382 protein-coding genes, 22 pseudogenes and 1 riboswitch (2 of these 405 running past the window's edge) are annotated in these 461,373 nt (G+C 69.6%); of the genes and pseudogenes, 197 read left to right on the top strand and 207 right to left on the bottom strand.

Features of this window, described 5'->3' with window-relative positions:
• The 6 genes from ACQP0P_RS27140 to ACQP0P_RS27115 all read right to left on the bottom strand — a co-directional run.
• A protein-coding gene (locus ACQP0P_RS27140; protein WP_433359297.1) for an AMP-binding protein crosses the window boundary here: on the bottom strand, positions 1–105 show its 5' portion. Its footprint begins 1,458 nt before the window's first position; only the first 105 of its 1,563 coding nucleotides appear in the window; its start codon is at positions 103–105; its stop codon lies beyond the left edge, outside the window.
• Complete coding sequence (locus ACQP0P_RS27135) at positions 102–980, bottom strand: amidohydrolase family protein (RefSeq protein ID WP_433359296.1); 879 nt, start codon at positions 978–980, stop codon at positions 102–104. The genes ACQP0P_RS27140 and ACQP0P_RS27135 overlap by 4 nt, the downstream gene beginning before the upstream one ends.
• A 234-nt stretch (positions 981–1,214) precedes the next feature.
• Positions 1,215–3,110 (bottom strand): ABC transporter ATP-binding protein, encoded by a 1,896-nt coding sequence (locus ACQP0P_RS27130; RefSeq protein ID WP_433359295.1) that lies wholly within the window; start codon positions 3,108–3,110, stop codon positions 1,215–1,217.
• Positions 3,107–4,819: an ABC transporter ATP-binding protein gene (locus tag ACQP0P_RS27125; protein ID WP_433359294.1), complete on the bottom strand. Its 1,713-nt coding sequence runs from the start codon at positions 4,817–4,819 to the stop codon at positions 3,107–3,109. The genes ACQP0P_RS27130 and ACQP0P_RS27125 overlap by 4 nt, the downstream gene beginning before the upstream one ends.
• 527 nt (positions 4,820–5,346) lie before the next feature.
• Positions 5,347–6,309, bottom strand: a complete 963-nt coding sequence (locus ACQP0P_RS27120; RefSeq protein WP_433359293.1) for an endonuclease/exonuclease/phosphatase family protein — start codon at positions 6,307–6,309, stop codon at positions 5,347–5,349.
• 248 nt (positions 6,310–6,557) lie between these two features.
• Positions 6,558–7,208 (bottom strand): class I SAM-dependent methyltransferase, encoded by a 651-nt coding sequence (locus tag ACQP0P_RS27115; protein WP_433359292.1) that lies wholly within the window; start codon positions 7,206–7,208, stop codon positions 6,558–6,560.
• A gap of 194 nt (positions 7,209–7,402) precedes the next feature.
• On the opposite strand from ACQP0P_RS27115, the gene ACQP0P_RS27110 reads away from it, so the two are divergent.
• From ACQP0P_RS27110 to ACQP0P_RS27095, 4 genes are all read left to right on the top strand, one after another.
• Complete coding sequence (locus ACQP0P_RS27110) at positions 7,403–7,795, top strand: hypothetical protein (RefSeq protein WP_364216038.1); 393 nt, start codon at positions 7,403–7,405, stop codon at positions 7,793–7,795.
• A 257-nt stretch (positions 7,796–8,052) separates the two neighbouring features.
• A complete protein-coding gene (locus ACQP0P_RS27105; protein ID WP_433359291.1) occupies positions 8,053–10,605 on the top strand; it encodes a glutamate--cysteine ligase in 2,553 nt (850 codons plus the stop codon).
• Positions 10,602–12,077, top strand: a complete 1,476-nt coding sequence (locus tag ACQP0P_RS27100; protein ID WP_433359290.1) for an N-acetylglutaminylglutamine amidotransferase — start codon at positions 10,602–10,604, stop codon at positions 12,075–12,077. Before ACQP0P_RS27105 ends, ACQP0P_RS27100 begins: the two co-directional genes overlap by 4 nt.
• Complete coding sequence (locus tag ACQP0P_RS27095) at positions 12,077–14,251, top strand: S9 family peptidase (RefSeq protein ID WP_433359289.1); 2,175 nt, start codon at positions 12,077–12,079, stop codon at positions 14,249–14,251. The genes ACQP0P_RS27100 and ACQP0P_RS27095 overlap by 1 nt, the downstream gene beginning before the upstream one ends.
• A 52-nt stretch (positions 14,252–14,303) precedes the next feature.
• Here ACQP0P_RS27095 and ACQP0P_RS27090 read toward each other — a convergent pair whose 3' ends face one another.
• Both ACQP0P_RS27090 and ACQP0P_RS27085 read right to left on the bottom strand, forming a co-directional pair.
• On the bottom strand, positions 14,304–14,531 hold the full coding sequence (locus ACQP0P_RS27090) for a hypothetical protein (protein ID WP_433359288.1): 228 nt from the start codon (positions 14,529–14,531) through the stop codon (positions 14,304–14,306).
• A gap of 174 nt (positions 14,532–14,705) precedes the next feature.
• On the bottom strand, positions 14,706–17,627 hold the full coding sequence (locus ACQP0P_RS27085) for a S8 family serine peptidase (RefSeq protein ID WP_433359287.1): 2,922 nt from the start codon (positions 17,625–17,627) through the stop codon (positions 14,706–14,708).
• Between the two features lie 155 nt (positions 17,628–17,782).
• Between ACQP0P_RS27085 and ACQP0P_RS27080 the strand changes: the two genes are divergently transcribed.
• From ACQP0P_RS27080 to ACQP0P_RS27050, 7 genes are all read left to right on the top strand, one after another.
• The gene (locus tag ACQP0P_RS27080) at positions 17,783–18,781 is read left to right on the top strand and encodes a hypothetical protein (RefSeq protein WP_433359286.1); all 999 of its coding nucleotides are present in this window, start codon (positions 17,783–17,785) and stop codon (positions 18,779–18,781) included.
• Positions 18,782–19,264: 483 nt separating this feature from the next.
• The gene (locus tag ACQP0P_RS27075; RefSeq protein ID WP_433359285.1) at positions 19,265–20,266 is read left to right on the top strand and encodes a hypothetical protein; all 1,002 of its coding nucleotides are present in this window, start codon (positions 19,265–19,267) and stop codon (positions 20,264–20,266) included.
• Between the two features lie 91 nt (positions 20,267–20,357).
• Complete coding sequence (locus ACQP0P_RS27070) at positions 20,358–20,936, top strand: TetR/AcrR family transcriptional regulator (RefSeq protein ID WP_433359284.1); 579 nt, start codon at positions 20,358–20,360, stop codon at positions 20,934–20,936.
• A gap of 76 nt (positions 20,937–21,012) precedes the next feature.
• Entirely contained in the window at positions 21,013–22,338 is a 1,326-nt protein-coding gene (locus ACQP0P_RS27065; RefSeq protein ID WP_433359283.1) for an MFS transporter, read from the top strand.
• Between the two features lie 48 nt (positions 22,339–22,386).
• Positions 22,387–23,151, top strand: coding sequence for an SDR family NAD(P)-dependent oxidoreductase (locus ACQP0P_RS27060; protein ID WP_433359282.1), 765 nt, complete (start codon positions 22,387–22,389; stop codon positions 23,149–23,151).
• Between the two features lie 256 nt (positions 23,152–23,407).
• Complete coding sequence (locus tag ACQP0P_RS27055) at positions 23,408–23,836, top strand: hypothetical protein (RefSeq protein WP_433359281.1); 429 nt, start codon at positions 23,408–23,410, stop codon at positions 23,834–23,836.
• 477 nt (positions 23,837–24,313) lie between these two features.
• Positions 24,314–27,487 carry an AfsR/SARP family transcriptional regulator gene (locus ACQP0P_RS27050; RefSeq protein WP_433359280.1) on the top strand — a complete coding sequence of 1,058 codons (3,174 nt, stop codon included), beginning with the start codon at positions 24,314–24,316 and terminating at the stop codon, positions 27,485–27,487.
• Between the two features lie 190 nt (positions 27,488–27,677).
• Here the strand turns inward: ACQP0P_RS27050 and ACQP0P_RS27045 are convergent, their stop codons facing one another.
• From ACQP0P_RS27045 to ACQP0P_RS27020, 6 genes are all read right to left on the bottom strand, one after another.
• Positions 27,678–28,949, bottom strand: coding sequence for a Zn-dependent hydrolase (locus ACQP0P_RS27045; RefSeq protein WP_433359279.1), 1,272 nt, complete (start codon positions 28,947–28,949; stop codon positions 27,678–27,680).
• Positions 28,946–29,122, bottom strand: a complete 177-nt coding sequence (locus ACQP0P_RS27040) for an MbtH family protein (protein WP_355557032.1) — start codon at positions 29,120–29,122, stop codon at positions 28,946–28,948. The genes ACQP0P_RS27045 and ACQP0P_RS27040 overlap by 4 nt, the downstream gene beginning before the upstream one ends.
• Before the next feature lie 87 nt (positions 29,123–29,209).
• Positions 29,210–32,269 (bottom strand): condensation domain-containing protein, encoded by a 3,060-nt coding sequence (locus tag ACQP0P_RS27035; RefSeq protein ID WP_433359278.1) that lies wholly within the window; start codon positions 32,267–32,269, stop codon positions 29,210–29,212.
• 19 nt (positions 32,270–32,288) lie between these two features.
• On the bottom strand, positions 32,289–32,897 hold the full coding sequence (locus tag ACQP0P_RS27030) for a TIGR00730 family Rossman fold protein (RefSeq protein WP_433359277.1): 609 nt from the start codon (positions 32,895–32,897) through the stop codon (positions 32,289–32,291).
• A 10-nt stretch (positions 32,898–32,907) separates the two neighbouring features.
• On the bottom strand, positions 32,908–34,248 hold the full coding sequence (gene ccrA / locus ACQP0P_RS27025) for a crotonyl-CoA carboxylase/reductase (protein WP_433359276.1): 1,341 nt from the start codon (positions 34,246–34,248) through the stop codon (positions 32,908–32,910).
• Entirely contained in the window at positions 34,245–35,741 is a 1,497-nt protein-coding gene (locus ACQP0P_RS27020) for an amino acid adenylation domain-containing protein (protein ID WP_433359275.1), read from the bottom strand. Before ACQP0P_RS27020 ends, ccrA begins: the two co-directional genes overlap by 4 nt.
• Positions 35,742–35,884: 143 nt before the next feature.
• Between ACQP0P_RS27020 and ACQP0P_RS27015 the strand changes: the two genes are divergently transcribed.
• From ACQP0P_RS27015 to metH, 9 genes are all read left to right on the top strand, one after another.
• Entirely contained in the window at positions 35,885–40,333 is a 4,449-nt protein-coding gene (locus ACQP0P_RS27015) for an SDR family NAD(P)-dependent oxidoreductase (RefSeq protein ID WP_433359274.1), read from the top strand.
• A complete protein-coding gene (locus ACQP0P_RS27010) occupies positions 40,330–42,027 on the top strand; it encodes a fatty acyl-AMP ligase (protein WP_433359273.1) in 1,698 nt (565 codons plus the stop codon). The genes ACQP0P_RS27015 and ACQP0P_RS27010 overlap by 4 nt, the downstream gene beginning before the upstream one ends.
• On the top strand, positions 42,024–44,855 hold the full coding sequence (locus ACQP0P_RS27005; RefSeq protein ID WP_433359272.1) for a type I polyketide synthase: 2,832 nt from the start codon (positions 42,024–42,026) through the stop codon (positions 44,853–44,855). The genes ACQP0P_RS27010 and ACQP0P_RS27005 overlap by 4 nt, the downstream gene beginning before the upstream one ends.
• The gene (locus ACQP0P_RS27000) at positions 44,852–46,264 is read left to right on the top strand and encodes an amino acid adenylation domain-containing protein (protein ID WP_433359271.1); all 1,413 of its coding nucleotides are present in this window, start codon (positions 44,852–44,854) and stop codon (positions 46,262–46,264) included. The genes ACQP0P_RS27005 and ACQP0P_RS27000 overlap by 4 nt, the downstream gene beginning before the upstream one ends.
• Positions 46,265–46,272: 8 nt before the next feature.
• Positions 46,273–49,398: an amino acid adenylation domain-containing protein gene (locus tag ACQP0P_RS26995; RefSeq protein ID WP_433359270.1), complete on the top strand. Its 3,126-nt coding sequence runs from the start codon at positions 46,273–46,275 to the stop codon at positions 49,396–49,398.
• A gap of 13 nt (positions 49,399–49,411) precedes the next feature.
• On the top strand, positions 49,412–49,840 hold the full coding sequence (gene panD / locus ACQP0P_RS26990; protein ID WP_433382126.1) for an aspartate 1-decarboxylase: 429 nt from the start codon (positions 49,412–49,414) through the stop codon (positions 49,838–49,840).
• On the top strand, positions 49,837–50,142 hold the full coding sequence (locus tag ACQP0P_RS26985) for a phosphopantetheine-binding protein (protein ID WP_350925224.1): 306 nt from the start codon (positions 49,837–49,839) through the stop codon (positions 50,140–50,142). The genes panD and ACQP0P_RS26985 overlap by 4 nt, the downstream gene beginning before the upstream one ends.
• Before the next feature lie 43 nt (positions 50,143–50,185).
• Positions 50,186–54,346 carry a non-ribosomal peptide synthetase gene (locus ACQP0P_RS26980; protein WP_433359269.1) on the top strand — a complete coding sequence of 1,387 codons (4,161 nt, stop codon included), beginning with the start codon at positions 50,186–50,188 and terminating at the stop codon, positions 54,344–54,346.
• Positions 54,347–54,405: 59 nt separating this feature from the next.
• A riboswitch (S-adenosyl-L-homocysteine riboswitch) is annotated at positions 54,406–54,481 on the top strand.
• A gap of 14 nt (positions 54,482–54,495) precedes the next feature.
• Positions 54,496–58,155 carry a methionine synthase gene (metH, locus tag ACQP0P_RS26975; protein ID WP_433359268.1) on the top strand — a complete coding sequence of 1,220 codons (3,660 nt, stop codon included), beginning with the start codon at positions 54,496–54,498 and terminating at the stop codon, positions 58,153–58,155.
• 477 nt (positions 58,156–58,632) lie between these two features.
• Here the strand turns inward: metH and ACQP0P_RS26970 are convergent, their stop codons facing one another.
• The 4 genes from ACQP0P_RS26970 to ACQP0P_RS26955 form a co-directional block, all read right to left on the bottom strand.
• The gene (locus ACQP0P_RS26970; protein ID WP_433359267.1) at positions 58,633–59,007 is read right to left on the bottom strand and encodes a VOC family protein; all 375 of its coding nucleotides are present in this window, start codon (positions 59,005–59,007) and stop codon (positions 58,633–58,635) included.
• Complete coding sequence (locus tag ACQP0P_RS26965; protein ID WP_433359266.1) at positions 58,970–59,389, bottom strand: sensor histidine kinase; 420 nt, start codon at positions 59,387–59,389, stop codon at positions 58,970–58,972. Before ACQP0P_RS26965 ends, ACQP0P_RS26970 begins: the two co-directional genes overlap by 38 nt.
• 230 nt (positions 59,390–59,619) lie before the next feature.
• Positions 59,620–60,027 (bottom strand): ATP-binding protein, encoded by a 408-nt coding sequence (locus tag ACQP0P_RS26960; protein ID WP_433359265.1) that lies wholly within the window; start codon positions 60,025–60,027, stop codon positions 59,620–59,622.
• On the bottom strand, positions 60,024–60,317 hold the full coding sequence (locus ACQP0P_RS26955) for a hypothetical protein (RefSeq protein ID WP_433359264.1): 294 nt from the start codon (positions 60,315–60,317) through the stop codon (positions 60,024–60,026). The genes ACQP0P_RS26960 and ACQP0P_RS26955 overlap by 4 nt, the downstream gene beginning before the upstream one ends.
• Before the next feature lie 229 nt (positions 60,318–60,546).
• On the opposite strand from ACQP0P_RS26955, the gene ACQP0P_RS26950 reads away from it, so the two are divergent.
• From ACQP0P_RS26950 to ACQP0P_RS26930, 5 genes are all read left to right on the top strand, one after another.
• Positions 60,547–61,404 carry a helix-turn-helix domain-containing protein gene (locus tag ACQP0P_RS26950; RefSeq protein WP_433359263.1) on the top strand — a complete coding sequence of 286 codons (858 nt, stop codon included), beginning with the start codon at positions 60,547–60,549 and terminating at the stop codon, positions 61,402–61,404.
• Between the two features lie 19 nt (positions 61,405–61,423).
• Positions 61,424–61,642, top strand: a complete 219-nt coding sequence (locus ACQP0P_RS26945) for a DUF397 domain-containing protein (protein WP_433359262.1) — start codon at positions 61,424–61,426, stop codon at positions 61,640–61,642.
• A 50-nt stretch (positions 61,643–61,692) separates the two neighbouring features.
• Positions 61,693–61,992, top strand: coding sequence for a DUF397 domain-containing protein (locus ACQP0P_RS26940; protein WP_433359261.1), 300 nt, complete (start codon positions 61,693–61,695; stop codon positions 61,990–61,992).
• A gap of 578 nt (positions 61,993–62,570) precedes the next feature.
• A complete protein-coding gene (locus ACQP0P_RS26935; RefSeq protein WP_350925258.1) occupies positions 62,571–62,795 on the top strand; it encodes a FitA-like ribbon-helix-helix domain-containing protein in 225 nt (74 codons plus the stop codon).
• Positions 62,792–63,205: a type II toxin-antitoxin system VapC family toxin gene (locus tag ACQP0P_RS26930; RefSeq protein ID WP_433359260.1), complete on the top strand. Its 414-nt coding sequence runs from the start codon at positions 62,792–62,794 to the stop codon at positions 63,203–63,205. Before ACQP0P_RS26935 ends, ACQP0P_RS26930 begins: the two co-directional genes overlap by 4 nt.
• A gap of 181 nt (positions 63,206–63,386) precedes the next feature.
• Here ACQP0P_RS26930 and ACQP0P_RS26925 read toward each other — a convergent pair whose 3' ends face one another.
• Together ACQP0P_RS26925 and ACQP0P_RS26920 are read right to left on the bottom strand one after the other, a co-directional pair.
• Positions 63,387–64,103: a DUF3387 domain-containing protein gene (locus ACQP0P_RS26925; RefSeq protein ID WP_433359259.1), complete on the bottom strand. Its 717-nt coding sequence runs from the start codon at positions 64,101–64,103 to the stop codon at positions 63,387–63,389.
• Between the two features lie 100 nt (positions 64,104–64,203).
• Positions 64,204–64,776 (bottom strand): annotated as a pseudogene (locus ACQP0P_RS26920) (type I restriction enzyme subunit R domain-containing protein); the annotation flags it as partial.
• Here ACQP0P_RS26920 and ACQP0P_RS26915 point away from each other — a divergent pair.
• Positions 64,723–65,046, top strand: a complete 324-nt coding sequence (locus ACQP0P_RS26915) for a hypothetical protein (protein ID WP_433382485.1) — start codon at positions 64,723–64,725, stop codon at positions 65,044–65,046. The pseudogene ACQP0P_RS26920 and the gene ACQP0P_RS26915 sit on opposite strands and share 54 nt — an antisense overlap.
• A gap of 41 nt (positions 65,047–65,087) precedes the next feature.
• Positions 65,088–65,261: a vitamin B12 dependent-methionine synthase activation domain-containing protein gene (locus tag ACQP0P_RS26910; RefSeq protein ID WP_433382123.1), complete on the top strand. Its 174-nt coding sequence runs from the start codon at positions 65,088–65,090 to the stop codon at positions 65,259–65,261.
• Between the two features lie 245 nt (positions 65,262–65,506).
• Here ACQP0P_RS26910 and ACQP0P_RS26905 read toward each other — a convergent pair whose 3' ends face one another.
• The 4 genes and pseudogenes from ACQP0P_RS26905 to ACQP0P_RS26890 form a co-directional block, all read right to left on the bottom strand.
• Entirely contained in the window at positions 65,507–66,019 is a 513-nt protein-coding gene (locus tag ACQP0P_RS26905) for a GNAT family N-acetyltransferase (RefSeq protein ID WP_240779918.1), read from the bottom strand.
• A gap of 234 nt (positions 66,020–66,253) precedes the next feature.
• Positions 66,254–66,796 (bottom strand): annotated as a pseudogene (locus ACQP0P_RS26900) (class I SAM-dependent methyltransferase); the annotation flags it as partial.
• 59 nt (positions 66,797–66,855) lie between these two features.
• On the bottom strand, positions 66,856–67,932 hold the full coding sequence (gene rsgA, locus ACQP0P_RS26895; RefSeq protein ID WP_433359258.1) for a ribosome small subunit-dependent GTPase A: 1,077 nt from the start codon (positions 67,930–67,932) through the stop codon (positions 66,856–66,858).
• Positions 67,933–68,188: 256 nt separating this feature from the next.
• Positions 68,189–68,278, bottom strand: coding sequence for a hypothetical protein (locus ACQP0P_RS26890; protein ID WP_433359257.1), 90 nt, complete (start codon positions 68,276–68,278; stop codon positions 68,189–68,191).
• 125 nt (positions 68,279–68,403) lie between these two features.
• Between ACQP0P_RS26890 and ACQP0P_RS26885 the strand changes: the two genes are divergently transcribed.
• A complete protein-coding gene (locus ACQP0P_RS26885; protein ID WP_433359256.1) occupies positions 68,404–69,165 on the top strand; it encodes an alpha/beta fold hydrolase in 762 nt (253 codons plus the stop codon).
• A gap of 256 nt (positions 69,166–69,421) precedes the next feature.
• On the opposite strand, the gene ACQP0P_RS26880 is transcribed toward ACQP0P_RS26885, so the two are convergent.
• Positions 69,422–69,973, bottom strand: a complete 552-nt coding sequence (locus tag ACQP0P_RS26880; RefSeq protein WP_433359255.1) for an ATP-binding protein — start codon at positions 69,971–69,973, stop codon at positions 69,422–69,424.
• A gap of 517 nt (positions 69,974–70,490) precedes the next feature.
• On the opposite strand from ACQP0P_RS26880, the gene ACQP0P_RS26875 reads away from it, so the two are divergent.
• A complete protein-coding gene (locus ACQP0P_RS26875; RefSeq protein WP_433359254.1) occupies positions 70,491–71,867 on the top strand; it encodes a helix-turn-helix transcriptional regulator in 1,377 nt (458 codons plus the stop codon).
• A 142-nt stretch (positions 71,868–72,009) separates the two neighbouring features.
• Here the strand turns inward: ACQP0P_RS26875 and ACQP0P_RS26870 are convergent, their stop codons facing one another.
• On the bottom strand, positions 72,010–72,219 hold the full coding sequence (locus tag ACQP0P_RS26870) for a hypothetical protein (protein WP_433359253.1): 210 nt from the start codon (positions 72,217–72,219) through the stop codon (positions 72,010–72,012).
• A gap of 259 nt (positions 72,220–72,478) precedes the next feature.
• Between ACQP0P_RS26870 and ACQP0P_RS26865 the strand changes: the two genes are divergently transcribed.
• Complete coding sequence (locus ACQP0P_RS26865; protein ID WP_433359252.1) at positions 72,479–72,880, top strand: hypothetical protein; 402 nt, start codon at positions 72,479–72,481, stop codon at positions 72,878–72,880.
• 56 nt (positions 72,881–72,936) lie between these two features.
• Here ACQP0P_RS26865 and ACQP0P_RS26860 read toward each other — a convergent pair whose 3' ends face one another.
• The 4 genes from ACQP0P_RS26860 to ACQP0P_RS26845 form a co-directional block, all read right to left on the bottom strand.
• A complete protein-coding gene (locus ACQP0P_RS26860; RefSeq protein WP_433382119.1) occupies positions 72,937–75,663 on the bottom strand; it encodes a KGGVGR-motif variant AAA ATPase in 2,727 nt (908 codons plus the stop codon).
• Positions 75,664–75,665: 2 nt separating this feature from the next.
• On the bottom strand, positions 75,666–76,079 hold the full coding sequence (locus ACQP0P_RS26855; RefSeq protein WP_433359251.1) for a hypothetical protein: 414 nt from the start codon (positions 76,077–76,079) through the stop codon (positions 75,666–75,668).
• Positions 76,080–76,303: 224 nt separating this feature from the next.
• A complete protein-coding gene (locus tag ACQP0P_RS26850; protein WP_433359250.1) occupies positions 76,304–76,711 on the bottom strand; it encodes an ATP-binding protein in 408 nt (135 codons plus the stop codon).
• Entirely contained in the window at positions 76,708–77,001 is a 294-nt protein-coding gene (locus ACQP0P_RS26845; RefSeq protein ID WP_433359249.1) for a hypothetical protein, read from the bottom strand. Before ACQP0P_RS26845 ends, ACQP0P_RS26850 begins: the two co-directional genes overlap by 4 nt.
• A 205-nt stretch (positions 77,002–77,206) precedes the next feature.
• Here ACQP0P_RS26845 and ACQP0P_RS26840 point away from each other — a divergent pair, with 205 nt between their 5' ends.
• Positions 77,207–78,061, top strand: a complete 855-nt coding sequence (locus ACQP0P_RS26840; protein ID WP_433359248.1) for a helix-turn-helix domain-containing protein — start codon at positions 77,207–77,209, stop codon at positions 78,059–78,061.
• 24 nt (positions 78,062–78,085) lie between these two features.
• Positions 78,086–78,388 carry a DUF397 domain-containing protein gene (locus ACQP0P_RS26835; RefSeq protein ID WP_433359247.1) on the top strand — a complete coding sequence of 101 codons (303 nt, stop codon included), beginning with the start codon at positions 78,086–78,088 and terminating at the stop codon, positions 78,386–78,388.
• A gap of 632 nt (positions 78,389–79,020) precedes the next feature.
• Here the strand turns inward: ACQP0P_RS26835 and ACQP0P_RS26830 are convergent.
• Positions 79,021–80,421 (bottom strand): PLP-dependent aminotransferase family protein, encoded by a 1,401-nt coding sequence (locus tag ACQP0P_RS26830; RefSeq protein ID WP_433359246.1) that lies wholly within the window; start codon positions 80,419–80,421, stop codon positions 79,021–79,023.
• Positions 80,422–80,527: 106 nt separating this feature from the next.
• On the opposite strand from ACQP0P_RS26830, the gene ACQP0P_RS26825 reads away from it, so the two are divergent.
• Complete coding sequence (locus ACQP0P_RS26825; protein ID WP_433359245.1) at positions 80,528–80,980, top strand: carboxymuconolactone decarboxylase family protein; 453 nt, start codon at positions 80,528–80,530, stop codon at positions 80,978–80,980.
• A 95-nt stretch (positions 80,981–81,075) separates the two neighbouring features.
• Positions 81,076–82,296, top strand: coding sequence for an MFS transporter (locus ACQP0P_RS26820; RefSeq protein WP_433359244.1), 1,221 nt, complete (start codon positions 81,076–81,078; stop codon positions 82,294–82,296).
• Positions 82,297–82,408: 112 nt separating this feature from the next.
• On the opposite strand, the gene ACQP0P_RS26815 is transcribed toward ACQP0P_RS26820, so the two are convergent.
• Together ACQP0P_RS26815 and ACQP0P_RS26810 are read right to left on the bottom strand one after the other, a co-directional pair.
• Entirely contained in the window at positions 82,409–82,993 is a 585-nt protein-coding gene (locus ACQP0P_RS26815) for an ATP-binding protein (RefSeq protein ID WP_433359243.1), read from the bottom strand.
• A gap of 208 nt (positions 82,994–83,201) precedes the next feature.
• Positions 83,202–83,837, bottom strand: a pseudogene (locus tag ACQP0P_RS26810) (IS1634 family transposase); the annotation flags it as partial.
• A 221-nt stretch (positions 83,838–84,058) separates the two neighbouring features.
• Here ACQP0P_RS26810 and ACQP0P_RS26805 point away from each other — a divergent pair.
• Both ACQP0P_RS26805 and ACQP0P_RS26800 read left to right on the top strand, forming a co-directional pair.
• Positions 84,059–84,391 carry a hypothetical protein gene (locus tag ACQP0P_RS26805; RefSeq protein WP_433359242.1) on the top strand — a complete coding sequence of 111 codons (333 nt, stop codon included), beginning with the start codon at positions 84,059–84,061 and terminating at the stop codon, positions 84,389–84,391.
• Positions 84,392–84,611: 220 nt separating this feature from the next.
• Positions 84,612–85,358 (top strand): hypothetical protein, encoded by a 747-nt coding sequence (locus ACQP0P_RS26800; protein ID WP_433359241.1) that lies wholly within the window; start codon positions 84,612–84,614, stop codon positions 85,356–85,358.
• A 537-nt stretch (positions 85,359–85,895) separates the two neighbouring features.
• Here the strand turns inward: ACQP0P_RS26800 and ACQP0P_RS26795 are convergent.
• The 3 genes from ACQP0P_RS26795 to ACQP0P_RS26785 form a co-directional block, all read right to left on the bottom strand.
• The gene (locus ACQP0P_RS26795) at positions 85,896–86,018 is read right to left on the bottom strand and encodes an ALQxL family class IV lanthipeptide (protein ID WP_433359240.1); all 123 of its coding nucleotides are present in this window, start codon (positions 86,016–86,018) and stop codon (positions 85,896–85,898) included.
• Positions 86,019–86,504: 486 nt separating this feature from the next.
• Positions 86,505–86,642 carry a hypothetical protein gene (locus ACQP0P_RS26790; RefSeq protein ID WP_433359239.1) on the bottom strand — a complete coding sequence of 46 codons (138 nt, stop codon included), beginning with the start codon at positions 86,640–86,642 and terminating at the stop codon, positions 86,505–86,507.
• Positions 86,643–86,755: 113 nt separating this feature from the next.
• Positions 86,756–87,655 carry a LysR family transcriptional regulator gene (locus tag ACQP0P_RS26785; RefSeq protein ID WP_433359238.1) on the bottom strand — a complete coding sequence of 300 codons (900 nt, stop codon included), beginning with the start codon at positions 87,653–87,655 and terminating at the stop codon, positions 86,756–86,758.
• Positions 87,656–87,734: 79 nt separating this feature from the next.
• Between ACQP0P_RS26785 and ACQP0P_RS26780 the strand changes: the two genes are divergently transcribed.
• The 3 genes from ACQP0P_RS26780 (at position 87,735) to ACQP0P_RS26770 (ending at position 90,308) form a co-directional block, all read left to right on the top strand.
• Complete coding sequence (locus tag ACQP0P_RS26780) at positions 87,735–88,988, top strand: MFS transporter (protein WP_433359237.1); 1,254 nt, start codon at positions 87,735–87,737, stop codon at positions 88,986–88,988.
• A 151-nt stretch (positions 88,989–89,139) separates the two neighbouring features.
• The gene (locus tag ACQP0P_RS26775) at positions 89,140–90,024 is read left to right on the top strand and encodes an SDR family oxidoreductase (protein WP_433359236.1); all 885 of its coding nucleotides are present in this window, start codon (positions 89,140–89,142) and stop codon (positions 90,022–90,024) included.
• 140 nt (positions 90,025–90,164) lie between these two features.
• The gene (locus ACQP0P_RS26770; protein ID WP_433359235.1) at positions 90,165–90,308 is read left to right on the top strand and encodes a hypothetical protein; all 144 of its coding nucleotides are present in this window, start codon (positions 90,165–90,167) and stop codon (positions 90,306–90,308) included.
• A 455-nt stretch (positions 90,309–90,763) separates the two neighbouring features.
• Here ACQP0P_RS26770 and ACQP0P_RS26765 read toward each other — a convergent pair whose 3' ends face one another.
• From ACQP0P_RS26765 to ACQP0P_RS26755, 3 genes are all read right to left on the bottom strand, one after another.
• A complete protein-coding gene (locus ACQP0P_RS26765) occupies positions 90,764–91,642 on the bottom strand; it encodes an ABC transporter substrate-binding protein (protein WP_433359234.1) in 879 nt (292 codons plus the stop codon).
• A 142-nt stretch (positions 91,643–91,784) separates the two neighbouring features.
• Positions 91,785–92,540 (bottom strand): SDR family NAD(P)-dependent oxidoreductase, encoded by a 756-nt coding sequence (locus tag ACQP0P_RS26760; protein ID WP_433359233.1) that lies wholly within the window; start codon positions 92,538–92,540, stop codon positions 91,785–91,787.
• Positions 92,537–92,734, bottom strand: a complete 198-nt coding sequence (locus tag ACQP0P_RS26755) for a hypothetical protein (protein WP_433359232.1) — start codon at positions 92,732–92,734, stop codon at positions 92,537–92,539. Before ACQP0P_RS26755 ends, ACQP0P_RS26760 begins: the two co-directional genes overlap by 4 nt.
• Before the next feature lie 286 nt (positions 92,735–93,020).
• Between ACQP0P_RS26755 and ACQP0P_RS26750 the strand changes: the two genes are divergently transcribed.
• The gene (locus ACQP0P_RS26750; protein WP_433359231.1) at positions 93,021–93,395 is read left to right on the top strand and encodes a hypothetical protein; all 375 of its coding nucleotides are present in this window, start codon (positions 93,021–93,023) and stop codon (positions 93,393–93,395) included.
• A 247-nt stretch (positions 93,396–93,642) separates the two neighbouring features.
• Entirely contained in the window at positions 93,643–94,281 is a 639-nt protein-coding gene (locus ACQP0P_RS26745; protein ID WP_433359230.1) for a hypothetical protein, read from the top strand.
• 297 nt (positions 94,282–94,578) lie between these two features.
• Here ACQP0P_RS26745 and rox read toward each other — a convergent pair whose 3' ends face one another.
• The 4 genes from rox to ACQP0P_RS26725 form a co-directional block, all read right to left on the bottom strand.
• Entirely contained in the window at positions 94,579–96,003 is a 1,425-nt protein-coding gene (rox, locus tag ACQP0P_RS26740; protein WP_433382116.1) for a rifampin monooxygenase, read from the bottom strand.
• Between the two features lie 706 nt (positions 96,004–96,709).
• Positions 96,710–97,429, bottom strand: a complete 720-nt coding sequence (locus ACQP0P_RS26735; RefSeq protein ID WP_433359229.1) for a cation transporter — start codon at positions 97,427–97,429, stop codon at positions 96,710–96,712.
• The gene (locus ACQP0P_RS26730) at positions 97,426–97,833 is read right to left on the bottom strand and encodes an ArsR/SmtB family transcription factor (protein WP_433359228.1); all 408 of its coding nucleotides are present in this window, start codon (positions 97,831–97,833) and stop codon (positions 97,426–97,428) included. The genes ACQP0P_RS26735 and ACQP0P_RS26730 overlap by 4 nt, the downstream gene beginning before the upstream one ends.
• Positions 97,834–98,129: 296 nt before the next feature.
• A complete protein-coding gene (locus ACQP0P_RS26725; RefSeq protein WP_433359227.1) occupies positions 98,130–98,852 on the bottom strand; it encodes a VOC family protein in 723 nt (240 codons plus the stop codon).
• Positions 98,853–99,272: 420 nt separating this feature from the next.
• On the opposite strand from ACQP0P_RS26725, the pseudogene ACQP0P_RS26720 reads away from it, so the two are divergent.
• Positions 99,273–99,368 (top strand): annotated as a pseudogene (locus ACQP0P_RS26720) (IS5/IS1182 family transposase); the annotation flags it as partial.
• A gap of 56 nt (positions 99,369–99,424) precedes the next feature.
• On the opposite strand, the gene ACQP0P_RS26715 reads toward ACQP0P_RS26720, so the two are convergent.
• Complete coding sequence (locus tag ACQP0P_RS26715) at positions 99,425–99,907, bottom strand: hypothetical protein (protein ID WP_433359226.1); 483 nt, start codon at positions 99,905–99,907, stop codon at positions 99,425–99,427.
• A gap of 168 nt (positions 99,908–100,075) precedes the next feature.
• On the opposite strand from ACQP0P_RS26715, the gene ACQP0P_RS26710 reads away from it, so the two are divergent.
• Entirely contained in the window at positions 100,076–103,378 is a 3,303-nt protein-coding gene (locus ACQP0P_RS26710) for an ATP-binding protein (protein ID WP_433359225.1), read from the top strand.
• A gap of 173 nt (positions 103,379–103,551) precedes the next feature.
• Here the strand turns inward: ACQP0P_RS26710 and ACQP0P_RS26705 are convergent, their stop codons facing one another.
• Entirely contained in the window at positions 103,552–103,701 is a 150-nt protein-coding gene (locus tag ACQP0P_RS26705; protein ID WP_433359224.1) for a hypothetical protein, read from the bottom strand.
• A gap of 145 nt (positions 103,702–103,846) precedes the next feature.
• Here ACQP0P_RS26705 and ACQP0P_RS26700 point away from each other — a divergent pair, with 145 nt between their 5' ends.
• On the top strand, positions 103,847–104,515 hold the full coding sequence (locus ACQP0P_RS26700; RefSeq protein WP_433359223.1) for a methyltransferase domain-containing protein: 669 nt from the start codon (positions 103,847–103,849) through the stop codon (positions 104,513–104,515).
• Positions 104,516–105,250: 735 nt separating this feature from the next.
• Here the strand turns inward: ACQP0P_RS26700 and ACQP0P_RS26695 are convergent.
• From ACQP0P_RS26695 to ACQP0P_RS26670, 6 genes are all read right to left on the bottom strand, one after another.
• Positions 105,251–106,510 carry an MFS transporter gene (locus ACQP0P_RS26695; protein ID WP_433359222.1) on the bottom strand — a complete coding sequence of 420 codons (1,260 nt, stop codon included), beginning with the start codon at positions 106,508–106,510 and terminating at the stop codon, positions 105,251–105,253.
• A complete protein-coding gene (locus ACQP0P_RS26690) occupies positions 106,507–107,610 on the bottom strand; it encodes a GntG family PLP-dependent aldolase (protein WP_433359221.1) in 1,104 nt (367 codons plus the stop codon). Before ACQP0P_RS26690 ends, ACQP0P_RS26695 begins: the two co-directional genes overlap by 4 nt.
• Before the next feature lie 106 nt (positions 107,611–107,716).
• On the bottom strand, positions 107,717–109,024 hold the full coding sequence (locus tag ACQP0P_RS26685; protein ID WP_433359220.1) for an ATP-grasp domain-containing protein: 1,308 nt from the start codon (positions 109,022–109,024) through the stop codon (positions 107,717–107,719).
• Positions 109,021–110,052, bottom strand: coding sequence for a PLP-dependent cysteine synthase family protein (locus tag ACQP0P_RS26680; protein ID WP_350953257.1), 1,032 nt, complete (start codon positions 110,050–110,052; stop codon positions 109,021–109,023). The genes ACQP0P_RS26685 and ACQP0P_RS26680 overlap by 4 nt, the downstream gene beginning before the upstream one ends.
• Positions 110,049–110,954: a hypothetical protein gene (locus tag ACQP0P_RS26675; RefSeq protein ID WP_433359219.1), complete on the bottom strand. Its 906-nt coding sequence runs from the start codon at positions 110,952–110,954 to the stop codon at positions 110,049–110,051. The genes ACQP0P_RS26680 and ACQP0P_RS26675 overlap by 4 nt, the downstream gene beginning before the upstream one ends.
• Positions 110,951–112,450 (bottom strand): argininosuccinate lyase, encoded by a 1,500-nt coding sequence (locus tag ACQP0P_RS26670; RefSeq protein WP_433359218.1) that lies wholly within the window; start codon positions 112,448–112,450, stop codon positions 110,951–110,953. The genes ACQP0P_RS26675 and ACQP0P_RS26670 overlap by 4 nt, the downstream gene beginning before the upstream one ends.
• Before the next feature lie 126 nt (positions 112,451–112,576).
• Here ACQP0P_RS26670 and ACQP0P_RS26665 point away from each other — a divergent pair, with 126 nt between their 5' ends.
• Both ACQP0P_RS26665 and ACQP0P_RS26660 read left to right on the top strand, forming a co-directional pair.
• Positions 112,577–113,311, top strand: a complete 735-nt coding sequence (locus ACQP0P_RS26665; protein ID WP_433359217.1) for a helix-turn-helix domain-containing protein — start codon at positions 112,577–112,579, stop codon at positions 113,309–113,311.
• 7 nt (positions 113,312–113,318) lie between these two features.
• The gene (locus tag ACQP0P_RS26660) at positions 113,319–113,975 is read left to right on the top strand and encodes a LuxR C-terminal-related transcriptional regulator (RefSeq protein ID WP_433359216.1); all 657 of its coding nucleotides are present in this window, start codon (positions 113,319–113,321) and stop codon (positions 113,973–113,975) included.
• 351 nt (positions 113,976–114,326) lie between these two features.
• Here ACQP0P_RS26660 and ACQP0P_RS26655 read toward each other — a convergent pair whose 3' ends face one another.
• Positions 114,327–116,468, bottom strand: coding sequence for a DEAD/DEAH box helicase (locus tag ACQP0P_RS26655; protein WP_433359215.1), 2,142 nt, complete (start codon positions 116,466–116,468; stop codon positions 114,327–114,329).
• Between the two features lie 523 nt (positions 116,469–116,991).
• On the opposite strand from ACQP0P_RS26655, the gene ACQP0P_RS26650 reads away from it, so the two are divergent.
• Positions 116,992–118,182 carry an RNA-guided endonuclease InsQ/TnpB family protein gene (locus tag ACQP0P_RS26650; protein ID WP_433359214.1) on the top strand — a complete coding sequence of 397 codons (1,191 nt, stop codon included), beginning with the start codon at positions 116,992–116,994 and terminating at the stop codon, positions 118,180–118,182.
• Between the two features lie 41 nt (positions 118,183–118,223).
• On the opposite strand, the gene ACQP0P_RS26645 is transcribed toward ACQP0P_RS26650, so the two are convergent.
• Complete coding sequence (locus tag ACQP0P_RS26645) at positions 118,224–121,121, bottom strand: M20/M25/M40 family metallo-hydrolase (protein ID WP_433359213.1); 2,898 nt, start codon at positions 121,119–121,121, stop codon at positions 118,224–118,226.
• A 422-nt stretch (positions 121,122–121,543) separates the two neighbouring features.
• Here ACQP0P_RS26645 and ACQP0P_RS26640 point away from each other — a divergent pair, with 422 nt between their 5' ends.
• On the top strand, positions 121,544–121,699 hold the full coding sequence (locus tag ACQP0P_RS26640) for a hypothetical protein (protein ID WP_433359212.1): 156 nt from the start codon (positions 121,544–121,546) through the stop codon (positions 121,697–121,699).
• Positions 121,700–121,756: 57 nt separating this feature from the next.
• Here ACQP0P_RS26640 and ACQP0P_RS26635 read toward each other — a convergent pair whose 3' ends face one another.
• Positions 121,757–122,611 carry an SDR family oxidoreductase gene (locus ACQP0P_RS26635; protein ID WP_433359211.1) on the bottom strand — a complete coding sequence of 285 codons (855 nt, stop codon included), beginning with the start codon at positions 122,609–122,611 and terminating at the stop codon, positions 121,757–121,759.
• 75 nt (positions 122,612–122,686) lie between these two features.
• On the opposite strand from ACQP0P_RS26635, the gene ACQP0P_RS26630 reads away from it, so the two are divergent.
• From ACQP0P_RS26630 to ACQP0P_RS26610, 5 genes and pseudogenes are all read left to right on the top strand, one after another.
• Complete coding sequence (locus tag ACQP0P_RS26630) at positions 122,687–123,283, top strand: TetR family transcriptional regulator (RefSeq protein WP_433359210.1); 597 nt, start codon at positions 122,687–122,689, stop codon at positions 123,281–123,283.
• A 249-nt stretch (positions 123,284–123,532) separates the two neighbouring features.
• On the top strand, positions 123,533–124,852 hold the full coding sequence (locus ACQP0P_RS26625; protein ID WP_433359209.1) for a sensor histidine kinase: 1,320 nt from the start codon (positions 123,533–123,535) through the stop codon (positions 124,850–124,852).
• Positions 124,840–125,079: pseudogene (locus ACQP0P_RS26620) on the top strand (response regulator); the annotation flags it as partial. The gene ACQP0P_RS26625 and the pseudogene ACQP0P_RS26620, both read left to right, overlap by 13 nt.
• A gap of 247 nt (positions 125,080–125,326) precedes the next feature.
• Positions 125,327–126,531: pseudogene (locus ACQP0P_RS26615) on the top strand (RNA-guided endonuclease InsQ/TnpB family protein); the annotation flags it as partial.
• Positions 126,532–126,570: 39 nt separating this feature from the next.
• A pseudogene (locus ACQP0P_RS26610) lies at positions 126,571–126,876 on the top strand (response regulator transcription factor); the annotation flags it as partial.
• 162 nt (positions 126,877–127,038) lie between these two features.
• Here ACQP0P_RS26610 and ACQP0P_RS26605 read toward each other — a convergent pair.
• Entirely contained in the window at positions 127,039–127,743 is a 705-nt protein-coding gene (locus ACQP0P_RS26605) for a DUF2306 domain-containing protein (protein WP_433359208.1), read from the bottom strand.
• Positions 127,744–127,820: 77 nt separating this feature from the next.
• Here ACQP0P_RS26605 and ACQP0P_RS26600 point away from each other — a divergent pair, with 77 nt between their 5' ends.
• Positions 127,821–128,012 (top strand): hypothetical protein, encoded by a 192-nt coding sequence (locus ACQP0P_RS26600; protein WP_433359207.1) that lies wholly within the window; start codon positions 127,821–127,823, stop codon positions 128,010–128,012.
• Between the two features lie 84 nt (positions 128,013–128,096).
• Here the strand turns inward: ACQP0P_RS26600 and ACQP0P_RS26595 are convergent, their stop codons facing one another.
• On the bottom strand, positions 128,097–129,242 hold the full coding sequence (locus ACQP0P_RS26595; RefSeq protein ID WP_433359206.1) for a serine hydrolase domain-containing protein: 1,146 nt from the start codon (positions 129,240–129,242) through the stop codon (positions 128,097–128,099).
• Positions 129,243–129,636: 394 nt separating this feature from the next.
• Here ACQP0P_RS26595 and ACQP0P_RS26590 point away from each other — a divergent pair, with 394 nt between their 5' ends.
• Both ACQP0P_RS26590 and ACQP0P_RS26585 read left to right on the top strand, forming a co-directional pair.
• The gene (locus ACQP0P_RS26590) at positions 129,637–131,289 is read left to right on the top strand and encodes an ABC-F family ATP-binding cassette domain-containing protein (protein ID WP_433359205.1); all 1,653 of its coding nucleotides are present in this window, start codon (positions 129,637–129,639) and stop codon (positions 131,287–131,289) included.
• Positions 131,286–132,551: an MFS transporter gene (locus ACQP0P_RS26585; protein WP_433359204.1), complete on the top strand. Its 1,266-nt coding sequence runs from the start codon at positions 131,286–131,288 to the stop codon at positions 132,549–132,551. The genes ACQP0P_RS26590 and ACQP0P_RS26585 overlap by 4 nt, the downstream gene beginning before the upstream one ends.
• Before the next feature lie 93 nt (positions 132,552–132,644).
• Here the strand turns inward: ACQP0P_RS26585 and ACQP0P_RS26580 are convergent, their stop codons facing one another.
• Both ACQP0P_RS26580 and ACQP0P_RS26575 read right to left on the bottom strand, forming a co-directional pair.
• A complete protein-coding gene (locus ACQP0P_RS26580; protein ID WP_433359203.1) occupies positions 132,645–133,295 on the bottom strand; it encodes a 4'-phosphopantetheinyl transferase family protein in 651 nt (216 codons plus the stop codon).
• Positions 133,292–134,131 carry a metallophosphoesterase family protein gene (locus ACQP0P_RS26575; protein WP_433359202.1) on the bottom strand — a complete coding sequence of 280 codons (840 nt, stop codon included), beginning with the start codon at positions 134,129–134,131 and terminating at the stop codon, positions 133,292–133,294. The genes ACQP0P_RS26580 and ACQP0P_RS26575 overlap by 4 nt, the downstream gene beginning before the upstream one ends.
• Positions 134,132–134,411: 280 nt before the next feature.
• Here ACQP0P_RS26575 and ACQP0P_RS26570 point away from each other — a divergent pair, with 280 nt between their 5' ends.
• Both ACQP0P_RS26570 and ACQP0P_RS26565 read left to right on the top strand, forming a co-directional pair.
• Positions 134,412–135,518 carry a M4 family metallopeptidase gene (locus ACQP0P_RS26570; RefSeq protein WP_433359201.1) on the top strand — a complete coding sequence of 369 codons (1,107 nt, stop codon included), beginning with the start codon at positions 134,412–134,414 and terminating at the stop codon, positions 135,516–135,518.
• Positions 135,519–135,528: 10 nt separating this feature from the next.
• Positions 135,529–135,849, top strand: a complete 321-nt coding sequence (locus ACQP0P_RS26565; RefSeq protein WP_433359200.1) for a protealysin inhibitor emfourin — start codon at positions 135,529–135,531, stop codon at positions 135,847–135,849.
• 64 nt (positions 135,850–135,913) lie between these two features.
• Here the strand turns inward: ACQP0P_RS26565 and aspS are convergent, their stop codons facing one another.
• The gene (gene aspS / locus ACQP0P_RS26560) at positions 135,914–137,167 is read right to left on the bottom strand and encodes an aspartate--tRNA(Asn) ligase (RefSeq protein ID WP_433382113.1); all 1,254 of its coding nucleotides are present in this window, start codon (positions 137,165–137,167) and stop codon (positions 135,914–135,916) included.
• 773 nt (positions 137,168–137,940) lie between these two features.
• Here aspS and ACQP0P_RS26555 point away from each other — a divergent pair.
• A complete protein-coding gene (locus ACQP0P_RS26555) occupies positions 137,941–139,665 on the top strand; it encodes a S8 family serine peptidase (protein WP_433359199.1) in 1,725 nt (574 codons plus the stop codon).
• A gap of 70 nt (positions 139,666–139,735) precedes the next feature.
• Here the strand turns inward: ACQP0P_RS26555 and ACQP0P_RS26550 are convergent, their stop codons facing one another.
• From ACQP0P_RS26550 to ACQP0P_RS26530, 5 genes are read right to left on the bottom strand one after another with little or no spacing between them, the layout of a single operon-like run.
• The gene (locus ACQP0P_RS26550; protein ID WP_433359198.1) at positions 139,736–142,450 is read right to left on the bottom strand and encodes a family 78 glycoside hydrolase catalytic domain; all 2,715 of its coding nucleotides are present in this window, start codon (positions 142,448–142,450) and stop codon (positions 139,736–139,738) included.
• On the bottom strand, positions 142,447–143,445 hold the full coding sequence (locus ACQP0P_RS26545; RefSeq protein ID WP_433359197.1) for a serine hydrolase domain-containing protein: 999 nt from the start codon (positions 143,443–143,445) through the stop codon (positions 142,447–142,449). The genes ACQP0P_RS26550 and ACQP0P_RS26545 overlap by 4 nt, the downstream gene beginning before the upstream one ends.
• Positions 143,442–144,257, bottom strand: a complete 816-nt coding sequence (locus ACQP0P_RS26540) for a carbohydrate ABC transporter permease (protein ID WP_433359196.1) — start codon at positions 144,255–144,257, stop codon at positions 143,442–143,444. Before ACQP0P_RS26540 ends, ACQP0P_RS26545 begins: the two co-directional genes overlap by 4 nt.
• Positions 144,254–145,198, bottom strand: coding sequence for a carbohydrate ABC transporter permease (locus ACQP0P_RS26535; protein WP_433359195.1), 945 nt, complete (start codon positions 145,196–145,198; stop codon positions 144,254–144,256). The genes ACQP0P_RS26540 and ACQP0P_RS26535 overlap by 4 nt, the downstream gene beginning before the upstream one ends.
• On the bottom strand, positions 145,192–146,490 hold the full coding sequence (locus ACQP0P_RS26530) for an ABC transporter substrate-binding protein (protein WP_433359194.1): 1,299 nt from the start codon (positions 146,488–146,490) through the stop codon (positions 145,192–145,194). The genes ACQP0P_RS26535 and ACQP0P_RS26530 overlap by 7 nt, the downstream gene beginning before the upstream one ends.
• 352 nt (positions 146,491–146,842) lie before the next feature.
• Here ACQP0P_RS26530 and ACQP0P_RS26525 point away from each other — a divergent pair, with 352 nt between their 5' ends.
• From ACQP0P_RS26525 to ACQP0P_RS26515, 3 genes are all read left to right on the top strand, one after another.
• The gene (locus ACQP0P_RS26525) at positions 146,843–147,883 is read left to right on the top strand and encodes a LacI family DNA-binding transcriptional regulator (RefSeq protein ID WP_433359193.1); all 1,041 of its coding nucleotides are present in this window, start codon (positions 146,843–146,845) and stop codon (positions 147,881–147,883) included.
• Between the two features lie 125 nt (positions 147,884–148,008).
• The gene (locus tag ACQP0P_RS26520; RefSeq protein ID WP_433359192.1) at positions 148,009–149,598 is read left to right on the top strand and encodes a hypothetical protein; all 1,590 of its coding nucleotides are present in this window, start codon (positions 148,009–148,011) and stop codon (positions 149,596–149,598) included.
• Positions 149,595–151,598, top strand: coding sequence for a hypothetical protein (locus tag ACQP0P_RS26515; RefSeq protein WP_433359191.1), 2,004 nt, complete (start codon positions 149,595–149,597; stop codon positions 151,596–151,598). Before ACQP0P_RS26520 ends, ACQP0P_RS26515 begins: the two co-directional genes overlap by 4 nt.
• A gap of 35 nt (positions 151,599–151,633) precedes the next feature.
• Here ACQP0P_RS26515 and ACQP0P_RS26510 read toward each other — a convergent pair whose 3' ends face one another.
• Positions 151,634–152,314: a TetR/AcrR family transcriptional regulator gene (locus ACQP0P_RS26510; protein WP_433359190.1), complete on the bottom strand. Its 681-nt coding sequence runs from the start codon at positions 152,312–152,314 to the stop codon at positions 151,634–151,636.
• A 66-nt stretch (positions 152,315–152,380) separates the two neighbouring features.
• Between ACQP0P_RS26510 and ACQP0P_RS26505 the strand changes: the two genes are divergently transcribed.
• The 10 genes from ACQP0P_RS26505 to plsX all read left to right on the top strand — a co-directional run bounded on the left by ACQP0P_RS26505 (position 152,381) and on the right by plsX (position 162,925).
• On the top strand, positions 152,381–153,256 hold the full coding sequence (locus tag ACQP0P_RS26505) for an alpha/beta hydrolase family protein (RefSeq protein WP_433382110.1): 876 nt from the start codon (positions 152,381–152,383) through the stop codon (positions 153,254–153,256).
• Between the two features lie 135 nt (positions 153,257–153,391).
• On the top strand, positions 153,392–154,690 hold the full coding sequence (locus ACQP0P_RS26500) for an extracellular solute-binding protein (protein ID WP_433359189.1): 1,299 nt from the start codon (positions 153,392–153,394) through the stop codon (positions 154,688–154,690).
• Positions 154,691–155,152: 462 nt separating this feature from the next.
• A complete protein-coding gene (locus ACQP0P_RS26495) occupies positions 155,153–156,088 on the top strand; it encodes a carbohydrate ABC transporter permease (protein ID WP_433359188.1) in 936 nt (311 codons plus the stop codon).
• Positions 156,085–156,882, top strand: a complete 798-nt coding sequence (locus tag ACQP0P_RS26490) for a carbohydrate ABC transporter permease (RefSeq protein WP_350925400.1) — start codon at positions 156,085–156,087, stop codon at positions 156,880–156,882. The genes ACQP0P_RS26495 and ACQP0P_RS26490 overlap by 4 nt, the downstream gene beginning before the upstream one ends.
• Positions 156,879–158,189 (top strand): M28 family metallopeptidase, encoded by a 1,311-nt coding sequence (locus ACQP0P_RS26485; RefSeq protein WP_433359187.1) that lies wholly within the window; start codon positions 156,879–156,881, stop codon positions 158,187–158,189. The genes ACQP0P_RS26490 and ACQP0P_RS26485 overlap by 4 nt, the downstream gene beginning before the upstream one ends.
• Positions 158,186–159,631, top strand: coding sequence for a carboxylesterase/lipase family protein (locus tag ACQP0P_RS26480; RefSeq protein ID WP_433359186.1), 1,446 nt, complete (start codon positions 158,186–158,188; stop codon positions 159,629–159,631). The genes ACQP0P_RS26485 and ACQP0P_RS26480 overlap by 4 nt, the downstream gene beginning before the upstream one ends.
• Positions 159,632–159,672: 41 nt before the next feature.
• Positions 159,673–159,948, top strand: a complete 276-nt coding sequence (locus ACQP0P_RS26475) for a hypothetical protein (RefSeq protein ID WP_433359185.1) — start codon at positions 159,673–159,675, stop codon at positions 159,946–159,948.
• Between the two features lie 33 nt (positions 159,949–159,981).
• On the top strand, positions 159,982–160,113 hold the full coding sequence (locus tag ACQP0P_RS26470) for a hypothetical protein (RefSeq protein WP_433359184.1): 132 nt from the start codon (positions 159,982–159,984) through the stop codon (positions 160,111–160,113).
• Between the two features lie 10 nt (positions 160,114–160,123).
• Positions 160,124–161,548, top strand: coding sequence for a recombinase family protein (locus tag ACQP0P_RS26465; protein WP_433359183.1), 1,425 nt, complete (start codon positions 160,124–160,126; stop codon positions 161,546–161,548).
• Positions 161,549–161,953: 405 nt separating this feature from the next.
• Positions 161,954–162,925 carry a phosphate acyltransferase PlsX gene (gene plsX, locus ACQP0P_RS26460; RefSeq protein WP_433359182.1) on the top strand — a complete coding sequence of 324 codons (972 nt, stop codon included), beginning with the start codon at positions 161,954–161,956 and terminating at the stop codon, positions 162,923–162,925.
• 25 nt (positions 162,926–162,950) lie between these two features.
• On the opposite strand, the gene ACQP0P_RS26455 is transcribed toward plsX, so the two are convergent.
• Positions 162,951–163,706 (bottom strand): carotenoid biosynthesis protein, encoded by a 756-nt coding sequence (locus ACQP0P_RS26455; protein ID WP_433359181.1) that lies wholly within the window; start codon positions 163,704–163,706, stop codon positions 162,951–162,953.
• Positions 163,707–163,872: 166 nt separating this feature from the next.
• Here ACQP0P_RS26455 and ACQP0P_RS26450 point away from each other — a divergent pair, with 166 nt between their 5' ends.
• Positions 163,873–164,103: a hypothetical protein gene (locus ACQP0P_RS26450; protein ID WP_433359180.1), complete on the top strand. Its 231-nt coding sequence runs from the start codon at positions 163,873–163,875 to the stop codon at positions 164,101–164,103.
• Positions 164,104–164,143: 40 nt separating this feature from the next.
• On the opposite strand, the gene ACQP0P_RS26445 is transcribed toward ACQP0P_RS26450, so the two are convergent.
• On the bottom strand, positions 164,144–164,488 hold the full coding sequence (locus ACQP0P_RS26445; protein ID WP_433359179.1) for a toxin-antitoxin system YwqK family antitoxin: 345 nt from the start codon (positions 164,486–164,488) through the stop codon (positions 164,144–164,146).
• A gap of 153 nt (positions 164,489–164,641) precedes the next feature.
• Here ACQP0P_RS26445 and ACQP0P_RS26440 point away from each other — a divergent pair, with 153 nt between their 5' ends.
• The gene (locus ACQP0P_RS26440; protein WP_433359178.1) at positions 164,642–165,385 is read left to right on the top strand and encodes a sulfite exporter TauE/SafE family protein; all 744 of its coding nucleotides are present in this window, start codon (positions 164,642–164,644) and stop codon (positions 165,383–165,385) included.
• Positions 165,386–165,712: 327 nt separating this feature from the next.
• On the opposite strand, the gene ACQP0P_RS26435 is transcribed toward ACQP0P_RS26440, so the two are convergent.
• A complete protein-coding gene (locus tag ACQP0P_RS26435) occupies positions 165,713–167,164 on the bottom strand; it encodes an IS1182 family transposase (protein WP_433359177.1) in 1,452 nt (483 codons plus the stop codon).
• A 225-nt stretch (positions 167,165–167,389) separates the two neighbouring features.
• Positions 167,390–168,292 carry a hypothetical protein gene (locus tag ACQP0P_RS26430; protein WP_433359176.1) on the bottom strand — a complete coding sequence of 301 codons (903 nt, stop codon included), beginning with the start codon at positions 168,290–168,292 and terminating at the stop codon, positions 167,390–167,392.
• Positions 168,293–168,633: 341 nt separating this feature from the next.
• Between ACQP0P_RS26430 and ACQP0P_RS26425 the strand changes: the two genes are divergently transcribed.
• Positions 168,634–169,065, top strand: a complete 432-nt coding sequence (locus tag ACQP0P_RS26425; RefSeq protein ID WP_433359175.1) for a hypothetical protein — start codon at positions 168,634–168,636, stop codon at positions 169,063–169,065.
• A 161-nt stretch (positions 169,066–169,226) separates the two neighbouring features.
• Here the strand turns inward: ACQP0P_RS26425 and ACQP0P_RS26420 are convergent, their stop codons facing one another.
• Positions 169,227–169,499: a hypothetical protein gene (locus ACQP0P_RS26420; RefSeq protein WP_433359174.1), complete on the bottom strand. Its 273-nt coding sequence runs from the start codon at positions 169,497–169,499 to the stop codon at positions 169,227–169,229.
• Positions 169,500–169,543: 44 nt separating this feature from the next.
• Positions 169,544–169,771, bottom strand: a complete 228-nt coding sequence (locus ACQP0P_RS26415) for a hypothetical protein (protein ID WP_433359173.1) — start codon at positions 169,769–169,771, stop codon at positions 169,544–169,546.
• Between the two features lie 459 nt (positions 169,772–170,230).
• On the opposite strand from ACQP0P_RS26415, the gene ACQP0P_RS26410 reads away from it, so the two are divergent.
• The 5 genes from ACQP0P_RS26410 (at position 170,231) to ACQP0P_RS26390 (ending at position 176,177) form a co-directional block, all read left to right on the top strand.
• Complete coding sequence (locus ACQP0P_RS26410; RefSeq protein ID WP_433359172.1) at positions 170,231–171,577, top strand: transcriptional regulator; 1,347 nt, start codon at positions 170,231–170,233, stop codon at positions 171,575–171,577.
• Positions 171,578–171,618: 41 nt separating this feature from the next.
• The gene (locus tag ACQP0P_RS26405; RefSeq protein WP_433359171.1) at positions 171,619–172,143 is read left to right on the top strand and encodes an NUDIX hydrolase; all 525 of its coding nucleotides are present in this window, start codon (positions 171,619–171,621) and stop codon (positions 172,141–172,143) included.
• A 126-nt stretch (positions 172,144–172,269) separates the two neighbouring features.
• Positions 172,270–172,617 (top strand): bifunctional 3-phenylpropionate/cinnamic acid dioxygenase ferredoxin subunit, encoded by a 348-nt coding sequence (locus ACQP0P_RS26400; protein ID WP_433359170.1) that lies wholly within the window; start codon positions 172,270–172,272, stop codon positions 172,615–172,617.
• 46 nt (positions 172,618–172,663) lie between these two features.
• Entirely contained in the window at positions 172,664–173,815 is a 1,152-nt protein-coding gene (locus ACQP0P_RS26395; RefSeq protein ID WP_433359169.1) for an aromatic ring-hydroxylating oxygenase subunit alpha, read from the top strand.
• Positions 173,816–173,888: 73 nt separating this feature from the next.
• Positions 173,889–176,177 carry an FdhF/YdeP family oxidoreductase gene (locus tag ACQP0P_RS26390; protein ID WP_433359168.1) on the top strand — a complete coding sequence of 763 codons (2,289 nt, stop codon included), beginning with the start codon at positions 173,889–173,891 and terminating at the stop codon, positions 176,175–176,177.
• Between the two features lie 89 nt (positions 176,178–176,266).
• Here ACQP0P_RS26390 and ACQP0P_RS26385 read toward each other — a convergent pair whose 3' ends face one another.
• The 3 genes from ACQP0P_RS26385 to ACQP0P_RS26375 form a co-directional block, all read right to left on the bottom strand.
• On the bottom strand, positions 176,267–177,553 hold the full coding sequence (locus ACQP0P_RS26385) for a glycosyltransferase family 4 protein (RefSeq protein WP_433359167.1): 1,287 nt from the start codon (positions 177,551–177,553) through the stop codon (positions 176,267–176,269).
• 106 nt (positions 177,554–177,659) lie between these two features.
• Positions 177,660–177,806, bottom strand: a complete 147-nt coding sequence (locus ACQP0P_RS26380; protein WP_433359166.1) for a hypothetical protein — start codon at positions 177,804–177,806, stop codon at positions 177,660–177,662.
• Positions 177,807–178,235: 429 nt separating this feature from the next.
• Entirely contained in the window at positions 178,236–179,021 is a 786-nt protein-coding gene (locus ACQP0P_RS26375) for an IclR family transcriptional regulator (protein ID WP_433359165.1), read from the bottom strand.
• A 132-nt stretch (positions 179,022–179,153) separates the two neighbouring features.
• Between ACQP0P_RS26375 and betA the strand changes: the two genes are divergently transcribed.
• Positions 179,154–180,782 carry a choline dehydrogenase gene (gene betA / locus ACQP0P_RS26370; protein ID WP_433359164.1) on the top strand — a complete coding sequence of 543 codons (1,629 nt, stop codon included), beginning with the start codon at positions 179,154–179,156 and terminating at the stop codon, positions 180,780–180,782.
• 100 nt (positions 180,783–180,882) lie between these two features.
• On the opposite strand, the gene ACQP0P_RS26365 is transcribed toward betA, so the two are convergent.
• The gene (locus tag ACQP0P_RS26365) at positions 180,883–186,597 is read right to left on the bottom strand and encodes a LamG-like jellyroll fold domain-containing protein (RefSeq protein ID WP_433359163.1); all 5,715 of its coding nucleotides are present in this window, start codon (positions 186,595–186,597) and stop codon (positions 180,883–180,885) included.
• A 268-nt stretch (positions 186,598–186,865) separates the two neighbouring features.
• Here ACQP0P_RS26365 and ACQP0P_RS26360 point away from each other — a divergent pair, with 268 nt between their 5' ends.
• The 5 genes from ACQP0P_RS26360 to ACQP0P_RS26340 all read left to right on the top strand — a co-directional run bounded on the left by ACQP0P_RS26360 (position 186,866) and on the right by ACQP0P_RS26340 (position 196,988).
• Positions 186,866–189,796, top strand: a complete 2,931-nt coding sequence (locus ACQP0P_RS26360) for an AfsR/SARP family transcriptional regulator (RefSeq protein ID WP_433359162.1) — start codon at positions 186,866–186,868, stop codon at positions 189,794–189,796.
• Between the two features lie 275 nt (positions 189,797–190,071).
• Positions 190,072–191,238 carry a quaternary amine ABC transporter ATP-binding protein gene (locus tag ACQP0P_RS26355; RefSeq protein ID WP_433359161.1) on the top strand — a complete coding sequence of 389 codons (1,167 nt, stop codon included), beginning with the start codon at positions 190,072–190,074 and terminating at the stop codon, positions 191,236–191,238.
• Positions 191,235–193,232 carry an ABC transporter permease gene (locus tag ACQP0P_RS26350; RefSeq protein WP_433359160.1) on the top strand — a complete coding sequence of 666 codons (1,998 nt, stop codon included), beginning with the start codon at positions 191,235–191,237 and terminating at the stop codon, positions 193,230–193,232. The genes ACQP0P_RS26355 and ACQP0P_RS26350 overlap by 4 nt, the downstream gene beginning before the upstream one ends.
• A 67-nt stretch (positions 193,233–193,299) precedes the next feature.
• Positions 193,300–194,298: an ABC transporter substrate-binding protein gene (locus tag ACQP0P_RS26345; RefSeq protein WP_433359159.1), complete on the top strand. Its 999-nt coding sequence runs from the start codon at positions 193,300–193,302 to the stop codon at positions 194,296–194,298.
• 263 nt (positions 194,299–194,561) lie between these two features.
• Positions 194,562–196,988: a GcvT family protein gene (locus ACQP0P_RS26340; protein ID WP_433359158.1), complete on the top strand. Its 2,427-nt coding sequence runs from the start codon at positions 194,562–194,564 to the stop codon at positions 196,986–196,988.
• 47 nt (positions 196,989–197,035) lie between these two features.
• On the opposite strand, the gene ACQP0P_RS26335 is transcribed toward ACQP0P_RS26340, so the two are convergent.
• A complete protein-coding gene (locus ACQP0P_RS26335; RefSeq protein WP_433359157.1) occupies positions 197,036–197,557 on the bottom strand; it encodes a GNAT family N-acetyltransferase in 522 nt (173 codons plus the stop codon).
• A gap of 65 nt (positions 197,558–197,622) precedes the next feature.
• Here ACQP0P_RS26335 and ACQP0P_RS26330 point away from each other — a divergent pair, with 65 nt between their 5' ends.
• A complete protein-coding gene (locus ACQP0P_RS26330) occupies positions 197,623–198,024 on the top strand; it encodes a hypothetical protein (RefSeq protein ID WP_433359156.1) in 402 nt (133 codons plus the stop codon).
• On the opposite strand, the gene ACQP0P_RS26325 is transcribed toward ACQP0P_RS26330, so the two are convergent.
• A complete protein-coding gene (locus tag ACQP0P_RS26325; protein WP_433359155.1) occupies positions 197,999–198,742 on the bottom strand; it encodes a TetR/AcrR family transcriptional regulator in 744 nt (247 codons plus the stop codon). The genes ACQP0P_RS26330 and ACQP0P_RS26325 overlap by 26 nt on opposite strands.
• 84 nt (positions 198,743–198,826) lie before the next feature.
• Between ACQP0P_RS26325 and ACQP0P_RS26320 the strand changes: the two genes are divergently transcribed.
• Genes ACQP0P_RS26320 through ACQP0P_RS26305 form a run of 4 tightly spaced genes read left to right on the top strand, consistent with a single transcriptional unit; the run spans position 198,827 to position 202,305 of the window.
• Positions 198,827–200,332: an MDR family MFS transporter gene (locus ACQP0P_RS26320; protein WP_433359154.1), complete on the top strand. Its 1,506-nt coding sequence runs from the start codon at positions 198,827–198,829 to the stop codon at positions 200,330–200,332.
• Between the two features lie 23 nt (positions 200,333–200,355).
• Positions 200,356–200,961 (top strand): DsbA family protein, encoded by a 606-nt coding sequence (locus ACQP0P_RS26315; protein WP_433359153.1) that lies wholly within the window; start codon positions 200,356–200,358, stop codon positions 200,959–200,961.
• Positions 200,951–201,538 carry an NADPH-dependent FMN reductase gene (locus tag ACQP0P_RS26310; protein ID WP_433359152.1) on the top strand — a complete coding sequence of 196 codons (588 nt, stop codon included), beginning with the start codon at positions 200,951–200,953 and terminating at the stop codon, positions 201,536–201,538. The genes ACQP0P_RS26315 and ACQP0P_RS26310 overlap by 11 nt, the downstream gene beginning before the upstream one ends.
• A gap of 47 nt (positions 201,539–201,585) precedes the next feature.
• Positions 201,586–202,305, top strand: coding sequence for an SDR family oxidoreductase (locus tag ACQP0P_RS26305; RefSeq protein ID WP_433359151.1), 720 nt, complete (start codon positions 201,586–201,588; stop codon positions 202,303–202,305).
• A gap of 269 nt (positions 202,306–202,574) precedes the next feature.
• Here the strand turns inward: ACQP0P_RS26305 and ACQP0P_RS26300 are convergent, their stop codons facing one another.
• Positions 202,575–202,745: a hypothetical protein gene (locus ACQP0P_RS26300; protein ID WP_433359150.1), complete on the bottom strand. Its 171-nt coding sequence runs from the start codon at positions 202,743–202,745 to the stop codon at positions 202,575–202,577.
• A gap of 11 nt (positions 202,746–202,756) precedes the next feature.
• Between ACQP0P_RS26300 and ACQP0P_RS26295 the strand changes: the two genes are divergently transcribed.
• Positions 202,757–202,897 carry a hypothetical protein gene (locus tag ACQP0P_RS26295; protein WP_433359149.1) on the top strand — a complete coding sequence of 47 codons (141 nt, stop codon included), beginning with the start codon at positions 202,757–202,759 and terminating at the stop codon, positions 202,895–202,897.
• 21 nt (positions 202,898–202,918) lie between these two features.
• The gene (locus ACQP0P_RS26290) at positions 202,919–203,158 is read left to right on the top strand and encodes a hypothetical protein (protein WP_433359148.1); all 240 of its coding nucleotides are present in this window, start codon (positions 202,919–202,921) and stop codon (positions 203,156–203,158) included.
• Positions 203,159–203,418: 260 nt separating this feature from the next.
• Here the strand turns inward: ACQP0P_RS26290 and ACQP0P_RS26285 are convergent, their stop codons facing one another.
• The 11 genes from ACQP0P_RS26285 to ACQP0P_RS26235 form a co-directional block, all read right to left on the bottom strand.
• Complete coding sequence (locus ACQP0P_RS26285; RefSeq protein ID WP_433359147.1) at positions 203,419–204,222, bottom strand: SDR family NAD(P)-dependent oxidoreductase; 804 nt, start codon at positions 204,220–204,222, stop codon at positions 203,419–203,421.
• 24 nt (positions 204,223–204,246) lie between these two features.
• Positions 204,247–205,191 (bottom strand): carbohydrate ABC transporter permease, encoded by a 945-nt coding sequence (locus ACQP0P_RS26280; protein ID WP_433359146.1) that lies wholly within the window; start codon positions 205,189–205,191, stop codon positions 204,247–204,249.
• On the bottom strand, positions 205,175–206,053 hold the full coding sequence (locus ACQP0P_RS26275) for a carbohydrate ABC transporter permease (protein WP_433359145.1): 879 nt from the start codon (positions 206,051–206,053) through the stop codon (positions 205,175–205,177). The genes ACQP0P_RS26280 and ACQP0P_RS26275 overlap by 17 nt, the downstream gene beginning before the upstream one ends.
• An 85-nt stretch (positions 206,054–206,138) precedes the next feature.
• On the bottom strand, positions 206,139–207,497 hold the full coding sequence (locus ACQP0P_RS26270; protein ID WP_433359144.1) for an ABC transporter substrate-binding protein: 1,359 nt from the start codon (positions 207,495–207,497) through the stop codon (positions 206,139–206,141).
• Between the two features lie 67 nt (positions 207,498–207,564).
• Positions 207,565–208,554: a dihydrodipicolinate synthase family protein gene (locus ACQP0P_RS26265; protein ID WP_433359143.1), complete on the bottom strand. Its 990-nt coding sequence runs from the start codon at positions 208,552–208,554 to the stop codon at positions 207,565–207,567.
• 115 nt (positions 208,555–208,669) lie between these two features.
• Positions 208,670–209,413 (bottom strand): amidohydrolase family protein, encoded by a 744-nt coding sequence (locus ACQP0P_RS26260; protein ID WP_433359142.1) that lies wholly within the window; start codon positions 209,411–209,413, stop codon positions 208,670–208,672.
• On the bottom strand, positions 209,403–210,290 hold the full coding sequence (locus ACQP0P_RS26255) for an amidohydrolase family protein (RefSeq protein ID WP_433359141.1): 888 nt from the start codon (positions 210,288–210,290) through the stop codon (positions 209,403–209,405). Before ACQP0P_RS26255 ends, ACQP0P_RS26260 begins: the two co-directional genes overlap by 11 nt.
• The gene (locus ACQP0P_RS26250) at positions 210,287–211,393 is read right to left on the bottom strand and encodes a mandelate racemase/muconate lactonizing enzyme family protein (RefSeq protein ID WP_433359140.1); all 1,107 of its coding nucleotides are present in this window, start codon (positions 211,391–211,393) and stop codon (positions 210,287–210,289) included. Before ACQP0P_RS26250 ends, ACQP0P_RS26255 begins: the two co-directional genes overlap by 4 nt.
• Positions 211,390–212,151 (bottom strand): amidohydrolase family protein, encoded by a 762-nt coding sequence (locus ACQP0P_RS26245; RefSeq protein WP_433359139.1) that lies wholly within the window; start codon positions 212,149–212,151, stop codon positions 211,390–211,392. Before ACQP0P_RS26245 ends, ACQP0P_RS26250 begins: the two co-directional genes overlap by 4 nt.
• Positions 212,148–212,882, bottom strand: a complete 735-nt coding sequence (locus ACQP0P_RS26240) for a creatininase family protein (protein ID WP_433359138.1) — start codon at positions 212,880–212,882, stop codon at positions 212,148–212,150. Before ACQP0P_RS26240 ends, ACQP0P_RS26245 begins: the two co-directional genes overlap by 4 nt.
• Positions 212,883–212,929: 47 nt before the next feature.
• The gene (locus tag ACQP0P_RS26235; protein ID WP_433359137.1) at positions 212,930–213,751 is read right to left on the bottom strand and encodes an IclR family transcriptional regulator; all 822 of its coding nucleotides are present in this window, start codon (positions 213,749–213,751) and stop codon (positions 212,930–212,932) included.
• A 124-nt stretch (positions 213,752–213,875) separates the two neighbouring features.
• Here ACQP0P_RS26235 and ACQP0P_RS26230 point away from each other — a divergent pair, with 124 nt between their 5' ends.
• From ACQP0P_RS26230 to ACQP0P_RS26205, 6 genes are all read left to right on the top strand, one after another.
• Positions 213,876–214,529 carry a bifunctional 4-hydroxy-2-oxoglutarate aldolase/2-dehydro-3-deoxy-phosphogluconate aldolase gene (locus ACQP0P_RS26230; RefSeq protein ID WP_433359136.1) on the top strand — a complete coding sequence of 218 codons (654 nt, stop codon included), beginning with the start codon at positions 213,876–213,878 and terminating at the stop codon, positions 214,527–214,529.
• Positions 214,522–215,469 carry a sugar kinase gene (locus ACQP0P_RS26225; protein WP_433359135.1) on the top strand — a complete coding sequence of 316 codons (948 nt, stop codon included), beginning with the start codon at positions 214,522–214,524 and terminating at the stop codon, positions 215,467–215,469. The genes ACQP0P_RS26230 and ACQP0P_RS26225 overlap by 8 nt, the downstream gene beginning before the upstream one ends.
• A gap of 413 nt (positions 215,470–215,882) precedes the next feature.
• Positions 215,883–218,318, top strand: coding sequence for a hypothetical protein (locus ACQP0P_RS26220; protein ID WP_433359134.1), 2,436 nt, complete (start codon positions 215,883–215,885; stop codon positions 218,316–218,318).
• A complete protein-coding gene (locus tag ACQP0P_RS26215; protein WP_433359133.1) occupies positions 218,318–220,210 on the top strand; it encodes an FG-GAP repeat domain-containing protein in 1,893 nt (630 codons plus the stop codon). The genes ACQP0P_RS26220 and ACQP0P_RS26215 overlap by 1 nt, the downstream gene beginning before the upstream one ends.
• A gap of 99 nt (positions 220,211–220,309) precedes the next feature.
• On the top strand, positions 220,310–220,714 hold the full coding sequence (locus ACQP0P_RS26210) for a RidA family protein (protein WP_433359132.1): 405 nt from the start codon (positions 220,310–220,312) through the stop codon (positions 220,712–220,714).
• Between the two features lie 817 nt (positions 220,715–221,531).
• The gene (locus ACQP0P_RS26205) at positions 221,532–222,608 is read left to right on the top strand and encodes an RNA polymerase subunit sigma-70 (RefSeq protein ID WP_433359131.1); all 1,077 of its coding nucleotides are present in this window, start codon (positions 221,532–221,534) and stop codon (positions 222,606–222,608) included.
• 257 nt (positions 222,609–222,865) lie between these two features.
• Here the strand turns inward: ACQP0P_RS26205 and ACQP0P_RS26200 are convergent, their stop codons facing one another.
• The 3 genes from ACQP0P_RS26200 to ACQP0P_RS26190 all read right to left on the bottom strand — a co-directional run bounded on the left by ACQP0P_RS26200 (position 222,866) and on the right by ACQP0P_RS26190 (position 224,838).
• Positions 222,866–223,429, bottom strand: a complete 564-nt coding sequence (locus ACQP0P_RS26200; RefSeq protein WP_433359130.1) for a dihydrofolate reductase family protein — start codon at positions 223,427–223,429, stop codon at positions 222,866–222,868.
• A gap of 414 nt (positions 223,430–223,843) precedes the next feature.
• Positions 223,844–224,197, bottom strand: a complete 354-nt coding sequence (locus ACQP0P_RS26195) for a VOC family protein (protein ID WP_358861623.1) — start codon at positions 224,195–224,197, stop codon at positions 223,844–223,846.
• Between the two features lie 155 nt (positions 224,198–224,352).
• Positions 224,353–224,838, bottom strand: a complete 486-nt coding sequence (locus ACQP0P_RS26190; RefSeq protein ID WP_433359129.1) for a recombinase family protein — start codon at positions 224,836–224,838, stop codon at positions 224,353–224,355.
• A gap of 99 nt (positions 224,839–224,937) precedes the next feature.
• Between ACQP0P_RS26190 and ACQP0P_RS26185 the strand changes: the two are divergent.
• Positions 224,938–226,060 (top strand): annotated as a pseudogene (locus ACQP0P_RS26185) (IS630 family transposase).
• A gap of 156 nt (positions 226,061–226,216) precedes the next feature.
• On the top strand, positions 226,217–227,473 hold the full coding sequence (locus tag ACQP0P_RS26180; RefSeq protein WP_433359128.1) for an IS1634 family transposase: 1,257 nt from the start codon (positions 226,217–226,219) through the stop codon (positions 227,471–227,473).
• Here ACQP0P_RS26180 and ACQP0P_RS26175 read toward each other — a convergent pair.
• Positions 227,441–228,229, bottom strand: a complete 789-nt coding sequence (locus ACQP0P_RS26175) for a Tn3 family transposase (protein ID WP_433359127.1) — start codon at positions 228,227–228,229, stop codon at positions 227,441–227,443. The two genes, ACQP0P_RS26180 and ACQP0P_RS26175, sit on opposite strands and share 33 nt — an antisense overlap.
• On the opposite strand from ACQP0P_RS26175, the gene ACQP0P_RS26170 reads away from it, so the two are divergent.
• On the top strand, positions 228,204–229,592 hold the full coding sequence (locus tag ACQP0P_RS26170; RefSeq protein ID WP_433359126.1) for a hypothetical protein: 1,389 nt from the start codon (positions 228,204–228,206) through the stop codon (positions 229,590–229,592). The genes ACQP0P_RS26175 and ACQP0P_RS26170 overlap by 26 nt on opposite strands.
• A 32-nt stretch (positions 229,593–229,624) precedes the next feature.
• On the opposite strand, the gene ACQP0P_RS26165 is transcribed toward ACQP0P_RS26170, so the two are convergent.
• Positions 229,625–230,290, bottom strand: a complete 666-nt coding sequence (locus tag ACQP0P_RS26165) for a nitroreductase (protein WP_433359125.1) — start codon at positions 230,288–230,290, stop codon at positions 229,625–229,627.
• Positions 230,291–230,353: 63 nt separating this feature from the next.
• Complete coding sequence (locus ACQP0P_RS26160) at positions 230,354–231,244, bottom strand: IS5 family transposase (RefSeq protein WP_433382108.1); 891 nt, start codon at positions 231,242–231,244, stop codon at positions 230,354–230,356.
• A gap of 302 nt (positions 231,245–231,546) precedes the next feature.
• On the opposite strand from ACQP0P_RS26160, the gene ligA reads away from it, so the two are divergent.
• Entirely contained in the window at positions 231,547–233,625 is a 2,079-nt protein-coding gene (gene ligA / locus ACQP0P_RS26155) for an NAD-dependent DNA ligase LigA (RefSeq protein ID WP_433359124.1), read from the top strand.
• A gap of 113 nt (positions 233,626–233,738) precedes the next feature.
• On the opposite strand, the gene ACQP0P_RS26150 is transcribed toward ligA, so the two are convergent.
• Together ACQP0P_RS26150 and ACQP0P_RS26145 are read right to left on the bottom strand one after the other, a co-directional pair.
• Positions 233,739–237,374: a hypothetical protein gene (locus ACQP0P_RS26150; RefSeq protein ID WP_433359123.1), complete on the bottom strand. Its 3,636-nt coding sequence runs from the start codon at positions 237,372–237,374 to the stop codon at positions 233,739–233,741.
• A gap of 10 nt (positions 237,375–237,384) precedes the next feature.
• On the bottom strand, positions 237,385–242,085 hold the full coding sequence (locus ACQP0P_RS26145) for a hypothetical protein (RefSeq protein ID WP_433359122.1): 4,701 nt from the start codon (positions 242,083–242,085) through the stop codon (positions 237,385–237,387).
• A gap of 370 nt (positions 242,086–242,455) precedes the next feature.
• On the opposite strand from ACQP0P_RS26145, the gene ACQP0P_RS26140 reads away from it, so the two are divergent.
• Positions 242,456–242,899, top strand: a complete 444-nt coding sequence (locus tag ACQP0P_RS26140) for a BRCT domain-containing protein (RefSeq protein WP_433359121.1) — start codon at positions 242,456–242,458, stop codon at positions 242,897–242,899.
• A gap of 204 nt (positions 242,900–243,103) precedes the next feature.
• On the opposite strand, the gene ACQP0P_RS26135 is transcribed toward ACQP0P_RS26140, so the two are convergent.
• From ACQP0P_RS26135 to ACQP0P_RS26115, 5 genes are all read right to left on the bottom strand, one after another.
• Positions 243,104–243,586: an NUDIX domain-containing protein gene (locus ACQP0P_RS26135; protein ID WP_433359120.1), complete on the bottom strand. Its 483-nt coding sequence runs from the start codon at positions 243,584–243,586 to the stop codon at positions 243,104–243,106.
• A 186-nt stretch (positions 243,587–243,772) separates the two neighbouring features.
• Positions 243,773–245,212, bottom strand: a complete 1,440-nt coding sequence (locus tag ACQP0P_RS26130) for an amidohydrolase family protein (RefSeq protein WP_433359119.1) — start codon at positions 245,210–245,212, stop codon at positions 243,773–243,775.
• Positions 245,209–246,447, bottom strand: a complete 1,239-nt coding sequence (locus tag ACQP0P_RS26125; RefSeq protein WP_433359118.1) for a CoA transferase — start codon at positions 246,445–246,447, stop codon at positions 245,209–245,211. The genes ACQP0P_RS26130 and ACQP0P_RS26125 overlap by 4 nt, the downstream gene beginning before the upstream one ends.
• 182 nt (positions 246,448–246,629) lie before the next feature.
• Entirely contained in the window at positions 246,630–247,643 is a 1,014-nt protein-coding gene (locus ACQP0P_RS26120; protein WP_433359117.1) for a zinc-dependent alcohol dehydrogenase, read from the bottom strand.
• Between the two features lie 32 nt (positions 247,644–247,675).
• Complete coding sequence (locus ACQP0P_RS26115) at positions 247,676–248,527, bottom strand: oxidoreductase (protein WP_433359116.1); 852 nt, start codon at positions 248,525–248,527, stop codon at positions 247,676–247,678.
• Between the two features lie 82 nt (positions 248,528–248,609).
• Between ACQP0P_RS26115 and ACQP0P_RS26110 the strand changes: the two genes are divergently transcribed.
• Positions 248,610–249,251, top strand: a complete 642-nt coding sequence (locus tag ACQP0P_RS26110; RefSeq protein WP_433359115.1) for a DNA-binding response regulator — start codon at positions 248,610–248,612, stop codon at positions 249,249–249,251.
• Positions 249,252–249,434: 183 nt separating this feature from the next.
• Here ACQP0P_RS26110 and ACQP0P_RS26105 read toward each other — a convergent pair whose 3' ends face one another.
• Positions 249,435–250,925, bottom strand: a complete 1,491-nt coding sequence (locus ACQP0P_RS26105) for a rhamnulokinase (RefSeq protein ID WP_433359114.1) — start codon at positions 250,923–250,925, stop codon at positions 249,435–249,437.
• 220 nt (positions 250,926–251,145) lie between these two features.
• On the opposite strand from ACQP0P_RS26105, the gene ACQP0P_RS26100 reads away from it, so the two are divergent.
• The 3 genes from ACQP0P_RS26100 (at position 251,146) to ACQP0P_RS26090 (ending at position 255,501) form a co-directional block, all read left to right on the top strand.
• Complete coding sequence (locus ACQP0P_RS26100; protein WP_433359113.1) at positions 251,146–252,027, top strand: L-rhamnose mutarotase; 882 nt, start codon at positions 251,146–251,148, stop codon at positions 252,025–252,027.
• A gap of 115 nt (positions 252,028–252,142) precedes the next feature.
• Entirely contained in the window at positions 252,143–254,101 is a 1,959-nt protein-coding gene (locus tag ACQP0P_RS26095; RefSeq protein WP_433359112.1) for an AAA family ATPase, read from the top strand.
• On the top strand, positions 254,098–255,501 hold the full coding sequence (locus ACQP0P_RS26090; protein WP_433359111.1) for a hypothetical protein: 1,404 nt from the start codon (positions 254,098–254,100) through the stop codon (positions 255,499–255,501). Before ACQP0P_RS26095 ends, ACQP0P_RS26090 begins: the two co-directional genes overlap by 4 nt.
• Before the next feature lie 174 nt (positions 255,502–255,675).
• On the opposite strand, the gene ACQP0P_RS26085 is transcribed toward ACQP0P_RS26090, so the two are convergent.
• The 3 genes from ACQP0P_RS26085 to ACQP0P_RS26075 form a co-directional block, all read right to left on the bottom strand.
• Positions 255,676–256,374: a neutral zinc metallopeptidase gene (locus tag ACQP0P_RS26085; protein WP_433359110.1), complete on the bottom strand. Its 699-nt coding sequence runs from the start codon at positions 256,372–256,374 to the stop codon at positions 255,676–255,678.
• Between the two features lie 274 nt (positions 256,375–256,648).
• Positions 256,649–257,662, bottom strand: coding sequence for a LacI family DNA-binding transcriptional regulator (locus ACQP0P_RS26080; RefSeq protein WP_433359109.1), 1,014 nt, complete (start codon positions 257,660–257,662; stop codon positions 256,649–256,651).
• 751 nt (positions 257,663–258,413) lie between these two features.
• The gene (locus ACQP0P_RS26075; RefSeq protein WP_433359108.1) at positions 258,414–259,496 is read right to left on the bottom strand and encodes a cellulose binding domain-containing protein; all 1,083 of its coding nucleotides are present in this window, start codon (positions 259,494–259,496) and stop codon (positions 258,414–258,416) included.
• A gap of 418 nt (positions 259,497–259,914) precedes the next feature.
• Here ACQP0P_RS26075 and ACQP0P_RS26070 point away from each other — a divergent pair, with 418 nt between their 5' ends.
• From ACQP0P_RS26070 to ACQP0P_RS26035, 8 genes are all read left to right on the top strand, one after another.
• Positions 259,915–261,723: an ABC transporter substrate-binding protein gene (locus ACQP0P_RS26070; protein WP_433359107.1), complete on the top strand. Its 1,809-nt coding sequence runs from the start codon at positions 259,915–259,917 to the stop codon at positions 261,721–261,723.
• A gap of 6 nt (positions 261,724–261,729) precedes the next feature.
• Positions 261,730–262,737: an ABC transporter permease gene (locus ACQP0P_RS26065; protein ID WP_433359106.1), complete on the top strand. Its 1,008-nt coding sequence runs from the start codon at positions 261,730–261,732 to the stop codon at positions 262,735–262,737.
• A gap of 64 nt (positions 262,738–262,801) precedes the next feature.
• Complete coding sequence (locus ACQP0P_RS26060) at positions 262,802–263,704, top strand: ABC transporter permease (protein ID WP_433359105.1); 903 nt, start codon at positions 262,802–262,804, stop codon at positions 263,702–263,704.
• Positions 263,705–263,707: 3 nt separating this feature from the next.
• Positions 263,708–264,832 carry an ABC transporter ATP-binding protein gene (locus tag ACQP0P_RS26055; RefSeq protein WP_433359104.1) on the top strand — a complete coding sequence of 375 codons (1,125 nt, stop codon included), beginning with the start codon at positions 263,708–263,710 and terminating at the stop codon, positions 264,830–264,832.
• A complete protein-coding gene (locus ACQP0P_RS26050) occupies positions 264,829–265,839 on the top strand; it encodes an ABC transporter ATP-binding protein (protein ID WP_433359103.1) in 1,011 nt (336 codons plus the stop codon). Before ACQP0P_RS26055 ends, ACQP0P_RS26050 begins: the two co-directional genes overlap by 4 nt.
• 32 nt (positions 265,840–265,871) lie before the next feature.
• Positions 265,872–266,741, top strand: a complete 870-nt coding sequence (locus ACQP0P_RS26045; RefSeq protein ID WP_433359102.1) for a GNAT family N-acetyltransferase — start codon at positions 265,872–265,874, stop codon at positions 266,739–266,741.
• Positions 266,742–266,869: 128 nt separating this feature from the next.
• Positions 266,870–267,790, top strand: coding sequence for an N-acetylmuramic acid 6-phosphate etherase (gene murQ, locus ACQP0P_RS26040; protein ID WP_433359101.1), 921 nt, complete (start codon positions 266,870–266,872; stop codon positions 267,788–267,790).
• 162 nt (positions 267,791–267,952) lie between these two features.
• Complete coding sequence (locus ACQP0P_RS26035) at positions 267,953–269,062, top strand: serine hydrolase domain-containing protein (protein WP_433359100.1); 1,110 nt, start codon at positions 267,953–267,955, stop codon at positions 269,060–269,062.
• A gap of 163 nt (positions 269,063–269,225) precedes the next feature.
• On the opposite strand, the gene ACQP0P_RS26030 is transcribed toward ACQP0P_RS26035, so the two are convergent.
• Positions 269,226–270,119, bottom strand: coding sequence for a MurR/RpiR family transcriptional regulator (locus ACQP0P_RS26030; protein ID WP_433359099.1), 894 nt, complete (start codon positions 270,117–270,119; stop codon positions 269,226–269,228).
• 253 nt (positions 270,120–270,372) lie between these two features.
• Entirely contained in the window at positions 270,373–271,911 is a 1,539-nt protein-coding gene (locus tag ACQP0P_RS26025) for a glycoside hydrolase family 3 protein (protein ID WP_433359098.1), read from the bottom strand.
• Positions 271,912–272,310: 399 nt separating this feature from the next.
• Between ACQP0P_RS26025 and ACQP0P_RS26020 the strand changes: the two genes are divergently transcribed.
• Together ACQP0P_RS26020 and ACQP0P_RS26015 are read left to right on the top strand one after the other, a co-directional pair.
• Positions 272,311–273,000 (top strand): mycothiol-dependent nitroreductase Rv2466c family protein, encoded by a 690-nt coding sequence (locus tag ACQP0P_RS26020; protein WP_433359097.1) that lies wholly within the window; start codon positions 272,311–272,313, stop codon positions 272,998–273,000.
• Between the two features lie 328 nt (positions 273,001–273,328).
• Positions 273,329–273,874: a hypothetical protein gene (locus tag ACQP0P_RS26015; protein ID WP_433359096.1), complete on the top strand. Its 546-nt coding sequence runs from the start codon at positions 273,329–273,331 to the stop codon at positions 273,872–273,874.
• Between the two features lie 116 nt (positions 273,875–273,990).
• Here ACQP0P_RS26015 and pgm read toward each other — a convergent pair whose 3' ends face one another.
• Entirely contained in the window at positions 273,991–275,631 is a 1,641-nt protein-coding gene (gene pgm / locus ACQP0P_RS26010; protein WP_433359095.1) for a phosphoglucomutase (alpha-D-glucose-1,6-bisphosphate-dependent), read from the bottom strand.
• Positions 275,632–275,912: 281 nt separating this feature from the next.
• Here pgm and ACQP0P_RS26005 point away from each other — a divergent pair, with 281 nt between their 5' ends.
• From ACQP0P_RS26005 to ACQP0P_RS25995, 3 genes are read left to right on the top strand one after another with little or no spacing between them, the layout of a single operon-like run.
• Entirely contained in the window at positions 275,913–276,833 is a 921-nt protein-coding gene (locus ACQP0P_RS26005) for an ROK family protein (RefSeq protein ID WP_433359094.1), read from the top strand.
• Positions 276,830–277,579: a sugar phosphate isomerase/epimerase family protein gene (locus ACQP0P_RS26000; protein ID WP_433359093.1), complete on the top strand. Its 750-nt coding sequence runs from the start codon at positions 276,830–276,832 to the stop codon at positions 277,577–277,579. Before ACQP0P_RS26005 ends, ACQP0P_RS26000 begins: the two co-directional genes overlap by 4 nt.
• On the top strand, positions 277,576–278,679 hold the full coding sequence (locus tag ACQP0P_RS25995) for a Gfo/Idh/MocA family protein (protein WP_433359092.1): 1,104 nt from the start codon (positions 277,576–277,578) through the stop codon (positions 278,677–278,679). Before ACQP0P_RS26000 ends, ACQP0P_RS25995 begins: the two co-directional genes overlap by 4 nt.
• A gap of 25 nt (positions 278,680–278,704) precedes the next feature.
• Here ACQP0P_RS25995 and ACQP0P_RS25990 read toward each other — a convergent pair whose 3' ends face one another.
• Positions 278,705–278,896 (bottom strand): hypothetical protein, encoded by a 192-nt coding sequence (locus ACQP0P_RS25990; protein WP_433359091.1) that lies wholly within the window; start codon positions 278,894–278,896, stop codon positions 278,705–278,707.
• Between the two features lie 17 nt (positions 278,897–278,913).
• Here ACQP0P_RS25990 and ACQP0P_RS25985 point away from each other — a divergent pair, with 17 nt between their 5' ends.
• Positions 278,914–279,558, top strand: coding sequence for a hypothetical protein (locus ACQP0P_RS25985; protein ID WP_433359090.1), 645 nt, complete (start codon positions 278,914–278,916; stop codon positions 279,556–279,558).
• A 233-nt stretch (positions 279,559–279,791) separates the two neighbouring features.
• On the opposite strand, the gene ACQP0P_RS25980 is transcribed toward ACQP0P_RS25985, so the two are convergent.
• Complete coding sequence (locus ACQP0P_RS25980) at positions 279,792–280,253, bottom strand: PPOX class F420-dependent oxidoreductase (protein ID WP_433359089.1); 462 nt, start codon at positions 280,251–280,253, stop codon at positions 279,792–279,794.
• Positions 280,254–280,463: 210 nt separating this feature from the next.
• Between ACQP0P_RS25980 and ACQP0P_RS25975 the strand changes: the two genes are divergently transcribed.
• The gene (locus ACQP0P_RS25975) at positions 280,464–281,144 is read left to right on the top strand and encodes a fasciclin domain-containing protein (RefSeq protein WP_433359088.1); all 681 of its coding nucleotides are present in this window, start codon (positions 280,464–280,466) and stop codon (positions 281,142–281,144) included.
• Positions 281,145–281,501: 357 nt separating this feature from the next.
• Positions 281,502–282,245 (top strand): HAD family hydrolase, encoded by a 744-nt coding sequence (locus ACQP0P_RS25970; RefSeq protein ID WP_433359087.1) that lies wholly within the window; start codon positions 281,502–281,504, stop codon positions 282,243–282,245.
• A gap of 416 nt (positions 282,246–282,661) precedes the next feature.
• Here the strand turns inward: ACQP0P_RS25970 and ACQP0P_RS25965 are convergent, their stop codons facing one another.
• From ACQP0P_RS25965 to ACQP0P_RS25955, 3 genes are all read right to left on the bottom strand, one after another.
• Complete coding sequence (locus tag ACQP0P_RS25965) at positions 282,662–283,480, bottom strand: SAM-dependent methyltransferase (RefSeq protein WP_433359086.1); 819 nt, start codon at positions 283,478–283,480, stop codon at positions 282,662–282,664.
• Between the two features lie 136 nt (positions 283,481–283,616).
• Positions 283,617–284,432 carry an SAM-dependent methyltransferase gene (locus ACQP0P_RS25960; protein ID WP_433359085.1) on the bottom strand — a complete coding sequence of 272 codons (816 nt, stop codon included), beginning with the start codon at positions 284,430–284,432 and terminating at the stop codon, positions 283,617–283,619.
• 161 nt (positions 284,433–284,593) lie between these two features.
• Positions 284,594–285,097: an ATP-binding protein gene (locus ACQP0P_RS25955; protein ID WP_433359084.1), complete on the bottom strand. Its 504-nt coding sequence runs from the start codon at positions 285,095–285,097 to the stop codon at positions 284,594–284,596.
• A 229-nt stretch (positions 285,098–285,326) separates the two neighbouring features.
• On the opposite strand from ACQP0P_RS25955, the gene ACQP0P_RS25950 reads away from it, so the two are divergent.
• The gene (locus ACQP0P_RS25950) at positions 285,327–285,563 is read left to right on the top strand and encodes a DUF397 domain-containing protein (protein WP_433359083.1); all 237 of its coding nucleotides are present in this window, start codon (positions 285,327–285,329) and stop codon (positions 285,561–285,563) included.
• Positions 285,564–285,693: 130 nt separating this feature from the next.
• A complete protein-coding gene (locus tag ACQP0P_RS25945; protein WP_433359082.1) occupies positions 285,694–286,611 on the top strand; it encodes a helix-turn-helix domain-containing protein in 918 nt (305 codons plus the stop codon).
• Positions 286,612–286,802: 191 nt separating this feature from the next.
• Here the strand turns inward: ACQP0P_RS25945 and ACQP0P_RS25940 are convergent, their stop codons facing one another.
• Positions 286,803–287,345 (bottom strand): TetR/AcrR family transcriptional regulator, encoded by a 543-nt coding sequence (locus ACQP0P_RS25940; protein ID WP_433359081.1) that lies wholly within the window; start codon positions 287,343–287,345, stop codon positions 286,803–286,805.
• A 93-nt stretch (positions 287,346–287,438) separates the two neighbouring features.
• On the opposite strand from ACQP0P_RS25940, the gene ACQP0P_RS25935 reads away from it, so the two are divergent.
• A complete protein-coding gene (locus ACQP0P_RS25935; protein ID WP_433359080.1) occupies positions 287,439–289,952 on the top strand; it encodes a molybdopterin-dependent oxidoreductase in 2,514 nt (837 codons plus the stop codon).
• A 193-nt stretch (positions 289,953–290,145) separates the two neighbouring features.
• Positions 290,146–291,126 (top strand): FAD binding domain-containing protein, encoded by a 981-nt coding sequence (locus ACQP0P_RS25930; protein WP_433359079.1) that lies wholly within the window; start codon positions 290,146–290,148, stop codon positions 291,124–291,126.
• Between the two features lie 61 nt (positions 291,127–291,187).
• Here the strand turns inward: ACQP0P_RS25930 and ACQP0P_RS25925 are convergent, their stop codons facing one another.
• Both ACQP0P_RS25925 and ACQP0P_RS25920 read right to left on the bottom strand, forming a co-directional pair.
• Complete coding sequence (locus ACQP0P_RS25925; protein WP_433359078.1) at positions 291,188–291,628, bottom strand: LuxR C-terminal-related transcriptional regulator; 441 nt, start codon at positions 291,626–291,628, stop codon at positions 291,188–291,190.
• 216 nt (positions 291,629–291,844) lie between these two features.
• On the bottom strand, positions 291,845–292,318 hold the full coding sequence (locus tag ACQP0P_RS25920) for a low molecular weight protein-tyrosine-phosphatase (RefSeq protein WP_433359077.1): 474 nt from the start codon (positions 292,316–292,318) through the stop codon (positions 291,845–291,847).
• A gap of 255 nt (positions 292,319–292,573) precedes the next feature.
• Between ACQP0P_RS25920 and ACQP0P_RS25915 the strand changes: the two genes are divergently transcribed.
• On the top strand, positions 292,574–292,972 hold the full coding sequence (locus tag ACQP0P_RS25915) for a TIGR03618 family F420-dependent PPOX class oxidoreductase (protein WP_433359076.1): 399 nt from the start codon (positions 292,574–292,576) through the stop codon (positions 292,970–292,972).
• Positions 292,973–293,127: 155 nt separating this feature from the next.
• On the top strand, positions 293,128–294,357 hold the full coding sequence (gene cbiE / locus ACQP0P_RS25910; RefSeq protein WP_433359075.1) for a precorrin-6y C5,15-methyltransferase (decarboxylating) subunit CbiE: 1,230 nt from the start codon (positions 293,128–293,130) through the stop codon (positions 294,355–294,357).
• Between the two features lie 80 nt (positions 294,358–294,437).
• On the opposite strand, the gene ACQP0P_RS25905 is transcribed toward cbiE, so the two are convergent.
• Together ACQP0P_RS25905 and ACQP0P_RS25900 are read right to left on the bottom strand one after the other, a co-directional pair.
• Positions 294,438–296,276 (bottom strand): glycoside hydrolase family 15 protein, encoded by a 1,839-nt coding sequence (locus ACQP0P_RS25905; protein WP_433359074.1) that lies wholly within the window; start codon positions 296,274–296,276, stop codon positions 294,438–294,440.
• Between the two features lie 146 nt (positions 296,277–296,422).
• Complete coding sequence (locus ACQP0P_RS25900; protein ID WP_433359073.1) at positions 296,423–297,361, bottom strand: siderophore-interacting protein; 939 nt, start codon at positions 297,359–297,361, stop codon at positions 296,423–296,425.
• Positions 297,362–297,780: 419 nt separating this feature from the next.
• Here ACQP0P_RS25900 and ACQP0P_RS25895 point away from each other — a divergent pair, with 419 nt between their 5' ends.
• Together ACQP0P_RS25895 and ACQP0P_RS25890 are read left to right on the top strand one after the other, a co-directional pair.
• The gene (locus tag ACQP0P_RS25895) at positions 297,781–298,008 is read left to right on the top strand and encodes a hypothetical protein (RefSeq protein ID WP_433359072.1); all 228 of its coding nucleotides are present in this window, start codon (positions 297,781–297,783) and stop codon (positions 298,006–298,008) included.
• Between the two features lie 100 nt (positions 298,009–298,108).
• Entirely contained in the window at positions 298,109–298,993 is an 885-nt protein-coding gene (locus ACQP0P_RS25890) for an FG-GAP repeat domain-containing protein (protein WP_433359071.1), read from the top strand.
• Between the two features lie 255 nt (positions 298,994–299,248).
• Here the strand turns inward: ACQP0P_RS25890 and ACQP0P_RS25885 are convergent, their stop codons facing one another.
• Positions 299,249–300,202 carry a CHAP domain-containing protein gene (locus tag ACQP0P_RS25885; protein ID WP_433359070.1) on the bottom strand — a complete coding sequence of 318 codons (954 nt, stop codon included), beginning with the start codon at positions 300,200–300,202 and terminating at the stop codon, positions 299,249–299,251.
• A gap of 372 nt (positions 300,203–300,574) precedes the next feature.
• Here ACQP0P_RS25885 and ACQP0P_RS25880 point away from each other — a divergent pair, with 372 nt between their 5' ends.
• Positions 300,575–301,024 carry a hypothetical protein gene (locus ACQP0P_RS25880; RefSeq protein WP_433359069.1) on the top strand — a complete coding sequence of 150 codons (450 nt, stop codon included), beginning with the start codon at positions 300,575–300,577 and terminating at the stop codon, positions 301,022–301,024.
• 5 nt (positions 301,025–301,029) lie between these two features.
• Here ACQP0P_RS25880 and speB read toward each other — a convergent pair whose 3' ends face one another.
• The gene (speB, locus tag ACQP0P_RS25875; protein ID WP_433359068.1) at positions 301,030–302,055 is read right to left on the bottom strand and encodes an agmatinase; all 1,026 of its coding nucleotides are present in this window, start codon (positions 302,053–302,055) and stop codon (positions 301,030–301,032) included.
• 363 nt (positions 302,056–302,418) lie between these two features.
• On the bottom strand, positions 302,419–302,586 hold the full coding sequence (locus ACQP0P_RS25870; protein WP_084195352.1) for a DUF3073 domain-containing protein: 168 nt from the start codon (positions 302,584–302,586) through the stop codon (positions 302,419–302,421).
• Between the two features lie 291 nt (positions 302,587–302,877).
• Here ACQP0P_RS25870 and ACQP0P_RS25865 point away from each other — a divergent pair, with 291 nt between their 5' ends.
• Together ACQP0P_RS25865 and ACQP0P_RS25860 are read left to right on the top strand one after the other, a co-directional pair.
• Positions 302,878–303,078: a hypothetical protein gene (locus tag ACQP0P_RS25865; RefSeq protein WP_433359067.1), complete on the top strand. Its 201-nt coding sequence runs from the start codon at positions 302,878–302,880 to the stop codon at positions 303,076–303,078.
• Positions 303,079–303,080: 2 nt separating this feature from the next.
• Entirely contained in the window at positions 303,081–303,416 is a 336-nt protein-coding gene (locus ACQP0P_RS25860; protein WP_355621942.1) for an ArsR/SmtB family transcription factor, read from the top strand.
• 65 nt (positions 303,417–303,481) lie between these two features.
• Here ACQP0P_RS25860 and ACQP0P_RS25855 read toward each other — a convergent pair whose 3' ends face one another.
• Together ACQP0P_RS25855 and ACQP0P_RS25850 are read right to left on the bottom strand one after the other, a co-directional pair.
• A complete protein-coding gene (locus ACQP0P_RS25855) occupies positions 303,482–304,669 on the bottom strand; it encodes an FAD-dependent monooxygenase (protein ID WP_433359066.1) in 1,188 nt (395 codons plus the stop codon).
• 85 nt (positions 304,670–304,754) lie between these two features.
• The gene (locus ACQP0P_RS25850; protein WP_433359065.1) at positions 304,755–305,600 is read right to left on the bottom strand and encodes a fumarylacetoacetate hydrolase family protein; all 846 of its coding nucleotides are present in this window, start codon (positions 305,598–305,600) and stop codon (positions 304,755–304,757) included.
• A 293-nt stretch (positions 305,601–305,893) separates the two neighbouring features.
• On the opposite strand from ACQP0P_RS25850, the gene ACQP0P_RS25845 reads away from it, so the two are divergent.
• On the top strand, positions 305,894–308,209 hold the full coding sequence (locus tag ACQP0P_RS25845; RefSeq protein ID WP_433359064.1) for a phosphoketolase family protein: 2,316 nt from the start codon (positions 305,894–305,896) through the stop codon (positions 308,207–308,209).
• Positions 308,210–308,337: 128 nt separating this feature from the next.
• On the opposite strand, the gene ACQP0P_RS25840 is transcribed toward ACQP0P_RS25845, so the two are convergent.
• Positions 308,338–308,625, bottom strand: a complete 288-nt coding sequence (locus tag ACQP0P_RS25840; protein ID WP_350926173.1) for a Fe-S cluster assembly protein HesB — start codon at positions 308,623–308,625, stop codon at positions 308,338–308,340.
• 635 nt (positions 308,626–309,260) lie between these two features.
• On the opposite strand from ACQP0P_RS25840, the gene ACQP0P_RS25835 reads away from it, so the two are divergent.
• From ACQP0P_RS25835 to ACQP0P_RS25820, 4 genes are all read left to right on the top strand, one after another.
• On the top strand, positions 309,261–310,634 hold the full coding sequence (locus tag ACQP0P_RS25835; protein WP_433359063.1) for an ABC transporter substrate-binding protein: 1,374 nt from the start codon (positions 309,261–309,263) through the stop codon (positions 310,632–310,634).
• 71 nt (positions 310,635–310,705) lie between these two features.
• Positions 310,706–311,623 (top strand): carbohydrate ABC transporter permease, encoded by a 918-nt coding sequence (locus ACQP0P_RS25830; RefSeq protein ID WP_350929900.1) that lies wholly within the window; start codon positions 310,706–310,708, stop codon positions 311,621–311,623.
• 15 nt (positions 311,624–311,638) lie between these two features.
• Positions 311,639–312,619 carry a carbohydrate ABC transporter permease gene (locus tag ACQP0P_RS25825; RefSeq protein ID WP_433359062.1) on the top strand — a complete coding sequence of 327 codons (981 nt, stop codon included), beginning with the start codon at positions 311,639–311,641 and terminating at the stop codon, positions 312,617–312,619.
• 39 nt (positions 312,620–312,658) lie between these two features.
• A complete protein-coding gene (locus tag ACQP0P_RS25820) occupies positions 312,659–314,257 on the top strand; it encodes a glycoside hydrolase family 13 protein (RefSeq protein WP_433359061.1) in 1,599 nt (532 codons plus the stop codon).
• A 114-nt stretch (positions 314,258–314,371) separates the two neighbouring features.
• On the opposite strand, the gene ACQP0P_RS25815 is transcribed toward ACQP0P_RS25820, so the two are convergent.
• Both ACQP0P_RS25815 and ACQP0P_RS25810 read right to left on the bottom strand, forming a co-directional pair.
• A complete protein-coding gene (locus ACQP0P_RS25815) occupies positions 314,372–315,541 on the bottom strand; it encodes an MFS transporter (protein WP_433359060.1) in 1,170 nt (389 codons plus the stop codon).
• 96 nt (positions 315,542–315,637) lie between these two features.
• On the bottom strand, positions 315,638–316,396 hold the full coding sequence (locus tag ACQP0P_RS25810; protein ID WP_433359059.1) for a DeoR/GlpR family DNA-binding transcription regulator: 759 nt from the start codon (positions 316,394–316,396) through the stop codon (positions 315,638–315,640).
• 57 nt (positions 316,397–316,453) lie between these two features.
• Between ACQP0P_RS25810 and ACQP0P_RS25805 the strand changes: the two genes are divergently transcribed.
• On the top strand, positions 316,454–317,437 hold the full coding sequence (locus ACQP0P_RS25805) for a helix-turn-helix transcriptional regulator (RefSeq protein ID WP_433359058.1): 984 nt from the start codon (positions 316,454–316,456) through the stop codon (positions 317,435–317,437).
• A gap of 104 nt (positions 317,438–317,541) precedes the next feature.
• Here the strand turns inward: ACQP0P_RS25805 and ACQP0P_RS25800 are convergent, their stop codons facing one another.
• On the bottom strand, positions 317,542–318,264 hold the full coding sequence (locus tag ACQP0P_RS25800) for a hypothetical protein (protein WP_433359057.1): 723 nt from the start codon (positions 318,262–318,264) through the stop codon (positions 317,542–317,544).
• Between the two features lie 663 nt (positions 318,265–318,927).
• On the opposite strand from ACQP0P_RS25800, the gene ACQP0P_RS25795 reads away from it, so the two are divergent.
• From ACQP0P_RS25795 to ACQP0P_RS25765, 7 genes are read left to right on the top strand one after another with little or no spacing between them, the layout of a single operon-like run.
• The gene (locus ACQP0P_RS25795; protein ID WP_433359056.1) at positions 318,928–320,436 is read left to right on the top strand and encodes a hypothetical protein; all 1,509 of its coding nucleotides are present in this window, start codon (positions 318,928–318,930) and stop codon (positions 320,434–320,436) included.
• Positions 320,429–320,623 carry a hypothetical protein gene (locus ACQP0P_RS25790; RefSeq protein ID WP_433359055.1) on the top strand — a complete coding sequence of 65 codons (195 nt, stop codon included), beginning with the start codon at positions 320,429–320,431 and terminating at the stop codon, positions 320,621–320,623. Before ACQP0P_RS25795 ends, ACQP0P_RS25790 begins: the two co-directional genes overlap by 8 nt.
• Positions 320,624–320,627: 4 nt before the next feature.
• Positions 320,628–320,897: a hypothetical protein gene (locus ACQP0P_RS25785; protein WP_433359054.1), complete on the top strand. Its 270-nt coding sequence runs from the start codon at positions 320,628–320,630 to the stop codon at positions 320,895–320,897.
• A gap of 12 nt (positions 320,898–320,909) precedes the next feature.
• A complete protein-coding gene (locus ACQP0P_RS25780; RefSeq protein WP_433359053.1) occupies positions 320,910–321,899 on the top strand; it encodes a polyprenyl synthetase family protein in 990 nt (329 codons plus the stop codon).
• 13 nt (positions 321,900–321,912) lie between these two features.
• Positions 321,913–322,512 (top strand): hypothetical protein, encoded by a 600-nt coding sequence (locus tag ACQP0P_RS25775; RefSeq protein WP_433359052.1) that lies wholly within the window; start codon positions 321,913–321,915, stop codon positions 322,510–322,512.
• Between the two features lie 3 nt (positions 322,513–322,515).
• The gene (locus tag ACQP0P_RS25770; protein WP_433359051.1) at positions 322,516–324,735 is read left to right on the top strand and encodes a geranylgeranyl reductase family protein; all 2,220 of its coding nucleotides are present in this window, start codon (positions 322,516–322,518) and stop codon (positions 324,733–324,735) included.
• A 33-nt stretch (positions 324,736–324,768) separates the two neighbouring features.
• A complete protein-coding gene (locus ACQP0P_RS25765) occupies positions 324,769–329,079 on the top strand; it encodes a fibronectin type III domain-containing protein (protein WP_433359050.1) in 4,311 nt (1,436 codons plus the stop codon).
• Positions 329,080–329,099: 20 nt separating this feature from the next.
• Here ACQP0P_RS25765 and ACQP0P_RS25760 read toward each other — a convergent pair whose 3' ends face one another.
• Positions 329,100–329,252: a hypothetical protein gene (locus tag ACQP0P_RS25760; protein WP_433359049.1), complete on the bottom strand. Its 153-nt coding sequence runs from the start codon at positions 329,250–329,252 to the stop codon at positions 329,100–329,102.
• Positions 329,249–329,635, bottom strand: coding sequence for a hypothetical protein (locus ACQP0P_RS25755; RefSeq protein ID WP_433359048.1), 387 nt, complete (start codon positions 329,633–329,635; stop codon positions 329,249–329,251). Before ACQP0P_RS25755 ends, ACQP0P_RS25760 begins: the two co-directional genes overlap by 4 nt.
• Before the next feature lie 62 nt (positions 329,636–329,697).
• Here ACQP0P_RS25755 and ACQP0P_RS25750 point away from each other — a divergent pair, with 62 nt between their 5' ends.
• Entirely contained in the window at positions 329,698–330,084 is a 387-nt protein-coding gene (locus tag ACQP0P_RS25750) for an alpha/beta fold hydrolase (protein WP_433359047.1), read from the top strand.
• An 83-nt stretch (positions 330,085–330,167) separates the two neighbouring features.
• Positions 330,168–330,608: a class I SAM-dependent methyltransferase gene (locus tag ACQP0P_RS25745; protein WP_433359046.1), complete on the top strand. Its 441-nt coding sequence runs from the start codon at positions 330,168–330,170 to the stop codon at positions 330,606–330,608.
• Between the two features lie 144 nt (positions 330,609–330,752).
• Here the strand turns inward: ACQP0P_RS25745 and ACQP0P_RS25740 are convergent, their stop codons facing one another.
• Positions 330,753–331,649 carry an NAD(P)H-binding protein gene (locus ACQP0P_RS25740; protein WP_433359045.1) on the bottom strand — a complete coding sequence of 299 codons (897 nt, stop codon included), beginning with the start codon at positions 331,647–331,649 and terminating at the stop codon, positions 330,753–330,755.
• Between the two features lie 62 nt (positions 331,650–331,711).
• On the opposite strand from ACQP0P_RS25740, the gene ACQP0P_RS25735 reads away from it, so the two are divergent.
• Complete coding sequence (locus ACQP0P_RS25735; protein WP_433359044.1) at positions 331,712–332,446, top strand: helix-turn-helix transcriptional regulator; 735 nt, start codon at positions 331,712–331,714, stop codon at positions 332,444–332,446.
• Positions 332,447–332,710: 264 nt separating this feature from the next.
• Positions 332,711–332,929 carry a hypothetical protein gene (locus ACQP0P_RS25730; protein WP_433359043.1) on the top strand — a complete coding sequence of 73 codons (219 nt, stop codon included), beginning with the start codon at positions 332,711–332,713 and terminating at the stop codon, positions 332,927–332,929.
• Between the two features lie 569 nt (positions 332,930–333,498).
• Here ACQP0P_RS25730 and ACQP0P_RS25725 read toward each other — a convergent pair.
• From ACQP0P_RS25725 to ACQP0P_RS25655, 15 genes and pseudogenes are all read right to left on the bottom strand, one after another.
• Positions 333,499–334,482 (bottom strand): CU044_5270 family protein, encoded by a 984-nt coding sequence (locus ACQP0P_RS25725; RefSeq protein ID WP_433359042.1) that lies wholly within the window; start codon positions 334,480–334,482, stop codon positions 333,499–333,501.
• Entirely contained in the window at positions 334,482–335,045 is a 564-nt protein-coding gene (locus ACQP0P_RS25720; RefSeq protein WP_433359041.1) for an RNA polymerase sigma factor, read from the bottom strand. Before ACQP0P_RS25720 ends, ACQP0P_RS25725 begins: the two co-directional genes overlap by 1 nt.
• Positions 335,046–335,608: 563 nt before the next feature.
• Positions 335,609–338,068, bottom strand: a complete 2,460-nt coding sequence (locus ACQP0P_RS25715; RefSeq protein ID WP_326639949.1) for a hypothetical protein — start codon at positions 338,066–338,068, stop codon at positions 335,609–335,611.
• Entirely contained in the window at positions 338,065–338,304 is a 240-nt protein-coding gene (locus tag ACQP0P_RS25710) for a hypothetical protein (RefSeq protein ID WP_433359040.1), read from the bottom strand. The genes ACQP0P_RS25715 and ACQP0P_RS25710 overlap by 4 nt, the downstream gene beginning before the upstream one ends.
• 416 nt (positions 338,305–338,720) lie before the next feature.
• Positions 338,721–351,659, bottom strand: coding sequence for a hemopexin repeat-containing protein (locus tag ACQP0P_RS25705; protein WP_433359039.1), 12,939 nt, complete (start codon positions 351,657–351,659; stop codon positions 338,721–338,723).
• Between the two features lie 423 nt (positions 351,660–352,082).
• A pseudogene (locus tag ACQP0P_RS25700) lies at positions 352,083–353,362 on the bottom strand (recombinase family protein).
• A gap of 206 nt (positions 353,363–353,568) precedes the next feature.
• Positions 353,569–354,243, bottom strand: coding sequence for a Tn3 family transposase (locus tag ACQP0P_RS25695; RefSeq protein WP_433359038.1), 675 nt, complete (start codon positions 354,241–354,243; stop codon positions 353,569–353,571).
• A 137-nt stretch (positions 354,244–354,380) separates the two neighbouring features.
• Positions 354,381–355,004 carry a group II intron maturase-specific domain-containing protein gene (locus ACQP0P_RS25690; RefSeq protein WP_433359037.1) on the bottom strand — a complete coding sequence of 208 codons (624 nt, stop codon included), beginning with the start codon at positions 355,002–355,004 and terminating at the stop codon, positions 354,381–354,383.
• A gap of 38 nt (positions 355,005–355,042) precedes the next feature.
• Positions 355,043–356,254 (bottom strand): group II intron reverse transcriptase/maturase, encoded by a 1,212-nt coding sequence (gene ltrA, locus ACQP0P_RS25685; RefSeq protein WP_433359036.1) that lies wholly within the window; start codon positions 356,252–356,254, stop codon positions 355,043–355,045.
• 624 nt (positions 356,255–356,878) lie between these two features.
• A complete protein-coding gene (locus ACQP0P_RS25680) occupies positions 356,879–357,628 on the bottom strand; it encodes a reverse transcriptase domain-containing protein (protein WP_433359035.1) in 750 nt (249 codons plus the stop codon).
• 439 nt (positions 357,629–358,067) lie between these two features.
• A complete protein-coding gene (locus tag ACQP0P_RS25675; protein ID WP_433359034.1) occupies positions 358,068–358,817 on the bottom strand; it encodes a Tn3 family transposase in 750 nt (249 codons plus the stop codon).
• A gap of 22 nt (positions 358,818–358,839) precedes the next feature.
• A pseudogene (locus ACQP0P_RS25670) lies at positions 358,840–359,651 on the bottom strand (IS5 family transposase); the annotation flags it as partial.
• 19 nt (positions 359,652–359,670) lie between these two features.
• A pseudogene (locus tag ACQP0P_RS25665) lies at positions 359,671–360,009 on the bottom strand (DUF4158 domain-containing protein); the annotation flags it as partial.
• A gap of 197 nt (positions 360,010–360,206) precedes the next feature.
• Positions 360,207–360,389, bottom strand: a pseudogene (locus ACQP0P_RS25660) (DUF4158 domain-containing protein); the annotation flags it as partial.
• 326 nt (positions 360,390–360,715) lie between these two features.
• Positions 360,716–361,908, bottom strand: a pseudogene (locus ACQP0P_RS25655) (RNA-guided endonuclease InsQ/TnpB family protein); the annotation flags it as partial.
• Between the two features lie 329 nt (positions 361,909–362,237).
• Between ACQP0P_RS25655 and ACQP0P_RS25650 the strand changes: the two are divergent.
• Positions 362,238–362,876 (top strand): annotated as a pseudogene (locus tag ACQP0P_RS25650) (ISAzo13 family transposase); the annotation flags it as partial.
• On the opposite strand, the gene ACQP0P_RS25645 reads toward ACQP0P_RS25650, so the two are convergent.
• The 7 genes from ACQP0P_RS25645 to ACQP0P_RS25615 all read right to left on the bottom strand — a co-directional run bounded on the left by ACQP0P_RS25645 (position 362,791) and on the right by ACQP0P_RS25615 (position 370,776).
• Positions 362,791–363,252: an RNA polymerase sigma factor gene (locus ACQP0P_RS25645; RefSeq protein WP_433359033.1), complete on the bottom strand. Its 462-nt coding sequence runs from the start codon at positions 363,250–363,252 to the stop codon at positions 362,791–362,793. The pseudogene ACQP0P_RS25650 and the gene ACQP0P_RS25645 overlap by 86 nt on opposite strands.
• A 62-nt stretch (positions 363,253–363,314) precedes the next feature.
• Positions 363,315–364,847 carry a sodium:solute symporter family protein gene (locus ACQP0P_RS25640; RefSeq protein ID WP_433359032.1) on the bottom strand — a complete coding sequence of 511 codons (1,533 nt, stop codon included), beginning with the start codon at positions 364,845–364,847 and terminating at the stop codon, positions 363,315–363,317.
• Between the two features lie 185 nt (positions 364,848–365,032).
• The gene (locus ACQP0P_RS25635) at positions 365,033–366,553 is read right to left on the bottom strand and encodes an NAD-dependent succinate-semialdehyde dehydrogenase (protein WP_433359031.1); all 1,521 of its coding nucleotides are present in this window, start codon (positions 366,551–366,553) and stop codon (positions 365,033–365,035) included.
• A gap of 3 nt (positions 366,554–366,556) precedes the next feature.
• On the bottom strand, positions 366,557–367,576 hold the full coding sequence (locus ACQP0P_RS25630) for an NAD(P)H-dependent flavin oxidoreductase (protein ID WP_433359030.1): 1,020 nt from the start codon (positions 367,574–367,576) through the stop codon (positions 366,557–366,559).
• A 1-nt stretch (position 367,577) separates the two neighbouring features.
• Positions 367,578–367,799, bottom strand: a complete 222-nt coding sequence (locus ACQP0P_RS25625) for a hypothetical protein (protein WP_433359029.1) — start codon at positions 367,797–367,799, stop codon at positions 367,578–367,580.
• Between the two features lie 593 nt (positions 367,800–368,392).
• On the bottom strand, positions 368,393–369,775 hold the full coding sequence (locus ACQP0P_RS25620; RefSeq protein ID WP_433359028.1) for an amino acid permease: 1,383 nt from the start codon (positions 369,773–369,775) through the stop codon (positions 368,393–368,395).
• A 251-nt stretch (positions 369,776–370,026) separates the two neighbouring features.
• Complete coding sequence (locus tag ACQP0P_RS25615) at positions 370,027–370,776, bottom strand: aspartate/glutamate racemase family protein (protein ID WP_433359027.1); 750 nt, start codon at positions 370,774–370,776, stop codon at positions 370,027–370,029.
• 129 nt (positions 370,777–370,905) lie between these two features.
• Here ACQP0P_RS25615 and ACQP0P_RS25610 point away from each other — a divergent pair, with 129 nt between their 5' ends.
• A complete protein-coding gene (locus ACQP0P_RS25610; protein ID WP_433359026.1) occupies positions 370,906–372,423 on the top strand; it encodes an aspartate ammonia-lyase in 1,518 nt (505 codons plus the stop codon).
• Positions 372,424–372,624: 201 nt separating this feature from the next.
• Here ACQP0P_RS25610 and ACQP0P_RS25605 read toward each other — a convergent pair whose 3' ends face one another.
• Complete coding sequence (locus tag ACQP0P_RS25605) at positions 372,625–373,317, bottom strand: GntR family transcriptional regulator (protein WP_433359025.1); 693 nt, start codon at positions 373,315–373,317, stop codon at positions 372,625–372,627.
• A 110-nt stretch (positions 373,318–373,427) separates the two neighbouring features.
• On the opposite strand from ACQP0P_RS25605, the gene ACQP0P_RS25600 reads away from it, so the two are divergent.
• The gene (locus ACQP0P_RS25600) at positions 373,428–373,811 is read left to right on the top strand and encodes a transposase (RefSeq protein WP_433382105.1); all 384 of its coding nucleotides are present in this window, start codon (positions 373,428–373,430) and stop codon (positions 373,809–373,811) included.
• On the opposite strand, the pseudogene ACQP0P_RS25595 reads toward ACQP0P_RS25600, so the two are convergent.
• Positions 373,768–374,448: pseudogene (locus ACQP0P_RS25595) on the bottom strand (transposase); the annotation flags it as partial. The gene ACQP0P_RS25600 and the pseudogene ACQP0P_RS25595 sit on opposite strands and share 44 nt — an antisense overlap.
• 166 nt (positions 374,449–374,614) lie before the next feature.
• Here ACQP0P_RS25595 and ACQP0P_RS25590 point away from each other — a divergent pair.
• Positions 374,615–376,009: pseudogene (locus ACQP0P_RS25590) on the top strand (ISL3 family transposase); the annotation flags it as partial.
• An 80-nt stretch (positions 376,010–376,089) separates the two neighbouring features.
• On the opposite strand, the gene ACQP0P_RS25585 reads toward ACQP0P_RS25590, so the two are convergent.
• From ACQP0P_RS25585 to ACQP0P_RS25575, 3 genes are all read right to left on the bottom strand, one after another.
• A complete protein-coding gene (locus ACQP0P_RS25585; protein WP_433382102.1) occupies positions 376,090–376,491 on the bottom strand; it encodes a protein-tyrosine phosphatase family protein in 402 nt (133 codons plus the stop codon).
• 94 nt (positions 376,492–376,585) lie between these two features.
• Positions 376,586–378,856, bottom strand: a complete 2,271-nt coding sequence (locus ACQP0P_RS25580) for a tyrosine-type recombinase/integrase (protein ID WP_433359024.1) — start codon at positions 378,854–378,856, stop codon at positions 376,586–376,588.
• Between the two features lie 68 nt (positions 378,857–378,924).
• Positions 378,925–379,974, bottom strand: coding sequence for a tyrosine-type recombinase/integrase (locus ACQP0P_RS25575; protein WP_433382100.1), 1,050 nt, complete (start codon positions 379,972–379,974; stop codon positions 378,925–378,927).
• Between the two features lie 360 nt (positions 379,975–380,334).
• Here ACQP0P_RS25575 and istA point away from each other — a divergent pair, with 360 nt between their 5' ends.
• The 3 genes from istA (at position 380,335) to ACQP0P_RS25560 (ending at position 384,025) form a co-directional block, all read left to right on the top strand.
• Positions 380,335–382,011 carry an IS21 family transposase gene (istA, locus tag ACQP0P_RS25570; RefSeq protein ID WP_433359023.1) on the top strand — a complete coding sequence of 559 codons (1,677 nt, stop codon included), beginning with the start codon at positions 380,335–380,337 and terminating at the stop codon, positions 382,009–382,011.
• Positions 382,008–382,790 carry an IS21-like element helper ATPase IstB gene (gene istB, locus ACQP0P_RS25565; protein ID WP_433359022.1) on the top strand — a complete coding sequence of 261 codons (783 nt, stop codon included), beginning with the start codon at positions 382,008–382,010 and terminating at the stop codon, positions 382,788–382,790. The genes istA and istB overlap by 4 nt, the downstream gene beginning before the upstream one ends.
• Positions 382,791–383,101: 311 nt before the next feature.
• Positions 383,102–384,025, top strand: a complete 924-nt coding sequence (locus ACQP0P_RS25560) for a GNAT family N-acetyltransferase (RefSeq protein WP_433359021.1) — start codon at positions 383,102–383,104, stop codon at positions 384,023–384,025.
• Between the two features lie 81 nt (positions 384,026–384,106).
• On the opposite strand, the gene ACQP0P_RS25555 is transcribed toward ACQP0P_RS25560, so the two are convergent.
• Together ACQP0P_RS25555 and ACQP0P_RS25550 are read right to left on the bottom strand one after the other, a co-directional pair.
• Positions 384,107–384,484 carry a hypothetical protein gene (locus ACQP0P_RS25555; protein WP_433359020.1) on the bottom strand — a complete coding sequence of 126 codons (378 nt, stop codon included), beginning with the start codon at positions 384,482–384,484 and terminating at the stop codon, positions 384,107–384,109.
• Positions 384,481–384,894, bottom strand: coding sequence for a transposase (locus ACQP0P_RS25550; RefSeq protein WP_433359019.1), 414 nt, complete (start codon positions 384,892–384,894; stop codon positions 384,481–384,483). Before ACQP0P_RS25550 ends, ACQP0P_RS25555 begins: the two co-directional genes overlap by 4 nt.
• A 108-nt stretch (positions 384,895–385,002) precedes the next feature.
• On the opposite strand from ACQP0P_RS25550, the gene ACQP0P_RS25545 reads away from it, so the two are divergent.
• Positions 385,003–386,550, top strand: a complete 1,548-nt coding sequence (locus tag ACQP0P_RS25545) for a hypothetical protein (RefSeq protein WP_433359018.1) — start codon at positions 385,003–385,005, stop codon at positions 386,548–386,550.
• A 166-nt stretch (positions 386,551–386,716) separates the two neighbouring features.
• Here the strand turns inward: ACQP0P_RS25545 and ACQP0P_RS25540 are convergent, their stop codons facing one another.
• From ACQP0P_RS25540 to ACQP0P_RS25520, 5 genes and pseudogenes are all read right to left on the bottom strand, one after another.
• The gene (locus ACQP0P_RS25540; RefSeq protein ID WP_433359017.1) at positions 386,717–386,890 is read right to left on the bottom strand and encodes a hypothetical protein; all 174 of its coding nucleotides are present in this window, start codon (positions 386,888–386,890) and stop codon (positions 386,717–386,719) included.
• 175 nt (positions 386,891–387,065) lie between these two features.
• Positions 387,066–388,277, bottom strand: coding sequence for a tyrosine-type recombinase/integrase (locus tag ACQP0P_RS25535; protein WP_433359016.1), 1,212 nt, complete (start codon positions 388,275–388,277; stop codon positions 387,066–387,068).
• A gap of 108 nt (positions 388,278–388,385) precedes the next feature.
• Positions 388,386–388,514: a helix-turn-helix domain-containing protein gene (locus tag ACQP0P_RS25530; RefSeq protein ID WP_433359015.1), complete on the bottom strand. Its 129-nt coding sequence runs from the start codon at positions 388,512–388,514 to the stop codon at positions 388,386–388,388.
• Between the two features lie 114 nt (positions 388,515–388,628).
• A pseudogene (locus tag ACQP0P_RS25525) lies at positions 388,629–388,829 on the bottom strand (recombinase family protein); the annotation flags it as partial.
• A 352-nt stretch (positions 388,830–389,181) separates the two neighbouring features.
• Entirely contained in the window at positions 389,182–389,871 is a 690-nt protein-coding gene (locus tag ACQP0P_RS25520; RefSeq protein WP_433359014.1) for a FadR/GntR family transcriptional regulator, read from the bottom strand.
• A 272-nt stretch (positions 389,872–390,143) separates the two neighbouring features.
• Here ACQP0P_RS25520 and leuA point away from each other — a divergent pair, with 272 nt between their 5' ends.
• The 4 genes from leuA to ACQP0P_RS25500 all read left to right on the top strand — a co-directional run bounded on the left by leuA (position 390,144) and on the right by ACQP0P_RS25500 (position 396,416).
• Positions 390,144–391,853: a 2-isopropylmalate synthase gene (gene leuA, locus ACQP0P_RS25515; protein ID WP_433382097.1), complete on the top strand. Its 1,710-nt coding sequence runs from the start codon at positions 390,144–390,146 to the stop codon at positions 391,851–391,853.
• A gap of 235 nt (positions 391,854–392,088) precedes the next feature.
• Positions 392,089–393,417 (top strand): hypothetical protein, encoded by a 1,329-nt coding sequence (locus tag ACQP0P_RS25510; RefSeq protein ID WP_433359013.1) that lies wholly within the window; start codon positions 392,089–392,091, stop codon positions 393,415–393,417.
• 185 nt (positions 393,418–393,602) lie between these two features.
• The gene (locus ACQP0P_RS25505) at positions 393,603–395,447 is read left to right on the top strand and encodes a hypothetical protein (RefSeq protein ID WP_433359012.1); all 1,845 of its coding nucleotides are present in this window, start codon (positions 393,603–393,605) and stop codon (positions 395,445–395,447) included.
• A gap of 318 nt (positions 395,448–395,765) precedes the next feature.
• Positions 395,766–396,416 carry a DCL family protein gene (locus tag ACQP0P_RS25500; protein WP_433359011.1) on the top strand — a complete coding sequence of 217 codons (651 nt, stop codon included), beginning with the start codon at positions 395,766–395,768 and terminating at the stop codon, positions 396,414–396,416.
• 170 nt (positions 396,417–396,586) lie between these two features.
• Here the strand turns inward: ACQP0P_RS25500 and ACQP0P_RS25495 are convergent, their stop codons facing one another.
• Positions 396,587–396,895 (bottom strand): hypothetical protein, encoded by a 309-nt coding sequence (locus ACQP0P_RS25495; protein WP_433359010.1) that lies wholly within the window; start codon positions 396,893–396,895, stop codon positions 396,587–396,589.
• Positions 396,896–397,049: 154 nt separating this feature from the next.
• Complete coding sequence (locus ACQP0P_RS25490; RefSeq protein WP_433359009.1) at positions 397,050–397,262, bottom strand: hypothetical protein; 213 nt, start codon at positions 397,260–397,262, stop codon at positions 397,050–397,052.
• Between the two features lie 217 nt (positions 397,263–397,479).
• On the opposite strand from ACQP0P_RS25490, the gene ACQP0P_RS25485 reads away from it, so the two are divergent.
• Entirely contained in the window at positions 397,480–399,945 is a 2,466-nt protein-coding gene (locus ACQP0P_RS25485; RefSeq protein ID WP_433359008.1) for a hypothetical protein, read from the top strand.
• A 255-nt stretch (positions 399,946–400,200) separates the two neighbouring features.
• On the opposite strand, the gene ACQP0P_RS25480 is transcribed toward ACQP0P_RS25485, so the two are convergent.
• Positions 400,201–400,407 carry a recombinase family protein gene (locus ACQP0P_RS25480; protein ID WP_433359007.1) on the bottom strand — a complete coding sequence of 69 codons (207 nt, stop codon included), beginning with the start codon at positions 400,405–400,407 and terminating at the stop codon, positions 400,201–400,203.
• A gap of 327 nt (positions 400,408–400,734) precedes the next feature.
• On the opposite strand from ACQP0P_RS25480, the gene ACQP0P_RS25475 reads away from it, so the two are divergent.
• Together ACQP0P_RS25475 and ACQP0P_RS25470 are read left to right on the top strand one after the other, a co-directional pair.
• Positions 400,735–401,436: a DUF2975 domain-containing protein gene (locus ACQP0P_RS25475; RefSeq protein ID WP_433359006.1), complete on the top strand. Its 702-nt coding sequence runs from the start codon at positions 400,735–400,737 to the stop codon at positions 401,434–401,436.
• Complete coding sequence (locus ACQP0P_RS25470) at positions 401,436–401,675, top strand: helix-turn-helix domain-containing protein (protein ID WP_433359005.1); 240 nt, start codon at positions 401,436–401,438, stop codon at positions 401,673–401,675. The genes ACQP0P_RS25475 and ACQP0P_RS25470 overlap by 1 nt, the downstream gene beginning before the upstream one ends.
• Before the next feature lie 224 nt (positions 401,676–401,899).
• Here ACQP0P_RS25470 and ACQP0P_RS25465 read toward each other — a convergent pair whose 3' ends face one another.
• On the bottom strand, positions 401,900–402,625 hold the full coding sequence (locus ACQP0P_RS25465) for a Tn3 family transposase (protein ID WP_433359004.1): 726 nt from the start codon (positions 402,623–402,625) through the stop codon (positions 401,900–401,902).
• Positions 402,626–402,718: 93 nt separating this feature from the next.
• Between ACQP0P_RS25465 and ACQP0P_RS25460 the strand changes: the two genes are divergently transcribed.
• Positions 402,719–403,902 (top strand): IS3 family transposase gene (locus ACQP0P_RS25460; protein ID WP_433359003.1). Its coding sequence is split into 2 segments (ribosomal slippage): positions 402,719–402,929 and positions 402,929–403,902, totalling 1,185 coding nucleotides; the frame shifts between segments, so codons are not numbered across the junction.
• On the opposite strand, the gene ACQP0P_RS25455 is transcribed toward ACQP0P_RS25460, so the two are convergent.
• Together ACQP0P_RS25455 and ACQP0P_RS25450 are read right to left on the bottom strand one after the other, a co-directional pair.
• A complete protein-coding gene (locus ACQP0P_RS25455) occupies positions 403,860–404,588 on the bottom strand; it encodes a Tn3 family transposase (protein WP_433382094.1) in 729 nt (242 codons plus the stop codon). The two genes, ACQP0P_RS25460 and ACQP0P_RS25455, sit on opposite strands and share 43 nt — an antisense overlap.
• A 1,194-nt stretch (positions 404,589–405,782) precedes the next feature.
• Positions 405,783–406,164 (bottom strand): annotated as a pseudogene (locus tag ACQP0P_RS25450) (DUF4158 domain-containing protein); the annotation flags it as partial.
• Between the two features lie 293 nt (positions 406,165–406,457).
• Here ACQP0P_RS25450 and ACQP0P_RS25445 point away from each other — a divergent pair.
• Both ACQP0P_RS25445 and ACQP0P_RS25440 read left to right on the top strand, forming a co-directional pair.
• Positions 406,458–407,711: a hypothetical protein gene (locus ACQP0P_RS25445; protein ID WP_433359002.1), complete on the top strand. Its 1,254-nt coding sequence runs from the start codon at positions 406,458–406,460 to the stop codon at positions 407,709–407,711.
• A gap of 722 nt (positions 407,712–408,433) precedes the next feature.
• Positions 408,434–409,624, top strand: coding sequence for a hypothetical protein (locus tag ACQP0P_RS25440; RefSeq protein ID WP_433359001.1), 1,191 nt, complete (start codon positions 408,434–408,436; stop codon positions 409,622–409,624).
• A 190-nt stretch (positions 409,625–409,814) separates the two neighbouring features.
• Here ACQP0P_RS25440 and ACQP0P_RS25435 read toward each other — a convergent pair.
• Positions 409,815–411,334 (bottom strand): annotated as a pseudogene (locus tag ACQP0P_RS25435) (ISL3 family transposase).
• Between the two features lie 461 nt (positions 411,335–411,795).
• On the opposite strand from ACQP0P_RS25435, the gene ACQP0P_RS25430 reads away from it, so the two are divergent.
• Complete coding sequence (locus ACQP0P_RS25430; RefSeq protein ID WP_433381647.1) at positions 411,796–413,115, top strand: IS256 family transposase; 1,320 nt, start codon at positions 411,796–411,798, stop codon at positions 413,113–413,115.
• 48 nt (positions 413,116–413,163) lie between these two features.
• On the opposite strand, the gene ACQP0P_RS25425 is transcribed toward ACQP0P_RS25430, so the two are convergent.
• Positions 413,164–414,051, bottom strand: coding sequence for a LysR family transcriptional regulator (locus ACQP0P_RS25425; RefSeq protein WP_433359000.1), 888 nt, complete (start codon positions 414,049–414,051; stop codon positions 413,164–413,166).
• 71 nt (positions 414,052–414,122) lie between these two features.
• On the opposite strand from ACQP0P_RS25425, the gene ACQP0P_RS25420 reads away from it, so the two are divergent.
• Entirely contained in the window at positions 414,123–415,013 is an 891-nt protein-coding gene (locus ACQP0P_RS25420; RefSeq protein ID WP_433358999.1) for a dihydrodipicolinate synthase family protein, read from the top strand.
• Positions 415,014–415,219: 206 nt separating this feature from the next.
• On the opposite strand, the gene ACQP0P_RS25415 is transcribed toward ACQP0P_RS25420, so the two are convergent.
• Entirely contained in the window at positions 415,220–415,717 is a 498-nt protein-coding gene (locus ACQP0P_RS25415; RefSeq protein WP_433358998.1) for a GNAT family N-acetyltransferase, read from the bottom strand.
• A gap of 111 nt (positions 415,718–415,828) precedes the next feature.
• Positions 415,829–416,095 carry a hypothetical protein gene (locus ACQP0P_RS25410; RefSeq protein WP_433358997.1) on the bottom strand — a complete coding sequence of 89 codons (267 nt, stop codon included), beginning with the start codon at positions 416,093–416,095 and terminating at the stop codon, positions 415,829–415,831.
• Between the two features lie 286 nt (positions 416,096–416,381).
• On the opposite strand from ACQP0P_RS25410, the gene ACQP0P_RS25405 reads away from it, so the two are divergent.
• Entirely contained in the window at positions 416,382–417,119 is a 738-nt protein-coding gene (locus ACQP0P_RS25405) for a VOC family protein (protein WP_433358996.1), read from the top strand.
• Positions 417,120–417,314: 195 nt separating this feature from the next.
• Here the strand turns inward: ACQP0P_RS25405 and ACQP0P_RS25400 are convergent.
• A pseudogene (locus ACQP0P_RS25400) lies at positions 417,315–417,874 on the bottom strand (DUF1062 domain-containing protein).
• A 249-nt stretch (positions 417,875–418,123) separates the two neighbouring features.
• Positions 418,124–418,402, bottom strand: a complete 279-nt coding sequence (locus tag ACQP0P_RS25395) for a hypothetical protein (RefSeq protein WP_433358995.1) — start codon at positions 418,400–418,402, stop codon at positions 418,124–418,126.
• A 73-nt stretch (positions 418,403–418,475) separates the two neighbouring features.
• Here ACQP0P_RS25395 and ACQP0P_RS25390 point away from each other — a divergent pair, with 73 nt between their 5' ends.
• Genes ACQP0P_RS25390 through ACQP0P_RS25375 form a run of 4 tightly spaced genes read left to right on the top strand, consistent with a single transcriptional unit; the run spans position 418,476 to position 420,736 of the window.
• Positions 418,476–418,802, top strand: a complete 327-nt coding sequence (locus ACQP0P_RS25390; protein WP_155350237.1) for a PadR family transcriptional regulator — start codon at positions 418,476–418,478, stop codon at positions 418,800–418,802.
• Entirely contained in the window at positions 418,799–419,155 is a 357-nt protein-coding gene (locus ACQP0P_RS25385) for a DUF1048 domain-containing protein (RefSeq protein ID WP_433358994.1), read from the top strand. The genes ACQP0P_RS25390 and ACQP0P_RS25385 overlap by 4 nt, the downstream gene beginning before the upstream one ends.
• 1 nt (position 419,156) lies before the next feature.
• Positions 419,157–419,483 (top strand): DUF1048 domain-containing protein, encoded by a 327-nt coding sequence (locus ACQP0P_RS25380; RefSeq protein ID WP_433358993.1) that lies wholly within the window; start codon positions 419,157–419,159, stop codon positions 419,481–419,483.
• Positions 419,484–419,515: 32 nt separating this feature from the next.
• On the top strand, positions 419,516–420,736 hold the full coding sequence (locus ACQP0P_RS25375) for a serine hydrolase domain-containing protein (protein ID WP_433358992.1): 1,221 nt from the start codon (positions 419,516–419,518) through the stop codon (positions 420,734–420,736).
• Positions 420,737–420,792: 56 nt separating this feature from the next.
• On the opposite strand, the gene ACQP0P_RS25370 is transcribed toward ACQP0P_RS25375, so the two are convergent.
• Complete coding sequence (locus ACQP0P_RS25370; protein ID WP_433382091.1) at positions 420,793–420,963, bottom strand: hypothetical protein; 171 nt, start codon at positions 420,961–420,963, stop codon at positions 420,793–420,795.
• Positions 420,964–421,081: 118 nt separating this feature from the next.
• Complete coding sequence (locus ACQP0P_RS25365) at positions 421,082–422,107, bottom strand: hypothetical protein (protein ID WP_433358991.1); 1,026 nt, start codon at positions 422,105–422,107, stop codon at positions 421,082–421,084.
• Positions 422,108–422,206: 99 nt separating this feature from the next.
• On the opposite strand from ACQP0P_RS25365, the gene ACQP0P_RS25360 reads away from it, so the two are divergent.
• Positions 422,207–422,860: a TetR/AcrR family transcriptional regulator gene (locus ACQP0P_RS25360; protein WP_433358990.1), complete on the top strand. Its 654-nt coding sequence runs from the start codon at positions 422,207–422,209 to the stop codon at positions 422,858–422,860.
• A 298-nt stretch (positions 422,861–423,158) separates the two neighbouring features.
• On the opposite strand, the gene ACQP0P_RS25355 is transcribed toward ACQP0P_RS25360, so the two are convergent.
• Positions 423,159–424,336 (bottom strand): IS3 family transposase gene (locus tag ACQP0P_RS25355; RefSeq protein ID WP_433358989.1). Its coding sequence is split into 2 segments (ribosomal slippage): positions 423,159–424,078 and positions 424,078–424,336, totalling 1,179 coding nucleotides; the frame shifts between segments, so codons are not numbered across the junction.
• A gap of 64 nt (positions 424,337–424,400) precedes the next feature.
• Positions 424,401–424,712, bottom strand: a complete 312-nt coding sequence (locus ACQP0P_RS25350) for a hypothetical protein (RefSeq protein WP_433358988.1) — start codon at positions 424,710–424,712, stop codon at positions 424,401–424,403.
• Between the two features lie 154 nt (positions 424,713–424,866).
• Here ACQP0P_RS25350 and ACQP0P_RS25345 point away from each other — a divergent pair, with 154 nt between their 5' ends.
• Entirely contained in the window at positions 424,867–425,097 is a 231-nt protein-coding gene (locus ACQP0P_RS25345) for a hypothetical protein (RefSeq protein WP_433358987.1), read from the top strand.
• Positions 425,098–425,182: 85 nt separating this feature from the next.
• Here the strand turns inward: ACQP0P_RS25345 and ACQP0P_RS25340 are convergent, their stop codons facing one another.
• Complete coding sequence (locus ACQP0P_RS25340) at positions 425,183–426,004, bottom strand: isocitrate lyase/PEP mutase family protein (RefSeq protein WP_433358986.1); 822 nt, start codon at positions 426,002–426,004, stop codon at positions 425,183–425,185.
• Complete coding sequence (locus ACQP0P_RS25335; RefSeq protein WP_433358985.1) at positions 426,001–426,792, bottom strand: cytochrome P450; 792 nt, start codon at positions 426,790–426,792, stop codon at positions 426,001–426,003. Before ACQP0P_RS25335 ends, ACQP0P_RS25340 begins: the two co-directional genes overlap by 4 nt.
• Before the next feature lie 150 nt (positions 426,793–426,942).
• Between ACQP0P_RS25335 and ACQP0P_RS25330 the strand changes: the two genes are divergently transcribed.
• The gene (locus ACQP0P_RS25330) at positions 426,943–427,830 is read left to right on the top strand and encodes a LysR family transcriptional regulator (RefSeq protein WP_433358984.1); all 888 of its coding nucleotides are present in this window, start codon (positions 426,943–426,945) and stop codon (positions 427,828–427,830) included.
• Between the two features lie 108 nt (positions 427,831–427,938).
• On the opposite strand, the gene ACQP0P_RS25325 is transcribed toward ACQP0P_RS25330, so the two are convergent.
• Positions 427,939–428,673: a CTP synthase C-terminal region-related (seleno)protein gene (locus tag ACQP0P_RS25325; RefSeq protein ID WP_433358983.1), complete on the bottom strand. Its 735-nt coding sequence runs from the start codon at positions 428,671–428,673 to the stop codon at positions 427,939–427,941.
• Between the two features lie 77 nt (positions 428,674–428,750).
• On the opposite strand from ACQP0P_RS25325, the gene ACQP0P_RS25320 reads away from it, so the two are divergent.
• The gene (locus ACQP0P_RS25320; protein ID WP_433358982.1) at positions 428,751–429,656 is read left to right on the top strand and encodes a LysR family transcriptional regulator; all 906 of its coding nucleotides are present in this window, start codon (positions 428,751–428,753) and stop codon (positions 429,654–429,656) included.
• Here ACQP0P_RS25320 and ACQP0P_RS25315 read toward each other — a convergent pair.
• The 3 genes from ACQP0P_RS25315 to ACQP0P_RS25305 form a co-directional block, all read right to left on the bottom strand.
• On the bottom strand, positions 429,599–430,960 hold the full coding sequence (locus ACQP0P_RS25315) for a serine hydrolase domain-containing protein (RefSeq protein ID WP_433358981.1): 1,362 nt from the start codon (positions 430,958–430,960) through the stop codon (positions 429,599–429,601). The genes ACQP0P_RS25320 and ACQP0P_RS25315 overlap by 58 nt on opposite strands.
• Before the next feature lie 149 nt (positions 430,961–431,109).
• Entirely contained in the window at positions 431,110–431,325 is a 216-nt protein-coding gene (locus ACQP0P_RS25310; protein ID WP_433358980.1) for a hypothetical protein, read from the bottom strand.
• Positions 431,326–431,863: 538 nt separating this feature from the next.
• Complete coding sequence (locus ACQP0P_RS25305; RefSeq protein ID WP_433382088.1) at positions 431,864–432,814, bottom strand: helix-turn-helix domain-containing protein; 951 nt, start codon at positions 432,812–432,814, stop codon at positions 431,864–431,866.
• A gap of 221 nt (positions 432,815–433,035) precedes the next feature.
• Between ACQP0P_RS25305 and ACQP0P_RS25300 the strand changes: the two genes are divergently transcribed.
• From ACQP0P_RS25300 to ACQP0P_RS25290, 3 genes are all read left to right on the top strand, one after another.
• The gene (locus tag ACQP0P_RS25300) at positions 433,036–434,691 is read left to right on the top strand and encodes a serine hydrolase (RefSeq protein ID WP_433358979.1); all 1,656 of its coding nucleotides are present in this window, start codon (positions 433,036–433,038) and stop codon (positions 434,689–434,691) included.
• Between the two features lie 233 nt (positions 434,692–434,924).
• A complete protein-coding gene (locus ACQP0P_RS25295) occupies positions 434,925–435,107 on the top strand; it encodes a hypothetical protein (protein WP_433358978.1) in 183 nt (60 codons plus the stop codon).
• Positions 435,108–435,239: 132 nt separating this feature from the next.
• On the top strand, positions 435,240–435,827 hold the full coding sequence (locus ACQP0P_RS25290; protein ID WP_433358977.1) for an Rv1733c family protein: 588 nt from the start codon (positions 435,240–435,242) through the stop codon (positions 435,825–435,827).
• Positions 435,828–436,076: 249 nt separating this feature from the next.
• Here ACQP0P_RS25290 and ACQP0P_RS25285 read toward each other — a convergent pair whose 3' ends face one another.
• The 4 genes and pseudogenes from ACQP0P_RS25285 to ACQP0P_RS25270 all read right to left on the bottom strand — a co-directional run bounded on the left by ACQP0P_RS25285 (position 436,077) and on the right by ACQP0P_RS25270 (position 439,763).
• Positions 436,077–438,467 (bottom strand): ATP-binding cassette domain-containing protein, encoded by a 2,391-nt coding sequence (locus ACQP0P_RS25285; protein ID WP_433358976.1) that lies wholly within the window; start codon positions 438,465–438,467, stop codon positions 436,077–436,079.
• Between the two features lie 14 nt (positions 438,468–438,481).
• Entirely contained in the window at positions 438,482–438,679 is a 198-nt protein-coding gene (locus ACQP0P_RS25280) for a hypothetical protein (protein WP_433358975.1), read from the bottom strand.
• 90 nt (positions 438,680–438,769) lie between these two features.
• A pseudogene (locus ACQP0P_RS25275) lies at positions 438,770–438,862 on the bottom strand (AraC family transcriptional regulator); the annotation flags it as partial.
• Between the two features lie 151 nt (positions 438,863–439,013).
• Positions 439,014–439,763, bottom strand: coding sequence for a TetR/AcrR family transcriptional regulator (locus tag ACQP0P_RS25270; RefSeq protein WP_433358974.1), 750 nt, complete (start codon positions 439,761–439,763; stop codon positions 439,014–439,016).
• Positions 439,764–439,925: 162 nt separating this feature from the next.
• Between ACQP0P_RS25270 and ACQP0P_RS25265 the strand changes: the two genes are divergently transcribed.
• The 3 genes from ACQP0P_RS25265 to ACQP0P_RS25255 all read left to right on the top strand — a co-directional run bounded on the left by ACQP0P_RS25265 (position 439,926) and on the right by ACQP0P_RS25255 (position 441,311).
• Complete coding sequence (locus ACQP0P_RS25265; protein WP_433358973.1) at positions 439,926–440,429, top strand: nitroreductase/quinone reductase family protein; 504 nt, start codon at positions 439,926–439,928, stop codon at positions 440,427–440,429.
• Positions 440,430–440,809: 380 nt separating this feature from the next.
• Complete coding sequence (mihF, locus tag ACQP0P_RS25260) at positions 440,810–441,091, top strand: integration host factor, actinobacterial type (RefSeq protein ID WP_433358972.1); 282 nt, start codon at positions 440,810–440,812, stop codon at positions 441,089–441,091.
• Positions 441,030–441,311 (top strand): DUF4158 domain-containing protein, encoded by a 282-nt coding sequence (locus tag ACQP0P_RS25255; protein ID WP_433358971.1) that lies wholly within the window; start codon positions 441,030–441,032, stop codon positions 441,309–441,311. The genes mihF and ACQP0P_RS25255 overlap by 62 nt, the downstream gene beginning before the upstream one ends.
• A gap of 46 nt (positions 441,312–441,357) precedes the next feature.
• On the opposite strand, the gene ACQP0P_RS25250 is transcribed toward ACQP0P_RS25255, so the two are convergent.
• The 5 genes from ACQP0P_RS25250 to ACQP0P_RS25230 form a co-directional block, all read right to left on the bottom strand.
• Positions 441,358–441,522: a YkvA family protein gene (locus tag ACQP0P_RS25250; RefSeq protein ID WP_433382085.1), complete on the bottom strand. Its 165-nt coding sequence runs from the start codon at positions 441,520–441,522 to the stop codon at positions 441,358–441,360.
• A 187-nt stretch (positions 441,523–441,709) separates the two neighbouring features.
• Positions 441,710–442,228, bottom strand: coding sequence for a pyridoxamine 5'-phosphate oxidase family protein (locus ACQP0P_RS25245; protein ID WP_433358970.1), 519 nt, complete (start codon positions 442,226–442,228; stop codon positions 441,710–441,712).
• A gap of 17 nt (positions 442,229–442,245) precedes the next feature.
• Positions 442,246–443,703 carry an MFS transporter gene (locus ACQP0P_RS25240; RefSeq protein WP_433358969.1) on the bottom strand — a complete coding sequence of 486 codons (1,458 nt, stop codon included), beginning with the start codon at positions 443,701–443,703 and terminating at the stop codon, positions 442,246–442,248.
• Entirely contained in the window at positions 443,700–444,158 is a 459-nt protein-coding gene (locus ACQP0P_RS25235; protein ID WP_355560472.1) for an SRPBCC family protein, read from the bottom strand. Before ACQP0P_RS25235 ends, ACQP0P_RS25240 begins: the two co-directional genes overlap by 4 nt.
• Entirely contained in the window at positions 444,158–444,508 is a 351-nt protein-coding gene (locus ACQP0P_RS25230) for an ArsR/SmtB family transcription factor (RefSeq protein ID WP_433358968.1), read from the bottom strand. The genes ACQP0P_RS25235 and ACQP0P_RS25230 overlap by 1 nt, the downstream gene beginning before the upstream one ends.
• A gap of 144 nt (positions 444,509–444,652) precedes the next feature.
• Between ACQP0P_RS25230 and ACQP0P_RS25225 the strand changes: the two genes are divergently transcribed.
• Positions 444,653–445,267: a tyrosine-type recombinase/integrase gene (locus ACQP0P_RS25225; RefSeq protein ID WP_433382082.1), complete on the top strand. Its 615-nt coding sequence runs from the start codon at positions 444,653–444,655 to the stop codon at positions 445,265–445,267.
• Positions 445,268–445,281: 14 nt separating this feature from the next.
• Positions 445,282–445,557, top strand: a complete 276-nt coding sequence (locus ACQP0P_RS25220; protein ID WP_433358967.1) for a hypothetical protein — start codon at positions 445,282–445,284, stop codon at positions 445,555–445,557.
• Here ACQP0P_RS25220 and ACQP0P_RS25215 read toward each other — a convergent pair.
• From ACQP0P_RS25215 to ACQP0P_RS25195, 5 genes and pseudogenes are all read right to left on the bottom strand, one after another.
• Positions 445,517–446,521 (bottom strand): HEAT repeat domain-containing protein, encoded by a 1,005-nt coding sequence (locus ACQP0P_RS25215; RefSeq protein ID WP_433358966.1) that lies wholly within the window; start codon positions 446,519–446,521, stop codon positions 445,517–445,519. The two genes, ACQP0P_RS25220 and ACQP0P_RS25215, sit on opposite strands and share 41 nt — an antisense overlap.
• A 3-nt stretch (positions 446,522–446,524) precedes the next feature.
• Positions 446,525–447,196 (bottom strand): HEAT repeat domain-containing protein, encoded by a 672-nt coding sequence (locus tag ACQP0P_RS25210; protein WP_433358965.1) that lies wholly within the window; start codon positions 447,194–447,196, stop codon positions 446,525–446,527.
• Positions 447,197–447,243: 47 nt separating this feature from the next.
• A complete protein-coding gene (locus ACQP0P_RS25205; RefSeq protein ID WP_433358964.1) occupies positions 447,244–447,603 on the bottom strand; it encodes a recombinase family protein in 360 nt (119 codons plus the stop codon).
• Positions 447,604–447,719: 116 nt separating this feature from the next.
• On the bottom strand, positions 447,720–448,925 hold the full coding sequence (locus tag ACQP0P_RS25200; protein WP_433358963.1) for an erythromycin esterase family protein: 1,206 nt from the start codon (positions 448,923–448,925) through the stop codon (positions 447,720–447,722).
• Between the two features lie 559 nt (positions 448,926–449,484).
• A pseudogene (locus ACQP0P_RS25195) lies at positions 449,485–449,667 on the bottom strand (Tn3 family transposase); the annotation flags it as partial.
• A 261-nt stretch (positions 449,668–449,928) separates the two neighbouring features.
• On the opposite strand from ACQP0P_RS25195, the gene ACQP0P_RS25190 reads away from it, so the two are divergent.
• Both ACQP0P_RS25190 and ACQP0P_RS25185 read left to right on the top strand, forming a co-directional pair.
• Entirely contained in the window at positions 449,929–450,411 is a 483-nt protein-coding gene (locus ACQP0P_RS25190; RefSeq protein WP_433358962.1) for a SigE family RNA polymerase sigma factor, read from the top strand.
• Positions 450,408–451,415 carry a hypothetical protein gene (locus tag ACQP0P_RS25185; protein ID WP_433358961.1) on the top strand — a complete coding sequence of 336 codons (1,008 nt, stop codon included), beginning with the start codon at positions 450,408–450,410 and terminating at the stop codon, positions 451,413–451,415. The genes ACQP0P_RS25190 and ACQP0P_RS25185 overlap by 4 nt, the downstream gene beginning before the upstream one ends.
• A gap of 71 nt (positions 451,416–451,486) precedes the next feature.
• Here the strand turns inward: ACQP0P_RS25185 and ACQP0P_RS25180 are convergent, their stop codons facing one another.
• Together ACQP0P_RS25180 and ACQP0P_RS25175 are read right to left on the bottom strand one after the other, a co-directional pair.
• Entirely contained in the window at positions 451,487–452,296 is an 810-nt protein-coding gene (locus ACQP0P_RS25180; protein WP_433358960.1) for an MBL fold metallo-hydrolase, read from the bottom strand.
• Entirely contained in the window at positions 452,290–452,886 is a 597-nt protein-coding gene (locus ACQP0P_RS25175) for a dihydrofolate reductase family protein (protein ID WP_433358959.1), read from the bottom strand. The genes ACQP0P_RS25180 and ACQP0P_RS25175 overlap by 7 nt, the downstream gene beginning before the upstream one ends.
• A 74-nt stretch (positions 452,887–452,960) precedes the next feature.
• Between ACQP0P_RS25175 and ACQP0P_RS25170 the strand changes: the two genes are divergently transcribed.
• Entirely contained in the window at positions 452,961–453,458 is a 498-nt protein-coding gene (locus ACQP0P_RS25170; protein WP_433358958.1) for a winged helix-turn-helix transcriptional regulator, read from the top strand.
• A gap of 696 nt (positions 453,459–454,154) precedes the next feature.
• Complete coding sequence (locus ACQP0P_RS25165) at positions 454,155–454,439, top strand: cellulose binding domain-containing protein (RefSeq protein ID WP_433358957.1); 285 nt, start codon at positions 454,155–454,157, stop codon at positions 454,437–454,439.
• Between the two features lie 20 nt (positions 454,440–454,459).
• On the opposite strand, the gene ACQP0P_RS25160 is transcribed toward ACQP0P_RS25165, so the two are convergent.
• Positions 454,460–455,197, bottom strand: coding sequence for a hypothetical protein (locus ACQP0P_RS25160; RefSeq protein WP_433358956.1), 738 nt, complete (start codon positions 455,195–455,197; stop codon positions 454,460–454,462).
• Between the two features lie 374 nt (positions 455,198–455,571).
• Here ACQP0P_RS25160 and ACQP0P_RS25155 point away from each other — a divergent pair, with 374 nt between their 5' ends.
• On the top strand, positions 455,572–456,174 hold the full coding sequence (locus ACQP0P_RS25155; protein WP_433358955.1) for a TrmH family RNA methyltransferase: 603 nt from the start codon (positions 455,572–455,574) through the stop codon (positions 456,172–456,174).
• Positions 456,171–456,929 carry an rRNA methyltransferase gene (locus tag ACQP0P_RS25150; RefSeq protein ID WP_433358954.1) on the top strand — a complete coding sequence of 253 codons (759 nt, stop codon included), beginning with the start codon at positions 456,171–456,173 and terminating at the stop codon, positions 456,927–456,929. The genes ACQP0P_RS25155 and ACQP0P_RS25150 overlap by 4 nt, the downstream gene beginning before the upstream one ends.
• A gap of 48 nt (positions 456,930–456,977) precedes the next feature.
• On the opposite strand, the gene ACQP0P_RS25145 is transcribed toward ACQP0P_RS25150, so the two are convergent.
• Complete coding sequence (locus ACQP0P_RS25145; protein WP_433382079.1) at positions 456,978–457,508, bottom strand: recombinase family protein; 531 nt, start codon at positions 457,506–457,508, stop codon at positions 456,978–456,980.
• A 45-nt stretch (positions 457,509–457,553) separates the two neighbouring features.
• On the opposite strand from ACQP0P_RS25145, the gene ACQP0P_RS25140 reads away from it, so the two are divergent.
• Positions 457,554–458,057, top strand: coding sequence for a hypothetical protein (locus tag ACQP0P_RS25140; protein ID WP_433358953.1), 504 nt, complete (start codon positions 457,554–457,556; stop codon positions 458,055–458,057).
• Positions 458,058–458,066: 9 nt separating this feature from the next.
• Here the strand turns inward: ACQP0P_RS25140 and ACQP0P_RS25135 are convergent, their stop codons facing one another.
• Together ACQP0P_RS25135 and ACQP0P_RS25130 are read right to left on the bottom strand one after the other, a co-directional pair.
• Positions 458,067–459,617, bottom strand: a complete 1,551-nt coding sequence (locus tag ACQP0P_RS25135; protein ID WP_433358952.1) for a hypothetical protein — start codon at positions 459,615–459,617, stop codon at positions 458,067–458,069.
• Between the two features lie 467 nt (positions 459,618–460,084).
• Positions 460,085–460,954: a DUF4394 domain-containing protein gene (locus tag ACQP0P_RS25130; protein WP_433358951.1), complete on the bottom strand. Its 870-nt coding sequence runs from the start codon at positions 460,952–460,954 to the stop codon at positions 460,085–460,087.
• A gap of 311 nt (positions 460,955–461,265) precedes the next feature.
• On the opposite strand from ACQP0P_RS25130, the gene recD2 reads away from it, so the two are divergent.
• A protein-coding gene (recD2, locus tag ACQP0P_RS25125; protein ID WP_433358950.1) for an SF1B family DNA helicase RecD2 crosses the window boundary here: on the top strand, positions 461,266–461,373 show its 5' end (the start). It continues 2,109 nt past the right edge of the window; 108 of the gene's 2,217 nt are visible here — the first part of the coding sequence; the start codon lies at positions 461,266–461,268; its stop codon lies off the right edge, out of view.

Genomic DNA, 461,373 nt, shown 5'->3' with positions numbered 1-461,373 from the left:
CCGCTCGTGGAACTCGGCGTAGCTGAGGTCGCCCTCACGGGTGCGCAGGAACACCTTGGCCGGGTGCCGCCGGGCACGCTCGTCAAGCAGCCGGGTGAGGGTCATGACCGCTCGCAGAGCGACCGTTCCAGACCGAACAGCCGGGCCGCGTTGTCCGCGAACAGCGCCTCCAGCGCGGGCTCGGGCAGGCCGGACTCACGCCATTCGGCGAGCGCGCGGGAGGGCTCCATCACCGGCCAGTCGCTGCCGTAGAGAACCTGACCGCGCAGCACCGTGGACATCATGCCGAACACGGTGTCCCATCCGGTGCCCGGGCGGGACACGTACTTCGGGGCCAGCCCGCCGAACTCCAGGTAGACCGTGGGGTGCCGGCGCGCCACGGCGCAGAACTCGGTGGCCCACGGCCATCCCGCGTGGCAGGCGATGAGCCGCAGATCGGGGAAGTCGCACGCCACCTGGTCCAGCAACTCGGGACGCTCGTGCCTGATGGGATGCATCCGCGAGTAGGTGATGCCGGTGTGCACCGCGACGACCAGGCCGAGCTCCTCGGCGCGCGAGTACATCGGGTAGAGGGCGCGGTCGTCGATGTCCAGGCCGAAGAAGGCGGGCTGCACGGCCACGCCGAGCAGCCCCTGGGCGGCCGCGGCGGCGACCTGCCTGGCCGCCCGCGTCGGCCGGGGCGGGTACAGGTCCACGGTGCCGATGCCCGAGAAGCGGCCGGGATGTTCGGCGACCACCTTGACCAGCGCCTCGTTCAGCGCCTCCGCGGACTCGCCGCCCTCGGACTCGGCGTGCATGACCGCCCGGTCGATACCCTCCGCGTCCATGGCGGCCAGCAGGCCGGGCAGTGTGCCTTCGTTCATCTTGCCGGTCAGTCCCAGCACGCGGTCGTACTGCTCGGTCTGCCGAAAGGGGGCGTTGTAGGTCGCGGTCTCACGCAGGTGCTGGGGGAGCCGGACCCGCGCGTCGATGATTCTCATACGTAGGCCTTTGCGGATCGGCATGGCAGGGAGCCCAATCGATCGATTGGCGATGAGGGTGATCTCTCACCGTCGCATCTTTATGAGCTCTGCTTTCATGCCTTGATTTTATGGCCGGGGCGGCACGGAGGAAGAGTATCAATCAATCGATCGATTGGCCATCATGGAGCCGGTGGTGCGATGGCCCGATATCGGGCCATCGCACCACCGGTCTCCCGGCACGGGCGGGACGGGTCAGCCGGGAAGGTCCCGGTGGTCGGAGATGCTGTCGAGCCAGGCGCGGTGCAGGTCGGCGTAGCGGCCCGCCCGCACGGCGAGCTCGCCCGGAGAGCCGTCCTCGACGATCCTGCCGCCGTCCATCACCAGCACCCGGTCGGCGATCTCGACGGTCGACAGGCGGTGCGCGATGATCAGGGCGGTCCGGTCCGCCAGGATCGTCTGCATCGCCCGCTGCACCAGCCGCTCACTGGAGACGTCCAGGCTGGACGTCGCCTCGTCGAGGATCAGTACCGCGGGGTCGGCCAGGAACGCCCTGGCGAACGCCACCAGCTGCCGCTGCCCGGCCGACAACCTGCCACCGTGCTTGCCGACCTGGGTGTCGTAGCCCTCGGGAAGCGCCGAGACGAAAGCGTCGGCGCCGATCGAGCGGGCCGCGGCCACGATGTCGGTCATGCTCGCGCCAGGCCGGCCGAATCCGATGTTGTCCGCCACCGAGCCACTGAACAGGAAGTTCTCCTGTGTCACCAGGACGATCGCGGCGTGCCGCGACTCCTCGCCGAGGTCGCGCAGGTCGATCCCGTCCAGCAGCACCCGCCCAGCCACCGGGTCGTAGAACCTGGCGACCAGCTTCGCCAGCGTGGTCTTGCCCGCCCCGGTGGTGCCGACCAGCGCCACGGTCTGCCCGGCGGGGACCACCAGGTCCAGCCGGGGCAGTACCGGGGTGCCGTCCAGATAGGAGAACTCCACATGCTGGAACTCGACCCTGCCGCGCGGGCGCTCCAGGATCACCGGGTCGCCGGGCTCGGCCACCGAGGGGCGCTCCTGCAGCACGCCGGAGAGCTTCTCCAGCGCCGCCCCCGCCGACTGGAACGTGTTATAGAACTGGCTGATCTCCTGCATGGGCTCGTAGAACTGGCGCAGGTAGAGCAGGAACGCGGCCAGCACGCCAACCGTGACCCCGCCCTGGATCGCCAGCACGCCGCCGTAGAACAGGACCGCCGCGACCGTCACGTTCCCGATCAGCTTGACCCCCGGAGAGAAGATCGCGGACAGCTGCGCGCCCCGCAGGTTGGCAGCCCGGTAGTCGGCGTTCAGCTGGGCGAAGATCGTCTGGTTGCGCGGCTCCCTGCGGAAGGCCTGGACCGCGCGCATGCCGGCCATCGACTCCACGAAATGGACGATCACCAGGGCCACGGCCTCCCGGGTCCGGCGGTAGACGATGCTCGACTGCCGCCGGAACCAGCCGGTGAACAGCGCCAGGACCGGCAGCGGCAGCAGCGCGACCACGCCGAGATGGACGTCCAGGACGAGCAGCAGGACCGCCGTGCCGACCAGCGTCAGCACGGCGGTGACGAGATCGTCGAAGCCCGACTGGAGCATCTCGGAGATGGCGTCGATGTCGGAGGTGAGGCGGGAGACGACCCGGCCCGAGGTGTAGTCGTCGTGAAACGACAGCGACAGCCTCTGGAAGTGGCGGAAGACCCGTCGCCGCAGCTCCAGCAGGATGCTCTGGCCGATGCGCCCGGCCATCCTGAGGAACACCTGCCGGGTCACCAGTTGGATGACCGCCGCGGCCAGGATCGCCGAGACGACGGTCACCAGCGTCCCCGATCCTGCGCCCGCGACCATCGGCGGGATGCCCGCGTCGATGCCCACCTTGACCAGGTAGGGGATGGCGAGCGAGGCGACGTTGCAGGTCACGATGATCGCGACAAGCACGACGATCTTCCTGCGGTACGGGCGCAGCAGCTCACCCAGCAGCCGCCTGGACCTGCTGCGCAACAGGAACGACACCTGCTCCGACAACTCGTCCTGGTTCTCGGCGGCGACCCCGCGCCACTCCTGGGAGTCGTTCCCGCTCTCCGCCGGGCTCTTCGCGGAGAGCTCCGTAGAGGGGTTCGCCCCGCTCACAGCCGCACCTCCTCCGCGTCGGGGTCGGCGGACAGCAGCGCGCGGTATTCGGGCACGCTCGCCATGAGCTCGTGGTGCCGGCCGACGTGCGCGATCGTGCCGTCCAGCAGCAGGGCCACCCGGTCGGCGAGCAGCACCGTGGAGGCCCGGTGGGCGACGACGATGCCGGTCGCCTCGCGCAGCACGTGCCGCAGCGCCCGCTCGACCAGGGCCTCGGTCTCGACGTCCAGGGCCGACAGGGTGTCGTCCAGCACGAGGATCCTGGGACGGCTGAGGACCGCCCTGGCCAGTGCGAGCCGCTGGCGCTGGCCGCCGGACAGGGACATGCCCTGCTCGCCGATCCTGGTCTCCAGGCCCCACGGCAGCCGGTACGCGAATCCGGCCTGGGCGATCCGCAGCGCGGTCGCGATCTCCTCCTCGGTCGCGTCGTGCCGCCCCAGCGTGAGGTTCTCCCTGACGCTCATCGAGAACAGCGTCGGCTCCTCGAAGGCGGTGGCGACCAGCGAGCGCAGCTCGGGCAGCGGCAGGTCGCGGACGTCGACGCCGTCGATCGTGACCCGGCCCGTGCTCACGTCGTACAGTCGCGGCACCAGGGAGGTCAGGGTGGTCTTGCCCGACCCCGTCGCACCCACGACCGCCATCGTCTCCCCCGGTCGCACCTCCAGCCAGACATCGTGAAGCACCGGCTCGGCGTCGCCGGGGAAGCGGAACCCCGCGCCCTCGAAACGCAGGTGTCCGCGGGGCCGTTCGATCACGCGGGTGCCCCCGACGATCTCCGGTTCGGTGTCGAGCACCTCCATCACCCGGTCCGCCGCGGTCATCGCCTCCTGGCCCATCGTCAGAATGAAGCCGAGTGCCGCGATGGGCCAGACCAGCTGCAGCATCAGGGTGGCGAAGGCCACCAGCGTGCCCAGCGTCAGGGTGCCGGAGCCGACCGCCAGGGCGCCGAGCAGCAGCACGAGCGCGAGGGTGATGTTCGGGATCACCTCAAGGAAGGTGAAGAACCTCGCCGACAGGCGGACCTTCTCCATCGAGATCCCGTAGATCTTCACGGCCCCCTCCTCGAAGATCCCCGAGACGTGCCGGCCGCGGCCGAACGCCTTGATCGTCCGGATGCCGGCCGCCGACTCCTCGACGACGGTGGCGAGGTCGCCCTGCTCGTCCTGGACCCGGCGGGAGATGAGGATGTACCTGCGCTCGAAGTGCAGCGAGGTGAGCACGATCGGCACCGCCGAGGCGACGACCAGCAGCCCGAGCGGCCAGTACATACGGAGCAGCAATCCGGTCACCGTCACGATCTGGACGGTGACCAGGACGAGGAAGAGCAGGCCGAAGCCGAGAAAGCGCCGGATGGCCGACAGGTCGGTTGTCGCCCGGGAGAGCAGCTGGCCCGACTGCCAGGAGGCGTGAAAGCCCATCGGCAGCCGCTGCAGGTGGCTGTAGAGGTCGTCGCGGATGCTGGTCTCCAGGCCCAGGACCGCGTCGGCCAGCAGCCAGCGCCGCAGGAAGACGAGGAACGCCTCGGTCACGCCCAGCCCCATGGCGAGCAGGGCGAGGGGGAACAGTGCCTCGCTGTCCCCCTGGGCGACGGGGCCGTCGATGATCTCCCTGCCGATCAGCGGGATGGCGATGCCGATCCCGACCGCGGCGAAGGCCGGCACCCAGATGACGACCAGGCGGGTGGCGTAGGGGCGCAGGTAGGACTTCAACCGCCACAGGGAGCGGACTTCGTCGCGGCGGCGAGGGAGAGGTGGGGATTGTCGGGTTCGGGACTCTGTTTCGGTGGCCTCGGTATCAGGGGGCATCAACAGGCGGCACACTCCTCACGGTGCTCACACCAGGTGATCGCCGTTCGAGGGCATGGCGAACCGGAGGCCCATCCCCGCTCAACCGTTCTCCCGCACCACCGTCCCAGGTGGACGCCCCGTCGGATCACCCTCACCCGCACGGCGCGGGCGACCATTCAGTTTCCGTGCCCGAGTACGGGGTCGGCAATTGATGCGACGGCTGCCATCCTGTAACCGCCAGGTCAGTGAGGCCGATGACCTCGTGCCTTTCCCCGGAGCGCGGCCCGGATCCTGCGGGAGGGCACGAACCTGCCCCCGGCGCGAACCTCGGCGGGTCCCGCTCGCGGAGAGCCGCGACCGTCCGAGCTCCGCTCGGCGGTCCGGGAACCCGGATGATCCGAGCCGGGCCCATCGCGGTCCGCCCCGGATCGTGATGGGCCCGGCCTGGCTCAGCGACCCGTGAACCGGGGCAGGCCGAGCTCGGCGAAGACCGGGCGGTGGTCGGTGTCCGGCAGAGGGTGGACGCTGAAGCTGTTGACCGCCATGCGCGAGTCGGCGAGCACGTGGTCGATCGTCACACCGGGCAGGGGCTCCCAGCCCTGCTGCGGCCAGGTGGGGATCAGGCCGTTCCCGGTGACGTCGGCCGCGTCGCGGTAGCCGCTGCCGAGCAGGTCGCGTACCAGCCCGTGGTCGAGGGTGGCGTTGAAGTCGCCGGCCAGTACCCGCAGCTGCCCGCCCGCCCTGGGCAGTGCCCGCAGCCCCTCGTCCCAGCACCGGACCTTGTAGTCGTACCTGGGGGCGCAGGGGTGGACCGAGACGACCTCGACCTCGTGGCCGCTCGGATGCCTGATCACCCCCCGTGCCTGCCGGAACCTGCCCAGCGCGATCAGGGGTTGCTCGGTGATGGGATGCCTGGAGTAGATGCCGGAGCCGTGTACCCCGTTGACCGCGCGATCCACCAGATGGGGCATGCGCCTGCGCAGGCCGGCCGCCTCCAGGCGCTCGCGCGCGGCGGGGGTGAGTTCCTGGAGGGCCAGCACGTCCGGATCGAGGGAGCGCACGAGATCCATCAGGGCGTCGGTGTCTCCCGCGCCGACGGCCAGGTTCGCGGCGAGCACCCGGAGCCGCTCGTCCGAGGCGGGCTGGTCGCCGTCGCCGAAGTAGCGGGGGAGCACGGCCGTCGTCAGCACCACGCTGGTGACCAGGGCGAGGGCCGCGGCAGCCCAGCGGCGCAGCCCCAGGGCCAGGAGCAGCGGGATCACCGAGGCCACCGCCGCGTACGGGGTGAAGGCCACCAGGGGGACCCACTGCCACACCGGGGTCCACCCGCCGGTCCTGAGCACCGCCCACACCGCGAACGGCAGCACCATCGGCCAGACCAGCAGCAGGCCCACCCATCTCGATCTGATCATGAACCGGGAGCGTAACGGTCCTCTGTGCAGATTCAGTGGAGATTGATGGCTTTATCCGCGCAGCCGGGGAGGCCGGATTGGGTGAGGACGGAGTGCCGAGGCCCTCCGGCCGCCATGGTCTCGGCGTCAGGCCGGTGACATGAAGGCCTTCCGCTCCTTCCCGCTCTCCGCGCGGCTCCTCTGGCGCGGCGCCCCGCGGACCCCGGCAGGATCCGCGGGGCGCTCCCACCCGGCCGTCGTGCGGGCGGTCAAACCCCGCCCAGCTCGCCGGAGACGTCTTCCGCCGGCCGCTCACCCGCCCGGACCCCGGTGTACACCAGGGCGGGCGGCACGTTGCGCCAGATCGGGCCCAGGCTTTCGACAGTGGTGAACGTGTCCTCCATGAGGCCGCGGAAGTGCCGGAAGCGTTGTAGCGGCAGCACGGTCAGCGTCGTGATGGTGCTGAAGGTGCCGCCGGGGATGAGCGAGGCCGAGATCTCCTCCAGGATGCGCCGCTGCCGCGCCTCCTCGAACAGCGTCCAGGGAAGGGAGGAGACGATCGCGTCGGCGTGGGACAGACCGGCCTGCCTCAGCAGCTTGCCCAGGTCCCCCGCATCAGCGGCGATCACCTCAAGCCAGGGCCTGCTGCGTCGCAGATGGCTCACCATGCCCTCGTTGACCTCCACGGCGAGCTGTCGCCCTCCGGGCGGCAGGCGGTCGCGGATCGCGTCGCTGATCACCCCACCGCCGGCGCCGAGTTCGACGACCACGGCTCCGGGAGTGGCCGGGACCACCGACGCGGCCAGGCGGGCGACGGCCTTCGAGCTGGGTGCGATCGCGCCCAGCTGCTGGGGGTTACGCATGATCGCGCCGAGGAAGGTGAGCGTGTCCCCGCCGGCGGGACGAGTTTGAGAGAGCACCGACAGCTCATTCCCCCAGCTGAGGGGGTTATGCCAGTTTAGCGGGCTTTGATGATCGAGCTTCCGCCGCCGTACCGGGGACGGGATGGCCCGGAAGCCGTCCGCGAGGCTTCCGCGGCCGACCCGCCTCTGCCCGGTGGCGGCGGAGCGAGGTACCGTCGTCTTATCGGATCCTGGTCAGGAGGGGAGCCGCCATGCCAGACGATTCCGATCACGTGCTCGATTCCATCGACGGGGCCGTCGACGAATGGCTCGCCATGAGTGACGACTCGATGCGCTGGACGCCGCCGGAGAAGGCTCACTCCAAGTCCCAGCTGGGCCTGCCGGTGCCGCCGTTGCCGCAGGTGCTGGAAGATCTTCTCCAGGAGGTCGGCAGCCGCCTTGGCCCGCCCGCCCAGGCGGTGGTCGACGCGTTCCGCCCGCTGGGGGAGGGGGTGGTCGAGGCCGTCTCCACCTTCCTCGACAGGCCGCCGGTGAGGCACCTCCTCGATCCGTCCGGCACACCGGACGATCCGGAGACGCTCGGAGACCGAGCCTTTCCCGACACCTTCGGCCCGTCGCCCGAGGACCCACCCGAGATTCGGTGAGGTTTTCCGGCCGTTCCCCCGGCCTTCGTCGAGGGAACCTCGCCGGATGTCCCCGCGCTCCCCGCCGATGACCGATGGCACCGGCCCCCGCGGGACGGGATGGGATCTCCTGGTCGCCGGAGAGAGGGCCTCGTCCGGTCACAGGGAGTGAGTTCACGGTTCCGCTTCCCTCTGGAGCGGCACATAAAGTGCGGAACTGCTTTTTTCGGGCAAAGGACAAAAATCCCGGTGAGTCGGCGTACTTCAGGAGTGATGAAATGGCGGGTCTGGCGGGGCCGATCGCGGTCGGTGTCGAAGAGGAGTTCCACGTCGTCGACGTCGACACCCGACACCTCGTCCCACGGGCCGGTGTTCTGCTGGAGCAGTTACCGGCGGAGCGGTTCACCCACGAGCTGCAGCGTTCGGTGGTGGAGGCCAACAGCAGGCCCTTCATGCATCTGGAGGACCTCGGGCACGACCTGACCGCGCTGCGCCGCACGGTGATCCAGGCGGCGGACGGTCTCGGTCTCGGGATCGTGGCGGCGGGGAGTGTGCCGCTGGTGGACCTGGCGGCGCTGAAGATCTCCCCGGACCCCCGCTACGAGCAGATGCTCGCCGACTATCAGCTGCTCACCCGTGAGCAGCTGATCTGCGGCACGCAGTTCCACGCCGACGTCGAGGATCGCGACCTGGCGGTGGCCGTCGCCCACCGCCTGGCCCCCTGGCTGCCCCCGCTGCTCGCCCTGAGCTCCAGCTCGCCGTACTGGCTGGGAGCCGACACCGGATACGCCAGTTACCGCCCGCTGCTCTGGCAGCGCTGGCCCACCGCGGGGCCCGTGGCCAGGTTCGAGTCGGCCGCCGAGTACGACCAGGTGGTGCGGGAGCTCGTGAGCTCCGGTGTGATCACCGACCCCGGCATGATCTATTTCGACATCCGGCCCTCGGCCCACCTGCCCACCATCGAGCTGAGGGTGTGCGACGCCTGCCCCAGGGTGGGCGACATCGTGCTGATCGCCGGCCTGTTCCGGGCGCTGGTGGCCAGGGAGCTGGACGCGGTGCAACACGGCCCCGAGCGCTCGGTCCGGCTGGAGATGGTCCGCGCCGCGACGTGGCGGGCGGCGCGCTCAGGGCTGGAGGGCGAGCTCGTCGACCCGGTCGAGGGCACCCCGGGTCCGGCCGCCGAGGTGATCTGGAGGATGGTGGACGGCCTGCGGCCGCAGCTGGAGGAGTCCGGCGACATCGAGCTCGTCACGTCCCTGGTCCGGGAGTCGCTGGCGCGGGGAAGCTCCTCGGCCCGCCAGCGCGAGGCGTTCGCCCGCGACGGCCGGCTGGCCGACGTGGTCGACCTCGTCGTCGCCGAGACGCGGTCCGAGGAGTGGGAGACCGCGTTCGGCGGGCTGGCGCCGAGGATGCACACCAGCCTCCTCGACGGCTACGACGCCCCCGGCGACGAGGCGATCATCGAGGGCACGGTACGCGAGTCCTACCAGCCGGTGCTGCGGGTCCTGGACCGTCTGGGCGCCCGCGGCCTGCGTGGCAGGGCGAGGCTCCTCGACGGCTACCAGCGTCGCAACGGCATGACCTTCCACGTGGGGGGCGGGAGCGAGAGCCGGGTCTTCCCGTTCGACCTGGTCCCGAGGCTGGTCCCGCCCGGTGAGTGGGCCGAGATCCAGCGGGCACTGCCGCAGCGGGTGCGGGCGCTGGAGGCGTTCCTGCGCGACGTGTACGGCGAGCGCGAGATCATCGGGGACGGCGTGCTCCCCGCCTGGGTGGTCGACGAGTCCCCCGGCTACCGCGAGCACGGGCGAAGGGTACCGCCGGGCACCGTGCGCTGCGTCGTGGCCGGGCTGGACCTGGTCCGCGACCACGTCGGCCGCTGGGCGGTGCTCGAGGACAACCTGCGGGTGCCCTCCGGTCTCGGATACGCGGTGACCGACAGGCACCTGATGGCCGAGCTGCTGCCGGAACTCGTCCCCGGCGAGGGGATCGCCGATCCACGGCAGAGCCTGCGGACGCTGCGGGAGGCACTGCTCGCGGCGGGCACGGCCGACTCGCCGGCCGTCGCCGTGGTCTCGGCGGGACCGGACGACTCCGCCTACTACGAGCACCAGATGCTCACCGAGGAGATGGGGGCGATTCTGGTGGTCCCGGCCGACCTGGAGATCAGGAACGGTCATCTGGAGGCCGCGGGGCGCAGGATCGACGTGCTCTACCGCCGGATCGACGAGAACGAGCTGCTCGAAGGCCCCCTGGGGCCGGAGATCATGGACGCCGTCGAACGCTCCGCGCTCGTCCTGGCCAACGCGCCGGGCAACGGCGTCGCCGACGACAAGTGCCTGTACCGGTACGTGCCCCGCCTCATCGCGTACTACCTGGGCGAGGAGCCGCTCATCGACAACATCACCACCTACCTGTGCCGCGACGCCGTGGACCGCGAGCAGGTGCTCGACCGGCTGGCCGAGCTGGTCGTCAAGCCGGTGGACGGATTCGGCGGCCAGGGCGTGGTCGTCGGTCCCGAGGCGTCCGCCGAGGAGCTCGGCAGGATCAGGGAGAAGATCCTCGCCGCGCCCCAGGGATGGGTCGCCCAGGAGACGGTCCGGCTGTCGACGCACCCGACCTTCGACGGGGAGCGGCTGAGCCCGCGCGTGGTCGACCTGCGGACCTTTGTCTGCTTCGGGGAGACGGCGACGGTGCCGCCGGCGGCGCTGACCCGCGTCGCACCGGCCGGCAGCCTGATCGTCAACTCCTCCCAGGGCGGCGGTTCCAAGGACACCTGGTTGCCGAAAGGGGCCGCCGTTTCTTCTCCACCTCCGACACCGAGGTGCTGGTGAAGGCCTTCCACCGCTGGGGGATCGACTGCGTCGACCGCTTCAAGGGCATGTTCGCCTTCGCGGTCGCCGAGCGGGACACCGGCCGGCTGACCCTCGGCCGTGACCGCCTCGGTATAAAACCCCTGTACCTCTCCCAGGACGCCGACCGTCTCCGGTTCGCCTCCACGCTGCCCGCGCTGCTCGCCGGAACAGGAGTGGACACCGGCATCGACCGGGTGGCACTGCACCATTACATGACCTTCCACTCGGTGGTGCCGGTCGAGCGCACCATCCTGACCGGTGTGCGGAAACTCCCCCCGGCCACCGTGCGCACCGTCGAGCCCGACGGCACCGTCACCGACCGCCGCTACTGGCGGCCGCCCTACACCCGCTCGGCCCTGCCCGACCGCGTGGGGCTGTCCTCCTCCGAGTGGCGCGAGGCGGTGCTCGACCGGCTGCGCGTGGCCGTGCACAGGCGCATGGTCGCGGACGTGCCGGTGGGCGTGCTGCTCTCCGGCGGCCTGGACTCCAGCCTGATCGTCGCACTGCTGGCCGGGGAGGGGCAGGCGGGCCTGTCGACCTTCAGCATCGGGTTCTCCGCGGCGGGCGGGGAGCGGGGCGACGAGTTCGCCTACTCCGACCTGGTCGCCGATGAGTTCGGCACCGACCACCACCGCATCCCCGTCGGCGACGCCCGCCTGCTGCCCGCCCTGGAGCACGCGGTGCGGGCGATGAGCGAGCCGATGGTCAGCCACGACTGCGTCGCCTTCCACCTGCTGTCGCAGGAGGTCTCCAGGCACGTCAAGGTGGTCCAGTCCGGCCAGGGCGCCGACGAGGTGTTCGCCGGCTACAGCTGGTACCCGCCGCTGGCCGGCGTGTCGCGCGAGGACGCGGCCGTCACGTACGCCGGGGAGTTCTTCGACCGCTCGCACGGGACGCTGGCCGGGATCCTGTCGCCCGAGTACATGCTGGAGCGGGACGTCAGCGGCGAGTTCGTCCGGCGCCACCTCGCGGCGCCCGGCGCCGACACCGCGCTCGACGCGGTGCTGCGCCTGGACACGGAGGTCATGCTCGTCGACGACCCGGTCAAGCGGGTGGACAACATGACGATGGCCTTCGGGCTGGAGGCCAGGACTCCGTTCCTCGACCACGAGCTGGTCGAACTGGCGGCGGCCTGCCCTCCCGAGCTCAAGGTGGCCTCCGGCGGCAAGGGCGTCCTGAAGGACGCCGCGCGCGAGCTGCTGCCCGCCGAGATCATCGACCGGCCCAAGGGCTACTTCCCGGTCCCCGCCATCAGGCACATCCACGGCCCGTTCCTGGAACTCGTCAGGGACGCGCTGACCGGCCAGGCCGCGCGGTCACGCGGCCTGTTCGAGCAGCCGTACGTCGACAAGCTGCTCGCGGCACCGGACGAGCACCGCACCACCCTGGGAGCGAACGCACTGTGGCAGCTCGGACTCCTGGAGCTGTGGTTGCAGGCACAGGGAGTCTGATGGCCGACATGCCCGGAGCCGGTGCCCGCCCCTCGGCGGGCACCGGCCTGACCGCCTGGAGCTGCCGGGCACCCGCGCTGGCGCCCGACCTGAGCGCCGTCGCGTTCATCGCCGACAGGGACGGCTCTCCGCGCGTCTGGGTCCAGCTTCTCGGCGGCGATCTGGAGGCGTTGCTCCCGGGAGGAGACGCCGAGACGTCGCCGGCCGGGGGAGAGACGGAGGCGTGGTCTCTCGACACCGGTCCCGAGCCCGCCGCCGACGTGAGCTGGTCTCCCGACGCCCGGCGACTGGCCGTCCTCGTCGTGCCGGGCGGCGGGGAGCACACCCAGGTCTGGACGGTCAGGCCAGACGGGAGCGATCTGCGCCCGCTGGCCGTGCCGGAGGGGGGATCGGCGTCGTTCGTGCGCTGGACCGGGCAGGGGGAGATCCTTCTCGTCGCCGAGGTCTCCGCGTCCGGCCGTACGGACGCGGTGCTCATCGACGCGGGCTCCGGCAGCCGGGAGGTCATCGCGGGCGGCGCGCTGATGCACCCGGCGGCGATCAGCCGTGACCACCGGCGGATGCTGCTGCGGCGCGGCCCGCGCGGCGTGCGACGGATGTACGCGGCCGACCTTCCCGCCTTCCCCGGTGATCCCACCGGCCTTCCCGCCGCCCATCCCGGCGACCTCACCTCGGGCATGTCCGGTCCCGACGGCTCCGCGGGTCCCGGGGCCCTCGCGTCCGGCCTCTCCGCTCCGGGGGATCTCGAACCCGGTCTTCTCGAAACCGGCGGCCCTCATCCCGGCCTTCCCGAGGACCTCACCCCCGGCCTCTGCTCCTGCCTCTCCGCTGATCCTCCGGCCGGGCTCCGCTCCGACCTTCCCGAGGGCCATCTCGAGGACTTCCCGCCCGGCCTGCCCTCGGGCCTGCCCGACGAGGCCGCGGGCGACCTTCCAGGGCCCGGGGAACAGCCGCTGCTGGCGGGGCTGAACGGCTCCACCGACTACGGCATCCTCTCTCCGGACGGGACGGTCGCCTACCTGCTGTCCGACGTCGGCCGCGACCGGGCCGCGCTGCTCGCGGTGGGTGAGGACGGCACGGGGGTCGTACTGGCCGAGCGGGTGGACGCCGAACTCGACCAGTTCGCGCTGAGTGCCAACGGCCACCGCGCCGTCCTGGTGTGGAACGACAGCGGCCGGTCGGAACTGGAGGTGATCGAGCCGGCCACCGGTGCGGTGCGCCCGCTCCCGCCGCTGCCCGCCGAGGTGGTCTCCTCGATCAGGGTCTCGCTGGACGGCAGCCTGGCCGTCCTGGCGGTCGAGGGGCCCGGCGCCCCCTCCCACGTGCTGCTCTGCGATCTGGAGAACGGCGGCTACCGGCGGATCGCGGGGGACTCCCCGATCGCCGAGGCGGCCGAGGCGGAGTTGACGCGCTTCCAGGCGCGCGACGGCATGGAGCTGACCGGCTGGCTCTACCGGGTCCCCGGGGCCCGGGGACCGATGCCCTTCGTCGTCTACCTGCACGGCGGTCCGGAGAGCCAGGAACGGCCCACCTTCAACCCGCTGTTCCAGAACCTGCTGGCCGCCGGGATCGGGGTGCTCGCGGCGAACGTCCGCGGTTCGTCCGGGTTCGGCAGGGCCTTCCGCAACGCCGACAACCACGCGCTCCGCCTCGACGCGATCGACGACGTCGCCGACTGCGCCGTCGAACTGGCGAGGTCGGGTGTCGCCGAGGAGGCCAGGATCGCCTGCATGGGGCGCTCCTACGGCGGTTACCTGACGCTGGCCGCCCTCGTCACCCACCCCCACCTCTTCCGCGCCGGGGTCGACGTCTGCGGCATGGCCGACTTCGAGACCTTCTACGACCGGACCGAGCCGTGGATCGCCGCGGCGGCCGTCAGCGAGTACGGCCACCCGGTCGCCGACCGTGACCTGCTGCGGGTGCTGTCGCCCCTGCACTCCTTCGACCGGCTGGCCGCCCCGTTGCTGGTCGTGCACGGCGCCCGCGACACCAACGTCCCGGTGTACGAGGCCGAGCAGGTGCTGCGGGAGGCGCGGGCCCGTGGCATTCCCTGCGAGTTGCTGTTGTTCGAGGACGAGGGGCACGAGATCCGGCAACTCGCCAACCGGGTGACCTTCGTCAAGAACGTCGTCGAATGGCTCAGGTGGCACCTGACCGTCCCCGACCCGGCGTGACGCCGGCCCTGCGTTCAGGGCGCCGGCGGGTGCAAAGGGGCGTGCCGGCACTTCATCCGGCCGGATGCAGGGCCGGGCGGGTGCCGCGGCGCCGGACGGCGCGGGTGTTGAGCGTGTCGGTGATGGTGACGGTGGGATCGCCGTCGACCGGGAGCAGGCCGGCGCGGAGTCCCGGCGCGATGCGGCCGCGGTCGTCGAGACCGAACCGGCGCGCGGTGGTGGCGGTGGCCGAGCGCAGCGCCTCGAACCGCAACGCCGGCGCCTGCTCGCCGGTGTGCACGTGAGCGTCGATCAGGCCCGGTAGCAGCGTGGCGCCGCGCGCGTCGACCGTTCGGTGGCACCTCGGAGTCCGCCGGGGAGAAGTGCGGCATCACCGAATATGGGCCATCGACCGAGGACACGCGCGAAGCGGGCCGCTTCCCGGAGGGAGCGGCCCGCTTCGGATCGGTTCGGGTCAGTTGATCGTCACGATCGTGCCGACCCCGTTGGGGTACTCGATGTAGCCGGTCGCCGTCCGGTCCGGCTGGCCGGACCAGGTGGCCGTCAGCGGGAACGTCGTTCCCGGCGTGACCTTCGGCTTGTCGGGCGTCACCGTCAGCCCGCCGGACCCGGAGTCGGCGCCCACGATGTTGATCTGCGTGCTGAACGGCGTCTCGGCGCTTCCCATGGTGATCACGAACAGGGTGTACTTGCCGGGCCTGGGGTTGGCCAGGACCGCGCGGTAGTCCTCCCACGAGGTGACCCAGGCCAGGCCCTGCATGGCGCCGCCCTCGGTGTAGCCCAGGATGGCGCCGACCTCCAGGTCGGGGTCGCCGGGGATGAGCTTGAAGGAGACGGCCTTGGCGCCTTCGGGCACGACGACGGAGACTTCCTTGCCCCAGATCTCGCTGGGGTTCACGGTGCCGGGCACCGGGTCGGCGGAGACCGGGCCGTAGGCGTTGACGGGGAACTTCGACACGCCGGGGGTCACGTCGAAGGTGAGCGAGCCCTGCGGGCCCGTGCCCTTGACCTCGGCGGGCGCCTTGGCGCTCAGCGGGGTGACCACCATGGGGCTGCGGACGGCGGTGTTCTTACCCTGCCAGGTCAGCGAGCCGACGATGGCGCCGGAGCCGGCCTGGCGCGTCATCTCCATGGTGACGGTGAACTCCTTGGTCTCGCCCGCCTTCTTGAAGACCAGGGTGGAGGGCTGGACCTTGGTCTTGATGCCCGGCAGGTCGACGGCCGCGTGGTAGACGCCGGGGGTCAGCGCCGTGACCTTGCGGGTGAGGGTCCTTGAGCCGAACAGGGCGCCGACCGCGATGCTGGGGTAGTTCAGGTCGCTGGTGGCGATGGGCGCGGCGCCGGTGCCGGTCTTGACGCCCAGCCCCTCCAGGTACCCGTACCAGTCCTGGGCCGCGGCGTCGTAGACCAGGCCGGGCTTCAGCATGCGGGCGGGGTCGACGTGACCTGAGCCCTGCGCGAAGAGGTCGGGCGTCTTGGTGTCGTAGGCGGTGGTCATCATTGCCGACTTGACGGTGGCGGGCGACAGGAGCGGGTCCGTACCCAGGTACAGGGCGGCCAGACCGGCGACGTGCGGGGTGGCCATCGAGGTGCCGGAGTAGAAGTCGAAGTCCTTGCCCTGGTTTCCGGGGGGCGCGACGGCGGCGAGGATCGACACGCCGGGGGCGGCGATGTCGGGCTTGATCAGGTCGCCGTTGTTGCTGAGGGAGGGGCCGCGCGAGGAGAAGCCGGCGATCTGCGGGTATTCGACACCCTCGGTGGAGGAGGAGGGCAGCAGCGTCACCGTCGCGCCGGGGGTGGCGGCGTAGGCGAGGACCTTCTCGGTGTCGGGGGTGTTGATGTGCACGGTCGGTACGGCGTGCACGTCGGCGCCGGTGTCCTGGTCGCTGGGGTTGCCCAGCACCATGCCCACGCCGCCGGCGCGCTTGACCTCGGCGGACTTGTCCACGCGCGCGGTGACGCCGCGCACGCAGTAGATGATCTTTCCGGCGGCCTTGGCCGGGTCCAGCGACCCCTCCGCGCAGATCTGGGCGTCGGAGTCGGCGGCGGCGGCGTTCTTCACCGACACCGAGGTGGCCAGCGGCTTGGGCCCGAACGGCGCGCTGACGGTGGTGCTGGCGCCGCGGAAGGTGCTGCCGTCGCCCAGCCGTACCTCGGCAAGGTAGGGGGCGACGGTGCTCGCGGCGACGGTGGTCGTCCACGGGGCGGTGTTGTCCAGGGTGGAGGCGTCGGGGCCGGAGTTGCCACCCGCGGTGGCGACGAAGATGCCGGCGTCGGCGGCGGCCAGGAAGGCCAGCTGGACCGGGTCGTCGGCGGAGGACTCGGCCTGGCCGCCGACAGAGTAGTTGATCACGTCGACGCCGTCGGCGACGGCCTGGTCGACGGCCTCGATGATGTCGGAGGTGTAGCCGGAGCCTCCGTTCGGGCCCTCCCACAGCGCCTTGTAGACGGAGACGGCCGCTCCGGGTGCGACGCCGGAGATCTGGCCGAAGTCGATGCCGTTGGCGCCGGCGGGGACGGCGTGGTTGCCCGCGGCGGTGCTCGCGGTGTGGGAGCCGTGCCCGCCCCGGTCGCGCGGCGAGGCGTACTCGCCGGTGGCGGCGGGGTTGTTGCCGTTCAGCCAGGCCTTGCCGAAGTACCTGGCACTCACCAGCTTCTGGTTGCACGCATCGGCGGTGAACTCCGTGCCGGTCTGGCACAGGCCGGTGAAGGTGGAGCCGTCGGCCTTGTTCATGACCGTGGCCGTGCCCTGGCGATAGGGGCGGTAGGGGTCGGCGGCGGTGGGCGCCTCGGTCCCGAGCGCGGGGCCGGCGAAGGAGGGGTTCTCCGGCCAGACGCCGGTGTCGATGACACCGACCACGATGCCCTTGCCCGCCTTGGCGGTGCCGCCGAGCGAGGCCCACAGGCCCTTGTCACCTGACAGGCCGAGGAAGTCGCTGGAGTTTCGGTCGTCCAGAGCCTTGCGCAGGGTGTCCTGGACGACGGACACGACGCCGCCTGTGCGGTGCAGCCTGAGCGCCTGAACGGGGGTGAGCTCGGCGACGAAGCTGTTGGAGGCGACGGAGTTGTGCCGTTGCGCGGCCGCGCCGACGCTGCGGGCGACCTCGTCCTGGCGCTTGGTCAGGTGCTCGCGGTAGCGCTTGGCGTTGGCGCTGGCCGTGTCGACCTTCTTGCCCTTGCCCTTGCCCGGCTTGGTGGCGGCGATACCGTCCACGCCGCCGCCGTAGGTGGCGAGCGGCTGCCCTGCGAGGGTGACGATGTAGGTGGAAGGGGTGCCTGTCACAGCGGGTTCGGCGAGCGCGGGTGCCGCGGCGGAGGTGACCGCCAGTGCGGCGGCGAGCGCCATAGCGCTGTAGACGCGGGGGTTGCGGGACATTGCTCCTCTTGAGGGGATGAGGCTGCCACCCGCCCGGCCAAGATCGCCGGAGGGGCCGGGAAGCAGTCAACGGCCTGCGACGATCCCTTGTCGAGATATGGTTATGACATTTTTGGCCATATGGCCAAAAGCGACACGATTCGGTCAGGTGGTACGTGGAGGAGCAGCGGGTTCTCGGCGGGGTGGGGGTCGCGGAGTTCGACGAGAGGGTGTACCGGTTGCTGCTGAGGCAGCCGGGCCGGCGCACCGCCGAGCTCGCCGCCGCCCTCGGGGTCACCTCCTCGCGGGTACGGCTCGCACTGCGCCGGTTGGCCGAGGTGAACCTGCTGCGCAGGACCGGCTCTGGCGGCTACGAGCCGGCCTCGCCCGAGGCGGCGCTCGGCTGGCTGGTGGACAGGCGACGCCTGGAGGCGGAGGCGAGCCTGGCCAGGGTACGCACCACGGTGGGCGACTTCGCCCAGCTCTACCACTCGGGCCGGATGTGGGCCGAGCCCGCGGGCGTAGTGGAGATCCTCTCCGGCGAGGATGCCGTCAAGCGGCAGATGACCGAGCTGGCCCGCTCGGTCACCACCGAGCTGCTCTGCTTCGACAGCCCACCGTATCTGGGCCGCCCCGACTCCTCCTACGACACCAACGAGTCGGAGGCGGAGGACACCAGGGAACTGCTGGCCCGCGGTGTGGACATCAGGGTGGTGTACTGCCCCGGCTCGCTCACCAGGCCGGGCCGTATGGAGACCCTGTTGCGCCTGGCCGAGGAGGGCGAGCGCTCCAGGTTCCTGCCGCGCCTGCCGTTCAAGCTGCGCATCGCCGACCGGAGGGTCGGGCTGCTGCCCTTGGTGGACGGCGTCTACGACAACATCGCGCTGCTGCACCCTTCGCGGCTGCTGGACGCGCTCATCGAGCTGTTCGACGTCTACTGGGAGCGCGGCCAGCCGCTCACCGGCGACTCCCCACCGGCCGATGACAGGCCCGCCGAGGAGGACCTGCTGATGCTGCGGCTGCTGAACTCCGGGCTCAAGGACGAAGCCATCGGCAGGCACCTGGGCGTCAGCCCCCGCACCGCGACCAGGAAGATCGCCGCGGTCGTGGAGCGGCTCGGCGTGACCACCAGGTTCCAGGCGGGCGTGGAGGCGGCGGCGCGGGGCTGGCTCTAACGGGGGTGAATCGAGAGTGGTTTGCCTGGTCAGGCAGACTCGATCAAAGGTGAACGCATCTAACGGATGCTCCTCGCGGGCCTGGCCGCCACGTCATGCCTCTCCTGGTCATGGCGCGCATTACCGGTGTTCCCGTTCCCCGGCTGACCGCGGAATCGTGGACTTCGACGTCCCGGCGGTGTGCGCCGCGCCACCGAATTCCCTGGGTGAGGGGGCGGCCTATGGGCTCCGGCCGCTGAATCCGGGTCCTGCCGGAGCGTGGGCGGCTCTCGTCTTTACCGGCGAGGCCGGTCTTTCACCACATTTCTTTATCTTTGCGGCCTGCTGCTGATAACAGATCGGTAAGACCGTACTGTCATGTGCCGCATACACTGTGTGATTTTTGCCAGGCTGGGGGAGGTCGGACGCGATACGGGAGGCGAGATGTACGGTGAGCGTGATCGGACTCACGGCCACGGCCTCAACGCCAGACCGCGAGGGCGCATGCCGTACAGCGACTCGTGGCTCCGGCCGCCGGACCCTCCTCGCTCCGCCGGGCCCGCGACCCTCCCCGAGCCCGATGGACCGCCGGCACCCCACAGGGCCGCGCGGCACCGGAGGGACGAGGAGGCGGGTGACGACGCCGTCCGGTCGCCGGCCCGCCGCTCCTGGACGTACCTCGACAGCAGGCCGTTCTCCATGCCCCCGCCGCCCAGCCCGTGGCGGCGGCCGTGGTCGAGGCTCTCGCGCGACCAGCTCCTGGGGCCGGCGCTGGTCGCCGGGTTCCTCGTCGCCGCGGGGGTCGGCGTCTGGTCGTCCGGCTGGTCCCCATGGGGCGGGACGCCCACCGCGAGTATGGTGCCGGCGCCTCCCGCGGAGCGCCTCCTCGCGGATCACGACATGGTGTTCGCGCCACCGCGAGCCCCGGCGACCGGGACGGGGGCCTCCACGGGAGAGCGGAAGGTTTCGGCGGGCGAGGGGAGGGCGGGGCGGAGGAAGGCACCGCGCCGTGATCAGGTGCGGGTCCCGCCGGCGGAGCGGGCTCTTTCCGGCCCCGCCGGAAGGTCCCGGAACGAATGGGTCAAGCGGGTGGAGCGGCGCCGGGAGAGCCGGGATTCCGCGCGGACCGGCGCCGGATCGGGAGAGGCCGGGGGCGCCGTGCCGGTGGTCGGAGGCACCGGCCGGGGGGCGGGCGGCGCCACGGTGGGCACCACGAACGCCCGTGGGGAGGGCGGGAGCGCGGGGAACGCCGCATCGGGGCGGTCGCGCTCCGGGGCACGGAAGGCCGGATCGCGGCCCCGTACGGCCAGGACGGGCGCTTCGGACGCCAGGTCGCCCTCGCCCGCGGCGTCCAGGAGCAGGCCGGCTGATCCGGCCGCCGAGAGCGGGGGCGCCGCCGGAATCAGCGCCGCCTACGCCTGCCGTCATCTGCCCTCCAGTGACTGGCGCTACGCCTACTGCGTGCAGGTCTGGAACGACTACAAGAGCAGGAACGGCCTGCCCTGATCGGGCTCGAACCTCCGAAAGGGCGTGACGATTCCGTTGTTACGTCATTCAAAATTGACTGATCGTTCTAGTAGCGGGTACCTTCTCGGTCATGGCGAGAACCAAGGAGTTCGATCCGGACACGGTGCTGCAGCGGGCCATGGAACTCTTCTGGCGGAAGGGCTACGAGGCGACCTCGATGGCCGACCTGGTCGAGCATCTGGGGATCGGCAGGGCGAGCCTCTATGCGACGTTCGGCGGCAAGCGAGAGCTCTACCTGCGGGCCTACGACCGCTACCTGGAGAACGGCATCGACTTCGTCGACCTGCTCTCCCGGCCGGGCCCCGTGCTGCCCGCCGTGCGGGCGCTGGTCGAACGCTATGCGGAGGAGGCCGCGCAGGACGAACTCCGCCGTGGCTGCCTGGTGGTGAACACCGCCGTGGAGCTGGCGCCGCACGACCGGACGCTGGCCCGGCGGGTCGAGGCGAACTGGGACTTCGTCGAGGCGACCCTGACCTCGGCGCTGGCCAGGGCCCGTGCCCAGGGCGAGCTGGCGGCGGAGAAGAACCCGCGGGCGCTGGCCCGCTTCCTGCTGACCCTGATGCAGGGCATGCGCGTCATCGGCAAGGGGGCGAGCGACCCCGCCCGGTTGCGTGACACCGCGGAACAGGCCCTGTCCGTTCTCGTGTGATCCGCGGCCCGCTCGCCGACGGGTTCGGCTTCTTGCTGCTCAAATAATAGAACGATTGGTCAAAATATGAGGTGTCATGCCCGCCCATCCGATCGGCTCCGTAACGCGTACCGGTCCGGCCTTCGTGCTGCTTGGCGCCGTCCAGATACTGCTGATCTGCGGCATCACCGTGATCTCCGTGGCCTTGCCCGCGGTGCAGTACGAACTTGGCCTGGATCGTGGCGAGCTGGCCCTGGTCAGTAGCGCGTACGGGCTGTCGTTCAGCGGGCTGCTCCTGCTCGGGGGACGGCTGGCGGATCTGTACGGGCGGCGGCGGCTCTTCCTGCTGGGGTTGGGGCTGTTCGGATGCGCCTCGGCGGCGGCCCTCCTGGCGCCGGGCTTCGGGCCGCTGGTCCTCGCCCGGTTCGCCCAGGGAATCGGCGCCGCGTTGGCCGCGCCCGCCGCGATGGCACTGCTGCCCGCCCTCTTCCCCGGCCCGTCCCGGCGCGCTCGTGCCCTGGCCGCATGGGGTGGGCTGTCCGGCGTCGGCGCGGTCCTCGGCATGTTCCTGTCCGGGGTCATCGCGCAATGGGCCTCGTGGCGATGGGCGTTCGCCGTGCTGGTGGCCGCCTCCCTGCTCGCGCTCGCCGCCGCCCTCCGGTTGCTGCCCTCCGACGGCCCGGTGCGGCGCGGCCTCCTGGACGTCCTTGGCGCGCTTCTGGCGGCCGGCGGTCTGTCGATGTTGAGCTACGGGCTGCTGGGAGGTTCCGTGGCCCGCATCGCCCTTGGCGCACTCCTGCTGATCGTCTTCGCGCTGGTCGAATCTCGCGCGGCCGCACCCCTGGTGCCGCTCTCCTTCTTCGCCTCGCGCCCCCGCGCCGTGGCCCTGGCGGCCATCGTGCTCGCCTCCGCGGGCATGGCCGGCAGCATGTTCTTCCTCTCCCTGCACCTTCAGCAGGATCGCGGGCTGAGCCCACTGCGGACCTTGGCCATCCTTCTTCCGTACGGTCTGGTGCTCATTGCCACCGGGGCGGTCGCCGGACGGCTGTCCGCCCGTTACGGTCCCCGCGTGCTGCTGGTCGTCGGTCTGTTCGTGGCCACCGTGGGGCTGGCGCTGGTCTCCGCGCTCGACGGTGGCCTTCTCGCGGCCGGGCTGCTGGTTCTGCCGCTGGGCGTGGGGCTGACCTTCGCCGGAGCGACCGTGACGGTGGTCGACGACGTGCCGGAGAGGCAGGCGGGGCTGGCCGGAGGCGTCGTGAACACCGCCATGGAGGTAGGGCCGACGACCGGGCTCGCCGCCCTGGTGGTCGTGGCGTCGGGACACGCGGGTGGCTACGGTTTCGCCTTGGGGGCGGCGGCCTGCACCTTCGCCCTCGCCGCCCTGCTCGCCGCCGCACTTCTGCGGCCACACATCCGCAGGTAACCCATCGACACATCCGAATAGCGAAATATCCGAAATGGAATGAGTCAGATGAGTAGCAGTCGATTCCACGGCAAGGTCGCCCTCGTCACCGGTGGCGGCACCGGCATCGGCCACGCCACCGCGCGGGCCTTCGCCCGCGACGGCGCCACCGTCGTGGTGGCCGGGCGTAGTGCCGAAGAGCTCGCCCGGACCGTCAAGCTGATCGAGCAGGAGGGCGGGCGGGCGAGTTTCGTCACCGCCGACGTCACCGTGGAAGACGATGTCGCCCGTATGGTCGCGACCACCGTGGAGCGCCACGGCGGCCTGCACATCGCCCACAACAACGCCGGGATCTTCGGCCAGGCCGCCCCGGTCGCCGACCTCGACACCGAGACCTGGCGGCGCGTCCTGGAGGTCAACCTGACCGGCGTCTTCCTCTCGATGAAGTACGAGATCCAGCACATGCGCGCCCACGGCGGCGGTGCGATCGTCAACACCGCCTCCAACATCGGTGTGCACGGCCGGCTCCCCTGGCTGGGCTCCTACGCCACCTCCAAGGCCGCGGTGAGCACCCTGACCCGTGCCGCCGCTCGCGACCACATCGGCGACGGCATCCGGATCAACGCCGTCAGTCCCGGTGCCTCCGACGGGCCGATGTCCTACCTGCCCGGTGAGACCCGTGAGCAGCGCGACGCCCGGCTCACGCCGTCGATCCCCCTCGGACGGGTCGGCACGCTCGACGAGGTCGCCGCCACCGTGCTCTGGCTGGCCTGTGACGAGGCGGGCTTCGCCGTCGGCCACGACCTTGTCATCGACGGCGGGGCCACCGCCTGACCGGGGGGACGCGGACCCGGTCCCCCTTCTCGAACGTGGGCCGGGAAGGAGGGCCGCCGCATCGTGTCGCCGGTGGCGGTCAGGCTTCATGGGCCGGGCGGGCGGCGAATTGCGGCCGATGCCCCAGCCGGGACCACCGGAGCGCGCGAGGCTCACGATTCTTGGTGCGAACTTGAGGTATCCCGATGATTACTCATGGTCATTGCGGCGCATGAGGTCACCTGCAGATCAACCCTCAGCACCAATGGGAGTACCCATGCACATCCGCATCGCCGCGACGGGGCTCGTCGCCGTCTGCCTGCTCGCCACCCTGGCCACCGCCGGCGTCGCCACCGCCGCCACCGGTGTCGCGGTCATCCCCGCCCCGACCGCGTGCGCCCAGGAGCAACTGGCACTGATGGACGCCGAGGACGCCATCGCGGGCGTCGAGACCGTCCCGGAGGTCAAGGCCGCCCATGACGTCCTGGAGGAGGCCGGCGCCGCCGCGAACGTGGACAAGCTCCCGCAGCGGCCCGGGGCCGCCCCGGCTGCGGCGGATCCCGCCGCGGCGAAGGCGATGGAGGCGTACAACGCCGCCGGGGCCAAGTACCTGCAGGCGCGCGACGCGGCGCTTTCGAAGGTCGCGCCACTGCACCGGAGCTCCAGGGACGCGCTCAAGAAGTGCCTCAAGGCGGGCTCCGCCTGAACCCACCTCGGCCTGAACCCGCCTCCGTCTGAACCAGCGGGCATGAGTTCCCAGGTCACGACCAGGGGACGGCCCATGACGGCCGGGGATTCCGGCGGAGAGTGACACAGGCCGGTACCGGTCTTTCGCCTCCGAGCAGGGAGGATCGCCCTGCCGGGTGACCGCTTCGCGGCGGAGGGCGGGGATCGAGAGAGCACTGGAGCCCGGGCGACACCGGTGTCGCCCGGGCTCCGTCGTGTCTCTCCGTGTCCCCGTAGTGTCCCCGCGCTGCCCCTCCCGGTTCCGGTTGCGTCGTTCGGTGCGAATACGGATGTCCGGTCGCGGTAATCTCCAACAATCCCACAAGTGGCGCCGCGTTCGGGGCGCCCGCAAAGTAAGACTGGACATCTCATGATAAATACTGCTGAAATGGTGTTTTTCGTGAATAAGTAATTCACCCTACGCAAGGGGCAGTCGGACACTCCCTGATGGTGGCGCATGGACACTGCTCTGTCGTTTCGCGTTCTCGGTCCACTTGAAGTCCTGGTAGGTGAGCAACGGGTCTCGATCGGAGGGTCACGCCAGCGAATTATTCTCGCCACGCTCATCCTGCGCGCGGGGCGGGTCGCCCCCGTCGACCTGCTCGCCGGGGCGATATGGGGTGAGCACCCGCCGCCCACCGCCCGCAGCCAGGTGGTCATCTGTGTCTCCGGGCTCCGCCGGGCCTTCCTGGAGGCGGGCGCCCCGGCGAACCTGCTCGGTACCTCCTCGCCCGGATACATCCTGCAGGCCGACCCCTCCCAGGTCGACGTCCTGCTCGCCGAGCGCCTCGCCGCCAAGGCGAGGGCCGCGGAGAGCGCCGGCGACCTCTCCGGCGCCGCCCGGCTGTTCGCCGAGGCGTGCGGTCTGTGGCGCGGCCCGGTCCTGGCGGGCATCGAGAGCGCGTTCGTCGAGTCCGAGGCGCGGCGGCTGGACGATCGCCAGCTGACGCTGACCGAGGAACGCGTCCAGCTGGAGCTCGCCCTTGGCCGGCACCGGGAGCTGATCGACGACCTCGCCGTCTTCGTCGACGCCAACCCCCTGCGCGAGCGGCTGCGCGCCCAGCTGATGCTGGCCAGATACCGGTGCGGGCGCCGGGCGGAGGCGCTCGACACCTACCGGATCGGGCGGATGCAACTCGTCGAGGAGCTCGGCATCGAGCCGGGCACCGAGCTGCAGGCCCTGCACGACGCCATCCTGCGCGACGCCCCCGAGCTGACTCCGGCACCCGTCCGGGTGAGCGTGCCCGTCTCCGAGGCCGCCACCGGACCGGAGCCCGTGCCCGCGGAACCCGTTGCGATGGCCCCGGTCGAGCACGGGGTGGTGCCCGCGCAACTGCCCGCGGACGCGCCCTGCTTCGTCGGCAGGACCACCGAGATCGCCGAGTTGGACGCCCTGCTGGACAAACGGATCGGCCAGGGGTTGCTCACCATCGCGCTCATCACCGGGGTGGGCGGAGTCGGCAAGTCGGGGCTCGCCGTGCACTGGGCGCACCGGGTCGCCTCCCGCTTCCCCGACGGCCAGCTCTTCGTGAACCTGCGCGGCTACGACCTCAACGCCCAGCCGCTGACCCCCGGCGCGGTCATGGACCGCTTCCTGCGGGCCTTCGGCATCGCCGGCGAGCGCATCCCCGAGGACCTGGACGAGCGCGCCGGCCTGCTGCGCACCGTCATCGGCAGGCGTCAGGTGCTGCTGTTGCTGGACAACGCCCGGTTCATCGACCAGGTCAGGCCGCTGCTGCCCGGCTCCGGCACCTGCTGTGTGATCGTGACCAGCAGGGACCCGCTGGGCGACCTGGCCGCCAGGGAGGGCGCCAGCGTGATCCATCTGGAGGTGCTGGGCGCGGCGGACTCCGCCGCGCTGCTCGCCGGGGTCGCCGACTCCGTGGTCATGGACGAGGACCCCAAGGCCGCCGCGCTGCTCGGCGAGCTGTGTGACGGGCTGCCACTGGCACTGCGGATCGTGGGCGCCCGCCTCACCACCCGCTCGTACTGGACCCCGGCCCGCCTGGCCAAGCGTCTCGCCGACGAGCGGCGCCGGTTGGACGAGCTGAGTTACGGCCAGCTGACCGTACGGGCCAGCTTCGCACTCAGCTACCGCGACCTGAGCCCCGAGGCGGCGCTGATGTTCCGCAGGCTGGGGCTGCTCGAGGCGCCCGACTTCGCCTCCTGGGCGGGTGCGGCGTTGCTCGACATCGACGGCCTCGACGCCGAGGACCTGATCGACCAGCTGGTGGACGCCCAGCTCGTCGAGGTGCTCGGCCCCGACGGCGCCGACCAGATCCGCTACCGCTTCCACGACCTGGTCCGGCTGTACGCCAGGGAGCGGGCCGATGAGGAGGAGCCGCCCGAGGACCGGCTTGCCGCCGTCACCCGCGCCCTGAGCTGCTGGCTGGTGCTGGCCGAGGAGGCACACCAGCGGGAGTACGGCGGGGCCTTCACCCAGCTGCACGGCGCGGTGCTCCGGTGGCGGCCGGCCGACGCGGACGAGCTCCTGGAGCGGCCACTGGACTGGCTGGACGCCGAACGCGGCGCTCTGGTCGCCGCAGTCTCCCAGGCCGCCCACCTCGGCGCGTCCGAGCTGTGCTGGGACCTCGCCGTCACCGCCACCACCCTGTTCGAGGCCCGGAGCCACTTCGACGACTGGCGCACCACCCATGAGACGGCCCTCGCCGCCGCTCGCCGGGCCGGTGATCTGCGCGGTGAGGCGGCCGTTCTCTGCTCGACGGGGAGCATGTATCTCTTCCAGCAGGTGCCGGAGCGGGCGGGTGAGTGCCTGTGGGCGGCGCGTGAGTTGTTCGAGCGGCTTGAGGACTCGTACGGGATGGCGCTGGCGCTGCGCAACATCTCGCTGCTGGACCGGCTCGCGGGCCGCTTCGACACGGCGCTCGACGGGTTCCTCACCGCGAAGAGGATCTTCGCCGCGGTCGGGGACCGCTTCGCCGAGGCCCACGTGCTCGGCGGCATCGCCCAGGTCCACGTCGACCAGGGGAGAGTGGAGCTCGCCGAACCCCTGTTGAGACAGGCCCTGGAGGTCTTCCGGCAGTTGGGCAGTGAGCGGGGTCAGGCGCAGATCCTCAACAGGCTGGGGGAGACACTGCTGCGCCAGGACCGGCTGGGGGAGGCGGAGGCGACCTCCCGGGCCGCGCTCGCCCTGGTCAGGGAGCGGCAGGACGACATCGGGCAGGCGTACATCCTGTGTGGGCTGGGGGAGATACAGGTCCGCCAGAACCGGCTGGAGGCCGCCGTGGAGAGTCTCGACGAGGCGCTGGCCATCGCCCGGGGGGTGCGTGAGCGCTTCGTGGAGGCGCGGATCCACCTGGCCTTCGGCCAGTTGCACGCCCGGCGCGGCCGGTTCGACGAGGCGGTGGCCTATCTGCTTGAGACCTTCGAGATATCCACCGAGCTGGATACCCGGCTGTGGCAGTTCAGGGCACTGTCCGCGCTGGGGGAGGTGTTCATCCTCAAAGGGGACGAGGCCGCCGCCTCCGATGCGCTGAATCGCGCCCTGGATTGTTGCACCGATACCGATTCCGAGGATTACCGGCGAATCAGGGCGCGACTGGCTACTTTATCGGGAATTTCCGCTGAATCATCAGGTCCATGTGCTGTCGCCGGTGATGTGAGCGACTGACGAGGCTGCGGTGATCGTACCCTGAACGACGGCCACAGGCAGGGTGAAGAGCGCCGCAGTGGCGGTGACCTTCGCGACCCAGGTAATCCACCGAGACATTTTCAACCTCATTCATCCGTGGTGTTTTCTTTCCTTCTTTCGTTCTGCGACAAACGTAGAATGGGGCGCGATCGAGTCGATATCACATCGGCTACCGCTTGATATCCGGGGTCGCGTCGCGCATCAGCACCGCCGTGAGCAGCACGTCCGCTCCCCACGCCAGGTGCTCGGGGGCGGTGTACTCCCCGGGGGCGTGGCTCACCCCGTCTCTGCTCGGCACGAATATCATCCCGACGGGCGCGATCCGCGCCACGATCTGGGCGTCGTGGCCGGCGCCGCTGGGCAGGCGATGGTAGGGCAGGCCCTGCTCGGCCGAGGCGCGGGCGATGAGCTCCCGCAGGCCCGCGTCGCAGTCGACCGGAGAGGTGCGCGCACCGGGGACGACCGTGACGCGGGTGCCGGTCGCGCCGGCCACCTCGGCGGCGACCTCGGCCAGCCGCGCCAGTGCCGTGTCCAGCGCCCCGGCCGAGGTGTCGCGGAACTCCACCCCCAGCCGGACCCTGCCGGGGACGACGTTCCACATGCCGGGCTCGACGGCGCATGTCCCGGTGGTGGCGCGCAGCACCAGCCGCTCGTCGGCGGCGATGGCCCGCACGGCCAGTACCAGCCGGGCGGCGCCGTCCAGCGCGTCCGCCCGGTGCTCCATGGGCGTGGTGCCCGCGTGCCCGGCCACGCCGTCGACCGTGACCGAGACGTTCACCCGCCCGATGATCGTCTCCACCACCCCGATCGGTACGTCCAGGCGTTCCAGCACCGCTCCCTGCTCGATGTGCAGCTCCAGGTAGGCGGCGATGTCGCGGGGTGACCAGGCCGCCTCGGCCAGCCGCTCGGCGTCGCCCCCGACCGCGGCCAGCAGGTCGGCGACCGGGATGCCGCGATCGTCCAGGGCACCTGCCGCGCCGGGCGGCAGCACCCCGGCGAAACCGTGCGAGCCCAGCATGCCCATCGTCCCGTGGGCGCCCTCCTCGTCGCAGAAGGCCACCACCGCGAGCGGGTGGTTCAGCCGCACGCCCTCCTCGTGCAGGGTCCTGGCCACCTCGATGCCGGCCAGCACCCCGTAGGCCCCGTCGTAGGCGCCGCCGTCCGGCACCGTGTCGATGTGCGAGCCCAGGACCAGCGCGGGCGCCCCCGGCACGGCGCCGGGGCGGCGGCCGATCAGGTTTCCGGCCGCGTCGATCCGGACGGCCAGGGCGGCCTCCTCCATGAGCCGCGCGACGTAGGCGCGGCCCTCCACATCCGCGGGGGTGAACGCCGGCCGGGTCACCCCGCCGCCGGGCACCGCGCCGATGGCGCCGAGCCGGGCCACCTGCTCCACCAGACGCCCGGCGTTGACACGGGGCCGGGTCCCCTGCAGGACGGTCATGGCGTACGCAGGGATTTGGGGCGCATGTCTGTCCAGACCCGCTCGATGTGCGCCAGGCAGTCGTCCCGGCCGCCGAGGGTTCCGGTGGCGGTCCACCCGGCGGGCAGGGCCCGGTCGTGCGGCCAGATGGAGTACTGCTCCTCGTGGTTGACCACCACTACGTAGGTGCTCACGTCAGACCTCCAGGTCACCGATCGTGGTCGAGTCGTCCCGCACGGCGCTCGTCCGGGAGGAGCGCGCCGCCCGCGCGGTACGCGGTGTCATCTCGCAAGGGGAAGGCCGGGGCCGGACACCAGGGCGGTGATCGACCGCTCCAGCTCGCCGGCCATCGCGGCGACCGTCTCCGGAAGGAACAGTGCCGTGTCGTACTCCAGGACCGCTCGCGCGTGGCCGCCCAGGTCGGTGACCTCCAGGGCCAGGTCGAACTGCGAGGTGCCCAGCGGCATGACCAGCCGGTCGGCCGTCACCCCGGGCAGCCGGTCGTCGGCCGACTCCAGCAGGCGCCGGTCGTGCAGGGTGAACAGCACGTCGAACGGGGTCCTGCGGTCCCTGCCCAGCTCCGCGGTCAGCTTCGACAGCGGCAGTTCCTGGTGCTCGTAGGCGCCCAGCAGGCTCTGCCGGACCCGGCCGACGACCTCGGTGAAGGTGTGCGCCCCGGCCAGCGGGGTGCGGACCGCCACCGTGTTGACGAAGTGCCCGACCAGGTCGGCGACCTCGCTCCTGGAGCGGCCGGACACCACCGAGCCGACCGTCACGTCCTCCACGCCGGTGCGGCGGGCCAGCCAGACCTTGAAGGCGGCCAGGTAGACCATGTGCGGTGTGGTGTCGGTGGCGCGGCACAGCCCGCGTACGTCGACGGGCAGTTCGAAGGCGTGCTGGGCGCCCTGGAACAGCGGCCGTCTGGGGCGGGGCAGGTCGGTGCGGAGCGCGGTGCGCGGTGCGCCCGCCAGTTGCCGTCGCCAGTAGTCCACCAGGCCGGACAGCCGCTCACCGGTCAGCGACTCGCGTTCCCAGACGGCGAAGTCGACGTAATGGGTGCCGGGCGGCGCCGGTTCGGCCGAGCCCTCGACCCGGTTGCGGTAGAGGGCGCACAGCTCCCGCCAGAAGATCGCGGTCGACCAGCCGTCGAAGACGATGTGGTGCGCCAGGACGAGCAGCACGTGCTCGGTGGGGGAGACCCGGTACAGCACGGGCCGCAGCAGCGGGCCGGTGGCGAGGTCGAACGGTCTGCGGTACTCCTGGCGGATGAGCCCGGCGGCGTCGGCCGTCTCCACCACCGGCAGCGGCACCGGCGCCGGGTCCGCCACCCGCTGCACCGGCCCCTGCCTGGTCATCGTGAACGTGGTGCGCAGCGACTCGTGCCGGGCGACCACCCGCCCGATCGCCCACTCCAGCGCCTCGACATCCAGGGGGCCACGGAGCCGGAACGCGTGCGGCGCGTTGTAGGCGAGGCTCGCCGGGGCCAGCTGGTTCAGCACCCACAGGCTCTCCTGGGCGTAGGAGAGCGGGTATCCGGCGCCGGGCGTCCTGGGAAGCGGGCGGGGTCCGGTCCCGGCGGGGCCGGCCAGCCAGGCGGCCAGCTGGGCGGCGGTCAGGTGGTGGAAGACGTCGGAGATCGACACCTGCACGCCCAGCCGGTCCTGGATCCGCATCGCCACCTGGACCGCGGCCAGCGAGTGGCCGCCCAGGCCGAAGAAGTCGTCGTCCGGGCCGATCTCGCCGGGTTCCAGATCGAGCACCTCACTCCAGACGGCGGTGACGACATCCAGCAACTCGGCCGGGGCGCCCGCGCGCGGGGCCGGGCCGTGCGGGATCGCCGGGGGACTCACCGCCGCGGCGGCCGGGCCCCCGCTCCCTGCCCCGGCACCGGGACGGGGCTCCCAGGCGAAGGCCGCCACCGGACGACCGGGATCGCCGGCCGCGAAGTCCAGTACCCGCAGATAGCCCCCGGCGAGCCAGGCGATCGTGTCCGCGTCGAACAGATCGGTGTTGTAGCGCAGCAGGCCGGAGATCTCGCCGTCCGCGGCGACCAGCTCCAGCTCCACGTCGAAGCGGACGGTCCGCTGGTCGAGGGGGTACGTCGACAGGGCCAGCTCGCCCAGCCGCAGCAGCATGCCCCGCTCGCCCGCCGAGGAGGCGCCCAGCGGCGACGCCGCCTCACCGGACTCGGTCCGGACGATCTCCCCCCGGTGCGAGGCGCGCAGCGTGAACGCCACGTCGAACAGCGGGGAGCGGCTGGGGTCGCGGTGCGCGCCCAGCCGCTCCACCAGCAGCGGGAACGGGTAGTCCTGGTTGTCCAGGGCGCCGAGCACCGCCTGCCGGGTGCGGTCGAGCACCTGCGAGAACCCGGGGTCTCCCGACAGGTCGGCGCGGAGTACGACCGGGTTGACGAAGTAGCCGGCGACGTCGGAGAACTCCGGGCGGCTGCGCCCGGAGGTCCAGGTGCCGAGCAGGAAGTCCCGCTGGCCGGAGGCCCGGCCCAGCAGCACCTGGAAGGCGGCCAGCAGCGTCGTGTACAGGGTGGCCCCGCCGCCCGCGGCCAGCTCCCCGACCGCCGCCGACCGCTCGGCGCCCAGCCGGAAGGCGTGCGAGGCGCCCCGGAAGGTCTGGTCGGCAGGGCGCGGCCGGTCGGCGGGCAGTGCGAGCACCGGCGGCGGGTCGGCCAGCAGACGCGTCCAGTAGGCCGCCATCCTGGCCCCCTCCGGCCGGGCCAGCATCGCCGCCTGCCAGGCCACGAAGTCGGCGTAGGTCGCGGCGGGTGGCGCGCAGGCGGGCTCGGAGCCGCCGCGCAGCGCCGTGTACGCCTGCCCCAGCTCCTCCAGCAGCGCGAACAGCGACCAGCCGTCGATCGCGATGTGATGGGTGACCCAGAGCAGCACGGGCGCCGCCGCCGGGCGCCGTACCAGCACGACCCGCAACACCGGGCCGCGCTCCAGGTCGAACGGCCGGGCCGCCTCGGCGCCGAGCAGGGCCGCGAGGTCCTCCTCCGGCGCGAGGGCGACGACGCGGAAGTCCAGTTCCCCCTGCGGGGCGACCCGCTGCACCGGCGTGCCCTTGACATGCCCGTAGGTGGTGCGGAAGATCGGGTGCCGCGCCACCAGCCAGGCGAACGCGCCGCGCAGCGCCTCCGGATCGGCCTCGCCGTGCACCGTCCAGGCGAACGGCATGTTGTAGGCGACGCCGGCCTCCCCGCGCATCCGGTCCATGAACCACAGGGACTGCTGGCCGTAGGAGAGCGGAAAGGGTGCGGCGCCCGATTTCATCAGCTTGGCGAGCAGGGCGCGCTTGTCCGCCTGGGACAGCGGCGCTCGGGTCTCCATCGAAGTCCTCCAGTGGGGGTCAGGTCGCCGGGACGGTCAGCCGCTCGACGAGGGAGACGGCCTCCTCGGGGGAGGCGACGGAGTGGAACATCGACTGCCCGGCCAGGGAGATCAGCTCGAACCGCCGCAGGGTCTCGACCAGGCTGATGAAGCCGTCCCAGACACCCTCGGCGTTCACGATGACCAGCGGTTTCTCGGACATGCCCAGGTAGGTGGCGGAGATCACCTCAAGGATCTCGTCCAGCGTCCCGTAGCCTCCGGGCAGCGCGATGAAGGCGTCCGCGCCGCGCAGCATGTGCTCCTTGCGCCGGTGCAGGCTGTCGGTCAGGTGCGTCTCCTGCGCCGGCGCGGCGATCGCCCGCTCCCGCTCGTACAGGAACCGGGGGATGATCCCCCGGATGGTCGCGCCGGTCTCCGAGGCGGCCCACGCCACCTCGCCCATCAGGCCGGAGCCGCCACCGCCGTAGATCAGGCGGTGGCCCCGCTGCCCGATGAGCCTGCCGGTCGCCCTGGCCATGTCGACGATGACCTGCGAGTTGCTCCGTCCCGCGCCGCAGAAGACGCAGATCTCCAGTGGTTTGCCGCCCCCGCGCACACCCGCGCCGGGTTGGAGGATCGTCGAGGTCATCGCTGTCTCCCTAGGAGGACCGGTAGCGCGTGATCGCCGGCAGGTGCCGTTCGCGGAGTTCGTGGTCGCGCACGCCGAGACCCTCGGCGGGGGCGAGGCAGAGCACGCCGATCTTGCCCTGGTGGGTGTTGCGGCGGACGTCGTGCACGGCCTCGGCGCTCTGCTCCAGGGCGTAGGTGCGCGACAGGGTCGGATGGACGCGTCCCCGGGCGACGAGCCGGTTGGCCTGCCAGGCCTCGTGGTAGTTGGCGAAGTGCGTGCCGATGACGCGCTTGAGGCTCATCCACAGGTACCGGTTGTCGAAGGAGTGCATGAACCCGGTGGTGGAGGCGCAGGTCACGACCGTTCCGCCGCGCCGGCAGACGTAGACGCTCGCGCCGAAGGTCTCCCTGCCGGGGTGCTCGAACACGATGTCGGGGTCGTCGCCGCCGGTCAGCTCGCGGATACGGCTGCCGAAGCGCCGCCATTCGGCGACGTCGGGGGTGTGCTCGTCGAGCCAGAAGGAGAAACCCTCCGCGGACCGGTCGATGATCAGGGAGGCGCCCGCCTTCCTGGCCAGCTCCGCCTTCTCGGGGGAGGAGACGACGCAGATCGGGGTGGCGCCGCCGTTCAGCGCGTACTGGGTGGCGTAGGAGCCGAGCCCGCCGGAGGCGCCCCAGATCAGCACGGTGTCGCCCTGCTTCATGGCCGCACCGTTGCGCGAGACCAGCTGCCGGTAGGCGGTGGAGTTGACCAGGCCGGAGCAGGCGGCCTCCTCCCAGGTCAGGTGGGCGGGCATCGGCATCAGCTGGTTGGCCTTGACCAGCGCCAGCTCCGCCAGGCCACCGAAGTTGGTCTCGAATCCCCAGATCCGCTGCTGCGGGTCGAGCATGGTGTCGTCGTGCCCCTCGGGGTCCTCCAGCTCCACCGACAGGCAGTGCGCGACGACGCGGTCACCGGGCTTCCACCTGGTGACGCCGGGGCCCACCCGCAGTACGACGCCGCTGACGTCCGAGCCGAGCACGTGGTAGGGGAGGTCGTGGCGGCGGGCCAGCTCGCTGCGGCGGCCGTAGCGGCGCAGGAACCCGAAGGTGGGCACCGGTTCGAAGATCGCTGACCAGACGGTGTTGTAGTTGACCGAGCTGGCCATCACCGCCAGCAGTGCCTCGCCGGGACCGACCTCGGGGGTGGCGACCTCCTCGACGTGCAGCGACTTGCGCGGGTCCTTGTCCTCGCTGCGCATCCCGGCGAACATGTCGACCTCGTCGGCGTGCACGGTGACGCCCCAGTAGGACTCCGGTACGGCCAGCGCCTCGAAGTGGCCGGGGTCGCGCTCGCCGGACAGGATCGCGTCTCGGATCGCGGTGGTCATCGCGCTGCCTCCAGGGCGAGTCGGTCGAGCTTGCCGTTGGGGTTCAGGGGGAGGACGGGAACGGTGCGGAACCGGGCGGGGACCATGTGCGCGGGCAGCCGTTCGCCGCACAGGGAGCGCAGCTCGCGGGGGGAGAGCGGGGTGCCGACCAGGTAGGCGACGATCAGCGGCTCGCCGCCGGGCGGGGTCCGCACGATCACGGCCGCGTCGCTCACGCCGGGCGTGCGCCGCAGCACGGCCTCGATCTCGCCCAGCTCGACGCGGAAGCCGCGGATCTTGACCTGGGAGTCGATGCGGCCCAGATACTCGAAGGACCCCGACTCCAGCTGCCGTACCAGGTCGCCGGTGCGGTACCAGCGCCGCCGGCCGTCGCCCAGGTCGGCCACCGGGAACTTCTCGGCGTTGAGCGCCGGGCGGCCGACGTAGCCGGTGGCCAGGGCGGTGCCGCCCACCCACAGCTCGCCCTCGGCACCGGTGGGTACCGGGTGGCCGTCCGGGCCGACGACGGCGGTACGGACGTGGCGCAGCGCCCGGCCGATGTTCGTGGGCCCCGAGGTGTCCTCCACCATCGCGCGGTCCACGACCGTGCAGGTGGAGAAGACCGTCGTCTCGGTGGGACCGTAGATGTTGACGATCTGTTCACGCCCGCCGGTCAGGTCCATCCAGGCGCGGATGGTGTCGCGGTCGATGGCCTCGCCGCCGAAGATCAGGTAGCGCAGCGCGAGCGGCCGGGGGCTCTGCTCCATGGCCCAGGCCAGATACCTGAACATGCTGGGCACCTGGCAGAGCACGGTCACCCGCTCGGCGTCCAGTGTCGTCAGCAGCAGCCGTGGGTCGCGCCCGGCGGCGACCGGGACGGCGACCACGCGCCCGCCGTGCAGCAGCGCCCCCCACATCTCCCAGACCGAGAAGTCGAAGCAGTGGCTGTGAAACCAGCTCCACACGTCGCCGGATCCGAAGGAGAACCGCTCGCGGGCGGAGCGGAACAGCTCCAGCACCGCGCCCTCGGGAGTGGCGACGCCCTTGGGGGTCCCGGTCGAGCCGGAGGTGTAGATGATGTGGGTGGGGATCTCACCGGAGCGCTCGACGGGCGGCAGCACGTCTCCGGTCGCCCCGGTGACCTCGACTCTCGGCACCCCGGCGAACGGCCATGGCCCGTCCGGGTCGGCGCAGATCGCGCGCAGCTCGCTGTCGCCGGCCATGAACCGCACCCGCTCGGCGGGGTAGTCGGGGTCGAGGGGGACGTAGGTGCAGCCGTGGCCGATCACCGCCACGATGGCGGCGACGACCCGCCAGGAGCGCCGCATGAAGATGCCGACCCGGTCGCCGGGGACCAGCCCCAGCTCGTCGAGCGAGCGGCGGATCTCGGAGGCGGCGCCCGCCAGTTCCGCGTAGCTCACGGATCGGTGTTCGTCGGTGACGGCGAGCGCGTCGGGCCGCCGCCGCACGTGCTCGTAGAAGGCCGAGGCCAGGGAGCCGAATTCTTCGTCCACAGATCAGGACGATCTCCAATAGCACGACATATGGGTATTCGTCGGCGGGCTAGGCTTCCCCCGGCGACCCGGCCGGGAGGCTAGGTGCCGTCCGCGTCCCGCGACGGAAGACGCCGGAGCCGCGCCTGGCGATGCTTCTCGGCATGAACGGTGTCGTTTTCGTCTTTCCCGGCCAGGGTGCCCAGTGGCGTGGCATGGGAAGTGCCCTGCTGGAGCAGGAACCGGTCTTCGCCGCGGCGATCCGGGAGTGCGAGCTCGCGCTCGAACCGTACACGGACCGATCCGTCACCGACGTGCTGGCGGGCAGGGCCGACGCCGACCGGATCGACGTGGTCCAGCCCGCCCTCTTCGCCCTCCAGATCGGGCTGGCCAGGCTCTGGGCGGCCAACGGCATGGTACCCGCCGCGGTGGTCGGGCACAGCCTGGGCGAGATCGCCGCCGCCCACGTGGCGGGCGCCCTGACCCTGGCGGAGGCGGCCAGGGTCGTCGGCGTCCGCAGCCGGCTCTACCGCAGGCTCAGCGGGGCGGGCGCCATGGCGCTGGTCGGCCTCGGCTGGGAGGAGACCACCGCCCTGGTCGCCGAGCAGAACGGCCACCGTAGGGCCGCACCCGAGATCCCCGGCGTTCCCGGTGACGGTGGAACCGGCGCCGGCCGGATCTGCCTGGCCGCCGCCAACGCGCCCGGCTCGACGGTGGTGGCGGGCGACCACGACGCGGTCCACGCGCTCGTCGAGCAGCTCCGCTGGGAGGACGTCTTCTGCCGCCTGGTCGGCGCCGACGTCGCCGGCCACAGCCACCACGTCGACCCCCTCCTGCCGGAGCTGCGCGAGGAACTGGCAGCTCTGGTGCCGAACCGCGCGGGGATCCCGCTCTGGTCGACTGTCACCGGCCGCCCCGGCGCGGTGCTCGACGCCGGCTACTGGTGCCGCAACCTGCGCGAGCCCGTCCTGTTCTGGCCGGTGATCCGGCAACTCCTGGACGCGGGCTACGACACGTTCGTCGAGCTCAGCCCGCACCCCACCCTGCTGTCCGGGCTACGCGACATCGACGCCCGGCTGCTGGCGTCCGTGCACAAGGAGGACCGCGCCGCCTTCGCGGGCTCGCTCGCCCGCCTGCGCGAGGTGGAGCTCACCGCGGACGGCCCTCTGGGCGACCACCGGGTCGAGGGCCGGCCGGTCTTCCCCGGCGCCGGATACCTGGCGGCCGCCCTGGAACACTCCGACGCGCTGGCCGGGGTGGAGTTCCACGCCCCGCTGCTCCTGGACGCGCCGCGCCGCCTGGCCACCCGGCTCGACGGTGACGCGATCGACCTCACCATCGAGGGGCGGACCCACGCCTCGGCCTCCCGCGCGACCCCGCAGACCGTGGCGCACCTGGAGCTGTCGCCGCTCAGGTCCAGATGCGCCACCCGGATCGGAGCGGAGGAGCTGTATTCGGGCTTCACTGCCAGGGGCATGCGGTACGGTCCGGCCTTCCAGCGGATCGAGGAGGTCTTCACCGCCCCCGGAGAGTCCCTCGCCCGCCTGCGCGCCGCCTCCCCTCCCTCGCGGTCCCACGACGGCGAACCCGCCTCCGGCTCCTGGCCGTACCGCCTCGACGTGGCGCTGCTGGACGCCTGCCTGCAGGCGGCGGCGCCGGTCCTCGCCGAGGGCGACGACCTCTACCTGCCCCGGGCGGTGGCCCGGGTGTCGGTGCTCGGCGAGGTCGGCGCGGCCCGCTGGGCGCACGCCAGGGTCGCGTCCGCGACGGGCACCGACACCGGGGCCGACGACGGCACCGACACCGGGGCCGACGATGGGGCCGGCGCGCACCCGGAGGCGGACGCCGCTCCGTACGAGAACGCCGGAACGGGCGACGGGGCGGAGGTGACGCTCGACATCGACGCCTGCGACGAGGACGGCCGGGTGGTACTGGCACTGCGCGGGGTGCGGCTGCACGGGATCGCGCGCGGCGCCGGAGCCGGCGGCTGGACGTACAGCACGCGCTGGGTGCCGGTGGAGACGGGCGCGGACGAGCCGTTCGACGGCGTGGTCCACCGGGTCGAACCGGGACGGCCCGCCGAGGAGGCACTGCGGTCGCTGCTGGAACTGACCCGGGAGCTGATCGCCCAGCCGGAGCCGGACCGGCTGTGGGTGGTGACCAGGAACGCCCAGCCGGTCGAGCCGGGCGACCCGGTGGACCCCGACGCCGCCGCCGTGTGGGGGATGGCGCGCACGATCAGGCACGAACACCCCGAGCTGCGCTGCACCCTGATCGATCTGGACGGCGGGCACGAGCCGTCCTGCTGGACCCCGGCCGACCTGGGCACGGGAGGCGGATCGTCCTCCCGGGTTCCGGGCGACGCCGGCGCCGAGGACGAGCGGCCCACCTGGAGGCTCGCGGGTGAGAACGAGGTCGCGTTGCGAGGTGGCAGGCCGTTCGCGCCGCGCCTCACCCCGCGACCGGCCGGGCCGCGCGGCCCGCACCGGCTCGTCCAGCGCGACCGGCAGGACCTGGCCACCCTCTGCCTGGCCGAGGACGTTCCCCGGGCGCCGGGGGCGGGAGAGGTACGGATCCGGGTACACGCCGCCGGGCTCAACTTCAACGACGTGCTGCGCGGGATCGGCATGCTGGGCGAGCAGCCGGAGCCACTCGGCTACGGCCTGGAGTGCGCGGGCGAGGTGACCGCCGTCGGCGGCGGCGTCACGGGCCTGGCCGTGGGCAGCCGGGTGGTGGCCCTGGTCGCCGAGATCGGCGCGATGGCCTCGCACGTCACCGTGGACGCCCGGCTGGCCGTGCCCATCCCCGACGATCTGGACTTCACCGCGGCGGCGACGCTCCCCGCGGCGTACGTCACCGTGCTCTACGGCATGGAGCGGCTGGCCCGGCTGGAGGCGGGGGAGCGGGTACTGATCCACGCCGCGGCCGGAGGCGTCGGCCAGGCGGCGGTGCGGCTGGCCCGGCGGGCGGGCGCGGAGGTCCTCGCCACCGCGGGTTCGCCCGGCAAGCGGGCCTGGCTCAGGGAACAGGGCGTCCGGCACGTCTTCGACTCGCGCTCGCTGGACTTCGCCGACCAGGTCCTGGAGGTCACCGGCGGCGCCGGGGTCGACATGGTGGTCAACTGCCTGGCCGGACAGGCCGTCGACGAGGGACTGCGGATCCTGGCGCCCTTCGGCCGGTTCGTCGAACTCGGCAAGCGCGACATCGCGGAGAACCGGCCGTTGCCGCTCGCCCCCTTCGCCAAGAGCCTGTCCTTTCACGCGGTGGAGGCGTTCTCGCTGGCCGGACGGCGCCCGGCACTGGTCGGCGCGATGCTGCGCGAGGTGGTGGACGCGGTCGCGGCGGGCGATCTCGGCCCGCTGCCGGTGACGGCCTTCCCCGCGGTGGAGGCCGAGGCGGCGTTCCGGCACATGGCCTCGGCCAGGCACATCGGCAAGGTGGTGCTCACCTTCGACCGGCCCCGGCTGCGCGCCGACGGCACCTACCTGGTCACCGGCGGTCTGGGCGGTCTCGGCCTGGCCGCGGCCGAGGGGCTGGTACGGCAGGGAGCCAGGCATCTCGCCCTGCTGGGCAGGAGCGAGCCCGGGCAGGCCGCGCGGGAGCGGATCGCCGCGCTCCGTGAGGAGGGCGTGCGGGTCGTGGTGCTGGCCGCCGACGTCGCCGACGCGGGCGCGCTGGAGCGGGCGCTCGACGGGCTCCGCGCCCAGGCGCCGCCCATCCGCGGTGTCCTGCACGCCGCCGGGGTGCTGCGCGACCGTACGATCGCCGCCGCCGACCTCGACGAGGTGGCCGAGGTGCTGCGCCCCAAAGTGGCCGGCACCCGCAATCTGCACCGGCTGACCTGCGGCGACCCGGTGGAGCTGTTCGTGCTGTTCTCCTCGGCGGCCGGGCTGCTCGGCTCCGGCGGCCAGGCCGGCTACGCGGCGGCCAACGCCTTCCTGGACGGTTTCGCGCACTGGAGGAGGAGCCGGGGCCTGCCCGCCACCAGCGTCGACTGGGGCGTCTGGTCCCAGATCGGGCTCGCCGCCCGGCCGGACCGGGCGGGCAGGCTGGCCGACCGGGGCATGGGTTCCATCGACACCGCGTCGGGCCTGCGGATCCTCGCCGAGCTGCTCGCCGAGCTGCCGGCCCAGGTGGCGGTCGTCCCGCTGGACGTGCCCACCTGGTTCGCGAACAACCCCGGACACGAGCACTGGTCGATCTTCGCCGGGCTGGCGGCCGGCCACGCCGGGGCCGGTCGGCTGAGCATCACGACCCCCAGGGAACTGGAGCGGGCGCTCGTCGAGTGGGTGGCGGGGGTGCTGCGCACCTCACCGGCCGCGATCGACCCGAAGGCGTCGCTGACCCGGCTGGGACTGGACTCGCTGATGGCCGTCGAGCTGCGCAACCTCCTGGAGGCCCGGCTCGGGGTGCGCCTGCCGGCCACGGCCTTCCTCGACGGTCCCACCGTCACCGAGCTGGCCGGGCGGGTGAGCGCCCAGCTGGACGACCGGCCGACCGGCGAGACCGATACCCGTGACCCGATGTCGGCGCGGCTGGACGCCCTGTCCGACGCCCAGGTGGACGCCCTGCTGGACGAGCTTCTCAACGACCACATCGGAGGTGTGGCATGACATTTCATGATTCGGTGCTGGCGTCGCTGCTGAGCACCGCCGACGAGCACGGTGAGCGCCCGGCGCTGACCTTTCTGGGCAGGGACGAGCGTACCCGGTGGACCTTCGCCGAACTGGCCCTGCGTGCCCGCCAGGTCGCCACCCGCCTCACCGAGGCCGGCGCGTGCGGCGAGCGCGTGCTCCTGGTCTGCCCCTCCTCCGCCGAGTACGCGCCCCTCTTCTACGGCTGCATGCTGGCCGGGGCCCTGCCCGTGCCCGTCTACCTGCCCTCCCTCGCGCACTTCAGATCCGCCTGGTCGAAGATCGCCTCCATCGCCCGCGACTCCGGCGCCGCCTACGCGGTCGCCCCCGAGCCGCTCCCCGACGCGGGCGCACTGGCGACCCTGCCCGGCTTCCGCGGCTGGCTGCACTTCACCGACCTGTTCCTCGGCGACGCCGCCGAGCACTGGAGGCTGCCCGCACCCGGCGACCTGGCGTTCCTGCAGTACACCTCGGGATCCACCGGCGACCCCAAGGGCGTCATGGTCACCCACGGCGGCCTGACGCACAACGCCCGCGCGGTGGCCGCCGCCGTCGGGGCCACCCACGAGACGACCACGGTCTCCTGGCTGCCGCTCTACCACGACATGGGGATCATCGGATCGCTGCTGTCGCCGCTGCTGTGGGGCGCGCACGTGGTGAAGATGTCGCCGCAGACGTTCGCCGCCCGGCCGTTCGCCTGGCTGCGGGCCATCTCCGACCACGGCGGGCAGCTCTGCTACGCGCCCAACTTCGCCTACGAGCTGTGCGCCCGCAAGGTCACCGACGCCGAGATCGCCACCCTGGACCTGAGCGGCTGGCGGGTGGCGATCAACGGTGCCGAGCCGCTCAGGCGGGACACCCTGCGGCGCTTCGCCGAGCGCTTCGCCCCCGCCGGGTTCGACGCCGCGAGCCTGCACGTCGGGTACGGCATGGCCGAGGCCACCCTGGTCGTCTCCACCGGGCCGCTGCCGGTCGCCGACCCCGGCGTACGGGTCGGGGAGCGCCACTACGTGCGCTGCGGCACCCCGCTGGACGACACGGTCGTGGCGATCGCCGACCCCGACACCGGGCTGGCGCGGGAGCCCGGCGAGGTGGGCGAGGTATGGGTGTCGGGGCCCTCGGTGGCGGCCGGTTACTGGCAGCGCCCCGACGCCACCGCCGAGACCTTCCACGCCCGGCTGCCGGGACGCGAGGAGAGCTTCCTGCGTACCGGAGACCTCGGCGTGCTGGACGGCGACGACGTGGTGATCGTCGGCCGGCACAAGGACCTGATCGTGCTCAACGGGGTCAACCACTATCCCCAGGACGTCGAGTACACCGTCGAGCGGGTCAGCCCCGCCGTGCGGGGCGGCTGCGGTGCCGCCTTCGCCATCGAGCCCACCGGCGACGTGCCGCAGGCCGAGGCCGCGGTGGTGGTCGCCGAGGTCACGGCCGCGACCGCGGGGGATCTCGGCGAGCTGATCACCGAGATCCGGCTCGCGGTGGCCAGAGAGCACGACGTGCTGCTCGACGGGGTGTTCCTGGTCGAGCCGCGCAGCGTTCCCAAGACCACCAGCGGGAAGATCCGGCGCCGCGAGTGCCGCGCCATGCTGGCGGAGGGCCGCTTCACCGTACTGGCCGGATGGACCTCGCCCGCCCTCGCGGACGCCGACCCGGTGGTGGCCGGGCGATGAACGTCCTGGACCTGCTGACCTCCCTGGTCGCCGAACGCACCGGCCTGGCCGATGTCGACGCCGACCGGCTGTTCATCGACTACGGCATCGGCTCGGCCGACGCGGTCGCCCTCGCCGCCGAACTGGAGGCCCGGCTGGGCACCCCGTTGCCGAACACGGTCTTCTACGACCACCCCACCCCGCGCGCCCTGGCCGAACACCTGGCGGGAGCCGTGGCACAACCGGATCGCAGGATCCCAGGCCACGACACCTCCCGCGCCCCGGGCGGGCATGAGGCCCCCGCCTGGTCCGCCGCACCGGTGGCGATCGTCGGCATCGGCTGCCGCCTGCCGGGGGCCGACGGCCCCGGGCGGCTCTGGCGGCTGCTGGCGGACGGCGTCGACGCGGTCGGCACGGTGCCGGGCGAGCGGGCCGCGCGCCACCCGGGCTGGCGCGAGCCAGGGGTGGGCGAGGGCGGGTTCCTGCCGGACGTGGAGGGCTTCGACCCGGCGTTCTTCACGGTCAACGCCCGCGAGGCGGAGGCGATGGACCCGCAGCAGCGGCTGCTGCTGGAGGTCGCGCACGAGTCCCTGCAGGACGCCGGGCTCCGCCTCGCCGACCTGGCCGGGAGCCAGACGGGCGTGTTCGCGGGCATCAGCAGCGGGGACTTCCTGGTCCACAGCTTCAGCCAGGGGCTCGCCGCGGCCGAGCCCGGCCTCTACACCCCGACCGGTGTGGCGCACAGCGTGGCCGCCAACCGCATCTCCTACGTCTTCGACCTGCACGGCCCCTCGATGTCCGTCGACACCGCCTGCTCGTCGTCACTGGTCGCCGTCCACCAGGCGGTGACCGCACTGCGGACGGGTCAGTGCGACATCGCCCTCGCCGGCGGGGTCAACGCCATCCTCTCGCCGGACATCGGCCTGTGCTTCCGTACGGCGGGCGTGCTGGCCCCCGACGGCCGGTGCAAGTCCTTCGGCGCGGGGGCCGACGGGATGGGCCGCTCCGAGGGCGCCGTCATGGTGACGCTCCGGCGCCTGGGCGACGCGCTCGCCGCCGGGGACCGGATCTACGCCCTCATCCTCGGTGGCGCGGTCAACAGCGACGGGCGTACCAACGGCCTGATGTCGCCGAGCGCCCCCGCGCAGGTACGGCTGCTGCGCGCGGCATGCCGCGCCGCGGGAGTCGACCCCGGTGACGTCGGCTACGTCGAGGCGCACGGCTCGGGCACCCGGCTGGGCGACCTGATGGAGTTGCGTGCCCTGTCGGAGGTGCTGGGCACGGCGCCGCGCCGCGCCGCGCTGCGGATCGGCTCGGTCAAGAGCAACCTGGGGCACCTGGAGGCGGCGGCCGGTGCGGCCGGCCTGGCCAAGCTGGCCCTCGCGCTCTTCCACGGCAGGCTGCCGGCCAGCCTGCACGCCACCGAGCTCGCCGAGGACTTCGACTGGTCCGGCGGCGGCCTGCGCGTGCAGCGGAGCCTGGAACCCTGGACCGGACGCCTGGCCGGCGTCAGCTCCTTCGGTTTCGGCGGCACCAACGCCCATCTGATCCTCCAGGCACCGCCCGAGCGGCGGCGCGCACCCGTCACGCGTGGCGGCGTTCCCGCCCGGCGGCAGACCTGGGAGGACTGCGAGGGGGGACCGCCCGCCGAGACGTGGTCGTATCCACCGGCAGCGGTTTCGCGCACCCGCCACTACCTGCCGCTCTCGGCGCACACGCACGCCGGGCTGCGGGAGCTGGTCGTGCGCTGGCGGACCGCGCTGGACGATCCGGAACTGGACCTGGCGGCGGCCTGCCACACGGCCGGGGAACGGCGCGACCACCACGCCTACCGGGTCGGGGTGACCGGCGCCGACGCCGCCGAGCTGAGCCGGGAGCTCGACAGGGCACTGACCGATCTGGCCGCCGCGACACCCGGCGGCGCGGTACCCGGCGGCCTGGCCCTGGTCTTCGCCGACGAGCCGGGCGCCGGGACGGCCGCCGCGCACGCCGGCCTCGCCGCCGAACTACGCCGGGCGGGCGTCCGCCCCGACCTGGTGATCGGCCACGGCGCGGGGGAGGTCTCCGCCGCCCGCCACCGCGGCGTGCTGTCGCCCACCGCCGCGGACGCCGTCGCCGGTCACCGCGCCAGGCTGCTGGCCAGGTCGGCGCCGGTGCACGCGCTGCGGGTGCGGCTGGCGCGCAGGCTGGCGGAGGCGCTGTGCGCGCGGATCGGTCCCGCACTCGCGGTGGCCACCGTGGAGGACGCGCAGACCTGTGTCATCGTCGGTCCCCGGGCCGCGCTGGCCACCCTGGCCGCCACCCTCGGCGCGGGGGACGTGCTCTGCGGCGATCTGGGACCCGCCACCGCCGACCACAGCGGGCTGGCCGCGCCACTGGCCGCCGAGCTGGAACTCGCCCTGCGGGGGCTGCCCGTCAACACCGGTGAGACGGTGGCGCTGTCGACGCTCACCGGCGGGCCGGTCGACGGCCGCGCGCAGGGTGCCCGGCACTGGGCGCGCCACCTGGCCACCCCGAGCCTGCTCGGCGACGCGCTCGCCGTCGCACTGGACCGGGGAGTACGCACCTTCGTGGAGATCGGTGCCGCCGAACTCGGCCCCCGGCTGCGCGGCGCCCCGGGGGGCAGGCAGGCTCGCGTGGTGCGCCACGCCACCGCGAGCGACCTGCCCGGCGTGCTGATCCGCCTCTACGAGCTCGGCCACGACCTCGACTGGGCCGCGCTCAACCCGCCGGGGGCCGTGGCGTCCATCCCGCTGCTTCCCTGGTCCCGCGAACGGCCCGCGCACCTGCCCGAGCGCCTGCCCGCGTCCGGCCACGCCGGCACGGTCCCGCAGGAGGTGGTCGCGTGAACACCGTCCTGCACGAGGTGGCCCGGCAGGTGAGACGCGCGCCCGGCGCGGTCGCCGCCCTCGACCCGGCCTCCGAGCTCAGCTACGGGCGACTGGCCGCCCGTGCCAACGCGGTGGCCGACGTCCTGCGGAGGAGAGGGGCACGCCCCGGTGACGTGGTCGGTGTCGCGCTGCCCCGTTCGGCCGACTACGTGGCGGTGATCCTGGGCATCTGGCAGGCCGGCGCGGTCTTCCTGCCCCTCGATCCGGCCCTGCCGCCCGAGCGGCTGCGCTTCCAGCAGCGCCAGGCGGGCATGAGCCTGCTCCTCGACTCCGTACCGCAAGCCGAGGGCGCCGAGGGCGCCGAGGACACGGCCGAGTTGCGGACCGGTGACGCCGAGCCGGAGCGGTGCGCGTACGTGATGTTCACCTCCGGTTCCACCGGGCGGCCCAAGGCGGTGCGGGTCTCGCACGCCTCGCTGCACAACTGCGTGCGCGCCGTCGCCGAACTGCTCGGCCCCGGCCCCGCCGACCGGTACGCCGCCAACCAGACCTTCTCCTTCGACATCGCGCTGCTGGAGATGTTCGTCCCGCTCAGTCACGGCGGGGCGACCCTGGTGACCTCAGAGGCGCTCCAGGCCGCCCCGGAACGGCTGGTGGGCTGGCTGGAGAGGCACCGTGTCACCGTCGTGCACGCCACCCCCACCGCCTGGCACTTCCTGCTGCCGTACCTGACGCCGGGGCGCGAGGAACTGCAGGCCGTCTGCGGCGGCGAGGTGCTGACCGCCCGGCTGGCCGCCGAGCTGGCCGGGTGCGCCGGGCGCGTCTGGAACTTCTACGGCCCCACCGAGGTCACCGTGTGGTGCACCGCCGGGCTCGTCACCGCCCAAGAGCCGGACCCGCTGCCGGTGGGCAGGCCGCTGGCCGGTTACCGCGTCGTCCTGCTCGACGACGCAGGTGAACGGGTACCGGACGGCGAGCAGGGCGAGATCCACGTCGGCGGGCTCGGCGTGGCCCTCGGTTACGGCGGCGCCCCCGAGCTGACCGCCGAACGGTTCGTCGACCATCCCGAGCACGGCAGGCTCTACCGGACCGGCGACCTGGGCCGGCTGCGCCCCGACGGCCGGCTCTGGTTCACCGGACGCCGTGACCGGCAGGTCCAGCTGCGCGGCTACCGGATCGAGCTGGGCGAGATCGAGTGCGTGGCCCAGGAGCACCCGCTGGTCGAGCTGGCCGCCGCGCACGTCGTGGACGAGGGCCTGCTGCTGTTCGCCCAGGGAGACGTCACCCCCCGGGCGCTGCGCAAGCACCTGGCCGCCCACCTGCCCGCCTACATGATCCCGTCCAGGATCGAGGTGCGCGGCGCCTTCCCGCTGACCCCCACCAAGAAGATCGACCGCGTCGCCCTGCTGGCGTCGGCGAACCGTTAGGAGAAGTCGTGGCCGGATTGCACGGGCTGGTCGAAGCCCAGGTGGAGCGGACCCCCCGCGCCGTGGCCGTCATCGATGCCGACGGCCACACCCTGACCTACCGCGAGCTGGACCGGCGCGCCAACCAGCTCGCCCATCACCTGCGCGAGCTGGGAGTGGTCGCCGACACCCCCGTGGCGGTGTGCGTGCACCGGGGACTGGACCTGGTCATCGCGCTGTGCGGCATCCTCAAGGCGGGCGGAGCCTACCTGCCGATCGACCCCGACGCGCCGCCCGCCCGGGCGCGGCTCATGGTCACCGAGGGCGCGGCGCCGGTGTCGGTGGGCGAGCAGGCACTCGCCCACCTGCTGCCCGGCGACCTCACCCGCGTCGTGCTGCTCGACCGCGACAGCACACTGATCGACCGTCACCCGACGACCCCCGCCGGCTCCGGGGTGCACCCGGGCAACCTGGTCTCCCTCTACTACACCTCCGGCTCGACGGGCACCCCCAAGGGGGTCGCCAGCACGCACGGGGGCTGGGTCAACCGGATGCGGTGGATGCAGGCCAAGCACCGCCTCGAACCGGGCGAGGCCGTGCTGCACAAGACCACGCTCAGCTTCGACGACTCGGCGGTGGAGGTGTTCTGGCCGCTGTCGACCGGCGGGGTGGTGGCGATCCTGCCGCCGGGCGAGCACCGGGACCCGGTGGCGCTGCTGGAGGCCACCTCGCGCTTCGGCGCCGCCGTCGTGCAGTTCGTGCCCAGCATGCTCGCGCTGTTCCTGGCGGCGCACCGCCGCGCCGGGCTGCCGCCGCTGCCGCACCTGCGCCACGTGATCTCCAGCGGGGAGGCGCTGACCGCACCCCTGGCGCTCGCCTTCCACGAGCAGATCGGCGTGTACGGCTGCGGGCTGCACAACCAGTGGGGCGCCACCGAGGTGTCGATCGACTCCACCCTGTACACCTACGACCCGCACGACCCGCACGCGGGCCCGGTCGTCTCCATCGGAACGCCCTTCACCGGCAACACCGTGCACGTGCTGGACGAGGCGGGAGAGCTCGTACCCGACGGTGCGGCGGGCGAGCTGTTCATCGGCGGGATCGGCCTGGCGCGCGGCTACCACCGCAGGCCCGCGCTGACCGCCGAGCGCTTCGTCCCCGACCCGTACGGGCCGCCGGGCTCGCGGCTGTACCGCACCGGCGACCTGGGGCGGCGCCGCCCCGACGGCGCCCTGGACTTCCTCGGCCGCACCGACCACCAGGTGAAGATCCGTGGGGTACGGGTCGAGCTGGGCGAGATCGAGGCCACCCTGGACGCCCACCCCGGGGTCGAGCGCTCCGCCGTCACGGTCGCCGGGGAGCGCCTGCTCGGCTACGTGGTGGCCTCCGGTGCCGCCCCCGACCCGGCGGAGCTGCGGGCTCACCTGGTCGACCGGCTCCCGCCCTACCTCATCCCCGCGCAGCTCGCGGTGATCGACCGGATGCCGTTGACCAGCAGCGGGAAGGTGGACCGGGCCGCGCTACCGGAGATCGCCCCGCCCGCCGAGCGGGCCGAGGGCAGGCCCCCGGTCACCGCCGTGCAGCAGGCGCTGGCCACCATCTGGGCCGACGTCCTGGACCTGGACACGGTCTGCCTGGACGACAACTTCTTCGAGCTGGGCGGCAACTCCCTGCTCGCCACCCAGGTCATGTTCCGCATCCAGGACGATCTGCGCATCGACTTCCCGCTCTACCTGCTCTTCTCCGCCGAGTCGCTGGAGGAACTCGCCGAGGAGGTGGCCGAGACCCGCGCCGAGCAGCTCCCGCCGCTGCCGAGGGTGTCCCGCGAGGGGACGCTGCCGCTCTCCTACGGCCAGGAACGCCTCTGGTTCCTGCACCGGCTGGCGCCCGGCTCGACCGCGTACAACGTGCCGACCGCCTGCCGCCTGCACGGCCACCTCGATGTGGCGGCGTTCCGCCAGGCGTTCGACGAACTGGTCGCCCGGCACGAGATCCTGCGGACCCGGTACGTGGAGAGCCCCGAAGGCATCCCCGAGGTGCGCGTCGACGCTCACGGACCTCGGCTGAGGTTCGGCGTCGCGCCCGGCGAGACCCGCATCGCCCGCGAGAGCGCCGCCTCCGACGCCCTGCAGGACGACTGGGAAACCCCCTTCGACCTCGCCGCCGCCGCGCCGGTGCGGGCCAGGCTGACCAGGTTGGACGCCTACGAGCACGTGTTCTCCCTGGTCGTCCACCACGTCGGCTACGACGCCGCCTCCGAGCAGGTGCTCTGGCAGGAGCTGGCCACCCTGTACGAGGCCGCGCTGGCCGGGCGGCCCGCCGTGCTCCCCGAACCGGCCGCGCAGTACGTGGACTACGCCGCCTGGCAGCGTGAGCACGCCGCGGGTGGCGAGCAGCTCGACTACTGGCGCGCCCAGCTGGCCGGGATCACCCCGGCCGAGCTGCCCATCGACCGGCCGCGCCCGCCCGTGCAGACCTACGCGGGCGCCAGGGTCTCCTTCATGATCGAAGAACGGGTCACCGAGGAGCTGCGCCGGCTCGGCCGCGAGGCGGGCACGACGCTCTTCGCCGCCCTGCTCGGCGCCTTCCAGGCCACGCTCTTCCAGGCGTGCGGCGGCGCCGACGTCGCGGTGGGCTCCCCGGTACCCGGCCGTACCCGCCCGGAGACCGAGCAGATGATCGGTTTCTTCGTCAACACGCTGGTGCTGCGCACCCCCTGCGGCGGCGACCCGACCTTCGTCGAACTGCTCGGCCGCGTCCGCGAGGTGGTCCACGGCGCCTACGCCCACCAGGACGTCCCGCTGGAGCGGCTGGTCCAGGCGCTGCGCCCGCCGCGCTCGCCCGGCCGCTCGCCCTTCTTCGACGTCATCTTCAACGGCGTCCCGCTCAGCGCGCTCACCGGCGCCGAGGGCGTACGCCTGCCACAGCTGACGGTGACCCCCATCGACCTGGCGACCCGTACCACGGTCGCCGACCTCGTCTGCTCGGTCGCGGAGACCCCGGACTCGATCATCGGCGAGGTCGCCTACAACACCGGCCTGTTCGACGGATCCACCGTCGAGAGTCTGGTGGATGCATGGCTGCATCTGCTGGGAGCGGCGGTGCGTGACCCGCACGCGCCGCTCTCGGCACTGTCACCAGCCTCCCATGTGTGAACGGAAGCCCGAGATGCTGCGCACGATGTTCAAATCCAAGATCCACCGAGCGACGGTCACCCACGCGAACCTGCACTACGTCGGCTCGGTGACGATCGACGAGAACCTGATGGACGCCGCCGACCTGCTGGACGGCGAGCAGGTGGCGATCGTCGACATCACCAACGGCACCCGCCTGGAGACGTACGTCATCGCCGGGGAGCGCGGCAGCGGGGTGATCGGCATCAACGGAGCCGCCGCCCACCTGGTCGCGCCCGGGGACATGGTGATCCTGATCTCCTACGGCCAGTACTCGGGCGACGAGCTGCCGGGCTACCGGCCCCGGGTCGTCCATGTGGACGGGGCCAACCGGATCGTCGACGTCGACCACGACCCCGCCCGCCCGGTGCCGGGGGCAGAAGACCAGCTCGCACCCGCGGGTGCGGCGAGGAGGACACGATGAGCGCGCCCACGCACACCCCCGTCCACCAGGCGCTGGCCGACGACTGGACGCTGCTGCTCGGCCTGGACGGTGTCGGTTTCGACGACGACTTCTTCGAGGCCGGGGGCCACTCACTGGTCGCCATCCAGCTCGTCGCCAGGATCCGGGCACGGCACGGCGTCGAGGTGCCGGTCGCGGACGTGTTCACCCACCCGACGGTGGGCGAGCTGGCGCAGGTCGTCATCGGCCTGCTGGAAGACGGGGCGTCACCCCTCCCACCGCACTCGCCGCTGGAGGTGGAAGGTGCCGGTCGTAGCGCCTGAGACATCCTCGTCCGGGACGTCCCTGTCCGAAGAGCCCCCGGCTGTGACCTCTCCTGCCGGGACGCTGCTGTCGTACGCCCAGGAGCGGATGTGGCTCGGCCACCAGCTGGACCCCGCGGGGACGGAGTACAACGTCTGCCTGGCGCTGCGCCTGCGCGGCCCGCTGGACGTCCCGGCACTCGCCGGGGCGCTCGGCGACGTCGTCGCCCGCCACCAGGCGCTGCGCACCGTCTACCCGAACGTCGAAGGACGGCCGGTGGCCTCGGTGCTGCCACCGGCGCCGGTCGAGCTGCCGGTACACCCCGTGGCGTCGGAGGAGGAGGCCCGCAGGACGGCCGCCGCCGAGGCGCGGCGGCCGTTCGACCTGGCCGCCGGGCCGGTGCTGCGGGGCCGGCTCGCCCGGCTGGCCGCCGACGACCACGTCCTGGTGCTCGCCGTGCACCACATCGCCTTCGACGAGTGGTCCATGGGCGTCTTCCTCGGCGAGCTCGACGCCCTCTACCGGGCCCGCCTCGCCGGGCTGCCGGACCCGCTGCCCCCGCTGCCCGCCGGGTACGACGAGGTGGTGGCCGCCGAGCGGGCCGTGGATCTGGCGCCCGCCCTGGCGCACTGGCGCGGCGCCCTGGCCGGCCTGCCCTCGCTCGACCTGCCCACCGACCGCGTCCCCGCCACGAAGACCGCCGCCGAGCCCGCCACGGAGGGGGCGACGCTGACCTTCACCGTGCCGGCCGCCACCGCCGCCGTGCTCGGCACCGTGGCCCGGCGCTGCCGGGCCACCCCGTACATGGCCGGGCTCGCCGCGTTCGCCGCGCTGCTGTCGCGCCACTGCGGCCAGGACGACATCGCGCTCGGCAGCACCGTCGCCAACCGCGCCGCGCCGCACTCCGAGCACCTCGTCGGCGCTTTCTTCAACACCGTCGTGATGCGCGCCGACCTGTCGGGCGACCCGAGCTTCACCGAGTTGCTCCGCCGGGTCCGCGCCTACTGCCTGGACGCCCTCACCCACCAGCACCTGCCGTACCCGATGCTCGCCCAGGGCCGCGCCCCGCTCTTCCGTGTCCTGTACGAGCTGCACGCCGGCCTGCCGGAGAGCACGGCCCTCGGCGACCTGGCCGTGCAGCCGTTCGAGTTCCCCGACACCGCGGCCAAGTACGACCTCGCGCTGTCCCTGATGCCGGCAGGCGGCCACCTGCTGGGGCACCTGACCTACCGCGTCGACCTGTTCGAGCCCGGCACCGCCCGGCGGCTCGCCGAGTCCTTCGTCCACCTGCTCGCCCAGGTCGCCGCCGCACCCGAGGTACCGCTCAGCGCCCTGGAGATCCTCCCGCCCGCCGAGCGCGAGACGCTGCTCGCGGCCTGCCGGGGGCCGGAACCGCTGGGCCGGCTGGACGTCTGCGCGCACGAGCTGTTCGAGCGGCAGGCCCGGCGCACCCCGCAGGCCGTCGCGCTGACCTTCGGCGAGATCAGGCTGAGCTACCGGGAGCTGAACGCCAGGGCCAACCGGATCGCGCACTGGCTGCGCGGCAGGGGCATGGGCCCGGAGAGCATCGTCGCCGTCCGCCTGCGACGCTCCGACTGGCTCGTCGCCGCCTTCCTCGGCATCTGGAAGGCCGGGGCCGCCTACCTGCCGCTCGACCCCCATCTGCCGGCCGCCCGGCTGGAGTACATGCTGGCCGACTCAGGTGCCCGGCTGGTGCTGGACGATGAGGCCGCCCTGGAAGCCGAGAGCGCCGGATATCCCTCCGGCGACCCGGACCCGACCACCGTGTCCGGCAACCTGGCCTACCTCATCTACACCTCCGGCTCGACCGGGCGTCCCAAGGGCGTCATGGTCGGGCACCGGGGCCTGGTGAACTTCCTGCGCTGGTGCGTGTCGGCCTACGCCGTCGGCGGCGTGGGCGGGGCCCCGCTCTTCTCCTCGGTCGCCTACGACATGGTCGTGCCCAACATCTACACGCCGCTGGTGGTGGGCCAGTGCCTGCACGTCGCCGCCGAGGACACCGCCCTCGACGAGCTGGGCACCGCGCTGTCGGCCCGGCCGTACGGGTTCGTCAAGCTCACCCCCGGACACCTGGAGGTGCTGGCCGGGCAGCTCTCCGCCGAGCAGGCCGCGGGACTGGCCGGGGTCCTGGTGGTGGGCGCCGACGCCTTCCCCAGCCGGGCGCTGGCGTTCTGGCAGGCGCTGGACCCGGCGCCGGTGCTGCTCAACGAGTACGGCCCGACCGAGGCGTCCGTCGCCAACTGCGTGCACACCGTGACCGGCCCGATCGGCGGCGAGCTGGTCCCCATCGGCAGGCCCATCCCCGGCACCGCCATGTACGTGCTGGACGACGCCATGCGTCCGCTCCCGATGGGGGTGCCCGGCGAGTTGTACATCGGCGGCGAGTGCGTGGTGCGCGGCTACCACGGCAGGCCCGCGCTGACCGCCGAGCGCTTCCTGCCCGACCCCTTCGGCCCGCCGGGCTCGCGGCTCTACCGCACCGGGGACCTGGGCAGGCTCCGCGCCGACGGGGAGTTCGAGTTCCTCGGCAGGCTCGACGACCAGGTGAAGGTGAGGGGATTCCGTGTCGAGTTGGGAGAGGTCGAGGCCGCCCTGGACGAACTGCCGGGCGTCGAGCAGTCGGTCGTCATCGCCGCACCCGTGCCCGACCCCCGAACCGAACCCGGAACCGTACCGGTACCCGAACCCCGGCCCGGATCCGGAACCGCGCCCGTACCCGGGCCCCGGCCCGGACCTGGACCCGTACCCGTTCCCGAACCCCGGCCCGGATCCTCTGGACCCGGATCCTCTGGACCCGCATCCGCGATCGGTTCCGGCTCCGGAGGAGGGCGAAGGCTCGTCGCCTACGTCGTCGGCACCGCGACGGCGGCCGAGATGCGCGCGGGCCTGGCCCGGAGCCTGCCCGAGTACATGGTGCCCTCGGTCTTCGTGCGGCTGCCCGCGATCCCGCTCAACCGCAACGGCAAGGTGGACCGATCCGCGCTGCCGGAGGTGAACGCCGCCACCGTGCGAGACGCGGAGGAGGAGCCCGCTCCGCGCCGGGCGCGCACCGCCGTCGAGGGGCAGATCGCCGACCTGATCGCCGGGCTGCTCGGGATCGGCTCCGAGGACGTCGGCGCGGACGAGGACCTGTTCGCCAGGGGTATCGACTCCCTCGGCGCGGTACGGCTGATGGCGAGTGTGGAACAGCGCCTGGGCGTGAAGGTCAAGCTCCGCAGGTTCCTGGCCAACGCCACGGTCAGCGGCCTGGCCACCCTGGTGTCCGCAGCCGTCCCCGGTTCCGACCGTGGCTTCGGGCACGCCTCCGACGGGTCTTCGGGGCCCGGCCCGGCCCCCGGCACCGCCCCCGATCCCGCCTCCGGCTCCTCCGGTCCCGCCCGGGAGCCCGGCCACGGCGCCGACCTGGGGAGTGACGGTGCTCCGGCCGCCTCGCTCCCCGTGATCACCCCGCTGGCCGTCTCCACGTCCGCCGGAGCCCCGCTGTACTGCTTCCATCCGCTCGGCGGCTCCGCGCGCTGCTACGCGGGGCTGGCGGCCAGGCTCGCCGCGCACCGGCCGGTCCACGCGTTGCAGGCGCTGGAGTCGGGGGTGAAAGCCGGTTCGCTGCCGGACATGGCCGCCAGGTACGCCCGGGAGCTGGCCGGTTCGGGACTGGACCTGGCGCGTCCGTACACGCTCGCCGGCTGGTCCGCGGGCGGTGTGCTGGCCTTCGAGACGGCCAGGCGGCTACAGGCGCTCGGCCACCAGGTCGACCAGGTGGTGCTGATCGACTCGGTGCTGCCCGAGGTGTTCGTGACCGACCTGCTGGGCGAGCTGGCCGAACTGGAGGCGCTGATCGACCGGCTGGCCCCGCTGGGCGCCGCCGAGGCCCGGCAGACCCTGCTCGACTCCAAGGTGGGCTTCTTCGCCGGGCTCGGCATGACCTCCTCCCAGGTGGCCGCCTACCACGAGGCGTACGGGCCGGAGCTGCTGCGGCTCTGGCGCGACAGCCTGCGCGGCCTGGCCGACTACCGGGCCGGCTGGTTCCACGGCCGGGTCACCCTGTTGGCCAGCGAGTCGCATCCGCCCGCGCTGCGCGCCGTCCAGGAGGCGGGCTGGCGCCAGACCGTCTCCGACCTGACCGTCCACGAGATCCCCGGAGAGCACCACGAACTTCTCCGCGCCCCGCACGTCGATCTGATCAGCCGTTTCCTCACCGGCTGAGGACGCCGGCGGAGGATCGGCTTTGGCGTCCTCATTTGTTTTTAGGTACCCTCGATCTTCAGGTCGAGAGGCGCTGCAACGGGCTCAGGCCCGCCACGCTCGACCCCGATCCTCTACCAAGGGCGCCTCCCACAACGGGAGGTGGTCCGATGAACGATTCTTCGAGGCACAGCGACGAGCACGGGAACGGTGTGCCGGGAGCGGACGACCGGGTAAGGGCACTGCGGGAGCTGCTGGAGCGGCGGATCGCGGTGCTCGACGGGGCCTGGGGCACGATGCTGCAGGGCGCCTCGCTCACCCCGGCCGACTATCGCGGCGAGCGGTTCGCAGAGCACCCGCGTGACCTGACCGGCGACCCGGACCTGCTGAACCTGACCCGCCCCGACGTCATCCTGGACATCCACCGCCGGTATCTCGCGGCGGGCGCGGACATCACCACCACCAACACCTTCACCGCGACCAGCGTCGGCCAGGCCGACTACGGGCTGGAGCCATGGGTGCGGGAGATGAACCTGCGGGGCGCCCAGCTGGCGCGCCAGGCCGCGGACGAGGCGGGCGGACGTTTCGTGGCCGGCTCGATCGGCCCGCTGAACGTCACGCTCTCGCTCTCCCCGCGCGTCGAGGACCCGGCCTACCGGGCGGTGACCTTTGACGAGGTCCGCGCCGCGTACGCCGAGCAGATCCAGGCGTTGGCCGACGGTGGGGTCGACCTGCTGCTGATCGAGACGATCTTCGACACGCTCAACGCGAAGGCCGCGATCGCCGCCGCGCGCGAGGTCGCCCCGCACCTGCCGCTGTGGATCTCGGTGACGATCGTCGACCTGAGCGGGCGCACGCTGTCGGGGCAGACCGTCGAGGCGTTCTGGAGCGCGATCCGGCACGCCGAACCGCTCGTGGTCGGCGTGAACTGCGCGCTGGGCGCCAAGGAGGCGCGTCCGCACGTCGCCGAGCTGTCGCGCCTGGCGGACACCTACGTGGCCTGCCATCCCAATGCCGGCCTGCCCAACGCGTTCGGCGGCTACGACGAGACCCCCGAGGAGACGGCGGCGCTGCTCGACGAGTTCGCCAGGGCGGGCATGGTCAACGTCGTCGGCGGGTGCTGTGGGACCTCGCCGGAGCACATCGAGCGGATCGCGGCCGCCGTGTCCGGCCTCCCGCCCCGCCAGATCCCGGCGCCGGAGGCCCGCACCCGGTTCAGCGGCCTGGAGCCCTTCGAGATCGGCCCGGACACCGGGTTCGTCATGATCGGGGAGCGCACCAACGTCACCGGCTCGGCGCGTTTCCGGCGCCTGATCGAGGCGGACGACCACCAGGGCGCCGTCGACGTCGCCCTGGAACAGGTGCGCGGCGGGGCCAACCTGCTCGACGTCAACATGGACGCCGACCTGCTCGACAGCGAGCGGGCGATGACCACCTTCCTGAACCTGATCGCGACCGAGCCGGAGGCCGCCCGCATCCCGGTCATGATCGACAGTTCGCGGTGGAGCGTGCTGGAGGCCGGGCTCAAGTGCGTGCAGGGCAAGGGCGTCGTCAACTCGATCAGCCTCAAGGAGGGCGAGGAGTCGTTCCTGGAGCAGGCGCGGATCATCCGGGGCTACGGGGCCGGCGTGGTGGTCATGGCCTTCGACGAGCAGGGGCAGGCCGACACCGTGGAGCGCAAGGTGTCGATCTGCGCCCGCGCCTACGACCTGCTGACGCGGAAGGCCGGGTTCGCCGCCGAGGACATCGTGTTCGACCCCAACGTGCTCGCGGTCGCCACCGGCATCAGCGAGCACAACGGCTACGCGAAGGCGTTCATCGAGGCGCTGCCGCTGATCAAGCAGCGCTGCCCGGGAGCGCGGACCAGCGGCGGCATCTCCAACCTGTCGTTCTCCTTCCGGGGCAACGACGTCGTACGTGAGGCGATGCACTCGGCGTTCCTCCTGCACGCCGTGCGCGCCGGCCTCGACATGGGCATCGTCAACGCCGGGCAGCTCGCGGTCTACCAGGACATCCCCGCCGACCTGCTCGAACTCGTCGAGGATGTGATCTTCGACCGGCGTCCGGACGCCACCGACCGGCTCGTCGCCTTCGCCGAGACGGTGAGCGGGTCCGGCACCCGCCGGGTCGTGGACCTGTCCTGGCGGGAGGCGCCGGTGACGGAGCGGCTGGCGTACGCCCTGGTGCACGGCATCGTCGACTTCATCGACGCCGACACCGAGGAGGCCCGGCAGCTGAAGGCGAGCCCCCTGGAGGTGATCGAGGGGCCGCTGATGGACGGGATGAAGACCGTGGGCGACCTGTTCGGCGCGGGGAAGATGTTCCTGCCGCAGGTGGTCAAGAGCGCCCGGGTGATGAAGCGTTCGGTCGCCTACCTGGAGCCCTTCATGGAGGCGGAGAAGGAGCAGGCGCGGCTGGAGGGACGCCTCGACACCGGTCGCGGCCAGGGCAAGGTGGTGCTCGCGACCGTCAAGGGCGACGTGCACGACATCGGCAAGAACATCGTGGGCGTCGTGCTGGGCTGCAACAACTACCAGGTCATCGACCTCGGGGTGATGGTCCCGGCCTCCGTCATCCTGGACACCGCGATCGCCGAGGGCGCCGACGTCGTCGGGCTCTCCGGGCTGATCACCCCGTCGCTGGACGAGATGGTCACCGTCGCCGAGGAGATGCGCCGCCGCGGACTGAAGCTGCCCCTGCTGGTCGGCGGCGCCACGACGTCGCGCCAGCACACCGCGGTCCGCATCGCCCCCGCCTACGACCACAGCACGGTCCACGTGCTCGACGCCTCCCGCGTCGTCGGCGTGGTCTCCGACCTGCTGGACGCCGAGCGGGCCGGGGAACTGGACGCGAGCAACCGCGCCGACCAGGAGCGCCTGCGCGAGCAGTACGCGAGCAAGCAGCGCACCCCCCTGCTGGCCGTCGACCGGGCCAGGGCGAACCCCGAGCGGGTCCCGTTCGACGATCTGCCCGTCCCGGACTTCACCGGCGTCCGCGTCGTGGAGCCGGACCTGGCCGTTCTCCGGGAGATGATCGACTGGCAGTTCCTCTTCCTGGCCTGGGAGCTGAAGGGCAAGTACCCGGCGATCCTCGACCAGCCGGTGGCCCGCGAGCTCTTCGACGACGCGAACACCATGCTGGACCAGATCATCGCCGAGGGAAGCCTCCAGGCCAAGGGCGCCTACGGCTACTGGCCGGCCCACTCCGAGGGCGACGACATCGTGCTCGAACACGGCCTTCGCCTGCCGATGCTGCGCCAGCAGACGGCCAAGCCCGACGGCCGGCCCAACCGCTGCCTGGCCGACTACATCGCCCCGGCCGGAGACCACCTCGGCGGGTTCGCCGTGGCGATCCACGGTGCCGAGGAGCTCGCGGCCCGCTACGAGGCCCAGAACGACGACTACCGGTCGATCATGGTGAAGGCCCTCGCCGACCGTCTCGCCGAGGCGTTCGCCGAGCACATCCACCTGCAGGCACGGCGGGGCTGGTTCGAGCCGGACGCCGACCCCCTCATCGAGGACCTGCACGCCGAACGCTTCCGCGGCATCCGCCCCGCGCTCGGCTACCCCGCGAGCCCGGACCACAGCCAGAAGCGGGACCTGTTCGACCTGCTCGGCGCCGACCGGCTGGGCATGGGGCTGACCGAGTCCTTCGCGATGACCCCGGCCGCGAGCGTGAGCGGGCTGATCTTCGCCCACGAGTCGTCGCGGTACTTCACCGTGGGGCGCCTCGGCCGGGACCAGGTCGAGGACTACGCCCTGCGGCGCGGCCTCGACCTCGCGGAGGTGGAGCGCTGGCTGCGGCCCAACCTGGCCTACGACCCGGAGTGATTTGATCCGTCGGCCGGTGCCGAAGGCCGATGACGGCCCCGGCCGACGGGATTCACCTGTAAAACCATGATGCCCTGCTGTACGAGATGTGCTATGAAGTCCTTTAGGGGCTGATCGATTTCCTGCATAGGGTCCAACGGATTGGCCCGGCGCCTCCGCCTGAGTAGCGGGACGCTCGTCGGGACGGTTCCTGGCCGGAGCGGATGAGTGGCCCTCCACCAGGGGCGGCGCGACGAGCCCGGAGCGGTCCCGCGAGACGGCCGTAACGACAGGCGGTTCTCCTTGATGACGGCCGTCTGCGGCCGGGCCGCCCCATGACTTACAAGTCGTCCTCCAGCGCCGGTCTCTAGTGCCGCAGCAGGCAACGTTCGCCCTGTTGTGATGTGATGCGCCGCCCGGACTCTGTCGCGCGCGGCGCGCGGCCGTCATGCTGTGCGGGTGGCAGAGCTTATACGGGCCGAGGGTGGCACTGGTAGCTTACGCCTCAGCCCAGACGCCCAGTTCGTTCCCGCTCGGATCAGTGAAGTGGAACCGGCGTCCACCGGGGAACTCGTACGGCCCGTTCACCACCTGGCCGCCCGCGTTCTTCACGGCCTCCGCAGACCGGTCCAGGTCGGTGGAATAGAGCAGCAGAAACGGGCCGCCTGCCCGCACCTCCTGGCCTGTGCGGAGACCGCCCGCTTCGGGTGCGGCTTCCCCCTGCGGGCTCTGGATGCCGGCGTACCCTGGCCCATAGTCGTTGAATCGCCAGCCGAACGCTTCGGTGTAGAAGCGCTTGGCCTGCTCAAGGTCGGTGACCGTGAGCTCCACGTAGTCAATGGCATGGTGTCGGTGCGGAGATAGCTGAGTCATGTACTGCATTATGTGCTTCGGCTACGACACGTCGTTGTCCTTCGACCGTCAGCGTCGCGTCCAGGCCGATGCTGCGGGCTCGTTCCACCAGTTCCGGGACGTGGTCGAGCCCGCGCGGCGGGGTGGTGTCGTCGTCGCGCAGTGCCTGCAGGGTCGCGCGCAGTTCCCGGGTCGCCTCACGACCGGCCTCCTGGATCACCAGCAGGGCCTCCGGCACCTGTTCACCACGCTTGCGGGCCACGTGGACGGCGACTTCGGCCTGCACCTTGATGACCGAGATCTGGTGGGTGAGCGAATCGTGCAACTCTCGCGCGATGCGCAGCCGCTCCTCGTTGGCGCGGCGCCGCGCGGTCTCCTCCCGGGTGCGCTCGGCGGCCCGCATCGATAAGGAGCGGTGGCAGTTCTTCCAGCAACTCTGTGTCGAGGCCGGGCCGCAGGCGGCCGGAGCGGTTCGGCGGCTGCTGGAGCACCTGGGTACCGGGCGAGGGGAGGGGATTTCTGGGCGTCCTTCCAGGTGTCTCGCTCGCCGTCGAGAGCATCCGGGATGTCGTGGTCGCCTGTCTGGGTTGGTTGCGGGCCACTATGAACCGGGAGGTCTGACCTTCGCAGTGGTCAGGTCTCGGAGAGCTGGAACCAGACCACCCGGCCGGTGGGGGTCTCGTACCAGCCCCAGGCGGTGGACAGTTCCTGGACCAGCCAGAGGCCGCGTCCGCCGCCGCTGTCGGGGGCGACGTCCGGGCAGATCCGAGGCACCTGTCCGGTTGATCCGGCGTCGATGACGTCGATGTGGAGCGTTCCACTGTCGTTCGCAACAGCGACGGAGACCCGGCCGTCGGGGTGACGGCCGGAGTCGGAGTGGCGTACCGCGTTGGTGAAGAGTTCGCTGACCAGCAGCAGCGCGTCGTCGGTCTGCTTGTGGTCGATGCGGTCGAGCAGGTCGCGGACGTAGCGGCGGGCCAGGGGGACGGACTCCACCTCGGCCGGAAGGTCGGCCCGCCCCAGCGGCTCCGGTGCCCTCATCGCGCCACCTCCAGGAGTCGCTCCGCGGCTGTCCGCATCCTGTTCCGGCCCTGCCGTTCGTGGTCGAACCGGTCGCGGTTCGCTCGGGCAGAGGTCCGCTCCCAGGTGAACACCGAGGTACGGCCCCGCTGCGCGGTGGCGACCCTGGACCGCCCCGGCGGCACGAAGATCTCCACACTCGGCCGACGGCCGGGCGAGAGCCTGACCACGGAGTCGAACCCGAGATCGTTCAACTCCCAGGCCAACTCCAGCAACTCACCACCCCACCCTTGAAGATCACGAACCTTCATCTTCCTGCCATCCCTCCGGCGGTCCTGAAGCTGTTCGGCGTTGGACGTGATGGGCTTGCGGCTTACGTGGAACGGGCTGCGAAGCCTGTGATTGCGACGTACCATCACTCTCGGTGAGTGAGCATGTGCTAAATCTGCACCTGCAAATCTGAACCTGCAAGCGCTTTCGCACAATCAGTCAAAGATTCATTACGATGTGTGATCAAACAGGTGTCTTGAGAGGAAACCCATGGTCAGCTTCTCGCCGACCGTCCGCCATCGACGATTGCTGCAGGAGTTGCGACAACTCCGCATCGCGGCCGGCCTCAAGCAGGAGGAAGTGGCTGATCATCTGAATTGGTCGACGTCGAGGATGACCAAAGTGGAGGGCGGGACGCTGCGGATCTCCGTCAACGACGTCCGGGCCATGTTGCAGCTCTACGGACTTCGTGAGGGTGCCGAGTACGAAGCGCTCGTCCAACTGGCGAAACAGGCGAAGGAACGAGGGTGGTGGCATGCCTACAGCGATGTGATCCCGCAGTGGTTCCAGGTCTACGTAGGGCTGGAAGCGGAGGCGTCGTCACTTCGTAACTACGAACCCGAGCTCGTTCACGGGCTCTTCCAGACCGAGGACTACGCTCGCGCCATCTACCGGGCGGCACGGGTGACCGACGCACCCGACGAGATCGAGCGGCACGTCAGCTTGCGCATGGCTCGTCAGAATGTCATCACCCGATCCGAGCAGCCCATGAACTTCTGGGCGATCGTGAACGAGGCCGCTCTACGTCGCCGCGTCGGTGGTACTCGTGTTATGAAAGAACAACTTCAGCGCCTCGCGGACATTTCGGCTCAGCCCAATGTGACCATCCAGGTCCTGCCGTATGCCATCGGCGCGCATGCGGCGATGCTCGGATCGTTCGCCATCCTGTCCTTCTCCGACGGAGCGAGTGAAGTCACCTACCTGGAGTACGTAACGGGCAGTCTCTATCTGGAGAAGACCGAAGAGATTCAGGCATATACGCTGGCATATGACCACCTGCGTGCTTCGGCTCTCGATCCCCGGGATTCAATCGATATGATCGCGAAGCTCGCAAAAGAAGATCTGTAAGCGTTGATAGGGGAGCAAAGTGTCCCATGAAGAACTATCTAGAGCTGTCTGGCGAAAGAGTAGTCGTAGTGGCGGGAACGGTGGCAGTTGTGTCGAAGTGGCCTCTTTGAATGGAGGACGCGTAGGTGTTCGTGACAGCAAGGATCGGAGCGGGCCGGCGCTGATTTTCACTTCCACTGAGTGGCGGACCTTCATCGGCGGTATCAAAGGCGGTGAGTTCGGCAATCCGGCCAGTTGATCGCGATCGATGATCAGGTTAGCTGCCCTTATGAAGGGGGCGAAATATCCGTGTTGGACCTATCTCGGGTAACGTGGCGAAAGAGCTCGCGCAGCGGGAACGGCCAAAACTGCGTGGAGGTCGGCGTCTGGCAGAAGAGCTCCTTCAGTGGCAATGGTCAAGACTGCGTCGAAGTCGCTCTCGGCGACACCTCCCGAACAGAGGTCGAGCCCGGCCCGGACTCCGAGCGGCTCGTCCTGGTCCGTAACTCCAAGGACCCCGAGGGGCCGGTGTTGGCCTTTACTCCTGGCGAGTGGGACGCCTTCATCGCCGGCATCAAGCGCGGTTCCCTCGCGGATCTGGCCGTCTGACGGTCTGTCCGAGGCACCGGCCACGGTCGCGGCTTGGGGACCGTCGAAGCACTGTCGGCCGTACCGCTGTGAAGAGCGTCGTTCCTGAGAAGGGGGCGGCACCCTGCCTGTGGCAGGGTGGTGTGTTGATGACTTTAAAGGGCTCGCTGGTTTGTAGTCGGCGGGTGGTCGATCCGATCGGGCAGTTCGCCGGTCGGCTTGAGCGCTACAAGGGCAGCATGATGATCCGCGAGTTCCGCGACCACCTGAACCACGAACTCGCCACCTGATGACCGCGCCGGGTCCGACGCCGAGGGGGGTGGGAAATGCCGCTCGCCCCGGAGTGACCCGGCGTCGTCAGCAGTCGCGGGCGACGGCGGCGCGGGTCCGATCACCGGAATTGCAGCGTGGAGGCCCCGTCGTTCACGGCGGGGAGGAATGCGGGAAAACAGTGCCGCCCGGTAGCGGTGAGTGACATATTCGGTGCGTGCTGGTGACATGGTGGCCTGGCCGTGGCGCTGGGGGCTGGCTGAATGCGTCGAGGCGATGACGGTGGTCGGCAACGAATATGCATGCAAGATGCATGCTAACGTGGAGGTGTGGGAATCATACAGATTCGAGATGTCCCCGAAGCGACCGAGCGGACGCTGAAGGCGCGAGCCGAGCGTGAGGGAAAATCGCTGACGGCCTACCTGCGTGATCTGCTGAACGAGGAGGCGGCCACCCCGGCTCTGGACGAGGTGATGGCCAAGATCGCGGCCGATGAGCCGGTTCCGTACGACCCCGATTTCGTCCGCGAGACCCTGCGCGAGGACCGCCGGTGAGTCTGGTCGTGGACGCCTCGATCGTTTTCCGCCTGCTGGCCAACGTGAAGGGTGACGATCTTCTTCGTCGGCGGTTGGCGCGCAAGGTGCACGCTCCGGCGTTGATCGACGTGGAGATCGCCTCGGTGGTGCGCGGGCATGTGATCACGAGTAAGCCGGAGGTGCGGATTTCCGAGGCGCGGGGCCGGATCATGCTGGAGCGCTACGCCCAGCTGCGGATCGTCCGGCATCCGATGCTGCCTCTGCAGTCGCGGGTGCTGGAACTGCGCGACAATCTCACCGCCTACGACGGCATGTACGTGGCCCTCGCCGAACTGCTGGGAATGCCGCTGCTGACCGACGACGCCAAGTTCGCCGGTGCGACGGGACACCGAGCGGAGATCCACCGCTACCCACCCCCGCTGCCGTAACCACGAACCAGCGGAGGCGTAACCGGTTGGCCGGTAGGTCCGCTTCCAGCTCAGTCAGGAGCCGCTGCCGTAACCACGAAACGCCAGAGGCGTAACCGGAGAAAGCGCGAATGGCGGGCTTCCGATTCCGCGGGGGAGTTCCCGGCGCCACTTCCACGCCCCAGAGGACATGCTTGTCGCACTATGCGGTCGGGGCCCACTCGGTGGCGAAGGTTTCCATCTGCTTGAGGACGAGGTCCACGGCCGCGCGTTCCTCGTCCGGTGGGTAGTCGAACCGTGTGAGCAGGCGTCGGATGCGGTTGCGCAGCTTGGCGCGTACCGGCTCGCGGGAGAGCCAGTCGACGGTCAGGTTCTTGCGGATGTCCGCGACCAGCGCGCGGGCGATCTGTGCGAGGGTGTCGTCGCCCATCAGGGCCTTCGCCAGGCCGTGGTTGGCCACCGCGTCGTAGAAGGCCAGCTCGGCGTGGTTGAGCGGAGGGTCGAATCGCTCACCGCGCCGGGCTTCCGCGGAGACCTCCTTGGCCATGGCGACCAGCTCGGCGATCATTTCGGCGCTGCTGAGCTGCTGCCGCATGTAGCGGATCATCAGGTCTTCGAGCTTCTCGGCGAAGCTCTCCCGGCGGATGATGTTGTGCCGGGTCACCTCGCGCATTTTCTGCTCGATCAACCGGCGCAGGGCCTCGGCCGTCAGGTGCGGGGTCTCGGTGTTCTGGAGCTCGCGCAGATGTTCACCGTTGAGATTGGTGATGTCGAGGTTGCCGAGGCCGGCCTCGGCGTACAGATCGGTGATCGTGTCGGCGTCGACGACGGAGGCCGCGAGCTGGGAGAGGTAGACGTTGACCTCCGAGGCCAACGGCTTGCCACTGGCCTCGCGGTCCGCGGCGTCCAGCTTCACCATCCAGGCGCGCACCTCCCCATGAGGTGAGGTCCTCGAAGCGCTCAGAGATGTCCCTGCTGGCCGCACAGAGCCGGTAGAACCGCTCCAGGCGCGTGGCGCTCTCCTTGAAACGTACGGCGAGTGTCTTGGCGCCCTGCTCGACCTGGTTGCTGGGGGTGCGCGGGTCGCGCAGATGGTTGGCGGTAAGGCGCAGGGCATGCACGTACGGCTTGGGCCTGGAAGTCTCGGCCAGTAGTGCCTGCCAGGGGATGCCGGAGAGCAGGCCGCAGATGGTGGTGTGCTCGTTGCGGACCTCGGTGATGGCCCGGTCCACGTCCCGGCCTAACGTCTGGTCCTGCTGGTCACCGGGGCTGTATTCGCCAAGAGCCTTCTTGAGGTTCTCGGTGAGCGGCGCGTAGCCGACGAGCAGGCCGTCCTGCTTGCCACGGAAGCGGCGGTTGACCCGGGCCAGGGCCTGCATCAGGTTCGCCCCCCGCATGGGACGGTCCATACAGAGGGTGTGGATCGGCGGAGCGTCATAGCCGGTGAGCAGCATGGAGTGCACGATGATCAGCTCCAGCTCGTCATCGGGGTCCTTCGCGCGCTCCTGAACGATCTTTTGCCCGGAGGGGCGTAGGGCATGAGCTTTCAGCTCCTGCTTGTCACCGAGGCCGCTGTGAAAGACGATCTTCATCTTGCCGTTGTGTGGCTCTTTGCCCACCCAGTCGGGCCGCAGCTTGGCGAGGTCGCCGGGCATCGAGAGAACGTCTCGCTGCGCTTCTACGACCTGCCCAACGTGCACCGCGTCATCATCACTGACAACGTCGCCTACCTGACCATCTATCGGCAGGCAGAACACGGCCGCAACTCGCCGTGTATCGTCGCGCGGAGCCCTGGACTGATGTACGACTACGCCTTACTCCTTTTCGGTACCGCATGGGAGCACAGCCGTCCGGCGGAGTGATCCGTGTCGGTAACGGAGGTTTTCACTCCGAGTCCTTCGCGATGACGCCCGCGGCCAGCGTCAGCGGGCTGATCTTCGCCCATCCGTCGTCACGGTACTTCACCGTGGGGCGCCTCGGCAGGGACCAGGTCGAGGACTACGCCCTGCGGCGCGGCCTCGACCTCGCCGAGGTCGAGCGCTGGCTGCGCCCCAACCTCGCCTACGACCCCGAGTAAGCCGAACCGTCGGCCGGTGCCGTGGGTCGCTGACGGCCCGGCCGCCGGGATGTGGTTCATCCCGATGACCGGTGGCGGAGGTCGGGGAGGGGCGAGGGTGACGTGCTCGCTGCTCGCCACAGGAGCTCGTGACCGCGTCCGAGGTAGGCCGGTCCCACGTCTCGCACCACGCCGCCGGCCATCGCGACGATCGAACGGCCCCCAGCCGCGCCGGGGGCCGTTCGCCGCGTTCAAAGAGCGGAAGATCAGACGCCGAACGCCGCCGGGTAGCGGATGACGCCGCTCGGGACCGGCTGTTCAGGGTTGAGAGCGAGCGCCATCATGTACTTGTCCTCGACGTCGAAGGGCGGGCGGATGCCGAATCCGGAGGCCGGGGTGAAGCCGAAGCGCGGGTAGTACTCGGCGTGGCCGAGCACGAGCACCAGGTTCTCGCCCTGCTCGCGGGCGGCTTGCAGAGCGGCGCGGATGGCGGCGGAACCCGCGCCTCGCCGCTGATGGTCGGGCTTGACGGCGCACGGGCCCAAGGTGAGGGCGGGTGAGTCGCCGACGTGGCAGCGGGTGAGCAGCGCGTATCCGGCGAGCTCGCCGCCGGGGGCCTCGGCCAGCCAGGACAGGCCGGCCAGCCACGCCTGCGGGTCGGCCCGCAGCGCTTCGATGAGGTCGGCCTCGAGCGGGGTGGGGAAGGCGGCAAGGTTGATGTCGCGGATGATGGCGACATCGCCGGCGCTCTCGGGACGGGTGGTGAGGGAAGAGGTCATGATCGGGTTCGTCTCCTTGTCCTTCTGCGGATGCAGGACATAGCCGGTGTACTGGTAGTCCGCGCCGTGCTCGCGGCGCATGGTGATCTCTTGCAGGGTGGCCGCGACCGCCTCGCGCATCCCGGGTACGGCCAGGTCGGCCGCGTGGGCGCGCTGTGACAGCGGCGTGTAGTACTCCTCGAACCAGTCGCGGTCGGGGAACGGATGCAGCGCGGTGACGGAGTACCCTGCGGCGTGCGCCGCGGCGATGTTGTGCTCTCGTGTGCGCAGCGGATACGCCTGATCCCAGAACGCGCGGGCTTCGGGAAATGGGGAGTCGGTGCTCCATTCGCATTCGGTGACGACCAGCCGGCCACCCGGGGCGAGCAACCGCCGCCAGGAGCGCAGCGCGGTGTCGAAGCCGATGATGTACGCGGATCCTTCGGCCCAGATCAGGTCGAAGCTCTCGTCCGCGAAGGGCAGGTCCGCCATCGACGCCCGTACGGTGTGGACGACGAGGCCGCGGTCGGCGGCGGTTCGTGCCAGCTCGTCGAGGTACGGCTGATGCAGGTCGACCGCGGTGACCTCGGCGCCGGCCCGGGCCAGTACCAGCGAGGAGCGGCCCGGCCCGCAGCCGATGTCCAGCACGCGCGAGCGCGGCGCCAACGGCCCGGCCAGGGACAGCAGGTGGCGGGTGGTCGCATCGGAGCCGGGGCCTTGACGTGCCAGGTTGTCGTGCAGGGCGAAGAACGCCGCCACTGCGGGATCGCTGATCGGGTCGTGCGGGCTTTCGGGCATGGTGGTGCGGGCTCCTGACGGACGATGAGCGGTCGGGGAGGTCGGTGGGATGCGGCCGGTCATGGCTGCTGGTCCCGGAACCTGTAGGTGGCGCGCAGGTGACTGGTGATGGCCTTCTGCTGGTTGACACGCTCTTCGCGCAGCCGGGCATCGGTACGTGAGGCCGCCCAGGCGTTCTCCCGTTGCAGCTTGTGGTAGCTGCGCAGGCGACGTTCGGGCAGTTCACCCGCCTGGATGGCGGCCTGCACCGCACATCCTGGCTCGGTGTCGTGGGAGCAATCGCCGAAGCGGCAATACGCGGCGAGTTCTTCGATCTCGGCGAAGACCTGCTCCAGGCCGTCGGCGGCGTCGTGCAGGCTGATCCCGCGCAGGCCGGGCGTGTCGATGAGGACCCCGCCGCCGGGCAGGGGGAGCAGCTCGCGGCGGACGGTGGTGTGGCGGCCCTTGCCGTCCTGCTCTCGTACCGTGCCGGTGGCCAGCAGTTCCTCGCCGAGCAGCGTGTTGCCGAGGGTGGACTTGCCCGCGCCCGAGGGGCCGAGCAGCACGGTGGTGCCGTGTATCAGCGCGGCCAGCGCGTCGATGTTGTGACCGGTGGCGACGCTGGTGACCAGGACGTCCACGCCGGGTGCCAGCGCTTCGGCCTCGGCGTGGACGGCCTCGGGATCGTGGGCCAGGTCCGCCTTGGTCAAGACGATCACCGGCTGTGCTCCGCTCTCCCAGGCCAGGGCGAGCAGCCGCTCCAGTTTGGCCGCGTCCAGGGGCGTGGCCAGGGACAGGGCGATGACGACCGTGTCGACGTTGGCGGCGAGCACCTGTCCGTGGGAGGACCTGGACGCCGACGAGCGCACGATCGCGCTGTGCCGCGGCAGCAGCGCCACCAGGTGCGGTTCGGCGCCCGGGCGCAGCGCGGCCCAGTCGCCGGTGCAGGGCGTCAGGAGCGGTTCGGGCGGGTGCGGCGCGGCGAACGTGGCCCGCATCGGGCCCGACGTGGTGATCGCCGTGCACAGGCCGCGATCGACCCGGGAGATCCGGGCCGGCACGAGGCCCGCTTCATAGTGCTCGGTGAAGGTTCGGTCGAGTGCGCCGGTCCACCCATACCGGGACAGGCTGGATGGATCGGTGTACGTGTATGGCAACGTGAGAGACCCTTGCGGAGAAGGGGCCCCGACGAGACGCGGACATCACCCCGCCTGGCGAACCCGATGGCTCAAGGCTGGGGGAAGAAGTAGGTCAGACCGGGGCCCGGGACGTGAGGTTGGTCCGGGCGCTGCGCATAGCAGCGGTCTTCACCGCGGTCATCAAACCTCACCTCCCTCCCACGCCGATCCAATACCGAACGAACGGCAGCCTAGCACCCCGGCAGGGTCGGTTGTACCGCTGCCGTTCCCGCTCTTATCCGCCGACGCCTCCGACCTGGTGTTCGGCCAGGTCTGCGATGCGCGGGGAGAACTGGTACCCGCAGATCGCGAACAGCCCGAACACCAGGTCGGCGTAGCCGGTGATGCCGGTGATGATCGTCTCGGGACGGGGTCGCCGTCGAGGTTGTGGATGTTCGGGATGTTTGGTCCGCCCGATGAGTTTCGGGAGGCTGCCTCGTATACCTTGGCATGAGCAACTACATACGCCTTGGCGAGGTCGATCTCTGGTACGACGAGAAGGGCGCCGGGGAGCCTGTCGTCCTGATGCACGGCAACTTCAGCGACTCTCGCGACTTCGCAGGGAACCTTGACACACTCTCCTCGCACTTGCGGCTGTTGCTGCCCGAACGCCGGGGCCACGGGCACACGGCGGATGTCGCCGGTCCCATCACCATCGACAACATGGCGGCGGACATGATCGCGTTCGCTGAGCGGATAGTCGGCGGCCCGTCCTCGCTTGTCGGATACAGTGCGGGCGCCAGCGTCGCCCTGTGGGTCGCGACCCAGCGCCCCGACCTCGTGTCGCAGCTCGTGCTGATCAGCTGCGCGTTCGACCCGGCCGGCCTGATCGTGCGACCCGATGCCGGCGGAGAGTGGCCGCCCCAAGTGATCGAGGCATATGGCGAGGTCTCGCCCGATGGCGAGGCCCACTTCCCCGTCATCGCACGCAAGATCGCAGCATCCGTCGATGACGGTGCGCCACTCACTTCCGAGGCCCTGGCACAGGTGAAGTGCCCCACGCTCGTGATCGCCGCGGACGACGACATCGTGACCCTTGAGCACACCCTGGAGCTGTATCGGGCTCTCCCCGACGGATACCTTGCGATCGTCCCCGGATCGAGTCACCTGCTGCTGTTCGAACATCCGGAACTATGCACGCGGCTCGTCGGCGATTTCCTCGCGGGACGACGCGGACCACGGTGGATGCCTGTCTCCCGTGCCGGAGAGTGAGCTAAGACGTGGGAGGAAACAAGCGATGCGCGCGGGTGATGGTCGAAACGGCTTCGACTTTCTCCACGGCTGCCGGGATGTCGCCTCATCCCGCCCCGATGCCATCCTCCAGGCGATCCAGGACCTACTCGGCGGACTCGGCGACTGAATAGTGGCCGAACGCGGTGTCGGCGCTCGTCCAGGTAGCGGGATGCCATCGACGGGCGACAGCTGTACCGGGACCTGCTCAGCCCCCGAACATGGCCGAGGGCGAGACTCACCCCGATGACCAGCGGCGGAGGTCGGGGAGGGGCGGGAAGATCAGGCGGTTGCCCGAGAGGGTGGGCAGGGCGAAGGCGACGGCCTTGCCGGGGGTGGCGGTGGCGAGGGTGATGGCCGGGTAGGTCTGGCAGCGGCCGCCGGAGAGCTGGTGGGCCAGTAGTAGGCCGCGGCCGTTCTCGGCGAGCAGGGGCAGGCCGATCTCCTTGACCGAGTGCAGCAGGTTGAGGATGAGGCGGACCTCGTGGGTGTTGGGGTCGCCGTCGACGATCTCGCACCAGCTGGGGGTGCCGTCCAGGCTGAAGACGCGCAGTTCGTACGGGGGACGGGCGTGTTTCTCGGCGTTGGCGGCGAGTTCGGCGACGATGAGTTCGGCGGTGTCGATGTCGTCGGCGGGCAGTTCCGCTTGCTGGAGTACGTCGCGGAGGATGGCGTGGGCCCGTCGTGAGGCGGATCCGGGTCGCAGGACCTTGACCAGCGCGCGGACATCGCTCCGCCCCGCCGCGCCACTGTCTCGTCCCGTCGTCGTCCCGCTGTCCAGCTTGGCCATGCTGTCTCCTCGTCCCGTTGTGCCGCTTTCCAACCTGGCCGTGCTGCTGTCTCGCCCCGCCGCACCGCTGTGTGGCCCGGCCGCGCTACTTTCCTGTCCCGTCGTGCCGGGGGCTCCGCTTGGGGGTTGGACATCCCGGCCCGGTGTCGTGGTGTCCCAGGTCGTTGTTCCAGTGCTGTAGGTCGGTGGGGTGGTGCTTCCGGGTGGGGGAGCTGGGCTTTCGGCGGGGTGGTGTTGGGCACCTGGGGGGATGTCGTCGGCTGGTGGCATGGGCGTGCTCCGTTCGCGGTGGGACTGTGCCCAGCAGGAAACGCCAGCATGGGGACGAGGGTGAACGTCGACACCTGATCGTTGATCACTGTCCGATGAGACCCGGCCAACGGCGAACGTGGCTGGGTATCAGCCGGTCGTATCGAGCGTTGGTGGGCGAAAATCTGTCGTTTGGCTGGGGGGATGGTGGCCGGGGGCCTGCGGACATCACAATGAGTGGTGATTCGACTACCAAGGGAGAGTGGTCATGAGGAAGGCAGGCGGTGGGAAGGGGCGTCCGGATCTGCTGAGGGCGCGGCTGGAGCGGGGGATGACGCAGGAGGAGGCGGCGGACGCGGTCGGGGTGGCCGTGGGGACCTGGGGGAGATGGGAGCGGAGTGAGCAGGGGATCCGGCCGCACAGCCGCAGGAAGATCGCGGCGGTGTTCGAGGCGGAGTCCGCCGAGGTCGAGCAGTGGATAGAAGGGTGGGCCCTCGGGGAGACATCTTCGTGGCCGGTCGCGGAGTACGGCGACACATCGACGGCGGCTAGCGTGAAGTCGGCCGCCCTGCTGTGGAGGTATGAGATGGACGAATCCCGTCGCCACCTGCTGGCCACGCTGCCGTTCGTGCCCTCGGTGCTGGCAGGGTGGCTGACGGCCTGGAACTATGGCAGCCCTCCCGTGGTGATCGCGCAGCGGGGGAACAGGCACACGGTGGGCCGGACTGACATCGACCAGATCAACGAGGCCCGCAAGGTGTTCAGTAGCTTGGACGACCAGTTCGGGGCAGGGCTGGTCCGCCCGACGGTGGTGCGGTATCTCGACAGCACGGTGACACCTCTGCTGCGGGGCCGCTACGACGACCGGGTAGGGGCAGGATTGATGTCGGCAGCGGCCGGTCTGACCTGGCTGGCAGGCTGGACGGCCTTCGATCTGAACCAGCATGGCCAGGCTCAGCAGCACTTCGGCCAGGCGCTACGGCTGGCGAAGACGGGAAACGACCCGTTGACCGGCGCCTGGGTGTTGACGACGATGACCTTGCAGGCGCTTCATCTGGACCAGGCCACCTTGGCGGTATGGCTGGCCAGAGCCGGGACCGACACCGCGCGCCGCGCACAGCCGTCTCCGCGCGTCATGGCGTTGATGTTGGCCAGGGAGGCATGGGCTACGGCCCAGCAGGGCAGGGCGGCCGAGACTCATGACAGGCATGGTGTCAAGCAGGTCGAGCGGCTGCTCGTCGATGCCGAACGCGCGTACGCCCAGGGAACCACCGACAGCGACCCGGCGTGGATCGCCAGGTACGACGAGGCGGAGTTCAAAGCACAGACAGGCCGCTGCTGGAGCATGCTCGGCGAGCACAGGCGGGCTGCGGACTGTGCGGAAGCGGCCGTGGCGGAGTTCGGCAACCGCTTCCCTCGATCCGCCCAGCGCAACAGGCTGCACATGGCGGAGGCATACCTGGAGATGGGTGAATTGGAACAGTCCCTCGCCACTGCCCGAGCCGCGATCCCGGCGACGAAGGCGTTGACCTCCGCCCGCTCGGTCGATCTGATCCGGCAGTTCGCCGGTCGGCTTGAGCCGTACAAGGGCAGCATGATGGTCCGCGAGTTCCGCGACCACCTCAACCACGAACTCGCCGCCTGAGCACCTGCGGGACGGAGCTGCAACCGGTGGGCGGGTCTCACCGGTTGGTTCACCTCGTTTTCGCGACCGTCTGAACCGTGAGCTCGTTGCCTGATCGTGTGTGGGATGGGGGGCGTTCGGTGGGCGGGTCTCGCCTGGTGGTTCACTTCGTTTCCATTTCGCGGGCGAACCTCTCCAGAAAACGCCGGTCTTCGCCCAGTTCCGGGCGCACCACTTTCACGGCCACATCCCGGCCGCCTTTGGAATGCCCCAGATAGACCCGGCCCATCCCTCCCGCGCCCAGCCGGGCAACGAGCCGGAAGGGGCCCACCTGCTTTGGGTCTTCGTCCTGCAAAGCCTCGAACGCACCCATGCGACACTCCTTTGCATCCACATCAAGTGTGATCGATAGATCGCATGGCCGTGAAGCATTTACGGGCCCGGGTTACGCCTCCGCCCGAATGACGAAGACCGAACGGAAAGTCACGGTAGGTCGCTCAACTCTGCTCTGCTAAGGGCCTGCCGATTAATAACTTGGGTGCTCACACGGCTTCCACCGAGGTCATCGCCTTGGGAACAAGCAAGTTATTTCTCTGCGAGCCCTAACGGGACTTTTCGTTCGGATGCTCGTCATGCCCCGATGTGCACCGGAGTTCGGTCGGCAGCGCTGTTCCTCGGAGCGCAGGCCATTCAGGGTGAAGGTCTCCACCTTCAAGCTCTCGGCGGCCTGGCGGATCGTCATCCCGCCCGACAGCAGTGTCTGGGCGATCTCGATGACCCGGACGCGTTCGCGGCGCCGGTCTTCTTCGGTGGGCAGGTCCATCCGGGCCGCGTGCTCGGCGGCGCCGGCCTCCAGCATCTCTCCCGCGCGCACCAGGCAGGCGACGCCGCAATACAGGCCCAGCCGGATGTGGCGGCCCTTGCCGCCGAGCGCGCGCTCCAGCAGATACCAGCTCGCCGGCGCCCGGCAAGCCTTCCGGCTCCGCCGCGACCTCCTCGACTATGAGGCCGCCTTCGCCGTCTACAACATCTGATCAACATGCCGGAACCAGACATAGCGAATCAACGCCGGGGCCCTGCTTGGGGGGAGTCAGTCGAGGTTGTTGCGTTGGCGTACCAGGTTGGCGATCGCCAGGATCTTCGGTCGGCCGGTGGCCTTGAAGGAGAGACCGTGGCGGAAGATCTCGGGAATCCAGTACTGGTCCTCCTCACGGAAGACGACCCCGTTGGCGGCGAGGATCTCCAGGTTCTGGTTCGACAGCTCGACGGTCTCGGGGCTGAAGGGAATTCTCTTCTTGTCCGTGGTGAGGTTACCGAGGTGCCTGAGGAGTCTCCCGACTTGCGGGCTCTCTTCCGTGATGGCGCGGATCTTGTCGAGGCTGCACTGGACGAGTGCTTTTCTCATCGCCGCCGGGGTGAGCAGTCGGTCTGGCCAGCGGCTGTCCTCCACGGACAGGGCGGCTGACTCCTTGAGGAAGGTCACGATGTCGCGTGCCTGGATCTGCTCGTTGAAGTCGGAGAGTGCGGCGAGGAACCAGCCGTCCGAGCGGGCTTCGCGGGACCTTATCGATCCCATCTTCTCTCCCCAGAGCGGGTGAAGTGCCGTGCTGAGGTCCTGGTTCTTCACCGAAGCCGCCTCTTCGGGGGTGTGTTGAGGAAGGGCACCGGAACGTTGCGCGACCCACAGGGCGAGCCGCAGGGCTTCGAAATGGTTCCATTTGAGCTCGTAGTCGCTGTATCGCGCGGAGAACTGGCCGTAGTTCTGCTTGATGGCCGACTGTACGAGGTCACGCCGAACGAAGATCACCAACCCGAGCGGTCGGCCGCGGAGACTGCGCAGCCAGTCGAGACAGTCGACAAGGAGGACGCGGAGCGCCTGTCGCTGGACATCGCTGTCGAGGAGGTCCTGGAGAAGGTCCTCAAGCCCGTCGAACAGGAAGATCCGGGTGTTCGTCGAGGCGAAGTCGACCAGTTTCTGCTCGGCGTCCTCGGGAGAGGCGTCGATCCCTACGGCCCGGGCCATGCAGGTCAGCCAGATTCGGCGCCACTGGACGTTGGTCGGTTCCGAACGCAGAGCGTTGTCGACCAGGTCACGCAGTTCGAGCTGGGTCGCGGGCTTGGTGTTCGGGGAGGCGGAGGCGTTTCGCTGGATCTCGCTGATCCGCTGGCCGGTCGGGTCGCTGAGGTTTTTGGAGACGAGCACCGGCGCCAGGAGGGCGTTCAGGGTCACGCCCTCGACGCCGACGTCCTGCGCATAGTCGCGCCACGTCTTCCGGAAGCACATCTGGAGCTGGGTGAAGGTTTTTCCCGAGCCCTTGGCTCCGGTGACCACGCACACCGGTGGTTCGGTTCGATGAGAGACGAGCATGTTCCGCAGGGACTCGGTCGGCAGGAAATCCGTGTCGTCCGCCGTCTCGGCATACGCCAGCCGCCGGGCGAACTCGCTGAGGGCTTCACGCTGGGAGGCCAGGTCGCCGATTTTCACCACGGAAACCGTGTCCGTGACAGACATGTCGTCGGTGAGACTCGGTTCCTTCGGAACCACGAGTCCTTCGACGAGCGGTCCGAGCGTTTCCGCGAGCTGCTGACGCCGGACCAGATCGACGACGGCCTCCCAAGAGGCGGGCAGCGCCAGCAGCCGATCCTGGAAAACACTGAAGATGGGCTCCAGCGTGACGTCGCGGTCGACGGTCCGATCCTCACCTTCCTGAGCGACCGGTTCGAGCGTCCGGGTGATCGCGTCACGGAGCAGGGTCGCCGCGTCGGTGGCCAGTTCCCAGTGCCCCTCCTGACGGAACTGGGTGATGACGGCCACGCTCGCCGGGTCGTCGGCGCGCGTCGGCGCGCGCCGGCCCAGTTCCTGGATGGTGCGAAGAGTGCCGTACAGCGACTGGTTGCTGACGGTGGTGACGAAGATTCGCTGGACGCGCGGGTCAAGCAGGACGGGAGCCGCCAGTTCGCTACTGCCCGCGCGCAGGTCGATCAGGACCGTGCGCGCTCCGAGCCGGTCGGCGAGTGCGGCGAGCGACTCGGTCAGGTAGTAGATCGACCGGTCCGGGGTCAGCAGGTCGGTGGGTTCGAGGCGTGGTGGGGCGATGTCCCGAAGCGAGCGCCGGGTGGGCATGACGATCACGTTGTCGATCATCTGGTTCGGCAGATAGGCCGCGCCCAGTTTCACCGCGTCGTCGGGACTGCCGTCCTCGGAGGAGTGGAGCAGTGCGAGGAAGTCCTCGTAGCCGAAGTCGACGCGCTTACCGTACGCGCTGAACATCCAGGTGATCCCCGGCGCCTCCAGATCGGCGTCGACGAGCAGTACTCGATCGCCGCGCCGGGCTATGGCGTCGGCGAGAGCCACTCCGTGCAGGGTCCGTCCCACTCCGCCTTTGAAGGAGTGCATCGCGGCGATCCGCACATTGCCCGGGAACGGAGACTCCGGATGGGGGAGCGGTTCGCCGAGGCCACGGACGATGCGCCGTTCCCTCCAGCGGGGCTCACGCCGGGACGGTTCGAGCTCTCGCTGCCGCACCGAAATCGGGAGCAGCCTGGCAGAAGGCTGCCCTGGGACGTCGTCAAGCTGAAGTACGGTCTCCCCGTCATGAGTCTTGGTGGAATTGACCCCGAACGCGTCGCTCAACCAGGACAGGGCCTCCTGGGGCGAGGCCTGCGGGGCGATCGTCACTTCGAGGCCGTCCCAGAAGGCGTCGCACTCGTGGAGCCAGTCCGGCCACTGACCGTCGGACGCCAGGGCGGCGAGGTGAGCGTCCACATCGACCCAGGTGTAGATGTGCTCGGGGGCCTTGATCTCCTGCTCGGGCATGATCACGCTCTCAATTCTCGCTGACACCAGTCTGAAAGCTCACGCAACACGGTGAGGGCCTGCTCCTCGTGATCCTTTTTGAGGGCATGACCGTATCTCCAGGCTTGATGGAGATCCCCGAAGGCCACCGGTCCCCTGTCTTCTTTCAGGCTCGCGCAGGGGCGCATCCGGCTGCAGAGCTGTGGTGTCAGCCGTAACTCTTTGGCGAGGCGCTGCAGGTCGTGGCTTCTGAACTCCGGCGGCAGCTGAGAGGTGGATCTCAGGCCACGGCGATCGAGGAGTGCTGCCTTCAGGCCGCATTCAGCGCTGTAGAAGAGGAGTAGCGCTGCTGCCGCGCCTTCCCTCACGGCGCTGGACGCTTCTTTCTGAGCCCTGAAGCTCACGCAAAGCTGGTTTCTACCAACGTCTACGGACACGTTGCGTGATCGTAGCCGTACTTTGCGCTTCAGGGACGGTTCTATGGCGAAGGCCGTACGGTGAACCGGGCCGATCTGCGCCTGGCCAGGGGACGGTGGAGCGGGATCTCTCCCCATCCCTCCCAGTGACCTCGCTCGCCACCGAGAGTGTCTGGGACGTCGTGGTCGCCTGTCTGGAGTGGTTGCGAGCCACTATGAATCGGGAGGCGTGACTTTCGTGCCGGTCAGGTATCGGAGAGCCGGAACCAGACCACCCGGCCGGTTGGGGTCTCGTACCAGCCCCAGGAGGTGGACAGTTCCTGGACCAGCCAGAGGCCGCGTCCGCCGCCGCTGTCGGGGGCGACGTCGGGGCAGATGCGGGGTGTCTGTCCGGTTGATCCGGCGTCGATGACGTCGATATGGAGCGTTCCATTATGGTTGGCGACGGCGACGGAGACCCGGCCGTCGGGGTGGCGGCCGGAGTCGGAGTGGCGTACCGCGTTGGTGAAGAGTTCGCTGACCAGTAGCAGCGCGTCGTCGGTCTGCTTGTGGTCGAGGCGGTCGAGCAGGTCGCGGACGTAGCGGCGGGCCAGGGGGACGGACTCCACCTCGGCAGGGAGGTCGGCCCGCCCCAGCGGCTCCGGTGTCCTCATCGCGCGACCTCCAGGAGTCGCTCCGCGGCCATCCGCATCCTGCTCCGGCCCCGCCGGTCACCCTCGAACCGGTCGCGGTTCGCTCGGGCGGAGGTCCGCTCCCAGGTGAACACCGAGGTACGGCCCCGCTGTGCGGTGGCGACCCTCGACCGCCCCGGCGGTACGAAGATCTCCACACTCGGTCGCCGGCCGGGCGAGAGCCTGACCACGGAGTCGAACCCGAGATCGTTCAACTCCCAGGCCAACTCCAGCAACTCACCACCCCACCCTTGAAGATCACGAACCCTCATCTGATCGTCCGCCCTTCGTGGTTTCCATGGTTGTTCGGCACCTGCCGCAAGCGCCTGCATGCGCGGAGAGTCACCGTCCGTACGCATAGAGCATGCATTACCGCCAGTGGGGGCGCTACCAAAAACGCAAATCGCGTTCAGGGAAGCTTCGGCACTCTCTGTTAGAGCTCCGCTACTGTTGGCATCGGCTCAAGGGAGGGTGGACATGAGGCAAACGGTGAGTCCCACGGTGCGCAGGCGTCGATTGGCCTTCGAGCTCCGTCGACTGCGCGAACGCACTCAGTGGACGTTGGAGGAGGTTGCTGAGCAACTCGCCTGGTCTGCTACGAAGGTCTCTCGAATCGAGACGTGCCGCGTGGGCATTGCTCTCAAGGACGTCGGGGCTCTTCTTGACCTCTACCAGGTCGACCCAGCCAAGAGGGAGGAGCTGATCGACCTGGCGCGCGACTCGCGGAAGAAGGGCTGGTGGCAGGCGTACAGCGATCTCTCCAGCGAGTACACCACCTATATCGGGCTCGAAGCCGAGGCCGCTTCAATGCGTAGCTTTGCGTCCGTCGTCCTTCCCGGCTTGCTTCAAACTGAAGGCTACGCCCGTGCTGTCATCCGCTCTGCCCTGCTGATCTCGTCTCCGGGGGAGATCGAGCGCCGCGTCGAAGTCCGCATGGCTCGGCAGAAACTTCTCGTTCAAGAAGAACCCCTACGTCTCTGGACCGTCCTCGATGAAGCTGTCATCCGTCGCCCTATCGGGGGAAGCGACGTGATGCGCTCCCAGCTCAAACAGCTTCTTGACGTGGCTGACCTGCCTAATGTCACCGTTCAGGTGCTGCCTTTCGCTGTCGGAAGTCATCCCGGCACGAACGGTGCGTTCGAGATCCTTGAATTCCCCGGACTCGCCGATCCAGACGTGGTGTTCATGGAGAACTTCACGGGAAGTCTCTACATAGAGCGGGAAACGGATGTTTACCGATATACCTTGGTATTCGACCATCTTCGGGCCAAGGCACTTGATCCGGATGACTCCTGTCGTCTCATAACCGAGGCGATTGCTCAGCTCGACTGATCACTCTGTGAAAGGGAACGTGAAATGCCCACACCGGACCTGTCCCAGGTGACGTGGCGAAAGAGCTCGCGCAGCGGGAACGGCCAAAACTGTGTGGAGGTCGGCGTCTGGCAGAAGAGCTCCTTCGGCGGCAACGGTCAAGACTGCGTCGAAGTCGCTCTCGGCGACACCTCCCGAACAGAGGTCGAGCCCGGCCCGGACTCCGCGCTCTTCCTGGTCCGTGACTCCAAGGACCCCGAGGGTCCGGTGCTGGCTTTCACTCCTGGCGAGTGGGACGCCTTCATCACTGGCATCAAGCGCGGCTCCCTCGCGGATCTGGCCGTCTGACGGTCTGTCCGAGGCACCGGCCACGGTCGCGGCTCGGGGTCGCCGAAGCATTGTCGGCCGTACCGCTGTGAAGAGCGTCATTCCTGAGAAGGGGCGGCACCCTGCCTGTGGCAGGGTGGTGTGTTGATGACTTTAAAGGGCTCGCTGGTTTGTAGTCGGCGGGTGGTCGATCCGATCGGGCAGTTCGCCGGTTGGCTTGAGCGGTACAAGGGCAGCATGATGATCCGCGAGTTCCGCGACCACCTCAACCACGAACTCGCCGCCTGATGACCGCGCCGGGTCCGACGCCGAGGGGGGCGGGAAATGGGCCTCTCGATGTTGGTGGGGACGTAGCTGTTCAGGACCCGGGTGTACTCGCCGGTAGAGCAGTCGATTGCGGAGGTGGCTGCGGAGGCGGGACTGATGCCGGTGAGTGTGGCACCGAGGGCGCCGGTGGCGACGAGAACGGAGATGGTGCGCTTCATGCCTCCGCGAGGTCGCCCGGCACCGAGAGAACGTCTCGCTACGGTTCCACGACCTGCCCAACGTGCACCGCGTCATCATCACTGACAACGTCGCCTACCTGGAGCAGCGGCCACGGCGACGTACTCCCAGGTCGGCGCGGTGGCGCCGGCCCGAGCGGCGGGGGTTTTCTACGGCGGTCCGGGCAAGGCGAGGCAGAGGGCTTCCAGGGCGGCTGTGATCGTGTGCTCGGGTGGTGTGCCGTATCCGAGGACCAGGCCGTCGCGTGGCGGCATCATGCTGTCGGGGTGCAGATACGAGCTCAAGCCGTCCAGGGCGAGGCCGAGGCGGCGTGCGGCGCGGAGGGTGGCTTGCTCAGTGTCCGGGGGAAGCTCGAGCACGGCGTGCAGGCCCGCGGCGATGCCGTTGACGCTGACGTGCGGGGCGCGTTCGGCGAGGGTGGCCGTGAGCAGGTCACGGCGGCGCTGGTAGATCCTGCGCATGCGGCGCAACTGGCGGTCGTAGGCGCCGCCGGTGATGAAGTCGGCGAGGGTGAGCTGGTCCATGACGCCCGACCAGAGTTCGCGCGGGCCCTTGGCGGCGACGATGTCGTCCACCAGCCGGCCGGGTAGTGCCATCCAGCCAAGTCGGAGCGCGGGGGACAGACTCTTGCTCGTCGATCCGAAGTAGACGACGCGGTCCGGATCGAGACCCTGCACGGCGCCGACCGGTTCGCGGTCGTAGCGGAACTCGCCGTCGTAGTCGTCCTCAAGCAGCAGACCGCCTGTGGCGCGTGCCCAGTCGATCACCGCGGCCCGGCGCTGTGGGTGCAGTGCGCCTCCAGTGGGGTACTGATGCGCGGGTGTCAGCAGGACGGCTTGCGCGCCTGTGGCCGGAAGTTCGTTGATTCGTGCGCCGTGGGTGTCCACGGTGAGCGGCACGGTCTTCAGGCCCGCCTCGGTGATGATGGAGCGGTGGAAGTCGAGTCCGTAGGACTCGACAGCGACGAGGCCGCGCAGCACGTGACACACCAGCCGCAGCCCGTGCGCGAAGCCCGAGCAGATCACGATGTGGTCCGCCTTGGTGCGCACGCCTCTGGTACGAGCCAAGTACTCCACCAGCGCCTGGCGTAACTCCGGTCGGCCACGGGGGTCGCCGACGCCGAAGGCGTCGTTGGGTGCGGTGGCCAGCGCGCGCCGGGCCGAGGCGCTCCAGGACGAGCGCGGGAAGGCGGCGGCGTCAGGGGAACTGGGCATCAGGTCGTAGATGATCCGTTGGCGGGACGGACGCGCGGGTGAGCGCCGACGGCCGGGTTCCAGAGGCGCGGCGCGGTGTGCGACGTGCGTGCCGGAACCTTGACGAGACGTGAGCCAGCCTTCCTCGACGAGCTCCGAATACGCGGCGGCGACGGTGTTGCGGGCGATTCCCAGGTCGAGGGCGAGGGTGCGAGAGGGCGGAAGCCGGGTACCGGGTGCCAGCCGTCCCGAGTGGATCGCCTCGCGCAGGGCCCGCATCAACCGCACGCGCGCGCCGCCGCCACCGGTGAGATCCAGGTGCAGGTCGCTGCCGCTTTCCGGACGGAGGCCGCTCATCGCCTCACCCTGCGCCGGCCCTGGCCGTCGTGCTCGAAATTGGCCCACAAAATATCCACGAGAATGCACCATATCTTGGGTCGATCGTGTCCTTAGGGTCATGAGCATGACGAACGTTGCCATTCCCGCACGCATGAACTTGTCGCTTGTCGCTCCCAAGATTTTCAAGGCCGTGCTGGCCCTGGACGCTGTGGCCCGCGAGGGACTGGACCCGGTCCTGATCGAGCTGGTGCAGATCCGCGCCTCCCAGATCAACCGGTGTGCGTACTGCATCGACTATCACACCGGCGACGCCCGCCGGACGGGTGAGAGCGAGGCGCGCATCTACCAGCTGAGCGCCTGGCAGGAGTCCAGCCTCTACACCGCCAAGGAGCGCGCGGCCCTCGCCCTGACCGAGGCGATGACCCTGCTTCCCCAGGGAGTCACCGACGCGGTGTACGACGAGGCCACGCGGTACTTCGACGACGAAGAACTCGCCCAGCTCATCGCGATGATCTTCACGGTCAACGCCTGGAACCGCATGAACGTGACCACGCGCAAGACCCCCGGAACCGAGTAGCCACACCTGCGCCCTCGTCCTCCTCCACCCACGGGCGGTGGCCCGCGTCCCCGCGGCCACCGCCCTTCGCATGACTTCCAGGAAAGGCCGACAGCGTGACATCCGTCGACTTCCCGCCACCGGACGTGGCCCAGGACACGAGCCCCTCACCGGTCCGGGGCTGGCTCGCGATCCTCGCCGTGACGCTGGGAATCTTCGCCCTGATGACCTCCGAACTGCTGCCCGTCGGACTCCTCACCCCGATCGGCACCGCGCTGGACGTCTCCGAGGGCACCACCGCGCTCATGGTCACCGTGCCTGGGCTGGTCGCCGCCGTCGCGGCACCATTGGTCACCGTGGCCACCGCCAGGATCGACCGTCGGCTGGTGCTGGCCGTGCTGATCGGGATGATGGGCGCGGCCAACCTCGCCTCCGCCTTCGCCACGAGTTTCGCCGTCGTCCTGCTGGCCCGCTTTCTGATCGGCATCAGCGTCGGCGGCTTCTGGTCCCTGGCCGGCGCCATCGCCCTGCGTCTGGTCCCGAAGCACCACGTCGTGCGGGCCACCGCCGTCGTCTTCGGCGGCGTCGAGACCGCCTCCGTGCTGGGTGTGCCTGCGGGCACTCTGGTCGGCGACCTCAGCGGCTGGCGAACCGCGTTCGCGGTCGTGGGTGTGCTCGGTCTGATCTCGCTGGTCTGCATGGTCGTCGTGATGCCGAAGGTGGCGCCGGAGCGCACGATGACCTTCGGGGACCTGCCACGGGTGTTCCGGACGCACATCGCGGTACGCGTCGGCATCGCCATGACCTTCCTGGTCATCACCGGGCACTTCACCGCCTACACCTTCGTCCGGCCCATCCTCCAGCACGACGGTGTGGCGGACGGCATGATCAGTGTGCTGCTGCTGGTCTTCGGCATCGCCGGCATCTGCGGCAACTTCATCGCCGGTGCCCTGATCACCAAGCGTCTCCGGCAGACCGTGTGCGGCATCTCCGTACTCCTCACCGCGGCCATGGCCGCTCTCGCGGTGACCGACCACAACACCTTCTCGGTGGCCGCGATACTCATCGTCTGGGGTCTGGGCTACGGCGCCGTCCCGGTCACCTTCCAGACCTGGATCCTGAACGCCGCGCCGACGGCCACCGAGGCCGCGTCCTCCCTGTACGTGTCGATGTTCAACCTGTCCATCGCCCTGGGCGCCCTCGTCGGCGGCCTGGTGGTCGACACCGCCTCAACGGTGAGCGTGTTGTGGATCGGTGGCGTGCTGGCCATTCTGGTGCTTCCGATCGTCGGTGCCATGCCTCGCCACAGGGTTCCCCGCCCGGGTCTGCCCGAGTAAACGCCGCGTCTACCGCGAGATCCCCGGCGAGGCCCCCGCGTCGATCAGATCAGCCGCCTTCTCACTTCCTGACGCCGGTTCGAGCACTCATCACCATGGCGACCACCTTGCGTCACCCTGGTCCGCGGCGACGGCCCGACTCCTCCGTCGGGAACAGGATCGTGCCCAGCAGGTGAGGAGTGCGGCCGGGTGCGGGTTGGTTGTCCGTCCTTGAGGCAAGGACGCCGCGCAGCGCGTCGATCATTTCGGTGAGTTCGTCGGGGGTGAGCCAGAGGGTGCCCTGCCGGCGCGAGAGCCGGTGGGCCAGTAGTAGGCCGCGGCCGTTCTCGGCGAGCAGGGGCAGGCCGATCTCCTTGACCGAGTGCAGCAGGTTGAGGATGAGGCGGACCTCGTGGGTGTTGGGGTCGCCGTCGACGATCTCGCACCAGCTGGGGGTGCCGTCCAGACTGAAGACACGCAGTTCGTACGGGGGACAGGCGTGTTTCTCTGCGTTGGCGGCGAGTTCGGCGACGATGAGTTCGGCGGTGTCGATGTCGTCTTCGGGCAGTCCCGCGTGCTGGAGCACGTCGCGGAGGATGGCGTGGGCCCGTCGTGAGGCGGATCCGGGTCGCAGGACCTTGACCAGCGCGCGGACATCGCTCCGCCCCGCCGCGCCACTGTCTCGTCCCGTCGTCGTCCCGCTGTCCAGCTTGGCCATGCTGTCTCCTCGTTCCGTTGTGCCGCTTTCCAACCTGGCCGTGCTGCTGTCTCGCCCCGCCGCACCGCTGTGTGGCCCGGCCGCGCTACTTTCCTGTCCCGTCGTGCCGGGGGCTCCGCTTGGGGGGTGAACACCCAGGCCCGGTGTCGTGGTGTCCCGGATCGTTGTTCCAGTGCTGTAGGTCGGTGGGGTGGTGGTTCCGGGTGGGAGGGCGCAGGTCGATGACCTGCTTCATGTCCCGCCAGCCCCGCTCGACCTCCAGGAGTTGCTTGTAGCCGATGGCGATGTCCTCGGCCGACAGCTTGGGGTCGGAGCAGCGCAGCAGGTACTTGCCGTCCAGGTTCGCCTCGGTCTTGACCTTCGCGGCGTCGATGCGCAGCGGTCCGTTCGGGGTGGTGCGCAGGTAGCGGTTCAGGCCGGGCTTGGTGGAGATCACGCCGCGCAGCTCGGCGCGTTTGGTGACAGATAGCTGGTCGGTGCCGACGATCACTTCCCCCAGTTGGGTGATCAGGCGCCGGCGGATGGCAGCGTCGCGTATCGCGCCGTCGGGGTTGAAGCAGATCACGAACCGGTCGGCCTCGCCGATGCGCACCTCTTTGACCTTCAGGTTGTCGGCCACGTCCTGGTAGCGGCCCTGGCGGGACAGGGCGGCCTTGGCCTCGGCCGAGCCCGAGCGCGGTCGTTCGCCGATGATGTAGTGGTGGTCGCCTTGGCGCAGGTAGCGGCGGTTGTCGGCGGAGGCGAAGCCGCGATCACCGACCTACACGATCTTGGACAGGGTCCAGTCCCGCATGTCGTCCTTGACCTGGCGGATCAGGGTGGTGTCGGTGGTGTTGCCGGGCCAGGGGGACGGATTCCACCTCGGCCGGGAGGTCGGCCCGCCCCAGCGGTTCCGGGCTGCGGTGGACGAGGGGTACGGGCACGGTTCGTACAACGACCGGTTGAAGAAGACCGCCGAGTTTCACGCGTTCCTGTCGCGGATGCGCGAGGGCGACTTGGTGCTTAGCCCCGAGGGGGAGAGGTCTACCTCGGGCACCTCACCGACCCCCGGTGTCCCGGGCCAGTGTGGAGAACCTGGCCAACCTGCAGCGGCCGGTGGACTGGTCGAACCCGAAGGCGCCGCTCGACTTCGCAGACGACCTGCCGGACGAGATCTCCGCCAAGCCGGCCACCCAGCATGATGTGCTCGATCTGACGGAGTTCGTCTGTTCACGGACAGGTGAGCTGAGAGCTCTCAAGGAGGGTGTTTGCTGGTCGTTGAACGGCGCGGTGGGAGGGACGGCCGTCGAGGCCCCGGCTCACGCCGCCAGCCTGTCCACTCCGGTTTGTGGCCGCCCATCAAGGAACGGTTGCGGGATGGTTCCTGCTCTTGACAGTGGTTACCGGACGGATGGTTGAGACGGTGCTGACCTGAGCCGGGTCACCCTGCGGCATGGTCTTGCGTGTGTGTGGTAGCCGCCTGAGCCGTCAAGCAGATGGCAATCGGTCGTTCATTGTCTGCTCGGATACTCGCGGGGAGCCAGGTCGCCGATCCCGGCGGCCATGTCGGCGCGTAACGCCTATCGGGAGGCGGCCGAGGCGGCCCGTCACCCGGCTCACACCGATGGAGAGGACTCCCATGTCCGAGCAGCCGAGCACACCTACCTTCGCAGACCAGGTGCCGGAGACGGATTTCTCTAAGTGGGCCAGTACCGTTCGAATCAACCTTCAGACCTACATCAAGGACCACGTACCCGACATGGTCAGCAAACGGGCCCCCTTTGAGGGGATCGACAAGAAGCTGACAAGCCTGGTGTATGCCGTGACCTACAGCGGCAAGAGCGAGAGCACGGCTCGGGAGGAGCTCATCGCGTGGCTGGAGGAAAACGACACGGGTAGCTGGGGAACCTTCATGACCCACGTGACCCGGATGGAGACGCTGAAAGCTCAGGAGAAGGAGGGTAAGGAGAAGATCTCGCTTGCCTCCGCAGCGCGGCAGGAGGCGCAGCATCTGATCAAGAAGTACAGCACGGGCTCGGGCGACAAGGTCGGCACGGTGATCGCCGTCGTCGCCCACGCCGGGACAGGCAAGACCTGGGCGGGGACCAGCGGAGAGTATTCCCTCAGCGAGAAGCACCCCGTCATGGCGAAGGTCCTGACCGGTGTGACGCAGGTAGAGGAGTGGCCGATCACCGCGTGCGGAGAGGTCGCCGCGATGAACGCATACCTCAACAGCACCGGCATCACCGATGTGTCCAAGATCCCCAGGGGCACCCTCTACTTCCATGCCCAGACCTGGAACGTCATGGCAGGCAAGTGGCAGGCCCGTTCCGGGTGCGGGAACTGCCGCCAGTGGGTGACGAAGATCGGCGCGGCCTGGATCTGAAACCCGCCCTCGCCGCCTGTTTCGGCCGCCGTTCTATTGTGCACAGTGATGGCCGGCCCTTGCCTGGGACGGCGAGCCAAGGGCCGGGGCGCCGATCCCCAGGTCGTCAAGGTGCTGGGCATGGAGGTGTTCCGATCCGACGTACTGGCCACGGCCGGACTGGACCGCAGTGCCTCCGGTGGAGTGGTGGAACAGACGGCGCCACGCCATCTGGGTGGGGAAACTCGTACACCATTTCCGTGGACGCGACCGCGCGTAGATGTCGTCTCATCTGGAAAGTCGGCGATAGCAGCTGAGGAACCGCCGCGCCGGCTCATCCCTGGCACCTGCCTGGCTCGGCAGCTTGATGAAGGCGTACCAGGCCATGATCGCTGTCCACCCGATGGGGAGGGCGAGGGAGATTTCGAAGGTCAGGCGTTCACCGCGTGTCGCCCCGGCCGCCGCCTACCCGCGACGAATGCCTCCGCAGCCGAGGCGACGCGCTTTCGGCCGCTCACCTGCCGCGAGCGTCCGGTCCGGCCGCTCCTGCGGTGAACGTCAGACGGTGGTGATCGTGACCGTGATCGCGGAGACGAGAGTAACGCAGGTGGTTTTGCAGGGATACAGAGGGGCCTCCATCTTGCTGGGAAGCATGTCCAGGGAGTTGATGTCGAGTTCCATTGCTTTTCTCCTTTTGCTGAGGAGGACCTCCACCGATACTGCGGCGGTCTCCGTAACCGCCGGTCCATCCGGCGGAGTCTGTGTGGTCGGACCCGGTGTGGTGCCTGCCGTGCCGATTCATCGGCGCGGGTTCGTCGTACCAGGACAGCATCGTGGCGGGCACTTATGAACCACTTTCGGATGGGATGACAAGGTGTTTCCGGCTCTTGGCTTAACTTTCGTCGATCACCGAAACGACCGGGACGGAAGACGCTGTCGCCGGTAGGCAGCAGCTGGTCATGGCCATGCTCACCCGGGCACTGGAGGCCGGGGTGCCATTTCGCCGGTTCACCGCCGATGAGCCCTTTCGCGCCGCCGACAATCCGCGGGTGCTTAAGAAGCCTTAACCGTTCTTAACAGCCGCTTATTCGGGTTCGTTGTGGATCACCTGCAGGGTGCGCCGGTGGGCTTGTACGACGGCCTGGACCGCGGGGTCAACGGCCACGCCTACGGTGGGGATCTGGAATGGTCGCCGATCCAGGCCGGCACCTGCCGGCTGTGCTCGGCGGCTATCGCCTCCGGTGCCATGGTGCTGCCGACCAGGGCGGCGTCGATCCTGTCATCGTGCAGCCGGCGCAGGTCCATGAGGAGAGACAGAGCCGTTTACTGGACAGGCCCCGAGCTGCGTGGATGCGTGGCATCCACGACTGTACCCGTGGCCTGGCTCGACCGGCTGCTGTCCCGTCGGACACCTGAAGTCACGAACCCGGCGATGGTGAGGACTCCGCTGCCGAGATGCCGAGGGTGGACAGGAACGCCGCGGCGACAGGGGATGGAGGGAAGCGGCTCCAGATGAGGTACTCCATGCGGGCGGGAGCGTCGCGAAGCTGGAGAACGGGCAGACCCGGGAGTTCGGACACGAAGGCGGCGGGCAGCATCCCGATGCCCAGGCCCTGCCGGATCAGGCGAGCGATGAAGTCCACGGTCGTCACTTCGAAGGCGACCTCGCGCCGGACCCCGGCCGCTGCGAACGCCTCGTCCGACTGGGCCCGCGCGGCGGTACCCGGGGGGAAGTCGATGAACGATTCATCCGACAGTTGACGCAGATCCACCCGGTCCTCGTCCGCCAGCGGATGGTCGGGCGCCACCACGGCCACGAGGTCGTCGCGTGCCAGTTCGCGGCCGCGGACCCCCTTTGGGCATTCACCCAGCGGAAGCCCCAGGAAGGCGGCGTCCAGGGTGCCCTGCCGTACCCGTTCGGTCAGGTCCTCGCTCGCGCCCGAGCGGAGGCTGATTCGCACCTGCCGATGCCGCAGGTGGAACTGTTTCAGCGCGGCCGGCAGGTCGACCGCCGTGACGGTGGGGATGGCGCCGATGACCAGCCGGCCGCGGATCTCACCGGTGGCGGCCGCCACCTCGGAGCAGGCCCGTTCGACGGCGTCGAGAGCCTGGCGGGCCGCAGGCAGGAACGCCTCACCGGCGGGGGTCAGACGGACGCGGCGGCTGGTACGGCTGAACAACTTGGCGCCCAGCTCACGTTCCAGCTTGGCGATCTGGTGGCTCAGGGCGGACTGGACGACCAGGCACTGCTCGGCGGCCCGGGTGAAGTTGCTCGTATCGGCGACGGCGACGACATAGCGCATCTGCTGCAGTTCCATGGATCAATCGTGCTACACGATCGATCCGATGACAAACATGCATTGGACTCATTGATCTTCTATCCCCGAAGCTGGGCGCATGACGACGACGATTTCCCGTTCGGACAGAGGCCTGTCGCGCGGGCTGCTCCTGCTCATGTCGGTGGCGACCGGGTTGGCGGTCGCGGGCAACTACTTCGCGCAGCCGCTGCTTGACCTGATCGGCCGGGAGATGGGGATCGGGCCATCGTCGGCGGCGCTGTTGGTGACGGCCGCACAGGGCGGGTACGCGCTGGGGCTGATCCTGCTGGTGCCGCTCGGCGACCTGCTGGAGCGGCGGCGGCTTGCCGTGTCGCTCTACGCGGTGACCGCGGTGTTTCTGCTGGTGTCGGCCACCGCCTCCAACGGCACGGTGCTCTTGGTCAGTACGGCCCTGACCGCGCTGACCTCGGTGGGAGCCCAGGTCGTGGTGCCGTTCGCGGCGACGCTGGCGGACCCGGCCGAGCGTGGCCGGGTGGTCGGCACGGTGATGACCGGGCTGATGCTCGGCCTGTTGCTGGCGCGCACCGCGTCCGGGGCGTTGTCGGAGCTGGGCGGGTGGCGGACGGTCTACTGGGTGGCCGCGGCCTTGATGGCGCTGATGGCCGTGCTGCTGCGTACCTACCTGCCCCGGCTCGGCGGAGACGGCGGCGGCGGAGGCCGGTCCTACCTGGGTCTGCTGCGCTCGACGGTGGCGATGTTCCGGTACGAGCCGTTGCTGCGGTGGCGGGCGGGCATCGCCGCGTTGAGCCTCGCCTCGTTCAGCGTGCTGTGGACGGCGCTGACCTTGCTGCTGGTGGGTTCGCCCTATGGCTGGTCGGAGTCGGCCATCGGACTCTTCGGGCTGGTCGGCGCCGTGGGTGCGCTGACCGCCATGGTGGCGGGGCGGCTGGCCGATCGCGGGTACGTGCAGGTCGTGACCGGCGCCGGGACGGTCCTGCTGGTGGCGTCCTGGGCGGCGATCGCGGCGGGGGCGAGCACGCTGATCTGGCTGCTCGTCGGCGTGATCGTGCTGGACCTGGCACATCAGGCGGTGCTCAACAGCAGCCAGAACGTCCTCTACGCGCTGCGGCCCGAGGCCCGCAACCGGATCAACTCCGCCTTCATGACCTGCCTTTTCGTCGGCGGCGCGGTGGGGTCCGCGCTGGCTGCGGTGGTCTGGGTGTACGGCGGCTGGACCGGCGTGTGCGTCTTGGGCGCCACCCTCTCGGCCGGGACCGTCGTGCTCTGGGTCCTGGAGCGCATCACCGTCGGCCGGACGGCAGGAAAGCCTGCGAAGACCTCTGACGCGACACCGGCCACCTCGGCCAACTGATCCAAGGAGCTGAAACCATGCACGTCACCGTGTTCGGAGCGGCGGGAAACATGGAGAGCCGCGTGACACCCGAGGCGCTCGCCCATACGTAGTCGACGGCCGACGCCGTCCGCAACCAGATCCGTACCCCCACCACCAAGGGAGAATGAACGTGTCGCGCACCGTGCTGATCACCGGAGCCACCGGAACCGTGTCCACCGCGCTGATCAATGCGTTGGAAGGGGCCGAGGTGGACCTTCGCGCTCTCGTCCGCGCCAAGTCCACAGCGAACGGCCCATGCGGACAGAGCGCCGAGGTTTTCGTCGGCGACCTCGAAGACCCCCGGTCGTTGCCGCCCGCCTTCGAGGGCGTGCAGGATGTGTGGCTGCTCACCCCGAACGGCCCGCGCGCTCCGGAGCACAACATGAACGCCGTGTGGGCCGCACGCCAGGCCGGTGTGGAGCGCATCGTGCGCCTGTCCGTCGTCGGCGCGGCACACGACGCGCCGAACCGCAGCGGCAGGCTGCACGCGCTGTCGGACCGGGAGACCGAACGGTGCGGCATGCGCTGGACCATCCTGCGTCCACACTGGTTCATGCAGAACCTGCTGAACGAGGCGGGCGACATCTCCGCCACCGGCACGTTCTCGCTGAACCTGGCCTCGGCGAGGATCGGCATGATCGACGTACGCGACATCGCCGAATGCGCCGCCCGCGTGCTCCTCGACGACCCGGATCGCCACCACGGCCAGACGTACACCCTTACCGGCCCGCGCTCGCTGACCGTTGACGAGGTCGCCGCCGAAATGAGTATCGCTCTCGGCAGGTCCATCACGTACCTGCCGGTCAGCGACGACGCCAAGCGCAAGACACTGCTCGGCTACGGCGTTCCGACATGGATCGTCGACATGCTCGAGGAGTACGCGCAGGCGTATGTCTCCGGCTGGGGAGACTTCACCACCGATACGGCCGCCGACCTTCTCGGCCGCCCACCGCGCGACATCGCCGGCTTCGTCCGTGACCACGCCGCAGCGTTCACCTCGGCCGAGGACAACTGAAGCGATCCGCTGGTGGCCCGCGGGGTTGTTGCGACGCCGCGGGCCACTCGGTGATCTCCATCACGGGATCACGCCGACTCCGGATGGCCGGGGCCTGATAGTCGTGCAGTCGAACACCGGCGGGGACCAAAGGCCACGTCGTGCGGCAGGCGAGTGATCGCCGGTTCGACGTACCGGCGACCGTGGCAGTCTTCGGGCCCCGGCTGTACCTCCCCAACGCCCGCTTCGACACCGGCCCGACTCCCACCACCCCGTACACCGCCGTCGCCATCCCTCGCCCCTGACTGACATGGGGCAATCATCTCGATCTCCACCCGCGCGCGCCGTCGACACGACAGCGGGCAAACACGCATTCGTCGCCTTCGCCGGCGACACCGACCCCGTCATCCAGGATCTCGTCCGCTGCTGCATGGAAACGCGCTTTCGACCGCTCACCTACCGCGAGCGTTCGGTCCGGCCGCTCCTGCGGTGAACGTCAGGCGGTGGTGATCGTGACCGTGATCGCGGAGACGAGAGTAACGCAGGTGGTTTTGCATCGAAACGACCGGGACGGAAGACGCTGTCGCCGGCAGGCGGCAGCTGGTTTCGAACGGCGGACATGTTCGCCTCGGGAATGACCGCGCCGCAGGTCGCCCGATAACTGAAGGTGACCCGCAAGTCGGCGTGCGCGTGGCTGCGGGCATACCAGGCCGCCGGCACCCCTCGTAGGGTGCGATGGCTGTTCCCCACCCCCGGGCTCCTAGGGTGCGGTGGTTGCGGTGCGGTAGAACTCGGCCGCGGTGACGGTGGCGGGGACGCCGAGCTCGGCGGCGACCGCGGTGATCGCGGTGGCGCCGACGGCGAGGTCGGCTTGGCCGCCGGTGGTGAAATACGGTGCGATGAACGTCTCGTAGTGGGCTCGGGCTTCGTCTGCGGTGTGTCGGCCGAGGAACGTCTGGATGTGCCGCACCGTGCTCTCGGGTTCGTTGTGGATCACCCGCAGGGCACGCCGGTGGGCTCGTACGACGGCCTGGACCGCGGGGTCGTCCGGGTGGATGTAGGTGGGGTCGACGGCCACGCCTACGGTGGGGATCTGGAAGTGGTCGCCGACCCAGGCCGGCACCTGCCAGCCGTGCTCGGCGGCTATCGCCTCCGGTGCCATGGTGCTGCCGACCAGGGCGGCGTCGATCCTGCCATCGTGCAGCCAGCGCAGGTCCATGCCGTAGTCGCCGGGCGGGCGGACGATGGTGTGGATGTCGCGGTCCGGGTCGAGGCCGGCCTGGCGCAGCACGATCCGGGCGAAGCACCCGGGGGCGGTGTGGGGGGCGTGTACCGCCACCCGTCGGCCGGACAGGTCGGCCAGGGAGGTCAGGCCGGGGCGGGCGAGGAACCAGAACAGCGGGCGGTGGGTGTTGACATTGAGTGCCACCCAGGGGATGCCATCGGTCAGTCGGGACAGCAGTGCCCGGCCGAGCCCGATGGTGGCGCCGTGGCGCAGCCGCTCCTCGTCCCAGGAGCAGCCGTCGCGCAGCGCGACGTGGACGCCCTCGTCGGCGTAGTAGCCCTGCTGGTCGGCGATGTAGGCGACCAGTTCCTCGTGCAGGCCCCGCCCGACGTAGGCGAGATCGATCGTGTACATGAACGTTTTTCCTTGATCGTGTCACCGCTGTGTGCCCGCGCGTGCTGCGGCCCATGGTGCCGAGGTGACGGTGTGCCGGATGCGGTCCGGCCGACGGCCGGACCGGGACGGTATGGCCCCGCGTGCGGAGGACAGCGGAGCGTCAGTACATGGACATCCCGCCGTTGACCGCGGCCGTGGTGCCGGTCATGAAGGCGTTGTCCTCGCCGGCGTAGAAGGCGACAGCTTGGGCGACGTCGCCCGGGCGTGCCAGGCGGCCCAGGGGGGTGGCGGCCACCTGCCGCTGCTTGTGCTCCTCGTCGAACACATCCGCCATGCGGGTGTCCTCCACCGGGCCGGGCTCGACGACGTTGACCGTGATGCCCCGCGGGCCCAGTTCCTGGGCGAGGTAGCGGGCGAACTGCGCCAGTGCGGCCTTGGCCGTGCCCAGTGCGATCATGCCCTCCCGGGGCCGGCGGCTGAGGCCGGTACCGAGATAGATGATGCGTCCCCAGCCCTGTTCGGTCATGGCGGGCAGGACGGCTTTGGTGACCGCGAACGCCGCACGCATCTCGTCGCCGAGCTTGCCGCCCAATTCTTCCCACGTCATGTCCTGGAACGGCTTGATCACATACGGGGTGAGCGCGTTGTGCACGAGCACGTCGATGCCGCCCCATGCCGCCTGGACCTGTTCGATCATGCTCTCGACCGCCGCTGCCTCGCGCACGTCGGCCTGCACGGCCATGGCCTGGCCGCCTGCGGCCTCGATGCCGGCCACGACCTCCTCGGCCGCCATGCCGCTGCGGAGGTAGTTGACCACCACGCGCATCCCTCGCGCGGCCAGAAGGCGTGCGGTGGCCGCACCGATTCCGCTGCTGGCCCCTGTCACCAATGCCACCCTGCCGGTTGCCCCGGTCACGGTCCCACCTCCTGCTCATCATCGCGGGCCGCCGGCATGACCGCCCGGCGTTGTGGCGTCTCACGTGGTGTCGGTTCGGGCCGCGTCAGTGCCTCGCGGACTCCGTACTTGCGGGCCGGCGCCCGGATCCCCAGGCCTTCGTGCCACGAATCCCGGCGGGTTTGGCCGAACAGCTCGACTTTGGTGAGCGCCACCAACTCCCCCTTGCCGTGGCGCGCGTGATCCAGCAGGTCGAGCCTGACACCGCAACTCTAAAGGTGGGGCCACTTCAAGCCGACATGTCGGTCTGGGATCACATCACCGATCCGAGACGGGTGTCCTGTGACATCGAAGATTAAGCGTTTGTCACCGAAGTTCGAGCGCCGATGCCGGCGGGTTCGTGGCGGGGCGCCAGGATCGGCCTGCCCGCTGCTGGCTATCCTGTGGCACGTCGAGCCAGGCACGGCTCCCCCACCACGAGCCCACCGGAAGGCGACGACCGTGACAGCCTCCCAGCGCCGGAGCACATGGCCGGCGACGACGGTGGGGGCGCACGTGGTCCTGGCTCTCCTGACGGCGCTCATCCTGGCGGGCGTCTGGCACCTCGGCGCGGACCTGTGGCAGATCCTCGCCGCGGCGGGTGCCGCCGTCCTGCTCCATGTGGGAGCGGTGGTGGCCCGTCGACAGCCGTGGGTGGGGTACGTGATCGGCGCGCTGGGCATGCTCGTCCTGGTGACGATGCCCTTCCTGGGTTGGTCACCGAGCATGCTGCCCTCGGCTGTGTGCTTCCCCCTGACGTTGTGGCGGCTGACCAGCCGGGTCTCGGTCAGGTCCTCGGTGGTCGCGTTGGCCGTCTCGAACCACCGGTCGAGGTGACCGTTCGCCTGCGCTGGACCCCGGCCGAACTGGTGGTGGAGGTGCGCGACGACGGCGGCAAGGCGCTTCGCGACGTCGGTAGCCAGGGGACCGGCTTGATACCGCGTGCACGCGGTGATCCAAGCGTACGAGAACGGGCTCGTCGGTCGCGGCGAACTGCCTGACTGAGGATTCCATCCTGCCGGGTGGTCCCGGCTCACCCCTTCGGGTGATGTCGGCCGGTGACGCCCGGCCTAGGTTCGACGTCGTGCATTTCCTACATCTGCGCTTTCCTCGGGTGACCTCCCTCATCGTCCTCGGCGGTGTGCTCGTCGCCCTGCTGCTCGGCTGGACGGCACCGGCCCATGCCGTCGGCGAACGGCTGGTCGACGACTACCGCTCCGTCTACGGCACGCCGGGTGTCGCGGCGGCCGTGATCGACGGGTCGTCGGTCGAGACGATCGTCCGCGGCCGGGACGGGGACGGCGATGCGGTGACAGCTCGGACTCGGTTCCGGATCGCGTCGATGAGCAACCCGCTCACCGTCGTGAACGCGGTCCTGCTCGGGCTCACGGTGGGGATGGCCGCACTGCTGGTCACCGCGGCCGTCCGAGCGCGCTGCTGGGCCTCGCGACGCCGTGCGGCGCGCCGGCCGTGGCTGGTTCTGCAGCTCGTGCCCCTTGCCCTGGTGACGGTGCTGGGCGCGGTGCTGCCGGCGCTGATCTGGGGCGGGGCGTTCAACTTCCAGTACTGGATCGTCACCGCCTGGCTGCTGCCGCTGCTGGCACTCTTCTGCCTCTTCTGCTGCGTGCTCGGGGCGGTCGCACTCGGCCGTCGCCTCCGGTGCTTCCGCCGCGCCGGTCAGGCGGCCTTCGCACCGGTACGGCCGGCCACGGCGGACAGCTGACCTGGGCGGGAACCTGGCGGAAGCCGCCAAGGACTGAGGATTCACGAGGCGTTGCCGGTGCCCTGATCCTGGAACGCCGCCCGCGCTTCCTGGCGCCGGGCGTCGTCGAGGGCGGGAGGCCGGCCGCGGTAGCGTCCTTCGGCCTCGGCGGCGGCGATCCCTTCGGTGGGGCGGAATCCTTCGGCGACGCCTTCGGTCCGGACGAGGAGGCCGGCCTCGGTCTCCAGCCTTGCGATGGTCAGTTGCTACTGGCCGTTCCGATCCTCCTCGCGGGCCTTTTCGGTTGCTCAGGCGAAATCAGTTGGCGGGCTTGCCGAACCAGCGGGAGAGGTGGTCGTCCAGGTCCTGCTGATCGTCGCCGATCCAGGCGACGTGGCCGTCGGGGCGTAGCAGGACGCACGGAACATCCAGTACCGCAGTGGGATCGGCGAGGTAATCGACCCGGTCCGACCAGCCGCCGACGGTCAGGCGTTCGGTGCGGTCCAGCAGCAGGCCGCGGCCGCGATGCAGCAGACCGTAGAGGTGGCCCTGTTTCACGTCGATGTCGCGCAGGCGGCGGCCGAGCAGGTCGGGGCCCTCGCCGAAGTCGTAGCGGATGCCGATCGCGGTGATCTTCTCGATCAGATAGCGATTCACCTCGTCGAAGTCCATCAGTTCGGTGAGCAGCCTGCGCACGGCCTGCGGGCCCGGTTCGGTGGACAGCAGTTCCGTCTGGGCGCGGGTGTTGTCCAGCACGTCCTCGGCGACCGGATGACGTTCGGCCTGGTAGGTGTCCAGCAGTGTTTCCGGCGCCCAGCCGCGGATCTGTGCGGCCAGTTTCCAGCCGAGGTTGAACGCGTCCTGAACGCCCAGGTTGAGGCCCTGACCGCCGATGGGCGGATGGATGTGCGCCGCATCACCGGCCAGCAGCACCCGCCCCACCCGATAACGCTCGGCCAGCCGGGTGGCATCCCCGAAGCGGGACAACCAGCGCGGGGAGTGCACGCCGAAATCGGTTCCGGCGATGGTGCGCAACTGTTGTTTGAAATCCTCGAGGGTGGGCGGTTCCGCGCGGTCGCTGACTCCCGCGGCGGGGACTAGAACGCTATAGACCCCTTCGCCGAAGGGCCGGAGCCAGAATCGCTGATGGGTCTCGCTGACTTCGGTCACCTTGGCTGCGATCTCTTCCTGCGGCACGCCCACTTTCATCTCGCCCATGAGCGTGTCGGTCCGTGCGGGCTCGCCGGGGAAGCCGACGCCGAGCAGTTTGCGCACCGTGCTGCGCGCGCCGTCACAGCCGATGAGGTAGCGCGAACGCAGCTGTTCCCCGTCGGCCAGTTCGACGGTCACCCCCTCGTCGTCCTGCTCGAAACCGGCGACCGCGCAACCGCGCCGGACCTGCGCACCCAGTTCGATCGCATGTTCTTCAAGCAGATGTTCGATGACCGGCTGGGGGATACCCAGCAGATAGGCGTACGCGGAATCCAGGCCCTTGGGCGCGGGTTTGGTGATGGCGGCGAAGAAACCGGCGGCCGGACGCTGCCTTCCGCGTTCGAGAACGCGATCCAGCAGTCCGCGCATCGCCATCAGCTCGAGACTGCGGATATGCAGACCGACTATGCGGACGAACGACGCGGGCTCGGTTTCCTTCTCCAGAACGAGTACCCGCACATCGTGCAGTCGCAGTTCGGCGGCCAGCATCGCACCGGTCGGCCCGCACCCGGCGATGATCACATCGAACATGAGGGGCGCGCGATCGGCGCCGGAGGCCGGCGACCAGAGAACTCCGGGGACGTCGCCCACCGTGGAGTCACGCCCGACCCTGTCGTTCGACGGCGGCTCGGCGGTGACCTGCTGAGAGTGCATAGGTGTTGCCTTTCGGGAGTGCCTTGTTGGCGAGGCGCTCCCGGCGACACCTACGTCAATCGCCCGGCCGTGACGGGAAGGGGGAGCACCCACATCGATACAGCGTTCATGGGTCTCACCTCCTCGGGCGGTGTCACGGTCAACTGCAAGCTACAAGCCCGAGCATCATCCCGTCCAATCCTTTCCCGGCCACGTGATCACGACTCCGAACGGGCCCGTGCGGCTGCAGGGCGAATCCGGCGTGGCGGCCCGGCCGGTCCCGGTCACGGTCGACGATCTGATCCTGGCCGCCCCTGAATGATCAAGGTTGGACACCACGCGGCCGATGCTGTTCAGGCAGCGCGGAATTTGTCCCGGTCTTTCAAGCCCACCAGCTCACTCTCCGTCGATCGCACCTGATGCGAGATATCCGCATCGTCTGCGACCGGGCCGCGAGTATGCAGGTCAAATTCGCGATCGGCATATCGATGCCATACCCGGCTTGTGGATCATCCTGGCAACCATCATTTCAAAGGCGACCGCTTTGCGCGCTTCATCTCGGCGCGGTAGGCGGCCCGCACACGGGCGGGCATCGGGCGGCCGATCATCGATCGTGCTCCTTCTCAGTGGTGCGGCAGCCATCCGCACATCCGGCCGAGGCGCCTGACCCGCTGACGACGGTGGCGGTGGGGACGGCACAGCAGGTGTCGCCGCGCCAGGCCTCGCGGCCTTCCTTGACCGCGACGGCCGCGATGACCAGGGCGGCGATCGGGTCGGCCCACGACCAGCCGAACAGGCTGTTCAGCGCCAGGCCCACCAGCAGCACGGCGGACAGGTAAGTGCACAGCAGCGTCTGCTTGGAGTCGGCCACCGCCGAAGCCGAGCCGAGTTCACGGCCGGCACGGCGCTGGGCGGCCGACAGGAACGGCATGATCACCAGCGACAAGCCCGCCAGGATCAGGCCGGGCGTGGAGTGCTCGGCCTCGCCGGCCCCGGCCAGGGCGCGTACGGCGTCGACGGTGACGTAGGCGGCCAGCACGAAGAACGAGAGGGCGATGACCCGCAACGCCACCTTCTCCCGCCGCTCGTGGTCGGTGGCCGAGAACTGCCAGGCGACCGCGGCGGCCGAGGCGACCTCGACGACGGAGTCCAGGCCGAAGCCGATCAGCGCGGCCGAGGAGGCGAGGGTGCCGGCGGTGATGGCCACGACGGCTTCGATCACGTTGTAGGTGATGGTCGCGGCCACCAGCAGCCGGATGCGGCGGCGCAGTACGGTACGGCGGGCCGGTGCGGGCCCAAGGCCGGGCAGGTTCGGCGCGGTCATGCGATCGTGCCTCCAGCGGGCAGGTCGGCGTCGCGGTCGAGGCTGCCGGGGCCGGAGGCGGGGCAGAGCGTGACGGAGTGACCGGTGGCGGCCAGCAGCTGCTCGGCCGCGCCCAGCAGGTCCATCAGCTCGGGCCGGGTCAGCGCGTAGAACGACTGGCGGCCCTCGGCCCGGTAGCCGACCAGCCCGCAATCGCGCAGGCAGGCCAGGTGCTTGGAGACCGTGGACTGGGCCAGGCCGAGCTGTTCGGTCAGGTCCACCACCCGGGCCTCGCCTCGGGCCAGGCGTTGCACGATCTTCAGCCGGGTCTCATCGGCCAGCGAGTGGAACAGCGCCGCCGCCGGCGGGATGCCCGCGGCGATGTCGGCGTTCACGCATCGGCCGGCATCACTATCAATCGCCATATGACGATGATAGCCAGAAATGGTGATGTGTTGGCAAGAGTGCTCGACCTCGAAGCCCGGCACCCGCTAAGGGCGACGCCGCGCACTCTGGAGCCTGGATCGAGGCCACCGGGCGGCAACCCGACGCAGGGGCGGCGGATCGGTGAGGAAGAGCGGGCCGGCCCGGCGCCCGTCCAGCAGGCAGGGCAACAGCCGTGCGGTGGCGGTGCGCCAGGCGATGACATCGACCGCGCCGCCGGCATCACACCGTGCCGCGGGGTGGATCGGAGGCGCGCCGCCCCCCGGGTCCGGTCACGCTATCGGGGGGGCGACACACAGAACTCATTGCCATCGGGATCGGCCATCACCACCCGACTGACCCCGCGCCGGCCGATGTCGACTCGAGTCGCTCCGAGGGAGACGAGACGGTCGACCTCCGCCTGCTGATCACCGTGCACAGCTGGAGCGAGGTCGAAGTGCAGCCTGTTCCTCCCTGTCTTCGGCATCAGTGGCGGACCGCCCCACGTGACCTTCGGACCGCCGTGGGGCGAGCGGATCGCGGTCTCCTGGTCCTGGTCCCAGACCAACGGCCAGCCCAGCGCCTCGCTCCAGAAGTACCCGACCTCCTGCGAACCGTCGCACGCAAGCGCTCCGATGAATCCGCAGTCAGCGAGGAAGTTGTTGCCTGGCCCGATGACGCAGAACTCATTGCCTTCGGGGTCGGCGAGCACCACATGACCCTCCTCCGGGCGTTGCCCGATGTCGATGTGCCGTGCACCGAGTTCGAGCGACCTCGCCACCGTCTGCTGCTGGTCCTCCAGGGACGTGCTCGTCAGATCGAAGTGCATCTGGTTCTGGCCGGTCTTCTTCTCCTGGGTCGGAAGACATCGGATCCGGAACCCGGTGTCATCGCTCGGCAGGAGCTCGATGCCATCGTGGGGGTCGTCGGCCATCTCCCAGCCCAGGACTCCGGCCCAGAAGCGCGCGAGACGGAGCGGGTCGTTCGCATCGAAACAGAGCGCGACAAGCTGAGAAGTCATCCCGCATCTCCAATCTGCTGACTCACCGGCGCAGACAGGACACATCCTCCTGGCGCATGACGGAGGCAACGCTAGCCCGCTCGAGGACTGCGACGCCAACGCATATGAGTCAGAAGGCAACGCTTTCGACACACGGCCCCGGCCCTGTTGGTGACGTCGCGTCCTGACGGAACGGTGCTTCGTCGGGCCGGCGGACGGCCGACTGCGCACCGGAGCGGCCCCTCGCGACTGCGCTTTTCCGTGATGCAATTGGGCGGCCCGGTTACTCAAAGTGATACCACCCTTTGTCCGGCCAACATGGGGTCCCAGTAGTAACGACGCAGGAAACAACGGATATGCAGATCAGCTGCTCGCCTTCCAAACTGTGCCCGAGAGTCCTTAAGGGAGCTTTGACCTGCATATCCGTTGAAAATGAAGATCCGCGCCTACCTGCGCCGACGCGGCATCAAAGCGGTCATTCCCCAGCGGAGGGACCAAATCGCCAACCGTAAGCGCAAGGGCAGCCGGGGAGGCCGCCGATGCTCTTGCCGCGCTGCCCCGCGGCGGCAGCGCGGCCTCAGCTTCGAGGGCGGTTACAGAGCGGTCATCTCAAGGCTGACCACGTACGAGTACGCCGTCTGCTCGGTCCCGGTGAGGGTCCTCGTGATGGTCCTGGTGGCGCCCGTGGCGAGCCCGGCGCACGTGTTGCCGAGGGCGGTCACCGTGCCGAGCAGGTCGCCCTGACCCCAGACCGGGCCGTCGGTCTCGCGCAGGTCGAAGTCCACGTCCTGGGTGCTCAGAATGATCGAGGTCGGGTCTTCGAAGTCGCCGGGATCCCCGTCGTCACCGGCGTTCATGCCGAAGTAGTTGGCGTTGATCCTGGGGAACAGGTTCCCATCGACCAGGAACCGGAGCTCGTCCCGGCCGTCCCGGTCGGCCACGTTGCCGGCGTCGATGTCGTACAGTTCCACGCGGCACGAGCCGGCCATGGCGGACGCCGGGGCCGCGGCCAACGCCATCGGCGCCACCAGACCTCCGGCCAGGGTGAGTGCGGCGATCACCTTACGAGAATGCATGCTGCTCCTCCTGGAGACGCTGACGTTTCGCGACCGTCGCGAAACGCGGCATCAGAGTCGCGGACGCAGCGTGAGCACATCGTTAGATCGCAGGTCAATGGCATAGAGCACACGATTTCCGTGCCTTCTGACATAGCCGGGCGGCAGGCACGCGCCTACTGTTTTCGTATGGGAGACTCCTTCAGTCTGCTGCTGCTCGGCACGCCCGAGCTGGCTGTCGGGGGAAGGCCGGTGCGGATCCGTTCGGCTAAGACCCGGGCACTTCTCTGCTACCTTGCCACCACGCCGGGGGCGCGCTCGCGGGCCGAGCTCGCGGGGCTGCTGTGGGGCGAGCGTCCCGACGCCAACGCCAGGGGCAGCCTGCGGCTGGCGCTGTCGGAGCTGCGCAAGGACGTGGGCGGCTGGCTCGACATCACCCGCGACCACGTCGGCTTCCGCGCCGACGACGACTGCTTCGTGGACTACCGGCAGCTCACCCGGGACCCGACGGTGGCGGGGGCGCTCCGGTTGTGGCGCGGGGAGTTCCTCGACGGTCTCTCCTTCGGGGACGCGCCCGCGTTCGCCGGGTGGCTGGAGTGTGAGCGGCAGCGGGCCCGGCTGGTGCTGCGCGAGCTGCTCGTACGCGCTGGGCCCGCCGCCTCCGAACACGTCGTGCGGCTGGCCAGGATCGTGACGGAGCTGGACCCGTACGACGAGGAGGCCCACCGGGTGTTGATCGCCTCCCTGGCCAGGACGGGGAACCGGGCCGCGGCCCTGGCCTGCTACGAGGAGCTGCGCCTGCGGCTGGCGCGCGAGCTGGGCGTCGATCCCGTACCCGAGACCCGCGCGCTCCGCCAGGACCTCACGCCCCGGCCCGCGACCGCCCGCCGAGCTGCCCTGCCGGTCCCCGGGTCGGAGCTGGTCGGCCGTGAGTCCGACATCCGCCGCCTACGTGCCCTGCTGTCCCGGGAACGTCTGATCACCCTGTCGGGCCCGGGCGGTATCGGCAAGACCCGCCTGGCCATCGCCGCGGCGGAGGCCGGGGACCGGGATGCCGCGTCCCTCTCCTCCACGGGGGCCAGGAAGCACGACACCGCGTCCCTGTTCTCCGCATCCTCCGCGCGAGCCGGTGAGCACGACGCCGCGTCCCCTTCCTTGGCGGATGTCGCGTTCGTGTCTTTTGCCGGGGTGCGGGCGCAGGCGGCTGTGACGACGCTCGCGCGCCGGCTCGGCGTGGATCTCTCGCCGCCGCGGCCCGCCGCCGAGCTGCTGCTCGCCGCCCTCGCCGGTCGCTCGACGCTGCTGGTGCTCGACAATCTCGAACACCTGCCGTCCTTCGACGGGGTGATCGCGGAGATCCTGCGGGTGGCGCCGGGCGTGCGGGTGCTGGCGACCAGCCGGCGGCGGCTGGACGTGCCCGGGCAGGTGATCGTCCCGGTGGAGGGGCTTGCCGAGTCGGCCGCCGAGGCGTTGTTCGTCATGCGGGCGCTCAAGGCCCGGCCGGGGTTCGACTCCGAGCGCGAGGCCCCGCTGGTGGCCGCGATCTGCGCCGCGACCGGCGGGCTGCCGTTGGCGATCGAGCTGGCGGCCGGCCTGCTGCGTGCCGTGCCGTGCGCCGACCTGGCCGAACGCCTCGGTGTGGACACGGGGCTGCTCTCCACGGCCGGGCCCGCCGCACGGTCCAGGCACGCGAGCATGCGTACGGTCTTCGAGACGTCCTGGCGGCTGCTCGACCCGGCGAGGCGGGCGGCGCTGGCGGCGTTGTCGGTGTTCGGCGGCGGCTGCACCCTGCGCGCGGCCCTGGAGGTCGCCGGAACCAGCCCTGAGGTGCTGGTCCACCTGGTCGACCACAGCATGTTGCAGCTCACCTCGTCTGGCCGGTACACCCTCCACCCTCTCATCCAGCGGCTCGCCGCCGCCCATTTGGAGGACCCGGGGGTACGCGAACGGCACGCCCGCCATTACGCAGGCCTCCTGGACCGGCACGCCGCCGCGCTCCAGGACGGCTCGGACGCCGAGGTCGTCCGCGTGCTCGGCGCCGAGATGGACAACATCCGCCTGGCCTGGCGGATGTCCGGGCAGCCGCGCTTCCTGGACCACTACTGGACGTTGTGCCTGCGATTGCGCCTGTACGAGGAGTCGGTGGCGATCGTCCGCGAGCACCTCGACCGCCCTCCGGAAGACCTGCGCCTGCGGGCCCGCCTGCTCCGGATGGCTGCGGTGAGCTCCCACCAGCTCGCCAGGGAACGCGCCGCCACCCGCCTGGCCCGCGCCGCCCTCGACACGCTCGGCGAGCCACTCCCCACCACCCCCACCGACCTCGCGATCGCTCTCCTGGCCGCCGCCACCCGCCAGGCCGCCCACCGCCTCCTGCCGATCACGGCCGCCCGCCGTCTTCTCCCCGTACCCCGTACGGACGAGGCCGAGGCCGCGCAGGCGCTGACCTTGCTCGCCCGGCTCGCCTACCACCAGAAGGACCTCCCCGTGATGCTGGTGACCTCGCTGCGCCAGCTCAACGCCGCCGACCGCGGCACCGACCCCGCCCTGCGCGCCGAGTCCTACGCGAACTTCGCCACCATCGCCCGCCTCGCCGGCCGCCACCGGATCGCCACCCGCTACGGCAGCCTCGCCGACCAGGCACTTTCCATCATCGACCACCCGGACGAGGCCGTGCACCGGGCACGGCTGGCCCGCGGGATCGACCTGCTCCACGCGGGCCGTTTCGAGGACGCCAGGCGGTCGTTCACGGAGGGACGGTCGCGGACGATCGACCCGCGGGTGGCCGAGAACTGCGCCGGCATGCTCGCCGAGACCGCGCTGTGGCAGGGCGAGTTCGCCGCGGCGGCCACCGGGTACGCCGAGACGGAGGAGTTGGCGGTCGCGCGGGTGGGCGGGGACGACATCGGCCGCCACTGGTGCCTGACCGGCCGGGCGGAAGCGCTGCTGCGCCTGGACGGGGTGCCGGTGGAGCGGGTCCGGGAGCTGCTGGCGGCCGCCCGCGCCTCGCACGAGCGGCGGCGTACGCACGCGAAGGAGATCGGCCTGCGCGACAGCCCGGCGAGCCGCACGATCCAGGAGCTGCGCCTGCTCACCATCGCGGCCCGCCTGGACCCGGCGCGGGCGCCCGCGGCGCTGGCCGAGGCGCTGACGCTGGCCGAGCGGCTGCCGGCGGTGCAGCCCGGCATGCTGGAGTGCTGGACCGGCCTCGCCGAGCTGCTCGGGGACGCGGGGCAGGACCGGACCGTGGCCCCCCTCCTGCTCGGGCACCTCTCCCGGTACGCCGCCCGCAACCCCGGCGCCGCCGCCCGGATCGGCTGGGCCCTCGCGCTGACCCTGGCCGCCCTGGGCGAGCGAAGGCAGGCCAGGCGGGCGGCCGAGCAGGCGATGGCGACCGCCGAACGCCTGGCCGCACCGTACGACCACCACAGAGCCGAGTCCCTGGCCCGCGCCCTTGGCCCTCCACTCGGGTCGGTGTCACCAGCCCCAAAGTAGCTGCGAGTGATCGGATCCCCTCACCTGACCGAGATCCCGGACCACATCGTGGCTGTTCATCGGCCTTGCGAGAAAACCGGTATTCCAGACGACTGCGGAGCGCTATGGCATCGCATCCTGCTCAAGGATTCTGCCCGGAGGCTTTGCCCTGATCTTTCTCGCTCTACTTCCGTTTAGGGCTCGTCGATGTCGGCATCGAGGAAGGCGGGGATGTCCTCGCGGGGAACGAAGCCGACGCGGGTGCGGGTCGGGTGGCCGCCGAGCGTCTCGATCACGCCCAGGTAGTCCGGCACCGCGTAGTGCTCGGGATGTGAGGGGTACACCGATGCCAGTGTGTTCACGTACCTGGCCTCCGGGCCGCCGGCGACGACCGCCTTGAAGAGTCCCCTCCGAGCAGCTTCTGTGAACGGCCTGGCGTCAACCCGCTGTACCAGTCCCAGGGCCGTCGCACAGTCCTATTGTTGGCTGATGCGCGCACACCATATTGACCGTCCAGCCGATCTCGACGTGGTACGTGAGTCCTATGACCGGGTGGCCGACAACTACGCCCACATGGTGGTGACGACGGGAGTCGGCGACATCCGTAGCCATCCATGGCTCAAGGCATCGATCGACGCCTTCGCTGACACCGTGAGCGAGCTTGGGCCTGTCCTCGACGTCGGCTGCGGACCCGGAACGGTGACCGCCTACCTTGCCGAACGCGGACTCGACGTGTCCGGGGTGGACCTCTCTCCTCGCATGATCGAGAACGCGCGCCGTCTTCATCCGCAATGCCGCTTCAGCGTCGCCTCTGCCACCGACCTCGACCTTGGTGAAGCATCCCTTGGCGGCGTGCTCGGGTGGTGGTCACTGTTCAACCTCCCCCGTGACGTCCTTCCTCAGGTTCTCGCCCTGTTCGCGCGCGCGTTGAAGCCAGGCGGACACTTCATCACCGCAACACACGTCGGCGACGAGGATGTGGTGCGCACCGAGGCCTACGGAGCTGTACCCGTTCGCTGGACGACACACAAATGGCGACCGGAACAACTCGTGGACCTGATCGAGCAGGCTGGACTGCGCCCGGTCGCCGAACTTCGGCTCCCTGCAGATGAGCGAAGCGGGCCGGGTTTGGTCGTCATGGCCAAGAAACCCGGCTGAGGATCAGGCGTCGGAAGCGGCACAGGATCTCATACCGGGCAAGGCTCCTCCGGACGGTTGCGATGCCGGTTGAAGGTGCTGCTCTGACGGGCAGCGGTCGGCGCGGCGACCGCGACCGGAGCGGGCCTCGTCACGATCATGGCCGACTGGATCAATAGCCTGTCATGGGCCCTCCATCCGCAGGGTAGGACCGCCGCATTGCTGCGACGATCCCCCCGCAGAACCGTGTGCCACTCCTCGCGGCACACGGCCGATCCAGCGGCGTCTCAGAATCCCTGTCAGCCAGACTCGTCCGGCCGGGAAGACACGCTGAGCGGCACCCTCAAGGATGTCCAGTTCAGGCAAGGAATGCGACGAATATCCGTATCAAGCCCGGCACTCCGTAACCCACCATCCACCAGGGGGCGTCTCGCGAGACGCCCCCTCCGCCGGTAGGCGGCCATGCGGTCACCGACCTCCCTGCACGACCTTCTGGTCTCGGCCCTCTTCACCGAGGGGCTCGATGCCGAGGCGGACCTGTGGGCGCTGGGGTTCAGCGTCATCTGGATCAGGGGCGCGGACCTCGACGTCCTCGCCCGGGCCTTCTCCCTGGACCTCGCCACCCGTACCCCGTGCCACCTGAGCGAGATCCTCGACCGCAACATCGACGACGGGTCGCTGTGGGTGGCCGAGGTCGAAGACTGGGTCGGTATCATGCCGGCGTACGGCCACGGCGAGTTCCTGCGATCAGCCGCCTCATTCGCCGCTCGCGGCCCCGCGGTGGTCTTGTGCCGGACCTCCGGCCTCCCCGCCGCGCAGGATGAGAGCCGCCGCGAGCAGGGAGAGTACGCAGGCGGACCAGAAGACGGCGGGCAGGCCCGCCAGGGTGGCGAGCAGGCCGGCGGAGGCGGCGCCCAGCGGCATGGCGCCCATGCCGATCAGGCGGCAGGTGGCGTTCACCCGGCCGAGCAGACCCTCGGGGATGAGCCGCTGGCGCAGCGAGACGGAGACGACGTTGGTGACGGCGTTGGCCGCGCCGATGCCCGCGGCGGCGGGGAAGACCACCAGGGGAGAGGGCAGGAGGAGGGGCACCAGCAGCAGCAGAGCATTGAGCAGTGTGACGCCCACCAGGGCGCCGTTCTCGCCGGTCAGGCGGGTGAGCGAGCCGGAGAGCACCGAACCGGCCACCGCGCCGGCGGCCAGGGTCGCCGCCAGGAGGCCGTACTGGCCGGGGGTGAGTCCCACCCGGGAGCCGTCACCGACCACCCAGAGCACGAAGACCGCGAAGTAGGCGCCGTAGGCGAGGTTGAGCACGCCGGAGTACGCGGCCAGGCCGCGCAGGGCGCGGTGTCCCCACAGATGGCGCATGCCGTCGGCGATGTCGGCGCGCAGCGCCTGGGCGGGGGCGGCCTCCGGGCGGAACCGGCCGCGCATGCCGAGCAGCAGCAGCGCGCCGGCCGCGTACAGCAGGGCGGCCGTGCCGAACACGGCGGTGGTGGCGATGCCGACCAGCAGGCCCGCGAGCGGGGCACCGAGGAAGTGGTTGCCGAGGGTCTGGGTGGCGACGAGCCGCCCGTTGGCCGAGCCCAGCCGGTCGCCGGTCACGGTCATCGGCAGCGCCGACTGGGCCGAGGTGTCGGCGAACACCTCGGCGGCACCGGCCAGCAGCACCGCCGCCAGCAGCACCGGCAGGCTCAGCAGGTCCAGCCAGGCGGCGACGGCCGTCGCGGCCAGTATGGCGGCGCGGGACCAGCCCGCCAGGACCATGATCCGGCGCCGGTCGAGGCGGTCGGCGATCGCGCCCGCGTGCAGGGCCAGCAGCAGCCACGGCAGCGTCGTCGCGGCACTGACCAGCGCCACCTGCGCCGGTGAGCGGGTGAGGGAGACCGCGAGCAGGGGGACGCCGACGAGCAGGACGCCGTCGGCCAGGTTCGACAGGCCGGACGCCGCCCACAGGTGATGAAACGAGCGCCCCAGCCCCGGACGGCCCACGGTCTCTTGCGTGTGCTGACTCATCGGCCGGTGGGGGCGAGCAGTTCGGCGAAGACCCCGATCGCCCGGTCGACGGCGTCCGCGCTGACCCCCGCGTGGGTCACCGCCCGGATCCGCCCGTGTCCCAGCTCCTCCACCCGGACGCCCCTGCGCCGGGCCGCCGCGATGAACGACCGGGTGGTGTAGCGCTCGTCGCGTACCCGGAAGAAGACCATGTTCGTGATCGGCGGGCCGGGGTTCAGCCGTACGCCGGGCAGCCGGGCCAGTCCGCGGGCGAGGCGGGCGGCCTTCTCGTGGTCCTCGGCCAGCCTGCCGGTCATCTCGGTGAGGGCGATGATGCCGCAGGCCGCGATCATGCCGGCCTGCCGCATGCCGCCGCCGAGCATCTTCCGCATCCGCCTGGCCTGGGCGATGATCGCCCGGTCGCCCACCAGCACCGACCCGATCGGCGCGCACAGGCCCTTGGACAGGCAGATCTGCACGGTGTCGGCGTAGAAGGCGATCTCCGCCGGGGTGACGCCCAGCGCGACCGAGGCGTTGAAAATGCGCGCCCCGTCCAGGTGCAGCGCCACGCCGTGCGAGCGGGTCAGCTGGGCCACCTCGGCGAGGTAGTCGAGCTGGAGCGGCAGGCCGCCGCACCGGTTCTGCGGCGTCTCCAGGCTGACCAGCGCCGGAGGGGCGATCTGCGGGTCGGTACGGTCGACGGTGCACGCCTCGGCGATGTCCTCCAGGCTGATCGTCCCGTCGGGCAGGTTGGCGAGCGGCTCGTAGACGATGCCGCCGCACATCGAGGCGCCCCCGGCCTCGTAGACGTACAGGTCGGACTCGTGGCCGACGATCGCCTTGCCGCCGCGCGGGCAGTGCGCGAGCAGCGCGGCGAGGTTGGCCATGGTGCCGCTCGGCATCAGGCAGCCCGCGGCCTTGCCGAGCAGGTTGGCCGCCAGCCGTTCCAGCTTGGCCACCGTCGGGTCCTCGCCGTAGACGTCGTCGCCCAGTGGCGCGTTCGCGGCGGCCTCCAGCATCGCGGGGGTGGGCAGCGTGAAGGTGTCGCTGCGCAACTCGATCTCGCCGCCGTCGTCGTTCTCTCCGGCGACCAGGTGGGGGTTGTCCAGCACGCTCGTCATGGGGTTTCCAATCGGGGAGTTCTGAGTACGGAGGCCGGGTCCACTCGGGAAAGCCGGTGAACGTGCGGAAGCCGAGGACGGCCAGGGGCAGTCGGGGGACGGAGACTCAGGAGAACGAGGTCCGGTACTCCTGGCGGGGGATCTCGATCGGCGGAAACTCGTGGAGCAGCACGGGCCGCAGGTGGCCCAGCGCGGTGCTCAGCGTCTCGTCCAGCTCGCGATGGCCGGACGCGTGCGCGATCACATAGCCCAGCCGGTCGTAGCTGCTGCGGGCCGGCCGCACCTCGCAACCCCGCGGCGCGGTGACGGCCACCGTGTCGACGCCCGGCACGGCACCGGCCTCCCGCGTCCCGGCCACCTCCCGCAGGACGGCCTTCCCCCGCCCGGTCGCGGCGCGCTCCGGCGGCAGCAGGAAGGCGATCCCCGCCGGGGCGCACCGCTCGGGCAGCGGCAGCTGCTCCAGGTCGACCGCGGCCCGTAGGTGGGCGTCGAGCAGGTCGAAGCCACCCGCCCGCGCGATGACCTCGGGGATCATGCCCCCCGCGGGACGGGCGTTGATCTCCACGACGTACGCGTGGCCGTCGATGAGCTTCATCTCGATGTGGGTGGCACCGTGGGTGACACCGACGGCGGCCAGCGCGCGGAACGCGGTTTCGACGAGGATCCGGGTCTCGTCCGCCGGCAGCGGCGCGGGGAAGACGTGCCCGCGCTCCACGAAGTGCGGCGGCGCCGTCACCCGCTTGGCGGTGACGCCGACACAGCGGTGCGACCCGCCGGAGCCGACCGTCTCGACGCTGTACTCGGGGCCTGCCAGATAGCCCTCGATCAGCGCGGTCCTCGCGGTGGCCTGGCCCCGCACGTTGACGGCGGCCGAGGTGATCCGGCGGCAGTGCGCCGCCACCTCCCCGGGCGTGTGACAGAGCACCACGCTCAGCGAGCCGGTGTCGTCGACAGGCTTGACCACGCAGGGCAGCGCGATCCGCGACAGCGCGATCACGACTCGGGTGTCGATGTCGTCGCGGGGGCCGACCAGTTCGAAGGCGGGGGAGGGCAGCCGGGCCGCGGCCAGGATCCGGCGGGTCCGCCCCTTGTCCCGGCAGGCGGCCACGGCCTCCGGCGGGTTGCCGGGCAGCCCGAGGTCGGCGGCCAGCCGGGCGACCGCGACGGTGTAGAACTCACTGGTCGTGGTGACCCCGGCGATCTTCCCCAGGGCGCGGCGCAGCTCTGTCGCCAGGGTGGCGGGAGAGTCGGTGTCGCAGGTGACGGCCCGCACCCCGGTGGCCGCCAGCCCGGTGTAGCGGGCCGGGTCGGCGGTGGCCAGCACCGGGGTGAACCCCAGCGCGGCGGCCCTGGCGAAGGCCAGCATCCCGGAGCCGGTGGTGTTGGACTCGACGAAGACGAGGACGGGGTTCATGCGTACTCCAAGGACCGGCCGAGCGTCGCGTAGGACCAGGTCACGGCGGTGTCGGTGAGCTGGATCGGTTCGGGGGCGAGTGGCGGGCGCAGGTCGGTCAGGCCGTGCGCCGCCCGGTACTCGGCGCTGTAGATGGTGTTGACGTACCGGTCGCCCCGGTCGGGGAAGATCACCACCACCGACACGTCCGGGTCGAGCCGCGAGCCGAGCCAGCGCGCCACCTGGTAGGCGGAGCCGGAGCTGTTGCCCGCGAAGACCTTCTCGTGCGAGGCGAGCTCCAGGGTAGCGGCGAAGGCCTCCCGGTCCGACAGCCAGTGGACCTCGTCGATGACCGAGAAGTCGACGTTGGCCGGAACCAGGCTGTTGCCCAGTCCGCTCTGCAACCGCTTCGGCACGTCGGGCTGGCCGAAGATGGCGCTGCCGACGGCGTCCACGGCGACCACCCGCAGCGCGGGGTTGGTCCGGCGCAGCGCCCGCGCCGTCCCGCACAGCGAGCCGCCGCTGCCCACCGCGCCGACCAGTACGTCGACCCGGCCGATCTCCGAGATCACCTCCTCGGCGAGGCGGTCGTAGGCGGCGGGGTTGGCCGGGTTGTCGTACTGCCTGGGCCAGAACGCGCCGGGGTTGGCGGCCAGCACGGCCCGCAGCCGCTCCAGCCTGGCGCTCTGCCAGCCGTTGCCGGTCATGGCGGGCACGATGTCCAGAGTGGCGCCCAGCGCCTCCAGCTTGGCCATGGTGATCGGGTCGATCCGGGGGTCGGTGACGATGTGCACCTCGTGGCCGAGGTACGTGCCGACCAGCGCGACCCCCATGGCCAGGGTGCCCGAGGAGCTCTCCACGATCAGGCCGCCGTCGGCCAGCACCCCCTCGGCCCTGGCGGTCAGGATCGCCTGCCTGGCGACGCGGTCCTTCATTCCGTACGGGTTGGCCAGCTCCAGTTTCGCGTGGACGGTCGCTCCGCCGGTCGCGCGCAGCCGCATCAGCGGAGTACGGCCGATGGCGTCGATGGCGTCGGTTCTGAGTGTCATGTCCGGCTCGTGCTCCTACAGACGATGAGGGGCCGCCCCAGCCGCTCCAGCTCCGTGAGGGCGCGGGCCAGCCGGGGACCGTGCTCGGGGTCGTGCCGGGCCAGCAGGATGCCCAGGCACGTACCGCTGTGACCGACGACCGTGCCGAGCCCGCCGACGTCGTGGCATATCTCCTCCACCGCCGCCAGGTGGGGTTTGGGGTTGAAGGTCTGGAACAGCCGTGCGCTGGCGGTGGCGACCTGGCCCACAGCGGTCAGGTCGTGGTCGCGTACGGCACCGGTGAGCTGGTCGAGCAACTCGCCGTAGCGCACCGCCCAGTGGGCGGGAATCGGCTTCCTCGACCGGTTGAAGGCGACGGTGTCGACGCTCTCCCCGTCGTCGATCCCGGCGATGGTCAGCTGGGGGAGCGTGCCCATCCGCCGGTGCAGCCGCACCTGCCGGTGGAAGAACGCGGTGATCCCCGGATGCATGACCCCGTCGGACGGCTCGATCTCGGCCATCATCTGTTTCAGCAGCCGGTTGGGGAGCTTGAGGCGGAAGGCCGAGTCCACCGCGCGCGCGGTGGCGACCAGGTCGGCGGTGGAACTGGCCATGCCCTTGCCCTCGGGGAGCGCGCTGTTGAGCATCAGCCAGCCGCCGGTGTGCACCCCGTAGTGGGACATGATCCCGGTGGCGAGGCGCCGTGCCTTGTTCTTGTGCGGCGGCGAGACGATCACCTGGTCCAGCTGGGGATCGGGTTCGAAGACGGCCTCCACGTACAGGTCCACGGGGAAGGTCACCAGGAAGTCCGTACCGGATCCCAGGATCCCCTGCAGGAGTTCGCCGAAGGTGCCGGGGGCGCGCCCCCGGCCGACCCCTCCGCTGCGGCCGTCGCTCTCCCGGATCGGCATCTGGATGGTCATGTCAGCTCGCCCGCCTTCGTGCCGGTGGTGTGCTCCCAGGCGTCTCGCAGCCATCGGGACCGCTCGGCGGCTCCCCGGTCGACGGCGGCCAGCCGGTCACCGACCTGCTCCAGCAGGAGACGGACCTGCTCGGGGTGGGTCGAGCCGGCGGTCTGCTTGCGCCACACGCCCGCCTCCGGGTCCAGCAGTTCGCGGACCTCGTCCTCCGTGAGGGCCAGGGTGAAGCCGAGCCGTTCGCCCGCGGAGACCAGGTCCGGCGCCGAGAGCAGGCCGGGAGTGAGGGTGCCGGTGGGGCCGAGCCGCTCCAGGGCGGCCGAGATCCACGCGCCGACGAGCACCTGAGCGTCCCTGGCCGGCACGCCGTGCTCCAGGGTGAGATGGTTGGCGACGGTCGAGGCGGCCATCAGCTCGTCCCGCACCACCCGGCAGGCCCGCTCTGGGTGGAACCGCACGTCCGTGACCACCCGTTCGAACAGCGCCAGCATCGTGTGGCAGGTCGTGAAGAGGTCCTCCAGGAAGCGGGTGCTCTCCTTGGAGACCTCCACGAGGTTGGTGTAGCCGGTGTTGCGCTGGCCGATCATGAGGTCGTACGAGAGCCCGACCAGGTGGCCGCTCATCCCGCGGACCCGTTCTAGGATCGGGAAGTTGCGCTTGTGCGGCATCGCCGAGGAGATGCCGGCGAGCTCGTCCGGCAGGTCGATGAAGCGGCAGCTCGACCCGCTCCACCAGATCAGGTCGGTCAGGAAGCGGCTCAGCGTGGTGCCGAGCACCGACAGCTCCCCGGCCGTGCGCAGCACCCAGGAGCGGGAGGCGACCGAGGTCAGCGCGTGCGGCTGCGGGCCGTCGAAACCCAGCGCGACCGCGATCCGCCCCCGGTCCCACGGCAGCTCCAGACCGGCCATCGCCCCGGCGCCCAGCGGGCAGAGGTTGACCGCGTCGAACAGTGCCTGCAGCGACTCGGCGGCACCGGTCACCGCCTCGGCGAGCGCGGCCAGGTAGAAGCCGAAGGTCATGGTCTGCGCGGTCTGGTGCTGGGTGTACCCCGGCATGATCGATTCGGTGTGCCCGGCCGCGGTCTCCAGCGCGGCGCGGGCCAGCCCGCTCACCGCGGTCACGGTCTCCAGCAGCCGTTCCCTGCCGAGCATGAGCTGGGCGCACGCCTGGACGTCGTTGCGGCTGCGGTCGACGTGCCAGGCGTGCGCGCTCTCGGGTACGTGTGCCTGGACGCACCTCTCCAGGGCGAACAGCGGGTCCGACATGGCCGCCGCGCGCTCGGCTCCGACCTGCTCGGGCGTCAGGTCCAGCACCGCCCGGCGGATCCGCTCGGCCGCGTCCCGGTCGAACAGCCCCATCCGGGCGTACTCGCCGGTGTGGGTCAGCTCGATCCAGCGGTAGTGCCGCAGCAGGGTGCGCGTCTCCCAGTCGAACCGCTGGGTCAGGACCGCGTCGTCCAGTAGCGGCGCCGGGCCCCGTCGTATCCGTCCTGTCGGAAGCATGCCTCTCACGCTGCCAGCGCGCATGCGGGGTGACCAGGAGGAATGACCGGCGATATCGGGGCGATATCCGATGATTACCGGCACTTCCTACGTTGACGGCATCTGGTCGTCACCGGGAGGATTCACGTGAGGTCTGCACTGTTGTCCGACAGCCTGGGATTCGCTCAGCTGCTGCGCACCCATCGCGACAAGGCGCGGCTGACCCAGGAGGAGCTGGCCGAACGCGCCCGCCTGAGCGTGCGCACGCTGCGTGACCTTGAGCGGGGTCGCACCCGTTACCCGCACCGTACCTCGGTGCGCCGCCTGGCCGCCGCCCTTGAACTGACCGGTGAGGACCGGGTGACCTTCGAGGCGGCGCCGCCCCGCTCGTTCGGTGCTCCCGCCGTGGCGCCGCCCCCGGAGTGGGGCCTGCCCTCGGTGAGCGGCACCGTCGCGCTGAGCCGGCTCCCGCTGCTGCGGGAGATCGAGGAGGTGGTGTCGGTCGCCTCCGGTGGCGGGGAACCCGCGCTGGTGACCGTCACGGGCCCGGCCGGAGTCGGCAAGACCACCCTCGCCGTCCAGTGCGCCCACGTGCTGCGCCAGCGGATGGCACTGGACGTGCTCTTCCTCGACCTCGGCCGGGACCGGCGCGGCCCCGGCGAGCTGCGCACCGCCGTGCGGCAGGCGCGGATAGCCCGCATGACGTCCCCGACCTCGGGCGGGCGGTGCCTGCTGCTGGTCGACGACGCCGACGGCACGCGGCACGCCGACCGGCTGCCGCCACTGCTGACGCTCGGTTTCACCGCCGTCGTCGTCACCGCCAGGGAACCGCTCGCGGGACTCGTCCCGTCCCGGCACCTCGTCCTCGCCCGCCTGAGGTGAGCGGGAGATGAACAGCCCGACCACCGACATCCGGGTCCTGATCTGCTACTCGGAGAGGCTGCTCCGCACCGCGCTGTGCTCGATCCTCGCCGCCGAACCGGGGCTGCGCGTCGTGGGGGACGCCGGTGACGGATTCGAGGCGGTCTCCAAGGCCCGCGGCCTGCGACCCGACGTGGCACTCGTCGACGAGCGGCTCACCGGCCTAGACGGCATCCAGGTCACCGAGCGGCTCCGTGCCGACTCCCTGGCCGGTCCGGTGCGGAGCGTCATCCTGACCGAGCAGCCGGAGAGCATGTTCGACGCGGTACGCGCCGGAGCCCGCGGCTTCCTGCTGCGCTCCAGTGACCAGGACGAGCTGGTGGGGGCGATCAGGGCCATCGCGCGGGGGGAGGCGTTCTTCGCGCCGCAGGTCGCCAGCAGTTTCCTGCGGCGGTTCGAGAACGGGCTGCCCTACCGCCCGCCCGAGGCCGTCAAGTCGCTCACCGAGCGCGAGCACGAGGTGCTGGTCCTGGTCGCCGACGGGCTGAACAACACCGAGATCGCGAGCAGGCTGTACGTGAGCCAGGCGACCGTCAAGTTCCACGTCTCCAACCTGCTGTGCAAGCTCAACCTCCGCGACCGCCTGCAGATGGCCGTCTTCGCGCACAAGGCCGGCGTCGTCTGACCCGCTCGCTGCGCCGGGCCCGGCGAGGGGGCGCGGGGCGGCAGGGGCTGGGGAGTTATTCCCCGTGGCGGCAGACGGTACCGGGGGGCGGGAAGTCTCAGGTCGACGAGGTAGCGGGTGGCGTGCCCGATCACGCATCCGTTGGCGGGGCCACCGTTGCCCGGCAGGTAGAGGGCGTGGCCGGGGCCGTCGTATCGTGTGCGCTGCTGGGCATCGTTGGCGCGACTACGATGCCGTCCATACTCGCCTTGATCACCAACATGTTCCGCGACGAACGGAGCGCAGGCAGGCCGTCGCGATCTGGGCGACCTGCCAGTTCACCGGCCCGGGCGCGGATCTGCGCTGCGGTCGCTAGGAGAGAGGCTCTGTCGGTCTGTCGCCCTGTATGCCCAAGTTCGCGGCGAGGACGTCGAAGTGGCGATGCCGGGCCCACTCGGTACGGTTTCCGATCACGTAGAGCCGACGTCGGGCACGGCTGACCGCGACGTTGAGCAGGTTGGGGCGTTGCGCGGCCCAACCTTTCGCTCCCGGCTTGCTCGGATCGCCGCCGAGGATGAGGACCACGACCTCGGCTTCCTTCCCCTGGGCGGTGTGGACAGTGCCAGCCTTGATCTTCCGGCAAGGGGCGACCAGCCTTGCCGCGTTTCGTGCGACTTCCCTGAAGGGGGCGATCACCAGGATGTCTTCCGGAGCGACGGCGTAGTCGCCGACAAGAGCTTTCAATACCCAGACGAGTGCCTCGCCCTCCTGGGGGATCCAGTGACCATGGGACTCGGTGGAGACGATGTCGATCCACTTACTAGTGGGCCGGTCCAGCGCGTCGCTCGGTCGTTTTCCGTAGACCATCAGACCGTCGTAGGCGATGGTGTTGGAGATGTCGAACATCGGCTGGTCACACCGGCGGTGTACACGCAGCGGCGCGCCGACCCAGACGGGCTCGTCATCACCGGGTAGGTAGGTGCCGTAGGCGTTGCTGTGGTCGGCCAACTGCTGCACCGACGTCCTTGCAGGGAGCCGGCGTTCCTCCGCTACCCGGAAGGTACGGCGAAGCGCCTGCTGACTGGTGAACGGCAAGGTGACAATCGGTTCAAGCTGCGAGGGGTCACCGACCGCGACGACCCGGCGTGACCGCCAGATCGCACCGACAGCCGCCTGCGGCGTCGCCTGTCCCGCCTCGTCGATGAACAACCACCCCAGCGATTCCCGGGTCAGGTGGGAGAACATCCGGTCGATGGAGGAGAAAGTGCTGGAGACGACGGGGACGACGAAGAAGAGACTCTGCCAGGCGGCCCGGATGGCGTCTTCCGCCGTGTCCCTGGGAGCCGCACCGGTCAGGACATCCACCGCGCCCCACAGATTCCTGCGCAGGGTCGTCGCTTCGGCGCGCATGAAAGCCTGATGGAGCCGGAGCGCCTCAAAGAACAGTTCGGTACGGGCGATGTTCCATTCCGGATCGGTCCACGGAGCGGCCAGTTCCCGTGCGGCTTCGTCGCTCCACCAGGCATCCTTGGGAACGAAGTCCTCAATACCGTTCGAGAGCCGATCGATCTCCGTCTGAAGCCGGGTTGCCTGATGGCAGAGCACGCTCAGGTGTCTCTGATCGGCATCGAGGTCCCTGGAGATCCTGGTGACGCTTTCCTCGATCGCCTTGTGTGCTGTTTCCGCGTGATCGAGTTTGGATTGTGCGGCCTGCTGGGTCTGGACAATGGGTTGCCCCTCGGCGCGCCACTCACGCGTGGCCTTGCCGAGACTGAACAGCGCGGTGGTCAGGCTTGGCTGGAACTGCTGATGTTCCTGACGCTTGCGTAACCAGTGAGCGGCCTCCTCCTGTGCCGTGGCCAAGGTGCTCTCCACCGCCCCGAGCTGCCGATGGGCCTCAACAAGCTTCACCTCATGAGCCGAGATCGAGACCCTGACCGGCTCGATCCTCTGGTTCAGCGCCAGGAGTTCCTGCTGGCACCTATGAATCTGCGAACGCTCCTCCTGAAGGAGACGCACTCTCTGGACGGCGCGCCGGAACGATTCAACGGCATCGCCCCAGCTCGCAGAACCGCCACTCCCCGCACCGGTCTCCCACGCCTTGAGCATGTCCAGGAGGCCCGGTTCGTCCGTGGAAGCGTAGCCGTACCAGGCCTTGTGGACGAAGTCCTGCCGGTAGGTCTTCCGCCCGAGGCACGCGGCGCCGAGTCCCCAGGCAGGCTGGCCGAGGACACGGCTCGCGATGTCGGCGAAGTAGTCGGCGGTGTCATGCCACTCCGGATGGACGGCGTCCTTGCCGGGAACCTCCAGGGTGACGTTCTGTACTGCTCCGTTGTTGGCAGAGGCGATCACGATCTCGAATCCGGTGAGATCCTCGCGCCACGCGCGCACTACCCGGTTGTATTTCCCGCTGATCCATCTGTGCGTGGTGGTGAAGGCGTCGCCGGGGTGTGAGAGCTCTGAGAGCCGCTGCGCCCGCTCGACCACGATGGCGGCGATCAGGTCCCGGAGCATCGTGGTCTTTCCCGTGCCGGGAGGACCGTTCACCGCGAACACGCCGGCGCCAAGTGCGAGTTCGGCCATCACGCTGTTCACCGCGAACTGCTGGCTGAGCGCGAGGGGTACGTCCGATCCCTGCGGCCATCGTCCAAGCGGAACCATGTCCGGTGCCACGCGATCGAAGACGACCTCCGGCCGTCGGCGTAGATCCACCCGATCAGGTTCGGATGTCTGCATGTACGCGTCGAGCGCGGCACCGTACCGACCCAAGCGGACCGCCTCCGCGACCCGTTCGAGATCTTTGACGATGAAGCTGTTGAGGAAGTCAAGCCCCTCCTCGGCCGAGAACTCCCGCTTCCGTGACACCTGAAAACTCATGACTCTCAGGCTGTCCGGGCTGAGAGCGTTCTGGACTCCGAGCAGGTCACCGAACACCTGCAGCGTGGATGCCCCGTCCTTCGGGGCGGGGAGGAAACGCGGAACGGTCGGCCACTGTGGTCTCCGGGTTTTGTCGGTGGGGTTCGGTACGTTCGATCGCGTGTCCCGCTACCGGCTCCAGCCCTCGCCCGCCCAGGAGGCGACGCTGGCCGAGCACTGCGGGCACGCCCGATATGTGTGGAACCTCGCTGTTGAGCAGCACGCCCACTGGCGGCCGGGCATCAAGGCGGCGCCGGGTTTCGCGGAGCAGTGCCGCCAGTTGACGGAGGCGCGCGCGGAGTTCGCGTGGCTGCGCGCCGGGTCGATCGTCGTTCAGCAGCAGGCGCTGAAGGACTTCGCGCAGGCGATGGCGAACTTCTTCGGCAAGACCCACCGCCGCCCGACGTGGCGGAGACGCGGGCGGGGCGAAGGGTTCCGGATCGTCGCGGTCAAACCCGGCGACGTTCGCCATCTCTCCCGCAACGTCGGCGAAGTCAAGGTCCCCAAAGTGGGGTGGGTGCGGTTTCGCTGGTCGCGTGCCGTTCCCGATGGTGTGAGGTCCTACCGGATCACCCGAGACGCCGCCGGGCGCTGGCATGTGGCGTTCGCCGCCGTTCCGGAGCCGATCCTCGCGCCGGGAACAGGTGAGGTGGTCGGCGTGGACCGGGGGGTGGCCGTGTCGGCTGCCCTGTCCACCGGGGAGATGCTGGAGGCTCCCGGTCTGCGTGGCACCGAGAAGACGCGACTCCTGCGCCTCCTGCGCAAACTGGTGCGGGCCAAGCGCGGGTCGAACCGTCGTGGCAAGGTCAAAACGGCCATCGCGAAGGTGAAGGCCCGTGAGACGGACCGCCGCAAGGATTGGGTGGAGAAGACCAGTACCGATCTCGCCCGCCGGTTCGATGTGATCGGCGTCGAAGACCTGAAGATCGCCGGTATGACCCGGTCGGCGAAAGGCACCGTCGAGGTGCCCGGCCGCAACGTCCGCCAGAAAGCGGGCCTGAACCGGGGCATCCTCGCCAACGGGTGGGGCCGGCTCGTGACCCGGCTGGAGCACAAGGCCCCTGGCCGGGTCCAGAGGATCAACCCGCGTTACACGTCGCAGACCTGCAACGCCTGCGGGCACCGCGCGGCCGAGTCGAGAGAGAGCCAATCTCGATTCGCCTGTGTGGCCTGCGGGCACCGGGTCAATGCCGACGTCAACGCGGCCAAGAACATCCGAGACACGGCCGCCGGGCGGGCGGTTGCTGCGCGGGGAGGATCTGGGTTGCCGGAGCCGATGAACCGCGAACCTCAACTCCTCCTCTCAGCGTAGGAACGGGTTGAAATCCCCCGCCCTTCAGGCGGGGGAGGACGTCAAACGATGGAGATCGACCGCACCTGGGTGTTGCCCTTGGTTTCGACGTACACCTTGTAATCGCCGACGGTGTAAGTGCCGGCAGCGTTGTTGTCGATGGTGAACGTGGCCGTCACAGGAGACTCGCTGCCGTCGATGTGGGTCTGCTTCACCGTGATGGTCAACTCGTTCTTGTCGCCCTTCAACTTCCTCACCGCCGCCGACGGCTTGGCATCGATGACCGCGTTGGCGACTGTCACGTAGACCGCGTCGGGCGAAGAGAACTCCGCGTTCTTGTGCCCATCACCGAACAGGAAGAAGCCCCGCTGTTCGATGGCTCCGCGCCCGGGGAACGGATCTGGGTTTGAGGCCAAGTACGTCGGATTGACCGTGTACAGGTCCGTCTTGGAATCCGCGAGGATGGCCTGCACCCCGGCGTACGGGGCATCGGTGATCGCGAGGTTGACCGACAGGTAGATGGCGTCGGGGTTGTTGGCCGAGATGCGCGAGGAGAAGTACTTGTCCGCACTCTGCCCCGCAGGAACGGCCAGCGGCACAACCGCGTCGCCGACGAGAATGTTGAACCGGAAGTCGCCGTAGCCGCCGGCCACGAACTTCGCCCAAGCCGCGTCCGACATGTAGTCGGGGCGCTCCACCTTGAACTCCAAGCGCATCGGCGACACGTACGTGGTGTTCAGGTACTCGGTGTCGGTCAGGGGCAAGTAGACCCCTCCCGGGGCGTGCCCCAGTGCGAAAGCCGAGGCCGTCGGAGCCGAGTTGCCGCGCCCGTTCCACATCGGGATGTTGAACGAGGTGGCGCCGAGCAGGGCCTGGGTGCCCAACCGGCTCGTGCCGACAGCGGCCGACGCGTCCTTGTAGGTTCCGATCGTGACGTCGAGCAGGTCGAGGTCCGCCCGGTCGGAGTTCAGCCCCGGGATGCTTGCCCACATGAACTTGGCACCGGCGGGCCCGGAGTACCTGGCCATCTCCAGCATGCCATCGGCCATCATCTTGGTCATCTGCACTGCCGAGTCGACCTTCATCCGCTCGTTGGCCGTGTGCCACCAGCGCTCGTTACCCGGGATCACCGCGCCGAAGGCGGTCATCTTATTGCGGAAGTTGCTGGCCAGGGTGCCGCCGGTCGTGCCCTGCGGATAGACCACGTCCCTGAGGGAATATGGATCCGCAAACTTCTCCGGGTTGCGGTTGATCGAGGCTTGGTAGCTCCCGAACTGAAGAGCCGTCAGCGGGTTGTCGTGAGTGACGTACAACCCGGCGCCGATGGGCGAGCCGAGGTTGCCGATGGTGAACCCCTTCGCCTGGAAGGCGGCCGTGACCGCCGTCGTTGCCTGGCTGGAGTCAGTCGCGGTGACGTGCATGCTGCGCACATACATCGGCATGCTGAGGCTGCCGGAGGCGTCCGTGTAAAAGCTCGTCGGGGTCTCCGAATTGATGCCTCCCATGAGGGCAAAGGTCAGGTTCGGAGTGCCGTTGCTCGGGTTGCGCAACAGGCTCGCCGGGATGCCCATGTACTTGCCGATATAGGCTTCGCCTTCGACACCGTCGCGGAAGAACAGGTCGGCGATGCCGTCGGTGGCTTTCTTCAATTGCATGTCGGCGGCCGTGGTTCCCAGTGCGCCGAGTCCCTTGGAGAGGAGGAACATCCCCCACACGACGGCATTCTTGCCGTACTGCGGGGTCGGCATCTCCATCGCCACATCGGTGTTGATCTCCAGCGTGAGCGAGTCGCCGGTGATCATGGTCTGCACCTTGGGGGTGGTGCGGGGAGCAGCCGGGAGCCAACCCTTCGTGGTCGCGGCGGCGGTGATCGCCGCTACGAATCGGTCGCGCTCGGCGGAGCCGGCCCCCGCCACGTCGAGGGTGAAGATTGCCCGGGAGGCGATCTGCGTGGTGCTGCCGTAGGCGATGTCCTTGAGCGTCGGATCGCCTTCACGCAGGGTGACGCCGGCTGTGGCATCCGTCAGCCGGAAGGCCTTGGTGCTGTCTGCGGACAAGCTCATCGACACCGACGGGGTCACCGATCCGGAGTTGCCGACGATGACCGGGAACCGCGAGTCGGAGGTGTAGGCCGCGATCGGGACCTCCTCCCGGTTGAGGTTCTTGTAGGCCCAGTTGTCGTAGAAGCTCGGGTTCGAGTTGTACGGGATGGACTGGAAGGTGGCGGTGTTCGTCGTCGAGGGCGTGCCGGGACCGCCGTCTTCGTAGATTCCCATGACGATGCGGATGCGTCGGTCGAGGGGCAACCCCGCCTCGAGCAGCGCCTTGGCCGCGAGCAGCGTCGCCAGCGTCGGGCCGCTGTCGTCCTGCACGCCCGCTCCGTAGACCCAGCCGTCCCGGACATAGGGCGAGTGGTACGCACCAGGAGTGCCGAGGTTGCCATCGGCGTTCCGCCAGCGCGCCAGCTGGGCTGGCGAAACGGAAGCCGTCGGCGAGTCGAGGTGGCTCAACGCCATGACCATCTCCGGGGCGTCCGGGTCACCGATCTCCGCGTAGACGTACTTGTCGGGCTGGCGTTGGACGACCACCGGGAAACCCAGGTCGGTGGCCAGCTTGACCACCCAGGCGAGCTTGGCGACCTTGCGGTCGTACTCGTTCTGGTTGGCTTCGGTGTTGCTGACCGGGAAGGGGTACGCCGTCGCGGCCGTGCCGCCTCGGGAGATGGAGTCGTAGCTCGACCCGTCCAGCATCGCCCCGATCAGACTGAGCGGGTCGTAGGTGCCGTCCCCCGCCCGCGCGCTGTTGACGCGTCCAGCCAACGCCTCGACTTCCGCGTGGATCGCGTCGCGCTCGGCGTCGGTCACCGACAGATCGTAGGTGACACCCGGCTGGAAGCGCTCCTCGCCGAGGCCGGTCGCGGACGCGTTAGCCGCTACACCCGTGGACAGGAGCACTGACATGCCAAGTGTCAGCGCAAGAGGCTTCTTCCGCGTCACCGCGATCTCCCTGAATGGTCAGACCCAAAAAACGTCGGATGATCTTCGTTGTACGCGAGACCCTTTCAGGCTCTTCCCAAGCTTGTCAATGAGGTGATCTCGTGCGCCCAGTAGAACTGGAGCCGTGACATAGCGGCTGATCTGCATGTTCGTAAGCTCGTCGTCGCTTGCCGGTGTGAGTCCGGTCCGGGTAGCTGCCAGGAGGCCCGGTAGCAGGCCGGCGGCTTCGTCTGGAAACGGGCGGGGTCGAAGCCCAGCGTCAAAAGCCCTGTGAGGGGGAGCGACGATGCGGTCCGTAGCATGACGCGAAGCCTGCGGCGTCGTTACTCAGCCGTCTTCGGACGGGACAAGGGAGAGCCGAGCCCCTCGAGTCCGGGGTGAAGGCCATGGAAGCGGCGAAGAGCCTGGGAATTGCAGCCGCGAAGAACTCCCCGGCGATTCCGGCGCACGCCGCCTTCGTCTCCGGCTGGGCGGCGCAGCACGACGAAGCCGCCGAACGCATGAGGGCCGCCCGTGCCTACGCCCGCCTGTGCAAGGAGTGATCCAGAGGGAAGCAAGTGACCTGTGGGGACAGCCACTTCTTCGGGGGAGAAGGAGCGTCAAGCCTGGGGCGGCACGAAGCCGTCCCGGTCCGTGGTGAGGGCGACCTCGTATTGGGCCTCGGTGCTCTCCAACCGTGCCTTGAGGGCGTCGTGGACCAGGCGGTGGGCGTCGGAGCCGAGGAGTTGGCGCCGTGGCGGATCGGTCAGGTCACCGATGCGAATCATGGCTTCGGCGACCTTGCGCGGGTCACCGGGCATGTCCTCCAGCGTGACACTGCTCTTGCCGTGAGTGAACTCCGCGGCTTGGGTGCCGGCGTAGGCGGGCAGCGCCGAGGGGGTGACGTCCGCCGAACTGTAGAAGTCGGTGGCGACCATTCCGGGCTCGATCAGCGTGGTGCGGATCCCGAATCTCTCGGTCTCCAGGGCGTAGGTCTCGAAGAAGCCTTCGAGGGCCCATTTGCTGGTGTGGTACAGCGACATCGCGGGGAAGACGATGTGACCGCCCATGCTGGAGGTCTGCAGGAATCTGCCGCCGCCCTGCGCGCGCAGGTGCGGGGTCACCGCGCGGGCGAGCTGGATGGGGGCGGTCACGTTGGTGTCGATCTGGCGCTCGATCTGCTCGTCGGTCAGCTCCTCGGCCAGGCCGATGAGGCCGTAACCGGCGTTGGAGACGACCGCGTCGATGCGGCCGATGTCGGCGAACGCGGCGTCGACGACCTCGCGCATGCGGGCGGTGTCGGTGACGTCCAGTCGCGCGCGCCACAGCCGGTCGCCGTGGCGCGCGGCGAGATCGTCGAGGCGGGCCGGGTTGCGCAGGGTGGCGGCGACACGGTCGCCGCGGTCGAGCAGCAGTTCGGTCATGTGCCGGCCGAAGCCGCTGGAGGTTCCGGTGATGAACCAGGTGGAAGCCATGTTCGCCCCTTTGTAGGTAACTAGTTAGATACCGTAGCACGAAAAGTATCTAGCCAGTTAGGTACCATGTCTGGCATGGACGAAGCCCCTGCCCTGACGGCCAAGCAACGTCAGTCCCGCATGACCCAGGAACGGCTGCTGGCCGCGGGGTTCGACGAGTTCCAGGAACACGGCCTGGCCGGAGCGCGCGTCGACCGCATCGCCGACAAGGCCGGCGCCAACAAGCGGCTCATCTACGTGTACTTCGGCGACAAGGAACGGCTGTTCGACAAGGTCGTCGTGCACAACGTGGCGGCGATGCTCGACACCGTGCCCTTCGACGCCGATGACCTGCTCGGCTACGCCGAGCGGCTCCTGGACTACCTGGAGGACCGCCCGGAACTGACGCGCCTGTTCTCCTGGCGCAACCTGGAACGCACGGACGTCTCCGAGGCCGAGCTCATCTCCTACCGCAACAAGGTGACCCAGATCACCCAAGCCCAGGATGCAGGGCGTCTCGACGCCGCGATGCCGGCCGTCCACGTCCTCAACTACGTCCTCGGGCTCGTCGGCGCATGGACGATCGCCTCCCCGGCGCTCCACCAGGTCGCCGGCCAGGACGGCACACGCGACCTCCGCCGCCGCAGCCTGCGCGAAGCAGTACGGCGCCTACTGACCGCACCGTCACCGTGACAGCCGCCGCGGTGATCGGCATTCCCAGAAGAAGGGGAGCAAGGGCCAGGGCCGGAGCCAGTCTTGCGCAGGGAACGCGGCGTCGGCAAGGATGTGGCGCACCCTGGCGAGCCGGGCTGTTCTCCGGCGGCGAGCAGCAGACGCCGGCGATCGGGACACCGGCAGCGACGGTGGCGCCGCCGGCGCGCAGGCTGTACGTGGAGACGGTGTGCACGCTCGGCGCGGTACAGCGGCCGGTACTCTTGATCGGTGATCTCGCGCGGCCCGGCCGGGGCCATGTCCGCTGAGTCAGGAGCTGAGGATGCCGACGCCCGCCACGGCCGGCTGCGACGGGCTCGGCCATGGGGTGTTCTCGCCCGGTCCCGCACGGCCCTGGACGGGCTCGACCATCTTGTCGGCGGGCTGAGCACCGCAATCCTGGCCTTGATCGTGCTGCTCGGCCTGGCCGTCACCGCGCTGCTCTGCCTCGTTGGCGTGGGCCTTTTGCTGGCGCCCACCGCGCTGCGCGGGCTGCGTACCGTCGCCGACCGGGAGCGAGCCAGGCTCTCCCGGTGGGGCCCAGAGATCATCGCCCGTGAGCCGCCGCCGCCCGGGCTGCGTGCTGCCTTGGCGAGCCCGGCCACCTGGCGTGAGCTGGGCTGGAGCGTCGGCCACACCACTCTCGGGATGTTCCTCGGCCTGGTCGGCCTGACCCTGCCGTTCCGCGCGGTCCTCGACTTCACCCTCCCGCTGTGGTGGTGGTTGCCGCCGCCGGACGTGGTGGCCGACGCGGCCCTGGGGCTCTGGGTGGTGGACGACCTGCCCAGCGCTATGGCGGTCTCCATACTCGGCATCGGCTGGATCATCCTCTTCGTGCTGTTCACGCCGGGTATGGCACGGCTGCAGGCTTGGGGGGGACGGCGGCTCTTGACCGCCGGCGCCGATACCGACCTCACCCTGCGGGTCGCCCAGCTCACCGCGACCCGCGCGGCCGCGCTGGACGCGCACGCCGCCGAGCTGCGGCGGATAGAGCGGTCCCTGCACGACGGTACCCAGAACCGGATCGTCGCCGTCACGGTCCTGCTCGGCGCCGCGCGCCGGGCGGTTGCCCGCGACCCGTCCAGCGCCGAGGAGATCCTCGAACGCGCGCAGGGAGCCGCTGAGCAGGCCCTGTCCGATCTCCGCACGGTCGTACGCAGCATCCTGCCCCCGGTGCTGGAGGACAGGAGCCTGGCTGACGCGCTGACGGGGCTGGCCGCCGCCTGCCCGGTTCCCTGCGAGGTCGACGCCGGCCTCCCCGGCCGGTGCGCCGCATCCGTCGAGGCTACGGCCTACTTCGTGGTGGCTGAGGCGCTCACCAACATCGCCAGGCACAGCCAGGCCGGACACGCCACCGTCGCCGTCCATCGACGCGACGACTGGTTGCACCTCCGGATCATCGACGACGGCCGCGGCCGGGCCGACGAGCACAGCGGGTCCGGGCTCGGCGGGATCCGCCGCCGAGCCGAAGCACACGATGGGACATTCATGCTGACCAGCCCTCCAGGCGGGCCTACGATCCTGAACGTGAGCCTGCCATGCGGATTGTGATCGCCGAGGACGACCCTCTCCTGCGCGAAGGTCTCGCACTGCTGCTGCGTGCCGAGTCGCTCGACGTCGTGGCCACCGTCGCCGACCCCGACGGTTTTCTGACCGCCATCGACGCCCACAAACCGGACGTCGCCATCGTTGACGTCCGGATGCCACCGACCCACACCGACGAGGGCATCGTCGCCGCCGTCGCGGCCCGGCACCGCCAGCCGACCCTGGCTGTGCTCGTCTTGTCGGCGTATGTGGAGCAGGCGTTCGCCACTGACTTGCTCGTGCACGGCAGCTCCCGCCTCGGCTACCTGCTCAAGGAGCGGGTCGGGCGGGTCCAGGAGTTCATCAGATACCTCCGAGGAGACCCCCGCCTTCAGGCGGGGGAGGAATCGGGCTCCTGCGGAGCAGGACAGGGGCAGGCGATTCGCCGCCAGGCGGACCGCCGTACCGAACACACGCACGATCCTCAGCTGATCGCACGGTATGGTGCGAGGCGTGGCGCAGATCGTGAAGCGGGCCTACAAGTACCGCTTCCACCCGACCCCCGAGCAGGCCGGCGAGCTGGCCCGGACGTTCGGCTGTGTGCGCCTGGTCTACAACAAGGCCCTGGAAGAACGCACCCGCGCCTACACCCTCCAAGGGCGTCGCGTCTCCTACGTGGAGTCCTCGGCCACGCTGACCGAGTGGAAACGCAGCGGTGCCTACGACTTCCTGTCCGAGGTGTCGTCGGTCCCGCTCCAGCAGGCGCTGCGCCACCTGCAGGCGGCGTTCTCCAACTTCTTCGCCAAACGCGCTAAGTACCCCACGTTCAAGAGCAGGAAGAAGTCGCGGGCGTCGGCCGAGTACACCCGGTCGGCGTTTCGCCGGCGTGAGGGCGCACTGACGCTGGCGAAGATGGACGCGCCGCTGGCCATCGTGTGGTCGCGTCCCCTTCCCGAGGGCGCGCAGCCGTCCACGGTCACTGTGAGCAGGGACGCGGCGGGCCGCTGGTTCGTGTCCCTGCTGGTCGAGGAGAAGATCAGCCCTCTGCCGCCGGTCGAGCAGAGCGTGGGGGTGGACGCGGGCATCACCGCACTGGCGACGCTGTCGACCGGGGAGAAGATCGTCAACCCGCGTCACGAACGAGCCGACCGCCGCAAGCTGGCCAAGGCCCAGCGGGCGCTGGCCCGCAAGGAGAAGGGGTCGAACAACCGGGCCAAGGCGAGGCTGAAGGCCGCCGGGGTGTACGCCCGGATCGCCGACCGCAGAAGGGATCACCTGCACCAGGTCACGACACGGCTTGTTCGCGAGAACCAAGTGATCGCCGTGGAAGACCTGACCGTCCGCAACCTGGTCAAGAACCGCTCGCTGGCCCGCGCCGTCTCGGATGCGTCCTGGCGGGAGTTGCGCTCCATGCTGGAGTACAAGGCCCGGTGGTACGGGCGCACGCTGGTAGCGGTGGACCGCTGGTTTCCCAGTTCGAAGCTGTGCTCGGCGTGCGGCGCGATCCAGCGGTCCATGCCGTTGGGGGTTCGCGAGTGGGTGTGTGCCTGCGGTGCCGCCCATGACCGGGATGTCAACGCCGCGAAGAACATCCTCGCCGCCGGGCTGGCGGAGAGGTAAAACGCCTGTGGAGCTGGTGTAAGACCTCAACGAGAGTCCTCTCGGGCGGGCAACCGGCGGTGAAGCAGGAACCCTCACGGGCGACCGTGGGAATCCCCCTCGTTTACGAGGGGGAGGATGTCAAGAGCGCGCTGCATCGGGTGGCGGAAGGAGGCACGGCCATCGACCCGGAGGTCGTCGCGCAGCTCCTGTCCCGTGCCCGGTTCGACAACCGGTTGGAGCGGCTCAGCCCTCGCGAGCGCGACGTGCTGGCCCTGATGGCCGAGGGGCTGGGGAACGCTGCCATCGCCGAGAGGCTCTTCGTCACCGACGGCGCCGTGCACAAGCACATCCGCAACATCTTCGCCAAGCTCGACCTGGCGCCCACCGACCGGACGAACCGGCGCGTCGCCGCCGTCCTGCACTACCTCAAGGACGGCGGCCGCCGGTAGCGACCGTAGTACTGACTGGCCCGGCATCGGCGAGCAGGCCATCCGCGGGATCCACCCAAGCGGGTACGCACCCAGGAAACCCGGCAGGAAGACCGCCAAGACCATGGTGGACGTCACGGAACCGGACCCGTCCGCAGAATGTCCCGCTCCTGCTCGGCGCCCTTAACCGGCTGCGGCCGACGTGGTGACCGGTGTGGTCTCCCGGCGCTGCTGACGGCGGGCCAGCGGTGCCAGCGTGCGCTGAATGATGAAATATTCGGCCACGAGGACGTTGACCAGGATGGACGCCCACACACTGGCGGTGTAGAGCTGGTCGAACTCCAGCGAGGTGAACGACTTCTTCAACTGCAGGCCGAGGATTAGGTAGACGCGCAGGGTGACCGCGGCGAACGTCAGGGTGTAGTTGCGGATCATCCAGATCCGGTGCAGTTGCACCTCGCCGCGGCGGATGCACCGGTAGGCCTTGGCCAGCGTGTACAGCCAGGCCGCCACGAGCACGTAGAACGCGACCTGGACCGCGAAGCCGCCGAGCGTGGCCGCCGCGGCGAAGACGGCCGCCGCGGAGGCGATCACGATGGAGATCATGTACACCCGGCCGAGGACACGGTGCAGCTTGGGCCTGCTGACGCGCAGCCGGGTCGCGAACTGCAACGGCCCGATGATCAGGGCAAGGCCACCGGGAACGGCGTGCACCGCGAGGGACAGGTAGTGCATGGCGAGGTCCGGATCGATCGGCACATTGCTGTCAGCCGGGTTCCCGGTCAGGTACGGCGGCACCGCGTAGGCGGCGATGCCCACCGCGAGCACGGCCATCAGCCCCCACCACCAGCGGCGGCGGTTGGTCTTGGAGGCGGTCGAGGCGGTCATCAGGGTACTCCGATACTGGTAGGCGAGGGGATTGGCAACGGCAAGCCGGTGCCTGGCCGGAAAGGAATGCAGGTGAGGTGGCGGGAGGCGACCTGCGCATCATGATCTACACCGCCGAACCCGGCACCGAGGACGCCGAACGCCTCGCCCTGCTCACCGTGCCCGGCACCCAGGCCCTCATCGGGCGATCCCGCTACGGCGGGGGCACGGCATCGGCCGGGCGGGAACGCGAGAGCCCCGCACGCCGCGGCGCGGCATGCGAGCCCTGAGGTGCGCGTCACCTCACTCGCACAGGGCGGTCATCGGGCGGCGGAAACGGGTGCCGATCGGAGGGTTCGCCGAGCGGGCAGGGCCTACTTGGCGCACAGCATGGCGTCAACGAAGTCGATGACCTTCTTGGCCCCGGCCTCGCTGCTCGGCAGGGCCGTCACCGCGACTGCGGCTGCCCGGCCGTCGGTGGTCGCGGCGTTGCGGGTCTCGTAGCCGTCGATATCGCCGCCGTGGCCCCACGCGACCTGGCCGCAGCTCAGTTTCATCTTGACCAGGCCGAGCCCGTACTCCCAGCCGGGGAAGAGATCCGGCGTCTTGACCGTCTTCTTCATCTCCCGGAGCTGGGTGGGCTTGAGCAGCTTGCCGTCCAGCAGCGCGAGGTAGAAGCGGTTGAGGTCGCTCGGGGTGCCGATGATCTGGCCTGCCGCGCCGCCCCACGACGGGTCCAGCTCGGTGATGTCGGCGAGCTCGCCCAAGGACTTCTTGGCCGCGTAGCCGCGGGGGCGCGGCTCCTTGACGCTCTGGTCGCCGGGCCCCGGCCAGTAGGTCTCGGTCAGTCCGGCGCGCTCGATCACCCGCCTGGTGACCTCTTCGGCGATCGGCCGACCGGTGACTTTCTGCACGATCAGGCCCAGCACCAGGTAGCCGGTGTTGCTGTACCGCCAGCCCTTGCCGGGCGCGAAGTCGGCCTTGTGCCGTAGGGCCCGGTCGATCATGTCGCGGGCCTCGACGTAGCGGTGCCGGATCTCGAAGATGTCGTCGTGCATGAACGCGGTGTAGTTCGGCAGGCCGCTGGTGTGCTGGAGGAGCTGGCGGACCGTGATCTCGCGGCCGTCGCCGGCCTTGCCGCGGATCAGTCCCGGCACGTACTTCTCGATTGGCGCGTCCAGTTTGACCCTGCCCTCGCCGACGAGCTGCAGCACCACGGTGGCGACGAAGGTCTTGGTGTTGCTGCCGATCCGCACGTACCCGTCGACCGGCACCTCTTGCTCCGTCTTCAGGTCGCCGACGCCCGCGGTGTAGTTCTCCTCGACTCCGTCACGGCCGCGCACCGCGGCCAGCGCGCCGGGAAACTCCTTGCCGACCAGCTTGCCGAGCGACTCCTGCGGGCCGGGGGCCGTGCCGGCCGACGCCGCGGGAGCGGTGGCCGCCCCGGCGGCGATCACCGTGACGAGCCCGCAGACGGCGAGGTTGCGGCGGGCCTTGGCTGAGATGAGGGGGTTGACCATCGGGCTGTCCTTGTCGGTGGGGCATTTGCTGACCCTGGAAGCATGTTCTGTGAGAGATCACCCCGTCGATCCCGCTAGCGGGAGTCTCGTGGTACGGCCTGCGCTACCCAGCATCGCGCGGCGCGTGGTCACCAGGCTCAACCTCCGTGACCGCCTGCAGGTCCGTCTTCGCGCACAAGACCGGCGTCGTGTGACCCACCCGCCGCGCATCGTGTGGTAGAACTGGAGGCATGCATTTGTACTTCCTGTGACGGCCGACCAGGCCTACCGCGCTCGTTGAGACACTCCGAGTTCGCGGCGGTCTTGTCGTCATGGCCTCTCACGGTCGCCGTCATATTGCGCGCCTCACACCCTCGCGGTGCTGGATTTTGGCGCGCCTCTTCGGAGGAATCGAATGCTTGCCCCAACAGTTCTACCTGCGCGCTCACGTGCACAAATTGTGGTGTCAGAGGCTTCGGTCTCGTTGGGGGCGACCCCAGTTCTCAACAGAGTCGATCTGACTGCGACTCCCACGTCTCGAATCGCGATCGTGGGTGAAAACGGACGCGGTAAGTCAACGCTCCTGCACCTTCTCGCGGGCAGGCTGACGCCAGACGAGGGTTCCGTCTCTCGGGTGGGGACTCTCGGGCTTGCCGAGCAGGAGATGTCGACGGTTGACGAGCGCACGGTCGGGGAGGTGGTCGCCGATGCTGTGGCAGATTCCCTGGCTGCGCTCAGCGAACTGGATGCGGCGAGCATCGCTCTGGCCAACGGCGATGACACTGCGGATGAGCGCTATGCCGCCGCACTGGAACGAGCCGAGGCCCTCGATGCCTGGGACGCGGAACGCAGAGTCCGCGTCGCTCTCGACGCGTTGGACGCGGAGTCCGACTGGTCGCGACGTCTATCGGAGCTTTCCGTAGGTCAGAGGTACCGGGTTCGCCTAGCGTGCCTACTCGGCGGTGACGCCGATTTCCTGCTGCTCGATGAACCCACCAACCACCTGGACCGCAACGGGCTGGAGTTCCTGACCCAACAGCTTCGCGCCCGTACCGGTGGAATCGTTCTTGTCAGCCACGATCGAGCGTTGCTCGGCGACGTGGCACAGACCATCGTCGACCTCGATCCGACTCCCGACGACCGCCCTCGCGTCTACGGCGGCGGGTACGACGGTTACCGGGAAGGTCGCCGTGCCGAGCGTGAGCGCTGGGAACAGGACTTCAAGCGGCAGCAACAGGAGAGAGCTCGACTGGAGGACGAGCTCAGCGCAGCGCAGAACCGGTTGGTCACTGGATGGCGACCCGACAAGGGCACCGGCAAGCACCAGCGCGCAAGCCGCGCACCGGGACTCGTGCAGAGCGTTCATCGCCGGCGGTCGGCGCTCGAAGCTCATGCTGTGACGATGCCTGAGCCGCCGCAACCGCTGCGTTTCCCGGAGCTTCGTACGCGATCAGGAACTCCTCTGCTCACGGCCGAGGACGTGACGGTGACCGGGCGGCTCTCCTCGCCGACATCGGTCACCTTGCAAGGTAGGTCGCGACTTGTCGTGACAGGACCGAACGGCGCGGGCAAGTCCACCCTGCTCGCCGTCATGGCAGGTGAGCTGCAAGCCTCAAGTGGGCGTGTCTACCGGGCTCAGACCGCGCGTATAGTGCTGCTCCACCAAGAATCCGTGCTTCCGCTCCAACGCCGCGCCAGTGACGTCTACATGACACACGTGGCCATGCTCGTCTCCACCGGCCAGATCCCATCGGGACAAACCGTCGGGCTGTCCTCGCTCGGGCTTCTACGTCCACGCGAAGCGAGCAAGCGTATCGGGGAACTATCGATGGGACAGCAGCGACGACTGGACCTCGCCCTGGCGCTCGCGTCCCAACCGCACTTGCTCTTGCTGGATGAGCCAACGAACCATTTATCGATCTCGCTCGTCGATGAACTCACGGAGGCGCTGCACAGCACTCAGGCTGCCCTCGTGTTGTCCAGTCACGATCGTCAACTTCTCAGAGACGTCGAAGAGTGGCCTCGGCTCACCCTTGCCATTGGTGCAGGAAGCGAGGTGCCGGCATGAGCCGTAATCGACCGCACACTCTCCGCGCCTTCCAGCCGTTGAAACTGCGCGACTATCGGCTGCTCTTCGCCACCGTGGGCCTTTCCCTCTTCGCGACCGGTGTCTGGACGATCGTCATGGTCTTCCAGGTGCTGGCCCTCAACGACAGTCCCCTTGCACTGTCCACGGTAGCCACGGGCATGAGCCTTGGACTTTTCGCTTTCGCGATGCCAGGCGGCGTACTCGCGGATCGATTCTCGAAACGAAAGATCATCATCGTCGTGCAGGGCGTGAACGCTCTGACAATGAGCCTTATCGCGGTGCTGTCGCTGAGCGGGCTCGTCCAGCTCTGGCAGCTGGGGATCGCGTCGTTTGTCGTTGGAGCGGGAGCCGCCTTCTTCTATCCCGCATACAGCGCATACCTTCCGCGAGTGCTCCCGGCGGAGCAACTGTTGGCCGCCAACGGACTTGAGGGCGCACTGCGACCCACGATGCAGCAAGGCCTGGGACCGGCTCTCGGTGGAGCTGTCGTCGGAGCGTCCTTCCCCGCGGTGGGCGCGGTCATCGTCGCAGCCGGATTCGCGCTGGCATTCAGCGCGACCCTCCTACTCAGTCGAGCCGGTGAGTCGGTAACACGCTCCGAATCCGACGAGCGACCCAGCGTCCTGGACGACCTCAAAGCCGGTTACAGCTATGTAGTCCGGACGCGCTGGCTGCTGTGGACATTGCTTTTCGGATCGATGCTCGCACTCGTCATCCAGGGACCGATCGAAGTACTTCTGCCCTTCATCGCACGCGAACGGTTCGCGGACGCCGAGTCCACCTTCGGGATACTGCTCGCCGCCTACGGCATAGGCGGAGCAATCGGTTCACTTCTCGTGTCGTCGTGGAAGCTGCCGCGCCGCTACCTGACCGTCATGCTCACCTGCTGGGGCGGAGCCGCGTTACCGCTGGTCGTACTCGGGTTGACTCACTCGCTGAGCGTCATGCTCACCGCTCTGTTCCTCGTGGGTGCGACGAGCGGAGCCGGCGTCGTGCTCTGGGGAACACTGCTGCAGCGATTGGTACCTCCGGAGATGATCGGCCGGGTCGCGAGCCTGGACTTCTTCGTCTCCATCGCCTTCATGCCGATCTCGATAGCCATCGCCGGACCGCTTTCGCTCCTCGTGCCCATTCATACGATCTTCGTGGGTGCCGGGGTCATTCCGCCGATCCTGGCGTTGGTCGCCATCATGGCCGGGCGCATGCGAGAAAGCGAGCTACAGCATCCGCTAGACGTCTGAGCAGCCCACGGTGTTCCGCCGCGTGCGTGCCGGCGACCTGACCCACTGAGCCGTGCCCGCCAGGACAGGTCGCGAATCGGCCGGCACGGCCGGTCAGGTGGCGGGCGTTTCCGGTACGGCGATGGAGGTCACCGCCAGGCCGTCGGCCACCAGCCAGCGGCCGGTGAAGCCGGTCAGTTCCCGGCCCGCCACCGAGGGGCCGGGGACGAGCAGGCGGGCGGTGAACGTACCGGACGGGTCGAAGGTGAGATGGGCCTCCTCGAAGCCGAGCCAGCGCCGAGCCAGCGGGAACCACGCCTTGTAGACGCTCTCCTTGGCGCTGAACAGCAACCGGTCCCAGTGCACGCCGCCGTCGAGCCGCGCGATCGCCGCCCGCTCCGCCTCCAGGGAGACCGCGTCCAGGACGCCGTCGGGGAGCGGCTCGTGGGGTTCGGCGTCGATGCCGACGGTCAGCGCGTCACGGGAGACGGCAGCGGCGCGATACCCGGCACAGTGGGTGATGGCGCCCACCACCCCGCCGGGCCATCCCGGAGCGCCGCGCTCGCCGGGCAGGATCGGCGCCGGCGGCAGCCCGATGCGGGCCAGGGCCTGGCGGGCGCAGTGGCGCGCGGTGGTGAACTCGCGCCGCCGCTTGTCCACCGCGCGGGCGATGACCGCCTCCTCCTCGGGGAACAGCACGACGCCCGGCGGGTCGTCGAAGGACTCCGCGCTCGCCACCCACGACGGCAGGATCTTTTCGATCATGCGACGGGCTGCGGGCTGGGCAGGATGCGCCGTAGCCGGCCGGGCGGGGTGGAGCGGGGACGCCATTCGCGTGGATAGCCCAACGAGACCTCCTCGAAACGGACCCCGTCGTGCCAGGTGGTCCGGGGGATGTGCAGGTGACCGTAGACGACGGTGGCGGCGTCGAAGCGCAGGTGCCAGTCGGCGGTGCGCTCGGTGCCGCACCAGATCGCGAACTCCGGGTGGCGCAGGATCAGGGTGGGCTCGCGCACCAGCGGATAGTGGTTGACCAGTACCGTCGGCACGCCGGGCGGCCTGGCCGAAAGGCGCCGCTCGGTCTCGGCGATCCTGTCCTCGCACCACGCGTCCCTGGTCGGGTACGGGTCGGGGTGCAGCAGCATCTCGTCGGTGCAGACCACGCCCTTGTCGTACGCGCGGGCCAGCGCCTGCTCCTTCGTCGCCAGGCCGGGCATCCGGAAGGTGTAGTCGTACAGCACGAACAGCGGGGCGACGGTGACCGGGCCACCGGGCCCACTCCAGGTCGGGTACGGGTCCTCCGGCGTGACCACCCCCAGGTTCCGGCACACCTCGACCAGGTGCCGGTAGCGCTCCTCGCCGCGCAGCTGGACGGGGTCGCTGGGATGGGTCCACAGCTCGTGGTTGCCGGGTGCCCAGATCACCTTCTCGAACCGGTCGGCGAGCAGTCCCAGGGCCCACGCGACGTCGGAGACCTTCTCCGAGACGTCCCCGGCGACCAGCAGCCAGTCGGAGGCGGAGGTGGGCCGCATCTCCTCGACGATGCGCCGGTTCTCCTGGTAGCCGATGTGCAGGTCGCTGATGGCCAGCAGTGACGTCATGCGCGGCCCGTTCCCGGCGAGGCGGCGGCCGCCGCGGGCCGCCCGTCGCGTGCCGGCACCGGGAGTGCCCCCGGTACCCTCTCGACCCCAAGCATCGTCGCCTCCGTCCCGCCCGCTTCCCGGGGCACGGTCACGCCCCCGTGATCACCAAGCAGAAGAACCCTCTCACGATCGCTCCCCGGAGGCACACCCCGGTCCGCCACGAAGTTGTCTCCGGCCGGTGCCATACGAGTACGGCGATACTCATGCGATTGCCGTGGATGGCGATGATTCTTGGCGTATGACTACCTTCGACAGCATGCCCGCGTGCTGCATCGCGCCCCCCGACCTGCTCGAGGCGGTCGCCGAGCAGGGCACCGCCGAGGAGCGGGAGGCGGCGCTCCGGACCCTGACCGCATCGGAGACCTCCCGGGCTCAGCGCGCGTCGGTCACCGGCGCGCTGCGCCAGCTCGCCTTCACCATCGCTGACGTGGCGCCCGCCCCCGGCATGGTGCGTACCGTCTACGACGCGGAGCACGGTGGCGACTTCGACCTGCCCGGGAAGAAGAGGCGGGGGGAGGGCGAACCACCGTTCGGTGACGCGGCGGTCGACGACGCCTACGACGGGGCGGGCGCCACCTACGACTTCTACCGGACCGTCTTCGGGCGCGACAGCATCGACGGGCGGGGACTGGAGATCGTCTCCTCGGTCCACTACGGGAACGACTACGACAACGCCGCCTGGATCGGCTTCCAGATGATCTACGGTGACGGCAGCGGGCAGATCTTCACCAAGGGGTCCCTCACCAAGGCCGTGGACATCGTCGCCCACGAGCTGACCCACGGCATCACCCAGTTCACCGCGCACCTGGTCTACAGCAAGCAGCCCGGCGCGCTCAACGAGTCGTTCTCCGACGTTTTCGGCTCCCTCGTCAAGCAGTACGGCCGGCGGCAGAACGCGGAGCAGGCCGACTGGCTGATCGGCGAGGGCATCCTGGGCAGTGCCCTGCGCGGGACGGCCCTGCGGTCGCTGAAGGCGCCGGGGACCGCCTGGTCGACCCCCACGGGTGGCCGTGACCGCCAGCCCGCGCACATGCGCGACTACCTGGATCTGCCCGACGACGGCAACCCCTCCAACGACCACGGAGGGGTCCACCTCAACTCCGGCATCCCCAACCACGCCTTCTACCTCGCCGCCACCGCCATCGGCGGCAACGCCTGGGAGCGCGCCGGCCGGATCTGGTACGTCACCCTCACCGAGCGGCTCCGGCCGCGCTCCAATTTCCGGCAGGCCGCGGAGGCGACGGTGGAGGTGGCCGGAGAGCTGTTCGGCGCCGACGGCGACGAGCAGCGCAAGGTACGCGCCGCCTGGCAACAGGTCGGGGTTCTCCAGGCGGAGCCGGTTTAGGATTGTGTCCATGAAAGTGTCGATCGTCCGGGGTGGCGGCATCGCCGGTCTGGTCACGACCACCACGGTCGACTCGGCGTCGCTGGCCTCGCAGGAGGTCGCCGAGCTGCGCTCCAGGGTGGAGCGGGCCGGGCTGTCCGATGCGCCGGAGCGCTCTGGTGCCTCCGGCGGGCAGCCCGACCGCTTCGACTACGAGCTGACCGTCGAGGACGGCGGCCAGGCGCACACGGTGCGCGTCGGCGAGGGTGACCTCCCCGGCCCGCTCCGCGCGCTCATCTCGTACGTGACCTCGCTGCCGGGCAGGCAGGAGCGGGTCGGCCCGCCCGGCTGACCCCGCGCGGTGCGACCCGTTCCGGTGATGTCCGGACGGGTCGCACCGCGGAGTCGCTACCAGGTCAAGGGGTCAGGCGGTGCAGGTCGCGGGGGAACAGGGTGGCGCGGCGGATGTTGTCGGCCTCGATCAGCCGGGTGGTCCACCGTTCCAGGCCGATGGCGAAGCCGCCGTGCGGGGGCATGCCGTGCTGGAAGGCGGCGAGGTAGCCGGCGTACGGCTCGGGTGACTCCCCGCGGGCCGCCAGGGCCGCGAGGTAGTCCTCGTAGCGGTGCAGGCGCTGGCCGCCGGTCACCAGCTCCAGGCCGCGGAAGAGCAGGTCGAAGCTGTTGGAGTACTGCGGTCTACCGGGCTCGGGGTGGGTGTAGAAGGGGCGTTTGGCCATCGGGTAGCCGGTGACGAACAGGAATTCGCTGCCGTGCTCGCGCAGCGCCCACTCTGACAGCCAGCGTTCGTGAGCCGGTGCGAGGTCCGGCTCGCCCCGCGGGTCCTCGCCGGTATGGGCGGCCAGGAGCTCCTGGGCCCGGGTGAAGTGGATCTCCGGGATCCGTTCCGGGACGTCGGGCGGTTCGACGTTCAACAGCGCGCACGCCTCGCCGGCCTGGTCCGCGACGGCGGCCGTCATGCCGGCGAGCACCTCGCGCAGCACGGCCATCACCTCCCGGTGGTCGGTGACGAAGCCGAGTTCGGCGTCCAGCGAGGTGTACTGGGCCAGGTGCCTGGCGGTGTCGTGGGGCTCGGCCCGGAAGACCGGGCCGGTCTCGTAGACGCGCTCGAAGACGCCGACCATGGCCTGCTTGAAGAACTGCGGGGACTGGGCCAGGTAGGCGCGGGTACCGAACCAGTCGATCGCGAAGACGCCCGCGCCGGACTCGGTCGCCGAGGCCACCACCTTGGGCGTGTGGATCTCGGTGAAGCCGAGCGCGTCCAGCGCCGCTCGAAAGCCCGCCGTCGAGGCCGCGGAGATGGTGTGGGGGGCCCGCAGCAGCGGATGGCGCAGGGCGACCGGGGCGTGGTCGAGGATGGTCGGCAGCGTGGCCGGTACCGCGGGGCGGTAGAGGTCGAACGGCGGGGCCGCGGCGGGTCCCGACAGGGCGGTCACCACCGGGGAGGTCACCTCGGCTCCGCCGGGGGCCTGTGGGTTGGCGGTCACGGTCCCGGTGATCTGCAGGACGGTCTCTTCCGGATAGCCGCCGGCCACGGTCATGGCCTCGGGGTCGGTGACCACCGCCTGGGCCAGGCCGGAGCGGTCCCGCAGGATGAGGAACATCACGGATTTCAGGGTTCGCCGGCGGTGGAGCCATCCCTGGACGGTCACCTGCCGGCCGGTTCGTTGCGCGAGTTCCGCGGCCAGGGTTCGGCCGCCGGACGGGATGGTGGTGGATGAGGAGATCAACACAAACCTCTGGTCAGTGAGTGGTGATCCCTTGGGAGTGCGGGCGAGAAGGGAACTCGCGGTGCCACCGCACTTTCACCGCCGTGGCGACGGCGGCCTCAACGGGCCCGGTGACGGGGGCCGGCCGACGGGGCATTGGGCGCGGACGCCGTTCCTCCCCGCACTCGGGAGGGTCTTCGTCACCGGGGACAGGTCCGCCTTCGCAGCTGCCGGCGGCTCTCTTTCGCCTGTCCTGATCCGGTGAGTACTCGTCTCCGTCAACGTGTTGTCGGAAGAGTACGCGTGGCTGTCATGTCTCGCAACCGTGATCGCGGCGTGTCTCGTGGCGGTCATACCGAGAGGGGCCGTCCTCGCCCGGATCCTGCCGGCAGGCCCGCCGTGCCCGCCGTGCCGGAGACCTCGGTCGCGCGGAAGGCCCCATAGGTCGCGAATCGGATCCCGCGCCGAATTCCGGTACCGGTGATGCCTCATCCCCTTTTGGAGGGGATTTCACAGCGCGAAATTCCGTGCCCTCGTTGGTTTTGGAGCGGGAATCCTCACGTGCGGGTTCGGTGATGGCATGATTCGCCAATGCGTGCAGGTCGCAGGGGCAGCGAGATTTCTGGTGCTTGTCGGATCGATTACCCCTTGGCGGCAAATATCTACACGCTCGGATCGCCGGTGCGGGGGGTTTTTTGAGCATATTGGAGGTAAATGTGAAACGGGTCATCATCGCCGCGGCCGTCACCGCCCTCGCGGCAGCCGCGCCGATGCCCCCGGCGCGGGCCCGGCAGACGATCGCCGAACCGGGCGCGGAAGTCGAGTACGTCGTCCTGTACACCGAGGGCGCGCGTCCCGCCGACGCCCAGCGGGTCATCAGGGCGGCGGGCGGAAGCATCCTCAAGGAGAACACCGCGGTCGGCGTCGCCACCGTCACGACAAGGAACAGCCGCTTCGCCGAGGCGGTGCGCGACGCCGACTCGATCGACGACATCGCCCACAACCGGTCCATCGGCAGCGTGCCCACGGCCGCCAGGGGAATCGCGGGCCGTGCGACGGTTCAGGCCAGGGCGGTGGAGAAGGCCGGTGACGGCGCCCCCGCCGCCTCCACCTTCGGCGGGGCCGCCTCCACCGCGGAGCCGCTGTCGGAGCTCCAGTGGGACATGAAGCAGATCCACGCGACGGTGCAGGGCTCCTACCGTCACCAGCAGGGTGACCCGGGCGTGCTGGTCGGTGTCATCGACACCGGTGTGGACGGATCCCACCCCGACATCGCGCCGAACTTCAACCGCGAGCTGAGCCGCAACTTCACCGTCGACATCCCCGTCGACGCCGACGGCAACGAGGCCGACGGCCCGTGCGCGGCCGAACCGGACCACTCCTGTAACGACCCGGCGGACGTCGACGAGAACGACCACGGCACGCACGTGGCGTCGTCGATCGCCTCGCCCGTCAACGGGCTCGGCATGTCGGGTGTGGCGCCCAAGGTCTCGATCGTGAACCTGCGGGCCGGGCAGGACTCCGGCTACTTCTTCCTGCAGCCCAGCGTCGACGCGCTGACCTACGCCGCCGACATCGGTGTCGACGTGGTCAACATGAGCTACTACATCGACCCGTGGCTGTTCAACTGCGTCGACAACCCGGCGGACTCCCCGGCCGAGCGGCTGGAGCAGGCCACGATCATCAAGGCCGCCCAGCGGGCGCTCACCTACGCCTACAACAGGGGCGTGACCCTGGTGTCCGCGGCGGGCAACGGCGCCACCGACTACACCAAGGAACTGGCCGACGGCTCCAGCCCCGACTTCGCCGGCGTCCCCGGCGAGCGGCCCCGCCCGCGCACGATCCCGCCGAGCTGCGTCTCCATGCCCAGCGAGGGCAGGCACGTGATCTCGGTCTCCTCGACCGGGGTCAGCGGGCGCAAGGCGTACTACTCCGACTACGGCGACGGTCACGTCGACGTGGCCGCCCCGGGGGGCGACGTCTACGACACCGGGGACGGCACCCGCGACGTCACCAGGGCGACGCTGGCGGCCTACCCCGAGGCGCTGGCCAGGCAACGCGGTCAGCTCAACCCCGACGGCACGCCCAACGTCACCAGCGTGGTCCGCAGCTGCCGGGGCCGGGTCTGCGCCTACTACCAGTATCTTCAGGGCACCTCGATGGCCTCGCCGCGCGCCGCCGGGGTGGCCGCGCTGGTCGTCGCCAGGTTCGGCCGGCCTGACCGGGTGCACGGCGGCAAGACACTCCACCCCGCCGTGGTGGAGATGGTGCTCAAGGGCACCGCGACCAGGACGGCCTGCCCCGTCCCGGCCGCCCACACCTACACCAGGCACCTGCCGACCGGCGGCACGGCGACCGCGACGCACACGTGCGAGGGAGGCGGTCCGCGTAACGGCTTCTACGGCTACGGGATCGTCGACGCCCTGCGGGCGGTGCGCTGACCCGGGCCGGTTGCCCGGCCGCCGTCACGGCGGCGGCCGGGGCGCTCTCACCGTGCGGAAGGGGAGGCGGTCACAACTCGTCCCAGGCGGAGAGCAGCGGGTCGGCGGCGGCGGCCGGAGCCGTGATCGACCAGCGGCCCGACGGCAGGTCCAGCGAGCACGAGCCGTCGGCCAGCCGCCTGGTGGGGAGCCGCTCGGCCAGCCCCATCAGGAAGGTGCCGTTGACGGTCATACCGTCCCAGGTGCCGTGGACGGGGAGCACCGCGCGGGCGGTCACGCCGGGTGGGACGCGGAAGACGAACTGCAGCCCGTCGGGCCCGGCGCGCCATCCCGACTCGACGGTGCCCGCGGGGCTGTCGTACCTGGCGTGCGCCTGCCGCAGCAGCGGGACGGGGCCCGGCCGCAGCAGCGGCTCGGTGAACCCGCCGTTCACCCCGCGGGGGTCGTCACCGACACCGGCGACGTGACGGAAGAGCCAGTCGCCGACGCAGCCGTAGGCATAGTGGTTGAAGGAGTTCATCGTCGGGGTGTGCATGCCCCGCCGATGGTGCCAGGCGTCCCACCGCTCCCACATGCTGGTCGCGCCCGCCCGCAACTGGTAGCGCCAGGAAGGGTGCCCCTCCTGGTTGAAGACCCGGCAGGCGACGTCGTGGTGGCCGGTCTCCGAGAGCGTGGGCAGCAGCAGCGGCGTGCCGACGAAACCGGTCATGAGCCGGTGGCCGTCCGCCCTGACCAGCTCCGCGAGCGCCGCCGCGGCCCGGGCACGGTTCTTGGGCGGGACGAGGTCCCAGGCCAGGGCGAGGGCGTACCCGGTCTGGGTCTCGGTGCGCAGCCGGTGCTCGGTGAGGAAGGCCCGCTGGAAGGCGCCCGAGACCATGGTCGAGGCCTCGCCGTACGCCCTGGCGTGCGGCTCGCCGAGCACGCCGGCGACGTCGGCGATCAGGCGCAGGCTCCGCGCGAGGGCGGCGGTGGCGATCAGGCTCCTGGGCGTCTCCACGGTTCCGGGGGCCAGCCAGTCGCCCAGCGCCCGGCCGGGGCGGACCCCGTCGTCGCACTGCGCCAGGCAGTAGTCGGCCCAGCGCCGCATCGGCCCGTACGCCCGGCGCAGGGTCCGGTCGTCGCCGTAGCGCCGCCACAGCAGCCAGGGCACCTCCACGATCGCGTCGGACCAGACCGGCGAGTCGAACCCGTACTCGGGCAGTACCGGGGCCACGTGCGGGACGGCCCCGTCCCGACGCTGGCCGTCGATCAGCGTCGTCACCCAGCCGGAGAGGAACGCCTGGGTATGCCGGAGGAAGCTCAGCGTCGAGGCGAACACCGAGATGTCGGCGGTCCAACCGGCCCGTTCGTCGCGCTGCGGGCAGTCCATCGGCACGCTGAGCAGGTTGCCCTCGGCGGAGGCGACGATGTTGGAGACCAGCTGCCTGACGGCGGGGTCGGAGGCGGTCAGGGTGCCGGTGACGGGCAGCGCCGAGGACAGGAGCACCGCCTCGGCGTCACCCGCGGACATGCCGCCCGGCCATCCGGTGACCTCGGCGTAGCGGAACCCGTGGAAGGTGAACGTGGGTTCCGCGACGTGGCGTCCGGCGGGGAGGAGGAACTCGTCGCGCTGCTCGGCCGTGCGCAGGTTGGCGTCGTAGAGACGGCCGGTCGCGGTGAGCTCCTCGCCGTGGCGGACCACCAGGTGGACCGGGTACGGCGTGTCGATCCGCAGCCGGAGCCGTCCCACCACGTTGCGGCCGAAGTCGAGCAGGTGAACGCCGGGGACGGGCTCGGTGACCGACGCCGCGGCCAGGGTGCCGATCTCCCGCACCGGGGGAGCGGGATCGGCCTCCACCAGCAGGCCGGGCGGCGGCTGCGCCACGGCCACGGCCCGCTCCCGGCCGGAATCCGTGAGCCGCGCGGTTCCGTCCCGGCCGGGTGGGGTTTCGCCGGTGCGGGGCGAGGGTTCGAGATCGGGGGAGGAGCCGAGGCGGACGGTCTCGCCCATCACCAGGTCGGCGCGGGGCATGCCCAGGTCTCCGGCCGTCCAGCCGGGGCCGGTGGCCGCGAGCGGATGAACGCCCTCCGGGTCGCGCAGGAACAGCCGCGCGCTGGCGGCGGGGTGGTCGCCGTATCGGCGCGGCCCGCCCGCCGCGACGTGACCGGCGTACCAGCCGGGGGCGAGCCAGATCTCCAGCAGGTTCTCCCCGGCACGGAGCAGCGCGGTGACGTCGGCCAGCCGGTAGCGGACCCGGCGGCCGTAGTCGGTCCAGCCGGGGGCGAGTTCCTCGTCGCCGAGCCGTTCACCGTTCAGCACCGCCCGGTAGACGCCCAGCGCGGTGGTCGCCAGCCAGACCCGTCCCGGCCGAGGCTCCCAGCCGAACGTCCCGCCGAGGCGGACGGCGCCCTCGCCGCTCTCGTTCCCGCCGTCCTCGATCCAGGGGGCGTCCCAGGCGCCGCCCGCGCGCAGGCCGGTCACGAAGGTGCCGCCGAGGTGCCCGGCGACCGACCAGGTGTACGGGGTGAGCGGCTCCAGCGCCTCTTCCGGGACATCGGCCCAGCTCGTACCCGGCGGGAGGTCCCGCGCCCACACCTCGCACCCGCCGGTGGACACCGTCAGCCGCTCGGGATGGAGCAGCCTGGCCGCCCAGGACAGACGAGGGGAGGGATCGTCGACGCCGACCGGGTCGGTGAGCCCGCAGGTGTGGCAGGCGACCGCCTCGGCGGGCGGGGAGGAGCCGACCGGCACCTGGCCGCCCGAGACGGCCCGTGCCAGGCCGGGGGTTCCCGGGACGTGGATCATGCGCCGAGACCCGTCGTGAAGGCGTTGTGCAGTCCGTCGACGTCGACCCCGTGCAGGCTGGGCGCCATCACGTTGATCAGCAGTACGAAGCAGGCGTCGTGGTCGGGATACATCCACCACTGGCATCCGGAGGCGCCGCCGTGCCCGTAGAGCCGCCGCTCCAGCAGACCGGGCGCGGAGTGGCGCAGGTTCCAGGTCAGCCCCCAGTCCTGGCCGGCGTTGACCGGGTCGGGCTGCAGCTTGACCAGGCCCGTGGTCTGGGGTTCCGTCATGGCGGCCAGCGTGATCGGGTGGACCGGCGCCCGGTCGCCGCGGAGCAGGGCGCTGCCCAGCGCGAGCAGGTCCTCGGCGCGGGAGAACAGGCCCCCGGCAGGATGCCGGAGCCGGACGAACCTGTCGTAGTCGACGCCGAGCAGCTCGACGGCCCTGACCTCGGCCGGGTCGCAGGCCGGGTCGAAGGTGATCCGCCCACCGCCGGGCACCAGCGCGTTCAGGTCGGTGTCGATCACGTCGGCCAGCTCCCTGCCGGTGACATCCCTGATCATCTCGGAGATGCCGGCGAAGCCGATGTTGCAGTACTGGCTGAGCGTGCCCGCCTCGAACAGCGCGGGGGCGGCGATCAGGTGCTCCACCAGGTCGTCCGGGGTGAGCGTCTGCTCGGCGATGCCGCTGGTGTGGGTCAGCAGGTGCCAGAGCGTGACCTCGTCGGAGCGCAGCCCGCCGAAGCCGGGCACCGCGTCACGGAGCGGGCGGCGCAGCGAGAGCAGGCCCCGCTCCACCTGGCGCATGGCCAGCAGGCCGACCAGCGGCTTGGTCACCGAGAACAGCGCGAAGTGGTCGTCGGCGCGGGTCGCGCGTCCGTCGTGCTCTCCGAAGGACTCCAGCAGCACCGTGCCCTGCGAGGTGGCCGCCCCGAGTACCGCGCACGGGAGTCTCCCCTCGCGGACCATGCGCCTCACCCACTCGACGGCGAGCGCGAACGGTTGGTCGGTCATCCCTTTAGTGCTCCTTCTGTGAGGCCGGCGAGGACGTGCTTCTGTGCGAACACGTACACCGCCACCAGCGGCAGTGTGGTCAGCAGGACGTGGGCGAAGACGAGGTTCCACTGCAGGGTCTGCAGCGTGCCGGAGGCGAACTGGAAGAGGGTGAGGGGCAGGGTCGCGTTGTCCTGCCCCTTGAGGAGGAACAGCCCGAAGAAGAAGTCGTTCCAGACGTTGATGACCAGGATGACGCTCCCGACGAAGAGCACCGGGCGCAGCAGCGGCAGCAGGATGCGCGCGAAGATCTGCGGCCGGGACGCCCCGTCGATGGCGGCGGCGTCCTCCAGGTCGGGCGGGAAGGCCCTGACGAACCCGGTGGACAGGAAGACCACGATGCCCAGCCGGGTGCCGATCAGGACCAGCGCGTAGCCGAACGGCGTGCCGTCCAGGCCGAGCCCGCGCAGCACGTGGACGGTCGGGATGATCGACGGCGGGATGAGGATCGACAGGCTGAGTACGAAGTAGGTCGCGCGCAGCCACCGCGAGTCGCCTCGGCCGTAGGCCCACGCCGCTGCCGCGCCGAGCAGCAGCACGGTCAGCACGACGGGTACCGCGATCATGAGGCTGTTGGCGAGCCCGCCCAGGTAGTCGCCGGCGTCGACGACGGTCGTGTAGTTCTCGACGATCGCCCACCGCCGGGGCAGGCCGAGGCCGAGTTCGGCCGCCTCGCCCGCGGGCTTGAAGGAGTTCACCACGACCAGCCAGAACGGCACGACCACCCAGGGGATCGCGAACAGCGACAGCAGCGTGTACTTGACGACTCTCATCCGGTGACCTCCCGGCGGCGCAGCCACCAGACCAGGGGTACCGCCGTCGCGATCACGAGCAGCGTCACCGTGAGGCTGAGCGCGCTGGCGGAGCCGAAGAACCCCTGGCCCCACTGCTGGCGCATGACGACGTTCAGTGCCCTGGTGTGGTCGCCGGGGCCGCCGCCGGTGGTGGCGGCGATCACGTCGTAGGCGCTGAGCGCGCCGACCAGGGTGACCGCGACGTTGAAGGTGATCGCGGGGGCCAGCAGCGGGAACCTCACCCGGGCGAAGCGGGTCCAGGGGCCCGCGCCGTCGACCGTGGCCGACTCGATGAGCTCCCTGGGCACCGAGTTAAGGCCCGCGATGTAGACGAGGGTGATCAGCCCGCTCCACTTCCAGGCGTCCACGAACGCGACCGTGAGCAGCGCGGTCGCGGGCTCGCCCAGCCAGGCCCAGTCGATGCCGAGGAAGGAGTTGACCGGGCCCGCCGGATCGAGGATGCCCCGCCAGATGTAACCGGCGGCCAGCGGCGAGACGAGGGTCGGCAGGAAGAACACCGACCTGAACACGGTGTTGACCCGGTCCGTCCGCTGCAGGGCGAGCGCGAGGCTCAGGCTGACGGTGTTCTGGATGGCCATGCACAGGATCGCGTAGAGCACGGTCACCGTGACGGCGTTCGTCAGGAGATCCTGCTCGACGAGCGTGCGGAAGTTGTCCAGGCCGTTCCAGGTGATCTCCGAGCGGAACCCCGTCCAGGCGGAGAAGGCGAAGCGGGCGTTGAGCGCGAACGGCAGCGCGAAGAAGAGCGCCACCAGCAGCACGGCGGGCAGCGCCCAGGGCAGCCAGCCCCGCCGCCCGGGGTCCCCGGTCTCGCCGCCGCCCCCGCCGGCGGGGTGCGGGGCGGGGGGCGGGGTCTCGGTGCCCGGGGGACGCTCGCGCGAGGGTAGCGAGGTCACCATCCGGGCAGCCCGGCGGCCTTCGCCGCCTGCTCGACCTGGCCCTGCAGCTGGGTGGCGGCCTTCTGGGGGTCCTTCTGCCCGGCGATCAGCTCCGACATCAGCGGCGCCAGCCCGGCCATGCCGGGGATGTCGGAGTTGAAGGCGATGACGGCGCCGTTGTCGTACGCCTTCTTGACGTCCTGGAGCACGGGGGAGACGTCCTGCGGACCGTCCACCCCCTGGAGCACGGGGAAGGTCTTCGCGGACTTCACGTAGTCGGCGTAGGCGGGGCCGGTCATGAACCGGACGAAGTCCAGCGCGGCCTGCTCCCGTCCGGCGTCGCCTGTCTTGGGCAGGTAGAAGGTGCCGATCGGCCCCGGCGCGTACGTCACCACGGCCTTGGTGCTCGACAGCCCGGTGAACCCGACGGTGTCGTCCACCTTCTGCTGGTCGCCGCCGGCGGCGGCGAGCATGGCCGGCAGCATGTCGGAGTGCTGGGCGACCATGGCGGCCTTGCCGGTCACCAGGGCCTTCATCGAGTTCTCGAACGTGGCGGTGGTGATGTCCTTGTTGAAGCAGCCGTCGTCCTGCAGCTTCCGGTAGGAGCTCAGCCCGGCCACGAACGGTGAGCCGGGGTCGGCCAGCGTGGCGGTGTGGCCCGCGATGGCCTTGCCGTAGGCGTTGGCCTCGTTGGCGGCGCTGACGTACAGCAGTGGCAGGATCTGCACCGGCCAGATGGATCCGCCCGACTCGAACACGGGCGTCACGCCCTTGGCGGAGAGCGCGCGGCAGGCCGCCGAGAGCTCGTCGAACGTTCCCGGGGGCTTGACGCCCGCGTCGGCGAGGACCTTCTTGTTGTAGTAGAGGCCGAAGACCTGGGGGAAGCCGGTGATGGCCGCGTAGACCTTTCCCCCCGTGGCGCCCGCGCTGCCGTAGAGGTCGCCGGACCTGGCGACGTACGCCTCGCCGGACAGGTCCCTGAGGTTCTCCGACGGGTTCAGGGCGAGCAGGTTGCTCACCGTGGCGTGGTATTCGAGGATGTCCGGCCGCTCGCCGGTGGCCCACTTGGTCTGGGTGCTGTCCTCGAACCCGTCGGAGGGGATCGGGACCAGCTCGATCGTGTGGCCCGACTCCCGCTCGAACCGCTTGTACATCTCCACCAGCGGGGCGGGGTCGGCGGTGTTGTGCCAGAGCGTCAGCGTGACCTTCCCGCCGTCGGTTCCGCCTGGTTCGGCGGCGCCGCCACAGCCCGCCGCGGTGAGGGCGAGGGCGGCGCAGGCCGCGGCTCCCAGCAGTCGTTTCGATACCCTCATGCTCGTTATTCCTGTTCGTCACGGGGTTGGTGATAGCCGGCCTCCGGGCGGACGCCTGCACGCCTCCGGGCCACAAGACATGCGGGTTTCCGTCATGTTTCGTAGAACGTTCTCCATTGTTAGATCAGGGGCGTTTGTGGCGTCAAGAGCCACGTTCGAGGTGACCAACTCGTTAAGAAGTGGTAAAACTCGGGTCTGGCGGGGATGGCTTCGACCGGGTACCGTCGCCTCTGCATTGGCAGAATGTATTTCGTTCTACACTCGGGCGCCGCGCTCGCCCGGCGATTTGCCGCACTTTCCCCCTGAGGCTCGCCGCAGGGCCGTTCTCGCTTTCGCCTACCGAAGGACTCGCGTGACCACAGGATCAGCACCGCGCCGGGTGACCATCGCCGACGTGGCAAGCCGGGCCGGCGTCTCCACGGCCGCCGTGTCCAAGGTGCTGCGCGGGGCCTACGGGGTCAGTCCCGGCATGCGGGCCAAGGTCCGTGAGGCCATGGACGAGCTCGGCTACCGGCCGCACGCCGCGGCCAGGGCCATGCGGGGCCGTACCTACACCCTCGGTGTGATGCTGTCCGACACCAGGAACCCGTTCTTCCCCGACATCATCGAGGGCGTCACCGGCCGGCTGGGCGGCACCGAGTACCAGGTGCTGCTCGGCCCCGGCGGGGACGAGCCCAGGAGTCAGGCGAGGATGACCGACGCGATGATCGACCGGAGCATGGATGGAATCATCCTGATATCTCCGGTCATGTCGAGCGCGGAACTCGCCGCCATCGCCACCACGACGCCGATCGTGGTGATCGGCCGTCACGGAAGTGCCGCCGAGTACGACTCCGTGGTCGACGACGACGTCTTCGGCGCCCGCCTGGTGGTCGACCACCTGGCCGATCTCGGCCATCGGCGGATCGCCCACATCACCCATCTCGACCGGGGGCGCGCCTCCGGCGCCGACTCCCCGCAGGCCGTCCGCGCCGAGGGCTACCGCCAGGCCATGCGCGCCAGGGGCCTGGCGGAGGGGATCGACGTGGTGGCCACCTCCTTCACCGAGGAGGGCGGCTACGAGGGGGCGCGGCAGCTGCTCGCCCGGCCGGCCAGGCCCACCGCGATCTTCGCCGGCGCGGACGTCGCGGCCCTCGGGGTGCTGCGCGCGGCCTACGAGGCCGGGTTGTCGGTCCCCGGTGACCTGTCGGTCGCCGGATACGACAACATCGGCATCGCCTCCCTCAAGCCCATCTCCCTGACCAGCGTCGACCAGGACGGACACGTCATCGGGGCCACCGCGGCGCGCCTGCTCGTCGAGCGCATCGAGGGCCGCGGGCGGTCCGTCCTGTCCTCCGTCTCACCCACCCTCGTCGTCCGCGGCACCACCGGCCCACCGGCCGGACGGGAGTGACCGGACGGCGTCGACCTGCCGCTGACCGGGATCTCCTGAAGCACCCCGTCCCGGCACGAGCAGCCCGTTGAGCGGTCCCCGCGAGGGACCGCCATGTCACCGTGTTCCGACGCGAAGGACCCCCCGTGAAACGTCTCATCCTCATCGGACCGATGCTTCTCGCCCTCACCTTCCCCGTCTCCCTGCCGGGAGCCGCGCTCGCCGCCCAGGCGACGACCTGCCCGGTGCGAATCGACCCGGCGAGCTTCGCGAGCGAGGCCCGCCTGCTCGAACTCGCCGAGCGGCAGGAGGACTTCGGTCCCCGGCCGACCGGCTCGGCCGCCCACGACGACTACATCGACTGGCTGGAGGACGAGATCGGCGCGGTCCCCGGCGTCCAGCTCTCCTCGCTGCCCTACGAGATCGACCGCTGGGACGACCTCGCCACCGGGCTGACCGTCGGCGGCCAGGACGTGGCGGTCGCCGCGCCCGTGCCCTTCTCCTACTCCACCGGGCCGGTCGGGGTGACCGCCCCGCTCACCTACCTGCCCGCGGGCACCGCCATCACCGCGGCGAACGCCGCGGGGAAGATCGTCGTCAGGGATCTGCCCTGGTCGACGGTGCCCAACCTGCTCTTCTACCCGCCCCTGCTCGGCTACCACATGTACGACCCCGGCCTCACGATCAACCTGCTCGGCTCCGACTCCATGGAGGCCCCCGCCGGGGCCGACGCCGACCTCAAAGCCGCCGCCGCGGCGGGCGCGGCGGGGGTGCTGGAGGTGAGCCGCCTGCCGCACGCCCAGATCGAGGGGATGTACGCGCCCTACGAGGGGCTGCCGTACCAGGTTCCCGGCGCCTATCTCGGGGTCGACCAGGGCGAGCGGATCAAGCAGGCGCTCGCCGCCGGGCAGCCGGTCGAGGCCGTGCTGACCGTCGACGCGGCGTGGACGCCGAAGACGACCCGCACCGTCCTGGCCACCCTGCCCGGGGCGAGCGAGCAGAAGATCGTCGTGGAGAGCCACACGGACGGCATGAGCCCGGTGTGGGACAACGGCCCGCTCACGATGGTGGAGATGGCCCGCTACCTGGCGTCGCTGCCGGTGAGCTGCCGCCCGCGTACGGTCCAGTTCGCCTTCGTGACCGGCCACCTCTACCAGCACCTCACCGGACCCGGCGTCCGTGAGGGAGGCGCGGGGCAGCTGGCGGCGATGCTGGACGCCGAGTACGACCAGGGAAAGGTCTCCTCGGTCGTCGTCCTGGAACACCTGGGCGCCCGGCGCTACGACGCGGTCACCCGCGCCGGAGGACTGCCCGGACTGGAGCTCGTGGCCGATCCCTCGCTCACCGAGCTGCTCTGGGTCCCGGTCAGTGAGAGCACGCCCCTGCGCGAGCTGGTCAAGGGCCATATCCAGCACTGGGACGTGCGGCGCACGGCCGTGCTGAAGGGGCTGTCGGCGGCCGACGTGGGCACCGTGCCGCACCACTGCGGCTTCGGGGGCGAGGGCACGCCGTACAACCAGCACCTGCTGCCGACCATCGCGCCGATCGCGGCCCCCAAGACGCTCTTCTCACCGCGTTTCGGGGCCGAGGCGATCGACGTGACGGCGATGCGCCGGGCGTCGCTGGCCTTCACCGACGTCGTGCTCGACCTCGGCACCATGTCACAGGCGGATGTCGCGGGCGACGTCACGTTCATGCGCGCCCAGCGTGCCTCGGGCACGCCGGGGTGCTCGTGAGCATCGACCGCGAGGCCCTGGTACGGCGGCACGCCGTGGTGCTGACCGAGCCGGACGCGGAGTCCCCGCTGACCGTCGGCAACGGCGAGTTCGCCTTCACCGCCGATGTCACCGGGCTGCAGACCTTCCCCGCCTTCCACGCCGCGAGCATGCCGCTGGGCACCCAGTCGCAGTGGGGCTGGCACACGATGCCCAACCCCCGGGGCTTCGCCCTGGCGGACGCGATGACCGGCTACGGCCGGGCCCGCTATCCCGACCGGCACCGGATGACCTTCGGCGGTCCGGTGGCGCCGGAGTTCGAGGCTGGTACGTGGCTGCACGGCAATCCCCAGCGGCTCGACCTGGGCAGGATCGGGCTCGACCTCGGTGAGCACGTGGAGATCACCGACCTCGTCGGCGTCCACCAGCGGCTCGACCTGTGGAGCGGGCTGCTGCGCAGCGCGTTCACGCTCGACGGCGTGCCGTACGAGGTGGAGACGGTCTGCCACCCCGGACGCGACCTGCTGGCGGTGCGCGTCACCGGCGGGGCGGCGGTGACGATCGCCTTCCCGTACGCCTGTGCGGCCTGGAACGTGGCCGCCGACTGGGACGGTCCGGAGCGGCACGTCACCGGCCACGTCGTCGGCGCCGCACGCTGTGACTTCACCCGGGTGCTGGACGGCGACCGCCACCACGTCGCCCTCGCCTGGCAGGGGCCGGCCCGGCTCACGCCCGTCGCCGAGCACCGCTACCGGCTGGAGGGCGCCACCGAGTTCGTGGTGGCCTTCGGGCTCGACCCCGCGGAGCCCGGCCTTCCCGGATTCGCGGAGGTCCGCGCGGCCGCCGCCCGGCACTGGGCCCGCTTCTGGACCGATGGCGGCGCGGTGAGTTTCGAGGGCAGCTCGGATCCGCGCGCGCCCGAGCTGGAACGGCGCGTGGTCCTCTCGCAGTACCTGACCGCGGTCAACTGCGCGGGCTCGCTGCCGCCGCAGGAGACCGGCCTGGTCTGCAACTCCTGGAGCGGCAAGTTCCACCTGGAGATGCACTGGTGGCACGCGGCGCATTTCCCGCTGTGGGGAAGGCCGGAACTGCTGGAGCGCAGCCTGCCGTGGTACCGGAGCATCCTTCCCGCGGCGCGGGCCACGGCCGCCGGGCAGGGGTGTCGCGGGGCCCGCTGGCCCAAGCAGGTCGGTCCCGAGGGCAGGGAGAGCCCCAGCACGATCGGGCCGTTCCTGATCTGGCAGCAGCCGCACCCGATCTACTTCGCCGAACTCCTCTACCGGGTCCGGCCGGAGGCACTGCACGACTACCGGGACCTGGTCTTCGAGACCGCGGAGTTCATGGCGTCCTTTCCCATCGAGGAAGGCGGCCGCCACGTGCTCGGGCCGCCGCTGATCCCGGCGCAGGAGTCGTACGCGGAGATCAGGACGACGGTCAGGAATCCCACGTTCGAGCTGGCCTACTGGTGGTGGGGGCTGGAGACCGCGCAGCGGTGGCGTGAGCGTCTCGGCCTCGCCCGGGACCCGGAGTGGGAGAGGGTGCGGGACGGGCTGGCCGCGCCGTGCGTCAGGGACGGCGTCTACGCGGCCATCGCGGTGGAGCCGTACACGCTCAGGACGGACCACCCCTCGATGACCGGGGCCCTGGGCCTCGTTCCGGCGACGCCGCTGATCGATCCGGAGACCATGCGGGCCACCCTCGACGACGTGCTGGAGACCTGGGACCTGCCGAGCACCTGGGGCTGGGACTACCCGATGCTCGCCATGTGCGCGGCCAGGCTGGGCGAGCCGGGCAAGGCGGTCGACGCGCTGTTGATGGACGTGCCCAAGAACGCGCATCTGGTCTCGGGTCACAACCGGCAGTGGCCCGGGATCCTGCCGCTCTACCTGCCGGGCAACGGCGGCCTGCTGGCGGCCGTCGCGCTGATGGCGGCGGGCTGGGACGGCGGGCCCGACAGGTGCGCGCCCGGCTTCCCCGCGGGCTGGAACGTCCAGGTGGAGGGGGTGCGGGCGATGCCCTGACCCGGACGCGGCCCCCGCGGCGCGGGGGCCGCGGGTCAGCCGAGTGCCCTGTCGGCCGTCTCGTGGTCGGCGAGCAGCGTGACCGTGTAGTGCAGCACCTCCTCCTCCAGTGCGGACAGCCGCTCCGCGTTCCCCGCGCGCACCTCGGCGGCGATGAACTCGGTGACGCCGAAGACGATCAGGGCGGGCACGCTCTCCCTGACCGGTCCCCGGGAGGGGGTCTCCGCCCTGGCCCGCGCGGCGAGGGCGCGCAGCATCTCCAGGAAGGGCAGGTAGGCGCGGTCGCGCTGGTCCATCGCCCGCCGGCCCGCCGCGGGGAGTTCGACGAAGTAGGCGCGGGCGTACTCGGGACGGTCCTGCCACCACCGCAGGTAGGCGTGCAGGCCCTGGCGGACAGCGGCGACCCAGTCGTGGCCGGTGCCCTCGGCCGCGGACAGGATCGTCTCGACCACGCCGGGCAGGTCCCGTTCGCACAGGGCGAGGAAGCAGGCCTCCTTGTCGTGGAAGTTGGCGTAGAAGGCGTTGCGCGAGACCCGCGCGGCGGCGATCACATCGGGCACGGTCGTGGCGGCGTACCCCCGGGCCGCGACCAGCAGCAGCATCGCCTGGATCAGGCGGTCGCGCTGCGAGGTGCGGACCACTTCTGGGGGCAGCCCGTGACGGCCGCGGGGGAGGGGCTCACCCTCCGGAATTTTCTTCCGATCCTGTCTTGACATCAATCACAGATCGTACTTCCCTCTGTTAGGAGACGTTCACGTCTCCAAAGAATCGGTGAGGTGACCATGGAAGACAAGGGCATGTCCCGGCGGCGGGTGCTGCGCGTGGCGGCGGTCGGGCTGTTGTCGGCGGGCCTCGTGTCGCGGACCACCCAGGCGGTGGCGGCCGGCACGATCGAGTCGCACTACGCGGTCCGGGGCCCCTGGGCGGTCACCGCCTCCGACGCGGGCGACGCCTCGGGAACCTATCGGCTGCACCACCCGGCGGACCTCGGCGCCGGTGGCTTCCGGCACCCGATCGTCACCTGGGGGAACGGCTCCCACGCCACCCCCGCCCTCTACCCCGGCGTGCTCGACCAGCTCGCCTCCTGGGGCTTCGCCGTGATCGCCTCCACCGACACGACCACCGGGACGGGCACCGAGATGCTCGCCGCCGCGCAATACCTGGTGGCGAGGAACGCCGACCCCGCGAGCCCGTTCCATCAGCGGCTCGACACGACCAGGGTCGGCGCCGCCGGGCACTCCCAGGGCGCGGGCGGCACGGTCAACGCGGCCAACCTCTCCGCGGGGCTCGTCACCACCGCCGTGCCGATCGCGTTGCCCGCGCAGCTCTGGGTGGGGGCCGGCGACCGGTTCCAGGTCTCCCAGCTGGCCTGCCCCGTCCTGTTCATGAGCGGGAGCGACGACTGGCTGATCTCACCGGCCTCGGCGCTGCGGGGCTACTACGACCAGGTGCCCGGGGCGGCGGCCATGGCACTGCTGAAGGGCGCGGGCCACAACGACATCCAGGGCACCGGCGGCGGCTTCCTCGGCTACCTGACGGCCTGGCTGAGGTACCGCCTCCAGGACGACGCCTACGCCCGGGGCGCCTTCGCCGGGAGTGCCCCCGAGTTCACCGCCAACACCGCCTGGCAGAACCAGGCCGCCAAGAACCTCCCGTGACCACCACACCGACGCGGCCCGCCGGCAGGAGGCCGCCAGGCACCTCCCGGCGGCCCCGGGCCGCCGAGAACCTCCCGTGACCACCTCATCCCGCGCGGTGCCCGCCGTACGGGATCATCCCCCAGGAGAACCGCCATGGCGGATCTGACACGGCGCCGGCTGCTCGCGGCCGGCGCGCTCTCCCTGGCCGCGCCCAGCGTGCTGGCGGCCTGCGGCGACGACCGGCCCGAGCGGCCCGATCGGCAGGCCCAGGACGGCAGGCCGCACGGCGAGGTCAGCGTCTGGCTGCACGGCTCGCAGGAGACGGGCCCGCAGTTCGAGAAGCTGGTGCACCGCTACATCGACGAGTTCGGCGTGGACGTCAAGCTCCTCTACCTGCCCGTCGCCCAGCTGGACGCCAAGCTGCTGACCGCCTTCGGCGGCGGCACCCCACCCGACGTCTTCAAGATCGGGCACTGGAGCTTCCCCTCCCACGCCGGAAAGGAGCGGCTGGCGCCCATCGACCCCCGGGCGTTCGGCGCTCCGGACGTGGCGACCGTCCTGGGACGGTACGAGCCGGGGACGGTCGCCCCGCTGAGCTACCGCGGCCAGGCGTACGGCGTGCCGATCGACCTCAACCCCGCCATGCTGTACTACCGCAGGGACCGCTTCGAGGAGGCCGGTCTCGACCCGGACAAACCTCCCACGACCTGGGAGGAGGTCGCCGACCACAGCAAGAGACTCACCTCGGCCGACGGCAGGCGGGTGGGCCTGCAGTGGCTCTACGGTGACCCGCAGTGGGCGCTGATGACGCTGACCGCGCTCATCAAGGGCGGCGGCGGCGAGCTGGTCAGCGCCGACGGCACCCGCGCCTCCCTCGACACCGAGCACGGCATCCGGGCCCTGGAGTACTTCGCCGGGATCGGCAACCCCAGGCTCTCCAACCCGCTCGGCGCGCTCGGGCTGTTCTACTCGGGTGAGGCCGCCATGGTCGTCAGCGGGGCCTTCCTCGGTCCCGCGCTGGAGCGGCTCGGCGAGGACACCCTCAAGCCGGGCAAGGACTACGGCGTGGCGCCCATGCCCCGCTGGGCGGGCGGCAGGGCCGTCGTGCCCGCCTACACGTGGGGCTGGGGCGTCGCCGCCGTGTCGAAGAACGGCTTCACCGCCTGGCACCTGATCAACTACCTCCAGGGGCGGGAGTCGGTCACGGCCAACCTGGAGAACGGGATCGTCATCCCGGCCACCGGCTGGCGGGACGCCGGGCCGCGCGGCACCTCCGAACTGATGAGGATCGCGGCCTCCGGCATCCCCGACGCCGACTTCGGGCCGGCCATCCCCGCCGCGCTGGAGCTCGCCAAGGCCGCCTCCAGCGCCTGCGACGCCGTGGCCCACGGCCGATCCACGCCCGCCCGGGCGGCCAAGGACTTCGACGCCACCGTACGGCTCGCGCTGTGAACGTGGACACCGGGCATGCGGGTCGTCCGGCCGGTTGTCCGGGCCGGTCCTACCGGGGCCGAGGTGACGTGGTGGGTACCCGATGACCCTGACCACGAAGATTGTCGAGGCGCTCGTACCCGCAGTCTCGTTGGGGCTGGGGAAAGGTGGGCGCGGCAGGTCGCGCCGGGAGGCCCGATGACCCTGACCACGAAGAGCGTTGAGGCGCCCGTACCCGCCTCCTCGCCGGGGCCGGGGAAAGGTGGGCGCGGCAGGTCGCGCCGGGAGGCCCGATGACCCTGACCACGAAGAGCGTTGAGGCGCCCGTACCCGCCTCCTCGCCGGGGCCGGGGAAAGGTGGGCGCGGCAGGTCGCGCCGGGAGGCCCGATGACCCTGACCACGAAGAGTGTTGAGGCGCTCGTACCCGCCTCCTCGCCGGGGCTGGGGAAAGGTGGGCGCGGCAGGTCGCGCCGGGAGGCCCGATGACCCTGACCACGAAGAGTGTTGAGGCGCTCGTACCCGCCTCCTCGCCGGGGCTGGGGAAAGGTGGGCGCGGCAGGTCGCGCCGGGAGGCGGGGGCCGGGATCGTGCTGACGATCCCGGTGGCCGTCTTCTTCGTCGTCTTCTGGCTCGTGCCGTTCTGCGGTGCCGTGTACCTCAGCTTCACCGACTACGAGATGGCCGGCGCCCCGCGGTGGATCGGGCTGGACAACTACGCGCGGATGCTCCAGGATCCCGGGGTCTGGAACTCGGCGTGGATCACCGTCGTCTACACGGTCTGCACGGTCCTGCCGACCATCCTGCTCGCGCTGCTCGTCGCGGTGCCGCTCAGCGGGCCCGGCCGCCTCAACCGCGTGCTCCGCTCGCTGGTCATGGTGCCCGCGGTGATGCCGCTGGCCGCGACGTCGATGGTATGGGTCATCATCTACTCCGACCGGGGTATGGCGAACACGCTGCTCGGCGCCGCCGGCATCGAGCCGCAGGCGTGGCTGACCGGCTCGGATCTGGCGATCTGGGCGCTGGTCGTGATGGTCGTCTGGAAGAGCCTGGGGCTGTTCGTCATCATCCTGACGGCCGGGTTGCAGGCGCTGCCCCGGGAGGTCTACGAGGCCGCGGCGATCGACGGTGCCGGGCCTGTCACCACGTTCCGCAGGATCACCGTCCCGCTGCTCCGCAGGACCCTGCTGTTCGTGCTGGTCATCTCCGTCGCCGGATCGATGCAGGCCTTCGTGCCCGCCTTCCTGCTCACCGGCGGCGGCCCGGCCGACGCCACCCAGGTGCTGCCCTACTACATCTGGGCCAACGCCTTCCCCTACGAGCACATGGGCTACGCCTCCGCGCTGGCCATGATGCTGCTGGTCGCGATGCTGGTCGTCTCGATCGTCCAGTTCGGCTTCCTGCGGGGTGGGGACGAATGAGGGTGCTCCGGACCGTCTGGCTGCTGAGCGCCGTGGGCGCGATGCTGCTGCCGATCTACGTGATGCTCGTGGTCGCCTCCGCTCCCGACGACACCGACCTCGGCGGGCTGGTCTTCAACGGCTTCCACCTGCCGCGGAACCTCGCCGAGCTGTTCGCGGGCGAGGGTTTCCCCGTCTACTTCCGCAACAGCGTGATCTACTGCGTCGGCAGCGGGGCGCTGGACGTCCTCTTCTCCTCGGCGGCCGGCTACGCCCTGGCCCAGCTGTCCTTCCCCGGCAGGCGCGTGCTGTTCGCGCTCGTGGTCGGCACGCTCGCGCTCGCCCCGATGGTCATGATCATTCCGGTGTTCCTGATCGTCAAGGAGCTGGGCTGGGTGAACACCTTCCAGGGGGTGATCGTCCCCGGCATGATCAGTGCCTTCGGCGTCTTCCTGGTCCGCCAGTTCGCCCTCGGCGTTCCCAAAGAGCTGATCTTCGCGGCGCGCGTCGACGGGGCGGGGGAGCTGCGCATCTTCCTCCGGGTGGCGCTTCCGCTTTTGCGACCGGCGCTGGTGACGCTCTTCCTCATCCACTTCCTCGCCCAGTGGGACAACCTGCTCTGGCCGCTCATCGTCGCCAACGACCCCGCACTGTGGTCGCTGCCCGTGGGACTGGCCAACTTCCAGAGCGAGCACGGTTTCAACTACCACCTCATGACCGCCGCCGCCCTGGTCACCGCCGTGCCGCCGTTCCTGCTGCTGGCCGGGCTGCAGCGCTACTACGTGGCGGGGCTCACCTTCGGGGGGGTCAAATGACGGTCCCGGACACCGCCGAGATCATGGCGTGGATCGAGACGATCACGGCCAGGGGGATCCGGCGCCCCGGATACCCCGCCGACGCGTGGACGGAGAGGTGGGCGGCGGGGCTGCTGGCGGACTTCGGGCTCGACGTGCGCCTCGCACCGGTCGAGGTGCCCACCTGGCACCCTGTCACCGCCACGCTCCGCGCCCACCTGGACGCCGACCCGTCCCGCGCCGTCGAGGTGGCGGCCTTCGCCCTGCCCTACACCACCCCGAAGGCGACGGTGACCGCGCCGCTCACCCGGTCGGCGGTCCCCGGTCGCATCGCGGTGCGCGAGCACACCTTCGCCGAGCTGCCCCAGGCCCTGGTACGGGAGATCGCCACCGCCGTGCACGACCCCGACGGCGACTTCGACGGCCTGGTGCAGACGCTGCCGTTCGCGCCCGGCTACCTGGAGGATCTCGACGGGGCGGTCACCTCGGGGGCGGCCGGGTACGTCGGGGCGCTGACCGGCCTCCCGTGGGAGACGCGCGACTACTACGTGCCCTACGACGCGGTGCACCGGTCCGTACCCGCGGTCTGGTTGTCGGCGGCCGACTCGCGGCGGGTGCTGGCGCTGATGGACGAGGGGTCCTGCGCCGGCACGCTGTCCGTGGAGTCGGAGACCTCGACCGCGACCTCGCACAACGTGATCGCCACCCTGCCCGGGCGGGGCGACGGCTGGGTGATCGTCGCCTCGCACCACGACGCCCCCTGGGCCTCCGCGGTGGAGGACGCCTCCGGTGTCGCGCTGGTGCTGGCCGCCGCCAGGCACTGGTCGCGGGTGCCGGAGGAGGACAGGCCGCACAACCTGCTCTTCCTGCTGACCGCCGGGCACATGGCGCACGCGGCGGGCACCCGGGCGTTCATCGAGGAGAACCGGGCCCTGCTGGACCGGGTCGTGCTCCAGGTCCACCTGGAGCACGCGGCCCGCGAGTGCCGCGCGGAGGGTGGGACGCTGGTGCCCACCGGTGCCCCCGAACCGCGCTGGTGGTTCACCACCCGGCGCCCCGAGCTGGAGCGGCTCGTCGAGCGGGCGCTGGTCGCCGAGGACCTGCGCAGGTCGTTCGTGCTGCCGCCCGACGTGTTCTCGCCGATGCCGCCGACCGACGGCGCGTTCTTCCACCCGGAGGGGGTGCCGCTGGTGCACTTCCTCGCGGCCCCCATGTACCTGTTCGATTCCGCCGACACCCTCGACAAGGTCGACGAGGCGAGCCTGGTGCCGCTGACCCGCGCGGCGATCCGCATCGTCGAGGGCACCGAGGGATGGAGCCCCAGATGATCGTGCGAACCCCCTCCGGCCTCGTCAGGGGCCGCTTCGACGGAACGGTGGCCTCCTTCCTCGGCGTTCCGTACGCCGCCCCGCCCTTCGGCGAACACCGCTTCGGCGCGCCCGTCCCGCCACCCGCCTGGGACGGGGTCCGCCCGGCGCTCCTGCCGGGCGCGGCGGCGCCGCAGCGGGCTACCGACGACATCGGGCTGTACGCCCCCGAGGTGTTCGCCTCCGGAGAGGACTGCCTCAACCTCGACGTCCACACCCCCGACCCCGGTGCCGCCGGCCTGCCGGTGCTGGTCTGGTTTCACGGCGGGGCCTTCGCCATCGGCGGCAACGGAGCCGCCTGGCACCGCGGACACCGCTTCGCCCGCGACGGCGTGGTGTGCGTCTCCGCCAACTACCGGCTGGGCTTCGAGGGGTTCCTCGCGCTGGACGGGGCGCCGCTCAACCGGGGCGTGCTCGACTGGCTCGCCGCGCTGGAGTGGGTGCGCTCCGCCGTCGCGGCGTTCGGCGGTGATCCGGGCAACGTGACGATCGCGGGGCAGTCCGCGGGCGGCGCGGCGTGCGCCACCCTCCTGACGATTCCCCGCGCGGCGGGCCTGTTCCGCCGGGCGATCGTGATGAGCGGGTCGGCGAGCCTGGCCGTATCGGCACAGCGGGCCCGCGGGTACGCCGGTGAGCTCGCCGCCCGTCTCGGCGTCCGGCCGGCCAGGGAGGACTTCCTGACCATCCCACCCGCCGCGCTGGTGGCCGAGCAGCCGCCGCCGCTGTCGGGCGGGGAGTCCGGCGCGTTGAGCGGGGCGGTGCCGATTCAGCCCGTCGTGGACGGCGAGCTGGTGCCCTCCGTGCCACTGGACGCGCTGCGCGCGGGGGTGGGCGGACACATCCCGCTCCTGGTCGGCTGCACCGGTGACGAGGCCGGTGTCTTCGTGCGCGCGATGGCGCGGGGGATCGACGAGGCGACGGCCGCGGCCGTGCTGGCGCAGATGGGCCTGCCGCCCGGCTACCGGGACGCGCATCCCGGGTTGTCGCCCGAGGAACTCGTCGGCAGGGCGGCCGGCGACCACCTGTTCCGCAGGGAGACGATCTGGATCGAGGAGGCCCGCGCGGCCACCGCCTCCGCCCCGACCCACGCCTACGAGTTCCGCTGGGAGTCGCCGGTGCCCTCTCCCATCGGAGGCGGGAAGGTCGGCGCCGCGCACAACATCGACCTGCCCTTCGCCTTCGACGTGCTGGACGCGCCAGGCGTCGAGCGTACGGCGGGGCAGCGGCCCCCGAAGGCGCTCGCCGAGGCGATGCACGGCGCCTGGGTGCGGTTCGCCCGCGACGGCGACCCGGGATGGCCCGGCTACGACCGCGCCCGCAGGCAAGTAATGATCTTCGATACCGAGTCGGAGGTCGCCGACGATCCCCTGCGGCCGCAACGGCACCTCTTGCGGGAGCCGTGAGCGGCGTGCACCTTGTTACTCAGCGACCGGAGGTTTTCCATATGCTGTCCTACTCGTGCGCCGTCTCGGGCGCCCCCCTCCTCGGTGAGACCATCGGCGAGAACTTCGAGCGGATCGTGGCCCGCTTCGGCGACCGGGAGGCCCTGGTCGACCTGCCGGGCGAGCGCCGCTGGACCTACGCCGAGCTGAACGCCGACGTCGCCTACATCGGCGAGGGGAGCTGGCGCCGCTTGCTGGCCGGGGCTACGGACATCGGCCCCGAGCGGCTGCGCGAGCGCATGGCCTCGCTGACCTTCGATGATCCGACCAACATCTAGTACACCTCCGGCACCACCGGCTTCCCCGAGGGCGTGCCCCTGTCGCATTACAACATCCTCAACAACGGCTACTTCGTCGGCGAGCTGGTCGGCTACGACGAGACCGACAGGGTCTGCCTGCTAGTGCCCTTCTACCACTGCTTGAGTAGTACAGCTTGTAGGTAACATTGCCGCCATGGCGAAACCCAAGGGGCGCGGCCCTGTACGGGCCAGCATCTACGTCCGCATTTCCAGGGATCTCACCGGAGAAGAACTCGGCATAGCGAGGCAAGAGGAGGAGTGTCGGAGGCTTTGCGCACGCCTCGGCTTCGAGGTGGGGGAGGTATTCTCAGACAACGACATCAGCGCTACGAAGGGGAAAGTCAGGCCAGGCTTCGAGGCACTGCTGGCCAGCCAACCGGAAGCGGTCGTGTGCTGGCACACGGACCGGCTCGTCAGGGTGACGAAGGACCTTGAACGAGTGATCGCGCTCAGCGTGAACGTGCACGCGGTGCGCGCCGGACACCTTGATCTGTCGACTCCCGCTGGTCGAGCCGTCGCCCGTACGGTCACGGCGTGGGCGACATACGAGGGCGAGCAGAAGGCGGAGCGCCAGGCTCTCGCGAACCTGCAAGCGGCGAAGGCGGGCAAGCCCTACACGGCAGGCATCCGTCCCTTCGGATACGGCGAGGACCACGTGGCGATCGTTCCGGCCGAGGCCGAGGCCATCCGCGAAGGCGCTTCGATGATCCTTGCCGGTGAGTCTCTGTCGTCTGTCGCCCGGAAGTGGACCCAGGCCGGTCTCCTGTCGCCTCGCTCGATCGCGGCCGGAGCGAAAGCGTGGACCCTGCGAGGGGTGAAGAAGGTACTCACTTCCCCGAGGTACATCGGCCGGCGAACCTACCGAGGCGAGGTCATGGGGGATGCCGAGTGGTCGGCCATCCTCGATGACGCGACCCACTATGCGGTGGTGTCGATCCTGTCGAGCCCCGACAGGTTCAGCGGAGGTCCGAGGACCGGCAGGACGGCGACGACGCTCCTGGCCGGCATCGCAGTATGTGGCGTGTGCGGGGAGACCGTGAGCGGCAGGGGGTACCGGGGGACGAAGGTTTACGGATGCCGTCAGACCCACACGCGTACACCTCGGGACATCGCCGACGAGAGAGCGGAGAAGGCGACTCTCGCCCGCATGGTGTGGCCCGACTTCCTGCCCCCAGTCCTTGCCATGCACGCAGGGGGCAGCGATGCCGACACGGCACACCTGCGAGCCGAGATGAAGAATTTGCGTGAACGCCTCAACGGTCTTGCCTTGGCCTACGCCGAGGGGGCCATCAGCCTCTCGCAGATGACGGCTGGAAGCGAAGCCCTAAGGGGCAAGCTCGAAGAGGTCGAGTCCAAGCTGTCCGGGGTCACCGGTCTACCTCCTCTCGACTCCGTCTCCGGCATCTCTGGACTCATCGAAGGATGGGCCGACGCTCCTTTGCCTGTGAGGCGTTCATGGGTGGCGTTCTGCACGATCGTGACTCTGAGGCCGGCGAACGGGAAACACGCACGGAACATGACACCGGAGGATCATGTCTCGCTCGACTGGCACCACCTTGCAGGGGACGGCGAGGAGTAGCTGAGCAGGCAGGGGTCCGGCGGCTCAGAGCCGAGAGGCAGGCACCGTCTTTACGGCTTCTTACGCGATGAGTTGATTTATCCGCAGCCCGGTCCGGGGATGGGTCGTCCGACGCCATTGATCATGGGCCGTGCGCCTGCCACCGGACAGACGCATCCGAACGCGTACGCGCGGACCCCGCGGACCTGGCGACGAGGAGGAGCGCGTGAGCCATGTCGTGGTGATCGGCGCCGGTCTCGGCAGCCTTGCCGCCGCGGGGCGGGACGTCACGATCGCGGCCGGCCGCGCCGAACGCCGGCTGATCGCCGAGGTGCCGTGAACCGGCAGGGGTGGGGCCGGCACGAGGTCGTCTGGCACGAGGTCGTCCGGTGCGAGGCCGCCCAATGCTGTCGTCGGGAGGGTGTGATGTCGGAACCGGTGGCCGTCGACGCGATGGGTGGAGACCACGGACCGGGCGAGACGGTCGCCGGGGCGGTCACGGCCCGGCGTGAGCTCGGAATCCCCGTGGTGCTCGTGGGCCGCTCCGGCGCCGTCCGCGCCGAGCTCGCCCGCCACGGCGCCGTCGGCGAGATCGGCGTGGTGCACGCCGAGGACGTCGTCCCGATGACCGAACGGGGCGCGGGAGCGGTCTTCTCCACCAGGACCAGCCTGACGGTCGGCTGCGACCTCGTACGGCGGAAGGAGGCGTCGGCGTTCGTGTCGGCCGGTTCCACGGGCGCGGTCGTCTCGTGCGCCATCCACGGCATCGGGCGTGCCCCGGGCGTCCTGCGGCCCGCCCTGGCCATCGCGCTGCCCTCGGTCACCGGCGGCGCGACCGTGCTGATCGACGCCGGGGCGACCTCCGACCCCACCCCGGAGATGATCGCCCAGTTCGCGCTGCTCGGCGCCTCCTACGCCCAGCTCGTGCTCGGTGTCGCCGACCCGTCGGTGGGCCTGTTGTCGATCGGCTCGGAACCCGGCAAGGGTAACCGGCTGACCCGCAGGGCCGGTGAGCTGCTCGCCGGGCTGCCGTTGCGCTTCTGCGGCAACGTGGAGGGACACGACGTGCTCGCGGGCACCGTCGACGTGATCGTCACCGACGGTTTCACCGGGAACGTGGTGCTCAAGAACGTCGAGGGTTCGATGCGGGCCGCGCTGACGCTGGTGGCGCGTTCCGGTGCCGCCGGAGCCGAGGAGTTGCGGGCGGTGGCCCGCCGCTACGCCCCGGAGGCCTACGGCGGGGCGGCGCTGCTCGGCCTGATCGGCACCGTCGTCGTCGCGCACGGTTCCTCGCGGGCGGCGACGATCGCGCGCGCCTGCGCGGTGGCGCACGATCTCGCCGAGGGCGGGGTCGTCACCTGGCTCGCGGACCGGCTCACCGCGGAGGCCGCCCGTTGAGCGGCATGGAAATCCGGTCCCCCGATCACCGTTGTCTCCGGTATCGGTGTCCCCAGGCGAGCAGGACGAACAGACCCATGCACGTTCCTCCCGCGACGGCGACCAGCGGATCCGGCGGGTCGAAAACCGCCGCGAAACCGACGGTCTCCATGACCGCCATCGTCGTGTAGATCGACACCAGCCCGGGGCTCCACGCCGCGGGCTCGGCCACGAGGCGCTCGATCAGGACCATGACCAGCAGTGAGACGACGAGCCAACCGGCGAAGTTACCGAGCGGGACGCCACGGTAGGGGCCGGGGTCGTGCCAGACCCACAGGCCCAGCCGGGTCATCCGCGGGTCCAGGAACACGTCCCAGGCGGTGAGCGCCAGCGCCCCCAGCGCGACCCGCGCGGCCCGGCTGCCGGGTGCGATCGCGGCGGCCACCGCGTGGGCCGCCAGTCCCATGCCACCCCAGGCCAGCGCCACGATCACCGGTACCCCGCCGAGCACCGGCTGGAGAGCGCCGGTGTAGTGGTAGTCGCCGAACGGCACCCCCGTCCTGATTCCGACCCACCCCGCGGCGTACCCGGTCGCGACCGCGGCGGTGAACGCCGCGACGGCTCCGGTGGGGGAGTGGGTCGCCGAGGCGAAGACCAGCGCGCTCGCCGCCAGCAGCGGGACGACCACACCGGTCAGCGCGATCGGCCGAGGCTGCAGCCCCGAGGCGACCTGCGCCACGACCATCGCGGCCAGCAGTACCGCGCCCAGCGCGCCCAGCGCCTTCGAGGCGCGTGTGGCCATGGGTTCTGCCGGTGGTGGCCACACCCGCAACGCACCGGGCTCCTCCCGTCTGCTGTTCACCTGGTGGCTGTGCCCGATGGACGGTCATTTGATCGGCTGGGCGAGGTCAGGTTCGCTTTGAAAATCCGATCTCCCGGAAGACAGCGGCGAGGAGCTCCTGCGGCACATGCAGGACGGCACCTCCGTCGAAGACCCGAGGGCGCGGGTCCTGGTCGGCCGCTGGGACGCGCTGGCGAACCGGTTCCACAACGACGGCCGCGACGGGGAGCAGACCAGAGCCGCGGCGCAGCGGACCTGGCAGGAGAACAGCGAGGAGATCGGCCGGAGCCTGCCGTGGCCCGCGGCCCGGATGCGCGACCTGCTCCACTACCTGGAACGGGCTCGGCAAGGCGGATAACCGACGGACAGATGAGACGACCTCCCGGGCACCGGCCTGGTCAGCGGTGGTTTGTTCGCTTTAGCTCTTTGCCCGCCTTGTCATAGGTGACCCACTCGCCGGTCTTCTTACCGACGTTGTACGTCCCCTCGTCCAGCAGGTTGCCGTTGTCGTGCCAGCGGCGCCACGGGCCGTGCTGCTTACCGTCCACGAAGGCGCCCTGCTGCAGGAGGCCGCCGCCCTCGCGGTGCCAGACCCACTCGCCGACGAGCTGTCCGGCCTGATAGACACCCTCCGCCTTCAACCGGCCGTTCCGAAAGTAGAAAGTCCACGGTCCATTCCGCTGCCCGTCCGAGTGGTCGCCCTTACCCGACAGGGTTCCGTCCTTGAAGTATTCCTCCGCCATGACGACAGCATAGGAGCGGGCTAGCTGAATGTGTTGGTTTGTTCCCGGGTATTCGGTCGGAAAGGTTTGTTGGTAAACCCGGAATCCGACACCCCGTATCTCCGCCGTGGGCGGTGCCGTGCCAGCCGGGGAGGTGTGGTTGGCTGTCCCCCCGTGAACGTCGTTGAAGTGCTGGGACTGTTCGGAGCCGGGGTGCTGGCCGGGGTGGTCGGCACGGTGGTGAGCCTGGCCTCGATCATCTCCTACCCGGTGCTGCTGGCTTTCGGCCTGCCGCCGGTGACCGCGAACGTGACGAACACGGTCGCGCTGACCTTCAACGGGGTGGGCGCGGCGTTCGGGTCGCGACCGGAGTTGGCCGGACAGGGAGCGAGGGTGCTGCGACTCGGCACGATGACCCTGCTCGGCGGGGCGGTGGGGGCCGGGTTGCTGCTGGCGACCCCCTCCGACACGTTCGAGGCGATCGCGCCCTGGCTGATCGCCTTCGCCTCACTGCTGCTGCTCCGTCCGCCGAACACGATGGGAGGGTACGGCGGTGAGGACGGATGGAAGGCGCGCGCCGCCATGTTCGCCGTCGCGATCTACATCGGCTACTTCGGGGCCGCCGGCGGGGTCCTCATGTTCGCGGTGCTCTCGGCCGTGCTCGACCAGTCACCGGTCAAGATCAACGCTATCAAGAACGTCATCTCCGCCCTGGCCAACGGGGTGGCGGCGATCGGCTTCGCCCTCTTGGGGCCGGTGCAGTGGTCGGCGGCGGTACCCCTCGCGCTGGGATTCCTGCTGGGCGGCCGGCTCGGTCCGTCGATCGCCCGCCGCCTGCCCGGCCGCGCGCTCCGCCTCGGCACCGCCGCCTGCGGCCTGCTCGTCGCGCTCAAACTCGGCGTCGACGCCTACGCGTGAGTCGCCCTACGGCGGGGTTTGTCGTACGAGCATCCAGTCGGTCACCGTCGAAAGGTGCGGTGCCGCGCCTGATGAAGAGCACAGCGCGGGTGCCGGGGTTCGCATCCGCGCTGCCGAGCCCGCCGAAGACCGCCACCCGATCTAGGTGACTGGTGTTAAGCGGGTCGTCCTGAACGTGCTGCCGCATGGGGTGGCCCGCTCAGCCCCGCCTTGAGTTCTCAGTCAGCGCGTGCCTGACCCGTTCGAGGTGAGCGGTGTCGTCCCGGTGAAGCCGGTCTGGAACGTCTGAGCCGGCCACCATGTAGTCGCCTCCCCTCTTCCCGCTGGTCAGACGGTAGCCACCGTCCAGCTTCCGTGAATGGTGGAGGCGACACCAAGGACGCCCAGACGTGCGAGGTTGACCGCGGCGGCCGGCAAAGAGAAGTCGGCGTCAATTTTGGCTCGGCCGCGCATGCGGGCACGGCGTCCGCCATGGCGTCGGCGGAGCATGTGAGCGAGCTTGCGTTCGACCTTCGGGCGAGTGGCGCGGTAGTCGGCAAGCCAGTCCGGATCACGGCTGTCGGCCCGGCCCCGCGCCAAATGCCCTTCATGGGGGCTGATCGTGATGACGCGGCCGTCCCTGGCGGTGGTGCACCGCGCGGCCAACGGGCAGGCCACGCAGGCAGCGCCGAAGCGGGCCACCGCACCCCCGTCGCTTTGCGGCCGGATCTCGACGCTCACCCGGTTCGGACAGGTGACCTGCCCGGCATCCAGATCGATGGTGAAGACGTCCTTGCTGAAACGGCCACCCGGTGCGTTGGCCGGCTGCACCTTGACCATGCTGATGATGTCACCCTCGGCCGGCAGCGGCCCGGTGCCGTAGGCGGCATCACCATAGACCTCGGCCCGCCTGATCTCGGCGGGCGCGGTCTCGGCGGGCGCGGACAGGATGTCAGCCGGCAGTTCAGCGGCAGGGCCGGCATCGCCGACGTTGCCCGCGCTCACCACCGTGGCGGTGATGATCTCACTGTCGGGATCGTCAGCGATGTGACCCTTATAACCGTCAAAGGACCGGCTGACGCTCTTATGGCCGTGCCGGGCCTCAGGATCGACAGTGGAGATGACGCGGTCCTTGGCCACCTTGCGGGCGATCCGCAACACCCCGCCCTCACCGCCCGCCTCCAGGTCCTGTCCGAGCACCGTCGCCGGCAGGCGCGCCGCCTGGGCCACCTCCTGCTCCAGCGTGCGACCATCAAGCACGGCCGGCAGTGCGTATCCGTCCCCGGCACGCGAGTCGACCAACGCCTCCCGCTCAGCGGCATCGGTCCAGTCGATGACCGGCTTGGCCATATCGGTGTAGGCGTCCGCGCTGGAGATCATCGCCCGCAGCTCGGCCCGAAGCACGTGATCGGCCGCGCGCAGCAGCCCACGAACCGCCGAACGGATCAACGTGACGGTGTCCTGGGTCGCCACCGCATCGTAGATCGGCGTACTGTCCAGCACCCGCCTGCGGCCGGCCAGCCCGGCCTGGGCCGCCACCTGCACCGTCCGCTCGAAAATCCGATTCGGCCGCTCAGAGGCGGCCGGCCTCGCGCGCATGTCCACCAGCACGGTGTGCACGAACCCCGGATGGTCGAGGTCCAGCCCGCCGGCGGCGTACTTCCACCGCACATCGAAGGCGAACCGCTCCACCGCTTCCCGGTTCGACAGCCCTTCCAGCCGCTGGAGCACCATGACCACCGCCACGATCATCGGCGGCACCGAGCGCCGGCCGTCCTCAGCGAACAGGTCGGCGAACATCTCATCGGGGAACAGATTCCCGCACTCGCGGTGCAGTACCGCGTAGATCGAGTTCGGCGCCGGCCGGCCCTCTCAGAAACTCACCGTGGAGGAGAGCAGCCCCGGCTGCGTCGGAGTCTGGCCCACTGCCATTCCTCAACCTCTCCCCGCTCCCGGTGACCAACAACGATCACCCTGGCACACGAGGAGAGGTCACCGCGAGATCGCCAGAAAAACACCAGTCACCTAGCCGAGGTCGAAGGCGACGCCGGCGAGGTGAACCGTTTGCACCTCCGGGTCGTCGAGGAGCCTGCGCAGGTCGGCGAGTTTCCAGTTGTCGACGACGAGCCCGTACACGACGCCCTCCTCGGCCGCCCCCGAGAGCCAACCGTGGCTCAACCCGAACTCGTCGAGGTCGTCCCCTTCGTCAAGCAGTCCGACCCACCTGCGGAACTCCGTCAGCGCCGTCTCGGGCTCGGTCTCGCACTGATAGTTGAGTTCCTCCCAGCTGTGCTCCTTGGTCATGTCGCGGTTCCAGACGACCGCGTTCAACGGGGGATCGCCGCTGGAGTCGTCGTAGTAGGACGGGGAATAGATGTAGGAGACGTCTCCCCCTCCGCAGAGTTTGTGCCTCCGGTTGAAGGCGACGAGCCGATCGGTGGTCATCGGGTGCGTGAACTCCACGACCGCGACGGCGTCGAGCGTCTGAGGGAGCCCGTCGATGGTCTTCCGGGCCTCCTCCGTCGGCTCCCTGTCGACGTCGGGATCCGCCTCCACGGAAGTGATCGCGTCGGCCAGGCTGCCGGACGGCCCGTCGAGGGAGGGTGCCCGGACGGCGCCGAACAGATTCTCCACGATTTCGTATCCTGTCTCGCCCTCACCGGGACCGGCCCGGAGCGGCTCCCCCCACAGCGTGTAGGTCGTCTCCAGCAGTCCCCCGGCATCGCTGTAACCGTAGAACAGGCGCTTGTCCGGGTTCGCGACGCGGGCGGCCGTGCCGTACACCCGAGCCGTCCGCTCGTCGAAGTCGGTGAACAGCCACAGAACCCGGTCGACCGCGCTGAAGGCCAGGAACAGCGCCGCGGTGACGGCCAGGACCTTGACAAGGGACCTGGCCACATACGCCCAGTCGGGCTCTCTCATGTTCACTACCGCGCACTCCTGCGACCTAGATCAAATCGGGTGTGACGCACCATAACCGCCCAGAGCCGATGTGGAGCGGGAATCAGGCATTGTGGACAGCATGCTCATCCCCATCGACCGCGTCGCCGACGAGCAGCCGTACCGCAGCGGGAAACACACGTGCCATGGAGCCTTTTTCGGCCTGGTCAGGAAGTGCCCCAGGGTGCCTTGAGGCGCTGACCTGACAGCGACTCGCAGGCTGAGGAGGCGTTCCGGCCGACAAGGGCCACGGCACCTTTGGCCGTACAGGAACGTGCGACGTGTCAGGCTACCTTGACGTCAAGAAGGCTTGACGAGATGCTGGGCCCATGTCTACTCCTGACGAGCTGGAACGCCGGTTCACGCTGCTGACCGCAGCCGCGCGCTACGACGCGCTACGCACCCGTGACGCCCTGGCCGCACCGGCCGACGAGGACGACTCCGCGCTCATGCCGCCCGACCCCGACGCGGAGCCCCTGACCCGGGGCGAGGCGCTGGAGCTTCTCGCGCTGGGTGAGGTGATCGCGCGGAAGGCGGGTTACGGACGTCAGCTCTCCGTGCGCTCCGCCCGCCGGGCCGGCGCTTCGTGGTCGCAGATCGGTGCCGCGCTGGGAACCAGCAAGCAGGCGGCGTGGGAGGCCCACAACCGATGGATCGACGAACAGGCCGGGGAACGCGACGGTCACTGGGGCTGGGACGAGAACGAAGTGGCGGCCGCGCGCGTACTCGCCGGCGACTCCGAAGGCGAGGGTGCGGAGTGAGCAAGCAGGCCGAGTCCGCCCCTGCCTGGGGACGCGGGCGGGCCGGGCGGTGGTTGAGTCCGCCCGCGTCATGCACCGCACGGGAGCTTCTGCGCGCTCGCGGGGTACGTCGCCTGCGGCACGGCGGCCCAGGTCGGGGAAGGTGTGGCCGCCGTGCCTGCTCAGAAGTGGCCGATAGTGGCCGAGGTGGAGGTGAGGGCCCAGCGGTGCAGGAGCGAGGTCGTCTCGGCCTTGCGCATCTGCGCTTTCAGTCCCTCGACGGTGCGGTCGCAGAGAAGCAGTGGTTCCGGGGTGGGCCAGGTGGCGATGGCGTGGAAGAGACGGCTGCCGGTGCCGTACAGGACAGCCCAGCCGGGCCAGGTGATCTCCAGCATCGCGGCCTCGGCGCGGGCCTCGTGGTCCCAGGTGTAGTGCGGGACCGAACCGGGGGTCACGCCGTCACGGTGACGACCGCGAGGGCGGGCAAGGCGTCGCCGGATCACGAGATCACCTGCCCGGCGGCCCGCTGCCGCGCCTCCCGTGCGATGGCCTCCTGCCGGTCGGTCTCGGCGCGCAGGGCCTCAAAGCTGTCGGCGTCGACCGTCCGTTCGGCTCCGGCGTGAAACGCCAGGGCGCAGAAGGGCTGCTCCCTGCTGGCCCACAGTCGTCCGGCATCACTGAGGATCAGCCGCCAGCCGGGGATGGTGGTGGATTCAGCATCGGTCATTGATTGGACCTCCATCCGATCAAGGGTCCGTCCGGTCGTCGCTAGCGGTGGACGGGTCCGCTGTATGGGTTGGGCGGGAAGGGCCGTGCACGTCGTGTGGAGGTTGCCGTCGCACCAGACCACCGACCTCGCCCGGACCGACACGAGCGCGACCCCGTGACCGCTGTGGACGTTGGTGAAGGTGCCCGTGCTCCGCCAGAGCGTCGTGCAGCTCTCGGGCCGCGCTTTCCGCTGTGGGCGGGGGTGATCTGCGAGTTGTCGTGCCGGGCCATGAGGCCAAGTCCACCGGTCAGTGGATGACCGTGTAAGCGTGTGATGGTCATAGGGAGTGGGAGCCGGTTCACACCTCGTGTGAAAGCGATCCAGTCGTGATACCGCACAGGGGCAGAGGGCCTATCTGGATCGTGATCACGTGATTACACTCCGCGTTGAGGCTGTCGATCGACGGGAGGCTGAACGATGAGCGAGCCGAACATCCTGCTTGACTCGCTGCTGGTCGAAGCGGGGATCTCACACGCGGGACTCGCTGCACGCATCAACGTGACCACGGCGACGGCCCGTCGTCCTACCCGTTACGATCACACCGCCGTCGCCCGCTGGATACGAGACGGCGGCATCCCGCGAGGAGACGTACCAGAGATCATCTGCGAGATCATCGGTACCAGGATCGGGCGGGTCCTGTCCCTTTCCGACATCGGCATGGTCAGGCGGGAGGCCGGCCTGGGAGAGGTGGGTCTGCCGCAGGCCGTTGACCAGGCCGTCGCTCTCTGGCGGGGAGATCTCGGGAGCAGGGGTTTCCTGGCCGACGCCACGATGGTCGACGGACCGGCCGCTATCGCCCCTGTTTTCGAATGGGAGAACCCGCCCCATGAGATGGACGTCTCCAGCCGTGGCCTGCGTACGGTGAGCATGGAAGACGTTCACACAGTCAAGGCCGCGCGCGGCCGCTACGAGCAGATGTACCGCCGGGTTGGCGGAGTGCCAGTGCGGCCGCGCATCGTGGCCTTCCTCAACGCCCACGTAACCCCTCTGTTGAAGGGAGGGCGCGACGATCGCACCGGCCGGAGTCTGTTCCGAGCAGCCGGCGGCCTGGTCGCGCTCGCGGGCATCTGCGCCTACGACTCCGACCGGCAGGCACTCTCCCAGCGCTACCTGTTCCATGCGCTGCGGATGGCCAAGGCGTCGGGTAACCTGGCGTTCGGCGGATACGTGGTGGCTTTGCTGGCCAACCAGGCCATGTCGCGGGCGAAGTACAGGCATGTGATCCAGTACGCGGAGACGGCATTGCGCGGTGCGGGCGGGCATCTGAGCCCTGCCCTTGCCACCGACTTGCACACCCTCCAGGCCAAGGCATACGCACGTATCGGAGATCGGGCAAGCTGCCACGTGCACATGAGCCGAGCGGAGACCAATGCGGCCCGGATCAGGCAGAACGACGAGCCGTCCGAGACCGGATACGTCCAGCCGGGCCTGCTGGAATGCCAGCACGCCGAGGCCCTGCGGCGGCTCGGCGACCTCGTGGCGGCCCAGGAGTACGCCGAGGAGGCTCTCCGTTCCGCCGGCGCCTGCCATCTGCGAGGCCAGGCCCATCGCCTGGCTACCCTGGCTCTTGTACTGGCCGAACGCGGAGACGTGGACCAGGCAGCCGCGACCGCCGAGACGATGCTGGAACGCGTCGAGGGAATGGAGTCCGAGCGCGTCGCCGAACGCGTTGCCACGGTCACTGCGGCCTTGCGGCCGTTCTCCACGCTAACGGTCCGGGAGTTTCTGGCGCGTGCCGGGCAGCAGGCGCGCGTGCCCTTGTAGCGTGGTGTCGAGATCAGGAATCCACGCTGGGAGTACGCCGCATGCGCTGGCAGGTCCACTCCGAAGAACTGCTCTACACCGACCAGTGGCTTGATATCCGGGTGGCGGACGTGGAACTTCCCAACGGCAGGCACCTCGACCACCGGATCATTCGTACAGCACCGGGAGCTGGGGCCGTCGTCACCGACGACGAGCAACGGGTGCTGCTGATCTGGCGGCACCGGTTCATCACCGACTCGTGGGGCTGGGAGATCCCCATCGGCAAGATCGAAGAGGGCGAGGAGCCGATCACGGCCGCCGCGCGGGAGGTCGAGGAGGAGACCGGCTGGCGTCCAGGACCGCTGCGCCCGCTGCTCTACACCCAGCCGACCAACGGTCTGTCCGATTCCGCACACCACATCTTCCGTGCTGAGGGCGCCACGCACATCGGCCCGCCGACCGAGGAGTGGGAGGCCGAGCGCATCGAGTGGGTGCCACTCGCCGACATTCGCCGACTGATCGACAAGCGCGACATCGTCAGCGGCACCAGCATGGCCGCCTTGTTGTACACCCTCACTGACCTGTAGTCGCAAAAACCCGTGCGTGACCATGGGGAAGACGCCTTCGTCGACTCTTGACAGCGAGATTCCCGGAGGTCACGCTGTTGCGTATAGCGCTGCTTGTTCTGCTTTACGAAACCGGGGTTTGTTGCGATGATCCCTGTCTGCCCCCTCGCGGCCCTTCCTCCGGGTGAGGCCCACCGGCTCGACGTCGACCCGCCCATCGCTGTCTTTCACACCGAGGACGGCGAGATCTACGCCGTGGACGACACCTGCACCCACCAGGACGCCTCGCTCTCCGACGGGTGGCTGGAGGGGTGTGAGATCGAGTGCCCCCTGCACGCCTCCAGCTTCGACCTGCGGACGGGACATCCGACCACCCTTCCCGCCAAGCTGCCGCTGCGTACCCACCGGGTGGTGGTCTCCGACGACACCGTCTACGTGGTGCCCTCCGAGGAGCCACCGAACCTGCCGCCCGGCGTGCGCGCGGGTACCGCATGACGCCGGCGCGAGCCCTCCCCGTCAACGGCCGTCCCAACCCGTCAACATGGCAGACCGAGGAGCGATCGTGACCGCGAGAAGCCTGCCGCCCAGCGTGATCGCCACCCTGCCTGGTGGCTACTACACCGACGAGAACGTCTTCGCCCTGGAGCAGGCCCGGATCTTCGAGTCGATGTGGTTCTGCGTCGCCCGTGCCTCCGATCTGGGAAAGCCGGGGGCCTTCAGAACCGTCCAGGTGGGCCGGGAGAGCGTCCTGGTCACCCGGGCCAGGGACGACTCGATCCGGGCCTTCCTCAACGTGTGCCGTCACCGCGGCGCCCGGATCCGCACCGAGGAGTCCGGCGAGGTCAAGCGGGCCTTCCAGTGCCCGTACCACGCCTGGACCTACGACCTCGAAGGCAAGTTGATCGCCGCGCCCAACCTGACGAAGATGCCCGACCTCGACCGGGTCGAGTACGGGCTGGTCAACGTGGCCGTGCGCGAGTGGATCGGGTACGTGTGGGTCTGCCTGGCCGACGAGCCGCCGTCGTTCGAGGCGGACGTGATCGGTGAGGCGACGGCCCGGCTGGGTGACGAGCGGGCCATCGAGAGCTACGACATCGCCAACCTGGCGGTGGGCCGCAGGATCGTCTACGACGTGCGGGCGAACTGGAAGCTCATCGTGGAGAACTTCATGGAGTGCTACCACTGCGCCACCATCCACCCCGAGCTCACCGAGGTGCTGCCGGAGTTCGCCGACGGCTACGCGGCGCAGTCCTTCGTCGGGCACGGGGCGGAGTTCGGCGAGGAGATCCGGGGGTTCACCGTCGACGGCTCGGCGGGGGTGGACCGCATCCCCGGGGTCGGCGAGGAGCAGGACCGCCGCTACTACGCGATCACCATCAAGCCGCAGGTCTTCGTCAACCTGGTACCCGACCACGTGATCCTGCATCGGATGTTCCCGCTGGCGGCCGACCGGACGATCGTGGAGTGCGACTGGCTCTTCCTCAAGGACGTGGTGGACGCGGGCACCGATCTCGGCCCGTCCGTGGAGCTCTTCCACCGGGTCAACGAGCAGGACTTCGCGGCCTGTGAGAGGTGCCAGCCCGCGATGAACTCTCGCGCGTACGCTCAGGGTGGGGTCCTGGTGCCCAGCGAACACCACATCGGGGCCTTCCATGACTGGGTGATCAACAGGCTGGGGACCGGATCCGGTTGACGGCGGGAAGGCGCCTATAGTGGGCGAAACCCTCCGTTTCGGGACGCAGGGCGAGCGGAAGGGGAGCGTGAGGATGGCCAGGAAGGCTCCGCGCGACGACGTCAACGAGGACGGCATTGAGATCGGGCCTCCCAAGGAGTGGGCGGCGGGCATACCGGGGGTGACCCGATCGCTACTGACCGCCAACGCCCAGATGGGCGTCGGTCGCACCCTTCTCACCCTGGCCGGGGTCAACCAGAAGGAAGGCTTCGACTGCCCCGGCTGTGCCTGGCCCGAGGGCGAGCACCGCAGCCCCTTCGAGTTCTGCGAGAACGGCGCGAAGGCGGTGGCCGAGGAGGCCACCGTCCGCAGGGTCACCCGCGACTTCTTCGCCCGGCACACCGTCGACGACCTGGCCGGGCACACCGAGTACTGGCTGGGCCAGCAGGGGCGGCTCACCGAGCCGATGCACAAGCCCGAGGGCTCCGACCACTACGTGCCGGTGAGCTGGGATGACGCGTTCGCCCTGATCGCGCGGGAGCTGCGTGCGCTGGACAGCCCGGACGAGGCGCTCTTCTACACCTCGGGGCGCACCTCGAACGAGGCCGCGTTCGCCTACCAGCTCCTGGTGCGCAGGTTCGGCACCAACAACCTGCCCGACTGCTCCAACATGTGCCACGAGTCCAGCGGCTCGGCGCTCAACGAGACCCTCGGCATCGGCAAGGGCACGGTCTCGCTGGAGGACCTGTACCGGGCCGACCTGATCTTCGTGGTCGGTCAGAACCCCGGCACCAACCACCCGCGCATGCTCTCGGCGCTGGAACGGGCCAAGCGTGAAGGCGCCCGGATCGTCGCGGTCAACCCGCTGCCCGAGGCCGGGCTACTCCGCTTCAAGAACCCGCAGCGGCCGTCGGGGCTGGTGGGGCGAGGAACGACGCTGTCCGACAGGTTCCTGCAGATCCGGCTCAACGGCGACCTCGCGCTCTTCAAGGCGATGTCGCTGCTGCTGCTCGAAGCCGAGGAGGCCGCCCCCGGCACCGTGATCGACCGCGACTTCGTCGAGGCGCACACCCACGGTTTCGACGAGTGGGCCGAGGACCTGCGCTCCCTGGACTGGACGCTGGTCGAGGAGGCGACCGGGCTGGACCGCCCGGCCATCGAGGAGGCCGTGCGGGAGGTGCTCGGCGCGAAGTCGGTGATCGTGTGCTGGGCGATGGGCCTCACCCAGCACAAGAACTCCGTCGCCACCATCAGGGAGATCGTCAACTTCCTGCTGCTCCGCGGCAACGTGGGCCGCGCGGGCGCGGGGGTCTGCCCGGTCAGGGGCCACTCCAACGTCCAGGGCGACCGCACGATGGGCATCTACGAGAAGCCACCGGCCCGGTTCCTGGACGCGCTGCGCGACGAGTTCGGCTTCGAGCCGCCCCGCGAGCACGGCTTCGACACCGTGGAGGCGATCAGGGCGCTCCGCTCCGAGCAGGCGAAGGTCTTCGTCGCGATGGGCGGCAACTTCGTGTCCGCCACCCCCGACACGGCGGTGACCGAGGAGGCGATGCGCCGGGCCAGGCTGACGGTGCAGGTCTCCACCAAGCTGAACCGCTCGCACGCCGTATGCGGGCGCGAGGCGCTCATCCTCCCCACGCTGGGGCGCACCGAACGCGACGGCGATCGTTTCGTCACGGTCGAGGACTCCATGGGCATGGTGCACGCCTCGCGAGGCAAGCTGCGGCCCGCCTCCGACGACCTGCTCTCCGAGGTGGAGATCGTCTGTCGGCTGGCCGTGGAGCTGTTCGGCGCCGACCCGCACGTGCCGTGGCAGGAGTTCGCGGCCGACTACGACGCGATCCGCGACCGCGTCTCCCGGGTGGTGCCCGGATTCGACGACTTCAACGTCCGGGTCCGCGCCCCCGGGGGGTTCGCGCTGCCCAACGCGCCCCGCGACGAGCGTCGCTTCCCGACCGCGACGGGCAAGGCCAACTTCACGGTCAACGACCTGGAGGTGCTGCGGGTGCCGCCGGGGCGGCTGCTGCTCCAGACGGTCCGCAGCCACGACCAGTACAACACCACGATCTACGGCATGGACGACCGCTACCGGGGCGTGCGCAACGGCCGCCGGGTGGTCTTCGTGCACGCCGACGACCTGGCCGAGCGGGATCTGGCCGACGGGGACATGGTGGACCTGGTCAGCGAGTGGCCCGACGGGGAGCGCAGGGCGGAGTCCTTCCGTGCGGTCGCCTACCCGACCGCGCGCGGCTGCTGCGCCGCGTACTTCCCGGAGACCAACGTGCTGGTGCCGCTCGACTCGGTCGCGGAGACCTCCAACACCCCCACCTCCAAGAGCGTGGTGGTCAGGCTCGTCCGGCGTATCCCGGACGGTGGCTGACGCCGCGGGCTCCGGCTCGGGTAATCGCTCCTCGCTGAAGCGGCAGGCCGGGCCGGAGGCGCTGATCTCGCCGTCGTGAACCCGGGCGGTCACCACATCGAGGTGCCCAGGGAACAGGGCCGAAGGCCGGGATCTCTGCCCAGATCAGTCAGGAGGGCGTCCCACTGGGTGCCGACGACGTCGAGGTCGTAGCGGGAGGCGGTGCGCAGCGCGTTGCCGCCGAGGCTCAGGCGTAGTTCCTCGTCCTCGATCAGGCGGCAGACACCCTCGGCGAGTGCGGCGGCTCTGTTGGAGCGGATCAGCAGGCCGTCGTGCTCGTGGGTGATGATCTCGCGGGGACCGTGCGGGCAGTCGAAGCTGACCACGGGCACACCTTTGCTCATCGCCTCCAGGATGGTCATGCCGAAGCCCTCGTACCGCGAGCTGACCACGTAGATCGAGGCCTTGGCGAGTTCTTCGCCGATCTCCCGGCTGCTGCCCATCAGGAAGATCTTCCCGGACAGGCCGGCCTCCTCGATCCGCTCACGCAGTCGCTGTTCCCGATCCGGGGTGCCGCCGCCGTAGATGCGCAGGATCCAGTCCGGGTGCGCCTCCGCTACCTGTTGCCAGGCTCTGACCAGGCGGTCGAAGCCCTTGGCATGGACCACCCTGCCGATGGCGATCACCACCTTCTCCTGCAGCCCGGAGACGTCCCCGGCCAGCGGCGGGACGGCATTGGGGATGCGCACCAGCCGCCGGGAGGCGTCGGTTTTCAGCAGCTCGGCGTACTGCTTCCGGTCGGCTTCGGTGAGGGTGACGAACGCGTCGAGCCTGCCGTACCGCCTTCTGATGAGCTGCCGCATCTCGGGCTTGTGGACCTGGAGGGTGACGTGCTCCTGACCGATGGTGATGACGTCGGGCGGTGCGAACAGGGCGGTGGCCAGGGTGTACGCCGGGCGAGTGGCGATCACCACGCCACCGCGCATGGAACGCAGGAAGCGGACCAGACGCAGGTCGGTCCAGAGCGTGACGGCGTGATGGATGTTCTCCTGCCTGGGAACCATCCGGCTGGGAAAGCGGGAGAGCAGCCGAGCCGCCGGGCTACGCGATCCGATCCTGTCGTCCAGGAACGACACCCGCACGCCCGGCGGGATCGGGAAGAACGGTTCTTCGGCCGCACGGACGACGCTGACGATCTCCACGTCCCGCTCCCGCGCCAGGTACCCCGCGAGGTTCAGTACGGTCCGGATGGTGCCGCCCATCCCGTGGGCGTGATGCAGCAGGATTCGGACCGTGCTCGTATCGGGCGCCGGCGCCCGCCGTGCCCGTCTCTCGTTGAGCCTCCTCAGCGACCGCAGTGCCGCATGCCTGACCAGCCCATGAATCTTCCCTGTCATGTGAAAGTCCCCGTTCGAATGGTGTGCTCGTCCCAAGACGCGATCCCGGGGCTTCCCCGGCCCCGGGATCGCGAATGCCCATTGATGGGAGAGCGTGGATCGGTGGTTAAGGGAGAGCGGGAACCGACGGCCTGTCGTTGGTCCAGCCGACCTGGAGCAGGGTCTCGGTCCAGGTCTTGTTCGGGAACGGCTTGCCGTTGAGCGTGCTCTTCAGGCTGTCGGCCGGCGGCATCGCGTCGGTGTCGATGAGCACCTCGGTCTTGACCTTCTTCTGGCGGGTCTGCTCTTTCGCAGCGTCCTCGGATGCCGGTAGGAGCCCTCCATCGACGCCGTCGCCGACCGGGTGACGGCTGCGAGCCGCAGATCCGGCGTGTTCGGCGGGCCCGACAGAGCGGTGAGGCCCACCGTGGCCAGGTCGACCCCGGTCACGATCAGCGGCTGGATCGGTGGGGGCGCGAACCTCGCCGGCATCTCTCCAGTCGTTCGATTTCATGACTGCTAATACACCTGGGCCACCCGAAAGGTTGCCCGGGTGTGGCCCTGCGTTCGAACGAATGTGGGCAACGCTCGGCGGTACGACAACCCCGAGCCCTACCTCCGCCGCATCATCGTCAACACCTCTGGTATCCGCCTGAGAGAGCACGGGCTGACGATTGCCCGGCCGCGAGGAGAGCGCTGATGGTCAGGCTCGTCCGGCGTACCCCAGGCGGTGGCTGATGTCGCGGGCGCCGGCGATCACGAGCGGTGCCAGCTCGTGCAGCCGGTCCTCGCCGAAGCGGTACGCGGGGCCTGACGCGCTGACCGCGGCGACGATCTCACCGTCGTAGGAGCGGATGGGCGCGGCGACGGCGTTCAGGCCGATCTCGTACTCCTCGACGGTGACCGCGTAACCTCGCTCGCGGGCCTCTTCCAGTTGCTTTCCCAGGGCGGCGGCGGAGGTGATCGTGTTCGGGGTGTAGCGCTCCAGGTCGCCCGCGGTGACCAGCCGGGACCGGTGCGCCTCGTCGAGGTGGGCCAGCAGGACCTTCCCGCTGGAGGTGGCGTGCAGCGGGGTGAGCTGGCCGACCCAGTTGTGCGTGGTGATCGCCGCGGGACCGCGTACCTGGTCCAGGTTGACCGCGTAGTGGGAGCGCAGCACCGCCAGGTTCACCGTCTCGCCGATCTCCTCGGCGAGACGGCGGCAGACCGGGCGGCTCTGCTGGGTGAGGTCGAGCCGGGAGGCCACCCCGCCCGCGAGGCGGATGAGGCCGAAGCTGAGGCGATACTTTCCCCGGTCCTCCGCCTGTTCGACCAGGCCGCGCGCCTCCAGCGCGCCCAGTAGCCGGAACGCCGTCGACTTGTGCACCGATATCTCCTGGGCTATCTCGCTCACCCCGGCCTCGCGGCGCTCGGCGAGGATCTCCAGGATGGTGATGGCCCGGTCGACGGACTGGACGCCACCGCCGCTGTCGGTGCGATCGTTGCCCATAGCGCAACTGTAGGCGCTGGAGGGGGAACGAACGTCATCGGGGACGACAATGTCCGTTGCGAATAGTGCACCCTATTGCGCTATTAGCTCCAATTTCAGACACTGTTCCTGCTTGAGGGAGGCGAGGCAGACATGTACGACTTTGTCATCGTTGGAGGTGGCTCGGCCGGAAGCGCCCTCGCCAACCGGCTCTCCGCCGATCCCGCCAACCGGGTGCTGGTGCTGGAGGCGGGCCGCCCGGATTATCTGTGGGACGTCTTCATCCACATGCCGGCCGCGCTGCCCTTCCCCATCGGGAACCGCTTCTACGACTGGAAGTACACCTCCGAGCCCGAGCCGCACATGAACGGCCGCCGCATCTACCACGCCCGGGGCAAGGTGCTGGGCGGCTCCAGCAGCATCAACGGGATGATCTTCCAGCGGGGCAACCCGCTGGACTACCAGCGCTGGGGCGCCGACCCCGGTATGGAGACCTGGGACTTCGCCCACTGCCTGCCGTACTTCAAGCGCATGGAGAACTGCCTGGCCGCCGACCCCGCCGACCCGATGCGCGGGCGGGGCGGGCCCCTCGTGCTGGAGCGCGGACCGGTGCGCAACCCGCTGTTCGAGGCCTTCTTCGAGGCGGTGCAGCAGGCCGGATACCCGCTGACCGACGACGTCAACGGCTACCGCCAGGAGGGCTTCGCCCGGTTCGACCGCAACATCAGCAGGGGGCGCCGGCTGTCCGCCGCCCGCGCCTACCTGCACCCAGTCGCGAACCGCCCCAACCTGGAGGTCAGGACGCGGGCGTTCGTCACCGGAATCCTCTTCGAGGGAAAGCGCGCCGTCGGCGTCGAGTACGACGGCCGGACGGTCCGCGCGGGCGAGGTCATCCTCTGCGGCGGCGCGATCAACTCCCCGCAGCTGCTCCAGCTCTCCGGGGTGGGCAACGCCGCCGAACTGGGCGCCCTCGGTGTCGACGTCGTGCACGACCTGCCGGGCGTCGGCGAGAACCTCCAGGACCACCTGGAGGTCTACATCCAGTACGGCTGCAGGCGGCCGGTCTCGATGCAGCCCGCGATGAAGTGGCGCAACCGGCCGTGGATCGGCGCGCGCTGGCTGTTCGCGCGGAGCGGTCCCGGTGCGACCAACCACTTCGAGGCGGGCGGCTTCACCCGGAGCAACGACGACGTCGACTACCCCAACCTGATGTTCCACTTCCTGCCCATCGCGGTCCGCTACGACGGCTCGGCTCCGGCGGGCGGGCACGGCTACCAGGTGCACATCGGGCCGATGTACTCGGACTCCCGAGGCTCGGTGAAGATTAAGGGCACCGACCCCCGAGTCCACCCGGCGCTCCGTTTCAACTACCTGTCCACCGCGCAGGACCGACGCGAGTGGGTGGAGGCGGTCCGTGTCGCCCGCGACATCCTCAACCAGCCGGCCATGGACGAGTTCAACGCGGGGGAGCTGTCGCCGGGCCCCGGGGTCGAGACCGACGAGGAGATCCTCGACTGGGTGGCCAGGGACGGCGAGACCGCGCTGCACCCCTCGTGCACCGCGCGGATGGGCGTCGACGGCATGTCCGTGGTGGACCCGCTCTCCATGCGGGTGCACGGCCTTGAGGGGCTGCGCGTGGTGGACGCCTCGGTGATGCCGTACGTGACCAACGGCAACATCTACGCGCCGGTCATGATGGTGGCGGAGAAGGCGGCGGACCTGATCCTGGGCAACACCCCACTCGCCGCCGAGCACCTCGACTTCTACCGCCACCGTGCATAATCCGGCCGTCATCGCTGTTCCACGCACTTTCGGCATCACATCTTTTACGATGGGCCCGGGACGGGGCGCGGAGCCCGCGCCCCGTCCCGGATCACGTGTGTCAGCGGCTTCTTACGCAGTTCTTCTCCACTGTGCCGCTCTGCCTGCCGTCAGCCAGCGCCCAATTGCAGGAAATACCGACCCGCTCTTCTTGATAGGTTTTATCGTTACTACCCTTGTCGGTGTAGTACGCGAAGGTGATATGGCCGGTCAGCTCTGATCGGTAGGCCCCGATCATGCAGTTGCCCGTGAAATCCATGCAATCGCCTCGCCCGAGGTAAGGGTCGAAGGTGACGGGTTTGTTCGCGTAGCCACGCTTCCAGTTGACGCGCACGTTCTGGCAGACGTCTTCCATCGACCTCGATACCTGGAAGTTACCGTTGACGTCGCCTGATCCCTCTTTCCCCTCGAAGCCGATCCTGAACCCGATCGTGGACGTTGTGGTCATTTTCGCCACCTTGAAGCAGGACGTTGAGGTGATTGAGGCCGAGGAGTTCTTCAGAATGTATTTGGCGAGCGCGTTGGTCCAGCTCGCCTTCGGTGCGTTGGGACCGGTGCCCCAGCTACGACTCCCCGGATAGAACTTCATGGCGTTCCTGACCGGGTCAATTTTCCACTGAAGCAGTTTGTTCGAGCATGAATTGGGCGAGCAGTTCGGGAACGGCTCCCAATGAGAGGCCATTGCGATACCGAGAATCCAGCTCTTCTTCAACGATATCGAATCGAAGCCGTACTGCCAGTGCTTGTCGCTGGCGGGAGGCGGCGGGATGTCGGCCACCGCGGCGGCCGACGATGGGCCGTCGCCGTTCTGCGCGGCGGCCGTGGAGGGTCCGCTGCTGTCCCAGAGGTAGGCCACATCGAAGTCCTTAAAGTCCGTCGAGTCCTCCTCCACCTCAATCGGCACCTGGATTATCGTCATGTTGCCGCACCGGTCGAACACGTGTACGTCGATCACCGGGTCACTCGGTTCGACCTGACCGTTCGTCGTGCTCAGGCCGCTTGCGCCGGTCGGTGGGTCAGGCTCGGTCCACGCTCTCTTAACCGTTGTCAGCACCCGTACGGTGCCATCCGGCATGGCCTGCACCACGCTGTTTTCCAACGTCACCGTCGAGTTCGTTCGGCTCTGACCGAAGCTCTCCAGGGCCGCCCGCTGCTCGATCAGCGCTGTGTTGAGCAGGGACAGTTTGGCCGTGTTCGGCGCCTTGGGGGTCATCCCGGGCACCTGCCACACCGTCTCAGCGCGCCCTTCCAGCACCGCGTCCTGCACTTCGTAGTAGCGCTTGACACGATCGATGTACTCCTGGGCGCCGGACTCGGTGCTCGCCTTGGCGGTCGCCGGCGGTGTGTCCAGGAAGGGGATGCATACCTCGTCCTCCGTGGGTGGAGGGGGAACGGCCTTGGGGGTGACCGCTGCGCTCTCCCATTCGCTGGTCCCGAACGGCGTCTTGGACCGCACTTTGATCGTGTAGGATTGGCCGTTCGTCAGTCCTGTTATGGCCGCGTACGGATCCTTGACTTCCAGAGTTTTGACGACCGTTCCGCTGCTGTCGGCTACCTCGACGTCATAGCCCTCCAGGAGGGCGACGCTTCCATTGCTCTCAGGAATGCCCCAACTCGCGGTCGCGCCCCCGTCCCCCGCTTGCGCGGTTAGGTTGAGGACTTTGCTCGGAGGTCCCGCAGGAAGGTAGGTGAGTGTGATCGATGGCTGTTCCGCCGCTGAGACTTCCCCGAAGCTGAGGACGACATCCTTGTTGGAGGTGAGCAGCAGCCAGCGGTCCTCGTCGCCGCCGACGTCGGCCTGCGGTGCGCTGATCGGCAGTGTGTACGGTTCCACGTCGGGATCGACGTCGCCCGCCAGGTCCGGCCCCTTCGTCTCCGAGGAGACGGGGCTCTTCAGCGGCGCGACTGTGATCACAGTGTCCGGTGAGCAGGCGCCTCCGTCGCAGGTGGGTGTACCGAGCTTGAGGACGCCCTCGGCCACTCCTGCGCCGTTCGGAAGCTCGTCTAGCTTGAACCCAACGACAGCAGCCATGCGGGTGGCGCCGGTGCCGCCCATCCGTATGGTGGTGGAGTCCGTCACCGTGCAGGGCGAGCCGTCGCAGGCGGTGGGGTCGGTCTTGGCGGTTTTGATGACGAAGCTGTCCTTGCCCAGTGTCAGGTTCCGGACATCCTCCACCGGGGGCGGTGGGGGTGTGCCGGGCGTGGTGAAGGTAGCCGGCGCGGTCTTGGGGGTGCAGACTTCTTCGATGCCTGAATCGTCTGATGTGGTGGTGCTGGCCGCTGCCCTTGGCGCGGCGGCTGGGGTTGTGGTGCCGCCAAGGGGGGTGTTCATGTCGGTGGTGATCTCGGCGGCGGTTTGGGCGCGGTTGTAGACGCGGACGTCGTCGATGACGCCCTTGAAGTATTCGCCGTAGGCGGTGTTGCCGCCGATGCGGAGCTTTCCGGCGTCGTTCATGATCGAGCCGGTGATGGCCGCTTGGCCGATCTGGGTGCCGTTGCGGTAGAGGTAGGCGGTGGTGCCGTTGTAGGTGACGGCGAGGTGGGCCCAGGTGTTGGTGGTCAGGGCGGTGGTCGCGGCGACGGCTTCAGATTGGTCGTTGATGGTGAACCAGCCGGCGGGGGCTCCTTCGGCGGCTGCGTAGAGGCCGTAGGACAGGTCGTCGAGACCGTTGTGGCCCTTGGCGATGACGGTGCGCCAGCCGTCCAGCGCGGTGGGTTTGACCCAGGCGGACAGGGTGAGCGCGTTGGTCAGCCGCAGGGAGGGGGAGCTGTTTATGGTGACCCAGCTGGTGGTGCCGTTGAAGGACAGGGCCTGACCGAACTTGCCGGTGGTCCACGTGGTGCCGCCGGCGGTGCCGTTGTTGGTGCCGGTCGCGTCGGTGATGGCGGTGCCGGTGCCTTCGTTCATGCCGTAGGCCGCCACCAGTCCGGCAGGTGTCGGTGTCGGTGTCGGTGTAGGGGTGGGGGTCGGCGTCGGGGTGGGTGTCGGGGTGGGCGTAGGTGTCGGGGTGGGGTCGGTGCCGGGGTCGCCCCCGTCTTGCGGGCTGGTGACGCAGGCGGTCATCTGCCATTTGTAGGTGCTGCCGGCTTGCACGGTACCTGGAGGAATCTGGTAGGAGGCGCGTTCGCCGCCGTTGACGGTGCGGGTGCCGAGGGGGGCGGAGCCGACCGGTAGCCCGTTGTTGTCGTAGAGGTAGTACTTGGCGGTCACCGTGCGGCCGGAGGGGCGGTTGACCATGCCGGACAGGATCGGCTGTTCGGGGTTGGCCATGCCGGTCTCGGTGTCGGAGGGCAGTGTCGGGGCGTCGCTGGTGATGCGGTAGGCCGGGCTCTCGTTGCAGGAGGGCGGGGTGACGCCGCTGCGGCAGGCCTTGACGACGAACTTGAAGCTGGCCGGGTTGTCGAGGGTGAAGACCTTGTCCAGCGGCTGGCCGGAGGGGATGTCGTTGTGGGTGGTGGTGCCGGGCACTCCGACCAGGGCGCGGATCTCGTCGCCGGTCAGGACCCGCTGGTAGGCGTGCACGTCGTCGACGGCGCCGTCGAAGGTGGTGTCCTCCTCGCCGAAGAGGCTGCCGCGGCCGAGTTCGAAGGCGCCACGGCCGTTCCAGGTGACGGTGTGGTCGCGTTCGGCGTTGAGTTCGCCGTCGACGTACAGGCGCATCTTGTGCGCGGTCGCGTCGTACTGCGCCGCGAGATGGGTCCAGCGGCCGACGCTTGCCAGGTTCTTCGACCCGATGGGGATGGGATCGATGTCGGTGGCGCTGTCGCTGTCCATCACATTGAAGATCCAGCGCTGGTCCAGCTCGGCGGCGTTGGACGTGAGGTAGCCGAGGCTGAAGGCGGGCTGGTTGGTGCCACTCTGGGAGAACACGGCCTGGTCGGCGGCGGCGCTGTCGAGCCGGGCCCAGGCGGTGACCGTGTAGCTCTGGTTGGTGTGCAGTACGGGTTGGCTGGTGCGGGCCCGCCCGCCGGGAGACAGCTTGACCGCCTGGCCGAGCTGGCCGGGGGCGCGGCTGTAGGTGCCGCTCAGCGTGGCGTTGAAGCCATTGCCGGTGGCGTCGGTGGCGCTGGTGCCGGAGGTCTCGTCCAGCTTCCACCAGGCCGCCTCCCCGCCGGGGAGTTGCGCGGCCGGGGGCGCCATGGTCGAGTCGTTGACGGTGACGGTGTAGTCCAGGTTGGCCGTCTCCGGGACACTGGACTTGTAGGTGACCTTGACGTTGGTGCTGCGGGCGATGGCGTCGTTGCCGACCATGGAGTCGATCGACTCGGCGGAGACGGTGGGGATCACCGGCGGCAGCACCCAGTCCACGCTCAGCTTGGGCACCTTCGGTCCGCCCCACAGCTGGGCCCAGAACGAGTAGCTCTCTCCGACGTCCCTGGGGACCGGGAGCTCGTTGCCCAGCCGCAGTTGCAGGCCGTGGTTGGGGGTACCGGAGGCCCAGGCGCGGGTCATCGTGGTCAGGTCCCAGCTCCAGACCGCACCGTCCGTGGTGACCTGGGCGCACGGGTCGAGCGAGGAGCGTTCATTGGGGCTGGTAGCGGGCTGGTCCGCCCAGTAGGTGTCATCGGCGACCCATGCCTCGGTGATTCGGTGGGCCGCGACCGACTGCAGGGTGCCGCACGTGGTGTTGCCGTTCAAGTACAGCTGCATGGTCGCCCTGACCACATGGCGGCCGGTGATGGCAGCGGTGTCGAACGCCAGCAGCGCACGGGTGGCCTGCTCGTTGGGGTAGCTGCAGTTACCGGGCGTCGGGCAGTTCTTGTAGTTGGACCGGGCGACGAGTCCGGGTGAGGACTGGTAGACGGGGGACTTGACCGACACCTCCTGCGTCACCCCGAGCGTGGTGGTGGGGTCGACCGTCACCGGATACCGGGTGGCCGGGTCCGCCAGCCACTTCGGGTCCGGTTTGAGCACCAGCACGGTGCCGCCGTTCTCGGTCCTCACCTCGGTGGCGACCTTGGCCTCCCGGCCCGGCTGCTTGGCGTCGGCTCTGGCGGCGGTCGCGTCCCACATGCGTGGCGCGGCAGCGGAGGCCACCTTGCGGCCCTTGCCCTTTGACAAGGTGAGCATGCCGGACTTCGTCTCACGAAGCGTGAGCCCCGGGGCGTGCACCGGCAGCCGGAACTCCACCGGCCCACTCGGTCGCTCGCGCAGCAGCACGTCGTGCCGGAACCCGGTGGGCAGCGCGGTCACCACCAGGTCCGCCGATGGGCCGGCGGCGCCGGCGTAGGTGGCCACGTTGCCTTTGACCTGCGGCTTCGGCAGCGCTGTGGGCCAGGACAGGCCGAAGCTGTCCGTACGGCCCAGCCGCATGCTGGCGAACGGTGCGGTCCCCCCGGCTGACAGCCGTAGATTGGCCTTGGCCAGACGCGGCTTGAGGACGCCGTTCTCCTCAACGAGCGTGGTGTCGATCCATGCCCAGGAGCCGTCGGCCTGTCGCAGTTGGGCAGGGCCGTTGTAGGACTGGGTGGACAGATGTCCATCCGGGTGGGCCCAGGTCCGCGACGTTTCCGTGAACGCCGGTTCGACCGCCACCGGCTTGTTGAGCTTCTTCGCCTCCGCGATGGCCGCCCGCAGCGGCGCGTCCGGATCCTCCGGCTGGGGAAACATCGTGACAGAGGCGGTGGGCACGGCTTCGGGCCTGGGCTTGGCGGGTTCGGCGCCGGCCGGCAGCGCGACGAGGATCGACGAGGTCAGGGCCACGACGCCGAGGGCGGCGACCCAGCCGGAATGGGCGTTCCCGCGTCGAGGCGGGGGAGCCGGTCCATCCGGCATTCTCAGCGGACGTTTCTCCGGTAAGCGGCGATCACGATCTCCTTCGGAGACCGAGAAAAAGGGGGGCACTCAATCCTCCACGCGTCCTGGGAGTTTCCCGCCGGACACCGGACCGGCCGGGGACAGCCTCATAAGCATGGAGGAGGGCGCTGTGGGGAATCTCTCCACATTGTCATGATCTTGTCATGCTGATCCGCTACCTCCTGTCGTGATCCTTGAGATAGGACCGAATGCACGATGGGACGGTCGTGAACGCAAAGGAGTGGCGGTGAAATTTCGTGTTTTGGGACAGGTGGAGATCTGGCGTGGTGGCAACAGAGTGCCGATCATCGGCGAGAAGCAACGGACGCTGCTGGCGCTGCTCGTCCTCCGTGCCGACCAGGTGGTACCGCACGACGAACTGCTTCATGCCCTCTGGGGCGATGACCAGCCGGCCACAGGACGTCGGGCACTGCACAATCACCTGTGGTCCTTGCGACGCCTCCTCGGGGAGGACGGAGCTCTCTCGACCAACTCCGGCGGTTACTCGCTGAAGGTCTCCCCAGGTGGCTCCGACCTCGCGGTGTTCCTCGCCGAAGTCGCAGCCGCGGACGCCGCCCGAGCCGCGGACGACACGCGGCGGGCGGCGGAACGGCTACGGGCCGCACTGAGCCTGTGGCGGGGGCCGGCCCTGGTCGGCACACGGCTGGAGTTCCAGACCGCGGAGGGCTACGCGTTGGAGGAACTGCGTTTCGTGGCCCTCACCGACCGCATCGATGCCGATCTCGCCCTGGGCCGGCACGCGGAACTCGTCGGTGAGCTACGTCAGCTCATCACTGCCGCACCCCTGCGTGAACGCTTCCGTGCCCAGCTCATACTGGCGCTCTATCGCGACGGACGACGCGCGGACGCGCTGGAACAGTACCGTTCGGCACGCCAGTGCTTCCACGACGAACTCGGGCTGGAGCCAGGTGACGAGCTCAAACGGATGCACGAGGCGATCCTCGCCGGCGACCCGGAGCTCCTGCGGCACTCTTCCGCCGTACGTGCCCACGAGCCGCGACCACGGCCCCATCTCGTTCCCCACCAGCTGCCCGCCGACGTGGCGCGCTTCACCGGACGCCTCGAACACCTCGGCACGCTCGACACACTCCTGTCCACAGACGGTGGCGGCGCCTTGGTCATCACCGCGATCGCGGGGGCCGGCGGAGTCGGGAAGACCGCCCTCGCCGTCCACTGGGGCCATCTGCGGGCCGGCCACTTCCCCGACGGTCACCTGTACGTGAACCTTCACGGCTACTCTCGCAGTGCCCCGGTCACCCCAGCCCAGGCGCTGTGGCAGCTTCTTCGCGGGCTCGGCGTGTCACAGGAGGACATCCCGGTCGACGTGGACGGGCGCTCGGCCTTGTACCGCTCATCCATCGCAGGCAGACGCATGTTGATCGTGCTGGACAACGCGGCCACCGCCGAGCAGGTCCGTACGCTGCTTCCCGGCACGACGCAGAGCAGGGTGCTGATCACGAGCAGGGATTCCCTGCGAGGGTTGATCGCCACCAACGACATCGACGTCATCTCCCTGGACATGCTCTCAGCGCACGAAGCGCAGACGCTGCTGCGCGGCCTCCTGGACGGCGACCAGGAGGCCGAGCTGATCGGCGAGCTGGCCGCGCTGTGCGGGTACCTGCCGCTCGCTCTGCGGCTGGCCGCCGCGCATGTGGGCGATGCGGGCGGCTCGGTGGGCGACCTGGTGTCGCGATTACGCGAGGGTGACCGGCTGGAAGCGCTCGAATTCACCGAGGATCCCCACGCTGGGATCCGTGCCACGTTCACCCTGTCCTACCAGGCGCTGCCCGAACCCGTGCGCGGCGCGTTTCGCGTCGCGAGCCTTCACCCGGGACGCGACATCAGCCTTGACGCACTGGCGGCCATGACGAACCGGAGCCCGCACGACACTCGCCGGTCCGTCGCGGCGCTCGTCCGTGCCCACCTGGTGAGCTGTACCGGGCAGCGGGTGAGCATGCACGACCTCATCCGCGAGTACGCCAGAGAGCTGGCCGAGGCCGAAGGCGAGCAGCAGGAGGCGTGGAGCCGTCTGCTGGACTGGCACGTGCACACCGCGCGTGCCGCGATGGCCCATGTCGACCCGGACGCCCGGCTCCTGACACCGACCGTTCCTGACCCGACGGGCGGAATACGGGAATTCGCCGAAAGGGACGGTGCGACGGCCTGGCTGAACAGCGAGCGTCCCAACACCGTCGCCCTGGTCGTCCACGCCGCGCGGTATGGGTGGCCGGTTCATTCCTGGCAGCTCGCCTACGTCACGGCTTACCACTTCTACCTGACGCGGCAGGTCGACGACTGGATCACCACCCACCGCGTGGCTTTGGAAGCCGTGCGGCAGGCAGGAGACCTTGATGGCGAAGCGAAGATCCTCACCGCCCTGGGCCACGCTCTCATGGAATCCGACCAGTACGGCCCGTTCCTGGACTGCCAGCGCAAGGCGGTGGAGCTCGCCATAGCCACGAACAACAGACGAATGCAGGCCGAGGCGCAGTACTACGTGGCGTCCGGGCTGTTCAGAACCGGTGAGCTCAGCGCGGCACTCGACGCGAACTCCCAGGCCGGAGAGCTGTACCGCGAACTCGATGATCGGCCGGGCAAGGTGGCCACCGTCTATCTGGCCGGGCAGATCTACCTCCGACTGGGCAGGACACAGCAAGGGCTGGACCATATGCGGCAAACCCTGGACTACCTTCGAGCGCGCGGCGGTAGGCGCTACGACGAGGCGGCGACTCTGTTGGAAATGGGAAGGGCCTATATCGATCTCGCGCTTCTGCCGAAGGCTCGGGAGTCGGCCGAACCGGCCCTGGAGATCGCCCGTGACCTCGGCGACCGGATGCTGCAGGCCCAGGCACTACACCAGCTGGGCCAGATCACCTCGAAACAGGGGTTCCCCGTGGAGGCTCTGCGGTTGCAGGAGCAAGCCCTGGCCCATGCCCGGCACCTGTCCGGGCGGTTGACCGAGTGCAGGGTGCTCAACGGACTGGGGCAGACACTCGCGCTGTACGGAGAGCACGACAAGGCCAGGGAGCACTTCGAAGCGGCGTTGGAGATCGCGATGAGGATCAACGATCCGTACGAGCTGGAGACCGCACAGACTGGGATAGCCATACTGATCGACTCGTCACGAGAATCGAACAAGAGTCCGTCTAAATCATGATTTTTTCGGCCCAGGTCATGGCAGAGAAGATACGTCATGTCCGCGGTCGCGGCTTCGGTCATGACGGCCGCACCTCGCCGGTCACAACAGTGCTGAGAGCACCTCATTCACCTTCGGGTGATAACGAAGGTGAGGTTTCCGTGATTGCGCTGGCATGGTAACGAAGCTCGTAAAGCCTTGACTGAGTGAACGACAAGGGTCGATTCTGTTCCTCGCTAAGCGGTCCGATGCGCCATGCGCAACGAGCTACGCGATGACCGGAAGGATGTCCCTTCGTGTCAGATCTCCACCTCGACGGCGACCGGAGAGATCTCGTCGCGGAGGATCAGCGGGCCGTCCTCGACGTGCGCGGTCTCTGGAAGGTCTTCGGCCCGCGTGCCGACCGGGTCGTCGGAACCCCGCTCCAGGAGCTCTCGCGAAGCGAGCTGAAGGCCAGGACGGGCTGCGTGACCGCGATCCGCGACCTCTCCTTCACCGTGCGGCCCCAGGAGGTCTTCGTCGTCATGGGCCTGTCCGGCTCGGGCAAGTCCACCCTCGTACGCTGCCTGACCCGGCTCGTCGAGCCGACGGCCGGTGAGGTGCTGTTCGACGGTGCGGACATCCGCAAGGCCGGTGACAGGCGGCTGCGCGAGCTGCGCCGCCACCGCTTCGCCATGGTCTTCCAGAACTTCGGGCTGCTGCCGCACCGGCGGGTCCTGGACAACGTGGCCTACGGGCTGGAGATCCGCGGGACCCGGAAGGAGGCCCGCTACGAGCGGGCCAGGCAGATGGTCGAGCTCGTCGGGCTGTCCGGCTCCGAGGACTCCTACCCCGACCAGCTCTCCGGCGGCATGCAGCAGCGCGTCGGGCTGGCCAGGGCGCTCGCGGTGGATCCCGACGTGCTCTTCTTCGACGAGCCGTTCTCCGCGCTCGACCCGCTGATCAGGCGGGACATGCAGAACGAGGTCATCCGGCTGCACCGCGAGGTGGGCAAGACGATGATCTTCATCACGCACGACCTGAGCGAGGCGCTCAAGCTCGGCGACCGCATCCTGATCATGCGCGACGGCGAGCTCGTCCAGCTGGGCACGCCTGAGGAGGTCGTCGGGGCGCCCGTGGACGACTACGTGCGCGAGTTCGTCAGGGACGTGCCCCGCTCGCACGTGCTCACCACCCGCTGGATCATGCGTCCGCCCCGCTCCGACGAGCCACTGGACGGGCCACAGATCGGGCCGGACGTCGTGGTACGCGACGCCGTGCACACGGTGCTGCGCGCGACGAGCCCGGTCAGGGTGGTCGACGGCGGCGGGCTGCTGGGCGTCGTCACCGCCGAGGAACTCCTCGGCGTCCTCGCCGAGCCGTCGACGGAGGAGGTCTCCGTGACGCGTGCCGAACCGCCGGAGACCCCGGAGGAGGGCACGGGCCAGTCCGCCGAGCCGGCCAGGTCAGGGGAGCAGGGGTGACGGCCACCCGGGCCACCCCCGCCGGTGGTCTGCGGCGCCTGCCCGCCTGGCCCCGCCGCTACCTGCTGACCGCCGTCGTCGCGGCGTGGGTGCTCATCTGGGTGTTCGTCCAGGGCCGCGACACCTTCCAACTCGGCGGCGCGGAGCTGACGCCGCTGCACCTGCGGATCAACGAGGCGAGCGAGGTCATCGACAACAGCAGGAACGACAACCCGTTCTTCCTGTACTTCGTCAACTACATCCGGCTCTTCCTCGACGAGGCCGTCACGTTCGTCCAGGCGCTGATCAGCCGGCCGTCCTTCGGGCGGCCGCTGCCGGTCATCGGCTGGCTGGGCGTGGTCACCGTCGCCACGGCGGTCGCGCTGCTCTGGGGCAACCTCAGGGTCGCGGTGCTGACCGCGGCCGGTTTCGCCTCCTTCGGCCTGCTGGGCCTGTGGGAGGAGAGCATGGACACCCTCGCCCTCACCCTGGCCGCGGTCGTGATCTCGCTGCTGATCGGCATCCCGCTCGGCGTCTGGGCCGGGGTGAACGACCGGTTCAACCGCCTGGTCACCCCGGTGCTCGACTTCATGCAGACGATGCCGACGTTCGTCTACCTCGCGCCGCTCACCCTGTTCTTCCTCATCGGCCCGGCGAGCGCCACCGTGGCGACGGTCATCTACGCCGCACCGCCCGCGATCCGCATCACCGCGCACGGCATCCGCGAGGTGCGCCCGGCGATCCTGGAGGCCGGCACCTCGCTGGGCTCCACCGCCTGGCAGTTGCTGAGCAAGGTACGGCTCCCGCTGGCCAAGCGGACCATCGTCGTCGGTGTCAACCAGACCATCATGGCCGCGCTCTGCATGGTCACCATCGCCGCGCTGATCGACGCCCCGGGGCTGGGCAAGACGGTCATCAAGGCGCTGGAGACCCTCGACGTCGGCAGCGCGTTCAACGCGGGCCTGGCCATCGTCATCATGGCCATCGTGCTCGACCGGGTCACCTCCGCCGCCGGTCGGCGAGTCGAGACCCGGCACCGGGCCGGCCGCTCGCGGGGGCCCGGCCGCCGCCGTGCCGGGATCGGCGCCGTCCTGGCGGGCACCGGCGTGCTGGTCTATCTCTCCCACACCTACGTGTGGGCCGCGGAGTTCCCGAGCGAGGCGAACCTGGGACCGTACGTCCGCCGGGGCATCGACGCGGCGACCCTGTGGGCGCAGGACAACCTGGCGGCCTACACCGGCGCGTTCAAGAACGCCGTCTCCTACGGCCTGCTCAACCCGTTCGAGGCGCTGCTCACCGACTCGCCGTGGTGGCTGGTCGCCGCGGTGGTGATCGCGTTCGCCGCCATCCTGGCGAACGTCAGGGTCGTGCTCGTCACCGCGGCCTGCCTCGCCCTGCTCGTGCTGCTCGGCCTGTGGCAGGACAGCATGGTGACGCTGGCCTCGACGCTCGTGGCCACGGTCCTGGTGATGATCCTCGGGGTGGCGTTCGGCGTCTGGATGGGGCGCAGCGACCGTGTCGACCAGCTGGTACGGCCCGTCCTGGACGCCGGGCAGACCATGCCGCCGTTCGTCTACCTGGTGCCGATCCTCGGCCTGTTCGGCGCGACCAGGGTCACCGCGATCACCGCCGCGGTCGTCTACGCCGCGCCGGTCGCGATCAAGCTCACCGCGGACGGCATCCGCGGCGTCTCCCCGAGCGCGGTGGAGGCCGCCACGGCCGCGGGCTCGAACACCTGGCAGCTCATCACCAAGGTGCAGCTGCCGATGGCGCGCAGCGCGGTGACCCTCGCGGCCGGCCAGGGGCTCATCTACGTGCTGGCCATGGTCGTCGTCGGCGGCCTGGTCGGCGCGGGCGCGCTCGGTTACGACGTGGTGGCGGGCTTCTCCCAGCTGCAGTTGCGGGGCAAGGGGCTCGCGGCGGGCGTGGCGATCGTGGTACTCGGGATCATGCTGGAGCGCATCACCAGGACGGCGGCGCGGCGGGCGGACGCCGAGGCGCACGGCGTCCACTGAACACGACGGACAGCGATCCCGTCGCCCCGACACGGTGGCGGGCGGACTCGTAACAGGAGGACCTGTGGTGACAGTTTCGAGGATCGGGCGACCACGGGCGGTGGCGCTCCTGGTGGCCGGTGGCCTCCTCGTCTCCGCGTGCGGCGGGGCGAAGGTCGGCGAGAGCAGCGAGAGCACGGCCGCCCCCGCGGCCTCCGGCGCGGAGGGGCGGAAGCCCTGCGGCGCGGTCAACATCGCCATCAACCCGTGGGTCGGGTACGAGGCGACCGCGGCGGTCATCGCCCACGTGGCCGAGAAGGAGCTCGGCTGCGCGGTCACCAAGAAGGATCTCAAGGAGGAGGTCGCCTGGCAGGGGTTCGCCACCGGTCAGGTCGACGCCATCGTGGAGAACTGGGCGCACGACGACCTGAAGAAGAAGTACATCGAGGAGCAGAAGGTCGCCGTCGCGGCGGGGTCGACGGGCAACAAGGGAGTCATCGGCTGGTACGTGCCGCCGTGGATGGCCGAGAAGTACCCCGACATCACCGACTGGAAGAACCTCAACAAGTACGCCGAGCTGTTCAAGACCTCGGAGTCGGGTGGCAAGGGGCAGTTGCTCGACGGTGACCCGTCCTTCGTGACCAACGACGCGGCCCTGGTGAAGAACCTGAAGCTGGACTACAAGGTCGTCTACGCGGGCAGCGAGGCGGCGCTCATCACCGGCTTCCGGAAGGCCGAGAAGGAGAAGACCCCGCTGCTCGGCTACTTCTACGAGCCGCAGTGGTTCCTGGCGGAGGTCAAGCTCGTCAAGGTCAGCCTGCCCGAGTACACCGAGGGCTGCGACGCCGATGCCGAGAAGGTGGCCTGCGACTACCCGCTCTACGACCTCGACAAGATCGTGAGCAGGAAGTTCGCCGACTCCGGCAGCCCGGCGTACGAGCTGGTCAAGAACTTCTCCTGGACGAACGAGGACCAGAACCTGGTGGCCAAGTACATCTCCGAGGACAAGATGACGGCCGAGGAGGCCGCGGAGAAGTGGGTCGGCGACAATCCCGACAAGGTGCAGGCCTGGCTCCCCACCGGCTGAGCGGGCGACACGGATCGGTGTCGGCGGAGTGTGACACGCGTCGGGCGCGGCGCGAAGTGACATGGCGCGGCGTCACGCGGAGGCGCGGATCGGGCGCGGATCGGGCGCGGCGCGGACGGCGACAGCGTCCGCGGCGTGCTCCGATGCCGTGCCCGGACCCTTCACCGGCAGGTACGGCCCGTTCTTGACAGCGCCACCCGCAAAGGGAGAATCTGTTGCGGGAAGCGCACCGCGTTCCGGACTGTGCAACGACGGAGGTGTGTATGGCGGGCCAACGCGTTGTCATCATCGGGGCAGGTGTCGTCGGGGCGGCCTTGGCCGACGAGCTCTCGGCGAAGGGCTGGGACGACATCACGGTCGTCGACCAGGGCGCCGTGCCCGCCACCGGTGGATCGTCCTCCCACGCGCCGGGGCTGGTGTTCCAGACCAACCCGTCCAAGACCATGACCGAGCTGGCCCGCTACACGGTCGAAAAGCTCGTCGCGCTCGACTGCTTTCTTCAGGTGGGCGGCCTGGAGGTGGCCACCACGCCCGAAAGGCTCGCCGAACTGCACCGTCGCCACGGCTGGGCCACCGCCTGGGGGGTCGAGGCGCGCCTGCTCACCCCCGAGGAGTGCGTGGAGCGCCACTCCCTGCTCGACAAGGCCAGGGTCCTCGGCGGGCTGTTCGTCCCGACCGACGGCCTGGCCAGGGCCGTACGCGCCGTCGAGGTCCAGCTGGAGCGAGCACGGGAGCGGGGCGTGCGCGTGCTGGACCGGCACGAGGTGCGAGACATCCGGGTCGAGGACGACCGGGTGGCGGCCGTCGTCACCGACCGGGGCGAGATCCCCGCCGACCTCGTGGTCTGCTGTGCCGGCATCTGGGGCCCCAAGATCGCGGGCATGGTCGGCATGGCGCTGCCGCTGACCCCGCTGGCCCACCAGCTCGCCTGGACCGGCCCCGTCCCCGCGCTCAGCGGGCAGAGCGCGGAGGCCGTCCGGCCGATCCTGCGTCACCAGGACGCCGACCTGTACTACCGGGAGCGGTTCGAGCGGCTCGGCATCGGCTACTACGGCCACCGCCCGATGCCGATCACCCCGGAGGAGATCCTCCCGGTCGCCGATGCCGAGATCATGCCCTCGGTGCTGCCGTTCACCGGCGACGACTTCGCCCCCGCCTGGGCCGAGACACGGGCGCTGCTGCCCGCCACCGAGCAGGCGGCGCTCGAAGAGGGCGTCAACGGCCTGTTCTCCTTCACCACCGACAACATGCCGCTGCTCGGCCGGTCGCGCGACGTGCGAGGCTTCTGGGTGGCCGAGGCCGTGTGGGTCACCCACTCGGCGGGGGTGGGCCGGGCCATGGCCGAATGGCTGGCCGACGGCCACTGCTCCTCCTTCGACCTGCACGAGTGCGACGTCAACCGGTTCGAGGCCCACCAGCTGGCCCCCGAGTACGTGCGCACCCGCGACTGCCAGAACTTCGTCGAGGTCTACGACATCATCCACCCGCTCCAGCCGGCCGAGAACCTGCGCCCGTTGCGCACCAGCCCCTTCCACGCCCGCCAGCGCGAGCTGGGCGCGTACTTCCTGGAGGCCGCCGGCTGGGAGCGTCCCCAGTGGTACGAGGCCAACGCCTCCCTGCTCGAAGGCCGCGACATCCCCCGGCCGAACGACTGGGCCGCCCGCTACTGGTCATCGATCGTCGGCGCCGAGGCCCAGGCCTCGCGCGAGGCCGTCGCGCTCTACGACATGAGCGCGCTCAAGCGGATCGAGGTCGCGGGCCGGGGGGCCGCCGCCTTCCTTCAGCGGATCTCCACCGGCGACGTCGACAAGTCCGTCGGCTCTGTCACGTACTGCCTGCTGCTCGACCACGACGGCGGTATCCGCAGCGACATCACCGTGGCCAGGCTGGGCCGCGACCTGTTCCAGGTCGGCGCCAACGGCAACCTCGACCTCGACTGGCTCCACCGTCACCTGCCCGCCGACGGATCGGTCACCGTCACCGACGTCACGCCGGGCACCTGCTGCGTCGGGGTCTGGGGCCCGCGGGCCCGCGACGTCGTGGCCCCGCTGGCCGGTCCCGGGTTCGGCCCTGGCGGCTTCCGCTACTTCCGCGGCGCGCGCGCCCACGTCGGCACCGTGCCTGTCACCGCGCTGCGGCTCTCCTACATCGGGGAGCTGGGCTGGGAGCTCTACACGACCGCCGACATGGGCGCCAAGCTGTGGGACACCCTCTGGGAGGCCGGCCAGGCACACGGGATCATCGCCGGGGGCCGGGGCGCCTTCAACAGCCTGCGGCTGGAGAAGGGCTACCGTTCCTTCGGCACCGACATGACCTACGAGCACGATCCCTACGAGGCCGGCCTCGGCTTCGCCGTGCGCAAGGCCGACAGGGGTGACTTCATCGGCCGCGCGGCCCTGGCCGAGCGCGGCGCGGCGACCCGGCGCCGGCTGACCTGCCTCACCGTCGACGATCCCGCGGCCGTCGTCATGGGCAAGGAGCCGGTGCACGACGGCGCGTCCTGCGCCGGATACGTCACCAGCGCCGCCTACGGCTACACGATAGGCAAGGGCATCGCCTACGCCTGGCTGCCCGCCGAGCTGTCCGTGCCGGGGCGAGAGCTGCACATCGGCTACTTCGACCGGCGGGTGAGTGCCGTCGTCGCCGAGGAGCCGCTCTACGACCCGGCGATGGAGCGGCTGCGTGGCTAATACTCCAGCCGCTGAGTTCGTGCCGCCCCCGCCAGCAAGATCACAAACTAGATCTTGATCCAGTAGCGCCGTGCGGGACCGTACTCGGTGTCCCGTACGCTTTCGAGGACGCCGCCGTTGTGCTTGATCGTCTTCACCGAGGCGAGGTTGTCGACTTCGCAGACGATCAGCACCCGGTCCAGACCGAGCGCCCGCGCCTCGTCGAGCATCCGGCCCAGTGCCCAGGTGGCCAGCCCACGCTGACGTGAAGACGGCCGGATACCGTACCCGATGTGGCCGAACTGCAGCACGTAGTCGTTGAGCCCGTGCCGCAGCGCGATCCCGCCGTGCACCCGGTCGCCCTCGACGATCCACCGATACACGCAACTCGTTCGGCCGGCCCCCACCGGTTTCGCCGAATCCGGCTCCTCGGCCAGTCGTGCCACCCAGGCCGCGAATCCGTCCGGCGAGTCGACCTCGTCGGACGGCACCAGCCCGAATCCGTCCTCGTGGAGGCCGGGGCCCCACTCGTGATGCGCCTCAAGCCAGGCGGAGTGCAAGCGTGTGGTGGGCGCGATCAGTTCAGGCATACGGCGACGGTACTCATCCAGACCGTCACGATCTACGGCTGGAGTACCGCTCGCACCGCTCAGCGTTGTTCACCCTGGTGGAGTCGACCAACGCCGAACGCAGCGTTCTGGACGCGGTGGAGTACGTGATGGCCCAGCGCGGCGCCCGTTCCGCGTTCGTCCCCGAACGCCTCACCGTGGAGCGGCAAGACCCCGATGGGGCCCCGGTGACCGTGACGCTGTCGGTGCCCGTCGACGCGTTCGCCTCGGGGATGTGGCGGAAGATCCTCAAGGATCCGGCCTGGCCGGGAATGCCGGCGCGCCGGCATCTGGAGGTGTGCGTGTTCTCCTACCTCGCCGCCGAGCTGCGATCAGGTGATATCGCGGTGGCCGGGTCGGACTCCTACGCCAACCTGCGCGACCAGCTCATGTCCTGGGAGGAGTGCGCGCCACTGGTCGAACTCAGCGAGGACGAAGCGATGGGATGAGCGCAGCGATGGCGTCGAGGATCCGGTCGAGGCCATGCCGGAAACGCTCCTCGGGGGTGAGATGGGCGGTGCGGGAGTCGAGAACCGATCGGTTGAACAGGGGGAAAGCACCGGATTCGACGACCTGGCGGACGTACGGTCCCATGTAGTCCCGCTTCCAGCGCTCGGAGTCCAGGCCGGTGCGGCGCGTCTCCTCCAGCCAGCCGATCTCGTTGCGGATCGCACTGTACAGGTAGTCGTTCAGCATGCCGACCAAGCCGGTGATGTCGTCGATGTCGAGCCCGAGCCGGTCGAAGGCGCCGAGCGCGTACTCGTGCACGCGCAGCAGGTGGGGGCCCAGCGTGGGCCGGCTGGTGAGCAGCGCGATCAGCCAGGGATGGCGTAGGCCCGTGGCGCGGAGCCGCCGGGCCAGCAGTGTCAGGTCGCCTCGCCAGTCACCGGACGGGCCGTCGGGGAGTTCGACCTCGGCCATCGCCAGGTCGATCATGAGGTCGAACAGGTCGTCGCGCCGGGGCACGTAGCGGTAGAGCGACATGGCGCCGGTGCCCAGTTCGCCCGCGATCCGCCGCATGGTCGCGGCCTCCACCCCTTCGGCGTCGGCGATCTGGACGGCCGTCCGGGTGATCTGCTCGCGGCTGTAGCCGGGGCGCCGTCCCGGGCCGGAGCGTTCCTGCCGCTCCGGCTGCATCCAGATGCTGGTCGGTTCCTCGTCGGCCATCTGTTCCCCTCTCCTCATTTGCGTACAGAGTACCTGAATGGTTATGGTCTATTTCACGTACGTAGTACGCGAATCGGAGGACGTGTGGATCGAACTCTTCGCATGGGCGTGACCGGCGTGATGCTGGGCATGATCACAGCCCCGCTCGACGGCATGATGCTCGGACCCGCGCTGCCGGCGATCGTGAAAGATCTCGGCGGTCTGCAGTACTTCCCCTGGGTGGCGACGGCCTACCTGATCTGCATGGCCGCCTCGACGCCGATCTGGGGGAAACTCGGCGACCTGTACGGCCGCAAGGCGGTTTACATGGCCTCGATCACGATCTTCCTGTTGGGGTCCGGGCTGTCCGGAGCCGCGCAGGACATGATTCAGCTCGTCGGCTTCCGTATGGTGCAGGGGCTGGGCGCGGGCGGCCTGATGACCGGGGCCCTGGCGCTGATCGGCGAGCTGGTTCCCCCCCGGCACAGCGGCAGGCTCATGGGGCTGTTCGGGATCATGATGCCGATCGCCTTCATCGCCGGGCCGTTGCTCGGTGGCCTGTTCGCCGAGCAATTGAGCTGGCGGTGGGCGTTCTTCGTCAACCTGCCCATCGGTGCTGTCGCCTTGCTGCTCATCGGTACCACCGTGCGGCTGGAGCGACGCCAGATCAGGGCGCGGATCGACTATCCGGGGGCGCTGCTGCTGACGGTGGCGCTGGTAGCGCTGAGCCTGGTCGCCAGCTGGGGCGGCACCCAGTACGCCTGGGGCTCGGCTCCGATCCTCACCTTGATCCTGATCGGGATGGCGGCGCTGGCCGTCCTGCTCCTCGTGGAACGGCGCGCGAGCGAGCCGATCGTCCCGCTGCGCCTGTTCGCCGACCGCAACTTCACCCTCGCACAGGTCATCCGTTTCCTCGGCGGCGTCGGCATGGTGGTGGCGGCCGGTTTCCTGCCCCAGTACATGCAGTTGGCCCACGGTGCCTCGCCGATCGCCAGTGGCCTGTTGATCCTGCCCTCGATGCTCGGGATGGTCGCCGTGACGATCGGCAGCGGCCGGCTCATCAGCCGTAACGGCCGCTACCGGGTCTACCTGATCCTCGGCGGCGCCACTGTTACGGCCGGCATGCTCGTGCTACTCCTGCTGCGGCCCGGCATCAACCTGCCGCTCGCCTCCGGTCTCACGCTGATCGGCGGCCTCGGGGTGGGCCTGCTGATGCAGTCCACCACGATCATCACCATCAACAGCGCCGAGCCGCGCGACATGGGGGCGGCCAGCGGCTCGGTCAACCTCTGGCACACCATGGGCGCCTCGCTGGGCGTGGCCGCGCTTGGCGCCCTGTACACCACCCGGCTGCAGGACACCCTCATCGACCGCCTCGGCGCGGTAACCGGCGCCCGGATCGCCTCCGGCCAGCTGACGCCCGGCGCGCTCGCCGAGCTCCCCGCCGCCGCCCGGGAGGCGGTTCCCTTCGCCGTCTCCAACGGCATCCACGCCATGGCCCTCGGCGCCGCCGCGCTGGGCGCCCTCGCCTTCGCGCTGGCCTGGTTCATCCGCGAGGTCCCCTTACGCGACTGGACCCCGTCGGCCGAGCCCGCCACCGCGGCCGTGTGAGGCAGGCACCCATGCCGCACAGCGTGAAAGCACAGCTCGTGATGGACGTCATCTGCGTGCACTCCTACCTCGGCTATACCCGCTTCGCCCGGGCCGCGAAGCGGCTCAGGGCCGAGGGCGTGCAGGTGGCGGTGGAGTTCCTGCCCTTCGAGCTCGCCCCGGGCGCCCCCGCTGATGGACGGCCGCTCCTGACGGTCCTGGAACAGACCTTCGGCCCGCAAGCAGTCCCCGACGCGCTCGTCTTCGCCGAAGGCATCCGGTTGGAGTACGGCAAGGCGATCGCCACCGGCACCTTCGACGCTCACCGTCTCATCGCCGACGCCGCGCACCAGGACAAGGCCGAGCCCATGGCAGAGCGTCTCTTTCGCGCTCACTTCACCGACGGGCTGCACATCGGAGATCCCGCCACTCTTGCCCGGCTGGCCGCCGAGGTCGGTGTCACCACCGGCCACGTGCCTCCCACCGAAGTGCGCGCCCGGCTCGATCACGTACGCCGCCTCGGCATCACCGGCGTGCCGGTCCTCCTCATCGAGAACCTGCCCCCGCTCACCGGATCCCACACCGAGACCAAACTGCTGGCGGCCCTGCGACAGGCCGCCACCACGAAGGGAGATCACCATGACCAATGACCCGCTCCGGCTGGCCGTCATCGTCGGCAGCGTCCGAGACGGCCGCCTCGGCCCGACCGTGGCCACCTGGTTCGCCGGTCAGGCCGCATCCCGCCCGGACCTCGACGTCGACGTGATCGACCTGGCCGACGTACCGATCGGCGGGGCGGCCCCGTCGATGTCCGCACCCGCGCCGGTGCTGCAGGCCCTTGGCGAGCTGACCCCGCGGCTGGCCGCCGCCGACGCTTTCGTGGTGGTGACCCCCGAGTACAACCACAGCTACCCGGCCGCCCTGAAGAACGCCATCGATTGGCACAACCAGCAGTTCCATGCCAAGCCGGTGGCATTCGTCTCCTACGGCGGCATCTCCGGAGGCTTGCGCGCGGTGGAGCACCTGCGGGCCGTCTTCGCCGAGCTGCACGCCGTCACCACCCGCGACACCGTCAGCTTCCACGGCGCCTGGGAGTGCTTCGACGGCAACGGCCAGCCCAAGGACCCCGCCGGCCCGGCCGCGGCCGCCAAGACCCTGCTGGACCAAGTGAGCTGGTGGGCTCGGGTCCTGCGCGACGCCAAGACCACCACCCCCTACACCACATAAATCAGAAAGGCATGATCATGATGAGATGGACCGGGAAAACGGCGTTGGTGACCGGCGCGAGCCGCGGTATCGGCCGCGCGATCGCCACCCGGCTGGCCCGCGAAGGCGCCCGCGTCGCCGTGCACTACGGCAGCAACCACGCCGCCGCCAAGGACACCGTCGCCGCCGTCGAAGCGGCAGGCGGACAAGCCTTCACCGTCCAGGCCGAGCTGGGCGCGCCCGGCGATGCCGAAGCCCTGTGGACCGCCTTCGACGCGCACGCCGACGGGCTGGACATCCTGGTCAACAACGCGGGCATCCTCGCTGGCCAGAGCGAGATCGACGGCGTCACCCGCAAGGGCTTCGAGCGCCTGTTCGCGGTCAACACCACCGCTCCGTTCTTCATCACCCAGCTCGCCCTGCCACGACTGCGCGACGGCGGGCGGATCATCACCGTGGGCACCATGCTGACCCGGGGGGCAGCCATGCCCGGGGCGATCGACTACGCCATGTCCAAGGCCGCACTCGACGTCCTCACCACCGCCCTGGCCAAGCAACTCGGGCCGCGCGGCATCACGGTCAACACCGTGGCCCCCGGCGTCATCGACACCGACATGCACCAAGGACGCCTGGTCGGCGAGGCTCTGGCCTGGCTGTCGTCGCAGACACCCCTCGGCCGGCTGGGCACGCCGACCGACGTGGCCGACACCGTCGCCTTCCTCGCCTCCGACGACAGCCGCTACATCACCGGACACCGGCTCGACGTCTCCGGCGGGACGACCATGTAGACCCACGCCACCCGGCAACCCAACGCTCGTCTGCCCACGGGGACCCGATGGGCAGACGAGCACCCTCCCCGCTGGACTTGAGCAACCGGCACCTGACGTCGGCATGCTCACGGTGCGTGGTCAAGAACGGACATCCCGCGCTCGCGCTCGAACATCCTCCGATCCCTCTTCCGACTGGATCCCCGGAAAGCGCGGGCACTCCCACCGGGGCGGTCACCATGGCGATCAGCAACCTGACGGCCAACCCCTCAACAGGTCGCCCTGCGAGATCACGCGAGGACTTCGGAATCGGCAGGGGCCGCGGCGGCCTCCTCGGCCAGGACGCGATAGACGCTGGCCACCGAGGGGTGCCGGCCCTTGTTTTTCCCCGCCGGAATGACCAGCTTGCAGGCGATGTCAGGCACCGCCACCCCGTAGGCAATCATGTCATCGTCGAACACCCTAAATCGCCATGACCAGCAGCGAAAAGCCTCGCATTACCCCGGCCAAGGACGTGAATCTTTACTTCGAGTTCGGTCGGGCACGTATTTTTACGCGGTTGAGCTGCTCCTTTGGTTTGACAGTGGGGGAAGTGCTCAACCGGGGCACCTGAACCAGAGAAGAGGATCCAACAATGAGAACACAATGGGCGGCGAAGGGGCTGGCCGCGATCGCCATTGCGGCGACCGGTCTGTTCTTCGTGACCGCTCCGGCCTACGCGAGCAGTGTCACGGCAGGCGACCTCGAAGAACGGGGATACAAATGCAACCGCGCCGCATCGGGTGGCTGGCTGTGCGTGAAGCTCGGCGACCGGTGGCTCTGCCCGAACCGTCAGGTCCTCTGCATCGACCTGCCCGACATCGCCCGCCTGTAGCGTGGTCCGGTCGGGTTCCTCCGAGCCGACGATCCGCACGCCCGGGCTCTCGGCCTTGGCCCGCTTGGAGCCCGTCGGCCACCAGCGGTGACGTCTTCGCCGAGACGCTGGAGGAGGCATTGCCTTCTCTGAACCGACACCTGTCTCCGAGGCGTTCGTCCACCGGACAGCAGGATCCAGCCGGGAACCGCTGGACGCTGACGAGACGACCAGCGGTTCACGACCCTCACCGGCCTCCTCGCGAACGAGGCGTTCTCGTGTTATCCGGCGTCGACGACGGCCGCGCCGATGTCCACGGCCATGGCCCGGCTTCCGGCCAGGAGACCGCCGTCCACGGGCAGGTCGATCCCGTTGATCCACGACGCGCGGTCGCCCGCCAGGAACGCGACGGCCTCGGCGACGTCGTCCACGGTGCCGACCCGTCCCATCGGATACCACGAGGCAGCGTTGTCCAGGGCGTGCGGATCGGCCGCGAGCCGCTCCTCCCAGACCGGGGTGGCGATCGTGCCGGGCGACACCGAGTTGACGCGCACGCCGTACGGTCCGTACTGGGCGGCCAGGCCGCGGGTGAGGTTGAGCAGCCCGGCCTTGGCCGCGCTGTAGGTGTCGTTGCCGAAGTAGCGATGGCCGTTGACCGAGGCCACGTTGACCACGGCTCCGCGCCGGGCCTCACGCATGCCGGGCAGGACCGCCTGGCACAGGCGGATCGCCCCGCCGAGGACGACGTCCACGTCGGCCGACCAGACCGGTTCGGGTACGGACTCGAACTCGATGTTGCTGCAGACGGCGGCGTTGTTGACCAGGACGTCCACCGGGCCGTGGCGCGAGGTGATCGAGCCGATCGCCGAGCGGACGGACTGCTCCGAGCGCACGTCGAGGTGGACCGCCTCGGCACCCTCGATGGTGTCCGCGGTCGCGCGCGCCGCGTCCAGGTCGATGTCGGTGATGACCACCGTGGCGCCGCCGGCGTGCAGGACCCGTGCGATGGCCGCCCCGATTCCCCCGCCGGCACCGGTGATCAGCGCGCGGCGTGGTGAGGTCGCGTCCCGAGGACCAGATGACATGGATCTCCCTCTCTTGGCTGTGGCTCAGCCCTTGATCGCGCCGGCCGTCAGCCCCTTGGTGACCTGTTTCTGTAGTACGGCGAACCCCAGCAGTACGGGGGTGACCGTAATCATCATCCCGGCGAACAGTGTGGCCCAGTTGGTGCCGTAGTCGGCGGCCTGGCCCAGCTGGAACAGCCCGAGCGGCAGGGGCATCTTCTCCGGGGAGTGGATCAGCAGCAAGGCGTAGAAGAACTCGTTCCAGTTCTGCAGGAAGCTGATGATGGCGACCGACGCCAGTCCGGGCCCCATCAGGGGGAGGATCACCGAGATGAACGTGCGGGCCGGGCCTGCCCCGTCCATCGCCGCCGCCTCCTCCAGGTCGTAGGGCAGGGTCTTCATGAAGCCGACCAGGACGAAGACGTTGAACGGCAGGTTGTAGGTGGCGTAGACGAGGATGAGTCCGAGCTGGCTGTCGAGGAGGCCGAGATCCTGCATGATCAGGTAGAGCGGCGCGAAGGTGACCATCCACGGGATCATCAGCCCGAGCAGGAAGGTGCTGAGTATCACGCCGCTGAACCTGAAGGTGATCCGGGCCAGGGGGTAGGCGGCGAACACGGCCAGCACGACGCCGATCGCGGTGGAGGCGACGCTGATGACCACGCTGTTGCCGAAGAACAGGCCGATGTTGGCCTGGTCCCAGGCGTTGACGTAGTTGTCCCAGCGCCAGGTGTCGGCGATCTGCCAGGGGGGTGAGGAGATGAACTCGCTGTTGGTCTTCATCGACACGTTGAAGACCCAGGCGTAGGCGCTGATCGAGGACAGCGCGACCCCGCCGAGCAGCAGGTAGAAGAAGAGGTGGAACGGGCGGAAAGGAGCGCGGGGCCGGGGTGGGCCACCCCGGCGCCTGGGGGTGGGGGCGGGCGGGTCGGGTGTGTCCGCGGGGCCGGCCGAGGTGGGGTGCTCGGTCAGATCAGTACTGGAGGTCATCGCGCTTCATCACCTTGTTGAGGAGCTTGGCCACCGTCAGCATGACCACCACGAGGACGACGCCGATGGCCGCGGCGTACCCGAAGTCGGCCCGGTCGAAGGCGACGCGGTACATCAGGGTGCCGACGGTGTCGGTCGAGCCGAAGGGGCCGCCCCCGGTCATGATGTAGACGAAGGCGAACGTCTGCAGGCTCTGAACCACCCACAAGATGGCGAGCATGCGCATGAGGTCGCGCATCATCGGCAGCATGATGCTGCGGAACACCCGCCACTCGCCCGCCCCGTCGATGCGCGCGGCCTGCAGGACGTCGGTGGGCAGCCGTTCGAAGCCGGCGCACAGCAGGACGATCCAGATGCCGATGCCGTGCCACACGGACACGAACGTCACGGCGGCCAGCGCGGTGGAAGGGTCGCCGAGCCAGGTCTTGGCCAGGGCGCCCAGTCCCATGGACTCCAGTGCGGGGTTGATCAGGCCGAGGGTGGGGTGGTAGAGGAACTTCCACATCAGCGAGACGACGGCGACCGACAGGACCACCGGGGCGAACACCACGAACCTGAAGAAGCGTTCGCCGTGGATCCGCTGCGACAGGGCCCAGGCGATCGCCATGGCGGGCGGGAACAGCATGGCGCTGCCGATGAGGGTGAGCAGGAACGTGTTCTTGAGCGAGTTGAAGAAGGCGGGGTCACCTGTCAGCAGGCGATACTGGTCGATCCCGACGAATCGCATCGTTCCCGTGCGGGAGAACTCGTTCAGCGACAGGTCCACCGTCTTGATCAACGGGTAGAGGAAGAAGACTCCCAGCAGGGCGAGCGCGGGTAGCAGGAATGGGATGATGATGCGTCGCTGGGCCGCCTTGTGCATGTGACCTTCCGGGGGGGGTTCACACCCTTCCCGCGGGCTCCGGCGCGGGGGCGGAGCCCGTGGGAAGGGTTCGGTGGAGGGGGTTTCAGTTGCCGTGGACCCGGCGCAGTCCCTTGTCGAGGTTGTCGAGAGCCTGCTGGGCATCCTGCTTGCCGAACAGCAGTTTGGCGATCTCGGGATAGACGATGTCCTTGGCCTTGGACTCCATCAGGCCGTAGTGCCTCGCCTGGAGCCGGTCGGCCTTGGCCACGACGTCGGAGATGCCCGGCAGGCCGGGAGGGCTCGCCACTCCCTTGACCCCGGAGACCTCGCCGATCTCGTTGGCCCTGCGGGTCTGGGTCTCCACGCTGGTGACCTGGCGGATCCACTCCAGTGAGAGCGGGATGTTGTCGCTCTTGGCCGATACCGACATCAGCTGAGCGCCGGCGAGCATGCTCTCCTGGTCACCGGTGCCGCCGGCCACGGTCGGGAACTGCAGGACGCCCAGCTCGAAGTCCTTGGGGATCACGTCGGCCATCTCGCTGACGAGCCAGCTGCCCATCATGATCATGCCGGCCTTGCCCTGGAAGAACTGGGCCTGGGCCGCGGTGAAGTCGGTGCCCTCGAATCCCTTGAGGAAGCCCTTCTTGTCTCGCAGGTCCTGGAGCATCTGCAGTCCCTTGAGGAACCCCGGATCGTCGGTGATGTTCCCCTTGCCCTCGGTGAGGATGTCGTGGACCTTGTCGTAGCCGACGGTGCGCAGCCAGATGTTGTCGCTCCACATGCCCATGTAGGGCTCGAACAGGCCGGTGACCGCGATCGGGTCCACGCCGGCGGCCTTGAGCTTGTCGGCGGCCGCGGTCAGGTCGTCCCAGGTGGCGGGCGGGGTGATGCCGTGCTCTTTGAAGAGCTTCGCGTTGTAGAAGAGCACCTGCAGGGACAGCTCGGAGGGGACGCCGTAGATCTTCTTGGTCGTCGGGTGCTCCATGAACTGCATGACCGCCGGGCTGAACTGGTCCAGCCAGGGCTTGCCGGTGTTCGGGTCGACCTGGTCCAGGTAGGGCTTGAGGTCGAGCAGGGCGCCGCTGTCGGCCCACTCCAGCAGGGCGGGGTTGGTGCCGTCGAACATCGTGTAGTCGACGTCGAGCCCGTCGCCCGCGCGCCACCTCTGCTCCAGGGCCGGGCGCGCCTTGGTGTTGGCGAAGGTCGTCTTCAGGTCGGCGCCGGCGTGGTCTTTTTCGATCCCGGCGGCGACGTCCTCCAGGAACTTCAGGGAGGGGGTGCCGACGGCCGGGAGCACGCCGACCTCGATCGGGCCGCCCTTGATGTCCTGCTGCCAGCTCTTGGCGTCGGGAGCCTGCTGGGCGGCCTGGTTCGCGCCGGTCGAGCCGCCTGTACCGCACGCGGTCAGAACCAGGCAGGGAACGACGAACAGACCGACAAGTACCTTGCGTGTAACTTTCACCGAAAAACCTCCATTCTTAGTGATATCGGGTTTAGTGTCACTATTTCTAGATTTATGTCGCTTTTATCTAGTCCCGTCCGGACAGGTCCGGCAGCAGGTCCGCGAACTCCTGGAGGAAGACCTCGATCCGGCGCAGTTCCTCGGCGTCGAGCAGGTGGGCGGGCCCGCGGCAGTGGGCGCTGTCGATGAGACCCCGGCGGAACGAGATCTGCTTCTCGGCGGCGATGATGAGCTCGGTGTCGAGCATCCAGTACGAGATGTAGGGCAGCAGCCGCCGGTGCAGGTCCTCGCCGCCGGCCTCGTCGCCCGAGGTGAGCCGGCGCCAGATCTCGACGTAGATCTCGGTGAACGAGCAGCCGGGCTGGCTGCCCACCGCGCCGCGCCGCCAGGCGTCGGGCAGTTGCACGCCGGCGTAGCCCTCAAGCGAGGTCACCGGCGGGTCGAGGGCGGCCAGCTCGCCGATGAGCCGGCCGGGCGGGTTGGACTCCACCTTGATCAGCCGGAGGTTCGGGTGGCTGCGCACCAGGGCGGCGATGGTGGCCGCGTCCAGGCTGGTTCCCGTCTCGTTGGGGGCGCACTGCAGTACCACCGGGGTCGGGGCGACCGCGTCCAGGACCGCTGTCACGTGCTCGATCTGGGAGCGGCGTGAGGGGCTGAGAAAGTGCGGCCCCAGCAGGTTGATCAGGTCCGCCCCGGCGGCCACGACCTCGCGGGCGCGGGCGACGGCCATCCGGGTGGTGTGGTCCTGCACCGCGACGATCGCGGCGAGGTCCGGGCGGTGGGAGGTCCGTCGCAGCAGGATCCCGGTCAGCTCGCGGCGCTCGTCCTCGGTGAGTTTGTAGTACTCCGAGGCGAACCCCGGGAACATCACGCTCGTCACGCCCGTACCGAGGACGTGGTCGACGACCCGGCCGAATCCCTCGAAGTCGACCTCTCCGGCGTCGGTGAACGGCACCCCGAGAACCGGTGAGATCCCCCGGACCAGAGTCGAGGCGTCAGCGAGGCCACCGCCGTCGAGAGGAGTCGCCACGGGTGAGGCACTCGTCTGGGCGTTCATTCGCCCTCCTGTCTCAATGAAGCTCGATTTACGAAATACCGAAAATATTTTCTTAAATAGGAACGATAGACGTCCCAGCCCGCATCCGACAAGGGGTTGCGGGGGGAGACGGCTGTCAGATGAGAGAAGGTGGCAGAAGACGCATGATGGTGCCGCCGAGCACCTCGCGTCGTGCGTCGTCGTCGATCGGCCAGTCCAGCACCCGGCCCAGCTCGGAGCGCGGCACCGCGTAGGGCGCGTCGGTGGAGAAGACCAGCCGCGACGGGCCGATCTGCGGATCCCGGCCCAGCTCGACCAGGACGGTGTCCCACGGCGCGTAGCTGGTGTCGCCGTAGAGGTTCGGCGCGTAGCGCAACGCCGGCGCCGCGTCGATCCAGAAGTCGGTGGCACCGCTGCGGCCCATCACGAACGGCGTCTCCGGCCGGCGTCGGGCCAGGCTGGCCAGCGGCAGCGGCAGCGCGCTCGGGGGAGTGCCGGTGCGGACGTAGACGGGCCAGCTCGCCTCGGCCGCGAAGTCCAGCAACGGGTCCAGGAGCCCGTCGAGAAGATCGAAGCCCTGCAGCACGCTGTCCACGTTAAGGGCGCGGGCACCGGCGTCCCTGGCACGTTCCAGCTCGTCGACGGCCGCTCGCCCACGCCACGGATTGGCGACCGCGTACGGGATCAGCCGCCCCCCCGACGCGGCCGCGGCCGCGGCCACATGCTCGTTGCCGGCCCGGTTGTCGTAGGCGATACAACGTTCGTCCGGTGCCACCAGGGACACGTCGATGCCCAGTGAGTCCATCGTCGCGATCAGCTGATCGACCTCCAGGCCGGCCTCACGTCCCTGCCCTAGCCGTACATGCGCGTCAACGATCAACGGGTTCTCCCACGGTCAGGCCGAGGGCGGAGAGCGCGTCGGCGTGGATGATCTGCTCGATGAGTTCGGCCGGCACGCGCGGCAGCGCGGTACCCTCCAGGATCCGGTTGACGCCGCGCAGCCCCGCCATCGCCTCGCCGGTGTTGGCGATCGGGAAGTCCGAACCGAGTAGGAGCTTGTGCGTGCACCCCCATTCGACCGCGGCCAGCAGCGACTCGTAACAGACCCACGGCCGCAGATAGATGGAGGAGACGTCGGCGTAGACATGGGGGTGCTTGCGGATCGTCGCCACCGTCTCCTTACCCCAGGGGTGGCCCATGTGGGCCATGACGATGCGCAGCTCGGGGAAGCGCAGCGCGACCTCGTCGGTCACCAGCGGGTAGGTGTAGCGCAGCGGCGCCGCGCGGATCGGCGACGCCCCCTGATGGAAGAGGATGGGCAGCGCGTTCCGCTCGCAGTAGGCGTAGAACGCCAGCGCGGGCTCCCCGAGCGGGTCGAAGTTCTGGTAGTTCGGGCCGAGCTTGACGCCGACGAGCCCCAGCTCGCGACAGCGCTCGGCCTCCTCCAGGCAGTCGGCGGACGTGGGGTCGACGGACATGAACCCGATACGGCGGGCGGGATCGTTCGCCACGAACTCCGCGGTCGCGTCGTTGGTACGTTCCGGAGCGTGTGGTATGCCGGTCGCGGCGGCCGGGTCGGCCACCGCGATGTTGAACACGATCGCGACGTCCGCCGCGGACATGGCGCTGTCGAAGTCGGCCCAGCTGTTCGTGGTGACGACCGGACGGTCGGTGCGCCAGGAGGTGAAGACGCACGCCTCCTCGGCCGGCACCGTGTCACGGTGGGTGGGAGTGTGGGCGTGCACATCGACGATCATTGAAACTTCCTCATCAGGTCCGCTCGTGGCCGGACTCCCAGGCCGGGTGAGTCGCCGAGCTTGACACGGCGGCCGTCGCTGTCCAGTGGCTCGGCGAGGATGTCCTCGGTGTAGTAGTGCGCGCCGATGATGTCGGAGGGGAACTCCGGTGACAACGCCGGCAACGCGCAGGCGACGTGGAGCTGTGCGGCGGCGCCGATGCCCAGCTCGCCGTTGGAGCCCAGGAGCGTGTCGACCCCGAAGGAGGAGGCGAGCCGTCCCATCTCCACCGCGCGCCCGGGCCCGCCGCTCTTGCCCACGTACAGGCTGACGCAGTCGGCGGCCTGTGCCCGGACGAGCGCGGCCAGGTCGGCCAGGCCGAAGACCGACTCGTCGGCGATCACCGGCAGGCCGAGGCTCCGCAGCTGCCGCATGCCCTCCAGGTCGGCGGGCGCGACCGGTTGCTCGACGAACGAGACGCCCTGTTCGGCCAGCGCGGGGATCGCCCGGGCCGCCTGGCTGCGCGTCCACCCTCCGTTGGCGTCGGCCCCCAGGAAGGCGGCGGGACCGGCGAGTTCCCGGGCACGGGACACCCGGGCGACGTCACCGGCGACGCCGAGCCCGACCTTGACCTTGAACGCCTGGAATCCGGCCGCCGTCGCCGCACCGAAGACCGAGTCCAGCGCCGTGGCGTCACCGGACAGCGAGAGCTTGATCGGGACCTCGTCGCGGTAGGGGCCGCCGAGCGCCACGGCGAGCGGGACGCCGAGGGTCTGGGCGAACGCGTCCCACAGTGCGATGGACACCCCCGCCTTGGTGAACGGGTTGCCCGCGAGCAGCCGGTCCATCAGGAGCTCCAGGCCGCCGACCGGGGTGAGCGGCCGGCCCACCAGGGCGGGGGCCAGGACCTCGCGGATGAAGTGGGCGGCGCTGACGCCGTCCTCGCCGCTCCACAGCGGCGTCGCGCTGACCTCGCCGTACCCTTCGACACCGGTGCTGGTCACCACTCGGACCAGCAGGAAGTCCGAACGGGCGTGGGTTCCCCTGGCGCCGGTGACGACCAGGTCCGGATTCACCTGGAGGCTGATCGCCGCGGTGTGGACCGCGGCGACGGTCGGCCTCACCGCCCCGCCGCCAGCAGGGCGCGGGGGTTGTCGACCAGCATCGCCCGGCGCTGCTCGTCGGTGATCCCCCACCCGTCGATCTCGGCCACCCGGGCCACCGCGTAGTCCTGGCTCGTGCGGTCCGACAGCCCGGCGTCGGTGCCGAACAGGACCTTGTGGGAGGGCGCCCGGGAGAGGATCTCGCGCGCCGCGTAGGGCGGTGTGCCGCAGATGCAGATGTAGAGGTTGGGGGTCTCGATGGTGAGGGCGAGCGACTCGCGCCAGGTGTCGTGCAGGCCGGCGTGCCCCAGGACGACCGGCAGGGAGGGGTGGCGCCGGGCCAGTGCCGCGATCTGACCGCCGGTGGAGTAGGGCGGTGTCCCGTCATGGCTGAGCAGGATGCCGCCGCTCTGGGCGAGAATGTCGCAGATCGGGTCGAGCACCGGCTCGTGCATGCTGAAGCCCTGCAGCCACGGGTGCAGCTTGAGGCCGCGCAGCCCGAGCACGTTGAGCATGCGGTCGATCTCCTGGGGGGCGTCCGCGTGGCGCGGGTGCACGGTCCCGAAGCCGGCGAGCCGGTCCGGGTACTGCCCGACGAACGCCGCCAGGTCGTCGTTGGCCTCGGGAGTGGCGTCGAAGAGGCCGTCGTGGCTGAGGACCACCGCCTGGTCGATGCCGGCCGAGTCCATGAAGGCGACGAACTCGTCCGCGCCGAACGTGACGCCGCCCAGCCAGCTGGTGGTGCGCCAGGTGGGGGTGTGGGTGTGGAAGTCGATCACAGGACACCCGCCAGCTCGACCAGGCGGTCCGCCGCCCGGCCGACGAGGTCTTCCAGCCGCCGTTTGCCCTCGTCGGCCTGGGCCAGCTCGGGCCGGTCGGTGAAGCCGTCGATCCGGCGCCACACGTCCGCGGAGTGCAGGTCCACTCCCTGGACGGTCACGACCTCGGGCACCTGGGGCCGGGGGGCGCGCGGGCCGACCAGGTCGGGGCGCAGGGCCAGGACCAGCGAGGTCTCGAACTCCCCGGCGTGTCCGGGCACCGGCGGCTCGCCTTCGGTGCCGGCGAGCCGCCAGTAGTCCAGGTGCGCGACGGACAGGTCGAACCGGGTCGAGCCCGCCCCGGCCGCGGCGTGGCAGACCCCGACGTTGCCGCCGTGCCCGTTGAGCAGGACCACCCGCCGCCCGCCCTGTGCCGCGATCGAGCGCAACAGGTCGCAGATCACGGCCAGCAGCGTCTCCGGTGACAGGGAGAGCGTCCCGCCGTAGGGCAGGTGGTGGTCCGAGGCACCCCAGCCGATCGCGGGGGCGACGATCAGCGGCCTGTCGCTACGGTCGGCCGCCGCCGTCGCCGAGCCGTCGGCGACCGCGGCGGCGATGAGGGTGTCCGTCGAGGTCGGCAGGTGCGGCCCGTGTTGTTCGGTCGCACCTACCGGGATGATGACGACGGCTTCGGGCAGGTGCCGCCTTAGCCGGTCACGATCCGTTTCGGACCATCGCAGAGCTATCGACACATCAAACATCCTTCGACATATCGTATTTATTTCTGATAGGTCGAATCTTAGGAGCCGATGAACTCGGATGGCAATGACCCGCTCCGACATCCGAGCCGCCGGGAGATCACGATGCCGAGATGGACGACGCCCGCCGCGGCGGCGTCGCGCCGGTCGCCGACGAAGTCACGGGCGAAACCGGTCACCCCGACCGCCCCGGTGATCCGGCCCTCGGCGTCGAAGAACGGCGCGGCCAGGCAGGAGATCTCGGCCTGCTCCTCTTCCTCCTCGATGGCGTAGCCGTCGGCGCGCACCCTCTCCAGCAGTGCCATGAACGTCTTCGAGCTGGACTCCCGGGCCCGCGGTCCCTGCCCGGCCGCCAGCCGCGGCAGCAGGACGGCGAGTTCGTCGGCGGGCAGGTGGGCCGCGATGGCCCGGCCCAGCGCGGTCAGGTCGAAGGGCGCGACCTTGCCCGGATAGGTGTCGAACTGGATGAAACCCGGGGTCGCGGCCTTGGCCACGTAGACCACCGACGCGCCGTCCAGGACCCCGATGTGGACGGGCATCCCCAGCTCCTCGGCGAGCGCGCGCATCTCGGCGGTCGCGATCTGCGACAGGTCGACCTTGCGCACCAGCTGGCTGGCCAGACTGTAGAGCCGCAGTGTGGGACGCCAGAAGTGGCTGCGCCCGATCACCCGGCGGGTGGCGTATCCGCGGTGCTCCAGGGTGTAGACGATGCTCGCGCAGGTCGCCAGCGGGATACGGGTCACCTTGGCCAGCGCCGTCAGCGTGAGGTCCTCCTCGGCCGTCACCAGCTGCTCAAGAACGGTCAGCGTGCGGTCCACACCCGGAGACGCCGGGCGCTCCGCCCCGCTGCCACCATCAGACATCGATCGGTCCTACCTCTCGGTTCGTCGTTCCCGTGCCTGGCGGCGCCGGTGGTCACCCTTCGGAACGGGGCTCTATATTCTGGTATTCCGATAATAGTTTCACTATATCGAAAGGATGGGATTCATGAGCGCTGAACACCCGAACCCGGAGCCGGCCGTTTCCGGTGTCGTAGCCATCATCCGCCTGCGTGAGGGTGAACCTGACGACGCCATCGCGACCGCCCTGCTGGAGGGCGGAGTGAACGTCATGGAGGTGACCCTGCCCACTCCTGGGGCCCTCGCCGCCATCCGCCGCTGGAACACCCACCCCGGCATTCTCGTCGGGGCCGGAACCGTGCGCACCGCCCGCGACGCCGAGGCCGCGATCGCCGCGGGCGCCCGCTTCCTGGTCACCCCCACCACCATGCCGGACGTCCTGGCCGTCGCCCACGCCGCCGGCGTGCCGGTGGCGTGCGGCGCGCTCACCCCGACCGAGATTGACCTGGCCTGGCGGCACGGCGCCGCCGCGGTCAAGGTCTTCCCCATCTCGGCCCTCGGCGGCGCCGGCTACCTGCGGGCCGTGCGCGAACCGCTCGACGACGTCCCCCTGCTGCCCACCGGCGGGGTGAGACTGGAAGACCTCGTCCCCTACGCCCGGATGGGGTGCGTCGGCGTCGGCATCGGCGGCGCGCTCGTCTCGGCGGACCTCGTCGCGGCCCGCCGCTGGGAGACGATGACCGAACGCGCGGGCGCCTTCGCCGCGGCGTGGCACGAAGGGCTGGTACGGCGAGATGCCTGACGTCCTGACACTCGGCGAGGCCATGGTCTGCCTGCGGGCCGACGGTCAGGTCCGGCTCGGCGGAACCGCCCGCCTCAGCGTCGCCGGCGCCGAGGCCAACGTCGCCATCGGCCTGACCCGGCTCGGACACGACATCGCGTTCGTCGGCGCGGTGGGGCCCGACCAGTTCGGCGAGCTCGTACGGCGTACCCTGCGCGCCGAGGGGGTCGGCATTCAGACGATCCGCACCGACCCGGCCCCGACCGGCATCGTGGTCTTCGAACAGCGCCTGGCCGGGGTGACCCGGGTCGACTACTACCGCCGCGGCTCGGCCGGCGCCGCATTGTGCGTCTCCGACGTGCGGGAGGCGTTCGCGGCGCTCCCGGCCCCGCCGCGGATCCTGCACATCACCGGGGTGACCCTGGCCCTGGGCGCGGGCCCGGCGCAGGCCGTACGCACCGCGGTGGAGCTGGCCAGGGCCGCAGGCGCGCGCGTCTGCCTGGACGTCAACCACCGCAGCCGGCTGTGGAGCGAGGCTTCGGCCCGCCCGGTGCTGACCGAGCTGGCGGCCCGGGCCGACATCGTCATCGCCTCCGACGACGAGCTCGCGCTCGCCGCGGCCGGTGACGACGAGGCGAGCCGGGTAGGGACGCTGCTCGCCGGGGGAGCGGCCGAGGTCGTCGTCAAGCGCGGGCCGGCCGGCGCCACGGCGTTCACCGCCGGCCAGGCGCTCAGCCTGCCGGCCAGGCCCGTCACCGCCGTCGACGCGATCGGCGCCGGCGACGCCTTCGTCGCCGGATACCTCTCCGGGCTGCTGGACGGCCTGCCGCCGGCCGGGCGGCTGGAACGGGCGATCACCACCGGGGCCTTCGCGGTCGCCGGCCACGGCGACTGGGAGGGGGCGCCGACCCGCGCGGAGTTGTCCATGCTCGACCTGCCGGACGGCACGGCGGTCCGGTGAGGGGACGCCACCCGGCGTAAAGCACGGCCTCGGCATCCGGCGGGCGGGGGGGCTCGCGTCGCGGGCGAGCCCGGACTCCGGCGACCTGGCACGCCTCACGTTCGCCGCGGACGGCCGCCGTGCGGCGCCGCCGGACTCGCCCGCTGTCACCGGATCCTGACATTGGCCAGTGTGAATTTTCTGCCTTCCGTCTGACAAATCCCATCACGGGCGAATTGTTGCTTACCGTGACGTACCCCCTTGCCTTTCCGGGATGCCGGTGTCACAGTTTCCAATTATCGAGACTCCGAATATGTCTTCGGAATACCGAAAACTCTTTCCCCCCTGTCATCACGTCCGGCACCGACACCGTGCGAGTGCCGTTCGAGGAGGCTGTCTCAGTGACTGAACCATCCAGGCGCCGAATGCTCCAAATGACCGGCGGAGCCGTCGTCGCCGGAGGCGCGTTGGCCGCCACCACCCCCCTGACCGGACTGTCGGCCGCGCACGCCGACACGGTCCTGCCGACCCCCCTGGCCGCGACCGACCCCGAACCGAACATCGAGCGCTCCAAGCACTGGTGGCCGGCGCAGCGCAACGTGTGGACGCCGATCGGGTGGAAAGGCCACCTGTTCCGCTTCAACTGCGTCTACAACGGGGCTCTCATCTGCGACCCGAGCTGGGTCCTCGCGGCCAAACCCAACACCGACCAGTACCGAGGCAAGAACTTCCAGACGACCGTCGTCATGCCCCTGCGCGGCGGCGGCTATCGCGACTTCCCGAACTCCGTACGCGAGGTCTGGGACGACGACCTCGGCTACCGCCAGCAAGGCTGGGAAGAGGAAAGCGACGCGCCCGTCCTGTGGACCGAGTTCCGACGCCAAGAAGGCCTCATCATCAAGCAATCGGTGTTCGCCCACGTCCCGGGCAACCAGCCCGTTGAGACGGCGATCGAGCCGATCTACTCCTGGACACGTTTCGAGGTCACATACGTCGATCCGCTGAACGCGCCGAAGGACTTCGTGTTCCAGCTCTGGCTCAGCGGGTCGTACATGAAGCCCATGGGGCCCTTCCAGGAGGAGAACGGCGTACCGCTCACGGTGCTCCCCGAGACGGCGCCGATCCTCGCCGGTCTGACGATGGGCCGGGTATGGAACCCGACCGGCAAGCCCATCACGGTGCCGATCACCATCGGTCCCGACAACAAGGTCCAGGCCATGGTGATCACCGCCGACAAGGGCTCGATCGCCATGAGCGAAAACCCGAAGGTCAAGGGCGTCTACGACCTGCGGCTCGGGCTACCGGTACAGGTAGGCGCCTTCGTCGACGTGCTGATTCCGATGATTCCGCAGCCACTCGCCGACGCCAAGGCCGAGGCCGCGCTGGGCCGCGACGGGGCACTCGCCCAGTGCCAGGGATACTGGAAGGAGAACGCGGCCACCCTCGCCACCGTCGACACCCCGGAAAACTACGTCAACCAGGTCATGCGCCGCGGTCCGCAGCTCGCTCAAGTGGTCGCGGAGAAGAGTCCCGACACTGGGATGTTCACCTTCCTGTCCGGCTCGTACGCCTACGACGCCCTGTGGAGCACGCCGACCTCCATGGTCAGCCACATGTTCCTGGACCGGATCGGCTTCCACGACGTCGTCGAACAGCACATCGAGATCTACAAGGTCACGCAGGGGACCCGGATCCCACCGGGAATCGCCTTCACCGGTGGCTCCTATCCCGGCTATCTGTCCACCCCCAAGACATTGCAGGCCATCGACTGGATGAGCGATCACGGCGCGATCCTGGAGATCCTGTCGGTGCACGCCCTGCTGACCAACCGTCCGGCGTTCATCACCAAATGGACCGACGTCATCGTCAAGGCGTGTGAGTACATCGTCCAGGCCTGCGCGCTCACCAACCACAGCGGCGTCAAGGGCCTGATGCCCCCCGGGCACTCCACCGACGAGGGTGTCGAGACCCAGGGCATGGTCAGCCAGTGCTGGACCTACAAGGGACTGGCCACGGCCGTCGAGTTCCTGCAGCGCATCAAGCATCCCCGGGCGGCTGAGTTCGCCACGTTCGCCGACACCTTCCGCGCGACCTTCGGCCAGGCCATTCGCGACCTTGCCGACAGGTCGCAGAAGTGGACCGACCCCCAGGGTAAGCAGTGGCCGGTCCTCAAACCCCAGTTCGCGGGAGACGGTGTCTGGGACTCCTTCACGATTTTCGACAGCGGCGCGCTGATGGCGGTATGGGCCGGGCTGCTGCCGGCCTCCGATCCGCTGATGAAGTCGTTCGTGGAGTTCTTCCGGGTGGGTCCCAACACCAAACTGTTCGACGCGGTGCACCACCACGCGCTGGACCGTGCCATCCTCGACCACGAACAGTCGTCCAGCGAGCCCTGCTACAGCTGGAACATGTTCCACACCTGGCAGCTCGGAGACCGGGCCCACTACATCGAGGGGTTGTACGGCCTGCTCACCGGCGGTCTCTCGCAGGACACCTACATCTCCAGCGAACACCGCCACGCGATCTACGGCAACCTCTTCTCCCACCCCATCATCACCTGGTGCCTCCTCCACTCGGTGATCGACGACAGCCTTGTCCCGAACCAGCTACAGCTGCTGCGGCTCTGCCCGCTGGAGTGGCTGTCGGGCAAGAAGCAGACCCGCTTCGAGAAGGTCCCGACCAAGTTCGGGCCGGTCACGCTGCGCTTCAAGCTGGAGGGCCGCGGCCACGACACGCTCAAGGTGGAGTTCCACGGCGACTGGCACCACAAGCCGGGACGCGTGGTCGTCGAGACACCGCCGCGGCCGGGGCTGAAGTGGATCGTCGTGAACGGAAACAGGTACCGAGCCGGCCGAAGGATTGAACTCTGATGACGACGTCGATACGGGCGACCGCGGTCGCCACGGCTCTCGCTCTCGCGGTCCTCACCGTCGCCCCGGCCGCGCACGCGGCGCCCGGCGACGACCGCAAGCGGCCCACCCCCACCCCCACCCTCACCGAGTCCTACCACTCCGGCAAATCCGGTAAGCCCAGCAAGCCGGGCAAAAAAATCAAGAAGTGGGATGTCAGCGGGCTCCGCGCCAAGGTGCTCGCCACGGCCCCCGAGCTGACCGCCCGCGCGGGGGCGTCCCGCGCCGCCGCGACCCCGTCGCCGGTGGCCAACGACGTCACCGGCGACGGACGTGCCGACCTCGTCGTCCAGCTCTCCAGCGCCGACGCCGGAGCGCTGCGCGTCTACCCCGGCAACGGGGCCACCACGTCCAACCCGTGGGGGACGACCTACACGGCGACCCCGGCGCAGTGGGAGTTCGCCGACACCCTGCTCGTCGGCGATGTCACCGGCGACAACCGGGCCGACGTCGTCGTACGCGACCCCTCGGCGAACAACGGGACGCTGTACATCTACCCCAACGACGGCTCCGGCTCGGCGAATCCCTGGCCAAGCCGCTACGCCGCCGGCACCGGGTGGAACACCGTCGACAAGATCCAGATGGGCGACGTCACCGGTGACGGCCATCCCGACCTCGTGGCCCGAAACCCCTCCTACGACGGCGGAACCCTCCTCGTATACCCGAACGCCGGCTCGTTGACATCGAACCCGTGGACACTGGCGCCGATCTGGTCGGGTAGCGGGTGGAATCTCGCTCAGATGATGATGCTCGACGACGTCAACGGCGACCAGCGCCCGGAAGTCGTCGTGCGCGACAGCGGCGGAGCCATCCGCGTTTACCAGCATAACGGTGCGACGTCGACGAACTTCTGGACCTCGGTTCTCTACGGGAGCACGGGCGGATGGAGCGCCGCCGACCGGCTGTCCATGGACGACGTCACCGGCGACGGGCGCCCGGACCTGATCGCGCGGGACGCCGGCGGCGCCCTGTGGATCCACCCCTGGCAGAGCGCCACGGCGGGTTCGATGTGGTCGCCGACGACCCGCTTCGCCGCGGGCTCCGGATTCGAGTACGCGCTCGACGTCGTGACCGGCGACATCAACGGCGACAACAAGCCCGACCTCATCGCCCACGTCGCCCGCAGCGGTGACCTGTGGCTGCTGCCGAACACCAAGGCGGCCACCGGCAACCCCTGGCCCGACCGGGTCAGCGCCGGCACCGACTGGGGCTTCGCCTCTCAGGTGCTGCTCGCCGACATCAACGGCGACCGGCTCCAGGACGTGCTCGCCGTCGACAAGCGCCTCGCCAACGGCACCCTGTGGATCTACCTCAACAACGGGTCCACGACCGGCCTGCGCTGGACCGACCGCTACTTCGGCGGAACCGGCTGGAACATCTTCAACCACCTGATGGCCGCGGACGTCACCGGCGACGGCCGCGCCGACCTCGTCGGACGAGACAACGCCGGCGACATGTACGCCTACCCCGGCAACGGATCCGCCACCACCTTCCCCTGGACGCCGCGCGCCTGGGTCGGCAGCAACTGGCAGACGGCCACCCGGCTCGCCCTGGGTGACATGGACCGCGACGGCATCGCCGACCTCGTCGACCTGGAGAACGACGGATCCCTGTGGGTCTTCCCGACCGGCGCGTCAACCGATCCGATCGTGATTCCGGGCAACTGGACCGGAACGCGGTCGCTCGGCCTCGGCCACGTGACCGGCGGCTCCGGGCCGGACCTGGTGGTCGGTGACGCCTCCGGCGGACTGTCGATCTACGCCGACAACGGCGCCACCTCGGGCAACCGCTGGTCCAGCACCCCCAGATCGGGCGGCACCGGCTTCCAGGGCGCGCTCTCCCTGGTGCTTTAGGGGCCCGTGACACAACCCTTGCCGGGAAACCGGTCCGGACAGGAGCCGGTCACCCGGTCAACCTTCGGAGCCGGTGTCGGCCATCGAGAGGAATCAGGCATGACAGATCATATGAAGGTGGGTATCCACACCGACCAGGCTCCGCCCCCGCGAGGCGCCTACTCCCAGGCGATCGTCGTCGGAGATCTCGTCCACACCGCGGGCTTCGGGCCGGTCGACCCGGTGACCCGGACGATCGTCGGCGACGACGTCGCCGAGCAGACCCGCCAGACGCTGCGCAACGTCGCGGCCGCGCTGCAGGCCGCGGGCGCGGACCTGCAGGACGTCGTCAAGGTGACCGCGCACCTGGCCGACATCGACAACGACTGGGACGGCTTCGACATGGCCTACCGCGAGTTCTTCGACGAGCCGCGCCCGGCCCGTACGACCGCCGGATCCAGCCTCGGCGGAATCCTCGTGGAGATCGACGTCGTCGCGGTCAAGGGCAGCCGCCGACGGTCCTGATCCTCACGACGCGCGCGCCGAGCCGGCCTGGGGGCCATCGGCGCGCGGTGTGGAGGACCTGGCCGGACACGCTCGACTCCGTCCAGCGTGTCCGGCCAGGTCCTCGACCGCTCGAAGTGACACCGCGCTACCACCTACTGGTGGTGACGACCACCGACTCCGCCTTTTGCCATGCCCGGCTCGTATTCACTCCGTCGGTGCGCGACAGACAGCAACGGCACGGCGGCCGCACCGTCGGTGCGGCACTTTTTCGACGGCCGCACCCGGGGGGACGCTCCGGTTCGGGGCCGCGGTCCGCAAGCCGAAATTGTCGATGCCGGACGCGATGATGGGATCATGACCGACGCACTCCCCGGCACTCTTCTCGCCGATCAGACCGCCTACGCCGAAGCCGTTCAGCTCGCTCGCGCTGCTGAAGCTCTACGTCGGTGGATCGACCGAAGCCGAGAGCGCAGCCACTGAGCGCACCGCCGGCGCTGAACGTGACGCCCTGCAGGGTGAACCACACCGGGCTTCGTCGGGATGATGATGTGCCCCGACTTTCGTGGAGTCGCTTAATACCGGAGGCACGTGGCGTGATCTTGCTCTTTCGTCGTACCCGGTAGTGGGCAATTGCTTCCAAGCTGGGCAACAACGCTTAGCCATGCTGGCCCCACCTCGATATCGAGGGTGTGCCCGACCCGGAGCACGTTCCCTGGATCGACCCCGACCCATCCGGCCTGGCGAACGGCCCGGTGTCAGCGGCTTCACCGATCAGAAATCCTCCGCCACGTCGTCAGTTCTGTTAGTTTTCGCACCGGTGGAAGGATTGATGACCATGACCGACAGCAGACCGCTGGGCGCCGACGAGGCCACGTTCCTCGCGGCGGTCCGCTCAGGCGACACGGCGCGGTTCGCACTCATCACGGAGCGCCACCGGCGTGAGCTGCAGGTGCACTGCTACCGGATGCTCGCGAACTACGAGGACGCCCAGGACCTGACGCAGGAGACGTTCCTGCGAGCGTGGAACAAGCGGGGGGCGTTCAAGGGCCACGCGGCCCTGCGGACCTGGCTGTACCGGATCGCGACGAACGCCTGCCTCGACTTCCTGGAGAAGCGCAACGACCGCACACCCGTACCATCCGAGCTGCCGGACCCCGGCTCCGAGGTGCTGTACCTGCAGCCCTACCCCGACCGGATGCTCCCCGAGGACCCGCAGGAATCGGTGGTGGCGCGGGAGACGATCGAGCTGGCGTTCATCGTCGCCGTCCAATACCTGCCGCCGCGGCAGCGGGCGGTGCTCATCCTGCGCGACGTCCTCGGCTGGCCGGCGTCGAAGGCCGCCGACGCCCTCGAGCTGACCGTCGCGTCGGTGACCAGCGCACTGCAGCGGGCGCGCGTGACGATGCGCGAGCAGCTGCCCGACCGCCGCCTCGATTGGCGGAGCCCCGCCACCCACGAGCTGTCGAATGACGAGCGGGGCGTGGTGAAGTCGTATATGGACGCCCATGAGCGCAACGACCTGGACGGGCTGATGGCCCTGCTGCGCGACGACCTGCGCTTCGCGATGCTGCCCGAACCGGGAACCTCGGTCATCACGGCCAAGGACGCGGTGGACGGCTGGGTCTCCGGTGGGCTCTTCCAGCGCGGCCACGACGACTGGCGCTGTATCACCACGACGGTCAACCGCATGCCTGCCGCCGTGCTGTACCTCCGCACCCCCGACGACCCGGAGTACCGGCTGTTTACCATCGCGGTCCTGCACATCGTCGACGGGAAGATCGCCGAGCTCACCGGATTCGACGCCACCGACAAACCATGGCTGGGCCTGCCCCCGACACTGTCATCAGACAAAAGCCCCATCGTCGACGAGTCCAGCGTACGGGCCGCCGTCACCGAAGTCACCGCGGAATGAGCACCCCGACCAGCTGAACACCAACGCGACAACGCGAACACCACCGCCCCGCCGGCGTTGCCGGCGGGGCATCTTCATGCCCGAAGAACATCGTCACGATCAACGACGCCGTCGCCCTCATCTCCAGCACGTCGGTCAACAGCTCACTCGGAACGCAAGGAAGGGCCCGGGGAAGGTTCCCTCATAGCCGAGGGTCACGGTGAGCACGCCAGGAAGGATTTCGACCTGGCCTCACGAGCCGAGCATCTGGCCCGTGCTCATCGCCTCGTCTCGTATCGGGTCAGCACCACGCCGCCGGGAAACGTCCGCGTCTCCACCAGGTTCAGGTTCACCCAGCTGTCCAGGGCCGTGAAGAACGGCGTGCCGCCGCCCAGCAAGGCCGGTGCGGTGACCAGCACGTACTCGTCGATCAGCCCGGCCCGCATGGCCGCCCCGGCGAGCGTGGCGCCGCTGATGTCCATCGGGCCGCCGTCCTCGGCCTTGAGCCGGGTGATCTCGGTGACCGCGTCGCCGGTGACCAGGCGGGTGTTCCAGTCGACCTTGTCGATCGTCGATGAGAACACCACCTTCGGCATGTCCCGCCAGCGGCGGGCGTACTCGATCTCCGCCGGTGTGGCGCCGGGCTGCTGGTCGGCGGTCGGCCAGTGGGAGCTCATCGTCTCCCACAGTTTGCGCCCGTACAGCGCCAGGCCGGTCGCCCCCACCCGGTCGGACCACCACTGGAACAGCTCGTCGCTCGGTACGCCCCAGCCGAGGTCGTCGCCGGGCGCGGCGATGTAGCCGTCCAGGCTCAGGTTCATGCCGAAGATCAGTTTCCGCATCGTGCCAGCCTCCTGTGAGTCGATCTCACACGTACAGACGGGTACGGCGCGGAAACCTAATCGGTGCGCGATCTGTGTCCGCAGGTAGTCCTCGCGTTCCGGACTCGGCACGGCGTACTCGGCTGGGCTCGAGCACTACCCACCGGATCTCGACTTCACCCTCGTAGGGGTGTGACCCAGATACGCTCCAAACCCGCCACGAGATGATCTTGGGCTAGGCCGTCGCGACGTCGTGCCGCGTAGGTCAGAGAACCGCAGGACAGCCCGGGCAGGAGAACAGGAACTCGCGCGGCACGAACCCGGCGGTGCCGGCGCGCTCGGGTGCGCCGCGCCACCGCCATCCGGCTTCCGTGTCAATTCTGTCCGTGTTGCTGCGTGGGACGTCGGGGCCCCGGACAACTGCCCGGCTTCCGCTCAGCGCTTCCGCTCACTCAGGACGCAGAACTCGTTGCCCTCCGGGTCGAGGAGGGTCACCCAGTGCTGCTCGTCCTGCACGGTGTCGGCACGCCGGGCACCGAGGGAGAGCAGCCGGGCGACCTCGGCCTCCTGGTCGTCGGGGCGGAAGTCGGGGTGGAGCCGGTTCTTCGACGTCTTGCCCTCGGGGACAGGCACGAAGAGCAGCCCCGGCATCTGGTCCGGCTCAGGCCGGATCTCGATGATTTCCTCGGATTCGTCGACCACTACCCAGCCGAGAGCCTTGGCCCACCAGCGCCCGAGAGCGACGGGGTCGGCGGAGTCGACGATGATCTGTTCCCATTCCAGTGCCATGGGCCTGAGCATAGACGGGACCGGCGGCCCACCCGTCCCTCCGTCGAGGGGCGGGCCGCCCCGGCGGCCCTGGCTCATCATCTCCCAGCAGTGACAGGAGAGCGAACACGGCCTCGGAGTCCTGGCTCAGACACCAGCCGCAAGGTAGCGGTGGATCACGCCTCTGCGGTCGCGGTGGCCTGCTCGTCGTGTTCGCGCAGCATCCGCATGACGGTAGCCGGTGACGGGTGCTGGCCCTTCTTCTTGCCGCTGGTGATGACGAGCTTCGCGGCTATGTCGCGCAGGCTCAGACCTTGATCCCGGTAGTGCAGGGCCATGGCGAGCATGTCCGGGTCGGCGACGGTGGCGCCGCCGATGGTCTTGCCGCGTTTGCGGGCGGACTCGTGGCCTTCGAGGGTGCGGTCGCGGATGTACTCGCGTTCCATGCCGGACAGCGCGGCGAGCACGGTGAACACGACCCCGGAGGGATCGTGCTGGCCCTGGAGCTCTCCGGTGAGGAACTCCAGCCCGACCTCGGACGCTTTGAGTTCTTCGGCGAGCGTGGCGAGGTCGATGCCGCGGCCGAGGCGCTTGTGCTCGTGGACGACGAGGGTGACCGCGACGCCGGAGGCGCGCAGTTCCCGCGCTAGTGCGGTGGCCACATACGTTGGCAGGCTCGGTCGATTGGCCGGTGGCTGAGGTGTGCTGATCTCGCGGTGGGTTATCGACAGGGTCTACCCGTCAGGGAAGGAGACCTTGTCATGGCTGAACGAGTACGAGCGCGCCGGTTGACTCCCGAAGAAGGCGCTGAACTGCTGCGGATCGTGCGCCGCGGCGAGCACGGCTCGATCCGGGTCCGCCGGGCGATGATCATCATGGCGTCCGCCTCGGGAAACACCGCCCCGGCGATCGCCCGCCTGGTGGCCGCCGACGATGACACCGTGCGCGATGTGATCCACGCCTTCAACGACCACGGCCTGGCCGCGCTGGACCCTCACTGGGCGGGCGGACGCCCCCGCCGGATCACCGCTGAGGACGAGGCGTTCATCGTGGCCACCGCCAAAACGCGGCCCAAGCGCCTGGGACTGCCGTTCACCCACTGGAGCATCCGCAAACTCACCGACCATCTGGCCACCGGCGCCGAACACCGGGTGGACATCGGCCGCGAGCGGCTGCGCCAGATCCTGCGCGGCCACCACATCTCTTTTCAGCGCACCCGCACCTGGAAGGAGTCCACCGACCCAGCCTTCGACGCCAAACTGGATCGCATCGAGGAGGTCACCGGCCGCTTTCCCGATCGGTGCTTTCGCCTTCGACCAGTTCGGGCCGCTGTCGATCCGGCCGGTGCACGGCACCTGCTGGGCCCGGCAGACCCACCCTGACCGGCTGCCGGCCACCTACCACCGCACCTGCGGGGTGCGCTACTTCCACGGCTGCCACTCCCTGGGCGAGGACCGGCTATGGGGAGTGACCCGGACCCGTAAAGGCGGTGACCATACCCTGGCCGCGCTGAAAAGCATCCGCGCCGCCCGTCGTCCGGACGGCGCCCCGGTCTACGTCATCGTGGACAACCTGTCGGCCAACACCACACCCGCCATCCGCTCCTGGGCGCGCCGTCACAAGGTCGAGTTGTGTCTCACCCCGACGTATGCCTCCTGGGCCAACCCGATCGAGCCGCATTTCGGGCCGCTGCGCAGTTTCGTGATCGCCAACTCCGACCTGCCCAATCACCTGGTGCTGGCCCGTGACCTGCAGGCCTACCTGCGCTGGCGCAACGCCCACGCCCGTCATCCCGATGTGCTGGCCGCCCAGCGCCGCGAACGCGCCCGCATCCGCAGCGAACGACAACAACGCTGGGGACGACCTCGCCCCAAAGCCTCATGAGAGTCAATCCGGGAAACATATGTGGTCACCGCACTAGCCCCGTTTTCCGCACGTTGGGGTGGGTGGGGTTCGGCTGAGCCGTTGACCTGCTCGAGCGGCTCGGAACCGGTACGACATGCGGTCGTGAGACAACGCGCGCAGTTCGGTGTCCCGAGTGTGGAAAAGACCCTCGGGGCGCTGCCGGTGGTGGCGGATTTCTGCCGGAAGTTGAGGATCGCCGATGTGGTCGATGCCCTCTGCCCCGTGGGTGACCTGGCCGAACTCACCCACGGCCAAGTCATCGAGGTGCTGGTCGCCAACCGGCTGACCTCTCCGGCGCCGCTGGTCCACGTGGCCGACCGGGCTCAGGCCTGGGCGGTGGGCGAGGCCTTCGGCATCGAGGCCGACCTGCTCAACGACGACCGGATCGGCCGAGCGCTGGACGCGATCGCCCCGCACCTGGATCACCTCACCGGATCGGTCGGACCGACCGCGATCGAGGCGTTCGGCGTCGAGGCCTCCCGCATGCACTGGGACATGACCTCGATCTCCCTGCACGGAGCTTATGAGCAGGCCGAACAGGGATATGCGGCGCCGAGGTTCGGCCATCCCAAAGATCGCCGCCCGGATCTGAAGCAGATCCAAGCGGGGATCGCCGTCACCGGCGACGGCGCCATCTCGGTGTTTCATCGCGCCTTCGACGGCGGAGCCGGCGAGGTCGGCCAGGTCATCGGCGCGATGAAGGCACTGCAACGACTGGCCTCGGCCCAGCGACTGCTGATGATCGGCGACTCCAAGCTGATCTCGTATCCGAACCTGGCCGCGATGTGCGCCGACGGCGTCGCCTTCATCGCCCCGGCCTCCAAGACCTACGTCCCGGCCACCGAGTTGGCCGGCCTGGACCTGTCCGCCGCCACCCGAATCGACCACGTCGCCCGGCGCGATGCGGCCAAAGCCGCCCCCGAGCGGGGATCGTGGCACGTGGTCGAAGACACCATGGCCTTGGCCGGGCCACGCAAGAAGGACCCGGTACTCGCGCTGCGGCGGGTGTTCGTCCACTCCTCGGCCCGCGCCCGGGCCGCGGCCGCCGCCCGGGCCAAGAAGCTCGATCGGGCCCGCGATGACCTGGAGCGGCTCCAACGCGGCCTGGGCAGCAGGCACTACCCCGACCTCGACAAAGTCACCGCCCGGATCGCGGTGATCAGCCGCGAACGCCAAGTCCGGCGAGCCCTTGCCCTGCACGGGAGCACCAAGGTCGACGGCTTGTACGCGGGCAGGCCCGCCGTCCCCACCGGACGGTTGATCTTCGAGGCGCTGGCCGGTCTGCGGATCATCCCCGGGACCGGCCAGTCCCCTCCCGTCATCCCTCAGCCCACACCCGTTCAGGCCCATCTCCTCGATTTACTGGACGTGGACCCGCGAGATCTCCGCTGACAATCGGCCACGTGCGGAAAACGGGACTAGCGTGACGGCCCTGTCCAGCTCGGGCCGCTTCGTGACCCGGGTGGAGATCTCTCCCGAGAAGACCCGGGTCACCCCGGCCTCGACCTGCGCACGCGATCCGGCCCGGTAGAGCGTGATCTTGCCCAGATCCCGGATCCGCGGGGAGAGCTGCAAGCCGAGCAGGTCGAACAAGCCGAAGTTGACCAGTGTGACCCCGTGGGTGTCCGTCGCGTGCTCGGTGACGGGAATGTCGGTCGCGTTCCCGAGAATCTCGTCGAGGACGTAGTGGGCCTCGCGCTTGGTCGCGACGATGACTTTCGTGCCGTAGGTGGTGTGCTGGTCGGTCGCGTGTGTGTACGTCGAGAGCCCCTCGGACGCGAAGTACCGGCTCAAAGCCCTTGCGGTGACTGACTTTCCGCGCGTGGGGAACCGCTGTCCGTCCAATGAGGACAGGGTGCCGGTGCCGAAGATCGGGGTGAGTGGCAGGCGCTGGTGGTAGTCGATGATGGCCAGGTTCGCCGCGCGCAGCGTTTCCTCCCGTACGTACCACTCCGACGTCCACGCGAGCACGTCGTAGGAGATCCCGCACGCGTCGGCCATCCGCGTCAGCCCGAGATTGGTGGAGTGGGCCAGCAGCACCGCGATCAAGTTCCGCTTCAGCTCGGGGCTGCGGGCCTGCTTGCCGCCAGCGTGGTTGAAGCAATCCAGGTAGCCGGTGCGTTTGTCCAGCTCGATCAGCAGCGACACGAACGGTCAGCTCCGCCTTCAACGCAGTCGCCTCGGCCGGGGCGTCCTCGGCGGTCAGCGGCGAGATCACCAGATCACCGCCGTCGTCCAGACGCACCAGGCCATCCCCAACAGCGAGGACTCCCTCCAGCTCGCCGAGCGCCTCACCCAGCTCGTCGGCGGCCGCAGCCAGCGCGCGGTCGGGGTCGGCGGGCTTGCCGACCAGCTGGCAGAACTCCGCGCGCTGGTCGACCCACTTGTCCGGTGTGAGCAGGTAGGCGGCCGGGTCGGAGTAACGACGCGAGCCCGGCACGAACACGTCCCCGCTGCGCAGCCCATCGCGCAGCGCCAGCAGGGTGCACAGCTCCCAGTAGTGCCGGTAGGCGCTGGTGTTGCCAGACTTCGCCGCGGTCTCGAGGTAGCCGCGCCACCGCGCGGGCACGAACCCGTCCGGCGCATCGGCTGGGACCCGGCGAGCGCCGGTGGCGTTGAGCTCGCGCAGGATCTCCAACGCCTCCAGCAACCCGGCCGAGGCGGTGCCACCGGCAAACCGCACCGCCGCAAGTACCTGCGGGGTGAACTGCCGCAGATACCCATACGACCCGTCCAGCGCGGCGAGGTGCCCGTGATCGCGCGGCAACCGTGGAGCGGCCTGCGTCACCGCCGACCGCAGGCGAGGCCAGCCGATCCGTTCACCTCGGATCAGGTCGCCGATCTGCTCGTCGCTGATCTGCGGGTCGGTGATGATGACCAGCAGATCATCCAGCAGCACCTGCCGGTCTTCTCCGGCTTTGCCCCGTTCGGCCAGCGCGTCGCGCATCTTGCGTTCGGCCTTGCTCTCCCGCGCGGAGATCGCCTGGTCGAACAGCTGCACAACCTCGTCGAGCACGTCGGTCGCCGACTGCGCCAGCATCGTCAGCAGGATCGGGTACCGGCGCTGCGGATCGCGGCGTTCCAGCGCCTGCGCGGTCAACCGCCGACCGACCGTGGCCAGGAACCTGCGCCGCTCGGCAGGCAGCGCCGACAGGTCCAGACCGTCCGCGCCCAACGAGCGCAGGAACTCCAGCTTGGCGACCTCGGCCTTCACCGCGGCCGGGGACGCCTCCACCGGGCCGGTGGCCAGCCACCGCAGACGGGTCATGCGGATCTCCGGATCGGTGATCAGCAGCCCGTCCAGCGCGGCGCACCGTGCCTCGGTGAACTCGTGCGCCAGCCGGTCGAACGTCTCCCGCTGCGCCTCGGCACGGGCGTGGGCGACCCGCTCGACCACGGTCACCAGTCCCGGACGGATCACGCGTGCCGAGATCAGGTACTCACACCCGAGCCGGAACAGCAGGGTCGGCGAGTCATGTTCCATCGCCCTGGCGAGCAGGAACTCGTCTAGGGTCTGTCCCGTAGATCTTGACCGCCTGACGGTCACGCTCCGACGAAGCTCACTGTTTCCGTCATGTCCGCGCGCTCAGTACGCAGCCGTGGCACGTCTTCCTTCTCGAACCCCACCGAGACACCGCAGAACAGTGCGAGCGTGTCATTGGCTCCGACTATGCGGCTGACGGTCTTGCGATACATCGTCCACATCACCTGGGGACAGCTGTGCAGCCCTTCCGCCCTCAGCAACAGCATGACCGTCTGTAGGTACATCCCCGCGTCCCCCCACTGCCCGGGCCCCATCGTCCGGTCGAGGTAGCAGAACAGTACGACCGGCGCCCCGAACGCCTCCGAGTTCAAGGCGGCGATCTTCATGGGCCTGTCGGGGTCGTCGCGCTCGATTCCCAGCGCTTTGTACCGCTGGGCAGCAGCGGCGGAAAAGCGGTCCTGATACGGCGAGGTCAGTTCTGCCGGGTACATCGGATACTCCCGCTCATCTCCCGGGTCTCCTGCCAGTGCCCTGGCCGTCGCGTGGTTCTTCAGTTCGGCCAAGGGCTCACCGGCCACAACGTACAGATGCCACGGTTGGAGGTTCCCGCTCGATGGAGCCCGCGTCGCTGCGGTCAGCACTCGTTCGAGTACTTCTTTGGGCACGGGCTCATCGCTGAACGCCCGCACGGCCCGGCGACTGTCCACGGCTTCATACACATCCACGTCTTCTCGTCCTCTCACTCATCGACGACCACCTCTCTACCGTCTAGCTAGGGAGTGTCGTCATTAAACCGGGTCACGGAGCCAGATCCTGATCGAGGCGACGTCGACGGTGCCCTGGTAGATGCGCTCGCGCTTGTCGGTGCGAAGGGCCACCGCACGGTAGCCCTTCATCTTGTTGATGCACTGCTCGGCGGTGTTGCGCTCCTTGTACCGCTCGGCGTCGAACCCAGTCGGTCGCCCACCCTTACTGCCGCGTTTGAGGCGGTTGGCCTGCTGATCCTTCTTGATCGGGATGACCGCCTTGATGCCGCGTCTGCGCAGGTAGGCGCGGTTGGCGCGAGAGGAGCAGGCCTTGTCGGCCGGCACGCGCCCGGGACGCTTACGCGGGCGGCCCAGCCTGCGGCGTTGGATGCGCACCCCCTCCAGCACACGCCGGAAGTACGGGCTGTCGCCATGCTGGCCGGGGCTGATGATCCGGGCGATCGGACGGCAACGCCGGTCGGCGGCTAGGTGCACCTTCGTGCTCAACCCGCCACGCGAACGGCCCAGCGCTTCGCGTCCCTTAGCCGGTTTGTGATCTACGCCGTCCCCTTTGACGGGAAATCGGCCGCCGGCCGGTGGCGGGCTGGCGGCATGCTGATGGGCGCGCACCACGGTGGAGTCCATGCTCACCGTCCAGTCCTCGCCTTCGGCCTCGTCGCATCCGGCACGCAGCCCGTCCAAGATTTTCTCCCAGGTGCCGTCCATCGGCCAGCGGCGATGCCGGTTATAAACGGTCTTCCAGTTCCCATAACAGAGCGGCAGGTCACGCCAGGTGATGTTGGTCCGGACCCGGAAGAAGACCCCGTTGATCACCGTTCGGTGATCCGCCCACCGGCCGCCCTGCCTCGGGTTGGCGGGTAGCAGGGGCTCCAGCCGTTCCCACTCGGCATCGGTCAGATCGTGACGATTCAGGCGATCTTCCACTGGACTGATCTACACCAAATGCCACTAAAGATCCACGGGACACGCCCTACGGGGATTCCGGGTGGGGGCGATGGGAACATGCGGCAATGACCATCGCCGTCGCCACCAACATCGTCACTGGCCAGCAGATTCCCTTGCGCGGTTGCAAAGCCAGGTCAACACCACGGGCTTACCCCTTCTCGGCCAGGATCGTCTGGCACTCTGTCTAAGCCGTATCGGGGAGGGACATTCCAGCTCCGAGGCGCGTTCCACGGCCCGGAATTGTCGGTGCCGGGCGAGAGGATGGGATCATGACCGACGCGCCCCCGAGCACTCCTCTCGCTGATCAGACCGCCTACGCCGAAGCCGTTCAGCTCGCCCTGGACGCCGCCGCGGCCTACTACGGTGACGGCACCTCCACGCTGGACGACGACGCCTACGACCGGCTGCTCCGGGGCATCCAGGCGTACGAGGACGAGCATCCCGACGAGGTGCTGCCGACCTCGCCGACGGGCAAGGTGGCCGGTGGCGCGGTGGTCGGCGACGTACCTCACCTGGTGCCGATGCTCAGTTTGGACAACGTTTTTAGCGCTCAGCAGCTGGCCGACTGGGCCGCTTCGCTAGAGCGCAGGCTCGGCCGGCCGGTCACGCGGTGGAGCGTGGAACCGAAACTCGACGGGCTGGCGATCTCGGCCCGCTATCGCCATGGTCGCCTGGTGCAACTTGTCACCCGCGGCGACGGTACTGCCGGTGAGGACGTGAGCCACGCGATCGGCACCATCGCAGGGCTGCCTGCCAGGCTGGCCGAGCCGGTCACGGTGGAGCTGCGCGGCGAGGTGATGATGACCACCTCGCAGTTCGAGGACGCCTGCGCCAAGCGCCAGGCGCACGACGGCACCACGTTCGCCAACCCGCGCAGCGCCGCCGCCGGCACGCTGCGCGCCCAGGACCGGCCCTACGTCTGCGAGCTGACGTTCTTCGGCTACGGCGCGCTCCCCTACCCCGACGACCCCTCAGAGCAGGCCGCGTCGCTGCGCGAGCTGCCGCACAGCGAGATCATGACGTGGGTCGCTGAGCAGGGCGTGCAGACCACCGCCACCACCCCAGTGGCCGGAATCGTCGCCGAGACGCTGGCGCAGGTACAAGAGCGCATCGAGCGTATCGCCACGGTACGGCCGGGGCTGTCCTTCAACATCGACGGGATAGTCATTAAATGTAATTCGGCCGCCGACCAGGCATTGGCTGGTTTTGGCTCGCGCGCCCCCCGGTGGGCGATCGCCTACAAGCTGCCCGCCACCGAGAAGATCACCAAGCTGGTCGGCGTCGAGTGGAACACCGGGCGCACCGGCGTCATCGCCCCGCGCGCGGTGCTGGAGCCGGTCGAGCTCGACGGCAGTATCGTCACCTACGCCACCCTGCACAACGTCGCAGACATCACCCGCCGCGGTCTGATGCTCGGCGACAGCGTGGTCGTCTACAAGGCCGGCGACGTGATCCCCCGGGTCGAGGCCCCGGTCGTGCATCTGCGCACCGGAGCCGAACAGCCGATCGCGATCCCGCAGGTCTGCCCGTCCTGCGGCGACGCGATCGACACCTCCCAGGAGCGGTGGCGATGCGTACGCGGTCGCGCCTGCCGGGCGATCGCCTCCATCAGCTACGCCGTCGGCCGCGACCAGCTCGATGTCGAAGGGTTGGCCAATAGCCGTATTGAGCAGATGCTGGATGCCGGGCTGATCACCGACTTCGCTGACCTGTTTTTCCTGACTCACGAGCAAATCCTCGCTCTGGACCGCATGGGTGAAACCAGCACCGCCAAGCTGATCGCCGCCATCGAAGCCGCGAAGAGCAGTCCCTTGAATAGGACTTTTTGTGCGTTGGGGGTACGTGGAACCGGGCGGTCCATGTCGCGGCGTATCGCTCGGCACTTCGGCACGATGGATGCGATCCTCGCCGCTGACGCCGACGCGATCCGGGCCGTCGAAGGCATGGGTACTGAGAAGGCCACGCTGATGCTGGAGGAGCTGACAGAGCTGCAGCCGCTCATCGACAAGCTGAAGAAAGCCGGCGTCAACATGAGTGAGCCAGGCGTCGAACCTGCTGAGCTGAGCGGCAAGACCGCTGCCGCGGCCACTGCAAGTGAGCTGCCGCTCGCCGGCATGTCCGTCGTCGTCACCGGCTCCATGACCGGCAAGCTGGAGGCACTGTCGCGCAACGAGGTAAATGAGCTCATAGAACGTGCTGGTGGCCGGGCCTCTTCCAGCGTCTCGGCGAAAACCAGCCTGCTGGTGGCAGGGGAGAAGGCAGGATCCAAGCGAGCCAAGGCTGAAGCTCTCGGCGTGCACATCGTTACCCCCGACGGCTTCGCTGCGCAAGTCGCCGCCTTTTTTTGAACTATCTTCGGCGGCCGGCTGCGGCATCTCCGCCTCCCACTCGGGCCGATGGACCTGCGGCCGGCCGTCGAAGCCGAGGACGCCGAGTGGACCCGAGAGCCGATGACAGCCGCTCAGGGTGTGCAGCAGTCGGACTCCACAGAGACAAGCGGCGAGGTCCTGAGCACTCGGACCTGCCCCAGATCGCCGCCGAGCGGATCGCCGAAGTTGCCGTTTGGCTCGGGCAGGAGCTCTACGGCGAGGGCGGTGATGGGTGTGTCGCCGGGGAGCCCTGCGAGGTCGAGCGCGGCCTTGACCTCGTCGGCCGACCAGCGCACCTCGGCCTGGACGGTCAGCGGCACGGTCCTGCCGGGGCGTTCCCTGAGGGGGCGCCCTCTGTTCAGAGCGATCTGGATGTTGCGCTTGGTGCTGCCGTCCGCCTGGACGACCCTGCCGTACAGGACCACCCAGATCTCGGTGTTCGGCGGCGAGGGGACCACGCGCCGCAGACCGACATAGCAGGACGCGAACGGCGCCTGTACGCGGATCCCGCCGCCCTGCTCGGGCACGACCGCGCAGGCGAGTTCGGGCACGGGGTGTTGCACGCCGTCGAGCACGAGCGGCTCACCGAACCGGCCTTGAGCCGTACACCACAGCGGGTTGGCCGCGGGACCGGCGTCGTGTCCGACTCTGAGGTCGTAGGTGAAGAAGGAGAAGAGCTCGGGGGAGAGCGGGTCGGTGTTCGGCGGGAGCGGGAGGAGGAAGTGTCGGTCGGAGTTGGCCGCCGGTTCCAGCCGCTGCATGGTAGACAGCCCCGCGAGGTCCTGAGGCTGGCCTGGGGTGATGACGCGGACCAGCTCGGGGTCGAGCGGCGGCCCCTCCACCACTTCGGGGTCGGCCACGGGCTCGACGCCGGGCAGCAACATTGGATCGGGTGTTTGAGCCAGAGGTCGAGCGAAGTACGCGTCACGCGGGTCGGTCAACGGTTCGTGGAACTCCAGCCACAGCCGTTTTGTCCTGGATCCCGTCGAGGCGTAGTCGCTGTCACGGTTGTACGGCGTGAGCGCGATCCCCGCCGCGACCACGCGCGGCACCTGTGTCGGCCGTGTCACGATCGGCACCAGGTTCTCCTGAGTTCGGGTGACCTCCCCGCCGCCTTCCAGGGCCAGTTGTAGCCGGTAGGTGACCGCCACCTCGTACGGCAGGCCGTCAGGACCCATCGGCGGCGGGAACGCGTCGAGGAAGATGAAGTGCGTCGCAGCACGTTCCGGGCCGGCCGTGGCCTGCGTGTTGACGGTATTCATCAGCTCGATTGTGCCGACCGTGCGGATCTCTGTGGCCGCGCCCGCCGCGTCGGGCAAGGAGAGGGTGCGAACCACGGTGACCGTGGGCGAGCCGCCGCCCCGCCAGGTCCAGTCGCGGTCCAAGGTGGCCCGCACCACGCAGATCCACTGCTCGGCCAGCTCGTTCGGCTCGGCCAGTTCCACACTCGACCCATCGGGGGCCAGGTGGTGGGTCAGCCCCGCACAGCCGAACGCGACGCGCTCGCCCTCGCGGCCCATCAACTGCGGCCCGTTGGCCACCAGGTCCGCCGCCGAGGCCAGGCGGCCAAGCAGGGCGGGCGAGGTGACGTTCTGCACCGCGACAGGACGAGGCTCGGCCCGCACCCCGATCAGGTCGGGACGGAGGAAGACCGACCTGATCGCGTCGGCGGGCGGCAGATCGACGAGCGCGTCGGCCTCGGCCGCCGCGGACGCGACGGCGTGGAAGTCGATCTCGTGGGTACGGCCCAGCCTGGCCTTCTCGGTGGCGAAGTAGGCGAGGTCGGCGCGTCCCGCTGCCCGCACTTCGAGCCGGACGTCGCGGGCGGTCGGCAGCGTGACGGGGCCGGTCACCGTACCGTCCGCGCCGAGCTGCGGGGTGATGTCCAGCTCGCGGTAGTCGCTCGCGTCTACCCACGACAGGGCCAGGTCAAGGGCCTGGTCGGGGTTTGCGGGGAACGCGCGGGAGGTTTCGTACCAGGTGACGAACCCGTCGGCGTCGGCACTCGGATCGAACGTGGGCACCTTGATCAGCACGCGGACGTGCAGGTAAGCCGTGTCGGGGTCGCGGATCACCGGGGGTTTGGCATCCTTAGGCAGTCCGGCGTCGTTGGCCGTGATCTGGGCGAGCAGCGCCGCACGGGCGGAGGCTCCGGCCGCGAACACCGCCTCGGGATAGCCCAGCGGGGGCCGCCACAGGCGAATGGAGGGCGTGGTCCCGTCCGCGCCGACCGTCACCTTGTCGATCTCGACGATGCCTGGCGTCCTGTGCCGTCTCATGTGCAGGGTCGCGACCGGCGCCTCACCCGGCCGGCTGGGCTCTTCCTCAAGGGCAGGGCCGCCGCCCGTGGTGTCCGTCAGGCGGACGCGGAAGTCGTACTTGCGCCCGTATCGCAGCTCCACCACGTCGGCGTCCACGGGCGTACCCGCCACCCGACGGCCAGGCGGTGTGTTCATCAGCCGCTGGTCGTCTTCGGTGGACAGCACCAGAGAGCCGCCGCGCCAGTTCACGAACCAGGCGGACAGCCACGTTTGGCCGCTGTGCTCGGCGGGCACGACCTCCGACCAGCGCTCCTCGGTCGCCACGCCCAGGTCCACTCCGATGGACAGTGGCGCGTCCACCTTGGACAGCGAGGTCCACGCGCCCGCCCCCTGCGGGCGCACGTCCACCCGATAGCCGAACACTCCGCGCGGCGCGAGGACGGGGTCCTCGCCTTCGGGTGGTGCGCCGAGCGCCCTGTTCTGCCCCTCTAGGATGTCCTCGTCGTCCCAGCCGAGCTGGATGCCCTCGTCCCTGCCGATCGGTGCGCCGGTGCCGTCCTCGTCGAGGGGGTCGGCGCTGAGCGGCTGTCGAGCGTGGACGATCTTGGAGAAGCCGTCGTCGAAGCGGATCGTCTCGACGAACACCTTGTCGAAGTTGCCCAGCGTGGCGGCCCCTGCCGCGTCGGTGGACACAGGGAACACCACGGGGGTGAACACCGGTCTGGCCGCCGTGTCGGGGAGTGCGGGCACGCGGGTGGCGAAGGAACGGGTGAAGTCGGGCTGGCCGGTCTGGCCGAAATAGTCGCCGGCAGGGGCGAGATCGACCCACAGCCAGCCACCGTCCACCAGAGGCGAGGTCGCGCCGAACGGGAGGTCGAGTGTGTGGATCAGGCCGAGCGCCTCGGCGAGCCGAGGATGGCGCATCGAGAACGCCAGCGCCTCACCCCACCCGATGACCGTCGGAGGGGGCGGCGGAGTGGGGTCGGGCGGGCAGCGCATCAGGCATTGGTAGGAGTCGTCGGTGACCGCGAGCGACGTGCGCGGGCGGACGAACGCGAATGCCTGCCGATAGGTCTTGGGCAAGTATTTCCGTAGTTGCCGGGTCATATCCCTGGACTGCGCCGCGAACGTGTCGGCCGCGGGCGTGTCGGGGATCTCCAGCAGGCCTTTGATGGCCGTGAAGATCGTGCGCGCGTCCTGAGCGTGGAACAGCGGTGTGCCCCCGTCGGGCAGCACGATCGTCTGGTCGACGAGCGTCCGCTGGGGCAGCGCACCCACCGTCCCCGAGATGCTGACCGAGAACGCGAAGCTCGCGTCGGCGAAGGCGGGCACCCCAGGAGGTACGGAAATGAGCGGCTTGAGCGGGTTGCCGGTAGGTGCGACCAGCAGCCTGATCGACAGGACGCGGGCGTTGTGATCCCAACGCTGGAGGTATGGGACAAGAGTGAGCTTGTTCGGTGCGACCACGGTGAACTCCCTACAGCGCGGCTGTCTCGGTGACGACGTAGGTCGCGCTGATCGAGAAGAAGAGGAAGATCTCAACCTCGAGCTTGACCTGACCTGAGTAATCGCATTTCGTCGTGGCGCCGTCCTTGTAGATCAGCCCCTTGAGCTCGGCGCGGATCTTGACCTGGACGACCTTGAGGTCCACCCCGGCTTCCAGGGCGACAAGCCCGCCGTACCTGGTGGTGTCACTGATCGCGTTGTAGCTCAGCAGGAACCCGATGCCGAGGAAGGCATAGGCCTTGAACGGGCCGATCCTGCCTTCGACGCCGATGCCGACGAACGCCATCAGGTCCAGGCGCTCGGAGGTGACCACGCCGGTCACGGAGGTGATGCTGAACTCGGCCTTGAGCGTGACGATCAGGAAGACGGCGGCGACCCCGATCGACAGTAGCGGCACCTTGCCGTTCAGTTCGGCGCCGAACGTGGCCGCCGCCTTGACGCCGCCTGCCGCCAGGTCGAAGCCGGTGCTCTGCCGTACATAGAGTTTGAGCTTGAGATCGGCGCCGGCCGCGAAGCTTACGCTGGTCGGCGGGATGGTGACCCCGAACTTGGCCTCCACCTTGATCTCGTGTTTGGCGTTGGAGGCGCCCAGGTCGATCGGACCCTGCACGCCGAGGTCTCCCATCAGCGGAATGTAGGACAGGATCTGCTCGATCTCGGTGAGAATCAGCGTCTTGAGCTCGGCGATCTGCGGCCGTCGGTCGGTCGAGCCGACCACGCGCAACTCCGAGCCGGTCAGCCGTTTCAGGCCTGTCACGTCGCTCCAGATGCGCAATCCGGTGAATTCAGCGCTCCACCGGTCAGGCTGGAGGTCCAGCTTCAGCGTCGCGGTGTCGTAGAACAGACTCGAACCGTGGCCGTCGGAGCCCGCGATCCGCAGCGGCGTCGGATGGCCGGTGATCGTGACGGGGGAGGAGAGGGACAGCGCGCCTCCGTTGCCCACATCCAGGTGGAAGGCGCCCGCTCCCAACTCGATGGTATTGCCAGGCGGTGGGAAGGCGCCCTTGGAGGTGGAGCGTGCGATCAGGTCGGCCAGCGCGGCGGGCATATCGCTCCGCACCTTGTGCGGGGCAGACGGCACGATCGTCGGACGCGGGAACAGGAACGCGTGCGTCGGCGTGCTCTGCAGCAGCGCGTAGTCCTTCTGGGGGGTGGCCGGCGTGAACAGGTCGGCCGCGTCGGCGAACCGGTAGTCTCCCGAGGCGCCGACGAGAGGCGGTCGGCTGTAGGACTTCCGGTCCGTCGCCGAGTAGGCCACCGGATACCGGCGGATGAGCGGCACGCCCTGGCTGTCGGAGACGGGGACCGCCTCGCCGCCGCCGGGGGGAACGGACGCGACGGGACGGGTGACCACCGACCACGCCCCCGTGCGTGGCAGCTTGGGCACGCCCCGCGCGGTGGCGACGAACACCGGTTTCGGCCCGTCGAACGTAACCCCGACCTCGATTCTCTGCACTCGGTACAGCAGGCCGCCGCCACCCACGTCGATCCACGCGTCGACGGGCCCGCCGACCGCGCCTTGCGTCTGGATGAGATGCGTCAACGCGGCGGATGACGCAGGGACCTTGCTCGGCGCGGTCTGCAGGTAGCCAAGTACCCCGACCACGTGCGTGCGCCCGCTCAGGCCATCGAGGGCCAGGTCGGCGTCGAAGTAGTACGGAATCATGGTCGCGGTCCCCGAGGAGACCGGGCTGCCGGGAGCCGGACGGATCGAGCGCACGTCGAACAAGCCGCGGAACACGCCGGCGTCGAAGGCGTAGTCGGCGACCTGGGGCGTGCCGGTGTCGTCGGCGTAGCGGTAGTCGAACAGGCCGGGGGTGAATGGCTGCCAGCCCGAGTCACGGCGGATGACGCCACCGCCAGGGCGGCGTTCCACGGTGACGGAGCGGGTGACGCGAATGCCCCAGGGGTGCAACACGCTGTTGACCTTGATGACCTCCAGCGCGGTGCGCCCGACGATGACGCGGAACTGCACCTTGGCGGTGTCGGCGAACGCGGAGAACGGGTTGTTCCAGTCGCTGAAGTTGGACCCGCCGTACCCCGACAGGTCGAACCGGGTGACGGGGACGCGTGGTCTGGCCGTCATGTCGTTGTTGAAGATGGTCTCGACGCTGCCTCCGGGATCGCCGGTGCTGCCGAGCACCGAGAGCCCGAGCTGCGTTCCCGATGCCAGGTCCACGCCGTTGATGAGCTGTCCTGTCCGGCCGTCGAACGTCGGGGATACCCCTCCCGGATCAGGGCGTCCGCCGTCGGCGAGGAGCATGGCGTGCAGGCCGCCGACGGCGTCCTTGCCGGGGAACTCGGGACGCGGCAGTTCGTACAGGTCGGCCCTTCGGTTGCCGTCGTCCTGCGGCTGCAGCCCGACGGCTGTGACGAGCCCGAAAGGCAGCGTGGTGCGCACGATGACGCGGGTGCCCTCCTGGTACGCCCTGTGGGTGCCGCGCAGGACGTCCTCGGGGATCGAGGGGACCAGCCGTTGCGAGCGCGCGCCGAGTTGGGTGGGCCCGCCGTCGGTGGCCGAGGCCAGCGGGGTGGGGAACCAACCGAGCTCGATGATGTCCTGGTCCTGGTCGAGTGTGCGGACCGGCTCCCACTGGATCTGGGGCAGTGTGACGACGCGGAGGTCAGCCACCTGGGCCTGGACCTCCAAACCGGACAAAGGGAACGTTCCAGACGGCCGCTCGCTGAATCCAACTCCCAGCAAGTCTTGATTTGTCGAGACATCAAGCAGTAACACGTGCGGGGCGGGACCGAGGAACTCCGTGACGTAGTTGTCGATGAGCCGCGTGGTCCTGGCGTTCCGCTCCATCGCCGGTCCGACCCTGTGCTGACGATTCTCCTTCTCTACGCCCTGCGCCTTGGCCCACAGCTCGGCCGCTCGGTCGTCGTGGGTGAGCGTGTTCTGTCCCACCTGCGTGGGGCCGACGTCGGGGTCCTGGCGACGGTTGGGCATGGGCCTGGAACCCGCAGGGGAAGCGTCCTTGTCCGACACCGCGAGGGTGGGCCCTAGCTGCCCCTCGAAGGACAGCGCGACCTCCTCGGAGGTCCACGAGATCCGCGCGAAGATGTTCGACCGAGGTTCGGAGCCGGGCGAGAGGCCGGGGCGGCGGATGAACGCGTTCGCCACGTAGGGGTCGGGCAGGGTTGGTGCCCATGCGTACAGGCCGAGCACGACACGGGCGAATCCGGCGCAGACCTGGCGCGTTCCGGTAAGTTCGCCCTGGATGCCGATCACGAGCGGCGAGGTGGTCCACAACAGCGCGTTGCGCAATGCGTACTGGTGCACCGCCGTGACTCTGGTGATCGCGGCGGCGAGGGTCACGATTGTCCGCTCGCCGTTCTTGCGCAGCAGCAGGTTGCTCTGGCCGGTTGGTGTCGTCGGTGCTGTGCCGTTGGTTCGCACTGGACGGTCGAGCGCGACCGTCGCCCGCCCGCCGGTGAGGAAGGACTCGCCGCTCGTGACATCGCACGAGTAGAGCAGGGCGAACTTTTGATCGTACGTCTGCCGCCACGGCAGCCGTTGCCCCGCGCCTTCGGCGATCGCCCAGAGGTCGTAAGTGTGCGTCACCGGCGGGCTCGTGGGCAGGGCGTCGGCGCTGAGGATGATCCCACCGGGTGACACCGCTGCCCAGGTGGCGGAGATTTCGTGCGCCGGCAACTCGGCGTCGTACCAGCGGGCGGTCAGGCCCTCAAGCGCCAGCGACCAGTTCGCCCCGCTCGCCGCCTCGCCGAGCAGCGCCGGTGCGGCGACGACCACCGGCAGCCCGAGTCCCGCGCGGGTGACTCGGGCGGTGCCCTCGAAGCCGATGAGGGCCGAGCCGATCGCGCTCGTGTCGAGCTCCATTGGGGCGATCTTGTAGTCGAGGACGACCGTCCACAGCCGCTGCACGAACGTCCACGACCCGATGGAGCCGGTGAACTCGAACCGCTGCCCCCAGACCGCCGCCGCGCCGGGTGCTCCCGAAGGGACGGTTCTCGGCTGGAACCTGAACGAGAGCTTTTCCGGGAGCTTGATCTCCGTCTCAGCCGAGCGGCAGCCGCCCGCGACCGGTGTCATCTCATCAGTGACCGGGACGAGCGTGAGGTCGGCCTTCAGCGGGCTCGGCACGTTGATTCTGTCTCCTGAGACGGAGACGGGACCCGTCAAAGTCAGGCGTCCGCTCGACGCCTTCACCCCCGCGTACGCGCCGCTCGGCAGGTCCGGGTCGATGAGGTCGCCACGGATCCACACCGTACCTGTGCCCAGGTCGACCGTGGCCCCCTGCGGGGTCGGCGTGGGAGGCGCGGCCTTGGTGAGCACCAGCGCCGGCGCACTCGCCCCCGTTTCGACGACGACCAGCCTGGTCCCGGCGAAGAAGACGTCGAACCAAACCTGCGAGCCGTCCTCCACTGTGTACGGCCCGAGCCGCTCGCCTGGCGCGAGCCCGGACAGGCCGTCCACCTGGAGCAGGTCACTGCGACGAATCGCCAGCGGTTCCTCCTCGACGGGCAGAATCGAGGCTCGTATGGCGGCGCGAACCTCGTCGTCGTGCCGGGTCGACTCCTCAGGCGGTGTGTGCCGCAGCGCCGCTGCGGCCAGTGCGCGAAGCCGCCCCACGTCGGCCCCCGCGCTGATGTCGCCGGTCAGATCGATGACAGCGTCGAGGACATCCTCAGAGTTGGGGTTGGTCACGGAAGTCTCCTTGTCCCATGGATCACTCGGAAGAGAGCGCGAGACCGTGACATCCCGTGTCCCGCGTGATCAGGACGTCCGCGCCCCCTGACCAACGACCTCAAAAGATGTGCTGATGTTTCATGGTGGGCATGGCTCACGCCCTCCACAAGGGGGAACCCTCCGTAGCCACAGGAATAACTCCAATCGGCCACCTTGCCCGCTAAAGTGGGGCGATCATTTCTGAATTAGTTTCTGTGGTGAGTTTTATGAACGATATCAAGCCATTCGGCGTTGATGTTCCGCAGGCCAACTGTAACGATCGGTCTTCGGGGAGGGCCGGACCGGATTTTGAGTGAGGTGATATCAGCGGCTTTCATTTCGAGTAGCCGTGTTCGAAATAGGGGAGAACGAGTGCGGCTTCGACGATGTCGCCGATTCGGCTGGGGTCGGCGGTGATGTGCTGGAGGGTGCGCCGGCGTTGGGTGAGCAGGGCGAAGCCGCGTTCTCCCGGGCAGCGCAGGGCGCGCAGGAGGGCATCGCGGGTGTCGAGGTCGAGGGGCCGGCCGTCGGCCGGTTGTTCGACCGGGGTGAGAATGCCGATGCCGGCGAGCTGCCGCTGGCCGGGATGTCCGTCGTTGTCACCGGTTCGATGAGCGGGGTGCTGGAGGCGCTGACCCGCAACCAGATGAACGAGCTGATCGAACGCGCCGGAGGCGGATCCTCCTCCAGCCTCTCAGTCAAGACGTCACTGCTGGTGGCCGGAGAGAAGGCGGGCTCCAAACGGGCCAAGGCCGAGAGCCTGGGCGTGCGGATCGCCGGCCCGTTCGTCTGATCAGGACTGGAGTTGTCTCAACGGTCCTCGGGCGCGCCGGGCGCGCCCACGTCTCCCATGACGCCGACGGGACGATCTGGGTCGATCACCTGCGTCACGGGCGAGGCCGAGCTGTGAACGTGCCTGATCGCCTGCGAAGGCGCTCGCCGTACCGTTCCGGCGAGTGAGAACCACCGGACCGCCTGCCCGCCTCTCGGCGGCCGCTCAGCCGAAGTACTCCGCCACGATCCTGGTGTGCAGCGGGAACGCCAGCTCCCTCGGCCCGTCGATCAGCAGCCACTCCGTCGTCTCGGCCGTGGGGGTGACCGGCGGGAGGGCGGCCGAGCGGGTCCTCGGCCCCAGAGCGAAGATCAGCACGGTGCCGTCGGGGGCGCTGAGCACGTCGAGGAGGCGCACCTCGTCCGCGCCGACGACGATCCCCGTCTCCTCCCGGAGCTCCCGGACGGCCGCCTGCTGCCAGGACTCGCCCATGTCGACGAAGCCGCCGGGCAGGGCGAGCCCACCCCGGTGCGGCTCGATGTCACGGCGGATCACCAGCAGGCCGTCGTCGACCGGCAGCACCATCACCGCGACCGGCAGCGGGTTGAGGTAGGAGGTGTTCCGGCAGCCGGCGCAGGTGCGCGGCCAGTCCTGGCCGGGGGCGAAGGCCGTACCGCAGAAGGAGCAGTGCGAGTTCCTGATCGTCACGATCGTGAGACTAGAGCAGGATCGGGATCCTGACCCCCACCACCCGGTACGGGATGCCGCTTACGGCGGTTGGACGCGGCGGACGCTGTCGAAGGCCTGTCCCACACCGGCCTGAAGGGCTGAGCTCGACGCGCCCGCGGGGCCGCCGCTCGTGAGGAGTGACGGGACGGGCGCCCGGGCATCGCATTACCGGCAGGCGGGACCCGTGCCGGGATCGTCCCAGACGAGGTGGCCTCCCATCAGCACCGCCCGGACGGGCTCCGGGTCGGCGGGCGCGTCGGCGAGGCGAGTACGCAGGACGACGAGGTCCGCGGGTGTGCCGCGACGGACGCGCCGGGCCGGACCGCCCGGATCGCCGGGCGGGGCGAGGTAGGCGTCGAGGGCCTGGGCGAAGGTGAGTCGCTCACCCGGGCCGGCGACCCGCCCGGCCGGGGTGTGCCGCCGGGTCGCCGCGCCGATGACGGCCCAGGGATCGAGCGGGCCGTAGGGGGCGTCGCTGGACAGCGCGACGGGTACGCCCGCCCGGAGGAAGGTGGCACAGCGGTACAGGTCCTGGTGGTCCCGGGTGGGGAGGTCCCGCAGGAAGTCGTCGCCCCGGTGCGCGAGGAAGCCGGGTTGGGTGACGACGCGCAGGCCGAGGCGGGCCATCTCCGGGACGAGTTCGGCCGGTACGAGCGCGGCGTGCTCGACCCGGTCACCGGGCAGGGAACCGGCGTCGTCCAGCGCGACCAGCAGCAGGACCAGCGCCTCGCGGGTGACACAGTGCACGGCGACCGCGCGCCCGGCTGCGTGCGCGGCCCGGATCCGGCCGGTGAGCTCGTCGAGTGTGGGCAGCCCGGAATCGGCGACCACGATCTTGTATGGCCCGACGGCCGGGCACGGTGACCCCACGGGGTCACCGTGCCCGGCCGGGGTGTCCAGCGGGGCGCCGAGCAGATGGACGCGCTGGGGCAGCGCCCCGCCACGCATGGCCTCGGTGATCGCCGCGACGGTGCCGGCGTCGAGATCGGGGGTGGCGTCGGTGACGGCGGTGATGCCGAAGCGGGTGAGGGCGGCGCCTACCGGGGCGAGATCGGGCGGTCCGGCGGGCGGCAGCCGGGAGCGTAGCCAGCCGTCGGCGCGCCAGAGCCGGCCGGTGGGAAAGCCGCGGTCGTCCCGCTCGACGCCAGGGTGGTCGGCCCCGGCCAGGCCGGTCGCGGCCATGGCCGCGGTGTTGAGGGTCCACAGCGCGCCGCTACGATGCTGGACGCGGACCGGGCGGTCGGGACGGAGGCGGTCCAGCGCGCTGGCGTCGAGGTCGCCGGCGACCGTCTCCGCGTACCCGACGCCACGGATCCACCCGTGCCCGTCGGGGACGGCCGCGGCCAGCGCGGCGGCCAGCGCGGCGGGCCCGGTCACCTCGGGAGGGCCGCACCGCACCGAGGTGCCCCAGGCGGCGAGCGCGTGCAGGTGCAGATGGTGGTCGCAGAGCCCGGGCAGCAGCGCGCCGCCCCGGCAGTCGTACCAGGCCTCTCCCGGCCGGCGGCCGAGGGCGGTGCCCACCTCGACGACGTGGCCGTCTTCGACGCGGACGTCGACCCCGGCGCGCCCGTCGAGTTCGGCGTCGCGCAGCAGCAGACCGGTCACCGGGACACGACGCCCAGCTCGCGCAGCACCTCGGCGGTGTGCTCCCCGCTCCGGGGTGCCCTCCCGGACACCGTCCGCCGCAGCGGGACGGCGATGTCGACCGGGCCGGAGGAGGCGTCGACGACCCAGCCGCCGTTCCGCGACCGGGCGGCCACCGAGCTCGGGGGCGTTTCCACGACGGGATCCAGCGTGGCGGCGACCACGTCGGACATGGAGATGTCCCACAGCGCGCCCGTGCCGTCCGGCGGCGCCGTCGCGGCGAGGACGGCGGCGGTCAGGCCGGTGAGCGGGTCGGCGATCGCGTCGCCGCAGAACAACGGGGTCCCGTCGGCGTCATGGGCGACCAGGCCGCTCGCCGCGGCGACGTCGTCACCGAATCCGACCCGGTTGCTCCCGCGCCCGTACGCGGTGATCGAGATCCAGACGGTGCCGGCGGCGACCGCGGCCTCGGCGTCGAGCCCGAAACCGGCCAGCGCGCGGGGCCTGGACGCCTCGATGACGATGTCGGCGGCGTCGACCAGGGCGGTCATGGCATGCCGCCCGGAGGGGGTGCGGGGGTCGAGCACGACCGAGCGGTGCCCGGCGTGCAGCAGCCGGTAGAACGCGGCGTTCCCGCCCCGGGCGCCGTCCGGCCGCCACGGGGTCTCCACCTTGACGACCCGGGCACCGGCCAGGCCGAGCAGGTGGGCGCAGAGCGGGCCCGCCCACAGCGCGCTGAAGTCCACGACCAGCAGACCGTCCGGCGACCGGGGCGTCACCGGCGCGGGCGGGGTGAGCAGGGCGGGCGGAACGGTCCGGTGCCGGACCGGGCCTGCGGCGACGCCGAGCAGCGCCGCTCGCTCGGCGAGCTCGGCACCGGTGTGCTCGCGCAGCCAGCCGGTGACCGCCGGCCACGGGTCGTCGCCCACCTCCGCGCAGACCAGCGCTCCCAGTAACGCCGGATCATCGGGGCGGGCGCAGGAGACCGCCGCCCAGCCGTCGGCGGTGCGCAGCAGCCGGCACGCGCCTCCGGCCGACACGGCTCCACCTCGCCGGTGACCGGTGAAGGCGGCACGCTCCGACAGCAACCGGGCACCGTCCACCCGCACCCCGGTGAACTCGGTGAAGCGGCCGGCCAGCTCCCGCGCCACGGTGGCGGCACGGCCCGGTGGCACCAGCGGAGGGCCGCTCTCGCGGCCGGTCAGCGTGACGACGCCGCTGCGCGCCCAGTCGGCCGGCGGGTCGGCGGCTGTCACGCTTCCTGATCGGACAAGAGAGCTGTAGCGTGCATAAAGCGACACATACCGACGATACACTTCCGGGCCACAAAAGATCATATTTTGTCCGTGCCGGTCTGACGGAAGGCTCCACCGGCGAACCCGCGGCGTGGTTCCGTCGCCGATCCGGCGGACGGCTCCGCCCGATCGGAACGGCCAGGTCAGGCCCGCGGGTCGACGTGGATCTTGGGGCCGGGGCCGGAGCCCGCGGGGCGGGAGCCGGCGAGAACCGCGCCCACCTCCTCAAGCCCGACGACGGCCGCCACGAGCGGCCGGGGATCCACCGAGCCCGAGGCGTACTGCTCGACCGCCCCGGCCAGGCCGGGGGAGGCGCTCAGGATCCCGACGGCCGTGACATCCTTGAGCACCAGCGCGCGGGTGTCGACGGCGCTGAGCCTCGGCGCTATCCCTATGTAGACCACCCGCTTGCCCGGCTCCACCAGGTCGACGGCCAGGGCGGGCAGGCCGGGCGCGTTGGAGGCGTCGATGACCGCGTCGAACGGGAGCCGGGGAAGCCGGTCGGAGGTCCACGCCCCGTGCACGCCGAGACCTCGGGCGAACTCCAGCGACGGCTCCGACAGGCCCATGATGTGGACCTCCGCGCCGCGCGCCAGGGCGAACCGGGCGGCGAGCAGGCCGATCGTCCCCGGCCCCAGCACCAGCAGCCGGTCACCCGGCGCGAGGGCCGCGGCCTCGACGGCCCGCAGCGCGTTGCCGCCGGGCTCGACCATGGCCCCGGCCACCGCGTCGACCGCGTCCGGCAGCGCGTGCAGCGCGGTGACCGGCACCGGCAGCTGCTCGGCCAGAGCGCCGGGCCACCCGCCGCGGATGCCGATCTCGAAGCGGTCCTCGCACACGTGTTGCAGCCCGCCCAGGCAGCGGCGGCACCGTCCGCAGCCGAGCATGGTGTCACCGGTGACCCGGGTGCCGATCCAGCCGTCTTCGACGCCCTCGCCGACCGAGGAGACCCTCCCGCACCACTCGTGGCCGGGTCGGATGGGATAGCGGGCGTGATCCTCGTCGAGGTAGGCCATATCCCCGCTGAAGAACTCCATGTCGGTGCCGCACACCCCGGCCCGCTCCACGTCGACGACGACCTGCCCGGGGCCGGGGACCGGTGGCTCGACGTCCCACACGGAGAAGCGGCGAGGCCCGGTCACGACGAACGCTCTCACGGAGGAAACCTTAGCAACGGGCACGGGATCGGTTAGCCTCGCAGGTCAGACAGGTCCTCGTCACCGAGGCTGAGATCGTGCGCCGCGAGGTTCTCCTCCAGATGATCGAGAGAACCGGTGCCCGGAATCGCAAGCACCGACGGCGACTTCGCCAGCAGCGATGCGATCTGGACCTGCGCTGTGGTCGCGCCCAGGCGTGCTGCGACCTTGCCGAGCCGGTCGGCGTCGAGCGGGCCGCCACCGCCGCCGAGGGGGAAGTACGGCACGTACGCGATGCCCGCCTCCTCGCATTCCGCCAGCAGTCCCATGTCACCGGTGTGCCGGTTCTGCACCGCCGCGACGGGCGCGATCGCCCGGGCCTCGGCGAGCTGCGCGGCGTCGACGTTGCTGACGCCCAGGTGCCGGATCAGCCCCTCCGCGCGGAGCTCGGCCAGCACCGCGAACCGTTCGGCGATCGATTCGCCCCCCAGTCCGGTCATCCCACCGACCCGTAGATAAACCAGGTCGAGCCGGTCCAGACCGAGAGAGCGCAGATCCGCCTCGACCAGGCCGCGCAACTGATCAGGCGTCGCCTGCTCGCTCGGCGCACCGTTTGGTCCGGGCAGTGGCCCGACCTTCGTGGCGATCACCAGATCGTCACGGTAGGGGGTCAATGCCGTACGGATCAATTCGTTGGCCCGCACCGTTCCCCTGCCGTAGAAGCTCGCCGTGTCGATGTGATTCACGCCCAGCTCCACGGCGCGCCGGAGCACGGCGATGCCACTCTCAGGAGCTCGCGGCGGGCCGTCGAAGGTGCCCATCGCCAGGCGCATCGCGCCGAAGCCGAGCCGGTTGATGGTCAGATCTCCGCCGAGGGAGAAGGTCTCGATCGTCACGAGGCTCATCGTGTCCGCCGCCACGACGCCCAGCGAGCTCGTGGCAGCTTGCTGCCAGACTGGCGGGATGCGGAACGAGCAGGTGTTTTCAGTGCGAGGGGACGCAGAGTTGATCGCGCGTGCCGGTCATCTCTTCGAGTCCGCGCAGACCGAGTTCCTTTGCGCCGCCCGGGACCTCAAGACCTGGTCGCAGCCGGAGGCCAGGGCCGCGATCCGGAACCGGATGGGTACTGCGGAGGCCTCGGGCCTCACCTCTCGAAAGCTGCTCGGCCCGGTCGCGCTCGCCGACGAGGAGGCCCGGGCGCACCTGCGGCTGGTGCAGAGCAAGGGCGCTCTCGTTCGGATAGGCGGCTCCCAACTGCCGCACGAGACCATCCTCATCGACCGGCGGGTGATGATCCTTGCCGGCCGGGAGACACCCACCGGCCGCGAGTACACCGTGACGACGTCGCAGATCCTGGTCGACGGCGTCCACTCGTTGTTCCAGGCGATCTGGGACACCGCCGTCGATCTCGACACCTATCTGCGCAGCGACATCCCCCACCTCGATGCCGACAGCCGCATGATCCTCGAAGCCCTCGGTTCGGGACTCACCGACGAATCGGCGGCCAAACGGCTCGGCGTCTCGCTACGCACCTATCGGCGGCGCGTGGCTGAGCTGATGGCCAAGCTCGAGGCCGACTCCCGCTTCCAGGCCGGGCTGCGGGCGGGCAATCTGGGACTATCCCGCTAAGACCGTAGTGATCGCATCCCTTCAGCGGTCTGCACACCTGAGTACCTCGGGCCGCGCAACCACCTGTCACGCCAACCCCGAAGGACTTCCGGAGCCGACTACTCAGGTACGCAGGTGTCGGGGCAGGTAGGTTACCGCTCGCCGGACGGGGGTGAGAAACCGCTGGGATCGGCTGCTCCCGGGTCAGTGCTCGGTGCCGACGCTCAGCCCGGGTTCCGCGTCGACGTGGAATCTGTCTATCCCGGTGAGCTGGCGGTATCGGGAGTAGGCGATCTCGTACGGCTCCCGTTCGCGGCCGGGTGGGAACGGCCGGGGCCGGAACGAGCGGCGGACCACCTCGCGCAGCTCGGTGAGGGAGCCGATGCGGCCGTCGGCCATGGCCTGGACGAGCAGGTTTCCCACGGCGGTCGCCTCCACGGGACCGGCCAGCACGGGCCGTCCGGCGAAGTCGGCGACGAGCCGGCACAGTGTCTCGCTGGAGGCCCCGGCCCCCACGAGGTGCACGGCCTCCACCCGCCGGTCGCTGAGGAACTCGGCCTGCTCCAGGGCCCAACGGTAGGAGCACGCGAGACTCTCCAGGACGCAGCGCACCGTCTCCGCGCGGCCGGCGGGCGGCGCCTGCCCGGTCGAGTGGCAGTAGGCCGCGATCCTCGCCGGCATGTCGCCGGGTTCGAGAAACCACGGGTGGCCGGGGTCGATCAGCGGTCCGAAGGCGGGGGTGGCGGCGGCCTCGGCGACCAGGTCCGCGTACGAGGTGCGCACGCCCCAGGATCTGCGGCACTCCTGAAGCAGCAGCAGGCCGTTGAGGGCGCGGGTGAATCGCACGGTCCCCATGACGCCGCCCTCGTTGCTGAAGCCCGCGAGCCTGGCCGCCCGGCTCGTGACCGGGGCGTCGAGTTCCAGTCCCGCCAGCGAGCGGGTGCCGCAGGAGACGTAGCCGACGGAGCCGGACGAGACGGGAAGCGCCACCGCCGCGGAGGCGGAGTCGTGGCCGGCCACCGCGACGACCACGACCCCACCCGGGCCGTCCCCGCCCTTCTCGCGCAGTGGCCCCGCGACCGTGCCCGGCTCGGTGAGCCGGTGGGCGAACAGGTGGCGGGGCAGGCCCAGGCGGGTGACAAGGCTGCTCGCCCAGCGGCCGGTCCTGACGTCCAGCAGCTGGCTGGTGCTCGCGATCGTCCGCTCGGTGACCATCTCACCGCTCAGCCAGAGGGTGAACAGGTCCGGCACCATCGCCAGGTGGTCGGCCGCCTCCAGAAGCGGCGATCCGGCGTGCGCCAGCAACTGGCAGGCCGTGGTGCCGGGCCCGGGGTGGATACCGGTCAGCTCGTAGTGGTCCTGCCAGGAGACGAGGCCCGCCAGGCCGGAGGTGTAGGCATCGAGGTGGTGGCGGGGGTTGGCCAGCAGCCGCCCGTCACGGTCGAGGAGGGCGAAGTCGCCGCCCCAGGCGTCCACGCCCACGCTGGTGACACGACCGCGGGCGGCGGCCAGCGCGATGCCTCCGCGTGTCTGTGCGAGCAGTCCGAGCACATCCCAGTACAGGCCGTCGAGGACGCGGACCGGCCGGTTGGCGAAGCGGTGCACCTCCCGCACCGCGAGCCGTTCACCATCGAATTCGCCGGTCAGCACCCGGCCGCTCTCAGCTCCGAGATCCACGGCCACGTAGACGGGCACGATCCAAGCGTAGCCGGAAAGCCCTTGCTGATATGGGTGATATATCAGAGACGGCAGGTGAAACAGCTCATGGAGTCGTCTTCCTCCCCGAATCAGACGGCGAACCAGACGGAGCCCCTTCTACCTGGCGGCCGGTCGCGGGCATCGGAACGCGTCCGCCCGCCGGGGGCCATTTCAGCAGGAGCCTGCCTGCCGCCAACTTCCCGAGAAGGGCAATCCCATGCAGCGTGTCTGCTTCCTGCTGAAGGTGAGGCCGGAGCGCCTCCGGGAGTACCGCGAGCGCCATCGCGCCGTCTGGCCCGAGATGCTCGACGCCCTGAGCGTCACCGGCCGGCACAACTACTCGCTCTTCCTGCGCGAGGACGGGCTGCTGATCGACCTGCGGTCGACCAGGGCGAGCGTGGGTAAGACCGGGACCTATTCCGGCATCGCGCGAAGAAGCGGTAACCCACCCGAAGTCGTGTACGACGTGGCAGGCGGGAATCTCCGTCCGTTAGGGCGGAGAGGATGTCAACGTCACGCTGACCGTCGACACGAACGAAGACCGTTCCGACGCGGCCAGGGGGTCGACGGTCCGCTGGCCGGGGTGAGGCCTCCCGAGCGCGTCTCCGGCGGCACACGCGCCGGCCGGGCGGCGAGCGATTCGATCCCGGGCCGGCGTGACGCCGAGCCGCCTCCCGCGGCGGCGGCGAGCGGGACCTTGACCATCGAGTTGTGGCCGGGAAATCGCACCTGGTATCCGCGGTGTGCGCTCCTGCGTAATGGTGCGGGGTATTGGGCACTTCGTGTCATCGCATACTTACTGAGCGTCGAAGTCGCCGGTCGTGGAAAATCCATACCGTGTGTGCGGGAATTAAGGATGGCGGCCGTTTTGTGGTCGACCGTATTCGTGAATCACTCCTCCTCCCGAGTGCGGATCGTTCCCCGCGTGGTAAATCGGCCGGTGGGATCGAGAAAAGAGCAGGTGAGAGTCTGCGGGAACGGGTGTAGCGGATCTCCCGCGGGACTGGCTCCCGGCAGCCCGTGCGATCGTGGCCCGCTTTCCGGCCTGCTCTCACGCTCGTGCCTGCGGTGGAATCCGCGCCGTACGCCGACGATGTGAAATTCGTTCGGATTCACTCCGCGAAGAATCTTCAGGTGGAATCAGTGCCGATAGGTTGATTTCTGACCCATAATCACCGTCAAGAACATGCGAAACGTGAAAAGGGAGCGCTGCGTTGCACGGCAGAACCTCTCCGCTGTTCATCGGCCGGAAGCGGGAGCTCGACTTCCTCGGGGAGGCGTGGGGGGCGGCCAGACGCCGCGACGCACGGATCGTGGGTGTCCGGGGGACGGCGGGAATCGGCAAGACCGAGCTGGTCGAGCGCTTCCTGCGGACCGTCCCCGGGGTGCGGACCGTGCGAGCCTTCGGCGATGAGGACGCGCTCGCCCATCCCTGGGGGGTGCTGGAACAGATCGCCGAGCAGTTGCCGACCCCGACGCTCGCCCGGACGCTGGCCGGCCAGGCCGAGGCCGCCTTCGTCGGCCAGGCCCTCGCGGCGGAGTTCGCCGCCGCGGACGCTCTGATCGTGGTCGTCGACGACGCGCACTGCGGCGACCGGCAGTCGATGACCGCGCTCCGCCTGGCGGCCCGGCGCCTGCACAACGCTCAGGTCATGCTCCTGGTCGTCCACCAGGCTCCCGGGTACGCGCCGGGAACGGCCCCGGACGCGCCACCCCTGGAACTCCACGAGGGCTGGGATCGCATCTTCGACTCGCCGCAGGGGCGCCTGCTCCAGGTCGAGGGGCTCTCCGCCGACGATCTCGTACGGCTCGCCGTCGCGACAGGCCACGACGGCCTCACCCCCCCAGGGGCCAGGAGACTGCACGAGCACACCGACGGCAACGCGCAGCATTCGATCCTCCTGCTGGACCAGGTGGAGATGCGCTCGATCAACTTCGGCAACGGCCCGCTGCCCGCCCCTCGCGGTATGACGCAGGCCGTCGTGGCGCGGCTGGCGTCGTGTGCCCGCCGCACCCGCGAGGTCGTGGGCGCGGCAGCGGTGCTCGGCCGCCGCTTCCGCCTGGCCGACCTGCGTGCGCTCTCCGGCGTCGCCGACGTCACCGTTCCTCTCACGGAGGCCGTCGGCGCCGGACTGGTCAAGGAGATCCCGGGAACGGCGGGGCAGGAGTTCGCCTTCACCACCCTGCTCGTCTGGGACCGCATCTACTACGACTCCAGCGTCGAGCGCCGCCGTGCCCTGCACCGTAACGCCGCCCTGCTGGGAGGTCCGGGCGCGCTCTGGCACGGGATCGCCGCCTCCGGTGGCGGTACGGACGGTGAGCTCGCCGCGCTGGCCCAGGGCGAGGCCCAGGCCCAGCTGTCTCGGGGCAGGCTGCCGCTGGCGGCCGTCTACGCCCGCCACGCCGCGGAACTGACCCCGCCGGGACCCGACCGTGTCGCCCGCGTGCTGACCGCCGCCGAGACCCTGCTGGTCTGCGGCGACGCCACCGTCGCCAGGCGCTACGAGAGCGAGATCCTCGCCGCGCCGGCAGGCCCCTGGCGCGACTACGTCGCCGGTTACCAGGCCCTGATCTCCGGACGCGTCGCGGAGGCCAGGCTGCTGCTGGTCAAGGCACTGGGCGCGGCCGGACACGACGGGGCGGAGAGCCCGGATGCGCCCGCGGACCTGCGGGCGCGCATCGCGGCCCAGCTGGCGATCATCGGCGTGGTCGAGATCTCCTACCCCGAGATGGTCGAGTACGGCACGGCGGCCGTCGCGGCGGGCAGCCGCGAGCAGTGGGTGCGGGCGTTCGCCTGGTTCGCCCAATCCCTGGGCTGGACCCTGGCCGGACGGGCCGGGGAGGCACTGTGGTCCCTGGCGGACGCCGACCTGCCAGGTTCGGCGGCCGGGCTGGACGGTCTGGTGGCCCGGGGCATGATCCGGCTGTGGACCGACGACCTCGACGGGGCCTCCAGCGACCTGCGTGACAGCGTCGCGCGGGCCACGCGCGGCGAGGCGCTGCGGGTGGGCCAGGCGCTCGGCTTCCTGGGCGAGGTCGAGTACCGGCCAAGGGGAGAGCATCAGATGGGTTCCATGTACGACCTTGGGAGGGATCGCCGGCGGCTTGGCCGGCCGTGGGGCGTGCCGGTCGCACCGGCCGTGCCGGCCGGGCAGGTTGGGGCGGCCGGATGAACGCCACCCTGACGGCCTTCGTACCGCCGACCGAGAGTGGCCGTGACCTGCTGGACAACTGGGTACGGCCGATCTGTGCGAGGCTGGGGATCGGTCTGGTGGTCGTGCCTCCCGGCATCGGCGGGGCCGTTGCGCTCGCGGCGCGGCGGACGTCGACCTTCGTCGTGTGGGACTGCTCGGTCGAGGGTTCCGAGGACGTCTACGCGGCCTTCGACACGCGCGCCAAGCTCGACCCCGGCAGCATCGTCCTCAGCCGCAGCCCGTTGCCCCGCAACGTACTGACCCGCGCCAGCCACGCTCCCGTCCACGGCGAGACCCTGGAGAACCCGGCACTGGGCGAGTGGCTGGAGCGGCACCTGCGCCGCGCGCTGGGGGCGGACCGGGCGCCGGCGCCGCGCTCACCGGGGCACTACTGGATGTTCGACAACCCGGCCGACTACTTTCTCAGCTTCCACGACGGCGGACGCCGGGAGGCGGAGGAGTGGCGTGCCACCTTCGAGAAGGCCCACGCGGTCACCGTGCGGATGGTGCCGCCCCGCGAGTACTCCTACCCGGCCGAGGTGGTCACGCGGCAACAGATGTGGGAAGGCGTGGCACGGCTGATGTACGAGATCATCGCGACCGGCAGGGCCATCGTCCATCCCGCCCCCGACTACTTCACGTCGTTCTGGACGGTGAGCGAACTGCTGGCCACGCTGTGGCTGCTGCCACGCGGCTCCACGCCACCCATGATCACTTCTGCGCACGTCGCCCGGCCCTCGGGCGTCATCCGGCGACTGGAACACCTGACCGCCCGTACCGTTCTGGGCGTCCCCCGCCTGGGTGAGGCCCACGCGGATCGCTTCGCCAGGCTCATCAACAACTCCGATCCGATCACCACCGCTCCGGAGGTCCGCGGGCGAACGGCGGACGAAGGGAGGATCGTCGCCGGAACGGTCAGGCACGTCGGCAGGCACGATCCGGAACTCGCCGGCCCGCGGTTCTGGGAGGAGATGCGGGTGCCCTGCCCGGTCTGCGCCCCGAAGAGCGGAGCCGCCGCGGAGGTCGACTGGGATCGGCACATGGATCTGGCATGGGACGAGCGGGGGGTGGACCACTACGGCTACTTCACCGCCCGGCGCGAGGACCTCGGCACCGGAGGGATCCGCTGCCCAGGATGCCGAACCCCCTTGCGGCTCGTCAACGAGCATGGCGTCCGCACGCTCTGGACGCCGATCTCGGAGACGGAGCCGGACCGGAACCGGCCGGTCATCCGGCGTGATCCCATCTGGCAGGTACTGCCGGACGACCGGCGGGGCGCCGAGTCGCTCTCCAGGAAGAGGGCCGACCCCCTCCGCGGCCTCATGGGCAGAGGATTCCCGGCCGAGGCACGGTGGGTCCCGGTGCACAGCCCCGCCTAGCGGCGGAGAGACCCCGGACCCGTGGTGCGGGGCGCGGGGCCGTCTTGATCCGGCGCGGACTCGCCGCGGAGCGAGCGCGAGCCCATGAGGGGGTCGACGTCCCGCGCGGGCCCGGGGAGCGGATACGAACGGGCGGATTCGCGAGGGCGGCCGAGGTTTCGGGAGAGCCCCTCGTCAGGTGAAGCATCCCCGTACGCCCTGGCGTGCGCCCCGGTTGAAGGCGCTCAGGCGCTGGGAGGCGCTGCCGTGGTCGCTCACGTCGGTCCAGGGGGTGTCGTCGGCGTGCCGCCGCAGGGCCGCCGCGATCTCCTGGGTGTCGCCGGTCTCGAAGAACAGGATGCCGTCCTCGGCGGCTCCGAAGAGGGTCGCCCCGGCGAGGCAGTCGGCCTGGAGTTCGAGTCGCCGTGACAGCAGCTTTTGTGGAATGCGGGCCTGGACGGCGTGGCCCCATTCGTGCGCGATGATCAGGTAGACCCAGGCGTCCCCCTGCCGGTATCCCATTCGCATCAGGTCGACGTCCCACGCGATGAAGTCGTAGGGCGGCCAGCAGTACAGGGCGTTGTCATCGGGGAGGGGGGATCCCTGGCATCTCGGCGCGTTGCTCCGCGCGCCGTCGTACCCGCCGAGAACGCGCGGGGGTGAATACCAGCCGGGGAAGAACTCGGACCAGTGCGTTGCCCAGAAACGATTGACGACGTACTGGGCGCTTCGAATGTCCTGGTTGATGTCGTCGAGGTTTCTCGCGGTGGAGGCACTCAGCGGGGCGTTCCCACTCGCTGTGGCGGTCGTGGTCCCGGTGAGGCCCGCGATCAGAACGCCGGTGAGCAACGAGACGAGTGCGAGACGAGTGATTCTCCATCGTGAAGCGGCCATGGGCTTCTCCCCTGTCACTGGTGGCCACATACCGGATATAAGGGTTTATTATTCGGAGGCTTTTCGCGGCAGAGTCACCATATGAGACAAGGTAATAGGGGAGAAGCGTTATCGCGAGATCGCATGAAATATCGAGGTAATTCGCCATGGGAGTTGGCGGGATTAGAGGCACGTCGTAATCGACTGAAGCAGGAGCGACGGCATGGTGCTCCCGTGGCGACGCTCCGGAGGCGGCCACGGCAGGCCGCCGGTGAAGCTTGGTGAGATTCGCGCGCTAGCCCGCGGGGGGAGCGGAGCTCTCCCGGATGACGAGGTCGGTGGCGAGTTCGACCCGGCGGGGTTCGGGAGCCTCGCCGCGGGAGATGCCCAGTGCCATGCGGGTGGCGAGGAAGGCCATCTCCTCCAGGGGCTGGCGGACCGTGGTGAGCGGTGGCCAGGCGGACCTGGAAAGGGGCAGGTCGTCGAAGCCGACGACGCTCAGGTCGTCGGGGACGCGCAGTCCGCGCTGCCTGGCGGCCTCGAAGACACCAAAGGCCTGCAGATCGCTGCCGGCGAAGATGGCGGTCGGGCGGTCGGGCAGCGAGAGCAGGGCGTGACCGTGGTCGTGGCCGGAACCGACGAGGAAGTCGCCGTGCAGGATCAGCGCGGGATCGACCTCGACACCCGCGGTCTCCAGCGCGGCACGGTAGCCGTCTATGCGGGCGCGGCTGCACAGCACGTCGGGTGGACCGCCGATCATGCCGATCCGACGGTGGCCGAGTTCCAGCAGGTGCCGGGTCGCGTTCAGGCCGCCCTGCCAGTTGGTCGCGCCCACCGACGCCACGCCGGGGGCCGGCTCGCCCTCGGGGTCGACGACCACGAAGGGGATCGATCGGGTGTTGAGCTGGCCGTACTGCTGAGCCGAGAGCCGGGAGCCAATGATGATCACGCCGTCGGTACGGCGGGCCGCCAGCCGGTCGAGCCAGTCACGACCGGGGCCGGCGTGGGTGTGCAGGACGGAGATCACGATGCTGGCCTCGGCCTCCGCGGCCGCGCTCTCGGCCCCGCGGATGAGTTCCATCGCCCACGGGCTCTCCAGTTCGGCGAAGATCAGGTCTACCAGGCCGACGGAGCCGACGGCGCCGGTGGCGCGGCGGACGTAGCCGTGCTTGTGAAGGAGCCGTTCGACTCGCCTGCGGGTCTCCGGCGACACCTCGGACCTGCCGTTGATCACCTTGGAGACCGTGGGCGCGGAGACCCCGGCCTCCTGGGCGATGCGGGCGATCGTCACCCGAGGCTTACCTGACATGCTTGGCAGCATATCCGAAACCTTTCGGAGTGTCGCTCCACGCCTGAGGCGTGCTCGTAGTCCTTTTGATCGAGCTTCTTCTGGGTGCGTCGCACGCGTTTTGATATTCCGTACTCGGCTTGAGCATGGAAAATTTTTGTGATTGGCAGAAATATTCAGAGCCGCTGTGTCCAGGCGTGACGCGGAAGGCGCCGGGAGACTTCACGGTCGATCGTCGTTCTCGCAAACCCCGCCGGCCCCTCTGCCGGTATCGCCTCCGTCACCCTGGACGGCGATGGTCAAGCCTTCGGGTGATTCTCGCGAAGAAGGACGTCAAAAGCGGCCTGTTCCGGATAGTGCGGAGCACATGGCTGAATTCCTCACCGATCTCAAGGAGATCCGGGCGCGGGCGCGATCGCCTCCTACACCGAGATCGTCAACCGGCTCGGCGACGGCGACGTGACCACCCGGCGTGTCTTCGAGGATCTGCCGGCCCAGGAGGAGGAGCACGCCGATGACCTGAAGAGCCTGCCGGAGCGGCTCCCCGGCGCGCTGAACAGCCAGGACTGAGCGGCGGTTCGGCGGGATCGGCCCGCCGCGCGAGCCGGTTCGGTGATGGGCGGTGCCGGGCGGCCGGCCCGCACGTGGCGCTCCGCGGCGGCGCGTTACGCCCGCGTCTCGCTCGCACGCCCGCGGCGCCGGTCCCGGGGGCGTGGGACGCCGTACGGCCGGATGTGTGCGTCGGAACCCGGCCGTACGGCGATCGGACCGGTCAGCCGGTCGTGCAGGACACCGTGGGGGCCGGGGAGCCCGTCCCCGAGGCGATGAAGCCGAAGGTCGCGGTCGCGCCCGCGGCCAGGGAGCCGTTCCAGGCGGCGTTCCGCGCCGAGACCGAGGCTCCCGACTGGGTGACCGTCGCGTTCCAGGCCTGGCTGATCTGCCGGCCGGTGAACGTCCAGTTCGCCGTCCAGCCGGCGATGGCCGCCGCACCGGTGTTCTTGACGGTCACCTCGCCCTGGAAGCCGCCCGGCCACTGGTTGGTGGTCTGGTAGGTGGCCGTGCAGCCGCCGCCCGGCGGGGGCGTGATGGTCGGCGTCGGGGTGGGGGTGATCGTCGGGGGCGGTCCCGAGCCGAGCAGGGCGGCCAGGGCGGGGAACCAGCGGTCCGACATCTTCTGGTCGCCCGAGGCGTTGGGGTGCACGCCGTCGTAGGTGTCGGTCGCGGTGCTGAAGCCCGTCCACTGGTCGACCACGACTATCGGTGACTGCGCGGTGGTCTTGCCCGCGGCCCAGCCGGGAATCGCCGCGTTGAGCGCGGAGACCCGCTGCGCGCACTCACCGCACGTGCTCGGGTTCATCGGGATGATCTGGGCGACGAGGATCTTCATGTTGGGGTTGCTCGCCCGCATCTGGTCCACCAGCTTGCCGTACGCGGCCAGGATGGTGGCGGTCGCGCGGTTGCTCCAGGCGTCGTTGGTGCCGAAGTGCATCATCACGATGTCGGGTGTGGTCGCCGAGAGCCAGCCGGGGAGCTGGTTCTGGTCGGCGACGTTGGTGACCAGCGCCCCGCCGTGCCCCTCGTTGTCCCCGTCGTGCGCGACGCCGCAGCCCTGCGGTGGCAGGGTGCCGACGAAGTCGGTGTTGGTGTGACCGGCGTTCACGAGCCGGTTCCACAGGAGGGCCCGCCAGCATCCGGGGGAACCGGTGATGGAGTCTCCGAGTGCCATGATCCTGGTGGCCGCCGCCTGCGCGGGCATCGCCGTGGCCGTCAGGAGGAGTCCCAGGGTCGCGACCGCGGTCACCGCGGCTGTCAGAACCGCCAGGATCGCGTCGCTTCCGCGCGTCTTTCGTCGCATTTTCCGCTCCTGCCTCGATGGGGCCCGATGCTAGGTGGCCCCGGGCGGGAGCGGGAAGCCGGCCGCCCGTCGGGAGCACCCTGACCTGCGACGTGATCTGCGGCGAGGGTGTAACTTTCAGCCGCCCGCCGCCCGCCGCCCGCCGCCCGCCGCCCGCCGCCTCGGCCCTTCGGTGCTTCCGGGCCTGCGTCGTTCGCACTCCTCCGCCGGGGATCAGGCATCCCCCGGCGGAGGAGTGATCGTCCGGCTCGCGAGGACGGCGCCACGGAAGGGTAAACGGGGAATGAAGGAAAGCTCCAAAATGTTCCACAGAAGTGGAGTTTATTGACGCAACCGTCAAGGTGAACGTAAGGTCCGGACAACACCTGATACCCCCACATAGATGCCCTGACCTCGGAGAACACCCCACGGAGCGTTCATGAAGCGACTAGTAGCGGCAGCGGCCTCCCTCTGCCTCGCGGCCGTCACCGCGGCCTGTGGCGGCGGCGCCGACAGCTCCGCCTCCGTGGGGAGCGCCGTCTTCACCACGATCGACGCGCTCAAGCCGGGCATCGACGCGAACGCGCCGATCAACCCGTACAACCCCAAGGGCAACGCCTTCCGCGGGTACAACGCCGAGTGGCTCGGGTGGACCAAGAACCACCTGACCGACCCGAACCAGTTCTACCCGGGCGTCGCGGAGAGCTGGCGGATCGCCCCGGACCAGTCCTCGATCACCATCGAACTCCAGCCGGACGGCAGGTGGTCCGACGGCAGGCCGATCACCGCCGAGGACGTGAAGTTCTCCATCGGCCTGGCCTACACCCAGGGCGGAACCGCCTACGCCCTTGACCCCTCCGCGGCCGGGGCGGCCTCCGACATCAAGATCCTGGACGACAGGACGATCAGGATCGCCCAGAAGACGAAGAACCCGAGCTCCACCTTCGTCCGCAGCGTCATGGAGACCGTCATCGTCCCCAAGCACGTCTGGGGCGGGGTGCTGCCCGCCGACTTCTGGCAGAAGCTGAAGGTCGCGCAGAGCGGCGCCCCCGGGGCCGAGGTGGCACGGGCCGGGATCACCAGCCTCGCGGAGAAGGTCATGACCTTCTCCCCGCCCGAGGACGTCTCCGCCGGGCCGTTCGTCCTGAAACGCGTCAACCCGGGCGAGGCGCTGCTGGTCAAGAACAAGTACTTCCACAACGCGGCCAACGTCGCCGCCGACCAGGTGCGCATCCTCAACTACACCGGCAACGAGCAGGTCTGGAACTACCTGGTCTCCGGCAGGCTGGACAGCGCGCCGTTCACCGCGGTCCCGGCCGCTGTGATGAAGCGCATCACCCAGACCCCGGGCAACGCCGTGGTCAGGGGGTACTCGCCGGTCAGCGAGGCGCTGGCGTTCAACCAGTCCAGGAAGCCCTACGACAACGTGCACGTCCGTCGGGCGCTGGCCTACCTGATCGACCGCGAGCAGGTCACCAAGGTCGCCTCCCCGGAGGGCGGCATCGCCTCTGTCACCACCTCGGGCATGCACCAGGAGGCCGCGAAGGCATGGCTGGGTGACGGTGTCGCCGCCCTGGAGCCGTACCGGCACGATCTCGCCAGGGCCGAGCGGGAGCTGCGGGCCGCGGGCATGAAGAAGGTCGGCGGCAGGTGGGCGATGCCGGACGGCAGCCCCTGGAAGATGACCATCAACGTGCCCGCGTCCTTCTCCGACTGGCTGGCCGGGGCCAAGGCGGTCACCAGCCAGCTCAACGACGCCGGGATCGACGCCGAGGTCGTCACCACCGCCGACTATCCGCTCTACCTGGAGGAGATGGCGGCCGGCAAGTACGACCTCGGCTTCTGGCTGGTGGCGCTCGGGCCCGCCCCGTACAACATCTACCAGCGTCTGTACGGGGCCCAGAACGGCTGGCAGCTTTTCGGCGGCAGGCTCACGCACGTCGCCCCCGGCACGAAGGGCAACTGGATGGGCGGTGCCGAGATCCTCGACGTCAACGGCGAGGGCATGATCAACCCCGGCGAGCTCGCGGTCAGGCTGAACTCCGCGCCCGAGGCGGAGCAGAAGAAGATCATCTCAACCCTGGCCAGGGCCGCCAACCAGGACCTTCCGGTGATCCAGCTGTGGGACTACGTCAACACGCAGGTCGTCAACACCACGCGTTTCAGCGGATTCCCCGGTCAGGACAGCGACGCGCTGCGCCTCACCGCAGGCGTCTGGCTCCAACTCGGCATGCTCGAGAGGAAGTAGCCACATATGACGGTCATCGCACGCCGCCTCGCGGGCCATCTCGCCCGAGGGCTCGTCATGATCCTGGTGGTCACCACGATCAGCTTCGTGATCATCAGGAACATCCCCGGCGACCCCATGCGGGCCCGCTACGAGAAGCTGGTCGAGCAGGGTATGTCGCCCGACCAGGCCGAGCGTGCCACTGCGGTGCTGTACGGCTTCATGCCGAAGGGCACGATGTGGGAGCAGTACGCCGACTACATGAGGGGACTGCTCCACCTCGACCTCGGCCAGTCGGTGAGCGTCCCCGGCGCGGAGGTCACCAGCCTGCTCGCCTCGGCGGCCGCCTGGACGATCCTGCCGGTCCTGGTCGGCACTCTGCTCAGCTTCGCGATCGGCATCATCATGGGCGTCTACGCGGCGATCAAGCGGTCGAGCAAGCTGGGCGACGTCCTGGCCGTCTCCGGCTCGCTCATGCACGGCCTGCCGCAGTACGTCCTCGCGCTGCTGCTGAGCGCGGTCTTCACGACCCTCCTGCCGATCTTCCCCGCGGGCGGCACGGCGGATGTCACGCTTGAGCCGGGCCTCAACGCCGCCTACATCGGCTCGCTGATCCAGTACGCCACGATGCCGGTCCTGACCTACGCGCTGGCCGGCTACGGAGGCTGGATCCTGGCGATGAAGTCGAGCGTGGTCACCGTGCTCGGCGACGACTTCATCCTGGCCGCCGAGCTGCGCGGTCTGAAGCGAGGCTTCATCTTCCGCTACGTGGCGCGCAACGCCATCCTGCCGCTCTTCACCACCCTGGCGCTCTCGCTGGGCCTGCTGTTCGGCGGCGCGATCTTCATCGAGCGGATCTTCACCTACCCGGGGCTGGGTCTGCTGCTGCTCAACAGCATCACCGACCGCGACTACACGCTGATGGGCGGGGCCTTCCTGCTGATCACCGTGGCGATCGTCATCGCCAACATCGTGGCCGACATGCTCTACACCGCGATCGACCCACGGGTCCGTTCCGGACAGGAGGCTTCATGAACGGGCGAATCACGACAGCCGACAGACGCCGCGTCCAGGGCGGCCGACCGGCGGGAGAGATCGCATGACCGCGCCGGTCATCACCAGGGGCGGCACCCGCGCGACGCTGCGGCGCAACTTCCGGCGCGGCGTCTGGCGGGTCCTGCGGCGCAAGCCCAGCCGGCTGGTGGGCGTGGTCATCCTGGGCGTGTTCGCGTTCATGGGTGTCTTCGGGCCGCTGTTCTACCCCGAGCGGCTGCCGCGCGACGACAACGCGCTCTACGCCGCGCCCAGCTGGGCGCACCCCTTCGGCACCGACTTCGAGGGTACGGACGTGCTCGCCCTGGTGATCACCGGGGCCCGGTACGTCCTGCTGACCGCCCTGGTCACCGCCGTCATCACGGTCGCCCTGGGCACCGCGGTCGGGCTGTTCGCCGGGTTCAGGCGGGGGCGCTGGGACAGCGTGCTCATGCGGATCACCGACATGAAGCTGACCATTCCCGGTCTCCCGCTGTTGCTGGTGCTGTCGACGATCTGGAAGTTCACCGGCGCGATCGAGATGGGCCTGGTGCTCGGACTCCTCGGCTGGGGCGGGGTGGCGCGCGCCGTACGGGCGCAGACCCTCTCGCTGCGCGAACGCGGCTTCGTCGAGGCGGCCAGGGGACTCGGCCTGTCCACCAGGCACATCATCGGCAGGGAACTGCTGCCCAGCATGGCCCCCTTCATCGCGATGAACACGCTCATCGCGGTGACCGGCGCGGTGTACGCGCAGGTGGGCCTGTTCTTCCTGGGCGTCCTGCCGTTCGACGCCAACAACTGGGGCGTCATGCTCAACCTCGCCGTGTTCGGCGGTGGCGCGCTGACGACGACCGCCGCGCTGCCGTACATGCTGGCACCGCTGCTGGCGATCCTGCTGCTCACCCTGGGCATCGTCCTCGTCGTCGACGCCATGGACGAGATCTTCAACCCCCGGCTGCGGGAGGAGTGACCGATGTTCGTACCTGCTGAGAAGGTGTCCATGACACTGGGCGAGCGGCTGTCCGCGGCCGTGGGCGTCCGGAACGCCGAGGCCGCCCGGACCACCCGAGGTGCCGCGGGCACCCGCGACGCGGAGCGGAGCGGGCCGCCGGGAGTGCGGGTCAGGGACCTGTCCGTCGTCTACCGGACGGCGGCGGGAGAGTTGCCCGCCGTGTCCGGGATCGACCTGGATCTACCGCCCGGGACGATCACCGGGGTGGTCGGCGAGTCCGGGTCCGGCAAGTCCACCCTGGCGCTGTCGCTGCTCAACGCGGTCCAGCCGCCCGGCAGGATCAGGTCGGGCAGCGTGGAGATCGACGGTCTCGGCGACGTCACCCGGTTGCGGGGCGAGGATCTGCGCAGGGCGAGGGGCCGGCACATCGGATACGTCTTCCAGGCCGCCCAGAACTCCCTCAACCCGCTCAAGACCGTCGGCAGGCAACTGCTCGACCTGGGGCGCTCGCACGAGATCCGGGACCTGCGCGGGCTGGTCAGGGACGCCAAGGACCTGCTCGGCCGGATGGGCATGGACGGCGCGCGCGTGCTCGACTCCCACCAGCACGAGCTGTCGGGAGGGATGCGCCAGCGGGTCGGCATCATGTTCGCGCTGGTCCTCAACGCCCACCTCGTCGTGCTGGACGAGCCCACCACCGCACTCGACATGATCACTCAGGCCACGATCCTGCGGATCGTCAGGGAGGTCCACCAGGAGCGCGGGCTCACCACGCTCGTCATCACCCACGACCTCGGCGTGGTGGCCGAGGTCGCGGACCGGCTGGTCATCATGTACGGCGGGCGGGTGGTGGAGCAGGGGCCGACCACCGAGGTGCTCGGCGCGCCTCGCCACCCCTACACCCAGGGCCTGGTCCGGGCCATCCCCCGCCTGGTCGGCGACCTCGGGGAGGCCAGGGCGCTGCCCGGCCGCCCGCCGACGCTTGGGACCGTTCCCTCACGGGGATGCGTCTTCAGGGAACGTTGCGACCGGCGCATGGACGTCTGTGAGACCGAGGAGCCGCCCGCCGTCCCGTACGGCGAGTGGATCGTGGCCTGCCACGCCGTCGCCGCCCGCGACGCGAACACCAGGGAGGAGAAGGCGTGATCACGGGGCAGCACATCACGAAGACCTTCAAGCAACGAGGAAGCGTGCTCACCGGGCGGGAGGTGAAGGCGCTGCGCGGCGTCGACTTCGCCATCCCGAAGGGCGGGGCGGCATCGTTCATCGGAGAGTCCGGCTGTGGCAAGACGACGCTCGGACGGATCATCGCCGGGCTGGAGAGTCACGACTCCGGGGAGATCACCATCGACGGCACGCCCATGTCGTCGCTGCGCCCGCGGCAGCGTGAGCCGTACTTCCGCCGCATCCAGCTCATCCACCAGGACCCGTACTCGGCGCTCAACCCGACCCGTACCGTGCACCAGACGCTGGACGCGCCGCTGTCGCTGCGGGCGGGGCAGACCGGCCGTTCGCGGTCATGGGCGGACGGGCGCGCCAGGGAACTGCTGGAACTGGTCGGTCTCGACCCCGGCTACGTGCTGCCCCGCTACCCCCACCAGCTCTCCGGCGGCATGCGCCAGCGGGTCGTCATCGCCCGGGCACTCACCGTCGACCCCGAGATGCTCGTCGCCGACGAGGCCGTCTCCATGATCGACGTGTCGCTGCGGCTCGGCATCCTCGCCCTGCTCAAGGACCTGCGCGAGAACCTCGGGGTGAGCGTGCTCTTCATCACCCACGACGTGGCGACCGCCCGCTACATCGGCGACGACGGTGAGCTGTACGTCATCTACCGGGGGCAGGTCGTCGAGCGCGGCCATGTCGAGACGATCATCTCCGATCCGGTGCATCCATACACCCAGTCGCTGCTGTCGGCCATCCCGGTGCTGCACGGCCTGGAGCGGCCAGGTGAGCAGCGGGTGACGCCGGCAGGGGCGCTCGACGAGAGCCGCCACGACGCGGGCTGCCTGTTCGCCCGGCGCTGCCCGTTCAGCACCGGTCGTTGCGAGTCCGAGCAGCCGGTGCTCGGTCACGGTGGGGACACGCCCCAGGAGCACGCCTGCTTCCACCCCACCCCCCGCAACGTCGTCGCCATGCCGATCGGCCTGTCGTGAACCCGCTGGGGAACGGTCGCGGGACGCACGGGGTGCCCGGGATCCGTGAGGCCGCCGCGGCCGACACGGCAGCGCTCGCCGGGATCGCCGAGTCCGCGCTCACCCTGGACACCGGGGAGGCGGCGAGCCTGGTCGCCCGGCTCGCCGAGCCGCCCGAGGACAGGCGCTGGACGGCGCTGGTGACGCGCGGCCTCGACGGCGTGCTGTTCGCCTCCATGTCGGCGCGCGACCCGTACGCGGGCCACGTCGACCTGCTCGCCGTGCGTCCCGAGGCCCGGGGAACGGGGCTCGGCCGGGCACTGGTCGCCGCGGCCGAGGACTGGCTGCGCGGTCAGGGGGCGACCGAGGTCCGCCTCGCGGGCAATCCGCCCGCCTACGCCTGGCCCGGCATCGACGTGCGCTACACCGAGGCGGCCTGCCTGGCCGAGAGTCTCGGCTACGAGCGCTACAACGTCGCCTGGAACATGACCGTCGACCTCACCGGCGACCTGTCCGTCGACGCCGACCTCGCGCGGCTGGCGGGCCTGGGGGTCGCCGTGCACGCCGCCGCCCCCGGGGACCGCGCCGCGGTGTCGGCCTTCGTCAGGGAGCAGTGGAACGGCAACTGGGCGTGGGAGGCGGAGCAGGCCGTTGGCTGCCACTACGCCGTCGGGGAGGGGAGGCTCCTCGGCTTCGCGGCGTGGGGGGCCAGGCCCACCTGGTTCGGTCCGATGGGCACCACACCGGCCGCGCGAGGCCTGGGCGTCGGACGCGTGCTCCTGCGCCGCTGCCTCGCCGAGCAGCGGGACGCGGGCATGTCGAGTGCCCAGATCGGCTGGGTGGGGCCGCTGCACTTCTACGCCCGGGCGGTCGGTGCGCACGCCGAGCGGGTCTTCTGGCTTTACCGCCGTGATCTGCGGTGACGGCCCCAGCTCGCCGGCGCGGCCCGATGGGTCCAGCCCCAGTCCGACACACGCCCACAACGCCCGCATTGTCAGAAGATCATTTACTTGACGGTAGCGAGACAGGAACTTCAATGACATTGGACGCCATGAGTGATCAGCTCTCCGCGCTTTCCACCGAACAGAGCGATCCTCGCTACAACCGGATCGACCTGCTCTCAACCGAGCAGGTGGCCCGGTTGATGAACGCCGCGGACAGCACGGTGCCCGCGGCGGTGGCCGCGTCGATCCCGGAGATCTCGGCCGCGATCGACGCGGTCGTCGCCCGGATGAAGGCCGGCGGCCGCCTGTTCTACGTGGGCGCGGGGACGTCGGGCCGGCTGGCCGTGCTGGACGCCTCCGAGTGCCCGCCGACCTTCGGCACCGATCCCGAACTCGTGCAGGGGGTCATCGCGGGCGGTTCCCCCGCGCTGACCCGTTCCGTCGAGGGCGCCGAGGACGACCAGCAGGGGGGAGCGGCCGCCATCGCCGAGAGGGGGGTGGGCGCGCTCGACTCGATGGTGGGCATCTCCGCCAGCGGCCGCGCGCCCTTCGTGCTCGGCGCGCTCGCCGAGGCGAGCCGCCGCGGCGCGCTGACCGTGGGGCTGTCGTGCAACGTGGCGACCCCGCTGTCGGCGGCCGCGCTGCACCCCATCGAGGTGGTCGTCGGCCCGGAGGTGGTGACCGGATCCACCAGGCTCAAGGCGGGGACCGCGCAGAAACTGGTCCTCAACATGATCTCCACGATCGCGATGGTCAGGCTGGGCCGTACCTACGGAAACACCATGATCGAAGTGTCGGCGATGAACTCCAAACTGGCCGACCGCGCGGCCCGGATGGTCAGCGACATCACCGGGGCCGCCCTGCCGGTCTCCCGCTCCGCGCTGGAGGCGGCCGAGTGGCACGTGAAGGTCGCGGTGCTGATGATCGAGCACGGCCTCGACGCCGACGGCGCGCGGGTCCTGCTGGAGCGGCACGGTGACCGGTTGGAGGCGGCGCTGGAGGCGGCGGGGCGGAGCCGGGGTGCCTGAGTCTCCGGTGGGCCCTCTCGATGAAGGGGGCGGGCTGGCCGAGATCCGCGGTACGGTGACCGGTGGGAGGCGGCGGGGTGCCTGAGTCTCCGGTGGACCCTCCCGATGAAGGGGGCGGGCTGGCCGAGATCCGCGGTACGGCGACCGGTGGGAGGCGGCGGGGTGCCTGAGTCTCCGGTGGGCCCTCTCGATGAAGGGGGCGGGCTGGCCGAGATCCTGGGGGCGGCGGTGCCGCGCGTCTGCTCGGCGGCGGTGGCCGCGATCGCCGTCGGCGGCGTCACAGTGGCCGCCGCGGCCGTGGGGGAGACCGTACGCTATTCGTCGGCCTCGGAGGAGCTCGCCGCCGACCGGCCGCCCGCCGGGCACGACTCGATCTTCGATCTCGCCTCGGTCACCAAGCTCTTCACGACCGCCGTCATCCTGTCGCTGGTCGAGGAGGGCCGTCTCGGTCTGGACGAGCCCGTCGCCGCCTGGCTGCCCGCCTGCTACGGCGGCACCCCCGAGGCCACCCTGCGGCATCTGCTCACCCACACGGCGGGCCTGCCGCCGAGCCGCAGGGCTCACGAGGAGATTCCCGGTGACGGCCCCGAGGTCCATGCCAGGCGGATGGAGCGGATCCTCTCGACACCGCCGATCGGCCCCGCGGGCGGGCGTTACCTCTACTCCGACGTCGGGCTGATCACGGTGGGCCGGGTGGCGGAGATCGCCGGGCGGGCGCCCCTGGACGAGCTCGTCCGCGCCCGGGTCACCGGCCCGCTGGGCCTGTCCGACACCGGCTACCGTCCGGCCGCGTCCCTGCTGCCCAGGGCCGTCGCCACCGAGCACAAGCCGGAACGCCCGGGGCCGGGGTGCGTGCGCGGCGAGGTCCACGACGAGACCGCGCACGGCCTGGGCGGGATCGCCGGGCACGCCGGGATCTTCTCCACCGCCGGTGATCTCCTGCGTTTCGCCGAGACGCTGCGCACCGGGGGCGTGCCGGTCCTGCGCCCCGCCACGGTCGCCGAGATCACCCGCGACCACGGCGTCGAGGGTGCGGACTTCCGTCACGGCCTGGGCGTGCGCATCGGCGATCCCGCGATCGTCGGCCCGCTCACCGACGCCTACGGCCACTCGGGCTTCACCGGAACCTCGCTCGTCGTCGACCCCGGACGTGCCCTCGCCGTCGTGCTGCTGACCAACAACGTCCACCCGTTGCGCGGCCGTGCGGGCATCCGCGACCTGCGCCACGCCGTCGCCGCCGAGGCCCTGCACCTGTTCCGAACCCGCTCCTGAACCCGCGTCGTGTCCTGACCGGGCCCGTGCCGCGTCCGCGGCCACGAGGGTTCGCGGTGAAGGTGACGGCGGTTTCCGAGGCGGCCGATGCGGGGCGTCGCATGACCTCGCCGGTGAGCGCGCCGATCGGCACGACCGTGTTCAGGCTCTCCGGCCCGGCGTGCTACCTGCTTCGGCGGCGGTGGTCGGCTCTGAACCCGTCGATGGCGTCCCTGGTGGCCCGCAGTGCGGCGTCCGAGGTCTCGAAGGTGCGCTGCGCGATGCCGACGAAGATGCAGTCGACGATCAGGAGCTGGCTGATCCGGCTGGCCAGCGCCCCCGGGCGGAAGACCGTCTCCCTGCCGGCCGAGACCAGGACGTGGTCGGTGAGCTCGGCCAGGGAGGAGCGCGGGTTGTTGGTGATGGCCACCGTGGTCGCACCCGCCCGCTGCGCGACGCGCAGCGGCGCGAGCACGTCGGGGGTCTCGCCGGTGCAGCTGACCACCACCGCGACGTCGTCCGCCCGTACCAGTGCCGCGCTGGTCAGCGCCAGGTGTGCGTCGGTGAAGGCGTGGGCGGGCAGGCCGATCCGCATCAGTTTCTGCGCCATGTCGGCCGCCACGAGCCCGGAGGCCCCCACTCCGTAGACGTCGATCTTGCGTGCGGCGGTCAGTGCCTCGACCACCGAGCCCAGCCGGTCGGGGTTGAGCTGCGCCGCGGTGTCGGCCAGCGCCTCCGTCTCGGCTCTGGCCACCTTCGCGATCACGTCGGTCAGCGGGTCGTCGGGGCCGAGGTCGCCGGGCACCAGCCGCTCGGGCTGGTCCCTGGCCACCGCGGCGGCCAGCGCGAAGCGCAGCTGGGAGTATCCGGCGAAGCCCAGGGCCCTGGCGGTGCGCACGATCGTGGCCTCGCTCGTCCCGGAGACCGCGCTGAACTCGGTGATGGTGCTGCGGGCCACCATGCCGGGATCGTCGAGGATGAGACGGGCGATGGCCTGGGCCGCGGGGGTGAGAGAGGGCAGGACGGCCCTCACCGTGGCCACCAGGTTCACGGGGGTGGGGCCGTCGAGGACGTTCATCAAATCTCCTTGGGCGTGGAGACCCCGAGCTCTGGTTCTGGGGAGGGAAGGTGGCGTGGCGCCGCATGGTTCTGCGGGGTGTTCGGCGGTGGCGATAACCAAGCTACCGAAGCGCGCCGTGTGGTGCTTTCGCCGTCGGGCCGGCGGGGAGGTGGGACGCCGGTGGGGGAGAGGTGGGCCCCGGCCGGCTCAGGCCGGGCGGACGGCCGCCGGTGAGAGGGGGGATCTCCTGCTCTCGGTCGTGGGGAGGAGGTCAATGGGCGCCTTCCGGGTCAGTGGTCAGCCAGTGGGCGACGGCGCGGGCCGAGGCCCGGGAGATGCCGTTGGTGGTCACGTACACGGCTCCGGTGGGCTCGCCGGGCACTCCGGTCTCGACCACGATGGCGTCGGGGCGCAGCGTGACGGCCCGTGCCAGCAGGTCCCTGACCCAGGGGTGGCGCCAGGCGTCGTGTACCACCAGGACCAGCGGGCGTCCCTCGCCGCCTGGGCCGGACAGTTCAGGCAGTTCGGGCAGTTCGGGCCTATCCGCGGTGACGACGTGCCCGGTGGTGTCCGGAATCAGCTCGGTGAAGGCACCGATGAGGCCGGTGGGCGTACCCGGCTCGACCGCCTGGCTCAGCCGAGGAGCGATGTCGACGACCAGCGGTGGTCCGGAGAGCGCCGGTGGGCTGCCGACCACGCGCATGGCCGCGAGGGCCGTCCTCAGGCCGAGTTCCTCGTCTCCCAGGCCGGCCTCATCCCGCGCCCGCGCGGCGCGCTGGGTCGCTCGGGCCTCCACGGCGCCGCTCGCGGCGTACCAGCGGGACAGGGCCAGCACGCGCGAGGCCGCTTCGGCCAGCCGCTCCTCGGGGAGCCTGCCCTCCCGTACGGCGTCCACGATGGCGTCGCGCAGCTCGTGGACGCTCTCGCCGCCGGGGGAGGAGATGCCCGCGCAGATCGCGTCGGCCCCTGCCAGCAGGGCGCGGACCGCGATCTCCCCCGGCGGGTGGAGGGCTGCGACGGCGCGCATCTCGATGGCGTCGGTGACGATCATGCCGTCGAACCCCATCTCCTCGCGGAGCAGCCCGGTCATGATCCGCCGGCTCAGCGTCGCGGGGTTGTCCGGATCGAGGGCGGGGACCAGCAGGTGGCCGCACATGATGGCCCGTACTCCGGCTGCCACCGCGGCGCGGAAGGGCGGCAGGTCGCGCTCGGCGAGAAGCTCCAGGGAGGCGTGCACGGTCGGCAGGGCATGGTGGGAGTCGGTGTGGGTGTCGCCGTGACCGGGGAAGTGCTTGGCGCAGGCGGCGACCCCGGCGCCCTGAAGCCCCAGGATCCAGGCCGCGGTGTGCCTGGAGACCAGCTCCGGGTCCGGGCCGAAGGAGCGGACGCCGATCACCGGGTTGGCGGGGTTGGCGTTGACGTCGGCCACCGGGGCGTAGTCGAGGGTGATGTCGGCCGCGGTGAGGAGACGGCCGATCTCCTGGGCGACCAGCCGGGTCCGCTCGACGTCGTCGCCCACGCCCAGCGCCCGGTTACCCGGCCACGAACTGCCCCTCGCGGCCTGCAGGCGGGTGACCGACCCGCCCTCCTCGTCCACCGCGACCACCACGGCGGGATTCTCCGCGCGCAGCCGGGCGACGAGATCGGCCGTGTGGGCGGGGCCGGTGAGGTTCCTGGCGAACAGCACCGTCCCGCCGAGACCCTCCTCGCCGAGCGCGCGGCGCAGCCAGCCGGGAGGCTCGGTGCCGTCGAAGCCCGGCTGGAGGACGGTCATGGCCAGCCGGGCCAGGTCGGGGCTGCGGTGGGGCATGCGATCACCTTCTCGGTCGAGGGAGGCGTCTTCGGACAGGTCGGCGGCGGGGGGCGTCCCAGAGCAGGTTACACATTGATGACACTTTTCTTCATAGCGGATGCCATGAAAGTAGCTTTTTATCATTCTCTTGATCGAGATCCGCACCGCCGGCCCCGCGGCCGTCGGGCATGCCTCGCCGGTGCGAGGGAGCCGCCAGATCCGATCAGCCGTTCGTGACGACGCCGTGTTCGAAGGTCCCGTGAGAGAAGGGTGACACACGACCGGGGCGGGCTCGAATGGCCGGGTTCCCTGACAAGGCCGTCTGCACGCGCTCCGGTGATCCCCGGCTCGCCCTTGACCTCCATCGCGGTTGATGTTCCATCCTGGGATGAGGACTTCTGCGGAAAGAGGATCGCCGTGAGCGAGGATCTGGTCGACTTCTGGTTCGATCCCGGCTGCCCCTGGGCCTGGATCACCTCCCGCTGGATCGTGGAGGTGGGCAAGGTACGTCCCATCACGGTCAACTGGCGGGAGATGAGCCTGGCGGTGCTCAACGAGAAACAGGAGATGCCCGAGGAGTACCGCGAGATCGTCGAACTCGGCCGGAGCACCATCCGGGTGTTCGCCGCGGCGCGCGAGGCGGCGGGGAACGTCGCCGTCGGTGACCTCTACACCGCGCTCGGCACCCGCTACCACGGCGCGGACGGCCTGTTCCAGCGATCCCGCGAGGCCACCGCCGGCGGCCTCACCGACTGGCGGGCCGCGATGGAGGGGCTGGCACCGGTGATCGCCGCCGCGCTGGCCGACGCCGGGTTGCCCGCCGGGCTTCTCGCCGCGAGAACCGACCCCGGTTGGGACGACGCGATCCACGCCTCGCACGCCCTGGTGCCGGCCGGGAAGCGGAACCAGTCGCTGATCGGCGTCCCGACCATCTCGGTGAACGGGCACGCCGGGCAGTTCGGCCCCGTCATCAGTGAGATCCCGGTCGGTGAGCGGGCCGGGCGGCTCTGGGACGCGTTCAAGGTGCTCGCCACCGAGGAGGCGTTCTTCGAGCTCAAGCGGGTCACGGACCGGGCGGATCCCCGCACCTTCCCGGAGGCCCCATAGCGCGGAACGGGGTCTCTCTCCCCGCGCCCTCGCCGCCCTTTGCGGAGAAATGGCCTGTTCTTTCGTGAACGACATGCCTCATCGTGTTCGTTGCCCCTGCCTGAGGGCAGGCCCCCGAGTGTGATGGAGCGTGAGGTTCGCCGCTGCCGCGCCGCCGAGGTTCGTGGCAGGCGCGGCTTCGCCGGTCTCTCCGTCGTGGACGGTTCCCCCGCCGGGGCCCGTTCCCTTGGTAGGTCCCCCGTGTGAGCTCCGCCTGAACGCTGCCCGCCGGGGCCCTTGGAGCGGGTGGCCGGCGTGCGCTACGAAGGGATGGGGGAGGGAGGCCACCGTGGGTAAATCCGGCCAGGAGGTGGCGCTGCGAGCCCTTGGCGCCGCGCTCGACCTGCACGCCCCGACGGCCCGCCACGGCGTCAGGGCGTTTCCCGAGGGCACGCCGTTCCTGTGGCTGATCGTTCCCGGCGCGGGCGGGGCCACCGTCTTCCTTGACGACCGCCACTGGATCTGCCTGAGCGAACCCGAGCGGGGCGGGGTGACCGTCCAGCTCGTCGCCGGCGGGATCGACGACGACCCCGCCCTCGTGGTGGGCCGGATCATGACCGTCATGGTGCCGGTGCCCCGTCGCAGGGGCCGCCTGTCGCGCGCGCTGGGAGCGGGGTTGCTCGGCATCGTGGGAGGCGCGGGTGTGGGGCTGCTGGCCGCGTTGCTCATGGCCGTCCTCGTCGCCGGCAACGGCTACATCTCGGACGCGGCCATCAAAGTGGTGTACGTGCTGGCCGCGCTGATCGGCGTCGGGTCGGGGGGCTGGGTGGCACTGCGCTGCCGGCGGCCGGGCGCGGGGCCGCGCGACCGAGGTCCCCGAGGGCGGGGACCTTAGGAGGGACCGCCAGCAGGACCACGCGAAGGAGTGACACGGCCGGGCGGCCGACGGTCCGTGGCGGATTCACGGGACGCGCCCGCGACTCGGCCGCCCGGTACGTGTTGACCTCGTCATCATCTGCTCAGGGACGCCGAGACCAGGTCGCGCGCCTCTCGCTGGACCTGTGCCAGGTGCTCGGTTCCCCTGAAGGATTCGGCGTAGATCTTGTACACGTCCTCGGTGCCCGAGGGACGGGCGGCGAACCAGGCGCTCTCGGTGGAGACCTTGAGCCCGCCGATGGCGGCGCCGTTGCCGGGGGCGGAGGTGAGCACCTGCGTGATCGCCTCCCCGGCGAGGGTGTCGGCGGTGACCTGCTCGGCCGAGAGCCTGGCGAGCACCGCCTTCTCCTGCCGGGTCGCGGGGGCGTCGATGCGGGCGTAGGCGGGGTCGCCGAACCTGGCCACCAGGTCGGCGTAGTGCTCGCTCGGCGAACGGCCGGTGGTCGCGATGATCTCCGAGGCGAGCAGCGCCAGGATCAGGCCGTCCTTGTCGGTGGTCCATACCTCGCCGTCGCGCCGCAGGAACGACGCCCCGGCGCTCTCCTCACCGCCGAAGCCCAGCGAACCGTCCAGCAGGCCCGGGACGAACCACTTGAATCCGACGGGGACCTCCACCAGTCGCCTGCCCTCCTCGGCGGCCACCAGGTCGATCATCCGGCTGCTCACCAGCGTCTTGCCGACTCCCGCGTCCGCGGGCCAGCCGGGCCGGTGGGAGTAGAGATAGGAGATGGCCACGGCGAGGTAGTGGTTGGGGTTCATCAGACCGGCGTCGGGGGTGACGATGCCGTGCCGGTCGGCGTCGGCGTCGTTGCCGGTGGAGACGTCGAAGGCGTCGCGACTGGCGATGAGCGAGGCCATCGCGTACGGCGACGAGCAGTCCATCCGGATCTTGCCGTCCCAGTCCAGCGTCATGAACCGCCACGTCGGATCGGTCTGCGGGTTGATCACCGTCAGGTCCAGCCGGTGCCGTTCGGCGATCTCCCCCCAGTAGGCGACGCTCGCCCCGCCCAGCGGGTCGGCGCCGATGCGCACCCCCGCCTCCCGGACGGCGTCAAGGTCGAGCACCGAGGGCAGGTCGTCCACGTAGTGGCCGAGGAAGTCGTAGCGGCCGGTCGTGTCGGCGGCCAGCGCCCTGGTGTACGGGAGCCGTCTGACCTCTTTCATGCCTTCGGCGATCAGCGCGTTGGCCCGGTCCTGGATCCACGTGGTGGCGTCGGTGTCCGCCGGGCCGCCGTGCGGCGGGTTGTACTTGAAGCCGCCGTCGCCGGGCGGGTTGTGCGAGGGGGTCACCACCACGCCGTCGGCGCGGCCCGCGGCGCGTTTCCGGTTGTGGGCCAGGATCGCGTGGGAGACCGCCGGTGTCGGGGTGTAGCCGTCCCGGCTGTCGATCATGACCGTCACCCCGTTGGCCGCGAAGACCTCCAACGCGGAAACCCGGGCCGGTTCCGACAGCGCGTGGCTGTCGGCACCGAGGAACAGCGGGCCGTCGATCCCCTGGGCGGCCCGGTACTCCACGATGGCCTGGCTGGTCGCGAGGATGTGGTCCTCGTTGAACGCGACGTTCAGCGACGAGCCCCGGTGTCCCGATGTCCCGAACGCCACCCGCTGGCCGACCTCGCCCGGATCGGGGTGCAGCGCGTAGTAGGACGTCACCAGGCGCGCCACATCGACCAGATCGGACGGCTCGGCGGGCTGTCCCGCGCGTTCGTGCGTCATCACAGTCTCCTCACGTCACTCCTGAGCTAACCGTATCCACTTCTGAATCGGACAGTTTTCGCAAGCTGTCCGGCCAGTGTGCCGGACCGGTGCCCCACACCCCCCGCGCATCGTTGACAACGTTGTCAGTGCCGTCATACCTTCAGCCTGTTTGCCCGGTCGCCGGGGGAACGTACTCTTTGTTCCATTGATCGCCGGAGGATCCCCTTGCACAGCCACGTGGTGCTCCCGGTGGCCACCTGCCGTCCCCCCGCGCACCGGCGTGCCCGCGGGGGCGGCCGGTGACCGCCCTCGCGATCGACATCGGCGGCACCAAGTTCGCCGCCGCGCTGGTCAGGCCGGACGGCACCATGGTCCGCAGGGTGGAACTGCCGGTCGGCCACGACCCCGCCGCGACGCTGGCCTTGCTGGTCCGCGACGTCGGCGCGGGCACCGGCGGCAGTACCGGTACAGCGGGTCTGAGCGGGGTCGGCATCGGTTCCGCCGGTCCCCTTGACGCCGTCGCCGGCACGGTCAGCCCGGTGAACATCCCCTCCTGGCGTGACTTCCCGCTGGTCGGTACGGTGAGCGAGCTTCTTCCCGGCCTCCCCGTCACGCTCGCCGGAGACGCGCAGTGCATGGCGCTGGGGGAGTGGTGGCGGGGCGGGCACGGCTCGCGCTCCCGGGCACTGCTGGGCATCGTGGTCTCCACCGGCGTGGGCGGCGGGCTGGTTCTCGGCGGGGTGCCGTACCTGGGACCGACAGGAAACGCCGGGCACATCGGGCACATCTCCGTGGATCGGAACGGTGAGCTCTGCCCCTGCGGGGCGACCGGCTGCCTGGAGACGATCGCCAGCGGCCCCAGCATGGTCCGCTGGGCGCTGGCGAACGGCTGGGGCGACCCCGGTACCCCGATGGACGCCCGCACGCTCTCGCTCGACGCCGCGCGCGGAGTCCCCAAGGCCCAGCTGGCCTTCCAGCGGGCCGCCGACGCGCTGGCCGTGGCGATCCTCACCACGGCGGCGCTCTTCGACATCGACGACGTCGTCATCGGGGGCGGCGTCTCCGGGGCGGGCGAGACCCTGCTCACCCCGCTGCGCCAGGCGGTCGCCAAGCAGGCGGGCCTTGGCTTCCTGCGCCGCCTGAACGTCGAGCGCACCCGTCTGGAACGCGACGCCGGCCTGTACGGCGCCGCGGCACTGGTCCTCAAGGAGAGCCGATGAGCACACTCGCCGTCCAGTTGTACTCCGTACGCGAACAGGCGGCCGTCGACCGCCGCGCCGTGCTGCGCCGCATCGCCGAGATGGGGTACGGCGCGGTCGAACCGTACGACGCGCACCTCGATCCGGATGGGCTCCGCGAGGAGCTGGAGGAGGGCGGGCTCGCGGTGTGCAGCGTGCACGCCCCGCTGCTCGACGAGCGGCGCGCGACGGCGCTGGCCGCCGCCGCGGCCATCGGCGCCACGACCGTCATCGTGCCCGCGGCCCCCGCCGAGTGGTTCGCCGGCAGACAGGAGCTGGAGCAGGCGGCCAGGACCATCGGCGAGGTGGCCAGGGAGGCGGCGGACCACGGCCTGCGGCTCGGCTACCACAACCACTGGTGGGAGCTGGAGCAGCGGGTGGAGGGCCGTCCCGCGCTGGAGGTGCTGGCCGACCTGCTGGACCCCTCGGTGCTGCTGGAGGTCGATCTCTACTGGGCGGCGACCGGCGGGGTCGACCCCTCGGGACTGCTGGCCAGGCTGGGCGAGCGGGTGAGCCACCTGCACGTCAAGGACGGACCCGCCACCCTCCAGGGCCCGATGACCGCGGTCGGCTCGGGCGAGGTGCCCATCGTGGACGCGCTGCACACCGCTCCGGGCGCGGTGCGGATCGTGGAGCTCGACCACTGTGCCACCGACATGCTCCAGGCACTGGCCGACAGCCACGCCTACCTGACCGGCCTCGTCGCCGCCGGGCGGGTGAGCTCGTGACCGGACCGCTCGGAGTGGCGATCGTCGGCTGCGGGAACATCAGCCACCAGTACCTGAGCAACCTCGCCTCCTTCCCCGGCGTGCGGGTGGTGGCGTGCGCCGATCTCGACCGGGCGCGTGCCGAAGAGGTCGCGGCGCGCTACGGCGTGCCGGTGGCGGCCACACCGGAGGAGGCGATCTCGCATCCCGACGTGGAGTTGGTGATCAACCTCACGGTCCCGTCCGCGCACGCCGAGGTGGCGCTCGCCGCCGTCCTGGCCGGGCGGCACGTCTACAACGAGAAGCCGTTCACGGTGGACCGGGAGTCCGGAGCGGAACTGGTCGAGGCCGCCGCGTCGGCGGGGGTGCTCCTGGGCAGTGCCCCCGACACCTTTCTGGGCGCGGGGCTGCAGACCGCGGCCCGGCTCGTGGCCGAGGGGGCCATCGGCACGCCGCTCACCGCCCTGACCCTGTTCCAGGGTCCGGGCCCCGAGTCGTGGCATCCCAGCCCTGAGTTCTTCTTCCAGCCGGGGGCCGGGCCGCTGTTCGACATGGGCCCCTACTATCTGACGGCCCTGGTGACCCTGTTCGGCCCGGCGGAGCGGGTGGCCGCCGTCGGCCGCAGGGCCAGGGACGAGCGGGTCATCGGCTCAGGGCCCAGGGCCGGCACACGTTTTCCCGCGGTGGTCCCCACCCACACGACCGCGCTGCTGGAGTTCGCCGCGGGACAGGCGGCCACGATGATCTTCAGCTTCGACTCGCCGCTCCGCCGCGCCGGGTTCATCGAGATCACCGGCACCGAGGCGACCATGCAGGTGCCCGATCCCAACACGTTCGGGGGTGAGGTGCGGCTGCGCCGGGCCGCCGACGAGGAATGGGTGCCGGCTCCCACGGCGGGTACCGAGGCCGGTCGCGGTCTGGGCGTGCTCGACATGGCCCAGGCCATCCGCGAGGGAAGGCCGCACCGCGCCACCGGCGAACTGGGCCTGCACGTCCTCGACACGATGATCGCCGTCGCGGAGTCCTCGGAGCAGGCCGAGTTCGTGAAGATCGCCAGTACCTGCCCGGTGCCCGCACCACTGCCTGCAGGGTGGGATCCGGCCGAGATCCGTTTCGGTTGATCCCCGGACGGCTGCGCCCGAACGGTCAGGGGTTCCGGTCGGCGGGGGCGGCGGCCTCGGGGCCGCCCTCGGCGGACTCCGCCAGGCGGGTACGGAGGCGGGTGCGGATCTCGTCCGGGGTGTAGGCCTGCCGGCGGCGCTCGGCCCGCGCGATCACCACCCCCGTGGCCGCGACACCTGCGACACCTGCCAGACCGAGTACCTTCCACCATCGCATGTGCCTACGCTAGCGGAATGTCCGGTAAGAGCATCAGCCTCGATGAGGCAGTCAACCTGACCCGCACCGGCGACGTGTGGCTGTTCCGCGGCCGAACGGTGCCCGATCGAGCCATCCAGACCGTGACGAACAGCCCGGTGAACCACGTCGGAATGTCGGTGGTCATCGAGGACATGCCCCCCATGATGTGGCACGCCGAGCTGGGCCGGTCCCTGCCCGACCTGTGGTCGGGGACCAACCAGCGCGGTGTGCAGCTGCACGACCTGCAGGAGGCGGTCACGGTCTGGGCCACCAGATACGGCCAGCGCGGCTGGCTGAGGCAGCTGGAGCCGCAGGTCACCCGTGAGATGGAGGACGCCGTGCTGCGCACCGTCGCCCGGCTGGACGGCACGCCGTTCCCGTCGACGGCCAGGCTCGCCGGTCGCTGGGCGAAGGGGCGGGTGCCCAGGATCTTCAAGCGGGGCACCGGGGAGAGCGCCCTGGAGAGCGCCTACTGCGCCGAGGTCGTCGCGGTCACCTACGAGGCCATGGGGCTCCTGCCCGGCGGCCGCAGGCCGAACTGGTACGACCCGGGCCGGTTCTGGAGTGGTGACGACCTCGAACTGACCGGCGGTTTCCGGCTCGGCGGAGAGATCACCGTGAGTCTGGGGCAGGCCCCGTAGGAGGAACGGAGCGGCGGGTGCGACCCCCGGTGCCCTCCGGGGCGGCCGGCGGGGGATGCGTCGACGCGGAGGGCCACGTCACCGACCCCCTGGTCATCGGCGACGCCGCGCCCGAGTACGCCCCATCGGGCCGAGACGTGTGCGGCGAGCACCGTGACACCGGTTCCCAGCAGGGCGCCCTGTGGTCTCCGGCCGCAGGGCGGCCGACGCGATCCTGGCCGACCTGGGGTGATTCACGCCAGCCGGGCGGGGAAGCCTCCCGTGGCGATCGGGCCCCAGCGCTCGGGGGTGAGACGCAGCAGCGACTTGCCCTGCCGGGTCATGGCCGCGCGGTACTCCTCCCAGTCAGGGTGCTCGCCGGAGATCGACCGGTAGTAATCGACCAGCGATTCGAGGGCGTCGGGCAGGTCGAGGACCTCGGCCGCGCAGTCCACCTGCACCCAGGGGCCGTCGAAGTCGTCCGACAGGACCACGACGCTCACCCGGGGGTCGCGGCGGGCGTTCGAGGCCTTGGCGCGCTCGGGGTAGGTGGACACCACGATGCGGCCCTCGGCGTCGACGCCGCAGGTCACCGGGGACGCCTGTGGCCTGCCGTCGCGCCGCGTCGTGATGACCAGCGCGCGGTGGCGATCACGGAGGAAATCCAGAAGCCGGTCGTGTGAGACGACCTCGTTGGTCGCGATCTTTGGGCTCATGCTCCAACTGTACGGGGATACGGCGCGCCTGAATTAACGCTCTGCCGGGTGGAAAATGGCCCTCTTTCTCGGGAGATATGTGGTCAAGAGTCTTCTAGTGGGGCATTTGGCACCAAATCTCAGGGAATTGATCTCCAATACAGCACATGAGTGGCTCGGGAACCGGCCGACGGACCCCGGTGGCTCATCCGCCCAATCAAGGAGATAACCGTGAAGCAGAAGTCTCTTCTGGCATCGGCCCTGACCGTGCTCGCCCTGTCCGCCGTCCCCGCCGCGCAGGCGGTCGCCGCCTCCGCGCGCATCACCTCTCCCACGCCGGTTCCGACGGACATGGCCTCCAGCCCGCCGATGGAGAGCGCCGCGCCCACGGAATCCATGATGCCCGGTGAGAGCGGATCGCCCGAGCCCTCGGGCGCGATGACGGAGCCGTTCGGCCCCGGCTGCGCGTCCCTGCCCACCAGCGGGGCGGGAAGTCCCAGCGAGATGGCGACGCAGCCGGTCGCCACCGCCATCGCCTCCAGCCCCGACCTGTCCACGCTGTCCAAGGCGATCGATCAGGCCGGTCTGGCCGAGAAGCTCAACTCCGCCAAGGACATCACGGTGTTCGCGCCCACCAACGCCGCGTTCGACAAGATCCCGAAGGAGAAGCTCGACAAGATCCTGGGCGACAAGGAGAAGCTGACCAAGCTCCTGGGCTACCACGTCGTCGAGGGGAAGAAGACTCCGCAGGACCTCGCGGAGGGCGAGCTGACCACGATGGAGGGGGGAACGCTGAAGGTCAAGGGTTCCGGTGAGGACTACACGGTCAACGACGCCAAGGTCGTCTGCGGCGACATCCAGACCTCCAACGCCGTCGTCTACCTCATCGACGGGGTGCTCAAGCCCAAGTGATCGCGGTGGCCCGGTGGTCGCGATCCGGCCGGGTGAGGGGTGCCTGCGGGGGCGCCCCTCACCCGTGGCCGTCTCGGCGGTCTTCTGCTGGTCGTCCACCACCTCCTTGAGCGGTGCCGAGAGGCCGCGCCGGCGGCCGGCGGCCGATCCGGAGGCGCAGTTGGACACCACCCGTGCCTCTCGGAGGAGGAACCGGGGATTTGGAGGTGTGCCGGCGTGCCGGCGTGCCGCTGACTGCCTGGCCGCGGGTCGGATCCACCTCATGACCAACCCGCTGCCGCGTGAGTCGCTGAGTCCTGAGCACGTCAAACCCCACTCGCAGGTATTCGTGGGGATCGTGCCGGGAAGGTGTGGTCCATGACGAGGTTGCGGATCCCCGACGAGATCCGTGCCTGCCTGTTCGATCTCGACGGCGTGCTGACCAAGACGGCGGTGGTGCACGCGGCCGCCTGGAAGCAGATGTTCGACGACTTCCTCAGGCGGCGAGACGGCGAGAGGTTCCGCCCGTTCGACGCGGTGGACGACTACGACGCCTACGTCGACGGGCGCCCGCGTTTCGACGGGGTACGTACCTTCCTCGCCGCGCGCGGCATCGTGCTGCCCGAGGGGGAGCCGGGCGATCCGCCCGAGCGTGACACCGTGCACGGCCTGGGCAACCGCAAGAACCTCCTGGTACTGGAGAAGATCCGCAAGGACGGAGTGCAGGCGTATCCGGGGTCGGTACGCCTGGTGGTGGCGGCCCGCGGTGCGGGGCTCGCGACCGCGGTCGTGTCCTCCAGCGCCAACTGCCAGGCCGTCCTGGCCGCGGCCGGCATCGAGCGGCTCTTCAACACCCGGATCGACGGCGTGATCGCGGCCGAACGGGGGCTCGCGGGCAAACCGCACCCGGACACCTTCCTCGCGGCGGCGCGCGACCTGGGCGTCCCACCCGCCGGCGCGGCGGTCTTCGAGGACGCGTCGGCCGGAATGGAGGCCGGCCGGGCGGGCGGATTCGGCTACGTCGTCGGGGTCGACCGGGCCGATCAGGCGGACGCGCTGCGCGTGCACGGCGCGGACGTCGTGGTGAGGGACCTGGCCGACTTGCTTCGGGAGGAGTGGTGATCAGTCATCCCTCGTACGCGGTCGAGCCGTGGAGTCTGGGGGAGACCGCCCTATCGACGCGGCCGGTCACGCTCAACGGCCGGCATCCGCGACAACGCCCCACACCACCTCTGCCGCCCCGTCCCGAGCTCCGGCAGCCACCAGGACGCCGCCCGAAATCCCGCCACCCCGAACACATGTGACAACACATCCGCCGCCGCTCACCGAACCCGATCACAGCGGCTGCGGCAATCCTCGGTGACGTGGCGGAGCATACGGACAGGCGGACCGGGCCAAGCGGCGCAGGAAGATCACAGCCCCGTCGATCGGTGTACGCTTCGCCTGCTCACCAGGCAGGACGCGCGCTGCCCGCTCCGCGGAGAGCTACCCGGCGAGAAGACCACCCTCCCGCACGTCGGGGGAACGGGCGAAACCGGTCAGGATTCGGCCTTGCGGGCCACCCCGCCCATCGTCCACGTCTTCTCACGGCCCTGCGTCGCCAGCGGGTTGTCGGGGCGCCAGTGGCGGACGTAGACCAGGCCGGGCTCGACCAGCTCCAGCCCGTCGAAGAAGCGCAGCACCTGGTCACTGCGCCGGGAGGCGTCCTCATGGCGGCTGAGGACCTTCTGGTAGATGTCGACCAGCGGACCCGCCGCCTCCGGGCGCGTGTCGAAGACAACGTGGCCGATGGCGAAGTGGCTGCCCGCGGGCACCGCGTCACGCAGGATCGCCACGTTCTTGTGCGGGTTGTCCTCATCGGGGATGAACTGCAGGGCCGACAGGATCAGGACGGCCACCGGCAGGTCCAGGTCGATCAGGCGCCGAAGCTCGGGATCGTTGAGTAACTCGCGGGGGTGCAGCACGTCACCCTCGACGATGGTGGTGTGGGGGTTGGTGGCCAGCATGGCGCGGGCGTGGGAGAGCACGACCGGATCGGTGGCGACGTAGACCACGCGGGTGTCCGGCGCGATCGCCTGGGCCACCTGGTGGACGTTGTTGCGGGTGGGCAGCCCGGAACCGAGGACGACGAACTGGGTCATGCCCTGCTCGATGAGATAGCTCGTCGCCCGGCGTAGGAAGGCCTGAGCCTCCTGGGCCATGGTCCTGATCTCCGGCGCGACGGCGAGCACCTCCTCGGCGGCCCTACGGTCGGCGGCGAAGTTGTCCTTGCCCCCCAGGAAGTAGTCGTTCATCCTGGCGATGTTGGGCACGCTCGTGTCCAGGCCGGCCGCCGGTCGCCGGTCGGCGTCGCTCATCTGTCATCTCCTCTGTTGCCTCTGACGTCCTGCCCGGATCGCGGTCCGAGGATGTCGGCGCCCGGTCGGTTCCGGTGACACTCAACTGTCAGGGTGGGGGTAACGATCGAGGGGCCAAGCTGTTTTCCGGGGCAGTCTATTCCTTGCGGCCTACTCCGCCGACGACCCAGACGGAGTTCGGCCGATGGGGCACCGCGCTCTCCGGCCGCCACTGGGGAATGTAGACGAGGCCCGGCTCGACAGGTTTCAACCCATCGAGGAAAGGCTCGACCTCGGCTCTGGTCCGCAGGTTCGCGCGGCGGGGACCGGTGATCGACCCGCGATCCTGAAAGAGGCCGGCGAGCTTCGCGGTTCTCTCGGGACACAGGTCCGAGACAGCGTGGGAGAGGGCCATGTAGCTGCCCGGGGCCATGGCCTTCCTCAGGGTGGCGGTGACCCGCGTGGCCTCGGCGTCGTCCGGGAGGTCGGTCAGGAACGAGAAGAGGAGGATCGCCACGGGCCGATCGAGGTCGATCACGCCGGTGAGGCCGGGATGGGCCAGCAGGCCTTCCGGGTCGCAGGCGTCGGCCTCGATGACCGTGGCCCGTCCGTCCTCCTTCAGGAGGGCCTGGGCGTGCGCGACGACCATCGGATCGTTGTCGACGTAGACGACCCGCGCGTCGGGAGCGATGTCGTGCAGGATCTGGTGCACACTGCCCTGGGTCGGCAGTCCGCAGCCGATGTCGATGAACTGGCGTATGCCGGTCTCGGCGAGAAACCGCACGACGCGGCCGAGAAACCTGCGTCCCTCCACCGACATGGCGGGAAGTTCGGGGGCCAGTTCGAGCGCCACCCGCGCGGCGTCGCGGTCGGCGGCGAAGTTGTCCTTGCCCCCCAGGAAGTAGTCGGCTATCCGGCCCGCGTTCGGGATCGTGGGGTCGAACCTGAGGCGCTCAGGTTGTGGCGACGCCATGATGTCCTCCGTCCGGCGATGCGGCTTTCAGCGGACAATATCGGCCATCAGGCTCCGAGGTGATGTATTCCCGGTCAATAACCCCTTCTATGGGCGCATCTTCCTGATACCCGGCTGCTTGCGCTCCGGTTGGGCGCCGTTTCGCCGGTGACGGGCCGCGCTCAGTGGCAGGCCTCCAGGTGGCGTTCCCCTCTCCCGGGGAGGGCGAAGGCCGCCCATACCGCCTTGCCGCGGGTCTCCAGGGGAGCCCATCCCCACATCTCGCTGATGCCGTCGACCACCTGTAGTCCCCGGCCGCTCTCCGCCTCGTAGTCGGGCTCGCGCAGGCAGGGCTCCTGGTCGCTGGGATCGGTGACCGCGCACAGCATCGAGCGCTCGGTGTGGCAGAGGATCACCTTGACCTCGGGGCAGGCCCGGGAGTGCTGGACGCCCCGCGTGCCGTGACGTACGGCGTTGGTCACGAGTTCGGAGACCACGACACCGGTGTCGTCGATCAGGTGCTCCAGCTCCCAGGCCCTCAGGGCGCCGGCGGCGAACTCACGGGCGGTCCGTGCGGCGCACGGATCGTGGCGAAAGCTGCGTACGGCCATCTGCAGCCGGTTGACGTGGCTCTCGCCGCCGGCCCAGGGGGGCAGGCCGCTCGGGGGCAGTAGGTGATCGAGCATCGACAACCACCGTTCCCACCCTCCGATCTCAGCTCGGATGGGGGTGGCTTCATGTCTCTGGTAACCAGTCATCGACGACCTTGGGGGTGGGCGATCGTGCGGCAAGGGCGATCCGTCTAGTCATCTTGCCCGCCGTAATGTGCATAGGCAAGTACAGATGCACGTGCATCTGCACAAAAAGCTCTATGCTCATGGTGTTGTTTCCCTCCCTAATCGGTGAGAGGCGAGGATGAACCAGCTGTACAACGGCATGCCGGCAGCCCTGATGGGCGGCATCGTCTGGCGCAAGAGCCACTTCAGCAACCCCAGCGGCAACTGCGTGGAGCTCGCGGAGCTCCCCGACGGCAGGGTCGCGATGCGCAACTCCCGCGATCCCGAAGGGCCCGCGCTGATCTACACGCGCCGCGAGGCCGACGCCTTCGTCCGCGGGGTGAAGGACGGGGAGTTCGACGATCTGATCACCTGACTGCGGGCAAGAGGTGGTTGAAGAATAAAATTCTCTATGGCCTGGGCTTGGCGGGCGGAGTAGCGTGAAAGGTCGCGATCGCCGCAAGGAAGTCGGAGCAGACTCGCGTTCCGTGCCCAAAGGACTGTAGATGATCACACCTCACGCCGACGGTCAGCCGGTCGTTCCAATCCCCATGGCCGTGCCGAGGGGCAGTTCCACGGTGCTGCGGATCGTCCTGGGAGCGCAGCTCCGCCGTCTGCGCGAGCACCGGGGCATCACCCTGGAGGAGGCGGGGAACGCCATCCGGGCCTCGCACTCGAAGGTCAGTCGCATGGAGCTCGGCAGGGTCAGCTTCCGGATCAGGGACGTCGCGGACCTGCTCACCCTGTACGGGGTGACCAGCGAGGGCGAGCGGGAGCCGCTGCTGTCCCTCGTCGAGAAGGCCAACCTCACCGGCTGGTGGCACAACTACAACGACGTGCTGCCCAGCTGGTTCGAGACGTACGTGGGGCTGGAGGAGTCGGCCACCGGCATCCGCAACTACGAGGTCCAGTTCGTGCCGGGACTGCTGCAGAGCGAGGGGTACGCGCGAGCCGTCGTCCAGCTGGGCTTCCCCTCGGCCTCCCGGGAGGAGCTGGACCGCCGGGTGCGGCTGCGCATGGCGCGCCAGCGGCTGCTGCACGGCTCCGCGCCGCCCCACCTGTGGGCCGTGCTGGACGAGGCCGTGCTGCGCCGCCCGCTCGGCGGGGTCCAGGTGATGTGCGAGCAGATCGACCACATCCTGACGGCGCTCGAACTGCCCAATGTGACGGTCCAGATCGTGCCCTTCAGCGTGGGCGGGCACGCCGCGGCCGGAGGGCCCTTCAGCATCCTGCGGTTCGCCCAGCCCGACCTGCCCGACGTGGTCTACCTGGAACAGCTCACCAGCGCCGTCTACCTGGAGAAGCGCGACGACGTCGAAAGCTACCTGGAGGTCATGGAGCGCCTGTGCATCGAGGCCGAGCCGGTCACCCGCACCCGCGAGATCCTGCTGGGAATCCGGGAGGAGCTGAGCAGGAAGCGCTAGCCGGGGGCGAGTGCGCGGGGCCCGCCGCATCGTCTGCCCCGGCGGTGTCGCCCCTGAGAGGAGGCTCTCGCCGCGTCCGCGCTCCCGCGCCGAGGTGGGGAGATCTTCCTGCGCCCTCCCGGCACCGCCCGCGCCGTGATGACGAGGGCGTCGTCCCGATCTGACCGCGGAGGTGGCCGGGATCCGGGCCGTCACCCCCCGAAGGGGACCACCAGGACGTCGACGATGTCCTGGTAGCCGATTCCCTTGTGCGTGAACTGCCCGGTCACCGCGAATTCCGCGAGGCCGTGGGCCGTCGAGAGCAGGGCCATCAGCTGGGCCTTGGGCACCGGTCCCGCCCCGGCGCCCGCCATGCCGAGCGCCGTCGTCACCTGGTCGATAGCCTCCTCCAGCTCCGGATGGTGGCCCACGAGGAACTCCGAGGCGAACACCAGCCGGTACTCCTCCCGGTGCGTCGTGGCGTACTCGACGTAGCTCAGGTAGAAGGCCCGCAGCCGGTCGCGCCGGTCGGCCTCCTGCGAGATCGCCGCGGCGACGTGCGCGCTGAGGTCGGCGATGACCCGGACGGCGAGCGCGGCCAGCAGCGCGGTCTTGTCGGTGAAATGCCGGTAGGGGGCCGTGCGGGACAGGCCGGTCAGGTCGCCGACGGCGCGCAGCGTCACGGCGTCGAGCCCCTCCTCGCGCAGCAGCCTCAGCGCGCTCTCGACCAGGCGGGTCCTGGTGTCGTCCATCATGCGCCCACACCTTTCCCGGCATTCTGTGTTGACAACGTCAACATATCTGGTTGACACTGTCAACATGATGTTGACGACGTCAACTGGAGAGCTATGAAGATCACGGTGAACGGCGTCCCCTCCACGGTGGACGCAGGCTCCGACGACGCCGCCGTGGACGTCCTGCGCGACGGGCTCGGCCTCACCGGCGCCAAGGCCGCCTGTCGCACCGGAGTCTGCGGTGCCTGCACGGTCATGGTGGGCGGCACGCCCCAAGCGAGCTGCCTGCTGCCCGCCGCCGTCCTGGAGGAACACGAGATCGTCACCGCGGAAGGACTCGACCACCCCGTCCAACGGGCGTTCGCGGTCCACGACGGCCTGCAGTGCGGCTACTGCACGCCGGGGTTCGTGGTGGAGGCCGCGGCCTTCGTCGACGCCTGGCGCGCCGAGCACGGCGACGTCGCTCCGCCGCGCGAGCGGATCGCCGCCGCCATGGCGGGCCACCTGTGCAGGTGCGGAGCCTACGAGGGGATCCACGCGGCGATCGCCGCCGCCTGCCGGGGAGAACACGACGACGCCCCGGGGACGCCCGCACGTCTGGAGGCGATGAACAAGATCACCGGCCGAGCCCGCTACACCACCGACGTACGCCTGGACGGCCAGCTGGAAGGAGTGATCATCCGCTCCACCAGGGCACACGCCCGCGTCACCTCGGTGACCGCGGGCACCGCACACGTCATCGACCTGCTGCCGCCCGACCGTACCGTCCGTTACGCGGGCCAGCCCGTCGCCGCCGTCGCCGCCGCCACCCGCGGTGAGGCCCTGGCGATCGCGGAGGCCGCGAGGATCGGCTACGACCCGATGCCCGCCGCGCTCGACGACACGCCCGAGGCCCCGCCCGTCTACGACGAGTCCGACAGGAAGCGCGCCCCCAGCTCCAGCGAAGGACTGGACCTGCCCGGCGGCTGGCACGGCAACGTGCACGGCCCCTTCACCAGGGCGAGCTGGCGCGGCCGCACCGCCGTCAAACGGATCGAGGCCGCGCGGCGCGACGCCGATCCCCGCCTGGTGAGTGGCACGTTCACCACCGCCGTGCAGGTCCACACCCCGATGGAACCGCACGCCTGCGTGGCCCGCTGGGACGGCGAGGGCGACCTTCACCTGCACCTGTCCACCCAGACCATCGGACTGGCCACCGAACAGGCCGCCAGGCGGTGGAACCTGCCCGCCGACCGGGTCCACGTCGTCGCCGATCATGTCGGCGGCGGTTTCGGGGCCAAGGCCGGCGTCACCGTCGAGACGGTCGCGGCCGTCGAGCTCGCACGGGCCTGCGGGGCGCCGGTGCGCGTGGTGTTCAGCCGCGCCGAGGAGCTCACCGACGCGGGCAACCGCCCCGGCACCCGCACCACGCTCGAACTGCTCACCGACGACCGGGGCGACCTCGCCGCCCTCACCGTGGACGTCCACGGGCGCGGCGGGGTGGCCGTCGGATCGGCCGTCGCGGTGTTCGCCCGCCTCATGTACGGCACGGCTCCCCGCCGGCTCCGCGACTACGACGTGGTCACCAACGAGCCGCCCGGCGCCCCGTTCCGGGGGCCGGGGGCGCCGCCCCTGCTCTGGGCACTCGAACAGGCGGTGGACGAGGCCGCACACCGCCGCGGCGAGGATCCCATCGCGCTGCGCCGCCGCTGGGACGGCAACCGTAAACGGCACGCCCTCTACGACAGGGCCCTCGCCCTGCCCCTGTGGGCCGACCGGCCGCGGACCGGCTCCCAGACGGGCCGCTTCCGCAGGGGCGTCGGGGTGGCCGCGGCCAACTGGGCCTACATGCTCGACCCCGCCACCGAGGTGGAGTTGCGCGTCGAGGGCGACGTGGTCGTGGCCGCCACCTCCACCCAGGACATCGGGACCGGCATCCGCAGCGTCATCGCCGGCGTCCTGCGAGAGGAACTCGCGCTGCCCGCCGAGCGCGTCCGCGTGGAGATCGGCAGGACGGGCACCGTGTACGGACCGCCCTCCATCGGCAGCCGCACCACGACCTCGGTCGCCCCGGCCGTACGCGACGCCGCGCGGCGGCTGCGGGAGCTGGGCCTGACCGACGGGGCCAGGGTCGTCGGCAGGCGCCGCCGCGACCGGCGCGGTTACCTGACCCCGATCGCGATGGCCGGTATGGCCCTCGGCCGGGGGTTCAGCGGCGCAGTCCACGTCACCGAGGTCGAGGTCGACACCCGACTGGGAGTCGTCAGGCCGCTGCGGGTGTGGGCGGGGGTCGCGGTGGGCCACATCTACGCCGAGCGGCTGGCGCGCAGCCAGTGCGAGGGCGGAGTCGTGCAGGGCATCGGCTACGCGCTGTACGAGGAACGCCTGGTCGACCCGGTGACGGGAACCGTGCTGACCGCCAACCTCGACGACTACCGTATTCCCGGCATCGGTGACACCCCCGAGATCACCGTGCACTTCCACCGCGACGGCTGGGACCACGTCAACGGCAACGGCGTCGGGGTCGGCGAGATCTCCACGATCGGCGTGGCCGCCTCGGTGGGCAACGCCGTCCACAACGCCACCGGCTGGCGCCCCCACGACCTGCCCATCCGTCCCGACCGGCTCCTCGAAGGGATCTCCCGTTGACCTCCTCCCCGAAGCCGCCCCTCGGATTCCCCGGGGCGGGTCCGCTCTCCCCGGAGCCGGACCCTGAAGTCCTCGCGACGAGGCTCCCGCCGGTCCCTTCCCCGGGGCCGTACCTTGTGGTCCTCGAGGGAGCCGTCCCGCCTGCCCTTTCCCCGGAGCGGCGGTTCCGGGTCCGCGCACCGGAAGGCGTCCGATGACCGCGCTCACCGACCTCGACGACCTCGGCGACGCCGTGCGGCGCGGGGGCGAGTTCCGCGCCGGAGGCACCGACCTGATGGGCCGCCGCGCGGCCGGGCCGCACGTGGACCTGCGCGGCCTGCCTGGTCTGACCGGCCTCGCCTGGCAGCCGGACGGCGCAGTCCGGATCGGCGCGCTGACCACGGTCGCGCGCGTCGCCGCCGACGCGCGCCTCGGTGCCGCCCACCCCTGCCTGGCGCTGACGGCGGCGGGCCTGGCCACACCCCAGATCCGGGAGGTGGCCACGGTCGGGGGCAACCTGCTGCAGCGCAACCGCTGCGCGTACTTCCGCGGCCCGTCCTTCTCCTGCCACCAGAACGGCGGCGACCACTGCCCGGCCCGCGCCGGGCTCGCCCCGAACGCCGCGATCGTCGACACCGGGCCGTGCATGGCCCCGCACCCGTCGTCGCTGGCGGTGGCGCTGCTCGCCTGCGACGCCCTGGCCGAGGTCCACGGCGGTGTCCGCGATGACGTCCGCGATGACGTCCGCGATGACGTCCGCAGTGGGGCTCCGTTCCCGGTCGGCGACCTGTACGGGGACGGCTCCGACCCCACCCGCGACCACCTGCTGGGGCCGGGGGAGATCCTGCTGTCCGTCGTCCTGCCGCCGCCCGTGCCGGGCGAGCGGGCCGCCTACCACCGGGCGATCGGCAGGTCCGAGGCCGAGTGGCCGCTGGTGGAGGCGGCGGCACGGCTGGTCATGGACGGCGGCAGGATCACCTTCGCCAGGGTGGCCGCGGGCGGCGTCGCCCGCGTCCCGGTGCGCCTGCCCGAGGTCGAGGAGGCGCTTCTGGCCGGGGAACCTCTCGACCGGGCGGCCGGGCTGGCCACCGCCCGGTGTACCCCGGCGGCTCGCAACCGTTACAAGCTCGCCCTGCTCTCCGGGACCGTCCTGGAGGTTCTGGAGCGCGCCACCGGAACCGCCGGGCACCGCTGACCGGCTCGCCCGTACCGACCCGCGCGGCTCCTCGCCGTGGCGAGGAGCCGCGAAACACACCTCAGCGGGGTGGTCGCGCGGCCGCTACCAGCCCCGTCTCGTAGGCGACGATGACGAGCTGGGCCCGGTCGCGCGCGCCGAGCTTGCCGAGCAGCCGGCCCACGTGCGTCTTCACGGTCGCCAGGCTCAGGGTCAGGTGCCCGGCGATCTCGGCGTTGGACAGCCCCCGGGCGATGAGCGCCAGAACGTCGCGCTCCCGTCCGGTGATCCCCCCGAGCTCGCGGGCCACCGGGCGCGCCGGTTCCGGGAGCCGGGAGAACCCGACGATGAGCCGGCGCGTCACCGTTGGGGCGAGCGGTGCCTCGCCGGAGGCGACCACCCGGATCGCGGCCGGCAGATCGCCCGGCGGGGTGTCCTTCAGCAGGAAGCCGCCGGCCCCGGCGCGTAGCGCCGCGTAGACGTACTCGTCCAGGTCGAACGTGGTGAGCATGAGCACGCGCACCCCCAGGACATCCGTGGGGCCGCAAGATGCGCCGGGTCACCTCGATGCCGTCCATCTTCGGCAGCGGCGCCGGCGGTGATGTTCCTGTACGTCGTCGTCACGCTCGCCCGCCGGGACGTGTGATCCTTCTGGCTGCCAGGCCTGTAGCTTACTTTGTAAAGGCGCTGGCTTCGGTGGCTCCCCACGACAGAGCCGAACAGCAACGCCGGGGGAGTCTCACCTAAGGGTGGTCATCAGATACCCGGCCAGACCCCTGCTCGCCGCTTCGACCATCTCCAGTACCTCGGCGAAACCCTCACGTTCACCGTAGTAGGGGTCGGGCACCTCGGAGCCCTCCGGGGCCGTGGGGTCGAAGGAGCGGAACAGGCGCACGTCCGCCCCCTTGGGGGCAAGGCGGCGCAGGGCGCTCAGGTTGCCGGTGTCCATGGCCAGCACCAGGTCGATCCGGCCGTACCAGTCACGCAGGAACTGCCGGGCCCGGTGCCGCGAGCCGTCGTAGCCGTGGTCGGCGAGTATCTCGGCGGCCCGCGGGTCCATCGGGTCGCCCTGATGCCAGCCGCCGGTGCCCGCGCTGTCGACCGTGACGCGATCTCCAAGGCCGTGCTCGTCGAGGGTCTTTCTCAGCACGACCTCGGCCATCGGCGACCGGCAGATGTTTCCCATGCACACCACGCATATGCGATAACTCATGCCTACCAGGATGCCGTCCGCCGAGGGTGCGGCGACCGGGTGCGCGGGCTGCCGGGGAAGGGATCGTCGCCGAAGCGGACTCCGCGCCGGATCCGCCCGCGAAGCCTCGATGACCGCCGCCCTCCCGGACGGTTGCCCGCCGGCACGCGCCCGGTTCCGCGAATCGCCGGCGGTTTTCTCAGCGGGGGCGGAATCGATCACGTGCGAGCGATGTTCGACTGCCCTGTAGACATCGTCCATGAGGTGGAGGTTCCCGTGGGAAAACTGAGCGAAGACGCCAAGAACCTGCTCAAGCAGCCGATTCATGCCTGGGTGACCACCGTCAGGCCGGACGGTTCGCTGCACAGCACGGTCGTGTGGGTTGACGTCGACGGAGACGATGTCGTCTTCAACACGGCCGTGGGCCGGGCCAAGGAGCGTCACCTGCGCGAGGACCCGCGCGTGTCGGTGAGCGTCCTGGACCCTCAGAACGCCTATCACCTGGTCAGCGTCTCGGGGAAGGCCAGGCTGGAGCTGGAGGGCGCGGACGAGGTCATCGACGGCCTGGCGAACAAGTATCTCGGCGTGGAGTCCTATCCCTTCCGTAAGCCGGATGAGCAGCGCGTCACCGTGCGGATCACGCCCGATGACGTCATCTTCAACCCGGGGAGCTGAGCGGCGGCGAGTGGTCGCAGCGTGCCCGCGCCCATCCGCCGCACCGGTGCAGGGCTGACCGCCGCCGGGCCTGGCCGCGATCCGCGGCCGGACCCGCCGCCGGGCTAGCATGTCGCCCGGTGGAGCGGTAGAACGGCATCGGGAAGAGGTGGGTGATGTCTGACCTTGTCACCGTCGTCGGCATCGGAGCCGACGGCTGGGCCGGACTCTCCCAGGAGGCGCGGCGCGAGCTGCACGCCGCCGAGGTCCTGATGGGGAGCGCACGGCAGCTGGGGCTTCTCCCCGAGCCCAGCGCCGAGCGCGTCGTCTGGCCCTCCCCGCTGCTCCCCGCCCTGCCCCGGCTGATCGCCCCCCACCGGGGCCGCCGGGTGTGCGTGCTGGCCAGCGGCGATCCCATGTTCCACGGCATCGGCGCGACCCTGGTACGGCTGCTCGGCGCCGACCGGGTCAGAATCCTGCCGCACCCGTCGTCGGTCTCCCTGGCCTGCGCCAGGCTCGGCTGGGCGGTCGACCGGGTCGAGGTGGTCAGCCTCGTGGCGCGTCCCGTCGAGGTGCTGCACCCCGCCGTCCAGGACGGCCGCCGAGTCCTGGTCCTCAGCGCAGGCGGCCACACTCCGGCCGGGGTCGCCGGGTTGCTCGCCGCCCGAGGTTACGGCGCGAGCGCGATGACGGTCCTGGAAAGGCTGGGCGGTGCCGAGGAGCGGGTGATCTCCGGTACGGCCGGTCAGTGGTCCCTGCCGGTGGCCCATGCTCTTAACGTCGTCGCCGTGGAGTGCCGTGCCGATGCCGGGACCGTTCCGCTGCCCCGCCTGCCCGGCCTGCCGGACGAGGTGTTCGAGCACGACGGCCGGCTCACCGGGAGTGAGGTGCGCGCGGTCGTCCTGTCCCGGCTGGCGCCCACCCCGGGCGAGCTGCTGTGGGACATCGGTGCGGGAGCGGGCGGCATCGGTGTCGAGTGGATGCGCGCCCATCCGGAGAACCGGGCCGTCGCGGTGGAATCCCACCCCTCACGGGCGGCCGTGATCGCCCGTAACGCCGCGGCGCTGGGAGTTCCCGGTCTCGACGTGGTGACCGGTGCCGCCCCCGCCGCGCTCGCCGGGCTGAAGGCGCCGGGAGCCGTCTTCGTCGGCGGTGGGGTGACCGTGCCGGGGGTGGTGGAGGGCTGCTGGGAGGCGCTGCGACCGGGCGGCAGGCTGGTGGCCGGCGCGGTGACCGTCGAGTCGGAGGCGGTTCTGGCCTCCTGGCAGGGGGAACTCGGTGGAGACCTGGTCCGGCTGGCGGTCAGCAGGACCGCCCCGGCCGGTGGCTTCACCGGCTGGCGGCCCATGGCGCCCGTCACGATCTGGACCGTGGCCAAGCCACCGGTTCGGGAGAGCGCCCGCTGAGCGGCCCGGTCGGCCCGAGCGTTCTTGGCGATCCGGGTCTCGGCACCCGCCCGGGTCCTCCCGCCCGCCGTGGCCGGGGGTCAGCCCAGGGCGTGGTCGAGGTTGAACGCGGCGCTGATCAGCGAGAGGTGGGTGAAGGCCTGCGGGAAGTTGCCGAGCTGCTCGCCGGTCTGCCCGATCTCCTCGGCGTACAGGCCAAGGTGGTTGGCGTAGGTGAGCATCTTCTCGAACGCCAGCCGCGCCTCGTCCAGGCGCCCGGCGCGGGTGAGCGACTCGACGTACCAGAACGAGCAGATCGAGAACGTGCCGTCCTGCCCGCTTAGCCCGTCCGGGCTGACCGAGGGGTCGTAGCGGTAGACCAGCGCGTCCGACACCAGGGTCGCGCCGAGCGCGTCGAGGGTGGACAGCCACTTGGGGTCGGTGGGGGAGATGAACTTGGCCAGCGGCATCATCAGCACCGAGGCGTCGAGGACGTCGTCGTCGAAGTGCTGGACGAACGCCCGCAGCCGCTCCGACCAGCCGCGCCGCATGATCTGCCGGTAGATCGCGTCGCGGGCCAGCTGCCAGCGCTGCGTGTCGGCGGGCAGGCCGCGGTGGGCGGCCATCCGCATGGCCCGTTCGATCGCCACCCAGCACATCAGCCGCGAGTAGACGAAGTTCTTGCGCCCGCCGCGGGTCTCCCAAACGCCCTCGTCCGGCCGGTCCCAGTTGTCGCAGACCCAGTCGACCAGGAGGTGGACCTCCTCCCAGAGGTCGCTGGAGATCGGCCGGTGCCACTTGTCGTAGAGGTAGACCGAGTCGAGGAGGGCGCCGTAGATGTCCAGCTGGAGCTGGTCCACGGCGGCGTTTCCGACGCGCACCGGGGCCGAGCCCCGGTAGCCCTCCAGGTGGGGCAGCTCGAGTTCGGGCAGTTCGGTGCGCCCGTCGATGCCGTACATGATCTGCAATGGTCCGGAGGGGCCGCCGCAGTCGTGGCTGACGTGCTTGGACAGGAAGTTCATGAACGCCTCGGCCTCCTCGCCGAAGCCCAGCCTGAGCAGCGCGTACACGCAGAACGCCGAGTCGCGGATCCAGACGTACCGGTAGTCCCAGTTGCGCTCCCCGCCGATCCGCTCGGGCAGGCTGGTCGTCGCGGCGGCCACGATCCCGCCGGTGGGCGCGTAGGTGAGGAGCTTCAGGGTGAGCGCGGAGCGGTGCACCATCTCCCGCCATCGGCCGCGGTAGCGCGACGCCGACAGCCAGCGGCGCCAGAACGCGACGGTGGCGGTGAACTGCTCCTCGGCCTCCTCGATCGGGCACGGGCGCGGGGCCAGGTCGTCGCTGAGCCTGTCGAGGGCGAACACCGCCCACTCGCCCTCGTTGAGCTTGAACTCCGAGCGTACGTCCTGACCGTCCGCCTCCAGGGTCGCGCTGGAGGAGAGGGTCAGGCGGAGCGACGGTGACTCGAAGATCGCCCGGCCGTCCCGCATGCTCAGGATGTGGGACTGCCTGCCGTAGTCGAACCTGGGAGCCACTCGTGCCCGGAACGGCAGTGATCCCCGTACGCATCTCACCCGCCGGATCAGCCGGTGCCGGTCGCACTCGCCGCAGTCGTCGACGACCGGCATGAAGTCCTGGATCTCGCCCACCCCGTCGGTCGCGGAGAACCGGGTGATCAGCACGTTGGTGTCCGGGAAGTAGAACTGCCTGGTTCTCGCGGGCACATCGGTGCCCAGCTCGAACGAGCCGCCCCGGGCGGTGTCCAGTATCGAGCCGAACACGCTCGGCGCGTCGAAACGCGGGCAGCAGTACCAGTCGATCGTGCCGCGGGTGTCCACCAGCGCCACGGTGCGCAGGTCACCGATCAACCCGTGGTCGGCGATGGGCGGGTATCCGGGGGCTCCCGCCGGGTCCTGAAGGTCGGGCCGTGCTGCTGTCATGTCGGCCCTCCCAGGTCGCGAGCCGGGTACCCTACGTCCTCAAGCTACGCGGCCCGGACACCTGTCCGGCTCCGCCTCGGGTCAAGGAGTCGGCAGGTTTTCGGGTACGGAATGGCAAAGGCCCCGGGGGGCCTCTGCCGCCGGGTTCAGGCGCTCTCCGCGCGTCCCAGCCGCCAGTAGCCCATGAAGGCCACCGAGGAGCGGTCGATTCCCGCCTCCCGTACCAGGTGGCGGCGGAGCAGCTTGACCATGCCCGCCTCGCCCGCCAGCCAGGCGTACAGGCCGCCGGTCGCGGAGGAGTCGGGGACCTCCCAAAGGATCTCCGTGTCGATGTCGACGTCCTCCAGCGAGGCGGCGGCATCGGGGGCGGTGCCCGCCGGTGCGGCGAGCGCGCTCAGGGCGTCGCGGACGGCGGGAATGAGCAGGTCGCCGTGGCGGGCCCCCTCGCGGGACAGCCAGGTGACCCGCACACCCGGGTGGACATCGAGGGCGAGCGCGTCGGCGGTCTCGGGGACCTCCAGCAGCACCGTGGCGGGCACGGAACCGGAGAGCGACTCGGCGATCGTGGTGATGGCGGGCACGGCCGTCTCGTCCCCGGCCAGCAGCAGATGCGTCGCCCCGGCGGGGGGTGCCCACTCCCGGCCGCCGGTGGGGCCGGGGTGGGCGGCGTTGGGGCCGACCACCACGACCCGGTCTCCGGGGGTCGCACGGGTCGCCCACCGGGACGCGGGGCCGGTCTCACCGTGCAGGACGAAGTCGACGTCGAGTTCGCGCCGCTCCGGCCGGACGGCGCGGGCGGTGTAGGTGCGGATCGGGTTGCGCAGTTCCTGCGGGAGCGCACGCCACCGCTGGTACCAGTCGTCCCCGTCGCCCAGGGGGGTGAGGCTGCCGTCCGGCAGCGGGAGGATCACCTTGATCCGCTGGTCGAAGCCCTTGTCGGCGAAGCCCGCCAGGTCCTCGCCGCCGAAGGTGACCCGGACGAAGCTCGGGCTGAGCCGCGCCGTCCGCAGAACCTCCACGTGGTGGCCCCGGTAGACCGGAACCCCCGCTGTCCGCTCCAGGGTCTGCTCGCCGCCCGCTGTCATCACGCCGCCTTTACTGGGAAGTGCCGTTCCCGGTAACTTAGCTTTGCCTAACCTTATTAATCAACCCGTGAGTCCGTGCTCGCCGGTGTCCTGACTCAGCGAAGCTGAGGCGGCTCAGTGAAAGTGATGCGAGGCGGGCTTCGGCCGTGTCATGATCAGCGGGCCGCTCGCCCTCGGCCGCGGTACCGCCCACTCGGCCCCGCTGTGCTGGGCTTCATGTGAACCCCTACGGCCGGTTCCGTCTGAACATGGAAACCCGGCTCGACCTCGGTTGACGCGGGCAGGGCGGGCGATGGAGACAGCCCGCCGCGGTCGGTAAGAGCTCCTTGGCCGCCGCCGCCCCCACCTGGTCGGCCTGACCGCCGTCGGCGTCGCCGCCCTGCTCGTGATGGCCCCGGCCCCCGGCCCCCGGCGTCCTGGTGCTGGGCCTGGGCTGGATGCTGGCGCAGATCGGCTGGGGTTCGGTCCTCGTCTATCTCGTGCTGCATGCGCAGCCGCCGCCCCTGCGGCCACACCTGGCTGGGGCCGTCCGGCGGTTCGGCGAAGGCGGCTTTGCGGGCCTTGGCCGGCTCCCGACGTTCACCGCACGGCCTTGCCTGGCCAAAGTGAATCTTGGCTATCCAACTCATACGCATGTAAACAAATGAAAAACCACATAAATAAGTAGTGAACCCACATGGCTTGGTCGACGTCCCCGGCGTTCCCGCCGTCGGGGATCCTTCGCCCCCCACCGAAAGAGACAGTCCTATGAGGTTCATAACGATCATGCTGATCGCCGCAGTGATGATCGCGACCGGTGGTGCGAGCCCCGCTGCGGCCGCGGGAAAAACAACGTCGTTATGCGCGTCTCCGCCGATTCCCGCGACCGCAGTCAAGATCAGCTGCGGTGCCGCCTGGGGAGGACAGGTAGGCGCGCCCGCCGTCGCCGCCGAGGATGTGGTGATCAGCATCGAAGGCGAAGGCATCGATCCCGCGATGGTGGAGCGGGTGATCGATCTTGAAGGGTTGAATCAGGGGCGCCTGAGCGACGTCATCAAGAACACCGTCGAGACCCACCCCCTGGACCTCCCGGATCCCGGGGTCAGGTGGTTCGACTTCGACGGCACCGTCGTGAACGCGAACGGCGAGCTGGCGATCGTCATCCCACAGGAGGATGTCCACGCCGACATGGCGGACTGGGTGATCACGACCGTCGCCGGGACCATCGGGCAGCTGGCCGGGCTCGCGGCGGCCGCGATCTGCCTGGGGGCCTTCGCTCCCGGCGCCGCCGCAGCCGGCCCCGCACACGGGGCCGGCTGCGGCGGCGTGCCTTCCTGGCAAAGCCTGGGGGTGATCGCGCCCGGGGTGCAGGGCGTCACCGGGGACCGGGTCCGGTTCGCCGACTACGACGGCGACAGCCGTGACGACTATCTTGTGGTCTCCGACAGCGGTGCCGTGAGTGCCTGGCGGAACACCCCTGGGAACAACGGCATCCCTTCTTGGTCCGCCCGCGGAGTCTTCGCCGCCGGAGTCGACGGCGCCACCCGGGACAAGCTCCGCTTCGCCGACGTCAACGGCGATGGCCGGGCCGACTACCTGATGGTGTCGGAGAGTTCGGCGGTGGATGCCTGGCTGAACCGGGCCGGGGCCTGATCGCCGTACAGCGGAAGCTGGAGCCGCTTGCGATGGTGCTCGTGGGGGTAACACAGCAGCAGCCGTCTGGTACGGACCGGACGAGGGCACCCGTTCACCGAGCAGATGACCTCCCCGAACTGCTTGCTGCGACGGGCCCAGCTTCGATGAACTCCTTGATGCCGAGATCGTTTTGTTGGTGAGCCCTGTGGCAGGTGGCGCAGAGTTCGTCCGGCGACCCTCCCTGGCCCGGACAACCGCAGCCGGCCCGGGAGGTCACGCGGCCCGGCGCGCCTCCGCCTCGGGGGCCGGGGCTTCGGGCGCGGAGGTCTCGGGGGCGGAGGTCTCGAAGGCAAGGCCGGTGACGGGCCGCGGGTGATCCGTGCGGTACGGCTCGTGCGCCCAGCCCGGTCTGCGCACCCGGAGCGTCTCCGGACTGCCGGCCCTGTCCTGTTCGGACGCCCCGGCCAGGAAGAGCGAGGCCAGGGCCGGGGGCGCTCCACCGGTCCGCCGTTCCGCCCGCCGCCGAGGCTCCTGCCACCCGTTCCTCCTGCGGTGCCGTCCCGCCGAGACGCGGGGACGCAGCCGGGACAGGACGAACGACGTGCCGAGGACGAAGGTCAGCAGCCCCGCGACCACGGCGGTCTCCATGGAGACGGGGAGCGTAGCCGAGGCGTCGGTCAGGGCGGTGGAGGCCGGGGCGGGTGCCGGGCGGACCTCGATCCGGCCGATCTGCTGCGGGACGGTGTCGTTCTTCCCCGCCAGGTTCTCCTTGACCTTGCGCGGCAGGCCGTAGCCCACGACCTTGCTCTGGTCGCGCGTCTTGCGCTTCAGCCAGACCCGGTCGACGTTCCCCTCAACGGTGTGGATCGTTCCACCCTCGACGCTCTCGACGACACCGACGTGGTCGATCCCCTTGATGTCCTTGCCGCCCGACCAGTCGAAGAAGACCAGGGCACCCGGCTCAGGTGTCCGCGACCAGGCGCCGTTCGTCTCGAACCAGCGGGCCTGCGACGGGGTCCAGGCGAACTGCCCGACGTACTGCTGTACGCCCGCCCGTTCCGCGGCCCAGGCGATGAACATCGCGCACCACGGGGCCGTCTCGTACTGCGGGTCCTGGACCACGTTGGCCGCGTACCACTCACCGAACTTGCTGTGCCGGCCGGGCCCCTCCCGGTACCCGATCTCGGGCCTGATGATTCTGAGCAGATCGTCACCGATCGGATCCATGGCCGTGAGCCACCCCGTCCACTCTCCTCCGCCCTTCCGCGAAGGGGGCGCCGTCCGATAGAGCTGGACTGTATTCGCAGAAAAACCGAGAAGTGAGGCTATTAGCGGAAAAAGTAGGCTTGCGGGGCTGTCGGATACCGGATTCGACGAAAGGGGTGAAATTCTGCCGTACACCCTTTAGCATCGTCCGGCGGCCGGGAGTGGACACCACGAGCGAGGCCCTCGGGGAGCAGGGGGCCCACCGGGAGCCGCCCGTGCCCATCGGGTCGAATAGCATGTGATCGCACATGCGCGGCATGCGCGGATGCCGACGCCGAGACCCGATCTCCCGGTCCGGCGAGAACACCGGACGCGAAGGCGGAATGGGTTTCCATGTTCGACGACAAGACACAGGAGACCCTCCGCCGCCTCCTGGACCTCGCCGAGCACTCCTCGACCCCACAGGCCGAGCGTGCCCTGGCCGTCGCGCGGGTCCGGGCTCTCATCATGGTGCCCGAGGGCGACGCCCGCCGGGCACCGGTCACTCCGGCGATGGAGGCCGAGATCCTTCGCCGGGTCAGGCCACTCGCCCACCGGGTCGAGGAGGACCTGGTGAACGCGGTGCACGGGGACCTCTACGCCTTCAGCACCCGCTACCGGGTGATCGGCGAACTCGCCGAGGAGATAGCCCTGCTGCTTGAGCGCTGGAGCGCCGCCGTGCCGCAGAAGCGCCACCGGCACGAGGAGGCCGTCAGGATCGCGGCCTCGAAGCTCGTCTACCTGCTGGAGCGGCGCGATCTGTTCCGCAAGCCCAGGTGGGGCAACCGCCCGAGAGCCAGGTAGACCTCTCAGCGGTCCGGGCGGTCGGCGAGCAGGGGAAGCAGCGGGTTCCACGCCGTACCGTCCCGGGCGTCGCGCCGCCGCCGGGCGATGGCGCTCAACGCCTCGAGAACCACGCGGTTGGCCAGCGCGGCGGTGATGTCCGCGTGGTCGTAGGGCGGGCTGACCTCCACCACGTCGACTCCGACGACCGGCAGCTCCAGGCAGATGCGCCGTACGGAGTCGAGGAGCTGGCGCGCGGTGATGCCACCGGGCTCGGGCGTCCCGGTGCCCGGCGCGTGACCCGGGTCGCACACGTCGATGTCGACGGACAGGAAGACACCGTCGCACTCGTCGGTCGCGATGGCGAAGGCCTCGGTGAGGCACTCCGACAGGCCGCGGTGCACGATCTCGGTCATCTCGTACGAGCGCATCGAGCGCTCCGCCATCCAGTCCAGCGTCTCCGGCGGCGGCCAGTAGCCGCGCAGGCCGATCTGCAGGAACCGGTCGCCGCGCAGTGCCCCCGACTCGATGAGCCTGCGCATCGGCTGCCCGTGCCCCCACAGCGAGCCGAACTCGATGTCGCCGGTGTCGGCGTGGGCATCGAAGTGGATCATCGAGATCCGGCCGTGCCCAAGGACGTTGGCCACCCCCTTGGCGTCGGGGAAGGCGATCGAGTGGTCACCGCCCAGGACCACCGGGATGGCTCCGGCTCGGGCCACCTTCTCGACGGCGGCCTCCAGCGCGGACAGCGAGGCCAGAATGTCGCCGGGCGGCATCTCGATGTCACCGGCGTCCAGGACGCGCAGGTCGCGCAGCCCGTCGGTGCGCAGTGCCAGGCTGGGGCGCGCCCCGTCGTGCGGCAGGTAGTCGGTCATCCGGATCGCCTGCGGCCCGAAGCGCGCTCCCGGCCGGTGCGAGGTGCCGCCGTCGAACGGCGCCCCCACGATCACGACGTCGGCGCCCGCATAGCTCGCGGGATCATCCAGTGAGCACCGGCCGACGCCGAGGAAGGTGATGTCGGGCCCGAACTGGGCTCCGTAGCGGTTCGTCAAGGCCTCTCCGGCGTACGCGATGGGTGGTGGCCGTGGCCCAGGGAGACTTTCCGCCTCGGCGAGGCATGACCTCGCGGGAGCCGGCGATTCTTCCCGGGGCCACGGCGTGTGAACTGGCAGATCCCGGCGTCCGGGGGGAAGGGCGGCCGGTCACCGTCTTGATGAGGTGGGACCCGCCAGAGCTCTCCGTCGACGCGCCGTACGGGGGGTGTGACCCGCCGTGCGGCGGTTTCGCACAACCGTGACGGTAAGCAGCTCTGCCCGGTCGCCTCAATGATGTTGCAGGATGTTGCGCGGGATTCGCCGTCGTACTCGGGGGGCACGGGCCGTTCCCTCGATCCGCGAAACCCCGCGCAACCAGCCCTACCTGCCTGTCGGCTCGCCGACAGGGTCGTCGGCCTCGCTCTCCGGCGCGGTGTCGTCACCGGCGCCCAACTCCTTACGCAACCGGTCGAGATCCATGCTGTGGCTGCTGTACTTCAGCTCGCGAGCGACCTTTGTCTGCTTCGCCTTGGCTCGGCCCCGTCCCATTGGCTGTACTCCCTCACGCAGGCCGTGCTCGGCCTCTCGTCACTGTCGCATCGCCGGCTGGCGCGCTCTGACGCCGCAGGTCAGCCCGCGGTAGCCGCACCAAGTATCCCGCTTGGCGGTCGATCCGTCATTGCTCGGGCCCGACCGGCCGGGGACCTGTGGAAAACGGCTTCCGCCATCATAGCCAACGTCATTACGATTTGAAGAATTATGCAATTTGGCACATCATCAGGAAGGGTGTGCCGGTAAACCGGACGCCGGGGATGACCTGATCCACGGGAGGTGGGGGGCGTGAGCGAGAGCGAGTTCGCGGCGGAGTTAAGGGCGCGCATGGCCGATGTCGACGGCGAGTTGGAGCTCGTGCGCCGGGCCTCCGACGATCACGCGGCCGAGGTCCTGACCGGGCGCCTGGAGAACCCGCCGCGCATCGTCGCCCGGTACGGCGTCGATGTACGCCCCCCCGGTGGCGGGCCAGTCGCCGGGGCCGCGTGATCATGCCGGTGCCACTGCACCAGGCCAAGGCCGAGCTCTTTCGCACCCTCGGCCATCCGGTCCGTGTCCGGGTGCTGGAGCTGCTGCAGGACGGCCCCCTGCCGGTGCGGGATCTGCTGAGCGCCATCGACGTCGAGGCGTCCAACCTCTCCCAGCAGCTGGCGGTGCTGCGCCGTGCCGGGCTCGTGACCGCCACCCGGGAGGGCGCCACCGTCGTGTACGCGCTCTCCACCCCGGATGTGGCCACCCTGATGTTCGCGGCGCGATCCATCCTGACCGAGCTGCTCGCCGAGCAGGGTGAGCTGCTCGCCGAACTGCGCGCCGAGGCTCGCGGGTGAGCACGCCCGCCGCCGGGTTCCCGCCCCGAGTGGGCCGGAGCCCGGCGGCGCGAGGCCGGGCCGCCTCAGCTCGCCGTGATCGTCTCGGGGTCGTGGCCATAGAGCCAGGCGTTCTGCCGGAGCGGGTCGCCGCCGGCGAAGGCCGCGTCGCGCTCCAGCTGGGCGGGCCCGTCGGGCAGGTGGTTCTGCACCTCGCGGCCGCGGCTCATCAGCTGCACCTGCGAGGCCCGGGGCCGGCGGATCTCCGCATAGCGGACCAGCGCCTGCGCCACCGTCTCGCGGGTGGCGGTACGCAGGCAACTCGCGAGGACCACCGCGTCCTCGACCGCCTGGGCGGCTCCCTGGCCGAAGAAGGGCAGCATCGAGTGGGCGGCGTCACCCAGCAGGGCCACCCGCCCGGATGTCCAGCGCTCCAGGGGGCTGCGGTCGTACAGGGCCCAGCGCCTGGTCTCGGTGGCCGAGGCGACCAGCTGCCCCAGCCGCGGGTCCCAGGTCTCGAACTCGCGCGCCAGGTCCTCGATCCGCCCCTCGGCGGTCCACGACTCGACCCGCCACTCGCCGGCGGGCACGATCGCAACGATGTTGATCAGCTTTCTGTCCCTGATGGGGTAGTGGACGAAGTGCCGGCCCGGGCCCAGCCAGAGCGTGTGCACCCGGCGTAGCGCCAGCTCCGGCGCGTGCTCGGCCTCGACCAGGCACCGGTAGGCGCACAGCCCGGAGAAACGCGGCGGCGCCTCCTCGACGACCGTGGGCCGTACCGCCGAGTGGATGCCGTCCGCGCCGATCACCCCGTCGGCGGTCACCGTCGTCTTCTCGCCCCGGCTGTCGGTGAAGACCAGCTCGACCTCGGAGCCGTCCTGGCGCAAGGTCTCCAGCCTCCGGTCGGCCCTGACCACGTCCGAGGGCAGTGCCTCCAGCAGCATCTCGAGCAGGTCGGCCCGGTGCGCGACGTAGCAGTCGGCGCCGTACAGCCGGCGGCACTCCTCGCCCATCGGCTGGGAGAACAGCACCTGGCCGTCCTGCCAGCGCCGGAACTCCCAGGCGGCCTCCAGCGGCACGGCGAAGGACGCCAGCCGCTCGCCGAGCCCGGCTCGCGCCAGGGGGCGGACCATGTTGGGGCCCACCACGATCCCGGCGCCGACCTCACGCAGTTCGGCGGTCTGCTCGTACACGACCGCCTCGACACCCGCCTGCCGCAGCAGCAGGGCGGTGGCCAGCCCGCCGAGGCCTCCGCCGATGATGGCGATTCTCACTCAGGGGTTCCTCTCCTCGAGAGGCCTCTCATCCCGGTGCGCCGCGATATGGAAGCGCACCGGCCAAGACGCCTGCGACGTCGTTTCAGCTCTCCGGCCAGGCCACGATCGGGTTGCGCACCGAGCCCAGCCGGTCGATCTCCACCTCGACCACGTCACCGGGCCGCAGGAACCACGCCGGGGTGCGTGCGTGCCCCACCCCCGAGGGCGTGCCGGTCGCCACCAGGTCTCCGGGCAGCAGCGTCATCGTCCGGCTCAGGTGCGCCAGCACCTGCCCGACCGAGAAGATCATATCCTTGGTGTCGCCGTCCTGGACGACCTCGCCGTTGACCCGGGTCACCAGCCGGAGGCCGTCGGCCGGATCGCCCACCTCGTCGGCGGTCACGACAGGCCCGATCGGCCCGCTGTGGTCGGAGTTCTTGCCGAGCGTCCACTGCGCGGTCAGCCGCTGTGCCCGCCGGGCGCTCAGGTCGTTGAAGACCGCGTAGCCGAACACCCCGGCGAGCGCGGTCTCCGGGTCCACGCACCGCATGGCCGTACCGACCACCGCGACCAGTTCGACCTCCCAGTCCAGGCCCGCCTCGTCCGACGGCACCGGCACGGGCGTCCCGTCGACCGCGAGCGACGTCGTCCACCGCCCGAAGATCGTCGGTGTCTCCGGGGTGGAGAAACCGCCTTCTGCGGCGTGTTCGCGGTAGTTCAACCCGACGCACAGCACCCGTGCGGAACCGGTCACCGCCGGAGCCAGGCTCAGTTCGCCCAATGCCAGCTCACCTGCGGGCTCACCGGTGGTGAGCTCGCGCGCCCTGGCGGTCCAGCCGGGCAGATCCTCGTAGAACTCGCTCACCTCGGCCAGCGGCACCACCTGGTCGGTGCCGGTCAGCACTCCCACCCGGACCTGACGACCATCCCGAAACCCGACAAATCTCATCGTTCACTCCCGACATTCCCGGCGAGGGGAACCACCGCATCCTCGAACACCGCCACGGCGCCATCGGCTTACCCGGAGATCTTCGTACATTTCACCTCAATACGGTAATGGGGCAGGGGACACAGATGATCACGGGGGGTGGAGATCCCGGCTCGGGCCCGGTGCGGGGGCGCCCAGGGGAAACCCAGGTGGGGCCGCCCGCCGCGGGCGCCTTCCCGCTCGGGCCCGGCGCCCGGGGTGAACAGGTTCGCCGCGTCGAGGTTGGAACGCCGCCGTGGAGGAACTGTCGATGTATGGACGCACTCGCGCACGTCGACGCCTACTGGCGCGCGGCCAACTACCTGTCGGTCGGTCAGATCTACCTGCTGGCCAACCCGCTGCTGACCGAGCCGTTGCGACCCGAGCACATCAAGCCCAGGCTGCTGGGGCACTGGGGGACCACGCCGGGGCTGAACTTCTGCTTCGCCCACCTCAACCGGATCATCACCGAACGCGGCCAGGACATGATCTACGTCGTCGGTCCCGGCCACGGCGGTCCCGCGGCGGTGGCGCATGCCTGGCTGGAGGGCTCTTATACCGAGAAATATCCGGATGTGGGGCAGGATGCTCGGGGGATGCAGCGGCTCTTCCGGCAGTTCTCCTTTCCCGGCGGCATACCCAGCCACGTGGCGCCCGAGACCCCGGGGTCGATCCACGAGGGCGGTGAGCTGGGCTATGCCCTGGCCCATGCCTACGGAGCCGCGTTCGACAACCCGGACCTGGTGGTGGCCTGCGTCATCGGTGACGGCGAGGCCGAGACCGGGCCGCTGGCGGGCAGCTGGCACTCCAACAAGTTCCTCGACCCCGCCTGTGACGGGGTGGTGCTGCCGATCCTGCACCTGAACGGTTACAAGATCGCCAACCCGACCGTGCTGGCCCGGATCCCCGAGGAGGAACTGGTCAAGCTGATGGAGGGGTACGGCTACCGGCCGCACTTCGTCTCCGGCGGCGACCCCGAGATCATGCACGCGCTGATGGCCGAGACCCTGGAGCGGGTGTTCGACCAGATCGCCGACTACCGGCAGGGACGGGCCGACCGCCTGCCGATGATCGTCCTGCGGACGCCGAAGGGGTGGACGGGGCCGCGTGAGGTCGACGGCCTGCCGGTGGAGGGGACCTGGCGGGCGCATCAGGTGCCGTTGACCAGAGTGCGTGACAGTCCCGAGCATCTGGCGATGCTGGAGGAGTGGATGCGCTCCTACCGGCCGGAGGAGTTGTTCGACGGCCGGGGCCACCCGGTGGCGGAGATCCTGGAGACGGTACCCGAGGGGCCGCTGCGGATGAGCGCCAATCCGCACGCCAACGGCGGTGAGCTGCTGCGGCCGCTGGCGCTGCCCGACTTCCGCGACTACGCGGTCGAGGTGAAGGCTCCCGCTCGCGTGTCGACGGAGCCCACCCGGGTGCTGGGGATGTTCCTGCGTGACGTGATCGCCGCCAACCCCGACAACTTCCGGTTGATGGGCCCCGACGAGACGGCGTCCAACCGGCTGTCGGCGGTCTTCGAGGTCACCGGCCGGGCCTGGGACGCCGAGACCCTGCCCACCGACGAGAACCTCGCCAGGGGCGGGCGGGTGATGGAGGTGCTCAGCGAGCACCTGTGCCAGGGCTGGCTGGAGGGGTACCTGCTGACCGGCCGTCATGGGCTGTTCAACTGCTACGAGGCGTTCATCCATATCGTCGACGCGATGTTCAACCAGCACGCCAAATGGCTGGAGGCCTGCCGGAAGATTCACTGGCGGCGGCCGATCGCGTCGTTGAACTACCTGCTGTCATCGCATGTGTGGCGTCAGGATCACAATGGCTTCTCCCATCAGGATCCGGGTTTCCTGGACGTGGTGATGAACAAGAAGGCCGAGGTGGTGCGGGTCTACCTGCCGCCGGACGCCAACACGCTGCTGTCGACGGCGGATCACTGCCTGCGCTCGCGTGACTACGTCAACGTGATCGTGGCGGGTAAGCAGCCGGTGCTGGACCTGCTGCCGATGGACGAGGCGATCGCGCACTGCACCCGGGGCCTGGGCATCCTGGAGTGGGCCAGCAGCGATGCCGGCACCGAGCCGGACGTGGTGCTGGCGTGCGCGGGGGACGTGCCCACGCTGGAGACGCTGGCGGCGGCGGCCCTGGTGCGCGAGTACCTGCCCGAGCTGAAGGTGCGGGTGGTCAACGTGGTGGACCTGATGCGGCTGCAACCGCCGAGCGAGCATCCGCACGGCATGTCGGATGCCGAGTTCGACACGCTCTTCACCGCCGACAAGCCGGTCGTCTTCAACTTCCACGGCTATCCGTGGCTGATCCACCGGCTGACCTACCGGCGCCATGGCCATGACAACATCCATGTGCGCGGCTACAAGGAGGAGGGGACCACCACCACCCCGTTCGACATGGCCATGCTCAACGACATCGACCGTTTCCATCTGGTCATGGATGTCATCGACCGGGTTCCCGGGCTGGCGGAGCGGTCGGCGCATCTGCGTCAGCACATGATGGACCGCCGGCTGAGCGCTCGCGCCTACACCCGTCAGTACGGCGAGGATCCCGCCGAGATCCGCGACTGGACCTGGCCGTACTGACCACGACCCCGCCCGTGCCCTGCCCGTGGGAGCCGCACGGTTTCCCGGGCAGGTCGCACCCTCAGCACGGACGTGCCCCGGTTCCCCCTGGGGGGCCGGGGCACGCGTGCCGGATTTACGGCGGATGGTCAGTGAGGCTGTTCGGTGACGAGAAACGCGACGCCGCCACCCTCGTCGACGTCGGCGTCCAGGGACTTGTCGTCCAGCATGTCCACGACCTGCGGGTCGAGGAAGATCCGTGCTCCTGCCGACTCCACCACCTTGTCGGCGGACTCGGGGTGTTCGGCGATCGACAGCATGAGCGATCCGGTGCCGTCGCTCTGGGACGAGATGCGGACCCCGGTATCGGGAGAGTCCGTCACCTGCGAGCTGAGATCCCGGATTACCTGGGCTGCGGTGTCCGTCAATGTGAGCATTGCTCCTCCTTGTCGGTATCGGCACTTGGATCCTTCGCCCTTGCCCGCTCTCATCCGGCCCAACCATCCACCCGGAGTTTCTCGTGGCCACCGCCTCTTGATCCTCATCCGGCGGGCGCCGGGATGGTAGCCGGCGCCGACCACCACCGCCTCGCGCGGTCCGCTCTCCAGGGCCCGCAGTAGCGCGATGCCGTCGTCCAGGGTCTGCACGCCGTGGATGCCCCCGGCTCCGGCCCCGGGCAGGTCGGGGCGGCCGGGCACGGCGTGACGAGATGGCCGTTTGGGCACGCCGTGCCCGCGCCTTCCTTCGAGTGTCCATGCGGGGGCCGGGCACCGCTGCCACCGGCCTGGGCCCTCCTTCCGGCGCCCGGGACGGTACGGCTTCGAACAACCGCTTTCTGAAAGTTCCGACAAGAAAATGACGTCATCAAGCATCTTCTTGCGGCTGGATGACTCCGTCCCGCGTTGTCTCGATATATCCGCAGGTCAGATGAATTTCTTGGGTGCGGCGAGGTGGTACGACGGGGTGGCCGACCAGTCACTGTCACTTTTTTGCATCTGAACTGACGGACTCTTGCTACTTCCTGCACGCCTCTATATGTTTCTCGCAACCGACCCGCCAAGGAGTGCCTCGGATGAAATCCCCCAAGCTCTCGATGCTGCTCGCCGCAGCCATCGCGCTCACCGCCGCCGGTTGCGGCAACGACGACAGCGGATCCAAGGCCGCCGAAACCAGTCCGAGCGCCGCTGGGGCCGATGCTCCGGTCACGATCTCCGTCGGCTGCCAGCCGCCGAAGAGCAACCCGCTGGAGCGAACCGCCTGGGACGAGGACGTCGCCGCGTTCCAGAAACTGCACCCGAACATCACGATCGACAGCAAGGACGCCTTCCCCTGCATCAACCCGGACACCTTCCAGGCGAAGCTGGCCGGCGGCACGATGGAGGACGTCTTCTACGTTTATTACACCGATGTCAAGAAGATCATCGCGGCGGGCCAGGCGGCCGACATCGGCCCGTACGTCGGCAGCGTCACCAAGCTGGGCGACCTGCGGCCCGATGTCATGAGCATCTTCAAGGAAGGCGACAAGATCTACGGCCTTCCCAGGAACAACTACTCCATGGGCCTGGTCTACAACCGCAAGCTGTTCACCCAGGCGGGTCTCGACCCTGCCGCGCCGCCCAAGACCTGGGCCGAGCTGCAGGAGGCCGCGAAGAAGATCTCCGGACTTGGTGCCGGATATGTCGGATTCGGTGAGTACAGCGCCGGCAACACCGGTGGCTGGCACTTCGCCGCCTCCCTCTACGGGCGGGGTGGCGAGATGGTCACTCCCGACGGCAAGACCGCGGCGTTCAACAGCCCGGAGGGCAAGGCAGTCCTGGAGAACCTCAAGACCATGCGCTGGACCGACAACAGCATGGGCACCAAGCAGCTCCTCCAGTGGGAGGACCTGATGCGGATGATGGGCGGCGGCAAGCTCGGCATGATGATCGGCGCCCCGGATGTCGTCCAGACGGTCAACAACGACTTCAAGGGCAAGTTCGAGGACTACGGGGTCACCGCTCTGCCCGAGGCCAGGGCCTCACTCAACGGCGGCGACGGCTACATGATCAACCCCAAGGCCACGCCCGAGAAGATCAAGGCCGCCATGCTGTGGCTGGAGTTCCATGAGCTGACCCCGGGCCAGGGGCAGTTCAACTACGCGCGCAGCAAGCAGCAGGGCCGTCCGGTCGGCCTGCCGATCCCCGACCTGTACGGCGACGCCGCGCCGGGCAAGGAGATCACCGAGCTGCGTAAGGCGAACGCCACGGTGCCGGTGGAGAACTTCACCCCCTTCGTGGAGGGATCGGCGACCATCCAGAACAAGCTGGAGCCGCCGAAGTCCCAGGAGCTCTACGCGATCCTCGACGTCCCCATGTCGGCGGTGCTGACCAGGCAGGACGCCGACATCGACAAGCTCCTGGCCGACGCTGAGGCCAAGGCCAACAAGGTGCTGGCGAAGTCGAGCTGATCTTCTGCTCCCCGGGGTGCCGGCCCGTCGGCCGGCACCCCGGCACTCATGTCGAAATCGGGAGTCAACCGATGACCACAATGACCGTGAAAGGCTCACGGCGGCGGGGAGCGGGGGCGTTCCGGCGTGGGCTGCAACGCAACCTGACCGCCTACGGGTTCCTCTGCGCGGCGCTGATCTGCTTCGCCTTCTTCTCCTGGTACCCCATGGTGCGGGAGGTCCTGCTCAGCTTCCAGCAGACGAACTTCGTCGACGACCCGACCTGGGTCGGCCTGGAGAACTTCCGCACCGTGACGGAGGACTCGGCGTTCGCCGACGCGTGGCTCAACACCCTTGCCTTCACCGGCCTGGCGCTCGTGTTCGGCTACGTCATCCCCTTCGTGGCGGCGATCGTCCTCAACGAGCTGCGACACGCGCGGGCCTACCTGAGGTTCATCGTCTATCTCCCGGTGATGCTGCCGCCGGCCGTCGGGGTGCTGCTGTTCAAGTGGTTCTACGACCCGGGCGCCGGACTGTTCAACCAGATCCTGGAGCTGGCGCACCTGCCGGCCCTGAGCTGGCTGGACTCCACGGACACCGCGCTGATCTCCCTCGTGATCGTCTCCACCTGGATGAACCTGGGAACCGGCACGCTGATCTACCTCGCCGCGCTGCAGAGCATCCCGAGCGAGCTGTACGAGGCCGCGGAACTGGACGGTGCCGGGATCTTCAAGAGGGTCTGGCACGTCACGATCCCGCAGACCAGGCTGATCCTGCTGGTGATGCTGCTGCTGCAGATCGTGGCGACCATGCAGGTCTTCATCGAGCCCTACCTGCTCACCGGCGGCGGCCCGGAGAACGCGACGCTCACCGTCGCCTACCTCATGTACCAGTACGCCTTCAACTTCGGTGACTTCGGCGCCGGGGGCGCGCTCGGGCTGATGCTCATGGTCGTGCTGATGGTGTTCTCCGCCTTCTACCTGCGCCTGTCGCGGGACAACCAGAGCTAGGGAGGAGCCGAGCCGATGTCGAACCTCACAGTCCACCCGCCTCGACCCGCCTCCGCCCGGCCACCGGAGCGGGGCTCGGGGAAGAAGGCCCGGCGGACGCGTGCGGCCAAGGAGGCGCCCAGGGAGTTTCGCAGCCTGGTCTCCCCGCACACGCTCAACACCCCGCGCGGGCGGCTGATCTACCGGATCACGCTGACCCTGGTGGTGGTGGTCTTCACCGCCGCGTTCGTGTTCCCGCTCTACTGGATGGTCACCGGCGCGCTGAAGACCCCCGAGGAACTGGCCCAGATCCCGCCGAGCTTCTTTCCCACCTCCTTCGACTTCGGGGTGTACGCCGAGGCGTGGGACCAGCTCGACCTGGGACTCTTCCTCACCAACACCGTCGTCTACGCCGGCGGCGCCTGGCTGTTCACCTTGGCCATCGACGTCTCGGCCGCCTACGCGCTGTCCAAACTGCGACCCGTGCTGGGCAACGTGGTCCTGGCGCTGATGCTGGCCACGCTCATGATCCCGCCGATGGTCATCCTGCTGCCCGCCTACCTGACGGTCAAGGACATGCCGATCTTCGGCTGGGACCTGCTGAACACCCCGTGGGTGATCTGGTTGCCCGCGGCGGCCAACGGGTTCTTCATCTTCCTGCTCAAGCGTTTCTTCGACTCGATCCCCCGGGAGTTGCTGGAGGCCGCCCAGATCGACGGCGCCTCTCCGGCCCGCATCCTGTGGTCGATCGTGCTGCCCGTCTCCCGGCCGATCCTCGGAGTGGTGTCCATTCTCTCGGTGGTCAACGTCTGGAAGGATTTCGTCTGGCCGCTGCTCGTACTGCCGGACGGGGAGAAGATGACGATCAGTGTGGGCATCGCCTCGCTCTCGGCGCAGATGCCGCAGAACGTGCTGATCGCCTCATTGGTGATCGCGAGCATCCCGACCATGGTCGTTTTCTTCATCTTCCAGCGCAGCATCATGGCCGGCCTCACGGCCGGCAGCCTCAAGGGCTGACCTCGTTACCCACTTTCAACCGCAAGGAGTTGTTCCAGCATGTCCGGCAGCACCTTCCCGGGAGCGACCCCGGACCCCGAAGCATGGTGGCGGGGAGCCGCGATCTACCAGGTCTATCTCCGGAGCTTCGCCGACGGTGACGGCGACGGGATCGGCGACCTCGCGGGACTTCGCGCCCGCCTGCCATACCTCTCCGACCTGGGCATCGGTGCGATCTGGCTCAACCCCTGGTACCCGTCGCCGATGGCCGACGGCGGGTACGACGTGGCCGACTACCGTGACATCGAGCCATCGTTCGGCACGCTCGCCGAGGCGGAGGAGTTCATCGCCGAGGCGCATGCCCTGGGCATCAAGACGATCACCGACATCGTCCCCAACCACGGCTCCGACCAGCAGAAGTGGTTCGTGCGGGCACTGGAGGCCGGGCCCGGGTCGCCCGAGCGCGAGCGCTTCCTGTTTCGCGAGGGCCGGGGAGCGAGCGGTGAGCTGCCGCCCAACGACTGGCAGTCGATCTTTGGTGGTCCCGCCTGGAGCCGGGTCGCCGACGGCCAGTGGTACCTGCACCTGTTCGCCCCCGAGCAGCCGGATTTCAACTGGGCCAACCCCGAGGTCGTCGAGGAGTTCCACGACGTGCTGCGCTTCTGGTTCGACCGGGGTGTGGACGGCATCCGGATCGACTCGGCCGCCCTGCTGGTCAAGGACATGGACAGCGAGGGAGGACAGGAGGCGTACACCGACCTCGACGGCGTGCACGACATCTACCGGGGCTGGCGCCGGGTGGCCGAGGAGTACGACGACCGGATCCTGATCGGCGAGGTGTGGCTGCCCGACCAGGAGCGCTTCGCGCTCTACCTGCGCCCCGACGAGATGCACACCGCGTTCAACTTCGACTTCCTGGCGTGCCCCTGGGACGCCGCCGCGCTGCGCCGGTCGATCGAGGAGACCCTGGCCACGCACATCCCGCTGGGCGCGCCTCCCACCTGGGTGTTGTCCAACCACGACGTGACCCGCCCGGTGACCAAGTACGGCAGGGCCGACACCTCCTTCGACCACGCCGACCGCAAGCACGGCATGCCGTCGGATCCGGTGCTGGGCGAGCGGCGGGCCCGCGCGGCCGCACTGCTGGCGATGGCGCTTCCCGGCGGGCTCTACGTCTACCAGGGCGAGGAGCTGGGGCTGCCGGAGGTGGAGGACCTGCCGGACGAGCTGCGCCAGGACCCGATCTGGGTCCGTTCCGGCCACACCGATCCCGGCCGTGACGGCTGCCGGGTGCCGCTGCCCTGGTCGGGTGACGAGCCGCCGTTCGGGTTCGGCGCGGGGCAGCCGTGGCTGCCGCAGCCGCCGGAGTGGAAGGCGCTGACGGCCGAGGTGCAGGCCGCCGACCCGGCGTCCATGTTCACCCTCTATCGCACCGGGCTGCGTCTCCGCCGCGAGCTGCTCGGTGACGGCACGCTGGCCTGGCTGGAGGTGGGGGAGGGGGTGCTGGCCTTCCGCCGGGAGTCGGGCCTGATCTGCGTGGTCAACCTCGGCGCGGAGCCGGTCTCCCTGCCGGAGCACGAGTCGGTCCTGCTGGCCAGCGGTCCGCTGGAGGGGGACAGGCTCCCCTCCGACACCGCCGTCTGGCTCCGGGTGATCTGATCCCCCTCCGGGGCCGCCGCTGACCGGCCGTACCTCGCTCGGCCGGTCAGCGGCATCGTCCACCAGTGGCCCGGTGCATCCGGGCGGCACTCCGGGCCCGCCCAGTATTTTGATCTACTTTGTAAAGGGCGTGGTTCTGAGCGCCCCCGCGGCCAGGGACACAAAAAGAGCCAGCAGAGCGGGGATCACCAGCGCGCGAGGCAGGTCCATCAGCTCGGCGGCACCTCCGATCAGTACGGGGCCGGTGAGAAATCCCGCGTAGCCCAGGCTCGACACCCGGGCCAGCGCCTGTCCGGCGCGAGCCGGGTCGCGGCGACCGGCCGCGGAGAAGACCTGGGGGACGATGCAGGACAGGCCTGCCCCGAAGCAGCCGAAACCGATCACCGCGGCGACCTGATGGTCGGCCAGCAGAGCCAGCCCGAGTCCGGAGGCGGCCAGCGCACCGCACGCGCGTACCAGATTCACCGGCCCCAGCCAGGCGGCCAGCCTGTCGCCGGCGAATCGGCCGGCGGTCATCATGACCGAGAAGGCGGCGTAGGCGGCCGCGGCGAACCCGTCGGAACTGCCAAGGCTCTCACTCAGGTAGACGGAACTCCAGTCGGCCGTGGCTCCTTCTCCGATCATGCAGCAGAAGGCCAGGACACCCAGCAGCATCACCCCTCCGCCCTTGCCGGACGCCGGTTCCGTTCCCGAGGGGACGGCCTGTGCGGCCGGGGGGAGCGCCCAGCGGGCCGCCCAGAGCGCGAGTGCGGCGATCACCGCGGCGACCGCGGCGAACGTGGCTCCCGGGCTGAACGAGGCCTGGGCGAGCAGTCCTCCGCTGGTGGCACCGAGGAACCCGCCGATGCTGAACACCGCGTGGAAGGACGACATGATCGGCCGGCCCATGGCCCGCTCCACCTCGACGGCGCCTGCGTTCATCGCGACGTCCAGGGTGCCGTGCACCGCGCCGAAGACGAACAGTGCGAGGGCCAGGCCGGCCAGGTTCGGCATGTAGGCGGGCAGGACCAGCACCACGCTCTGGGCGAAGGCCATCGGCAGCATCACCTTGGCGCTGCCGTAGCGGTCGACCAGGCGGCCGACCACCTGCATGCCGGCGATCGCCCCGGCGGCGATGCCGAGCAGCGCGATGCTGAGCTCGCCCTCGCTCAGCTCCAGCCCCTGCTTGATCGATGGGATACGTGCCGTCCAGGTGCCGATGGCCATGCCGGAGAGCAGGAAGAGCAGGTAGATCGCCACCCGGCCGCGCAGCAGCGCGGTCTGGTCGAAGGGGATGACGTGCATGGAGGAGGGCTCCAGTCAGGGGGTGCGGATCAGAGTAGACGGTTCGGGCCGTGGACTTTGGGGCGGGCCGTGCAGCAGGGGATCCGGCCGGGCGGGTCAGACGGCGCGGACGGCGACGCCTGCCGCGATCATGGCGTCGTGTTCGGCGGGGGGAAGCGCGGTGTCGGTGACGACCATGTCGAGGCGGTCCAGCGGGCAGACCGCGCCGAACGCGGTGCGGGTGAACTTGCCGGAGTCGGTGGCCGCGACCACGCGCCGGGCGGAGGCGATCGCGGCCTGCTTGACGGCGACGTCGGACAGGTCGTGGGCGGTGAGGCCGTGTTCGGCGGACAGGCCGCAGCAGCCGATGACCGCGGTGTCGAAGCGCAGGGAGCGGATGGCGCTCTCGGTCAACGGGCCGGTGAAGCTCAGCTCACCGGGGCGGACCTCCCCGCCGGGCAGCACCAGGCGGATCCGGGGGGCGGTGCTGAGCTCGGCGGTGACCTGCAGGCAGAGCGGCAGGACCGTCAGGCGGCGGTCACGGATCGCGCGGGCGATCTCCAGGGAAGTGGTGCCGCTGTCGAGCAGCACGGCCTCGCCGTCGGCGAGCAGGGCCGCGACCTCGCTCGCGATCCGTCGCTTGGCCTCCATCGCCTCGCGTTCGCGGACCACGAAGGGCGGTTCCTCCCCGCGCAGCAGCAGGCTCACCGCGCCGCCGCGGACCCGCCTGACCACGCCCTGCTGGGCGAGCTCGTCGAGGTCGCGGCGGATGGTCATCTCCGAGACCGCGTGCTCGACCGCCAGCTCCGCGACGGAGACGGCGTCGCTGGCGCGCAGCGCCGACATGATCGCGCGAATGCGATTGTTACCTTCCATGTGTTCATTTGAACATGGAGTGTGTGAGATTGGCAAACGTGCGGAACAATGGCGGCCATGCGCGCGAGTCGTCTGCTCTCCCTCCTGCTGCTCCTGCAGACGCGAGGGCGGCTGACGGCCACCGAGCTGGCCAGGGAGCTGGAGGTCTCCGTCCGCACGGTCTACCGCGATGTGGAGGCGCTGTCGTCGGCCGGGGTGCCGGTCTACGCCGACCGCGGGCCCGCCGGTGGATATCGCCTGCTGGACGGTTACCGCACCCGTCTCAACGGCCTGACCGCCGAGGAGGCCTCCTCGCTGTTCCTGGCGGCGCTGCCCGGCCCCGCCGCCGAACTGGGACTGGCCGAGGTCGCGGCGAACGCCGAGCTGAAGATGCTCGCCGCGCTGCCCCCCGAGCCGCGCTTCCACGCCGCCAGGATGCGCGAGCGCTTCCACCTGGACGTGCCTGGCTGGTATCGCGACGCCGACGCGGCTCCCTTCCTGGGGGAGGTCTCCGAGGCGGTGTGGGAGCAGCGCCCGCTGCGCATGACCTACCGCCGCTGGGGGCCACGCGACGTCGAGCGCCTGGCACACCCGTACGGCCTGGTCCTCAAGGGTGGGTCGTGGTACATGGTGGCCGTCGCCGGTGAGGGGGAGCCGCGCACCTACAAGGTGGCGCGGATCGTGAGCGCCGAGCTCCTGCCGGGGTGTTTCGAGCGCCCCGCCGACTTCGATCTGCCCACCTTCTGGCAGCGCTATGCGGCCGACTTCCGCGAGCGGATGTACACCGGTGAGGCGCTGGTGCGGATGGCGCCCGGCACCGAGGGAATGCTGCGCCACACGGTGGGCGCCGAGGTCGCCGAGGCCGCGCTCGCCGCCGCGGGCCCGCCCGACGAGCGCGGCTGGGTGGTGCTGCGCCTGCCGACCGAGTCCGTCAGGCACGCCCACTGGCTGCTGCTGCGCCTGGGCGCGGACATCGAGGTGCTGGAGCCGACCGAGCTACGGGAGCGGATGGCCGCCACCGTCGCCGACCTGGCCACGCTGTACGGCACGAGTCCCGGCTGACCTCGCATCGACACCCCGGCTCCGGCCGGCGGCCGAGACCCCGGCGGCCCCGAGCACGGTCGCGGCCGTCGCGGCGTGGTCGGGGATTGTCTCCCGGGTCGGGGTCATGGGCTGGTGAGGATTCCGCGAGGGGTGAGCTCGAACCGGCCGTCGACGACGATGCTGTCGCCGATCTGGATGCCCGCGTTGCAGGAACTGCTCTGGGCGGTGACACGCAGGTGACCGCGATCGTCGATGACGATCGTGCCGTCGGGGTTGGAGTAGGAGGCGTCGGCCTGGCCGGGCTTACCGTTCGGCCCGGCGATGGTGAGTACGCAGCCGTTACTGCTCTCGACCGTGACGGTGATGCCGGACACCCTGCCGGCGACCATGCCCGTTCGCGCGTCGAACGCCGTGGCGTCGAACTTCAGCGGCAGTGTGTCGACGGTGACCTCCATTTTGAGGCCCAGGGGGCCGGCGCACAGGGCGTCGGCGGATCCGAACATGACGCCGGTGATGGCGATGACCCCGTCACCGGTCATGCCGGTTCCTCTGTGGGCTCTGACCTTCGCCTCCACCGTGTTGCAGGAGACACTCCAGCCCGCCTGGACATGTGTGGCGTTCAGGTGCCCGGCGCCGCTGGCGATGCCGCTCATGGGGACGGTCCAGGTCAGTGCCTGTGCCTGCGTCGCGAGACTCACCGGGGCCGAGCTCAGGGTCAGGGCCATCACGCCACCCAGAACGGTCGCGCGCAGAGCGGTTTTGCGGGCGAGTTCGCCGACCGGTGATGGGGCGGTGGGCATCAGGGAACGCAACCAGGCCACGAAACGATGAAACGCCTTACTCATGCTGACTCCCCGTAGCAATTCAAACACGCTCAACCCAAAGCGAACCGCCGGGTCAAACCAGATCACTCGAGTTGGGTCGTGTCAATACGTGTGCGGGCCGCATTGATTGCCTCCGCCCGCTTCCTCGTTTTCGGATGCTCCGTCGTCACCTTTATCCGTCACCTTCGGTGACGAGTAAATCGCGAAACGATGAAACGCCTTGCCCGTACTGACTCTCGGTGGTGACCCAAACACGTGTGGCGCGAATTGAGCCGCCTGGGCAGGCAAAGCCATCTGGGGTGAGCCGTGTCAAGACGTTCGGCCAACATTGGCCGATTCCGGCCAGCCGCCCTGATTTTCGGACGCCCAGTCGTCACCATTGGTAATGGATAAAAACCATCCTCTCTGTCAATTTTTCGATGACCCGGGCGACGCCCCTGACTACCGGCAGTCAGAAAAGGAAGCGTTGCGGGTGCGTCGGGCGCGTCAAGGCGGAGGCGGTCGAAACCTGATTTATAGATCACCCGAAAATGGGGAGACGAGAAAAAGGATCACCAAGTGTGAGGCTCCTCGGTCGTCCTGCCTCCCGGTGTTTCATCACGGCGCTTGACGTATTGATCTTTACTGCCGACTCTTCTGATCCAGTGATCGAATCGCGGGGCAGCACACGAACGGGGGTTCGCGATGGCCGGACCAGGGGAATGGCGGGCGGCACGGCCTTTGGTACGCCAGGCCAGAGATCAGCTCTGGGAGCGCTTCAGAGACGACAAGAACGTGGTCGGTATCGGGTTCGGCCCCCCGAGCCGCGGTGGGCAGCGTCTGGACACTCCCGCCTGCGTCGTCCATGTGGTGAACAAGGTTCCCCTCGGGGAGTTGGCGCCGGGGAGTGCCGTGCCGCGAACCCTCGACATTCAGGGGGCTCAGATCGAGACCGACGTGGTCGAGACCGGGCGCTTTTACGCGCACGCCTACACCGACAGAGAGCGCCCGGCGATCGGGGGAATCAGCGTCGGCCACCCCCTGGTCACCGCGGGCACTCTGGGATGCCTGGTCAAGGACATGCAGAACAATGAGAGGCTGGCGATCCTCTCCAACAACCATGTCCTCGCCGCGGTGAACGAGTGCAAGGCCGGGGATCCCATCTACCAGCCCGGCCCAATGGACGCGTCTCCGGTGCCCGAGAACATCATCGCCACGCTCACCCGATGGCGGGACCTCGCGTTGGACGGAAGAACCCCCAACCGCATCGACGCCGCCGTAGCCACCCTCGCCGACAACTGCGTGGTCTTCGATGACATAAAGGGCAAGATGACGAGGCCGACCGTCGCGCAGCCTGCGGTCGGGCTGCTCTTCGCGGGAAGCAGGTCCGAGACGGTAATCAATCCGATCGGCGATGTGGTCGCTCAGCTCGGAGTGGAGATGACCTTCGGCCCCGCGGCGCGGTCGATCGTGACGGAGGCGGACGTGCGTCCGCCAGGTGCGCCGATCCAGAAGACCGGGCGCACGACCGAGCACACCACGGGTCGGATCACCGCCATCGATGTGATCACAAGCGTCAGCTACGGTGTCCGCGGGGTCGCGGTTTTCGACGGTCAGATCATGGCCACCGCCATGAGCCAGGGGGGCGACTCAGGCTCGATCGTGTGCCGCGGCGGCTCGGGCGACACGAGTTTCGCCCTCTCCTGTCCCTTCCTGGAGGTGGCGGAGGAACTGACCGGAGTGCCGTTCACCCAGGAATGGCTGTCGATCTCGTACGCCCGTGACAAGTACCTCGCCAACACGCTGGTCGGACGCTGGCTGATCGACACCCTCTACCTGAACGAGTCGACGGCCATGATGCGCTCGGCGGAGGTGAAGCCGCAGGTGCCCAACGACGACCGCGCGTTCGCCCAGGCGCTGTACGCCCAGCACGGCGGGGAGATGAAGCTCGCTCTGCTGAACCCCGACCGGGAGGACGTGCGGGTCAGCGAGCAGCTTCTCCTCGATGCCGAGGAGTCCCTGGCCAGGGCTCGCAAGTACATGCTCCCCGAGGAGGCCGACGCGGCCCAGCAGGCGATCGCGCTCATCCGGCAGCAGGGCGTGGTGGGCAAGAACGGCCGGGCCCTGATCAACATGCTGGACGACCCGGAACTCCTGCGGAAGCTCAAGGAGATCGCCGCCGGCTCGGGCTCGTTGCAGGATCCCGATGACTGACGGCAGGGCGGCGACGCCCCGCCCGCGGCGCAAGGCGTGGACGGCCCCGGCGAGCGGTCCGGCCGCGCTCGTCCTGATGTCCGCCACCGTGGTCGGGTGCGCCGGTGAGCAGGGCGAGGATACGGGGCCTTACCGCATGCTCCCCGGCCATGCCGGCAGCGACGGTCTCACCTACGAGGAGTGCTGAGCCGATGCGAGGTGTCGAGTACGCCAGGGCCAGAGAAGTCCTGCGAGCCCATTACGGGGAGATCAAGCGCCGATACCGGAAGGTGGTCGGCGCGGGAGTCGGCAGCGTCGTCGACCAGGAGGACCTCGCCGGGGCAGGCGACCTGATCTACGGGATTCTCGTATCCCTGGAGGACTCGAGCGGTCTGCCGGCCACCCCCCAGTCGATCGAGGGCGTGCCGCTGAAGTTCAGGGTGACGGGACGCTACCGCGCCCAGCCGGACCCTAGGTGTTAGCGCGGTGAAATCATGAGTCTCAACGTCGAAATCGACCGCTGGCTGAGCTATGCCCCGGCCGGCGCACTGCTGGCGTCCCTGGACGGCGTACTGGACGACGTGCTGCGGTGCGAGGACGCACGGCTCGCCGACGCCGCCGCCCACCTCGTGCGGCGTGGGGGCAAGCGGCTGCGCCCGGCCCTGCTGTTTCTGGCGGCGGCGTTCGGTTCCGGCGCCGAGGAGCCGGACCTGCTGCGCGTGGCGGCCGCCGTCGAGTTGCTGCATGTCGCCGCGCTCTACCACGACGATGTGATGGACCGCGCTGAGAGCCGCCGGGGCACTCCCACCGTCAACGCCATGCGCGGTGACGCCGAGGCCGTCACCGCGGGCACCTTCGTTTTCGCTCGTGCGATCCGGGTGCTCGCCGACGTGGACGGGCGGCTCGCCTCGTGGGCGAGCCAGAGCGTGCTCGCCCTCTCCCTGGGGCAGATGCAGGAGGCCGAGAACACCTACAACCTCGACCACCGGCTGGAATCGTACGTGCAGATCGCGGCGCGCAAGACGGCCGCCCTGTTCGAGCTCTCCTGCCGTGCCGGCGCTCACCTCGCGCGCGCGACCCCGGAGGCGATCGAGGGGCTGGGCCTCTACGGCCGGGCGCTGGGACTCGCGTTCCAGGCCGCCGACGACGCCCTCGACGTCACCGCGCAGGAGGCGACCCTCGGCAAGCGGCCGGGGACCGACCTTCGCGAAGGCGTGTACGGCCTGCCCGTCCTGCTCGCCCTGCACCAGAACACCCCCGAGGCCGACAACCTCAGGCAGGTGTTGAGACGCGACGAACTCACCGAGTCCGACCAGGCGGAAGCCTACCGCTGGGTCGCCGCGGCAGGCGGGATCAACGGCGCGTTCACCATCGCACAGGAATACGCCCACCAGGCGGTGACCCACATCGCCGGGCTCCCAGGTGGCGAGGCGAAGGACTCCCTCGTCCGCCTGACGCGCTATGTCGTTCTGCGACGGAATTGAAGGGTTGCGGAGAATGTCGCAAGCAAGCAAGGGCACTCCGAAGTCGCACACCCGGAGGCGATTCATCCGGGCGATCGGGATGGTGTTCGGCGGCGGGACCGCGGCCCTGGGTCTGTCGGGCGCGGTCCCGGTGTCCGCGGCCACCAGGACCGCGGACACCGCGAGTTCCGCGGGCATGATGAGCTTCGCCCGCCAGATGAACTACTCGGCCCTGACCGAATCGATGGCCAGCCTCCGGACGGTCGGCGACGCCGGCAAGGCGGCGAGGCGGCTCATGGAGTGGTACGCCGCCGCCGGCCCGGCCGAGCGGGCCGACATCGACGGCGCGCTCGACGCGCTCGTCACCCTTCCCGGCGCGTTCTCCTCGCTGGACGTGCGCGACAGGCTCACGCTGCTCGCCGAACAGCTGACCGGCCCCCAGGAGATCAAGATCACCACCGCGATCGGCCTGGCCATCGCCGGGCTCAGCGAATCGCACTCCGGACCCGGTAACGCGCTGGCGGCGGGACGGTTGTACGCCCGGACGATCCGTGCGCTGCCCGCGCAGCCCGTCGGTCCGTCACAGCCGAAGCCAAGCGGAGCGCCCGCTCCCTGCCGCCCCGGGCTGGGCTGAGTCATGTCGTACGAAACAGACGTCGTGGTCGTGGGAGCGGGACCGGCCGGGGCGGCAGCCGCGTACCACCTCGCCCGCCGGGGCCACCGGGTGACCCTGCTGGAACGGTCGGCGTTCCCCCGCGACAAGAGCTGCGGCGACGCGGTCAACCGGGCCGGGGTTCAGTTGCTCGAGGAGATGGACGTCCTGCGCAGCCTCCCGGACGCCTGGGGGATCGGCGGGCTGGAGGTCTCCATGGGTCCCACACAGGCACGCAATACCCGAGACTTCCGCTACGGGCGAGACGACGGGGCCGGCGGGCGGTACGGCCTCGTGGTGCCCCGCGCCCTTCTCGACGACGTGCTCGTGCGCAGGGCCGTGGAGGCCGGCGCGCTTTTCCGCGAGCGCGTACAGGTGCGCGGCCTGATCCGCGAGGCCGGAGTGGTACGAGGGGTCGAGGTCGTCAGCGGCGGCCGGGCCTCGGCGGTACGCGCCCGGGTGGTGGTGGCCGCCGATGGGAGCACCTCGAAGCTGGCCCGCCAGTCAGGCCTGGTGGAGACCTCTCGCGGCCGGCTGGGGTATGCGATGCGCACCTACTTCACGGGCGTCGGAGGGCTGGACGACACCCTCCGCTTCCACATGCCGCTCGACAATCCGGCCACCCACTCCCGGCTCCCCGCGTACGGATGGATCATCCCGCTCGGGCGGGATCGCGCCAATGTCGGGGCCGGAGTGGCCGAGAAGCACCCCGGAGTGCACCTGAACGAGTTGTTCCTCCGGTTCGTCGACGAACTGCGCACCTCGGTGCCGTGGTTCGCCCAGGCCCGCCAGGAGGGCCCGCCGAAGGGCTCCCCCCTGTTCTTCGGCTTTGCCCCGGGACGGTCGTGGGCACCCGGTCTGATCCTCGCCGGGGACGCCGCCGGCATGGTCAACCCCGGCACCGGTGAGGGCATCAGCTTCGCCCTCGAATCGGGGAAGATCGCCGCGGAGGTGATCGACGCCCGGCTCGAAACCGGGCAGGTCGAGGACCTGTCCGGCTATGCGGACACGCTCACGCGCAGATTCAGCGGACACCTCGAAACCGGTCGCCACGCCGTCAACCGGCACCGGCTGGCCTGGCGAGTCCTGGAGGACACCTTCGACTCCGACCGGCCCGTCTTCGCGCTGACCCGGCGGGCGATGCTGGCCCCCGACCACACCGCCGGCTTCGAGACCACGGCGCCCGGCGCCGTCGACGACATCCGCCACTGCCTGGACCCGAGACTGCGGCTGGCCGCACCCCTCGTGGAGATCGGAGAGATCCTCGCCGACACGGTGCGCAAGGACTGGCCCTTCCTGGACCGGCTGCCCGGCCTGCTGTCCGAGGAGTACCTCATGGCGCCGCGCCCCGCGCTGCTCACGCTGCTCGCCGCCCGAGCCGGCCAGGCCCAGCCCGAACATCTGACCGCACTCGCGGCGGCGACCGACCTCGCGGGACTGGCCGCCATCGCCCAGGCCAGCGTCGACGTCAAGCCCGCCGAAGGCGTACGCGGCGCCCAGCCGAACTGGGGCACGATGTTCGCCGTCCTGACCACCGACCTCTTCCTGGCCCGAGCGCTCGAACTCTGCGCGACGCAGGACACGCGGCTCACCGCGCAGCTGACACGCGCCATCGAGGAGGCGTGCCACGGCCGGATGCGTGAACTCGCGGCCGGCCGTGAGGTACCCCGGCCCTCGGCACGCGACTGGCTGGAGCTGTCGGCCGGCTCCGGCGCCGCCGCCCTGTGCGCCGCCGCCTGCGAGCTCGGCGCCGCCGCCGCCGATGCCCCCGCCACGGTCGTCAAGGCGCTGGGAGGCTATGGCCGCCAGGTCGGCGCGGCGGCCCAGCTCGCCGACGACGTCCGGCGACTGGCCGGCGGCATCGACCGGCTCGGCCGCGATGCCCTCGCCGACCTCGAGGACGACCTGCCGAGCATTCCCTTCCGGCTGGCTCTCGAAGAACTGGGGCCTGGAACCGCCGAGCTCCGCGAGTTCCGCACGGACACCCGATCACGTCAGCACCGAGCGGCCGACCTGGCCCGGCTGGTCGGGAAGACCACCGCACTGGAACAGACATCCGCCTGGATTCGTGAGCTCTGCCTCGAGGCTCAGGAAAACCTCACCCGACTCCCCGAGGGGCCGGCCCGATCCTCCCTCCACGCCATCGCACACCATGTGGCCCGGAACACCTTGAGCCCACATTCTCAGACTGTGGCCCCTGCCTGACATGGGCTGGGACCACGCGCGAAGGGCATACCCATGAACCGCCGTCATCGTTTCGTCTCGCGGATCTCCGCTCTCTTGTCCATCGTCTTGACACTGTCGCTCGTCACCGCGGCCGGTGACGGTGAGGTGACCGCCGAGGCGAAACCGCGCCTCGCCACCGCGCTGAGCGCCGCGCCGGACAGCCCGCAGCCAGGACAGTTCTTCGCGGTCCGCGGCCGGGCCGCGAACGCGGTGAACATCGCGGCCAATGCGACCGCCACGGTGAAGGTGGCCGGCGTGGCCGGCGTGCCGACCGCGGGGGTGGCGACGGTGGCGCTGAACCTGGCGGCCAAGGGCACCGGCGGCTCGGGCTCTCTGGTGGTCTATCCATCCGGGGCCGCCGAGCCGGCGGTGACCGCGCTGAGCTACCGGGCGGACCTCACCGCGCACAATCTCGTCACGGCCAAGGTCGGGGCGGACGGCAGCGTCAAGGTGGCCAACAAGGGCACGGTCACGGTGCGGATCTATGTCGATCTGTACGGTTACACCCTTACCCAGGCCGGCAGCTCGGTCGGCGCTGTCTTCGTCGGGGTGACACCGAGGACAATCGTCACGACGGCCAACGTGGCGGCCGGCGCCAACTACGCCTTCAAGCCGCTGAGCGTGGCGGGCATACCCCGTGGCACGATTTCCCATGTCGCGCTCACGCTGGCCGCCGGCGGCTCGACCACCTCGGCGGGCGCGCTCACCGTCTATCCGTCCGGCGCCGCCAAGCCCGCGCAGCCCAACCTGGACTACGGCTCAGGCGTCTACCTCAACAATTACGTGATCACCGCCCTGGGCTCCGACGGCTCGGTGATCATCAACAATTCCGGGCCGGGCGGCGCCAACATCACCGTCGACATCTCGGGCTACTTCGTGACCCCCAGTGCCACGGTGGCCGGGGCGACGGTCCGGCCGTTGCAGCCCGCGCGGATAGCGGCCAACATCGCGATCAACGCGAGCGGCAGCTACACCTTGGCGCCGCTGGGCAAGGGAGGCGTCCCCACCTCGGGAGTGTGGGCGGTCGCCGTCGCGCTCACGGCCAAGGGCGCCGACACCTCCTGCTGCAACGTCCTGCAGGTCTACCCCTCGGGCGACCAGAACGGCGGGGGCGCCCCCGTCCGCTATACCGGCGGCGCGGCCGGCACCGGGTTCATCGCGGCCAAACTCGGTGCCGACGGCAAGGTCGTCATCTACAACAACAGCACCACCAAGGCGACCGTTCAGGTCGACGTGTTCGCATACCTCACCGGTCCATCCAAACCGGGAGCGCCCACGGCGGTCACCGGTGTTCCCCGGCACCAGGCGGTGAAGGTGTCCTGGCAGCCGCCGGCCGCCGACGGCGGCACCCCCATCACGAGCTACACCGTCACCGCCTCCCCCGGCGGCAAGACCGCGTCCGCCGGGGCCGGGACCAGTGCCATCGTGTACGGACTGGTGAACGGCACGGCGTACACGTTCACGGTCACCGCGGCCAACGCCGTCGGCCCCGGCCCGGCGTCGGCGGCGTCGGCACAGACGACCCCGGTGGCGGGGAAGCTCCCGGGCGCTCCCACGAAGATCGTCGGTACCCCGAAACTCGGGTCGGTGGGAGTCTCCTGGCAGCCGCCGGCCTCTGACGGCGGCGCGGACATCACCCAGTACACGATCACCACCTCGCCCGGCGGCGAGACCGCGATGGCATGGCGGAACGCGACCGAGGCCACCGTGACAGGACTGACCGACGGCCAGGCGTATGTCTTCACGGTCACCGCGACCAACGTCATCGGCACCGGCTCGGCCTCCGCGCCGTCGGAGCTGACGACTCCGGAGGCGCCCAGGCCGCCGGGCGCCCCCCTGATCACCGAGCTCTATCCGCGAGACGGCGCGATCCGCGTGTCGTGGAGTCCACCCGATCCCGGTTCCGGGGAGATAACCGGATACGAGATCGCGGCGAGCCCGGGCGGCCAGACCGTCACCGCGACACCGGACCGGACCGACGCGATCGTGACCGGGCTGACCAACGGATCGTCGTACGCCTTCACCGTGACCGCGATCAACAAGGTCGGTCGCACGGACTCTCGTGCCTCCGAGCTGATAACCCCCGAACCCGCCGCCGTCCCGCTCATGCCCGCCGCACTGCTCACCATCCCGCTGAACGGGCGGATCGACGTGCAATGGGTGGCGCCACAGGACGGGGGAGCCCCGATCACCGGATACCAGGTGAAGGCGGAGCCCGGCGGCCACACCGTCAACGTCGCCCCCGACACGACGGTGGCCGCGGTCACCGGCCTCACCAACAACACCTCGTACACCGTCAAGGTCACCGCCACGAACAAGGCCGGTGCCAGTGAGGCCGCTGAGAAGGGCGACATCACCCCGCAGACGGCCCGCGTGCCCGGCGCTCCGGCGGAGGCGCAGGCGGCCGCCTCGGGATCCGGAACCGTGGCCCTGGCCTGGACGCCACCCGTGGACACCGGTACGGCCCCGATCTCCAACTACACCGTCACCGCCGACCCCGGCGGGAAGACCGCGACCTCCACGGGGACCACGGCCACGATGAGCGGCCTGGATCCGGCCCTCTCCTACACCTTCACGGTGACGGCGGCGAACGCGCACGGCGCGGGGACGCCGAGCCCGCGGACGGCTCCGATAACTCCGAACGTGACGGTCCAGAACGCGCCGGTCGTGCTGTCCGACGCGGCCGTCCAGTCACTACGCACGGTACGCGCCGACGGGACACTCGAATTCGAGCAGCCGCCGGCACAGGTCACCGGCCTCACAGCCGACGCGATCATCGTCATCCTGCCCACCACCAAGATTCCCAGCGGGATCTTCAAGAAGGTCACCTCGGCCGGCGGTCAGAACGGCCTGTTCCTCGTCTCCACCAGGTCGGCGGCCGTGAACGAAGCCCTGTCGGCTGGAGCACTGTCCATCAACTCCGGCCTGGACGCCGGTGACCTGGCACAGCTCCAGGCGCGGATTCCGGGGATCCGGCTCCGGCAGCCCACGATCGGCGGAAAGACCCGCGCCCAGGGCGCGCCTACGGCGACGGCGACGGCGACGGCGCAGGACGTCTCCGTCGGCATCAGGGACGGCAGTCTGGTCCTCGAGGTCACGGTGGGGACCGATCCCCGGAGGAACCCCCAAGGCCGGGGCGGCAGGTTCGAGGCGACGTTCGTCCTGACACCGCACATGAACATCAAGATCTGGGTCGCGTCGGGCAAGGTCTACTTCGACGCCTACCTGTCCATCGCCTACGGGGCCGACTCCCGGGTAAGGCTGGGTGCCGGCTCCGACATCGACTACTTCAAACGCTTCGTCAGCATCAGCCTGGGGCGCAAGGTGGTCTGGGTCGGATACGTCCCCGTGGTCCTGAACCCCACCTTCAACGTGTCGACCAGCCTGCAGAGCGAGGTGTCCGGTGGAGTGTCGGTGGCCCTGAAACACTCCAGGGAGGTCGGCGCCCACATCATGAAGGATGACAGCGGCGTTCACGTCGAGAAGATTGACAAGACCGGCGCCGACAACGGCGGATCGATCACCTTCTCCCTCAACGCGAGAGCCAAGGTGGCACTGCTCGCCGAGTTCACGGTGATTGTCTATGAGGCCGGTGGCCCGGGCATCGGAGTCGGCCCCACCATGGAGTGGAAGGCCGACACGACGAAGAATCCCTGGTGGGAGGAGTGGCTGGGCTTCCGCGTCGATGCCTACCTGCGCGCCAGCGATTTCCTGGGCGGTGGCGAAGAACGATTCGACCGGCTCCTCGACCTCTCCTGGAAGAGCCGCGACGCCGGCGGCCCCTTCGTCGGCATCGCCATCGACCCTGCCCGCGTCGACGCCGAAGTCGGTAAGCCCGTCGACTTCAGGATGACATTCTTCGGCCTGCCCACAGCCCCGGTCACCTGGAAGGTCACAGCCGGTCCTGGAACCATCGACGGCAACGGGCGCTACATCGCCGACCGCCCGGGAATCGCCGAGATCACGGCCACCAGTTCAGGCCGCACGACCGTCGCGACGGCCTTCGTGCAGTGCTGGCTGGAAGCCACCCCGCCCGCGCTCGGAATGCTGTCGGCGCCCCTCGACGTCAAAGCCGACGCCGGCCGGCAATCCGCCACGGTGACCTGGTCTCCCCCCAAGACCAACGGGGGCCTGCCGGTCCGCGAGTACGCCGTCCTCACCTCTCCGCACAGCCGTGTCACCTACGTGCCCGCGAACCAGGCGAGCACGGTCATCCGGGGGCTGAAACCAGGAGAGACCTACTATGTCCTGGTATACGCGATCACAGATGTCGCGCTGAGCCCCCCGTCAGCGCCGACCGGCCCCATCGCTCCCACCGGCTAGCATGACGCCTGCCATGACGATCACCGTGCCCGCCACCACGCGGTGGCGGGCCGGCACCGCGGGACCAGGCCGCCGGCGTACTCGCTGACGATCATTGAGGCACCCAGGCTGCGGCCCCGCCGACCGCGGGTGGTGCAGAGTTTGGTCCACTCGGCATGCAGATGTCGCCTCATGCGTCCCTCCGGCGTAGCCGGAAGACGGCCAGCCCGAGGGCTGATGCGGCGTAGGCGCAGAAGACGGCGAGGCCGGCCCGGGGGGCCAGCGGGTAGTAACCGGCCGACGGCGCGTAGTGTGCGAGAACCTGCGGGTACTCGGGGATGCTCTGCTGGACGGCGAATCCCGCGGCCGGGGTGAGCCGTAGCAGCCACTGCGCCGCGCCCACCGGCAGGACGGAGGTGGTCGCGAGGAGGTGGGGCACGGCGATGACGGCGATGGCCACGGTGACCGCCGCGGCGCTGTTCCCGAACAGGGCACCGAGAGCGAGGGCGAAGACGGCGGCGACGGCCAGCAGCGCCGCGACGCCGGCTATGACGCGCAGTTCGGTGAGCGTGCTCACCGGTAGGACGGGGCTGCCGTTGGAACGCAGGATCCGCCTACGGCGCCCGGGTCGCGCTGGAGGTGGCCACCGCCCGCCCCGGGCTGATCTCGCGGCTGGTGCTGCTCAACCCGGGGTGCGGGCTGGAGCCCACGCCCGACCTGGCCGCCTTCGGCGCGCAGGAGGACCGGCTGCTGGAGGCGGGGGAGGTCGAGGCCGCGCTGGTGGTCAGCGGCGGCCACGACCTGCCCTACTTCCAGCAGCCGGCTCGCCACCTGGCCGCGGAGCTGGCCTCGGTGACCGCGGTGCACCTGGGGTGGGCCGGGCACCTACCGAGTATGGAACGCCCCGAGGAGATCACCGCCCTCATCCTCGGCCGGCTGACCGAGAGTCCGGCGAACGGCGCGACACCCCGACTCCCCGTCCACCGCAGCCGGCCGGAGCACCCCGAGCTCGTCGTACAGCCGTAACGCCTTCGGCGACGATCGCGGAGCCCGGGCGAACACCCCCTGAGAGCCCATGAACGGCTGGATTCTCCGTGTATGAATGAATCATGACCGCGCGCTACGAAGGTCATGCCGAGTGGTACGACGACTACATCGGGCCCGGTGCCGCCGCCAACGTCGACTGGATAGTCGATCTTCTCGGTCCTGGAGAAGGCCTGTGCCTGGACGTCGGCTGCGGCACTGGCCTGTACCTCGACACCATCCGATCGACCGGCCGGACCGTCGTCGGTCTCGACCGTTCAGCCGACCAGTTGCGTCTGGCCCGTCGCAGGGACCGCGCTCCGCTCCTCCAGAGCGACGCGACGATGCTCCCGTTCGCCGCGGACACCTTCGACACCGTCACCGCGCTGTGGGTCTCTACCGATATCGGTGACTTCGCCGGATGGACCATCATGGCCGACCGGTCCGCCGTGCCCCGCCCTCGACCTGGATCGACGAACGCCACGTCCGCCGACGTCGGCGTGAAGTACCGAATCAACTCATCATGATGTGGAAGGGTATCCGGTGTTAGTGGTGTTTCTGCTGGTCAGCCGGAAGCCGGCGGTGAAGGTCCGCAACCCGGATACGGAGGGCAGACAAGATAAGCCTGAGAGGGGCAGTCCCGGGAGTGGGCCCGGGACCGCCGAAGCTCGTCACCCGGCGGTATCGAGGACAGGACGCAGCTCGGCCCAGGCCCATGCTCCGAGCGTCGTGTCGGTCGTGGTCACGGGAGTCCGCGGCTGCTCGGGAACGAATCCCTCTCGCAGTCCGGTCGACATGCCCATGATGGCCTCGACCTGTGCCCGGGACATGCCGACGCCCGCCAGCGTGGCGCGCATGGCGTCGTTGCCGACGCGGTGGGCGGTGACCGTGCGGCCCAGGACGTTGCCGACCACGGCCAGGGCGTCGTCCCAGGACAGGTCCTGCGGTCCGTGTACGGCCTGCATCCGGCGTCCTGACCAGTCGGTGCGCAGCAACAGGGACGCGGCCAGCATGGCGATGTCGGCCGGCGCGACCCAGGGGAACGGCTCGTCGGTGGGCCGGAGCACGGCCACGGTACCCGAGCGGATGGCGTCGAGCTCGAACAGCAGGTTGCTGAAGAAGTAGCCGCACCGCAGGTGGGTGACGGCGAGGCCGGTGTCCTCGGTGGAGATCCGGTCCAGCGCCTCCTCGACGCGGGCCAGCCCGTCGATCTCACCGGCGCCCTCGCGGAGCTCCGCGCCCACGCTGCTCTGCAGGACGGTGCGGGGGACGCGGTTCTTGGCGACCGCGGCGGCGACGGCCTCGCCGACCGCGGCATACGCCGCGACGGGGTCGTCGGTCTCGCCGGGCGGCACGACCAGGAACAGCGCGTCGACGCCGCGGGTCGCCTCGGTGACGGCCGCGGCGTCCCGCAGGTCGACCTCGCGGGCGTCGACGAGGTCGCCCCAGCTAGCGCGGGACTGCTCGGGGTGGCGGCTCAGCAGCCGCGAACGGATTCCGGCGCGGACCAGGTGCCCGACCAGGAAGCGGCCGACATTGCCGGACGGTGCGGTGATGGCGATCTCCATGGCCCCGACCATACGGGGAGATGTGGCCTGATCCTGTCCGCAATTCTGGCCATACTGGAGCCATGACCGACTTCGCCCCTGTCGACAGCGACCCCACCGGACGGACCCTCCGGCTGCTGGAGTTGCTGGCCGCTCGGCCGGCCTGGTCGGCTTCCGAGCTCGCGGGGCGCCTCGCGGTCAGCACTCGCACCGTACGTCGCGACGTGGCCCGCCTGCAGGGTCTCGGCTACGCCGTCGAGAGCCGACCTGGACCGGGTGGCCACTACGCGCTGTGTCCGGGGCACCGGATGCCGCCGCTGGTCTTTCAGGACGACGAGGTCCTGGCCCTGGTGGCGGCCCTGCGCATGGTCGAGGGAATCCTCGCAGGGGATGCCTCGCAGCGGGCGTTGACCAAGCTGTCGCAGGTGCTCCCGCGGCGGCTGCGTACCGTCTTGGACAACGCCGCCGCGGGCAGTGAGAACGCCGGCGGCGAGCGCGGGGGAGTGGACCCGGCGACCCTGGCGGTGCTGATCCGCGCGGCCGGCCAGAACCTCGTACTGCGGTTCGTCTACCGCGACCAGCACGGGGCCGTCACCCGGCGGCGGGTGGAGGCGGTGCGGTGTGTCTACGCTCGCGGGCGCTGGTACGTCCTCGCCCATGACCTCGATGCCGGCGACTGGCGAGTGTTCCGCCTCGACCGCGTGCAGGAGCCGGCGATCGGGGAACCGGGGTCCGGCGATCGCCGCCAGCCAGCCGAGAACCTCGCCACCTCGCTCGCTACGGACTTCGGCCGGCACCTGGGGATGCCGGGAAGCTGAGTGGCTCAGGCCGTCATGTCCCTCCACCGCCGGCAGCGGCGCCGGACCCGCGACAGCGCCGAGCTGCCCGTCACGGACGGACGGGGCCGCCCATGGCGCGGCCATCGCCAGGTCATCGACAGCCAACGGGATCAATCGGAGCCGCGCCCCGGCTTGACGATCAAGGCCGCCCTGTCGCAGGTGTCCCATTGATTCACAACTGGCTTCCAAGTGCGGCTTGATCTTCTGCTGTCCGACAGACAACCGAACAGCAGAAGGAGATGTATGAGCAAGACGCGCAAGGCCGTGGCAGTCGTGGCGGCGTTCTTGGCCGTCGGTGTCGGGAGCCTGATCACCGCCGGTCCCGCAGCAGCGCTGCCGGTGGGGGAATGCCCGTACGGCTTCGAGTGGTGCCAGAACGGGGACCCAACCGGCGGCGACCCCGACGGCGGCGTCTTCGGGGACACCAACGTCCCGCCCCTGGGCAGTGGGGGCAACGGCTGACATGACGACAGCAGCCCACCAAGGCAGTCGTCCGCGAAACGGCTAGACGGATCCCGTCTGATCATCACGATCAGACGGGATCTTGTCGTTTCGGGGGTTTCTCGAACCGAGCTCGTCCGGTTGGGGGCAGACCAAGTAAGCCGGGAAGGGGCAACGGTCGGTGCCACGTGGTCCGTTGTGCCGCTCGGCGAGGGTGGGTTTCGGCGGTTTGCCGCCGGACGTTCCACGGGACCGAATCGGTGAGGGAGCCGGTGTGGGGGCGTTGACCTGGGGCGACGCCGCTGGGTGACCGAACAGAGTTCATGTTCTGTCCGGTGTGCCGACCGCCGTTGCCCCTTTCCCGCGTACTTGGTCTGCCCCCCTATATGTGTTGGATTCTTCGACAGGACTACCGGGACCCCGTGATAACGGTCCCTGATCCGGTACATCGACATCAACGCGCGCCTGGTCACCTCGACACCCCTTTGACCAGCACGAACGGCGGTCAAATAAGGGTATGTGGGCTGGACCTTCCTTGAGCTTGGCGGCCGGTGCCCTGCCCTCGTCACGAGCACCGGCCAAGGACTCGATTACGGAACGTCCCCCGCGTCGTCAACGATGCCGACGGACACCTGGGCCACCGAGGTGATCACCTCACCCTCGGGCAACTTGCTGTATGGGGAGGGCGACTTGGCCCCGCCGACGTAGATGCGGCGTGCCCCGAGCAAGACGAAGGTGTTCGGGTCGATGATGACTTCCTGACGGATCCCCTCGTCGTCGTGCGTGTAGATCGCCACGCCCTGTCTGCCCAGCAGATCGCGCACCTTCTCCACGCCGACGTCATCCAGTTGGGAGAGGACGGTGTAGAGAGCGGCTCGCAGGCGAGCCGCCGGAACGCCTTCCTGCAGGATGCTCAGGATCTGAACAGACACCGCCCGCGCTTCGGGCAGAGGGATCGCGCTCGTGTCCTTTTTCAGGCGTTCCAGCAAGGCGGACGGTTCCAGGGGGAGCGAGCGCAGATAGGCGGGGTCGAACCGCAGACGGGGGTCCTCCCCGCCTTGGCGCCGCTCGATCGTCTTGCTGCCTTCGTTCCGCCTGGCCCTCTCCTTGCCGTCCCCCCGCGTCCACATTTCGGCGGTGTACCGCGAGCCTGTCCTGCCTCCTCCAACCGGTGGCACGACGACCTTGGGCATCAGCTTGGGTGAGGTGTAGAAGTCCCGTTTGACGTAGACCCACTGGTCGGCTCGCGGGTATACGTCCGTCTGGCCGGCCGCCGCCGCCGTCGCGTGCTTGGCCAGGGTCTCCGCGTTCGCCACCGGCAGCCATGCCGGGGCGCTGGTGATTCCCTTCCCCCGATCATCCGTACCGAGGCTTTGCACCACCGTGACGCCTGTCATGATCGTGACGCCGAGCACGCCCATGGCGGCCACGCGCAGCACCATACGCCGGACTGGGCGAACCGGTGGCTCCGAAGCCACCGCGGCCAGCATCCGCCGCCGGGCGCGATGCAGATCGTTTGCTTCGCTCTGCCGCACCTCTGACCGCAGGTCGCGGACCATGTCCAGATCGTTCATCAGGCCTCCTCGATCACGTTGGTGGGGTTGCTGCCGCCCAGTGCGCGGGCGATCTTGCGGCGGGCGCGAGACAGCCGGGACCGCACAGTGCCGATGGGCACATTCAGCGCCTGCGCCGTCTCCTCATAGGTGAGGTCACCCCAGGAGATCAGCAGCAGTACATCGCGCTCGCCCTTGCCCAGCTTGGCCAAGGCGGCCGCGAGCGGTCTGCGGGTCTCCGAGGCGGAGACGCGGGCGACCACCCGCTCGTCGAAGGCCACCGCCACGGGGTCCTCCCCGGTTCGGGCGAGCGCCCGGTATCCGCGTATCTCCGCCCTTCGATGGGTACCGATGATGTTCGTGGTGATGCCGTACAGCCATGGCAGGGCCTCCTGGCGATCTAAGGCGTACTTGTGCCGCTTCTCGAACGCCCTGGTGAACGTCTCGGCCACCACGTCCTCCGCCTGGTCGGGACCGAGACGCCGGACGACGTAGCGATGCAGGACGGCGGCATGCCGCTCGAACAGCTCGGCGAAACGCTCCGGCTCGATCAGCGATGCTTCGATGACCGCTGAGTCCTGCATGGGGGCCGACTCTTCCAAGACTGTCGAAACCTTTGCCCGGGCCGGTTCTGATACGTCCGCCTGAAACGGCGCTCGCGCAGCCGCTGGAGGACCTGCCAGGACTGGCTCATCGTGTGGAATGGATGTCACGACGGTACTTATCCGTATTCGGGGGAAAGGTTCCATCCAGGATCTCGTAGTCGGCCCGCCACTCGGGTCGGGGCTTGAGCAGCAATGGAACGGCCAGTCACGTTAAGGAGCTCGGTGGGCGGCTTTTAACGTGACTGGCCGTTCCGATGCGGCAGATGGCTGTGGTCGGTCGGTGGGGTTGTCCTCGGCCGCTGCCTTGAGGGTCTTGTGGACGGTGCCGATGGAGACCTTGACCCCGGCGGCGATGGTCCGGATGGACTCCCCGCGCCGCTGGCGGTCGAGGATCGCGGCGCGTTTGTCGTCGTCGACGACCGGACGGCGCCCGCCGACCTTGCCCTGGCGGCGGGTGACTCAAGGCCGTCCTTGGTCTTCTTGACGATGTCGCGGCACCGGTCCTCAGGCGGTGAGCCGCGCCCACCGCACGAGAACGGGCCTCAGGGCGGGCTCTGCGCGGCGGCACCGGCAGGCCGCGTCGTCTTCTTGCCCGGATGCCCCGCCTTCCAGACCGCGTTGTGCTCCGCATCGCGCATCTGAAGGATGTCATCGACGCTCGGCGGCTCGTCGTTCGCCTTTCTGGCCAGCCTTTCCTTCTTCATCTCGGCCTTGGTCTTCTCCTTCTCCTTCTTCTTCGTCTTTCCGGTCGGGTCGGTCGGCGGAGCCGCAGGCGCCTTCTGCGGCACCGAGTTCTTCAGCCTCCTCACGATGTGGTCGAGCCCGGCGATCGTGGTGTCGACCGCTTCGAGGAAGTCCTTCTGCCATTTCGGGGCCGCGGGGCCGGCCAGGTCGGGGGCGACGTTCCTGAGGGAGGTGGCCGCGGCCTGGAGCACGGCGATGGCCGTGCCGGGATTGTCGAGCTCGTCCTGCTTGAGCGCCATGGCGGCCTCCAGCGATTCCTCATCGAAGTTCACGCCCTTGGACGCGGTGGCCCGCTCTCCCTGGCCGTCGCGGTTGCCCGCGTCCACCGTGGCGTAGGGCAGAAGGTTGCGGAAGCTCAGGTATGCCTCGATCGTGTCCTCGGGGGCCTCGGCCTCCAGCGCCGCCCGGGCGGCCTCGAAGATGTCCGTGAGCTGGTCGGCGCTGAGCTGGTCGTTGGGCAGCAGGGGGGCGAGGTCGGTCATCAGCTCGCCCTTGAGATCCTTGATGACCTGCTTGCGCAGGTGGTCGCCGATCCCGGCCTCCCCCTTCTCCTTGAACCACTGCTCGACGGCGGCGCACTCGGTCACCCACGACGTGGTGTGCGACCCCATGCCGGCGATGCCGACGGGAGCGTCGGGCCTGCCCCCGAATTCGAGCTTGCCGTTGCGGATCGCGACGAGGAGGCCGCCGCCGCCGGCCTCGGCGATCCAGCGCGCGTCCACGGCGTATTCGGGCTCGCCGAGTTCGGTGTGGAACTCCTTGACCTTGTCGAGGAAGGCGTCCAGCATCGCCGGCTCCACGGCGAGCCCCGCCTTATCCAGATGCTCCTTGAGCACGTTGACGGCCGAATCCGCCGCGCTGCCACCGAGGAAGCCGGCCTTGGACGCCGCGCCGGGATAGCTGCGGACCACGATCGACTGGAAGTCGTGCAGCAGGTGCGCGAGCATCCGGGCGGGGTCCTCCCGCGTGCGGTCGGGATCCTCCCGCAGGCGGCGGGACTCCTCCGCCATGTCGTCGCCCGTGCTCTTGATGCCGTCCTTGAACGCGCGCAGCTCGTCGGAGAGACCGGGCGTCACTTCGCCCATGATGCCGCGCAGTTTCTTCGTGAGCCCGGTGACCTGGACCCGCATCTGCCACAGCTCGGGGGCACCGCTGCGATCCGGCACCTGTGCCACGGCGCGACCCTCGATCTTGTCCAGCACTCTCGCCAGATCTTGGAGGGAACCGATCGCCACCACCTCCGGCCCGTTCGGCACCCCTGTCGCCCCCTGCCCTGTCCGGGCGGGCAGCGTGATCTTCACCCCTCCGTCGGGGAACGTGAAGTCCTTTTTCTTCGTTCGCCTCGAAGTCTTTCCGTCCGGCCCCTTCACTCCGTCCTCGACGAGGAGGACGTCGACCAGATCCCCCAGACCATCGCCCATGGTCTTCAGGGCGTCCAGCTTCTCCGCCGTCTTCTTCGCCCGCTCCGGTGCGACGACGTGCTCCAGGTCGGCCGCACGCACCGCCGCCTCCAGCGAGAACAGCTTCCAGATCTCAGCGCGGAGCACGAAATCGGGACTCTGCGTTCCCAGCGTGACCAGGGAATCCCGCCAGTTGCGGTGCCTTCCGTGGCCGGGATTCTGGGCCTCGACCTCGTCCAGGTTCTCCTCGCTGGCGAATTCCGCGTCCAGCACCGCGGCGCGGGCCTCCCCTTCGCCCGATCCGATCGATCCCCGGTCGCTGCCGGCGCGGACGGTGGCGAACGGCAGGAAGTTCACGTAGGCGAGGTGGTGCCCGACCGCGTCGGCGAGGAGCTTCGCCGCCGCGGCCTGCGCAGCGGACTGGGCCGCGGGGTCGTTCGGCGGCGCTTGCCCGAGGTGCTGCTTCGCTTCTCCGACCAGCCGCTTGACCGTGGCGGCGTAGTGCCCCAGGGCCTTCTCGCGCTTGTCCTGGTCCTCCGGGGCGAGGGTGTCGAACAGCTTGCTGCCTTCTGAGGTGTCGCTGTTCATCCACTCCTGCACGGCGTCCTGCATGGCCGAGAGTTTCTGCAACGCGTCGGGGAGGGATCTGCCGTACAGGGAGGCGTGCACGGAGTCCACCACACTCGCCCACGAACTGGTGTGATCGCCCATAGGGCCGCCGAAGGGCGACGGCGTCCGGGCGCGGCCGAAACGGATGCCCTTGATCACTCCGTCGCCGAGCTTGACGCGCGGAACGAGTTTCACCCTCCGCATGGGCGACAGCCCCGGGTCCTCCTGGATCACGATCCTGCGCTTCACGGGAGCCCCCGCCCCGGCCCCCGTACCCCCGCCACCACCTCTCCCGCCGCCGCCACCCGCGCCCCCGGCACCCGCCCCCGCAGCGCCGCCAGCCCCCGCAGCGCCGCCAGTGCCCGCAGCACTGGCGGCATTTGCCGTGCCCCCAGCACCCGCAGCGACCGCCGCACCCGCAGTACCTGCGGCGCCCACAGCGCCTGCGGCAACCCCGGTACCTGCGGCACCTGTGCCCGCCGCATCCGAACCGCCCGCGGCGCCTGTGACCGTGCGACCCGCGAGCGTGCCGTTCGCCGGGGGCCGGGAACCGGCGGCGGGGAGCGTCGGTTTCGAGGCGAGCTGCGGGATCTTCCGTTGCATGGGGCCGCTCGTCGTCCCGCCGGCCTGTGCCGGGGTGTTCTGCCGCGACGCCGGCGATCCGGACTGGCTTGCGCCGCCGAAGGAACCAAAGGAGGACGTGGAGCTGAGTCGCGGCTTCTTGGCGCTGCTTCCGGTGCTGCCGCCCGTGTCGGACTCGTCGCCGGAGTCCGTGCCGGACGAGGAGCCGTCGACGTCCATGGGCGAGCCCGCCCGTGCGGAGGTCCTGTCGCCGTCGGAGGACTTCTTCCTCTTCTTCTTGCGCTGCGCGGAGGTCTTGTCGTTGGCCATGGTCGCCTTCCTAGGGGAGCGCGCGGTAGAGGAGGATGAGGGAGAAGCCGGCGAGTCCGGCGGGGTCGCCGGAGGCGGTCAGCCGCCAGGGGCGGTTGTCCGCGTTGAGTCCCGGCGTCTGCACCAGACGGCCGGCGGCGAGGGCGAGCGCCGGGTCGCCGTGCAGCAGGAACCTCGCCTCGGTGTCCGGTGCCGCGTACTGGGCGACGATCCCGGTGACCTGCCGCCCCGAGATGCCGGGGAAGAGGTTCTGGGTGATCGGCAGGAGCAGTTCGCCGCCGTCCCCTAGGAAGGCCTCCCACTCCTCGGGAAAGCGGCTCTCCACGTCGAGGAGGATCGCCGCCGGGTAGGGCTTGAGCATGCCGCGCACAGCCGTGGCGAAGGTCTCGCCGCCGTCGCGCGCGGTGTACCGGACGGTGACGGCCACGTCGACGAGCCCGGCGGGGACGCGCCGTGCTTCCAGCCGCCACCGCGAGACCGCGCCGGTCCCCTCGAACGGCAGCAGCCGCTGGTCGTCGTAGCGCAGGTCGAACACGCCGCTGTCCTCGCCGTCCTGGACCTCCGACAGGGCGATGCGCTGCCCGGGCAGCCAGTCGCCGCGCACGCTCTCCGGCGGCGGCCCCTTCGGGTCGAGGAGGAAGCGGACGGCCTTGGGGTCGGCCGCGAGCACCGTCTTGTTGTCGATCTGGGTGAGGGTCGCGTTGACGGGAACGGGGCCTTCGGCGGTCAGGAAGGCGACGCTGACGGACTTGATCCGCCGCTGGTAGTGGCCGGGGAAGTCGCGGTCGAAAAGGGTCTCGGTGAGCGCGAACTCGCAGCGTCCGGTGTCGCGCAGCGCGAGCAGGGCGGGCGCGTCGAGGCCGAGCAGCGACACCCGCTTGGTGATCTCCATCCCGCGCGCGTCGGTCTCGTAGTAGGCCTGGCCGAGCCGGTCGAGGTCGAGGGCGAGCTGGTCGGCGGCGAGCAGGCCCTTGCGGCGCGAGTCCCAATACGCAGCCCGGATCAGGCCGGGGGACGCACCGCGCTCGCTCTCGTAGGAGCGTTCGGCGGCGCGGGCCATGTCGTGGGCGAGTTTGTAGGTCTGGAAGTACAGGCCCGAGACCTGCCCGACCATCCAGCCGTACAGCTGGGGGCCGGCGAACTTGGCGGTGAGGAAGTCGGTGACGGCGGCGTGCTGGGCCGCTTCCCGGTCGTGGATCTCCAGCTCGCGGCGGGCGATGGCGAGCTGGAGGTCGGCGGTGGTGATCTGGTGGCCGACCTGGACGACGTCGGAGCGGCTGGTGTCGAGCTGGAACCGCCAGTCCTCCACCTGGCTGTCGAACTCGGCCCGGAGGCCGAGGACCTCGCCGATCATGCTGAAGCCCTCGCCGAAGCTCGCGGACACCTCGCCCGCGGCTTCGAGGGCCTTGCTGAGCTGGAGGCCGCCGGTCTCGGCGCCGACGATGAACGGGCCGAGCTTGGCCTGCGGGACGGCCGCGGCGATGCCGGAGCCGATCTTCAGGCCGGCCGAGACGAACTGGCCTATGGCGCCGAGGGACATCATCGCGATCTGCGCCTGCTGGAGCGGCGACATGCCGTCGTTGATGAGCTTCTGGTAGTGCGCGACCCGCGCTTCGGCGGCGGTCCTGGCGTCGCGGGCCTCGGCGACGCCCTCTTCGGCGATCTTGACCTGGAGTTCCCTGATCTTGCGGGTGAGGCCGATGATCTCGCCCTGCTGCCGCTGCTGGAGCAGGGCCAGTTCCTCGGAGTCGCGCCGGTCGACCGCCTCCAGCAGGTCGGTGCCGAGCTGCCGGAGCCGGTCGGTCAGCTCGCGGGCCCGCTGGAGCACGAAGTCGAACCGGTGCACGGGCACCGGCACGGCCGCCGCCGCCATCGCCGCGTCGAGCCCTCCGCCCTCGGCCGCGCCGCGCACGAGCGCCATGACGTCGAGGGGCGGGTCGAACAGCGGGAGCGGCCGGGCGACGCCGAGGATGTCGAGCGACGCCCGGATCTTGGTGAGCCGGTCCTCGACGCGGGTCCAGTACTCCTGGAACAGCTCATTGCCCGGCACGCAGAAGTAGGGGTTGGCGATGCCGGCGTGGACGGCGCCGGAGTCCTTGAGCAGGGCGCCGTCGGCGGTGAGGTGGCCGGTCTCGCCGGGTCCGTCGCCTTCGGTGAGGGCGTAGGGGGCGGCGGGCGGCAACGCGGCGGGGCCGAGCGTGACGGGGCGGGGCCCGAGCAGGTCGTAGGCGTAGACGTACAGCATCCGCGCCTCGTCGACCGTCTCGGCGGTGTACTGCCGGAACAGCATGTCGCCCCAGTCGAGGAGGTTGTCGATGTAGGCCATGACGACGGCGCGCCGGTAGGCCTCCGGGCGGAGCGCCGCGATGGTGTGCGGGTCGAACGGGTCGTCGAGGTAGGCCTGGATGAGAGCTCGGCGGTCGCCCATGAGGTCGTACTGGCGGCGCAGCCGCGCGATCATCTCGATGCGCTCGCCGAGCGCGGCGGTGCGGGCGTCGGGCGTCAGGGCGGCCAGGGCCGCCCTGACCTGGTCGAGGCCCGTCCCGCCGAGGTCGGCCAGGTACGCCAGCTCGGCGCCGGTGAGGTCGCGGGCGCGCCGGAACGCGGGGGTGAGCGCCGACAGCGCGGTGAGGACGGGGTTCAGCCGGGTCTCCATCCCGGGCGACGCCAGCTCGGCCAGGTCCTGGCGGGTGCGGGCGACGAGCGCGTCCACGTCGGCGGCGAGGAACGGTAGGAACCGCCAGTAGCGGGCGATCCGGGTCGGGTCGAAGACGTACTCGTACCAGCGGCGGGCGTCCTCGAAGCGCTGCCCGCCGTTCAGGGTCTGCGCGATGAGCAGCGGCGCGTGGAAGAAGATCTCCCAGTAGTACGGGCCGTTGGCGCTGTCGAAGTCGAGGTGGGAGCTGACGGGCGCGTGGGGCGCGATCCGCGGCTTGATCCGGATGGTCGAGGCGTTCGACGCCGTGGTGCTGAAGGCGGGCAGCTCGTCGAGCTCCTGCGTGGCGGGGTCGAGCAGGGCGGGGACGCCGCCGGTGAGCAGCCTCCGGTTCAATTCGGCCGCGGTGCTGGAGGTGAGCCGGATGAGCTGGGTCGGCAGGGAGGCGACCTCGAACGGGCGCGGGACGGCGTCGGCGTAGGGGTGGGCGGCGTATCCCTGGCCGAGGAACAGGTACAGGTGGGTGTCGCCCTCCAGCAGCCCGGTGAAGTCGCCGGGGAATCCCGCGGGCAGGCCGCGCCAGTTGCCCCGGTAGGGCAGGAAGGCCAGCGGGGTCGAGGGCTCCCAGCCCTTGGGGATCGGCGCGTAGCCGGCGGGGCCGAACGCGAACCGCTGGTCGCCGCGCGACAGCACGCCGCGGATCTGCTGGGCGGTCGGCTTCGGGTAGCCGTCGTCGGCGAAGTCCGGGACCGTCCCGTCGGCCGCCAGGGTGAACCTGACGAACTCGCGCGGCCCGACGAGGTACAGCTTCCCGTCGGCGAGGTACGCGGCGGTGACCTCGCCCGTCCGCCCGAACTCGGTCGTGGCGCGGCCGAGCCCGCGGGTGTCGCGCAGCCCTTGGGAGCTGCCGCCGCCGCTCTGCTTGAAGACGGCGTTGGCGTTGTCGAACGCCAGGGTGGCGCGGCCCGCGTGCACGACCGGTCCGGGCGGGCGCTGCTCCGGGACGCCGTCGGTGTTGCCGGCCAGCGCCTTGGGCGGGTGCTCGGCGGCGAGGTCGGACCGCAGCTTGACGTACCTGTCGCCGAAGACGGCGTAGGCCTTGCCATCGGCCACGTGGAAGCGGTCCACGGCGGCGCCCGCGGGAACCCGCCATTCGGCGGCGGCCGACCGGGCGTTGGCCAGGTCGTCGCCGGTGACGAAGCCGACGGCCTTGGCGTAGAACAGTTCGGTGCCGCCCGGCAGGGTGACCGCGGCGTCGATCGCCTGCCACTGCGGCAGGCGCTCGGTGTTGCCGGCGAGCTTCTTGGGGTAGCCGGTCTCCAGCGGGCCGAGGACCGACGGACCCGAGATCACCGGGTAGCGGTAGTACTCGTCCCCGCTGAACAGGTAGGTGTGCGTGCGGAAGAACCCGGCGTCCACGGCCCCCGTGCGCAGGATGCGGGTGGACACCGCGCCGAACCTGTCCCCGGTGGGCTGGCGGGTCTGCCGCGACGTCACCTTGTCCGGCGGCACGGCGACGTGGATGCCGGTCGCGGACTCGAAGAAGTACAGGGTGCCATCGGGCAGGCGGACCGCGGCGTCCACGCGGTCCCAGGTGGTCGGCAGCCTGTCGGCGTTACCCTTGAACGGCTGGACCGGCGCCGGGTCCGCAGGGGCCGCGACGGGGCGGCACAGGAAGCTGCCGCCCTTGTGGTCGACGCTGAACCAGGGGCCGTCCTCGCTGTCGGCGGGCGCGTTGAACCGCACGACCCGGTCCGGGGTGATGGGCGTCTCGGCAGGTTCGGCGAACAGCGCGGACAGGTCGGCCGCGCGGGGCGGCGGCGTGACCGTCGCGGCGGGCAGCGCGTACAGCTCCGGGGTGAGCGTGAACGCCGCGGAGTGGGCGGTCGAGCCGACGGTGTAGGAGCACTGCACGATGATCGAGTCGTGCTCGCTGACGCCGGGGACCTTGCGGGAAGCCTGCACGTACAGGCTGACGTCGGTGATCTGGCCTTCCCGCTCGGCGTCGGAGGCGAGCACCTGGGGTGCGACCCAGGCGCCGTCGAGGTTGCGGAAGGAGTAGCGGATCTTGACCTGGTAGCGCGGCGGCGGCCCGCTCACCTTCTGATCCGAGCCCGACGATTTGGCGGTGACGGTGACCTTGGACGGGTCGGCCGGCGGGACGGGCTCGACCGTCGACCAGAACACGAAGATCCTGCCGAAGGCGTGCACCGGGTCCACCCGGTCGGCGGCGATCTGGACGTCCACCTTCTCCCAGGCGTCCCAGGCGGCCGAGAGCCTGCCGCCGTCGCGGAACTCGGCGGTGCGGTGGTAGTAGCGGCGCGGGTCGGTGCGGGTCCTGCCGAACAGGACGAGCCTGCGCACCTCGGCCGCGGTCCCCTCGGGCCGGTACACGTAGCCGCCCGCGATGGTCAGGCGGGAGACCTCGGTGTACTCGTCGAGGTAGCGCTTGTAGGAGGCCTGGACGGCCTTCTCCGTGATGTCGCCCTGCAGGAGGTCGTCCTGGAGCGCGGAGAACGCGGGGGTCTTGCGGTCGCGCAGCTCGGGCCGCAGGTAGTTCTCCGGGTAGAGGAAGACCTTCCGGTTGGCCTCCCAGGTGCGGTAGCTGCGCATCCACCCCCACCAGGTGCGCAGCCTGGCGCGGACGGCCTCGGGATCGACGCCGGCGGGCAGGGTGACCTTCTCCAGGCCGAGGAGGTACCTCTGGAGGTAGAGCTGGGTCGCGGCGATCGCCTCGCGGACGCGGGACGTGGTGCCCTGCCCGCCCATCTCCACGTCGATCAGGTACCGCTCGTACAGGTCGCGGGCGTTCCCGTGCAGAGGGGTCAGCCGGGCGACGAGCGCGTCGCGCTTGCGGACGTTCAGCCTGTCGCGCATGGCGGCGGAGATCTTCGGCCACTCCTGCGGCGACGCCCTCCGCTCGATCGCGGCGCGCACGGCGGCCGCCGCCCCGTCGAGGTCGGGCGCGGGCCCGAACATCTTCGCCCACACGCCGTACAGCTCGGGGACCCCGATGCCGGTCTTGGCCGAGGCTCCGAAGGCGTCTGCGAGGGTGAGCAGAAACTCGATCTCGAACAGGTGCTCCTCGCTGGTGCCGGGCCGCAGCAGGCCCATGTTCCGCCGGGCCCAGCGCACCTCCTCCAGCGGCCAGCCGAACGCGGAGGCGAGGTAGGCGTACGGGTCCTCGGCGCCGTCGAGGAAGAACGCGGCGAGGCCATCGCGGCCCCGGCAGAGCGCGGCGAAGCAGACGATGGTGTGCAGGTCGCTCAGCCGGTGGTCGGCGGTGCCGGACCACCGGTGCCGGAACTGCTGCGGGAAGGTCCGGTCGACCTGGTGGTACGGGCCAGAGTAGCGCAGGTACCGGTCTCCCTTGAGCAGGTAGGTGCGGCCGTCGAGGGTGAACGCGCCGTCGGGGCCGTCCTCGAAGTCCTGCGGGGCGTCGCCCCAGTCGTCGCGGACGGTCCGGGGGTAGCCGGCCTCGGGGTGGTCGAGGGTTCCGGTGGCCGGGTAGCGGACGTACTGGCCGCCGCTGAACGCGTAGAGCTCTCCCGAAGGGGCGGTGAACGCGGCGTCCAGCGGGCCGGTGTCGAAGGAGTTGCGGACCTTGCCCCAGCGGCCCGCCACGGGGCCGGCGGTCCCGGCGGCGAAGAACTCGCGCCCGCGGAACAGCCGGACGACGCCGTCGGCGCCGCGGAACGCCGCGTCGACGCCGTCCTGGAACGCGGACGGCAGCGCGGCCAGGCTCAGGTCGCCGGGAAGGTCGGCAAGGGCGCGCGGGTAGCCGTCGTCGACGAACGTGCGGTCTGCGCCGGAGTAGCGGACGTACTGGTCCCCGGAGAACAGGTAGATCCGCCGGTCGGCGACGAGCGCGGCGTCCACCTTGCCGGTCGCCGCGAGGTTGTTGCGGAGGGCGCCGAGCCGGCCGGTGCCGAACGTGGCGGCGAGCTCGCTCGACGCGGTGTGGCAGACGCCGCCGACGAGGACGTGGACGGTCCTGTCGTTGCCGACGACCGCGTCCAGCGGCCGGTCCAGGGCGTCCTCGAAGGTCTCCGGAAGGCGCGCGAACGGCTCCTCGCGGCGGAGGTTGCCCGCGATCGGCTTGGGGTAGCCGGGGTCGACGTGCCGGTAGACGCGGCCGGTGTAGCGGACGTAGCGGTCGCCGGAGAACAGGTAGGTGCGGTCGCCGCGCCACACGAAGGCCGCATCGACGGTCGCGCCGGGCGCCAGGAACGGGTTCGGCGAGCGGCCCCACTGGTCGCGGACCTTGACCCGCGGGCCGAACGCCTCGTTCTGGAACGGCGCGCAGGTGTCGGCGAAGAAGAACCAGACGGCGCCGTCGGCGGTCCGCAGCGCCGACCTGAGGCCGTCGGGGGCGTCGAGGCCCGCGCCGAAGCCGGGGTACAGCCGCTCGATCGGGCGGACCGCCGACCAGGCCCCGGTCCGGTCGCTGTAGGTGGCGCACCGCTTGCCGGCGAGCAGGACCAGCGCCGTGTCCTCCACCAGGACGGCGTCGGGGAAGGGCAGCGGCGAACCGGGGAAGGCCGCGGCCGCCTCGATCGTCACCGGGTAGCCCGGGTCCGGCGCGGCGCACGACTCGTCGGAGTAAACGACGTGGCGGACCCTGCCGGCGGCGTCCGGCTTGCCGTAGAGGTGCGTCTTGCCGCGGTGCACGTAGGCCAGCGCGACGCCCTCCAGTCCGGCCCAGCGGTCGGCGATCGGCTTCGGGTCGCCCTCGGCGAGCGCCGCGCCCGGCGCGTGCGTGACGTACTGGTCGCCGCTGAACAGGTGGATCCTGCCGTCGCGGGCGACGAACGCCGCGTCGACCTCACCGGTCTCGCGCAGGAGGTCCCTGGGCCTGCCCCACTCTTCGGCGATCGGGTAGTCGCGGCCGACCTGGGTGTTGAAGCACGACGGCCCGCGGAACAGGTAGGTGACGCCGTCCGCGCCGGTGAGGACGGCGTCCAGGCCGCTGGTGAAGCGCGCCGGGACGGTCCGCAGGGCGCGCGGCCGGAACGGGGCCGCCGCGACCGTCCTGCCCTCCAGCGCCGACAGCCGCCGCCATCCGTCGGCGGTCTCGACGACGAGCGAGCCGTCCTCGACGTAGGCGCAGCGCACCCCGCCGACCGGCAGGTCGGTGTAGCGGCGGTGGCCCGCGGTGGACACCGCGTGGCACTCGCCGCCCCGGAACAGGTAGGCGGTGCGCCGGTCGGCGAACGCCGCGTCCACCCCGTCGAGCGTGACGGGCAGCGCGGCGAGGCCGGGCTCGCCGGACAGCTCCGCGATCCGGCGCGGGTAGCCGGGGTCGACGACGGTGAGCGCGGCGCCGGTGTAGCGCACGTACTGGTCGCCGGAGAACAGGTAGGTGCGGGTGCGCACGACCTCGACGCCGTCCACCTGTTCGGGGACGTCCAGGACGAACGCGGCGTCCACCCGGCCCGTGCGGGCGAGGGTGTGCGCGACGCGGCCCCACCGGCCCGCGTTCTGCGCCGGGTAGCCGTCGTCGACCTGGGTGCGGTCGGCGGTGGAGTAGCGGACGTGGCGGTCGCCGGAGAACACGTAGGTGCGGCCATCGGCGCCGACGAACGCCGCGTCGACGCGCGCGAAGGGCAGGCTGTCCCACCGCTCGCGCAGCGCCATCGGCTCCGACCACCACCGGTGCCGGGCGTCGAACCAGACGAACCTGTCGCCTGAGAAGAGGTAGGTGCGCTCGTCGCGGCCGGTGAACACGGCGTCGACAGGGCCGAGCCGCATGCCCTCCGGCATGTTCCACCAGTTGTCGGCCAGTGGTTTGGGGAAGCCGGGGTCGGGGGTGCGGTAGTCGCGCGCGGAGTAGCGGACGTAGAACGCCGCGCCGTCTCCCCGCGCCTTCAGCCGGAGTCCTTCGCGGACGACGGTCAGCGCGACCCCCTCCCCGGTGGTGAGCTCCCAGCGCGGCGCGCTCCCGCGCAGCGCGGTGACGGTGAGGCCGTGCTCGGCGAACAGGGCGCGCAGCGCGGGGGTGAGCCGTCCGGCGTCCAGGTCGGGCTGGTGGTCGGCGGGGATCTCGCGGACCAGGCCGCCGGTGCCGAACAGGTACGTTCTGCCGTCCATGACGAACGAGGCGTCCACACGGGTGAGCCCGCCCCAGTCGTCGGCGATCCGGCGGGGGAAGCCGGAGTCGACCGTGGTGTAGTCGGCGGTGGAGTACCGCAGGTAGATGTCGCCGCTGAAGAGGTAGGTGCGCCCGTCGAGCCCGGCGAAGCCGGCGTCCACCTGGCCTGCGGTCAGCGCGGGGGACAGCGCGCCCCAGCGTTCCGCCGTCACGGCCGTGGTCGCGCGGGCGCCGTCGAGCGCGACGGTCCGGCCCGCCTTGAACAGGTGCAGCACGCCCGACGGGTCGGTGAAGGCCGCCTCGACGCCGCCCTCGAACTGCGGCGGCAGGTCGCGCAGGCGGCGCGGCACGCCCTCGTCGGCGAGGACGCCGGCGTTCTCGATGCTGTCGGAGTACCGCAGCATCTCCCCGCCGGACAGCACGTGGACGGCCGACGCCGTCGTGTAGGCGGCGTCGACGGACTTGAGGTCGGCGAAACGGGTCTCCACCCGTCCCCACACCTCGGCGGCGGGCCGCTCCCCCGCCGTCGTGATCCAGCGGTCCCCGGCGAAGACGTGCACAACGCCGTCGAGGTCCTGGAAGCAGGCGTCCACCGCCTCGCGCACGCGCGGGGCGGGCAGGCCCTCGCGGGAGCGCCACTCGGCGACGTCGCGCGGGTACCCCTCGTCCACGGTGTCGTAGCCCGCGGAGTAGCGGACGTACTGGTCACCGGCGAACAGGTAGACGCGGCCGTCGTTGTCGGTGAACGCGCCGTCGATCCGGACCGGGTCGGCGAACGCGTTCTTGACCTTCCCCCACCTCTGTGCCCGCGGCGCCCACCGGGTGCCGCCCTTCTCCCTGGTGAAGGCCAGCGCGGCGCCCTTGGCGTCGCGTCCGACGAGCCAGGAGGTGCCGTCGGGACGCACGAACGCGGCGTCCACCGCGGCCAGGGCCGAGAGCCGGGGCGACAGGTCGGTGAGCGGACGGCGCGCCGGGCTCGTGCGGGCGCGGGTGGCGGCGGAGTACGTCCAGTAACCGCCGTCGTCGCCGAAGAGCAGGATCACGCCGTCGCCCGCGTCGAGCAGCGCCTGGATGCGGGCGACGCCCGGCGGCAGGGTCAGCGGCTCGGGGTACTTGCCGGTGAGGTCCTGGTCGGCGAAGACCGCACGGATCTCGGCGGCGCGCAGCCCGAGTTTGGCGGCCAGCAGCGCGAATCTGCGGATCCGCCGGTGGGCCAGGACAACGCGCGGATCGGTGGGCGTCCCGTCGGTGTCCAGGGCGGGCCGGGCGAACAAGGCCTGCGCCTCCCGCGCGCTCCCCGCGACGCACTCCACCACGGCCCTGGTCGCGGCCGCGTCCAGACCCAGGACGTCGGACAGGCAGGCGTGCAGGGCCTGGTCCTGCTTGCCGGCCAGTTCGGCGACCCGGTCGGTCGCCTCGGTGACGGCGGCCGTCAGCGCCGTCGCGGTGTCGTGCAGGACGAAGAAGACTTCGCGGGCGAAGTCCACCATGTCGGGGAGGGTGAAGTCGAGGGAGTTGTCGGCGTTGGCGAAGTAGGCGAGTCGGTCCCGCGCCACGGCGTGGCGCTCGGTCAGGTGCCCGGCGGTCACGAGGCGGTCCAGGAGCCGGTCGGCGTGGAGATCGGTGAGCCCGAGGGCGGTGAACGCGCTCCGGGAGACCCGGTAGGGCGCCTCCTGCGCGGCGATCGCCGCCATCGCGTCGAACACGGCGCTCTCGTCCGCGCCGGTGAACCCCGAGCCGAGGTCCACGGCGCCGCCGGGCTCGGCGAACTCGCCCGGGTCGGCGATCTGCCCCTCGTCCAGCCAGGCGTCGTCGAGCGCACGGTGGACGCGGTGTGCCGCGAGGTCGTCGGCGAGGTCGGCGAAGTCCTCGGCCGTGAAGGTCGTCAGCCCGGCATGGAACTCCGCGACCTGGCCGCGCAGCGCCGCCAGGACGGCCGGGCGCAGGGCGGCGAACTCGGCGGCCAGGCCGAAGTCGGCGGGCGCGGCGCGCAGCAGCGCCTCCTTGTCGGTGTAGCGCCGCTCGGCGTCGAGGTGGCCGTTGAAGCGGAGGCTGTCGACCAGCCTGCCGAACTGCGCGTCGGTGAGGCGGAGCCCCGCCAGGACTGACGAGTCGAGGGTGAGAGGGGAGGTGCGGAACTCCGCGAGGCGCTCGCGAAGCAGCTCCGCGACCGGCGCGGCCGCGTCGGCGAGGGGGACGTTCACCGACAGGTCCCCGGCGTTGTCGGGGTCGCGGAAGAAGTCGGGGTCGAGCACCGTGCCGTCCTCGCCGAGATGGCGGCGGTAGACGAGGTTGTCGTACAGTTCCCGGCGCTCCTGCGGGCTCAGGCCCGGCAGGCGCTCCAAGTGGGAGGGGTGGAGTTCCGCGGGGCCGTCCACCTCGTCCGCGATGATCTCGAACAGGGCGTCCCGGTGGCCGGTGAAGTCGCCGGCGAGGTCCGGCTCCCGCTCGGGCGGCGCGGCGAGCCCTCCGTCGGCGCCCAGCACGCCGCGCAGGACCAGATTGCGGAAGATCTTCGCCTGGAGCCGGTCGCCCAGGCCGAGCCCGGTGAGGTCAGAGGGGAAGACGACGCCGAGGTCGGTGACCGCCTCGTAGGCGGCCTTCTCGGCCTTCTCCCGGTGGACCTCCAGCAGCCCGCTGCCGACGGCGGCCACGACCCCGTCGGGGAAGGCGGCGAGCACGTCGTGGATCACCCGGGCCGCCCTGGGGCCGAACCTGTCCGACCGCAGCGCGTCGGGGCCGAGCGCGACGGGGTCGAGGGCGTCGCGGAGCCTGGCGAACAGTGCGGCGAGGCCGTGCGGATCCCCGGTGGCGGGGTCGGGCCGGCCGCCGAGGATGCCGGCGAGCTCCGCGCCGTCGAATCCCGCGGCGCGCATCCACGTGATCACCGCGAACAGGGTCTGGGCCAGCCACAGCGCCTGCTCCGGTGCGCCGCCCTCCAGCACCTTGTGGAAGTCGCGCGTCTCCGGAGCGGGCCCGCCCAGCACCGCGAACGTGCTGTAGCGCTGGACGGAGGGGTCGCCTTCCAACGCCACGAGCACGTCGCAGAGCTCGTCGGGGCCGACGCCGAGCACCGCCGCGAGCAGGCCCGCCCGGCGCAGCAAGGAGATCTCGGCGAGGCCGACCTGCCCGCGGTCGAACGGGCTCGGCTCCCGGTCGGCGTAGCGCTCCCGGTACCGCAGGACGAGCCGGACGATGTCCGGCTCCGCCACCCCGATCAGCCGGGCCAGCCGGAACCGGTAGTCGCGGTTGGCGGGGGTGAGGATGTCGCCCGAGCACGTCTCGACCGTCACTTTGGGATCCGGCTTCCACGGCACGATGAGTCCGCACACCTCCGGGACCGTCTGCCCGTGGACCTTGCCGAGCCGGACGACGGCGGCCACCGCGCGCAGGGCGGGAGGATCGAGGCGACCCTGCGCGCACGACGTCAGGACGAGGTCGAGGTGGGTCAGCGTCAGTCCGGTCTTGCGGGCGAGGCGGACCAGCCGGTGCGCCCGGTCCAGCCAGGCCGGGGGAAGGTCGGCGCCGGACGGCGGGACGAGCGAGGTCTCGCCGGTGTTGAGCGTGACGCGCCCTTCCGGAACGGCCTGCCCGGCCATCGCGACGAGTTCGCGGAGTTCGGCGTCGGTGAGGCCGGTGGCCTCGGCGAACCGGCGGGTGTCGCGCAGGGCCGCGAGGGTCTCGCCCGCCGCGAGGCCGTACCGCTGGCCGAGCGCCGCGGCCTGGACGTCGGACCCGGTGATCACCGCGACGTCCTCCGGAGTGAGGCCCAGGTACTCGCGCGCGGCGACGTCGTGATCCACCTGGGCGGCGAAGAGCCGGTACAGCTCCTCCGGTGTCGCCTTCAGCTGTTCGAGGCAGACCCGCAGCCGTTCGGACTTCAGCGAGAACGGCAGCCCGAACGGGTGCGCCGCCTTGCGGAGCGTCTCGTACGGCTGGTCCCCGACGAGCCGCTCCAGCACCTCGTTGACGATGTCGAGGTAGGCGGTCTCGGTGAACGTGTTCTCCTTGTCGAGCACGATCCGGGTCAGATCGGGCCGCCGGTCGAGCAGCTCCGGGCGCCCGAACGTCCCCTCCAGCAGACCCAGGAGCTCCACGAAGTAAGCGGCGGGCGACCACACGGAACGCGCGTCATCGCGTTCGGGAAAGCGCAGTTCGCCGAACAGGCTCGTGTAGTCGGGCGACGATTCTTGACTCACCATGTGCGCATCTCCAAGCCCGCCGAGGCGGCCGGGGCCGCCGAGAGAAACAAGCGCCTCATGATCTCGGAGCCGGGGAACACCGCCTACTTACCTTTTGGACACACCGACCATGCGCCTTTCTCACCTAGCGCAAATCCGGGTAGCGGCCAAATCGCCCGATCACCGCCGAACCCATTGCTCCGGTGCGTTCTCTCCGCGGCTTCTCCACTGGTCGGACCCCCCGTTCTCCCGGCAGTGCAGGCGAGTTCACCGCACCGCACCGCACAAAAGCGACGGAGTGGAAGGGCGGCGCACACAGAATTCGTTCGTGTGGGCTCGACGCCGCCGCCGAGCGCGTCGCGGCGCGTTCCACCGTTTCCCTCCACGCGTCATGCCGACCCGGCCAGGTCATTTTCTGTTCCGTCCGAGACGGCACTTTCTCGGTCAAGAAGAAAACTCGCTGACCGGATCCGGAAAACCGCTCGCAGAGGACGGGCCACCCCGCTCGGCCGGTCGCGAGCGGAGTCGGCACCTGGCCCGGCCCGCGGCTCCGGGCCCTGCCGCCGCGCCCCGGCCCGGCGGGGAGTTCTCCCCGCGTTTCCCCGCACCTTGCCAAGCCCCGCGGCCGAGCCGCACCGGTACGCCGGTGCGGGTAGGGGTGTGTGGTGGGGCCGGCTGCTTCTTCGTCCTTCCGGCTCTGTACAGCGGGGGCCTGGGTCGTTTCCCGGGCGGGTCCGGCCCGGGCCTCCCGGCCGAGCGGGGGCGGGCCGGGCCGGATGTGTGAGCATGCGTGGCCCGGCCCGCCCCTTCGGCATCCCGGGACAGGCTGGAAGGCGGCCCCCGGGCTCCTCCCGCCGTGAGGAAGGAGAGCATGGCCTGCCGCGGGCCCGTCAGGGGAGTGCGCGGCAGTGCCCGCACGCTAGCGCCGCCGCCCTGGCGGGGCGCGCATGCCGCTCCGCGTCTTGATCGTCCTTTGACCCGGCACAGCCCCCGCCAAGCAAACGGCCCGGGTAGGTAGGGCGGGTGCGGGTCTTCGTCCGACAGGACCCCGCAGGAGAGGGGCCCGGGCCACAAGGCGCCTGCCCGGGCCCGGCCCGCGAGGAGGATCGGAACGGCCAGTAGCGATAAGCCGAGGACCGCGGTATCGGTTCGGTGACGAGCCGCGGGGCAGGTCGTCTGGTCGAGCGGTCGGGCTTCGGCGATCGTCTTGTGGACGACGCCGATGGAGACCTTCACTCCGGCGGCGATGGTGCGGATGGATTCGCCGCGGCGGTGGCGGTCGAGGATGGCGGCGCGTTTGTCGTCGTCGACGACGGGGCGGCGCCCGCCGAGCTCGCCCTGGCGGCGGGCGGCCTCCAGGCCGTTGAGGGTCTTCTTGACGATGTCGCGGCGCCGGTCCTCGGCCAGCGCGAGGGCCAGGTCGAGGATGAAGGAGCGCTCGGTGTGCTCTCCGGCCCCGATGCCCTCCAGGACCTTCACGCCGATGCCCTGCTGGAACAGGTCGTTGAGGACGATGAGCCCTTCCAGGAGGTTGCGGCCGAGCCGGTCGACCTCCTGGACCGCGAGCAGGTCCCTTCGCGAATGTAGGACAGGGCGGCCAAGAGGTCGGGCCGGTCGGCGGTGGCGAGCTTGCCGCTGGTCTTCTCCTCGAAGACCTTCCAGCAGATCGGGCCGAGGGCGTCGTGCTGCCGCTGGGTCTTCTGCTTGTCGGTACTGACCCACACCAGGCCGATGAGCGCCACGGGACCGCCCTCCGTTCATCAAACGTCTCGCGAGATGAATCCGAACGGCAGCAGGGCGCAAGGTGAAGATGAACGGAAAAATGAACACCGGAACCGGACACGCCGCACCGGGCCCCGGCGAGGAGGGGTTTCCCGGTCGTGTTCGTCAAACGGTCGTTAGATGAACGACCAGTGATGCTGGCCGTGGGCTACTGAAGGTTGTCCGATGCCGGGATCCATCGCGCCCGTATCTGCTGGGCGGCGTCCAAGGCGGCCTGTCCGACCACCTGGCCGGACTCGTCGTCGGTGTCCAGCGCGACGTAGATCGCGGCTTCGACGGTCTTCCGTTCCTCCTTGAGTTGCCGCCGGGTGATCCCGTGGTACCGCTCCAGCTCCTGGTAGATCCGGCGGGTCTGGCGCATCAGGTCCTCGTAGGTCGCTGGTGCTGAGTCCGGGGTATCCGTCATGGCTCTCACGTTGCCACCCTCTGCTTCACCGCGCTGGTCAGATCTCGTCGTCTTCGGAGGCGTCGGGGTCGCGCAGGTCGCGGATGGCGCCGGGGCCAGGTCGGGCAGGGCGAAGGTGTAGGTGCCGTGGACGCCGAGGTGGGAGTGGACGAACGGCGAGAGCCGGGCCATGTCCTCCTCCCGCACCGGGTAGCCCTGGACTTTGAGCTGGCGGACGGCGGCGTCTAGGTAGACGGTCGTCCACAGAGTCGCGCAGTTCAAAACCAGGCCGAGGGCTCCGAGTTGGTTCTCCAGGCCGCGTTCGTACCGGTGGTGCAGCTCGCCCTTCTTGCCGTGGCAGATCTTGCGGGCGAGGGAGTGGCGGTTCTCCTGGAGGTTGCGGATGTGCTTGATGTCGCGGCGGTAGGTCTCGTCCACGTCGATGTAGGCGAGGATGGTCGGGTCGGACTGGGACGCGGTGTCAACCTCTCGGCTGATCCGTTTCCCCGGCCCGCCCGCCGCACCCGACGTGCCAGTCTCTCGGCATCGGGCGCTCCACGTGCCTTTCCCGCTGGTCAGCCACCGATCGCGGCAGCTGCCGGCCTCGGAGTCCACGGGGTCGGGATGGTGCTCCCGCGATAGCGGTAGCGGGTCACCTTGACGCTGGATGCGCCGGTGAACTCGACCCCGTTATGGGCGATCGTCCAGGTCCCCGGTCGGCAGAACCGGCGGCGCAGTTCACTCCAACTGAGCCGGGAGTGCTTGTGGTGAATCCACTTGGCGAGGCGATGCCATGCCTGCTGATCCACCGCGTGGAACACCTGTTTCGACACTCCGTATCTGAAGTAGTTCGCCCAGCCCCGCATCATCCTGTTAAGGCTGGTCAACAGCTTGTCCAGGTCCAGATGCAGGGTTGACCTGTTCACTTTCCCTCTCACCTTGTCCTTGATCGACTGAATCGCCTTCTTGGACGGCTTGGTGTAGATGAAGTACTTCTGTGTTCCTCTCTTCCGCTGCCTGCGGATGGTGAAGCCGAGGAAGTCGAAGCCCTCGTCGATGTGAACGACACGGGTTTTCTCCGGCGACAGGCGCAGCCCCAACGGGGCCAGCACACCTGCCACCTCCTCGCGCAGCGCCTCGGCCTGGCGTCGTTCACCCGACACCATCAGGACGAGGTGAGTAGCCGGAGGGAATTTCACCCTCCGGCTCTCTCAGAACCGGACGTGAACCTCTCGACTCATCCGGCTCCCATTGCCCAGCCGTCGGGACGTGCGCCGAGCCGCCAGTGCGCGAACAGCCGTGGAGATCGCCGGGCGATCTCGGCCAGCCATGCCATCGCCTGCCGTTCTCGGCGTTTGAGCCGTTTGTACTTCCGGCCGGCCCACCGCACCAAGTGGTTGTTGAGCCGCCGGAGGAAGTAGAGCAACCGAGACTTGTAGAAGCGCCCGTAATAGTTGATCCACCCCTGCACGATGCTGTTGAACATCAGAGCAAGGTCGTCCAGAGACTTGTCACTGCGCCGGGCCATGTGCCAAGAGCGGATCTCAGCGCCCATCGCCTTCATCGCCTCGGTGCTGACCGCGGGCAAGAACGACACGAAGTGCTTGCCGTACTTGTTCTTGGCCAGCCTGGGCCCGAACTCATACCCCAGGAACGTGAACCGGGTGTGCTCAGCCGAGCCTTTGCGGTCCGCGTCCTTGCAGTAGACGATGCGTGTCTTATCCGGATGTAACTCCAGACCGACCCGCGCCAGGCGATCAGAGATCGCGTCCCGCACGAAGCGGGCCTGGCGTTCGCTGCCGCAGTGCACCACCACGTCATCGCAGTACCGCTCGAACGCGATGGCCGGGAACTCCCGGACCATCCAGGCATCGAACGCGTAATGCATGAACAGGTTGGCGAGCAACGGTGAGATCGCCGAACCCTGTGGGGTCCCGCGATCCCGGGAGACCAGCGTGCCGTCCCGCCGCTGCAGCGGGGCTTTCAGCCACCGCTCCACATACAGCAGGATCCACCTCTGGTCCGGTGAGATGTGGTGGGCGACCGCCTTGAGCATGAGGTCCCAGGACACGGTGTCGAAGAACGCCCGGATGTCCAGATCGATCACCCAGTTCGCACGCCAGCACCGCTGGCGACACGTTCCGACCGCATCCAGCGCGGATTTGCCCGGCCGATAGCCGTAGGAGTCCGGATGGAAGATCGGCTCGACCTTCGGCTCCAGATACATCCTGACCACGGTTTGGGCGACCCGGTCGGCGATGGTCGGCACGCCTAGGACCCGAACCCCTTTTCCTCCCGCTTTGGGGATCTCCACCGCTTTCACCGGCGGCGGGAAATACGAACCCGAGGAGAGCCGATTCCAGATCTTGTAGAGATTCCGGTCCCGGTCCTGCTCGAACTCCCCGATCGACTGCTCGTCGACGCCCGCCGCCCCTTTGTTGGCCTTCACTCTCTGAAACGCTTCCCAGACCTTCCATTTATCGATCCGAAACGGCCTGTCCTGCTGCTTTGGCTCACTCACCTGGCTCCTCCCGGTCCTGCCGGTTGACCACCAAGCGAACCCGGGCAACCCGGCCCCTTCGCTCCGCCCGCGTTACCGGGCATCTTCGCTACTACGAGCCGGTCCGTCCCTGCGCCCCGCACCGGTACTCGGCCCCTTGCAGTTTCCGCTGCTTGGGGTGCTCCCTTCGGCCGAGCGCTCCAACACGCGCCCGACACCGCCAGGGCGGCAGGTTCCCACGTTCCATGCCGGTGCCTGAACCGAGCTCGCGCCACCTTTACGCCGGACACCATCTGGCCAATAAGCAGGCACCCGCCAGATTCGTCCCGGGGCAACAACTGGACCCCGGTTTCGATGTCGTCGATACGCTTTCGACGTTTCATCAGTGGTTCACTCACGTTCGCCTTCTCGGTTCATACCTGACGCCTCTTACGACGCCTTTTCCGCAACGCTCACCACCACGGCTTTTAACCGCAGCAGCTTGCGGTGGTTTGGAACCTCCCCCTGCAGGGCGATTCCGGAGGGCCTACCTCCATCACCGGAACAGCACCGCTTCCGAAAGTCAGCGATCTTCTACATCGCAACCTCCATCAGCGTTCGTGGCGCACAATCGTCCGCGTAGCGGACTATCCTCCAGTTGCCCAGACCTTTTCTCTTGCGCGTGCGCCGCCGCTTGTCGGTGCTCATCATCTCCCGCCATTGCCGGTCGAAATATTCATCCAGCGCCGACAGGGCGATGTTGGCCAGCAGCGGGGAGAGGATCCCGCCCTGGGGTGTTCCAGCCAAGGTGTCTTCCGCTTCGCCGAAGGCCGTCATGACCCCGGACTTGAGGAACGCCCTCACCAGCGCACACACCCGCTTGTCCTTGATCCGGCCCCGAACTCGGCTCATCAGCGCCGTGTGATCGATCTCGTCGAAACACGCCGTGATGTCCGCCTCCAGCACCCATTGATAGTTCCGGGGGTTGGATGCGAGGAAATGGATCTCGGAAATGGCGTCGTGTGCTCGCCGGTTGGGACGAAACCCATACGACGACGGCAGAAAGTCCGCTTCGTAGATGGGTTCGAGCACCGCCTTGAGGCTGGCCTGGACGACGCGGTCGGCGGCCGTGGGGATTCCCAGCTTGCGGAGCTTGCCGCTTGACTTGGGGATCATCACCTGCCGCACTTCGACCGGTTCGAACTCGCCCGACTTCAACGCGTTTCGAATGCCGTCCAGGAACACCTCCACCCCGATCCGGGTCTCGATATAGGTCGCCGTGACCCTGTCGATCCCCGGCGTCTTCGCCCCGGCATTGGATGCGACACGCTCCCACGCGTGCACCAGAAACGCCGGGTCATAGACGAGGTTGAACAGGTCGCCGAAGCGGCGGGAGGAGTCCTCTCCCGCCCAGCGATGTAACTTGATCGGCAGATGGGGAACGTACGCGGACGGTTCCCACGTTCACTGCTGTTCGGTTGTGGGGTTAGGCACCCGGCTCTGCCCCTGCGGCCTCGCCACGGCTACGCCGTAGTCCTTCACCGTGGCCTCCCAGCCCAGACATGCAATATCCGGCCAGAAGTTCTCCGCCCTTCCGAGCGGATGCGCACCGCCACCCAGCCCATATCCGCCGGATTGGAGCTGGTTCAAATTGAAGAGGCTTAACGACACCGGTTCCTCGCGTATACCTTCCCCTCTCGTTCACCGGGCCCGGCCCATCCGGCAGTCCTGGACCGACCCGACTTTGTCGAGGCTGCTCCCACCCTCCCCGGCGACCCCCGGATCAGGCTGCCTCCAACTTTCGCCTCGCCGCTACGACGGCAAAGCGACGGCGGTCTTTCACCTCCGTCCGAACAGAACAGCGCTTCGTGGCGCACTGCAACGTCTTGAAGATGCGGCCGTAGTGGGCGAAGGCATTGCCCAGGCTGGTCAGCCGGCCACCGGCGGTCATCATCTTGATCAGGTCGTAGGCGCGGACCCGGTTGGTGGCCAGCGATCCGGCCACCCGCATCATGTCGTCCCACTCGGCGACGATCGCGGGCAGCGACACGCGCCGCAGCGACAGCGCGTTGAAGGCGCCCCAGCCGTTGCTGGCGCGATGATCGCGGGTGATGTCGCCCTCCAGCATCGCGGTGTCGATCCACCACAGCTGGGTGTCGGTGATGTCGGCGTGGCGGGGCGCGAACTGGTAGCCGCAGATGGCGAACATGCCGTAGACGATGTCGCTGTAGCTGCCCTGGTCGGTGGTGATGATGTCGGGGTGTTCGGTGGCGTCCAGGCGGTGGATGGCATCCAGGATGTACATCGAGTCCCGCATGGTGCCGGGCACGAGAAGGCCGCCCAGCCCCATCATCTTGTCCGAGACGGTGTTCAGCCACGTGGTGCCGCGTGGCCTCTTGCCCACCCCGAAATACAAGGGTGAGGGGCGTGCGTACAGGGAGCGGACCGGGACCACGAACCGCAGCCCGTCGGTGGAGGCGACCAGGCCGCCGCCCCAGTCGGCGGTGATGCCGATTTTGGCCTGGGAGTCCACTAGGGCCTGTGTGATGTTGTGATCAATCAGTCGTCGGCAGGAGGTCGTCGATCCAGATCATCGAGGCGCGCAGATGGAGGCCGGCGAGATAGCTCCCGGGCGTCTTGTCGTAACGGGTGGCAATACCCCGCCAGGCCTTCAGCTTGTTGATCAGGCGCTCGACAGTGTTCCGCTCCTTATAAAGATCAGCGTCGTGGCTGACGGGCCGGCCGCCCCTGCTGCCCTTCTTCTTCCGGTTGGCGGCCTGGTCCTTCTTTTCCGGGATGACCGCCTTGATGTGGCGTTTCCGCAGGTAGGCGCGATTGGCGCGGGACGAGTAGGCCTTGTCGCCGGCGACCGCGTCGGGCCGGGTGCGGGGACGGCCGACGGGCAGGCGGACCCGCACCTTCTTGAGCACGGCGATGAACTGCGGGCTGTCGGCGGCCTGTCCCGCGGTCAAGACGATCGACAGCGGGCGGCACTTGCGGTCAGCGGCGAGGTGGACCTTGCTGGTCTGTCCGCCCCTCGATCGTCCGAGCAGGGCAGCTTTCAACCGAAGTTTGCGCCGACGCCGAATGCGTCGTCGTTCTTCCCGCTCGGGGTCGTTTCCGTCGTCCTGGCCGCCCCCTTTTCCCGGGCCTGCTCTTGCTGTCGCGCGGCTTCCTCCAGGGCGTCCAGGACCTCCTTGTCGATGTGCATCCCGGCGGCGTCGTGGTGGGCGCGGGCTGTCGTGGAATCCACGCTGACCAGGGACAAGTCCGTCTCTTCCTGGCGGGCGGCCTCGGCGATCAGGCCTTCCAGCAGGGCGGTGAAGACATCGGCGTCTCGCCAGACCCGGAAGCGGCCGTAGATCGCGCGTCTTGGCGACCCGGGAAGCGATGAACGCCGTGATCTCTTCCTCCGCCTCGGAGAAATCCCGAAACTCCAGCAGATCCCGGATCTCCCGCGCGTGCTCACACTGTGTCGGCACCCGCTCGGCGTACTGCTTGATGCACGACGGGTCCTCCACCCTCACCTGCTCAGCGGCGTAGTCGACTACTACCTGCGGCACATCGAGGGGGTCCTCCAGGAACGTCCCCAGCATGCGGACCGTCCCCCACTGCACCGCCCAGCCGAGGCGGTTGTGGCGTCGGCGCTTCGTCCGTGCGATCTCCAGCGCGGCCTCGTCCAGGAAGAAGAACCGCTCCAGCTCCTCCGGCGTGGGATCCGCCACGAACGCCCCGTACCGGCGGGTCTGCCCTTCCGACAGATACCCAAAGGCCACAATTCGTGACCGTACGGGTGCGGTAAGCCACTATTGATCAGTACACCCAAACCGAGATCAACCAACCCCGGTCCGGCACCATTCAACCCCCCGGCCAGCGGTTCGATCCTTAGCGTTACTACCGGCGAGTAGGGTCCTCGGACCCCGTACCGGACGGTCCCGATCTGGACGGCAACGCCCATCCGGTGCGAATCGGCCCTCGACTGGGCGATCACATTCCGATCGAAGGCATCCAGGAAGAAGAACTTCTCCAAGTCCGACAGCGAGGGCACCTCGGCAAACGAGGCGTAGGCCGCCCTCTGCTGCTCGGACAGAAATTCCGCGGGCATGTCAGCAAAGTAGGCCCAGTCCGCCCTCAATCAACTCACAGCGATCAACCCGTTACAAAGCGAACGGTCCACCCATGATCACTCTCAGCGCCAACGGCTGTCCATCGGTTCCTCAACCCCGAGATACCTCAGATTGTGGGAGTCGTCACAAAAGTGTCAGCACAAAATCGTCACTTCGTGTCAATGCCCAGCTCAGAGACTGTTTTAGATTCTAAAGAAGATCGTTTAGGGCAATGATCAAAAGCCTCACTGACCTCTACCTGACATGTAGTGACGATTCCTACTGACTTGACATCCTCCCCCTCGTAAACGAGGGGGATTCCCACGGTCGCCCGTGAGGGTTCCTGCTTCACCGCCAGTCGCCCGCCAGGAGAAATCCCCTTTGAGGTCTTACACCGGCTCCACAGGCGTTTCACCTCTCCGCCAGCCCGGCGGCGAGGATGTTCTTCGCGGCGTTGACGTCCCGGTCATGGGCGGCGCCGCAGGCACACACCCAGTCCCGGACGCCCAATGGCATGGACCGCTGGATCGCCCCGCACGCCGAGCACAGCCTGGAGGAGGGGAACCAGCGGTCCACGACGAGGAGTTCCCGCCCGTACCAGGCGGCCTTGTACTCCAGCATGGACCGCATCTGACGCCAGCTCGCATCCGAGATCGCGCGGGCCAGGCTGTGGTTCCTCACCATGTTGCGCACGGTGAGGTCCTCGATCACGACCGTTTGGTTCTCACGGACGAGACGAGTGGTGACCTTGTGCAGGTGATCACGGCGCCGATCACCGATCCGGGCATGGACGCGGGCGACCTTGAGTTTCGCCTTCCGCCGGTTGTTCGACCCCTTCTCCGTGCGGGCGAGGCTGCGCTGAGCCTTGGCCAGGCGCCTGCGGTCGGCCCGCTCGTGCCCGGGGTTGACGATCTTCTCCCCGGTGGAGAGGGTGACCAGGGCGGTGAGGCCCGCGTCCACCCCAACCGTACTCGCGGCCGGGGGGAGCGGGGTGATGCGCTCCTCGACCAGCAGGGACACGAACCAGCGCCCGGCCGCGTCCCTCGACACGGTCACCGTGGACGGCTCGGCCCCCTCGGGCAGCGGACGCGACCACACGATGTCCAGTGGCCCGTTCATCTTCGCGAGGGTGATCCGGCCGTCCTTCCATCGGAAGGCGCTACGGGTGTACTCGGCGCTCGCCCGGGACTTCTTACGGGACTTGAACGTGGGGTACTTCGCGCGTTTGGCGAAGAAGTTGGAGAACGCGGCCTGCAGGTGGCGAAGCGCCTGCTGGAGCGGGACCGAGGACACCTCGGACAGGAACGCGAGGTCCTCGGTCTTCTTCCACGCGGTGAGCGCGGCCGAGGACTCCACGTAGGAGACGCGGCGGCCTTCCTGGGTGTAGGCGCGGATGCGGTGTTCGAGGGCTTTGTTGTAGACGAGGCGGGCGCAGCCGAACGTGCGAGACAGCTCCGCTGCCTGCTCGTCCGTCGGGTAGAAGCGGAACTTGAATGCCCGCTTCACGATCTGCGCCATGTTTCACACCCTACTGCAAGATCAGTTAAGTGTTGGGTGGGGTGGGTCGTGCGGGTCCAGGCACGCTCAGACGCTAGAGCGCCTTCCCGCTCCCGTTTCCTCCCCGGCCTGAAGGCCGGGGTATCCACGGGAGTTATTAGATGAAGTGGCGAACCCGCAGGTCAAGACCGGCGGATGTCTGATTTCTCGCAGCGGTTCGTCACCGGATGTCAGTGAACGCCGTTCAGCGGGACACAGACACCGTGACAGCCGGGGGCGCGGCCAGGCTAAGGGCTCGCCGATGAATAACCCGTAGTGTTCGTGCTCGTGTCGAGATGCGATGTCCGGGTATGGGCATCGCGGTGGAGACGCAGGAGATGCTGGCGGCGAAGTTCGGTGAGATCTTTCCGTATCTGGATGAGCGGCAGCGGCGGTTGCTGATGGGCGCCGAGGCTCGCGCCTTGGGGCATGGCGGGATCCGGGCAGTGGCCCGGGCCGTGGGTGTGCGGGAGGCCACCGTGTCGCAGGGCGTGGCCGAGTTGGCGGCCGGACAGGCGCCGCTGGGCCGGGTGCGGCGTCCCGGCGGCGGTCGCAAGCGGCTGACCGAGACCGATCCGGGGTTGCGTCCGGCGCTGTTGGCGCTGGTGGAGCCGGCCGAACGCGGGGACCCGGCCTCGCCGCTGCGGTGGACGACCAAGTCCACCCGCAAGCTGGCCGCCGAACTCACCAAGCAGGGCCATCGCGTCAGCGCCGACACCGTCGCCGCCCTGCTGCGCGCCGAGGGGTTCAGCCTGCAGGCCAACGCCAAGACCCTGGAGGGCGCCCAGCACCCCGACCGCGATGCTCAGTTCCGCTATCTCAACGAGCAGGTCCGCGCGTATCGCGCCGCCGGACAGCCGGTGATCAGCATCGACACCAAGAAGAAGGAGCTGGTAGGGGCGTTTCGCAACGGTGGCCGGGAATGGCGACCGACCGGGAGCCGGTGCCGGTGAGCGCCTTCTGGTCGTCGTGGAGCAGGGCGACGCTCTCAGCCGACCGTTCCAGGTCCGTGGTCCAATCCGTGTGTTTGCGGATGACCTGCAGGTGGCGAAGTCTCATGCGGGTCAGGTTGCAGACCACCGAGCGCAGGTACGGCAGGGCGGCCTCGGCCGAGCGTAGCCGGTTCCAGCGGCGGTGCAGCTGACAGAACGCCTCGGCGACGATGTCCTCCGCGTCGTCGGCGCCGAGCAGCACGGCCAGCCGGAGCAGGCCGGTGTAGTGCGTCTCGAACAGCTGGGTCAGCGCGGCCTCACGTCCGGTGTCCGGCGGGCCGGGTACCGGCGGTCCATCGGCGGACGGCCCGCCGGTCCGTGCCGGGGGCGGCATGTCAACCGATACGGAGCCGGATTCGACGAACGTCGGTAATGGTGCGGGTGGCCGGATTCCGGTCATGTGATCGTCTCCGCTTCGGGGGGTATGGGGACCGGAGAGTTCGACTTCGGAACGTGCGATCTGCCCACTCGGTTGAAGAGCGGGGTCAACGTCACGACGACGGCGAGATTCAGTGTCATGGCGACCACCGCGGCGTACGCCTGCACCTCCTGGCCGCCCACGCCCAGGGGCACCAGCGAGGAGAATCCGCTGTGCACCACCAGGAGGGTGCCCGCGGCCATGCCGCTCATCCACCCGACCAGTAACGCCCGGGGGTGCAGGCGGCGGGTGAACACGCCGAGGGCCACGGCGGGGAAGGTCTGCAGGATCCAGACGCCGCCCAGCAGTTGAAGATTGATGGCGTCCTGGTTGCGCAGTCCGAACACGAAGACGACCGCCCCGACCTTGGTGCTGAGCGAGACCATCTGGGCGATCCGTGTCTGGTGCTTGGGTGTGGCGGTCGGATGGAAGTACTCGACGTAGATGTTGCGGACGAACGAGGTCGCCACCGCGATCGACATGACCGCCGCCGGTACGAGCGCGCCCACGGCGAGAGCCCCGAAGACCAGACCGGTGAGGGCGGCGGGCATCAGATCCTTGACGAGCAGGGGGACGGCGGTCTCCGCGCCGGTGGACGGGGCCGGGATGCCGGCCGCGAGCGCCGCGACGCCGAGCATGGCGAACAGCCCGAGCACCGCCGTCCACAGGGGCAGCGCCACCACCGCGCGGCGCAGCGTGTCCGGGCCGGACGCGGCGAAGGCGGACGTCAGCACGTGGGGGTACATCAGCAGGGCAAGGGCCGATCCGAGAGCCAGGGTGGCGTAGACCGGGAACTGGCTCGGATCGAGCGTCAACGACGCCTGGGTCGTCTCCCCGCCGGACAGCGCGCGCTCCGCGCTGTCGAACATCGGCCCGGGTCCGCCGAACCGGTCGAGGACGAGGAAGGAGACGGCCAGGATCGAGCAGAAGACGGCCGCGCCCTTCATCAGCGAGATGATCGCCGGCGCGCGCAGCCCGTGCCGGTAGGTCGACACGGCGAGGACCGCGAACACGGCGACCAGCGCGAGGTCGCCGAGCACCCCCCTCGGGTACAGCCCGACGGCGGACAGGATCGAACGGATGCCCACCAGTTGCAGCGCGATGTAGGGCATGGTCGCCAGCACCCCGGTCGCCGCGACGACCAGTGCGAGGGCGGGGGAGCCGTAGTGTCCCCGGACGAAGTCGGCGGGGGTGATGTACCCGTGCCGGCGTGCCACCGACCAGAGCCGGGGCAGCAGCACGAACGCCAGCGGGCACATGATCACGGTGTACTGCAGGGCGAAGAACCCGAGCGCGCCCGTGCCGTACACCAGGCCCGGTACGGCGGCGAACGTGTAGGCCGTGTAGATCGTCCCGCCGAGCAGGAACCACGTCGTCGGGGTGCCGAACTGGCGGTGCGCCAGCGCCCAGTCCTCCAGGGTGGGCAGCTCGGGAGACGGCCGGAACCAGCGCGCGGCGACCGCGAGCAGAGAGGTGCTGCCGAGCACGGCGAGGAACGTCGCCGTACTCATCGGATCGATCATCGGCCACCATCGGGTCGTCCAGTAAACAGTGGAACTCGTTCTTGAGCTTGTTCCGCCTTGACGGACACCGTTGGTGTGGTGGCCAGGCCAAGAGGGTGACCTCATAGTCGGCGGGACTGCGGTAGCCGAGATTACTGCGCAGGTTGTAGCAGCTCTCGATGAATTCGAAGTTCCTACCGTGATCTGGTGACGGAGCCGAGCGATACGAACTTCGTGTCGAGGTACTCCGAGATGCCTTCTGCTCCACCTTCGCGGCCGTACCCGGACTCCTTGATTCCGCCGAATGGCGCTTGCGCCGTCGACGGCATCCCGTCGTTGGCCCCGAGTATTCCGTACTGGAGTTGCTCGGCCAGGCGGAGCACGCGCCCCACGTCTCGGGTGAAGTAGTAGGCCGCGAGTCCATACGGCGTATTGTTGGCGCGGGATACTACCTCATCTTCCGAATCGAAGGTGAGGAGAGCGGCGACTGGGCCGAATGTTTCCTCTTGCGTGATTTGCATGCGCTCATCAACCTGGGACAAGACTGTGGGGGCGAAGAAGTTGCTGGCGTCTGCGCGCGCGCCGGACTCAACAGCCAGGCGTCGTCCGCCGGTGAGCAGCGCCGCTCCTTTGGAGCGGGCATCGGCCACGTGGGTTTCCACTTTCCTCAGGGCTGAGCTCGACACGAGCGGCCCGACATCGACGCCCTCCTGCAGGCCGTAGCCCACGGTCAGGGAGTTCATGCGCTCTGCCAGCCGCCGTCCGAATTCGTCGGAGATTCCCCGCTGGATATAGAACCGGTTCGCAGCTACGCATGTCTGGCCCATGTTGCGCATCTTCGATGCCACGGCGGCGTCGACTGCGGCGTCCAAGTCCGCGTCGTCGAAGACGATGAACGGGGCATGTCCGCCGAGTTCGAGGGAGAGCCGCTTCATCGTGCCGACCGCCGCCGACATCAGTTTCTTGCCGACTGCGGTCGATCCGGTGAATGAGAGTTTGCGTACACGCGGGTCTGACATCACCGGCTCGATGATCGCGGCCGCGTCGAGGCCCGCGACAATGGACAGCACGCCCGTCGGAAGGCCGACTTCCTCGAAGACGCCGGCCAACTCCAGGGCGGAAAGGGGAGTGAGTTCGGAGGGCTTGACGACCATGCAGCAGCCGGCGGCCAGGGCGGGGCCGACCTTGCGTGTGATCATCGCGCTGGGAAAGTTCCATGGCGTGATGGCGGATGACACCCCGATGGGGGTCTTGAGGACTAGCAGGCGCTTTGCCGGGTCACTTGAGGGAATCGTCCTGCCGTAGACCCTCCGTCCTTCCTCGGCGAACCATTCGAGAAAGGACGCCGAGTAGCGGATTTCGCCACGTGCCTCGGCGAGGGGCTTGCCTTGTTCCAGTGTGATGGTGGTTGCGAGGTGTTCGATGCGTTCGAGCATGAGTCTCGCTGCGGCCCGCAGGATCTCGGCCCTGTGGTCGGCGGTGGTGTGCGCCCATTCGGACTGCGCGTCGGCCGCGGCTTCCACGGCTTGGCGCATCTCCTCCCTTCCACCGTCCGGGAGGGAGGAGATTGTGGTTCCGGTGGCTGGATCCGTGACGTCGAATTTCTTGCCGGAGTCGGCGTGGGCGACCCATCGCCCGCCGATGAACAGTTCGCTCCAGTAACCACTGGTCATGGGTTTCCCATCGTGGCGCTTTGCCTGGAAGTTTTGAGTCACGGTTCAGCCCACCTGCTCGGGGTCGCTCATCGAAATCGCGCGTCGGAGGGCTTGCTCGGCGTCGCGTACGGCGTCGTCGACGATGTTGCGGACCGAGTCGATGTCTCGAACGAGTTGGACGCTTTCGCCGGCGTAGTGGGGGCCGGCTTCCCAATCGCCATCGAAAGAGTCCCAAGGGGATGCGTCGGTGTATCGCAGGAAGGGGCGACCGTCCGGGTAGCGGCCGATAGGTTCGCCCTCATGGGGGCGGCTGCCCGGCAGGGGGCGTCCGGCATCTTCCCACTCGGTGACCGTGGAGTTGCGGATGACGCGGTGCGGCGAGTCTGGCCAGCCTCCATCGAAGAGCCGCGTCTCGACCAGGTCACTGGGTTCCGCATGGACGAGGCGGCCCTTGTAGCCGGTGTGGCTCGCACTTTCGTTACTGGCGACGAAGCGCGTGCCCATCCACACGCCCACTGCCCCGAGACTGAGTGCTGCGGCGAGGCCGCGGCCGTCGGCGATTCCGCCGGCTGCCACAACGGGGACTCTCTCCGCGGCATCCACGACGTTGGGGAGCAGGGACATCTGCCCGGCGGCGCCCACCAGGTGCCCTCCCGCTTCCCGTCCCTGGCAGACGACGAAGTCCACTCCGAGGTCGGTGGCGCGAGCCGCGTCTTCGGCTGTGCCGACGGTCCAGAACACGGTCGCGTTCGCGGCTTTCGCCGCTGCGACATAGGAGGTGGGGTCCCCGTACCAGAGGGAGACGACCCGTACTCCCGCTTCCAGAGCCGCATCGAGCCTTCGATGCTGGTCGCGGATGAGCGTCAGGTTGACTCCGAACCTCCCGGCCCCGACCGTGCGGTTATAGGTTTCCAACTGCTGTGCAACCTGAGTTTCCGGCACGTGCATCAGCCCGACGAAACCGAAGGCCCCGGCGTCTGCGACGGCGGCGACGAACTGTGGGCTGGAACCCCGCCCCAACGGTGCGGCGATGATGGGGGCCTGGGTACCGAGTGCTGTGGTCAGGGGAGTTCTGATGGTCATCTCAGGAGTTCTTTCTTTCGGTCCTTGTCGCAAGGGTCGTGCTGAGCCCGGTGTTCAGGTTGGGTCGGTTGAAGTTGAGGACGTCGATGCGGATGCGGCCTTCGTTCAAGGCCATGGCCAGAATGCATCGCTTCACGGGCACCTGCCCGTACACGTTCGCCGGCAGCTCCGTGGCGACGGGGACCGCATCGTCCGCGAAGCCCGGTAGGTGCCAGCTCGTCAACGTGCTTTGGATGATCCATCGGACTCGAGCGAAGCCGGCCGAGACACTGGCGTCGATCGGGACGAGTGAGGGCACTGGACTTCGAGCTCGAAGCGGCCTGTTACCACCGCGAAGCCTGCTGTCCGGCCGCGCCCCCGAGGCGGAGCCGGTCGTGAGGCGAGGTCCGCCCGCCTGTCACCACGACCGGTCGTCAGCCGACGTCCCGCTTTCTGGAGTTGGTTGCCAAGGTGAGTGGCGCCTCGAGAGACGCGGCAAACCTCGATTTTGAGTCCTTCGCCACCGCTGCAAGGTCGATCTTCGCAGGATGCCGACGACGGCCTTCATGAGGCTGGGGATGTGAGTCCCGTTAGCCTCAATATTTTCCAATATACTGCATGCTGCGTCCTAGGACAAGATTTCACCTCGGCACGGGCCGCGCCCGAGATGCCGTCGGTCTCGCCATCGGGGACGTGATCAGGTGGATCGGCGTTCCCTCCGAGCCGACCGCGTCGGTCCCCCGCACACCCGCCCGGGCCATCGTTCACCCTCGCGGTTGGTGGCCCGCTCCAAGCGGCGCCGACACGAGTGGGTCGGTCGGCATCTTGGGATGCGACCTACTTCAAGGGCAGAAGGTCGCTCGCGCGTCCTCGGACCATGCGCAGGGCGCCGCGGATGAAGTAGACGACGACGAACGCGACAGGGGCGATCAGACCGATGACGAGCTGGCTACGCGTGGCCGGCAGGGCGAGCATGGTGGCCACGATGCCACTGAGCAGCAGCAAGGTCACCCAGGTCAGGTAGGGGTAGGCCCACATCCGCACGGGAAGATGCTCGCCGGCTCGGTCGAGGACTCGCCGCAGACGGAGCTGGGAGGCGGCGATGACGAAGTAAATCACCAGGGCGACGCTGCCGGCGGCGTTGAGAAGGAAGGAGAAGACCGTGTCCGGCGCGACGTAGGCCATGCCCACCGCCAGCCAACCGACCAATGTCGCGAGCAGGATGGCGCGGGCGGGAGTCCCCCTCCGGGTCCGCTTCGAGAACATCCGGGGGGCTTCGCCTTGTGCGGTGAGGGCGCAGAGCATGCGCGAGGAGGTGTAGATACCGGCATTCAGTACGGAAAGCACGGACACGAGGATGATTGCTTGCATCGCGACCGAGGCCCCGGGAATGCCGAGCTTCTGCAGCAAGGCGACGAATGGGCTCGCGTCGGACGGGGTGTCCTTCCAGGGAAGAAGCAGAACGATGAGGGATATCGTACCGACGTAGAAGATGATCACCCGCCACACGACGGCCTTGCTCGCGCGCACGACGGTCTGGACGGGATTCTCAGCCTCCGCAGCGGCGATCGTGACGATCTCGGCCCCGAAGTACGAGAAGACCACGACGACCAGAGCGCTGAGGAGTCCGGCGAGCCCGGATGGCGCGATGCTGTCGGTTCTCAACGCGATGCCGTGTATCTGTTGGGACGGGAGCAGGTCCAGGAGGCCGAGCACGCCCAGGGCCAGGAACACGATGATGGCGATGACCTTGATCGAGGCGAACCAGAACTCGGCCTCGCCGAACGCGCGGACCGACAACAGGTTCACCGCCGTCATCACCGCCATGATCACAGCTGAGATGATCCACAGTGGAACGCTGGGAACCACATGACTGATGATCTCGGCACCGGCGACGGCTTCGAAGGCCACGACGACGATCCAGAAGTACCAGTACGTCCATCCGATGGAGAAGCCGGCCCAGCGTCCGAAAGCCAGCCGCGCGTATTCGGAGAACGAGCCCAGCGTGGGCCGTACTGCTGCCATCTCGGCGAGCATGCGCATCATCAGGAGCAGTATGATCCCGCCGATCGCGTAGGCGGCGACGGCGAGCGCTCCGGCCGAGTGGATGACCGAACCGGACCCCACGAACAGGCCGGCGCCGATGATGCCACCGATGGCGAGCATCGACGTGTGGCGCGCGCGAAGGCTCCCTTGGGTCCCGGTCACAGCGTCGGGCATGGGTACAGGTTGAGATTGATTGGTCATATTCGTCTCCGCTACTGGTGTTCGGCTGATGCTTTGGGAGGTTCACCGCTCCTCGGGCGCGGCGCGGCCGCGGTCGTATCGGGAGCTGAAGGAAACCGGTTGTCGGGGATGTTTCCGCGCATGGCTTCAGAGCAGGCAGGCCGCTTCCGCGTCGGAGTTCGCTGACGGCCCGGTCGGCCTTCGCGGGCGGACCGCCCTTGGGGCCCGTTGCTGCGCGATTGCGCTCAGGCGGTGTCGGGAACTACGCCAGGGCGGTAAGCGGCGCGGACGACGGCATGCGCCAGGATCTGGCCGGGGTCGACAACCGGCAAAGGGATATCGTCCTCTCCCAGGACGAGCGGGAGTTCGGTGCAGCCGGCAATGAGAATCTGCGCTCCGCGACTGGCCAGGCTCTCACTCAGCGCGTGAAGTTGGCGGATGAGGTCCAGATCGTGGTGTCCCGCCTTCACTGAACGGATCACGCGCATGACGACGGCTTCCTGCTCCTGGGCAGTAGGGAGCAGCACCGAATATCCGGCGCGTTCGAGCCAGTCCTGGTAGAGGTGGGCTCGGATCGTGCCGGTCGTGGCCAGCAGGCCGACGCCCCGGATGTCGGGGTTCACGGTGGCGATGTGCTGGACGGTTTCGTCGATCATGTGGACGATGCCTACGCCGGTTTCGCGCTCCACATGGGCGAGAAAGGCGTGAGCGGTGTTGCAGGGTACGGCGATGATGCCCGCTCCGGCCGCTTTGAGCGCGCGCGCTCCGCGCATGAGCCAAGGCGTGGGGTCGGGTCCCATGTTCAATAGGGCGGCGCTCCGGTCGGGCACGGTCGGGTCCGACCAGATAATCAGCGGAAGATGCTGCTGATCCGTATGGGCGGGTGTGGCCCGCACGAGTTTGGTGTGAAAGTCCGCAGTCGCGGCCGGCCCCATTCCACCTAGAACACCGACCACCAGGTTGGCGCCGACAGTCGTGCTCTGCATGCCGCTCATGACACTCGTGGATCCCTAGCCATCACACCCTCCTTTCCAATATTCTGCATCCTACGTACTGCGCAATACTGTGAGACCAGGGCTTTGGCGCTGTCAAGAGCGAAAACCACCCCCAAGGAAGGAACGGGCATGGACCGTTCAGCGAAGGTGGCCGGCGAATCGGCCGCCGGCACTCACCCGATGCCCACCCGGCAGGAACACGACCTGCTCGGCGAACGCCACGTCCCCGCCGACGCCTACTACGGCATTCACACCCTGCGTGCCGTGGAGAACTTCCCCATCAGCGGCACCCCCCTGTCGACCTACCCTGAGCTGATCTGGGCACTGGCCTGCGTCAAGCAGGCCGCGGCAGAGGCCAACAACGATCTCGGACTGCTCCCCGGAGCCGCCTGCGAGGCGATCGTCCGCGCCTGTGACGAAATCCGTGCCGGCCGGCTGCACGAGCACTTCGTCGTCGATGTCTTCCAGGGAGGTGCGGGAACCTCGACCAACATGAACACCAACGAGGTGATCGCCAACCGGGCCTTGGAACTCCTGGGCCACTCTCGCGGCTCCTACGAGCACATACACCCCTTGGATGATGTCAACAAGAGTCAGAGCACCAACGACGTCTATCCCACCGCCCTGCGCCTCGGCCTGCACCGGGCCACCCAGCCGTTGCGCGCCGCTCTGGCTGAACTCAGCCACGCCTTCGTCGCCAAGTCGGTGGAATTCACCGACATCGTCAAGATCGGACGCACCCAGCTACAGGAAGCCGTGCCCATGACCTTGGGACAGGAGTTCGCCGCCTTCGCCGCCATGGTCGCGCAGGACGAGCGACGCCTGGGTGAAGTCGCCACACAGCTCACAGAGATCAACCTCGGCGGCACCGCTATCGGCACCGGCCTGAACGCTCCGCCGGACTACCCACTCCTGGCCTGCATTCGACTCAGCCAGATCACCGACATCCCGGTGGTCACCGCCCCCGACTTGATCCGGGCCACCTCCGACACCGGGGTGTTCGTCGAATTCTCAGGAGTTCTCAAGCGGACCGCGGTCACGCTGTCCAAGATCTGCAACGACCTGCGGCTGTTGTCCTCGGGACCGCACGCCGGACTGGCGGAGATCGCTCTCCCCGCCGTCCAGGCCGGCTCCAGCATCATGCCCGGCAAGGTGAACCCGGTCATTCCCGAGGTTGTCAATCAAGTGGCCTTCGCCGTCATCGGGAACGACGCCACCGTCACCCTCGCCGCCGAGGCGGGGCAGCTTCAACTGAACGCCTTCGAACCGGTCATCGCGCACAGCCTCTTCTTATCCCTCCGCCACCTCGCCACGGCGTGCACTGTCTTGTCTCGGCGGTGCGTCGACGGCGTGACCGCCGACGCCCAACGCCTTCGCCGCAGTGTGGAGACATCCATCGGACTGGCAACCGCTCTGACCCCGCACATCGGCTACGGGTCGGCCACCGCTATGGCCCGAGAGTCCCTGAGCACCGGGCGGCCTCTCATTGAGCTTGTGGTCGAACGCGGGCTGGCTTCCACTGAGGATCTCGCCCGCATCCTGCGGCCGGAAGCGTTGACCCAGCCGCCGTCTCCGCTCGCAGGCCAGGGGAACGGTCAGGGAAGAAGAGAAGAGCAGACAGTCCGCGAGAGCCTATCGCCAGGGTGATGGTCGAGGCGCCCACCGAAAACTGCCCCCCCACGGAGAGGAGACAAGTCCTTGTGCCCAGCTCCACAGCGGTGGCGCCTCGAAGTGAGAGCACGGCTGGTGACCTCGTGTCCTGTCGCGAGATCCGCAGACGAACCGGTTGTTCCCTCACCCCTCAAGGAACGAACGATTCGCCGCGCCGACGGTGCCGCGACTGTCGAGCTACGCCTCGTCGGTGTCCAGCGCGTCCGTGTCGAAGAGCTCGCCGATCATGGTGCTGAGCAGAGACCAGTGCGCGGCCGAACATTCGGCCGCGGCTTCGGCCTGGCCACTAGCGCACAGCTCGATGAGCTGCTTGTGGTGGTCGACCGTGTCCCTGCCTCCGAGCAGGTTGGAGAACTTGCGGTACAGGACCCTGTGAATCGCGGGGTGCAATTCCTCGATCAGCCGCTTGACCACCGGATTACCGGAGGCTTCGATGAGCACGGAGTGAAGTTCGTCGTCGGCCAGAAGCGCCAGATCGATGTCCTTGTCCCGCACAGCCAGCCTGAAACGCTCGTTTGCCTCGCGCATCTCGTCGAGATCCTCAGGGCGTAGCCGAGGCACGGCCTCGAGCACCGCGATCTGGTCGAGGGCGCGCAACACAGTCAACGTCGCGTCGATGTCACGCCGGTTGATCCGTGACACCCGCGTGTAGACGCCACTCTTGAACTCGACCAAGCCGATCTCCGCAAGGCGCGTCAGCGCCTCACGGACAGGGGTGCGACTCAGACCTATGTGCGCCGCGAGGTCGCTATCCTTGATCACTTCTCCAGGCTCGAGTTCACCTCGGATGATGGCGTCTCGCAGGAGGTCATACGCAGCAGAACGCAGCAGCTGCTTCTTGATGGGTCTCTGATATTCTGCAAGCGGCATATTAGAGACTGTATCTGAGGTTCCCGGAATCCACTTCCGGTGCGGATATCGGTTGGGCTGTGAGCCCCGGGTACCACATCAAGGACGATGGCCTGCGGGTGCCGAAAATCATGTCAGCTAAGGCATGTGTTTTGGATCATGGAACCGGATCCCGGGGCCAGATCGATGCTGCTCTGGTTGAGGCGCCCAGCAGATTCCTGACAGTCGGCTACATAAGCCGACAGAAGCCTGGAAGAGGTCGGTGCGTGACAAGGCGTCGCAGGCAGTTCTCACCCGAGCTCAAGGAAGAAGCCATCCACATGGTGCTGGAGGGCGAGCGGACGGTTGCATCCGTGGCGCGCGAGTTCGGGATCAACCCCAGCGCCCTGGGCAGCTGGGTCCCTCCAGGCACTCCTGAAATCTCCTCGGCCGCCCACCGGAACTTGTCAAGCTCGGTGAGACACGGTTGCCTTAGCTGTTCTGTGTCTGTTTCTCCCGTTTGTCGGGGTCGTTGATCCACGCTTTCGCGGGAATCGCGGGTGGGACCGGTCTCCTGCGGAACCGGCCAGGATTGGCCTGGTAGGCGACCTCCAGGGTCTCGGCCCGCTGGGCGCGAATCTGCCCCGCGGTGCCGAAGTGCACCGAGGCCGGGGTGTGCAGTCCGATCCCCGAATGGCGATGCTCGTGGTTGTAATAGGTGAAGAACGCCTCGCAGAACGCGCGGGCCTCGTCGATGCTCCCAAACCGCTCGGGAAAAGCCGGGCAGTACTTCAGCGTCTTGAACGCCGCCTCCGAGTAGGGGTTGTCGTTGGAGGTCTTCGGCCGCGAATGCGAGCGGCTGATCTGCAGTTCGACCAGCAGCGCGGCTACGTCGCCCGACGTCATCGAGGTGCCGCGGTCGGCATGCACCACGCGCGGCCGACCACCGTTACCGGCCATGGCGGTGGCGATGAAGTCAGCGGCCAACTCGGCGCTTTCCCGGTGCTCGACCCGCCAGCCGACCACGTAACGGCTGTAGATGTCGAGCATCACATACAGGTCGTAGGTGATGGACGGGCGAGGTCCCTTGAGCTTGGTGATGTCCCAGGAGAACACCTGTGAGGGGCCGTCGGCGACCAGTTCGGGGATCGTCTTGGCCGGGTGGCGGGCCTGTGGTTATGACGACTTGAAGTGGGATCTGGGATCTGGCCCACATTTCGTGATGGATACTGCTCCGTAACCGCCTCGTCACGGACGATCATGTGCCGGGTGCGGTGATCACAATCTGGATGTTCTGCTCCCTCACCTCGCCGGGGTCGAGGTCGAGCGGATCGAGAAGGTGGCAGACCATGTGAAGATCCTGGCGCGGACGCTGCCGTCGGCGAGGGCATGCCCGAGCTGTGGATCTCTCTCCTCCAAGGTGCACAGCCGCTATTGGCGGCGGCTGGCCGACGCCGCCGTGGGCGGTCAGCGCGCCGCGATCACGCTGCAGGTCCGGCGGCTGTTCTGTCGCGAGCCGACCTGTGAGCGGCGGACGTTCTGCGAGCAGGTGCCCGGTCTCACCGTCCGGTACGGGCGCAAGACCCCACCACTGACCGACGCGCTGCGGCACATCGCGGTCGCCCTGGCCGGGCGCGCGGGCAGCCGCCTGGCACAGGCGCTGCACGCAGTGGCCAGCCGCTCGACCCTGCTGCGCCTGCTCATGACGATCCCCGACCCGCCCACCCCCACCCCCCGCGTGCTCGGAGTGGACGACTTCGCGCTCCGACGCGGCCACCACTACGGCACCGTGCTGATCGACTGCGAAAGCGGTGCTCCGATCGAACTCCTGGAAGGCCGCGATGCCGCGCCCCTGTCGAACTGGCTGGCTGCCCACCCCGGCATCGAGGTGATCTGCCGCGACCGGTCCGGCGCCTACGCCGAGGGCGCGCGCACCGGAGCACCGGAGGCGACCCAGGTCGCCGACCGGTTTCACCTGTGGCAGAACCTCGCCACAGCGGTCGAACGATGCATCACCGCGCACCGCGCCTGCCTGCGCGAACCCACACCCGAACCCGCCTGCGCACCCGAACCCGGACCAGCCTCGCCGCCTGCGCACACCGATTGGCCCGCACCGACCGGGAAGTTCGCCGACCGCGCTCGCCGACACCACCAGATGGTGCATGAACTGCTGGCCGACGGCCACAAGATCCGCACGATCGCCCGACACCTGGGCTGGGGACGCCACACCGTGCAGCGCTACGCGCGCGCCGCCACCTGGCAGGAACTGGCCGAGGGCCGCTGGCAGACGCCCCGGCCCGGCCGGCTGGACCCGTTCAAGCCTCACCTGCACCGGCGCCTGGAGGAAGGCTGCGGCAACTTCGCCCAGCTGTTCCGGGAGATCAAAGCGCTCGGCTACACCGGCAGCTACTCCAATGTCCGCGACCACCTCCAGCGCCACCGCCCGGCCTCCGCACCGCTGCCGACACCGCCGGCACCGACCGTCCGCGAGGTCACCGGCTGGCTGACCCGACACCCCGACTCCCTGGCCGAAGACGAGCGGCTCCAGCTCAAAGCCCTGCTGGAACGCTGCCCAGAACTACGGGCCGCCTGCGATCACGTCCGCACGTTCGCCACGATGCTCACCCAGCTCACCGGCCATGACCTTACCCGCTGGATCAGCGAGGTCCGGGCCGACAATCTGCCCGGTATCTCCTCCTTCGCTCACGGCCTCGAACAGGACCTCGACGCCGTCGTTCAGGGCCTGACCAGCCCATGGAGCTCCGGCCCTGTCGAGGGCCGCGTCAACCACATCATTATGTGGAATCTGATCTGTCAAGCCTGGAGGTGCTTGAGCAGGACGGTGGTCCACTCTCGTTGCTCGACGGTGTCGGGAACGGGAAGTCCTCGAGCGTGTTCGAGCTGCTGCCATGCCATGTCCGGGGCAACATCGTTGAGGATCAGGAGGGCCGCGGCGAGCAGGGATGCGCGGCCGATGCCGAAGCGGCAGTGCGTGACGATGTGCGCTCCGCTGCGGAGCTGTTCGGCGAGCTGCTTGAGGATGGGAAGGGCCGTGGCCAGGTCGGGGACGTCGCGGTCAGGGATGGGCATCGCGACGAAGTGCAGGCCGGCCTCACGCGCGGCTCGGGCCTCTGCGCCGAGGCCGGTTTCGTGAAGTTCGGGCGGGGTGAGCGCGCAGACCAGGACGTCGACGCCCACGGCTTTCAGCGCGATCATCTCGTCGTCCAGCCAGTCTCCGCCGCGGGGTTTGGCCATGGTGCTCAGCTGTCCGGGCCCAGGGTGGTCAACGGTGTAGAGGTCAGGGCGCATGTCAGCAGCACTTTCGATCGGGTCGGCCGGGAGGTGACTCGACGATCAGTGGCAGTGATCTGCCGGGCGCGGCGCGAAGTTCACGGGCCGTGGGGCCGGTAGGAGTGGCGACATCTGCGAGGCGTTGAAGGAGCTGGTCAAGGGCCGTTTGGCCGTCGTCCACGGCGGCGCGTTCGTCGTCGGTGAGCGGGATGCTCACCAGCATGCGCTGCAGGTTGTCCTTGGCCTCAAGCAGTTGGGCCTTGGTCGAGTCCTTTGGAGTATAGAAGTCGCACTTGGCGCAGGCCATCCGGTGCGGGCACTGCTCGAAGAAGGTGTAGGAGCACAGGCCGTGGCCGAGGTCGTAGTGCTGCCAAGGCTCCCCGGCGGCTGCGGCGCCGGAGACGACGGCGTCGCGGTCGAGGAGGACTTCGATGGTGCGGACGTTGCGGGCGAAGTAGCCGGCGTCGTCGTAGGCCTTGGTGAGCGTGGTCGGGGTGATCTTGGCGTAAAACTGAGTGGATTGCGGGGATCGGTGCCCGAGCCAGGCCTGCAGCTCGAACAGGGTCATGGGTTCTTTGGCGTTATAGAGCTGTGAGGCGATCGTGGACCGGGCTCGATGGCTGGTGATGTTGCCGCGGACGTCGGCCGCTGGGACGCCTGCTTTGCGGCAGAGCAGCGGGATGATCGTGCCGTTGATGTAGGTCGCCGGGACGCGGCGGGCGCGGAAGGCGAACAGGAAGTCCGTTTGTTCTCCGGTGCGGCGGTCGACCATCTTGGGCTGGGCCGGCCGCATCGCCTGCCAGGCCTCGATGGCCTCGCCCATGAGCGGGTCGATCGGCTTGGTGAACGAGGTCCCGGTCTTGTGGGTGGGGACGTCGAGCAGGCAGACGGTATCGCGGGCGAGCACGTCGGTGGCGTTGCCGCCGATGGCCTGCCCGTCATGCTGCCATCGGATGCAGCCGACGCGCAGGCGGGCGATCTCGTCGCTGCGTTGCCCGCTGAACAGCCAGGTCAACGTCACCGCGCGGACCAACTCGAGCGGGTAGAAGAATCCGGCCTGGTTGACAGGTAGGTCGTCGGTTTCGAGGTTCAGGCCGGCCCAGAGCAGCTTGGCCCAGATGTCGTCAGCGATCACGCGCGGGTCGGGGCCGAGCAGCGCCGCGATGCTGCGCGGGGTGGCCAGGGCCCGCTGAGGGTCGAACCGGCGGGGTAGCCATTCCCATTCCTGGCAGTCCCGGAAGAACGTCCTGACCGCAGCGAGCTGGCTGGCCTTGGTGGAGGCCTCCAGCGGCTTGCCCATACGGTCCTTGAGGCCGACGGTGCGCTCGGTGTAGTCGCCGACGTTCATCCGGTCCAGCACGGCGACCAACGACGCGCAGGTCTGCCGGGTCCAGGCGGCCGGGTCGGCGGCGTCGGGCTGCTCGGCGCCGGCCCATCGTCCGATCTTGAGCAGGTTAGAGCGGACGCCGCCTCTCGTGTTGGGTGTCAATGTCGATGTGGCGTGCCAGCGGTCGACCCAGTGGGTCCAGACCTGGGGTGCTCCGCCGGCTTTCGGGGTGGTGCGGCCGGTGGTCAGGACGGGCGGTCGACAGAAGCCGAGCTCGGCAACGGCGCGTTGGACGGCGTGCAGGGTGTTCAGGCGCGCGCCGCTGCCGAAGAGCCGTTCGGCCCGGACTCGGTCGAACAACTCTGTGGCCAGGTCCTCGATGTATGGGCTGCGGTTGAGTAGAAACAGCTGGCAGACCACCATCGGCAGGAGCTTGTCGTCATCCCGGCCGAGCTGGTAGCCCCACCCGGCCAAGACAGCCCGGACCTTGCGGATCTCGTCGTTCACGCGGGTCCGTCCGAAGATCCGCCAGGCCAGCGGGAGCCGTTGGAAGCTGCCCAGGCGGTGAAACTCGTTGAAGGCGCCGAGCAGGTAGGCGTGGTTGGCCACGTAGGAGCGGACCCCGTCATCGGCCCAGGCCGGGGCCGACCGGCGAAAACCTGCCTGGTCGGCGCCAACCACCTCGACCCATTCCTCGACCGTCCAGCCCCAATACGCTCGTCTGGTCTGCGCGCAGCGCATCAGGAGCACCGCGGTCGCATCGGTCATGGCCCGGCGGCGGTGGCTGGTCGGCGGGGAGTCCAGGCTGGAGTCGGCGAGCTCCAAGGGCCGTAGCAGCCTTCTGATCGCCGCCCATCCTGGATCATCAGGGTCGTGCCGCTTCAGCCGCCGGAGGTTCCCCAAGCCGAGCTCACCGATCGCCGTCACCTCGGCCTCGCGAAGGACGACGCCGCCGCTCATCATGTCCGCGGGAATCGGCCAATGCCAGCCTGCTGTTCCGGGTTCGCGAGCGGACCCGGTCGGTGCCGCCGTCACCGGGACGCCTGCGCCGTGGTGCCGGTGAGCATCTGGACCCGCCAGGCGTGAATGTGCTCCATCCCGCTGGCCAGCTTGTCGGCCAGGTCCCGGCCCGAAAGATGGATGTAGGCCAGGGTCGACTCGATCGACCGGTGGCCGGCGAACGTCGCGATCGTGTGCAGCTCCCAGCCCATCCGGGCCAGATCGGTCAAGCACAGATGCCGCGTTGTATGCGTAGAGAACTGCGGCACCCCGGCCTCCAGGCCAAGCCGGCGGACGACCTTCGACCAAGTCCACAAACTCAACGGCTGGGCGTGGTTGCGGCGCGACTCCGACAAGAACAACGGGCCGCGAGCCCGGCTAATCGTGGCCCGGTGCGCCAGGTAGGACGACATGAGCGTCCCCGTCGCAGCCGAGTACGGCACCACCCGTTCCAACCGGTTCTTCGTCGTCTCCGCCCGGACCCGCAACGTCCGATGCGCCGGATCCAGATCATCGGTGCGCAGCGAGCACAGCTCCTCACGGCGCAACGCCGCGTCGTAGGCCAGCGCGAGCATCACCCGATTCCGGATGCCCTCGCTGCGAGCGACCTCAAGGACCTTCATCCACTGCTGCTCGTCCGGGATCCACGGCAGCTTCGACAGCCGCGGCACCAATCCGCGCTGCTGACCGCCGAACCGCCGGCCTGGCGTGTACTTGCCGCGGCCGACCGGGTTGCCCTCGCGCAGCCCTTCCTCGATCAGGAAGTCGTAGAACAGGCGGACCGGCACCAGGCGCTGCTGGATCGTCGCGTTCGACAACCCGGCGCCCGAATCCAGAGACAGCACGTTCGCGCCGCGCCGGTTCGGTCGGGACGACAGCTCACGCACGAACACCGCGACGTTCGCCTTGTTCGCAGCGATCGGGTCGACGCCGTCGCGTTCGCACACCTCCAGGTACTCCGCGAGACCTCGCGCGTAGGCGTCAACCGTCCGCGGCGCCCGACCGAGATCGACCCAGATGCGCAGCCACTCAGCCGCTCTGTTGTGCCTCCCCAGAACCGGCCACTTCTCCTCCAACACCACTGCGCCCAACACTGCCCCTCAAGTACGTGGCGAGACCGAAGGGAACATGATCGTCCCCACGGTTGATTCCACGTAACTTGTAAAATGATCAAGAGGCAGATGTTCGGACGAGCGGGCCTGCCCTTGCTACGGAAACGGGTCCTGCTCACCGCCAAGCGCGCATGAACCCGGGGCCGTGTCCATCACGAAATGTGGGCCAGATCCTTGAAGGTGGCCCCACCCGGGCGGCTTGAGCTGGACCCATCTCGGATCGGTGATGTGATCCCAGACCGACATGTCGGCTTGAAGTGGCCCCACCTTTAGAGTTGCGGTGTCAGGCTCGACCTGCTAGATCACGCGCGCCGCGGCAAGGGGGACTTGGTGGCGCTCACCAAAGTCGAGCTGTTCGACCAAATCCGCCGGGATTCATGGCGTGAAGGCCTGGGGATCCGGGCGCTGGCCCGCAAGTACGGAGTGCACCGGCGATTGGTCCGCGAGGCACTGACGCGACCCGAACCGACACCGCGTAAGACGCCACAACGCCGGTCTCCGCAGTTGGAGCCGTTCAAGAAGGTGATCGACGAGTGGCTGCGCGGTGATCTGGACGCGCCCCGCAAACAGCGTCATACCATCAAGAGGATCCACCGGCGGCTGATCGATGAGCAGGACGCGGTGGGAGTGTCGTACTCCACGGTGCGTGACTACCTCGCCAAGCGCAGACCTGAGATCCGCATCGAGGAGGGGCGGGGACCGGCCAAGGTATTCATCCGCCAAAACCATCCACCCGGGGAGGAAGCCGAGGTCGACTTCGGCGAGTTGTGGGTGAACCTGGCCGGGGTGCTGACCAAGTGCTACCTGTTCGTCTACCGCATGTCCTACTCCGGCAAGGCCATCCACAAGATCTACTCCACCAGTGGGCAAGAGGCGTTCTTGGAAGGGCACGTGGAGGCCTTCACCCGGCTGGGCGGCACCCCGACCCGGCACATCCGCTATGACAACCTGACCGCAGCAGTGACCAAGGTCCTCTTCCGCGGCCGGGCTCGGGTGGAAAACCCCCGCTGGCGGCTGTTTCGCTCGCACTACCAGTACGAGGCCTTCTACTGCGAGCGCGGGATCGACGGCGCTCACGAGAAGGGCGGGGTGGAAGGCGAAGTCGGCTACTTTCGCCGCAACTACCTGTCCCCAGTCCCGGAAGTCGGCAGCCTGACGGAGCTCAACGCCCGGATCGAGCACTTCGAGCAGCTCGAAGACGGCCGCCGGATCGGGGCACGGCTACGCACCATCGCTCAGGACTTCGCGATCGAGGCGCCACTGTTGCGCACGCTACCCGACGATCATTTCTCCACCGGTCTACTGCTGACGCCTCGCGTCGACCGCTATGGCCAGATCACGGTGCGCTGCTGCCGCTACTCGGTCCCGATCCACCTGATCGGCCGCAAGATGCGGGTGATGCTGCACGCCTCCCAGCTGATCGTCTACGACCGGCATCAAGAAGTCACCCGACATGAACGGCTGGCCGGCAAGGGCACCGAAACCATCGTGTTGGACCACTATCTGGAGGCGCTGATGCGCAAGCCTGGAGCGCTGGCCGGGTCGGTCGCGCTGGAGGCAGCTCGGACCAGCGGCGCGTTCACCGACGCCCATGACGCCCTATGGTCGGCGGCCCGCCGAGCGCTGGGTGAACCCGGCGCGACCCGCGCCCTGATCGAGGTGTTGTTGCTGCACCGCACTATGGACGACGCCGACGTCATCGCCGGGATCCGCGCGGCGTTGTCGGTCAGCTCGTTCGCCGCCGACGTGATCGCGGTGGAGGCCCGCAAGGCCGCCGACGCCCGCGGCACCGGCCGCCCCACCCTGGGCACCACCCGCCTAAGCGCGCCGACCACGACGGTTACGGCCGAAAACCTTCAGGTGACCAGCCTCACCCGCAAACGCCTGGCCGAGCTTCCCCCCGACACTCGTCCGCTGCCCAGCGTGGACGCCTACGACCAACTGCTGCGCCGCCCAGCGCCGAACACCTGCCATCAGCCCGACACCCACCAGGAGAGCGCGTCATGACCCGCAACCGGGGCATCACCGAACCCGCCGCCGAGGCCGCGATCGACACCGCCTGCCGAGTGCTGCGCCTGCCGGCCATCCGCGGCCAGTTCTCCGAGCTAGCCGACCGGGCCGAGCGTGAGCAACTGACCTACCGGGGATTTCTGGCCGAACTCTTCATGGTCGAATGCGACGAGCGAGACCGCCGCCGCGCCGAACGACAGCTGCGCGCCGCTGCCTTCCCCCGCCCGAAATGGCTCAAAGACTTTGACTATGACGCCAACCCCCACATCGAACCCGCCATCATCAACACTCTGGCGACCTGCGAATGGGTCGGCAAAGGCGCCCCGTTGTGTCTGATCGGCGATTCCGGGACAGGCAAGTCGCACCTGCTGATCGGCCTGGGCTCGGCCGCGGCGATGGCCGGCTTCAGGGTCCGCTACGTGCTGGCCTCCAAACTCGCCAACGAACTCGTCGAGGCCGCCGACGACCGCCAGCTCACCAAGACCATCAACCGCTACGGCCGCGTCGACCTGCTCTGCATTGACGAACTGGGCTACATGGAACTCGACCGGCGCGGCGCCGAGCTGCTGTTTCAGGTTCTGACCGAACGCGAGGAGAAAAGCAGCGTCGCGATCGCCTCCAACGAGACCTTCTCCGGCTGGACCAGGACCTTCACTGATCCCCGCCTTTGCGCCGCGATCGTCGACCGGCTCACCTTCGGCGGCACCATCAGCGAGACCGGCACCGAATCCTACCGACTGGCCCGCACCAAGGCACAGCACAACGGCAAACCCTGATACCGCCCTGCCCCGCGCATCGAGGCGAGGGCATCGCCCGCCCCACTCCACGCCCGCCATCGCGCCCGGCGGGCGGGCGATGCCCTCGCGTGGCAGGGGTTCGGGGGCGGCAGCCCCCGAGACCACAGACCGCACGATCACCCCGCAGCCGACTGTCTCGTGCCACCGAAGTTCGAGTAGTGGGGACGTGCGTCGGCCAGGAGGGCGATTGGGGGAGATCGCGGAGGTGGGCGCGTATCCCGCGCTGTGAATGACAGGCCTGCGTCCGGAAAGATGTTGCCGCGCACCGCTTGCCTTGGGACAGTCCCGGCATGCAGATACGCGCCGCGATGATGAACGACCTGACAGCTCTGAGGGAGCTGTTCCAGGCGATCGAGCTAGCCGAGATCGGACGTGCAGAGACCAGTGAGGCCGACATCCGGCAGATCCTGCTCACGCCAGGGCTGGACCTGGAGCGACGTAGCCGCGTATATGAGAAGGACGGTGACATCCTCGGCTTTGCCGCGCTCCATCCCGCTCCGCACGCCGACCGGCTCCGCGCGCACCTTGGAGTGTCACCCGTCGCCCCGGACTCCCTGACCGATGCGCTACTGCGGCAGATCGAGGAATGGGCGCACAAACAGGCCGCGGCAGCAGGCCAAGAGCGTGAGAGCGTCACGCTTTTCCAGATGCCTCAAGCTCTCGCCACGCCCGCGCTCCAAGATCACGGCTGGCACGTTGTCCGTCGTTACAGCCGCCTGATCATCGACTTGAACGGCGAACGGCCCGCCCTTCCGCGGCTGCCGGCCGGAACCGAGATTCGGATCGCGGCTGGTGACGACGATCGGCGCCGCCTGCACGCGGTGCTGGAGGAAGCGCTGAGCGGACACTGGAACCACCACCGTCGAACGTTCGAGGAGTTCTGGGCCGATCAACAACAGCGAGACGGTCACGATCCCCGCCTGTGGTGGATCGCCGAGGTCGAGGGAACCCCGGCGGCTGGGCTGATCGCCCGCTCGCAGCCGAACCGCGGCTGGATCGCCTGGCTGGGCGCCGAGCAGCGTTACCGAGGGCGAGGATTGGCCCGCTGCCTTCTGCTCACCGCGTTCGCCGAGCTAAAGGCACGTGGCCACCACATGGTCGGTGTCGATGTTGACAGCGCAAACGATACGAACGCCACGGGTGTTTATGAGGCTGTCGGCATGCGCGTGCTCGGCCAGGCCGACCAGTGGCAACGGGATATCAACCCTAGTTGAGGGTCTGTCGAACCACTCAAGGTTCAGTAGCACAGAACACCGACCGGTCAGGGTGGCCATTTCAAGCCGCCACATTTTCACCTAGTGATCAACAAATGGGTCCAGCTGAAGCCGTCCTAGCCAGGCCTGAGCGCGGCGCTCGCGCACGCCGTCCTCGGCACGCAGCAGCCGGTACATCGTGGAGATGCTGCACAGGTAGAGGCCCTCGTCCAGCAGCGTCGCCCACACCTGCGGCGGGGCTTTGTCGATGAACCGGTAGGAGTTGAGCGTCTCCAGCACCTCGTGCCGCTCGGCGCGTGACAGCGCGTTCGGCGGGGCCGGACGCGGCGCGGGCGGGCCGGCGTGCCGAGGCTTGGGGGTGCGCCGCCGATACAGCGTCGCCCGTGAGATCCCGGTCAGATCGCACGCGCTCTTGATGTTCAGCATCCGCTCCAACTGCTCGAATGCTTCGGTGATCACTCGGTCGGCCTGCTCGGCCTGCTCGGGGTGTCCACCTCCTCGGACAGCAGTTGCAAGAGCTCGTGTGCTTTTCCCAGGATCGTCAGTGCTTTTTGGGTCTTGGCCAGTTCCGCGGCAAGCTTCTCGTTCTCTCGCCGCAGCCGCTCGGTCTCCTTCTCGGCCGGGCTCTTGGTGTCTTTGCGCACCGGCGGCTTGGGTTCCAGCGCCTGCAGGGCTCCGTGGTCGCGGGCCAGTCGCCAGTCCAGGATGTGGGTGGAGTACAGGCCCTCGCGGCGCAGCAGCGCTCCCTTGGCGCCCGGCTCGGTCAGCGCGTCGTATTCGGCCACGATCCGCAGTTTGTACTCGGCGCTGAACCTGCGCCGTTTGGGCCGTTCGGCCCGTGGACCCTTCGGCTCTGGCTCCGAACTCACGGTTACATCATCACGCACGCCGACACTCAGGTCGGCAACAGCCAAGGTCACGATCGTCAACGGTCCTGTTCTCGCCCTACATGCAGCTCAGAAGGGTACTTCCTCCCGATGTCTCACCTGACCCTGCCAAAGAGGGGCCTCGCCGACGTGGACGCCGCGTCAGCGCTGGCCCGGCTGAGCTGGGATGAGCTGCTGGACTACGGCACCGAGCAGAAGAACCTCCGGCTGGACAACGTCGAGATCGCCGTCGCGTTGAGGGCTCTGCGTGCTGTCCTGGGGCGTCTTCGTATCGTGTTCGACCCGCCGTTTCGCGACCAGTTCGGTTTCCATCAGTACTGGAAGAGCCGGGGAATGTCGGATGCCGGAGGCTGGGCGAAGCGGCGGGCCTACCTCACCGGCCTGTTCGAGCCGGTGCTCGCACAGCTGGAAACCATCGAGAACCTACAGACCGGGCAGCAAGACGACCGCGATAGCGCTGCCGAGCAGATCACGGAGGTCACCCGCCGTAGGCTCATCGACGGTCTCGACGCGGTCCGCATGAAGATCATGGATGAGCTGGCGGAGACGGGCGCCCCGGTCGAGCGCCCGGATCTGTTCTGGTGGGGCACGCTCGACGAGGTTGCCTTTCTCGACCGCTTGTACGACCTGGACCGGATGCCGAGCCTCGACTCCCGGTACGCCACCGCCCGCTTGGACCTCATCCAGCACTGCATCAACAACGATGACTTCCCCGCCGACTGGATCTACCGGGACGAGCGGTTCGGCATCGGCGCGCACGATGGGCGGCTCCTGCGGTTCCTGGCCGAGACCCTTCACCCCGTGGTGCGTCCTGAACAGGTCGAGGTCCAGTATCTGCACGCCTTCTACAACTCCGTCCTTGCCCATGACGGGTACGAGCTCGTCCAGGTCGACCAGATCAGCGGGGCGCCGATCTTCGCTGGCCGCAGGATCGGCGGTGGTGTCTCCGGGACGATGAAGAACATCATCTTCGCCGCGGACGGGCCCAAACCCGAGATCGTGCTCGGGGACGCGGTGAACAACGACATCCGGATCGTGCGCAATGCCGAGAACTGCCTGGTCTACGACAGGCCTCTGAACCCCGAGGGGCTCACCTGGGCCGACCTGTTGTCCTGGTGGCGCGACCGCCAATCCCTCCCTACCGAGGTGTCCGATCTCGATGCCGGACGAGATCTGTGCAATCGGCTATGGAGGTCCCTGGCGAGCAAACCCGAGCAAGTCCTCTTCCACGCCTACGCCCAGGCATATCTCCTGCGCGAGGACACCATTCGCTGCCCCGCCCTCATCCCACAGGTGTACCTGCACTACGACCCGCAGACCCGAAGGCAGCGAGGCGGCAAGGACAGCGTGCTGGGACGCGAGCGCATGGATTTCCTGCTGCTCCTGCCGCACAGTACCCGTGTCGTCCTGGAAGTCGACGGCCAGCAGCACTACGCCGACGGCATGGAGGCAGGCGCGGCTGCCTCACCCCACCTGTATTCCAAGATGGCCGCCGAAGACCGGGCGCTGCGGCTCAAGGGGTATGAGGTGTACCGGTTCGGCGGCCACGAGCTGACCAGGAACGAGGCTGCGGTCACCGCGATGCTCCATAACTTCTTCGAAGCTCTGCTCGCCAAGCACCCTTTTACGGCGCTCTGATCCGACCGATCGCCCTCACCAGAACAAGGTCCGGCTGGAGGGGTGTCACGAGGACCGCCAGCCCTCGCGGGGAGCGCTTCAAAAGCTGGACTTGTCGGTGAAGAGATCGGCCAGCCCGGCGCGAAAGAACAGGATGCAAGGTGCGCACGACCGAGTTTCCGACCGTCTATGCGGCTGTTTCCGGCTCTGCCTCGCGGAGCCCCTCCAGGGCGGCGAGGGCCTCGTCGGTGTCGCGGATGCGCTGGAGCATCGTGACGGCCACGTCCCTGACGTGCCACCGGTTGTGATGCATCCCGAGTTCGACGAGCCCGCAGATGGCCTCCTTAGAGATGGTCCACAAGATATTAATAGCGGGTCACGCAATGGGCAGGAAGCCATTGTTTCCGTATGGGCAGTGGTCGCGGCCGCTCTCCGATGTTCCTCAATTCCCGTGATCGAGGGGGCGGTGACGATCTCGCATGCCTGCGCGTGGGGGCGTCATGAAAGCCGCGAAACGCTGCAGCGGACCGCGGCGCTCATCGTGACCCAGCAAACGGCCCCTCAGGGTGGTGCCGGGTGCGGCGTTCGACGGCGGTGGCCAGGCGTTGATCGATGCGCTGGGTGGGGGAGAGGTTGAGCGATTTAGGGTGGGCGTAGATCTGTGTGGTGTCGGGGGAGACGTGGCCGAGCAGGGCTTGTACCGCCGACAGTTCTTCGCCTGTCTCCAGCAGGGCGGTGGCCACGCTGTGACGGATGCCGTGGATGGAGAGTTTGCTGTGGTCGGCGACTCCGATGGCTTTGGCGATGCGCTGGATGAGTTCGCGAATATAGGTGCGCTGCAGTGGTCGCCCGTTGCGTGATCGGAAGAGAGGGCCGGGTGAGCTTCCGCGTTCGGCCAGGTAACCGTCGAGGATTTCACCGATGAAGGGGCGCACGTCGACCGGGTGGGTGCGGTTGCCCTTGACCGGCAGGTTCACGACTCTGAGGCGGCCCTGGTAGGTGAGGTGGCCGACCTCGACGTTGAGCAGGGAGCTGATGCGGCAGGCGGTGCCGATCAGCACGGCCAAGATCGCTTGGACGCGGGTGCTCTCGTGGAGTACGGCGTGCACGAGCATGTCGTCCAGCTGCTCGCCGCTGATGAACCGGGTGGTGGAGGCGCTTCGCCGGGGAGGTTCCATCCCGTCGAACGGGTTGGCGGTCGCCAGGTCGGCGCGGCGCAGGTAGGTGTACCAGGATTTCGCGGCGGAGATGCGGGCCCGGCGGGTGTTGGCCGACAGGCCGGCGGTGCGCATAGCTGCGGCGTACAGGTCGGTCTCCATGGAGGGGACGTCGCCGATGTGCAGGCCACGGGCTTGAATCCACCACAGCCACCAGGAGATGTCACGGATGTAGTTGCGCTGGGTGGCCGGCGAGGAGCGCCGTTCCGATGACAGCCAGCCCGCGGTAGCTGCCAGGGCCTGCTCGGGTGCTTGCACGGTACGCAACAGCGCGGCCAGCTCATAGGCGTTCCCGGCGGGCGGTGGGCTGCCCTTGGCCGGCAGCGCGAGGGGGGAGGTGCGCTGTCCCAGCAGCGCGTACAGCTGCGCTTCGGCGGCTTCTTCCGCATCGGCGTCGAGGTCGCGGGGCCGGTCCAGCACGATGACGCCGGAGATCGCCAGCGGCGCGAGCGTGCTCGACACCGTCGGCCGGGCCGGTTGCGCGGCGGGTTCGTCACCGGCGGGGCGAGGGGGAACGTCATCGAGGCTCATGAGGTGCTTTCTAACGATGCGACGAAGCCGGGGTGCCGTTAACAAACGCTCCATCAGCCGCCAAGTAGGCGCTGACCTGGGGAATCAGCCGCCAGTCTCCAGCTCGGCTCACACTGCCGGCTTTTCGACGGCAGGGCGGCCCGTGGCGAGTTCGGGCACATACTTGTAGATCGTGGAGCGGCTGACGTTCAGCAGCCGGGCAATTGAGGACACGGTGGCATCGGGCTGGGTGAGCAAGGCACGGGCGTGCCGGACCTGCTCGGGGGTCACCGCGGGTGGGCGGCCGAGTCGCACGCCGCGAGCCTTGGCGGCGGCCAGGCCCTCGTGGGTTCCCTCGACGATCAGCTCGCGGATGAACTCGGCCAGGGCGGCGAAGACGTGGAAGACGAGACGGCCGCCGGGGGTGGTGGTGTCGAGGGCTTCCTTCAGAGACCGGAAGCCAACGCCGCGGCGGCGCAGCTCGGCGACGATCGTGACGAGGTTGGTCAGGGAGCGGGCGAGCCGGTCGAGCGAGGGGACGACGAGGGTGTCGCCGGGCCGTAGGTAGTCCAGGGCCTTGGTGAGCTCTTCGCGGTCGGTGTTCTTGCCGCTCAGCTTGTCGGGGTCCCGGTAGTACTGGCCGTAAATCCAACGAAGCTGCCTCTGAACTGCGACGTCTCCACAGCAGGCCGGGCGGGTCAGGCCGAACTGTCTTTCTGTAAGTGCAGGTCAGGAACTACTTCGTTGGATCCACGGCCGAAACTACGAGGACCCCTGATCCACATCGTGGACTCCGTCGCCGAGATTCCCCGCGCCATCCGACGGGGCGCCACCGTGCAGAGGATGAGCTCTACGGTTGGCCGGCCTCAGCGGGTGTCCACCGTCCGGGCGGAGGTACGCGCCCGGCGCACGGGCCGGCACAGCTTCACGCGCGATGCAGGTACGCCAGGGTCTGCTGGAGCTCGGTCTCCAGGATGGCGCTCGCTCTGTCGGCGTCACCGCGCGTGATGGCGTCCACCAGAGCGGCGTGCGCCTCGTCGCCGTGGTCGGGGTCGTCGTTGCGCAACGCGAGCAGGTCGACCAGGTCGATCAGCCCCTGGCGCAGGGCCGGGGCGAATTCGGCGAACAGGTCCGTCAGCACCGGATTGCCCGCCGCCGCGACGACCGCGGCGTGCAGGGCGATGTCGGCGTCGACGAAGGTCGCATCGTCTCCCCGCCCGGCCGCGCGGCGCGCGTCCAGGGCGGCGGCCAACACAGCGATGTCGGCATCGGTACGGCGGGCGGCCGCCAGGCGCGCGGCCTGCACCTCGACCATCATGCGCACCTCGTACACGTCCGTGACTGCCGCGCGGCGCAGGCGAGCGGGCCAGTCCTCCGCGGGTTCCGTGGCGATGACGAAGACGCCGGCCCCCTGTCGGGCCTGCACAAGACCCGCTCCGGCCAGGGCCCGCAGTGCCTCGCGGATGGTGGAGCGCCCGACACCGAGGGTCTTGGCCAGGGCGTTCTCCCCGGGCAGCTTGATGCCGATCGGCCAGTGCCCGCCGGTGATCTGCTCGCGCAGGTGCTCGGTGGCCTGTTCGACGAGCGGGCTGGGGCGGAGCGTGCCGAGTGGCATTCGGACTTCACCTCTCAGGTTGTCTGAGGACCTGTGTTGTGGTTAGTGTACCGCCATGACGTCGCGTGGTCTCCTTCTCGGCCGCCGCGGCGGGGCCTGAAGCGACCGGCACCCCGCCGCGGCGCTCGCCCTTGCCGGTCGAATCACCCCATGACTGGCAAGGAGACCCGCCGATGACCATACCGACGACTTCGTCGTTCCCCACCCTGCGCACGCCGCACGGTCCCGTTCCCACCGACACCCCGGCATGGAACCTCCAGCGGCCCAGCGCGATGCCGTACCAGCGCTACCGGCCCGCGCACGAACGCGTCGGGATCGTGTCAGGGGACGACCGCAGCTGGCCGACCAGGCGCATCGAGCGGGCGCCTCTCTGGGTGCCGGTGGACCTGCGCGACGGCAACCAGGCACTGGCCGAGCCGATGGACCCGTCGCGTAAGCGGCGGATGTTCGACCTGCTGGTGGCCATGGGCTTCAAGGAGATCGAGGTCGGCTATCCGTCGGCCAGCCGGGCGGACTTCGACTTCGTACGGCACCTGGCCGAGACGGGTGCGGTGCCCGACGACGTGACCGTCGTGGTCTTCACCGCGGCCCGCGCGGACCTCATCGAGCGGACCTTCGCGTCCATCGACGGCCTGCCGCGCGTGGTCGTGCACCTGTACACCGCGACCGCGCCCACCTGGCGGAACGTGGTACTCGGGCACGACCGGCCCGAACTTCACGCGATCATCCGCCGGGCGGCTGAGCACGTGGCGCGGCTGGCCGACGCACGCCCCGGACCGCCGGTGCGGTTCGAGTTCTCTCCCGAGGTCTTCAACCTCACCGAGCCGGACTACGTGCTGGAGGTGTGCAACGGCCTGACCACGCTGTGGGACGCCTCCCCGGACCGGCCCGTGATCCACAACCTGCCGGCCACCGTCGAGATCGCCACCCCCAACGTCTACGCCGACCAGATCGAGTACATGCACCGCCACCTGGAGCGGCGCGAGGCGGTGATCTTGTCGGTGCACCCGCACAACGACCGCGGCACCGGCGTCGCCTGCGCCGAGCTCGCCGTGCTGGCCGGAGCGCAGCGCGTCGAGGGCTGCCTGTTCGGCAACGGCGAGCGCACCGGCAACGTCGACCTGGTCACCCTCGCCCTGAACCTCTACTCGCAGGGCGTGGACCCGATGCTCGACTTCGGCGACATCGACGAGATCAGGAGGGTCGTCGAGCACTGCAACCGCCTCCCGGTGCACGAGCGCCACCCGTACGCGGGAGATCTGGTCTACACCGCCTTCTCCGGCACCCACCAGGACGCGATCAAGAAGGGCCTGGCCCACCACGACCGGCAGGCCGCCGAACTGGGCGTCCCCGCCGGACGGGCCCCCTGGGACGTTCCGTACCTGCCGATCGACCCGGCCGACGTGGGCCGCGACTACCAGGCGGTCATCCGGGTCAACAGCCAGTCGGGCAAGGGCGGCATCGCGTACCTGCTGCACACCCACCATGGACTGGACCTGCCGCGCCGCCTGCAGATCGACTTCTCGGCCGTGGTGCAGCGCGCGACCGACGACGGCGGGCACGAGGTCACCGCCAAGGAGCTGTGGGACCTGTTCCAGGCCACTTACCTCGCTCCCGGCGAGGACGGCCCGCTGACCCTGACCCGCTGGAGCACAACCGAGACCACACCGGGGAGGCACGAGTTCACCTGCGCGCTGGGCGCCGGCGGAGCCGAGCGCGAACTTCACGGCACCGGCAACGGCCCGCTGTCCGCCCTCGCCGACGCGCTGGCGTCCGCCGGTGTCGTCGTCGACATCCTCCAGTACGCCGAGCACGCGACGGGGCCGGGGCCCGACAGCCCCGCGATCGCGTACGTGGAATGCCGGGTCGGCCGGACCGCGTGCTGGGGAGCCGGTCAGGACACCTCCGTACTGACCGCGTCGGTGCGGGCGGTGATGGCCGCCGTCAACCGCGCCGCTGATACAGCCGACAGTCCGCAGTGAAGCGCCGTGTCGGCGCGGGTGACCCCGACCGGCCTGGCGGGCCCAGCATGGACAGCTCGTAGGACACGGACCGCCTCGAAGCGCTCGCCCGCCCGGCCGCCGAACAGATCGCGTTCTCGCCGGGCTGGGGGCGGACGGGCCGACGACGGCGCGGGCCCGGTCTCGGCGTCGACCTGCGACGGTGAGGCCCTGGATGTACCCTGGCCGGTTCGCCACGCCACGGAAAGGTCCGGCAGTGATCATCAAAACGCTGGAAGAGCTGCGCCAAGCCGATACCCGCACCTTGTCCTTCACCCCCATGGGCCTGGGTTCCGGCGTGCGCATGCACCCCGAAGGCGCCGCCGAGTTCCAGCAGCAGGTCGTCGCCCGGTTCGATCTGGCGCCGCAGGTGGCCGAAGGCACCCGCAGGAGCTTCGAGGACCTGCGCACCGCCTTCGCCCACGGCCTGTTCTGCTACGAGATCTTCACGCTGATCAACGACCGCAGCCTGCTCGTGCTGGAGCAGGCCCTGCGCGACCGGTTCATCGCCCACCACGGGGGCAGCGTGAGGTTCGTCGACGAGCACGGCGCCCAGCACGCCGTGGCCGCCGACAGCTACGCCGAGCTGTACGACGTCGTCCGCCAAAACCCCCGGCGGCTGCTGCTGCTCGACGGCGGGCAAGCCATCGCCTTCAACGGCACGCTGGGCGGTCTGCGCACCTGGGCACGGCGCCTGGGACTGCTGCGCGGGCAGCGCAACCGCGCCATCGAGCAGGCGATCAGCAGCCTGCGTAACGGGGCCGCCCATCCGGGCGAACACCACCTGATCAATCCGGTTGAGGCCGCCTTGACCCTCAGCGACCTCGCGGAGATCATCAATCACCTCTGGGGGGTGGCCACCCCGGGTGGGCGCCTGTATCCCGCTCCCCTTCGGCGCAACGTCGTCGTGGTGGCGTGGAACACCGCCGGTACGCAGCTGCAGATGGGGCTGGCCGATGAGCTGGCCACCGCCGCGGACCCCACCGCGGACGCTGCCGCGGACCCCGCCGACCCAGCGTGGCGCGCGGTCATCGTGCAGGCCGTGTTCCGCCCCGAGGAGGGCATCGCTGATCCTGGCCTGCGCGCGTTCGACGCCCGGCACGAGGTCACCCAGTACCCGGCCGATCTGCTGTGGTGGCCGGGCTCGCTCACCGACGCCGCCGCATGGGCCGCCGAGCACCGCCCCGAGCCCGACGAGTGCGACTACCTCGACCGCACCTTCCTCCTGCGTCACGACAGCGCCGGCCTGTACTGGCCGATGCGGCCGTCGGTGGCCGCGGCCCTGCCACACGCCGACCGGCCCGGCCACTGGTACGCCGTCAAGGCCGACCACCCGAACGACGCCTACCACCACATCCGGACCCTCATCACCGCTACCGGCTGCGCCCGGCGCGGACCGTGCCGTCAGTGCCACGCCGAGACCCTGCGCATCGGCCGCTACCACCAGGTCATGGCAGCCATCTCCACCCCGGCACCCCCGACGCCGTCGCTTCCCTCCGATACCGCGACGCCGTGGGCACATCCGCGCATCCGCATGATCACCTAACCCCAGAGAATCTCGGCCCAGTGCGAGCGCATCTCCCGGCCGCAGCAGCCAGAGCGTGCATCGCCTTCCCCTGCTCACCGTGATCTCCCAGCTCGTCGGTGAGATGGCGAGGAAGGCGGTATTCGAGGTGATCGGCGATCGCGAACCGCACCCGCGCGAGGAGCTGGGTGCACTAGGTTCTGGGCATGTCGCCGTTCCTGCTCTCCGTCGATGAGATGACCGAGCTGCCGGCCGGGTACGCCCATGAGCTTCGCGCTGATCTCCTCTCCTACCAGGAACACCTCGCCCACGACACACCGGTTGTCCTGGCCCCCCGCTCAGGCTCCATCACACAAGACGGCCTGAGGCCTGATGCGTACCGCATCACGACCACCGACTGGGGTGGCGAGGTCCGGACCCCGGTTTACACCCGCCAGCAGGCACACCACCGGCGACTTCGCCCTCACTGGACAAAGACCGACCAGCTGGCCACCGAGACCGCGGATCGCCTGCGCGAGGAGTTCCGCGATGACGACGCTTCCATCGCGTTCCTGGCCGGGCGGACCGCGCAATGCTGTGGCCGGATCAGTGAACTCGCCATCTTCGACAGCGCCGGTGAGCCGATCTTCGATCAAGCCTTGGCGCCGCACAACGGCGAACGCTGGAATGCCCGCGGGGTGGAGGAGTTCTGGCGGTGCGCGCGCGAGCACCAGCCCCCCGAAGACTCCTGGGCGCCGTTCTCGCACTGGGCCCGTCAACTCGGCCTGGTCTTGAACTACTACAACCGCAACCACGCGCTGGAGATCCCGAGCCTGACGGCCCAGGGCGGCAGAGCTCGCTCCCACGTCGTGGTGTGGGGAGGCGACCTGCTGCAGGCGCTGCATCGCGAGTACGTCTTCGCGCACGGCCGCCCCCGCAACGGCAAGCTCCAGAAGGTCAAGGACGAGCTTGTCGCCGTGAGTTTCTGTGACCTGCAGCTGGCGGACCTGCTGTGGCGGGGAGCCTGGCCGGGCGGCATCGCCGAATTCGCGCACCTTGACGGCGCCACCGCCGGTGATGACTGCCGCCTGATGCACCAGCACCTGCGTCGTCTCACCCAGCGGCCCCGCCGCGCTGAGGCAGGAGCCGACCGGCTGCCTCGTGCCTCTGCCTTCCCCGTCGGTCCGCCGCCGTCCTTCGTCATGGCCGCCGCGCCGTCGGCGGACACCCTCGCCGAGCGCGAAGGCTGGAAGTTCAGTCGCGGCCGTTTCACCCCGGCCGGCGCCTCCCGGCGCCCCCGCACGGCTGTCCTTCCTGTCCAGGAGCCGATCGCCGATCCCGAAGCCTTGAGCGCGGTCACTGGGTTGGATCTGGAAGGTGCCAGCGATGTCGTCCGGGTGGCCACGCAGCGGCGAGAGCAGGGCAAGCTGCGCCGCTACCTGCTGGGGCACCGCACGAGCGCCGAGTGCAGCCTGTGCGGCAGGACGTTTCCGGTTTCCTACCTTCGCGTGGCCCACATCAAGCGGCGCGAGGACGCCGACGAGGCCGAGCGCCGCGACCCGGCGATCGTGATGATCGCCTGCGTTCTGGGCTGCGACGCGTTTTTTGAGCAGGGCGAGGTGTATGTGGACGAGCACGGGATGATTCGTGCTCGCCCGACCCCGGCCGGATCGTCAACTGATCTTCCTGCCGCGCTCAAAGCACTGGAAGGCTTGCGCTGCGCGGCGCATTCACCGCTCTCGGAGCGCTACTTCCACGCTCACCGGCAACGTCACGGGCACAGCTCCTGTCAGTTCCGGGTTGATCTGACCACTGACCATGCTCCTACCTGGGGGTGGCCACTTCACCCAGGACATCTCGGGCCCACAGCCGTCCATGTGATCTGGCCATTTTCCGGGAACGAGTCGCGCCATCGTGGCCAGCGAGGCGACCACGTCGCACCCTGGGAGCATCGAGCTGCTGCGCGACCTGGTGCGTGGCCACATCACCGCGAACTGGCTGCGGGCATGGCCACATCACTGCGGAATCGGCCACCTCGGCTTGGACCTGACAGCTCCGATCTCGGACAATGACACCTTGAACCGCCCCGGCTTTGATGTACCCCGAGTTCGGTGGAGTGGTAGCTTCGGCCGAGGGTCTCGGCGTAGCCCTTCGCCTGCTCCACAGTTGGGCGGCTGCCGAGCTTCTCGACCATCCTGGCGTTGTCGTGCCGGTCGTGCGCTGTGTGGCTCACCGGCGGCGAGGCGGTCGCGTTTTTGCTGTCATGGTTCGACCACCTCCTCGAGTAGGCGACGCTGTTGCCAGGACAACCAGCCCTGGCATCGGAGAAGCGAGAGGCGGGGTCGCAGAGCCGATGAACGCGCTGCCGCCACCGCGGAAGGGACGATCACATGCAAGCATGCTGGATCGGCGATCGTGAATACCGGTCGAAGGCACAAGCCAAGGCGGCCGTGCAGGCCATCTTGCGTAATCACTCCCCTGGGACCGAACTGACCGGCGAGCAGTTCAGCCTTATCCGTGATCTCCTCGACATGCACCCCCGCGCGGAGGCCAAGATCGGGCCCGGCGTGGCCGGCATCCGGATCGTCACCTCGCCGCTCGGGGGACATCACGGGTTCGAGCTGATCCGAACCGATGGCACCCCGATGGACTTCTCCTACCAGGACTGCCTGGACCACCCGAGTCCGCGGACCAAAGCCCACAACGCGATGCGGTTCGAGGTCGAGGAACTGAAAAGCGCCTACTTCGAGGAGCGCTACGAAGCGGGCACCTTCACCTCCGACGCCTCCGGAGTGCCTTTGCGGCGCGACGACACGGACGTGAGCTACTTCCAAGGCCCGCCGTTCGCCCAGATCGCTGACGACTTCGCCGAGCTCGAAGGTGGCTGGTCCCAGATTTCACTCACCCCGGCCGAGCAGAAAGGCCGTACCGCGCTGGCCGATCACGCTCAAGCCGATCGCTGGCGGGCCCGGTGGAAGGAGCGCGCCGTGCTGGGCCTGCTGACGAGAGCGGAGAATAACTCCAGCGGCCAGCACACCTAGACAGCAACGGCCGAACGCCGCCTGCTGGCCTCCGAGACGGGCAGCACCGGCGATAAGCACAGGCGCCCACAAGATGCGCCGAGCGTGGGGCGCCAGTCGTACACGGAGAGGTCCGTGATCCGTTTCGCGAATACCGACGGGCCTCGAACTCCTGCGCCCTCCAAGCATGGTCACGCGGGCGACCTTCGCCGATTGCCCCCATGCTGTGTTCCCACCGACCTCGGCCCCGCCCGTCCCGCCGCCGGGCCGAAAGTCTCCAGTACCTGGCTGAGCGTCCGGTCCCAGACACTCCAGCCGTCCAGCCGTCGGCGCATGGTCTCGTAGTCGGCGGCGCTGAGCACCCGGTCGGCGTGCAGCCACCCGCGCGCGTGGACGAATTCGGCGTAAACCGACGCCACAGCGCCCTCCTCCTCACCGGGCAGCAAGGTGGTGAGCGCTCCTCTCGCCCCGAGCGCGTTGAACGCACCGCGTTCCCGCATGGGGACTGCTCCTGGCGTTCGGCGTAGGCCAGGAGGTCGAGCAGCAGCCGCAGCGTGATCTCCCCGCCGTACATCCCCGGACGGCGAAGCGCCGCGTTGAGCTCACCGACGAGATGAGCGCGGATCTCCGCGCTGGAGCGTGGCCCGGATGCCGTCATGCCTCTATCTTCGCCGCGGCAGGGGATGCGGGTGCGGCCGGTGGGCGGCGCAGCAGCAGGGTGAGGGTGGCGCGGGCGTCGCGGCGGCGGGCCGGGGTGCGGGCGAACGCCGAGGCGGCGGCCAGGGCGGTGATGGTGAGGCCGTACAGCAGGCCGCCGGCGCCGAGCGTGGCCGCGGCGGCGGGTAGCAGGCCGGTGAGAGTGGTCATGGAAGGGCTCCCGAAGGGGGTGGGGCCCGGCCAGGCGGGCCGGGGCGGATGGGAGCAACCACAGCGCTCCGGCCGGTTTCCGGCGATCGCCCCCGCCGGGTGCGGGCGGGCCTCTAGGCTGGTCGGCATCGGGGAAGTGAGTATTCCGGCGCGAGTCCGGTCCGGACCGCTCACCGGACGTCCGACATCCAAGTGCGCGTGTTGCAGGAGCCGCCCGGTGCCAGCACCTCCCCCCGCCCTGCCCACGGCCGGTGATGAGCAGCCGAGGTTTTCCCGGGCGCTGGCGCAGCTGTATGAGCAGGCGGGCAGACCAACCTACGCTGAGCTGATCCGCCAGGCCGCCGCCCAACAGCCGCCGGTGGCGATCGGGAAGTCCTCGCTGGGCGACTGGCTGAGCGGCAAGAGCATCCCCTCCTCACCCCGGGTGGTGGAGGTGCTGGTCACCTGCCTGCAGGCCAAAGCCAACCGGCGCGACCACCCGCCGGTGGTGGCGCCGGACTGGTGGGAGGCGCAACGCGTGCGGGAGCAGCGGGCGCGCCGCGCCAACCGCGGTGGACGCCCCATTCGGCGCCGCCCGGCGCCCGCCGACGACCCGCACGCTGCAGGAGACACCGCGGCGCCGAGCGGGCCGGGGCGGCCGATCGGGCAGATGGATCCGATCGCGTTAGAGGTGCATCCGGCGATAGACGCCGGAGCGGCCGCTGCTAGCCTGAACCCCCTGCCCGCCTACATTCCCCGCGCCCACGACGCGGCGCTGGCCGCCGCGGTGGCCGAGGTGCAGGCCGGTCGGCGCAGCCGGATGGTGGTGCTGGTCGGCGGGTCCTCTACCGGTAAGACCCGCGCCTGCTGGGAAGCGGTCCGCCGGCTGGGCGGGCCATGGCGGTTGTGGCATCCGATCAACCCCGAGTGGGCGCAGGCCACGCTGGCCGGCCTGGAAGCCGTCGAACCGTACACGGTGGTGTGGCTGAACGAGCTCCAGCACTACCTCACCACGCCCGGCAGCCCGAGGGGCGAGCACGTCGCGGCCGGACTGCGGGAACTGCTGCGCACCCCGGAGCGAGGCCCGGTGCTGGTACTGGGCACGCTGTGGCCGTCCTACTGGGCGAAGCTGACCGCCGTCCCCCATCCTGGCGACCCGGACCCGCACGCCGGGGCGCGGGCGCTGCTGGCCGGCACCGCGCTGGGGGTCCCGGCAGCGTTCACCGCCGACGATCTCGCAACTGCGGGTGCGGCCGGCGCGCGGACGGATCCGCGGATGGCTGAAGCTATGGAGCGGGCGCCGAGCGGGCAGTTGACCCAGTACCTGGCAGGTGGGCCCGCGCTGATCGAGCGCTATCGTGCCGCGAGTGTTGAAGCCCGCGCAGTGCTGGCGGCGGCGATCGATGCCCGTCGCCTGGGACACAGGCCGAAACTGTTGCGCTTGTTCTTGGAGGAAGCCGCTGCCGGATACCTCAGTGACGAGCAACGGGATCTACTGGCCAACGGCTGGCTAGAGCAGGCGTTTGCCTACCTCACCGACCCGCTGCCCTGCCGGGGCGCCCGCGCTCCACTGACTCGCGTCAACACCCCGCCCGGTCCCTCCTCGACCCCGGTGAGATCCCATGAGGGTGAGCCGTCCTATCAACTGGCTGACTACCTCGAACAACACGGCACCCAGGCGCGCTATTGGGAGTGTCCTCCTGCCGGGTTCTGGGAGAGCGCGCTCCACCACGCCACCGCTACAGATCAGACCGCCCTGGCCAACGCCGCACACGACCGAGGCCGCTACCGCCACGCCGCCCCCCTTTGGCAAGGTGCCACTGATGCCGGAGACCTTCGCGCGTTGCACTGCCTGGCATGGATGCGAGGGGAAACCGGAGACTGGGAGGAAGCCGAGCGACTGGCTTGCATCGCCGCCGACGCCGGAGACAGTTTCGCGCTGCACTCCCTATCCAGGAGGCGGAGGCAGGCCGGGGATTATCCGGAGGCCATGCGGCTTCATCAGCTGGCCGTCGACACCGAAAACATCTCCGGGCTGAGCACCCTGGTCATGATGCGGGAACCGAGCACGAACCGGCAGGAGAGCGAGCACCTAACTCGTACCGTATACACCTGCGTGCTATGCAAACTGGCTGGGATGCGGGAGGCGACCGGAGACCCTCAGGAGGCTGAGCGGCTCTACCAGCTGGCCGCCGAGGCTGGAGACACCTCCGCACTGTGCGCCCTGGCCAGGATGCGGGAGGCGACCGGAGACCGTCAGGGAGCTGAGCGGCTCTACCAGCTGGCCGCCGAGGCTGGAGACACCTCCGCACTGTGCGCCCTGGCCAGGATGCGGGAGGCGACCGGAGACCGTCAGGGAGCTGAGCGGCTCTACCAGCTGGCCGCCGAGGCTGGAGACACCTCCGCACTGTGTGGCTTGACCTTGATGTGGGAGCGGGCCGGAGATGGGGAGAAGGCCGAGCGGGTGGCCCGCATCGCCACCGATGCCGGAGTCTCTGCGTTATACAACCTCGCCCAGGTACGGGAAGCGGCCGGAGACTGCCAAGAGGCTGAGCGGCTCTATCGGCTGATCACCGACGCCGGGGATCGATACACGCTGAAGGAATTGGCCGGGTTGCGACAGCGAGCCGGAGACGAGGCAGGAGCAGCACGCCTGCAGAGATTCGGGCTGGAGGCCGACGGCCGGATCGCCGATCCCTGGTGAAGCGGCCAGCTCCCTCCCACCCCCGATACACGCCCCATCCGGACGTGTCACGCGAGAGGCCCTCCTCGCTGCAGTTATCCAGTGTGACAACGAGAGCGACACCCCGTAGGAGCAGGGGTCCTCGTAGTTTCGGCCGTGGATCCAACGAAGTAGTTCCTGACCTGCACTTACAGAAAGACAGTTCGGCCTGACCCGCCCGGCCTGCTGTGGAGACGTCGCAGTTCAGAGGCAGCTTCGTTGGATTTACGGCCAGTACTACCGGGACCCCTTGTCGGCGAAGATGCGGATGCAACCGGCGGCTTCGAGCGCGCGGGTCTGTCGGTCGAGGCGCTGATCGCGGGTGGAGACCCGGGCGTAGCCGACGAGCGCTCCGGTGAGGACTGCGGGTTCGGCGCCAAGGAGGTCGTAGGCGGCCTGGCCGATCACTGCGGCGGGGGCCGAGTCGTCGCGGAGCGTCGTCACATCTCGGAAGTGTAGAGAAAACGGTGCTGCGACAGTTGATGAACACTCCGACTTCGCAACACGTTTTTCCGACACTCGGACGGGCTGTCGGCGGTTCGTGAAGAGCGCTCCGGCCAGGTGTTGAGAATCGAACGTATCTCGACATGATCATCAGGCGAGTGACGGTGCGACAACACGCCGCTGCAGCGGCCAGAGCAGGGCTGCCCGGGACCCAGTTAGAGGCCGCATCGGGACAGACTGGCCGATCAAGACCCCCACTTGACTCCTTATCGTTCATCGATATCATCGACAAACGATAATATCGAACAACGATATGGAGCCGGTGCCGTGCCCCTCGACAAATCCACTCCCCTAAAGTGGACGGCGATCGTCGTCCGCCTTCTCCTAGTGCTGTTCGCCGCGACGATGGCCTACGAAGTCGGGCGTGCAGCCTTGACCGGCGGAGAGAACGTCTTCGGTTCCCGCGGCGTCCAAAGTCTGGTGTGTGTGCCATCACCGAGCATCCTCGACGTGAAGGGAAACTACCTCGAGGACCCCCAACGCCGAAAGGCCGTGACAGGGAGCAGCGGTGTCGACGACAACCCGTATCCAGTGGAGAAGGGAGTCGAGTTCGCCTACCTGCGGATTCAGATCTGCAAGGACGACTCCAGCCTTGGCACACAGTTGCTCTATCAGACCTCGCGGTTCGCCACCCCGCTCGTATTGCTCATCGCGCTCTTCCTCCTCGACCGGCTGATCAGAGACGTACGACAGGACAGTGGTTTCGATGAGGTGGTCGTCGGCCGGCTGCGTTTCCTCGGCGTGTTTCTTATGGTCGGCACAGTCGCGGCGTCGCTCTACACCACCATCGTCGAGACCGGCCTGGCCGTGTCGATGGTGGCCGGGACCGTCAGGGAGGTGGGGTGGATGGCTCTGTACGGCTGGGCCTTCCCATGGGCGTCCCTGATCGCCGGGCTCGGGCTCGTCGTGATGTCCAAGGTCGTCCGCGTCGGCGCGCACATGCGCGAGGAACTCGAAGGAACTGTCTGATGCCGTCCGCCGAAAACTCCGAGCACGCCATTGAGGTACATCTGGATCGATTGCTAGAAGAGCGCGGCATGACGGTGGTCGAACTGGCCGACAAGGTGGGGATCACCAACGTGAACCTGTCGATCCTCAAGAACAACCGCGCCAAGGCGATCCGGTTCTCGACGCTGAGCAAGATCTGCGAGGTCCTCGGTTGCCAGCCCGGCGAGCTCCTGTCCTTCACACCCCGCTCTTCAGGTTGATTGCGTACAGTCCCGAGGTCGCGACGAATAGCGCTCGGTGCGGTAGTGAGGCGGGGGCCGCACCGAGCGCTATTTGCTCACCGGATATCTGGTACAGACCGAGATCAACCTCTACGTCCCGGCGAAGATAGCGCCGTCGACGAGCCAGTACAGGACAGAGAACTGGGCGAGCTACCGGCTCGAGATGACGGCCGATTCTCGACATGATCAGCAAGCCCTATCTGTCATGCGCCACCGAGCGAGCCGAGAGAACCGATGCTCAACCTGGCGCTCAGATCGAGGCGCACCTCGCCGTAGGGGCGGACATGCAGCCAGAACAGCGGGGTCAGTCCGCGCCGGTCGACCGGAGTGAGCAGCGCGGACCACTCGGGATCGGCGAGAACGTCTTGCAGCATCAAAACATTCACCATGACGAGCGAGGCCTGCAAGATCCGAAGACATAGCGCGGTCATCTCCACCTCATCGCGCCGATTGGTGGAAATCTCGCCCCCGCGGCCGTAGCAGATCACCGAGTTGGCGCGATTCCACGCCTCGACCACGTTCAGCCCTTCCTCGATCTCTCGCTGCAGGTCGCGGGCATATAAGTAGCGGGCGACGAACGTGGTGCGCGCCGCTCGGCCGATCTCCAGCATCGCCTGGTAGGCCGGGTGCGAGGCGGTGCGGGTGAAGCGCGACAGGATGGCCTCGGTGGAGGCGGTGCGGGTGCGGATCGCGGTGGCGTACTTGACGACCTGGTCGTAGTTCTTGGCGATGATGTCCCAGCGGACCGGCCGGGTCATCGCCGGCGCCAGGTTGGCGTACCGGGCCAAGTCTCCGTGATCGGCCTGGTGGAGCTTGACCCGGTTGATCTGCTTGATGCGCGGCAGCAGGTCCACGTTCAGCAACCGGGTGATGCCGAAGCCAGGCTCCGACTCCCCGTGTGAGTCCACATAGTTGCCCTCGACCTTCATCGTGGTGCCATGCCGGATGGCACCCTCTGAGGTTCCCCCTGAGGCGTGAACACCCCTGACAATGGATCTTGTTCCATAGAGGGGAGCCTCCGGGTGGCACGACCGTCGAAGTTCGGCGATGAGTTCAAGCGTGATGCGGTGAGGCTGGTCCGGACGACGGGACGGACCTGTGCCGATGTGGCGCGGGAGCTCGGGATGAACCGCGAGACCCTGCGCACCTGGGTACGTGAGGCCGAGACCACCGGCAGCGAGTCGGGCGCAGGTCTGGCCAAGGCCGAGCGCGACGAGCTCGCCCGGCTGCGCAAGCGGGTCGCCGAGTTGGAGATCGAAAAGGAGATCCTGCGCAAGGCGGCCGCGTATTTTGCGAAGGAGATGGATCGTTGACCAGCCGCTTCAGGTTCATCTCCGCCCACGCCGACTTCGGCATCGCGCGGCTGTGCAGGGTGTTGAACGTTGGCCGCAGCGCCTTCTACGCCTGGCTCAAGCGGGAACCCGCCCGCCAGGCCCGGGCGGCCGAGGACGAGCGGATCGTGGAGAAGATCCGTGCCTTTCACACCGAGTCGGGTGGGACCAACGGCTCGCCCCGGATCACTGCCGACCTGCGCGAGGACGGGGAGATCGTCAACGTCAAGCGGGTGGCGCGGCTGATGCGCCAGGCGGGCATCGTCGGCCTGCACCTACGCAAGGGCAGGCGGACCACCATCCCTGATCAAGCGGCCGCGCCCGTACCCGACCTGCTCCAGCGCGACTTCGGCCCGGGCGCGGTCGACGAGCGCTGGTGCGGCGATATCACCTATCTACCGGTCGGCGACTCGTGGTTGTACCTGGCCACGGTCATCGACATCGGATCACGCCGGCTGATTGGCTGGTCGATCGCAGGCCATCTGCGCACCGAGCTGATCAGCGACGCCCTGACGGCGGCGGTGCGGGCCCGCGGCGGCCGCGTCACCGGAGTGATCTTCCACGCCGACCGCGGCTGTCAGTACACCTCAGCCGACTTCGCCGCGCTGTGCGCCGCTCACGGCATCCGCCGATCGAGCGGAAGGACCGGGACATGCCTGGACAACGCGCTCGCCGAGGCGTTCAACGCCACCCTCAAGCGTGAACTGCTGCATGGCAAGGGCAAACGTCGCTGGAGCGACGAGGCCGACGCCCGCACCGACATCTTCCGCTGGATCGCTCGCTACAACCACCGCCGACGACACTCGGCAATCGGGAACCTCCCCCCAGCCGTCTACGAAGATCGGCTTGCTAGGATGACCGCACTGGCTGCATGAAACCGGGTGTCCACGCCCCGGGGGGAACGCCACTCCACCATGGCCGCCACCTCCGAGGCCGACGCCTTCAGCGTCTGCGAGTGCACCACCACCGACCCGCGTTCCACGTGCCAGTACACCAAGATCCCCCGGCCGCCGTAGCGGGAGTGCCACTCGGTGAACAGGTTCTGATCCCACGCGCGGAAGTGGGTGGAGTCGGAGGCGACCGCGGTGGAGCCCTGACCCCACAGCCCGGTGTCGCGGGCGGCGAAGGTGGCGTTGGCGATCTCAACCGCGATGGTCCGGGCCACCTCCGGGGTCAGGTAGCGCCTGCGGACGTAGCGCAGGTCCTCCTCGCTGTGTGCGTGCGCGCCGGAGATCATCTGCCGGATGCCGCAGTTGGTGCCGTAGGCGTAGATGACCAGCATGAGCCGCTCAGCCAGCACCTCGGGGCTCATGTGGCCGGTGCCGGTCGCCGCGGTCACCTTGGCCAGGCAGCCGGTGCGCAGGATCGCCTCCTTGAGGATGTCGATCAGCGGGACCGCGCTCCAGCGGCGGGCCACCTCGTTCTTGATCCGGCGCAGGTTGCGCGGCTCGGGGGCGGCCTCGATCGGCGTCAGCTTGATCGCTCCCGCCTTGCGGTCGGCGATCTCCACCCAGTCCAGGCTCGGCAGAGCGTCGTTCAGGTTCACCAGGGCGCTGGTCATCTCCTCGCGCAGGCTGTCGCAGAACTCTGTCGGGTCCAAGGGCTTGCGCAGCTCGCGGTAGTGCTCAGCGCGGCGTGACTCGAAATCAGTCGGCAGGTCCTCGTCCGGGTTGCGCCACCGGTCGGCGCCGATGACCCAGATCTCCTTGCAGCGCAGTTGCTCCCGCAGGGTCTGGAAGGTGGCCACCTCGTACACCGTGCGCGCCACGCGGCGGCGGCCGCGGGTGTCGGTGCGGTAGACCAAGTCGGCCCAGTCCTTGAGCGTGCCCTTGTGCTCGGGTGTGGTCTCGCCGAGCGGGTAGTAGGTGGTGTTGCCGGCCTTGGCGTAGCGCTTGACCAGCTTGAGCGCGTCGATGACGGGCTGGTGGGCGGTGTTGTTGGAGCGGAACTCCAGCACCTCCAACAGTTCGATCAGGCCGCGCCGGTAGTGGTTGGTGTAGGAGGCCTTCAGCGTGGTCTGCACGGTGCGCCGGTAGACCGGGCCTTTGGTCTTGAACTCGTGCACCAGCTCACGCAGTGTCTGTTCGCCGCCCCGCACCGCAGGGAAGACGACCTCGCGCACCGTGCCGTCCGGCGCGGCCAACGAGGCGTCGGCGATGGTGAACAGGAGGTTCTCCTTGCCTGAGACCCGCTTGAAGGCGTTGATGAGCTCCTCGGTGACCTTGCGCTCGGCGCGCGCGCCGACCCGGTGCGCGGTGGCGATCAGCAGGTAGACCAGGGCGTCGGTGACCTCCCGCTCCCGCTCCACCAGCAGCGCGGCCAGCAAGGTGACCGTTGCCTCCGGCGCGTTGCGGGCCCGCCGGCGCAGGTGCGAAGGCGACTCCACTGCGGCGCGGAAGCGCCACCCGCCCAGCACCTTGGGCGCCACATCGGCGAACAACCCGGCCGGCAGTTCGATGGCCCGGATCGCGTTCAGCTTGCGGATCTCCGTCAGCATCGAGTCCAGGCTCACATTGCCCGGCATCGCCTTGATCAGCGACAGGACGGAGCCCTCGTCCTCGTCCAACTCGTCATCGCTCTCCTCGGTCTCCACCGTGGGGTTGTCAGCGGCCACCAGGGCGAGTACCCGGGCCACCGTCACCGCATCCAGCCGCGCCGCGATCCGGTGGAACCATGTTTGCTCCGCGTTGTGCAGCGCCGACCGTACGATCCGAGTGATCCGCCCCGGCGAGGGCGGCTCGATCCGCTCCTGACGGCATTGCTTGAGCAGTTCCTCGCGGACCCGGTCGGGCTGGCGTTCGGCGTGCGCGACGTTCGCGGCCAGCCAGTCGGTCAGCTTGTCGGCGTCGGCGACCGAGCAATCCCGGAAGCCGAGATGGTCGCGGATCTCGCCGCGATGACGCTCGATCGTCCGACCTGACCAAGTCATACAAGCCCAGGCTGCTGGCCGACGTCTTGGTCTGCTTCGCGACGTAGTCGACCTCGTCAGGAAACTCCGCCCGCCCACGCGGGAAGCGCCCGTGCTGGGTGAAGTACTTCAGCAACAGCGCGAAGGCCAGGCGAGTGCCTTCCTGCTTCGCACTGACCAGACCGACCTCATCGCTCAGCACAGTCCAGTGCTCGATGAGTTCATCCATGCCAAGCGGCGGACGTTCCATGCCCATAGATCCGCGCCGGGCCCTTCGGCATTACAGAAGGTCACGCTAGGGATCTTCGAGGTTTGGCGGCCTATGACACGTTGGTTAACGGCACCCCAAGCCGACGGCAGCAGGACTGATGAAAAGGCAGAAGGCGATGACCCACACTATCTGTAGGCAGATCGCATGTCGATAAGTCGATTGTCGCCATGTCCCTCAAGGCTCAGATAATCGTAACGTGACGTTGTGATTTTTAGTCGTGTCTCATAGACACGTTTTGGTAGAGTGCTTGAATGACCGACAACGCGCCGAGCCGTCCCGTGGACGATCCGAATAACACCGATTTCGACCTCCGCCCGCAACGAGACCACCCGGCCGACCCGCCTGCGGCGCCGCTCGACGACGATCCGCCCGGCACCACCAGCCGCTCCGGCGGCGGCCCGGGGGGTGCGGTGGCTGAACCGCTCCCGCCCGCCGCCGACATGGCGGCCCCGCACGGCCGATGCGCCTGGGATGGCCAGCCGCTGCCGCGCTCCACCGGCCGCCGGCCCCGCCAGTACTGCAGCGACGCCTGCAAAACCGCCGCCTCCCGCGCTCGCCGCAAAGAGCAGCTCACCGCGGTGACCACCGCGGTGACCGAGTCCGGCGTGGTCCTGGCCGAAGCGCGCCCGCTGCAGGAGGCACTGCGCACACTCCTCGACCGCTTCGCCGAAAAGGTCGACCTGGCCGAAACCGGCGCGCTGGCCCGGATCAGTGCCACCGAAGCCGAAGCCGCCGAGGACCGCGCGGACGCCGCGATCGCCCGCGAGCAGGCCGCGACCGCCGATCGCGCCCGCATCAGTGCCGAGCGGCGGATGCGCGAGGCCGAGCAGGCCCAGCGACTGGCCGAAGAGCGCGAGCACACCGCCCGCGCCGACCTGGAACGCATCGGGGAAAAGACCCGCGCCCAAGTGCTCGAACTCGGCGAAAAGCTCGGCGATGCCAAGAAGGCCATCGAGCTCGCCGAAGGCGTGACCGCTGATCAGGCCAACCAGCTGCGCGCACTGCGCACCGAAAACCGCGAGCTGCAGGCCGCCCGCACGGCACTGGAGGACGAACTCACCGAACGCGGCCGCCAGCTCCAAGACAGCCAGCACGCCAACGCTCAGCTACGGACGCAGCTGAGTGAACACAGCGACCGGGCCGCAGCCCTGACGCTGCAACTGGCCGCCGCCACCGCTGAGGCCACCACAGCGCGCAAGGAGACCCTGGCCACCCACGCCGACCTGGAGAAAGTGCGCCAGCGTCACGACGAGCAGACCCAGCGCCTGCGCGCCGATCTGGAGGCCGCCCGGCAGCAGGCTGAGACCCGCGCCACCGAGCTGGTCCGCCTCCAGACGCTGCACGAGGCCGCCCAGGACCTGCTCACCGAGCTGCGCGGCCAGCGAGAGGATCTCAAGGCCCGCTACGACGCCCTGTACGCCGAGGTGGGGGAGATGCGAGCCGAGATCACACGACTGCGGGCGCACCCCGCCCCCGGCGCCGCAGAGCCCGAACAGGAGCGATGAAGCCGTATCCGGCCGATATTTCCGCAGTTCAGAATGCGTTGATCTGCCCATCAAACACGGCACCGACGGCCGGGGCAGGAGAGCCGAGGGGCCGTATTCGGGTACCGGGCCACGAGGATCACACCGCACGATGCCCGGGAACGTTCACCGGTGAGCATCAGGAGGCCGAGCTAGGCCTGTCGATCAGCGCATGGCCACCACTGACATCCCAGTGACGATTCTTACTGACAGGAAGTGACGAAACCGCAGTTCAGGGGACTGCGACACCACCCGAACATCGCGGGAAACACCACCAGATGTCGGCCGGGGAAGTGCTGCTGAGTCCGTCCAGGAGCGCATGTACCGAACAGGGCAAGCGCCGAGCTGTTGAACGTCCACCGAGAGAGGAAGGCGAAGAGGTCTAGAAATTGGGGCGGGATCTAGGCAAAAGCGGCAAGGAAGTGAGAGATCTTCACGTTACTGACATGGGGTGACGATTTCGCTGACACCAAGTGACGAAACCCCGTGTCGGCGAACTGGTGAATCCCAGTGAGACAGGACACAGGACATCTGACCTGCGCACTGACATCCCGCTGCAGATTTACATGTGCACTGACACCTCACACAGATTCCAACTTGCGGGAATTTACATTCCCGGTAGTTGCCTTTGCGCGAGGTGGGCGCAACAGATCTTATTTATTGATTTTGAATTTCTGGAAAATCAAAGATGCTACGCTGAGGTCATGCGAGAGTCGGGCGCGGTGACGCCGTGTAAGCACTGCGGGACACCGATCGAGCAAAAACCCGGGCGGGGGCGGCCAAGGGCGTACTGCGCGCAGGGGGACTGCCAGGCGGTGGCCAAGCGCGAACGCGAGATGCGACGGGCGACGCCGGGGCTTGAGGGGGCGCTGGCCAGAGCCGAGGAGTTCTACGAGCGCATGGAGAAGGGAATGATCGCGGCGATAGAGCCGCTGGCGCAGGTGCTGTCCGAAGAGCTGAGCCCCGCGGGGGTGGAGGCCAAGGTGAGCGCGGTACAGGCCGAGGCGCATACCCGGGTGGCGATCGCGCGCACCGAGCGGGAGCAGGCCTTCGAACAGGTACGGCTGGCACGCGAGGCCTCCGAACACGCCCGGCGCGAGCGGGATGCGATGACGCTTCAGGTGGAGGAGGCCAACGCCGAACGTGACATCGCGCTGACCGACGCGGAGACCGCCAGGGAGCAGGCGCTGGCCGCCCTGCACGAGGCAGCCGCCACCGAACGCCAGGCCAAGCACGCCGAGCAGGAGGCCAGACGCAGAGCCGAGCAGGCCGAGCGGGCTCGCGACGCCGCGGTACGGGAAATGGCCGAGCGGGTGGAGGCCGCCGAGACCGAGGTGCGCGCGGCCCGGGCGCAGGCCGTACAGGATCAGCGGCAGGCCGAGCAGGCGCGTGTGGAACGAGATCGGGCACACCAGGCGGCGGGGGAGGCCGAGGAGGCCAGAGCTCAGGCCGAACGGGCCGCTGTGGCCGAGGCCGCCCGAGCTCAGGCGATCGAGGCCGAGCGGGATCGGGCGATGGCGCGGGCCGACGCCGAGGCTCGGGCGCGTGGCGAGGCCGCAGCCGAGACCTCTGAGGCACGCGCCCAGGCCGCCCGGGCGCAAAAACAGGCGGCCGAGGCGGAAAGACGGACGGCGCGGCAGCTGGCCGAGACCGACAGGCGCGCGGCCAAGGAGATCGCCGAGGCACGTGAGCACGCCGCGGCGCAGGTGAACAAGGTGCAGGCCGAACGCGACGAGGCGCGAATGCAGCTCGCCATGGAACAGATGCGGCTGTCCGACCTGCGCGAGCAGGCGCAGGCGTTGCGCGCCGAGGCCGCCCAGCTACGAGAGCGCGCGGTTACCGCAGAGTTGCGGGCCGGCCTGGACCGACCTGATCAGGCCCCACCCGAACCATGACGGCCCGGCGCTCGGGTCGCCGCCACCAGGGGCAAAGTGGCGCTGAGTAACTATCACCACTCTTTGTGGTTGCGAGGTTGGTCATCTCAGTGTCGAATAACGATCGTCTGTTGACACTCGCCGGACCGAGATAACGGGTGTGTCCAGTTAACGGCTCTGTCTCGTAATCGGTGGTAGCGCTGGGTAATGGTCATGGGAGGAGGATGCGGTGGCGAAGGAGGTCGAATCCGGCGCGGCCGTGCATCTGTCTCATGATCCTTTTCGTGCGGGTGTTGACGCCCTCGGTCCGACCGTTGTGGTGGGGCAGGGTGAGAGCGGCATCGACGGCTGCGCGGTCGAGCTCCAGTCCGTTGGCGAAGCCGTGCAGGTGAGGTAGGTCGGCAGCGCGTGCGGCGGTGATCCATGCGGTGAGCTGGGTGTCGTTTCCGACGGCGGGGGTGAGCAGCTCAGCGAAGGCGTGGATGCGGCGGTGAGATCCCGCAGCAGGTCGGTGTCGGTGTCGCGTAGCCGGTCGGGGTCTGTGAGCAAGAGCCGGGTGAGATGGCGGGCAGTGATGACGGGCCGGTCGCCTTCGGCTCGGCCCTGGGTGAGGTAGCGGTAGAGGAGGTTGAGGCCGCCGGTGTAGCCGAGTTCCTTGATCTCATGGAACAGCCGCATCACCGGGACGGCCGGATCCTCGGCGCGGCGGGCGCGCAGGTGGTCGCGGTAGGGGTCGACGAGGGTCTGTCGGTAGCGCGGAGCACGGCGGACTTCCTCGGGCTCGCTCCTGCGGGCGTAGCGTTTGACGGTGTTCAGGGACACGTCGCGTCGGCGGGCGCATTCCAGCAGGCCAACACCCTTGCCGAGGAGGTCGTGAACCTGATGCCGGCGCTCGCGGGTGGTCCGCTCGCGGACGCCCCCGGGACGGGGCGGGTTGACCGCCGCCCAGCAGGAGGTATGGGAGCGGACCTCGGCCAGGGTCTTGTCGCACACGTTCCGCCACAGGTGCCACCTGTCGCTGACCTGCACCGCGTCGGGCAGTGCCCGGCGGACGGCCTCACCATAGGTGAGGGAACCGTCCCGGCAGACGATCTCCACGCCGGGATGAGCACGCAGCCACACCTCCAGCACCTCGGCGCCGCGACCTGGCAGCACGTCGATCCGCGTCCCCGTCTCGGCGTCAATGAGAATTGTGGCGTATCGGTGGCGGCGTCTCAACGCGAAGTCATCGACGCCCAGCACCCGCGGCACTCCGACCGCAGGCAGCGGCAGCCGCCTGAGCAGCCGCAACGCGGTCGACCGCGCTACCTGCACGCCCAAGGCCCGGGACAGTCGGGCACTCGCCCTGCCCGCGAGCTCTCTCACCACCGCGCCCAACTGGTCGGTGAGTCGGTTCGTCCGGCGCTGGTAGCGCTCCAGCAGCCCGGGCACCTGCTCCCGGAATGTCCGCCGCGAGCAACTCCACACCGGGCAGGCCATCCGCCGCACCCGCACCGACACCACCACCCGCCGGCCGTCCACGGGAAGGTCCGCGACCATCCGGCCGCAGAACCCATGCACCCGGCCGGTCGGCGTCGCGCACACCGGACGCAGCACGGGATCGTCCCGAGTCCGCGCCACCACCCGAATCAGATTGCCCTCGTCCACCACACCCTCGATGACCAGGGCAGACAACCCCGAAAACACCACACCCGCAAGAGCGTCGATCTCCAGCACACTCCAGCCTGGCACCGGTGACGCACGGCTACCACCGATTACGAGACAGAGCCGAAAACCGTACAGTCCCTCCTCCGCGACGCCGAAGGGCCGTCAGTCCTCCATCACCTGCACAGCACCGCTTCAAGAAGACCTACCTACATGTGGCTCCTCTCCGCGTTCGTGGCACACACGAGATCCATTGTCAGGGGTGTCCACGTCGAAGAGGGAACCTCACTCGGTGTGTTCAGCGGCCGAGGAAGTCGCCGGTGGAGCGCGGAGGGGTTATCACTCTAAGTGTGGAAGTGATCACTATGGGTAGATGGTCAAGGTAGATCATCTTAACGCTTCGGGGGGAGCGTCAATCATGACGAACACACGGGGAACATCGGCTCTGACCACCACATTCGACCACGAGCAGACGGGAGGCCCGGCACGGGCTGCTCGTCACGGCGGGGAAAAAACCCCTGCTCGAAGGCGAGGTGCCACTGCGGGAGCTGCTCGGCGATCAGGTGCTGGACCTGCTGCTGACGCGCTCGCGTGACGGAGCGGGCGGGCTGCGGCTGACCGGCGAGGGCTCGATGCTGGGCGAGCTGGTCAAGGCGGTGCTGGAACGCGCGCTGGAGGCCGAGCTGTCGACGCATCTGGGCTATGGCAAGCACGATCCGGCCGGCAACGGGACGGGTAACTCCCGCAACGGCAGGATCGGCAAGACCGTGCAAACCGGCGTCGGCCCGGTGCGGCTGGCCGTGCCGCGGGACCGGGCCGGCACCTTCGAGCCGGTGCTGGTGCCCAAGCGGGCCGGGCGTGTCTCCGGCGGCCTGGACGACATGATCATCAGCCTGTACGCGCACGGCATGAGCGTGCGCGACATCCAGCACCACCTGCGCCAGATCTATGAGGTCGAACTATCGCATGAGGCGATCTCCAACATCACCGACGCCGTGCTGGAGGAGGTCCGCACCTGGCAGGCCCGGCCCTTGGAGGCGGTCTATCCGGTGGTGTTCCTGGACGCCATCGTGGTCAAAGTGCGCGACAACCACACGGTGCAGGCTAAACCCGCCTACCTCGCGGTCGGCATCGACACCGACGGCGACAAACACGTGCTGGGCATCTGGCTCGCCAAGACCCCGCTCGACCACGCCACCGCCGGCGAGTCCGCCCGGTTCTGGAGCGCGGTCATGACCGACCTGCGCAACCGCGGCGTGCGCGACATCCTCATCGCCTGCACCGACGGCCTGAACGGCTTCGAAGACGCCATCCACGCCGCCTTCCCTTACACCATCGTGCAGACCTGCGTCGTGCACTTGATCAGAAACGCACTGCGGCCGGTGGCCCGCCGCGACCGGGCCGCCGTGGCCGCCGAGCTGAAGAAGATCTACACCGCGCCCAGCGCGGAGGCGGCCTTCGAGGCCCTGGCCGACTTCATCGCCTCCATCTGGGGCGAGAGGTACCCGCAGGCGGGCCGCGTGTTCGAAGCCGCCTGGGACCGCTTCACCCCGTTCTTCGCCTTCACCCCCGGAGTGCGCCGACTGCTCTACACCACCAACGGCATCGAGTCCCTGAACTATCAACTGCGCAAGGTCACCAAGGCCCGGGGACACTTCCCCGGCGACGACGCCGTGGTCAAACTCCTCTGGCTGGCCATCATCAACATCGAGGACAAACGCGCCCGCGAACGCGCAGCCCACAAGGAGAAAACCGGCAAGATCAAGAACTCGCCCAGCACCGCACGTCTCATCGAAGGTCAACGCACCATCGGCTGGCGTGAAGCACTCATCGAACTCGACATCGCCTATCCGGGAAGGATCAAGTAAAACAGGTAAAGAAGGCTCTCCATCTACCAAGAAGGGCCTTTACACACTTCAGGTGACAAGCTCGGCGCGGATCGCGGATACGAACGCGGCTATGGCCGGGTGGGTGGCGGCGCCTTGCCGGTAGGCGATGTGGGTCCGTCTGCGGATGGACAGCGGAATGAGGCGGACGCCGGGGGGTGGCTGCGCGGCGGCCAACTGCGGTACCAGCGAGACGCCTTGCTCGGCCGCGACCAGTGCGAGCACGGCGGCGAAGTCGTCGGCGTGGTGACGCGCCCGGGGCGTGAAGCCCGCGCTGCGGCAGACGTGCAGCGTAACGGCGTGGCAAAGGGTGCCGGGGCTGGCCATGATCCAGGCGGCGTCTCGCACGTCTCGTAGCGAGCCGGTGTCCTCGGCTGCGGGTGCGGTGCCGGGTAGGGCGAGGAACACCGTCTCGTCCAGCAGTGGTACCGCGTCCAAAACGGGATCCGGCTCGACCGGCACGACGTCGTAGTCGTGCAGCAGCCCGACGTCGAGTCGCCGCTCGCGCAGGGCGTCCGGCACCGTGACCGGGTCCAGTTCGGTCACGGTCAGCTCTAGCTCGGGGTGCCGGCGACCCAGTGCGACCAGAGCCGCCGGGAGGAACGTACGAACCGCGGTCGGGAAGGCGCCGATGCGCAGTGGGCCGGACAGGCCGGTGGCCAGCGCGGCCAGCGCGGCCGTCGTCTGTTCCAGAGCGGCGAGGACCGTCTCGGCGTGCTGTACGAGAATCCGGCCGGCCGCGGTGAAGGTGACCCGCCGGCCGGTGCGTTCCAGCAGTGGTACGCCCGCTTCTCGTTCCAATGCGGACAGCTGCTGGGAGACCGCCGAGGGTGTGTAGGTGTGCGCCTGCGCGACGGCGGCGATCGTGCCGAGACGGGAAAGGTCGCACAGCAGGCGTAGGCGGCGCACGTCGAGCATCAGCCCAGCTTACGGTTCTGTTCAGGGATGTGAACTGGACCTTACTGGTTTACCTGCCAGATGCTGAGACCATGACGCTTACCGGTGTGTACGTACCGCTGATCACCCCGTTCGACGCCACCGGTGCCGTGGCCTTCACCGCGCTGGAAGCCCTGGTGCACGAGGTGCTGGACGCCGGCGCGTCGGGCGTCGTAGCACTGGGCACCACCGCGGAACCGACGTCGTTGACCGCCGCGGAGCAGCGTGGCGTCGTCGATGTGATCGCTCGGGTGTGCCGTGAGCGCTCGGCCCGGCTTGTGGTCGGCGCCGGCACGGTGGAGGCGGTGAAGGCATTGCGTGGGCGCTCAGAGGTGGTCGCCGCGCTCAGTGTGGTGCCGCCGTTCCTGCGGCCCGGCGAGGCGGGGATCATCGCGCACTTCGCGGCTCTGGCCGTGGCCAGCCCTGTTCCGCTCGTCGTCTACCACGTCCCGTACCGGACCGGGCAGCAGCTGTCCGCCGATGCCGTCCGGCGGCTGGCCGATCTTGCCGGTGTGGCCGGCATCAAGTACGCCGTCGGCGGAATCGACGCCGACGCCATCGAACTGCTGGCAGACCTGCCGACCGGCTTCGCGGTGCTGGGCGGCGACGACGCCTTCATCTCGCCTCTGCTGGCCCTTGGCGCACACGGCGGCATTCTGGCCTCGGCGCACTTCGCCACGGCACGATTCGTCGAGCTGGTCGACGCCTGGCACGCCGGCGCCACCTTTCGGGCCAGAACGCTCGGTCACCGCCTCGCCGCCATGTCGAGCGCGATGTTCGCCGAGCCCAACCCCACCGTCATCAAGGCGGTCCTGCACGCACAGGGGCGCATCCCGACCGCCGCGGTACGGCTGCCACTGCTGCCGGCCGGTTCCGACAGCGTGCGGGCGGCGTTACGGCACGTTGACGCCGAGCATGGGATGCTCGCCGACGCACGGGGCTGACAACCGCCAATGGCCAGGCCGCCATGTCCCTCGTGCACGAGTGGATCCTCACCGGGAACGGGCACGCCGGCGCCGTCCACGAGCTGACCGGGCCGCGCTCCCTGCCCCGGGCCGAGCAGGCACGCGTCATCGGCGAGGTGGTCGGCCACCCGGTGCGCCGGCAGGAGATCTCCCCGCAGGGACCCAGCTGGATCCGAGGTCGCCTCTCAGGCCGCCGGGCGCCCGACATAGGTGTGGGTGCGGGTGCACGCGGTGAAGCCCATGGACTCGTAGAGCCGTTTGGGGACGGGGTAGCCGGCGTCTCCGCGGGAGTAGACGATGGCACGGTGGCCGCCGGCGTCGGAGAAGGCGTGCATTACCGCGGTGCAGACGGCACGGGCCAGGCCGAGGCGGCGGTGGCCGGGATGTGTGCCGACCGGTTCGAACGCGCCGACCCCGTTGACCTCGTCGTACCAGCCCTGGCAGTAGGCGACGACGTCACTGTCGGGAGACACCGCGATGAGATCCAGTTCGGGGCGATAAGGCCAGGTCTCCCGCATCCGGGCGTGGCGTTCGGTGGTGATCCGGGTCGATCCGAAGGCGGCGCGGTGCGCCGACGCCCGGCCGGCCACGTCGGCGTGGTCGCGCTGAGCTCGGATCGTGTAGCCGTCCGGCAGGCGGGGCATGTCCTGCCTGCCGACGAGCGAACGGTCGAGGCACACCATGAACGGGCCGTCGACGACAGGGGTGTAGCGGCGTCGCTCCAGTGCCGTGACCAGATGCGGTTCGGTTTCGGCGACCTCGACGCTCAGCGAGCCGCGGGCCGTTCGCTCGGCCTAGGCGAGCACCTCATCGGCCGGCTCCGGGTGGTCCGGGTCGACCTGCAGCATCAGGCTGTCAGGTGGCTCCAGCCAGCCCCAGGCCAGCGTCCGCTCTTCTTGCGTCCAGACCGCCGTCGGGCACTGCGCGGCCCGGTCAAGGGACAGGCACCAGTTCCAGGTGAGGTCACCGATGTGCCGGTATCCGGTCGCCGGGAAACTTCGGGCGGCCAGGCCCTGCATGGCGCGTAGCGCGGTGGGATCGGTGTACTCACGGCGCCGCATGGCCGCCATGCTGCCCGATCGGCTCTTGATCGGGCAACGGAGTTATCCGGCGCTCGGCGACCTTCGCGCCGCCGGGCGGGGCCGAGGTAGACGCCGAGGTGGACATTGTCCCGCTCGGCCCCGGCCGGTGGCGAGGCGTCGACGGGAGTCAGCCGGACAGGATGGTGGCCAGGTCGAAGGGGACCGGCATGGGCGCGACGAAGTCCCCGATCTGCCCGGTACCGCCGGTTGAGCCGAAGACGTGCGGTTCCTCGCGGTTCATCCACGCGGGTATACGGTCGGCGGCATGGCGCTGCGGCTTGTTCAGATTGCGATGAATGCTCGGGATGACTCCGCACTCGGCCGGTTCTGGGCCGAGGCGCTCGGCTGGACCATTTCCAGCGAGGAACCGGGCGTGACCAACCTCGAACCCGAGGGCTTCACCTATCCCGACCCCATCGCCGTCTGCCTAGACATCATCGCCGTCCCGGAACCCAAGACGGTGAAGAACCGCGTGCACATCGACCTCGCCACCATCTCAGCGGCCCATCAGGCGGACCTGATCGCGCGCCTTCAGGCTCTCGGCGCGACGCCCGCCGACGTCGGACAGGGCGACGTGTCATGGACGGTCCTCGCCGACCCGGAGGGCAACGAGTTCTGCGTGCTGGAGCCTCGATCGACCTACCAGAACACCGGGCCGATGGCCGCGGTGGTAGCCGACTGCGCGGATCCGCGGGCCATGGCCCGGTTCTGGGGCGATGCGATGGACTGGACCCTGCACGAGGTGACCGACGATCATGCGGTGCTGCGCTCCGCCAAGGGCGTCGGCCCGTATCTGGAGTTCCTCCGAACGCCCGACGCCAAGACCGTGAAGAACCGCGTCCATCTCGACCTCCGGCCGTACCCCGGTGACGATCAGACGGCGGAGGTGGCCCGGCTGCGGGCTCTGGGCGCCACCGACATCGACCTCGGCCAGGGCGACGTCCCGTGGACGTGCCTCGTCGACCCGGAAGGCAACGAGTTCTGCGTCCTCACCCCGTACTGACGCGGAGCCTCCCCGTCTGCGGGCCGTACGACGGCTCCTCGGCGACGCCGCCGGCAAGCCACTCGCCGCAGGACTCGATCTCCAGGCGCCGAGAGAGTCCCGAATAGCTGCGAGATAACAAACGGCTATCGTGAGCTGGGAATCCTTCTTCCGGCGCGGGCCGTTCGACTGCTTGGTGGAATCGCTACATGCCCGCTAGTCCCTGGCCATCACGGTAAAGGTGAACCCGGCGCTCGTCGGACGGCGCAGCGGAATGTCGCACTTGATCCGGCGCAGCACCTCGTTCCCGCCGAGGTCGAGCCCCTGCGCGATGAGCCGTTCCAGGCGCACCGGCCCGGGTCCTCGAAGACGACCTCCACCTGGACCGGCCACGCCTCGTCGAGCCATGCCGACGGGGTGTCCGGCCGCCAACCCCCATTCCAGTCCAGGGTGAAGCGGTTGCGCCGGGCGAGCAGCGGATCCAACAGCCTGGACGCCACCAGCTCCGGATCGCTGGCGTGGTAGCCGTCGAGCTCGGCTGGATCGAAGGATCTGACCGGTACTCGCTCGTGCACGGTGAGCTTGCTCGTCCGATCGCAGGACACGCAGCGGACCAGCAGCCACACGTCCAGCAGCTTGCCGTTGGCGTTGACGCGGAACCTGCCCTCGCCGGTGGTGGCCGACTCCGACCGGCAGTCCACGCACCGCAACGACAGCAGAGGCAGCCTGGTCCGACGAACGACCCAGGGCAGCACAGTATGAGGTTGTGAAGACATGATCTCTCTAGACCTGACACGAGGCCGATTGCGCGCGACCTCAAACGCTGTATGACCGGGCGCACACGGGCAGCCCGGCAGAGCCGACGGGAGGGTCGGCTTGAAGGTGAGCGGAAGAAGGTGTCAGGTCTAAAGAGCAGGCGGGGTCACGCGGTTTTGTCCTCTGTCCTCACTGCGACGGGGCCGCAGGCAGCGTACGAGAACGCGGAAGGAAGGCTCAAACGGTTTTCCGGCGGGGGTGGGTCCCTGTCACCCCAGCGGCAGCGTCCAGGTGAAGTGCGGCGCGGAGGCGAGAAGATCGACGCCGTTGTCCCGGACGGGATCGGCGACCTCCAGCCCGGCACGTACCAGTTCGCCGACCAGCCAGTTCCGGCCGATGATCTCGACCTGCCGAGGGGGCAGACCAGCCAGACCATGGCGCCAACGAAGGAGCCGACGTCGCCGGGCCAGGTGGTGATGTCGAGTATCCAGTCGCGGGCCGATGATTCGAATCGCTTCCGCGATCTGTGCTCGCCGCTTGTTAGGCATGGTTCACTACTCCGTGGTACCGTATAGTGGTACTCGGTAGTACGAAGTACCAGGAGATCGAAGAGGACCCACGATGGACGACCTGACGGAGATGCTGAAGGGCACGCTTGAGGGCTGCGTGCTTGAAATCATCGGCAGCGAGGAGACCTACGGGTACGCCATCACGCGTCGGCTGAACGAACTCGGCTTCGCCGACGTCGTCGAGGGGACGGTTTACACCATCCTGCTGCGGCTGGAGAAGAACGGGCTCGTCCAGGCGACGAAACGACCGTCCGGGCTGGGCCCGCCGCGCAAGTTCTATGCGCTCAACGACGCGGGGCGCGAAGAACTCGCAACGTTCTGGGCTAAATGGGAGTACATCACATCACGGATCGACAAGCTCAAGGAGGGCGGGAGATGAACTTCTGGGAGACCATGACAGGCAGCGATCTCACCAGGGAATGGAAGGCGTTCGAAGTCCGGGCCGAGGCATTGCCGGCCGACCACCGGGCGGCGTGGGAAGAGATCAAGGGTCATCTTTCTCTCTACTCGGACTTCACAGGTCGAAACCTGATGCCGATTCTCGACAATGCTCTGAGGCTTCTCGAAGAGACAGCGTCCGATGGGCAGAGCATTCACGAGGTGCTGGGTGACGACATCGGGGGCTTCTGCGCGGCGCTGGCCGGCGGAGAAGGGGCGCGGAGCTATCGCGACCGGTGGCGCGAGCAGTTGAACAGGAACGTCGCAAGGAAATTGGGCCGGCTAGGAGGCTGACGTGGGCATCCAGGACATCATCGAGGGCAAGAAGCAGTGGCGGGCGCACATGGCGCGGGTCAAGGCGCTCCCGCCGGACTATCAGATCGTCTACAAGGAGATTCAGAGGTACATCTTCAAGGTTGGACCGATCGACTTGCTTGACGGGTCCCTGCTCTCAGGGATCGTCGATTTCTTCGAGGAGGGCGTCGCGGCCAACAGGGGAGTCCTGGAACTCATCGGCAACGATGTCGCTGCCTTCTGCGACAACCTGATCAAGGACTCGCGCACCTACGCGGACATCTATCAGGAGTCCATCAGCGGGAAACCCGGCACGGCCGAGAAGTAACACCCGTCGACCGGTGCTGGCGGAGTTCTTCGATGGGTGAGCCGAAGGAGAACATCGGGCCCCTGACCGTCGACAGCCTGCTTGCCGCTGCGCGCGCCGAGTTACGCCGGTTGTCTCCCGCCGAAGCCGCCGTCGCCCGCGGCGCTCGGCTGGTGGACACCCGCCCGAGCACGATCGTCCAGGTCGCGTCCACGACGAAAGGCGCCACCGCGATCTGTGCCCATATGCTGGCACAGCGCGGTGAGCTGGATCTGGACGCCCCGGTGGCCCGGTACTGGCCGGAGTTCGGCGCCAACGGCAAGGAACAGATCAAAGTGCGCTGGCTGCTGTCACACCAGGCCGGTCTCCCGCTCGTCGACGGACCACTGACGTTCGAGCAGGCGTGCGCGTGGCACCCGGTCACCCGTGCACTCGAGGCGCAGAAGCCGCTGTGGCAGCCGGGCACCGAGCACGTCTACCACGCCGTCACCTACGGGTTTCTGGTCGGGGAGGTCGTGCGTCGGATCACCGGCAAGTCACTCGGCACGTTCTTCGCTGAGGAGGTGGCCGCCCCTCTCGGGCTGAGCGCCTGGATCGGGCTGCCCGAGGAACACGAGGAACGGGTGGCCCGGCTCCACTTCGCCGATGCGTTCAGCGTGGAGGAGCTGCTCGCCGGGATGATCGCGGCTACTGGGCTCGATGCGGATACGGTCACCGCATGGGTCGAATCCATGTGGAGCCCGGGCTCGATCCAGATGCGCGCCGGCGAGCTCGGCGGCGCCTTGGACAACACGTCCGGGGAGTACATGGTGACGCGTGCCTGGCGCGCGGCGGAGTTCCCGGCCGCGAACATGCTCGCGGACGCGCACTCGTTGGCGCGGATGTACGCCGCCACGGTCAGCGACGTCAACGGGGTTCGGCTGCTCGATCTGTCAACGGTCGAGAGGATGACAGTCGTCCAGACCGACAAGACGCGGATGTACGGGCTGCCGCCGGGCCTGGACATCCCCGCCGACCGCTCCTTCTACATGTCGCTGGGGTTCTGGCGAGCATGCCCTCCGGCCTACATGTCGCTGGGGTTCTGGCGAGCATGCCCTCCGGCGCCGATGGTCGGGCCGGGGTCGTTCGGCCACCCGGGCTCCGGCGGATCGATCGCCCTCGGCGACCTCGATGCCGGTGTCGGCTTCGGCTATGTCACGAACCTCTGGAACTTCCGGCCCGACGACCCGCGGGCGTCGAACCTGGCCAAGGCCGTCCGGTCCTGCCTTGGTTGAGACAGCCCACGTGGGGGTGGGACACCGAATACGCCAGAACACGTACGTGCCCCGGGTCAACGCCTACGACTTGCGATCCATAGGTGATGCCGGGGAATTCGATGCCGGAGAGCTTGCGCGTGGTGCTGTGGGCTCCATCCGTTCGCCTTCGGTTCCTCGCTCGGCGCCGGCAGCCGCTCCAGCACGACCGGCCGGACTCCTGCCAGGCTCAGTTCGCAGGCCGGCATCAGCCCGTTCGGACCGCCGCCGACGATGACATCTGTGATCACGTGTACTCCTTTGTTCGCGCGGAAAGGGCAGGACGGATAGAGCGGCTGGCTTCAGGTTGCGGTCTTTGTGACGTGGTCAGCCGCGGTAGTACTCGGCGAGGGCGGTGAAGGCGGCCTTGGGTTCCCAGGGCATGTCGGGGTAGGTGTCCCCGCGGCGGTTGTCGAGGACTTTGACGATGCCGAGGCTGGCCAGGTCGAGGTCGTCGCGGGGATCGCAGTCGGGGCGGTGCGGGAAGTTGTCGAGGGCGAAGAGGAAGACAAAGGTGCTGTCGACACCTGCGGCGTCGTAGATCTCCAGCAGCTCGCGCAGGTATGTGGCCTGGCCGGACTCGTCGCGGACGTACTCGCTGTTCAACCGGATCGGCGCGCCGGTGTCCTCGCTGAACTCGACGACCTCCAGAACGCGGCCGCCCCGGTCGCCGGCGCCGCGGTAGGCGGCAGTGCCGAACTCGGTGATCGCGACCGGCTTCCCCTGCGCGACGATGGTGCGGACGCTCTCGGTGAATCGATCGGCGACCTCGGCCGACTGGTAGAGATCCACGCCCAGGATGTCGAAGGGCGCCCAGTCGACGTGCTCGAGTGGTACAGCGGCGTAGGTGATCCTGCCGCCGAATCGCTCGCGAATGAGTGCCACGGCTTTGCCGAGGAAGTCGTTGACCCGTGCGCTGAGCTCGCCGACCCACTCGGCCAGGCGATCCCGCTGGTTCAGCAGCAGTTCGAGCCGGTCCTCCTGGGTGTCGCCCGGCAGGAATCCCTTGTTCATCAGGCTCAGCTCAGCGCCGGCGACGAACACGACCTCGGCGCCCCGCTGCCGGAGCTGCTCCGCCCGCTCAGCGCAGTCGGTGAACAGCGACAGCATCTCCTCGGTGGTCAGCTCCAGAGGGTAGGGCGAGAACCAGACCTCCAGTCCGAGATCGGCGGCGTAAGTCGCAGCCAGCTCCAGCCGCTCGGGATCGCCGCCGATGATGCGGACCGCGGTGCAGTGCAGGTCGTCCCGGATGATGCCCAGCTCGCGCTTGACCACGTCCGGGTCGAAGCGCTCGCGGGAGAACTCTCCATTGCGGACGAAGCCGGTGTCGTAGCTGATGCCCTTGGCCCTCATTGTTCTGATCCTTCCTGTCAGGGGGAGGACCCCAGGCTAGAAAGAAATTTGCGTGCACGCAAGTTTGCGCACCCGCATTCAAACTGGGATGCTGAGACGGTGACGACGAGACGGACGGGGTTGCGCGAGCAGAAGAAGCAGGCCACCCGAGAGGCATTGCGCACGGCGGCACTGCGGCTGGCTCTTGAACGTGGCCCGGACAACGTGCGCGTCGACGACATCGCCGAGGCCGCCGGCGTCTCACCGAGGACGTACAACAACTACTTCTCCAGCCGGGAACAGGCGATCGTCGCCGCCGTCACCAGCGAACGGGAAGCGCGGGTCGCGGCGGCAGTGGCCGACCGGCCCGCCGGCGTCGGGCTCGCCGACGCCGTCATCGAGGCGATCGTGGATCAGTACACCGCCACGGGCGAACCTGGCCGGGACGCGCTGCTGCTGATCACCACCCGCCCCGCGCTGCGCGACGCATTCGTCGAAACCACTACCGCGATCGAACATCCCCTCACCGACGCGATCGCCGAACGCCTCGGTGATACCGACCCGCACACCGCCCGTGTGCTCGCGGCGAGTGTGGCCGCTGCAGTCCGTGTGGCACTCGAGCAGTGGCTGCAAACGACTACCTCGTCCTTCACGAAGGGCGGGCTCGTCGTGCCGTCCGGCTCGCTACCGGACCTGCTCCGCACCACGCTCGCACCACTCACACCCGCACTCGACGCCGCCGAGCAACGAGCACGCCGCCGCCAGCATCAGTGAATTCCCCGCCTCAAGGAACCGGCGCCCCAACATCTGCCGCTGAATCATCGCTGGCGCGGATGAAACCCGCCGAAAGGAAGCGCTCGACCGTTGCGGCGGTGGTCGAGCCGGTTGGAGTTGCCCCGGTTCGGTAGACGCATCAGGGCTTTCGGCTACGCGGCAGCATAGTCGTCTTCGTGAATGGGTTTGAGGGCTTGGCGTCGCTCGTATTCGGCGGGGCTGAGTTGTCCGTTGGCGGAGTGGCGACGGCGTGTGAGGGGCTGAGATCATTCCGGACAGCGGAATCTGCGGCCGTGAGCTACGCCACCGACTGAAGTGCTGTGTACTCGTCGAGGACTTCGAATGGCGTCCGGTAACCAACAGATGAATGAAGTCGGCGCCGATTGTAGAAGCCCTCGATATAACGGATCACGGCTCGGCGAGCCTTCGCCCGGCTGGTGAAAACATACCGTTTCAGCCACTCGTTCTTCAACGCCGAAAAGAACGATTCGGCCATGGCGTTATCGTAACATATGCCGGTACGGCCAACGGACCTCCGAATACCCAACCTCTTCAGTGCGGCACCAAATTCATCGGACGTGTAGTTCGACCCTCTATCGGAGTGGAAGATCGCGTCCTTTTCAATGGTGAAGGCCTGTACCGCGTTCTCTATCGCCTCGGTGATCAACTCGGTGCGGTAGTGATCGGCCATCGCCCACCCCACCACGGCCTTGCTGTAGCAGTCGATCACCGTGGCCAGGTAGCAAAACCCCTCCCAGGTCGGGATGTAGGTGATGTCGCCTACCAGCTTGACGCCGGGCCGGACGGCGGTGAAATCGCGTCTGACCAGGTCGGGGATGCCCCGGAAGGCGCCCTGCTCGGTGAGCTTCGGCGTGAAGGGCCGCACCTGCGCCGGCAGCAGGCCCAGCTCGCGCATCAGCACCCGTACCAGCTCAGCCGAACAGCGCTCACCGCGGCGCAGCAACTCGGCGTGGACGCGCCGGTAGCCGTACACCTCCTCGTGCTCGTAGAAGATGCCCGCGATCAGGTCCTGGAGCAGGTCGCGACGCTGCGCGGTCGCCGAGGCGGGCCGGTCGCGCCACTCGTAATACCCCGAGCGGGACACCTCCAGCCAGTCGCACATTTTCACAATCTTATGGTTGGCCTTCTCCGCGTCGATCAACTCGAACTTCGCGGTCACCGATTGTTCTCGGCCGCGAAGAAGGCCGCGGCTTTTTTCAAGAAGGAAAGCTTCTCGCGGAGCTCGGAGTTTTCCCGCTCGAGTTCACGCAACCGGGCGCGCTCGGGGCCACTGAGGGAGTGCGGTTCTTCTTCCGCACGCGTTCGCTTGTAGGTGTTCACCCAATTGCCGAGCGTGGTGTCGTGGACGCCGAACTCTCTGGCGACCTCGGCGATCGTACGGGGGCCATCGAGGACCATGCGCACAGCCTCGTCCTTGAACTCCTGGCTGAACCTACGCCTGGAACCTTTCGGCATGTTTCTATCTCCTTCGGACTGTTACCACCCTAGCGAGTGGTCTGTCCGGAATCCTTGGAGCACCTCAGATGATCTGCTCGGCGAAGAAGGACAGCAGGGCCGGGTACCCGACCCGCATCGCCGCCGCCTGGTCGTCGTCCACCACCGAGCTCGCCTGGAACGCCGGCCCGACGCGGTTCAGATAGCTGCGCTCCTCGTCCAGCGGCAACAGCTCCAGCACGGTGTCCCGCAGCAGGTCGAGCGGCGTGAACCGGCGCGCGGCCACGGCGGCCATCCGGATCCCGATCCAGACACCGATGTGCTCCAGCGCCAGCAGCATCTGGTCCTTCGTCGTGACGTACTCCTGCTCGGCATGGCGGGCGCGCTGGGCTATCACGTCGCCGAGGCGATGGGTGTGCCGAGTATGGGGGTGCACCTGCAACCGATCGACCCCATGGGAGACTTTCCGCCGGTCGCTCGGGCGTTGGGGGAACCGCAGGGCGGCCCGGCTCGCGTTCGAGGTGCCCGCCGCCGGCCCGCTGCTCGCCGGGATGAGCACGAGGATGCGGGCCCGGCTCGGGCTGCCCCCGCTGACCCCGCGCGCCCTCTACCGGCGCCGGGAGAGCACGCGCTGGCCGGCCTTCCACGGGGTCAGCCCGCTGGTGCTGCCGCGCCCGGCCGACTGGCGGCCGGGGCTGGAGATCACGGGTTACTGGTGGCCGCTCCGGCCGCGAGGACGACGTGCGGCGGTGGGGACCGCCTGGCGCCAGGTCCGGATGTAGACCTGCGCGCAGGCAGGCGCCTCGCTCCTGCGCGCCGCCGGGCTCGTGGCCGGCGAGCGGTGCGGCAACACCGTCAGGCACCGGCTCACGCCTCTTGGACTGGAGTTCCACTACCAGGCCGTCTGACATCCAGCCGGTAGCGGTGCAGTGCCTCGACCTGCTCGTAGGACGGAACGCCTGCGGTGACCGGTTCACCATCGGCCACGCCCAGCGCCGTGGTGACGGCCGCGTGCAGCGCCGCCCGAAACAGCAGCGACCCGTAGCTGATCCGGGCCACGCCCAGATCGGCCAGCCGTCGTACCGGCACGCCGGGCCGGACGAGCACGTTCAACGGCACCCCGGTCCCCGCCACCAGCGCCTCGATGTCGTGCTCGGTGCTCGCACCCGGCACGAACACCCCGTCGGCGCCCGCCTCGGCGTAGGCGCGGGCCCTGGCCAGCGCCAGTGCCCGCGCATCCGGCAGGTCCAGCCAGAACGCGTCGGTCCGCGCGTTGAGGAACATCCGGGGAACCCGTCGCTTGACGGCGGCGATCAGTTTCGCCTGTGCCGAGGCATCCGCCAGGCCGGTGCCGCGCCCGTCTTCGAGGTTGATCCCCGCCACCCCCAGCCCGGCCAGTTGCGCCACCAGGTCGGCCACCTGGCCGGGCGTCTCGCCGAACCCTGCCTCGATGTCCACGGTCACCGGGATCCCCAGCCCCGTGATCGTCCGTGCCAGCGCCAGCGTCTCCTGCCGCGTCGCCCGTCCGGCGTCCGGTTTGCCCGCGGCGGCGGCCACCCCCAGGCTTGTCGTCCCGATCGCGGCGAACCCCGCCCGTGCCAGCGCCGCCGCGGAGGCGTGGTCCCATGCGCAGGGCAGCAGCAACGGCTCATCCGCGTGGTGCAGCGCCCTGAACCGCTCGAATGTCATCGGGCCACCGCCTCGACCGTTCCGGCCGCCAGCGCCAGCGCCACCCGCCTGCCGGGGCAGGCCCGTGGCCCCGCGCCGAACGTCAGGTGCGACAGAGCCCGCGGATCCCGGTTGGCCGCCGCGATGTCGAGCATCACGGCCCTTCCGTCGCCGGGCGCCCTGCGCCGCAGCGTCCGGACCGGAGGATCGCGGCGCAACGTCTCGTCGAGCAGTTCCTCCACCGTCTGCTCCACCGTCTGCGACGCCGCTGCCGTGGCCAGCGCGCCGCGGACCAGCCCGGCCGTGGGACCGCATGCCTGGGCGAGCAGTCCCGCCAGCACGGCCAGCCGCTCAGGAGCCGGATCGCCCAGGAGTCGTGCCAGCCGCGCCAGCCCCTCATCGGCGGCCTCGGTGTCCACCTCTTCACGCCCCGGCAGGTAGGCCGGGGCGAGCGCCGTGACGGCCTCCACGGCCCGTGGCCCGTCCTGGGCCGGTACTCCCAGCGCGACGGCCAGCACCAGCACCGGAACCAGTTCCGGGGGACAGGGCAGCGGGCCGGCGTCCCGTGAGGCAAGCCGGAACGCCTCGGCGCGTAGCGCGTCGGGGTCCAGCCCGGCCAGCACCGCCTCACCGGCGGCCCGGCGCTCGGCGTGCGTGGATCCCTCGGCGAAGCGGCCGACCGCACCGCGCAACCATGCCACGCTCAGCGCGAACGGCGGCCGCGGTACGGGGTCGACGGTGAATCGGGGATCGGCCAGCACGGCCCGTACCTCGGCGTGGCCGCTCACCACCAGCGGGTCAGATGTCATGACCGGCAGGCTAGAGGCCGGACGCTTCGGCGCTCACCGAAGCGTCCACGTGGCCCGACGGCGGTTCCGGGACTTCGGCTCCTCCCGGGGCGGCCACCTGCCGATCAGAAGTCCCAAAGATGGATATTCCGGTAGCTAGAATTTTCAGGTATGGAACTGAGGCAGCTCGAATACTTCGTCGCGGTCGCCGAGGAGCAGAACTTCACCCGGGCGGCCGAGCGGGTGCACATCAGCCAATCCGGTGTCAGCGCCCAGATCCGCCGGCTGGAACGTGAACTCGGCGCCGAACTCTTCGACCGGTCGGCGCGCACCGCCACCCTCACCGTCGCGGGAAAGGCCGCGCTCGCACACGCCCGCGCCGCGCTCGCCGCCGCCGGAGCCCTCGGCCAGGCGGTGGGCGAGGTGACCGACCTGATCCGGGGCCGGCTCACCGTCGGCATGGTCATCGGCTGCACCGTCACACCGCTGTTCGACGCCCTGGCCGCGTTCCATCGGGCACATCCCGGCGTGGAGATCTCCCTGCTGGAGGACAACTCCGACCGGCTCGTCGAGGGGGTGCGCGCCGGCACCGTCGACCTGGCTCTCACCGGGACCGCGACCGCCGCCCCGGAGGGGGTGAACGCGTTGACAATCGTCAGCGAGCGGCTCGTCGCGGCGGTCCCCGCCGGGCATCCCCTGACCGGGCGGCACCGGGTCACCCTGCGCGACCTGGGCGCCCACCCGCTCGTGTGCATGCCACCGGGTACCGGCCTGCGCACGGTGTTCGACCAGGCCTGCGCCGCGCAGGGCCTCCAACCGATGATCGCGCTGCAGGCCAGCGCCGCCGACGCCATCGCCGATCTCGCCACCCGCGGGCTCGCCGTCGCCATCCTCAGCGAGTCGATGGCGGCGCACTACCGCGACCGGCTCACCGCCCTGCCCATCGACGATCTCGAAGCACCCGCCCTGCTCATCCTGATCTGGAGGAGCACGCACAACCCCGCTGTGCGCGAGTTGCTCGCCCACAGCAGGCAGGCGTTCACTCAGGGCTCGCCGTAGCGCTTCCGGAGTCCTCGACCTCGTAGACACCGGCCTTCGCTCAATGCGGCGTCGTAACCCGGTCCACCGGCGATTTCGCATGCGAAACGGTGCCAGAAGGTGGTGCGCTCACGGCTGCCGGTCATGCCTCCGGCCAGGTCCGCCAGGTGCGGCCGACCTGGCCCGGCTGACGGACGCCGAGGCGAAGGCGCCGATGACCGGGTGCGGGCGGCGTCCGTCGCCGGCCAGTTCCGGCTGGAAGAGGGTGGCAAGGAAGAACGGGTGCTCCGGCAACTCCAGGACCCGCACCAGCCCCGCCTCGTCGTGACCGGTGAAGCGCAGCCCGCCCGCCTCCAGGGCGGGCAGGTAGACGGGGTTGGGGCCGAAGGTGCAGTAATACCTCTCCACGCTCTTCTCCGCGCCGATGATCCTCTCGGCCAGCGACCCCGGCTCCAGCCGGACGGTGTTCTCGTGGCCCGCCAGCGAGCACGCCAGCGGTAGTAGCAGGAAGTTCTCGGCACCCGGATCGTTCTCGGCGTGCGCGACGGGCATGTTCAGCACATTGCGCGCGTACTCCAGCAGGGCGTGCTGGAAACCCCCGCAGGTGCCCAGGAACGGGATGCCGTGCTCGCGGGCGGTGCGGGCGGCGTTCAGCGCGCCGGCCTCGCTGCGATACGGGCTGCCGGGCACCATCCAGATGCCGTCGAACCCCTCCAGGCCGGCGGTGTCGGTGGTGGGGATCCAGTAGGCGTCCAGGTTCAGCCCGTCGCGCTCGCGCAGCGCCTCCAGCAGCGCGGGGATGCGGGTGTGAGACCGGACGGCCGGTGATTTGTCGCCTACCAGGGCGATCCTCGCGGTGGTCATGCCCCGATCATGGCCCGGCTGCCGAGGTAAGCACCAACGATGATTCTTGCTGGGTCGATAAGCGATACTGATGCTCCGTGGACCCGCATCTGCTGCGCACGTTCGTGGTCGTCGCCGACCGGCGCTCCTTCTCCGCCGCCGCCGCCGAGCTCGGCTACACCCAGTCGGCGATCTCCCAGCAGATCGCCGCGCTGGAGGCCGACCTGGGACTGGCACTGCTGAGCCGCCGTCCGGTGCTGCCCACCCCGGCGGGGGAGCGCCTGCTGGAACACGCCGGACCGCTGCTGCTGCGCCACCGGGCCGCCCGCGCCGACGTGCTACGCGCCGCCGCGGGCCCGGCCGGGCGGCTGACCGTGGCAGCCTCCCCGCTGGCCTGCCTCCCGGCGATCGCACGGGGCCTGTCCTCGGCCGCGTCGGACGGGGTGGAGGTGCGGCTGCGCACCGTCGCCCGTGAGCGCGTCGCCGGCGAGGTCGCCTCGGGCTTGGCCGACCTCGGCCTCGTCGACGGGATCACCGCGCCCAGCGATCCGTTGCGGCTGCCGGACGTGGGGCCGCTGTCCGGCTTTGGGGTCGCCGAGGAAGAGCTGGTGGTGGTGTTGCCCGCCGGCCACCCGCTCTCACACCGGCGCGGCCTGGCGCTGACCGACCTGACCGACGCGCTGTGGCTGCGGACGCCGGTCGCCGTACCGGTGGAGCGGCTGCGCGAGCTGGCCGGCGGGGGCGGGTTTCGCGCCGCGCTGCGCTACGACGGCGAGGACCTGCACACGGTGCTGAATCTGGCCGTCGCGGGGAACGGCCTGGTCCTGCTGCCCGCCTCGGCGACGGCCGGAGTGACGCGGGGGGTAGCGCTGACCGCGCCGCGGGTGGTGCACCGGGTGGAGGTCCTGTACGCCGAGCCCGCGGGCCAGGCCGCCGCGCTCGCCGCTCAGCTGCGCCAGCCGCCCTCGTCCACCCCGCCGGGCACCTCCGCCCGCGGATCGTAGGGGGTACGGGTGAAGACGAAGGTGTTGAGATCCAGGTGGCTGGGGGAGCCGTCGGGCCCGCGGACCACACGCAGGGTCTCACCCGCGTAGTAGCCGTCCAGTCCCAGCCAGGTCCCGTCGGCCTGGGCGGCGAACCGGGAGGCCCGGCCGGCGCCGCCGACCGGGTTGAGGGAGACACCGCCTTCGGGCAGCAGCCGCAGCACGTACGCGCTGGGCCCCCAGTACCACGGGCCGGTCAGCTCCAGCAGGCCCGCGCTGTCGGCGACGGGCACCCACTCCTCGGGCAGGCGCGGCTCGTGCTGGTCGAGGATCGCCAGCAGATCGGTCAACAGAGCGCGGCTGACACCCGAGGTGGAGTTGGCCATGAACAGCACGCCGACCCTGTCGGACGGATCGGCCCACACCGTGGCCAGGAAGCCCGGCATGGAGCCGGTGTGACCGGCCAGGCGGCGGCCGTTCGCGCGGGCCAGCTGCAGCCCCAGACCGTACCCGCCGGTCCAGGCGTCGCCGTCGTCGACGGTCGCGGGTTCGCGCATCTCCGCCACGGTGGCCGGGGCGAGCACGCCGCCGGTGTCGCCGGCCACGAACGCCGCCCACCGGGCAAGGTCCGCGGGGGTGGACCACAGTTGCCCGGCGGGAGCCATGGCGGCCGCGTCATGCTCGGGTTCGGGCAGCAGTACGTCCGCCCAGGGGTGCACGGCGTAGCCGCACGCGTGCGGCGCGCGCGGCCGGGGCGTGGTGTCGCGCATGCCCAGCGGCCGCAGGATCTCCTCGTCCACGGCCCGCGCCCAGCTCACGCCGCGGTGGCGGGCCACCAGCTCGCCCAGCAGGGCGAAGCCCACGTTGGAGTAGTGGTAGCGGCGCCCGGGACGGTGCTTGGCGGCGTCGGGCCCGAGCGCGGCGACCAGTTCCTCGGCCGGCACGCCGGGGGTCCGCTCCCACCACTGACCCGGCGACTCGGCACTCAGCCCGGAGGTGTGCGACAGCAACTGGGCGACGGTCACCTCGCCGACGCCGGTCCCGAGACCGGGGACGTGCTTGGAGACCGGGTCGAGCAGATCCACCTTCCCCTCGTCGCGCAGGCGCATGACCACGACCGCGACCAGGCTCTTGGTGATCGAGCCGATGCGGTACTGGGTGAGGAGGGTGGGGGCGGCCCCCTCCACCCGGCCTCGCGCGCCGAACCAGGCCGGCTCCCCGTCGCGCACCACCGCGGCGGTCAGCGAGGGCAGGCGCCCCTGGGACTGCTCCACCGCGACCCTGCGCAGCAGCGCGCGAGCCGTACTCTCCAGAACCGGCGACATGAGATGGCTCCTCCCCGACACGACAAAAGTGCCCCCAGGTTAGTGCCGCCATAGCCTGGGTGGCATCGTCGGCGGCTCGTCTGAGTGATCTCCGTGTACGGCTCGCGGTGGCATCCGGGACATGTCGGTCCGCGGAAGATGGAGGCCTCTCAAGCCCCGGTCAGGAAGTCACGGATCCGGCCGGGCCGGGAGGGCACGAGCAGGCTGTAGCCCAGGTCGAGGAACACTTCCTCCCCGAGTGGGAGATCGGCCCGCATGTGCCCCCCGTGGAACAGGATCACGGCATCCTCGCCATGCCGCTCCAACCGGTACTCCACCGGGCCCGCGCTCAGTGTGGCCACTGCCGTGCGGCCCTGTGATCTCATCGAACTCAACGCCTCTCCGACAAGCTCGGCTGTTTTCCCGCCGGAGGACACGGTGCCCCTGTCGCCCGGCGTCTTGGAAGTGTCGTCACGCGGAGCAGATCAGGCCGGGTGTGAGGACTTCGGCCAAGACGTCAGAGCAGCAGGCGCACCGCGGCGAGCGAGGTGAGCCCCAGCCTGGTGCGTTAGGTCGAGGCCACCTGTTCATCGCGGGCATTCCTCCGTCACCGACGGGGTCGCCATAATACTGGCCGAAAAACGAGCGGATATCGGCAAATGACTTACTGGCCAGGGTGGATTCGGCTCCTGGGCTGTCCCGACGATATGAGTGCCGGGCCTTCGAACGGGTCCAGACAGGCGCAGCCGGCCCAGTCGCGCGCCTGCGGTTGGGCAAGGGGATCGGCGGAACAGGTGGCGGCGTGGTCGGCCAGTCAGGCCAGGAACAGCAGGACTCGGGAGCGGTTAGGTGCGCCGGGTCTCATCCGACAGCGGCGCGCGTTCCAGCCCGGCGGCGTACTCGCTCAGGACGGTTCCGGCTTCGTCATTTTCGAGTCCCTCGGGTCGAGCACGGACTGACGATCAGTGCGTCGCGTTGCGCGGAGCTCAGGCGGTCAGGCCTCGGGGTGATGGCGTACGCGCCGCGCCCGACCTGCTCCACGGTGAGCGGGTCGGAGAGGATCGGACGACGGCTGATCGCGTCCAGGGCGTCGGCCGCCCGCTGGATGGGCCAGTCCAGTGCCGCGGCGAGTTCGTCCACGCCGAGTGGCCGAGCGGCGTACACCAGCGCGGCCAGCACTGTCAGCGCGTCGTGCACGACGGCCTCGGTGAGGCCGCTGTCGTCCATCTGCTCGCTGATCCAGGTGAAGAACTGAGCCATCTGGCCCAGCCGGGTGCCGGCGGGCGTGCCGGCACCGAAGATCTCGATCCCGTGCCGCGCGGCCGCCGCGACCTCGGCGTGTGCCCCGGTGTCGGCTTTGAACGCCCGGAGCCAGACGTCGTCGTCGATGACGTACCGCTCGCGGCGGCCGGAATCCTGTGTGCGCCTGACCAGCTCGATCGCCTCGAGGTAGCCGATGGCCTTGGACACCGACGCCGGGCTGACCTGTAGCCGGCGTACGAGCTCGGCGGACGTCAGGCCCCCGGAGTCGGAGGTGAGCAGGCAGACGAACACACGAGCGGGCATCCGGGGAAGGCCGGTCCCGGCCAGCAGCGTCGCGAACTGCTCCACGAAACCGCGCACGGACTCGGCCGGCCGCCCGTCGGCTGGTGGCTCCGTGGCCTGAACCGGTCTGCGGCGGCGGGCGCGCTGCCCGGCGGCCTGCTGGGCGCGGTCGGCCAGGTAGCCGCTGGGCGCGCTGTTGCGTGCCACTTCGCGGCTGATCGTGGATGTGGGTCTGCCCAGCCACCTGGCGATCTCGGCGTATCCCAGCCCTTCGGCCAGCCAGATCGCGATCTGCTGGCGATCCTCGTGGGTCAGCCTGCCTCCGGGCATCGGCTCGTCCTCCTGTCGGTTCGGGTCCACGGGTGCGTTCACCAACAGTACATTGCAACGGCTGGTTGCCGTGGATTGCATTTATCAACAATGCTGTTGCAACGATCAGCATGAAAGTCCAGTACTAAAGCACATTATTGAAGGTCTTTCGTTGACGAGACTTGAAATGCAACGTAGCCTTTTCTTGCTTGGAAAGAACCGGACAGGACGAGGAACCCCTTATGGCAAGAGCGTTGGATGTGACCCGGATTCGAGCTCGCGTCTCCGAGCTGCTCGCGGAGTACCGGATTCCGAGTGCCGCGATCGGCGTCCTTCGCGACGGGGAGATCACCGACTTCGCGGTCGGCGTCAAGAACATCTCCACGCGGGAGCCCGCGAGGACCGACACCATCTACCAGTGCGGCTCCGTATCCAAGACATGGACCGCCCTCGCCTTCATGCAACTCGTCGACGAGGGGAAAGTCGCCCTGGACGAGCCGGTGCGGACCTACCTTCCTGATTTCCGGGTCGCCGACCCCGACGTCAGCGCCAAGGTCACACCCCACCATCTCCTCAACCACACCAACGGCATCGAGGAGAACTACGGAGATCCGGGCGAGGACGACGACGTGTACGAGCGCATGGTGGAGAACATCGCCGGCGCATGCCAGGTCCACCCCTTGGGCCACACTCACGGCTACAGCGCGGCCCTGGGCTACGCGATCCTCGCCCGCATCATGGAGGTGAGCGACGGCAAGCGGTGGGACGACGTCATGAAGGATCGCCTGTTCGACCCCTTGGGACTGACCTCGACGAGCAGCCGGCGTGAGCACGCGGACCAGAACCGTGCCGCGACCGGATACCTGACCCGATCCCTCGCAGAGGGACCCGTCCTCTCACCGCTGGGTCACCTGCCGCGCTCCTTCGGCCCCGGAGGCAACGTCAACACGACAGCCCGGGAATTGCTCACGATGGCGTACGTCTTCCTTAACGAAGGAAAGGCGCCGAACGGGACCAGAATCGTCTCACCCGGCATCATCCGCGAAATGACGGAGTCACGGGTCCCCATACCTGACCCGTACATGTTCGGGCCGGAATGGGCACTCGGCCTCATCGTGTGCGATTGGCACGGCCAAACCGTCTACGCCCACGACGGCAGTGCAGTCAGCCAGAGCGCCCGCCTGCGGATCCTGCCGGAATCGAACATCGCCGTCTCGATGCTGGCGAACGCCGGGCCGCGCGACAGCTTCTACCGGAAGGTGTTCAACGAAATCCTGGCCGACCTCGGCGCGGTCACGATCCCCGACCTGCCGGAGCCCGACCCGACCCTGGCCCTCGACCTGTCCAGGTACGAAGGCTCCTACGAGCGCCCCGGCACCCGCTACGAAGTGGTGGCCGAACGCGGAAAACTCCACCTCAAATTCACCCTGAACCCCATGGAGGCGCAACTCCTCAATAAACCAGAACAGCTCGACTACGAGCTGTCCCCGATCAGCGAGGCCCACTTCTTGATGCCTTCGGACGATCCGCTCGAGGACCCTCAGACCGTCGCGATCTACGACTTCAAGAATGGTGCCGCACAATATCTTCACATCAATTGCCGAGTGAATCCGAGAGTCAATGAGGAGGGTGCCACAGTGCACGTCATGGCTGTTTCCACGATTTCCGACAACGACGGCTTCTGGGATTCCCTGAAGAAGGCGTACGGCCGGCTTCCCAAGGGGGCCAAGTGGACGCTGGCGGTGGCGAGCACCGACGCGACCAAGGCAGTGAACGTCATCGTCCATGACTCGATCGACGGCGTCAGGAGCTTCTTCGAGGACCACGCCGGCCCCTTCGCTGCAACGGAATACTTCGAGGCCGACGCGTCCAACTCGGTCGGTCTCCCGACGACGTAACCGCTCCTTGCACTGCCGTCCGCCCAAGCCGCGATGGCGGCGCACCATTCGGATCCAATTGACCTCCTCGCCGAGATCGAGGTGGACCTCCATGCCGTCCAGTGGCGCGTTCAAGTCGTAGACGTGATCCCCGAAACGGCGCACGTTGTCCTCCTGGTAGGGGGACAACGTGCGCCACATCGGCGCGATGCGCCGCCTGCCCCTCGCTGCGCAGCCGGTTGAGCACCAGCGACATGTCCAGCCCCATCCGCCACCCCACCCCCGTCTACCCGTGGTCACTCGCCTGGCACACCGTCAACCACCACCCCGACCTCGGTAAACTCCGCGACCACCTGAGCCACGTGCCCACACCGGCCCCGCCGGCCGACACCTGGAGCCCCCTCACGACCGGGGAGAATGAGCCAGGCATAGGCTAGGAGCAGTTGCCCGGCGGCGCCCGCTCTCGCCGGGAGAGGGACCTTCGGCTCTGACCACGGCCAGCCAAAGACCCTGGTACGCCAGGTACACACGCCGCACGGTGGAGGCAACACCACGGGGGAGGTGGCCCGATGAGTTCCTTCGGCTACCGGATCCGGTGCCGTCTGCGCCTGCATCGGTTCGACAGCAACCCTTTGCGCAGACGCTCGGACCGGATCGAGACGGTCGCCGTGCTGGTGAGCCTGCTGCTTTTCGTCGCCGGACTGTGGCCGGCGGCCGGGATCGGCAGGCAGGCCTACCAGGACGGCCTGCGGGCCGAGCTCGCGGCCCCCTACCGGCGGGCGGTCGCCGCCGAGGTCGTGGGCACAAGCCGCCCGGCGGAGCCCAGCCTCGGCGGGCAGGTGCGCACGGTGCGCTGGACGGCGGCGAACGGGACCCCGCGCACCAGCCAGGTCATGCTCCCCTCGGCGGTCCCGGTCGGCTCGCGCACCGAGATCTGGCTGGATGCCACGGGCAGGCCCACCGATCCCCCGCAGAGCCGTGTGGAGACGGTCACGGTCGCCACGCTCACCGCGATCGGGGTGATGGCGTGTATCTCGATGATCCTGCTGGTCTTCCTGGTCGGCCTCCGGGTGCTGCTGAACCGCTACCGTGACGCCGAGTGGGAGAGGGCGTGGTCCCTCGCCGACCAGCGATGGCACAGGCCGAAGCAGGGCTGACCTCTGCCGTGCCGTCCGCTCCGACGAACGCCGACAGCGGGGTGTCGCGGATGCGGATCAGGTTGCCCGCGGGATCGCGGACGGCGCAGTCGCGCGAGGTCGCTCAGGCGCTGCGCCGCGGCGGGTCTGCCGGTCACCTGTGAGATCGTGCCACATACGAATGTATGCAGACGAACACGCCCCTTTACCGGTCGGGACGAGTCGAAACAGATGAGAGAACTCGTCTCACGGTGTCCGCGAGGACCTCGGTCAGGTGCCCACGTAGGCCGCGAGGTGCTCGCCGGTGAGGGTGGAGCGGGCGGCGACGAGGTCGGCGGGTGTGCCCTCGAAGACGATCCGGCCGCCGTCGTGGCCGGCGCCGGGGCCGAGGTCGATGATCCAGTCGGCGTGCGCCATGACCGCCTGGTGGTGCTCGACGACGATGACCGACTTGCCGGAGTCGACGAGCCGGTCGAGCAGGCCGAGCAACTGCTCGACGTCGGCGAGGTGCAGGCCCGTGGTCGGCTCGTCGAGGACGTAGACGCCGCCCTTCTCGGTCATGTGGGTGGCCAGCTTGAGCCGCTGCCGCTCGCCGCCGGACAGCGTGGTGAGCGGCTGGCCGAGGCTGAGGTAGCCGAGCCCGACGTCGGCGAGCCGGTCGAGGATGGCGTGCGCGGCCGGCGTGCGCGCCTCGCCGGCGTCGAAGAACTCCTCGGCCTCGGTCACCGACATCGCGAGCACCTCGCTGATGTCGCGGCCGCCGAGGTGGTGGTCCAGCACCGACGCCTGGAACCGCTTGCCCTCGCACTCCTCGCAGGTGGTGGCGACGCCGGCCATCATCGCCAGGTCGGTGTAGATGACGCCGGCGCCGTTGCAGTTGGGGCAGGCGCCCTCGGAGTTGGCGCTGAACAGCGCCGGCTTCACGCCGTTGGCCTTCGCGAACGCCTTGCGGATCGGGTCGAGCAGTCCGGTGTAGGTCGCCGGGTTGCTCCGTCGCGAGCCGCGGATCGCGCCCTGGCCGATCGAGACCACACCCGCGCGGCCGGGGATCGACCCGTGCACGAGCGAGCTCTTGCCGGAGCCGGCGACACCGGTGATGACGGCGAGCACCCCGAGTGGGATGTCGACGTCGACGTCGCGCAGGTTGTTGGCCGTCGCGCCGCGGATCTCCAGCTTGCCGGTGGGCTTGCGCACCTTCTCTTTGACGACGGCCCGGTCGTCGAAATGGCGGCCGGTGAGGGTGCCGCTGGCCCGCAGCCCCTCGACGGTGCCCTCGAAGCAGACGGTGCCGCCCGCCGTACCGGCGCCGGGGCCGAGGTCGACGACGTGGTCGGCGATCGCGATCGTCTCCGGCTTGTGCTCCACGACGAGCACCGTGTTGCCCTTGTCCCGCAGCCGCAACAGCAGGTCGTTCATCCGCTGGATGTCATGGGGGTGCAGGCCGATGGTGGGCTCGTCGAAGACATAGGTGGTGTCGGTGAGCGCGGAACCGAGGTGGCGGATCATCTTGACCCGCTGTGCCTCGCCGCCCGACAGCGTGCCCGACGGCCGCTCTAGCGACAGGTAGCCCAGCCCGATCTCCACGAAGGAGTCGAGGGACTGCTGCAGCGCGATGAGCAGCGGCGCCACCGATGGATCGTCCAGATCGCGCACCCAGCCGGCCAGGTCGCTGATCTGCATCGAGCAGACGTCGGCGATGCTGATCCCCTTGATCTTGGAGGACCGGGCCGCCTCGCTGAGCCGGGTGCCACCGCACTCGGGACAGGAGGTGAACGTCACCGCCCGCTCCACAAAGGCCCGGATGTGCGACTGCAGCGCCTCCTTGTCCTTGGACAGCATCGACTTCTGGATCTTCGGGACCAGGCCCTCGTACGTCAGGTTGATGCCGTCGACCTTGATCTTGGTCGGCTCCTTGTAGAGCAGGTCGTGGAGCTCGGCCTTGGTGTACTTGCGAATCGGCTTGTCGGGGTCGAAGAAGCCGCAGCCGCTGAAGATCCGGCCGTACCAGCCGTCCATGCTGTAGCCGGGGATCGTGAGCGCACCCTCGCTGAGCGACTTGGAGTCGTCGTAGAGCTGGGACAGGTCGATGTCGGTGACCCGGCCCATGCCCTCGCAGCGCGGGCACATGCCGCCGGTGATACTGAAGTCGCGCCGCTCCTTCACACTCTTCCCTCCGCGCTCGAACGAGACCGCACCCGCTCCGCTGATGGAGGCGACGTTGAAGGAGAAGGCCTGGGGCGAGCCGATGTGCGGCCGGCCGAGCCGGCTGAACAGGATGCGCAGCATCGCGTTGGCGTCGGTGACGGTGCCGACCGTGGAGCGGGGGTTGGCCCCCATCCGCTCCTGGTCGACGATGATCGCGGTCGTCAGCCCTTCGAGGACGTCGACCTCGGGCCGTGCCAGCGTCGGCATGAAGCCCTGCACGAAGGCGCTGTAGGTCTCGTTGATCAGCCGCTGTGACTCCGCGGCGATCGTGCCGAACACCAGCGAGCTCTTGCCCGAGCCGGAGACGCCGGTGAACACCGTCAGCCGACGCTTCGGGATCTCGACGCTGACGTCCTTGAGGTTGTTCCCGCGCGCACCCTGCACGCGGATCAGCTCGTGGCTGTCGGCAATGTGCAGCGCAGGCGACTGCGTGTCCGTCCTCGTGGCCATACCCATCATGTCTCCATCTGTTAAGCGGGGCCGCCTGCACGGTCCCCGTCGGCGTCGCCTGGCTTGATCTGATCAGCTTCGAGCAGTATGTCTGGTTCTCCTCCGTCGGCGTGGTCGCGGCAACGGTCCGCTGTCCACCTGATCAGCGTGTCGGCCGGGGGCGCGACGAACCGGTCACCCCGCTCCTGTGGCAGCGCGTCGATCTCGATCATGGACACGTCGCGGGTGTGGCCCGGCCCCAAAGGCCAGAGAGGCGTCCGGGTCGTCGTGCGAGAGGAAGCTCGCGTGAACGATGATGTCCATGGCGGTCAGGCTAGTTGCGGCTCCGTGACCCGCGCTTCTCGATTCCTGATCGGTCTGGTCACCTGTTTCGCCACGCACGATGGCATCCCCGCCGGCGCGCGTCGCATCGGTACTCAACACCTCGCAATTTCTGTTGCGTGGCGTGCTCCCTCTCGCCACCTCACGCCGAAAAGAGCGCGAGACCGCCGGATCGACACCCGCTCTCCCACGTTCCGCTGCACAGCACCACATCAAGCGGGTCTCCCTCTATCACGACCCCTCTCCGTGTTCGTGGCGCACGATGACCCCTGAGTTCCCGGTGGCCCCTGCCGACTCGGACCGCGCCGCTGGGGCCTGGGAGCTGCGACATCCGTTCGGGGGCGTGGCCTTCACCGCGGACAGCAGGAGGTCGATGCCGAAGGAGTAGTAGGCGTCGAGATCAGGGGGAGTGGAGAGGGTGGCGGCGAAGGCGGCCAGGTGGGGGTAACGACCGGGAGGCAGGCGTTCCAGGTCGAGGCGATGTTGCCGCCTGAGCTCCGTGGCCTCCTCCTCGTCGCTTCCGCCGCCGGGCTGGCAGGACACCATCGCGGTGGCCCCCAGGAGCAGGTAGGTGGCCACCTGGTCGGCTTCCTGGAGCGTGAACCCGGCCTCGGTAAGCAGCCCGATCGCGGTGTCAGTGGCCCGGAGGTACCCCTCGGCCGCACTCTTGTCGATCATCGGTAGCAGGGTGGACAGGTATGGGTGTGCGCGAGTCTGCTCCACCAGCGCGGTGATCATCGTGCGCAGGCGCCGGCTCCAGGGCCGGTTCGGGTCCACGTCGGCGACGAGCGCCGCGAGCAGGTGGTCGGCGAGCGCGGAGAGCAGTTCGTCCTTGTTCTTGACATGCCAGTACAGCGCCGTCGGCGTGACGCCGAGCTCGGCGGCGAGCCGGCGGATGGTCACCGCCTGAAGCCCGTCAGTGTCGGCGAGCTTCAAGGCCTGCTCAATGACGGCCTGGCGGGTCAGTTTCTCGGGAGCCACTTGACAACCATACGCGGTACAGGATCTCCTAAGCAACGTACATGTACAACGTTCATGAACGATGTACAGGGCAGGTCGGTAGCTGATTAGGCGACCGTTTCCGTGGGGAGGCACGCATCGCGGTCATCCCGACAAGACCAGATCCACAAGGGGGCGCCAGACATGAGACACGACGAGAGGGCCGGACCCACACGCCTGCACCGCTTGGACCACTGGCTGTATCGCGGCGGTCGGCCTAACCGCCTGGCGCGGGCGATCAACCGGGTCTGGGCCACCGTGTTCGCGGCCGGGGTGCTGCAGCCGGACCGGATGGTGACCCTGCAGGTGCCGGGCCGGCGTACCGGCCGCGTCATCTCCTTCCCGCTGGTCGTCGCGGACTACCAGGGCGAGCGCTACCTGGTGGCGATGCTCGGCCAGAACACCAACTGGGTGCACAACGTCCGCGCGGCCGAAGGACGGGCGGTGCTGCGGCACGGCCGCAGCGAGGCGGTGCGCCTGGACGAAGTCGATCCCGGATCCCGTGCGCCCATCCTGCGCCGCTACCTGGCCCGCTCGCCGGGAGGCCGTACCCACCTCCCGGTGGACCCGCAGGCACCGCTGGAGGAGTTCGAGCAGATCTCCGCGCAGTACCCGGTCTTCCGCATCACGCCCGACTCTGGTCGATAGCCCTGCCCCATCCCGCGCGCCACCCATGCCACACCTGAGCCCAGGAGTGAGGTGCCCCTGATCTTCCGGACACAGGTGGACCCAAGGAGGGTGGCCGACGGCAGGACCGCCCTTTCCGCGGCCGCGTTCAGGGCGCCTGGCGGCACCTCGCGGCGTGTGCCCGCCGCGACGCGAGTGCCAGGGCTATCTGCCACGGCTGGGTGAATCGCAGCATATTGGCCTGCGAGTAGGAGCGGTACGGCGAACCGGGCTTACTGTCACATTTGTTGACACTGCTCCATGGTGGAGGGGTGACATCCCCGCCGGACCCGATGATGTCGGGAGGGGACGACAGATGTTGGAGGCCCATCGATGGCGGGTTGACCGCTGAGTAGAGGGCGATGGCCCTGCTCAAGGCAGCGCAGGCGCGGACGGCGCGCAGCGAGCTACTGGCCAAGGTCCGAGCCGGGACGGTCACCGTGGCGGAGGTGTTCGCCATGGCGCAGGACGATGATCTCATCAAGAGGACGAGGGTCTCCCAGGTGCTGCGGGCGGTGCCCGGTTGTGGCCCGGCGAGGGTCGCCGCGGTGATGGCGACATGCGGGGTCGAGGTGAAGCGACGTGTGGGCGGCCTGGGGGAAGCTCAGCGCGAGCGACTGCTCGCCGCGCTCGCGCGCTGGTGAAGGACGTGTCCCCGATGAGGCCGCGCTGGCGCAAGCGCAACGTCGGCGTGGTCTGCACAATCGGCTCGGCTGGTCGCTTCAGTGGGGGACTGTGCGCATGCTCGGCACGTTCCTGACCGACTCCGGCCCGGTCGACGTGCCGGAGGTGGCGATCCGGTATGTCGCCGAGCAGTTGGGAATCAACCCTCCGCTCCCGAAGATGTCCCCAGCCCCAAAGTAGGTTTGATCGCGCTGTCGTGGTTCCGGCGTCCTGCGGCGTGCGCCTGTCAGCCGAGTCCAGTGAGTCGGCAGAGCGCGGTGAAGCCGTCGTCGCTGCCGGGCCAGTGTCGTCGGATGGTGTCCAGACCGGTGCGGCGGACCACGCTGCGTAGGACGAAGAGGACGATTATGGCCTCGTCGGCGTAGCCGAGGATTGGGATGAGGTCGGGGATCAGGTCGATGAGCAGGGCTAGGTAGGCCGGCAGCAGGCCGAGCCGGACCCGCCTTCTGGACCAACCGCCAGGTCCGCCGGAGCGGTCTGTGCACGTCTTGCTGGATGCGCGAGAGCGAGCCCGACATCCTCATTCTGCGACGGTGGCCGGTGCTCGGCCGCCTGACACGCGGCCGCGGAATCAACGGTCAGCGCTGGAAGCGGTAGCGGATCTGGCTGTACGTCTCGCCCTTGCCGAAAGCGAACCCGACCTCCGGATCGATGCGGTACAGCAGAACCTTGCCGGAGCGGATGGCATCACCGAGGCCATACCAGGTGCCGTCCGAGCTGGTCAGGAGGTCGCCGTACTTGCCCTCGTAGGCGTCGGCGGTGGTGCTGCGTTCAGCCGGGTCGCACACCAACTCGGCACGTCCCTCGATGGTGATGTCGATACCGTCCAGGACGTTCGTGCCGGTCGTCATGACGCAGTGGTCGTTGGTGTGGAGGTTACGCGTCTTGCGCTCTTGGTCGCCGGTAGCGAAGTACAGGGCGCCGCCGGTCCAGACGGCCAGCAACGGTGTCACGTGGGGTCGGCCGTCGGGGCGGACGGTAGACAGCCAGAACAGTCGCGCCTGCTCCAGCTCACGCAGTGCGATCGGCCAGGGGATCACGTCGGCGCCGGAGTCGCTGAAGGGGCCGATCTCGGCGACCGGGTCACAGCCGGACATGGAAGCTCCTCAATGGGTCAGGCGGGAATGCGGTCGGTCACGATCTGGTCAACGGGAGGCGCCGCGGTCTCTTTGGTGACCGGTGCCGATCGCTTGCCGAGCATGGCCAGAGCGATGACCAGGCCCAGTGCCGCGACGAGGCCGACCACGCCGAACGCGGCCTGATGACCGGGAACCAGCGTCTGCGGCGCGGCGATCCCAGGCGTGGGTGCATGCGCGGCGACAACGCTGCCGGCGATGGCTACGCCGAGGGCGGTGCCAACCGCGAAGCAGGTATCGGCGAGTCCGGCGGCCAGACCGGAGTGCCGTTCGGCGACACCGGTGAACGCCGCGATCTGGGCACAGACGGTGGCGGTGCCCATGCCCGCCCCGAAGACCAACAGGGCAAAAGTCAGCAGTTCCGGCGAGCTGTGCTCGGACACCACCCTGGTGAGCAGCAGGCAGGCTCCACCGAGCAGGGCAGTGCCGACGCTCGCGACCGGACGCACGCCGATCCTGGTCACAACCCGCTGGCAGACCAGAGCGCCGACGACGGCCGCCACGGTCATCACCCCGGCCGTGAGGCCGAACCGCACGGGCGACCAGCCGAGCACCGACTGCGCGTGGGCGGTGAGGACGATGAGCATGCCGTCGACCGCCATGCCCGTGACGAGAAGCAGGAGGTCGCCGCCGACCAGGGAACGCGACCGCAGGACCCCGAATGGCACCAGCGGCGCCTTGGACCGCCGTTCGATCACGACAAACAAGCCGGTCAGCGCCATCGCACCCGCCAGCGGCCCGAGGACCTGGTGGCTGGACCATCCGACGTCAGGGACGCCGGTGATGGCGTAGACGAACAGCACGAGAGCCGAAGTGACCGTCAGCGCCCCGGCCAGGTCGAAGGAGCGGACACGCACCTCGTTCCGGCTCTCGATCAGCATCACCGGCGCGAGGACCAGCACCACCACCCCGACCGGGACGTTGATCCAGAAGACCCACTGCCAGCCGAGCGTATCGGTGATCAGGCCGCCCAGCAGCAGCCCGGCGGTGGCGCCGAACCCTCCGATCCCGCCCCAGATTCCCAGTGCCCTGTTCCGCTCGCTGCCTTCGGCGAAGGCGTTCGTCACCATGGACAAGGCTGCGGGGGCGATGATGGCGGCCGACACACCCTGCAAAGCGCGGGCTGCGACCAGGGCTTCGACCGTCGGGGCGAACCCGCATCCCAACGAGGCCAACACGCGCAGCGACATTCCGGCCAGGAAGACCCTGCGGCGGCCGAGCAGATCCGCGGCGCGGCCGCACAACAGCAGCAGGCCCGCAAAGGCCAGCGCGTAGGCCGTGACCGCCCACTGGACGGCGGTGCCGTGCGCCCGAAACTCCCGCTCGATGGCCGGCAGGGCGGTGAGCAAGCTGGTGCCGTCCAGGATGGTCATGAAGAACGCCGTGCCCAGCAGCACCAGCACCCGCCACCTCAAGGCGGCCGCCCGCGGGCTCACTCGTGCCCTCCCGCACCCAGCTCGACGCCCAGCGCGTCAAGCCAGTCGCCGGTGCCGTGCTTCCGCCAGGAGGGCTCCTCCCGGCCATCGAGGAAGGCGCCCTGCTCGGTGAGGACCAGCTGCGTGCCCCCATCGGCCGGGCAGAACGCCACGGTCGTCAGCGACACCGTCGCTAGGTCGTCTCCCACGTGCAACATGGAGGTGTAGACGATGCGCTCGTCTGGGACGATGTCGCGGTACAACGACTCAAACGTCATCGACAGGCCGCTGTCCGGGTGGCTGCGGTTGACCTCCCGGCCCCCGACCCGGAAGTCCAGTTCATGGTCCGCATCGGGGGTGGAGAACCAGCGGGCCTTCGCCTTCGGGTTGGCCCATGCCGCGAACACCCGGGCCGCCGTGGCCGGGTAGAGGCGTTCGAGGGTGAACGTGGCGTGTGTGACAGAACGGTCGATCATCACAAGCTCCCTTGCTCCGGTGTGCCAGGATCATCGAGCAGGTAGTCGCCGAGCCGGTCCAGGCGTCGTTCCCAGGACGTGCGCTGCTCGGCAAGCCAGTCCTCGGCCATCCGCAGTACGTCCGGCTCGATGCGGCAGGTGCGGACGCGGCCGATCTTCTCGGATCTGACCAGCCCGCACGCTTCCAGCACCTGGATGTGCTGCATGACCGCCGGTAACGACATCTCCAGTGGCCTGGCCAGTTCGCCGACCGACACCGGCCCGCGGATCAGGCGCTGCACCATCGCCCGGCGCGTTCCATCCGCCAGCGCCTGGAACACTCGGTCCAGCGATCCGCCATAGTTAGGCATGTCCTTAACTATGAGTCGGCACACATTTATAGTCAAGTACTTCCTTAACAATGACCCGATCGTGGTGGCCCGATCTACTGGCGGGCTCGCGCATTTGGCCCTGTTCTCGTACAGCCACGGCGAACGGACATGCAGCACTGCGTGATGCTCGGACTAGGCAAAGCCGACATCTCCCGCGAGGACATCCCCAAGACCGCGCCCAAGGCGATGAACGCCCCCGCTCAGATCCGCTGGCTGCGCGCCGAGAACTGGCCACACCTCCGCGACCGCGCCCTGGCCCTGCTGCCCTTCTACGCCGGGCTGCGCGTCGGCGACGCCGTCGCCCTGGACGTGCCCGACGTGCGCATCTCCGCCCGCAAGGGCCTGCTGATCGTCTACGGCAAGGGCGGCAAGATCCGCGAAGTGCCCATCCACCCCCAGCTACGCCAACCCCTGCTCTACTGGCTGGACGAGCGCCGCACCTGGCCGGGCGCCGCCACTACCAAGGCCCTGCTCCTCAACCGCCGCGGCGGCCGCCTCTCGGCCCGCGCCGCCTCCGCCATCTTCACCGCCATCGCCCAAGCCGCCGGGCTGGAAGACCCCGCCACCGCCCACATCGGCCGCCACACCTTCGTCACCCAGCTGATCCGCGGCGGCGAAGACCTCGTCACCGTCGCCGAACTGGCCGGCCACGCCCGCCTCGACACCTTGCGCATCTACAGCCAGCCCACCGACGACGACAAACAGGCCGCCCTGCGCCACCTCACCGTTGACCGCTAACAAGCTTGGGCGAGATGACCAACCCAGACGACACCACCCCCGCCGCCACCGAGCAGAACCCAACAGCTCATGGCCACACCACCCACACTGTGCCTCTGCGGCCCGACGGCTGGCCCGACTGGCTCGGACGACGCCCCATGACCAGCATCGACGAGTACGGCGGAGCACTACTGCCGCGCCTGCTGGCCCCGGAGGAGACCGTCGAGATCAGGGGGCTGTACGACAAGGACGACACCCAGGAAAGATCCGTTATCGTGCGTTGCGTATCCCGAGAATGTATGCCGCAGTAAGCGCAACGGCACGGTCTTCGTCATGTGACAGATCTGCCAGGGCACGTGACGCGGTGATTCCCGGGATATCCGCGAGCGCCTGTGTCAGCCGTCGACGTGCAGACGATTCAACGGTGCCGTGGGCGAGGCGATCAACGAGCCTGGTGGCGATCTGATCCGCCAACGCGGGACGACTCGCCAGCGCGCTCAGTACATCGGCTGCATCGACGTCGTTCGTCCCCTCGACGACCATATCGACGAGCGTCGGGACCGTGTCGGCCACTCCACGTGCCCCGAGCGCCAGAGCCGCATACCTGCGGACCACGATGTCGGGGTTCGCGAGGGCCTCTTGCAGCAGTGCGGTCGCCTCACCGTTCGGAATCTCAGCGATGGACTGGACGGCACGTTTCCGCACCTCGGCCACTGGTGAGCCGAGGCCCTCCGCCAGCAGTGCCAGTCCGCCGTCGCCCCATTGCGCCAAAGCCCATCGAAGGGCTCCGGCGACGTTCGGGTCCGTCTCGCTCAGCGCCGCCTCGACCAGTGCCTCCACTGGCACCGGAACCTCTTCGACTGAGGACAGGGCCGCGCGCTGGCGCTTCCCGGCGCTCTTTGACCCCAGCGCCTGGAGGAGCGCAACGATCTGGAGGACGTCCTCCCAGCCGGCGGGTTTTGCGGCACCGATCCGACGGAGCCGCGTGAGCAGCTCCCTCTCAGTCGCAATGCGTTCTCGCGTCTGGCGGATGAGGTCGTCGACGAGCTCTGCGGGCGTGAAGCCGGGATCATCGAGCGCGCGCCCGACTTCACGCAGCGACAATCCCAATGACCGCAGGCTCTCGATATGGAAGATCCGCCGGATGTCCTCGCTGGAGTACTCTCGATAGCCGGCGCCGGTACGACCCGTTGGCCGCATCAGGCCGAGCGAGTCGTAATGCCTGAGCATGCGGGCGCTGACCCCGGACCGTCGTGCCACATCACCGATCAACACCGCCTACCACCCCTCCTGGCCGGTCCTGCCGAGGGCTACCACGCGCTTCGCCTCCTTGATCGCGAACTCGAATCCGGCATCGGGGTCGCGCAACAGCCGTTCCGTGGCGATCGCGTGCGCGCGCACGCGAGGGTCGAGATCCGTCATCGCAGCGCGCAGAGCCGGCACAATCACCTCACCGAGCGCGATCAGCGCCCGGCTGAGGCTCAGCTGCGTCTCGCGTTCGCCGCGCCCGAGTTGTGTCGACAACACTGCGGCCAACTCGGGCTCTTGACCTTCGGGCACGAGCACGACCGCTGCCCGCCAGGCGCTCCGCGCCACCTCATCGTCGGCGTCGGACAGAAGCGCCCGTGTGATCGCCGGCCACGCTTGCCGATCCCCGATCTTGGACAGCGTGTGCAACGCCTGGCTTCGTGCCTGCGCACGCTCCGAGCGGACTTCGTTGAGAAGCTCTGGGACCGTCATTGACGCTGAGTGGCGGGTGAGTGCCCACGTAAGCATGTCGCGCACGTAGAAGTCGGGTTCGATCGCGCATCGTTCGATGAGCTTGTCGATGAACCGCGGGTCAGGGGTCGTGCCGACCGCCAGCGCTGCCCGCAGCCGCACTGACGAGCGGCTGTCCTCCAGCCCCTGGAAAGCTCGAATCGTATCCGTGTCCTGTTTCGGCATGGTCATCGGGACCACCTCCTTGACACAGTGAAGACCTTGTCACTGTGTCAAGGTCAAGCGGGGTCACGCCGCGAGATCACCAGGCACCCTGCTCGGTGGCCAGGTCGGCCAGGGACACCTCGCCCTCGGCGTATCGCCGGCGGATGGAGCGCCGGGCGGGGTTCGGGCAGTTTGGGTTGCTTGCCCTTGAGCTTGCCGTTCTTCTTCGCCAGGGCCATGCCCTCGCGGGTGCGCAGGTGCCCGAGGTTGGCCTCGAACTCGGCGACCATGGCGAGGGTCTGCAGGAACAACCGCCCGAACGGGTCGTTCCAGTCGTAGACGGATGCGCCCAGGCCGAACAGGACGCCGCGGCCGGACAGGCCGGTGAGGATCTGGTTGACCTCGGCCGTGTTGCGGGCGAAATAGCCCCCCATCACCGGAACAGTTCGCGGAACACCTTGACCTGAGCGTCCAGCCTGATCGCTCGGTGTTCCGGTGAGGGATCACCTAACGGAACACCCGCGAGTGGACATCCTGGCCAAAGGGTGGCTCAGATTTCCTTGACGAAGATGATGGCGTCGGTTTGGTCGGTGGTGGCCGGGTCGAGGGGGAGGTAAGTGTGGTCGGCCGGGACGCGGAGCGTCGGCTGCCGGTCGAGGACCGCGGCGAGGCGGGCGGGATCGATGACGGCGCGAGCGTCAGGGAGGGCCGACAGCAGCCCTTCGAGGGTGTCGGGCTGGGGGACGTCGGAGCCGCGGGTGCCAAAGGTGGTGGCTGCAAAGGCGTACTGCTCGCCGAGGTGTGTGCCGACGATTGCCCCGGCGCTCCACCACTCCAGCGTCCGGCCCGCCAGAGGGCCCCAGCCCTCCGGTAACAGCCAGCGGCTCCTGTCTTTCTGCAGGTGGCGGTTGTGGGCGAAGGCGAGGGTGGGGCCGCGACGGGCCTCGCGGCCCACGATGGCTTCGAGGTTGTCGGCCATCACCGCGTCGCGCAGGCACATCAGCGTGCCGATGCGGGTTGCCGCGGTGTCGGCCATGCCTGCGTGGTAGCGCAGGAGCCCAGCAGCGGTGCGGGCGTACAGGTCAGCGCGCCACCAGCCGTCAGGGGAGATGGCGGCCGTCAAGTGAGGGGTGTGTGCGGTGAGCAGCGTGCGCAGGTCGTCGGCGATCAGGCGTAGTTCCTTGGCCTCAGGGGTGCGGCCGACGGACTGGGTGGGATCCGTGGTTACGGCCGGGTTAGTCCAGCGCTCGTCGGGGCCGATCAGCTCGTCGAGGGTCTCGCGACTCCAGGCCAGGTCGAGGTGGGCGGCGAGGTAGTCGTGCAGTGCGGTCAATGCTGGGCGGGGGCTGGCGGCGCCGGTCATCTCCAGGGGGCCGTCGAAGCCGTAGAAGCGGAGCCGCTCCTGTGGCGGACGCTGCTCGTTGTAGGCGCGCATCCAGCGCACGAGCTCGCGATTGGCGGGTGAGGCGCCGAGGCCATGGCTGAAGCCGCGGCTCATCGCGTCGTCGAGGGTCCCGAGGCCGTCGGCGACGTACGCGTCGGCGGCTAGCGCCGCCAGGCAGTCGCTCTCGATGGCGATGGAGCGGTAGCCCTCTTGTTCGACGAGGTGGCGGAAGAGCTCGTTGCGCAGTTCGGGGAAGGCTTCGACGCCGTGAGTGGGCTCGCCGAGGCCGAGCATGCGGGTGGCGGGGGGCAGGAGCGCGGTGAGGGTATCGCCGGTGAAGGGACGCACGGCGTCCCGAATCGAGGCCGTCATTTCTTTAACTGTATCGTTGAATCTCTCGTGTAAAGTTTGGCGGCATTTCCGGTTATTGACGAGGACATACCTTCAAAGTGCGGTTGCGACCCATCGATCTGGTACGCGAGCACAGCCTGTACACCCAGGCGGTGCGTAACCACGAGGAGGCGGGGATCCCTGCTGCCAACCGAGCGCTCGCTGCACGGCTACGCCTCTACGCTCCGCGCCATGCGGCGGCGTTGCGGACATTCCTCGCGTTGATCCGGCGCACGGTCACGCGACTGTGGCCGCTGTCCTATTGGCTGCCGGACCGGCGGCCCTCAGCCAGGCCCCTGACACCTGCGCAGGTTGCAGGAGGAGGTGCCCGGGGGCCTCATCGCCAGCGCTAGTCGTTGTCCCAGTCCGGCTCGTCCGGGTTGCGCAGCTCCCGGATCCCTGGGGTCTACACCCCCTCCTCATCCACCCCGCCGCTGTCGGGGAGGTCGGGGATCTCGCGGAGCTGTCGCAGGCCCTCGGCCGGCGCGAAGGAGGAGATGGAGTAGCGACCCAGGACGTTGAGGTGGGCGTGGCCGAGCGGGGACAGCCGGTGCCGGGGCTCCTGGACGGTGAGCTGCTTGTTCAGTTTGCGGCGGTAGGTGTCGTCGATCGGGTCCAAGATGGACAGCAGGTGGAGGGTCTTGTCGATCCGGCCGTACTCGGCGAACGCCTGCCCGAGCGGGGTGGGCCGCCCGCCTCGGGCGAACATGCGCAGCAGGTCGTAGCCGGGACCTGGTTGGTCACCAGCGATCCGACCGGCCGGACAGTCAGGGTTGTGCGCGTGGCCACAGGCGGCCACGCGCATGCCCTTGCCGGCGGTGGGGCACGGCCGGATATTCGGATTGCACTGGGGATCGAGGTCTCCAACCCAACGCCTCTGTCCCCGGCCGCCATCAAATTTCCCTGGATTGCACCCCACCGTCGGGCAACCCGCCGCCGTGGCCGATGCGTCTGTACCGTCAGCAGATCAGCGGAAGGCAACTAGGTGGCCGACAAGGCGATATTTCAGGACTTCGTGGTGGCGCGGTCCGACCGGCTCCTGCGCTTCGCGTACCTCCTCACCCACAACTGGGCCACAGCCGAGGACCTCCTGCAGGAATCTTTGGCCAAGGCGTGGTTCGCCTGGCCGGGCATCGACGAGCCGGAGGCATACGTGCGACGCGTGCTCATCACGACCTACACCTCGTGGTGGCGCAGGCGGTGGCGCCGGGAGCTGCCCAGCGACGGCCTGCCGGAGAAGCCGGTGCACGACCAGGTGGCAGACGAGCGGGCGGCGCTCTGGTGGGCGGTGGGCCGACTGCCCGCCCGGCAGCGCGCGGTGATCGTGCTGCGGTTCTACGAGGACCTCCCGGTGGCCGAGGTGGCCCAGCTCATTGGCTGCACCCCGGGGACGGTCAAGAGCCAGACCGCCAAGGCGCCGGCCAAGCTAAGAATCGACGAGTCGGTGGTTAAGGAGCTGCAGAGGTGACCGTAGAGAATCTCCGCGACGTACTGCGTGAGCACGCCGACCTGCTGCCGCCGCCGAACCCGTCGCGCGACGAGCAGATACGCGACCGCGTGCGAAGGACCCGGGTGCGCAGGCGGACCGCGATGGGCACGGCCGTCGTGGCGGCGGCGGTGGCGCTGGCCGTGCCGTTCCTGCCCACCACACCGCAGCCCGAGACCACCACGACGGTTTCGGGCGGGCCCCTGCCCGTGCTGCCGGAGCAATTCACCTCGGCGGACGGCACAGGCTACCGGCTCGTGGCCAGGACCGCGATCGAGAAGACGGGTGACGCCAAGGCCACGCTCAAGATCCCCTACACCGGCAAGCCGCTGGACGTCGGCGGCATGTGTGTGGGGCCGGACGACAGCCCGCCGCGAATCAAGGTCGAGGGGTCTCGGCTGCGCGTGCCGGTCTCGTTCATGCACTGTGATCGGGAGCTGCGGCTGCAGCCGCTGGATATCCCCGAAGGCGCCACGGAGGTGACGGTCACTTTCAACACGGTGACCTCCGGCCGGGCCTGCACCCAGAAGGAGCCGGGCGCTCCGTGCGTCACCCCGGCGCGCGCGCATGGCTCGTGGGTGCTGGGCGTATACGAGTGGACGCCGCCCGCACGACCGGTCGCGCCCGAACCACTGCGAAACATTCCCGACCAGGTCGGCAAGTGGCAGCTCACCGAAACGAAAAGTGGCCTCTGGCCGCAGGACACCACGGCCACCTTCGAGGTCGGCGGCCAGGCGGGCAGGGTCGCCCTCGACAAACTCTGCTCGGGCGAGCTGGCCACGCGGCTGCAGTTCAGCTTCAGGGTGAACGGCGAGAGCGGGGGTGCCGTCAGCAGTTGCGGTGTCTGGACCTCAGGCGGGTTCCCGATGGCGATGAACGAGCTCTACCTGACCGAGCCCACCACCATCACCGTGGAGCTTTCCATGGTCAGTCAGTCCACCAACCGCCCGATCCGGTGGTCGGTCGGCCTGTTCGAGCAATCGTAGGAACATGTCCACCACACCAATATGGGGTGTCGGTAACAGCCGCCCCTTGGCTGGCCCCCGTCGCGCTCGCTTCATTGGGCGAGGCGCTGGAGTTGCCCTTCGTGCACGTCGCCCACCCACTCCCAGCCAGGCCTGGCCGATGGGCCGACCCGTGGGTCGGCGGGGACTTGGCCGTTCCGCAACGCGAGTACATACGCCCGATCCTGGTCGATCCGTTCCTGTACCTGGTCGGATCCGCCGACGGAACCGTGGCCCGGGACGACGACATCGACGCCGCTCGCCACGCCCTCGAGCAGCCGCAGCGCGGCGAGGTAGTCCTCGATCGGGTCCGCGGTGTCGTTCAAGTCGAGCATCGGAACCAGGACATCAGAAAGCATGTCGCCGGCGACGAGAACCCCGCGTTCCTCGATCAACAGCGCCGCGTGGCCCGGGGCATGCGCTTGATGCTCGATGATCCGGACCCCGGGGCCATCCCAAGGAATCTGCGCAGTTTCGGCGGGCAGGCCGGTAACGAGGCCGAGCAGGTCCAGCGGTACCTGCCCGGCGATTTCCGTCTCGAGCAGGTGGTCGGCGATGCGGGCCTTCGCACCTGCGTCCGACAGCTGATCTCGGACAGTGGCCGCGCAGCGCGCCGTGCCGTAACGGGGCGCCTCGCCGAGCCGGGCGTGCCAGAGCAGGTGATCCCAATCCGGATGCGTAGAAAACCCTGCCACAACGGGCTGACCCACCTCGCGAAGGTCGTTCGCGAGGCAGTCGATCTCGGAGCCGGTCACCCCGGGGTCGATGAGCAACACACCGGCCCGGCCCTGCACCACAACGGCGTTGCTCTGCACGAACTCGCTCTCGTGAACCCACACACCCTCCGCGACCTGCCTCAGCACGAGCCCGCCTCCTTTACATCCCCGATGGCGTAGCGACGCATCGTGACGCCCTGCTTGAACGATCGCTGCTCGAGCAGGTCGAGGTCGATCGGCACGTCGTAGTCGTCGAACAGCGGCCTGCCGAAGCCGAGGATCGCCGGATGGGTGAAGAGCAGCAGCTCATCGAGAAGCCCCGCCCGAAGCAGCTGCGTCGCGAGCGCCGCGCCGCCCACACTGATGCTGCCGTCGGTCCCGGCCCGCAGGGCGGCGAGGTGATCGATCGCATCGTCTCCGCCGATGATCCGGGTGTTGTGATCGGCGCTGCGGCGGGTACGGGAGACAAGCACCTTGGGCTTGGCGGTCCAGATCTCGCCGTACTCACGCATGACATCCGGCAGCGACGCGTCCTCGTGCGCCCGTGGCCAGTACTCCTCCATGACCTCGTAGTAGACCCGGCCCTGGACCATGAGCGCGAGCGCCTGCGTCAGCGCGTTGCACTCGCGGTGCAGTTCCTCGTCGATGCGCAGCCACTCGCCGGCACCGTTGTCCCCGGGAACTTGCTCGATCCGCAGGTCGAGGGACACCTGCATCGAATAAACGAAGCGGCCCATCAGCTCCTCTTCTCAAAAGTGATTGTATTATGCAACTACTATAGGTAGGACGAAATACCTGTCAAGGAGGAATCGTGGAACCACGGTCCGGGTGTCCGATCAACGCCGCCGTCGAGGTGCTCGGAGATCGCTGGTCGTTGCTCGTGCTGCGCGACGTCATCTTCGGCGACCGCCGCTACTTTCGGGCGCTGCTCACCGGGTCGATCGAGGGCATCGCTTCGAACATCCTCGCCGACCGCCTCGTGCGGCTCGTCGAGGCAGGGATCCTCACCCGCGGCACCGCCGTGCGGGGGCAGCGCGCTCGCTACAGCCTCACTGAAGCCGGTATCCGGACTCTTCCGATCATCTACGCCCTCGGCGACTGGGGCCTCGACTGGCGCCCCGGCAGCACCGAGCTCCGGAGCCGGCAGCGGCTCATGCGCGATGAGGGGCCGGCGTTCATCGAGGAGCTCATGGACGAGCTTCGCGTCCGCCACCTCGGCGCCCCGCCGAAGCCGCACGACGGCCCAGGCCCGTTCGAGCGCCTCGACGCCGCCTACGCCGCGGCCGCCGAGCAAGAACACGTCGATTAACGGTGACGGCCCCCCTGACCTTCTTGGGCTCCGGTGGCCTGCCGTCACCGCGCACAAGACGTCTGGGGTCGCCGGAACCCAAGGCCGTCTACGGTCAGCCGTTCCCGGAGCGGCGCCGGGCGGCGCCCAGGACCCGGCGACGCGAGAGCACCCCGGCCCGGCGAGCAGTTGAGGTGTCTGAGCTGGTATACGGCGCCAACCCCCGCGTGAGCAGGCGTCCTCTGCCAGGGTGGCGCCCAGCACCGGACCGAGTCATTCTCGACCGGGGCCGGCACACGACTCCTCGCTTCACCACCACTACAAAAACCTCAACGAAGAGAAAGAGGCTTCACCGATCCCGAGATCCTTCAACCGCCAGAGCGACGCGCTCTGTACGGAGAACGCCCAGGTCCTGGAGCTATGGCGATGATGGAGGGCTCAGGGAACTGTGAGGTTATTCCTTATTCCCGCAGGCGTATCGGGCTCCATGGGCGGGCGCAGGTGAAAGTTTCAGTCGCCACCGGGCACAAGGGCGCCGGACCGCGTCTCGCCGACGCCTGGTAGCCGCAGGTGGAAAGGGATGCGGCGGGCTCCGGAACCTCTTTGAGCGCCGAGGCCACGGCATCCCCGATGGCTCCGGGAGGGGATTTTCGGTATGTGATGAAGGTTCCGAAAGCGCTTTCCGAACCCGTATCCGCTCAACCGCAAGGGGAGAGCATGTCCCGATCATCACCACCGCCCCCGCGCCGCCTGCGCGTGATCTGCTCGGCGGCCGCGCTCGCACTCGCCGCAAGCCTGGCTCCGGTCCTGGTCGCCCAGGCCGCGGCGGCCGGCTGCCGCGTCGACTACTCGGTGTCCGCCCAGTGGTCGGGAGGCTTCACCGGCAACGTGGCGCTCACCAACCTCGGTGACCCGGTCAACGGCTGGACCCTGAACTGGAGTTTCGCCGCCGGGCAGCAGGTGACCCAGGCCTGGAACTCCACCGTCACGGGGTGTCAGTAACAACCACGCCACGAACACCGCTAAAGTGTCCAGTTCCCTGAACGGTTCCGGGCTTCGCGAACGGGGTTGTACGCCTCCCAGGAGCCTCGGTCGGTCTCGCCTCGCTCGTATCGTTCGGCGTTCCAGGCGTCGTAGGCCCGTTCGAGCTGTGGGGTGGACTGGTGCGGGACCTTGCGGCGACGGCAGAACGCAATGAAGTCCAGAGCGGGCTCGGCCGCTCGTCGGCGCCGCTCCGCGCGTGGATCCTCGGCGACCGCGGCCTGGTCGAGGTCCTCGATCCGGCGGGATCGGGCCAGTTCGTGGATGTCGTAGGCGATGCGCCGCAGGATGGCCACGACGCGGGACAGGTCCGCGGCGACCTGGAACCGCCGGGGCCAGTCCGACTCCGGACGCAGGTTCACCACCGTCGGGTACGGCTCGCGGTCCAGGTGCTCCAGCCAGTCGGCACATTGGCGGATCCACTCCACCTCATCATCCAGACGTCCGGCGATATCGGCACGACCCGCCAGATCGCCATCGTCGACGCCGGGATCCTCCGGCGCGGGCCAGCCCGCCGAACGCAGGGCACCCAGCGCTGTGTCGAGGGCGTCGGTATCGGCGTCGGTGACGACCTGGTGGACTCGTGATGAGGACAGTCCCGCCGCTGTGGCGATCTCCCTGATCGACGCGCCCTCGGTTTTCGCCGCCGCCAACGCCCAAGCCCGTTCCCGTTCGGCCTGCTCCAACCGCCATGCCGCCCGGGTCACCCGAGCCAGCACCCGACGTTTCCGCCGCCACGACACCATGTCCACGACCAGAGACCCCCGCAACCAGAGCGTTCAGGAAACTGGACACTTTAGCGGTGTTCGTGGCGCGGTTGTTACCGACACCCCGTCAAGGCGATCGGGCTGCCGGAGATGCTGTTCGAGGGGGTGTCGGAGAAAGTCGTGGAGGCGTGGCGCAGCAGGCGGAGCCGGTCTGCTTGGCCAAGGTGTCTGGCGTCGGCCTTGACCACGTACACCTCTCGCGGCTCGGCATCCGGCCCGTCAACCTGATGCCGTCCTCCTAGGTACGGTGGAGACGCGCAAGGCGTGGGGAAGGTCCCTTTATCCTGGAGTGCGTGGGCAATTGGGGGCAGTCGGCGTCGGGAGACGTGCGCATCACGCGTGCGAACGCGCGATTCCAGCAGTGGCAGGCGCTGCTGGGCAACCGGGCCAAGCGGCAGCGAGCCAGGGAGTTCCTGGTCCAGGGGGTGCGCCCGATCAGCCTGCTGGTCGAATTCGGCTGGCCGGTACACGCGTTGATCTATGACGCCGAACGGCCGCTGTCGAACTGGGCCGAGCAGATGCCGGCGGCAACCGGCGGCGAGCGGGTGGCCATGGCCCCCGACCTGCTGCGCGAGCTGGGCGGCAAGGACGAGGAGATACCCGAACTGCTGGCGCTGCCGGTGGTGCGGTCCTCCTCGCATCGGGAGGTGCCGGCGTGGGTGGAGCGGCTGCACGCCCAGGGGCTGCCGCTGACGGTGGTGGGCACCGACGAGAACGGCACCTGCGACGTCGCCGACCTGGACCTGGCCGGCCCCACCCTGCTGGTCATCGGCAACGAGACCACCGGCCTGAGCGCGGGATGGCGGCAGGCGTGCGACACGATGGCGCGCATCCCGATGGCCGGTTCGGCCAGCTCCCTGAACGCCGCCAGCGCGGCGACCGTCGTGCTGTACGAGGCCGCCCGCCAGCGTCGCAGCCGCACCGCATGACCTACCGTCACGCGACCGTCCGGACCGGCCATCAGGACCTGGCCAGCGGCGCGGTGCTGCATTCGGCTCCAGGGTTTCCCGCGTTCCCGGTCCGGCTGGCCAGCGAGATCTTCCAGCGCGCGCTGGCTCTGCGCGGCGGCGACCGGCCCGCGGTGCTCTGGGATCCATGCTGCGGCAGCGGTTACCTGCTGACCGTGCTGGCGTTGCTGCACCGGCGGCAGATCGCCTCGGTGCTGGCCTGCGACCTCGCCCCTGAAGCGCGGCACCTGGCCGAACGCAATCTCGCCCTGCTGAGCCAGGCCGGTCTGGCGGCCCGCGCCGCCGATCTCCAAGAGCGTGCCGCCCGCTTCGGCAAACCGGCCTACGACTCGGCCGCGCGTGCCGCCCGCCAGCTCGCCGCCGGACTCGACGCCGCCGGAGGAGACGTGCCGCACGCGGTGCGCCAAGCCGATGTGTTCGACCCCGCCCAGCTCCAGCGGGCACTCGGCCACCACGCACCCGACATCGTGATCACCGACGTCCCCTACGGCGAACAGACCCACTGGCGCGGACCCAGCGCGGCGGCAGGGGTCACCGGCATGGTCGAGGCGCTCACGGCGGTGCTTCCGCGCGACAGCGTGATCGCGGTGACAGCGCGGGGCCGCAAGGTCCCTGCGGATCGCGGACCGCGCCCCCAGGCCTCCTTCAGAATCGGTACCCGAGCCGTCGCACTGTTCCGGACCTCCGGAGGTCTTCATGCCTCCGCACGTGCCTGACGGCCAACGGGACACCACACCTTCGTGGCGAGGTCCGTAGCCGCCGGCTCACGCCGGCGGCCCGGTGTTTGCGCCGTCGGCGAGCACCCGGTACACGCTGGCCACCGAGGGGTGCTCGCCCTTGTTCTTGCCCGACAGGATGACCAGCTTGCGGGCGATGTCGGGCACAGCCATCCCGCGCTCGCGCAGCGACCGGGCGTAGGCGATCATGTCGTCGTCAAACACCTTCGGCCGCCCGCCGTGGCGGCCGCGCTCGCGCGCCGAGGCCTGGCCTTCGAGTGACTTCTCCCGGAGGTACTCGCGCTCGGATTCGGCCATCCCGGCGAAGAACGCGAACAGCGCCGCCCCGTGCCCGGAGGGATTGTAGATGCCCTGCAGCGGCCCGGTCAGCAGCTCCAGCTCGATGTCGTGATGGCGCAGGTCCTCAGCGATGGCCAGCAGTTCAGCGGCACCGCGGCCCAGGCGCTTCATCTCGTGCACGGTGAAGATCACCCGCTGGTGCGGCACGGCCTGCTTGATGGTGCTGGCGTACGCCATCGCCTTGGTGAACTCCGGCCGCTCCTTGACACGGGTGCTGATCTTCTCGGAGAAGACCGGGTCACAGCCGGCGACAACGGCCGGGGCGTGTCGGCCGACATCTGCTCCGGCAGCCCTGGAGCCGAGTCGTGGTCGGCCTCCGGCGGGGACGGCGTCTTCAACACCTCCGGCCAGATCGTGGGCCGCAAACCCTCCTCGACGAACTTCCTGGCCTGGTGGGACGCCGACCCGGTGCGGGAGCTGCTGGACGCCACCAAGATTGACAAGTACGGCACGAGCGGGGAGACCCGCCTGCTGAGCGCCGGCGGGGTGCACTCCAACAACGGCACCAAGGCCACCCCGGCACTCTCGGGTGACCTGCTGGGCGACTGGCGCGAGGAGGTCGTCTGGGCCACCTCCGACAACACCGCGCTGCGGATCCACACCACCACCACCGTCACCGACCGGCGAATCCACACCCTGATGCACGACACCCAATACCGCACCGCGATCGCCTGGCAGAACACCGCCTACAACCAGCCGCCGCATCCGAGCTTCTTCATCGGCTCGGGCATGTCGGCCCCGCCCAGGCCCAACGTCTACGTGCGCTGAGGGAAGGGCTCAAAGGAGCGGGACCAGGTCGGGACCGACGACGTGCCCCTGATGGAGGTCGGGTTCGTTCTGGTCGTGCCGGAAGTGCCCGGCGTACCAGACGACGACGTTGGTGGCGCTGACGCTCTCGCCGTTGACGAAGCGGTTCAGCATCGCCCGGTTGTCGGAGCCGGGGTTGCCGTCGTAGAGCTCGGCCGGGTGGTGGCGCAAAAACCACAGGTCGGCGACACCGTAGGGGTCTGCGGTGTTGTCGTGCTCACCGGGGTACATCCGCCACCCCCGGCCGCTGGTCTTGTCGGTGACCTGCCAGAACAGTGCGGGAGGGCGCCTTCTTCTGGCGACCTCCCGCACGATCGTCACCGGCTGGGGCACGGTCGAGCCGGTGTCGTCGAACTGCTCGATCACGTCGTTGGCCGAGCCCTCCACGTCGAAGTCGAAACGCCAGTAGACGTGGTGGCGGTGGCGCATGCAGGTACGCGGGTTGCGCACCCCGGCGAAGCCGAAGCGCGGCCTGATCGTGCCCTCGTCGCTCAGGCGCCACTCCGAGGCGTAGCGGTACCAGCCGGCCGCCAGCTCGCTGACGATGCGCAGCTCACCGCCCGTGTGGTGGAAGGCCACGCCCTGGAAGTTGCCGGCGTCGTTGTCGCCCCGCTCCAAGATGGTGCGCGGAGGCTCCGAGCAGATCCGCCACCCCCAGCCCACCGGGTCGGTGCCGGTGGCGGAGAACCGGGTCTCCTGGTTCTGCCAGTCGCGGTAGGTGACGCCGTCCTCCTCGTACTGGACGTTGAGGATCGGCACGTGCGCCTGGCGCAGCACGAGCCTGCCCCGGTAGCGCACCTGCCTCAGCTCGACCCCGGAGCCGTCGCCGGGGTTGGCCGGCGAGGAGGCCCGGGGCCGCACCACGACCATGCTCCACAGCTCGGTGCCGCCGTCGACGACGCGCAGCCGCACCTGGTCGGGGCCGCCCTGGTCGCGCAGGCTCTCCACCCCCACCGGCAGGTGCGACTCACAGTCGCCCGGATGCATCGCGACGCTGACACCGGCGGGGGACCAGTCGACGTCGCCGGCGGCGATGTCCACGGCCACGATGCGGTGCCTGGTCTCACCCGAGGGGTGGTAGATGCCCAGAGTGGGGCGGCGGGTGGTGGTGCCGTCGGGGTTGTCCAGGTCGGCCAGGGGCGGCATGGGCTGGTAGATCAGCACGTCGTCTCCGGCGGGGAAGCGCTCCTCGGCCCGCAGGATCGCCGCCGCGGCCCGCAGCTCCTCGGGGCGCGGGTTGGGCCGGTAGGCACTGGGCAGCACCTGCGCCCCCTCGGGCCGGTCCAGAGTGCCGCGCAGCTCGACCCCCCGGTTGGAGACCGGATCGAACACCGCTGCCCGAAACGAGGCGTTCTCATCTGGATCGTGGCCGAGCGCCACCGCCGGGCCTACGATCAGCCCTGCGGCGTCGGCGACCCGCAGGTGCTCGCGCACGTCGGGGTGCGCTGCGGCCACCTCGCGCACCCGCTCGGCGGCAAGCTCCGCCCGGCCGACCGCCTCAATGATCACCTGTACGGTCATGCCGGCCTCCCCGTCGTGACGTCCACCGGCCGTCCCACCCCCGGCATACGGCGCCTCCCCGTCATACCGTCTCGATGCGGCGCTGGGAAGACCCAAGATCGCAGAGACCGTCCGCGCCGCCGCCGGGGAGCACCGGCCCCGGCCCGGCAACGGCCCTGCGCCCGCACGGTGTGCTCCAGGCACCGGTGGCGGAGCCGTTCGTCAACGCGTGGGCTTCGACCGGCTCAAGGCGATCGACAAACCGCCGGCGGCCAGAGCGACGACAGCACGGTTGCCGGTGCGAGGCTCCCGGGACCTCGCCGCCGCAGCGCCCCGGCTCGGCCGGCCGCTGCGCCATGAGGAGTTCCCAGACGCCGAACACACCCGCGTCCTCGACCGACCGGCCCTCGCAAGGAGAGGGCCCGCACAGGTCACCGCGAGTGACCTCGGCCGGTCGGCGGCAGGTTGTCGGCCGTCCTCAGCCCCCCTCAGCCACGGTCGAGCCGGATGGCGATGTCGAGGACCTGGCGGCTGGCGGGAAAGGCGCCGTAGTTGTAGTTGACGGCGCCGGTGAGCAGGTTGATGCCGTAGAACCCGTAGCGGCCGGCGACCTTCAGCGCGGCGAAGGCACTGTTGGAGACGGTGACTCCCTCGCGCAGCGAGCTGTAGACGTCGAAGCCCGCCGCGCCGCTCGCGGCCACCCGCAGGCTGCCGGTCTGCACCAGGGTGCCCGCCCCCGCGGGCGACTGCAGGCTCACCTGGCCGGTGGCGGTGTTCACGCCGAAGAGCGTCGTGGCGGTGTCCGGGCTGAGGTCGTTGTTGGTGTATCCGGCACCCGACACACCGGTCGCGACCGTTCCCACCACGGCAGGCGGGACGGGCGGGAGGGTCAGCGTACGGTCGGCCACGGTCTGCCCGGCGGCCGGGCCGCCCGTGGGGTCGTCGAGGTTGTGCCGCAGGTTCTGCCCGGTGTCGCTGATCACACGCAGCCGGTTGGCCGCGGGACTGAAGTCGACGCCGAAGTGGTAGCCCCTCAGCGCCACGGTCAGCTGGGAGACCTTGACCGCCTTGGCCGGGCCGCTGAGCGTGTAGACGCCGCCCCGGTCTCCGACGCCGTACAGCCTGCCGTTCTGCACGCGGTAGTCGATGCCCACCAGCCGGGTGTCGCCGTCGAGCCCGCGGATCCTGCCCAGATCACGCGTGCGGCCGGGGGAGCGGATCGCAAAGCCCACCAGACGCTGGTCGCCGGTCAGCCCGATGACGTCGATGCCGGGCCGCCCGGCGGCCGGCGGCGCCGCGGCGCCCGCCGTCGCCACCGTGCCCAGCACCATCATCAGGGCGGTGAGTGTCCTTCGCATGCGCCTCTCCTTCGCAGCCGGGTGCCGTGAGCCCCGGGACTTCGGCGGCAAAGCCGTTACGGATCGGAGAGACTTCATCACACACGGTGCCCGTCTGGCCCGTGAAGAGGGCAGGAGCCATCGGCGTGTCCGCGATTCACCTCGCCCGCCCGGGTACCGGGCCCGGCGAAACCGGCGAAACCTCGCATCCGGCGGTCCCGGTACCCGAGGCGGGCGGAGGCAGGGGCGAATCCGAAACCAGCTGCCCGGGGCAGCCGTCGCCGGGTGAGCCCGGCTTGGAGCCGGAGGTCGGCTGCGGCACAATACCCGCCATGAACACCCCTCCGGCGTCCCCCACTCCCGGCAGCGTGCTGGAGGCCGTGCTCGAACGCATCACCTACGCCAACGAGGAGAGCGGCTACACCATCGCCAGGGTGGCC

Origin of the sequence: Streptosporangium sp. CA-115845, assembly GCF_050943795.1 — a bacterium.
In the GTDB taxonomy this organism is placed as follows: domain Bacteria; phylum Actinomycetota; class Actinomycetes; order Streptosporangiales; family Streptosporangiaceae; genus Streptosporangium.
The sequence above is the reverse complement of the archived record's forward strand: the minus strand, read 5'-3'. Positions and strand labels throughout refer to the sequence as shown.

Excerpts from the sequence above, each read along its gene's own strand:
- ACQP0P_RS27065 (WP_433359283.1), top strand. The coding sequence starts at position 21,013 with ATGCCCGCCCATCCGATCGGCTCCGTAACGCGTACCGGTCCGGCCTTC.
- ACQP0P_RS27085 (WP_433359287.1), bottom strand. The coding sequence starts at position 17,627 with ATGTCCCGCAACCCCCGCGTCTACAGCGCTATGGCGCTCGCCGCCGCA.
- ACQP0P_RS26500 (WP_433359189.1), top strand. The coding sequence starts at position 153,392 with ATGGCGGATCTGACACGGCGCCGGCTGCTCGCGGCCGGCGCGCTCTCC.
- murQ (WP_433359101.1), top strand. The coding sequence starts at position 266,870 with ATGAGTGATCAGCTCTCCGCGCTTTCCACCGAACAGAGCGATCCTCGC.
- ACQP0P_RS26215 (WP_433359133.1), top strand. The coding sequence starts at position 218,318 with ATGACGACGTCGATACGGGCGACCGCGGTCGCCACGGCTCTCGCTCTC.
- ACQP0P_RS26210 (WP_433359132.1), top strand. The coding sequence starts at position 220,310 with ATGACAGATCATATGAAGGTGGGTATCCACACCGACCAGGCTCCGCCC.
- ACQP0P_RS25470 (WP_433359005.1), top strand. The coding sequence starts at position 401,436 with ATGCCGTCCGCCGAAAACTCCGAGCACGCCATTGAGGTACATCTGGAT.
- ACQP0P_RS25825 (WP_433359062.1), top strand. The coding sequence starts at position 311,639 with ATGTCGAACCTCACAGTCCACCCGCCTCGACCCGCCTCCGCCCGGCCA.
- ACQP0P_RS26490 (WP_350925400.1), top strand. The coding sequence starts at position 156,085 with ATGAGGGTGCTCCGGACCGTCTGGCTGCTGAGCGCCGTGGGCGCGATG.
- ACQP0P_RS25415 (WP_433358998.1), bottom strand. The coding sequence starts at position 415,717 with ATGGTGTGCCTCGACCGTTCGCTCGTCGGCAGGCAGGACATGCCCCGC.
- ACQP0P_RS25835 (WP_433359063.1), top strand. The coding sequence starts at position 309,261 with ATGAAATCCCCCAAGCTCTCGATGCTGCTCGCCGCAGCCATCGCGCTC.
- ACQP0P_RS25300 (WP_433358979.1), top strand. The coding sequence starts at position 433,036 with ATGGCAAGAGCGTTGGATGTGACCCGGATTCGAGCTCGCGTCTCCGAG.
- ACQP0P_RS26730 (WP_433359228.1), bottom strand. The coding sequence starts at position 97,833 with ATGGCGATTGATAGTGATGCCGGCCGATGCGTGAACGCCGACATCGCC.
- ACQP0P_RS26340 (WP_433359158.1), top strand. The coding sequence starts at position 194,562 with ATGGCGGGCCAACGCGTTGTCATCATCGGGGCAGGTGTCGTCGGGGCG.
- ACQP0P_RS25370 (WP_433382091.1), bottom strand. The coding sequence starts at position 420,963 with ATGCCGGCCTGCGAACTGAGCCTGGCAGGAGTCCGGCCGGTCGTGCTG.
- ACQP0P_RS25945 (WP_433359082.1), top strand. The coding sequence starts at position 285,694 with ATGATCACACCTCACGCCGACGGTCAGCCGGTCGTTCCAATCCCCATG.
- ACQP0P_RS26630 (WP_433359210.1), top strand. The coding sequence starts at position 122,687 with ATGGACGAAGCCCCTGCCCTGACGGCCAAGCAACGTCAGTCCCGCATG.
- ACQP0P_RS26205 (WP_433359131.1), top strand. The coding sequence starts at position 221,532 with ATGACCGACAGCAGACCGCTGGGCGCCGACGAGGCCACGTTCCTCGCG.
- ACQP0P_RS26605 (WP_433359208.1), bottom strand. The coding sequence starts at position 127,743 with ATGACCGCCTCGACCGCCTCCAAGACCAACCGCCGCCGCTGGTGGTGG.
- ACQP0P_RS26450 (WP_433359180.1), top strand. The coding sequence starts at position 163,873 with ATGCAGGACGGCACCTCCGTCGAAGACCCGAGGGCGCGGGTCCTGGTC.
- ccrA (WP_433359276.1), bottom strand. The coding sequence starts at position 34,248 with ATGACCACCGCGATCCGAGACGCGATCCTGTCCGGCGAGCGCGACCCC.
- ACQP0P_RS26505 (WP_433382110.1), top strand. The coding sequence starts at position 152,381 with ATGGAAGACAAGGGCATGTCCCGGCGGCGGGTGCTGCGCGTGGCGGCG.
- ACQP0P_RS26285 (WP_433359147.1), bottom strand. The coding sequence starts at position 204,222 with ATGTCATCTGGTCCTCGGGACGCGACCTCACCACGCCGCGCGCTGATC.
- ACQP0P_RS25130 (WP_433358951.1), bottom strand. The coding sequence starts at position 460,954 with ATGCGAAGGACACTCACCGCCCTGATGATGGTGCTGGGCACGGTGGCG.
- ACQP0P_RS26985 (WP_350925224.1), top strand. The coding sequence starts at position 49,837 with ATGAGCGCGCCCACGCACACCCCCGTCCACCAGGCGCTGGCCGACGAC.
- ACQP0P_RS27055 (WP_433359281.1), top strand. The coding sequence starts at position 23,408 with ATGCACATCCGCATCGCCGCGACGGGGCTCGTCGCCGTCTGCCTGCTC.
- ACQP0P_RS26925 (WP_433359259.1), bottom strand. The coding sequence starts at position 64,103 with ATGGTGAAGCTGGACGCCGCGGACCGCGAGGCCAGTGGCAAGCCGTTG.
- ACQP0P_RS26905 (WP_240779918.1), bottom strand. The coding sequence starts at position 66,019 with ATGACCTCTTCCCTCACCACCCGTCCCGAGAGCGCCGGCGATGTCGCC.
- ACQP0P_RS25780 (WP_433359053.1), top strand. The coding sequence starts at position 320,910 with ATGAGTCTCAACGTCGAAATCGACCGCTGGCTGAGCTATGCCCCGGCC.
- ACQP0P_RS26195 (WP_358861623.1), bottom strand. The coding sequence starts at position 224,197 with ATGGCACTGGAATGGGAACAGATCATCGTCGACTCCGCCGACCCCGTC.
- ACQP0P_RS25340 (WP_433358986.1), bottom strand. The coding sequence starts at position 426,004 with ATGACATTCGAGCGGTTCAGGGCGCTGCACCACGCGGATGAGCCGTTG.
- ACQP0P_RS25440 (WP_433359001.1), top strand. The coding sequence starts at position 408,434 with ATGCGAGAGTCGGGCGCGGTGACGCCGTGTAAGCACTGCGGGACACCG.
- ACQP0P_RS25165 (WP_433358957.1), top strand. The coding sequence starts at position 454,155 with ATGTCCCGATCATCACCACCGCCCCCGCGCCGCCTGCGCGTGATCTGC.
- ACQP0P_RS25765 (WP_433359050.1), top strand. The coding sequence starts at position 324,769 with ATGAACCGCCGTCATCGTTTCGTCTCGCGGATCTCCGCTCTCTTGTCC.
- ACQP0P_RS25385 (WP_433358994.1), top strand. The coding sequence starts at position 418,799 with ATGAACTTCTGGGAGACCATGACAGGCAGCGATCTCACCAGGGAATGG.
- ACQP0P_RS25290 (WP_433358977.1), top strand. The coding sequence starts at position 435,240 with ATGAGTTCCTTCGGCTACCGGATCCGGTGCCGTCTGCGCCTGCATCGG.
- ACQP0P_RS26865 (WP_433359252.1), top strand. The coding sequence starts at position 72,479 with ATGCCCCGATGTGCACCGGAGTTCGGTCGGCAGCGCTGTTCCTCGGAG.
- ACQP0P_RS25850 (WP_433359065.1), bottom strand. The coding sequence starts at position 305,600 with ATGAGATTTGTCGGGTTTCGGGATGGTCGTCAGGTCCGGGTGGGAGTG.
- ACQP0P_RS25265 (WP_433358973.1), top strand. The coding sequence starts at position 439,926 with ATGAGACACGACGAGAGGGCCGGACCCACACGCCTGCACCGCTTGGAC.
- ACQP0P_RS25800 (WP_433359057.1), bottom strand. The coding sequence starts at position 318,264 with ATGAGTAAGGCGTTTCATCGTTTCGTGGCCTGGTTGCGTTCCCTGATG.
- ACQP0P_RS25930 (WP_433359079.1), top strand. The coding sequence starts at position 290,146 with ATGACCGCGCTCACCGACCTCGACGACCTCGGCGACGCCGTGCGGCGC.
- ACQP0P_RS26435 (WP_433359177.1), bottom strand. The coding sequence starts at position 167,164 with ATGTTCGCCGACCTGTTCGCTGAGGACGGCCGGCGCTCGGTGCCGCCG.
- leuA (WP_433382097.1), top strand. The coding sequence starts at position 390,144 with ATGCCGTACCAGCGCTACCGGCCCGCGCACGAACGCGTCGGGATCGTG.
- ACQP0P_RS25805 (WP_433359058.1), top strand. The coding sequence starts at position 316,454 with ATGCGCGCGAGTCGTCTGCTCTCCCTCCTGCTGCTCCTGCAGACGCGA.
- ACQP0P_RS26475 (WP_433359185.1), top strand. The coding sequence starts at position 159,673 with ATGCTGTCCTACTCGTGCGCCGTCTCGGGCGCCCCCCTCCTCGGTGAG.
- ACQP0P_RS25990 (WP_433359091.1), bottom strand. The coding sequence starts at position 278,896 with ATGCGATGGTGGAAGGTACTCGGTCTGGCAGGTGTCGCAGGTGTCGCG.
- ACQP0P_RS26445 (WP_433359179.1), bottom strand. The coding sequence starts at position 164,488 with ATGGCGGAGGAATACTTCAAGGACGGAACCCTGTCGGGTAAGGGCGAC.
- ACQP0P_RS26375 (WP_433359165.1), bottom strand. The coding sequence starts at position 179,021 with ATGGGCAACGATCGCACCGACAGCGGCGGTGGCGTCCAGTCCGTCGAC.
- rox (WP_433382116.1), bottom strand. The coding sequence starts at position 96,003 with ATGTTCGATGTGATCATCGCCGGGTGCGGGCCGACCGGTGCGATGCTG.
- ACQP0P_RS25335 (WP_433358985.1), bottom strand. The coding sequence starts at position 426,792 with ATGACATCTGACCCGCTGGTGGTGAGCGGCCACGCCGAGGTACGGGCC.
- ACQP0P_RS26425 (WP_433359175.1), top strand. The coding sequence starts at position 168,634 with ATGTCTACTCCTGACGAGCTGGAACGCCGGTTCACGCTGCTGACCGCA.
- ACQP0P_RS26365 (WP_433359163.1), bottom strand. The coding sequence starts at position 186,597 with ATGCCGGATGGACCGGCTCCCCCGCCTCGACGCGGGAACGCCCATTCC.
- ACQP0P_RS25465 (WP_433359004.1), bottom strand. The coding sequence starts at position 402,625 with ATGAAGGTCGAGGGCAACTATGTGGACTCACACGGGGAGTCGGAGCCT.
- ACQP0P_RS25920 (WP_433359077.1), bottom strand. The coding sequence starts at position 292,318 with ATGAGTTATCGCATATGCGTGGTGTGCATGGGAAACATCTGCCGGTCG.
- ACQP0P_RS26275 (WP_433359145.1), bottom strand. The coding sequence starts at position 206,053 with ATGCACAAGGCGGCCCAGCGACGCATCATCATCCCATTCCTGCTACCC.
- ACQP0P_RS26230 (WP_433359136.1), top strand. The coding sequence starts at position 213,876 with ATGAGCGCTGAACACCCGAACCCGGAGCCGGCCGTTTCCGGTGTCGTA.
- ACQP0P_RS25740 (WP_433359045.1), bottom strand. The coding sequence starts at position 331,649 with ATGGAGATCGCCATCACCGCACCGTCCGGCAATGTCGGCCGCTTCCTG.
- panD (WP_433382126.1), top strand. The coding sequence starts at position 49,412 with ATGCTGCGCACGATGTTCAAATCCAAGATCCACCGAGCGACGGTCACC.
- ACQP0P_RS26080 (WP_433359109.1), bottom strand. The coding sequence starts at position 257,662 with ATGTCAGGTAAGCCTCGGGTGACGATCGCCCGCATCGCCCAGGAGGCC.
- ACQP0P_RS26065 (WP_433359106.1), top strand. The coding sequence starts at position 261,730 with ATGACGGTCATCGCACGCCGCCTCGCGGGCCATCTCGCCCGAGGGCTC.
- ACQP0P_RS26115 (WP_433359116.1), bottom strand. The coding sequence starts at position 248,527 with ATGAGCCTCGTGACGATCGAGACCTTCTCCCTCGGCGGAGATCTGACC.
- ACQP0P_RS27030 (WP_433359277.1), bottom strand. The coding sequence starts at position 32,897 with ATGACCTCGACGATCCTCCAACCCGGCGCGGGTGTGCGCGGGGGCGGC.
- ACQP0P_RS26955 (WP_433359264.1), bottom strand. The coding sequence starts at position 60,317 with ATGAAGGTTCGTGATCTTCAAGGGTGGGGTGGTGAGTTGCTGGAGTTG.
- ACQP0P_RS26570 (WP_433359201.1), top strand. The coding sequence starts at position 134,412 with ATGACTACCTTCGACAGCATGCCCGCGTGCTGCATCGCGCCCCCCGAC.
- ACQP0P_RS25210 (WP_433358965.1), bottom strand. The coding sequence starts at position 447,196 with ATGACCATGCCGAAACAGGACACGGATACGATTCGAGCTTTCCAGGGG.
- ACQP0P_RS26235 (WP_433359137.1), bottom strand. The coding sequence starts at position 213,751 with ATGTCTGATGGTGGCAGCGGGGCGGAGCGCCCGGCGTCTCCGGGTGTG.
- ACQP0P_RS26785 (WP_433359238.1), bottom strand. The coding sequence starts at position 87,655 with ATGGAACTGCAGCAGATGCGCTATGTCGTCGCCGTCGCCGATACGAGC.
- ACQP0P_RS26395 (WP_433359169.1), top strand. The coding sequence starts at position 172,664 with ATGGCAGACCGAGGAGCGATCGTGACCGCGAGAAGCCTGCCGCCCAGC.
- ACQP0P_RS26455 (WP_433359181.1), bottom strand. The coding sequence starts at position 163,706 with ATGGCCACACGCGCCTCGAAGGCGCTGGGCGCGCTGGGCGCGGTACTG.
- ACQP0P_RS26075 (WP_433359108.1), bottom strand. The coding sequence starts at position 259,496 with ATGCGACGAAAGACGCGCGGAAGCGACGCGATCCTGGCGGTTCTGACA.
- ACQP0P_RS25980 (WP_433359089.1), bottom strand. The coding sequence starts at position 280,253 with ATGAGCCCAAAGATCGCGACCAACGAGGTCGTCTCACACGACCGGCTT.
- istB (WP_433359022.1), top strand. The coding sequence starts at position 382,008 with ATGACCCGCAACCGGGGCATCACCGAACCCGCCGCCGAGGCCGCGATC.
- ACQP0P_RS25815 (WP_433359060.1), bottom strand. The coding sequence starts at position 315,541 with ATGCACGTCATCCCCTTCGACCAGACCGCGCTGCTGCGCGGCCGGGTG.
- ACQP0P_RS26100 (WP_433359113.1), top strand. The coding sequence starts at position 251,146 with ATGCAGCGTGTCTGCTTCCTGCTGAAGGTGAGGCCGGAGCGCCTCCGG.
- ACQP0P_RS26840 (WP_433359248.1), top strand. The coding sequence starts at position 77,207 with ATGAGGCAAACGGTGAGTCCCACGGTGCGCAGGCGTCGATTGGCCTTC.
- ACQP0P_RS27015 (WP_433359274.1), top strand. The coding sequence starts at position 35,885 with ATGAACGGTGTCGTTTTCGTCTTTCCCGGCCAGGGTGCCCAGTGGCGT.
- ACQP0P_RS25420 (WP_433358999.1), top strand. The coding sequence starts at position 414,123 with ATGACGCTTACCGGTGTGTACGTACCGCTGATCACCCCGTTCGACGCC.
- ACQP0P_RS26875 (WP_433359254.1), top strand. The coding sequence starts at position 70,491 with ATGAGGAAGGCAGGCGGTGGGAAGGGGCGTCCGGATCTGCTGAGGGCG.
- ACQP0P_RS25505 (WP_433359012.1), top strand. The coding sequence starts at position 393,603 with ATGTCGCCGTTCCTGCTCTCCGTCGATGAGATGACCGAGCTGCCGGCC.
- ACQP0P_RS27010 (WP_433359273.1), top strand. The coding sequence starts at position 40,330 with ATGACATTTCATGATTCGGTGCTGGCGTCGCTGCTGAGCACCGCCGAC.
- ACQP0P_RS27105 (WP_433359291.1), top strand. The coding sequence starts at position 8,053 with ATGGCGGGTCTGGCGGGGCCGATCGCGGTCGGTGTCGAAGAGGAGTTC.
- ACQP0P_RS25345 (WP_433358987.1), top strand. The coding sequence starts at position 424,867 with ATGAGCACGAGGATGCGGGCCCGGCTCGGGCTGCCCCCGCTGACCCCG.
- ACQP0P_RS25285 (WP_433358976.1), bottom strand. The coding sequence starts at position 438,467 with ATGGGTATGGCCACGAGGACGGACACGCAGTCGCCTGCGCTGCACATT.
- ACQP0P_RS25770 (WP_433359051.1), top strand. The coding sequence starts at position 322,516 with ATGTCGTACGAAACAGACGTCGTGGTCGTGGGAGCGGGACCGGCCGGG.
- ACQP0P_RS26885 (WP_433359256.1), top strand. The coding sequence starts at position 68,404 with ATGAGCAACTACATACGCCTTGGCGAGGTCGATCTCTGGTACGACGAG.
- ACQP0P_RS26835 (WP_433359247.1), top strand. The coding sequence starts at position 78,086 with ATGCCCACACCGGACCTGTCCCAGGTGACGTGGCGAAAGAGCTCGCGC.
- ACQP0P_RS25600 (WP_433382105.1), top strand. The coding sequence starts at position 373,428 with ATGTCAGCTAAGGCATGTGTTTTGGATCATGGAACCGGATCCCGGGGC.
- ACQP0P_RS25960 (WP_433359085.1), bottom strand. The coding sequence starts at position 284,432 with ATGGCGTCGCCACAACCTGAGCGCCTCAGGTTCGACCCCACGATCCCG.
- ACQP0P_RS25580 (WP_433359024.1), bottom strand. The coding sequence starts at position 378,856 with ATGATGAGCGGCGGCGTCGTCCTTCGCGAGGCCGAGGTGACGGCGATC.
- ACQP0P_RS27005 (WP_433359272.1), top strand. The coding sequence starts at position 42,024 with ATGAACGTCCTGGACCTGCTGACCTCCCTGGTCGCCGAACGCACCGGC.
- ACQP0P_RS26710 (WP_433359225.1), top strand. The coding sequence starts at position 100,076 with ATGGGAGACTCCTTCAGTCTGCTGCTGCTCGGCACGCCCGAGCTGGCT.
- ACQP0P_RS25455 (WP_433382094.1), bottom strand. The coding sequence starts at position 404,588 with ATGACCAGCGCCCTGGTGAACCTGAACGACGCTCTGCCGAGCCTGGAC.
- ACQP0P_RS25410 (WP_433358997.1), bottom strand. The coding sequence starts at position 416,095 with ATGCGGCGCCGTGAGTACACCGATCCCACCGCGCTACGCGCCATGCAG.
- ACQP0P_RS25705 (WP_433359039.1), bottom strand. The coding sequence starts at position 351,659 with ATGGTGAGTCAAGAATCGTCGCCCGACTACACGAGCCTGTTCGGCGAA.
- ACQP0P_RS25810 (WP_433359059.1), bottom strand. The coding sequence starts at position 316,396 with ATGGAAGGTAACAATCGCATTCGCGCGATCATGTCGGCGCTGCGCGCC.
- ACQP0P_RS26055 (WP_433359104.1), top strand. The coding sequence starts at position 263,708 with ATGTTCGTACCTGCTGAGAAGGTGTCCATGACACTGGGCGAGCGGCTG.
- ACQP0P_RS27135 (WP_433359296.1), bottom strand. The coding sequence starts at position 980 with ATGAGAATCATCGACGCGCGGGTCCGGCTCCCCCAGCACCTGCGTGAG.
- ACQP0P_RS25645 (WP_433359033.1), bottom strand. The coding sequence starts at position 363,252 with ATGCCGCCCCCGGCACGGACCGGCGGGCCGTCCGCCGATGGACCGCCG.
- metH (WP_433359268.1), top strand. The coding sequence starts at position 54,496 with ATGAACGATTCTTCGAGGCACAGCGACGAGCACGGGAACGGTGTGCCG.
- ACQP0P_RS25225 (WP_433382082.1), top strand. The coding sequence starts at position 444,653 with ATGCTCGGACTAGGCAAAGCCGACATCTCCCGCGAGGACATCCCCAAG.
- ACQP0P_RS26910 (WP_433382123.1), top strand. The coding sequence starts at position 65,088 with ATGACGCCCGCGGCCAGCGTCAGCGGGCTGATCTTCGCCCATCCGTCG.
- ACQP0P_RS25150 (WP_433358954.1), top strand. The coding sequence starts at position 456,171 with ATGACCTACCGTCACGCGACCGTCCGGACCGGCCATCAGGACCTGGCC.
- ACQP0P_RS26025 (WP_433359098.1), bottom strand. The coding sequence starts at position 271,911 with ATGCCCCACCGCAGCCCCGACCTGGCCCGGCTGGCCATGACCGTCCTC.
- ACQP0P_RS25325 (WP_433358983.1), bottom strand. The coding sequence starts at position 428,673 with ATGACCACCGCGAGGATCGCCCTGGTAGGCGACAAATCACCGGCCGTC.
- ACQP0P_RS25615 (WP_433359027.1), bottom strand. The coding sequence starts at position 370,776 with ATGAGCGGCATGCAGAGCACGACTGTCGGCGCCAACCTGGTGGTCGGT.
- ACQP0P_RS26415 (WP_433359173.1), bottom strand. The coding sequence starts at position 169,771 with ATGACCGATGCTGAATCCACCACCATCCCCGGCTGGCGGCTGATCCTC.
- ACQP0P_RS26400 (WP_433359170.1), top strand. The coding sequence starts at position 172,270 with ATGATCCCTGTCTGCCCCCTCGCGGCCCTTCCTCCGGGTGAGGCCCAC.
- ACQP0P_RS26465 (WP_433359183.1), top strand. The coding sequence starts at position 160,124 with ATGGCGAAACCCAAGGGGCGCGGCCCTGTACGGGCCAGCATCTACGTC.
- ACQP0P_RS26850 (WP_433359250.1), bottom strand. The coding sequence starts at position 76,711 with ATGAGGACACCGGAGCCGCTGGGGCGGGCCGACCTCCCTGCCGAGGTG.
- ACQP0P_RS26325 (WP_433359155.1), bottom strand. The coding sequence starts at position 198,742 with ATGGCCGACGAGGAACCGACCAGCATCTGGATGCAGCCGGAGCGGCAG.
- ACQP0P_RS25495 (WP_433359010.1), bottom strand. The coding sequence starts at position 396,895 with ATGCGGGAACGCGGTGCGTTCAACGCGCTCGGGGCGAGAGGAGCGCTC.
- mihF (WP_433358972.1), top strand. The coding sequence starts at position 440,810 with ATGGCCCTGCTCAAGGCAGCGCAGGCGCGGACGGCGCGCAGCGAGCTA.
- ACQP0P_RS26950 (WP_433359263.1), top strand. The coding sequence starts at position 60,547 with ATGGTCAGCTTCTCGCCGACCGTCCGCCATCGACGATTGCTGCAGGAG.
- ACQP0P_RS26965 (WP_433359266.1), bottom strand. The coding sequence starts at position 59,389 with ATGCGGGCCGCCGAGCGCACCCGGGAGGAGACCGCGCGGCGCCGCGCC.
- ACQP0P_RS27050 (WP_433359280.1), top strand. The coding sequence starts at position 24,314 with ATGGACACTGCTCTGTCGTTTCGCGTTCTCGGTCCACTTGAAGTCCTG.
- ACQP0P_RS27110 (WP_364216038.1), top strand. The coding sequence starts at position 7,403 with ATGCCAGACGATTCCGATCACGTGCTCGATTCCATCGACGGGGCCGTC.
- ACQP0P_RS25640 (WP_433359032.1), bottom strand. The coding sequence starts at position 364,847 with ATGAGTACGGCGACGTTCCTCGCCGTGCTCGGCAGCACCTCTCTGCTC.
- ACQP0P_RS26765 (WP_433359234.1), bottom strand. The coding sequence starts at position 91,642 with ATGTACACGATCGATCTCGCCTACGTCGGGCGGGGCCTGCACGAGGAA.
- ACQP0P_RS26655 (WP_433359215.1), bottom strand. The coding sequence starts at position 116,468 with ATGCTCCGGGACCTGATCGCCGCCATCGTGGTCGAGCGGGCGCAGCGG.
- ACQP0P_RS25890 (WP_433359071.1), top strand. The coding sequence starts at position 298,109 with ATGAGGTTCATAACGATCATGCTGATCGCCGCAGTGATGATCGCGACC.
- ACQP0P_RS25745 (WP_433359046.1), top strand. The coding sequence starts at position 330,168 with ATGACCGCGCGCTACGAAGGTCATGCCGAGTGGTACGACGACTACATC.
- ACQP0P_RS26410 (WP_433359172.1), top strand. The coding sequence starts at position 170,231 with ATGAGCGAGCCGAACATCCTGCTTGACTCGCTGCTGGTCGAAGCGGGG.
- ACQP0P_RS26335 (WP_433359157.1), bottom strand. The coding sequence starts at position 197,557 with ATGCCTGAACTGATCGCGCCCACCACACGCTTGCACTCCGCCTGGCTT.
- ACQP0P_RS25610 (WP_433359026.1), top strand. The coding sequence starts at position 370,906 with ATGGACCGTTCAGCGAAGGTGGCCGGCGAATCGGCCGCCGGCACTCAC.
- ACQP0P_RS27060 (WP_433359282.1), top strand. The coding sequence starts at position 22,387 with ATGAGTAGCAGTCGATTCCACGGCAAGGTCGCCCTCGTCACCGGTGGC.
- ACQP0P_RS26485 (WP_433359187.1), top strand. The coding sequence starts at position 156,879 with ATGACGGTCCCGGACACCGCCGAGATCATGGCGTGGATCGAGACGATC.
- cbiE (WP_433359075.1), top strand. The coding sequence starts at position 293,128 with ATGTCTGACCTTGTCACCGTCGTCGGCATCGGAGCCGACGGCTGGGCC.
- ACQP0P_RS26675 (WP_433359219.1), bottom strand. The coding sequence starts at position 110,954 with ATGACCATCCAGATGCCGATCCGGGAGAGCGACGGCCGCAGCGGAGGG.
- ACQP0P_RS25365 (WP_433358991.1), bottom strand. The coding sequence starts at position 422,107 with ATGAGGGCCAAGGGCATCAGCTACGACACCGGCTTCGTCCGCAATGGA.
- ACQP0P_RS25970 (WP_433359087.1), top strand. The coding sequence starts at position 281,502 with ATGACGAGGTTGCGGATCCCCGACGAGATCCGTGCCTGCCTGTTCGAT.
- ACQP0P_RS26540 (WP_433359196.1), bottom strand. The coding sequence starts at position 144,257 with ATGAGAGTCGTCAAGTACACGCTGCTGTCGCTGTTCGCGATCCCCTGG.
- ACQP0P_RS26635 (WP_433359211.1), bottom strand. The coding sequence starts at position 122,611 with ATGGCTTCCACCTGGTTCATCACCGGAACCTCCAGCGGCTTCGGCCGG.
- ACQP0P_RS25220 (WP_433358967.1), top strand. The coding sequence starts at position 445,282 with ATGACCAACCCAGACGACACCACCCCCGCCGCCACCGAGCAGAACCCA.
- ACQP0P_RS26530 (WP_433359194.1), bottom strand. The coding sequence starts at position 146,490 with ATGAGGGTATCGAAACGACTGCTGGGAGCCGCGGCCTGCGCCGCCCTC.
- betA (WP_433359164.1), top strand. The coding sequence starts at position 179,154 with ATGTACGACTTTGTCATCGTTGGAGGTGGCTCGGCCGGAAGCGCCCTC.
- ACQP0P_RS25950 (WP_433359083.1), top strand. The coding sequence starts at position 285,327 with ATGAACCAGCTGTACAACGGCATGCCGGCAGCCCTGATGGGCGGCATC.
- ACQP0P_RS26565 (WP_433359200.1), top strand. The coding sequence starts at position 135,529 with ATGAAAGTGTCGATCGTCCGGGGTGGCGGCATCGCCGGTCTGGTCACG.
- ACQP0P_RS25940 (WP_433359081.1), bottom strand. The coding sequence starts at position 287,345 with ATGATGGACGACACCAGGACCCGCCTGGTCGAGAGCGCGCTGAGGCTG.
- ACQP0P_RS26670 (WP_433359218.1), bottom strand. The coding sequence starts at position 112,450 with ATGCTTCCGACAGGACGGATACGACGGGGCCCGGCGCCGCTACTGGAC.
- ACQP0P_RS25905 (WP_433359074.1), bottom strand. The coding sequence starts at position 296,276 with ATGACAGCAGCACGGCCCGACCTTCAGGACCCGGCGGGAGCCCCCGGA.
- ACQP0P_RS25790 (WP_433359055.1), top strand. The coding sequence starts at position 320,429 with ATGACTGACGGCAGGGCGGCGACGCCCCGCCCGCGGCGCAAGGCGTGG.
- ACQP0P_RS26690 (WP_433359221.1), bottom strand. The coding sequence starts at position 107,610 with ATGACGAGCGTGCTGGACAACCCCCACCTGGTCGCCGGAGAGAACGAC.
- ACQP0P_RS26200 (WP_433359130.1), bottom strand. The coding sequence starts at position 223,429 with ATGCGGAAACTGATCTTCGGCATGAACCTGAGCCTGGACGGCTACATC.
- ACQP0P_RS25135 (WP_433358952.1), bottom strand. The coding sequence starts at position 459,617 with ATGACCGTACAGGTGATCATTGAGGCGGTCGGCCGGGCGGAGCTTGCC.
- ACQP0P_RS25405 (WP_433358996.1), top strand. The coding sequence starts at position 416,382 with ATGGCGCTGCGGCTTGTTCAGATTGCGATGAATGCTCGGGATGACTCC.
- ACQP0P_RS26870 (WP_433359253.1), bottom strand. The coding sequence starts at position 72,219 with ATGGGTGCGTTCGAGGCTTTGCAGGACGAAGACCCAAAGCAGGTGGGC.
- ACQP0P_RS25720 (WP_433359041.1), bottom strand. The coding sequence starts at position 335,045 with ATGCAGGACTCAGCGGTCATCGAAGCATCGCTGATCGAGCCGGAGCGT.
- ACQP0P_RS26790 (WP_433359239.1), bottom strand. The coding sequence starts at position 86,642 with ATGGACCTGCGCCGGCTGCACGATGACAGGATCGACGCCGCCCTGGTC.
- ACQP0P_RS25830 (WP_350929900.1), top strand. The coding sequence starts at position 310,706 with ATGACCACAATGACCGTGAAAGGCTCACGGCGGCGGGGAGCGGGGGCG.
- ACQP0P_RS27035 (WP_433359278.1), bottom strand. The coding sequence starts at position 32,269 with ATGGAGACCCGAGCGCCGCTGTCCCAGGCGGACAAGCGCGCCCTGCTC.
- ACQP0P_RS25235 (WP_355560472.1), bottom strand. The coding sequence starts at position 444,158 with ATGATCGACCGTTCTGTCACACACGCCACGTTCACCCTCGAACGCCTC.
- ACQP0P_RS25295 (WP_433358978.1), top strand. The coding sequence starts at position 434,925 with ATGTCCAGCCCCATCCGCCACCCCACCCCCGTCTACCCGTGGTCACTC.
- ACQP0P_RS26225 (WP_433359135.1), top strand. The coding sequence starts at position 214,522 with ATGCCTGACGTCCTGACACTCGGCGAGGCCATGGTCTGCCTGCGGGCC.
- ACQP0P_RS25500 (WP_433359011.1), top strand. The coding sequence starts at position 395,766 with ATGCAAGCATGCTGGATCGGCGATCGTGAATACCGGTCGAAGGCACAA.
- ACQP0P_RS25725 (WP_433359042.1), bottom strand. The coding sequence starts at position 334,482 with ATGAACGATCTGGACATGGTCCGCGACCTGCGGTCAGAGGTGCGGCAG.
- ACQP0P_RS25620 (WP_433359028.1), bottom strand. The coding sequence starts at position 369,775 with ATGCCCGACGCTGTGACCGGGACCCAAGGGAGCCTTCGCGCGCGCCAC.
- ACQP0P_RS25880 (WP_433359069.1), top strand. The coding sequence starts at position 300,575 with ATGTTCGACGACAAGACACAGGAGACCCTCCGCCGCCTCCTGGACCTC.
- ACQP0P_RS25545 (WP_433359018.1), top strand. The coding sequence starts at position 385,003 with ATGTCTCACCTGACCCTGCCAAAGAGGGGCCTCGCCGACGTGGACGCC.
- ACQP0P_RS27075 (WP_433359285.1), top strand. The coding sequence starts at position 19,265 with ATGCCGTACAGCGACTCGTGGCTCCGGCCGCCGGACCCTCCTCGCTCC.
- ACQP0P_RS25585 (WP_433382102.1), bottom strand. The coding sequence starts at position 376,491 with ATGATCGCGCTGAAAGCCGTGGGCGTCGACGTCCTGGTCTGCGCGCTC.
- ACQP0P_RS26700 (WP_433359223.1), top strand. The coding sequence starts at position 103,847 with ATGCGCGCACACCATATTGACCGTCCAGCCGATCTCGACGTGGTACGT.
- ACQP0P_RS25860 (WP_355621942.1), top strand. The coding sequence starts at position 303,081 with ATGCCGGTGCCACTGCACCAGGCCAAGGCCGAGCTCTTTCGCACCCTC.
- ACQP0P_RS25820 (WP_433359061.1), top strand. The coding sequence starts at position 312,659 with ATGTCCGGCAGCACCTTCCCGGGAGCGACCCCGGACCCCGAAGCATGG.
- ACQP0P_RS26265 (WP_433359143.1), bottom strand. The coding sequence starts at position 208,554 with ATGAACGCCCAGACGAGTGCCTCACCCGTGGCGACTCCTCTCGACGGC.
- ACQP0P_RS25985 (WP_433359090.1), top strand. The coding sequence starts at position 278,914 with ATGTCCGGTAAGAGCATCAGCCTCGATGAGGCAGTCAACCTGACCCGC.
- ACQP0P_RS25735 (WP_433359044.1), top strand. The coding sequence starts at position 331,712 with ATGACCGACTTCGCCCCTGTCGACAGCGACCCCACCGGACGGACCCTC.
- ACQP0P_RS25795 (WP_433359056.1), top strand. The coding sequence starts at position 318,928 with ATGGCCGGACCAGGGGAATGGCGGGCGGCACGGCCTTTGGTACGCCAG.
- ACQP0P_RS26495 (WP_433359188.1), top strand. The coding sequence starts at position 155,153 with ATGACCCTGACCACGAAGAGTGTTGAGGCGCTCGTACCCGCCTCCTCG.
- ACQP0P_RS25175 (WP_433358959.1), bottom strand. The coding sequence starts at position 452,886 with ATGGGCCGCTTCGTTTATTCGATGCAGGTGTCCCTCGACCTGCGGATC.
- ACQP0P_RS26680 (WP_350953257.1), bottom strand. The coding sequence starts at position 110,052 with ATGACACTCAGAACCGACGCCATCGACGCCATCGGCCGTACTCCGCTG.
- ACQP0P_RS25605 (WP_433359025.1), bottom strand. The coding sequence starts at position 373,317 with ATGCCGCTTGCAGAATATCAGAGACCCATCAAGAAGCAGCTGCTGCGT.
- plsX (WP_433359182.1), top strand. The coding sequence starts at position 161,954 with ATGTCGGAACCGGTGGCCGTCGACGCGATGGGTGGAGACCACGGACCG.
- ACQP0P_RS26800 (WP_433359241.1), top strand. The coding sequence starts at position 84,612 with ATGTCCGAGCAGCCGAGCACACCTACCTTCGCAGACCAGGTGCCGGAG.
- ACQP0P_RS26590 (WP_433359205.1), top strand. The coding sequence starts at position 129,637 with ATGCTTGCCCCAACAGTTCTACCTGCGCGCTCACGTGCACAAATTGTG.
- ACQP0P_RS25870 (WP_084195352.1), bottom strand. The coding sequence starts at position 302,586 with ATGGGACGGGGCCGAGCCAAGGCGAAGCAGACAAAGGTCGCTCGCGAG.
- ACQP0P_RS26915 (WP_433382485.1), top strand. The coding sequence starts at position 64,723 with ATGAGCTTTCAGCTCCTGCTTGTCACCGAGGCCGCTGTGAAAGACGAT.
- ACQP0P_RS26960 (WP_433359265.1), bottom strand. The coding sequence starts at position 60,027 with ATGAGGGCACCGGAGCCGCTGGGGCGGGCCGACCTTCCGGCCGAGGTG.
- ACQP0P_RS25630 (WP_433359030.1), bottom strand. The coding sequence starts at position 367,576 with ATGACCATCAGAACTCCCCTGACCACAGCACTCGGTACCCAGGCCCCC.
- ACQP0P_RS25520 (WP_433359014.1), bottom strand. The coding sequence starts at position 389,871 with ATGCCACTCGGCACGCTCCGCCCCAGCCCGCTCGTCGAACAGGCCACC.
- ACQP0P_RS25775 (WP_433359052.1), top strand. The coding sequence starts at position 321,913 with ATGTCGCAAGCAAGCAAGGGCACTCCGAAGTCGCACACCCGGAGGCGA.
- ACQP0P_RS26795 (WP_433359240.1), bottom strand. The coding sequence starts at position 86,018 with ATGGAACTCGACATCAACTCCCTGGACATGCTTCCCAGCAAGATGGAG.
- ACQP0P_RS26580 (WP_433359203.1), bottom strand. The coding sequence starts at position 133,295 with ATGATCGAAAAGATCCTGCCGTCGTGGGTGGCGAGCGCGGAGTCCTTC.
- ACQP0P_RS26030 (WP_433359099.1), bottom strand. The coding sequence starts at position 270,119 with ATGAACGTCCTCGACGGCCCCACCCCCGTGAACCTGGTGGCCACGGTG.
- ACQP0P_RS25885 (WP_433359070.1), bottom strand. The coding sequence starts at position 300,202 with ATGGATCCGATCGGTGACGATCTGCTCAGAATCATCAGGCCCGAGATC.
- ACQP0P_RS25845 (WP_433359064.1), top strand. The coding sequence starts at position 305,894 with ATGGACGCACTCGCGCACGTCGACGCCTACTGGCGCGCGGCCAACTAC.
- ACQP0P_RS25390 (WP_155350237.1), top strand. The coding sequence starts at position 418,476 with ATGGACGACCTGACGGAGATGCTGAAGGGCACGCTTGAGGGCTGCGTG.
- ACQP0P_RS25310 (WP_433358980.1), bottom strand. The coding sequence starts at position 431,325 with ATGAGATCACAGGGCCGCACGGCAGTGGCCACACTGAGCGCGGGCCCG.
- ACQP0P_RS26310 (WP_433359152.1), top strand. The coding sequence starts at position 200,951 with ATGACCAATGACCCGCTCCGGCTGGCCGTCATCGTCGGCAGCGTCCGA.
- ACQP0P_RS27070 (WP_433359284.1), top strand. The coding sequence starts at position 20,358 with ATGGCGAGAACCAAGGAGTTCGATCCGGACACGGTGCTGCAGCGGGCC.
- ACQP0P_RS27095 (WP_433359289.1), top strand. The coding sequence starts at position 12,077 with ATGGCCGACATGCCCGGAGCCGGTGCCCGCCCCTCGGCGGGCACCGGC.
- ACQP0P_RS25785 (WP_433359054.1), top strand. The coding sequence starts at position 320,628 with ATGCGAGGTGTCGAGTACGCCAGGGCCAGAGAAGTCCTGCGAGCCCAT.
- ACQP0P_RS25425 (WP_433359000.1), bottom strand. The coding sequence starts at position 414,051 with ATGCTCGACGTGCGCCGCCTACGCCTGCTGTGCGACCTTTCCCGTCTC.
- ACQP0P_RS25245 (WP_433358970.1), bottom strand. The coding sequence starts at position 442,228 with ATGTCCGGCTGTGACCCGGTCGCCGAGATCGGCCCCTTCAGCGACTCC.
- ACQP0P_RS25560 (WP_433359021.1), top strand. The coding sequence starts at position 383,102 with ATGCAGATACGCGCCGCGATGATGAACGACCTGACAGCTCTGAGGGAG.
- ACQP0P_RS26220 (WP_433359134.1), top strand. The coding sequence starts at position 215,883 with ATGACCGGCGGAGCCGTCGTCGCCGGAGGCGCGTTGGCCGCCACCACC.
- ACQP0P_RS25490 (WP_433359009.1), bottom strand. The coding sequence starts at position 397,262 with ATGACCACTCTCACCGGCCTGCTACCCGCCGCCGCGGCCACGCTCGGC.
- ACQP0P_RS25330 (WP_433358984.1), top strand. The coding sequence starts at position 426,943 with ATGGAACTGAGGCAGCTCGAATACTTCGTCGCGGTCGCCGAGGAGCAG.
- ACQP0P_RS26545 (WP_433359197.1), bottom strand. The coding sequence starts at position 143,445 with ATGACCGACCAACCGTTCGCGCTCGCCGTCGAGTGGGTGAGGCGCATG.
- ACQP0P_RS25375 (WP_433358992.1), top strand. The coding sequence starts at position 419,516 with ATGGGTGAGCCGAAGGAGAACATCGGGCCCCTGACCGTCGACAGCCTG.
- ACQP0P_RS26295 (WP_433359149.1), top strand. The coding sequence starts at position 202,757 with ATGACCAGCAGCGAAAAGCCTCGCATTACCCCGGCCAAGGACGTGAAT.
- ACQP0P_RS25315 (WP_433358981.1), bottom strand. The coding sequence starts at position 430,960 with ATGTCGCCGGTTCTGGAGAGTACGGCTCGCGCGCTGCTGCGCAGGGTC.
- ACQP0P_RS27045 (WP_433359279.1), bottom strand. The coding sequence starts at position 28,949 with ATGACCGTCCTGCAGGGGACCCGGCCCCGTGTCAACGCCGGGCGTCTG.
- ACQP0P_RS26385 (WP_433359167.1), bottom strand. The coding sequence starts at position 177,553 with ATGACAGGGAAGATTCATGGGCTGGTCAGGCATGCGGCACTGCGGTCG.
- pgm (WP_433359095.1), bottom strand. The coding sequence starts at position 275,631 with ATGACGCACGAACGCGCGGGACAGCCCGCCGAGCCGTCCGATCTGGTC.
- ACQP0P_RS26510 (WP_433359190.1), bottom strand. The coding sequence starts at position 152,314 with ATGTCAAGACAGGATCGGAAGAAAATTCCGGAGGGTGAGCCCCTCCCC.
- ACQP0P_RS25535 (WP_433359016.1), bottom strand. The coding sequence starts at position 388,277 with ATGAGCCTCGATGACGTTCCCCCTCGCCCCGCCGGTGACGAACCCGCC.
- ACQP0P_RS25760 (WP_433359049.1), bottom strand. The coding sequence starts at position 329,252 with ATGAGGCGACATCTGCATGCCGAGTGGACCAAACTCTGCACCACCCGC.
- ACQP0P_RS26060 (WP_433359105.1), top strand. The coding sequence starts at position 262,802 with ATGACCGCGCCGGTCATCACCAGGGGCGGCACCCGCGCGACGCTGCGG.
- ACQP0P_RS26695 (WP_433359222.1), bottom strand. The coding sequence starts at position 106,510 with ATGAGTCAGCACACGCAAGAGACCGTGGGCCGTCCGGGGCTGGGGCGC.
- ACQP0P_RS26070 (WP_433359107.1), top strand. The coding sequence starts at position 259,915 with ATGAAGCGACTAGTAGCGGCAGCGGCCTCCCTCTGCCTCGCGGCCGTC.
- ACQP0P_RS25200 (WP_433358963.1), bottom strand. The coding sequence starts at position 448,925 with ATGACGGCCTCGATTCGGGACGCCGTGCGTCCCTTCACCGGCGATACC.
- ACQP0P_RS26660 (WP_433359216.1), top strand. The coding sequence starts at position 113,319 with ATGAACAGCCCGACCACCGACATCCGGGTCCTGATCTGCTACTCGGAG.
- ACQP0P_RS26255 (WP_433359141.1), bottom strand. The coding sequence starts at position 210,290 with ATGATCGTCGATGTGCACGCCCACACTCCCACCCACCGTGACACGGTG.
- ACQP0P_RS26830 (WP_433359246.1), bottom strand. The coding sequence starts at position 80,421 with ATGAGCGGCCTCCGTCCGGAAAGCGGCAGCGACCTGCACCTGGATCTC.
- ACQP0P_RS26595 (WP_433359206.1), bottom strand. The coding sequence starts at position 129,242 with ATGGTCAACCCCCTCATCTCAGCCAAGGCCCGCCGCAACCTCGCCGTC.
- ACQP0P_RS26715 (WP_433359226.1), bottom strand. The coding sequence starts at position 99,907 with ATGCATTCTCGTAAGGTGATCGCCGCACTCACCCTGGCCGGAGGTCTG.
- ACQP0P_RS25710 (WP_433359040.1), bottom strand. The coding sequence starts at position 338,304 with ATGCGGCGGGCACAGGTGCCGCAGGTACCGGGGTTGCCGCAGGCGCTG.
- ACQP0P_RS26780 (WP_433359237.1), top strand. The coding sequence starts at position 87,735 with ATGACGACGACGATTTCCCGTTCGGACAGAGGCCTGTCGCGCGGGCTG.
- ACQP0P_RS26860 (WP_433382119.1), bottom strand. The coding sequence starts at position 75,663 with ATGCCCGAGCAGGAGATCAAGGCCCCCGAGCACATCTACACCTGGGTC.
- ACQP0P_RS25230 (WP_433358968.1), bottom strand. The coding sequence starts at position 444,508 with ATGCCTAACTATGGCGGATCGCTGGACCGAGTGTTCCAGGCGCTGGCG.
- ACQP0P_RS25955 (WP_433359084.1), bottom strand. The coding sequence starts at position 285,097 with ATGCTCGATCACCTACTGCCCCCGAGCGGCCTGCCCCCCTGGGCCGGC.
- ACQP0P_RS26970 (WP_433359267.1), bottom strand. The coding sequence starts at position 59,007 with ATGACTCAGCTATCTCCGCACCGACACCATGCCATTGACTACGTGGAG.
- ACQP0P_RS27120 (WP_433359293.1), bottom strand. The coding sequence starts at position 6,309 with ATGATCAGATCGAGATGGGTGGGCCTGCTGCTGGTCTGGCCGATGGTG.
- ACQP0P_RS26550 (WP_433359198.1), bottom strand. The coding sequence starts at position 142,450 with ATGATCCACGTCCCGGGAACCCCCGGCCTGGCACGGGCCGTCTCGGGC.
- ACQP0P_RS25445 (WP_433359002.1), top strand. The coding sequence starts at position 406,458 with ATGACCGACAACGCGCCGAGCCGTCCCGTGGACGATCCGAATAACACC.
- ACQP0P_RS26290 (WP_433359148.1), top strand. The coding sequence starts at position 202,919 with ATGAGAACACAATGGGCGGCGAAGGGGCTGGCCGCGATCGCCATTGCG.
- ACQP0P_RS26390 (WP_433359168.1), top strand. The coding sequence starts at position 173,889 with ATGGCCAGGAAGGCTCCGCGCGACGACGTCAACGAGGACGGCATTGAG.
- ACQP0P_RS26825 (WP_433359245.1), top strand. The coding sequence starts at position 80,528 with ATGACGAACGTTGCCATTCCCGCACGCATGAACTTGTCGCTTGTCGCT.
- ACQP0P_RS26405 (WP_433359171.1), top strand. The coding sequence starts at position 171,619 with ATGCGCTGGCAGGTCCACTCCGAAGAACTGCTCTACACCGACCAGTGG.
- ACQP0P_RS26575 (WP_433359202.1), bottom strand. The coding sequence starts at position 134,131 with ATGACGTCACTGCTGGCCATCAGCGACCTGCACATCGGCTACCAGGAG.
- ACQP0P_RS25305 (WP_433382088.1), bottom strand. The coding sequence starts at position 432,814 with ATGCCCGGAGGCAGGCTGACCCACGAGGATCGCCAGCAGATCGCGATC.
- ACQP0P_RS25395 (WP_433358995.1), bottom strand. The coding sequence starts at position 418,402 with ATGCCTAACAAGCGGCGAGCACAGATCGCGGAAGCGATTCGAATCATC.
- ACQP0P_RS26480 (WP_433359186.1), top strand. The coding sequence starts at position 158,186 with ATGATCGTGCGAACCCCCTCCGGCCTCGTCAGGGGCCGCTTCGACGGA.
- ligA (WP_433359124.1), top strand. The coding sequence starts at position 231,547 with ATGACCGACGCGCCCCCGAGCACTCCTCTCGCTGATCAGACCGCCTAC.
- ACQP0P_RS26090 (WP_433359111.1), top strand. The coding sequence starts at position 254,098 with ATGAACGCCACCCTGACGGCCTTCGTACCGCCGACCGAGAGTGGCCGT.
- ACQP0P_RS26845 (WP_433359249.1), bottom strand. The coding sequence starts at position 77,001 with ATGAGGGTTCGTGATCTTCAAGGGTGGGGTGGTGAGTTGCTGGAGTTG.
- ACQP0P_RS25900 (WP_433359073.1), bottom strand. The coding sequence starts at position 297,361 with ATGACAGCGGGCGGCGAGCAGACCCTGGAGCGGACAGCGGGGGTTCCG.
- ACQP0P_RS26640 (WP_433359212.1), top strand. The coding sequence starts at position 121,544 with ATGGAAGCGGCGAAGAGCCTGGGAATTGCAGCCGCGAAGAACTCCCCG.
- ACQP0P_RS25730 (WP_433359043.1), top strand. The coding sequence starts at position 332,711 with ATGAGCAAGACGCGCAAGGCCGTGGCAGTCGTGGCGGCGTTCTTGGCC.
- ACQP0P_RS25840 (WP_350926173.1), bottom strand. The coding sequence starts at position 308,625 with ATGCTCACATTGACGGACACCGCAGCCCAGGTAATCCGGGATCTCAGC.
- ACQP0P_RS26815 (WP_433359243.1), bottom strand. The coding sequence starts at position 82,993 with ATGGCCAAGCTGGACAGCGGGACGACGACGGGACGAGACAGTGGCGCG.
- ACQP0P_RS26645 (WP_433359213.1), bottom strand. The coding sequence starts at position 121,121 with ATGTCAGTGCTCCTGTCCACGGGTGTAGCGGCTAACGCGTCCGCGACC.
- ACQP0P_RS26880 (WP_433359255.1), bottom strand. The coding sequence starts at position 69,973 with ATGGCCAAGCTGGACAGCGGGACGACGACGGGACGAGACAGTGGCGCG.
- ACQP0P_RS26725 (WP_433359227.1), bottom strand. The coding sequence starts at position 98,852 with ATGACTTCTCAGCTTGTCGCGCTCTGTTTCGATGCGAACGACCCGCTC.
- ACQP0P_RS26585 (WP_433359204.1), top strand. The coding sequence starts at position 131,286 with ATGAGCCGTAATCGACCGCACACTCTCCGCGCCTTCCAGCCGTTGAAA.
- ACQP0P_RS26535 (WP_433359195.1), bottom strand. The coding sequence starts at position 145,198 with ATGGTGACCTCGCTACCCTCGCGCGAGCGTCCCCCGGGCACCGAGACC.
- ACQP0P_RS25965 (WP_433359086.1), bottom strand. The coding sequence starts at position 283,480 with ATGAGCGACGCCGACCGGCGACCGGCGGCCGGCCTGGACACGAGCGTG.
- ACQP0P_RS26685 (WP_433359220.1), bottom strand. The coding sequence starts at position 109,024 with ATGAACCCCGTCCTCGTCTTCGTCGAGTCCAACACCACCGGCTCCGGG.
- ACQP0P_RS25205 (WP_433358964.1), bottom strand. The coding sequence starts at position 447,603 with ATGGGGGGCTATTTCGCCCGCAACACGGCCGAGGTCAACCAGATCCTC.
- ACQP0P_RS25935 (WP_433359080.1), top strand. The coding sequence starts at position 287,439 with ATGAAGATCACGGTGAACGGCGTCCCCTCCACGGTGGACGCAGGCTCC.
- ACQP0P_RS26735 (WP_433359229.1), bottom strand. The coding sequence starts at position 97,429 with ATGACCGCGCCGAACCTGCCCGGCCTTGGGCCCGCACCGGCCCGCCGT.
- ACQP0P_RS26000 (WP_433359093.1), top strand. The coding sequence starts at position 276,830 with ATGAGCACACTCGCCGTCCAGTTGTACTCCGTACGCGAACAGGCGGCC.
- ACQP0P_RS26280 (WP_433359146.1), bottom strand. The coding sequence starts at position 205,191 with ATGACCTCCAGTACTGATCTGACCGAGCACCCCACCTCGGCCGGCCCC.
- ACQP0P_RS26085 (WP_433359110.1), bottom strand. The coding sequence starts at position 256,374 with ATGGCCGCTTCACGATGGAGAATCACTCGTCTCGCACTCGTCTCGTTG.